Genomic DNA, 453,111 nt, shown 5'->3' on the forward strand with positions numbered 1-453,111 from the left:
GCAACTCAACCAGCAAGTCACTCCGCCAGCACCAACCGAGATCCCGGTCCCCGAACCACGCCCCGCTCCGGAGGCTGAGCGGCCCAAAAACGGTCAGCCTCAAAACGATCAGCCCCAAAATGGCCAGTCCAGGACCGAGCAGCCGAGACCGCCGGCGATCGCACCACAGCCGCCTGAAAAGCCGGCGCAGGCCGAGCCGCCGGCAAACTCATCGGTCGCGCCACGAAACCCGGCCGAGGCAGACAAAAAGACGGAGCAAGAAATCCTTCCCGATCCTCGATCGGTCGCCATTGCCGAGAAAGAAATGCCGGCCGAGGAATTGGCCTGCCGCAGGCGGCTGAAATCGATGGGCGTCGATTTCGTGGAGCGCAAGCCCGAGCGCGATGCGGCGGTCGGTTGCTCGATCCCCTACCCGATCGTGCTGAAGACGCTCGGCAAATCCATCGCCATCGGTCCGGAGCCCGAGCTGAATTGCCAGATGGCCGAGGCCGCCGCACGCTTTGCTGCTTCGGTCATCCAGCCTGCTGCAAAGGCGGAGTTTGGCGAGGACCTCAAATCGATTGGCCAGGCCTCCGCCTTTGTCTGCCGGTCGCGCAATGGTGGCGGCAAATTGTCGGAGCACGCCTTCGGCAATGCGCTCGATATCGCCAGCTTCAAGCTTTCGGACGGGAAGGAGATCGATGTCGGCCCGGCGCCGCCGGAAAAGGACGCGAAATTCCTGGACGCAGTGCGCAAGGCAGCCTGCGGGCCGTTCAAGACCGTGCTTGGCCCCGGCAGCGATGCCGATCATTCGCAGCATCTCCATTTCGATCTCGAACCGCGCCGCAATGGCGGCACGTTTTGCCAATGACGCCGGCCGCGATGATGGGCGCCGCAATTTGGCCGCAGACGTGAACGGCGCCGCTGATTTTTCCTTTACTCTTCAGGTTTAGAGTCTGTCCCATCTGGGACAGGAACCCTTCCGATGGCCGGGCTAATTCGCGCTGCGCTTGTCGCTGCGCGGCACACAGGACGCGCGCGCATGGCCGGCAGGCTTGCCGTCGTGCTTGCCATTGCGGCGGTCTCCGCCTGCAACACCGGCAGCGTGCTGTCGCTGCAGCCGGCCGTCGACGTCGGCAGCCAGACCGCTGCCGTTCCGCCCTATTCCGGCCAGCAAGATTCCGGCCCAGAATATTCCGGCATGCAGCGCCTCGTCCCATCCAACCCCTATATGACGGCCGCCTATCCGCGCATGGACAATCCGATGTCGCCGGCCGAACAGATGCCGGCCGCAGAGATCGATTGCCGCAAGGAGCTGAAACGCCTCGGCGTCGTCTACACCGACGTCGCGCCGATCCATGAAGGCCAATGCGGCATCGATTATCCGGTCAGGGTCTCGGCCATCGGCAGCGTCGCGATGAAGCCGGCCGCGACGCTGACTTGCGACATGGCCGCCAGCTTTGCCGGCTGGACCAGGAATGAACTCGTCCCGTCGGCCCGCTGGCGCTATTTTTCAGGCGTCAAGACCATCCACCAGGGCTCGAGCTATTCCTGCCGCAGGATCGCCGGCGAAGGTGTTTTGTCGGAACACGGCAAGGGCAATGCGCTCGACGTGATGAGCATCGAGCTTAACAATGGCGACGACATCGACGTCCGCAAGCCCGGCCTGTTCGCCTTCCGCACGCGCGGCTTCCTCAACAATGTGCGGGCCGATGGCTGCCAGTATTTCACCACCGTGCTCGGCCCCGGCTATAATTACGACCACCGCAACCATTTCCATTTCGACATCAAGAACCGCAAGAACGGCTATCGCGCCTGCCGCTGACCATTCGGGTTTTCAGATGAAATGCGACAAGTCATTTCGTGCAACAGCGCCTGGATCAGCCGCGCTGTGTGTCGCCGGTGAAAGCCATGACGTGCTGCGCCACCAGATCCTGGCCGTGCCACAAGTTTCGTCGCGGATTCCGCTTTCCTCAAGCATGCTGACGGCGCGGAACAGATACTGCGCGGACGAACCCCAATGTCCGGCTGCCCGCGCCAGCGTCTGCGTCCAGATCAGCGAGCCGTAGGCAAAGACCCAGAGCGCTTTGGCGCCGGTATTCCAGAAGCAGCTGCTCGACAAGATCATCGAACTCCGCGTCGCTATGCTCGGTCGTCCCCGGCTCGGGGCCGGGATCCGGCTCGACCCGTTCGACCAGCGCGATAAAGTCGGCGGTCAACGCCATGGCAGTGCCGCGCGCCGGTTTACCCTCCATCACGCCCTCATTCGTGCTAGCCGGTTCTACGCCATTTCATGCTAAAATATGAGGATAGACCGGTTGCGCGCCGCTTGCCAAGGATTTCGACGGCCCGACGGGCCTGCCAGTTCGAGCCAATGCATGAGCCAACGAAGCCTTCGACGACGTGCAACGACCTGGCTGGTGGCATGCTGTGCCGCTTATCTTTCGCTCGCCTATTTCGCCGCGCCTGAGTTCTGGACGTTACGGGACCGCAATTTTCGCAATCAGCAATTCGAGATGGTGACGCACACGCCGCAAGGCATTCCGGGCGATCCGATCAATGTCGGCCTTGTCGGCACCAAGAAGGAGCTTGTCCATGCTTTTGCCGTCGCCGGCTGGGATACGGCAGACGCGGTCTCGCTGAAGACGGCGATCGAGATCGGCGAAAGCGTGCTGTTTGAGCGCCCCTATCCCGACGCGCCGGTCAGCCGGCTGCTGTTCGAAGGCCGCGCCCAGGACCTAGCCTTCGAAAAGCCGGTCGGCGACAGCGCCGACCGGCGCCACCACGTCCGCTTCTGGCAGACCGCTGCGACCGGAGACGACGGCCGGCCGCTTTGGCTTGGCTCGGCAAGCTTTGACCGCGGCGTCGGCCTCAGCCATGACACCGGCGCGATCACTCATCACATCGGCCCCGACATCGACGCCGAGCGCGATGGGCTGATGCACGACCTCTCCGCCGCCGGCATGCTGATCTCGACCAGCGAGATACCAGGCGTCGGCGCCACAAGGACCGGGCGCAACGGCGAAGGCGATCCCTATTTCACCGACGGCAAGGCCATCATCGGCGTACTGCTGCAACTGCCGTAGGCGCGCAATCGGCCCGTCTGACAGCCATTTCGCCCGATGGGCTCAGGGGACGGTGATCACGATCTTGCCGAACGGTCCGGTCTCCAGACGCTCGAATGCCTGCGGCACCTCGTCGAAGCCAAACACCCTGTCGATCACCGGCCTGATCGCGAGCGTCTCGATCGCCTGGTTCATTCGTTCGAAGGCGCGGCGGTGGCCGATCGATATGCCCTGCACGACGATCCGGTTGCGCAGGAACGGAATGATCGGGAAACTGAGCTCCATGCTGCCGAGAAGGCCGATGAGCGACAGCCTGCCGTCGGCGCCCAGCGCATTGAGCGAGCGCCGCGCATTGTCGCCGCCGACCATCTCCAGCACGTGCCTGACGCCGGCGCCGTCTGTCAGCTCGCGGGCGACCTCGTCCCATGCCGGATGGCTGCGATAATTGATCCCCTTCCAGGCGCCGAGCGCTTCTGCCCGCTCGAGCTTCTCGTCGCTGCTCGAGGTGACGATGGCGCGCAGGCCGAAAGCGGCGGCGAACTGCAGCGCAAACAGCGACACGCCGCCGGTGCCTTGGATGAGAACGGTCTCACCCGGGATAGGCTTGGCCGCCTCGACCAGCGCGAACCACGCCGTCAGCGCCGCGATCGGCAGCGTCGATGCCTCGACATCGCTGAGCGACGGCGGCGCCGCCACGGCGGCATCCTCGTGAAAGAGCACATGCTCGGACAGCATGCCGGGCAGTGACGAACCAAGCGTATGCTTGTGCAGCACCGGCGGGGCGTTGCCGTCCGGCCAGTCGGCGATCACCTGACCGAGCACGCGCTGCCCGATGCCGAAGCGGCTGACTTCGCTGCCGGTGGCGACAACTTCGCCAACCGCGTCCGATGTCGGCACGAACGGCAAGCTGAGGTCCGGTATCAGCACGCCATCGACGATCATCCTGTCCTTGTAATTCAGCGATACCGCTGTGACGCGTACCAGAAGATCATGCGGCCCGGGTCGGGGCAGCTTTCCCTCGGCCGGTTTCAAACTGGACAGGCCGAAACCGGTCATCTGCCAGGATCTGTTTTGGGTGCTCATTTGGTTCGCGCTCCGTGGTTGATGGTGCGCGAGACATTTATGCCGTTTCACTATGGAGAAAAGTGCTTCCATGTGGCATGTTATGCAACAGATTAAGGAGCAAAACTCTACAATAGGAGCGCTTCATTGGAATCGGCCGATTTGCAAGGCATCGTCGCATTCGTTCACGCGGTGGAGGCCGGCAGCTTCACCGGCGCCGGCGCGCGGCTGCATGTCACGAAATCGGCGGTCGGCAAGTCGATCGCGCAGCTGGAACAGCGATTGGGCGTTCGCCTGCTCAACCGCACCACCCGCAGCCTGAGCCCGACCAGTGAGGGCCTGAGCTATTACGAAGCCTGCGTCAGGGCACTGGCCGAGATCGAAGCCGCGCAGTCACTGCTGGCTTCGCGCAAGCAGGTGCCTTCCGGGCGGCTGCGCGTCGACCTGCCTTTGGCCTTCGGCCGGCGGTGCGTCGCCCCGGTTCTGTTCGACATTTCCAAAAAATTCCCGGACCTGACGATGGAAATCTCGTTCAACGACCGGCGCGTCGACCTGATCGAGGAAGGCATCGACCTGGCGGTGCGTATGGGCGACCTCGACGACAGCTTGTCGATCGCCGCGCGCCGCATCTATGCCCAACGTTCGGCCATCTGCGCCGCCCCCGCCTATCTCGACGCCCATGGCAGGCCGCTATCGATCGAGGACCTGGCCAGGCACAGCCTCATCGGCTACGGCCGCGACGGCACGGTCCACCCCTGGACCGTCAGGCATGTCGACGGCCGTCTCGAAAAATTCGCGCCCAAGGCGCGGCTGGTGCTCGGCCACGGCGAACCGATGCTCGATGCGGTACTGGCCGGCTGCGGCATCGTCTATCTGCCGACATGGCTGACGGCCGACAGCATCAGGCGCGGCGAGCTCGAAATGGTTCTGTCGGACTGTCTTGTCGAAAACACCGTGGTGCATGCCATCTGGCCGGTAACACGCAATCTCGCGCCAAAGGTGCGCGTCGTCGTCGACGCCCTGATCGAGCATTTTTCCGCGCCGCCCTGGGATGCGGCATGGATGCCGCCTGATTGCCCGGCTCGCTAAATTTAAAAAGCGCGACCGTCCTATTTTCGAAAACCGCGCGGCAATGCTATGGACCCGGCATGCTTTATGCTGAAATTGCCATCGTGGTCGTCCTCATCTGCGTGAACGGCCTTCTGTCGATGTCCGAACTCGCCATCGTCTCGTCGCGGCCGGCGCGCCTCAAGACGATGATCGACCGCAACGTCAAGGGCGCCGGCCGGGCCCTGGCGCTCGGCGCCAATCCGGGAAAATTCCTGTCCTCGGTGCAGATCGGCATCACTTTGGTCGGCGTCTTGTCCGGTGCCTTTTCCGGCGCCACGCTCGGCGAGCGGCTGGCCACCTCCCTGGCGTCGGCCGGCATCCGCGAAAGCCTCGCCGATCCGCTCGGCGTCGGCATCGTCGTCGCCCTCATCACCTATGGCTCGCTGATCATCGGCGAACTGGTGCCCAAGCAGATCGCATTGCGCGACCCCGAACGGGTAGCCGTCAGGGTCGCCCCGGCAATGACCATCCTCGCCAGCGTCTCGGCGCCGCTGGTCTTCCTGCTCGATTTTTCCGGCCGCGCCCTCCTGTGGCTGCTTGGCCAGCGCGGCCAGAGCGAGGACAAGGTCACCGACGAGGAGATCAAGATGCTGGTCGCCGAAGCCGAGCACCACGGCACCATCGAATCCGACGAACGGCGGATGATCGCCGGCGTCATGCGGCTCGGCGACCGTGCCGTGCGCGCGGTGATGACGCCGCGCACCGAGGTCGACTGGATCAATCTGCAATCCGACGAGGCGGCCATCAGAAAGCTGCTGATGGACACCCAGCATTCGCGCCTGCCGGCCGGCGACGGCGGCGTCGACGCCATGATCGGCGTCGTCCAGACCCGCGACGTGCTGGCGGCGATGCTCGGCGGCCGCGCTCTCGACCCGCGCCGGCACGTGCGCACGGCCCCAATCGTGCATGACCAGGCCGATGCGCTGGACGTGCTTGCGACGCTGAAGGAATCCGACGTGCCGATGGCGCTGGTACATGACGAATACGGCCATTTCGAAGGCATCGTCACCCCGGCCGACATACTGGAAGCGATTACCGGCGTCTTCCGTTCGGATCTCGATGCCGGCGAAGAGGAAAACGCCGTCAAGCGCGAGGACGGCTCATGGCTGCTTGCCGGCTACATGCAGGCCGACGAGATGGCGGAGGTCCTCGGCATCGACCTGCCCGAGAACCGCGACTACGAAACCGTCGCCGGCTATGTGCTGTCGCATTTGCACCATCTGCCGGCGACCGGCGAATGTGTCGACGCGCAAGGCTGGCGCTTCGAGGTCGTCGACCTCGACGGCCGCCGCATCGACAAGCTCATCGCCACCCGCCTGCCCGGCCGCCACCGCGAGGTCGTGCGGTAAACGATCGACGCGACTTATGGGCTATATGCTCGCGGCGACACCGCTCGCACAGTCAAAGTTGATTGGGAATACCGCCTATGGTCGACCACCTTTTCGCCGACCCATATCTCGCTGCCGTCTACGATGCCTGGCACCCGAGATCTGCGCGCGACGACTATGATTTCTACCTGCCCCGCATTCTAACAGCAGACGCGGTGCTTGATGTCGGATGTGGAACGGGCACCCTCCTTCACGAGGCACGCCTGGCCGGACATTCAGGGCGGCTCTGCGGCATCGACCCGGCACCCGGCGTGTTGAATCGCGCACGAACACGCGCGGATATCGAATGGGTTCTCGGCGATCTCCAATCGGCCGGCTGGACAGCTGAGTTTGATCTCATTGTGATGACGGGGCACGCATTCCAGGCCCTTGTCAGCGACGAAGACCTGAGGGATTTCATGGCGGCTGTCCGACACGCCCTTGTGCCAGGCGGATGCTTCGCGTTCGAAACGCGGAACCCTTCGGTGCGGGCGTGGGAGCACTGGACACCCGAAAATGCGGTCGTCGTTGAGCTGCCTGACGGGTCGCTGGTGCAGATCACAACAGAGGTGATCATGCCGTTCGATGGACAGACGGTGACATTCACCCACAGGTTCGGCGGAAAGCATCCGAGCCTTCCGCAAGTTAGTCGCAGCACCTTGCGATTCCTCGAGACGGACGCCTTATCGAGCCTGCTGGGGAACGCGGGGCTACGGATCGAACAGCAATTCGGCGGCTTTGACGGCAGCCCACTTGGCCCTTCGAGCCCAGAGATCATCACGTTCGCGACGAGATGAAAAGGAGCATCCGCTCTCCAGCCCTGCAAGCAACGACAACTCGCGGACCCATTGCGGACGTGGAGCCGTATTTCGCGGGGACTGCTGCCGACCGTAGGCTAGGGCCAAACTTGGCAATTCAATCGATCGCCTCGATGCCTTGTGCCTTCAGCCGTTCGAGATGGTCCTTCATCTCTTTCAGCCGCTCGGGGGAGTGGCCCTGCCATTCGGTGACCTCGCCCGTGATCCTGAGCGGCTCGCGGCAGCGATAGGACTGCGTCGGATTGCCGAGAAATTTCTTGTCCGTAAGATTGGGGTCGTCCATGACCGGGCCGGTTGGTTCCACGATGTAGATCCTTTCGCGTCCGTCACCGGCGGCCAGTTCTGCACCCCAGATAGCGGCATCCAGAGTGCCGGTTAGATAGACCCAGGCTGCCTGCTTTCGCGCCCCGTAATTGGAGCTGTAACCGGCTTCGATCAGGTCTCCCGGTTTAAGGTCGGCCCGGGTGCCGTGGTAGAATTGGCGCGGCTTGTCGGGGGCTGTCATCGGCTCATCCTCGCTGTCTCAGGCGTCATGGTGTTGTGGTGCGCACTATTTCATGCACGTCATCGAATCAACCGTCTGGCCGTTCGGTTATCGGACGTCCCCCCATTCCGGTCGTCCCGCCCAAAGCACGCTTCCGGTCGGCTGCCGGTGCGGGTATTATCGGCGCCCTGAACGTCGCTATGGTGGAAAAATGGATCTGCAAACCTTCAGGGATTCGATTGCAAAACCACAGCCGCCAGCCGGCTTGAGCCCTGCCCTGCAGGCGTTGTGGTGGGATGCAAAGGGCGATTGGACTAAGGCGCACGAGTGCGCGCAGCAGCGCGACAATACGGCGGGCATGCACGTGCATGCCTATCTCCACCGCAAGGAAGGCGACCAGTCGAATGCGGAATATTGGTATCGCCGCAGCAACGCGGCGCCGTCGACCTTAACGCTTGACGAGGAATGGCAAGAGTTGGCACGTACACTTTTGCAGCAAAGCTGACGCTTGCTCAGTCATCGTAAAATGGCCGGTCCTGCATCCACTCTCCGGGGTTTCAGCTGGCGCCCTGTGGCTTGTCCCTGCCGTTCCATTCCGCATTGCGCGCCTGCGCCTCTTCGGCGATCAGCTTGAACTCCCGCATCTTCGTAGCTTCGATGGCAAATGCGCGGCTTGGCAGGACGCCAGGGTCCTCCTGACTGTTCTGAAACTGAAAACGGGCCTCCAGTTCGGCCCATATTCGCTCGGGTGCCGTATCCTTGCTGGCAAGCAGCGCAACGACCAGCGCCAGAGTCTCGCGCTGGGCGTTCAGCCGCCCTTCGATCTCTTCATTCGGCAATTCGGACATGCGGGTCGCTTCCGGTTTCTGGCTCAACGGCAAAATCGCACCCTTGTTCCGGAATTCGGGGCTGGCGCGGTCCGGCTGGGCAGCAAATGCTCGCAATCGCAATCGAGATGATCTCTCCTCCTCGATCCTGTTGACTCGGGCCGATGGCACTTTTCGCGCCGCTTGCGTCCAGCCTCTTCGAATGCAGCATGCGGACAAATCTTGAGAGCCTGAGCGAATTCTGCCCCGCAACGATCAAAGCCTGTCATCGAGAACGACCATAGGCTGCTGCGAGCACCGGAACAGCTGCGAAGCCTTGGCGTTGTTGGCATCTCGGATCTCGAGCGGACGCTATGAAACCTTCTGATTTTTAAGCCGTTATCGCCGGATGCCCGAGGCTAAATTTAAGCTGAAATCGGTTGACGGCGCCCGAACGCGCGATGCCGAGAAGTCGCGCCGCGAGAAACAATCGACTGTCGAAGTCGCGTCAGAGGTCGTCGGCCAGCCCGCGCCGCCGCCGGATGTCACCGAACCCGATCCTGAGCTGACACCTGAAGAGGCAGAGCGGGCGCGCAAGAGATACCTGCTTAAGCGCTTCTGGATCAGCGCGAGCGGTTACTGGAGCGGCAGTGGCGACAGGGTCGCCTGGCCGTTGACGATCGGGCTGTTGGTCCTGATCGTCGCCAATGTCGGCTTCCAGTATGGGATCAATGTCTGGAATCGCGCAATTTTCGACGCCATTGAGCAACGCAATGCCCACACCGTATATTGGCTGAGCGCCGTATTCCTGCCACTCGTGATCGGAAGCGCCAGCCTTGTGGTGGCACAAGTCTTCTTTCGCATGAGGATACAGCGCCGCTGGCGGTCCTGGCTCACCACCGCGGTCATCGCGCGCTGGCTGGCAAGCGGCCGCTACTATCAGCTGAACCTCGTCGGCGGCGATCATAGCAACCCCGAAGCCCGCATCGCCGAGGATTTGCGGATTGCCACCGAATCGCCCGTCGATTTCATCGCCGGTGTCATCGTCGCATTTCTGTCGGCCTCGACCTTCATCGTGGTGCTCTGGACGATCGGCGGCGCCCTGACCCTGACGATTGCAGGTTCGACCGTCACCATTCCCGGCTTCCTGGTCATCACCGCAGTGCTCTATTCCGCGATCACGTCCACTTCGATGGCGGTCATTGGCCGCCATTTCGTCCACCTCTCCGAGGAAAAAAATCAGGCGGAAGCCGAGTTCCGCTACACGCTGACGCGCGTGCGGGAAAACGGCGAGAGCATCGCATTGCTCGGCGGCGAGGAGGAGGAGCGCAGCGGCATGGACAAGACATTTGCCCATGTGCTCAGGCAATGGGCGCTCCTTGCAGGCCAGCACATGCGCACGGCACTGGTGTCTCAGGGGTCGAGCCTGTTTGCGCCTGTCGTGCCGGTCTTGCTTTGCGCTCCAAAGTTCCTCGAAGGCAGCATGACACTTGGACAGGTCATGCAGGCTGCCTCGGCCTTTGCCATCGTGCAGGGCGCGTTCGGATGGCTGGTCGACAACTATCCCCGTCTCGCCGATTGGAACGCCTGTGCACGGCGCATCGCCTCGCTGATGATGTCGCTCGACGGGCTCGAGCGGGCGGAACAGAGCAACACGCTGGGACGCATAAAGCGCGGCGAGACCGGCGGCGATGCGATGCTCAGCCTGAACAATCTCTCCGTGTCGCTCGACGACGGCACCGCCGTGGTCAAGGAAACCGAGGTCGTGATCGAACCAGGCGAGCGGGTGCTCGTCGCCGGCGAATCCGGCTCGGGCAAGAGTACGCTGGTGCGGGCCGTCGCGGGTCTGTGGCCATGGGGTAGCGGCAGCGTCAACATCCGCGCCGACAGACGGTTGTTCATGTTGCCGCAACGGCCCTACATCCCGACCGGGACGCTTCGCCGCGCTGTCGCCTATCCAGGCGCCGCCGACAACTGGACGCTGGATAAGATCAAGGCTGCCCTCGACAAGGTGGGGCTCGACTACCTCAACGACCGGATCGAGGAGGACGCGCCATGGGACCAGACCTTGTCGGGTGGCGAAAAGCAGCGCCTCGCCTTTGCGCGTCTTCTGCTGCACCGCCCCGATATCATCGTGCTGGACGAGGCAACGTCGGCACTCGATGAGAAGAGCCAGGACAAGATGATGGAGATGATTATTCGCGAATTGCCGAAGGTCACCATCATAAGCGTAGCGCACCGCGCCGAGCTGGAGGCCTTCCACAGCCGCAAGATCACATTGGAGCGGCACAAGGGCGGCGCAAAACTTGTCAGCGATATCGAACTCGTCCCGCGCAAGGACAGACGGAACTTGCTCATGCGCCTTCTGAGGCAACGGCGCGCCAACGGAAAGCCAGCGCGACCTTGAGCAAAGCGGCGCTGCCCTACGCAAAGAGTGAGGCCGCCGGTCGGACCAGGCGGACCATCGCCGGTTCGAGTCACTGCCCGCATCTGGTCCTGAAAGCACCAGCCGTGGTACCTTGATTCCGGGCAGCTGCTGCTGCCGGAACGTCGATGGCACGAGCGCATTTCCATGTCCGGTGCAACGCCGAGGCCAGCTGTGAAAAACCCGGGTTGATTTCAAAAGCCCCGATTGATTTCGAAAGCAAAGGGACCAGCAATGACAATCGCCAAGAACACGATCTGCCTTTGGTACGACAAGGACGCCGAGGCTGCGGCCCGCTTCTATTCCGAGATTTTTCCCGACAGTTCGGTGAAATCCGTCCACCGCGCTCCCAGCGACTACCCGTCCGGCAAGGCAGGCGACGTGCTGACGGTCGAGTTCACGGTCGCCGGCATCCCCTGTCTCGGCCTCAATGGCGGGCCCGCGTTTAAGCACAACGAAGCCTTCTCCTTCCAGATCGCCACCGACGATCAGCAGGAGACCGACCGCTATTGGAACGCCATCGTCGGCAATGGCGGCCAGGAAAGTGCCTGCGGCTGGTGCAAGGACAAATGGGGCATCTCCTGGCAAATCACGCCGCGCGTGCTGACCGAAGCGATGGCCGCCGGCGGCGATGAAGCAAAGCGCGCATTCGAAGCGATGATGGAGATGAAAAAGATCGACGTTGCAGCGATCGAGGCGGCGCGGCGCGGCTGACAGTTCGGGGTTAGCCCGACGCGAAAAGATCAGGGCAGAGCGGCCGGAAATGCTGCCGGCCCACCTCCAGACAGGCGTGCGATGGTGTTGAACTGCGCTGAGTTTTACGACGCCGAACTGCGGCGGCACAACGAGGTATTCAGGGCTGCGGTCAAGGCGGGAACGCGCGATTGCGTGCTCGATATCGGATGCGGTTCGGGACAATCCTCTCGTGATGCCGCCCGTGTCGCGGTGGAAGGGAGCGTGCTCGGCGTGGATGTATCGGCGCAGATGCTCGAGATCGCCCGGAGCCGTAGCGCCGAAGAAGGATTGCGAAACGTCGCCTTTGAGCGCGGCGATGCGCAATTGCTGGTATTTCCGCCTGCCGGCTTCGATCTGTGCATCAGTCGATTTGGCGTGATGTTCTTTGCCGATCCGGCGGCGGCGTTCGCCAATATCGGCCGGGCGATGCGACCAGGGGCACGTCTTGTGTGGATGGTATGGCAATGCCAGGACCGTAATGAGTGGGCAACTGCCATTCAGGGGGCAATTGCGCCGGGGACCGCCATATCGGCGGGCGCCGCCACCCCGTTTTCGCTTGGCGACCCCGCCATCACCGCGGAGATCTTGCGTGCATCCGGTTTTGTTTCGGTCGACTTTGCCGAAGTGCGTGAGCCGGTCTTCTACGGCCAGGACGTCGATGCGGCCTATGACGCTTTGCTTGGCCTGCAACTGGTCAAGGATCCGCTCGCCCGCGCGGATGTGGATGTCGACGCGGCGCTACGGCGGTTGCGCGATCTGCTCGACGCGCACTTGACCGCGGACGGTGTGCTTTTCGACTCGCGCGCCTGGATCATCACCGCAGTTCGGGCGAGCCGACAGTCACCGGGCGATTGACCCGTAGACGATCCTGTTCTCTCGGCCTTCCTGTCAGTCCATTTGCGGCGTGACTTCTGAAAGCAGCCAATCCCTGAAAGCCTTGACCTTGCGCTGACGGATCGCCTCCGGCGGGTAGACGAGATAGAAGCTGGAAGGGGATTTCAGGGCGTGGCCGAAGGGGCGGACAAGCCGCCCGGCGGCGAGGTCGGCCGCAACGAGCATGGTCCGACCCAGCACCACCCCCTCGCCTTGTGCAGCCGACTCCATGGCAAAGGTGGCAGAGTCGAAGGTAATCCCGCTCTGCGGGTCCACGCCCTCGACCCCGGCGCTCGCCAGCCAGGTCGCCCAGTCGATCGGAAAGCTGTCACGGATCAGCGTGTGGTGTCTGAGGTCCTGAGGCGTGCGCAGCGGATGCGCACCCTCAAGAAGCTTTGGGCTGCACACTGGAAACACCTCCTCGCCGGTGAGGAACTCCGACGTGAGCCCCGGATAGTTTCCGCTGCCATAACGGACGGCGACATCGATGCCGTCGCCGAGGAAGTTGGTCAGCTTCCCGCTCGTCGAAACCCGTACATCGATGTCGCCATGCGCACGGTGAAAGCGGTAGAGGCGTGGCACCAGCCATCTCCCCGCGAAGCCATCGGAGGTGCTGACGTTCAGTGTCGAGCTCGAATAGCGGGCCGTTGCCGCAGCAGTGGCGGCGGCCAACTGGTCGAGCACCTCGCGCACCGCCCGCGCATAGGGCTCGCCGACGGCGGTCAGGCTCACCGAACGCGTACCGCGCTCGAACAACTGCACACCGAGCTGATCCTCAAGGTTCTTGATCGCCCGGCTGATCGCACCGTGGGTGACATGAAGTTCCTCTGCCGCCTTGGAGAAACTCAACAGGCGCGCCGCCGCTTCGAAGCTCGGCAAGGTGGTGAGGGGAGGCAGCTTCCGGGGCATGGATCGATACCTATATGTGAGCGATGCTCACACATTGTCGCCGATAAGTCGTTTGTCGTCCAGGCCGGAAGACGGCATGTTTGCTCGCGTATTCAGTCATTCACCGCCGCTGCAAAAGGCGATTTGATGTGACTTATACTCTCGCTGACGAAAGTCGCGGGGCAACTGCTGAAACCAAAACTGCCGCCACTCTGGGAGAGCACCATGAACGCCAAACGAGTTGAACCCATCGTCGACGTCCTGACCGGCATGGCCGGCCGCATCCTCGCCTCGAGCAGCCGGCGCCGGACCGAGCGGCAGATTGCACGCTTCTCGACCCGCCGGCTCGAAGACCTCGGGTTTGCCCGCGACTGGGACGGCTCGGTCTATCGGCCGTCGGACTACCGCTAAGCCTGAATGAAAGCAACAGCGGACAGGCTCTTCGCCAAAAATCGCTGCCGCAAGGAATTAACGGAGAACGGACATGGCCACCATCCACCCATTCCTCTGGTTCAACACCGACGCCAAGGAGGCCCGCGATTTCTACCTCTCGGTCTTCAAGAACAGCAAAGCGCTCCAGACGCTCGAATACACCGACTGGGTGTCCGGAACCAACAAGACGGTCCCGCATGCCACCTTCGATTTCGAGCTCGAGGGTCTGCACCTTACAGCGCTCAATGCCGGGCCGCAGCCGCCTTTCAACGAGCGGCTCTCACTCTACATCGAGACCAGGGACCAGGCCGAGACAGACTACTACTATGAGGCGCTCACCGCCGGCGGCGGCAGGGAACAACCCTGCGGCTGGCTCACCGACAAGTTCGGCGTCTACTGGCAGGTCATCCCGGAAATCCTGCCGCGGCTCAGCGCCGACCCGGACCGCGAAAAGGCCAACCGCGTCCGGCAGGCGATGTACGGGATGCGCAAGATCATCATCGCCGACCTCGAAGCCGCCTACGACGGCAAAGCTTGACCCTCACCGAAATCGCAAACGAATGGAGACCTCCCATGACATCGCTCGTGGACAGGAAAGTCATCGTCATCGGCGGCAGCTCCGGCATCGGTCTCGGCGTCGCGGAAGCTGCTCTCAATTGCGGAGCGAAGGTCGTGATCGTCAGCCGGTCGCCCGCGAAACTGCAGGCGGCCGAACGGACGCTCAATACGGGGCACGTGACCAGCTTGGTTGCCGATATGACCGACGAAGCGGACGTCGCTCGCCTGTTCGAGGAGATCGGTCCCTTCGACCACCTGGTATCGACCGCCGGAACACTGCCGCCCGGCGATCCGATCGGCAGTACCGACATGGAGGCTGTGCGAGGCTTCGTCGACAACAAGCTGATTGGGGCCGTCATGCTCTCCAAGCACGCTGTGCGCACCCTGAAGGCCGGTGGCTCCATGACCTTCACCTCGGGCATCAACAAGGACAAGCCGCCAGTGCCGGGAGGCTCGGTCGTCTCAGCGATTGCCGGCTCATTCAGCTACTTCGCCCGCGCCCTGGCGCTCGAACTGGCCCCGACGCGCGTCAATGTCGTGTCTCCCGGATGGGTCGACACACCGATGTGGGACATTGTTGGAGAAGCCAAATCCAGCTTCTTTGCCGACATGGCTGCCCGGTTGCCGTCGAGAAAAATTCCGACCGCTGCGGACGTCGCCGCCGCCTATGTCTACCTCATGGAAAGCGAGTTCACGACCGGCGAGACAATCCGCATCGATGGCGGCCATAACCTGATCTAGCCGCCATTTGCACGCCGCCTGAATGGGTTGAGTCGGCATGACCCGCTAGTCCGGCGCACTCCTGCCGAAGGCGACGAACGCTGGCGGATCATGCCGGCGTAGCCCAATCGGGGTTTACATCGGCAGCCAGGTCCCTAGTTTTAGCGTTTCGCGCCGCGCACCCGAGTGCGTGGATGATCGAGGACGGGACTGTGAGCTCTGGCCGGCCCCTCGAAACTTTCAAAGGATGGCTATCATGACACAGGCCAAGAATGGCGACACCGTGCGCATCAATTACAATGGCCGCCTGGCTGACGGCACTCAGTTCGATTCTTCCGGCAACGAACCGCTGCAATTCACGTTGGGTGAAGGACAAGTGATCGCCGGTCTCGAAACCCATGTCGAGGGTATGGAGGTGGGCGCGAAAAGCACCGTCACCATTCCCGCCGACGCCGCCTATGGCCCCCACCGCCCCGAAGCGGTGATGACCGTCGACCGCGCCCGCGTGCCAGACAACATCAACGTCGATATCGGCACTCGATTGCAGGTCAGAACCGCAGAGGGGCGCCCGATGCCGGTAACAGTCGTCGGCGTGGACGACACCAGCGTCAAGCTCGACGGCAATCATCCTTTGGCGGGACGGGATCTGGTGTTCGACGTTGAACTGGTCGAGATCGTTCAGGCGGCGTAGGCACGGCAAAGCGCGTAACGGCATGATTTTTCGGGTGACGCATTTCGACCGGCGGTTCCGGCGGTGCGTCACCTGTCGGGGGCAAAGACCGCGACGGCGGAAATCGTGTAGCGTGCAGCAACCCATAGAGACATTCGGCATCTGGAATGTCCAATTCAGCGTCGCAGTCTCGAGGACCTGTGGAAGACCTCGCTTGACAGCCGACTTCTCGTGACTGCAAAGTCTCGTGATGCGGGCGATTGGTTGGAATAGAATTGCGCGTGTCGGGGCAATCGTGCTGATGATCGGCACAAATGTTCCTGGGCCGGCGCGTTCCGACTCGCTCCTTCTCACAAGCCCGTCCCAGCCAGCCAATGTCGGCGATGCGATGCTGGCGGCTGCCAATTATCATGATTCCGGCGACTATGATCGCGACCTTGCCGCTGTGGCGAAGCAGGCAGGCGACTGGGTCGTCAAGCGCGCAATGGAGGTGCCTCGCCCCGCACTGGTGCTCGACATCGACGAGACGGCGTTGGCCAACTGGGAAGTGATCACACGTGACAATTTCGGCCGCCCGATCGGCGGCGCCTGCGACATCGCAATCGACGGCCCCTGTGGCTGGGCCGCCTGGGATCAGCTTGCGAAGGATCCGGCTATCGACCCTGTGCTGGAGGTTTTCCGGCAGGCGCGAACGGCGAAAGTCGCGGTGTTCTTCATCACCGGACGTCCGGAGGACCAACGTCAGGCAACCGAACAGAACCTGCAGTCGGCCGGCTATGCCGGCTATGAGCACCTTTACATGGTCCAGCCTGGGGCCAAATACGGCTCCGCAGCAGATTTCAAGGCACCCATAAGGGCCGAAATCGAAAAGGCCGGCTACACGATAATTGCCAATGTCGGTGACCAGCCATCCGACCTGTTCGGGGGGCATGCCGAGAAGCTGTTCCTGCTGCCTAATCCGTTCTACCGGGTTCGCTGACGGCCTGTACGGCACAAGCCCGGATCCTCGGCTCCTTGCCGACCACCTGCTAAGGTATCAAGACGACCTTGCCGGTTGCGCCGCGCTCCTCCAGCAGGCGGTGTGCGTGGCTGGCCTGGTCGAGTGGGAAGCGGCCACCTTTGGTCACCACAAGCTGACCACCAGCGGCCAGATCGAAAAGTTCCAAAAGGCCGTCACGGAGCCCGTCCGTAGACAGCAACGGAAGCAGGGCAAAACCCCTCAGCGACTGGTTGCGGCCGATCATCGCCTCCATCTCCGGGGCGCCGAGCGCGTATCTGCCAAGGGCGGCAAACACCAGCTCTCCGCAAGGCGCCAGGGCCTCGAGCGCGGCCGCCGTCAGCGGGCCGCCGACGATGTCGTAGATGATGTCGACGCCAGCGCCACCTGTCGCTGCCCGGGCGTGCTCGGGCCAATCCGCGTTGCTGTAGTCGACGGCGGCATCGGCTCCCAGCGACAAAGCAAGATCGAGCTTGGCCTTGCTGCCGGCTGCCGCGATGACACGGCTCGCGCCGGCGCGCTTGGCAAGCTGGACGAGCAACGAACCGACGCCACCCGCGGCAGCGGCGACCAGCACCGATTTGCCGGCCGGCCGGCTTTGCCGCGATAGATGCAGCGCCGTCAGCCCTTGCACCATCAATGCCGTCGCGTCTTCGAACGAGAGCGCATCCGGCAGCGGCACGGCCAGGCTTGCGTCGATCGTCACATACTCGGCATAGCCGCCAAACGGCTGGCTTGAGGCGAACAACGGCGCAGCGACGCGCATGCCGAGCAAGGAAGCCTCCACCCCATGCCCAAGCGCCTCCACGATCCCGGCGGCCTCGACACCAGGGATCATCGGCAGCTGCGGCGTCACCGCATAGCGATCCGCGCGCATCAGCACTTCGAAGAAATTCACCCCGGCCGCATGAACGCGGACCAGGACCTCGCCGGCTTGCGGCTCAGGCTTCGGCACCGCGACTATCTCGAGAACGTCGGCCTCGCCGAAACGGTTCAGTTGAATAGCTCTCATCGCAGGCACCGATTGCTGTTGGCATCGGCCGCTGTTTGCCACTATCTGCCTGGCTTCGACTACACACCGATTTGTCCGCTGCTGACCGGGAGGTGACCATGACCAAGCTGATCAAGAGGCTGCCGATGCTGCCGGCGGAGCGCGCGCTGAAAGTGATTTCGGGCCGCTGGAAGGCCGTCATCCTGTACCATCTCTTCGACAGGCCCCGGCGGCTGTCGGCGCTGCAGGCGCTGATGCCCGGCATTACCCAGAAAGTGCTGATCCAGCAGCTTCGCGAAATGGAAGAGCACGGCCTCGTCCGCCGCGAGATCTTTGCCGAGATCCCCTCGCGCGTCGAGTATTCGGCGACGCGGCTCGGCCTCAGCCTCGAGCCGATCCTGCTGGCACTTTGCAAGTGGGGCCAGCATCACGCCGACGAGCTGAACGAGATGGACCGCCTTGCCGATTGCATCATCAGGCCACGGCAAGCGCAGGACGCCCATGCCGTGTGAAACAAAAGGGGCGGCGCATGCGCCGCCCCAATGCTTGGGAGAATTAATCCTTGGGAGGACTGTTCGAACCTATGCTCAGGCCGCCTTGACTTCCTCGGCGACGGCATCGGCCTGACGCGCCGTCTTCAGCACCCTCGCCCACCATGCAATGTCGTTGACCAGCGCGGTTGCCGCCTGGTTGAGGTGCTCGAACTCGTCGAGCTTCTTGTCGCCTTGCTTGACCGCAAGGAAATCGGCCCAGGAGATGTGTACGGCGGACTTCACCGGCGCCATCTGCAACTCGACCGCATGCAGCCTCAGCTGCTCGACCGCGCGCGCGCCACCGACGCTGCCATACCCGACGAAGCCGGCCGGCTTCTTGTTCCACTCGTTGGCGGCGTAGTCGATGGCGTTCTTCAGAACGGCCGTCGGGCCATGATTGTATTCGGCGGCGGTGAAGATGAAGCCGTCGAATCCGGCGACCTTCTTTTGCCAGCGCTGCGCCACTTCGTTCTGCGACGGCGCCCAGGCGGAGGATGCGACCTCATCGAAGAACGGCAGCGGGAAATCGCGCAGGTCGACGACTTCGACGTCGATATCGGCATGCGACTTGGCGATCCTGGCAATCCATTGGGCCGGCACGTCGGCAAAGCGCGCGGCGCGGGTCGAACCAATGACGATGGCGATTTTGGGTTTTGACATACAGGGGCTCTCCTTACAGCAATACTGGTATCGTTTAGATACCTGAGCTATATGAGTAACCGGCCGCTCAATGTGCAAGGAGGCACTTTTTTGTTACCAAGGCACCCGCACCGCACCGAGGACTGCCGCGCCGTCTCGGAAATCCTGCAGCGCGTCGGTGACAAATGGACTGTGCTCGTCGTTGGCAAACTCGGCAACGGGCCGCTGCGTTTCAACGAGTTGCGCAGCGCGGTCGGCGGCATTTCGCAAAAGATGCTGACCACCACCTTGCGCGGGCTCGAGCGCGACGGCTTCGTCACCCGCACCGTATTCCCGACCATCCCGCCGCGGGTCGACTACGAATTGACCGATCTTGGCTACGAGCTGCTGGTGCCGGTCGATGCGCTTGGCGAATGGGCACGCAAGAACACGGAGCGCGTCAAGGCCGCGCGAGAAAAATTCGACGCCATGCACAGCTGAACCCTTGCGCTGCAAGGGTTTGAAGCTGTCGGGGATGCTCCGGACGAGCCCTACTGCTGTAACTGCATCTTGCTCTTCGGCAGCTTCTCGATCCGGTTCCATTTCGGGTTGGGACTGACCACCTTGCCGCCAATCGTGCAGGTCGTGGTCGTCTCCTTGCGGCAATTGCTCACCGTCGTGCCGCTGGTGTCGCATTTCGTCGCCGAGCAGATCTCGCACTTGGCCGCCTGCCCGTTGATTGTGCGATTTTCCGACGTGCAGGTGGCGCCTGGATCGCCTTTTTTGACCTCGGCAAAGGCGCTTGCTGACGACAGGCAGAGCAAGGCTGCAAAGGCACTCGCCAGGGCAGCGTTCAGCATGTGTTGACGCATTGTCTTTCCTCCCAAGATCCCGTCGGTCGCGCTGCAGGCGCATGCGGGAACCCGTTGGTCAAAGACCATGCGGGATCGCTGCCCGCATCCCCCGCGCGGGAGAGACGGCTGTTTAAATCCGTCTTCTGGAATCAGGCCGGGTCAGCCTTCGGCCGGAACCGCCTTCGGCTTGCCTTCGCCGTCCAGCGCCACCATGACGAAGTCGGCATGGGTGACCTTCTCCATCAGGTCGGAGAGATAGCGCTGCGCCCAGGCCTCGACCTTGAGCGTCATCGAGGTGCGGCCGACGCGTTCGACATGCGTATAGATGCACAGCGTGTCGCCGATCTTCATCGGTTTGGCGAAGGACATTTCCTTCACCGCCGCCGTCACCACGCGGCCCTTGGCGCGCTCGGCGGCGCGGATGCCGCAGGCGAGATCCATCTGCGCCATCACCCAGCCGCCAAAAATGTCGCCTGCCGCATTGGCGTCCGAAGGCATAGCCAGCGTCCTGAGCGTAAGATCGCCGATCGGCCGCCCGTCCGCATAATGCACCATTGGCCAATCCTCTCGAACCGATCGCCCAGACCCCGTACCGTCGCGGCACGGACAGGTCAACGCCATTGAATGGTGTCGCGGCCTGCAGTTCGGGTATCGGTCGACGGTGTTGAAAGGATGCTGTGCGCAGCTAGACGAGCCCAACCAGTAGGATTGCATTCTATGGCCGAGGTGAGAAGGCTGGCGCGCCCGATGGCGCGACAGAACCAAGCCCTCGCCGATAGCCGTGCTTCACAAAGCGGGCCAGGGTGTCGGGACGTAGGCGTAGGCGTTGCCGTCGCGGATGACATGACCGATGCCTGGGAAGGGCAGGTGCATACCCGCGACGAGCAGGCCATCCGCCGACACCATGTCGAGCACCTTCTTGCGCGTGGCGATTGCGGCCTCCTGGTCCACGTCGAAGGCGATTGCCCATTCCGGATGCGCAAATTGCAGCGCGGAGGCGTGGATTACGTCAGTCAAGAGCAGCAGGTTGGCATCACCAGAGCCAATTCGAAGCGCGAGATGCCCCGGCGTGTGTCCAGGCGCAGGCAACGCGCTGATCCCGGGCGCGATCTCGACCTCGCCTTTGATCTTCCGGACCTTGCCATGGTAAGGCAGCAGCGATTTGCGCGCTATTTCGAAGTACGGCTTCATCTGGTCGGGCGCCTTGAACCGTATCCCGTCATCGTGCCAGAAAGCGAATTCCGGCGCGGCAACCACGACCTCCGCTGCCGGGAAGGCGGCCGTGCCGCCAATACCGACAAGGCCGTTGGCATGGTCGGGATGGAGGTGGGTGATGATTATCGTGTCGATTTCTTCCGGCCCGACGCCAGCGGCGGCGAGCGCCTCGGGTATATGTCCCAGTATGGGCCCCAGCGCCGATGCCGTGCCGGTATCGATCAGTACCCGTCTGTCGCCTTTGGTGACAAGGTAAGCATTGACCGAGGTCGGGAGTGGTTTTGGCAGGAATGCCTTTGCCAGCAGCGCTTCGGCGGCAGCGGTATCTGCGGAAGGGAAGAGTTCGAGGCCGAGATTGAGGTAGCCGTCGCTCAGTGCTGTGATCTCGAGGTCGCCGAGCATGAACCTGTGGGCGCTCGCAAGCGAAGCCGGAGACGGGGCGGCGATAGCCGCAGCGTTGCTCCCAAAGAGGCTGATCGGGGGAAGTAGCAGGGCGCCGGCACTAAAGGTGCCGATACCGAACGTTCGACGGTTGATATTCATGGTCTTGTCTTTCGAATTGCAGCTGAAAGCTGGGCGCAGGGTACGGGATCGCCGCAGGGCGGATGCCGACCGCTCGGACCACTCCATGGAAATGGAAGACCTTCGGGCGGGTCGGCGCTGTTCACGGCGAACTCCTTGCGACATCAATAATGCGCCTCATAAACAGCGGGAATAGCGATGGGATGCAGTTAACTGCTGCAGATTAGGCAGCAATCAATTTTCTGCGCCGAGCCGGAGAACGGCGGGGATGCTGAGCGAAATCCCCTTTTCGAACATCACCCGCATGAACTGCAATCTATGATGCGCTAGCGCGCAGTGCAGGCTAGACTGGGCAAGATAGGTAGCGGATGACGGCTGACATGAAGCTTACCTTTCGCCCACTGACGCCCGATCTGTGGCCGGCACTCGAGGACCTGTTCGGTGACAGCGCCGTCTGCAGTCGTTGTTGGTGTATGTACGGGCGGATCGGTCGTTCTTATCGAAAACGATCCGGTGAGGAAAACAAGGCAGCGTTCCGGCAAGCCGTCCAGCATGGTCCGCCTCCGGGTTTGCTTGCTTTCGACGGCGACATGGCTATCGGCTGGTGCCAGGTGACACCGCGAGATGCTCTGCCCTGGCTCGATCGGCTATTTCGGCTCAAGCGCGTGGATAACAGGCCGGTCTGGTCCCTGTCCTGCCTCTACGTGCGAAGACAATACCGCCGGCGGGGCGTAACATCCCAGCTGATTGCACAGGCCCTGGAAGTCGCAAGGCACGCAAATGCTCCGGCGCTCGAAGCCTATCCTTTCGACGCAGACGTATCGCCGAGCGCTTCCGGCAGCGGATATGCCTCCACCTTCGCGCGCGCCGGGTTCAGGGTCGTCGCCCGCAGGACCCCGGCCCGCCCGATCATGCGCTATGATTTCAAGCAGATTGCCGATCATCGCCTGTGATGCTCGGATCGGTTGGTGGAGGAACAATTGGCTTTAGCGCTCAATCGAATTGTTCTCTACGCCAAGAACCTGGAAGCGACAGTCGCCTTCTACGAAAAGCATTTCGGTTTCAAAGCGCATCGAGAGGACGGTGACCGTATTATCGAATTGGTCAGTCCAGCCGGAGGCACACGCCTGATGCTCCACCAGGCTGGCAAAGGACAGCGGTCGGGACAAATCGACCGTTAAACTGGTTTCGATGTCGAGGACGTCCAGGCGTTTCCTGCGCAACGCGCCAGCGACGGCCTGCTATTCGGCGCCCTGCATGAGGCGGGCGGCTATGTTTTCGCCAACGCCCATGACCCATGCGATAACACGATTTCAATTTCCAGCCGCGCCTTCCGCAAAGCAGTCGCGTCATAGCGTGAGCAGCGCGCGCCAGTCGCTTTTTTCACAAGCGATGCCGGAAGCTCCGTGATGGCGGCGGTCCGCGGCGTCTAGGCTGGGCGAAATTCAGGGCCATCTTTATCCACCATGCAGACCTATGACTTCATCATCGTCGGTTCCGGCTCGGCCGGCTCGGTCCTGGCCGAAAGGTTGTCGGCTTCCGGCCGCTTCTCGGTGCTGGTGCTCGAGGCCGGCGGCAGCGACCGCCGCTTCTACGTGCAGATGCCGCTCGGCTACGGCAAGACCTTCTTCGATCCGGCAGTCAACTGGAACTACAAGGCCGAGCCGGACCCGGGTCTCGCCGGCAATGTCGACCACTGGCCGCGCGGCAAGCTGCTCGGCGGTTCGAGCTCGATCAACGCCATGGTCTGGATAAGGGGCGCGCGCGAGGATTTCGACGCCTGGCGGGACGCCGGCAATCCCGGCTGGGGCTTCGACGACCTGCTGCCCGCCTTCAAGGCGCTGGAGGACAACCAGGCCGGCGCCGACCAATGGCGCGGCGTCGGTGGGCCGCTGCATATCACCGACTGCTCGACCTCCGTCCATCCGCTCACCAAGCGCTATCTCGCGGCCGCCAATCAAGCCGGCATGCCGCTCAACCCGGATTTCAACGGCGCCTCGCAGGAAGGCGTCGGCGTCTACCAGATCACCACCAGGAACGGCCGCCGCATGTCGGCGGCGCGCGCCTTCCTGCGCCCGGCGATGAAGCGCAAAAACGTCCGCGTCGAGATCAACGCGCTGGCGACCAAAATCCTTTTCGAGGGCAAGCGCGCCATCGGCGTCGAGTATCTCCAGAATGGTGCCACGAAAACCGCCCGCGCCGGCCGCGAAATCATCCTGTCGGGGGGTTCGGTCAATTCGCCCCAACTTCTCCAGCTCTCCGGCATCGGCCCGTCGGCGCTGCTTGGCGCGCTCGGCATTCCTGTCGTTCACGCCAACGAGAATGTCGGGGCAAACCTGCAGGACCATGTCGGCATCAACTACACCTTCAAGGGCAGGCTGCCGACGCTCAACCAGGTCCTGCGCCCGTGGTGGGGCAAGCTGCTGGTCGGCATGCAGTACGTGTTTTTGCGCTCAGGCCCGCTGTCGCTGTCGATGAACAATGCCGGCGGCTTCTTCCGCACCGATCCGGCCGCGGCACGGCCCAACATGCAGCTCTATTTCCAGGCCTTCTCGACCGTCATTCCGAAGAGCGGCGAGCGGCCGATCCTGACGCCCGATCCGTGGCCCGGCTTTTCCATCGGGCTGTCCAACTGCCGTCCGTCGAGCCGCGGTGAAATCATGATCCGCTCCGCCAATCCGCGCGATTATCCCAAAATCGTCGCCAACGCGTTTTCAACCGAGGCAGACGTCGCCGAAATGCTGGCAGCGGTGAAATTCGTCAGAAAGATCGCATCGATGCCGGCGATGGCCGAGATCATCGAGGAGGAGGTTTTGCCCGGTCCCTCGATCACCTCCGATGCAGATCTCATCCAGGATTTCAGGAAGCGCTCGGGCACCGTCTATCATCCGGTCTCGACCTGCCGCATGGGGCCTGACGCCGCGCGCGCCGTCGTCGACCCGCGCCTGCGGGTGCACGGCATCGAAGCCCTGCGCGTCATCGACGCCTCGATCTTTCCCGACAACATCACCGGCAACACCAACGCCGCCGCGATCATGACCGGATGGAAGGGCGCCGAACTGGTTCTGGAGGATCAGAAATGAAAATCACCGACGTCAAGACCTGGGTGGTCGGCAATCCGCCGCCCGGCATCGGCGGCAAGTATTTCATCTTCGTCAAGCTCACCACCGATGGCGGCGTCGTCGGCTATGGCGAAGCTTACAACGCCACCTTCTCGGCCCATGTCACCGCAAAAATGGTCGAGGACATGGCAGAGCGCTATCTCGTCGGCCGCGATCCGCACGACGTCGAAAACTTCTTCCGCCGCGCCTATTCGTCAGGCTTCACCCAGCGCCCCGACGTGTCGGGCATGGGCTGTTTCTCGGCGCTCGAAATCGCCTGCTGGGACATCATCGGCAAGGAGGCCGGCAAGCCGGTCTACAAGTTGCTTGGTGGCCAGGTGCACGAAACGCTGCGTTCCTATACCTACCTCTACCCGCACAGCGGCAGCGTCCACTCCGAGGACGCCCGCGGCAAGAACGTCTACAACGACCCCGATCTGGCCGCCGCCTGCGCGCTCGAATATGTCGAGCAGGGTTTCAACGCGGTCAAGCTCGACCCAGCCGGCCCCTACACCGCCTTCGACGGCCACCAGCCGCGCCTCGTCGACATCGATCTCTCCGCCCGTATGGTCAAGGCGATCCGCGAGGCGGTCGGCACCCGCGCCGATATCCTGTTCGGCACGCACGGCCAGTTCACAGCTTCGGGTGCGCTGCGCCTCGCGCGCGCCATCGAGCCTTATGACCCGCTGTGGTTCGAGGAGCCGGTGCCGCCCGACATGCCCGAGGTGATGGCGCAGGTCGCCCGCGCGACCTCGATCCCGATTGCCACCGGCGAGCGGCTGACGACCAAGTTCGAATTCGCGCGTGTGATCGAGAACCGCGCGGCGACCATTCTGCAGCCGGACCTCGGCCGCTCCGGCGGCATTCTCGAAACCAAGAAGATCGCCGCCATGGCCGAAGCCTATCACATCCAGATCGCGCCGCACTGCTATTGCGGGCCGATCGTCGGCGCCGCCAACATCCAGCTCGCGGTGACGCTGCCCAACTTCCTCATTCTGGAATCGCTGAAGCAGTGGGGCGGATTTCACGAGAAGCTGCTCAAGAAGAAGATCGAATGGCAGGACGGCAATGTCATCCCGTCGAAGGAGCCCGGCCTCGGCGTCGAACTCGATGAAGCCGTTTGCGAAGCGCATCCCTGGACCGGCAAGGACCTGCATTTGCAGATGATGCAGAGCCCGCTGATGCCGTGAGCGCCAGCCTGATCCGCAACGGCTTTTGCCGTCGCCGTCTACGACCGCGGCCCGGCGCCTGGTTCCTCGGCACAGAGGACTTGACGGGTCGCTTGCGTTGACGGACCGCATGCCTTGGCGATTAGCGCAAACGCCCATCGCTTCGTCATCCTGGGGCGGAGCAAGGAGCGGAGCGACGCGGCGCAGACCCCGGGATCCATGCCGCGACTTCAGAGCGCTGCTGCGGTGCAAAATTCTGCTCCGCTGCACTCTTTGATCAAGGTTACGGCATGGATCCCAGGGTCTCCGCGATGGAGCTTCGCTCCTGCTTCGCCCTGGGATGACGAAGTTGGGGGGGATTCGGCCAATCTCCAGGGTTTGCGATTTACCACCGACAGGAACGACCGACGTTCGCTGCCGATGGGCCGCCACCTGCCAAAATCACTGTTTCAAGGAATTGGTCGACCATGATCGTCAGGCTTCTGGAAGATGCGATCGGAACCGATCTTCGCGCGCCTGGTTTCCCGGCCAAGCTCGAGGCCTGACATCAGGCAATTCTCACGCGATTTCAGCACATTGGCCGGATCGCCGGAATCACCGCCGAAAGAACTTGAATCAACCCCTCAATGCCTTGATTCAATATCTTAGCGTCAAGGCGCCGGGCAGGATCTCGAAGGTCGCCGGTATGCGACCCGGCGATTCGCCGTCTATGTCGATCAGCGCGGCGTTCTTTTGCACATCGCCGAGCGGCTCGACAACCACTTTCTTGCCGCGCAGGATGGTGATCGCCGGATGGTTGCGGTGCCGCCCGCCATAGAGCAGGCGGATGTCCCAGATCAGCTTCAGCTTGCCGGCCGCACGCAGAATGACGATGTCGAACTCGCCGTCGTTAAGCTCGGCGTCGGGCGCGATCATCATGCCGCCGCCGAAGAATTTGCCGTTGGCCACCGCCACCAGTGCCATGCGCGCCTCGACCGGGGCACCGTCGTCGATGGTGATTGCGACGTCCTGGAAGCGGTAGCGGAGGAACTCCCAGACCGTGCGCCAGTAGAACATCGCCTTGGCGGAAACCTTGCCCTTGCGCTTGTCGGCGTTGACGGCCCGGTCGGTGGCGCCGGAGAGCCCGAGGCTGGCGATGTTGATGAAATGGCGGCTGGCAAGCGCGCCGTGGTCGTCGACATAGCTAACGCACCCGGCATCCACCTTGCGGCCTTTGGCCTCGGCAATCCGCTTCAGTGTCAGGTCGACATTGTTCGACAGGCCGAGCCCGCGCGCGAAGTCGATGCCGGCGCCGCACGGCAGCAGCCCAAGCTCGGCCGTCCGGCCGCTTTCCCGGAAAGCTTTCAGCAGCCCGTCGGCGACCTCGCTGGCGGTGCCGTCGCCGCCGGCCGCGATCACCAGCTCGAAGCCGATGGCGGCAAGGTCGAGCGCCAGCCGTTCGGCATCGCCCTCGGCCTGCGTTTCACGCAGCTCGAAATCGCCGAAATGTCTTTTCAGCGACGCCGCAACCTCGGGCCAATGCCGCTTGAGCCTGCCGCCGCCGGCGATCGGATTGAGAACCACCGCGACCTTCAAGCCCGCCTCCCCAAGGCCATCGAACACGCCTTCCAATCATTTGCCGGCATTGAAGCCCGCGCCGGCCCGCGGGGCAAGATCGAATGTCCGACAATGCGGTTTCGGCTTCGAGGCGGCAAAATCCCGACCGGCGGCGGCAGTCGCTGTTTTGGCAGGGTCAGTCCCCGATAATCCCGCTATCCACAGGCATGCGGCAGTTCCGCCAAACACTTATCCGACATACATTAAACCCATCTCAGGCGGCTACCGATCGCGACGCCGAAAGGCAAAGCGGAACGGCAGATTTCCTGAGGCCCGTACGGCCCTGAACGAGAACAGGCTTGCCTGTTGGAGGGATGGAAGCCGAGAGCTACGGGGCCGCGGAAAGCGTGCGAACGCCGACGGCGGACCGATGCTGCCATGAAGGACGGCAAAAACCTTCGATGGCGCGCTGGGCAAAGCTCGCAAGAGCGGAGACCGGCGTGGTCCGGAACGGACGCTACCCTCGGGTGGCGACTGGCAGGACCGTCAAAATCAAGGCCGGCATGGCGCGACACCTTTCGGGAGTTGCTGCCGCGACCGTGTCCTGATCTGACGGGGAGGCGCTGGGAGAAATCCCGGCGCCGACTGTCTTTGTGGCCCCGCCTGACGATTTTGTCGGCGACGCTTCACCCTGCGCCAAAATCAGCTACTATCCATTTGCCGTCGGGGGCCGCTTAAAAGGGCTGACGGCAGGGGGACATTTCATGACGCTCATCCAGAAGCTTGCTGTTGCCTATGCTTTCCTGTTCTTCGGCGTTGTTGCCATCGGCTATGTGCCGGCCTTCAACGATGCCGGCGGCAATCTGTTCGGCCTGTTCTCGCTGCAATGGTATGATGATTTGTTGCACGCCTTCTCCGGCGTCTGGGCGCTGGCGGCCGCCTTCATCTCGCACCGCCAGGCCGTGTTCTATTTCAAGCTGTTCGGCTCGGTCTATCTGTTCGACGGCGTGCTCGGCCTGGTCACCGGTTCCGGTTGCCTCGATGGCGGCATTTTCATCAACGGCTTCCGCTCCTTGAACGACATCGAATTCCCGGCCCGCTTCTTCGCCAACCTGCCGCACATCGTCATCGGCGGCTTCGCCGTCTATGTCGGGTTCTGGCTGTCGAAACGTGTGTACGACCATTTCGCCACGGCCTGACCGGCCATGTTCCTGTTCCGCTGGCTGAAGCGCATCATCAAGGCGATCCTCTGGCTCGTCGTCATTGTCGTGTTGATCCCGATCGCCGGGCTGGCCTACGGCTTTCTCACGACGCCGTCGCTGGACACAACGCCATTGTCGGGCGTCGCTGAGGGTGCCCCGCCGAAGGCGCTGGCCGACAAGATCCGTGCCGAAATCCCCGGCTACCAGCGGACGGAGGAATCGACCTTTCTCACCTATCCGGAATGGGCCATCGTCTACGCCGCCCGCGAATATGCCGGCTTCGTCGACAAGAACCAGCCGAGCGGTTTTCCCTATCTCTCCTATATCGGCCGTTTCTGGCAGGACTATGCGACGGTCATCCGCGCCAGCTCCGCCTACAAGTTCAACCTCGACAACCACCAGATGCTGGTGATCATCGGCACCAGCCACACGATCGAGCACGCCATCCAGTGGGCCTATGAAAATACGGTCGGCCGCGTCACTGAAGCGACCGCCGGCAAGCGCACCGCCGTCGATATCTACCAGGCCAAGGTGGCGGCGGACTATGCCGGTTTTCTCGACCAGGTGCCGTGGTACCAGTTTCCCTATGCCGAAAAGCGTGCCGGCCTGTTCGCCGTTCAGCCGGCAGCGGACGACAGCGCCTTCCGCACCAGCGAACGCAAGCTCGCCTTCGGCCTCGCCGACACCATCAAGCAAGGCTACGCCGATCTGATCAAGTCGGCGCTCGCCGCCACCACCGACCCGGCCTTGCTCGACATTCACGTCTGGGCCAAGGGTCCGGTCAGCGAGGTGACGCGCAACGAGCCCGACACCTTGCTGGAGCGCGATCTCGGCGCCGATGGCATGGTCTTCGTGACAAGGCGCTATCAGGTGTTCACCGACATGATCCCGCGCCTGATCGGCAAGGGCATCTCCTTCGTCGAGATCGGCGGCAATGACGAGATCATGGTCACCATGCTTTCCAACGACGAAATCAATGTTCCCGAAGGTGCACGCACCTTGTTCAGCTACCCGCTTCCGGCGGAACCTTCGACGCGACGCACCGGCCTGACCGTCGCCGTGCGCAAGCTGCACATCGTGCTGCCGGCGCTGATGACGGCGGGCGCCAGGCTCGAGCACGTCTACGATTACTGAGGCCTTTCGGCCACAGCCGGCCCCGGCAAGACGTTGCGTGATGCTCCGCCACGCTCATTCCACAATCGCGGCCAAATCCCGCCTTGTTCCGCAACGATTGATGACCCCGCAGCACTTTGTCTTGCGCACATCGCCAGGCAACTCGGAGGGACAAGATTGTGATCAAGACCGCCCTTGTCGCCATGACCATCGTCGGCTGCGATTGCGACGCCAGGCTTTGCGAATATATCGGCGAGACGCCCGCCAAATGGTCGACCATCGCCGAATGCGAAGCGGCGATGAAAAGCCAGATGCTGCACGAGCGCAATTTTGACTATCCGCTGGTCTCCGGCATCTGCCGGACACAGAACTCGTCATCTCAGCTCGCGGCGACCGCTTCGGAGCCCGAATTGACGACGGCCAGCACCGCCGCGACAGACCCGCTGCCACCGGAACTGAGCCATCGGCCCAGTGCTGCCGTCGGAACGCAGGCAACGGCGACGGAAACGGAAACCGTCCGGCCAGTCGCCTATGAAGCGGCGGTCGATGGCGGCCGCGCGGTGCTCTACCGCACGAAGGCGGGTTACGCCGTGGTCAAGACCGATCTCGGCCGCGCCGCAGCGGCAACGATCGGCATCGCCAAGCGCTCGGCGAACTGGCTGGCGGCGAAACTGCCTGACGGTCTGTAACCGACGCTCAGGCCGTGCCGATCAATGCCCTGATGGCGCGATAAAAAGTCGACGAAAACAGCTCATCCGGATCGTATTGCCGCTTCTTCGCCAGGAAGGACGGCAGTTCCGGATAGGACGCAAGCAGTTCCTTGCCCGTGTAGTGGAGCTGGTAGGGCAGGAAGAAACGCCCGCCATGCTTGATCGTCACATCGATCAGCGCCCTTGTCAGCGCCCGCATCCTGGCATTGCCGTCGGCGTCGGTCGGCTGATTGATGTAGAGCACCAGCGAATAGGCCGGCTCCGGCGCATAATTCAGCGCCACATCCTCTTTGTGGACGACGCGCACCGACGCGTTGAGCACCGGCAGGCTCTGGTTGCGCAGGATCTCGCGCGCTTCGGCGATAAACGGGTTATAGGCGGCGCGCGGGATGAAATACTCGTGCAGGATGTCGGTCTCATCGAGCAGATCGTTGAACAGATAGGGCACTGAATCATGCATCGGATTGTTGCGGGTGACGAGGCAGGCCTCGCCTTCGGCCATTGCCGTCGTGCGCGCCACCGTGCAGCTCTCGAATTGCGGCTCCAGCGTCTTTTCGGTGAACCATTTCAGTTCCTGGAACAGGCTTCCCCATTTCGCCAGGTTGATGATCACCCGTTTGAGCCCGACTGAACCCGGTTCGCCGATTGCCGGCTGGTCGGCCGGCGGCTGGTTGGCCACCTTGTCATAGCGGTAGACGATCATATCCTCGAGGAAATTACCCGGCGCTGTCGACAGGTGCCCATAAAACAGACCGATCGCCCTGTTTGGCTCCAGCCCCTCGGCGAAAAACCTTGGAAAGTCGTCCGATTTGATGATCTCGCGCGAGGTCCGGTAGACGTCGTTGTCGACAATGTCGAGCGTCGCCTCCAGCACCACGCCGAACAGGCCGTAGCCGCCGACGACGTGGCGGAACAGCTCGGTGTTTTCGGCCGGTGAGCAGGTTGTCACCGAACCGTCCGCCAGCATCACCCGCATCGATCGGATCGAGCCGGCGACCGAGCCGGCCTGGTGGTCCATGCCATGCGCGTTGACCGACAGCGAGCCGCCGACCGAAAAGATGTCGGTCGACTGCATCGCCTTTACCGCAAAGCGCGGGTGCAAAAGGTTCTGGATGTCGTGCCAGCGCGCGCCCGGCTGCAAGGTCATCCTCTTCGCAGCCGGGTCGATGCTGACCCTGTTGAATTTGCGCATGTCGAGGACCAGTGCGTTGTCGTCGAAAGCGTGTCCGCCCATCGAATGGCGCACCGCCGCGACCGAGACCTTCAGGCCATTGGTGCGGGCAAAGGCCAGCGCGCTCGCAATGTGGTCTTCCTCGCTGACTTCGACAACGCCGTAGACCGGCGTCATCGACAGGCCGCTGGCATCGTTGATGTCGCCGCCCTTGGTCAGCCATGGCAGCGACGGATCGTAGGCTGGCGGGCCCTCCAGCGGCTTCTGCGCCAGATCGATGCCGTCAATGTCGGCGATGCGCCCGGAATTCTTCTGCCCCGACGGACCGCGCGCCAGCCGCGCCACTGTCGTCCCGCCCCAGACCATCGCGCCGCCGACCACCGCCGCACCCAGCAGCAGCCGCCGCGACAGGCGAAACCCCTTGCGTTCTTCGAACATGATACCCCTCGCTGCCTCAGGGATAGCGCGGGTTTCCGGCAAAAACCAGAGCCGGAGTGCGTAGCAGAACTAGCGGCAGTTGCGGCATCAGGAGCATTTTCTTATGGTTGCAATTAAGGTATGCTTCGCGCTATGATTGAAGATCCGAACGGATCTATGATGATGCTGACCATTGTATGGGCGCCCATTCCATGAAGCTCGTGTCCCGCGCGATACTGTCCCTGATGCTAGAGCTTGCTCCGATATGCGCCGAGGCTCACGACTCCAGTCAGGGCGACGACAGCGTCGTCGCAGTCGCGCCTGACGATCCAGATATGGCGGCGGCGACTGCACAGGCACGTGCCACCCTGGATGCATTCCTGGCATTATCCCAGACACCGCCACCTGGAACGGACACATTCAAACTGAAGGTGATGATCAAGGACGGACATGTGACCGAACACTTCTGGGTCATCCCGTTCCAGCGGAACGAAACCGGATTCGTGGGGATATTGGCGAATGAGCCACATAGCGTCCACAACGTCGTGGCTGGCCAGTATGTAGAATTCAACCGAGACGATATTTCCGACTGGGGATATACCAAAAACGGTCACCAGGTTGGCAGTTTCACCGTCTGTGTGATGTTCAAGTCGATGCCGAAGGAAGAAGTCGACTACATGCGTAGCCAACGCGGCTTCGATTGCTGACCGCCCAGCCGGACTACCCCGCCTCCTCGTCCCTCGCCCCGATCTTGCGCACCAAAGCCGCCGTCGTCAGCATCGCGCCCATGTCGGCGATCATCGGCGCGACATGCTTGGTGTAGTCGAGGCGCGTGGAGCTATCCGGGAGCTCGAAGAAATTCCTTTCCTGCGGCAGCAGGAGGAAGCCGTCGCTGCCGTTGAGCGCGACGCGTGCCGGATCGTTCGGCCGGGTCTCGCCGAGCCATTGCAGCGCCTGCGCCAGCCGGCCCGTCACCAGCGGCCGCGCCGCCTCGATATTGTCGGTGCGGAACTCATAGGCGGCATCGAGCTCCGGCACGCCGCTGGATAGTTCCTGCATCTTGCTGCCGAAGATGCCGCGGAGAAAGCCGACGACCTTGTTGGTCCGGCGCGCGGCCACCAACGTGCCGGGGAACGGCACGATCGTCTCGAAGGCGACGATCACGCCCTTGAACACTGCCGTCGTGCTCTTGCCCGTCCCTTCCCGTAGATCTGCTTCGTACAGCTCGAATGGAAACCCTTCGTAGCGGCCGGAGAAAACATCGTCGAAAGACTGTCGGTTGAACGAACCAAGCGTCTCACGCGGCAGCCGGTCGAACGAATTCGGCTTGACGTTGTGCCGATACCGCATGTCCTCGATGAAACCGAAGATGATCGGCAACAGCGTGCTGCGAAACGACTGCTGCAATTTGCTCGCTGGCTTGATCGCCCGGAAATAGAGCAAGATCGCTGCCAGGAGTCCGCCGACATAGAGGAACACATGCGGGGTCGAGACCCACTGCTCGTTCGGGTCGGCAACCCCGTTGAAGAGCCAGGCCACAAACACCACGAACGCCAGCACCAGCCCGATGAAAAGTGGGACCCGCCAGCGCGTCCGGCGATGGGCCGAAGCTCTTTCGGCCTCATAGGCCTCGATGTTCTTCCTGAGGCCGGCGATCACCGCTTCGCTCGGCATGAAATCCGCAGTTTCCATCACCCACCGCCGCCACAAGCCTGCCCGCGTTGGGCATGATAGCCGGTTTGGCGGACCGCGTCAGCGCAGCCGTCACCGCCCGGCACTGAAGATCGCATCGAGGCGGGCCAGAACCCTTTGCCTTGATTTTCCCCTCAACATTTCAACCGGCACCAGCCGCTCGTGATCGCCGGCGCGCAGCCGCATGAAGGCATGCAGCCGGTAGGCGGCAATGGCGCCGCGCGTGCCGGAATCGGCGCTGATGTCGACGACGAAAATGGCACCGATGCGGCCAGGCCAAGGCTGGCGCGCGAAGGCGGTGCCGAAGAAATCGCCGAGTCCATAGGCGACGAGCGTCTTGCCGATCCGCTCGATCGGCTGCACGACATGAGCATGATGTCCGGCGACCAGGCCGACGCCGTGTTCGGCCAGAAGCCGCGCCAGTGCCCGCGTCCTCGCACGTGGAAAATGCCGGAATTCCCAATCCCAATGCGGCACCGCGCAGAGGAGGTCGACACCCGAAGCGGCATCGCGCGGCCATTGCGTCGGATTGCTTTCCATCGAGACTCGGCCCGCGAACTGAGCCGCGTCGGCATTGCGCCACAAGGTAAAGGCGGCAAGGCCTATGGTCAGCGAACCAACCGCAAACCGCTCGACCGGAGCCGCAGTGCCGATCGTGCGGATGCCTAATTGCTCCAGCACGGCGACCGTCTCGTCGAAGCCGGCGATGCCCTGGTCGAGCACATGGTTGTTGGCCAGCGACAGCACCAGTTTTTCGCGCGAAATGCCGGCAGCGGCCAGCGCCTCGGCAAGGAACCGCTCGTTCATCGCGTGGTGCGTGCCAAACCTCGTACCCAAAACAGCGCTCGGCCGTTCCACCACCGGGCTTTCGCAATTGCCGACCACCAGATCGGCCGAGGCAAGCAGTGCCGCAATCGCCGGATCGCAGTCCGGCGGGCTGCGATTGGCCACCGCCGAGATATCGCCGACGAAAGCCAGCCGCACCGTGCGCGCCGGCGGCGGGTCGAGCAGGGCTGCGGCCGCCGGAGCAAAGCCGCGCGCGTCGCCATTGAGCGAAGGCCGGAGGAAGCGTGGCAGCCAGGACAGTTTGTAGGAAAGCGGATAATTCGACACGCGACGGCCCAATGGTTTGCCTTGTGTAGACCGCCAGCCGGATTGATTGAAGCGCTGACTGTTGTCGTTGAACCACAGGGCTACAGGCGCGCGAACCAAATGCGTGTATGATCCATTGCGGAGCGACAAAAGGGGTGATCACGATGACGCGTTTTTCCAGGCTGGTGGCGTGCGCCATCGTTCTTTTCCTGCCGCTGTCTTCGGCCGGCGCCGCAGTGCGGGATGCCGCGGCACTGTTCGAGGCAAAAACCGTGACTGAGCGTAACGGCGCTCTTGCCGCTCTTGAAACCGCCGCGCCAGGCGATCCGGCAGCCGCCTACGCCGCCGGCGCCGGCGAATTCTTCACCGCGCTGGAGATCCTGGCCGGCGGCCTGCATCGCCACGGTTTCGAAAGCCCGCAATCCTTCATGCTGCCGCTGATGCGGCTGCCGGTGCCGGACAACCCCGATCCCGAGCCGCTGACCTACGGACAATTCCGCGCCATTCTCGTCGCCTTCCGCGACCGGCTGGAGAAATCCGCAGCCACGCTGGGTTCGGTACCCGCCGACGCGGACATCGGCATGGTCATCGACCTCACCCGCCTCGGCATCGATCTCAACGAGGATGGCCAGATCGCGCCGGACGAAAGTGCCGCCGCGATCATGGCGTCTCTGTCACGCGGCGGCGGTGTGCCAGACGCGGCCGCACCCGCCCTCACCTTCCGCTTCGACCGCGCCGACGGCTATTGGCTGCAGGGCTATGCCGAGTTCCTGATGGCGCAGGCCGACTTCTGGCTGGCGCATGATTTCAGGAACACGTTCGACGGCTCCTTCCACATGCTGTTCCCGCGCGCAAAACTGCCGCTGCAGGATACGCTCGTGCCGCTGGACGGTGGCATGAATGGTGGCATCCTAACGTCCGAATGGCGCCTCGCCGACTTCATCTCCCTGGTGCATCTCGTCAACTGGCAAGTGGTCGAGCCTGAGCGCCGGCAAGCGGCGCGCCGCCATCTGATGGAAATGATCCGGCTGTCGCGCGAGGACTGGAAAGCCATCCGCGCCGAAACCGACAATGACCGCGAATGGCTGCCCGGGCCGCAGCAGAAAGGCGCCAGCCCGCTGACCGGTCTCGAAGTCGGCCAGCAGCAGGTACAGGCCTGGCTCGCCGCCCTTGATAGGGCCGAGGATCTTCTGGAAGGCCGCACCTTGCTGCCGCATTTCCGCATCGCCGACAAAGGCATCAACATGAAGCGCTTCTTCGACGAGCCGAAGCCCTTCGACCTGGTGCTGTCGATCACCGGCCCGGCCATCGCGCCCTATCTCGAACACGGCAAGATTCTCACCAGCGAGGAGTTCAACCAGATCCAGCGCCAGTTCGGCGGCGCCGGGTTTCTGACGTTCGCGCTTTGGTTCAATTGAGGGAGTGCGTCGACGCTATTCCTGACAGCCTGCTGTCAGCAGCCAAATTGCCCCTCGCGCCACCCGCCACTCCGCTCTTTCCATTTTGGCCGATACCTCCCATATTCGGGCCATGGCCAGACTCTCCGACAAGAAAACGCCGCCGCCGGCGAATGACGAGCGCGCTTCGCCGCCCAAGCGGCGCAGTCCGCTGACCGATTTCCTCGATGCCTCGGAGCCCCTGTACAAGAGCGGCTTTGCCGAGGCGCCGCAGGCCGAGTTCACCGGCGCGGCGCTGACCGGCTCGATCGCCGACTGGGCCGAGCAGATCGAGCAGGAAGCCGAGAAGGAAGGGCGCGTTTCCGGCAAAGTCGGCGGCAAATCGCCGAAACCGGCGAAGAAAATCCCCGAGCGCTCCTCTTCCCCCGGCCGGACGGCACGCGGCACCTCGATGGGCGGCGCGGCTTCGGCGCGGGAGCGCACTGCGGCCGGTCTCAACCCTGTCGCGGGCCTCGACATTTCGCTGGAGGACGCCGAGACCATGGCCTCGGGCGGCGTCACCGCCACCGTCGCGGCGCTGTCGGCGCTGATCGAATCCGGCAATCCGCTGCACAAGGACGGCGTGCTGTGGACGCCGCACCGCCCTGCCCGGCCGGAGAAGTCCGAAGGCGGCATCGCCATCAAGATGGTCTCGGATTTCGAGCCGGCCGGCGACCAGCCGACCGCGATCAAGGATCTCGTCGAGGGCGTCAACAGCAACGACCGCACTCAGGTGCTGCTCGGCGTCACCGGCTCGGGCAAGACCTTTACCATGGCCAAGGTGATCGAGGAGACGCAACGCCCTGCTCTGATCCTGGCGCCCAACAAGACGCTGGCCGCGCAGCTCTATTCCGAGTTCAAGAAATTCTTCCCGGAAAACGCCGTCGAGTATTTCGTCTCCTACTACGACTACTACCAGCCCGAGGCCTATGTGCCCCGGACCGACACCTACATCGAGAAGGAATCCTCGATCAACGAGCAGATCGACCGCATGCGCCATTCGGCGACGCGCTCGCTGCTCGAGCGCGACGACGTCATCATCGTCGCCTCGGTGTCCTGCATCTACGGTATCGGCTCGGTCGAGACCTATACGGCGATGACCTTCCAGATGCAGATCGGCGACCGGCTCGACCAGCGCGCGCTGCTCGCCGACCTCGTCGCCCAGCAATACAAGCGCCAGGACATCAACTTCGTCCGCGGCTCGTTCCGGGTGCGCGGCGATACGATCGAGATCTTCCCGGCCCACTTGGAAGACCGCGCCTGGCGCATCTCGCTGTTCGGCGACGAGATCGAAGCGATCACCGAATTCGATCCGCTGACCGGCCAGAAAACCGGCGAGCTGAAGAGCGTCAAGATCTACGCCAATTCGCACTACGTCACGCCGCGCCCGACCTTGAATCAAGCCATCAAGTCTATCAAGGAAGAACTTAAATATCGGCTGCAAGAGCTTGAAAAGGCTGGCCGCCTGCTTGAGGCGCAGCGGCTTGAGCAGCGCACCCGCTTCGACCTGGAGATGCTGGAGGCGACCGGTTCCTGCGCCGGCATCGAGAATTACTCGCGTTATCTGACCGGCCGCAAGCCGGGCGATCCGCCGCCGACCTTGTTCGAATACATTCCCGACAATGCGCTGGTCTTCATCGACGAAAGCCATGTCACCATACCGCAGATCGGCGGCATGTATCGCGGCGACTTTCGCCGTAAGGCGACGCTGGCCGAGTATGGTTTCCGCCTGCCGTCCTGCATGGACAACCGGCCGCTGCGCTTCGAGGAGTGGGACGCCATGCGGCCGCTTTCCGTCGCGGTTTCGGCGACGCCCGGCGCCTGGGAGATGGAGCAGTCCGGCGGCGTCTTCGCCGAGCAGGTCATCCGCCCGACCGGCCTGATCGACCCGCCGGTTGAAGTGCGCCCGGCCAAGACACAGGTCGACGACGTCGTCGGCGAAATCCGCGAGACCACGAGGGCCGGCTACCGCACGCTGGTCACCGTGCTGACCAAGCGCATGGCCGAGGATTTGACCGAATATCTGCATGAGCAAGGCATTCGCGTCCGCTACATGCACTCCGACATCGACACGCTGGAGCGCATCGAAATCCTGCGCGATCTGCGCCTCGGCGCCTTCGACGTGCTGGTCGGCATCAATTTGCTGCGCGAAGGCCTCGACATTCCCGAATGCGGCTTCGTCGCCATTCTCGACGCCGACAAGGAAGGCTTCCTGCGCTCCGAGACATCGCTGATCCAGACCATCGGCCGCGCCGCCAGAAACGTCGACGGCAAGGTGATCCTCTATGCCGACCAGGTCACCGGCTCGATGGAGCGGGCGATGGCCGAGACCAATCGCCGCCGCGAAAAGCAGATGGAATGGAACGCGGCCAACGGCATCACTCCGGAATCGGTCAAGTCGCGCATCTCCGACATTCTCGATTCGGTCTACGAGAAAGATCATGTCCGCGCCGACATTTCGCAGTTCACCGACAGCGCCGGCGCCATGATGGGCAACAATCTGAAGGCGCATCTCGACGCCCTGGAAAAGCAGATGCGCGACGCCGCCGCCAACCTCGATTTCGAAAAAGCGGCCCGCATCCGCGACGAGATCAAGCGGCTGCGCGAGATGGAACTGTCCATCTCGGACGACCCGCTGGCCAAATATGCCGACATGGAAAGCCCGGTTTCGGGCCGCGAAAAGGGCAAGCACAACAAGGGCGTGGCCAAACATCGTACAGCAGAGGAACAGGAGCGTTTCCGGAAGCTCGACGAGGCACATGCCGCCGAAGAGGCGGCCAAGGCTGCCCGGCCCAACCTCTTCCGCAAGCCGGAGCTCGACGAAATGGGCGCCGACGGCGCCGTGCCGGTCAAGAAGCCGCTGTTTGCGAAACCTTCGCTGGACGATATGGGACCTGGGACCGACATGCCGACGCCGTCAGGCGCGGTCTCCCGTTCGCTGTTCAAGAAACAGTCGGCGCAGGAAGCGCACGGTTCGGATTTCGGTATACCGGGTGAACCGACCAAGCCACTGTTCAGGAAGAACTCACTGGACGAGATGACGGTGCGGCGGACCGAGAAGCCGGTCGAGGGAAAAGCGCCGGCGAAACCACAGCCAATCTCCCCCCTCGTGGGGGAGATGCCAAGTGGTGGCAGGGTAGAGGGGGGCGCGAAGGAACGCCACGTTTCAGCCAAACCCATCGTCCGCCAGCGCGCTGGCATCGGCTCCTACGAAGACCCCGCCGACGCCCGCCGTGAAAAGCGCCGGCCGGGCAAGACGGGTCGGCCGGGACGGTAGCGAGCTTCCCTGCTCCCCTTGTGGAGAAGGTGGATCGGCGCGCAGCGCCGAGACGGTTGAGGGTGCTGGACGGATCGCCGTCGGTGCCAAGCTGGAGCGCCCCTCATCCGACCGCTTCGCGGCCATCTTCTCCCACCAAGCAAGGGGAGAAGGGGGAGCCTAGCCACTTGCCATCGGCGCTACCCTTGGTGTAGCCAGTTTCTACAACTTGAACGTCTTGAAAGGAGGGCTGCGTGTTATTTTCTCACCACCGTCAGCGCGGCCCTGTCTCTGCCCTGCGAGCTTGCTTGCAGGGCTGACCAGAGACGGTCCGGGTTCTCCCGCTTCGATTTTCTTGGTCTGCCCTTCGTGGTGCTGCAACGCCGAGCCTGATGGCCAGCCTGCGCACCGTCAAAGTGCATCAACCGGAGCTCACTCCGGACAGACCAGAGAAATCGACATGGCCCTGATCAGCCTCAAGTCCCTCGGCGTCACTATGAGTGCGCCGCTCTTCTCCAATCTCGACCTCACCATCGGCACCGGCGATCGGCTCGGCATCGTCGCCGCCAATGGTCGCGGCAAATCCACTTTGTTGAAGTGCCTGACCGGCGACATGGAGCCGACATCAGGCGACATCACCCGCACGCGCGGCCTGCGCGTCGGCTATGTCGAGCAAATCATCCCCGCAGCGCTGGCCGGGCGCAGCTTTCATGAAGTGGTGGCCGACGTCTTGCCGGCCGAGCAGGCCGAAAGCGAACAATGGCGCATCGATGTGGTTCTCGACTCGCTCGACGTGCCGCAGCCAATGCGCGTGCGGCCGATGCGGGCCTTGAGCGGCGGCTGGCAGCGATTGGCACTGATCGCCCGCGTCTGGGTCACCGATCCCGACGTCCTGCTGCTCGACGAGCCGACCAACCATCTCGATCTCGGCAAGATCAGCCAACTCGAAACCTGGTTGAACGCGCTGCCGCGCGAGGTGCCGATTGTGATCGCCAGCCATGACAGGGCGTTCCTCGACGCGACGACCAACCGCACGCTGTTTCTACGCCCCGAACAATCGCCGGTGTTTTCGCTGCCCTATTCGCGGGCGAGGCTTACGCTGGACGAGGTCGACGCCTCGACCGAGCGCAAATTCCAGCGCGACATGAAAGTGGCGCAGCAGCTGCGCCGGCAGGCGGCCAAGCTCAACAATATCGGCATCAATTCCGGCAGCGACCTTTTGACGGTCAAGACCAAGCAGCTCAACCAGCGGGCAGAGCGACTGGAAGAAGCGGCAGCGCCGGCACACCGCGAAAGATCGGCGGGCGCGATCAAGCTCGCCAATCGCGGCAGCCATGCCAAGGTGCTGATCACGCTCGACGACTTGGTGGTCGGAACACCTGACGGCACGGTTCTGTTCAGCACCGGCAAGCGCCATATCTGCCAAGGCGACCGCATCGTCCTGCTCGGCCGTAACGGTGTCGGCAAATCACGGCTGATCGGCCTGATCCGGAACGCCATCGTCGAGCCGGAAACGGTGGCGCAAAGCGTGAAGGTGACGCCGTCGACCGTGCTCGGCTATAGCGACCAGGCATTGTCGGGCATCAGCGGCGATGACACGCCGCTGGCGATGCTCTCGCGCAGATTCGATGTCGGCGAGCAGCGCGCCCGCTCGTTGCTGGCGGGCGTCGGCGTCAGCATCGACATGCAGGAGCGCCGGATCGGCGTGCTGTCGGGCGGACAGATGGCGCGGCTGATGATGCTGGCGCTCAGGCTCGCCAATCCCAATTTCTATTTGCTCGACGAGCCGACCAATCATCTCGATATCGATGGCCAGGAAGCGCTGGAAGCGGAATTGCTGGAACGTCAGGCGAGCTGCCTGCTTGCCTCGCACGACCGCTCCTTCATCCGCGCGGTTGGCAACCGCTTCTGGCTGATCGAGAAACGGCGGCTGACCGAGATCGATAGCCCGGAAGCTTTCTTCCAGGAGGTAGCCGAAGCGGGCGGTTGAAAAATTGCGGAAAAAAATCCGGCGCTCTGTCGGATGATGATCGCATGCCACGTCCTTGGGACGCCGACACGGTGATGCCGGCGCCAATCGAGGAGAAAGCATCATGTCTATTCTGTCATCCATAGGTCACGCCGTGACGCGTTACTCGGCGGCTCGCGCCCGTTATCGCAGCGAACGCGCCATCCTTTCATTGCCGATCGAGTTGCGCAAAGATATCGGCTGGCCGGAAATCGTCGTCGACGCGCAAAACAGCCCGCGGATTCGCATCGAAGGTTGAAAGGTGGCAGTTGGCCGTCGCGGCAGGCGCCATTTCGAATCCAAAAACCATCGGCCGTGTAGGATCTTCGCCGTTCCGTTCGTCCTGTGGTTCGCAAAGGCCAACCAGACGCAAAGAGGAGCATGACATGAATGATCAGCCGCAGACCCAGTCCGCCGCCAAAGTGCTTGGCGGATTGACGCCCTACCTTCAGCTGGACGGCGCTTTCAAAGCCGCAGAATTTTACCAAAAGGCCTTCGGTGCCGAGCAGGTCTTTGCCTATCCGCCGGATGAACAGGGCCGCACCATGCATATCCATCTGCACATCAACGGTTCGACCCTGATGCTTTCCGACTTCTATCCTGAGCATGGAATGGCCGCTGTGAAGCCGCAGGGCTACACCATGCAGCTCCATCTCGGCAGCGACGACATCGACGCCTGGTGGAAGCGGGCCATCGAGGCGGGTTGCGAGGAAGTCGTGCCGTTGCAGGTGATGTTCTGGGGCGACCGCTGGGGCAATATGCGTGATCCGTTCGGCGTCGAATGGGCAATGAACGCACCGGTGAAAGCAGCTTAACATCCAACACAGGCTGTGTCTGAAATCACCTCTCCCCGCTCTAAAGGGAGAGGAAAACGATCACATGGAGGAAGTCAGATGTCCTATGTCGACGGTTTCGTACTGGCCGTGCCCAAGGCAAATCTCGATGCCTACAAGAAAATGGCGCAGACGGCCGGCGCCGTCTGGAAGGAGCATGGCGCGTTGGCCTATGTCGAATGCATTGGCGCCGACGTACCCCATGGCGAGCTCACCTCGTTCCCGCGCGCCGTGCAGGCCAAGGAAGACGAGGTCGTCGTCTTCTCCTGGGTCGTCTATGAATCCAGGCAGCATCGTGATGCGGTGATGGCCAAGGTGATGGCCGATCCGCGCCTCAAGCCGGACTGGGAGACCATGCCGTTCGACGGAAAGCGCATGATCTTTGGCGGTTTTCAGCCCTTCATCGAGCTGTAGGCGCCCCTCGATCAAGTTTATTGAGCAGCGGCTTCAGCCGGTCGCCATAGCGCTTCCACAGATCGACCGAGCCCTGATACATCGGCTGGCGCACTTGCGCGGCCGACGCCGTGCGCACCGGCCGGTCGGTCTGGTGAAACGACAGCACGGCGTCGTCCCACGGGAGGCCGAGATGGGCGATCAGCGCCCGCGACTGGCCTTCCTGGTCGGCGACGAAATCCTCGTAGCGAACGTCGTGCACGACATCAGGCAGCACGGCGTGCCAGTGCGCCATGATATCGGTGTAGAGGTTGTGGAAATCGGCGAGCTCGTCGAGATCGTAGCCGTAGCGGTGGCTGTCGCCGCGGAAATGCACTTTGTAGATCGACAGGCAGGTCGCCGCCGCATCGCGCGCGCAATGGATGATCTTGGCCTTCGGCAGCATCATATGGATAAAGCCGACCAAGAGGAAATTGCCGGGCATCTTGTCGGTGACGTGCCGAAAACCTGGATAGCGGGCGTGCAGCATATCGAGATAGGCCTGGCCGGCCTCGGCATAGGCCTTGTCGGACATGTCGGCGATGCCCCAGGGAAAGCCGCCCTTCATGCTGAGCGGAAACTGCTTACCGACCGCCGTCTTCAATATGCTGAGCTCGCCGGCGCCATAGACCTGCGGATGGCTGGCGATGATCTGCTCGACCAGCGTGGTGCCGGATCGCGGCATGCCGACAACGAAGATCGGCGTGTCGTCGGCGATCCCGCCCGGCCTGTGTTTTTCAAAAAAGGTCTTGTCGAATACGGCCTTCATCGCCTCGAACTCGCCGCGCGTCTTGCCGGCATCGTAGTCGATGCCCTGGCGGCGGATCGCGTTGCCTTCGGCGAAATAGTCGAAAGCGCGGCCATAATCCCTGAGGTCGTCGTTGGCCTTGCCGAGGCCGAAGGAAAGCTGCATGCGCGCCAGGCTGCCTTGCGGCGCCTTGGCGTGCTCCGCCTCCATGCGGGCAAGCTCGGCGTCGCGCTCCTTCTGGCGCTTGACCTGCGTGAGCATCAGCCAGGCCCTGGCCATGCCGGGGTCCACGGCCAGCGCCTGCCTGAAAAGATCCGCAGCCTCGTCGAGATTGCCCTTTTCCATCAGCCCGACGCCCAGGCCGTGCAAAAGATCGGCATCCTTCGGCCGGATCGTCAGCGCCTCGCGAAAAACAGCCAGTGCCTCATCCAGCCGGCCCGCTTCCTGCAGCGTTTCGGCAAGCCCGACGCGGGCGCGGACATGGAACGGGTTGCGGCCGATCGTGCCGCGATAAATATCTTCGGCGCCTTCGAATTGGCCGAGCTGCTTCAGCGACGAGCCGAGATTGTCGCGCGCCGCCAACTGGTCCGGCCGAATCGCCACCACCTTGCGGAAGAGATCGGCCGCGGCCGCTACCCGGCCGAGGTCGCGCAGCACGGTGCCGAGATTGTTGAGGAAATCCGGATTGTTCGGCTGCAGACGCACCGATTGTTCGATCAGCGCCAGCCCCTCGGCGCTGCGCCCGGTCTGGTGCAGCAGAAGCCCGAGGAAATGCGCAGCAGCCGGGTGGTTGGCCTTTTGCGCCAGCACCTGACGGTAAAGCGCCTCGGCTTCCTGCCGGCGCCCCGCCTGGTGCAGCTGCAGCGCCCGCTGCACGTACTGGTCAAGCCCCAGCGGCGGCTGTCCGCCTGAGCCGTAACGTGCGCCTGCCGGTTGTCTCGGATCTCTGTTGATGGGAAACCTGCCGTGTTGTCCGCCTGCCGCGATCTAGGCCATCGCTGCGGCACGTGCAAGAGCAGACGGCGGTCGCTACGAAGCAAACCTCCGAACCCGGGGAACTTACCGAAAGTCGGCCGGCGTCAGCACATACATGTTCTTGCGGCCGTGCGAGTAGGCTTCGCGCGCAATATCGTGGATCGACGAACGCTTGGCGTCGAAGGCACTGAGGAATTCGGCTTCGGCTCCGCTTGCAGCCGGGTTTACCGTCGAAAGTGCCGTAACCTCGATAAAGAACGGGACTTCGAACATGCCGTCATGCCCGACGAAACGAACGCGCTTGGCCGCAGCGTCGTAGGAGCGGCTGGGATTGGGAAAATTGAGTGTCATGGCTTGCGCGTCAAATAAGGCGGTTGCTTTCGGCAAGCTGGCGCGCCCGCCGCACCGTGCCGTCGGTGTCGGCAATCCTTCGCCTTGCCGCCTCGTCGCTTCTTATCGTGAGGCGCGGCGACATGACCTTTGTCGGCTTGACGACAGGATCGACTGCAACTGTCGGGACATCCGGTGTTCTTGCGGAACTCATGACTCTATTCCCTTCATACCTAAATAAACACAAATGCCGGAGGAACTCTTCCGGAACTTCTTCAAACATTTTTTGAGGTTCTGGGCACCGTATCATCGTTTCGCAAATAACCATAGAAAAGTAATTTTACGTTGGTAGCGGCAAAAAGCCGGAATCTTCTTGAATAAGCCGCATTTTCAGAATATTGGTATGGAACCGTTTTTGGGCCGTGCTTGGTCCCCTCGCGGCGTCAGGGGTTCTCGGCCCGTCAAAACTCATACAAATCGCCGATACCCGGTACCGCAATGCAGGCCCCGTTTTCAGGGCCAGGCCGGAAAGAAACTTCAAGGCACAGGAATGTCTGCCCGCACCACTCATTCCATCGCGCATTTCGCGGCACCTTTCGTGCTTGGCGGGCTAGATGGCGTACAGCCGGCCGGCGAGTATGACATCGACCACGACGAGGAACTGATCGACGGCATGTCGTGGCTTGCCTGGCGCCGCGTCGCCACTTTCATCCACCTGCCGTCAAGGACGGTGAAAAGCCCGACCAGCCAGCTTGTCGCCGTCGACCACGCCGAACTCGAAGCAGCGCTTCGGCACGATCAGGAGAATGTTACATGATCCGCTTCCAGCAGAGTGCGCGGCGCACGGATACGCCGTCGCATATCTTCACCGTCGGCCAGACCGTCCGCATGAAGAGCCGCATCGGCCTTGTCCAAAAGACCGCGGAGCTGTTCCAGATCAAGAGCCGGCTGCCGGTCAAGGACGGCTCTCCGCAATACCGCATCCGCAGCGAGCAGGAGACCCACGAGCGGGTCACCACGGAAGACAATCTCGAACCGGTCGACAACCCGGCCGGCTGAGCGATAGCACTCTCGACATTACCACCCACGCACGAGGGATCAGAAATGGCCAAGGGTCAACAGCGAAGCAACCGCGAGACACGCAAGCCCAAGAAGGACAAGGTGGCTGCAAAGCCGGCCTCGCCGTTCGGCTCGGCGGTCAAGCAGGCGGAGACCGGTACGAAACCCAAGTCCAAAGGCTAGGGTCGATCGCAGACAATCTGCTGGAGGCGTGCTTGAACTTCGTCATCGAGTTCTACCGCTCGCGCGACGCCGACGAAGCGACACTCGACCGGGTGTCGTTGGAGGCGCCGAACCTGCGCGCCGCCCTGCAAGGCGCCGCCACGCTGCTTCACACGCTGATGATGCCGCAGATCCCCGATCGCCTGCGCATCTCCAACGAGGACGGCGCCGAGCTCTACGTCGGCCCCGCCGATGGTGCCTATCCGGACGAACAGTGAGGCCGGTGCGCTAGCACGGCCCATCATCGACGACCCTATAATCAGCCGCGCGGGCCTCGCATTCATTGGGGAACGTGCGCAGTTCGCCATGGCGACGGGCACAGACCGGGCGGTATTCGCGGGTACAGAATGTCTGCTCCCCGCCGCCACCACCGCGACGGCACTCGCCTTCACGGATGATGCGGTATCCGGCGCGTTCGGCAAGGCAGGCGTTGGCGAAGGTCTGGCGGTCGCCGCCGCGCCTGGCGCAGACCGGGTCATATTGCCTGGTGCAGAATTGCGGTCCCGGCCATGGCGGGCGCGGCCCCGGCCCCTCATCGACCACGACGGTGCAGGCCGCGAGAATTGCCGACAGGAACAGGATGGAAAAACCCTGCCGCGAGAAGATTGCCGCAAGAAACCGCATGAATGTTCCCTCCCTCGAAGCTCGTGCCTGCACAAATGGTGCCTGCGTCCGGCCGATCCTCGTCATCCCGCCGCCAAATGCAACCCCTGTTTGCAACGGGCGGCATGGCGAACCAAGGCGATATGCCGGCGCAAAGGCAAAACAGCACCGGCCCCGCTTGCTGGACCATGCCTGGGCTGCGTCTGGCCGATGACCGCGCGGAGAACCGGGACTATCGCTGCGATGCGTCGGGATGCGCCTGTTGGGCCGCCCGCGGCTCTATCTTGCAAGCATCACGTTTCCGTGCGATAAATTTTGTGTTCGGGCATTTGCGACCCGGAGAGCGGAACGTTTTGGACGACCTTTCCCCGATACTGTGAATCTCTGACAGCCCCGTTTTCGGCGGGGGGTTTTACCATGCGCCAGTGCATGACTGCCGAAGCAACCACCGGGACTTGCCCACGGCGCCAGGCGGCGGGCGGAACCACCAAGACTGACACGGGTGAAGGAGTTTCCCCAATGGCCCAGACCGGCACCGTTAAATTCTTCAACGCTACCAAAGGCTTCGGCTTTATCACGCCCGATGGCGGCGCCAAGGATGTGTTCGTCCACATCTCGGCGATCGAGGCTTCCGGGCTGCGCACGCTCGTCGACGGTCAGAAGGTCACCTTCGATGTCGAGCCCGACCGTATGGGCAAGGGTCCGAAAGCGGTCAATCTCCGCGCCGCCTGAACGGCGGCGTGCCGCGCGTCCTTTCGGGTGTGAGGATGCTGCAAGGCTTGGTGTGACGTGAATTTTATAAAGGCGCGGCGGTTTTCGTCGCGCCTTTTGTGTTCTGGGATGCTTGCCGGCACCCGCAAAACTTTCTCTTGCCGATGGCACTAAAATAAAGGACAAATTTCCGTCCGGGCATTTGCCGGCCCGAGACTGGACTTGTGGGATCAAAGGAGCTTCCCATGCCGCAGACCGGCACCGTCAAATTCTTCAATCACGCCAAGGGCTTCGGCTTCATCACGCCGGACGACGGGGCAAAGGATGTCTTCGTCCATATTTCGGCCGTGCAGGCGTCGGGTCTTCCCGGTCTTGAGGATGGGCAGAAAGTGACATTCGACACCGAGCCGGACAAGCGCGGCAAGGGTCCGAAAGCCGTCAACCTGTCGATCGGCTGAACCGGCCCTGAACAGAATGGACGTGGGCCGGTCTGGCCTGCGGTGTTTGCCGCACGCTTGAATCGTCCGGTTGGATGAACCCGCCTGGCCAAATTTCGTTCAGCCCCCGTTCAGCCACGGTCCCATATTAATCTTCGTTAAAGCCGGACCGCATCCCCGAAAACGACCCGGGCCGGCACGAAGGAGACCGACATGAACCGAATTTTCAAGACTGCCATCCTGTCCGCCGCGGTCGTTGCGACCACGCTTGCGACCTTGCCCGCGGCCAGTGCCGATGAATGGCGCCATCACCGCCGGCACCACGGCAACGGCGACGCCGTTGCGGCAGGCGTGCTCGGCCTTGCGGCCGGTGCCCTGATCGGCGGTGCGCTCGCCAGCCCGCAGCCCCGCTATTACGACCCGGCCTATGATGATGAATACTACCGGCCTGCCCCGGTGCGCCGTTATTACGTGCAGCCGCGAGTGGCCTATGCCGAAAGCTATGCGGAGCCCTGGACCCGCGGCTGGTACGAATACTGCTCGGACCGCTACCGGAGCTTCAACGCGCGTACCGGCACGTTCACAGGCTATGACGGCGAACAGCATTTCTGCACCGCCAATTAACGGAGGCAGTTTCCTGCCGGAAAAAAAGCGCGGTCGCACAGGCCGCGCTTTTTTGTTTCCGGCAAGCGGTTCAGATCAGGAACGGATTGCTCCGCCGCTCCTCACCAAAACGGCCGCCGGGACCGTGGCCGCAGATGAAGCCGATGTCGTCGCCCAACGGCAAAAGCTTCTCCTTGATCGAGGCGATCAGCGCGGCGTGGTCGCCGCCCGGCAGGTCGGTGCGGCCGACCGAACCGCGGAACAGCACGTCGCCGACATGCGCGAACTTCGCCGCCCGGTTATAGTAGACGACGTGGCCGGGTGCGTGGCCCGGACAATGGAGCACCTCGAACACGTGTGAGCCGAACGAAACGGTCTCGCCTTCGGCAAGGAACCGGTCGGGGACACAGTTGCGCACGGGATCGGTGATGCCGTAGCGCTTCGCCTGGTTCTCGAGATTGGCGAGCAGCGGCCGGTCGGCGGCATGCGGGCCGATGATCTCGATACCGAGCGCCTCCTTCAGCTCCATGGCCCCGCCGGCATGGTCGATATGGCCATGCGTGATCCAGATCGCGCCGGCTGTGATCGCATTGTCCTCGAGCGCCGCCAGCACCTTGTCGATGTCGCCGCCCGGATCGACGACAACGCCTTGCCTGTCGTCCATGTCGAAGAGAATGGTGCAGTTCTGCTGGAACGGCGTGACCGGCACGATGCCGGCGTTGAGCTGACCCATATTCGTCCTTTCACGCTGTCGGAGCGCTGCGCGCCCCCTCGAACGCGTCAGGAAAGCCCTAACCTTACCCTGATGTAGAGACACACGCGAACGGCGTCCACCGCTCCACAAAAAAACGGCAAACGGAAAAACGCAAAACGGAAAACGAAATGGGCGGCCGAAGCCGCCCATTTAAAACCCTGAAACGTCAAAGCTTATTTCTTCATCGCGTTCATGACCGCACCGATGATGCCGGTCAGGATGGCGCCGCCGCCGGCACCGCCAACGATATTCGAAATGTTCAACGCGCTGCCTGCCCCTGCCGCCGTGGCCGCGGCTGTCGGATCGACCGCGCCACCCAGCAGACTGTTGAGGATGGCCGCACCGCCGACGCCGCCAACAGCGCCGCCCAGGATTTTGGTAAGCTGCCCCATCGCCGCCGTCTTGATAGCCGCGCCAACCGCCTGACCACCGATGATACCCGTAATCACCTGAATAATGATCGGAAGAAGCGTGTTCATATCCATATTTCCAGTCCCTCCATAGCTGCCAGCCTCCCGGGCCGACCCCATCATGAGACGCCGAATTGTGTGAAAGTCAAATGCAGAAGCGCTTAAATAAAAAGGGCGGCCCGAAAACCGCCCTTACTAGTTAAAAAAGCTGTGACTTTCGTTATTCTGCAGCGATTGCGTGCTTGGGCTGAACGGCAGCAGAATAGTCATTCATCAGCGTCTTGGCGATTTCGCCGACCTCGAATCGGTATGGACCGATCTCCGAAACCGGCGTCACCTCGGCTGCCGTCCCGGTGAGGAAGCACTGCTGGAAGCCTTCAAGCTCTTCCGGCATGATGGCGCGCTCGATCACCTCCACACCGCGGTCCTTGGCAAGGCCGATGACCGTGCGGCGGGTGATGCCGTCGAGGAAGCAATCGGGCTTGGGCGTATGGATCTTGCCGTCCTTGACGAAGAAGATGTTGGCGCCTGTCGCTTCCGCCACCTGGCCCCGCCAGTCGAGCATCATAGCGTCGGCATAGCCCTTGGCCTCGGCGGCATGCTTGGACATGGTGCAGATCATATAGAGGCCGGCCGCCTTCGATTTCGACGGTGCGGTGCGCGGGTCGGGGCGGCGCCATTCGGCCATGTCGAGGCGGATGCCCTTGAGCTTCTGCGCCGGGTCGAAATAGCTCGGCCACTGCCAGATGGCGATGGCGCAGTTGATCCGACTGTTCTGTGCGGAAACGCCCATCTGTTCGCTGCCGCGCCACGCGATCGGCCGGACATAGGCGTCCTGGAAACCTTGCTTCTTCAACAGCGTACGGCAGGCGTCGTCGATCTCGGCGACCGAGTAGGGTATCTTGAAGCCAAGCAGGCGCGCCGATTCATGCAGGCGTTCGGTGTGGTCGGTCAGCTTGAAAATTTCGCCCCCATAAGCGCGCTCGCCCTCAAATACCGCGCTGGCGTAGTGCAGCCCGTGGGTCAAGACGTGGATCTTGGCGTCGGCCCATTTGACGAATTGGCCGTTCATCCAGATAAAGCCGTCCAGTTGGTCGAAGGGAACGGATGCCATGGTAACCTCCCGCGGGCGGCAGCCCGCACAGTGTCGTTGCGTGTTTCGCCTCGGCCGCTGCGGGCGGCCATTGTCTCAAAGCGTAGGCGGATATTTAAGGTCTGGCAAACTCCGGAAGTTCCGGAAAAAACGGCTTCGCTTGCCTTTTCGTTCGCAATCCGCCGAAAAGCTTGCCAAAAATTACCATCGCGCGGAAAATACGTCAATAGTGCTGACATAATTTCCTGCTTCACACGGAGAAAAGATGACGAGCCACGCAGCCGCAGAGCCGATCAGGACGGCGATCACCGACGAGGACGGCATCGATTTCGCCATCATCGAGTTGTTCTTCTTCGCCTATCGCGACTTTACCTCCGATCCGGACCAGATCCTGGCCGATTACGGTTTTGGCCGCGCCCATCATCGGGTGTTGCATTTCGTCAATCGCCGGCCCGGCCTGACGGTCGCCGAGCTCCTCGACGTGCTCAAGATCACCAAGCAGAGCCTGGCGCGCGTGCTCAAGCAACTGATTGACACCGACCATATCGTGCAATTGCAGGGCCCCCGCGACCGCCGCCAGCGCGAGCTTTATCCGACGGCCAAGGGCCGTGCGCTGGCGCTGGCGCTGGCGCGGCCACAGTCGCGCCGCATCCATGCTGCATTGGAAGATTCCGGAGCCACCGAACGCGCCGTTATCGAACGGTTCCTTGAAGCGATGGTCAATCCGGAACTAAGGGCGCAGATCGACATTGTGCCCGCAAAGATGTCAGGGAAAAGCCATGGAGACCATTGAGAGGGTTGATCATCCGACAGCACCGGAAGACGACGCGCCGCATCTGCTGGTGGTCGACGACGACACCCGTATCCGCAATCTTCTGAAACAGTATCTGACCGAAAACGGCTTTCGCGTCACCGTCGCCGGAAATTCCGGCGAGGCGCGCCGAAAGCTCGCCGGCCTCGACTTCGATCTGATCGTGCTCGATGTCATGATGCCGGGTGAAAGCGGCGTCGATCTCACCAAGGCGCTGCGGGCGGAGAAAAACGTACCGATCCTGATGCTCACCGCACTGTCCGAAACCGACAGCCGGATCACCGGGCTCGAGGCCGGCGCCGACGACTATCTGCCTAAACCGTTCGACCCGCGTGAGCTGATCCTGCGTATCAACAATATCCTGCGCCGCGGCGGCCCCGCGACGACGCCCAAGGTCGAACAGCTGGTCTTCGGTCCCTATACGTTCCAGATCGCCAGGCGTGAGCTGAAGCGCGGCGGAGAGGCGCTCAAGCTGACCGACCGCGAGCAGGAAATCCTGGCGATCTTCGCTGCCCGTGCCGGCGAGACGATACCGCGGCATGAGCTTGTCGGCGACGAATCCGAGGTCGGCGAGCGCACGATCGACGTCCAGATCAACCGGCTGCGCCGCAAGATCGAACGCGATCCGTCCAATCCGGTCTGGCTGCAGACCGTGCGCGGTATTGGGTATCGGCTCAGCGTGGAATAGAATGCCGCCGACAGCGGCCCTTTGCCGGGTCCCGGTGAGCGAAAAGACGAATGGCGACCACGCAACTCGAACGGCCGGGAGATGGCGGCTTCGGCGCCCGCGCGACGCGGGCGCTGAAGGCCGTGCCGCGCGCCTGGAACCGTTTCTGGCGCCTGGTGTCGCTTTACATGCCGAAGCGGCTCTATGCCCGCTCGCTGATCATCGTCATAGCGCCAATGATCATGCTGCAGTCGGTCGTCGCCTTTGTCTTCATGGAGCGCCATTGGCAGACCGTGACGCAACGCCTGTCACAGGCCACGGTGCGCGACATCGCCGCCATCATCGACCTGATAGAGACCTATCCGCATGACGCCGACTACGCGAACGTCATCCGCATCGCCCAGGATCGCATGCAGCTGAAGGTCGACCTCCTCCCCCCCGACCCGCTGCCGCCACCCGGGCCAAAGCCGTTCTTCTCGATCCTCGACGAGATCCTTTCGTCCGAGATCACCCGCCAGATCAACCGTCCGTTCTGGATCGATACGGTCGGCAATTCCAATATCGTCGAGGTCCGCGTCCAGCTTGAGAACAAGGTGCTGCGGGTCTTCGTGCGCCGCAGCCAGGCCTATGCGTCGAACACCCATATTTTCCTGATCTGGATGGTCGGCACCTCGCTGGTGCTGCTGATGATCGCCATTCCCTTCCTGCGCAACCAGATCCGGCCGATTCTGACGCTGGCCGAGGCGGCCGAGAGCTTTGGCAAAGGCCGGCCGATGCCGCGCGATTTTCGCCCGCGCGGCGCCGAGGAAGTCCGCCGCGCCGGCTTTGCCTTCATCCAGATGCGCGAACGCATCGAACGCCAGCTCGAGCAGCGCACCGCCATGCTGAGCGGCGTCAGCCACGATCTGAGGACCATCCTCACCCGCTTCAAGCTGCAATTGGCACTGGCCGGGACCAAGGCGGCCGACACCCAGGCACTCGACCAGGACATCGACGACATGCAGTCGATGCTGGAAGGTTACCTTGCCTTTGCACGCGGCGAAGCATCGGAAGATGCCGGCCGGTTCGACCTCGAAGCCTTCTTCGACAAGCTTCGCGAGGAAGCCGCGCTCCGCAAGCGCAAGCTGTCGACCGTACTTACCGGCGATCCGCACGTCCACGTGCGCCCCAATGCCTTTGCCCGGCTGCTCTCCAATGTCGTCGGCAATGCATTCCGCTATGCCAAGACGGTGGAGATCAACGCCAATCATGGACGCGGTTCGCTGCTCGTCACCATCGACGACGACGGTCCGGGCATTCCGCCCGAAAAGCGGGAGGATGTATTCAAGCCGTTCGTGCGGCTCGACGAGGCCCGCAACCTCGACGCCAGCGGCACCGGCCTTGGCCTCTCCATCGCACGCGACATTGCCCGCAGTCATGGCGGCGACATCGTCCTCGAACGCAGCCCGCTCGGCGGCTTGCGGGCGGTGATCAAGGTTCCGGCTTGACGGCAGCAAGACCCGGCCTTCATTCGCCCGTCATGAAACCATGGTGAAGAGCGCCAATGAAGCGCGCGATCCTGATTGATTCGGCCCTGCGGCCTCATTTCGACCCCGCGCCTGCCCGGGTGCGCCGGTGCGACGCCAGAGCTGCGGCGTGGTCGCCGCTCAGGCATCGCGGCAAGCCAATCAAGCTTGCCGCCAAGGGACCGCCATGCGCATCCTGATGGTCACCGACGCCTGGCGCCCGCAAGTCAACGGCGTCGTCCACACGCTGGAGCGCCTCTCGGAGACCCTGAAATCCTTCGATGTCGAGACGGATTTCCTGACGCCCAACATCTTTCGCACCCTGCCTCTGCCGACCTATCCCGATATCAGGCTGGCGCTGACGACGCCGCACCGCGTGGCGCGGCTGATCGAGGCGCGCAAGGTGGACCACGTTCATATCGTCACCGAAGGACCGCTCGGCATTATGGCCCGGCGCTACTGCCGCAACGCCGGCCGCCCGTTCACGACCAGCTATCACACACGTTTTCCGGAATATCTGAGCGCACGCCTACCGGTGCCTGAAGCATGGGCCTATCGCTGGCTGCGCGATTTCCATAATTCAGGACAGGGAACGCTGGTCGCCACCCAGTCGCTTGCCGACGATCTTGCGGCGCGCGGCTTCACCAAGCTCCGGCCGTGGACGCGCGGCGTCGACACCGATCATTTTCGGCCGGATAAAAGAAAGGACCTGGGATTTCCCGGACCGATCTTCCTCTGCGTCGGCCGCGTCGCGATCGAAAAGAACCTGCCGGCCTTTCTCGACCTCGACCTGCCGGGCAGCAAGGTGGTCGTAGGCGAAGGGCCGGAACTAGCGAAGCTGAAGGCCAGATATCCCGATGCCCATTTCCTCGGCCATCGTCCGAATGACGAGCTGGCCGAGATCTACGCCTCGGCCGATGCCTTCGTCTTCCCCAGCCGCACCGACACATTCGGCAACGTCATCATCGAGGCGCTGGCCAGTGGCACGCCGGTCGCAGCCTATCCCGTCACCGGACCGATCGACATCGTCGGAGACGGCATCGGCGGCGCGGTATCGGACGACCTGCGGCAAGCAGCGCTCGCCGCCCTTCACGTCGACCGCGCCGAGGCGCGGCAACGCGCGATGCGCTACAGCTGGAAGGCCTGCGCGGAAATGTTCATGGAAACGGTTGAAGAGGCGCTGGGCACCACGCGTAAACTGGCTGCGTGAGCAACAGCGCAGCTAGAACAACCTGCCTCCGTCCGGCACCTTGCGCTCGATCGCGCCAAGCACGACGGCGCCCTCTTCATCGGGAAAGCCTAGCGTCAGCACTTCCGACATGAATGGCCCGATCTGGCGCGGCGGGAAATTGACTACAGCGAACACCTGCCGGCCGATCAGGGTTTCGGGCGTATAGTATTTTGTGATCTGGGCCGAGGATTTCTTCACCCCGATCTCGGGACCAAAATCGATTTTCAACTTAATCGCCGGCTTGCGCGCCTCGGGAAAAGGCTCGGCCTCTACGATCGTGCCGGCGCGGATGTCGATACGGTCGAAATTGGCAAAGCTGATCTCGGGTTTTCGCGTGTTGCTCGAACTCATCGACGGTCAGGCGTTTCCGTAGGTTTCGAACAGCACGCCGGCCAACGCATCCTTGGCCGAAGTCCCCGACCAGACGACGAACTGGAACGCCTGGAAATAGCATTCGCAGGCTTCCAGCGCCGACGACAGCAGCACCTCGACCTGCTGGCTTGACGGCTCGACCCCACCGGCCAGCAGCAGCGACTGGCGGAACATGATGGCGCCTTCCTGCTCCCAGAGATCGAAATGGCCAAACAGCATCTGCTCGTTGATCAGCGAAAGCAGCCGCATCACCTCGAGCGCGCGCGCCTCCGGGACTTTGATGTCGAAGGCGCAGGCCAGGTGCAGCGCCTCGTAGTCCTCCATCCAGGAGAATGAAACGTGGTAGTCGGTCCAGCTCCCGGCAACCGAAATCGAGATCTCGTCGTCGCCGGCCCGTTCGAAGGACCAGTCGTTGTTGTGCGCCACCTGCTCGATAACATCCACCGGATGGATTTCGCGGGAGAATTCGAGTTCGAGAAGTTCCATGAAATGCTTCCTGTCGTTCTGGGAGCGCCACCACACAGGCACACTCGAACAATTCTGCCTAGAACTCGGACGGCCAGGACTTCGTCAACGCAAAGACCCCGGACCGGACCCCACCGCCCGGCGCATGACCCTGCTCCGAATCATGCAACAAATTCAGTCTATTGATCGGGAGTCGCGTGACCAGCCAAATTTTTCGCACTGCGTCATTCGCATGTGGAAAGGCGATGTCACAAAGATTCACGCAGTACCGGTAAGCGATTCACGACAAAGCGCTTTTTACGATCCGGCTTTGTGGAAAAGTTTAACGATTTATTTCTGATTATTTTTTTGCACGCGGCTTTGCCGCAGCCACAGGCGCTGCTTGACCGGTCAATTCGGCAAGCCTGGCCTCGAGCGCCTCGATGCGAGCGGCAAGCCGGATGTTTTCTTCCCTGGCCTTCGCCGCCATGTCGCGAGCAGCGTCGAATTCCTCGCGCTGCACCACGTCCATGGAGTTGAGTATGCGCTCGGCCTGGCCCCTGAAGGCGGTCTCCACCTCGCGCCGCACGCCCTGCGCGGCACCGGCTGCATCGGTCATCAGCTTGGCGAATTCATCGAGAATGCGGTTCGGTCCGGTCGCCATGGCAAATCCTCGCTTGGTTGAATTGACGTAGTGGCGCACCATTCGGAATGCAAGCATATGCTTGCCTTGACCGCGCCAAAAGCCTGCCGCATGGTCCGCGCCCGAACCTGATTGGAACCCGGAGACCCTGTTGAGCGAATATTTGCTGCCGCTGGCCGCCCTGCCCTTTCCCAACATCGACCCGGTCATCGTCCGGATCGGACCACTGGCGGTGCATTGGTACGGCGTCGGCTATATCGTCGGCATTCTGTTCGCCTGGTGGTATGCCAAACGCCTCGTCACCAACCCCAAACTTTGGCCCGACGGCATCCTGCCGATGAAGCCCATCGACCTCGACGACTTCATCGTCTGGGCAGCCATCGGTGTGGTGCTCGGCGGACGCACCGGCTACGTGCTGTTCTACGACCTGCCGCGCTACATTGCCAATCCGCTCGATATCGTCGCCGTCTGGCAGGGCGGCATGTCGTTTCATGGCGGCCTACTCGGCGTCATTCTCGCCATGACGCTGTTTTCCTGGTCCCGCGGCATCCGCACATGGTCGCTGTTCGACGTGGTTGCCGCCGGCGTGCCGGTAGGGCTTGGCCTCGTTCGCCTGGCAAACTTCATCAATTCCGAACTATGGGGCCGGCCGACCGACGTGCCATGGGCATTCGAATTCCCCAATGGCGGCCCATTTGCACGCCATCCGAGCCAGATCTATGAGGCGCTGCTCGAAGGTTTGGTGCTGTTCCTGGTCCTGCGCTTCCTCACCCATTCCAGGCTCAAGCTGAAGACGCCGCGCTTCGTCGGCGGCGCCTTCATCGCCGGCTATGGCGCCTCGCGCATCTTCGTCGAATTCTTCCGCGAGCCCGACCAGCAGCTTGGCTACCTCCTTGGCACGAGCTGGCTGACCATGGGAATGGTGCTGTCACTGCCGATGGTGCTGGCCGGCATCTGGGCGATGGCTACAGCCAAGCCGGTGACAAAACCGCAGCCGGCATGACGCGGCTGAAGACCCGCATCGCCGAGCTGATCGGTGCGGTAGGACCGATCCCCATCAGCGAATACATGGCGCTCTGCCTGTTCGATCCGCAGGACGGCTATTATACGACACGCGAGCCGTTTGGCGCCGCCGGCGACTTCGTCACCGCGCCGGAGATCAGCCAGATGTTTGGCGAGCTGGTCGCCATCTGGCTCTACCAGGCGTGGCTGGCGATCGACCGGCCGACGCCGGTCGCCATCGCCGAAATCGGCCCCGGCCGCGGCACGCTGATGAGAGATATGCTGCGCACGCTTTCGCGGCTCGATCCGACGCTTACCGCCAGCGCATCGTTCGCCTTGATCGAGGCCAGTCCGCGGTTGACCGAGGTCCAGAAACGGACGCTTGCCGGGACGTCGGCCACCATCGCCTGGCATGAGGCCGTCGACACGCTGCCGCAGGGGCCGCTTCTGATTGTTGGTAACGAGCTGTTTGACGCCGTGCCCATCCGCCAGTTCGTCCGCGCTGGAGCCGGCTGGAGCGAACGGATGATCAGTCTCGACGACGCGAACCGGCTGCGCTTTTTCGTCGGCGCCGGCTCGCTTGACCCGATGCTGCTGCCGGAGGGTGCCGAGAATGCGACGCAAGGTGCCATCGTCGAGGTGGCGCCAGCCCGCGCCGCCCTGATGGCGGCCATCGCCGGGCGACTTGCCGGATTTGGCGGAGCCGGCCTGTTTCTCGACTACGGTCATCTCCAGCCCGGGATCGGCGACACCTTGCAGGCCTTGCGCAAGCACGGTCATGAGGACGTGCTGGCCAATCCGGGGCAGGCCGATCTCACAGCCCATGTCGATTTCGCTCCCCTCGCGGCAACCGTTCGGGCACACGGCCTCGATGCCCACCTCTCAACGCAAGGTGAATTCCTGCTCAAGATGGGGCTTCTCGAACGGGCTGGCCGGCTCGGCGCCAACGCCGATGAGGCAGCTCGCGAAAAGATCGCGGCCGACGTCGAGCGCCTCGCCGGCCCGCAGGCCATGGGCGAACTCTTCAAGGTGCTTGCCGTCCTCCCTGCCGGCATTGCCGTTCCGCCGTTTCCAAGCACGGATTGACTTTTCGCTGCCGCCTCTCTCACTCTCCCGTCTCCGACTAGCGCCCGACATCAACTTCGCCAGCCTTCAACCGACCAGCCTTCAACTGCGCCCCTTCAACTCGCTTGACGAAATCGCCCATACGGACAACAAAGCCGCCATGCTGAATCAGACCAAACCGGATCCCGTTCGGTCGCCCTTGCTGGAAACGGCGCAAGGCATCCGCCACGGCTACTTCACGCGAGTCGGCGGCATTTCCAGCGGCATCTACCGGGGCCTCAACATCGGGGCCGGTTCGAACGATGACCAGACGCTGGTGCGCGAAAATCGCCGCCGGGTCGCCGAATGGATGGGCGTGCCCGCAAACCATCTGCTGACCGCTCACCAGGTTCATTCGCCGGACGTCGTCATTGCCAGGGAGCCTTTTGCCGGCGAGCGGCCCAAGGCCGACGCCATTGTCACCGACCGGCCGGGCATTGCCGTCGGTGCCTCGACCGCCGACTGCGGACCGGTCCTCTTCGCCGACGCCGAGGCGCGCATTATCGGCGCCGCCCATGCCGGCTGGAAAGGCGCTTTCACCGGAGTGCTGGAAAACACCATCGCGGCAATGGAAAGCCTCGGCGCCCGGCGCGACTGCATCGTCGCAGTGCTCGGTCCTTCGATCGGCCCACGGAATTACGAAGTCGGACCGGAATTCGTCGCCCGTTTCGTCGACGCCGATACCGGCAATGCTCGCTATTTCGCGCCTTCAGCAAATGCCGGACACGCGATGTTCGATCTCAACCGCTACACGGTCGACCGGCTGACCAAGGCTGGCGTCAACGCCGAAGGACTTGGCCGCTGCACCTATGCCGAGGAAGAGCTTTTCTACTCCTATCGGCGCAGCACGCATCGCAACGAGCCCGACTACGGGCGGCAGGTTTCGGCAATCGTTTTGGAGGCTGACTGATGGCGCTGCATTTCGAACGCTCGGAATTCGACGCGCGGCGCGATCGACTAATGATCGAGATCGCCGAAAAGAAGCTCGACGCCGTCCTGCTGTTTGCCCAGGAAAGCATGTATTGGCTAACCGGCTACGATACCTTCGGCTTCTGCTTTTTCCAGTGCCTGGTGGTCAAGGCCGACGGCTCGATGGTGCTGCTGACGCGTTCGGCCGACTTGCGCCAGGCGCGCCACACCTCGATCATCGACAACATCGTTTTGTGGACGGACCGCAACGGCGCCAATCCGGCGGTAGACCTGCGCAACCTGCTCAACGAACTCGACCTGCTCGGTGCCCGCATCGGCGTCGAATACGACACCCACGGCCTGACCGCCTATAATGGCCGGCGCCTCGACGAGCAGTTGCAGACCTTCGGGCAGATCGCGGATGCCTCCGGCATTGTCAGCCGGCTACGGCTGTTCAAGAGCCCGGCAGAAATCGCCAAGGCGGAAAAAGCCGCAAATCTGGCCGACGACGCGCTGGACGCAGCACTGCCGCTGATCAAGCAGGGCGGCGATGAGGCGCTGATCCTCGCCGCCATGCAAGGTGCCATCTTTGCCGGCGGCGGCGATTATCCGGCCAACGAGTTCATCATCGGCTCCGGCGTCGACGCCCTGCTTTGCCGCTACAAAGCCGGCCGCCGCAAGCTCACCAAGAACGACCAGCTGACGCTCGAATGGGCCGGTGTCTTCCACCACTACCATGCGGCAATGATGCGCACGGTGTTGACCGGCAAGGTATCGAAACGCCACCAGGAATTGTTCGATGCCGCCCGCGCCGCGCTACTTGCAGTCGAGAAGGCGATGACGCCCGGTAATACGTTCGGCGACGTGTTCGACGCCCATGCCCGCACCCTCGAAGCCCACAATTTGACCAAGCACCGGCTTAATGCCTGCGGCTATTCGCTCGGCGCCCGCTTCACCCCGTCCTGGATGGATATGCCGATGTTCTATCAGGGTAATCCCGAACCGATTGCGCCGAACATGACGCTGTTCGCCCATATGATCATCATGGACTCCGAAACCGAAACCGCGATGACGATTGGCCGCACCTATCTGACGACCGAATCCCAGCCGAAGCCGCTGTCCCGCCATGATCTCGACTTGATCGTGCAGTGAATCCATAATGCAAAGAGTGTGAGGGGCGTTCATCGCCAAGGAGTTTTCAGGCTAATGAGACGATCGCATGTGACGACCGTGTCATTGCTCGTGGCGCTGGCGCTGGCGGCCTGCACCAATGCGAAGGACGTTCTCGAACCGTCGGCCATTGCCCCGCAATCGACGCAATCGCTCTCCGGAGCCGGAAGTGCCGCAACGCCCCCCGCAACTCCGGCTCGGCCTGCCGGCACCGCGCAAACTGCAGATACAGCGCAGCCTTCGGCTGCAGTAGCCGTGCCGCCCGCCAAAAGCGCGGCTGCCATTGCGCGGACCCGGCTGCAGGTGGCGCCGATCGTCGGCGCCTCGGTAGAAGCCGCGACACCGCTGACCACCGAGCTTCAGACACGCGCCAGGCAGCGCGGCATCACCTTGGCCGGCAGCACCGACCAGACCCCAACGCATGTGCTCAAGGGCTATTTCTCGACCATGACGGAAGGCAAGGACACCACCGTCATCTACGTCTGGGACATCTATGACCCGGCCGGCAACCGGCTGCATCGCATCAACGGCCAGCAGAAGGCGCCCTCTGTTGGCGGCGGCGAAGGCTGGGCGGCGGTCGCCCCGGCGACCATGCAGGCAATTGCCGACCAGACAATCGACCAGTTCGCCACCTGGCTTGGCGGCGGCGCCGGCTGACCTGGAGCATGATTTCCGAAAATGGAATCCGGTTTTCGGAAGAGATCATGCTCAGACTGAAAGATAGAGCTATCCCCGATTCCGTCGGCATCGCAGTGGACCTATCGCCGCATCGTCAAGCCGTAAGCGTTTATTGAGATTAGCCGGCGGATTCCCATTCACGACGCTTGCAATACCGGCGCGGGCCGCTAAAAGCCCGACTAAGAGGCTGGAGTGCTATCGGAGTCTCTCAATCCTTCGCCAGGAACGGTGCATGAAGCTCTTCGCGGGCAATTCCAACAGGGTGCTGGCCGAATCAGTCGCCCGCTACCTCAACATTCCGCTGGGCAAGGCCAGCGTCAGGCGCTTCGCCGACCAGGAAATCTTCGTCGAGATCCAGGAGAATGTGCGTGGCGAGGACGTCTTCATCCTGCAGTCCACCTCGTTCCCGACCAACGATCATCTGATGGAACTGCTCATCATGATCGACGCCTTCATGCGCTCTTCGGCCAAGCGCATCACTGCGGTTATTCCTTATTTCGGCTATGCCAGGCAGGATCGCCGTGCCTCGGGCCGCACACCGATCTCGGCCAAACTGGTCGCCAACATGATCACGAGGGCGGGCGTCGACCGGGTGCTGACCCTGGATCTCCATGCCGGCCAGATTCAAGGCTTCTTCGACATCCCGACCGACAATCTGTTTTCCGTGCCGGTCATGGCCCGCGACGTAAAGGCGAAATACAAGCAGCTTGCCAATGTCATGGTGGTTTCGCCGGATGTCGGCGGCGTGGTCCGCGCCCGCGCGCTCGCCAAGCGCATCGATGCCCAGCTCGCCATCGTCGACAAGCGCCGCGAGCGCCCCGGCGAATCGGAAGTCATGAACGTCATCGGTGACGTGCGCGGCAAGGATTGCCTCTTGATCGACGACATCATCGATTCGGGCGGAACACTGTGCAATGCAGCCGATGCGCTGCTTGCCGACGGCGCCACCAGCGTCACCGCCTATACTACCCATGGCGTTTTGTCCGGGGGCGCCATCGCCCGCATCGGCGCCTCGAAACTGCAGGAACTGGTCATCACCGATTCCATCCAGCCGACCCAGGCAGTGCTCGACGCCGCCAATATCCGCGTCATCTCCATCGCCGAACTGATGGGCGAAGCGATCTCACGCACGGCGACCGAGGAATCGGTGTCGAGCCTGTTCGATTAATGCATGTCGGCGCAAAACTGTGCAGCGGTTTTGCGATAACGACATGCATGAAAACAAGAATCCAAAGCGCGTCGCATGAGGCCGGTCGAACGCTACGCGCTTCAGGGCTGCGACTCAGGCCGAGCCGGACCGCTTATTCGCCGCACCTTCGCCAGCATCACGGGCGCCCCGCATGTAACCGCGTGGCGAGGCTCCCAGCATGCGCTTGAACATGGTGATGAACGCCGGCACGCTGTCATAGCCGAGATCGAGCGCCACCCTTGTGATCGGCTCGCCGTCGGCCAGCCGTGGCAGCGCCGCGAACAGGCAGGCCTGCTGACGCCAGGTCGACAGCGACAATCCCGTCTGGCGGTGGAACGCGCGGGTGAAAGAGCGGCGACTCATGCCAACGATAGCGGCCCATTGGTCGATCGTCGCATGCGGTGACGGTGCCGAGACGAAGCGCCGGCACAGCGTCGCCAGCCTTGCATCGGACGGGAACGGCAGGCCGAGCGGCCGTTCCGGCAGGTTCGGGATTTCGTGCAGCAGGAGCTTCATGATCAGTCCGCCCCGGCCCTCCAGCTCGGCGCCCTGCGGCAGCTTTTCCGATTCCACGATCAGGCTGTGCATCAGGTCGGTGATGCCCACGACACGCAACCCGTCCGGTAGGCCGGGAATGGCCTCCGACATCACATAGACGGACCGCATGCTGACGTCGCCCAGCATCTCGACGGAATGTTCGGTGCCGGCGGGGATCCACATCGCGTGGTCCGGAGGCACCATCCAGCGCCCATGCCGCGTCGTTACCAGCACGACCCCGACCAGCGCGTGCAGCAACTGGCTGCGGCTGTGATGGTGCCGTGGCACATGGTAGCCGTCCGGATATTCGGTCGGCAGCGCCACTGCCGGCCCTACGGCCTGCTCCAGCCATTGCCAGCGACGCTCATGCAGCAGCCCGAGATCAGCGTCGCCCGCCTTGAACATTTCCTTGCCATGCGGCATCAGCTATGGCCCACTTGCGAAACTATTGGACCAACCACGAAAGAAGTCGCGTGACAAGCGACGTATAAGGCAGGCGGCCCCATAAGACCGCGTGCGGAAGTGCCCGCCAAAAAGACCACGGAGCATGCCTTGACAGATACCACAGCAATCGCCGAGGGCGAGCCGGCAGCGGCCGGCCACATCTCAGCTCAGGCGACGGCCTTCACCGTCATCCTGGCGGTGAGCTTCTGTCATTGCATCAACGACATCATGCAGTCGCTGCTGTCGGCGATCTATCCGCTGCTGAAGGCCAATTACGGTCTCGATTTCTGGCAGATCGGCCTCTTGACTTTCACTTTCCAGGTGACGGCATCCTTGCTGCAGCCGGTGATCGGCACGATCACCGACAAGCGGCCGATGCCTTATTCGCTGCCCTACGGCATGGCCTCCTCGTTGATCGGACTGGTCGTGCTGGCCTACGCCGGACACTATTTCCTGCTCCTCATCGGCGCCTCGCTGATCGGTATCGGCTCGGCGATCTTCCATCCGGAATCCTCGCGCATCGCCCGCTTCGCCTCCGGCGGCCGGTTCGGTCTTGCGCAGTCGCTGTTCCAGGTCGGCGGCAATTTCGGCCAGGCTATGGGGCCGCTGCTGGCAGCCTTCATCGTCGTGCCCTTCGGCCAGACCAGCATCGCCTGGTTCGCCGGCGGCTCGCTGATCGGCATCATCGTGCTGTGGCAGGTCGGCGGCTGGTACAGCCGCCTGCGTGCCGCGCAGGGCGCCCGCAAGGCGGCAAGCTTCGTCTCGCCCTTCCCGCGCCGCAAGGTGATGGGAGCGCTGCTGGTGCTGACGCTGCTGGTACTGACCAAGAACGCCTATATTTCCAGCCTTGCCAGCTACTACACCTTCTATTCCATTCATAAGTTCGGTGTTTCGGTGCAGATGTCGCAAGTCATGCTGTTCCTGTTCCTCGGCGCCTCTGCCCTGGGCATCCTGCTCGGCGGCCCGTTCGGCGACCGCTACGGGCAGAAGGCGATGATCTGGTTCTCGATCGTCGGCGTGCTGCCCTTCACGCTGGCCCTGCCCTACGCCAATTTCGAGTGGACGATGGTTCTCACCGTGCTGATCGGCCTGATCCTGTCCTCGGCCTTCTCGAACATCGTCGTCTTCGCCCAGGAACTGGTGCCCGGCCGCGTCGGCATGATCGCCGGCATCTTCTTCGGCTTCGCCTTCGGCATGGGCGGCATCGCCGCCGCCGTGCTTGGCGTCGTCGCCGACCTGAAAGGCATCGATTTCGTCTTCCAGGTCTGCTCGTATTTGCCGCTGCTCGGGCTACTGACGGTCCTCCTGCCTAACATGAAGGCAGCGAGGAAGCTGGAGGCGGCGGCCAGCTAAACATCAGTTCATCTTTCGGAATTGATAGGAGGGGGTGGCAGTTGCCGCGCCCTTGATGATTCTTTCACCATACGCCGGGTGAAAAGCCTGTTAGAGAGGGTCACCCCTGAAGGCAAAATTGTGGTCAGCAACGCTTCCAAGTTGAACATATCGGGCTTACCCCTGATGCTGCGCAGCGCTCCGCGCCAGGAAAGGCAATTCGCTTATGTCCAGACTAAAAGGCAAGGCCGCATTGATTACCGGCGGCACCAGCGGCATCGGCCTAGTGACGGCACAACGTTTCATCGAGGAAGGTGCGCGCGTCGCTATCACCGGAACCAATGCGAGCCGTCTCGAGGAGGCGTGCACCACCCTCGGCAGTGACGTACTTGTCATTGCCGCTGACGCCGGAGATGCCGCTGCCCAGAACGACATAGCGCGGCGGATCGAGGAAACCTTCGGCAAGCTCGACATTCTCTTCCTCAATGCCGGTATCGCCGACCTGCGCCCGCTTGGCGACTGGACCGAGGCCGCGTTTGACAGGAGCATCGATGTCGACCTCAAGGGGCCCTACTTCCTGGTCAAGGCGCTCGTTCCGCTGTTTTCGAACCCGTCGTCGATCATCCTCAGCGGCTCGGTCAACGCACATATGGGAATGGCTGGAACGCACGTCTATGCGCTGGCCAAGGCCGGCATGATTTCGCTCGCCCGGACGCTCTCGGGCGAACTGATAGAACGGGGTATTCGCGCCAATGTGATCAGCCCGGGTCCGATCGACACGCCGCTAAACGACAAACTTGGGCTGGCCCCCGAAGCGGCGAAGGCGCGCGCGAAAGCTGTGGTCGGCCTGGTGCCTGCCCGTCGTTTCGGAACCGCCGAGGAAATTGCCAGTGCAGTGGTTTTTCTTGCTTCGGACGAATGCCCGTTCATGGTCGGAGCGGAAATGCTGATCGATGGCGGCTTGAGCATCGCCTGACATCGGCACGACGTGACAAAAAAAGACACTCGCCAGAAGGCAGTTTTTTGTCACGTTCTTAAAGGCCTGAAGAAGGCCAGCAGGTCGGCGCTGATGACACCGGCATGGGTGATCGCCATGCCATGGGAAACCCTTGTAGACCTGCCTGCCATGACCTTGCCTGCCATGACTTGCACCCTTTCCCGCCTTCGGCTATAGAGCCGCCACCCGCGTAGACACCCTTGGAGGCAACGCGGCGGAAGGCTGCCTTCCCTTGTGATCCCGAACAAAGGTCCGCTTGCTTATGCGGCTGCCGCTTTCGGATATGCAGGCCCGGCGGCTTTCGACGTTTACGGCCCAGCCACGCTGGCCGCGAACGCTCCAGAACAACGCGAAAGGAAATGCCATGAGCCACGATACTTACGAGCTCAAGGCCGAAGCGCGCGAACAGGTCGGTAAGGGGTCCGCCCGTGCAGTTCGCCGCAACGGTAAAGTGCCTGCAGTGATTTACGGCGACAAGCAGCCTCCCCTGGCGATTGCGCTGACCTATAAGGACATCTACTACAAGATCCATGGCGGCGGGTTTCTGACCACGGTCGCCACGATCGACGTCGACGGCAACAAGATCCAGGTTCTGCCCAAGGATTTTCAGCTCGACCCGGTCAAGGATTTTCCGGTCCATGTCGATTTCCTGCGCATCGGCAAGGACACCGAAGTCAATGTCGACGTGCCCGTGCACTTCATCAATGAAGACAAGTCGCCCGGCATCAAGCGCGGCGGCGTGCTCAACATCGTGCGCCACGAGGTCGAGTTCCACTGCCCGGCGAATGCGATCCCGGATTTCATCACCATCGATCTCACCGGCACCGATATCGGAGATTCGATCCACATTTCGGCCGTCACCTTGCCGGCCGGCGTCAAGCCGGTGATCTTCGACCGCGACTTCACCATCGCGACCATTGCCGGTTCCTCGGCGATGAAGCCGGAGGCGGTAGAAGAGACGACTGAAGCGGCTGCGCCCGAAGCGGCTCCTGCCGCCGAAGAGAAGTAACTCCTTCCCGCCCGGAGGCGACGATGCTTGTCTTTGCAGGCCTCGGCAATCCGGGCGCGAAATACGCCAGCAACCGGCACAATGTCGGCTTCATGGCGGCGGACGCGATCGCCCGCCGCCATTCCTTTTCACCCTGGTCGAAGAAATTCCAGGGTCTGATCGCCGAAGGCACGCTTGCCGCCGAAAAGGTGATCCTGATCAAGCCGCAGACCTTCATGAACCTGTCCGGCCAGTCGGTCGGCGAAGCCTTGCGCTTCTATAAGCTCGGCCCTTCGGCGCTGACTGTCTTTTATGACGAGATCGACCTTGCTGCCGGCAAGGTGCGTGTCAAGGTCGGTGGCGGTTCCGGCGGCCACAACGGTATCCGCTCGCTCGACCAGCACGTCGGCAAGGATTTTCGCCGTGTGCGCATCGGCGTCGGCCACCCCGGCGTCAAGGAAATGGTGCATGGCCATGTGCTCGGCGATTTCGCCAAGGCCGACCGCGAATGGCTGGACGTGCTGCTCGACGCAATCGCCGACGGTGCCGGATTGCTTGCCGAGGGCGACGACAATTCCTTCATGAACCGCGTGACGCTGGCCCTGCGCGACAAGCTCACGCCGACGGGCGACGACGACCGCCCGCCGCCCAAGGCGCCAAAGGCACAAAGCCACGTCCGCCAGGCGCGGCCGCAGCAGCCGGCGGCCAAGCTGCCCGAAACCGGCCCGATGGCGGCCATGCTGAAGAAGCTTTTTGGCGGCAAGGACTGAGCCATGGCGCCGTCAGCGCCGCGGGCATGAGTGCTCAGGGCTTGACGATCATCGGCGCTTTCGCCCATAGCCCTGATCAAATTCGATTTCCCGATAGGACCAGACAAAAATGGGTTTCAAATGCGGCATCGTTGGCTTGCCCAATGTCGGCAAGTCGACGCTCTTCAATGCGTTGACCAGAACGGCGGCGGCACAGGCCGCCAATTATCCGTTCTGCACCATCGAACCGAACACCGGCGAGGTGGCGGTGCCCGACCCGCGCCTGCAGAAGATCGCCGCGATCGGCAAGTCGAAGGAGATCATCCCGACCCGCATCTCGTTCGTCGACATTGCCGGCCTGGTGCGTGGCGCCTCGAAAGGCGAAGGGCTTGGCAACCAATTCCTCGCCAACATCCGTGAGGTCGACGCCATCGTCCATGTGTTGCGCTGCTTCGAGGATGACGACATTACCCATGTCGAGGGCCGCATCGATCCTGTCGCCGATGCCGAGACCGTCGAGACCGAATTGATGCTTGCCGATCTCGACAGCCTCGAGCGCCGCATCGTGCAGATCCGCAAGCGTGCCGCCGGCAAAGACAAGGAAGCAGCGACCGTACTTCCGATGATGGAAGCGGCGCTCGAACTGCTGCAGGCCGGCAAGCCCGCCCGCATCCTGCTCAACGGCATCTCGGGTGAGGATCTGCGCATCCTGCAGGGGCTGAATCTCTTGACCTCACACCCGGTGCTTTACGTCTGCAACGTCGCGGAAGCCGACGCCGCCACCGGCAACGCGCATACCAGGGCGGTAGAGAAGATGGCCGCCGCGCAAGGTGCCCGCACTGTCGTGATTTCAGCGGCGATCGAGGCCGAAGTCGCCCAGCTCTCGGACGAAGAGGAAATGGAATTCCTGGCAACGCTCGGCCTGGACGAACCCGGCCTGAACAAGGTGATCCGCGCCGGCTACGAGCTTTTGCAGCTCATCACCTATTTCACCGTCGGCCCCAAGGAGACGCGCGCCTGGACCGTGCACAAGGGTGCCAAGGCGCCGCAAGCGGCAGGCGTCATCCACACCGATTTCGAGCGCGGCTTCATCCGCGCCCAGACCATCGCCTATGACGACTTCGTCAGGCTGGGCGGCGAAGTGGCGGCCAAGGAGGCCGGCAAGGCGCGCGACGAAGGCAAGGAGTATGTCGTCCAGGACGGCGACATCATGCTGTTCAAGTTCAACACCTGACCCGGCGAGACGCGCCCGGCCTCCACAATGGCTGTTGCTCGATCACAACTTCATAACAGGCATCGCGGCGGCGTCTGCCGCTGCTTGACGGCACGTCACGCCCGGTCTAAGGGGCCTCTGCGCTGGTCTCGAGCCTCACATGGCCATATCAGTGCGATCTGACTGACGCGCCCCTTCCGAACGAAACCCTCTTTAGCAACAGCAAGGGAGACCGGCGATGATCAAGGCCTTCATCGTCGACAATGATCGCCTGCGCCCTGTCGACGATCTCCTGCAAAACAGCGATGCTGTCGTCTGGGTCGACCTTCTCAGCCCGACAAAGGAAGAAGAGACCACGATCGAGACCTGGCTCGGCATTGCCGTTCCGACCCGGGAAGAGATGGAGGAGATCGAGATCTCGAGCCGTCTCTACGTCGAGGACGGCGCCTACTTCATGACCGCCATTCTGCCGGCTCAGACCGAACTGGATGATCCCTTGATGTCTCCGGTCACCTTCGTGCTCGCCGGCAGCAGGCTGATCACCGTGCGTTACCACGAGCCGAAGGCGTTCAAGACCTTTCCGCTGCGCGCCGAGAAGGTGGCGACCGGCTGCACCAGCGGCGACACCATCCTGATTGGCTTGCTGGAGGCGATCGTCGACCGCCTCGCCGACATTCTGGAGCGCGCCGGCCGCGACGTCGAGGCGATCTCGCGCGATATATTCGAGGCACGCTCGACCAAGGTTTCCAAGCGCAACCGTGACTTCCAGGAACTGTTGAAAGGCATTGGCCGCAAGGAGGACCTCGCCTCCTCGGTCCGCGACAGCCTGATCTCGCTGCAGCGCCTTGCCGGCTTCCTCGCCCATGCCTCCACTCAGACCAAGATGAGCAAGGATACCCGCGCCCGCATCAAAACGTTGTCGCGCGACGTGCTGTCGCTTGCCGACCACGCCACCTTCCTGTCGCAGAAGATCAGCTTCCTGCTCGACGCGACGCTGGGCATGATCTCGATCGAGCAGAACGCCATCATCAAGATCTTCTCCGTCGCCGCTGTCATCTTCCTGCCGCCGACGCTTGTCGCTTCAATCTACGGCATGAATTTCGACATCATCCCTGAGCTCAAATGGCACTTTGGCTATCCCTTCGCCATCGGCATGATGGTGCTTTCGGCAATCCTGCCCTTCTGGTATTTCCGCCGTCGCGGCTGGCTATAGGGTTGTCAATGCGCGCTACGGCTTGGGCACAGCAGGCTGGCGCACCAGAAATTGCTTGACCAAATGCCGCCCTGCCTGCATCCGGGACCCGACGCGTAGCGATTGTACAATCCTGAACAGGATTCCAGACCATGACCACAAAGACCTGGGCTTATGAGGATTTTGTCGAGGGCGCTTCGCTCGACCTCGGCACCAAGCTGGTAAGCGCCGCTGAAATCATAGAATTCGCCGACGAGTTCGATGCCCAGCCGATGCATCTCGACGAGGCCGCGGGCAAGGCCAGCATCCTCGGCGGGCTGGCGGCTTCGGGCTGGCACACCTGCGCCATGTTCATGCGCATGCTGTGCGATGCCTTCCTGCTCGACTCGACCTCCCAAGGCGCGCCAGGCGTCGACCAGGTCAAATGGAAACGGCCGGTCCTGGCCGGTGACCTGTTGAGCGGCAGCACCACCGTCCTTGCCAAGCGACTGTCCAGATCGAAGCCCCGCCTTGGCCTGGTGACCATGCGCAGCGAGTTGTTCAACCAGCGCGGCGAAGGTGTTTTCGAGCTCGAAAACACCGTCATGTTCCTCACCCGCGAGGGCAGTGCGTGAGCCTCGACGAATTCTTCTGCATCGGTATCACCGTCACGCTCGGTTCACATCGATTCGAACCGGAGGCGATCAAGGCGTTCGCCCGCAAATACGACCCGCAGATATTCCATGTCGACGAAGAGGCGGCGAGGAACAGCATATTCGGCGGGCTCTGCGCCTCGGGCTGGCACACCGCCGCCACCTGGATGAAATTGAACCTCCAGGCTGGCATGGAGGCAGAGGTCGCCCGCTGGCCCGGCCCCGGGCCGGTGCCGGAATTCGGTCCCTCGCCCGGCTTCAAGAACCTCAAATGGCCCAAACCTGTCTATGCCGGGGAAACCGTGACTTTCACCCGCACCGCGCTGGCCCATCGCCCCATCGCCTCGCGACCGGGCTGGCGGCTGCTGACGCTCCGCTCAGAGGCCTTCGATTCGACCGGCGACAAGGTCATCGAATTCGAAAGTGCCGTGCTGGTGAAGGTGGAGTGAGCGGAGTTCTTCCCCTCTCCCCCAGGGAAGAAGGAAGAACCGCTCAATGCCCCTCAAACCCGATCAGCGTCCTCACCGGTACGTCGAGCGCCTCTAACCTCTCTCGGCCGCCAAGGTCCGGCAGGTCGATGACGAAGCAGGCGGCGAGGATATCGGCGCCGATCTGCCGCAATAGCTTGACGGCCGCCTCGGCCGTGCCGCCGGTGGCGATCAAATCATCGACGAGGATTACCTTCTCGCCTGGAGAAACACCGTCCTTGTGCATCTCCATCTCGTCCAGCCCGTATTCCAGGCTGTAGGCGACCCGCACCGTCTCGTAAGGCAGCTTGCCTTTTTTACGGATCGGCACGAAGCCGGCCGAGAGCTGGTGGGCGATGGCGCCGCCGAGGATGAAGCCGCGCGCCTCGATGCCGGCGATCTTGTCGATCTTCAGGCCGGCATAGGGATGCACCAGTTCGTCGATGGCGCGGCGGAAGGCCCGCGCATTGCCGAGCAGCGTGGTGATGTCGCGAAACAGGATGCCCGGCTTGGGATAATCCGGAATGGTGCGGATCGCGGCAAGCAGCGTCTCTTCGAGCGAGGATTTCATCGAGCGGCTCTCCGGGCTATTCAGATTCGGCTGAAGGCGTGAAAGGAATGGGCCAATCGTAACCCGGCGCCGCCAAGTCCGGCTACCGCCATGTGATGCCTGACGGAAAATTGTCCGGCAAAGGGCCTTGCTCAGCGTCGGCTACGATCAATCGACATGCCTGCAATGAAAAGGGCGCCTTTCGACGCCCTCGCATTCTCGTATATCGCAAGGCTCAGTGCGCCACGCCGGCCCACACCTTGCGCTTGGTCAGGTAGACCAGCGCACCGAACAGCAGCAGGAAGACCAGCACGCGAAAGCCGGTCTTCTTGCGGTCCTCGAGGTGCGGCTCGGCCGCCCACATCAGAAAGGCCGACACGTCGCGCGAGTACTGGTCGACCGTCTGCGGCGCGCCGTCATCATAGGTAACCTGGCCGTCGGAGAGCGGCTTCGGCATCTTCAGCGACACGCCGGACAGGAAGTACGGATTGTAGTGCGTGCCTTCCGGTATGACCATGCCAGCCGGCGGCTGCTGGTCGTAGCCGGTCAGCAGCGAGTGGATGTAGTCGGGGCCGCCCTGCGCATATTGCGTAAAGATGTCGAACACGAAGCGCGGGAAGCCGCGCTCGACGCCGCGCGCCTTGGCCAGCAGCGACATGTCGGGCGGTGCTGCGCCGCCATTTGCCGCCGCCGCTGCTTCCACATTGGGGAACGGCGCCGGGAAATGGTCGGACGGCTTGCCGGGGCGATCGAACATGTCGCCGGCATCGTTCGGTCCGTCGTGGATCGTATATTCGGCCGCCAGCGTCTTGATCTGCGCATCCGAATAGCCAAGGCCTTCCAGCGTACGGAACGCCACCAAATTCATCGAATGGCAGGCCGAGCAGACTTCCTTGTAGACCTTCAGCCCGCGCTGCAGCTGGGCCTTGTCGTAGGTGCCGAATGGCCCGGCGAAGCTCCAGTCCATTTCCTTCGGTTCGTGTATCGGGAAATGCGTCGGCGCCGCCTCATTGTGCGCCTCTTCCTGGGCGCTGGCTCCAGTGCTTGCGGCACCCATGCCCGCGGCCACAAGGCCAAGCAGCGCCAGCGAGGAGAGAATCTTTTTCATGCCAATTCCCCTTGAGATTCTCTGACGCGCTGTCATCGTCTCGAGCATGACCTTGTCCGAGTACCGGTTTCCACTTTTCGGGATCATGCTCAGCCCTTGGTTTCCGGGGCGGTCATGGCGCCAGCAGGATGTCCGCCGCCGCCCTTGTTCTTCTCGAGCACCGCCTCGGTGATCGAATTCGGCAGCCGTCGCGGCTTTTCGATCAGCCCGAGCACCGGCAGCGCTACCAGGAAGAAGGCGAAATAGAACAGCGTCGCCATCTGCGCCATGAATACATAGCTGCCCTCGGCCGGCTGCGAGCCCAGCCAGCCGAGCAGGATGGCGTCGGCCACGAACAGCCAGAAGAACAGCTTGTACCAGGGCCGGTAGACTGCCGAGCGCACCTTCGAGGTGTCGAGCCACGGCACCAGGAACAGCATGACAATCGCGCCGAACATGCAGAGCACGCCCCCGAGCTTGGAGTTGATGGGCCCGATATTGAAGGTGATGGCGCGCAGGATCGCGTAGAACGGCAGGAAGTACCATTCCGGCACGATGTGGGCCGGCGTCTTCAGCGGGTTGGCCACGGTGTAATTGTCGGGATGGCCGAGATAATTCGGCAGGTAGAACACGAAATAGGCGAAGACGAACAGGAACACGATCATTCCGAACCCGTCCTTTATGGTCGCGTAAGGCGTGAAGGCGAGCGTGTCGGTCTTCGATTTGACCTCGATGCCGGTCGGATTGTTCTGGCCGACGACGTGAAGCGCCCAGATGTGCAGCACGACGACGCCGGCAATCATGAACGGCAAAAGGTAGTGCAGCGCAAAGAAGCGGTTCAGCGTCGGATTGTCGACCGCGAAGCCACCGAGAAGAAGCTGCTGGATCCAGTCGCCGACCAGCGGAATGGCGGTGAAGAAGCCGGTGATGACGGTGGCGCCCCAGAAGCTCATCTGGCCCCAGGGCAGCACATAGCCCATGAACCCGGTCGCCATCATCAGCAGGTAGATGATGCAGCCGAGGATCCACAGCAGCTCACGCGGCGCCTTGTAGGAGCCGTAGTAGAGGCCACGGAAAATATGGATGTAGACGGCGACGAAGAAGAATGACGCGCCGTTGGAATGGAGATAGCGCAGCAGCCAGCCCGAATTCACGTCGCGCATGATCTTCTCGACCGAATCGAAGGCGAGAGTGCTGTCGGCTGCATAGTGCATGGCCAGCACGATACCGGTCAGGATCTGCGCCGCCAGCATAAGCGCAAGGATGCCGCCGAAGGTCCAGGCATAGTTCAGGTTGCGCGGCACCGGATAGGCGATGAAGCTGTCATAGACCAGCCGCGGCAGCGGCATGCGCGAATCGAACCAGCGTCCGATGCCGGACTTGGGCGTATAGGTCGAGTGTCCCTCGCTCATGGAAATATCCCCTGCCTCAGCCGATACGGATCTTGGTGTCGGAAACGAATTGGAACACCGGTACCGCCATGTTCTCCGGCGCCGGCCCCTTCCGGATGCGGCCGGCGGTATCGTATACGGAACCGTGGCATGGGCAGAACCAACCGCCGAAATCGCCTTCCTGGCCGAGCGGGATGCAGCCGAGATGGGTGCAGACCTGGACCATCACCATCCAGGCTTCCTTGCCCGGCGTGGTTCGATTGGCGTCGGTCGCCGGCGCGTCGGCCGGCAGGTTGGCATTGCGGGCGATTGGATCCTTGAGCTCGGCGAGATTGACCGCCTCGGCGTCCTTCATCTCTTTTTCGGTGCGGTTGCGCACGACCACCGGCTTGCCGCGCCACTTCACGACGAGCGACATTCCTGGCGTCAGCGACGAAACGTCGACCTCGACCGAGGCAAGCGCCAGCGTCGAGGCATCCGGACGCATCTGGTCGATGAACGGCCAAGCAACGGCGCCCGCGCCGACCACTGCGGCCATGCCGGTGGCGACGTAGAGAAAATCACGACGGTTGGGATCCTGGGTGTCGGTTGCGCTCACGGGTGCCTGATCCTTTCGCCTCTTCCGTGCCGGCGGCCGAGCTTGTTCCCCGCTCAATCGCGCCGGCCCGACAGCGCATGGCGAACAGGCTAGCGAATTCCTCCGGCATTTGGGACTTGGGTTTATGCGTGAAGCCTGTTTTTGTCCAGACGGGCGAAGGCACAAGGGCAGATTGTCGCGGGGGCGTAATTTGCCCAGCGGAACGATTGGAAAACAGCAGCAAAACCAAACGGCTGCGTTCACCTCGACAGCGGACGCTCGCCCGGTTTATCCTCGCCCCATGGCGCATGTCATCGACCGCGACAAATGGGCCAAAGCGCCCGACCAGTTGCCCGACCACTGGCAAGGCGAGTTGCAATGCGGGCCTTACGGTTCCAGCAGTTGCCTGATCTTTAACTACCTGCCGGAGACCGGCGGCGGCCCGAGGCTGCACAGCCATCCCTATTGCGAGATTTTCATCATCCGAACCGGGACCGGTCTGTTCACCGTCGGCGACCGGCAGATCGAGGCCACAGCCGGCCAGATCCTGGTCGTACCGCCGAACACGCCGCACAAATTCACCAATCTCGGGCCAGGCCCGCTGGAAACCACCGACATACACGAGAACGGCAGCTTCATCACCGAGTGGCTGGAATAACACTATCCAAACCAGTTCCGGTTCGGATCATGCGCTGGCGCCGAGCCTGGCCAGCACGGCCTTGGGGATGTTGTATTCCCGGATCACCGCGTCGTGCTTGCGCAGGCCGCAGAGTTCGCGCTGGATGAAATACCCGTGCACCGCTTCGGCTGCATCCCTGAGCAGCCGGGCACGGTCGACACTGTCGCAATTCTCGCGCAGCCTCGTCAATGTTTCCTCGACGCGCCGGCCGGCGCGGCCGAGCGCGGCCGCCTTCTCGCCGAGGATTTCATGGCCAAGCAGGTCCAACGCGCTCTCCTGCGCGCCGGACCGTCCGAAATTCGAGGGCATTCTCACCGCCATGGTCTACTCCGGTTTTTCGAAACTACTCCGCCGGCCGGGTCTCGGCCAGCGCGCTCTCCTCGTTGAATAGGAAGCCGCCGGACTGCCGCTTCCACAGCCTGGCATAGAGCCCGTCGAGCCCGACCAGCTCGTCATGCGTGCCTTGCTCGACGATGCGGCCCTCGTCGAGCACCACCAGCCGGTCGAGTGCCGCAATGGTCGACAGCCGATGCGCGATGGCGATGACCGTCTTGCCTTCCATCAGCCTTGCCAGATTTTCCTGGATCGCCGCCTCGATGTCGGAATCGAGCGCCGAGGTCGCTTCGTCGAGCACCAGGATCGGTGCATCCTTGAGGAAGACGCGGGCGATCGCCACGCGCTGGCGCTGGCCGCCGGAGAGCTTGACGCCGCGCTCGCCGACATAGGCCTCGTAGCCGATACGATCGCGATTGTCGCGCAGACCGAGGATGAACTCGTGCGCCTCGGCCTTCTTCGCTGCCGCGACCACCTCGGCGTCGGTCGCTTCCGGCATGCCGAGCTTGATGTTGTCGCGCAGCGAGCGGTGGAAAAGTGCCGTATCCTGGCTGACGACGCCGATATTGGCGCGCAGCGAATTCTGCGTGACCCTGGAGACGTCCTGCCCGTCAATGGTGATCTTGCCGCTCTCGAGGTCGTAGAGGCGAAGGATCAGATTGACCAAGGTCGTCTTGCCGGCGCCGGACGGGCCGACCAGGCCGACCTTTTCGCCCGGCCGCACGACGACGTCGATGCCGTTGAGCACGCCGGACCCCTTGCCGTAGTGGAACTCGACATTGCTGACGTCGATGCGCCCGCCGCCGACGACAAGCTCTTTCGCGTCCGGCGCATCGGTCAGGCCGAGCGGCTGCGAGATCAGCGCCTTGGAATTTTCCAGCACGCCGAGATTCCGCAAGATGCCGTTGAGCTGCATCATCAGCCGGCCGAGCAGCATGTTCAGCCGCAGCACCAAAGACAGCGTGAAAGCCACGGCGCCGACTGTGATCGAACCCTCGACCCAGAGGTAAACGGCAAAGCAGGCGATCGCCGTTATCATGATGCCCGACAGCATCGTCAGCGCCATGCGCACGCCTGTCAGCCGGCGGGTGAACGGGCGCAGCGCGTCGAGATAGATGTCGAAGCCGTTCCTGATGTAGTGGTCGTCGCCATCGGCCGAGAACAGTTTCAGCGTCTGCACGTTCGAATAGGAATCGACAAGGCGGCCGGTGATCATCGAGCCGGCTTCGGCGGTCGCTTCGGCATGTTTGCGGATTGCCGGCAAATAGCGCCTGGCCAGCAAGCCGAAGGCGGTAATCCAGATCACCACCAGCACCGCCAGCCGGAGATCGAGCCCGGCGACCAGCGCCAGCGTCGTCACCGTATAGACGACCATGAACCAGACGACCTCGATGAAGCTTTCCATCAGATCGCCGGTCGCCTGTCCCGCCTGCCAGACCTTGGTCGCGATACGCCCGGCAAAGTCGTTCTGAAAGAAGGCGTAGGATTGGCGCGAGACATGGCGATGCGCCTGCCAGCGCACCAGATTATAGAAACCCGGCGTGATCGTCTGCTCGTCGACCAGGGCCGACAGGCCGACGACAATGGTGCGGATGACCAGCACCACCGCGATCATGAAGACAAGCTCCGGGCCGGCGGCAGTCCACAGCGCGTGCCAGCTGCGTTCGCCGGGAAGCTGGTCGAGGATGTCGACCAGCCGCCCGACGAAATAGAACAGTCCGGCTTCGACCAGCGGCGCGATGCCGCCGATCACCAGCATGGCGAAGAAGGCGATCTTCGCCTGCCCGACATAATGCCAGAGGAAACCCCTGACGCCAGCAGGTGGCCGAAGGTCCGCTGGCTCCCGGAATGGATAGACCCAGTTCTCGAACCAGCGGTAGATGGCAGTCATCATTCGGCGGCTTCACCCTTGGCGATTGCATCGTTGGCGGCTGCATCGTTGGAAGAAGGGCCGTCGTCGAGCAGGAATCCGCCCGACTGACGTTGCCAGAGCTGGGCGTAGAGCCCGCCTTTGGCAACGAGTTCCTCATGCGAACCTTCCTCGATGACTCGGCCCTTGTCCATGACCACGAGCCGGTCCATGGCCGCGATCGTCGACAGCCGGTGCGCAATGGCGATGACGGTCTTGCCTTGCATCAGTCTGTAGAGATTCTCCTGGATGGCCGCCTCGGCCTCGGAATCGAGGGCAGAGGTCGCCTCGTCGAGAATGAGGATCGGCGCGTCCTTCAGCATGACACGGGCTATGGCGATGCGTTGCCGCTGGCCGCCGGACAATTTGACGCCGCGATCGCCGACATGCGCGTCGAAACCCTTACGGCCGTTCGAGTCCGACAAGCCGGCAATGAAATCCAGCGCCTCGGCGCGCCGCGCCGCCTCGATCAGCATCTCGTTGCTGGCGTCCGGCCTGCCATAGAGGATGTTCTCGCGTACCGAGCGATGCAGCAGCGAGGTGTCCTGCGTGACCATGCCAATCTGGGCGCGCAGCGAGTCCTGCGTCACTGCCGCAATGTCCTGGCCGTCGATCAGGACCTTGCCGCTTTCGAGGTCGTAGAAGCGCAACAGAAGATTGACCAGCGTCGACTTGCCGGCACCCGAACGACCGACAATGCCGACCTTCTCGCCCGGCTTCACCGTCAGCGACAGGCTTTCGATCACACCCTTCTGCTTGCCGTAGTGGAAGCGGATGTCCTCAAAACGGATCTCGCCCTTGGTCACGGCAATATCCTTGGCGCCAGGCCGGTCTTCGACGAGGCGCGGCAGCGAGATCGAGGCGATGCCGTCCTGCACCGTGCCGATATTCTCGAACAGCGTGGACATCTCCCACATGATCCATTGCGACATGCCCCAGAGCCGCAGCACGAGGCCGATGACCAGGGCGACAGCGCCGATCGTCACGGCTTGGCCGAGCCACAGCCATAGCGAGATCGAGGCGACCGAAAACAACAGCAGCGAATTCAGGACATAGAGCAGGCCGTAGAGCTGCGTCACCAACCGCATCGATCGGTAAACGGTGTCGAGAAAGCCGGCCATACCGTCCTTGGCGAAGGATGCCTCGCGCCGCGCATGCGAAAACAGCTTGACCGTCTGGATATTGGAGTAGCTGTCGACGACACGGCCAGTCATGGTCGAGCGCGCATTGGCCTGCTCCTCGCCGACCTTGCCCAGTCGCGGGATGAAATAGCGCAACAGCAGGACATAGCCGGCAAGCCAGACGGCAAGCGGCGCAGCCAGCCGCCAGTCTGCCGAGCCGACAATGAACAGCATGCCGAGAAAATAGACGACGATATAATTGAGCACATCGATGAGCTTGATGACGCACTCGCGCACGGCGAGCGCTGTCTGCATCAGCTTGGTCGCGATGCGCCCGGCAAACTCGTCCTGATAGAAGCTCATCGACTGCTTGAGCAGATACCGATGCACCTGCCAGCGGATACGCATCGGATAATTACCCATCAGCGTCTGCTGGTTGAGCAGCGAATGGAACCAGACCGTTGCCGGCAGCGCGAAAACCACGATGAAGGCCATGCCGGCCAGCTTCAAGCCTTCGGTCTGCAGGAACGTCTCGCGATTCTGTCCGGACAGCCAGTCGACGATCCGGCCCATGAAGCCGAACATCCACACCTCGGCAAGAGCGATGGCCGTCACCAGTACCGCATCGAGAGCGATGTAGGGCCATGCGCCGCGCGTGTAATGCACGCAGAAGGCGATCAGTGTCCGCGGCGGCTCGACCGGCTCCTTGGCAGGGAACGGATCGAGCCTTTTTTCAAACCAGCTAAACATAGTGATGCTCACAATTTCCCGCTCACGCGGCACGCGAACGGACGAGGTCCCCAGACCGCATGGCGTCAAGGACCGGCGATACGGTATCGTCCGCCTCGCCGGCCCTGCTTCGCGCTATATAGGTTGTCGCGGGCCTTTCGCCGACAGTCTCGCTTGACGATGCTGACGACGTTTTGACAATCCGGATTTTCGCGCCGGTTTTTGCACCAGGCCGGATCAGCCTGATGATCCGGCGCACCAGCGACGGCCGGCTATAGTCCGGAACGGCGCGCGAGAAATCGACGTCCGGCAGCATGCCGCGATGCGGACGCCGGCGGGTCTCGGCGTGAACCGCCGACGAGTGGGTCTCGCCGATCAAAAGTGCCCAGGTCGCAGTCTTGCGCTCGTGCAGGCTTCTTGAGCCGGGTATTCTACAGGGATCGAACATCGGTCCGTCCTCCACTTGAAGATGCAGATAGAAGGGTGAGCCAACCCAGGCCGCGGGCATGCGCGGTGCGGCAAAGGTGACATCGCTCGAATTGTGTTCAGGCGGGGCGTTCAGCCCCTTGCACAGCTTGAAAAACATCGCAGGATTCCTTCAAAGGCCGAAAAAGGTTTCGGCGGGAATCGGTGCGATTAGAAGTCTAGAAGGTCAGGAGAATCGTCGTACCGAAACCGCCGTCGGGCTGGTAAGCCCACGAGAGAGGTGGTGGATGTGCATGGCCATCATGAATTACCCCTCCATCGGTTCGGGTTGACAATGCTGGCCGTATAACCGACTTCGCAGAAAATGACCACCCGCCAGTCCAGGAATTTCCAAAACCGCGAGAGCTCTGTGGCTGATCTGCCACTTATTAGAAAGACGCGGAAATGAACGACCGTCTCCGCATCGCGCTCTACCAGCCTGATATCGCCGGCAACACCGGGACAATCCTGCGCTTCGCCGCTTGCCTCGGTCTCGGCGTCGACATCATCGAACCGGCGGGCTTCCCGCTCGGTGACCGGGCGCTGAAACGGGCCGGCATGGACTACCTCGAAATGGCGGCGCTCACCCGGCATGTCGACTGGCACGCCTTCGAGGACTGGCGCAAGCTTGCCAAGCGGCGGCTCGTGCTGCTGTCGACCAAAGCAGCTGCCGCCTACACGGATTTCGCCTTTACCGGCGACGACATTCTCCTGTTCGGCCGCGAATCCGCAGGCGTGCCGGATGCCGTCCACGAGGCGGTGGATGCGTGCCTGACCATCCCGATGCAGCCCGGGCGCGCAGCATCAACGTCGCGCTTTCCGTTGCGATGGTGGTGGGCGAGGCGATCCGGCAGCTTCGCTAGGACGTGAACGCGATCGCCGGCCGCAGCGACCAAGGCATCGTCCTCACGCAACACTGCGTCCTCTCCGGTCATTCTAATCCAGACGCCCATCGCCATCCCCTGCCGTTTGCATCTTCGAGGCTTCTTCGCTACAAGCTCAACTTAACTTGAGGTCAAGCGGAAAATCGGAGATGGCTGCGGCAACGGAATTGACGGTCGGCCAAGTGGCGACGCGCAGTGGCGTGGCGGTGTCGGCGCTGCATTTCTACGAAGCGCGCGGGCTGATCCGCAGCCACCGCACATCAGGCAACCAACGGCGTTACGGCCGCGACGTGCTGCGACGTGTGACGATCATCAAGGTAGCGCAGGAGGTCGGCATTTCGCTGGCCGAGATCGGCACAGCCCTTCGATCGCTGCCCGAAGGACGAACGCCGACCCGCGAGGATTGGAACCTGCTTTCGACGGCTTGGCGCGACGAGCTCGACCAGAAGATTAGTCAGCTCAAGAAGCTGCGCGACGGGTTGACCGACTGTATCGGCTGCGGCTGCATGTCGATCGACAAATGCCCGCTGCGGAATAAGGGCGACCGGCTGAGCATCCGAGGGCCCGGCGCGAGGCGCTTGCTGATCGAGCGTTAATCCGCCGCCGGCAGCCGCCTGATCGTGAATTCGATGACGTCGCCCGGCCGCTCGAACCAGCTCTCGATCTCGGTCCAATAGGCCTGCTTGGGAAAGCGCTCGAACCATTCCTTCGCCTTGAGACGAGCGTCGGAACGCGGCAGCACGAAGGTCTCGCGCAGGAAACCGTCGCGCGGCATGCGCGCGTTCTCGGCGCGTGAACGGTCGAGCCTCTTCTTCAGGCCATCCAGCGGCGGTCTTGCCGGGGTGCGCACGAAAGACCTCCATTCACACTTGACCCTTGCACCTAAGAGATTAGGGATCGCGGCCGGAAAAGACGAGTCATTTGTCGGGGTACGCCCGCAACCGGAGACAGGATTTGCAACGACCCGAAATACCGGCGGGGCTGCCAGCCGACATCGAACAGAAGAAGACGAAGGCACGGCTGTGGTTCGAGACGTTGCGTGAGCGCATCTGCGCCAGCTTCGAGCAGATCGAGCAGGACCTGCGGGGGCCGCAGGCCAGCTGGTCGCCCGGCCGCTTCGAAAAGACGCCGTGGCAACGCGATGCCGGCAAGGGCGGCGGCGGCATCATGTCGATGATGCACGGCCGCGTCTTCGAGAAGGTTGGCGTCCACACCTCCACCGTCCATGGCGAGTTCTCGCCCGAATTCAGGAAGCAGATGCCGGGCGCCGAAGAGGACCCGTCCTTCTGGGCAAGCGGCATTTCGCTGATCGCCCATCCGTGGAACCCCAACGTGCCGGCCGTGCATATGAACACGCGCATGGTCGTCACCTCACGCCAGTGGTTCGGCGGCGGCGCCGACCTGACACCGGTGCTCGACCGCCGCCGCAGCCAGGACGACCCCGACACGATCGCCTTCCACAGAGCGATGCAATTTGCCTGCGAGAAGAACGCGGCGATCGCCGACTACGTGAAATTCAAAGCCTGGTGCGACGAGTACTTCTACCTGCCGCACCGCGACGAGCCACGCGGTACCGGCGGTATCTTCTTCGACTGGCTGCATTCGGATGAGGACAAAGGCGGCTGGGACGCCGATTTCAACTTCGTCCAGGACGTCGGGCGATCTTTTCTCGTCGTCTACGGACATCTCGTGCGCGCCAACTTCAATGACAACTGGACCGATGGCGACCGTGACGAGCAGCTCATCCGCCGCGGCCGTTATGTCGAATTCAACTTGCTTCACGATCGCGGCACCATCTTCGGGCTGAAGACCGGCGGCAATGTCGCCTCGATCCTGTCCAGCCTGCCGCCAGAAGTGAAATGGCCGTAAAATCTCGGTGAGCACGAGGTGAGCCGCAATCGGGTCCAAATCCCCGAAATTTGACGGCGAATGTGGCGCAAGGCGTGCCAAAAAATATCTTTTTCGTCTAATATACCATTGTAAAGATTGGGCTATTTGTCGCGTGGGGCCGGGAAACGCCGGCGGTTCTTTACTCCCGAGAGCCGCGACCCGACGTGACCGGACGGCCCATGATTGAATGGGGCACCTTTCCCAAGCGGTGCCCGCATTTTCCAGGAGAGCATGCCATGCGCAAGCTTATTATGACTGCAGCCGCCGCTGCCGTTCTCGCCTCTGGTACTGCCGCATTCGCTGCGGGCAAGCACACCACCGGCACGATCAAAAGCTTTGATGGAACGGCGATGAGCCTGGTTCTGGATAACGGAGCCACCTTTACGTTGCCCCAGACCTTCAAGGATCCTGGCCTGAAGGTCGGCGAAAAGGTCCGCGTCACGTGGGATATGAACGGCAAGGATAAAATTGCCGAGGCAGTCAAGATCGTGAAGTGATGTCCTGCCCGCTGGAGCAAGACGAGGTCTTACTCCTGGGTAGCGTAAGAGGGCGGAGCAGCGATGCTCCGCCTTTTCGCAACCCGATCACCGCGTGTCGGCTTGGACGCACGGCACTCTAAGGCAACCAAAACCATTCGATCGTGTTATGCTAACCTGGCCAGCGTGTAGCCCGGATACCGGACGCGGTTTCCGGATCGCGCAATCAAAGGTCTGGAGCTTCCGTGTCAGTGCGCGGTGCTCCAAGGAGGAGATGAGGAGAAGCCGATGAAGGAATTCCATTGCGGGTCGCTCGTACCCGGCTGCGAGTGGCACACACGCGCCGAGGAGGAGGCTGAGGTCATGCGCCGTGCCGTCGAGCATCTGCGCGAGACGCATGGCGAGACGGTGATTCGCGAGACGATGATCGAGGCGATCCGCTCGCGCATCGAAAAGGTCCGCGACGCAGCGTGACGGTCAGGATTCGAGTGCCTCTGCGGCGCGCTTGAGCAGCGCGCCGCGATCGAGAGCAAAACCGGACTCGACCCATTCCTTTTCGAGGTTCTTCAACGTTGCACCAAGCTTTGGCCCCGGTGACGCGCCAAGTGTCGTCAGATCGGCGCCCTTGAGCGGAAAAACAGGGTTTTGCCATTTTTCGGCGAAGGCAAGCAGGCGCGAGAAGCCGCCGGCTTCGAGCAGTGCGTCACTGTCTTCGACTGCGCGGGCTCGAGCGGAAGCAAGCAACAGCCGCAACCGATCGACAAAGCCTTGGCGGTCGCCAAAATAAAGCCCTTTCGCCAACTCTCCTTCGGTCGTTTTCGGATCGACGGCAGCCGTGATCGCCCAATTCCGCAGACGGCTTGCCTCGCTCACGGAAAGCCTCAATCTCTCGGCAAGCGTCTTCATGCGCGCGGCATCCGGCGGCACGACGGCTTCCAGCCTGAGCAGCGGGTCCGGCGCCCAGGCCAGGTCCTTCTCCGTCTTGGTCAGCCCGTGAATGGCATCGATGCCCCATTTCTCGCTTTCCGGCAAAACGGCGGTCAGAACGCCGGCTTGGCGCATCCACAGCAGCGCCCGCGAGGGATCCGGCGCCGACAGCAATTTCTTCAATTCCCACCAGACGCGCTCGACCGAGAGCTGGTCGAGGCCCTGCTTCAGCCGGGCGCAAGCCTTTAACCCTTCGGCATCCGGCCTGCCGTCGCCATACCAGGCGAAGAAACGGAAGAAACGCAGGATGCGCAGATAATCCTCGCGGATACGCGCTTCCGGATCGCCGATGAAGCGCAGCCGCCGCGCCTCGATATCGGCGATACCGCCGACCAGATCGACGACCGTTCCATCGGCTTCCGCATAGAGTGCATTGATGGTGAAATCGCGCCGCTCAGCGTCGGCTTTCCAGTCGCGGCCGAACGACACTTTGGCGCGCCGGCCGTCGGTTTCGATATCGGCACGCAGCGTGGTGACCTCGTAGGCCTTGCCCTGGGCGACCGCGGTGACCGTCCCATGCTCGATGCCGGTCGGCACCGTCTTGAAGCCCGCCGCCTCGGCACGCCGGATGGTTTCCTCGGGGACCGTTGTGGTGGCGATATCGATGTCGGCGACCGGCTGGCCGATGAGCGCGTTGCGCACCGCACCGCCGGCGACACGCGCCTCCTCGCCGCCGTCGGTGAGCGCGGCGAGCAGGCGCTGCAAGTGGCTTTCGCCGAGCCAGCCGGCCTTGCCAGCAATCGACACAGGATTGCTCACGAATAGAGCCTTTCATAGAGCGTTCGGATGATGCCCGCAGTGACGCCCCAGATGCGCTGGCCGCCATAGGGCATCTCGTAAAAGAACCATTCGAGGTCGTTCCACATGCGACTGTCTCTGGTGTGGTTGGCGGGGTCCATCAGAAAACCCAGCGGCACCTCGAAGACAGCATCGACTTCGTCGGAATTCAGCGTCAGGCTGAAACCGGGCCGCACAATCCCGAGCACCGGGGCGATGCGATAGCCGCTGCCGGAAACGTAGTCCGGCAGACGGCCGATGATCTCGATGTAATCCCTATCGAGACCTATCTCCTCGAATGTCTCGCGCAACGCCGCCGCTTCCGGGCTCGCATCGGTTGGATCGACGGTGCCACCGGGGAAAGCAACCTGCCCCGAATGGTTGCGCAGCTTCTCCGCCCGCCTGGTCAAAAGGACCGTGGCTTCATGGCCATGGTCGACCACCGGGATCAGAACGGCGGCATCGCGCAGCGCCTTGGCCAGCTTCAGCCTGGGATGGCCCGGATTGAAGCGGTGGTCGCCAAAATCGTCGCCGGCATGCGCCAGCGGCTGCGCCGCGACGCGCTGGCGAAACTCGGCAGCGGAAAACGCCAACTGCGTCACCTGATCCATCATAGGCGGTCCATCATGCGCTCAGCCGTTTCAGTTTCTCAGCCGGCATGATTGGATAGACCTCGCCTTTGGAACGGACGGCAAACATCGTCTTGCCACTGATGTCGATCTCTTCGCCGTGCTCGACCAGCTCGTACATCACCGGCCGTGCCACCAGCGCCTCCAGCCGCCCGCGCACCAGCATATAGGGCTTCAGGCCACCTGTCTCGTCCTCATCGACGAAGCGCAGCGGGTGTCCCACCCCAGCCTCGACCACGTCGCCGACATTGGTGCGAAAGGTGATGATTTGTCCGTCGCCCGCGCCAGACACGTCCATCTCGACGGCAATGAAGGGCGCATCGGCGACGCGGATGCCAACCTTTTCCACCGGCGTCACCAGGTAGGTCCTGCCGTCCTCGTCCTTACGCAGCACCGAGGAAAAAAGCTGCACCAGCGGCATCCGGCCGATCGGCGTTCCCAGATAGAACCAGGTGCCGTCCTGCTTGATTTCCATGTCGAGATCGCCGCAAAACGCCGGATTCCAGCGTTCCACCGGCGCCGGCCCCTTGCCGGCGCGCGTCGCGCGCGAGACCAGCGCTTGCAGCCCGCGCGCCTCGGTCGCGGCCGTCAGGCTCTCTTCACGATTGTCTGCGGCTTCCGTCATGGTCACGAAATAGTCACTGTTGTTCCGCTTGTCAGCCTAAGTCTGTGATTTAAATTCAAAGACAGGCGCCCTGCGAGGCCGAATCGCGGCATTCTGCGGCACCCACTGTGCCAAGCGGTATTTCCAACCAGAAGGATCGATGCTGCATGAGCGTGATGATCAAGGAAAGCCCGATCAGCGAAAAGGACATGGTGGCGCAGGCCGAGAAAGCGCTGGCCGACATTTCGAGGGTTCGCAACGGCGTCGGCCGGGTCATCTTCGGCCAGGAAAGCGTCGTCGAGCGCACGCTCGTCGCATTGCTGGCCGGCGGCCATGCACTGCTGGTCGGCGTGCCCGGCCTAGCCAAGACCAAGCTGGTCGAAACGCTGGGCATCGTGCTCGGCCTCGATTCACGCCGTATCCAGTTCACGCCCGACCTGATGCCGTCCGACATTCTCGGCTCAGAGGTGATGGAGCAGGATGAATTCGGCAAGCGTTCGTTCCGCTTCATTTCCGGGCCGATCTTCGCGCAACTGCTGATGGCCGACGAGATCAACCGCGCCTCACCGCGTACCCAGTCGGCGCTGCTGCAGTCGATGCAGGAATACCACGTCACCATTGCCGGCGTGCGCCACGACTTGCCGTCACCGTTCCATGTTCTGGCGACACAGAACCCGCTGGAGCAGGAAGGCACCTATCCGCTGCCCGAGGCACAGCTCGACCGCTTCCTGATGCAGGTCGACATCCTCTACCCCGAGATCGAGGCGGAGCGCCGCATCCTGCTGGAAACCACCGGTATCGAGGATGCCAAGGCTGAAAACGTGCTGCAGCCGGCGCGGCTGAAGGACATCCAGACGCTCATCCGCCGCATGCCGGTGCCGGAAAGCGTCGTCGAGGCGATCCTCAAGCTGGTGCGCTCTGCGCGTCCCGGCCAGGGCAACGCCGATACCGACAAGCACGTCGCCTGGGGCCCAGGCCCGCGCGCCAGTCAGGCGCTGACGCTGTGCACCCGCGCCCGCGCCCTCTATGACGGCCGGCTGGCGCCGTCGGTCGACGACGTCCGCGCACTGGCCGAGCCGGTGCTGCAGCACCGCATGGCGCTGACCTTCGCCGCCCGCGCCGAGGGCACCACGGTTCGCGACGTCGTGGCGAAGCTCGCGAAAGGGATTTGATGGCGCGCATCGGTGAAGCGCAGGCACCGGCAGCGACGCGCGATGCGCTCGCCAGAGGCCGGTTGCGGGCTTCGTTGGTGCCGGACCTGCTGGTCGAGGCGCGCCGCATCGTCAACACGGTAATTGCCGGCTGGCACGGCCGCCGCAAGCGTGGCATCGGCGAGAATTTCTGGCAGTTCCGGCCCTATGTCGAAGGCGATTCCTCGCGCATTGACTGGCGCCGTTCCGCCCGCGACGACCACACCTATGTCCGCGACCGTGAATGGGAGGCCGCCCACACGGTGTGGCTGTGGGCCGACCCCTCGCCTTCCATGCTCTACAAATCGACCGGAGCCGGCGTTTCCAAGGAATCGCGCGCCCTTGTGCTGGCGCTGGCCATGGCCGAGCTTTTGTCGCGCAGCGGCGAGCGCATTGCCTGGCCCGGCCTGACCGACCCGTTCACCGCCCGCAATGGCGCCGAGCGCATCGCGGCGCAACTGATGCACGCCGGCGACCTGCCGGCAAAGCCCGACCTGTCCGGCATTCGCCGCTTCTGCGACATCGTCCTCGTCAGCGATTTCCTCGACCCGGTCGAGGACACCATGGCCTGGCTGGACGTGCTCGCCCGCCACGGCGTACGCGCACACCTGATCGAGGTCGCCGATCCGGCCGAGGAAAGCTTCCCCTATGCCGGGCGCACCGAATTCACCGATCCTGAGACCGGCGACAAGCTGACCGCCGGCCGTGCCGAAATGCTGGGCGAGGACTATCGCCTGCTTTATGCCGCCCGCCGCCAGGAACTGGCCGCCTGGTGCAAACGGCTTGGCTGGAGCTTTACCGTGAATCATACCGATCGCCTTGCCTCCGAGGCGCTGGTGCGCATCCATATGGCGATGACCGCCGAGGGCAGCTTTGCCGGGAGGGCCCGCGCATGAGTTGGCTGCCGCTCTCCTTTGGGGCGCCGATGGTGCTGTGGGGCCTGCTGGCGCTGCCGGTGATCTGGTGGCTTCTGCGGCTCACCCCGCCCAGGCCGCAAACCGAGGTGTTTCCGCCGCTCAGGATTCTCGCCCGCGTGTTGAGGCGCGAAGAAACGCCGCGGCAGAGCCCTTGGTGGCTGACGCTGCTCAGGCTGCTGATGGCCGCGCTTGTCGTGGCGGCACTTGCCGAACCCGTCTTCAACCCGCGCGAAAAGCTGCCCGCCGAGGGCGCCGCCCTGGCGCTGGTGATCGACAATGACTGGGCAAGTGCCGCCGACTGGGGCAAGCGGGTCGCCACCGCCGAGCGGCTGATCGCCGATGCCAATTCGAATGGCGTGCCGGTGCTCATCGCTTTCACCGCCGAGAAGCCGAATGCCGAGATCGGTCCCTTCGATGCCGCTGCCGCGCTCGACCGGCTGCGCGCGGCAAAGCCGCGGCCGATCCCGACCGACCGCCCCGCCGTCTACGCCCGCGTCGCGTCAGCCCTGGAGTCGCTGCCGGGCGCCAGCGTCGCAGTGCTCGCCGATGGCTTGGCGGCGCAAGGCGACGAAACCGCCTTCAACACGTTGTTGTCAAAGAACGCGGCACGTATTGTCTGGGCCGTCTCCGACCGGCTGTCGCTGACCGGCCTGACCGGCGCCGACAACCAGGTCGACGGCTTCGCCCTGACCGCCATCCGCGCACCGGGCGACCCGGCACCTGCACAGGTGACGGCCGGCGCGTTCGACGACAAGGGCCGCCGCATTGCCGACGCGACGCTTACCTTTGCCCCGGGCGGAACCACCGCGACCGGCACGATGGCGGTGCCGTTCGAACTGCGCAACGACTTCGCCTACATCGCGCTCGATGGCGAGCGCCAGGCCGGTGCCGTCCGCGTGCTCGATGAGAGCTCAAAGCGCCGCCGCGTCGGGCTGCTGTCGCAGTCCGAGGCCGATCAGGCGCAACCGCTGCTGTCGCCGCTCTACTACATCCGCCGCGCCCTGCAGCCCTTCGCCGATCTCGTCGAGCCGTCGAGCGTCGATCTCGCCGACGCCATTCCGCAACTGCTCGACCAGAAACCGGCGATGATCGTCATGGCGGATGTCGGCACCATTCCGGAACAGGCGCGGCAGAGGCTGGTCGACTGGGTCGACAAGGGCGGCACACTGGTGCGTTTTGCCGGTTCGCGGCTGGCCGCTGCCGGCAATGACGACGATCTGCTGCCGGTCCGGCTGCGCACCGGCGAGCGATCGCTTGGCGGCGCGCTGTCATGGACGGCGCCGCAGCCGGTCACCGAATTCCCGAAAACCGGTCCCTTCGCCGACCTCGCGCCGCCCACCGAGGTCACCGTTACTAGGCAGGTGCTGGCCGAGCCGACGCCCGACATTGTCGAGCGCACCTGGGCCACGCTTGCCGACGGCACGCCGCTGGTGACCGGGATGAAGAAGGACAAGGGCACCCTCGTACTGTTCCACGTCACCCCCGAGGCGACGTGGTCCAATCTGCCGATCTCCGGCAGCTTCGTCGAGATGCTGCGGCGCATCGTGCAATTGTCGCGCAACCAGGGCTCGGCGGTCGCCAATGCCGAGGCAGCCGCCACGTCGCTGGCACCCTATCGCATGATCGCCGCCGACGGCACGCTGGTGCCGCCGACGCCGGATGCCAGGCCTCTGGTGCCCGGCGCCGGCCCGCTGCCGGTGACGCTGGAAAACCCGCCCGGCCTCTACGGCTCCGAGACAGGAGTGTTCGCTCACAATCTGCTCGGTGGCGACAGCGCATTCACGCCGCTGGCCCGGCCTGAAATCACGGTGCCGGTCACCACCATCCAGTATGCCTTCGACGAGCAGCGCAACCTCAAAGGTCCGCTTGTCACGGCCGCCCTGGTGCTGATGGTGCTCGACACGCTTGCCGTATTCTGGATGGGCGGCCTGTTGTCGCGCCGGCCGCGCCGTGCCGGCGCTGCGGCGACGGCAGCCGTCCTGCTGATTGCGCTCTGCGCCTTGATTGGCCACGCGGACGTCGCGCGTGCCGACGACGCCAAACCGGGAGATACGGAGGCGATCGGGGACATTTCAAAGACCCGGATCGCCTACGTGCTGACCGGCGAGCCGGGTGTCGATTCGATCAGCCGCGCCGGGCTCGAAGGGCTGACCCGCTTTCTTATCGAAAAAACCGCGCTCGAACCCGGAGCACCCGCCGGCGTCGACATCTCGAAGGACGAACTGTCCTTCTACCCGCTGATCTACTGGCCGATCGATCCCTCGGCCCCGATGCCGAGCGAGGCCGCCATCGCCCGCATCGACGCCTATATGCAGCAGGGCGGAACGGTCTTGTTCGACACCCGTGACCAGTTCGCCAACGGCATTGGTGCGGATTCGACCAGCCCGGCTACGGAGCGGCTGCGCGACATCCTCGGCAACCTCAACGTGCCACCGCTGGAACCGGTGCCGTCGGACCACGTGCTGACCAAATCCTTCTACATTCTTCCGGAGTTTCCTGGCCGTTTTGCCGGCAGCCCGCTTTGGGTCGAGGCATCGCTCGAAGCCAGCAACACCGAGAACCGCCCGGTGCGCACCGGCGACGGCGTTTCGCCAATCATGATCACCGCCAATGATTTCGCCGGCGCCTGGGCGGTCGACGAGAATGGCGACCCGCTATTGCCGACGGTGCCTTCGGATCCGATGCAGCGCATCTATGCGCTGCGCGCCGGCGTCAACATCATGATGTACATGCTGACCGGCAACTACAAATCCGATCAGGTGCACGTCCCGGTGCTGCTCGAACGGCTGGGGCAGTAGACCATGAACTGGTCGCTCTCCTTCGAACCGCTCATCACCTGGCCGCTGCTCGCAGTGGTCCTGGTGCCGCTGCTGCTGGCGCTGGCCGGCCTTTGGTTTCGCCAGCGCGGTGCGATTTTCCGCCTGGCAGCCCTGATTGCCCTGGCTGCGGCGCTGCTCAATCCGGTGTTCCTCGACGAAGAGCGCGAGCCGCTGAAAAGCATCGTCGCCGTCGTCGTCGACCGCAGCCAGAGCCAGGATATCGGCGACCGCACCAAGCAGACCGACGCGGCGTTAGCCGGGCTTCAGCAGCGTCTCGGCCGCTTCAAGCAGTTCGACGTTCGTGTCGTCGAAGCCGGCAAGGCCGAAGCCGCCGACGAGCGCACCGAGACGCGGTTGTTTTCCTCGCTCGAAAATGCTTTCCGCGACGTGCCGCCATCGCGCATCGGCGGCGCCATCATGATCACCGATGGCGAGGTGCATGACGCGCCGTCCGGCACACCCGACTTCAATGCCCCGCTGCATGCGCTGATTACCGGCAACGAGCATGAAAGGGACCGTCGCATTCGCTTCGAGAATGCGCCGCGCTTCGGCCTCGTCGGCAAGCCGCTCGACATGACCTATCGCGTCATCGCCACCAACAACGACACCGGCCCGGTCGATGTCCGCGTATCGGTCAATGGCGAGCAGGTATCGGTCGAGCACGCCAACATCGGCCAGGCGATGCCGCTGCAGGTGACCATTCCCAGTGCCGGGCGCAACATTGTCGAACTCGCCATCAACCACGAGCCGGGCGAACTCACCGACACCAACAACCGCGCCATCGCGCTGATCGACGGTATTCGCGAAAATCTGCGGGTACTGCTCGTTTCCGGTGAACCGCATGCGGGCGAGCGCACCTGGCGCAATTTGCTGAAATCCGACGCTTCGGTGGACCTCGTGCACTTCACCATCCTGCGCCCGCCGGAAAAGCAGGACGGCACGCCGATCAACGAATTGTCGCTGATCGCCTTCCCGACGCGCGAGCTGTTCGTCGAGAAGATCAAGGATTTCGACCTGATCATCTTCGACCGCTATCAGCACCGCGACGTACTGCCGATCCTCTATTACGACTATATCTCCGAATATGTCAAAAAGGGCGGCGCGCTGCTGATCGCGGCAGGCCCCGAATATGCCGGCGAAAGCTCGATCGCCCGCACGCCGCTGATGTCGGCGCTGCCGGCAATGCCGACCGGCGAGGTCATCGACAAGGCCTTCTATCCGCGCCTCACCGATACCGGCCAGCGTCATCCGGTAACGCGTGGGCTCGACGGCTCCGCGACCGAGCCGCCGCACTGGAGCCGCTGGTTCCGTACCATCGGGGTCGAGAACCCCGAGGGCGAGGTGGTGATGAAGGGCGCCGACAACCGGCCGCTGCTGCTGCTCGACCGCAAGGGCGAAGGCCGCGTCGGCATGCTTCTGTCCGACCAGGGCTGGCTGTGGGCGCGCGGCTTCGAGGGCGGTGGGCCCCACGTCCAACTCTACCGGCGCATCGCCCACTGGCTGATGAAGGAGCCCGAACTCGAGGAAGAGCGGCTGACCGCCGACGGCCGCGGCATGGTGCTGGAAATCCGCCGCCAGACGATGAGCGACGACCCCGGCCCGGCGCAAGTCATCACGCCATCCGGCAAGGCACTGATCGTCAGGCTCGAGAAATCCGAACCAGGTGTCTTCCTCGGCAGCGTCGAGACCAGCGAAATCGGTCTCTACCAGGTCGGCAATGGCGACCTGACGGCATTGGCCCATGTCGGGCCGGTCAACGCCCCGGAATTCACCGATGTGGTCTCCACCGAGAACCGGCTGAAACCACCGGCTGAGGCAACCGGCGGCAGCGTTCGCCGGCTGGCGCCGGCCTCGCCACTTGGCAATCTCACCAGCACGGTCATGCTGCCATCAATCGTCCCGGTCCGCTCCTCGGGAGCGGCTTCCGGCAATGACTGGATCGGCCTGCGCACCACCGACGACAGCGTGCTCAAGGCCGTCTCGCGCGTGCCGCTGTTCGGTGGCTTCCTCGGACTCGGCCTGCTGCTTTTGGCGATGGGCTCTATGTGGTACCGCGAAGGGCGGTAGCGGCACCGTCCTTCCTTCTCCCCTTGTGGGAGAAGGTGGATTGGCGCGAGGCGCCAAGACGGATGAGGGGTGCCGGAAGAAATGAGGCGTCGGCGTTCCCTGGAACACCCCTCATCCGACCGAGCTTCGCTCGGCCACCTTCTCCCGCAAGGGGAGAAGGGAAAAGGAGCCCTACTCCTCCGGCTCCGTCGTGAACATCAGCGGATAACCCTTGGCCTTGCCGGCATCGGTTGCCCGCGCCGCCTTGGTCTCGGCGACATCCCTGGTGAAGACGGCGACGACGCAGACGCCGCGCCGGTGCGCAGTAATCATTATCCTATGCGCCTGGTCTTCGCTGAGCTTGAACTCGGCCTTCAGCACAGTCACGACGAACTCGCGCGGCGTGAAATCGTCATTGACCAGGATAACCTTGTAGAGCTTCGGCCGTTCGACTTTCGGCTTCGTGCTGGTACGGGGTTTTGTCGTGATTTCAGGCATTGGACCGGCAATTGAGTACGACGGCTTTGCGGTCATTTTGACATGGGCAAAAGCGGTCGTCCATTCAACCGCGCGCGAGCGGCTTCCCGGCGGGCGCAGTTCAAAAGTCCGTGCCTATGTGGGAACTGCCGTCTGGCGTTCAACGGGGGTGTGGGCCGGGACTGCCCCCATTGTCTGCACGCAACAAAAAAGACGACCGCTCCAGGCAAATCGCAACTGGAGCGGTCTTCTCATAGGGTAGAAAGATGTCGCTTGATCAGGCCTTCGGAGCTGCCTTGACCGCGTGCTTCTTGTGCTTCTTGACGGTCTTCTTGGCAGCGACCTTCTTCACGGCCTTGGCCGGCGCAGCGGTCGTCGTTGTCGTCGCAGCCGGGGTGGTGGTCGCGGCATTGGCGCTGCTGGCGCCGAGAACCGGCATCGAGACGGCCAGCGCGATGGCGAGACCGAGGGCGGAGAGGAGAGACTTTTTCATGGCTTCACTTCCTTTTTGTGCAGATCGGATTGAGTGTCACTGAACGGGATCGATCGGTGTCACTCCAAGCAGCTTCAAGGCGTTCGCGAGCATCCGGATTCCCTGTGCCTGTTTCTTGTTGGCGCAGAACCGGTTTCCCTTTCTTTGAAGTGCTTTCGCCGCGGTGACCTGCGTTGCCGCGGCATGGGTTTCGAGGGCTTCGTCAAACTGGCGGTTCAGATCGATGCAACGCTCGCTGCGGGTGGTCGCCACCTTTGCATCGGCCGCCTTTGCATTGGCCACCTTTGCATCGGCCAGTTTTGCATCGGCTTGTTCAACCGCGGCCGTGACGAGCGAAATGGAAAGCAACGCACCCATCAGACTGATCGAGAACCTTTGCATTGGTCTATCCGTATCCCGTAACGCGTGTCGCAGCCGATGACCTGACCGCCACGGCACCACTTATGACCTTGATTTTTTTCGGCAGTTTTTCCGGATTGTAGAATTTTGTTTCTGGATTGTTTCTGGGCAGCCCGGATCGGGCCGCCGATCTTCACTGGCCAACTTATGGCCTGAATTCTATCGTCTGGCTGACGGCCGAAGCACCGCTTGGGCGATCCACAAATGACAGGTTTCCTGTGAAATCCGACCCCCACATACTGATCGTCGACGACGACAAGGGCATTCGCGACCTGCTTCAGGAATTCTTCCAGAGGCGAGGGCTGCATACATCTGTCGCCGCCGACGGCACCGAGATGGAGACCGTCCTGCGCCGCGCCCAGGTCGACCTGATCGTCCTGGACGTCATGCTGCCCGGCAAGAGCGGGCTGGAGCTCTGCCGCGAGTTGCGCGCCAATTATTCGACGCCGATCATCATGCTGACCGCGGTTACCGAGACAACCGACCGCGTGGTTGGGCTGGAGATGGGCGCGGACGACTACGTGCCGAAACCCTTCGATCCGCGCGAGCTGCTCGCACGCATTCGTGCCGTCTTGAGACGCAATGGCGCCGCCGAGCCGCGACGCGCCGCCTCGCGGCAGATCTACCATTTCGCCGGTTGGACGATGGACTGTTCGCGCCGCCGGCTAATGGCGCCCGGCGACGTCAGGATCGAGCTGACGATGGCCGAATTCAATCTCCTGCAGACCTTCGTCAAGAGCGCGCAGCGCGTACTGAGCCGCGAGCAGCTGATCGAGCTGTCCGGCGGCGACAGCGGCTACAGCTTCGACCGCAGCGTCGACATTCTGGTCAGCCGGCTGCGGCGCAAGATGGAGGACGACCCGAAAACGCCGAAGCTGATCCTGACCGTGCGCAGCGGCGGCTACCAGTTCCTGCCTGAGACGACCTCCGAATGAGACGCATCCTGCCGCAAACGCTGCCGGTCTGGGTGCTGCTCATCGTCATCGCCGGCCTGCTGATCAGCCAGATCGCGACCCTTTACATCGTTTCGCGCGACCGTGCGGCCGCCAATGACGTCGTCGATCTCTATCGGCTGAACGACCGCGCCTTCTCGCTGGTGCAGCTGATGCATGATGCCACCCCAGAACAGCGCAAGGCGACGGCCTCCGGGCTGTTCAATGCCACCTATGCGCTCACCGTCTCCGACACGCCCGCCGTCACCTCGTCGATAGCGGGCGACGACGAGCTGGCCGAACTGGAAGACATATTGGTCGGCCGGCTGTCGAAGTTCGGGATCACCGATGCACGGGTCCGCCGCGACCCGGCAACGCACGAAGCGGACGCTCCCGGTGGGACGGTCGCCGGTCCCGATATCGGCCAGGTCGAGCGCGACCTGCTGGTGCTGGCGGCCGATTTCGCCCAGAGCGACAAGCTGACGGCTTCGCTTCGCTTTGCCGACGGCCAGTGGCTGAACTTCACCGAACCGAACACGCCGGCCGGGCCGATACTGAGCTTCGATAGCCTGCCGCTCTATGCCTTAATCGCCGGGCTGGTGGTGGCTTCCTCGATCTGGTCGCTGCGCCGGCTGACGGCGCCCTACAGGATGATGGAGACCGCGGTGAAGCGGATCGGCGAGGACCTGAAGAGCCCGCCGATCGCCGAGAGCGGCAGCCGCGAGGTGCGTACCGCGGCAAAGGCGGTCAATGCCATGCAGGCGAGACTGCGCGCCTACGTCGAGGACCGCGAGCATCTTGCGGCCGCACTGGCGCACGACCTGCGCACGCCGCTGACCAGGATGCGGCTGCGCCTCGAACTGCTGAGGAATTCGTCCGTGCGCGCCGCACTGGCGCACGACCTCGCCGACATCGAAGGCATTGCCAGCTCGGTCATCGACTTCGCCACTTTCGAGGTGACCGAGGAGAAGAGCGAGAGGATCGATTTCTGGTCGCTGGTAGAATCGATCGCCGACGGCTTCGACGAGGTCTCCTTCGAGAATGAAGACGGGCGCTCGCGCGGCTTGATCTGCATGGCGCGGCCGGTCGCGCTGCGGCGCTGCGTCACCAACCTCGTCCAGAACGCGGTGACCTATGGCAAGAGGGCGCATCTCAGCCTGCGTCAATCAGGCAAGACAATCACGCTGGCGATCCATGACGAAGGGCCGGGCATACCGCAAGCCGAGCTCGACGCCGTGTTCGGCTCGTTCGTGCGCCTGGAACAGTCGCGCAACCGTCAGACCGGCGGCCTCGGCCTCGGCCTGACCATCGCCCGCAACATCGCCCGCGGCGCCGGCGGCGAGGTCATCCTGTCCAATCACCCCGATGGCGGCCTGTTGACGGAACTGAGATTGCCGCTGGCGGTTTAGCTTGCGGTATCGGGCTAAGCCGGCGTTCCTTCGCGCCGGCGTTTGGTCTCGGTTCTCGCCAAGGAGAAAAATTATCTTCGCAGCACCGCGCTCAGCACATCCCTGACGCCGATGGCGCCGACGAAGCGCGACTGGTCGTCGAACAGCGCCACCGGTGCGGTCTGCGAGCGATGCATGGCCAGCATCACGGTCTTCAGCGAGGTGCCGGGATTGGCCCAGAACACCTGCGCCGTCTCCTCCGGCTGTGCCTCGACATCGGCGCAGGACACCCATACCGCCGGCTTGCCGTCGCGCTCGGCCGCCGCCACCAGCCCATGCTCGTCGATCTTGAAGCGCGTCGTCTTGCGCCGGTCGAGCCACACCCAGCCGTTCTCGCCATGTTCGAGGTCGCGGCGGTCGCGCATGACGTTCCACGCGGTCAACACCGAGAGCGGGTTCACATTGGCGATGAAGTCGCGGACATAGTCGTTGGCGGGCCGCAACACGATGTCTTCCGGCGCACCGGTCTGCACGATGCGCCCGCCCTCCATGATAGTGATGTGGGTGCCGATCTTCAGCGCCTCCTCGAGGTCGTGGCTGACGAAGATGATGGTCTTCTTCAGCTCGGCCTGAAGCTGCAGCAGCTCGTCCTGCAGCTTGGTCCGGATCAGCGGGTCGAGTGCCGAGAACGGCTCGTCCATCAGCAGGATCGGCGCCTCGGTGGCGAAGGCGCGCGCCAGGCCGACGCGCTGCTGCATGCCGCCGGAAAGCTCATGCGCGTATTTCTTCGACCACTGGTCGAGATGAACCAGCTTCAGCTGTTTGGTCACCCGCTCCTTGCGCTCGGCTTCAGGCACGCCGGCGAGCTCGAGGCCGAGGCCGACATTTTCCTCCACTGTGCGCCACGGCAGCAGGCCGAACTGCTGAAACACCATTGCCACCTGTTTCTGCCGCAACCGCCGAAGCGTCGCCTCGTCGCAGGTCACGACGTCGACCGTGCCGTCGCCGTCCTTGACCAGCACCTGGCCGCGCGAGACCACGTTCAGCCGGTTGACGGCCCTGAGCAGCGTCGATTTGCCGGAGCCGGAAAGCCCCATCAGCACCGAGATCTCGCCCTCGTTCACGGTGAGGCTGGCGCCGGCGCAGCCCAGTACGTTGCCGGTCTGTTCGAGGATCTCGGCGCGGGTGGCGCCGCTGTCGATCAGCGCCAGCGAGCCTGCCTGGTCGGCGCCGAAGACGATGTCGACATTTCTGAAATCGACGGCGACGGTCATTTCTTGCCTCCCACGCCGATGCGCGTCATTCGGTCGAGCACGATGGCAAGCACGACGATGGCCAGCCCTGCCTCAAGCCCTAGGTCGATCCGGCGCGAACCGAGCGCGCGGTTGATCTCGGTGCCGAGGCCGCCGGCGCCGATAAGGGCGGCGAACACCACCATCGACAGCGACAGCATAATCGACTGGGTCAAGCCGGCCATGATGGTCGGCAGCGCCGAAGGCAGCTCGACCTTCCACAGCAGCTGGCGTTTGGTGGCGCCGAACGCCTCGCCCGCCTCGACGATCGATTTCGGCACCGAGGTGACGCCGAGATGGGTGAGCCGAACCGAGGTCGGAATGACGAAGATGATGGTGACGATGAGGCCGGGCGCATTGCCGAGGCCGAACAGGGTCAGCACCGGGATCAGGTAGACGAAGGTCGGTAGCGTCTGCATCAGGTCGAGCACCGGCAGCATGACGCGATACACCTTCGGCTTGTGCGCGGCCCAGATGCCGAGCGGCACGCCGATGGCCATCGACACGGCGGCGGCGGCGACCACCAGCACCAGCGTCTCGACCGTCTGCTTCCACAGGTTCTGGTTGAGGATGAACAGCAATCCAATGAATACCGCCAAAGCCAGGCCTTTCGAGCGCTGCAGGAAATAGGCGAGCAGAGCGATCAGCGCGATCAGCAGAACCGGCGGCAGCAACAGCAGCCCGTCGACGATGCCGTCGAGCAGGAAGTTGAGGGTGTTGGAAAAAGCCCTGAAGATGGTGTCGAAATTGTCGGTGAGAAAGCCGAAAAACGCCTTCCCCCATGCCCCGATGGGAATCTTGTAACTGACCAGGAATTTGGAGATCGGATCCATCTAGCCCCTCTTCTGCCGGCGCCGTCCTTCGCCGCACGGTCATCTTGTCACAGGATATGAAAAAGGGCAGCCATTTCTACCGTGGCTGCCCCTTGTCTCGTCATGCCAGATGGTCGGGTCAGCTTCCGAGCGCCGTTTTCACCCCAGCCGCCGCATCGCCGCCGTCGAAGGTGGTGACGCCGGCGATCCAGGGGGTGATCGCGTCAGGGTGTTTCTTCAGCCAGTCGGTCGCGGCGGTATTGGCGTCGGCGCCCTTCAGGATCGCGTCCATCATCTCGCCTTCCATGTCCAGGTTGAACTTCAGATTGGCGATGAACTTGCCGGCGTTCGGGCATTCGCTCATGTAGCCCTTGCGCACATTGGTATGCACGGTGGCGGCGCCGAAGCCGCTGTCGCCCATCCCCTCGAGATAGGTGATCTTCATGGCGCCCATCACCGGATGCGGCGTCCAGCCGAGGAAGGCGATCCATTCATTGTTCTTCATCGACTGCTCGGCCTGGGTGAGCATGCCGGCCTCGGAAGACTCGACCAGTTCGAAGCCTTCGAGATTGGTCTTCGGATCCTTGATCATATCGAGGATAATGCGGTTGCCGTCATTGCCGGCCTCAATACCATAGATCTTGCCGTCGAACTTGTCCTTGAACTTGCCGAGATCGGTTAGCGTCTTGACACCGGCATCGGCGACATAGGTCGGAACGACGATGCCATAGCCGGCACCGCTGAGATTTTCGCTGACGGTCTCGACCGAGCCTTCGGCGGTATAGTCCTTGATGTCGTTGGTCATCGACGGCATCCAGTTTCCGAGGAACACGTCGAGGTCTTTGTTCTTCAGCGACGCATAGGTCACCGGCACCGAAAGCTGGATCACCTGCGGCTCGTAACCGAGCGCCGTGAGCAGCACCGAGGCGACGCCGGTAGTCGCCTGGATGTCGGTCCAGCCGACATCGGACAGCCGCACCGTCTTGCAGCTTTCCGCATCACCGGCGAAGGCCCCAGTCGTGGATAGAAAAGCCGCCAGGCCGAGACCGGCGACGAATGAACTCATGCGCGACATAGAAATTCTCCCATTTCAGTTCTCGGTGAAGCGAAGTGGCGGTTTTATTTCCACCTTTGTTCCGTCAGCCAAACACCATTCTGCTGCGGTTTCAAGCACTAAGGCAATCACGAACAACGGCGCAGGCTGGCCGATCGGCGACACGCCCGCCGCTTTACGGATGGAAGTCGTCTTTTCCCGGTGGAATGTAGGCGCTCCCCCTCCCCGCTTTGTTGCAACTCGGCTTAAAAGGACGGCATGGCCAAGCTGTACTTCCATTATGCGACGATGAATGCCGGCAAGACGACGATGCTGTTGCAGGCCTCGTACAATTACCGCGAGCGTGGCATGACGACGATGCTGTTCATCGCCGGCCACTACCGCAAGGGCGATACCGGGCTGATCTCGTCGCGTATCGGCTTGGAGACGGAGGCCGAGTTGTTCCGCGACGGCGACGATCTGTTTGCCCGGGTCGCCGAGCATCATGACCACGCCACGGTGCATTGCGTCTTTGTCGACGAGGCGCAGTTCCTCGAAGAGGATCAGGTCTGGCAACTCGCCCGCATCGCCGACCGGCTGAACATTCCGGTCATGTGCTATGGCCTGCGCACCGATTTCCAGGGCAAGCTGTTTTCCGGCTCGCGCGCCCTGCTGGCGATATCAGACGAGCTGCGCGAGGTGCGCACCATCTGCCGTTGCGGCCGCAAGGCGACGATGGTGGTACGCCTAGGGGCCGACGGCAAGGTGGCGAAACAGGGTGAACAGGTGGCGATCGGCAAGGACGTCTATGTCTCACTCTGCCGCCGCCATTGGGAAGAGGAAATGGGCCGCGCCATGCCCGACGATTTCATCGGCTTCATCAAAACCTGACCAGCGCGTTGCGTCCATCCGTCCGCCCAGCCGACATTCGTTCCGCGATCGCGTCATCGTGCGGCGCTTGTTAAGGCTTGCTTCCTATTTTCAAAACCTCTCAGCCAGAGCCGTCGGGGGGTTCCCATGCTTCGAGCCATTTCGTCTGCAACTGCTTTCCTCATCGTCGGAGCTCTTGCCGCGCATGCCGACGGCGATGCCGCTCTCGGCAAGAAGGTCTTCAACAGATGCATGGCCTGTCACGAGGCAACGAGCGAACGCGACAAGGTCGGCCCGCATCTGCTGGGTGTCGTCGGACGCACCGCCGGCACCGCGGACAGTTATCTCAGCCGCTACTCGCAGGGGATGAAGGACGCCGGCGCCGCCGGCCTGGTCTGGGACGAAATAAGCCTTGCCGAATACCTGCGCGCGCCGCGGCAGAAGGTCCCCGGCAATAAAATGGCCTTCTCCGGCCTGACCAGCGACGAGGACATCGCCAATGTCATCGCCTACCTCAAGGCTGATCCCAAGCCCTGAGCGTGACCCCAGTTGCCTCGTTTCCTGGTGTCGCCCGTCTTCCGTCTTTCATTCGCCAAACCCGGCACATATAGTCACGGCGGTTCGCGACACGAAAACCGATGCCGAAGCGGGAGGCCCCAATGGCGACATTGCAGAATTTCGATGCCGAGATTGCCAAGACCAAGCAGGTCGTAGAGGACATGCGCACCAAGATCGAGCAGTCCGGTAGCGTGCTCGACACGCTCGCCACCGCCGACAAGAAGATCGGCGACGCCAATTTCGACATCGAGAATGCCCGCATCGAGGACGTGCTGAAGCAGCAGAAGGTGATGGAAGGCAATATCGCCGACCTGATCATCGGCCTGGAGGACGCCACCAACGTCTTCGGCGCCGAATTCGAGAGCATGAAGAACTACACCGGCTGGGAGAATTTCGTCGGCGTCTTCTCCAGCCAGCGCAAACAGCGCATGCGCACCGACCGCGTCCGCAACATGTCGCTGGCCGGCAATTTGCAGGAGCTGTTGGCGAAATCCGACACCATCGTCGGCATCCTCAAGGCGCAGAAGCAGGTTCTCGACACGCGCTACAAGACCTCCGAGGCCAGCCTGTCGCAGGTGATCGAGCGCCGCAAGACAACCATGTCCAATCTCGAGACCGTGCAGAAGCGCATCGAGGAACTCAACCCGATGCTGCTCGACATCGAGAACAAGATCGCCGCCTCGACCAGCCAGAAGGAGCGCACGCAGCTTGAAGGCGAACGCTCGAAACTGGCCACGGAATACAACGAAAAGCAGGCCAAGGAGCAGGAATTGCTGGCCGAGAGCCAGACGCTGGAGCGCTACACCTCGATGTTCCAGACCTTCGTCGATTCGCTCAACAATCAGATCGCGGCGCAATCGACGCTGATCAACAAGCTGACCATCGATACCGAGCAGCGCATCGTGCTGTACAAGGCCCTGGAAGATTCGCTGAAGACCGCCGCCCAGCAGGATGTCGCCCATAAGATCAACACGCTGGGCAGCCAGGTCGACAACACCGCCGAGGAGACCATGGCCGGCATTGGTGCCGCCTCGCAAAAGCACATCGGCGATCTGCTTGAAATGCACGAGAAGAACATGGTCGCCACCGCCGACATCCAGCGCCGCAAGAAGCTCGCCGACGACGCCTTCGCCCGCCGCTTCGACGATGTGATGAAGAAGCACAATTCGGCAAATTACGTGCAGTCGTAATTGCTGCACGTGCACTGCTCCCAAGGGCTGGCAGCATGACCCCCGAAAACGAAGCCGCGGCGCGCTATTTCTCGGCGATCGCGGCTGCACTTGGCGGCCTCGAAGTGTTCATGCGCGACGATCGCTCGCCGCTCTATCGGCACGGCATCGTCGCCAAGGTCGTCGCCGAATATATTGCGCGGCTCGAAAAGTCGTTCTCGTGCTGGCGCAACCGGCTGGGTTTCACCGAGACGTTCCGCATCTCGCGCGCCGAAAGCGGTTTTCCGGTTTTCCAGAACCTGCTCGAACTGGAAAACGACCGCCTCCAGGCCGACAGCCGTCTCGCCGTCATCCCTTCGGCCAGCGAGCTGCGCGAGGAAATGGCCGACTTCATTCTGCGCCACAAGGAATTTCCCGAAGCGTTGCAGAAGTCGATGGCCGAGCGGCTTTACCTCGAAGACGTCAAGAGCGGGACCACCTTCGGCCCGTTCACGCTCGCCCAGACGGCCAAGGTTTCGGTCAACCCGAAGACGCTGCGGCCCTATTATCTGGTCCACTGGGCCTGCTTCGACGGCAGCGCCAACCTGCCGCTGGTCTACATGGCGACGGTCGAGGATTCCTCCGACGACATGATCCGGCAGCTGGTCGATAGCAGCGGCAAGCTTAATGAGAGGGTCGACATTCCGCTGCCGGTCGACGGCTTGCTCAATCCCGAACTCGCCCACCGTTTCGACGATTTCACCGAGAAGAATTCCGCCTACACGCTGTCGCCGGCGACGATCGCGGTCAACCTCGACAAGGATTTCGAGACGCTGCATCCCAAGCAGCTGCGCCGCGTCGTGCTCGGCCCGTTCTATTCTGCCGGCATTACCGACAACAATTCGACGGTGAACGAAGTGCTGGCCAAAGTGCGCAAGCCGGAAAACGCCTGGCTGCTGACCTGGACTATCCAGGAGGTCTTTTCCAAGGCCGAGAAGCCCGGCCGCAAGGGGCTGTTTTCGAGCGAGAAGACGACGCAGGAATTCTTCATCAACACCGACGATCTCGAGGCCGCACGCCAGGGCGTGTCGAGCTACGAGAACCACGCGCTGATTCCGCATGAGGCCTATCAGTCGCTTTACGCCGCCGGCGAGGCGCAGAAGATCTTTTCGGGCTACAAGGTCCATATCCTGTCCAAAGGGCAGGTCATCAGCGACGTCTGACCATCAAATCGCGGAGTATCCTCCATGGACACCGGTCTGACCACCATCCCGGAAGCAGCAATCGAAAAGCACCGCGCCACTGCGCAAAGTTTCATCACCCGCATCGTCGTGCTGGAGGACCCATCGCGCGAATCCGGTACCGCGCTTGCCGGCACCAACCGCCGCTTCGTCTCGACCGTTTCGGTGGGCTCGGTTCGCCGCACGCGCGAGGTCGAGTTCGCCAAAACCGTCGCTGCCGTCCATCCCGACGACCAGCTGCTGACCATCCCGCAGCACACGCTGCTGTTTCGCGCCCGGCGTGGGCTGGCCATTGCGTTGGCAATATCCGATGTCTTCGCCGAAGGCTCTGACCTCGAAAGCCTGCAGGCGAAAAACGCCCGCGCGCCGCTCGAAGGCGACGAGGCCGCCACATTCAAAAAGCTGCTGTCGGCTTCGGCCTATATTTCCGCCTTCAGCTTCGCCTCCTATCTGTTCCAGCTGATCGATAGCGACGGCGAGGCGCCGAACGACACGCCCGAGCCGGACTTTCTGTTCGACACGCCCCAGGATGCGGTGAAATCGATCGTGGCCGGCCTCGACAGGGCGATATCAGGCGCGAAGGACGACGCCGACCTGATGACCCGGGCGCGCGCCTTTGCCCGTATTGCCATCGATGGGCTTTTGGCGCGAAAAGGCCGCTTCGACGGCATCGGCCCGTTCGAGAACGCGCATATCCGCATCGACGTCGACGATTTCACGCTCGATGGTTTCGACGTCGCGCCGGGCAAGCGGGCAAAACCGTTGGTCATGACCTTCAAGAAGCCGGAAGAGGTCGTCGGCAACCACATCGCCAAATACCAGTCGGTCAAGCTCGCCAAGATGCTGATGGCCTACGACTTCGAGCGCGAGCTGAACCCATTCGTCGAACTCGGCGGCTTCCTGTTCACCTTCATCGGTGACGGCTCGCCCGGCACCGGCAAGACGACGCTGATCCAGATGATCGCCGGCCTTCTCAACGGCTACTGCCAGGTCGCCGGCTATCCCTTCGCCTACGAGAATTTCGGCGTCGACCAGATCTCCTCCTACCAGGGCAAGTCCGGCCAGAACTGCCGTCAGTTCATCAACAATGTGCTGAACCCGCGCGTCATCGGCTTCGGCACTATCGACGATATCGACCAGGTCGCCGCACGCCGCTCCGACGATCGCGCCTCGGCCGGCCAGCAGGAAATCACCGGCGTCCTGATGGACGCGTTCGGGGGTGCCGGCACCGTGGTGCGCGGCAATTGCTCGTTCGGCATGTTTTCCAACTATCCCGAGAACGTCGACGACGCATTGCGCCAGCGCGCCGGCGCGCGCTGGCTGGTCGATGGCCCGCAGAGCCGCGACGACTACATCGACATCTTCGTTCTGCTCGCCGGCAAGAACCACAAGATCCCGCTCGGCGAGCACAAGCTCTACGCTGCCCAGGAAATCCAGCGCGCGGTGATGGAGGCCTATGAGGAACATGAAAAGCCGCAGGAAGACGGGCTGATGAAGGTCTACGAGCGCTATATGAAGGAGAACGGCGCACCGAAGACGATGGCCGACATCGGCACTTATCTGCACATGATCAAGGATGCCGAGCCGCGCTTTACCGGCCGCGCCATCAAGAACGTCACCGACGCGATCAAGATGCGTGCCATGGACATCGAATTGCCCGACGAGTGGTTCGAAAAGCCGGAAGCCTTCATGCACAAGGGTTACGACGACAAGAAAGCCATGATCGAGGAACTGCGCGGGCCATTCTCGATGGACATGGTCATGCAGGAGATCAATCGCTATGCGGATTCCGAATTCCGTTATTCCGACAAGTCCGACGATGCCGCGGTGAGCAAGATGATCCGCGATACTCGGCTGCGGGAGCGTGCCGTCCGCGAGATCGAGGAGATGAAGAAGAAGGGGCTGTGGAATGCGTGAGATGCGCCGACGCCCCCTTCTCCCCTTGTGGGAGAAGGTGTCGCCGAAGGCGACGGATGAGGGGTATTCGTCAAGCTGGAACACCCCTCATCCGACCGAGCTTCGCTCGGCCACCTTCTCCCACAAGGGAAGAAGGGGCGTTCGCGCCCCTCATCCGCCGTTCGGACACCTTCTCCCCGTGAACGGGAAGAAGAAAGCATGAGCCCCGCCAAGAAGCCCGATCTGTTGCGCGACAACGAGCTGATCTATGGTCGGCTGCTGACGGTCGACGAGCCGCACCTGATCCAGCGCTACAACAAGGCGATGGTCGCCTTCGGGCTGAAGCCGACCAAGCTGAAAAGCTTCGAGATCGATCGCACCGGCTTCTCGCCGCAGGTCGCCGAGGAATGCGGCGACTACAGCTACCTCGATCCGAACGAGGTCAACCGCCGCTTCATCATCCTGACGCCGTCGCAGATCGACCTGCCGGTGGTGCACACGGCATTCTCCAACACCTCGCTGCTGATGTACGAATTCATGTCGAAGAACCAGCGCGCCATCGATGCGCTGACGATCAAGGACGTCATCTACGGCGAGATCGAGGACTCGGTCCCCAAGGTCGACGACATCGAGGACCTGCTGTCTATCAACCAGGTGGAATTCAAGGTGCTCTCGGCCGAGGATGTGCTCGGTAAGGCCGCCGAACTCGGCAAGCTGGTCGACCGGCTGAAGCAGGAGCCGGATGCCTGGCGCGACAACGCCATGCTGGCCCACATGGTCGAGCTGGCGAAGATCTGCGGCGACATCCGCGAGAATGCGCTGGTGCCGGACCAGGTGATCTTCCGTCACAATGCCTATTGGACCAGCCATTTCGGCGGGCTCTATGTGTTCGTCGATCCCGACGTGACGACGGTGATCAGCGACCCGACAGCGCCCGGTTTCCGCCGCTCGCGGCCGTGGCAGGTGAGTTACCTTTCGATCCACGATGCCGACAAGGTGTTCAAGTTCCTCGCCTCGACCGGCCGCATCGAGCTGCCGCGCGCCTCATGGATCGAAACCTCCGGCTATCTCGAGCATCGCGCCGAAATGGTGGTGCGCGCGCTGATCCGCGACGCCGAGCCCGACCGCAATCTGACCGATGTCGACAAGGTCTGGCTGCAGACCTGGATCCACGGCCATGCCGATTTGATCACCAGGGACGGCAATTTTCCCTTCCTCAACGCCGCCAAGCGCGAGATCGCCCAGCTCGGCCATCTCAAGATCGAAGATGTGTTCCCGCAGCAGCGCTTCCTGGTCATCCGCGCCAAGCCGGACCATCCCGACGCCTGGCTGACCAACCAGCTGATCTCGGGCTTCGTGCCGCAGGACTTCGTCTCGCGTTACGTCTTCAACAAGCCGGGCTTCTACAGGGATTATGACGGCTTCAGCGACGCCTGGCGATCGCATGTTGTGGACGTTCTGAAAACCACATATTTGAAGGACAAGGTGGCGTTTCGCACACGCCTCTATGGCTTGACTGACTGAGGGGGTGACATCGCCATGCTTGATCCGATCGTGAGTTTCTTCACCCGGATTTTCCAGTGGATTGGCCGCGGCATCGGCTTGCTCGTCGGTGCGATCCTGTGGCCGTTCCTGTGGGCGGGGCGCTGGTACACGCAACGCGGCTGGATCCTGAAGGCGGTGCTCGGACTGGCTGTGCTCGTGCTGATCGGCCTCTATGTCAATTTCTTCTACGCCACCCAGTGGTGGAACAATTTCGACCCGAATTACGTCGACAAATACACTTTCGAAAAACGCAACAGCTCCGCCGGTGAACAGGTTTCCGCCGGCGCCGGCACCGACACGGCCAAGACCTGCGGAAATTCAGCCATTGCCCAGGTTGCTGCCGACCTGACCGACTTCAACGTCAACCAGAATGCCTGGGTGTCGTCGATGATCCTCTACAAGCTCGGCCTGTTCGGCATCGACTGGGACCACACGCCGTTCATGGACAACAAGGCTTCGTTCCAGCGCGGCATCAACCAGGCGGTGCGGCGCACGGCGACCGAGCTTGCCGATAATCTCGGCCGCGTCCGCACCACCTCGCAGATCGACGCCGACCTGCAGGACGCCCGCGGCAATCTGCAGTTCGATGAGGAAACCTGGTATTTCGGCTTGAACCCGTTCGGCCCCAAGACGCCGACGCCGAGCTACTATCGCGACGCGGTGCGCAAGCTGCGCTCCTTCAACGCCCGGCTGGCCGCGTGCCAGGCGACATTCGATGCCCGCGCCGACAATCTCAAGCAGTATATCGACCGCATCTCTTCCGATATCGGTTCGACCTCGGCGATCCTCAAGGAGCGTGCCGAAAACCACAATAATGGCTGGTTCGACACGCGCGCCGACGACCGCTTCTGGTTCGCCTATGGCCAGCTCTATGCCTATTACGGGCTGATGAAGGGCGCACAGGCCGACTTCGAGGACGTCATCAAGGAAAAGCACCTGCAGAACCTGTGGGATACGATGGACGCGCAATTCGTCTCGGCGCTGCGCATCCAGCCCTTCATCATCGCCAATGGCCGCGAGGACGGCTGGCTGTTGCCGACACATCTGACGACGATGGGCTTTTACATACTCAGGGTGCGCTCGAACATGGTCGAGATCAGCAACGTGCTGACGCAGTAGCGGATCGTTCCGCACAGCCGGCGCTGGTGAATTTGCGCCGTTGCTTCTGTCGCTTTTCGCGTATTAGGCGGCTGTTTTGAGACGGTGGAACCGCCCCTGCTCTGGCTTCTATACGGCGCTGCAACCGGCGCAAAAAAGAACCTGTAGCAGAGCGGCCGGCGGCAGAGGTATTTTCTTCGCAGGAAACATAGTTGCATGAAAGTTGACGCCGGGGCAGCGACAGGGGTAGAACATGCTCGCGCCTGCAATGCCGGGCTGTTCTTGCGACCACACTAGTCAAATCCGTCCAATCCAGAGGGAAGCCGTCATGGCCGAAGTGAAGTCCGACATCGAGATCGCGCGCGGCGCCAGGAAGAAGCAGATCCAGGAGATCGGCCAGAAGATCGGCATTCCGAGTGAACATCTTCTGCCCTACGGCCACGACAAGGCGAAGATCTCGGCCGAGTTCATCAAGTCGGTGAAGGGCAACAAGGACGGCAAGCTGATCCTGGTCACCGCCATCAACCCGACACCGGCCGGCGAAGGCAAGACGACGACGACAGTGGGCTTGGGCGATGGCCTCAACCGCCTCGGCAAGAAGGCCATCGTATGCATCCGCGAGGCTTCGCTCGGACCGAATTTCGGCGTCAAGGGCGGTGCCGCCGGCGGCGGCTACGCGCAGGTCGTGCCGATGGAGGACATGAACCTCCACTTCACCGGCGATTTCCATGCCATCACCACTGCCCATAACTTGCTGTCGGCGCTGATCGACAACCACATCTATTGGGGCAACGAGCTCGGCATCGACACCCGCCGTGTCGTCTGGCGCCGCGTCATGGACATGAACGACCGGTCGCTGCGCGAGATCATCTGTTCGCTCGGCGGCGTCGCCAACGGTTTCCCGCGCGAGGCCGGTTTCGACATCACAGTCGCCTCGGAAGTTATGGCCATCCTGTGCCTGTCGACCGACTTGAAGGACCTGGAAAAGCGCCTCGGCGACATCATCGTCGCCTATCGTCGCGACAAGTCGGCCGTCTATGCCCGCGACCTCAAGGCCGACGGCGCGATGGCCGTACTCCTGAAGGACGCCATGCAGCCCAATCTCGTGCAGACGCTGGAGAACAACCCGGCTTTCGTCCATGGCGGCCCCTTCGCCAACATCGCGCATGGCTGCAACTCCGTGGTTGCCACCACGACGGCGCTGAAGCTAGCCGATTACGTCGTCACCGAAGCCGGTTTTGGTGCCGATCTCGGTGCCGAAAAGTTCTTCGACATCAAATGCCGCAAGGCCGGCCTGAGGCCGGCAGCGGCGGTCATCGTCGCCACGGTTCGCGCCATGAAGATGAATGGCGGCGTCAAGAAGGAGGACCTCGGCAAGGAGAACGTCGAGGCGGTCAAGAAGGGATGTGCGAATCTCGGCCGCCACATCGAGAACATCCGCCAGTTCGGTGTGCCGGCTGTGGTCGCCATCAACCATTTCTACTCCGACACAGAGGCCGAGATCCAGGCGATGAAGGACTACGTCGCCTCGATGGGCGAAGAGGCGATCCTGTGCAAGCACTGGGCCCAGGGATCGGCCGGCATCGAGGAACTGGCCAAAAGGGTCGTGGCATTGGCCGAATCCGGCGCGTCGCAATTTGCCCCGCTTTATCCCGACGCCATGCCGCTGTTCGAGAAGATCAACACCATCGTCCAGCGCATCTATCGCGGTTCCGAAGCGATCGCCGACAAGTCGGTGCGCGATCAGCTCCATGCCTGGGAGCACGCCGGCTATGGCCACCTGCCGGTCTGCATGGCCAAGACGCAATATTCCTTCTCGACCGATCCGAATCTGCGCGGCGCGCCGACCGGCCACACCGTACCGGTGCGCGAGGTCAGGCTGTCTGCCGGCGCCGGCTTCGTCGTCATCATCTGCGGCGAGGTCATGACCATGCCCGGTCTGCCCAAAGCGCCATCGTCGGAAAAGATCTTCCTGAACGAAATCGGCCAGATCGAAGGCCTGTTTTAGGGATAATCAGTGCTCGTACGGCAAAGGGCGCCGCAACGCTGCGGCGCCCTTCTGCCTGTCCGCAATGGTCTCCTACGCTGCGCTCCGCGCCAGCGCGCGCTGGTTGGAGGCATAGGGTGTGTCGTGCTGGGGTACCACGCCGGTCTTCAGGCACTCGATCCATTCGGCGGTTTTGAGAACGGCCGCGAAGCGCGATTGCAGGACGATCGTCATGACGCGATGGATTTCCTCCCCCGACGCGTAGCCGGCGCTGTTGGCGTAGGGCAATGACCCCGTTGCGTCCGATAGGAACTCCACCTCGAAGCCCATATGCACGGCGTGGATGACCGTCGAGAGGTCGCAATTATGCGTCATGTAGTCGATGACAGTGATCGTATCGATAGAGTTGGCGCGCAGCCACTCCTCGAGGTCGGTGCCGGTGAAGGCGCTTGGCAGGTGTTTTTCGACATAGTGGTCGCGGTTTCGCCTGGCGATTTCCGGGTGCAACTCGGCGCCGTGGCTGCCCTTGGCGAAAACCGGTGAGGTTTCCGGTGCCAACTGCTTGACGACCACCACCTTGACGCCTGCCTCGGTGGCCGCATCCATCGCTCGCGCTACATTGACGACGCTCTCGCGGAAGGGCGGATGCTGGATGGCGAGGTTGCCGCCGTCATAGTCGTTTTGAACGTCGATGACGATGAGGGCGCGGCGTGGAGCTTTACCTGTGGCTGGGTGCGACATGGGGGTTCCTTTCCCGTTGGACAGTGATGGGTGGACGATAAACTCGGCACCGGATTGCAAAAAGTGTCCCGATTGACATTATTCGAAAGAATTGGGACAATCGGCCTCACCCGTTGCTGGAGCTCCCATGACCGATCCTGCCGTTGCCGCCATCGCCTTCGATGGCATCAGCCCGTTTCATCTCTCCGTGCCGTGTCTCGTGTTCGGCGCGGATCGCACGGAGCTCGGCCTGCCGCGCTTCGACTTCCGGGTCTGCGCGATTGAGGACGGGCCGATCCGCACCGATGCCGGGCTGACCATCAGCGTCCCGCACGGGCTTTCCGCGCTCGATGACGCCGACATCGTCATCGTGCCAAGCTGGAAGGATCTCGGGAGCTCGCCTCCAGCCGCATTGATCGACGCGTTGCTTGGCGCGCACGAGCGCGGCGCGCTGATCGTCGGGCTGTGCTTGGGAACGTTCGCTGTTGCGGCGACCGGACTGCTTTCGGGGCGGCGAGCGGCGACGCACTGGGCCTACGCGGATCAGCTGCAGGAACTCTATCCCGACATTCTCGTCGAACCGGAAGTGCTCTACATCGACAATGGCGACGTCGTGACATCCGCCGGCGTCGCCGCCGGGCTCGACTGCTGCCTGCACGTCGTACGGGCTCGTTACGGCGCGGAGGCGGCACTTCGCCTGGCCCGGCAGATCGTGCTTTCTCCGCATAGGCAGGGCGGGCAGGCTCAATTCATCGAACGTCCCATCGCCAGGACCGGCAATGCGGACCGCTTCACCCAGGCTCTCGAAGCGGTGCGCAAAACCCTGGGTGAGCCGCACAGTCTGGACAGCGTTGCCGGTCACGCCGGCCTCACCCGCCGGACGTTCACGCGCCGTTTCCAGAAAACGATCGGCACCAGTTTTGGTGACTGGCTGACCGACCAGCGCGTCCAGCTGGCGCAGCGGCTGCTGGAGGCAACGGAGAAATCGATGGACACGGTTGCCTTCGAGGCCGGTTTCGGCAGCGCCACCTCGCTGCGCCAGCATTTCGCGGCGCGGCTCAGAACCTCGCCGGCGCAGTACCGGCGCGAATTCTCGAAGAGTGCTCAGGAGGAGCGCGTGGCGCACATGCCGAGGTGAAATTCGGCTCGCGCTCGATTCCAGGGCAATCGCTTCAGTGCCGACGTTGGACTGCCATCCGGCCCGAGCAGGCTATCTTTTTCTCGGAGCATTTGCCCTGCTCTCGATCCTGTCGTACTTGAAAGGCTCTGCGTCATCTGTCATATATTAAAGCGACAGATGACGCGAAGAGGGCTCGCCGTGGCGATGGTATTGGAAAAGGCTGCGCCAGCAGCAAAAAACAATGAACTTCAGAAGGTGGCGAAATTGCTAGGCGGCAGCCGCATTCTGGCAAGGCGCCTCAGCAGCGCTTTGGATGCCCACGAGTTGCTTCTGCACGGCCTGCCGGCTTCAGCGCTGGACCATCTTATCGGGCAACTCGTCTTCATCCAGAAGACTGATTCGCTGGAGAAGGCCGTCGGCATGAGCCTACGCACCTACCAGCGCCGCAAGGATGCTCCTTCCAAGCCTCTCAGTCAGGACCAGAGCGGACGAACCTGGAAGTTCGCGGAGATCCTGTCGAAAGCGACCGACGTGTTCGGTTCGCAGGTGGAGGCAGAGCAATGGCTGGAGCGCCCGGCGATTGGGCTCGACCAGCGTCGTCCAATCGACCTTCTGGCGACACCGCCGGGGATCGAGCTTGTAGAAGACTATCTGGAACGGCTTGAATATGGCGTTTATGCATGACGCCGCTGCCGGCGGCGCTTGGTGGCTCCGACCTCATCGGATGGCGCCTGGATCAAGCCGCGTTTGCGCCTGCATGGGATAGTGGCGAGGGCGCATACAGGGTGGGCGGACGCTGGAACAGCAAGGGCGTGCGCGCCGTCTACTGCTCGATCGATCCGTCGACTGCGATCCTCGAAGTTGCGGTCCATAAGGGCTTCAGGGCGCTCGACACGATAGCGCATGTCATGACGGCAGCGATCGTCAGCGATGTCGCGGATGTGCATATCGTCGACCCTGCGGCCGTGCCCAACCCCAACTGGTTGCGCCCGGGCATTCCGAGCTCCGGACAACAGGCGTTTGGCGACGATCTTCTGCAACGGCACCGCTTCGTTGTGATTCCGAGCGCCGTATCGCAGCATAGCTGGAACCTGATCTTCGACGCGAGCCTCGCCAGAGGGGCATACGCCATGAAGACCCAGGAGGCGTTTGCGCTCGACACACGGTTGCATCCACCTCCGGCCAAGTGACACAGCCGCCCCCATGTCCACCAGAACGACGACATGACCGGCGACGGAAGCACAGGTGCTCAGCCGTTCCTGATTATCCGTGCCGGATTACCAACCACCGTGGTGTTCGCCGCGACGTCGCGCGTCACCACGGCACCGGCGCCGACGATGGCGCCGTCGCCTATCCTGACCCCGCCGAGGATGATGGCACTGCCGCCGCTCCAGGCATTGTCGCCGATCTCGACGGGCCTGGCGATCTCCAGCCCTGCCTGCCGCCCCGCAGCCTCCTTGTGGTGCTCGGCGCAATAGATCTGCACATTGGGGCCGAGCAGCGTTCCCTTGCCGATGCGCACTGGCGCCGTGTCGAGGATGGTGCAGCCGGCATTGAGGAAGACGCGGTCGCCGAGAAAGATGTTGAAGCCATAGGCACAGTGGAACTGCGCTTCGATCCGGGCGCCCTCGCCCGCAGCGCCGAGCAGCGCCCGCAATCCAGGCCCGATGTCGCCGCGCTGCCGGGGCGGCAGGCTGTTATGCTCGAACACCGCGTCACGCGCTGTGATGCGCAGCGCCTCCAATTCCGGATCGAGGCAGCGATACCACTCGCCCGCCGCCATTTTCGTGTGTTCGCTCGCCGTCATGGCCGCAACTCCAGTTTCAACTCTGCCAAAGCACAAGTGGTGAAAATACGGAAGCGCCGGCGGCGACACCACCTCTGGTCAAATACCCGACCTATGGTAGCTTGCTCTCTCGGACCTGTCCCAAGCCGGCCATCGAGGGGATCGATCATGCTGTACATTCTTGCACTCCTGATTGGCGTCGTTGCCGGGCTTCGCGCCATGACCGCGCCCGCCGGGGTCGCCTGGGGCGCCTGGCTTGGCTGGTTGCCGGTCGCCGGCACCTGGGCGAGCTTCATGGGCCACTGGATCGCCGTCGGCGTCTTCACCATCCTGGCCATCGCCGAACTGGTCACCGACCAGCTGCCATCGACGCCGAGCCGCAAGGTGCCGCAGCAATTCGGCACGCGCATCGTCCTGGGCGCGTTCACCGGCGCGGTGATCGGCGCCACCGGCGGCGCCACCATAGGCGGCCTGATCGCCGGCGCCGTTGGTGCGGTGATCGGCACGCTGGGCGGCGCCGAGGCGCGCAAGCGCCTGGCCACCGCCTTCGGTAAGGACCCGCCCGCCGCCTTCATCGAGGACGCGGTGGCGATCGCCGGCGGGCTTCTGATCGTGGCGGCGGCGGCATGACTGCAAAGACATTCGATGCCATCATCGTCGGTGCCGGGCAGGCGGGCCCGCCGCTCGCCGGCCGGCTGAATGCGGCCGGCATGAGCGTGGCGCTGATCGAGCGAAAGCTGGTCGGCGGCACTTGCGTCAACACCGGCTGTACGCCGACCAAAACGATGGTGGCAAGCGCCTATGCCGCGCATCTCGCCCGCTCCGCCGCGGATTATGGCGTGACGCTCTCCGGTCCCGTCAGTGTAAACTACAAGGCGATCAAGGCGCGCAAGGACAAGGTCTCCAACGACGCCCGCGGCAATCTCGAAGACTGGATTGCCGGCATGGACAAATGCACGCTCTATCGCGGCCATGCGCGCTTCGTAAGCGCCAACACGGTGCGCGTCGGCGACGATCTGCTGAGCGCCGAAAAGATATTCCTCAACACCGGCGGGCGCGCCTCGGTGCCCGACCTGCCCGGCATCGACGGCATTTCTTACCTGACCAACTCGTCGATGATGGATCTCGACGAGCTGCCGCGCCATCTCATCGTCGTCGGCGGCAGCTATGTCTCGCTCGAATTCGCGCAGATGTTCCGCCGTTTCGGTTCAGAGGTCACGGTGATCGAAAAGAGCCCGCGGCTGATCGGCCGCGAGGACGAGGACGTCTCGGACGCCATTTTGTCGATCCTCGAAAACGAAGCCATTGCCGTCCATCTCGGCGCCGACGACATCCGCTTCGCCAGGCGAGGCAACGAAATCGCCGTGACCTTCTCGCCAGGCAAGGCGGCTGCGGTCGGCTCGCATGTTCTGCTGGCGCTCGGCCGTACGCCAAACACCGACGATCTCGGCCTCGACAAAGCCGGCGTCGAGGTCGACAAACGCGGCTTCATCGTCGTCGACGACCAGTTGCGCACCAGCGTGCCCGGCATCTGGGCGATGGGCGACTGCAACGGCAAGGGCGCCTTCACCCACACCTCCTACAACGATTATGAGATCGTCGCCGCCAACCTGCTCGACAACGATCCGCGCAAGGTCAGCGACCGCATCGAGGCCTATGCGCTCTATATCGACCCACCACTCGGCCGCTGCGGCATGACCGAGATAGCGGTAAGGAAATCCGGCCGCCGCGCCTTGGTCGGCCAGCGGCCAATGACCCGCGTCAGCCGTGCAGTCGAAAAAGGTGAGACGCAAGGCTTCATGAAGATCCTGGTCGATGCCGACACCAGGGAGATCCTCGGCTGTTCGGTGCTCGGCCCGGGCGGCGACGAGGCGGTGCACTGCGTGCTCGACCTGATGTATGCCAAGGCGCCGGTCAGCACGCTGGCGCGCGCCGTCCACATCCACCCGAACGTCTCGGAGCTTCTGCCGACCATCGCCCAGGAATTGAAGCCGCTGGTGTGAACCGGGCGTATCGCGCGACCCCTCGCGCATCCCGCAGGGAGGCTCATTGCGCCCATAGCGCCGCTGGCTGGCCCAATCGACAAGCGCGCCGGCGACGGGCATGTCTTCCGAACTCTTGACGGAGGCAGCATGCAGAAGTCCATCGAACGCATCGCCGGCGACAGCGAAGGCGTTTCCTACGAATTCCCCGTCTTCCGCTTCGCCGGGTCGGACAAGACGGCGCCTTCCGCCTATCTGCAGGCGGCGCTTCATGCTGGCGAATTGCCGGGCGTCGTCGCCATCGACACGCTGATACCGATGCTCAGCAAGGCGGAAGCCGAAGGCCGCATCACCGGCAATATGACCATCGTGCCCTGGGCCAATCCGATCGGCCGCGCGCAATATCTTTACGGCGACCATCAGGGCCGCTTTCATCTGGGCACGCGCACCAATTTCAATCGCGGCTTTCCGCGGCTCGCCGCGCCCGACGTCGCCCTGCTGCCGACGCACGGCACGGTCGACCAGCGGCTGAAAACGCGGCTGCTGCAGCTCTCCATCGGCCACGACATTGTGCTCGACCTGCATTGCGACGATGAGGGCCTCGCCTATCTTTATGTCCACACCAGCCTGTGGCCGGCCATGGCGGATTGTGCAGCGGCCATGGGCGTCGATGCGGTGATGCTGTGGCACGAAGATCCCGACGGCACCTTCGAAGGCGCCTCGATCATGCCGTATCAGAACGCTCCAGCCGACGTGGCGCGCCTGGACCGGCGCGTCGCCACCACGGTCGAATATCGCGGCATACTCGATGTTGACGGCGCCCTGGCCGGCGCCGATGCCGAAGGGCTCTATCGGCTGCTGGTGGCGCGCGGCGTCATCCAGGATCAGGCGCTGCCCGCGCCTGGCAGCTTCGTTGGGCCAAGTTTTTTTACCGGTATTGTCGCGCCGCTCGAAAACACCGAGATGATGCCGGCGCCCCGCTCGGGCGCGATCCTCTACGACGTGAAGCCGGGCGACCGCGTCACCAAGGGTGCGCGCCTTGCCACCATCGTCCACGCGCCCGGCGAGCCCGACGGCCGCACGGAAGTGTTGGCGCCGCAGGCGGGCCTCATCCTGACGCGGCGTTCCCGGCGCGTCATCCGCGCCGGCGAAGACCTCTTGAAGCTGGTCGGCGACAGGAAGAGCGCCGATGCAAGGTCGGGGACGCTGGAGGATTGAAGCCTTCATTTGAATCCAGTTGCGCGGCCGGCCAATCGCCGCTATGGGAATCGCCATGAACATGCGTTCGATCAAGACCATTTGGTGGTGGGCTCGCTGACAGCGGCCTGTTCGAACGCGTTCGCGTGACAATAGAGGGTGGCCGCAGCGGAATGTCCGGGCGGCCATTTGTTTTTTCAAGCCATTCCCGGGTCCGATGCCCCAAAGACGCTGATGGAGACGGCAATGACGACGAAAATTCTGGAGAATGGCGCCGAGCGCTTCGTCACCGCGGGCGGCGTGGCGATTACCCGCCAGCGCCATGATCGGCCGTATGAGGGAGCGATCGATGGCTATGTCGACGGGCTGAATTCGCGCCGCGGCGCCGTGTTTTCCTCGAATTACGAATATCCCGGCCGCTATACGCGCTGGGACACCGCCATCATCGATCCGCCGGTGGTGATCTCGGCACGCGGCCGCGCCATGCGCATCGAGGCGCTGAACCGCCGCGGCGAGGTGCTTTTGCCGGTGATCGGCACGGTGCTTGCCGGCCTTGACGATGTCACGATCACCGAGACGTCGAACAAACTCGTCCGCCTCGAAGTTGCCAAGCCCGGCCGTGTCTTCACCGAGGAGGAACGCAGCCGCGTTCCCTCCGTCTTCACCGTGCTGCGTGCCATCACCGCCTTGTTCAAGACCGAGGAAGATGCCAATCTCGGCCTCTATGGCGCCTTCGGCTACGACCTCGCCTTCCAGTTCGATCCGGTCGACTATAAGCTCGAGCGCAAGCCAAGCCAGCGCGATCTCGTGCTGTTCCTGCCCGACGAGATCCTCGTCGTCGACCACTATTCGACCAAGGCCTGGACCGACCGCTACGACTATTCCGGCGATGGCTTCTCGACCGAAGGCCTGCCGCGCGACGAAATCGTCGAGCCGTTCAGGACCGCCGACCGCATCCCGCCGCGCGGCGACCACGAGCCCGGCGAATATGCCAAGCTGGTGCGCAAGGCGATGAAGAGCTTTGAGCGTGGCGACCTGTTCGAAGTGGTGCCGGGGCAGATGTTCTACGAACGCTGCGAAACCCAGCCCTCCGAGATTTCCCGCAAGCTGAAGAGCATCAACCCTTCGCCCTATTCCTTCTTCATCAATCTCGGCGAGGGCGAATATCTGATCGGCGCCTCGCCGGAAATGTTCGTGCGCGTCAACGGCCGCCGCGTCGAGACCTGCCCGATCTCCGGTACCATCAAGCGCGGCGACGACGCCATCTCCGACAGCGAGCAGATCCTGAAGCTGCTCAATTCGAAGAAGGACGAATCCGAACTCACCATGTGCTCGGACGTCGACCGCAACGACAAGTCGAGGGTCTGCGAGCCGGGCTCGGTGCGCGTCATCGGCCGCCGCCAGATCGAGATGTACTCCCGCCTGATCCACACCGTCGACCACATCGAGGGGCGGCTGCGCGAAGGCATGGACGCCTTCGACGCCTTTCTGTCGCATGCCTGGGCCGTCACCGTTACCGGCGCGCCGAAATTATGGGCAATGCGCTTCATCGAGCAGAACGAGAAGAGCCCGCGCGCCTGGTATGGCGGAGCGATCGGCATGGTCAATTTCAACGGCGACATGAACACCGGCCTGACGCTTCGCACCATCCGCATCAAGGATGGCATCGCCGAAGTGCGCGCCGGCGCCACGCTGCTCTTCGACAGCATTCCCGAGGAAGAAGAAGCCGAAACCGAACTGAAGGCATCCGCCATGCTCTCCGCCATCCGCGACGCCAAATCAGGCAATGCCGCCAGCACCGAACGCAGCACCGCGCGTGTCGGCGACGGCGTCAACATCCTGCTGGTCGACCACGAGGACAGTTTCGTCCATACGCTCGCCAACTATTTCCGCCAGACCGGCGCCAATGTCTCGACGGTGCGCACACCGGTGCCGGACGAGATCTTCGACCGGCTGAAGCCAAACCTGGTCGTGCTCTCGCCCGGCCCCGGCACGCCGAAGGACTTCGACTGCGCCGCCACCATCAAGCGGGCCCGTGCGCGCGACCTGCCGATCTTCGGCGTCTGCCTCGGGCTGCAGGCGCTGGCCGAGGCCTATGGCGGCGAGCTGCGCCAACTGCACATCCCGATGCATGGCAAGCCGTCGCGCATCCGCGTGTCGAAGCCGGGCATCATCTTCTCCGGCCTGCCCAAGGAGGTGACGGTCGGCCGCTATCATTCGATCTTTGCCGATCCGGTACGGCTGCCCGATGGTTTTGTCGTCACCGCCGAGACCGAGGACGGCATCATCATGGCCTTCGAGCACCGCAAGGAGCCGATCGCCGCAGTGCAGTTCCACCCGGAATCGATCATGACGCTCGGCCACAATGCCGGCATGCGCATCATCGAGAACATCGTCGCGCACCTGCCGCGCAAGGCCAAGGAAAAGGCCGCTTAGTTCGAGGGCTCAGTGTTGGGATCTTTTCCCCAGTGACCGCGGCGGAAATCAAAGCCGCCGCCAGGCAGAAGGTCGCCAGCCTCGCCTTCTGGTCGATCGTCGTCGCCTGCGTCGTGCTCGGCCTGAAGCTGGTGGCCTGGTACGTCACCGGTTCGGTCGCGCTTTATTCGGACGCGCTGGAATCGATCGTCAACGTCATTGCCTCTGCCGCCGCCTATTGGGCGATCCAGGTCAGCTACAAGCCAGCCGACCAGGACCATCCGTTCGGCCACCACAAGGCCGAGTATTTCTCGGCCGTCCTCGAAGGCGTGCTGATCGTGCTTGCCGCCTTGCTGATCCTCAATGAGGTCTGGTGGTCCTGGCAGCATCCCGCCCTGCTGGAAAAGCCATGGACCGGCCTTGCCGTCAATGGCGTCGCAACGGTCATCAACGCCGTCTGGGCCTTGACGCTGATCCGCACCGGCCGACGCGAAAAATCGCCGGCTCTCGTTGCCGACGGCAGGCACATCATGACCGACGTGGCGACCTCGGTCGGTGTGTTCATCGGCCTGGTCGGCGCCGTACTGACCGGCTGGCAGGTTCTCGATCCGGCTCTTGCGGTGATCGTGGCGCTGAACATTCTGTGGCAGGGCTGGCACGTCATCGGCTCGTCGATGAACGGGCTGATGGACCGCGCGGTCGACACCCAGGAACATATCCGCATACGCGACATCATCTCGGCCAATTGCAAGGGCGCGCTCGAGGTCCACGACCTGAAGACGCGCATCGCCGGCCGCGCCACCTTCATCGAGTTCCACCTGGTCGTCGACGCCGACATGTCGGTCGGCGCCAGCCACGTCATCTGCGACCGCATCGAGGACGCGCTGCAGGCAGAGATCCCTTCCGTGCGGGTCATCATCCATGTCGAACCCGACGACGAAGCGAAACTGCCCAAAGGCACGACCGCCGTGCCGTTCGCGTGAGGCGATAGCGGGACGCCGCCATCCAAAACCTTGAGGTTGGCGGGACAGCACCCCCCTCTGTCCTGCCGGACATCTCCCCCTCAAGGGTGGAGATTGGATGTCGCTTCGGCTTTCGCCAATTTTCAAAGAAGAACGCTGTCGGTGAAGCTGCCGATCTCCCCCCTTGAGGGGGAGATGTCCGGCAGGACAGAGGGGGGTGCTGTCCCGCCGGCATCGCGTCTCTGAACTGCTACAGCCCGCAGGCAGCCTGCGGCATCGGCTCCAGCCGGTAGACCTTGTCGTCGGACATTGTGTCGCCCTCCGCCGAACACAGATCGATGATCGGCAGACCGCTGTTCGGGTTGGCCAGCATCATCGTGCCGTTGGCGCCGCGGCGAAGGAAGACCTCCTGTTGCCCGATATCGCAGGAGGCAGCACCCGTCTTCGCGCTCGCCGCGCAGCGCCACTGGTCGCCCTCGCCCTGACAGTTATAGACCTGCGTGACCTTGGCCGATTTCTGCCGCGTGGTAACCGAAACGGCGATATCGGCGCCGCTTGGCCAATTGGCCGGATCGCCCTCCTTGGCGAAAGACGCCAGCTCGACCGGTCCGCGGAAAACCCTGATCGACTGGGTCAGCTGATCGGGATGCGAGCCGAGATGCTCGGCGTCGTAGTCGCGTCCGTAGCAGAAGGGCTGGTCCGGCTTCAGCCGCTCGCGCAATGGCGGGCCAAGGGCCGGGTCGATCGGGTCGATGCGCGCGAACTCCGCCTTGCAGGTGGCGGCCGGCATCGGGTCGAGCCTGAAGCCGTTGTCGTCCTTGCCCAGCGCCTGCCTTTCATACTCCGCCTTGCCGAGCTCGTCTTCCGATCCCGCGTCGAGATAGAGGTCGGGCTGCACGTCCGAGACGATCAGCCGGCCTTTGTCGTCGACCTTCAGCGAAGCCATGGTGCGGTCGCAGTCCATGCCGCAACGGATCGGGCCGGTCTTGCCGTCCTCCGACTCATGACTGCACCAGCCGCCGAGCCATTCAGGCGCCTCGGCGCCGCGCACCGTCGTCGCCATGAAGCCATTGTAGGAGGAATCGATGCCGGTGCTTGGCTCCTCGTTTGGCCGGCTGACCGGATCGCGGCCGTAATAGAAGAAGATGCGCGTCACCTTCTGCTGCGGATGCGACTTGAGATGCGCGGCGTCATAGACGCGGCCGAAGCAGGCGTCCTTGCCGTCGGGGCTGAGCTCGGTGAGTTTGAGCGTGTCATCGGCGAAAGCAGAGCCGGCGACGGCGGCGAGCAAGGCAACCCCAACTCCGGCGCCCATCACGGTCCTTGATATCATGCTGGCTCCCCCTGCCCCGACAAGACATGGCGTGAACTTATGTTAGGATCGAGGCCGAGGCCACGCAATTTGCGCCGGCCGGCCAAATGGGAGATGAAGCCATGCGACGCCGCGATATTTTCCGCGTCGGTCTTGCCGGGGCCGCCGGGCTTTTCGGGCTGCGCCCCATCAAGGCCGCAGCTAGTGAAGTCAAGCCGGCGGCGGCCGAAGAGGAAAGGCAAAAGGTCGCCTATCACCTCAGCGACCTCGACAAGGTCAATTTCGTGCTCGGCAACATCAAGAACCACTTCGAAGGCACCGACGGCAAAGTCGACATCGCGCTTGTCGTGCACGGCCCAGCACTTGCCGCCTTCAAGTCGAAGGGCATATCGGCCGCCATTTCCGGGCGGTTCGCCGGCCTTGTCCAGGATGGGCTCAGCCCGCACGCTTGCGCCAACACCATGCACGGCATGGATATCGGCCTGGCCGACCTGCTCGACGGCTTCCATGCAGCCGACAGGGGCGGCGTCGTCAAGCTCGCCGAATTGCAACGCCAGGGCTACGCCTATCTCAGGCCATAGGGCAATTCCAGGAAAAGTGTGAAACGGTTTTCCGTCCGGAATTGCGTCAAGACAAAGAGGGAGCGGTTCGCCGTTTCCGTGAAACGGTGAACCGCTCTAAACTTTTACGGACTTGAACGCGAGGACTGCGAGGGCCTACGAAGAGCAGGCAGAGTCCCCGGAGGAATAGACGTGCCAGCCACCACCACCCTTGTCAGCCCCTCTCTGGTCATCCCCGACCTTGCCGGAAAGGCGGTCCTGGTGACCGGCGCCTCGACCGGCATCGGCGCGGCGCTCGCACTCGCCTACGCCGCGCAGAAATGCCGCGTCGCGCTGCATTACAATTCGAGCCGCGCGGCTGCCGAAAACCTGGCCGCGACCATTCGCAACGGCGGCGGCGACGTGTTCCTCGCCCAGGGCGATTTCTCGATCCCCGCCGATGTCGAGCGCGTCGTCGAGGACAGTGCGCAACATTTCGGCCGGCTCGACGGCCTCGTCAACAATGCCGGCGGCATGCTCGGCCGCGTGCCCTATGCCGAGCAGACCGAAGCGCATTACGACGCGGTGATGGATCTCAACGCGCGTTCCGTGCTGACAGCTTCGCGCAAGGCGATCCCATGGCTGAAGCGGCAGGGCGGCTTCATCGTCAACACCTCCTCGATCGCCGCGCGCGACGGCGCCGGTGGCGGCGCCGGCCTTTACGGCTCGGCCAAAGCCTTCGTCTCCAACGTCACGCGCGGCATGGCCAAGGAGCTGATCGGCTTCAACATCCGCGTCAACGCGGTGGCGCCCGGCACCATCGCCACCCCTTTCCACGAGCGCTACTCGACCGACGACCAGATGAAAGGCATGATCGCCACCATCCCGCAGGGCCGCGCCGGCACGGCCGAGGACTGCGTCGGCGCCTATCTGTTCCTCTCCTCCGATCTGTTGAGCGGCTACATCATCGGCCAGGTGATCGAGGTCAATGGCGGGCAGTTGATGCCGTAGACGGCGAACTGCATACTCCTGGTTGCGTCATCTCAACGGAGCAAAGCGAATGTACGGACTGATCGGCAAGATGCGGGCGATGCGCGGCCAGCGTGACGCAATGATGGATATCCTGCTCGCCAGCACCGGCGCCATGCCCGGCTGCCTGAACTACATCATCGCCACCGATCCGGCCGATGCCGACGCGATCTGGGTGACCGAGGTGTGGACCGATGCCGAAAGCCACAAGGCTTCGCTGCAGCTGCCCGAAATCCAGGCGGCAATCGCCAAGGCACGGCCGATCATCGCCGGGTTCGAGTTCCAGGTGGAGACGCATCCTGTTGGCGGGTTCGGCTTGCCAGTGAAGGCGGAATAGAGGGAGAGGCCGGCGGGACAGCGCCCCCCTCTGGCCTGCCGGCCATCTCCTAGTGCAGTCGTCACCCAAGGCCAACCCCGCAAAAAGGGTTCGCATTTTTTCGCGGCCGGTCTAAGAGCCCATCTATGGATTCTTCCCCGAACCCGCCGGCCATCGAGCACCTGGCGCGGATCCACAAGGCCTGGCAGTGGCCCGTCCTGGTGGTGGTCTCGGTGCTGTTTGCCGGCGCGCTGGAACTCGCCGCCCTGCCGGCCGCGCTCTTGATCGGACCGATGCTGGCGGCCATCGTCGCCGGCACCAACGGCGCCACGGTGCGCGTGCCGCGGGTTCTGTTCGGCTCAGCCCAGGCGGTCGTCGGCTGCCTGGTCGCCAGTTCCATCTCGGCCGATATCTTTCCCGTCTTCTACAAGGAATGGCCGCTGTTCCTTGGGGTCGTGATGGCGACGGTCGCGGCATCCAGCCTGCTCGGCTGGCTGATCAGCCGCTGGCGCATCCTGCCCGGCACCACCGCGGTCTGGGGCTCGTCGCCGGGCGCCGCCACCGCCATGGTGCTGATGGCCGGTGCGTTCGGCACCGACCAGCGCCTCGTCGCCTTCATGCTTTATCTGCGCGTAATCTGCGTCTCGATGACGGCAGCCCTGGTGGCCAAGCTCTGGGTCGACACCTCGGGCATCGAGGTGCCGGCCATCGTCTGGTTCCCACCGGTCGACCCGCAAGGCTTAGCCGCGACTTTCGGCGTGGCGCTGGTTGGCGGCCTCGCCGGCAAGATTTTCCGGCTGCCGTCGCCGTTCTTCCTCGGCACCTTCATTTTCGGCACCGTGATCCATCTTGGGCTCGGCGTGACCATGCAGTTGCCGCCCTGGCTGCTTGCCTTGAGCTATACGACGATCGGCTGGAGCATCGGCCTGAATTTCACCAGGGCCATTTTGCGCCACGCGGCCCGCGCGCTGCCGCAGATCGTCGGCTCGATCATTGCCCTGATCGGCTTTTGCGGCGGCCTCGCCTTCCTGATCAGCCGCCTGCTCGGCATCGATCCGCTGACCGCCTATCTGGCAACCAGCCCGGGCGGCATGGACAGCGTCGCCATCATCGCCGCCGCCGCGCAGCATGTCGACATATCCTTCGTCATGGCGCTGCAATCGGCACGCTTCCTGATCGTGCTTCTGGTCGGCCCAAGCGTGGCGCGGCTGGTGGCGAGAAGCCTGCGGGAGTAAAGACCAGCTGGGCTGCGTCAGCTGATCACCAGGCTCGATATACGCTCGCCGTCCAGCGTGAAGACCATATCGCCCTCGCCGTTGAAACCGTTGCCTTCGACGGCGATGCGAACGCGGCAGGTGCCGTCCGCTGCTGCGATGCCGAGGATGCTGAACCTGGACTGCACGCCGATATTGTCCGACTGGTTCCAGCGCGCAATCTGCTCGCGGCCCCGGAACGACCGGCCCCAGTCGCTCAGAAAGGCATCCGGCGTGAAACTGTCCAGGAAGGCTTCGGTGTCGCCGGCATTGGTGGCTTCGACAAAGCGGCGGATGGGATCGGGCGTGTCCATGTCTTTCCTCCTGGACCGGATTCCGGTGCTCTGGAAGGAGCGGCCGGATGGGACGATAGGGTAGTCCTCGAAGCATGACGCCGAAAATAAAAACCCGCCTCGGGAGGCGGGTCGTTGGAGCCAATTAGCACCATACCCAGATTAGTAGCATAGCTGCCGGCACAAAGCAAGAACAAAATGTGGCTACCCCGGACAATCGCGACAGGTTTGCGCCGCCCTGCGTGAAGGGCAGCGCCGGCATCGGTCATCCTTTTGATTGATTTCCCTGGCATCGAACAGCCCCAAGCCGACAGCGAGGCTCCCACTTGCCTCGCTTTGCCCGCTCCTGTATGAAAACCGCCATGAGCCCGCGCGCCACCTCTTTTGCGTCCCGTCCGACCGGCATTGCCGGCCAGACCGTTCGCGCGCTTGCCTCCACCCTGCTGCTTCTTGGCCTTATCGGCGATCGCCGGGTTCGCTGAAGGAGCGCCCGGCGGTCGAATTCGCCGCTCACGCGCACGCTCCTTGGCCAGTCTACAAATTGGCACGTCACATCAAGCGAACGAAATTCTGGTAAAGGCGCCGCTCGCCACCAATCCGCCTGAAGCTGGATCCGCGAGCCGCCGGGAGAAAAGACGATGAACGCAAGAGAAGATATCCGTCTGAACGTAGAGGAAACCACCAAGCCCGCAAGGGGCATGCCGGACGCTGCCCGCAAATACCAACCCTATCCGACCGTCGGCCTTGCCGATCGCACCTGGCCTTCGAAAGTGATCGACGAGGCGCCGATCTGGTGCTCGGTCGACCTGCGCGACGGCAACCAGGCGCTGATCGATCCGATGGGCCAGGAACGCAAGGCGCGCATGTTCGCCCTGCTGCTCGACATGGGCTTCAAGGAGATCGAGATCGGCTTCCCGTCGGCCTCGCAGACCGACTTCGATTTCGCCCGCTGGTGCATCGAACAAGGCAACGTGCCCGCCGACGTCTCGCTGCAGGTCCTGGTACAGTGCCGGCCGGAACTGATCACCCGCACTTTCGAGGCGCTGAAGGGCGCCACCAACCCGATCGTCCATTTCTATAACTCGACCAGCGAGCTGCAGCGCCGTGTCGTCTTCGAGAAGGACGTCGCCGGCATCAAGCGGATCGCCACCGATGCGGCCAAGATGATCACCGACATGGCGGCGAAGGCCGGCGGCGGCTACCGTTTCGAATACTCGCCGGAGAGCTTTACCGGCACCGAGCTCGAAGTGGCGCTGGAGATCTGTAACGCGGTCACCGAGATCGTCAGGCCGACGGCGGAAAACAAGCTGATCATCAACCTGCCCTCCACGGTCGAGATGTCGACGCCCAACATCTATGCAGACCGCATCGAATGGATGTGCCGCAATCTCGACAACCGCGAGAACCTGTTGATCTCGCTGCACCCGCACAATGACCGCGGCACCGGCATCGCCACCACAGAACTCGGCCTGATGGCGGGCGCCGACCGCGTCGAAGGCACGCTGTTCGGCAATGGCGAGCGCACCGGCAATGTCGACATCGTCACGCTGGCGCTCAACATGTACACGCAAGGCGTCGATCCCGAGCTCGACTGCTCCGACATCAACCGCATGAAGGACGTCTACGAATACTCCAACCAGCTGAAGATCCCAGAGCGCCATCCCTATGTCGGCGAGCTCGTCTACACCGCCTTTTCCGGCTCGCACCAGGACGCCATCAACAAGGGGATGAAGGCGCTGCGCAAGGCCAACACGCCGCACTGGGAGGTGCCCTACCTGCCGATCGACCCGGCCGATGTCGGCCGCAGCTATGAAGCTATCATCCGCATCAACTCGCAGTCCGGCAAGGGCGGTATCGCCTATGTGCTGCATGCGGATTACGGCCTCAACCTGCCGCGCAACCTGCAGATCGAGTTCAGCCAGGCCATCCAGGCGATCACCGACGCCGAAGGCAAGGAAGTGCCGGCCAGGCGCATCTACGAGCGCTTTCTCGATACCTATGTCGACCAGCCCGGCGCGCGGCTGAAGTTCCTCGACCACCACACCTACCCCGACACCGAGGTCAAGGGCCGGCGCGTGGTCGAAGCGGTGATCCTCGACAAAGGCAAGGAGGTGACCATATCAGGCACCGGCACCGGCCCGATCGACGGCTTCGTCGATGCGCTGTCGCGCCATGTCGGGGTGCCCATGTCGGTGCTGGATTATTCCGAGCATTCCATGCAGCGCGGCTCGAATGCCTCGGCCATTTCCTATGTCGAGATGGAACATCCGGACGGCAAGCTGTTCGGCGCCGGCATCAACACCAACATCGTCGCCGCCTCGCTCGAAGCCGTGGTTTCGGCCGCCAACCGCATCGTCGGCCGAAAGCTCGGCTAGCCGAGACTGCCAGACTTGCGCCATCGGCCCACCGGACTTTTATCCGGTGGGTACGCTATCGCACCATAAGCACACGCTTGTAAGGCGCCGCCAGCGCTATATGATTGTACCTCAACCTGTGCCGAATTCGAAGGGATCGACACTTGCAGCATACCACGCCTGCCGCCCCCGCAGTGCGCGAAACGCTGGAGCGATTGCTTGCCAGCGAAACGTTCGGACGATCCGAGCGCGCGCGCAAGCTGCTCCGCTATCTCGTCGAGCGCGAGCAGGCAGGCGAAGCCGACCGGCTCAAGGGCTTCTCCATAGCGATGGACGTCTTCGGCAAGGACGGCGATTTCGATCCGTCGACCGATGCGGTGGTGCGGGTGCAGGCCGGCAGGCTGCGCGAGCTTCTGCAGCAGTATTTCGCCAATGAGGGCGTTGCCGAACCGGTCCGCATCGCCATTCCGCGCGGCGGCTATGTTCCATCCTACGAACTCAATGCCATTCGCTTGCCGGCGGAGGTGGAGGCAAAGAGCAAGCCGCAGCCGGCGACAGAGGAGGCGACAAACGCCCCGCCCGGATCGCCGGAAGATGCCCGCAACCGGACACATCCGGCTGCATTGCTGAGCGTTCCAGCCGTCGCCCCTGCTGCACCTTCGCTGCAGCGCCATTTGCAGTTCTTCTGGCTGGCGATCGCGCTGGTCATCCTCATGCTGGGTGTGCTGATCCTTCGTCAGGGCAGCGTGGTGTTGCTGACCGGCGGCGACACGGCGGTCGAGACCGCGGTGGCGACCGCCAGCATTGCAGCGCCTCCGGTTGAAAACCTTCCCCAGGTCTACATCGCCATCAAGGCCGACAGCGACGTGGCTCGCCGTGTCGCCGCATCGCTGCGCGCCGGCCTTAGCGGCTTCGACACCATCAATTTCATCGGCCGTGATGCCGACAGCCCGCCCGATCCAGTTACCGACGCCGCCAGCTTCGTATTCGATGTCCTGCCCGGGCCGCGCAGCGGCGACATCATGCTCGAGCTGCAAAGCGTGGCAACAGGCCGCGTGCTGCTGTCACGCAACCTGACCGCCGGCGACAGCGCGAACACCGCCATCGAGGACCAGATCTCCGGCATTTTGAGCTCGGCTCTTCCCGCCTCGGGCACGATCTACAACTACATCGAGCAGAGCGGCATCCAGACCGGGCTGACGGCGTGCCTGGTGCTCAACGGCAAATATTATCTCGACCAGAATGCCCAGACGCACGAAGCCGCCTACCGCTGCCTCGAAGATCTTGCCAACGGGAAGGCGAAGTCGTCGCTCGTCTATTCGGAGCTCGCGTCCTTGCATCTTGAAGCGGTCACCGACCACTATCCCTACCCCGCCGACGCGACGATCGAAAAAGCGATGACGTTTGCCCATCGCGCCATCCAGATGGGCCCGACCAGCCCCTACGCGCACCGCGCCCTTGGTTATCTCAACTCGCGCATGGGCGATTCCGCGGAATCGATCCGCTGGATGCGCAAGGCCTATGAGCTCAATCCGTATGATCTCGCAATGGCCGCCGCCTATGGCTACGGGCTGGTTTTCGCCGGCAGGTACAGCGAGGGCACCCCGATCATCGCTCACGCGGTGGACATCGCCAGCGCCCATCCGACATGGTGGGATTACGGGCTGTTCGCCGGAGAGTTCATGATGGGCGACATGAACAAGGCGACGCTCGCCGGCGACGGCTTGCGAACGACGGAAATGAAATCGCATTATCTGGCCGCGCGGCTGATCGGTGCCAAAGCTGCCGGCCGCGAGAAGCTGGCGAGCAGGCTGCTGCAGGAACTGACCACCAAATTCCCGAAATTCGCAGCCGATCCGCGCGCAACCTTCGTCGAGCGAAGATATCCCGCCGATCTGACCAACCGGCTGGTGGAGGCCCTGCGCGCCGCCGGGCTTGGCGGCGCCAGCTGACGTCTCCCGGCGCGTGCACGACGTCAGGTGATCGCGAAGATTTTACTGGCCATCCGGACGGCCAAAGCGCAATTCAGACACAATTTGAACCGGCCAATCTGATCCCACATAGGTCTGATCGCGCATAAGACTGATCTCCGCATAAGTCTGATCTCCCGCAAAGACTGATCCTCGCATAAGACCGCCCCCGGGCATCTGATCCATAAAGTTTGCATGAGCCCATCTCTTTACGCTGCCGAACGGGGCACCGGCCCGACAACCATCGCCTTGCTGCATGGTTTCGGTGGCTGCCACGACGACTGGCGCGAGGTGGCCGCGTCCCTGGCACTCGGCGCGCGGACGTTGGCCTATGATCTGCCGGGGCATGGGCTGTCGCTCGATTTTCCGGGCAGCGGTCCGGCCAGGATTGCAGCCAGTGCCGTCCTTACGGATTTTTCCGCTCGCGGGATTAAGCGGGCCCATCTCGTCGGCCATTCGATGGGCGGCGCCGTGGCCGCCCTGATGGCATTGAACGAGCCGGAAAAAATAGCCTCGCTGACGCTGCTGGCGCCGGGCGGTTTCGGTCCTGAGATCAATGGTCCGCTGCTGCGTCGTTACGCCGCCGCTGCCGGCACGGATGAAATCCGCGCCTGTCTTGCCGACATGTCGGGACCACAAAGCCGACCTTCGCAGCATAGGGTCGATCTCGTCAACGAGATGCGGCAGCGTCCCGGTCAGCTACGGACACTTGTCGAGCTCGGGGCCGCCATGACCAGGGCTGATCGGCAAGGCGTCATCCCAAGCGAGCGGCTTAAAACGCTGAATATGCCAATCATGGTGGTTTGGGGAACCAACGACGCGATGCTGCCCGTCAGCCAGGCGGACGGCCTGCCGAAGCATTTTCATCTGCACCACGTGCTGGAAGCCGGCCACATGCTGGTCGAGGAAGCGCCCGGCCTGGTCGTCGAGGCTGTCCGTCGCAACATGCGGCGCCGCAGCAGGCGGCCTCGTCCAGAATTGGCTGCGGCGGCGAGCTGATCCGCCCTCGCGCGGGACGGCCGCGGCGCAGGTGCTCCTTCCACCGAACCCTTGCCGGCCCGTCGATCTGGCAAGTGCATTTTGCCGGCGGCTGTGTTAATTCGGTGTTAACCTAACCCGCGAGGCAACGCCGATGAAGGACGCAGGCGAGAACATCACCCAGATCGATCAGTCGCGAAAACTGTCCGATGCCATTCGCGACGTCAAGAACGCCTTCGCCGACCGCGACGATGTCGTCGTCGACATGCGCGAAGCGCATCGCATGCGGCTCGATCTGCTTGCCGCCGAACTCGCACCGGTCTTCGGCGACGTGCCCACCGACATGGACAGTTTCGACTTCGCCGTCTCGTCCGGCCTGCAGCCACGGCTGTGGATCGACGCCGTCAGCCATGTCGCCATGGGACGCGACCGCCGCACCTACCGCTTTCTCAAGGACACACGCATCGGCCGCGTCGTCCTCGCCGAATCGACCGACATGAAGGTCGTTGCCGACCAGGTGACGCGCTATGTCGCCGAGCGCGTTGTCGAACGCCAGAGAATGATGGAAGGCGGCATCGAGCAAGCCGTCGCCGGCCTCAAACGCGCCCTGGTGGCGGAGGCCGAGCCGCCGCTGCAGATCGCCGCGCGCAGCAACGGCTGGTCGGCGTTCTTCTCGGGCCTCGGCCTGATCGCCGCCGGCGCCCTGGTCGGCCTGGCGATTTCGCTCGTACTGTTCTGGGATCGCATCGTCGCGATGAAAATCAGCTTCTAAAGCGGTTCAGCGTTTCACCGAAATGCTGAACGGCTCTATCTCTTTGTTCTGACGCAATTCCGAAAAACCGCTTCACACTTTTCCTGGAATTGCTCTAGCCATCGACGCCTCGGCCTCGACGCCAAGCTCCAGCGTCTGCAGGTCGCTGGGCGGCAATGCCGGCCCGGTCAGGCCGCGGCGCGTCAGCCTGATCCGCCAATTGTCCTTTTCACCGTCGATGTCGAGCAGATTGTATTGCGCCGGCGCATGCGAACTGCCGGGGGCCTGCCCGGCGGCGGCGACGCCGACCACCGGGATTTTTGTCTTGCGGGCGCCGATGAAGAACAGCGACGGCACATGCGAATGGCCATGCAGCACAAGTTCGGCGCCGTGCCGGTGAAGCACCCTGTGGAAGCGCGAGATGCCGAACAGCCGCTTGTTCTGCGAAACGGCGCCGCGCATCGGCGGGTGGTGGATCATGATCACCCGGAACAGGCCGCGCTTGCCTGTGGCGTCGAGCATGCCGCGCAGCCGTTCCGCCTGGCCTTCCAGAAAGAAGCCGTTGGCCATGAACGGAGCCGTGGCGCGCGCCGTGGAGACGCCGATCAGCGCAACATCGCCGCGTACGCGCAGATACGGAAAGGTGTTGCGGTCGACCGGCGTATTGACGCCGTCGCCGGTCATCCATGCCGCCCACGACCGGCAGGTCTTGTCGAAGGCGCCCGGCACATAGGCGTCATGGTTTCCCGGCACCACCGACACGTCGTTGGGCGAGCCCAGCGTCTCCAGCCAGTGCTTGGCCATCTCGAGTTCGCCGTCGAGCGCCAGATTGACCAGGTCGCCCGTGATGGCGAGATGGTCCGGCCCGCTGGCCTTCATGTCGGCGACGATCGTGTCGATGACGGCGTCGTGCATGTGGCGGCGGCGGTTGCGCTGCCAATTGACGTAGCCGACCACGCGCTTGGAGGCGAGATCGCGATAGGTTACATCGGGGAGCGGCCCCAGATGGACATCGGAAATATGCGCGAGCCTGAACATCTTTTCTTCATAGGCGAGGCGCGCGCCGCTTTCCACTCACGGTTTCGCGGACGATGACGACGCCGGATCCGGAGCAAGCGCTGCGCCAGACCGGATGGCCGGGCCTCAGGGCAAGGCTGTTTCACCTGTATTTCGTACTGCGGCGGCCGATGACGCTCGGCGTGCGCGGCTTGATTCACGACCGCCCCTCCAATTCCGTCTTCCTCATCCGCCATACCTATGTTCCTGGCTGGCACCTGCCCGGCGGTGGCGTCGAGTTGGGCGAGACGATGATCGAAGCGCTGACACGCGAAGTCTTCGAGGAAGGCAACATCGCGCTGACCGGACCGCCGGTGCTGAAGTCGCTGCATTTCAACCGCCGCGCCAGCCGCCGCGATCATGTCGGCCTTTATCTGGTCGAGGAGTTCGACCAGCCAGCACCCAAGCTGCCTGACCGCGAGATCGCCGAAGCCGGCTTCTTCCCGCTCGACCGCTTGCCTCAGGGAACGACGCCGGCAACTTTGCGACGGATTGCCGAGGTTTTTGATGGCGCAGCGGTATCGCCTTACTGGTAAAATCAGGCAGCCTTCCTGAACCTGTCGCGGTCATGCGGCGCGCCATAGTCGAGCTCTGGCCCGACCGGCACGATGCGCGTCGGGTTGATCGTCTCGTGGCTGCCGTAATAATGCGCTTTGATGTGGTGCAAATTCACCGTGCCGGCAACGCCCGGCACCTGGTAGAGGTCGCGCAGATAATTCGACAGGTTCGGATAGTCGGCGATGCGGCGCAGATTGCATTTGAAATGGCCGACATAGACCGGGTCGAAGCGGACCAGTGTCGTGAACAGCCGCCAGTCCGCCTCTGTGATGCGGCCGCCAACGAGATAGCGCTGCTTTGACAGGCGGTCCTCCAGCGTCTCGAGCGCCGAGAACAATTCGCCGAACGCCTCCTCGTAGGCTGTCTGCGTGGTGGCGAAGCCGGCACGGTAGACGCCATTGTTGACCGCGGGATAGACCAGCGCATTGACCGCATCGATCTCGCCGCGCAACGGTTCCGGATAGAAATCGAGCTTGGCATCGCCCCATTCGTCGAACGTCGAATTGAGCATGCGGATAATCTCGGAGGATTCGTTCGAAACGATGGTCTGCTCGCGTTTGTCCCACAGCACGGGAACGGTGACGCGGCCCGAATAGCCGGGATCGGCCCTGGTGTAGATCTGGTGCAGGAAATCGAGGCCGTAGAGCGTGTCGCCGGTGGCGCCGTCCTCGGCCAGGAACGTCCAGCCGTCGGCGCCCATGAAATGATGGACGACCGAGATGGAAATCACGTCCTCGAGTTTCTTGAGCACGCGAAAGATCAGCGTCCGATGCGCCCACGGGCAGGCGAGCGAGACATAGAGGTGATAGCGGCCGGGCTCGGCCTTGAAGCCGCGTTTTCGTCCTTCGGCCGGCGCGCCGTCGCGGGTCACCCAGTCGCGCCACTGTGACTGCGCGCGCACGAATTTCCCGCCGCTCTCCCCGGTATCGTACCAGCGGTCCTGCCATTGGCCTTCGACTAGCAATCCCATGAAATATCCTTTCGCGTTCCTACCCGATGTAGGGCAGCAAGCGGCCCCGCGGAAATCCTCGACGCTGAACAGATCGTCAACGGCTGCGTCGAGTGCGTGTCGGCTGCGCCGGCCGATTGCGGCGGCTGAAAATTGGTGGTAGCGGACATCCACATGTTTGACTTTGCCGTGATCCGGTTCGACCGACGACGAAAGAGCGCCCGCGCTTGATGAAGCGCTGACTGGCGAACGCTGCCGCTTGCAGCAAACCTTTCCTCGTATACCGGAACGCAAAGACCATGAGCCTTGCCGACGTGAAATACCTGCCGGAAACTCCGGCGCATGATCCTGAAATCGAAGCCATCAACAACGAGGCTTTCGGGCCGGGCCGTTTCGTGCTTGCCGCCTACAAGATCCGCCAAGCTGGCTCGCACGAACGCGCTTTGTCATTCGTGGCCGTCGACGGCGCAATCGTCGTCGCCTCGGTACGGATGACGCGTATCGCCGCCGGTGCCGGCCGCGCGCTGATGCTCGGGCCGCTCGCCGTGCGGCCGGCCTTCAAAAATCTCGGCATTGGCCGCAAGCTGGTGGCAATCGCGCTGGAAGCCGCCGCCAAGGCCGGCGCGCCGGCCGTGATGCTGGTCGGCGACGAACCCTATTACGGCCCGCTCGGCTTCAAGAGGCTGCCGCGCGGGCAGATCTCGATGCCGCGTCCGGTCGATCCCGATCGGCTTTTGGCGCACGAGATCATGCCGGGCGCGGTGGCAAGGCTGGTGGGCGAGGTTTGCCACGCCGACCAGGCAAGGATTGCCGAGCACATCGCCGCGATGGCGTGACCGTGCCGGCGCTGTTGCACGGTGGCTTCGCAGCATTAGTCTGGGCAGGGAGGCGAACGTCAAGATGAACCCGAACGGCCAGATTGCGATCGTCACCGGCGGCGGCTCTGGCCTTGGCGAGGCGACGGCGCGCGCTCTTGCCGTCCGTGGCGCCAGGGTTGCCGTCCTCGATCTCGGCATTGACCGGGCGGCCAAGGTGGCGGCCGACATCGGCGGCATCGCCGTCCAATGTGATGTGAGCAACGCGGAGAGCGGTGCCGCTGCTGTCGCGGGAGTGGGTGAGACGCTCGGCGAGCCGCGCATTCTGGTCAATTGCGCCGGCATCGCCATCGGCTTGAAGACGATCGGCAAGGATGGAGCGCACCCACTCGATCAATACCGCAAGGTGATCGAGGTCAATCTGATCGGCACCTTCAACATGATCCGCCTGGTCGCCGACCGGACCGCGAGGCTCGAACCGCTACAGGGCGGCGAGCGCGGCGTGATCGTCAACACCGCATCGGTCGCGGCCTATGACGGCCAGATCGGCCAGGCGGCCTATTCCGCGTCCAAGGCTGGCGTCGTCGGCATGACGCTGCCGGTGGCGCGCGATCTCGCCCGCTTTGGCATTCGCGTCTGCACCATCGCGCCCGGCATCTTCAGGACGCCGATGATGGCCGGCATGCCGCAGGAGGTGCAGGATTCGCTCGGCGCCGCAGTACCCTTCCCTTCCCGTTTGGGCGAGCCTTCGGAATACGCGGCACTTGTCTTGCACATCGTCGAGAACCAGATGCTCAATGGCGAGACCATTCGCCTCGATGGCGCCATCCGCATGGCGCCGAAATAAAAGCGACGGTGGTGCTTTGGACGAACCCAGGAAAGACGTGATCCGCGCGACCGACGCCGAGGCGATCAGGCTGGCAAAGACGCTGATCCGCAGCGCCCGTTTCGGCGCGCTGGCGGTGCTCGAACCAGGGACCGGTTCGCCGCTGGCCAGCCGGGTCGGCGTCGCCACCGACATCGACGGTACGCCATTGATCCTGGTCTCGATGCTGTCGGCCCACACCGGCGCTATCCTTGCCGACCCGCGCTGCTCGTTGCTCGTCGGCGAACCCGGCAAGGGCGATCCGCTGGCGCATCCGCGACTGACGCTCGTCTGCCGCGCCGTCCGGCTCGAACGCGGATCGAACGAACACGCCCGCGCCGAGCGGCGCTACCTCAACCACAATCCCAAGGCGAAGCTCTATGCCGGACTCGGCGACTTCTCGATCTTCCGGCTCGAACCGGAGCGCGCCAGCCTGAACGGCGGCTTCGGCAAGGCCTATCTGCTCGACCGCACCTATCTGGTCGCGACGGGAGCGATCGTCGAAGAGCTTGCCGTCGGCGAGCAATCGGCACTCGACCATATGAACGCCGACCATCTCGATGCGATTGCCCTCTACGCAAGTCATTTCGGCGGGGCCGAGGGCGACGGCTGGATCGTCACCGGGTTCGACGCCGACGGGATGGATCTCGTATCCGGCGACGATGTCTGTCGGGTCTTCTTCCCCGAGCCGCTGGCAGCGGCACGCGACCTCAGGCCTGTCCTGGTCGATATGGCAAAGGCCGCCCGATCGGCAAATTAATCACAGCCGCACAGTTAATCGGCTTGCATGGAAAGCAAGCCTTGAGATTTGAGCGAAATGTTCTACCTTTGCGAGTGACGCTGAATCGCTGGCGTGCATCTATAGGGAAAGTCTATGGAATCCGACGCTATTGCCCCCATAGCGGCGGATGAGCAAGAAGGCATGGGGGATCTATGGTCTCGAACAAACTAGTCGCCAACGCCGGAACCGCGGCTGCGTTTCTGACGCTGATGGGCAACGAAAAACGTTTGTTGATCATGAGCTATCTGGCCGAGGGCGAGATGTCGGTCGGCGCCATAGCCGAGAAGGTGTCGCTCAGCCAATCCGCCCTGTCACAGCATCTGGCCAAGCTCAGGGCTTCCGACCTTGTCGAGACCCGCCGCGATCGGCAAATGATCTATTATTCCTGCAAATCCGGGGCGGTGCGCGAATTGCTGCATATGCTGGACGGCATTTTTGGCGAAGGTGAACTGTCGCAGATGGCTCACCGGCTGCGTCGCGCCGGGACTTGAGCGGCCGAGGCGGAGAACACCCCGCCAAATCCGCTTGCCGCCAAATCCGCCTTGCTGCCAAATCCGCCTTGTTGCCAAGTCAGCCTTGCTACTGAACACGCTCGTCGGCGGCCTGCGCAATCTCCTCCTTGAACTCGACCTTCGTGCCCGGCTGCACCTTCGAGGCAAGGTCTTCGGCATCCCAATTGGTCAACCGGATGCAGCCATGCGAAAAGGTCGTGCCGATCTTGCCGGGTTCGGGCGTGCCGTGGATGCCGTAGCTTTCGATGGAAAGGTCGATCCAGACCGATCCCACGGGATTGTTCGGCCCGGCAGCGACGGTGAAGGGCCGCTTGGTCTTGACCCCCTTGAAAGCGAAGTCCGGATCGTAGTGATAGGTAGGGTTGTGCACCACGCGCCTGACCTCTGCCATGCCGCTTGGCGCCGGCTTCTCCTCGCTCCCAATCGAGGCGGGGTAGACCGCCAGCCATTTGCCGGCACGGTCGAGCACCCGCACCAGGCGAGCGCCCTTGTCGACCTCGATGGTGGCGACGCCGGCGGGAGGGTCGCCCCTGTCGACATCCGGCACCACCAAGGTCCTGCCGGGCTTCCTGAGGCTGGTGCCCGGATTGAGCATTCTCAGCAATTGTTCGCTGATATGGAAGCGCTCGGCCAACCTCTCCACCGCATTGCGGTAGCCGAGCCGCCGCAAGCGGGCCATCCTCTCCAAGCGGGCGGGAATACGCCGGGTGAACGGTCCACGCACATCCTTGCGCATCACCTCATAGGTCGCCAGCACCGGCTTGGCGGAGGTTGCGATGAGTTTGCTCCAGGTCTGTGGACTGAGCTTGCCATCGGGCGGAAGTCCGTTTGCCGCCTGAAACGCGGCGACGGCCTTGGCGAAGTTCTGGGAAAGGCGACCGTCGATCAGGCCCGGCGAGAAGCGGGCGCGATCCAGAAGGATCTGCGCCTTCAGCAGCATCGGATCGACACCCTTCGGTTCGCCGACAGTGAATTGGGCCTGATTGACGGTGGCCGGATCGAGCTTGGCGGCGCGGGCCACGCCGCATGCAAGGGCAAGCGTGGCGGCAAAGACGACGAGGAGCCTGATCATCGATGTCCTTCCAGGACCGCAGCAGGAGCCCGCTTCTATGACGCGGCATGGCCCTGTGCGGTTCCCTCGCCCCATCGAAATTCTGCATTGAAGCGGCTTTGCCGAAGAGCCGTACCGCGGGAATCAATATTCCCCCGTCGCCAAAGCCCGGGCAGATTCCATCCTGGCCCGGCGCCCCAGTGACTGGATGACTATTAGAACGGCGTGCATCCATTTCGACGCTGAGATACGGTCTGAGCTTCGGATCCGGCATCATGCCTTCCGAAACCGAGTCCCGATTCGTGCCCGACGCCATGGTCCGCCGAGGAAGCCATGAATCCGATCCGCATAGACGATCCGCACGATCCCCGCGTCGCAGCCTATCTCGACATCCGGGAGCGAGATCTTGCCGGCCGGCAAGGCCGTTTCGTCGCCGAAGGCAAGGTGGTGCTCGACACGCTGCTCGCCGCCCGGCGCTTCGAGGCAGAATCGGTGCTGGTACTCGAAAACCGGCTGGCCGGCCTCGATGACGTCTTGCGCAAGGCGCCTGCCGGGCTTCCGATCTATGTCGCATCCGGCGAAATCATCGACAGGATTGCCGGATTCCACATGCATCGCGGCATATTGGCGATCGGCCGCAAGGGCGCGGCCATCTCCGCCGAGGCCTTGCTTGGCGCACTGCCCGCCCGCGCGCTGATCGTGGTGCTGGTCGGCATCGCCAATCATGACAATATGGGCTCGATCTTCCGCAATGCCGCGGCCTTTGGCGCGGATGCCGTGCTTCTCGACCCGACCTGCTGCGATCCGCTGTACCGCAAGGCAATCCGCGTCTCGGTGGGTGCGGCCTTGAAAGTCCCCTTCGCCTGCTTTGCCGATACCGCCGGCTGCACCGCAATGCTCGACCGGCAAGGCTTCAGCCAATTCGCCTTGTCGCCGCGCGGGCAGATCGACATTCGCGATGCCGAGAGAAACGAGCGGCTGGCGCTCTATCTCGGCACCGAGGGCGAAGGCCTGCCGGAAAGCCTGCTTGCCCGCCTGCAGACGCTACGGATCGGTATGGCGCAAGGCTTCGACAGCCTGAACGTCGCCGCCGCGTCAGCCATCGCGCTGCATCATTTTTCCGGAGCCTGATGCAGGCTGCGCAAAAGCGTGCAGCGGTTTTGCGATAACTTAAAGCGCGTCCGATGAGGCCGGTCGAACGCGACGCGCTTTGGAGCCGCCGCACTCGCACTTGCGGTATCTCAGTCGGTCGAAGCGGCCTTCTGCAGCGCTCGCACCCGATCGGCAAGGCTGCGTCCGCCGCTCCCCGGCCGCGTATCCTCAGCCGCTGCAAGCGCCCGGGCGATCGGCGAATCCGGCCCGTCGAGCTTTGCCGTCAGGGCCACGACTTGCGCCGCCAGATCGTTCATCTCTTCGCGCAATGCCGCGCCGGCTCTGCCGGCATCATCTCCGGCCCGTGATTTCGACGTTTCAACGGCAGCAAGATCTGTCTTCAGCCGCCTGTTCTCGCGTGCCAGCGATGTCAGCCTGGCCTCCAGCCGCTCGCGGTCGGCGTCGAGCTTGGCGGTTGTCTTTTCGATGTCGCCGTTGGCGGCCACATTGACCTGACTGCCTGGCACGCCGGCAAGACCCGCCGCAGGCGCCCTTTCAGCGCCTTTCGGCTTTTCGCGAAGGCGCACCAGTTCCTTCTCGCGGCGCTCCAGCCTGTCCTCGCGATCGGCCAGCGTGGCGAGCAGGCGTTCGATTTTCTTTTCGAGGTCGCCGGTTCTTTTCTTCTCGGCCTTCAGCGCGTCCCGCAAAGCCTTGCTTTCGGCTGCCAATTCCTGGCTGCGCCTGTCCGCCTCCTTACGCTGGCCGCGCAGCAGCGAAATGTCGCTCGCCAGCTTCTGCAGCTCGGATTCGCGCGCCACCAGCTCGATCTGCCGGCTGCTGGATGAGAAACTGGCGTCGTCATACATGTGCTCCAGTTTCCGCAGTTCGAGCCCGCGCTTTTCGAGGGCGCGCTCGGTCTCCGCAAGCCGCTCCGACAGCTGCTGCAGCTGCTCATCGCGCTTGCGAAGCTCCTCGCCCCTGGTTGTAAGATCGGCGACGACCCGGTTCTTGTCCTGCCGCTCGGCCGCCAATTCCTTCAGGGCTTCGCGGTCGCGGCCGATCTCGACCAGCTGTTCGGCGGCCTTCTCGCGCAATGACTTGACGGTCATTTCCAGCCGGCGCACCGAAACCGCGAACTCGGCGCGAATGCGATCCTTGTCCGCCTGGATCTCGGCCAGCGTCAACGGCATCGAACTCTCGACGCGCTTGCGCGTCAGCGCCACCGCCCGCCGCCACACGGCCGGAGCAATCATCAGCGCCAGAAAGCCCGCGCAGAGAAAGCCGAGAACAAAGAACAGGATCGACTGGACCAAGATGACTATCCGTTGTGCATGGCAACCGCCAAAGGTCGACTTTGCCATCTTCGCATGACGGAAATCCGGCGCCACGGCAAGAGTATGTCGCGGCAAAGCTCGGGCCGCTGGATCACAGGCCCAATCGCCGTCGCTCCGTCATGCCGGTCAGAACGGATTCCAGGTCGCGCGCTGGGTGAGCTTGAGGTAGCCGAGATTGACGCCGAGACGGGCGCCGACGCCGGTACGGATCGGCACGAGCAGCACATTGTTGTTCTTCAGCACGTTGAAACCGACGCCGGCGACGACATAGGCGGAGCCGGCGACGCCGCCAAAACGGTTATAGAGGCTGCTCACATCGTCCAGATTGTAGACCAGCATCATGACGCGTGAGCCTTCGCCGCCGAAATCCCAGCCGAGCGACGGGCCTTGCCAGAACACTTTGTGATCGCCGGCATTTTTGGTGTAGAGCGTGCCTTCGCCATAGGTCAGGCCACCGATCAGCGCCCCGGACCCCTCCTCGCCGAGCAGATAGCCGTTCGGCAGGCCATAGGTGGCGAAAATCTTCTCGACGACGGTGGCGAGCCCGCCCGATGTCGCGCCGAAGAATTTATGACCGGAATCGACGATCTCCTGGGCCGTGTATTCCTGCGCCCGCGCCGCCGATGCCGAAAAGGCGACAAGGCCGATGAGCGCGATCGTCATTGAGATGACACGGAAAAAAGTCCGGTCGTAGAATCGGGAAACCATGCTTCCAATCTCCGTCAGGGAGCACTTTCGCCGACGCCTCGCATCCGTACGGCTCTTTGGCGGCCGTTAAGGATGACTGTTAGGGGCAAACTATGCCGTAATCCTTTTTCAACCATTAAACTCTCACATGAAGATGGCGGTTCGAAGGCTGTTTCGCATCGCCCGCGCAGCACCCTGCTGCGTGAACACACCATTTTCGACAATCAAAATTTTGGATTTGTTGCTGCACGCATAAGCGCTGTGTATTCAGAATGCTTGGGAGAGAGCGTGATTCGTGTTGACAGGCGTGATCATGATCGCCCGGTCATTGTGTTGTGAAATTTGCAGGGATTTTTGCCGATGGCCGAGCTTTTCACCCTTTCCGCACCCGACCTGGCTGCGCTTTTGTGCAGCCGGGTCTGCCACGACATCATTTCGCCGGTCGGCGCCATAAACAACGGGCTTGAGCTGCTCGACGAGGGCGGCGCCGACGAAGACGCCATGAAACTGATCCGCCAAAGCGCCAAAAACGCTTCCGCCCGCCTGCAATTCGCCCGCATCGCCTTCGGCGCCGCCGGTTCCGCCGGCATGCTGATCGACACCGGGGATGCCGAGGCCGTGGCCATCGCCTTCCTGAAGAACGAGAAGCCGGAACTGGTCTGGAACGGGACCCGTGCGCTGTTGCCCAAGAACAAGGTCAAGCTGCTGCTCAATCTCATCCTCGTCGCCAACGCCGCCATTCCGCGCGGCGGCAGGCTGGCGGTCACGCTGGAGAACCTGGAGACCGAGCCGCGCTTTGCACTCGCGGCGAGCGGCCCGATGCTGCGCGTGCCGCCCAAATTCCTGGAATTGCATTCCGGCAACAGGCCGGACGAGCCGATCGACGCGCATTCGGTGCAGCCCTATTACACGCTGCTCCTGGCCCGCGAAGCCAACATGACGATTTCGATCCACGCGACCGCCGACGAGATCGTCCTTTCGGCAGCCTGAAGTTCTCCGAAAGAGCGGGGAAAGTATTTTCTCCAAGTCCTATTTACGGCGTGGTCTTAATATTTGTGAGAGACGCGCTTGCAGATTGATTGCGTGAAGCATTGCGAAAGAAGATTTCACTAAAAACACCTTCAGGAAAGTTTTACCTAACGGCTTTTCGGCTTCTTTACCAGATCGGCCTATGTTCCCCGGCAGATGCCACGACGCTGCCGGTTCGCCAAACGGCAAGAGGGTCCGGGAATGAAACGCTGCATGTTCGTCGATAATTCGAGCGTCATCAGGAAGGTCGCAAGGCGTATCCTGGGCGGTTCCGGCATGATGGTGATCGAAGCCGCCAGCGGCCACGAGGCGATCGAGATGTGCGCGGCCGACATGCCTGATATCATCGTCGTCGACGGCGCCTTGCCGGACATGCAGGCGCAGGACCTCATCCGCCGCGTGCGCGCCATGGAAAGCCCGGTATTGCCGCAGGTTTTGATTTCGCTGGTCGAGGTCGATGTCGGGGCGATCATGCGGGCAAAACGAGCCGGCGCCCAGGGCTACCTGCTGAAGCCGTTCAACCGGCCGCAACTGCTCGAGTGCTTCCGCGCCTTGAAGGTTGCCGCCTGATCAGAGCTGTTCAATTCCGACGAAAATCGGATCGGCTCTATCTTGTTGTTTGCCAGGTTCTTTCCGAAAAAACCGGCGCCCACCTTGGGATCACGCCCCTAGCTCAGGCGCTGACGCGGATATCTTCGGGCTCACGCAGCACATAGCCGCGGCCCCAGACGGTCTCGATGTAATTCTGCCCGCCAGACGCGGCGTCAAGCTTCTTGCGCAGCTTGCAGATGAAGACGTCGATGATCTTCAGCTCCGGCTCATCCATGCCGCCATAGAGATGATTGAGGAACATTTCCTTGGTCAGCGTGGTGCCCTTGCGCAGCGAGAGCAGTTCCAGCATCTGATATTCCTTGCCGGTCAGATGCACGCGCTGGCCACCGACCTCAACGGTCTTGGCATCGAGATTGACCACCAGGTCGCCCGTCGTGATGACCGACTGGGCGTGGCCCTTGGAACGCCGCACGATGGCATGGATGCGGGCGACCAGTTCGTCCTTGTGGAAGGGCTTGGTCATGTAATCGTCGGCGCCGAAGCCGAGGCCGCGCACCTTGTCCTCGATGCCGGCCATGCCGGAGAGGATGAGGATCGGCGTCTTCACCTTGGAAAGGCGAAGCGTTCTCAAAACTTCATAGCCCGACATGTCGGGGAGATTGAGATCGAGGAGAATGATGTCGTAATCATAAAGCTTGCCTAGATCGACGCCCTCTTCGCCAAGGTCGGTCGTATAGACATTGAAACTTTCTGATTTCAGCATCAGCTCGATGCTTTGTGCGGTTGCACTGTCGTCTTCTATCAGCAGAACGCGCATTTCATTCCCCTTTTCTGCTGCCGGACCATTTCACGACCCGTCCAGGACCGGAGCAGTGATTGCCCTGAGCAGAGGCTGCCATCGAATGGTTAATAAAACCTAATTCCCCGTCCGTGACGGTATCAGATTTTTTAACCCCTTTCTACACCTTGTTGAATCCAATAACGAATCACAGACCCAAACCGTTAATGCGGCACATTAATAAGCCAGACTAAGTGACTCTTCGGACTCGTTGGCCGGGTTTCGCGACGAGAAGCAGAATTTTTACCCGCCCTTAAGTCCTGAGCCGTATGATTAACAATGCCCGTAAACGAATGGTTACCGCCGGCAAAAAACTTTAGGAGTTTGTTTCCCATAGTTCCGGGAAAGCCGGTGGAAACGGGTCACGCCTGGGCCTTGCCGGGTGAATTGGACGATATGTGCAGGTGTGCGTTTCCGGGAGTACCGAATCATGAAGTCACGTGAAAACCTCGTTCGGCTGAAGCAATTTCAGGTGAGCGAGAAGCGGCGGCAGCTGCTGCAGCTCGACATGATGATCGCCGAATTCGAGCGCATGGCCGTCGAGCTGGAACTTCAGATCGCTGCCGAAGAGAAGAAGGCCGGCATCACCGACATCAATCACTTTGCTTATCCGACCTTCGCCAAGGCGGCACGTCTACGCCGCGACAACCTTAGAAATTCGCAAAGCGACCTCGCCCAGCAGCGAAATGTCGCCGAATCACTGCTGAGCGAAGCCGAAGCGGAGCTTTCCAAGGCCGAGATGCTGGAATCGCGCGACACCAAGGCGCGCGACACGGAAGCCGGCGGCCGCAGCGCCATGATCGGCTGAAAACAAGACTTTAACGCGCGTCGCGCTTGCGCGCTATTGCTGCGCACCGAACTGTGCCCACCTCAGGCACTCAAATCTTCTTGCTGTTCCGCCGCCCGTGCGCGCGCATTTTTGATGTCGGGCACATGCTGCTCCGACCAGGCTCTGATCTGATTGAGCAGTCCTGCCAGGTTCTTGCCAAGTTCGGTCAGCTCATATTCGACCCGCGGCGGAACGACCGGGAAAACCTCGCGCCGCACAAGCCCGTCGCGTTCCAGGATACGCAGCGTCTGCGTCAGCATTTTCGGCGTGATGCCTTCGAGCTTGCGCGCCAATTCGCCGTTGCGGAGCCGGCCCCGGCGCAGCGCACAGATCACCAGGTAGACCCATTTGCTGGCGAGCGTCTCGAGCACGGCGTGTGACGGGCACGACCGCCGAAAGGCGTCATAGCCGAAAGGGGAAACATCTTCACTATCCATGAGGTGCGTATATATCAAAAAGGTACATACTAGACAAGAGAATGTAACTATCCAAAATGATAGTGGCACATCAAAACCAGCAGGAGAGCCTTCCATGCGTGCCATTATTCAGAATTCCTTCGGCGGACCCGACGTCCTCGTCATTGCCGATCGCCCCGCGCCATCACCCGAGGCCGGCGAAGTGCTCGTCCGCATCGAGGCGGTCGGCATCAATCCGGTCGATGGTGCGGTGCGCGGCGGCCACTATCCGCTGCTTGGCGAGCCGCCTTTTGTCCTTGGCTGGGACGTTTCGGGAGTTGTCGAGGCGCTGGGCTCCGGCGTCTCCGGCCTCAAGGTCGGCGATGCCGTGTTCGGCATGACGCGCTTTCCCAAACAGGCGGCAGCCTACGCCGAACTCGCCGCTGTCCCGGCTGATGAGCTTGCGCCGAAACCCGAAGGCATGGATCACGCGCAAGCCGCCGCACTGCCGCTGGCCGGCCTGACGGCCTGGCAAGGCCTTGTTCGCCATGGCCGGCTCGAACCTGGTAAGCGCGTGCTGATCCACGCCGGAGCCGGTGGCGTCGGCCATCTGGCGGTACAAATCGCCAAGGCGCACGGCGCTTACGTCGTCGCGACCGCCAGCCCGGAAAAGCTCGATTTCGTCGGCTCGCTCGGCGCCGACGAGGTGATCGACTACACAAGGGATGATTTCACCGGGAAGGCCCGCGACATCGATCTGGTTCTGGACCCGTTCGGCGGCGTGCATGCGGAGCAATCACTGAAAGTGCTCACCGCTGGCGGCGTTCTGGTGTCGCTGCTCGATGTCAGCGATGCCACCAAGGCAAAGGCCAGGACGCGAGGCGTCCGCGTCGAGCGCATGTCCGTAGTGCCCGACCGTGCCGCCCTGGTGGAGCTCGGCAAATTGATCGACGCGAAAAAGCTGGCCGTCCACGTGGCAAAGGCGTTTCCGCTCGAACAGGCCGGTGCCGCCCATGCCTTTCTCGCCACCAGGCCGATCGGCAAGGTGGTGCTGACGGTCTGAAATTGCAGATCGTCGCCCCTCGCAAACGTAAGGGCGCTGATCAGCGCCCTTACCGGCCTAATGCCGGTATTGCTGGATGCGCGTGGTGCGCAGGCCGGCAAGGCCGTATTCGTCGATCGACGCCTGCCAGGACAGGAATTCCTCGGTGGTGAGCTTGTAGCGCTGGCATGCCTCTTCGAGGCTCAAAAGCCCGCCACGCACCGCCGCCACCACTTCCGCCTTGCGCCGGATAACCCAGCGACGTGTGTTTGTCGGCGGCAGATCGGCGATGGTAAGTGGGCTGCCGTCTGGCCCGATAACATATTTGACTCGCGGTCTAATTAGATCGGTCATCGTACTCTCTACAAAAAACTCAAAGACCCAATCCCCACCACATTACCGCCACAGCTTTAAAATTTGCCTAAGCAGACCCTAATGGTTAGGTAAGGATCATGAACGCGGCGTTAGCCTTTTCATCGGCATTTGAAACATCTGCCGGCATGCGCGTTGAACCCGGCAGGAAAAATGAACCGGCCCGGCAAAGCTGGCGCAGTCGAGACGCTTGACCTATATTCCGGCCATTGGCACTGAAGCGCCGCGCAGAACGAAAGAACCATGAACAGCCTCGATCTTCCCGGACGCCCCGAAAACACCCGCGTCGTCGTCGCCATGTCGGGCGGTGTCGATTCGTCGGTCGTTGCCGGCCTCCTGAAGCGCGAGGGCTACGACGTCGTCGGCGTCACGCTGCAGCTTTATGACCACGGCGCGGCAACGCACCGGGCCGGCTCATGCTGCGCCGGCCAGGACATCGACGATGCCCGCCGCGTCTCCGAGACGCTCGCCATCCCGCATTACGTGCTCGATTACGAGGAGCGCTTCCGCAAGGCGGTGATCGACCCGTTCGCCGAAAGCTATGTCGCCGGCGAAACGCCGATCCCTTGCGTCTCGTGCAATCAGACGGTGAAATTCGCCGACCTTCTCGCGACCGCCAAGGAACTCGGCGCCGATGCGCTGGCCACCGGCCACTACATCCGCTCCGGCGCCAATGGCGCCCATCGCGCGCTTTACCGGCCGGTCGACGCCGACCGCGACCAGAGCTACTTCCTGTTCGCCACCACCCAGGCGCAGATCGACTATCTGCGTTTTCCGCTCGGCGGCCTGTCGAAGCCTGAGGTTCGCGCCATCGCCGAGGAGATGGGCCTGACGGTTGCGGCCAAGCAGGACAGCCAGGACATCTGCTTCGTGCCGCAGGGCAAGTATTCCGACATCATCGCCAAGCTGAAGCCGGCTGCCGCCAATCCGGGCGATATCGTCCATATAGACGGGCGCGTGCTTGGCCGCCACGAGGGCATTTTGCGCTACACCGTCGGTCAGCGCCGCGGCATCGGCATCGCCTCCGGCGAGCCGCTCTACGTCGTCCATCTCGACGCCGACCGGGCCCGTGTCGTCGTCGGCCCGCGCGAGGCGCTGGAGACCCACAAGATCTTCTTGCGCAACATGAACTGGCTGGGCGATGGCCCGCTGACCGATATCCCGGCGGCCGGGCTTGAGCTTTTCGCCAAGGTACGCTCGACGCGGCCGCCGCGCCCGGCGGTGCTGCATCACCGCGCCGGCGTCACTTCGGTGGAGCTGGTTGACGGCGAGTCCGGCATCGCCCCCGGTCAGGCCTGCGTGCTCTATTCCGACGACGGCAACGAGGCGCGCGTGTTCGGCGGCGGCTTCATCGAGCGCTCCGAGCGCGGCGCCGAAGCCGAGGCGATGCTGACGCGGCTTGCCGTCCAGCCGGCGCGGGTTCCCGCCGAATAGACGGCGTTTTCTCTTTAGGGTCTGGTGTGGGCAACGGTGCCGGCGGTCAGGATGCGCAGCACGCGGATGGCTTCCTCACCGCTGGTGCGCGGTTCGGCCCGCGTCTCGATGCAGTGGATGAAATGCTCCAGCTCGCGCGTCAGCGGCATGCCCTCCCCGACCGCCACATAGGACGGCTCGTTGGCGGTGAACGCCCATTGGCCGCTGTCCTGCCACACCGCATGGCGGTAGACGGCAAGCTTGCGCTCCCACGGCTCGACATCGTCGAACACCGCCATCGCCTTGGTGCCGACCACGGTCAGCCGCCGTTCGCGGTAAGGGTTGAGCCGCGAGGCGAACAGATGGCCGCGCAAGCCGCTGGGAAAGCGCATATGCAGATGCGCAAAGTCGCTGAGATTGTCGAGAAGGGCAGCGCCTTCGCCGCGCACCTCGACCGGTTCGGTGCCGGTGATGGCCAGGATCATCGACAGATCGTGCGGCGCCAGATCCCACAACGCGTCGTTTTCGGTGTGGAACTTGCCGAGCCCGAGCCGATGCGAGTGGATGTAGCGGACTTCGCCGAGTTCGCCATTGTCGATCAGCGCCTTCAGCGTCTCGAAGGCGGGATGAAAGCGCAGCACGTGGCCGACCATGAAGACACGGCCATTATCGGCGGCCGCCTGCACCGAGCGCTCGGCATCGGCCACCGTCAGCGCGATCGGCTTCTCCACCAGCACGTCCTTGCCGCCGAGCACGGCGCGCACCGCCATGTCGGCATGGAACTGCGGCGGCAGCGCCATGACAATGGCGTCGACATCGTCGCGGGCAAACAGCGCCTCCGGCTCGATCGCCAGGCAATCCTGCTCGCTGGCAAAACCCTCCGCACGCGCGGGGTTGACGTCCGAAACCGCGTGCAGCGCGCCGAGCGCCTTTAGGGTGCGGATGTGGTTGCTGCCCCAGTATCCGCAACCGAGGACTGCAATGCGCGGTTTCATCAATTCATGACCATGGCTTTCGTGGCCGAGACATAGCGACGTGCCTCGCTGAACTCAACCCCGGCCTGTGCGCCCAAATGTCTGCCCGGCAAAGCTTTAGGCGCCAGCAATATGCCGGCGCGGCAGCCACTTCGATGCTTGACAGGCTTGGCCTCGCAACCTTATATCCGCGCGACCTTGGCGAACGCGCCGATATGCCTGCCGATTTAAGCTGGATTTCGGGCCTTCGCCGCCCTGGCGGGGTAGCTCAGTTGGTTAGAGCACGGGAATCATAATCCTGGGGTCGGGGGTTCAAGTCCCTCTCCCGCTACCAAAAATCGAATAAGTTACTGAAATAACTAGTAAATCATGCATATGTGGTAGCGCCCCCCAGACGGCTCCAGCTGGAGCAAGGTCATTTCCATTGCTGCAGAGCGCCGGACTTCGCGTCGTTGCCGTCCAGAACCCACTGACCTCGCTTGCAGACGACGTCGCTGCCACTGAACGGGCCATCGAGGCCGCGCCGGGAGATGTGATCCTCGTTGGCCACTCCTGGGGCGGAATGGTGATCACCGAGGGCGGAACGGCGGACAAGGTCAAAGCCTTGGTCTACGTTGCCGCCTTCGCCCTGCCGAAGGGCCAGTCAGTCACCAGCGCTACGGCGGGAAGTCCGCCGGCGCCTTGGACGTCGACCCCTGCAGAAGGACAGCGGCGACTTCCTGACCGTACCCCAGGAGGGGCTGGGCAAGTATTTCGCTCAGGACGCGACGCCCGAGGAGGTTGCGGTTCTCGCGGCGACGCAGCAGCCATCGGCGGCCCGTCTCTTCGACGAACGGCTGACCCGGGCGGCGTCCGAGACCAAGCCCAGTTGGTTCGTGGTTGCGAAGGCTGACGGTGCGATCCCGCCGGCGTTCGAAGGTTCGATGGCCAAGGCCATCAAAGCGCATATCACCGAGCTCGAGGGCAATCACTTGATCATGTTGACCAAACCTCGTTCGGTCGCAGACGTGATCATCGACGCTGCAAAATCGGTGCGGTAGCTGTGACGGCGATGTCTCGATAGCGGTGGCAGCGCGCCTAGTGTGCGCTGTCGCTTAGGACTGTGCGAGTGGCGCCCTCTCGTGACCATCCAGCGACGCTTGCCGCGGGTCAAACTTAGCTATCCACATGCCATTGTGCGCCAAGGCCCGACACGGTGACTTACGGGCCCCTAGCGCGACTAATTCCGCTATGAAGGGACCCTGTCGATTTCAGTTCGTTGCTAGGTCTTTTGGTTCAATAGGTCCGCCAGCAAGTGCCTGCTTGGAACTACGGGCCAAGAGCGAGGGAGGGGGTTCGTTTCTTTCACTCCAAGGCGCCAGCAGGCGAGGTTCTTGTTGCGCAGCTCGTCGGCGTTCTCGGCGACGAACTGGCATGTTCGCTCCAGCGCCTCAATATCGGGATCGGCGCCGACGCGCAGAAAGGCCGGCGAGCAGCGCCTGCACCTCAACGGTCAACGCTCACGATCTGCGCGAGATGGCCGTCGAGGAGCGCCGCGAGTTCCTGGGCGTCATCCCGCTGGACATCCGTATCCAGTTCAGCCAGGCGCTGCCGATGCGCTTCGATACCATGCCCTCCAGTCCGGCCTGATCGAGGAATATCACCTGCACGTGAGGCCGTTCGTGCTCGGCAGGGGCAAGCAAGGCCTCCGCTGCAACTGGTGTCGAGCACATTGATCGATGACGATACGGTTCATTTGATCTATGTGTGCCGCGAGACTGAACGATAAGGCGCTTCAGCGCCAACAGGCGAACCAACACGTACGTCCGCAATGGGCCTGATCCCGGATCTTCGCACCGAGGTCTCACATGTCCGCTCGCGTGCTGGGTACCCTAGCAGCGGACGGTCTGCTCGGCCCCATTTCTGCCGCCTCGGACCGCGTGGGTAGTGGAGAAATACGCCCGATTCCATTCATCCGCCCCCGGCTGTCGCAAAAGTTATATAGCGCACACGATGACATAGGGGGTTCTCAGTTTCATCCTGTCGGGCGTAGCATTGCCGCGGTTCGCTTGCCGACAACTATTCCTGCTGGAATTGACAGGGCCAATCTTCAGGCCTCGTCAAGCCAGAAGGCAACTCGGTCCGGGCGTCTCCGCAAGCCATGTTGATCTGCCACTGGGACAGACCCACCGAATTGGAAAGGTCGACGCCCTCGATACGGGTCAGAAAGAAAAAGGCGCGGTCAAAGTCTATCGGCGCGGTGAACGTCGCTCCTCGGAAGTCCGCCCGTGCGAGATTGGCAAACGAGAAGCGGCTGCCGCTGATATCGGCGTCATGGAACTGCGCACGCCCCAGTTCTGCCTTTGTGAAATCAACATTGGTCAGATTGGCGTCCTGGAAATTCGAGCGCTGCATTTCCGCGCTCGCAAACGCAGCGCCCTGCGCGTCCATACGGCTGAAGTCGGTCCTGTAGCCCTCGATTCTGTCGAACCGGGCGCCTTTGGCGGTCGAGTCGGCCAAGGAAGCACGCACAAGCGTTGCCTTCTCAAGATTTGCGGCAACGAGATTGCTGTTCCTGAGGTCGGTCGAAGTGAAATCAACACCGAACAGGTTCGCCCCGCTCAGGTCCTGTCCTTCTAGGATGAGAAGCTTCTTGTCACACTCGTGCCAATTGACGCCAGGCGTCGCGGCTGCGTCGCAATTTTGAGCGGCAGTGGCGTTCTGCCAAGCAAACACAGTGCAAACCGCTAGAACCAAGCCGGATGCGCCGTAAGCTCTGGTTCGCCTCAAAGTCATTGTTGCTCGACCTCTGCCACTCGCCGACACTCAACCTTACCACATCTGCTGACACTCGAGCCACGGTGACCACCGCCGTCACAGTTGGCGCATTTCTGATATTCAAGCTTTGATGTTAATCAACCGATCAACCCGCGCGTAGGGCGCGATTTGCGAGCGCCTCCCCATATCATCCGCGGTCCAGCAGAGATTCATTTGTCACCGGCCAGGCGCATCATTCCGCAGGTATGTTTGACTAAGCCGAGGAGAGCGGTCGTTCAGGATGGCGCAGTCGCGTGCCAAGATTGGCCTCCGCTCTGGACGTTTGTCTTGCTAATGAGGAGCCTGCTCGGGTGCTGATCGCCACCGCCGGCGTCCGCTGCCGACAAGCGTGAATCCGCTTGGTTCCGCACCGATCGGTACTTGCCGACGGCGAGGTTGACCCGGCACGGGGTGCTCGTCGCGTATCCTGATTCCGCTGTCGGATAAACCCCACGACTTCGCTTAGCGAGGCCGAAGTTGATCTCTGCCATCTACCAGGTCGAACCATCAACCCCGCATATTTGTGTCGTAAGCTGACGTGCCGCGAATACGCCGTTTTCGGTGAGGGAGGATTCGAACTCCGCGCTTGGAAGAGCGTCCTTCTCGTCTTCACCGTGCACGCCGGTTACGTGGGCGGCCGAGTGCCCTTCCGCGCTTCGCCAAACCTGCCGTGGAAAAGGCCTTGCCGTTTTTTTCCGGCGGGGCTTTGGTCAGATCGCGACTAGTAGTGATTTATGCTGAAACTGGTTGCAGAGTCCGGAGTCGGACTTATTTGCGCTGATTAAGAGGCCCCGTCAGCAAACGAACTCGGTCACAGCACTGTATTGGCGGTATCCCTCTACCGACTCGAACCGCGACCGTTTCTTAGGTCGCGCCTACCGTTTTGCACGCCCTCCCCTGCCCGGCCGTGGCGGAAGGTTGAACCAGTTGGGCGACTGCTAGGTTCCAGACTGGAGGTAAGGTCGGCTCGCTGAAAGCACGGCAGGTGGCACGCGGCACATGCGCGACAACGGCGGTGGAGGGTTTGAGAGGGCCGGAGCCCCGACAGCTTTCGGGAGTTCGAACGATATAGTCGAACGGCCGAAATCGGGGCGCAAAGCTGCCATTCGGCACAAAGATAACAAATAGCATCGGCGATCGGCTGAAGCCGCTCCTTCTCAGTCTGCTGGCGAACCGCGTAACCGGGGCAGATTTCCGGGCGAAGGGGTTTGCAGGCGAGCGCGTTCGTGATTCACCCTATGCGTGACGCTACCACCGACTGATTCGTTTGAAGGCTGTCGCTCGCGGAACTCCGCGGGTTGGTTACTGCGCTGATCGGCGAAGTGCGCGGTCCAAACATGGTTCGAAGTGGTCGATCGCAGGGCCGCGTCGCACGGTGCAGAAGGCCATGCATCGTTGATTATGCGCAAACTGCTATCGCGCGCCTAGTCGGAACTCGCGCATCGAACAGTACATCACATCGTCCGTCCCCAGCGCACCGGCGGCCTCCCCGCTCGCAATCCAAATAGACGTCTTTCAGCTGTTTGATTGGCATGTCAGCGTGAGCGAACGCGAGGTCCTGGGCGTCAGAAGCCGACAATGAAGCCGGACTGATTGCGATCAGCACGGTGCCGAGCGTCACAGGCGCGAGGGACTTAACAACTGACATGATCATTTTGAGATCCTCCCCAGCTCCCGTCGGTCAACATCCAGTCCTTGGGGTCGCAGGTGTAGTGCCGTTCGAAGGTCCCGTCCGCGCGCCGCTGCTTGTCGAAACCTCGATGTAAGGCTCGATCGCGCGCTCGTGGACCAGCCAAAGGGGATCTCGGCCGAGGCGTAGCCACTGCCGGCGGCCAACCGTTTCGGGATCGAGGCCGAAGCGATCCTGGTGCGCTCGATCGTCGTGCCGGCCGCGCCTGCCTCCGCATGACGGATGGCGCGGCTTCGCAAATCGCACATGATTTCGTCACGTGAGATGCCGATGTCGCCAAGGACGTCATCGGGTAAACGGCTCAACTGGTCCGTTGCCGACAAGAGAGCTTTTCGCTCGGCGCGGAGGCGTAACCACCTGCGAAATGGACCAATGGCGGCAGCATGAATTATAACCATGATCAGATCCTCCCTTCATTGATCTGAATTGACCGGTACGGAACGGCGCGAACGGCACTCCGGGCGAGAGCGTCAGGCGTCCGCGAGGCAAATTAGGCGTAGTGGTCGATGGATTGGTTTTGCCGCGGCGTGCCCATACGGCGGGCGGTGGCTGGCCCCGGGCCACGCATGTAATAAAGCTCCGGGCGGTAGCGCGGCGCGACGAATTTGCGAAACCCCGCAGCAAGTTTTGTGACGGGAGCCAAGAATTTCATGACTGTTCCCTTTCCCTTCGCCGGCTTGCGCACGAGCCGGCGGGCCTGACGTTGCAACAAGGATATGACAGTCGAACCAGGCTCGGCTGTGGGAATTCCCACACCGGGGAAAACATTGGCGAAATCCGCTCCCAGTTTGCATCCCGGAAAGCGGGACCTACGGCCATCAAATTTCCTTGGATAGGGAGTAAGGTGAAGTACACTTGATTGAACAAGAGACCGTTGTGACAGGCTCTCTGGCCTTCATCTCAAGACTTTGCGATGCCGACCTGGCCGCGCTGACCAAACGGTGGCACGAGCGCAGCTATCGACACAACGAGCTAATCATTTCCCACGGCGACACTGGTCGCGATGTCTTCTTCCTGCTGGAAGGACGTGCTCGCGTGACACTGGTTTCAGCGGACGGCAGGGAGATAGCGTATCGCGATGTCGAACCGGGTGACATTTTCGGGGAGCTCGGAGGCATTGACGGGATTGCACGCTCTGCCAGCGTAGTCGCGCTGGAGGCAACCCGCGCTGCACGGCTGTCCGGCACAGCATTCCGGGATATCGTGATGACCCACCCGACTTTTGCCTGGGTGCTGCTTGAGCATCTGTCTGCCCAGCTCCGGCGCATGACCGAGCGGGTATTCGAATACAGCACTCTGGTCGTGCGAAAACGGCTGATCGTCGAGATCCTGCATCGGGCGGAGAAAGCCGCACTCGTGGACGGCGAGGTGTCCATAAGCCCGGCACCGACGCATTCCGAGCTGGCGGCAACGATGAGCACGCACAGGGAAGCGGTCTCGCGCGAAATGAGCGACCTCGCCAAGAGAGGCCTGATCGAAAAGCGCGGCAGCAGGTTATTGCTGCATGACGTCTCGGCACTACGGGCGCTGGTCGACAAGAAGGAATAGCGAAGGCTGTCGCTGCGGCGGGGGGCACCGCACGTTTCATACTCCTCGGCCGCAAGTGAAGCGTTCCCGCATCTCCCGGTTCAAGGTGATAAAGGCGCTCCCGACATAGCGTCCTGTGCCACGCTCGGCCATTAGGGCGAAAGCCGGCTCGGCGTAGATGATCGACTGGATGTAGAACGCTTCGTGAGGGGGATAAATCCCGCCATACTGAACTGCAGTCAGCGTCTCCCGCCGTTTCCGAGTGTCTTCGTCCAAACCTTCCACGGCAATGCTCCCGATCCCGTCTTCTGGCCCCACTTAGTCCTTCCCGAGGACAAGGCGCAATCGTCGGTCGAAGTAACGCTTGTGAAAGACCTCACGGCCGCTCCGGAGCTTATAGGTCGTCCAGAAGTAAATGGCGTTTCTGTTGCTGCCGGCGAGATCAATCCCGGCCATTGCCTCCATGTTCGGTCTCGAAGCGGTTCGGCGGCATTCCTCAAGAAGTGCCTCGAATGGCACCGTCAGAAACTGCTTCAGTTCCGCTTCCGCGAACAGGTCCTCCACGGGATCGAACTTGCCGATGCCGACCCGCTCGCATTCGCCCAGCGGCCTAGCTGGCTTAATGCTGCGAAACGCTAGTTCAAAACCCCTGATTTCCCCCCTCCACCGGTCGCCGGTCCATCACCTCGCATACCCGCGCGGCGTGTTCAGGTTTGACACGGGGACCCAGGCACACGCGACGAAGCGCATCGTCGAGAAAGTGCTTAGGCCCGGCTTGGCCAGTAACGAAGCGCCATTCCTTCTCGTGAGCCCATTCACCGCGCTTGCGCGTGATGCGAGCAATCACCGCCTCTTCGAGATGCTGCGCCCCCATGTCGGCGAGCGTGAGCGATGGCAGAGCGTTGCGCGCGCATAGGTCACCGGGCGCAGTTTCTCTGCATGGAAGTCACTGATCATGAGGTCAGCAGTATCGAACTCTAGGCACATGCCCGCGAAGTTGCTGCCGTGATAAGCCCACATCGGCAGATGGGTGGGCCGATCTTGCTCATGAGGTTCTGGGCTTTGGTAACGTTCTCCAAGATCAGCGCCATCAAGCAATGCTCCGTTCGTAACAATCAAAGGCAACGTGGGACCCCCTGTCAGGAAGGCGCGGCGACTACTTCGGCACGGCTTTGAGCATTTCACCTTTAATCCTGACGGTCTCAAGCTTGTACGCCCCGCCGTCGTTGTTGAACCATTGACACATAAACCCGCCGGCACTCTGCGCCTCGTTGATCGTCATGTTAGGACCGCCAGACTTTAGCTCCACCACATCGCCAACTTTGAAATCAGACATAAATTCTCTCCCAATGTTTGAGAACGACCAGTAATCAGACGTGAGACGCGGTGGAAAGCGGAATGGAGACCTAGCTAGATTTAGCGTAGCACCCCCTCCTCCTCGGCAGCGGCCTCGAAGGCTTTACGAACATCCCTGGGTGACACCTGGCCCTCAAAGGCGTCGCTGCAGGCTTGCACCGCCAGATTCCACTTCGGTCCCCTCTCGGTCCACTTCATGAGTTCCTCGGCGGCACCCTCGACATTGTTGCAGCCGTAGGTGACCCCAAGTCGGTCAGTCTTGACGTACACCGGAGGGGAGAACCAATGGGTTGCCATGAGGGGGCCGCTCTGCGCTCATCATCGAAGACCGTGGGCATACCGCTTCGCGAACCTGAGGTCCGCTTTTCGTTGCCAGACGGGCAGAGCGCCTAAACTTCAAATCGCACGGCCCAGAGCAGATGAAACTACAGCCGCATGTGTTGCCGGCAGTTCGAACAGCATGGGCAGGTGGCGACACTCGGCTTCGTCCACGATCAGCGCCTCAATAGTCGCGATGGAAAGATGGCTTCTGAGGCGCAGCCGGACAACCGCGGCGAGCTTGTGAACGGGCACCGGTACCGCCCCGGCGTACTGGTCTAGAAGATTGTTGATTTCGGCAACTACTTTTGGATCGACGGCGTGGGGCAATGGCAGCATGAGAGCGCTTCCTTTCGGAAGTAACTCTAAGCCGATCGGGGCGATGAGTCTTGGCGGGTACGTTTTTAACCAAATATCGCGGACATCATTAGACGTCAGGTCACGCTCGTTAGCGTTGCGCGCATTAGAGCGGCCAGCGCCCGCTGCACAGCCAATCGCAACGCAAGCGTGAACCATTCTCGCGTTACTGTGTTTGTAGGGATGCCGCGCTATTTCTTCGACTTCACCGACACTGGCAAAGTCTTCCTTGACGTTGTTGGTACCGATCTCCCGGACCTCGAAGCTGCAAAGGCGGAGGCGGTAAAGGCCTTGGTTGAGATTACCAAGGATAAGCTGCCGGATGGCCCTTTCGAGGATTTGTGATGACCGTTCGCGACGAGTCCAACGAAACGTTCTTAGAGGCTATGATCAAGTTTGAGATGCGGGCGCGCTAGCTCTGCAAAGATGGTTTCCGATTGGTATCACTTGATAGACAGCTCTCGCTTACAAATAGACAGTTCTCGGTTGAATGAGCGTCGCGCGCGCACAGACATCGATGACCTTCGGCTCTCACTTGATGAAACCCGCCGCGTAATTGCGGCATCCCGTAAGCTGCTGGACCGGATGGCGAACCGGTTCGATGAACACGAGTGGAGGGTTCCTACTCTGGTGAGAGATACACCTTGGCTTCCTTGGCGGCAGCCTCAAAGCCCTTTCGTACCACCTGAGGGTCAATCGGATCGCTCTCTAGATCTGACAGGCAAAGGTTCACCGCCTTGTGCCAGCGGGTCCTCTGCGGGTCCACCTCTTGAGTTGCTCAAGGGCTGCCCTCGCATTGTTGCAGCCATGCCTGTCGCCGGTTTCAGTCTTCACGAACACGGGAGGGACGAACCAATGGGTTGCCATTGAGGGATAATTAGAGGGGGTGGAATGTTTGGTAGAGATGTCTGGACCGGTGATCGAATTTGGCTCGCGCGAAGAGCGATGCGACCTGCTAATCAGGAAAAAGCCTACCCTCCTCCTTAGCGGCAGCCAGGAATGCCTTACGGGCCTCCTCAGCTTCCATCTCGTCGAATATCACGGCCATGCAAACGCTCACCGCGAGGTCCCAGCAAGGGCCACGCTTCGTCCACTTCAGCAGCTCCTCGCCGGCTGTCTCGGCGTTGTTGACGTTGCGAAGGGTCCCGGGACGCTCGGTCTTGACGGGGACCGGAGGGGAGAACCAATGGAGTGCCATACAGTCACTCTTTGTCGGCCCTATCAAGTTCCTGCAGCAAATGCTTTTGCTCAGCCGGCAGCTCCCGTTCTACGGGCAGATTTAGCAGGTTGCGAAGGTGATTGCGGATTACCTCTGAAGTGATCCACCGCCGCACAACTTCGGCAATAACCTTCTGTTTGGCTTTATCGATTTCAGCCATGTTCGGGCCTGCATGCTTAAAAGGACCGAACTGCACCGCGAGCGGATTTGTTCCTTTGAATGATGGGCGGAATGTTTGGTAGAAATTTCTCAGCAGGGGATCGGATTACTGGCTCGCGCGAGGACCCCCTGCCCTCTCGACCCTATAGAGCGCGCCTCGATCCGCCTTTGGTCCCACAACCCCGGATCGGTCGTCCCGACGTACACCTGAGGTCGAACCAATGGGCTGCCGGGAGGACTATTCGTGGAGGTCGAACGCGACTGACAGTCCGAAGGCCGGGGCCGCAGTGACTATAAGGTAGACCAGCTCATCGTCAGTAACCAGCAGATACGAAGAGTCTCGGCGTATCTCTGCGATGGTCTCCTTTACGGATAAGACTTCACCGCGAGAGGCTTGCAGGATCACTTTCTGAACAAGGTCCTTCGTGGCAGCTGCGGCGGGTGGAGAGTTCGGTTGATCGCCCATCCTGGGAGCCCCCTCAAGCTAAACCCAAGCGATCATTGATGATCCACAGTGGTAAAAAATCAACATACGATTTCGTGTGAAGGGGGCGGAATGTTTGGTAGAAATTTCTGAGCGGGGGATCGGATAACTGGCTCGCGCGAGACTCCCCCATGCGCCCTTCGCTTTCCGCCAGCGAGGCCGTAACATGTTGTGTCGGAGAGTTGGACCCCAACATGGTGAGTCTGAGCCAGAAGTTACGGAGCAAGCAGCCGTTCTGCATCTATTGTGCCGGATCGACTCGCGGCGTCGACATCGACCACGTACCGCCAAGGGGGCTGTTCGATGGAAAGTGGCGACCGAAGGGCGGGGAAGTGACTACCTGCAAGCAATGTCACTGAAGGGACACGCGAGATGGACGATGTCGCGGCGTTCGCAAGCCGCTTCCTGCCCAACCCGACGACGGCTGAACAGCATGACGACGTCAAGCGGTCGATCAAATCTGTGTACCGAAACTATCCCAGCCTAATCGCCGAACTGGGCAGACCGAAGGAGGACGGCCGCTACGTTGAAGGGCGGAGGAGTGCTGGCGGCGAACGGGCCGATCATGTCCTCCGTAATGACTACCTTCGCCGCTCGCATGGGTTTGCCCTTCACCACTGGGTTACTGGGGAGATTGTCGGCCCGGCTGGTGGCGTGTTTGCGCGATGGCATTCAAACTATGAACGATTTCAAGGCCGGCTGCCCCAAGCATTTCTGGACATCCTCGGGGCGGATTACACCATGTCGCAGGGCCGGAAGAATGTGGGAGATCAGTTCAGCTTCAGGTTTGTCAAAGGCATGGAGCTTGGGGTGACCGGGTATTGGGCAATGTTTCGGCAATCGTTCGCGGTCATGGCGTTCGTCTCCCAAAACATGGCTGAACTTCGAGACGCGGCGACCGGGGTTCCTCAAAGGCTATTCCGTCAAGTTCTTGGGGTCTTGGCCCGGTCAGTACGGTCAGCCGTTCCTGACGCCCTATTCCTTCATCAAGTGACCCACCGAGGCACCCGGTCTCGTATGGTATGCTCCAGCGGTACCAGCCAAACCGGAAACCATCTTAACTGAACTGAAGAGGGTTTCCGAACATGTCTTTCATCAGGGCCTATCTCCGCGCATCAACCAAGGAATAAGACGCAGGACGGGCAAGGGAAGACCTTGAACGATTCAAAAAAGAGCGCGGTCTGGCGGTGGCCGCCTGGTATGAAGAGAACGAGAGTGGGGCAACCTTGAAGCGTCCTGAGCTGGATCGGCTCATGCGCGATTGTCATCCCCAAGACGTGCTCTTGGTGGAGCAAGTTGATCGTCTTTCCCAGTTGAACGAGGCCGATTGGGAGAAGCTGAGAGCCGACCTGAAGGCGAAGCAGGTGCGCGTCGTGGCGCTGGACCTGCCGACATCCTGGCAGGCTGTCAGTGATGGAGGCGACGAGTTCTCCCGGCGCATGGCCGAGGCGATCAATAGTATGATGCTGGACATGCTCGCAGCCATTGCCCGCAAGGACTACACCGACCGAAGAAGGAGGCAGGTCCAAGGGATCGAGAAGGCCAAGGCCGACGGGCGTATGCGGGGCCGGCAGGAGGACGCGAAGCGGAACGCCGCTGCCTCGGCGATGCTGAAGACGGGCGCAGCTGGAATCAGATTGTCGACGTAATGGGCTGCTCTCGGGCGACCGTGGCGAAGCTGGCAAAGCGGGACAGGGCGGCATAGCGAGGAGCGCTCCCGCGACACCTTGCCTGCTTATCGCCGTTCATGCGACCGCGTATGCGGGGTGGCTATTTTGAAGACCAGAAATTTTGCAGATGGATCAGACTACCCCTATCGTGACCGAACTCGATGACGGAGAGGAAGAGCGCGACAGTCCCTTCAATGCCTATCGGTTCGCCGCATCGGAGAACACCAAGGCTATCGTCCAGGAAGCGATCGGGCTGCTCCTGAACTGCGAGGCCCATGTCGGGCTCAGGACGAACAAGCGCCGGAACCGGGATCAGGAAACATTCGACCTGACCGTTGACGCCGTTCTGTCGGGCCTCATGCACCATCACGTCGCCGAGGATCCAGGCGCTCCAACCGCGTTCTCGGCACAAAGAGCCGCTATCGACCACGCGTGTACAGCAAGATGTTCCCACACATTCTCGACCTCATGGCGAAGCCAGAGATGGATTATATCGAACAGCAGATCGCTGCGCCGGTGGAAGGCGCTGCCAGGGCGACGGTCATCCGGTCCGGTCTCCGGCTTCTTGACCGGATCGCTGAGCATGGGGTCGGAATCGATGACCTCGACGAACATCCGCACGGCGAGACCATTGTTCTGAAGCGCGTCAAGCTGGTGTCTACAAGATACTCAGCCAGAACAGGGCTGGCACCTCGATCTGCCGCCTTTTCTCGTTGCGGAAACGTGTATGCTGCAGCTTAGCGCGCTGTTTCCGCCCGGGTGGAGCTAGGCTGTCAGTTTAGTGAAGTCGTGGCGCCGCGCGCGAACATGTGCCAGCAAATTCGTTTCGTTTACGACCCCTGATTGAAAGAGATTCAGCGCGGTCGAGACCAGAATCTGACCGTCTATCGAAGTGCTGTACCATTTAGCGTCGGCGGTTATCTGGTCGACAACCCGCTGGCAAATCGCCCGATCTTTAGGTCTAAGGAACTGACTTTTCAGCACTGGTAGCATCTCGATGCCTTTAAAGGGGAGTCACTTGTCTCCCACGCGACCACGCGTGGGTCTCCCGAGAATGGATACTAAACGCATCTGGACAGAAAATTGCCATTCGTTTGAGCGGTACCGATGCGGGGCGTTGGGTCGATGACGTGGTTGCGATCCCGGCCGCGGTACGGAGGCGGGTCACCGACGACCGCCTCAGGGATACACGCACTTCCTTAGGGGGCGGCCCAGCGGCTTGGGTTAGGGGCCGCTTGGCCTGACCAGCGAGCGTTCGGGAATGCTCGACTGACTGGTTAGTACATTAGACAAATCTAATGTACTTGAACCATGCGAACAAAGTACGCGGCGGTAAGAAAGTGGCTGGCACGATTCACTTACCGCGCGCTTTTGCCTTGGGTTCTGGCGAGCTTTCTGACGGGTTTGCAGCCAATTTTGCAGATCGCCGATCTGTTACCCACAGGGACTTTTTCCTCGCCACCAAATCATCACGATCGCCCTCAGCGGTCGCTCGGCTATGCATCGCAGCTGTGGCGTAGTCGGCTCTGTTGGTTCGATAGTCTTCTTTTTGGACAGTCATCGTTTGCTCCCAGTTTCATAGCCCGTCTTTTTGCCCTGGCGGGGAGATTAACTGCCGGTGCCTTACGCGAGTCAATCGATTAAACGACCACCCCGCAGTCGCGAGGGACGGGAAGCAAGCCGACAATTTTGACGTTGGAACGGCTTACAAAGTGCCGGCAACACAGCCGCCCTTTTGTCGGTGTGCGTTGATCGCGTCCATGTTGCCCTTCAGCTCCCCGATACGAGCATGCGCTGAGGGCGGGACGAAGTCTATGTGCCTTGATGGGATGCGGATTATATTCCTATTTTGTGGATGCCGCACCATCGCCGACACGAAGCCGTGCCGGTCCTACGTCCTTCCTCTACGACCGCACAAGATTGTCAACAATCTGTAAAAGTTTTGTTGACAGATAATTGATTTGAGCCTTGACTCACAAAAGTCCGCGTATCGGTCGAGTTCTGTCGCAACAATGCGCGGCCTCCAAAGGGGAAAGAACAATGATCAACAGACGTTCAATAATCACATTCGCCGCACTCGGCGCCGTCTCTGCGCTGGCAATCATGGCCGGCGGCACAATCACAGTGCAAGCCGCCAACAAGGAACTCAAGATCGGCTTTGTCGGCGTGACGAGTGGCGCGGCCGCTGCGTGGGGCACATCCAACGTCCGCTCGATGCAGACGCGCGCCGCCTGGATCAACGAAACCGGCGGGGTGAAGATTGGTGACGAGACCTATGACATCAAAATCGTCACCTTCGACGATCAGAAGGACCCGAAGCGGGCGATCGCCGGCATGGAGAAGATGGCCCAGGAGGGCATCCACTATGTCGTCGGTCCGAATGTCGACGACGGCGCGGCGGCGGTGCGTCCCGTGGCAGAATCCAAGGGCATCATCTATTTTCCTTACGCATTCCCGAAGGAACTCTACACCCCGCCGGCGTCCAACGCCGTGCTCGGCATGATCGCCAACTACCAGTCAGCTCCGGCGATCTACAAATATCTCATGGAAAACAGGGGCGTGAAAAAAGTCGCCTTTGTCGCCGCCAACGAATCCGATCCGCTGAGTCAACGGGATGGCGGTGTTGCCGCGGCAAAGGCGCTCGGGCTTGAGGTTGTAGCTGCCACGGACGTCTACCAAAACGATACCCGCGATTTCACGCCGGTACTGACGCCGATCGTTTTGCAAAAACCGGACCTGCTGGTGCTTTCGGGTGTCGCGCCCGGCAATGCTCCGCTGCTGATCCGCGCCGCGCGCGAGCTCGGCTACGAAGGTCTGATCTCCACCGAAACGGCGCAGGATGCCAAGGTGCTGGAAGAGGGCGCGGGCGAGTTGGCCAACGGTTTCATCTCAGTCGGCGGCGCATCGACGCCCGAAATCGCATCCGACATGATGAAGGAGTTCGTCGACCGCTATACGAAAATGTTTGGCGAATACAATGACGAGTCCAACACCAAGGTCTACGCGCTCGAATACATCATCGAGACGCTGAAGGCGAACCCGGCCGCGATCGACAATGTCGAGGAGTTCAAGAAGACGATCGACACTTTCTCGGCGCCCAATCCCTATCTGAAGGGCGATGCCAAGCTGACCTATGTCGGAATGACGTCGTTTGGCCAGAAGCGCCAGCTTTCGGTCCCGATGGTGGTCACGGAATACCGCGACGGCAAGTTCGAGACGCTCTTCGTCGCTCAAGTCGATTGACGCAATTGCACTGAAGCGGATTGCCGCAGAGGCTCGTGCATTCGCCTTGAGCCTCTGAATGGCCGGGAACCATCCTGATGGAACAAGTCATCGCCAACGGGCTTTATCTTGGTGCGCAATACGCCTTGATCGCGCTCGGTCTGACCCTGATCTTCGCTCTGATGAACGTGCTAAACTTTGCCCATGGGCAGATGTACGTTCTCGGTGGCTTCATCACCTACACCGTCTATGGCCAGCTCGGCATGCCTTTCGTCGTCGCGCTCGTCGCGTCCGGGATCACGCTGCTGGTCATTGGAGCGCTGGTCGAGAAATTCCTTTTCAGAACGGTCATTAGGCGAAGCGTGCGGGAGGAAAGTACGATGCTTCTCGCGGCGGCGGTCGCATTCTTCCTCGACGCCGTGATCCTCCTCCTGTTCGGCGAAAAGCAGCGCGGCGTGCCGAAGATCGTCAACGGCGTCTTCGTCTCCGACAGCCTCATAATGCCTTACGACCGGCTGCTGGTCGGCGCACTCGCCATACTGTTCATCGCCTCCTTCGTGCTTTTCATGCAGTACAGCAAGCCGGGACGCGCCATGCGGGCGCTGGCGCAGGACCGGGTCGCGGCACAGCTTATGGGCGTCGAGGTCGACCGCTATTCGATGATCGGCTTTGCGCTCGGCGCGATGCTTGCCGGCATAGTCGGCGGGCTGCTGGTCGCCATCACCGGCGTCAATTCGGGCATCGGCGGGCCGATCTCGATCAAGGCGTTCTTGATGGTGATGATCGGCGGCGCCGGCGTGGTCAGCGGAGCGATCGCCGGCGGCTTCATCCTCGGCATGATGGAATCGGTCGGCCTGACGGTGCTACGCCAATATGGCGACGTCACTTATCTCGTCATCTTCGCCGCGCTGATGGTGTTCCTGAGCATCCGCCCGAACGGGCTCATGGGCAAGCCGTGGGGGTGATCGACATGAAGCGTACACGCAACATCCTCGGCGTCGCTGTCTTCCTGCTGGTCGTACTCATCGGCGTGCCCTGGCTGATCGAGGCGACGGGTCGGCTCGACCTCTACTACACGCTGACTTCGGTCGCGCTGCTCAGCATCGCCAGCGCCGGGGTGTGGGTGACTTTCTACATCGGCCGCATCAATATCGGCCAGGGTGCCTTCGCGCTTATGGGCGGCTATGTTTCGGCCATCCTTGTCGTCCAGTATGGTGTGTCGTTCTGGCTGACACTGCCGCTGGCTGGGCTATTCTGCGCCGCTGCAAGCGTGCTGATCGGGCTGCCCATCCTCAGGCTTCGCGGCGTCTATTTCGCCATGGTCACGCTGGTTTTGACCGAAGTGGCGCGGCTGCTCGCACTGGCACTGCCGATCACCAACGGAGCCAAGGGCATGGTCAGCATTCCGCTCCCCGGCGGCATCTCGATATTCGGGCTGACCATCCTTCCGGATTTCGCGACGCTCGCCAATCCGCGTCCCGCCTTCTATCTGGTGTCGGTTGTGCTGATGGTGCTGTGCTTTGCAGCGCTCTACCGCCTAGTCCATTCGCGCATCGGCAAACTCTGCCAGTCGTTGCAGCAGAACGAGGAACTGGCCTCCTCGATCGGCGTCAATATCGCCTATCTGCGCGTCATCGCCTACGCCATCTCCTCGTTCCTCGGCGGTCTCGGCGGCGCGATGTTCGTCGCCATCTCTCAGTCGATCTATCCGTCCAGCTTCACCGTCACCGACTCGGTGAACTTCATGCTGAACTGCTTCCTCGGCGGGCTCAGCTACGTCTTCGGGCCGATGATCGGCACCTTCGTGCTCTATTTCGGCTGGGATTTCCTGTTCGAGACCGGCGAGTTCCAGTTGCTGATCTTCTCGTCGGTGCTGATCGCGCTGATGCTGTTCCTTCCCAACGGCCTGCTCAGCCTCCGGCTGTTCGGCAGGGAGCAGGGCTAGGACCATGACTGACCTTCTCCAGATCAAGGCAGTGACCAAACGCTTCGGCGGGCTGGTCGCGGTCAACAATGTTTCCTTCGCGGTCCGCGAACGCGAGATCCTTTCCGTCATCGGCCCCAACGGCGCCGGCAAATCGACGCTGTTCAAGCTGATTTCCTCTTTTCTCAATCCGACCTCGGGCGAAGTGCTGTTCCGGGGAGAGCGGATTTCAGGCCTGGCGCCGCATATCGTCGCCCGGAAGGGCGTCGTGCGCACGTTCCAGGAGACGACGATCTTCAAGGGCATGACGGTGCGCGACAATGTCATAATCGCGCATCACCTGCGTTCCAATGCCAGCCTTGCCGGCTTCTATCTCGGCACGAATACCGCACGGCGCGACGAAGATGAATTCGGCCGCTCGGCCGACGAGATCATCGACTTCCTCGGTCTCGGCGCGCAACGGCATGAGATCGCCAGCACGCTGCCGCACGGCCATCTGCGCGCGCTCGGGATTGCCATCGGGCTCGCCACGAATCCGACCGTCCTTCTGCTCGACGAGCCCTTCGCTGGCATGAACCATGACGAAACCGTGCGCGCGGTGGAGATGGTGCGCGGCGTGCGGAAGCGCGGCGTGACTGTCCTGCTGGTCGAGCACGATATGCCCGCCGTCATGAACATTTCCGACCGAATCGTCGTACTGAACTTCGGTGTGAAAATCGCCGAGGGAACGCCGAAGGAAATCCAGGAGAACGAAAAGGTCATCGAGGCCTACCTCGGCGCCGAAGATGAGACGATCGGATTTTAGCCATGAGCGAACTGCTGAAAGTCTCCGACGTCGAACTCTACTACGACCATGTCTATGCACTGAAGGGTGTGTCGCTCAACGTCAACGAGGGCGAGACCGTCGCGCTAATCGGCGCGAACGGCGCGGGCAAATCTTCGATCCTGCGCGCCATCACCGGCCTGAAGAAGGTCCGCAGCGGCGAGATTCATTTCCAGGGCCACCGCATCGACGGAACGCGCCCTGACGAGCTGGTCAGGATGGGCATCGCCATGGTGCCGGAGGGTCGGCGCGTCTTTTCCTACATGACGGTGCGCGACAATCTGATGATGGGCGCCTTCACCCGCATCGACAAGGCCGAAATCGCAAGGACGCTGGACATGGTGCTCGGGCGCTTCCCGCGCCTGAAGGAACGCTATTCCCAGACGGCGGGTACGATGAGCGGCGGCGAACAGCAGATGCTGGTGATCGGGCGGGCGCTGATGGCCAAACCGAAGCTTCTGCTGCTCGATGAACCCTCGCTCGGCGTCGCGCCGAAGCTCGTTCAGGACATCGCCCGCTCCATCGTGGCGATCAATCGCGACGAAAAGGTCAGTGTTCTCTTGGTCGAGCAGAATTCGCGCATGGCGCTGCGCATCTCGCAGCGCGCCTACGCACTGACGACCGGAAAGATCGCGCTGGCCGGACATTCGGCTGAGCTGCTTGGCGACGACCGGGTCAAGAAACTCTATCTCGGCGGCGAAATATGAAAGCGCAAATGGACGTACTCGTCGTCAATCCCAACACCACCGCGTCCATGACCGAAAAGATCGGCGAGGCGGCGCGCCGCGCGGCTTCGGCCGGCACCAGGATCATCGCCGTCAATCCGAAGGACGGGCCGCCGAGCGTCGAAGGCTATTTCGACGAGGTCTTCGCCATCCCGGGAATGATCGGCGAGATCCAGAGACATCCGGCGGCGAGCGCCTGCGTCATCGCCTGCTTCGACGACACCGGCCTCGACGCAGTACGCTGCGTCCGGGAGATGCCGGTGGTCGGCATCGGCGAAGCGGCGTTTCACATGGCGAGCCTGATTGCCGGCAAATTTAGCGTGGTGACGACGCTGTCGCGTTCGGTGCCGGCGATCGAGCACAATCTGGTTCGCTACGGCCTCGCCAGCCGCTGCGCCAAGGTGCGGGCAAGCGACGTTCCCGTTCTGGAGCTCGAAGTGCCCGGCTCCAACGCCCGCCATCGAATTTCGGAGGAGATCGAGCGCGCCATCCGCGACGACCGGGCCGAAGCGATTGTGCTGGGATGCGCCGGCATGGCCGACCTCGCCGCCGCGCTCAGCCGCGAACATAGCCTTCCCGTGCTCGACGGCGTCGCCTGCGCAGTAAAACTCTGCGAGAGCCTCGTCGGCCTTGGCCTGTCGACCTCAAAGCGCGGCGGCTACCAGGTTCCACTCGAAAAATCCTTCGCCGGAATCTTTGCGCCCTTTTCGCCCTCCGGCCGTGTATCCTGATGCGTGCAAAATTGTTGACATTCCCACACAGGATGTTCGATGTGCGGCCGGAAACGCGGTGTTCGTGCCGCTATGCGATCCGGCCGCCGGGACAATGAGACGATGGACCTGCTTGGGCCAAAGCCACGGGATGGCGACAAGCCGACGATGCGCTGGTTTCCGGTCTATGCCGGCCTGCGCGACGCCATCGTCAGCCACCGCCTCGCACCGGGCACAAAACTACCCGAGGACGAACTCGCCTCGATCTATTCGGTGAGCCGCGCGGTGATACGCGCGGCGCTGCAGGCGCTGTCGCATGACCGCTTGGCTCGGCTCGAGCCGAACCGCGGCGCGTTCGTCGCCCAGCCGACCAAGCAGGAAGCGCGCGAGGTGTTCGAGGCGCGGGCGCTGATCGAGCCCAAGGTCGCGGCGCTTGCCGCCGAAGTGGCAAAGCCGGCCGAGATCGCGCAACTGCGGCTTCATCTCGAAAAAGAGCACGAGGCCCTGCATGCCGGCCGCGACAGCGACGCCATCATGCTGTCGGCAAAATTCCATGTCGGCATCGCCGAAATCGCCGGCCATTCTATCCTGACCGGTTTCGTCAAAGACCTGCTGTCGCGGTCGTCGCTGATCATCGCGCTCTACTGGCGCCGCCGCGACACCACCTGCGAAAGCCACGCCCATCACGCCCTCGTCGATGCCATCGAAAAGCACGACGCACAAAACGCGTCCGACCTGATGCGAAGCCATCTCGTCGAACTTCTGTCCGGCCTTGATCTCTCGCTTGGCGAGAAGAAGCCCGAGAGCCTGTCGGACATCTTGCGCTGATCTGCGTTGTCAAACTCTTCGCCAAGCTTCGCATTGCAGATGTCGTCGCGATGCTGGACGAATATCGGATCACCCGCAACCGACACCGGCCAACGAAGCTCGCGCGTAAGTGGCCGCTCTCAAAGCTAGTAAAGCCGAAGTGCCATACTTGATCGCCCCCGATCGGGCGCTCACGGCGAAGCCAGGATGCACGTCACCCCGCAATCCTGACTTGGCGCCTACCCCTGAAACGTCCCAATGCGACATTTCTACTTGCCAGCAACGCGACATTCGAACTTGGTTGCAACATGATCCCAGGTTGATTGGCGATCCTGCCCCCGGTCCACCCGGTTCCGAAACGGCACTATGCGCCATCTTGGGACGTTCAATGCGGCGGGGAACTTCGCGATCCGACCCTTCTTCCCGACCTTGACAGCCAAGTGCAATATGCGCCAGTTGCGTCTTCGGTCGTTGCAAGCCGTTGACACGATATGATTCAGCATTGTTGGGCGGTAGCCCGAGGATTGAATCCGATATTCGCCTCGCTGGAATGTCTAATGCGACTCCGTCATGATCCTTCCGGCCCCGTCGAGCGACGCTGCCAAAGCCGGTGACGCCAATGCAGGTGATGAGGTCAGGCTAGATCAGTGCAGCAGATCCGCCCGGCGACTTTTCTTTTTGCGGCCCGAGCCCTGCGGGACATGGGCGACGGCTTCGTGGCCGTTCTGTTGCCGGTATATCTCCTCGCATTAGGCTTCGCGCCTCTGCAGGTCGGCATCATTGCAACCGCATCGCTGCTTGGTTCAGCGCTCTTGACCATCGCCGTCGGACTCCTTGGTGCCCGACACGATCACCGCCAACTCCTGCTTGCCGCCGCCAGTCTGATGGTCGCCACGGGTGTGGCCTTTGCTGTGGTCCACGACTACGCGCTGCTTTTGGTGATCGCCTTCGCAGGCACCATCAACCCGTCGGCCGGCAGCGTCAGCGTATTCGTGCCCTTAGAGCATGCCGTGCTCACACGCGAAGTCACCGACGCCGCGCGGACCAAGATGTTCGCGCGCTACAGCCTTGTGGGTGCGCTCGCAGCCGCGGTTGGCGCGCTCGCTTCGGCGACACCTGATCTTCTGGCTCCAGCCGGCCTCGATCAACTCACCGGCATCAAGGCGATGTTCGTGCTCTATGCGTTGCTGGGCCTGCTCGGCGGTCTCCTTTACGCGCAGATCCCGCAGCGCCGTCCAACGTCGGACTCCGGCAGCACGTCCGCGCTTGGCCCCTCGCGGAATATCGTTTTCAGGCTTGCGGCCCTTTTTAGCCTTGATGCCTTTGCCGGCGGCTTCCTCGTCCAGTCGCTGCTTGTCCTGTGGCTTTTTGAAAAATTCGACCTGTCGCTTTCGGAAGCGGGCTTTTTCTTCTTCTGGTCCGGCATCCTTTCGGCGTTCTCATTCCCCGTTGCCGCCTGGCTGTCGCGGCACATCGGACTCATCAACACGATGGTGTTCACACACATTCCGTCCAGCATCGCCCTGATGCTGGCGGCGCTTGCGCCGACGCTCCCTCTGGCGCTCGCCCTGCTGCTGATCCGTGCCGCGCTTTCGCAGATGGACGTCCCGACGCGCTCATCTTACGTCATGGCCGTCGTCACGGCGGCGGAGCGGGCAGCCGCGGCGAGCTTCACATCGGTCCCGCGCAGTTTGGCTGCCGCAGCCAGTCCCGCCCTGGCGGGCGCTCTGTTCGCTGCCTCGTTCCGGGCATGGCCCTTCCTGATCTGCGGCGCACTCAAAATCATTTATGATCTGCTGCTGCTGATGCAGTTCCAGAACGTCAAGCCGCCAGAGGAACGCTGATATTTGGGTTGCTTGACCGGGAGGGGTCAATGGCGAAGGCAAATGTTGGAAAGGTCGTCGATCATTTCGGCTCTGACTCCGGACTTGTTGAATGCCTAATGTGACCCGACATCCTCGACGCGATGCCTGCAGACCATCACCCGCAGCGCAGCAGACAACGAAAGTCTCCGCTGGGTTCGACCGATCAGGCCGGCCGTGCTTTGTAAAAGCGGCACCAACCATCGGGGCTGATTTCACCCGCGACAATCTCGCTTGCATTTCGGCTCCACGGGTGCATCCGCCGCAGCGGCGACCCTTGTTTGGAACATCCTGACAAAGCGCCACAGGCTTTGGGGTGGTGCCGCGCGCCGCAGGCTGACCTGTCATGCAGGAAGCAAGCCCACCTGCACCTGCAATCGCCCGCGCCGGTCATCGACACCTTAAGAAGTTTCCGGCGAGACAGCGCTTGGCCTGTTGTGCCGACCCGCAATTACCTCACCACGATCTTCTTTAATGATCTTTCCTCCCAATCGAACCCAAAGAAGCGCCGAGTGCTGATCAGATCGATTTGAGGTACTCGATCAGATCACTCTTTTCCTGATCGGTCAGAGCAAGGCCGAGATGGCCGTCATAGTGCTCCTTCTGCGCAAGACGTCGATCGGTTCCACTCCTCCTGCCAGGGGTCGATCAAGTTTAAGGACCCGACGTCTCCTCCCGGCTCCAGGTCTATTTCTATAAAACCGTGCGTCACCGTCCTGCTTCCTTGATCCCTTGCCTTCCCTTACAATCCCTTCCGGATACAGAGGAGTTCCGCCATGAGCGAAGACGCCGTCAACATGTCGATCCGCAAGTTCCTGAAGGAAGTCGGCGTCACCTCCCAGCGCAAGATCGAGGAGACGGTGCGCGAAGGGCAAATCGGCGGCAAGAAACTGAAGGTCCGCATGACGCTGACGGCGGAAGGCACCGGCCTCAACCACGTGGTGGACGGCGAGATCGAACTTCCATAAGCCGGGCGAAGCGACCTAGCGAAACGGCCGAGGCGGCCGAAAGCGGTCGAGACGGATCAGCGGTTGGAATGGCGTCTGGCCGTGTGGATGTAGTACCGTTCACCCCACGCTCTTGCGACTCTGACGGAACGCGAAAGACCGACCCTTTCCAGTCGTTGGTTCAACGAATCTATGGAGGCGCCCGACGACGATATGCGGTTGTCGAGGAACCGGGCCGACGTATCGTCGCGGAGGAACTTGATCGGAACGGCGATGTGCTACCCTGGGTTGACGCGGCGGCGTTCGCCCGCCGCGCCATTACGTGAAGCGGCCGGCGACCGTCTCCAACGCCGGTTGCCCGTTTGAAACTCGAGCGCGGCCGCAGCATCGATTTGATCTGTCGCCGGCGCGCAGCCTCTCCAGCGCGCCCCATTCGCCATGAACCATTTCCAAGGCTGGCAGGCTAATTTCGATGGGGCGCACCTCGTCCACTCTGGCGCCCGATCCCATATCGCTTTGCCCACACGAATGGTCCTGTCATCGCGGCCAGCGTAGTCGGCCGCTGATTTGATATCCCGCAGTTCATCGGGCCGCATCAGGACGGATCGAGGAGGCGCCCTGTTTCTGGCGCTGTGTTGACAGGGAGCGCGTTGGTCATTCGGCTCATCGCGCCTTTGTCGCGGCTGCAAAGACGGCCGGACCATATAGGCAGCGCTCATCACTGATAGAGGAACGGCGGCACCCCGCTCGCCCGATATCAGGGAACGATATCGCCCCCCATGTATTAGAAACTGATGGATACTATGGAACCCCACGGCCACGGGATAGCGGCCGATATTTTGACATCGGAAGTTGCCATTGCCAGGCAGCGCATCCATCGGACTGAGCTCGCGCTTCAACGCACTGAAGAAATGCTGGCCAAGAATCTCGCGCTTTGCAGCAGGATACGAGCTGCGGTCGAGGCCGCAGACCGCTTGGTGAAGATCGATCCCCCCAGCTTTGAAGGACGTCGCGCCGGTTGAACTGGGCCGGCGTTTCATTCGTCGCGACCTTCCGGCCGACGGCGCCACCACTCGCGCTCAAGCACGGCGGCAACCATGTCCACAGACGGCGAGCGCGGTTCATCGTGGGCGGACTGATGCTCGGCCAGGAACCGATCGTCGTCCGGCCGATGGCTTCAGCGACGTGGGCCAGCGGTTGGTCGATCCAGGCCGCGGCGGAGCGATCGGTCGACGTCATGCCAACGGCTCGGTGTCGGGAATGCTCGGGGCCGCGGTGGGTAGTGGTACACTCGCCGGAAAGGTCGGCAATTGGCGCGTTGTGCCGGTTCGGAACCGGGTGGACCTGGGGAGAACCGTCAATCAACCTTCGGTCTGTTACACTTCTCCGAAGCTGACGTTCGCGGTGCGGCCCGGAATGCCACCGAACCTGCCGACATCATAGCCACGCCTCGAGTAGAGGCTTCGTCTCGAGCACCTCGGCACGGTTCTGTTCGCGCGATAGAAGCAGCGGTTGGCGATTGAGCAGCATGGAATCGCCGAATTCATGCGCGCGGTATCGATACGCGGTGAAGGCTGCGGAGGCCTTAGCGAGCAGAGCATCGTCGGCAAAGGCGCGCAGGAGCTCGAAATGGCTTTCGCCGGGCTGGTGGACGCCTGTGAGAATCGCATCGACCACGCGAAGCCGCGTGCCCCGCGCGACGCACCCTGTCGCAATGCCATTTCCGGCACGCACATTGCCGCCGGGATTGGCGGCTGCCTCAAGTGCGCGCACTACGCTCGTGCCGATCGCAATGATGCGGCTGCCGCGCAGCTTCGCCCGCGCGACCTGCGCCGCGGTGCGCCCAGGGATGCGGTATGGCTCGTCGAAGGGAAGGCGCGAGTCGAGCGCGGGATCGCCGGTGGAAGACACGCCCGAAGCATGCGTGAGTGTTGCAAAGCCAACGTCGTGCCGACGCCAGGCTTGGAGCGTGCGCCAGTCGAGCGCGAAGCCTGCCGACGGCGCCTCGAACGCGACCGGCCCGGCGGCAATCTTCGTCCAAACATCCCACAGTGCCAACGGCTCGGGAACATGCGCGTATTGGATCGGCCGGCCGTGCTGCGCCAGTCCTGCAAGCACTGCTGCGCGGTTGCCTGGGAAGTGCAACTCGAGAAGGCGTGGATGGTCGAGAAGGCGCTCGACGACGGCGTCAAGCGAGCCGAGCCGGAGGCGATCGCCTGGTGACAGCGGAGGTGGGGGCAGCCGGTCTTCCGTGCGCGTGCGGTGATCGCCCGAGCCGAAGGCAATCGCCACGAAACGGGTTGGATCGGGAAGTGACAGCCAGCCCGCCAGGCGGATCTCGATCGCCTCACCGCTTGGGACGTGCGTGCCGTGCAAGCTGGCAGGCAAGGTCGCGGCGTCATTGGCGACGACCTGATCGCCGGGACCGAATAGCGTCGCGATTCCAGCACGCGGAAGGTCGCGCATCGTGCCGTCCGCCTCGACGACCAACAGCCTGGCTTTGCGCCGATCGGAACGATCGGCGGCAATCATGCGCATGCCCCGGCGTGAAGCGTAGCGCGGACCTGTAGCGCGTCGATCATCTTTTCGATGATCTCGGCAGCAGCCAGTTCGGGGCGTTTCAATGTAGACGGATCGGCGTCAGGAAGCGCTAGCGCGTGCAGCGGGGTGTCCATGTCGCCAGGGTCGGGTGCGAGGAGCCGTATGCCGTCGGCTTTCGCCTCCTCCTCCCAAATCGCCGTCAGATGGGCAAGAGCGGCCTTGCTCGCCCCATACGCGCCCCAGCCGGGATAGGCGTTCACCGCCGCGTCGCTGGAGATGTTGATCACCATCGCGCCACGGCCCTCGCGTGCGGACGCGGCAAGCGCACCGAACAGGGCCTTCGTCAGCCGGAACGCGCCGACCAGGTTGACCGCGAGCGCCACTTCCAGCTCCTCGCACTCAGTATCGGCGAGGAGCGCCAGAGGGATAGGGCCGAGGCTCGAGGCATTGTTGATCAGGACGTCGAGCCCGCCGAGGCTGGCAGTGACCTGTAGCGCGATCGAGTAGGTGTCCTCCTTCTTGCCGACGTCGCCGACAATGCCGTGCGCGCCCGTCTCGTCAGCAATGCGTTCGACATTCGCGGCGGTGCGAGCGACGAAGGCCACGCACGCACCCTGCGCGGTCAGCTGCCGCACAAGCGCCATTCCGAGCCCGGAGGTGCCGCCCGTGACCGCCACGCGAAGTCCTTGAAGATCAATATTCGACTGCATTACCGGTGCTCCTTCAAGCTTTATGGCCCTTGCTACAAGTTCAAGTTAACTTGAAGTCAAGCGGGAATCGTGCTTTCGTTCATGCATGGATTCCATGCTGACCATTACCGACGTGTCGCGGCGCAGCGGCGTCGCCTCATCGGCCCTGCGCTTCTACGAGGAGCGCGGCCTAATCGCGTCCGAGCGGGCCGGCTCGGGACACAGACGCTATCCGCGATCCGTGCTGCGCCGGATCGCCTTCATCGTCTTCGCGCAGCGAATTGGGCTGACTCTTGAGGAGATCGGCGCCGAGCTGGCCAAGTTGCCAGCCGATCGCGTGCCGTCGCGTCGGGATTGGTCGCGGTTGTCGGGCCAGTGGACTAAGCGCATCGACCAGCGCATCGCCGAGTTGCAGCGCCTGAGGTCCGGGCTTACCGAGTGCATCGGTTGCGGCTGTCTGTCGATCGACCGGTGTAGCCTTGCGAACCCTGCCGATATGGCAGGACGCAAGGGGCCGGGGCCGAGGTATTGGCTGGGGTGAGTTGGCAGCGTGCCTGTCACTATTGCAGGACTCGGCAGCGCAAGACTTCGCCAAGTGCGAGACGCTGCGGCCCGGTAAGGTTCAGCGGCGGTATTGTTCGTCGCTGACTTTCTCCATCCGCTCGACGGCCTTGCCATCAAGTGCTTGCGTCGTCCTGCCAGACGGTCGTTCCTTCTAAAAATGCGGCTGCATTTCAGCAGGCCAAGCGAAATAAGGAAATACGTCGAACTGCTCCGGGTGCGGCAGTCATTAACCTCTTCAGTCCCGCCCGAAACGTTTGAGTATTGGAGCCGTTGCGCGTTGGCACAGGCTGATCGGATTGATCCGGCGGTTGGGGAACCTTTCTTGCGGCAACGAAGGACGAAGATGGTGTTTAGGCCATCGGTAATGGTAGCCCGTTCAAAATTTCGCCAATCGTTGGTTGATCGCCCGAACGGTACTGCATTCGGTACCGCATGACCCAAGGTTTTACGTTAAGTATCCGAATTTGTCAGCTTTTTCGGCGCAGTTCGTCCCATCCATCATCGTCGAGTTCGTGGTTGCTCGATCTCGATTTGCTGTCAGGCCGCTTGCCAACGATAGCAAAAAAGCGCCCCCTCAATAGTGGGTGTCGCGATGTAGCGGTCTCCCACTACCAAGAATTTCTCAAGTAAACTTGACAATCGGCTAGCCCTTAAAGCTGGCCGATTGTGTTTCGCGCCATGTTGCAAGCAGCTACCGGTGATTTGCAAGGATTTCCTGCGACACTCGGCAAATCCACGCGACACGCGCGCGACATGGATTGACCTTTTCAGGAACCGGCTTCGAAACTGGCCCTGGCAGCTTGGTTCCTTTCGTTATGCTTGCCACCGAGGCTGCGGGCGTATCCCAGCGATCCGGAACAGCGTTATCGCCGCACACAGGGCGCTCCCTTCAACGTCCGCTTCAAAGTGTCGGCATTGAGTTTCTGTATGACTGCCCTAGGCGCAAAGCAGCCATGCCGCCGTCGTATGTGAGACTCTGCTTCGAGTCACAAGAAAAACAGCAACCTCTACGACTCGTCCCTCTCATCGCGCAAATTAGACACAACGCGGCGGTTCTGCGACCTGCAGGCGGTGTCGGGGCAGTCGCGGACGAGCCTGTCCTTGCCGTAGCCCTTGGCCCACATGCGATTGCGGTCTATACCGCCGGCGGCGAGGTAGTCCATCACCGCATCGGCGCGCTGCTGCGACAGCGCCATTTCACTTGCGCCGGGATCGTCGGCGAACCCCTGCAGCTTGAGCAGCCAGCGCGGATGCTTTGCTAACCAGGCGATCTGGGTGTCGAGGGTGGCCTTGGCGACAGAATCGAGCGCGGCCGAACCTTGCGTGAAATAGGTGCGGCGGCCGACATTGAGGATAAAATCCTCCTCGCTGCCCGGCTGCACGTTCTGGAAGCCGGCAACCTCGGTGTTGGTGATGTCAGGCGTGGAAGGGGCGAGCGTGTTGCTGGTCGAGCAGGATGCGACCAGCATCAGCAGGCCGGCAGCGAGCAGCCGGCGCGTGTTTTCAATCATGCGGTTCATGAGGCGCCAATCATTCGACAGTGGTGGAAGCGGGCGCCTGGTCGGCGATATGCGGCAGGACCTGCACCGCGGTGCCGATCGGGCAGCGCTGGTAGAGGTCGATGATGTCTTCCGGGAACATGCGGATGCAGCCGCTGGAAGCGTCGGTGCCGATGCTCCATGGCTCCAGCGTGCCATGCAGGCGGTAGCCGGTGTCAGCGCCGTCGCGGTGCAGATAGAGCGCGCGCGGCCCGAGCGGATTGTTGGACGCGCCGCCTGCGATCATGGGCGGTAGTTCCGGCCTGCGCTTACGCATTTCGGGGGGCGGGACCCAATCCGGCCACAGCGCGCGGCGGTCGATCGTCGCGCGGCCGTACCATTTGAAGCCGTCCTTGCCGACGCCGACGCCGTAGCGGATGGCGGTCTTGTTTTCCATGATGACGTAGAGGAAATGGTGGCGGGTATCGACCACGACGGTGCCGACCGGCTCGCTGCTGAAATACTTGACGATCTGGCGATGCCATCTCTTATCGATCTTGGCGAAGTTGGTCTTGCGATAGACAAAATTGTTGTCGCTGGCGGTACCCGCGAAAAAGGATTTTGCCGCCGCGGCTTGAGCAATATTGCTGGTTGCACCCACCGCGACCAGCGCCAGGCCGCCGAGCACGACACCCCTGCGTGACGAAACCATCGGCAATATCCCCCATGCCAAAAGCCTAGCTCAAGCATAGTTGAGAATTACTTCGCCTCAAAGTGGAAAATGCCGCGTTGCTGCAGTCCGCCGGAAGCGGACTGGCGAGAGGTGAATAGCTGCCATTCCAGCACTCCGCTGTACGCGCCCGCCGGTGCCGCAACGAAGCTGCGCCGAGTTAGCCTTGAGCACGTATGTCCATGACGGAGACGAGCCAAATCCCGTCGTCGACTTTGGTGATTCCGAGCCTCTGGCCGGCGAGCGTTGCGCTCGAAGCAGAGCTGTCGGTCTATTCTGCCAGCCTCCTGCATAGCCGCATTCCGTCGCGATCGACTGCGTCGCTCTCAGAAGGCGCCCGGCGGCGGAAACGGCTAAAACGCCTGCCTTTTCGCCGGCAGCTCAGCCGCTTTCCGTCGAAGGGTGAACCCGTTGCCTAGTCCGAAATGGTTACTTGCGCTTCAGCTAATGTAGTCACATTCTTGGGCAGTCGGAAGCCGCATGGATCGGCCAGGCGCGAGTAACCTCTTCGCCGGCGTCTCAAGGCAGTCGACCACACGTTTGCGGTGCTCTAAGGGGGGAATCAATGAGATTGGCGATTATTTGTGCGGCAATGGTGATTGCCGTATCCACCGCAGCCGTTGCGCACGAGAAAAAGAGGGTGGTCAACACAGCGTCGGCCTGCGCCGACGTGTCGCGCAGCACGATCAAGAAAACCAGGGAAACAAAGCTGGATCGCAGTTCAACCGGAACTGCCTCCAGCGGGATTTCGAAAGGCAAATCGGAGCCGCGCCTGGGCTATGAAATGGTTAATCCTGCAATCATATCGATCTATTAGCTGCGGAAAAGCAGGCAAGTCTATCGGCGTCCCGGCTACGCAGGCTTGATCCTGCGGGACAGAAGTTGCCACTGCCTGCGCTCAATGTTTGATGCGGTCGCGCCGTGCGTACCAAAGCATGCCGAGCACGTGGAGCGGGCCGCTCAGCGCCGTGCCGCCGGGGAACGGCAGCGTCGACAGGTTCACCCTTGCCCGAATAGCCATGCGCAAAATAGACCTCGCCGTAGCGGCCGACATGCGGCAGGCGCGGTGTCGTCAACTGGCATTTGCATTGAGTCGCAGCCGAATGAAAGTCATATCGGGCGTGGCGCTGTAGCCGAAGGCTGAGGTCGGAATCAGAAAGGCACCTACGCTCAACGGCCATTCGCCCGGCGGACCCGCCAGATGACATTACCGACGTCGTCGGCGACGAGCAGTGCGCCAGTCTGATCGATAGCTACGCCGACTGGACGGCCCATCGCCTCGCCATTACGCCCGATGAAGCCAGTGAGCACATCTTTCGGAGGGCCGCTCGGTTTGCCACCACGGAACGGCACGAAGATCACCTTATAGCCGCTATGCACGCTTCTATTCCACGAGCCGTGCTGGCCGACGAAGGCGCCGTTGCCGTAGGCCGGACCGAGCCGGGCGCCTTTGGAGAAGGTCAGTCCCAGCGAGGCGGTATGAGAGCCCAGGGCGTAGTCGGGCTTGACCGCCGTCGCCACGAGATCGGGGCGCTGCGGCTTGGCGCGTTCGTCGACGTTCTGTCCGTAGTAGCTGTAGGGCCAACCATAGAAGGCGCCGTCACGAACCGAGGTCATGTAATCCGGCACGAGGTCGTCGCCGATCTCGTCACGCTCGTTCACGGCGACCCAAAGCTCGCCAGTTTCAGGATTCCAGGAGAGCCCGTTCGGGTTGCGCAGGCCCGAGGCGAAGACCCGAGTACGACGGCTCGACCGATCCACTTCAAGGACAGCGGCGCGGTTCTTCTCCGCGGCTATGCCGTTTTCTCCAACGTTGCTGTTGGAACCAACGGTGACATAGAGCTTGCGTCCATCCGGACTTGCGATCACGTCCTTGGTCCAATGATGGTTGAGGTCCCCGGCCGGCAAGTCGATGATCTTTTCCGGCGACGTGCTGACTCGGGTCTGGCCGTTGGAATAGGGGAAAGCGACAAGCGCGTCGGTATTCGCGACAAAGAGCTTGCCTTTGGACAGCGTCATGCCGAACGGCGAATTGAGGCCTTCCGCGAACGTCGTTCGCACATCCGCAATGCCGTCGCCATCAGTGTCGCGCAGGAGCGTGATGCGGTTGGCGCTTTTGGTTGCGGCGCCGGCCCGCTTCATAGCCAGGTCCATGAAGACCTTTCTAAGACTGAAGCCTTCGTCATGCTTGGCAGGGGCATTGGTTTCAGCAACCAGCACGTCGCCGTTCGGAAGCACATGCAGCCAGCGCGGATGGTCGAGGCCGGTAGCGAAGGCGTTCACTGCCAGCCCCTTCGCCGGGGTCGGCATACCTCCTTTCTGCCAGCCTTTCGCCTCGGCGATGTTAACAGTCGGGATCAGCGTCGGTCTTGGTTTCGGTAAAGTGGGGTTGGGGCCATAGCCGATTATTGCCTCGGCTTTTTGCGCCGGAATGCCAGCGCAGCTCGCCATGACGGCTCCCAACACCGCTACGAGTACGCTTCCTCGGAAGCCGGCATGCATCGGAAGTCCCTTCGCATGGATTTGCGTCGTGCTCTTTGTGTAAACGGAAATCAGTGGCTTATTCTTCCAATTGCTTCGAAACAGCGGCGCGTGATCCGAGGGCCAGGAATTCGCGACAGATCTGCTCTCGGTAGAAATATGGCGCGAGGAGATTGTGGCAACCGCCCGAATATCTGTCGCGCGATATGAATCTCACATTCGTATCGCGCGAAATCGATACGGCTTGCGCTTTTCGGTATCGAGTTGCTCATGGGCCAACATGCGTTGGAAAGGAACGAGACCGTGAACGGCGGGACCCACAATGACCCACCGATTGCACTGGCTGGTGAAACAGCTGTTGTCGCTGCTTAGCAAGGCGCTGCAAATCTGCTAAAGTCTGCGGTGGGAGGAGACGGATATCCAATCGCTGCCGATAGCACATCCAAGTGTAGCGAAGGCGACACCCGGCGCATCACTTCCGCTCGCCTATTCCCTCGCGACGCTCTGCTGGCTCCTGTCGGCCGGCGTCTATATCGCCGCCAAGTGGGTTGCCCCCGAGATGCCGCCCTGGGCGCTCTGCTTCTGGCGGCTGACGGTTGCCTGCGCGATCCTGCTCCCTATCGTCCATCGTCATCACGGGGCGATGCTCGTGCTGATCCATTCCCGGGTGATCGAGGTGCTGGTCATCGGCGCCATCGGGCTGACCTTGTGTCAGGGCATGATCTACACGGGCCTCAACTACACCAACGCGACAACCGCCGGCATCATCATGGCGCTGTCGCCGATCATGACGATGGTGCTTGCCCGCTTCGTGCTCGGCGAGCCCCTCGGTGTCTGGAAAGCGCTTGGAGCGCTGGTCGCTCTGGCCGGGATGGTGGTGATCGTGGCGCGCGGCGACCTTGCCGCGCTGATGCAGCTGCAATTCAATCCCGGCGAGTTGTGGATCGTCGGCAGCGCCTTTTGCTGGGGCCTCTACACCGTGCTGCTGCGTCGCGCCAAATTCGCTATCGAGCTTCTGCCGATGGTGGTCCTGCTGCTGGGAGCCGGCGCGCTGGCCGCACTGCCCCTTTATCTCTGGGAACTGTTTTCCGGGGATCGTTCGGCGCTGCATGCGAACGGCCTGCTGGCCCTCGCCTATGTTGCTGGCCCGGGCGGCGCCCTGATGTACTATCTCTACAACCGTAGCGTCGAGACGCTTGGCGCCGGGCGCGCCAGCATGCTGCTCTATCTGCAGACCGCCTTCGTCGCTGTTCTCGCTTATCTGTTCCTCGGCGAAAGCTTGCACGACTACGATCTCGCCGGCGCCGCCCTCATCATCGCCGGCCTGCTGCTCGCCACAGCGATCAAGCCGAGGCAGCGCACGGTGCGTGTCGCGTAGTGAACCTCAGCACCGCCGCTTCGGCCAGCAACTCGTAAGTCTTTGACAGTCCTTTCGGCCGGTGCAGCCCATGACATTGAAGGCGGCGCGTGTTGGATCGCCATAACATCTTCTCAGCGGGAACACCGCCATGGCCGCGTCGAGCGGTGATCAATGCCGTTCAGCCATCATGCCAAAGGGAGACGGCTCTCGTGCCCGCCCATCCTCGAGCTCGAGCATCGAATCGAAATAAGTTTTCCAGCGCGTATCGTGGGTCACAACGCAGATCGCGACATTGCGGCTGTCCGCCAGATGCCTGAACACCTTCATCACCATCTCCGCCCGTGTACCATCCAGTGCGGCGGTAGGTTCGTCGGCTAGAATAACGGTGGGATCGTTTGCCAAGGCCCTGGCGATTGAAACACGCTGCTGTTCGCCGCCGGAAAGTTGGGAAGGATAATTGGAGCCGCGATGTTCGATGCCCAACGCGGCGAGAAGCCGGCTGGCTCGCGCCTGCGCCTGCTGGCGACCGACATCATTGACCTGCATGGCGATGGCAATGTTTTCGGCGGCCGTGAGAAAGGGGATCAGGTTCGCTTTCTGGAACACAAACCCAAGATGGGTCCGCCTGAAGGCCCGTAGCTCGTTGAGCTTCGCACCGGGACGCGAAATCACCTTGCCGTCGAACAGGACCTCTCCCGTTGTCGGTGTCTCCAGCAGACCGGCAATCATCAGCAGCGTCGTCTTGCCGGAGCCGCTGGGCCCGACGATACCGGTAACACTGCCGGGGCTCAAGGTCAGCGAACCTGCCGCCAACGCGGTGACCGGCGAGCCGCCGCTCTCGTAGACCTTGCTGGCATTCCGAACCTCCAGCGTGGCGAGGCGGCGCTTCGACATCAGGCCAACACTTCCTGGGCACGGACCGCGAGCGCGCGACGAATCGCAAACCAGCTGGCCGCAAGGCTGAGTGCCATCAGCACGAACGACAACACGCCAAGATCGGATTCGGTCATCAGCACAGTTCTCGGAAATCTCGGATAGATCGTAAACGAGATGGCTATGGCCAGAACGAGGCTGCAAAAGCCGATCAGCCCCGCCTGCTGCGCAATCATGCCGATGATCACCCGGTCACGGGCGCCGATCAGCTTCAGAAGTGCTATCTGCGCGACCTTCTCGATTGTCATCGTATAGATGGTCAGTGCTATGACGGCGCAGCAGATCAGCAGCGTCATCGTCGTGAAAGCCAGGATCTGGACGCGGAGCTTGCCGAGGCGGCCGTCCAGTAGAAGCGTTTCCTGGTCCTGCTGCGTGAGGACCTCGACGTCGCCCCAGCGTTTGATCGAGTCACGCACGACCTCCTTGTCAGCGCCCGGGAGAGTTTCGACGATGACCGCAGCGACACTTCCGGTCTCGTCGCCGAGACCCATGCGCGTCTTGCCCTTGGCCGCACGGTTGAGGAGGATCGCCTCGCTGGGCAGCAGTCGGTTGATGACCTGCGCGTCCGGGATGGTGACGAACAACAATCCGTCGCCACCCATGTCGACCTGCCCGGACGACACGCCGACAATCGTATAGCTATCTCGTCCAAGCCGGATCTCGTCACCCACAACCAGGCCTAAAGTCTTGTCGGCTATGGCCTCGTAGCGATTTGATTGGAAGTACCGGCCGGCGATCAACGGTATCCAGCTGCCACTGTCGCTTGGATAGTCCACACCAGTGACGGACATTCGCAGCGGAAGCGCGTCAATTTCGAACTGCTGGTTGTATTGGATGAACCGGCGCGTTGCCGCCACACCGGCCACACCGGCCACGCGGCGATCGAGATTGGCCGGTACGGCGGAGGATTCGGCGAACGGTCCGGACTTTCCCCCTTCGACGACCCAGAGGTCGGCACCAATGCCGTCGATCACGATCAAGGCTTCGTAGACGATGCCGCGATACATGCCCAGCATGCCGATCGTCGCCGCCATCAGCAGGCCGACGCCGAAAACGGTCAGGATGAACCTCAGCAGGTTATGCCTGATATCTTTGACCGCGAGATTCACCTGCTCAATGCCTGGAGGTTAACCGCTTGGTACTGGAAGCGGCCTGTCGGACTGAGCACGACATCACCGACCTTTAGGCCGCGCGTGATCTCGATATCGGTGCCGCTGGAGTAGCCCAGCGAAACAGGAGCCCAATAGGCCCGCCCGTCATGTGCAATCCAAAGACCCACCCGTCCCTGGTTTCTCGCCAGGAATCGCTGTGGCACCGCGATGCCCGGTGACGGCGATTCCGCTTGGATGGTGACGCTTGCACGCTGACCCACAGCCCAGTTCGCCGGCACCTCGCGCAATTTAAGATCGACCGTGAACTCGCGCGTCTCTTGATCGACCTGCCGGCCGATCCGCGCAATGGAAGCAGCGTAGGGCCGTTGCGGATCCGATGAGAAGGTGACTTTGGCTACTTGCCCCGGCCGAAGCGACCCCATCGCGGATTCGTCGAAGCGCGCCATGACCAGCAATGACGTCGGGTCGACGATCTGCATCAGTTCGACGCCCGGAGAAAGCAGGTCTCCCACCGTGCGGCTGCGGGAAATCACCACCCCATTGACAGGCGAGCGTATCGAGGTTTCGCCGAAACGGCTCCGTATCTGCTCGACCTCGGCGGAGGCGGCCGCGGCCTGGGCCTTTGCGCGCTCGATGCTAGCGGTCGCTCGCGCCAATGCGGCCTCGGCTTGCTTCTGGGTGCCTTCGAAGAGGTCGAACTCGGCCTGAGAAATCGATTTGCTGGCGAGCAGGCTCTTCCTGCGATCCAGATCTGCCTTTGCAGTACGGGCGGCGATAACCAGCCGGTCACGCTCCAATTCGGCCTCGCGCACGCTCTCCGCCGCGGCCCGGTCGTTGGCGACCGCTGCGGCAAGCTGATACTCGATTTCAGTCGCGTTTAGCGTGGCGAGGATATCGCCGGTCTTTACCTCGTCATTCCGGTCGACGCGAACGTCGGCCAGGAATGCCTGGATCCTTGCCGTCACGACGACCTGGTTGGTTGCACCAAGGAGGCCGGGTCCGGCGATTTCACGCGCGATCAGCCTTCGCTGGGCGACATAGGACTCCACCTGAGCAGGCCAGATATACCAACCAGAAAAGAGCCCGACTGCCGCCAGAACGGCAAACAAGATTAAGATGAAGCGAATCACGTGCCTTTTACCTGCACCGGCTTCCACCGGCCCCGCTGACCCCTGAATCGACGCATCACTATATCGCCGCCTGCTCGGCTGCATCGACCGCCGGTTGCCCAGCCAACAGTCGTTCGATGACTTCCCTCAGGATATCTTCTGCTTCTGCACGGTCATAGCCCAATTGGTCGAATATCAAGGTCAGACCAAGACCGTTCGCGGTCGGAAAGGTACGCAGATCCATCTCGCTGGTACGTGGTTTTTCTCGTCGCATGTCAGGCAGGGGCGTCACTTTGAACATGCCGAGATCAAGTTCGCCACCGGCATGGGCCCTTTGAAGGGGGGCCGACTGCGTGGCGCGTGTCCATCTGTCGACTGTTTGGGTGCCGGCGACGAAGAGGGAGGTATAGGAGCCCTTGGCCACGACTTCGTCATGCACGTCTCCGAAGTAGTTCGAATCCATGAAGGGCGCGAACTGGATAGCCTCTTCGATCCCTTCTCCGAGCGAACCGGCTAACGCTTCGATTGTCTCGAACCGAGACAGCCGCGCACGCACAGGGACGTCCGAGGCGACGAAATTGACATAGTTCTCCAGCCGCCGGTCGTGGCGCAACGCTGCTGGAACCTGCATCACCATATCGTCCACGCCGCCGCGCGACCCGATGGTCTGCGCAAAGGCCGCGATGATCATGGCCGTTTCCGTCGTGCCGGCTGCCCTGGCACGCTTGCGCAGCGCATCCTGCTGGTCGCTGGCTATCGAGAGCGTCACGTCCTCGCTAAGGCTGCAATCGATCAGGTTGACATTCGTCCGGCGGCCTTTCGCCTTGCGCCCGAGATTGGGAATTTGCGGCAAGGGCTCGGCGAATACCTTGCGCAGGAATGCGTCGCGCCGTTCGAACGAACCAGGCTTTCCGACATGGTCGAAATCCCGGATGAATCGGTCGATACTCATTTCCACCGGATCAAGAGGCAGGCCGAGATAAGCCTTGACTGTTTCCTCGACGATGAGGCCGAGGGAATAGCCGTCAACAACGAGATGATGTGCCTTGGCGACGATAAGGTCGCTCTCGGAGCCGAACCGGATGACGGTGACACGGAACATCGGCGCCTGGATATCTATGCCTTCCTGCGCGAGTTCGGTTGCGCGCTCCAACGCTTCGGATTCGTCGGCGACTTGCTCGACCCTGAAGAAATCGGTCGGCGTCCTTTCCAGATACGCGCCGTATCTAGCCCCCTTGCGGAAGAACCGGGTACGCATCACCTCGTGTCGCGCCATGACCGTTTCGATCGCCCGTCTGAGACGATCGGCGTCCATTTGCGGCCGGATCTTGAACTCCTTGCTTACAATGAATGCGGCACGCGCACGCGAAGTCGCGTCTGGATGTTCCTGGAAACGCAGTAATCCCAATTGCGTGCTAGTTACTGCTATCTCTCTTTCGACGTTGGGCACGCCGTCGAGCGGTGAGCGCTCGACATCCTGGCCTCCACTCGGCTGACCGGACCACTCGCGCAGACTCCAGCCCATTGCGATGGGCACCAGGCGGCCTGACGTTTCGAGCTCGCAGGAAAGCTCGTCGAGAAACTGATCGAGTAGCAACCGCGCTGCTGCTTCTTCGACAACGTCGAGATCCACGGTCAGCCGGCAGACAACGCCGGCTTCGCTGGTCGCTGCGGACAATTGTATCTCGTGCGCGGATGCGGGGATCGCATCGAGAGGATGGTCCAAGGCGGCGAGCGCCGTAACTTGGCTACGGTCGAGAAAAGCGAAGCCGAATTGGCGCAGCGAAACATGGCGAATGCGCAGATCTTCTTCGAGCGCCAGTTCCAGAGACGACGTATCCATTGACCGATGCGCGTGGCCGTTTGCGTCGGCACGCTCGACCTTCCTCAGCAGATCGTAACCGAGTTCATTCATGGCTCGCAGGACAATCGGATAGGACCCATCCAAGGGGCCTATCAATCCGCTTGGTGCTCCCTGCCCGCGCTCGCTATACCAGCGGTCGACGACGATTGATCGGAGCGAGAGGCGGCTTGCCAAGGCCTTGGCATAGGCGGCCAGAAAGCGCGCGGCCGGCAACTCCGATCCCGACGCGAATGCTGCTGCTGGAAGCGTGATCTCCAGCAACCCGACACGGCCCCTGTTGGTTCCCATACCGACGGGAGACGCGGCACGACTGCGGCCGGGGATCGGTGCGATCGCAGGCGCGTGGTGAAGTATCTCCTTCCAATAGGCGAGGTCGCGACGATACTCGCTCGATCCGGGCATCGGATGAGCTGCGCGCGCGTAGTCGGTAAAACTAGGCCCTGCTTCGACCGCTTCTGCTTCGCCTTGCACAAGCTGCGCAAGCAAAAGATGAACCGACAACGTGTCCGCAGCCGCGCGATGAGCCCGGATTTGTAGCTCGTGACCGCCATCCTGCCGCTGCCACGCGCCGATCCGCCATAGCGGACCAGGCAGCGCCACATCGCCCAAACGACCGCCCGGCGAAAGCACTTCAACAATCGGTTGAGCCTCGAAGCCTATCTCCACGGCGCCGGACGCCGATATCGCACCGGTCATCCGGAGCGCGTCGTGTCGCTCGACCAGTCGCGCCAATCTTGTCGCAAGCGCGGCCAGCGACACGCCAGGCTCAATACTCGTCTCGACCAGGATCTGATTGTCCGCCTTTGCGACCGCCGACGACATCGGCAGTCCGTCCAGCATCATCGCATTGACCTGGCGGCCAAGAGGCCGGAAGGCTTCCTGCGCTGCAACGCCATCGGAACTCGCTTGTGCGGCCAGGACCTGCAAGGCGGACGCCTTCAGTTTCGCCTCAAAAGCGGAAGCAACGAGGCGCGACAGTCCCGCGATCGTCGGCGCTTGCAGGAACTTGGCGACAGGGATGTCGACTTCGACCTGAGCCTCGACGCGATTTTTCAGTTCGAACGATGAGAGGGAGTCGAGACCGAGCTCACTGAGCTTGCGGTCATCCGCCAAGGCGCTTGCCTCGACCTTGAGGACTTTCGCCACTTCGCGCCGGATCATGTCGGCGAGCAGGTCGTCCCACGCCTCGCGCGGCGCGGCTGCAAGCTCGGCCTGAATGCGAGACCGCCCTCCGGTTCTGTCTCCAAGCAGCGGCGAAATCCTCGGATTCGTCGCTGCGCCGGGGTTCGTGCGAGCGATCGCAGCCCAGTCGATATTGGCAAAGCCGAGATTCTCCGATCTGGCGCGCACAAGATAGGACAGGGCCGCCGCCGCTTCAGAATCCTGAACCGGCTTGATGCCTACGCTATCGAGATAGTTGGTCATTGCTTCCGACCTGGCAACGAATCCACTGCCGGCGATCATGCCCCAGGCGGTGGACGAGCCGGCCAGGTTGCGACCCCTGCGGTACGTGGCGATTGCGTCCAAAACAGAGTTGGCCGCTGTGTAGTTGGCCTGCCCAGACGAACCGATAACCTGCGCGATCGACGAGAAATTCACGAAGAAATCCAGCGGAATATCGTGTTCGACAACGGCGACATGCAAGTTCCACCCGCCGGCTATCTTCGGCCTCAGCACGCGGTCGATCTTGCCTGCATCGAGCTGCGAGACGAAAGCGTCCTCTATCACCGCGGCGCCGTGCACGATGCCGCGCAGAGGAGCGTCACCCCCAGCATATTCGCCGATCAGCCTGCCGACGGCAGTAGCATCGGTCACGTCCAGAGCGGCGCGAACGATGCGCGTGCCACGTTGCTCCATGATCTCGATGGCCACAGCCGCTTCGGCATCTGGAACACCGCTTCGATTGGCAAGGATGATGGTTCCCGCGCCTTTCTGACTGAGCCACTCGGCGATCGCAACGCCAAATCCCTTGAGCCCACCAGTGACGAGGTAGGAAGCCTGAGCGGAGACGGCGAACTGTGCGCCGAGGTCAAGTTCGATGTCCACGGAAGGTTCGTCGAAAGTGACGATCACCTTACCGATGTGCAGCGCTCGCGAAAGCATGCGCATGGCTTCTGCCGCGCGCGATGCCGGGAAGCGGGTCGCCTCCAGCGGCTTATAGACGCCGGCGGCAACCTTAGCCTCCACCTCCACCAGCAATTGCCTGAAGAGGCTCTCCTTCTCGACGGGGAGCGTCGAGAGATCGATGACCGAATAGGCGTTGTTGCGATAAAGCGAGCGAAGCCCGATCGGCTTGTCGTCGGCGAGATCGCGCTTGCCGATTTCGACCATCCTGCCGAAGGGCGCCAGGCACTCCAGACTCTTGTCGATGCCGTTGCCAGACAGCGCGTTCAGCACCACGTCGACGCCGCGGCCACGCGTAAGGGAACGCACCTCGTCGGCGAAATCGAGAGCGCGCGAGTTCATGACCTCATCCACGCCCCATGTCTTCAGGAAGGCGCGTTTTGTGTCGCTGCCTGCAGTGCCGAAGACTCGAGCCCCCACATCATGCGCGACCTGGATGGCGGCGAGCCCGACACCACCCGAAGCCAGATGGATCAGCGCGGTTTCGTCCTGTGCCAATCGGCCGATATGTTTGAGAGCGTAGTGAGCGGTAAGGAAGGCTGTCGGGAGGGTCGCGGCCTGGATCAGATCAATACCATCGGGTACGCGCATGGCGAGATCCGCCCGGAGCTTGGCGAAGCGTCTGAGGTAGCCCTTGCCCATACCCATGATGCGATCGCCGGGCTTGAGATTGGTCACCCGTTCGCCGACCCTGCGGACGGTGCCGGCGAACTCCAGCCCGAGATTGCGCCAGTATGCCTCGTCATTCTCCAACTCGTCCGGCAAGATGCTGGTGGCCGCCATGATGTCGCGGAAGTTCAATCCGACCGCGGCGACCTCGACCATGACCTCGTCTGGCGCCAATTCGGGATCGGCGATTTCGCGTAGTACGATGTTGTCGATGGTGCCAGGCCCCGTCATGGTGACGGCGAAGTTGGAAGAATCCCGCGCGGTCTCCAGCGTCCGCCGCAACGGCGCCACTTCGTGCAAAGCCAGTTGCTCCAGCCGCGGGACATAGCGTTCGGCGCCACGCAGGATGAATTCCGTCTCTGCGGTTTCCTCCAGCACGGCGCCCGAAATGCTCACCCCCGACTGCAGCGATGTGGGATCCGCATCGATAAGGCGGATGCCCAAACCTTTGAACTCGTTTGCCATTGTGCGAGCAATGCCGATTAAGGCGCTCTCACTCAGGCCTGAAAGGCTCATCGGCTGGTCACCTTGCACAAGCCGGCTGCCGGACGTGACGACAACCAGTTCGGGCCGCTGTTCGGACGAACTGTGCAGCCGGTCGATGACTTTTCCAAGCGTGATCAATTGGTGCACGATAGGCGTGATCCTGGCGAGAAGCTCGTCCCCGCCTGCTTTGTCGTCGAGTTTTTCGGGGGTGGCGGCGCTGAACAGGATGCCACCTGTCCCACCCGATTTGGTCATGAATGCCCGGATCGTGGCGAGCGCTTCATCCGCATCGAGGTTCAGGAACGGCGCGGGGTTTGCGACCTCGACCGTCGCTCCGCGGCTAACCAGCTCAGCCAATGTCGCTTCGAGGCGCTGCGTTCCATCACCCACCACCAACCAGTGGGCGCAACGCAATGAGGGCGCTGCCGGTTTGGCTTCCTGCTTCTCGAAATGCTCCTCGAAAACACTGGAGCCCGAGCCGGCACCTTGCTTGGCCCTGCTGCTCCTGACCTTGCCCAGCGCCTTGGTCTGAAGGTTGTCGAGAACGATGAGCGGCTGCCCTTCCGGCGAGAACACGCTGAACCGCATCGAGTACGGGTCGAGACCCGGCTGGATGTCGACGATCACCTCGGGCGTCAAAGGAGCGCCCAGCAGGATCTTGCGGGCGCCGGTCGGCAGGCGCAACTGATACTGGGCCTTGTCTTCATTAGCCGGCGGCAGCGATTCACCTGGAACCCACACGCCGTCTCGATGTGAAGCCAGGCCGATGCCGGCCTGGAGCACCGCGTCCAGCAATCCGGGGAAGGCGAAATACTGCTTCGCCAAGTTGGGATCCTTGCTTGACAGCTTGGCAACCAGGCGGTCGCCGACAATGTCGAGTGCGTTCACCGACTGGAAATAGGGACCGTATTCAAGCCCGTGCCGTTCGGCGAGACGGTAGAATTCCGTCTTTTCGACTAGGTTCGGGCGATCCAGCAGCAGGTCGGCAGGAGCTGGTGCAAGTTCATATTTGTGGCTGAAGCCATAAGCTTCGGCACGCGTCCTCCAGCCATCCTCCGAACCTCGATGGAACGTGGCGATGCGCAGCCTGCTACCGACCGGATCGAACGTCGTCGTAAACAGTACGACGTCGTCCTCCGCGATGGAAAGCGCTTCGTACAGCTTGAAATCACGCAGTTCCACGGACTCAGAGCCGAAATGGTCGCGCAGTGCGGCCCCCATGATTTCGATGTAACCGACGGCCGGGAAGAGGCAATCGCCGCTGACCCGATGGTCAGCCAGGAATTTGAAGCCTCTGAGCGTGATTTCGTTCGTCCAGGACGGCGCCGCAGTGAAGTCGCGCCATCCAAGCAGTGCGTGCCGGGGTGCCTCGAACAGGAAGTTCTTGGTTTCCTCGGATGTATTCAGCAGGCGCTGGTTGTTCCAGGGTAACTTGGGAACGGCCACGTGGCCACTCAACGATTTCGGCCGGTCGAATTCGACGCCGGCAACATGAAGGCTGCCCTCGGCCCGCGCCAGCGTCCAGAAATCGTCAGTTTTGCGATCGAGCGAGTTCACCGCGGCGGCGTCTACCCCGCGCTCCTGCGAGATGCCTCGGATGAGCGGCGTCAGCGTGCGGTGCGGACCTATTTCCAGGAAAGTATTGATGCCGAAATCGAGGGTGAAATCCAAGGCCTTGGTAAAGCTGACGGGTTGGCGCAAATTGGCCCACCAGTAGTCGGCGTCGAACTTCGTCTCGAATATGCCGGTGACCGTCGAGATGATCGGCAGACGGCCTTCTTTCCAGGCGACCGGACCCAGTTCGCCGAGGAACCATTCCTTGCAGTCTTCCAGATGCGCGCTGTGCCATCCGAAATCCATGGTCATCCGGCGGGCCGTCGCATCGGGATAGGCTTCCGCGACCTTGGCCAGCACGCCAAGCACCGCGTCCTCCATGCCGGAAATCGTTTGCGCGATCGGGCCGTTGTAGGCGGCAATGACAACGCTTTCGTCACCGGGCAGCAAAGGTTCGAGTTGATGGACCGTCAGCCCTATCGTGGCCATTGCACCGCGCCGCTCGCTCTTCAGCGGGATGAGGCCGCGTTTGGCAATGATGCGAGCCGCCGTCTCGATATCGATGATACCTGAAACGTAGGTGGCCGCGACCTCGCCGAAGCTGTGGCCGATCAGAAGCTCAGGCCGCACGCCGGCCTTTGTCCAGCGCTCGTAGAGGGATATCTGCGTGGTGAAGATGGATGCCTGGGTAACGTCGGCATCGTTGATGCGGGTCTTCGTCTCGTCCCGCAGCATCTCCTCGACGGTCGACCAGCCGACCATCGGACGCAGCACTTCGTCGAACATCTCGGCGGTTCGGCGAAACGCACGGTCTTCCTTCAACAGGCGGCGCGCCATGGCCCACCACTGGCCGCCCTGGCCCGAGAAGGCGATGGCGAGCCGACGGTTGGATGCCCTCCCGGTGATGATGGTTGGCCCTTCCGCGCTTTGCTCGATGGCTCCCTTAGCCAATGCGCGCAGTTGGGTCTGGAGCGCGGCACGCTCCGGCTCGACGATGAGCGCAGCCCGTTGGGCGAAGTTATCGCGCGCGCTGCTCAAATGGGCGGTGATGTCTTCGACCGGCGTCTCCGCAAGGGAGCCTCCCTGCTCCAGCGCATCGGCTAGACGGCCGGCCCACAGTTCCAGTCCCGCCGTGCTGCCGGCCGAGATCGGGACGGCTATCGGATGGCCGGCTATCACCGGCCTTGGCGCACGGTTGGCGTTCGCGGACAACCCCCGCCATCCTTCCACTGCGATGGAGGCATTGGTGCCGCCAAAGCCGAAGGAGTTGACGACGGCCAGGACCGGCCGGCCGTGATGGTCGATCGGCGTCGGCGTGGTTGCTACAGCGATGTTGAGCGCGTCGAACGGAATGCTCGGATTCGGGCGCTCGAAATTCCGGTTCGGCAGCACGATGCCCTTTCCCGCCGTCAGCACCGTCTTGATGAAACCCGCAATACCGGACGCTGATTCGAGGTGGCCGAGATTGGGCTTGAACGATCCGACATAGGCCGGCTTTGACCGTGAATTCACACCGAACACGCGGCCGATGGCAGCCGCCTCGATTGGATCGCCGACCGGCGTGCCTGTCCCATGGGCCTCGACATAGTCGACATCGGCCGGATCGATGGCGGCGCCTTCCACCAGCGCCTCCAGCATCTCTTGCTGTGCTTCCCCGCTCGGCGAGGTCAGGGTGGGCGTATACCCGTCCTGATTGACCATCGAATGACGGATCACGCCATAGATCCGGTCGCCGTCGGCAATTGCCCGGTCAAGAGGCTTCAGCAAAACGAAACCGCAGCCTTCGCCGCGCACGAACCCGTCCGCCCTTTCGTCGAAGGTGTAGATTCCGCCGGTCGGCGAAAGCATGTTGGCGCTGGAGAATGCGATAAACGGGCCTGGATCGAGCATGCAGTTGACGCCGCCGGCGAGCGCCGTCTCACAGGTGCCGGTGCTCAGGTGGCGCACCGCTTGGTCGATGGCAACGAGCGCCGACGAGCATGCCGTGTCGACGGCGATACTCGGCCCTTTCAGATCGAAACGGTGGGATATTCGGTTGGCCGCGATCGAGAACGCCGAACCGGTGCCGGCAAAAATATCCCCACCACCGACACGTCCGCGGCGCAGGTTCTGCGCGAAATCGTTGGTCGAGATTCCGATGAACACGCCGGTGCGCCCGCGGCGCAGGTCGGCCAATGTGCGCTCGGAATCCTGGACGGCCTCGAAGGCCACTTGCAACGCCAGGCGCTGCTGCGGGTCCATCGTTGTCACCTCGCGGGGCGACATGTCGAAGAAACTCGGGTCGAAGCCGAAAACGTCGCTGGCAAGAAACCCACCCCAGCGCGTCCGCATCTTTCCCCGGGCATCGGGCTCCGGATCATAGAATGCATCGACATTCCATCGATCCGCCGGGATATCGACGATGCCGCAGTTCTTCTCCAGGAGAAAGTTCCAGTACGAGTCCGCGTCCTGGATTCCTCCAGGAAACCGGCAACCAATTCCGATAACTGCGATTGGCTGTGTTGACTCAATGACCTGCTGAGGGGCATCGCCCCCACGATGAATGTTCATGCCCAGACCCCCGCCTAGTATACACCGTGGGTTGCCCAACCCACGGCGCACTTACAGTCACGGCGTATTTAAGTGCATGTCCTAACGGAAGCTCCAAGAGCAAAACTCGCCAGGTTAGCATTTTTATCGCAAAATGTGTCTTTTAAGCCGATTTGATTACTTTTTAGGCCAATTTGATTAGTTTTTAGGCCGATGTGGCTGCTTTTGAAGAGAAACCCGTCCGCTCGATCCTCGTCGCCAAAAACAGGCGTCCCCGAGGCCCGTTCCGGAGCGTCAACGCAATCCCAAGTCGAAATCGAAGCGGCGTGCGACGACCTGAGGACTGCGTGCACTCCAGGCGACGGCGGCCACGTGGTGCGCGCTTGGGCGGAACTCAATGAGCCTGAGGGGTTCAACCAATTCCAGTGGCGGCGAGAGGATATAGGCCTCGCCGCTCCCGTCCATCCCAATCTCGAGTCCCACCCCGGAGAGGCCGACGCCGGCAGCCTTGAGCACGGCTTCGCGACAAGTCCAAAGCCGGCAGAACATGAGGCGGCGGGCCTCTGGCGCCAGTGACTCAAGTTGTGCGATCTCGCCGGGCGCGAACAGAGAACGGGCCATGGACATCTCGCCGCTCCGCGGGGCGACGCGCTCGACATCGACGCCGACTTGCCCGGCGGCAGCCACGGCCACAAGGGCAAGATCCCCCGAATGCGAAAGGTTGAAGGCGAGGCGCCCGTCCGCAAGGAACGGCTTTCCCTGTGGGGTCTCCCGCAGATCGAGTTCTCCCGGCGCTCGGCCGGTGTACATGGACAGCACCCGGCGTAAGCCGGCATGAGCTGCCAGATGGCGCCGCTGATCCTGCTCGAAAACAAACCGTCCGCCCCTGGTCAATTCGGCTGGATTGAGCACGGCCATGTCCGACTGCGAAAGGGGAGCATCGAGAGCAACCCGCCACACATGGACGTCGATCCCGAGAGCCGGCACCACCCGCCCACCGCCGTGCGGCAAGACAACTCCGCTTTGCTTCATCTTACAGTTTTCCCGGCCGGGCGAGAGGTAGGGCTCGGCCTGCTGCAGCAATACGGCATTGACGACTGCTCCCCAAGCTTTGCCCGTTAACACCATAAACCTACGCGATTCTTGTGACACCTCTCGGCACGCTCATCATCGGCCACGCTCTAACGCGCCAGAGTGAACCAGTCCAAAGGCCGGAGGGACTTGGCTGCGATGCGGGTGCGCACCGATTTGGAACAACGAGCCTCAGAGTACCACCCGGAGCGGAGTCAGGTCATTGAAGCCGGCTGTTGTGGCGCAGCACGAGGCCGACCGCGCCGAGCAGTGCGTCGTTCTCCGTGTGCTTGCCAACGATTATCCGCGTGCGCAGCGCAGGCGCCACATCGCGGGACTTGATGAGCGTATGGCGTTCATATGACGCGATCAGTGGCGCCAGGAGAATGTCGCCCGCCAAGGCCATGCGGCCGCCGATTATGATGAGCGGCGGATTGAGCACCGAACCGATCAGGCCAAGGCCACGGCCGGCGAACTCTGCGGTGTCCTCGATCATCCGCAGCGCCCTCACGTCGCCCTGCTCGGCCATCATGATCACATCGTCCATCGTGACCGGCCGCCGCACGATGCGCGAAATCTGCTCGAGCGGCCGGGCAAAGCTGGCATAGAGCTCCAGGCATCCGCGATTGCCGCACCGGCAAAGGTCGCCGCCGGGATCGATGCTGATGTGCCCGAATTCGCCGGCGCCGCCGGCGATGCCGCTCACCAGCCGGCCGTGCTGGACAATGGCCCCGCCCACGCCCAGATCGACCTTGAACAGCACGAAATCGTCGTGGCCGACGGCCGCACCCCACATCAGCTCGGCAATTGCCGAGCAGTTGCTCTCATTGTCGGCGAAGATCGGCTGTTCGAGGACCGGCCCGAACACATCGCGGATGTTGACCCCGGCCCAGGTCGGAACAATACTCGCGCGCAGCACCACTCCTTCGCGGCTGACTGGGCCCGAGACGGAGACCCCAACCCCCAGGAGCCCCGCCATCGGCAGACCGTTCTCTTCGTAGCATCGGGCAATTACTGACTTGGCGAGCTGGGCCGCCTGTTGCGGCTGGTAGTCCAGACCCATGGGGATAGTTTGTTCGGCAACGAAAGAATGCGAGACGTCGGCGACGACGCACCGCATCTCGTCGAGGCCCAGGTGGATGCCGACGCAGGTGCCCGCAGCGGGATTGAGCGTCAATGCCGTGGCCGGCCTGCCAATGCCCCTGGCCGCGTCACGATGGGCCGAGGATTCGATCACCATCCCTGACTTTCTCAAGCCGTTGAGCGCGGTTGAAACCGTCGACCGCGCCAAACCGGTAATGCGGGTAATTTGCGACGCGGAAAGCACGCCGCGCTCGCGCAAGCATCGGACGATCAGGCTCTCCGGCGACGCGGACGGCCTGTCGATCAGCCAATTTCTAAGCGAAGGTTTGTTCATGATGAGCACAAAGCATGTTGACTGATAGCTCAAATATGTCATCTTGGAAAGAACGGAGATTACTGCATCTCGCCGGCCACGACCTCAAATCGCAGGCCACAAGCGGTCGAAACGAACCGTGCATCACATATGGGAGTGAAACGATGAAATACCTGAGGACGGCCTTTGCGGCCGCTACCGCCTTCACCTTGATTACCGGAACAGCGCTCGCGGAGCCGAAGACCAACCTCTTGCATCAATGGGCCACCGGATCGGACGCCCAGGCTATCGCCAAGCTCGGCGAGATGTTTACCGCCAAGGGTGGCACCTGGCAGCAGACCTCCATCGCAGGCCATACGGCCAATACCCTGGCCAAACTGCGTGCCGATGTGATCGCCGGCAACGCACCTCCCGCTGTGCAACTCAAAGGCCCCGAGATCGCCGAATGGAACGAGACGGGCATGACAGCCAATCTCGACGACCTGGCGAAGGCGGAAAATTGGGAGAAGGTCGTCGCTCCCGAATTGCTGCCGGTGATGAAGCCGACCGGGAATTGGGTGGCAGCGCCGATGAACATCCACCGCATCAACTGGCTGTGGGCATCGCCGAAGGTCATGAAGGACGCGGGCGTCACCGAGATGCCGAAGACATGGGCGGAATTCAACGCCGCCTGCGACAAGATCGTGGCCAGCGGCAAGATCTGCATTTCGCACTCGACCGCCGACTGGACCGACTCGACGGTCTTCGAAGTGGTCGTGTACGGTCAGGACCTCGATCTCTACAGGAAAGCTTTCGTCGAGGGCGACGTCGATGCCATGCGTAGCGACGGCATGGTCAAGGCCTTCGAGCAGTTTCGCACCATGACCTCGAAGTACATGGACCCCGGCATGAACGGGCGTGACTGGGATACCATGTCGCATCTCGTCGGCCGCGGCGAGGCCGCCTTCCACATCATGGGCGACTGGACGATCGGCCTGCTGACGGCCGGCGGCTTCAAGGAGGGCACCGACTATGTCTGCGCACAGGCGCCGACCGATTGGGGCAAGCCCGGCTTCATCTTGAATTCGGACTCGGTCGTGTTCTTCAAGCAAAAGGACCCGGACTACATCGAGGGACAGAAGCTGCTTGCCAGCATCATCCTGTCGCCCGAATTTCAGACCATTTTCAATCAGACCAAAGGGTCCATCCCGGCCCGCCTCGACGTCGATCTTTCGAACGGCTTCAATCCCTGCCAGCAACTCTCGCAAAAGGATCTGCAAGCCTCGATCGCCGCCGGCACGCTCGTGCGTTCAATGGCGCACAACATGACGGTTCCGCAAAAGGTCCGCGGCGCAATAATGGATAGCATCACGGAGTTTGTAGCAACGCCGGATATGAGTGCGCAGGACGCGGCCAATGCGATGGCGGATGCGGCCGAAGCGCAGGAGTGACGCTGCCGATGATGGCCGGGGCGAAGCGCCTGGCCAGACCTCGCCGGAGCAGCCCGATGTCCACCCATGATCTGATTGTACCAGCCGCAGCTGCCGCGGCCCGTCCGTGGCGCGAGCGCCTGGGCACGATGGTGCCCATTCTGGTGCTGGCGCCATCGATAGCGGCGAGTTTCATCTATGTTTTCGTCTTCACACTCTGGACGCTCTACATCTCCCTGTCCAATTCGTCGCTGTTGCCGACCTATGGGTTCGTTGGCCTGGACAACTACGCTTCGCTTTGGGCAAACCGGCGCTGGAACATCGCCTATACGAATCTCTTCCTGTTCAGCGGCTTCTATATCGTAGGCTCGATGGCGGTTGGCCTGCTGCTCGCGATCGCGATCGACCAGCGCGTCCGCGGCGAGGCGGTTTGGCGCACCATCTTTCTGTACCCGTTGGCGGTGTCCTTCATCGTCACCGGTACGGTGTGGAGCTGGCTGTATAACCCTGTCGACGGTATCCAGGCCTTCGTTCGAGGGCTTGGCTGGACCGACTTCAGCTTCGCCCTGACGGCCAACCGCAACACCGCGATCTATGCGGTGATCATAACCGGTATCTGGCAGTCGTCCGGCTTCGCAATGGCACTTTTCCTGGCTGGTCTGCGGTCGGTCGATCCGGATCTCGTCAAAGCCGCGCAAATCGACGGCGCGTCGGTTTTCCGGACCTATCGGAGGGTCATCCTGCCAACCATCGCTCCGATATTCCTGGCGGTGGCGGTCATTCAGATACAATTCGCCATCAAGACCTTCGACCTGGTGGCGGCGCTGACGCGGGGCGGGCCAGGCGTGTCCACGACCTTCCCCGCCATCTATGTCTACGACCTGATGTTCCAGCGCGGCCAAATCGGCGAGGGTGCCGCCGCGGCGATGATGATGCTCGCGGCGGTCGCGGTAGTGCTGGTGCCGTACTCCTTGTGGATCGTCTGGCGCCGGCGGGCGGAGGGCCGCAATGGCTGAAGTTGCCCCTAATGCCCGTTTTGATCCGGAGGAAGCCGCTGCCACGCGCCGGCATTTCTGGAGCCGCTTCCTTGTCTATGCCGTGCTGACGCTTTTCGCGGTCGTCTATCTTGTGCCATTGCTGGTGGTGATCTTCAACTCATTGCGCGAGCAGTCGGAGATTGCCCGCAACGGCCTCATCTCCGTACCGCGCAGCTTCCGGTTCGATGCGTGGGCGCAGGCCTGGGGATCCTACTGCGTCAGCGGTACCTGCGAGGGCATGAAGCGCAATTTCTTTAACTCGCTGGCGATGACGATCCCCGCCACCATCATCTCGACCATTCTCGGCGCCATGAACGGCTACATCCTCTCCAAATGGCGCTTCAGGGGTTCCGAACTGATCTTCAATCTGATGCTGCTTGGCGTATTCATGCCCGGCCAGATTTCGCTGATGCCGTGGGCGTTCCTGCTCGGCAAGCTCGGCCTGACCAATTCGACATATGGGCTGGTGCTTATCCACGTCGTCCAGGGCATCTCGTTCACCACCCTGTTCTGCCGCAATTTCTACGTCAGCATACCGGACGACCTGATCAAGGCGGCACGCATCGACGGCGCCGGCTTCTGGCGGATCTTCCGCAAGATCATCCTGCCCCTGTCGCCGCCCATTCTGATTGTCACCGTCATCTGGCAGTTCACCGGCATCTGGAACGAGTATTTGTTCGGCGTCGTCTTCACATCAGGCCAGCAGCAGCCCATTACCGCGGCACTGGTCGCGCTCACGGCCGGCGGCACGACCGCGCGTGCTTACGATGTGATGAGCGCAGCCGTGCTGATCGGCGCGTTGCCACCGCTGCTGATCTATCTGTTCGGTGGAAAATACTTCGTGCGCGGCCTCACCCAGGGCGCCATCAAATGAGGCGTCGCCCATGTCCGCGTTGATGATCCGCAACCTTCACAAGAGCTACGGCTCGCTCGAGATTCTTGCCGGCATCAATCTCGAGGCTAAGACCGGAGAATTCGTCGCCCTTGTCGGCCCGTCGGGTTGCGGCAAGTCAACCTTGCTCGCCATGATCGCCGGCCTCGAAACCGTCACGTCGGGCGAGATATGGATCGGCGACCGGCTGGTGAACTCCGTGCAACCCAAGGACCGCGACATTGCGATGGTGTTCCAGTCATACGCCCTCTATCCCACCATGACAGTGCGCCAGAACATCACCTTCGGCATGGAAAGCCGCGGCGTGCCAAAAGCGGCGCAGGCGGAAGCTGTCCAACGGGTTGCCGCGCTCCTGCAGATCGAACAGTTGCTTAAACGCAAGCCCGGCCAGCTCTCGGGCGGGCAGCGGCAGCGCGTCGCGATGGGGCGCGCCCTCGTACGCGACCCAAAGCTGTTTCTGTTCGACGAGCCCCTGTCCAACCTGGACGCCAAGCTGCGCGTCGATATGCGTACCGAAATCAAGAAGCTTCACCATCGCGTTGGCAAGACCACGGTGTACGTCACCCATGATCAGGTCGAGGCGATGACGCTTGCATCCCGCATTGCGGTGATGAACCAGGGCTCGGTCCAGCAGTTCGACACGCCGAAGCGGATCTACGACCGGCCGACCAACATGTTCGTTGCCGGTTTCATGGGATCGCCGGCGATGAATTTCATCCCCGCCCGGCTTACCGGCTCGACCAGCATCTCGGTACGCGCCGCTGACGGCAGCGATGCCAGCCTTGCCCTTGCCGCGCCGATGTCCGCCGGTGCGCCAAAGGACGTCGTGCTCGGTATCCGGCCGGAACACATCTACCGTTTCACGACCGATCTGAAGTCGCGCAAACCTGCTGTGGCGTCCATGCAGGCGCCGGTCGAACTGGTCGAGCCGACCGGGGCCGAGACGCTTGCCGTGCTCAGGCTGGGTGACCTGGAGATCACCGGCCGTTTCGAGCCGGACGACGCTCCAGTCATGGGCGAGACGATAACGCTGGGCATCGATATGTCGCGCGCCTGTCTGTTCGATCCAACAACCAAGGCGCTTCTGTAATCGATGTCCGTACAATTCGCGACTTATCCGAGCTTGACCGATCGGGTCGTGCTGATCTCCGGCGGCGCCTCCGGCATCGGCGCCGATATGGTCCGTGCCTTCGCCTCGAATGGCGCCCGGGTAGCCTTTCTCGACGTGCAAGACGAGCCAGCGGAGGCGTTGGTGAGCGAGCTCGCTGGTGCCGCCGGGCAGGCTCCCTTATATCTCCATTGCGATGTGACCGACGTCGATGCGCTAAAGGCGTCGGTAGAAGGCGTGCGCGCGCGGCTTGGTCCGGTCGCCGCCCTGGTGAATAACGCCGCCAATGATCAACGCCATCCCATCGACGCGGTAACGGCCGACTATTGGGACCGCAGCTTCGACGTCAATCTGAGGCATCACTTCTTCGCCGCGCAGGCTGTGCATCCGCATATGAAGGAACTCGGCTTCGGCTCGATCATAAACTTCTCTTCCATCGCCTGGCGTTTCGGAGCGGACCAGATGGTGGCCTATGCCACCGCCAAGGGGGCTGTGGTGGCGCTGACGCGTGCTTTGGCGCGCTCGTTCGGACCGGATAACATCCGCGTCAATGCGGTCGAACCCGGCGCCGTCATGACCGAGCGGCAGCGCGAGCTGTGGTTCAAGACGCAGGAGGCAGTCGACCAGACGGTGCAGCGGCAATTGATCCGCCGCGTCCTGCTGGGCGAGGAGATTGCACGCACAGTGCTCTTCCTGGCAGCCGACGACAGCCGCATGATCACCAAACAGTCCATTACCGTCGATGCTGGTCTGCGCTAGTGACGCTTCTCCGCTCTCCATTGGAACCGCCAAGCTGATGCTTCGTCTCGGCCTCAACCCCTACGGACTGACCTATCATCTCGGACTGCAGGGCCGCGGCACGCCACGGCACAATCCGGACGGCGTGGGGCTGGAAGGCTTCATTACGCTGGCGCAGGAACTAGGCGCACGCACGCTCGAGATCTACGAACCCTGGTTGACCGACTTGACTGACGCCGAAATCGTCGCCCTGCGCAGGCGTCTTGCCGCGCTGGACATCGTCCCGGTGGTGAGCGGCGGACTGCTGGTGGCAGGTCCGCTGGACAACGCCTTTCGGGCTGCGCGGCTGCTCGAGGCGACGACGATCCGTATCGCACTGACGCCTGTCCTGTGCGGCGACCGCAATGCGTGGGGACCGAAATGGAGTGAGTTCAACGCCACGATTCGCGCTGCCTTGACGGAATGGGGGCCGCGTGCGGCGGCCGAGGGCTGGATGCTCGGCATCGAGAACCATCAGGACTTCGGCAGCGACGAACTGGTTGCGTTCTGCGAACTCGGCAGGCCGGGTGTCGGCATCACCTACGACACCGGCAACACCTTTCCTGTCGGCGAGGCGCCGCTTGCCTTCACGCGCCGGATCGCGCCCCATGTCCGCCATGTTCACCTCAAGGATTATCGCATTCAGTTCACGGATGAGGGCTACCGTCTGGTCCGGTGCGCGATCGGCGACGGCGCCGTGCCATTCGCCGAACTGGCAGCCATCCTTGGCGAGCACCACGACACGCTGACGGCGGTGCTTGAGCCAGGCGCGCTTGAGGCCCGTCACGTTCGCTGGCTCACCGACGACTGGTGGAACGGATATGCGCAGAAGACCGCCCGGGAGTTCGCCGCGTGCCTGAGTGCTGCGCGCGTGAACCGCCTTGCGGACGACGCCGACTACCGCACGCCATGGGAACGGGACGATGACGGCGCGCTCGTTTCGTACGAGCTCGACATGATCCGGCGCAGCGCCGCCAACATGAAGAAGTTCGATTTCATTGCAATGGAGAAATCAGCATGACTGCCCGAGAACTCAGCGGCCTGACCGCCTTCGTAACCGGCTCGGGACGCGGCCTCGGCCGCGTGATGGCCGACCGCTTGGCCGGACTTGGCGCAAACGTCGCGGTCCACGACCTCGATTGGACTCGGCCATCTCAATATGGCGAATTCGCGGATCTCGGCGACTCTGCCCGGGGCTTGGAGAAGCATGGGACGCGGGTGACCGCGGTCACCGGCAATATAGGCGACAAACAAGCTGTCGCCGATATGAAGAGGAAGATCGAGGCCGATCTCGGCGACGTGCACATTCTGGTCAACTGCGCCGGCGGCGACATCGGCGCCAAGGGCGTAAAGCCCAATCCCAACAACGCACTCGATATCGACTACGAAGACATCAAGGTTCTAACCGAGAACAATCTCATCGGCACGATGCTGGTCTGCCAGGCGTTCGTTCCGCCGATGGTCAAGCGCGGCTCAGGCTCGGTGATCAACATCGCCTCGGCGGCAGCGCATATCGGATGCTCGCCCGAGGTGGTCTACTCGACGCTCAAGGCGGCTGTCGTCCATTATACGCGCTGCCTCGCCAAGGAATTGATCGACGATGGCGTACGCGTCAATGCGGTGAGCCCTGGCGCCACCAAGACGGCACGGTTCCAGGCGAGCCGCGTGGTCGATCCGCAGCGCATGGATTCGAGCAAGAAATCGCTGAACCGGTATGCGGAGCCTGAAGAGATCGCCGAAGCGGTGGCCTTCCTCGCCGGCCCGCGCGCCCGCTTCATCAACGGACAGGTCATCCGCGTCGACGGCGGTTTCACGATCTTTCCAGGTTAAGCCGCGACAGTTCACATCGGCTGCCCAGCTAAGCCTCGCCATCGAGCGGGGCACACAGCGTCACCGGGTCGACCAGACCCACCCGCGCTTACGTTCGAAGCTTCGGTCCGTCGCGCGTCCGCATGAGCAGGATCGCCGCTATTTGACGCCCACGCTTTCAGGCCAGAGGACCTGGATTTCCTTTGGCAGCGCATCCCGCACCTTTGCCGACTGGCCAAGGTCGATATGCCGTGCAAGCACACGCAGCACCGAGCGTGCCGCATCCCCGGGATCGACAGCACGGGTCGATTTCAATTCATCGGCGATGTGTTGCAGGAACTCCTCGAGCGAGCGTGTCTTGTCGGGCATGTCGGCGGGCCGATAGCGATCATAGTAGGCCGCACGAGCAGCGGCAGTTCCGCTCCCAATTTGGCCGCCAGTCCGACCTGCAGCCTGTCCCGAAGGGTTCGCAGAACGGCGCCCAATGTATGCCAGGCGACGTGTCGATCCGGACCAAGATCCACCATGATCTCGTCTAGCCAGATGTTTGTTATTTGCAGCGTTTTGTCAAAAACGTCCAAGCCGGTTGCGCTCATCGTCGCCTCCTCGAAAGGTTCTGCGGGCGAAACGGCGACCGGAGATAATTGTTTCGCGGTCCTGTGAAAATCGCCTGGCAAAGCGGCGGAAAGCGGTTCGGTCGGAGAGCCTGTCGGGGGTTGGTCTGCTCGACACTCTGCATCTGCCGGATTTCGGCGATCTGTCGGAAGTGGCCGTTTTCCACCACGTTGAGTGCAGTCACCGCGGCCAGATTGTCGCCTTTCATTCCACCGTACGGCCTCGCGATAGGCGATTCCCTTGAAACGGATATCGCGCACTGCCGCTAGAACGTCGCACCGGCTCGGATGTCCCTTGGATACAGTGCTGGCGTCTTTGATCGCGGCAAGAAGAAGACAGGCCGAATCGTGGGCGTTCACGGCATAATTGCCGATCGGTCCGAAGCGCGCTGCATAGCGCGCGGCAAACTCGGCCGAACCGCCACCCTGCCCGGTTCGGGCGTGGCGGAAAGCACGAGAACGCCTTGGCCAACACTGAGCTTGCGCTTATCGGTTCCGAACGCCGTCAGCAATGAGACCAGTCCTCACGTTGCCCGAACCCGGCTTTTGCCGGATATCTCTTGACCGATTGAGCGGCCCGCGCCGACAATGGCATTGGGAAGATGGCGGGATGTCGCCCACGGTGTTCGGCACCACTTGGCGAAAGCTGCGAAAGGGTTGTCATGGATTGGAAGCTGGAACTGGTCCCGGTCCCCGTATCGGACGTCGACAATGCCATCGCCTTTTATGTTGGGAAGGTCGGCTTTCACCTCGATCATGATCACACGGTAAGCGACGAGATACGTTTCGTGCAATTGACGCCGCCCGGTTCGGCCTGTTCGATTGCCATGGGCAAAGGCATCGTCGACAGCACCCCGGGATCCATACGGGGTCTGCAGCTGGTTGTGCCCGACATCGATGAGGCGCACCGGCATCTGGCCGCCCAAGGCATCGAGGTCAGCGATATCAAGGATTTTCCCTGGGGCAGATTTGTCTTCTTTGAGGATCCTGACGGCAACACATGGTCTGTCCAGCAGCTCCCTCCTCGCAACTGAAGCGGCGCGCTGCGGCAGGACGATGCTCGACCCAGACGCGATGACCAAAAGAAAAGGCCGGACTGTTGAGCCCGGCCAAGCGTGAAGGTCTGTAACCTCCAGAGGGGAACGCGCCGGACGCAATGGGAGGAGACATCCGACGCAATCCGCATATGGGTCTCTACTGGTGACGTTTCAATGACATGCAGTGGACCAATGTCGCTTCGCCATAGAGCCAGGAAGGTAAAGCATTCGAAGGGACCGGTGGATCGCGCCGCCTAGTTGACACAAAGGTCGCCGAATGCAGGCGGCTCCTTGCATAGGGACTTCAGTCTGTAGGCCTGTCGACCAAGGGCCTGCACAGCCGAACTTTGGTCCGAGGCTGCTATCGCAAAAGCCCGAAACGCGAGAGTTTCAGGAACCGAGTTCAGAAGAGCCCCGTTGCGATGCCGACTGTTACAGGAGGCCGCTATGGATTCGAGCGTTCACCAGGCGCGTTGGCTGCTTTTTCCATTATTTGGCCTGTGTTTCGGGATCGCAGCCATTGGATTTATTGCTGGCTGACGGTGAGAACTCGGCGCCCCCGCCGAGAGACGCAACGAAGCGAAGGCAAAAGACTTGCGCAGTAAATAGTCCCTTCCTGCGCCAGCGAGGCCCACCAGTTACCCTCGTGGGACTGGTGGGTCTTGACCTTGCCGATACAAACCATTGTTTTAAGCATCGCACGAATTCGAACAGGAGGCAGCACGAAAGGTCCGTATGATTAAGGGGATTTCCGCCATGCGACTGGCAAGTTCATTGATGACGACCCGGAGACGAAGGACCGGATCTTCGCGAGGACGTCATGTCGGCATTTCTGTAGTCGTTTTGACCTTCGTTCTCGTCGTGAGCCCCTATCGCGTCGTGTTCGACGGACTATCGCAGCCGCTCGGCCCGCTGGCTGCCTGGGCCAAAGACGGCGGGAACGGCAACGGCAATGGCGGGAACGGAAATGGGAATGGGGGCGGCAATTCCGGCAATCCGGGTGGAAACTCCGGCAATTCAAACTCGAATGCCGGAGCCGGCAAGGGCAAAGCAAAGTCGCAGGACGACAATCTCCCTGATCCCGCCGCCGCGGTAACCCCGGGCAGCAGGCCAAAACTCTTTATCAATGCAACCACGGGAGACCGGATCGAGGTGAGTGGGCCGAGCATTGGCGTGGTGCATTCGAACGGCCTCAGCGAGCGCGTTGATAGCGGCCAATATGAAATGCGCGATGCCAAGGGCCGTACCATCATTCGGCGCCTGGCGACGCGTTCCGATCGGGACAGGTTGCTTGAAATGATCAACTGACGGCCAGATCACACAGCCGCCCCGTGAGGCTGTTTCGGCTCAAGCATGATCGCGAACAGGCGAATGCCGGCGCTCAGTCGCATCGCGTAAAGTCATTGCGGCTTCGGTCCTGTTGCTGACGTTGAGCTTGGCCAGGATTCGCGTCATGTGGTGCTTTATCGTTTTCTCATGCAGGTTCAGCCGAAGCCCAATCCGTTTGTTGCTCAGGCCCGCGGCAACCAGCGTCAGGATCTCCCTTTCGCGGCTGGTGAGTTCGGCAAGTCCGTCGGCTTTCGCCGGCTCATTTGATTGAGCCGACAGATCGGCCAACAGGCGTGCCGACAATTGTGGACAGACATATCGTTCGCCCGACGCTACCGTGCGCAGGATCGTAGCCAACGTCCTCGATCCGACCCCCTTCAGAACATAGCCCCTTGCCCCGCTCTGCAATGCGGTCATCACGTGCTGGTTTTCTTCCGAAACGGTCAGCATCACGATTTTCAGTGCCGGATGGCTCTCCAGGGCCGGTCCGATCACGCTGAGGCCGCCTCCGGGCACCGAGATGTCCATCAGCAGAATGTCGGGCCGCCGGTCTTCGACTATCCGCAAGGCATCATCCCTGCTGCTTCCTTCGCCGACGATCTCGAACCCGCCGATCTGATCGAGCGTGCGCACAACGCCTTCCCTGAACAGCGGGTGGTCGTCAACGATGGCGAGCCTGATGGCTGCTGTCATGTCTGCCCCATTTCAACGATGTTGAGAGCCATTTTCACGATCGTGCCACTTTGTGAGGACGTCACGGTAAACTGGCCCCCGAGGCTTTCCACCCGCTCGCGCAGCCCAACGAGCCCCAGCCCCTCGGGACGCACGATTTGTGGATCAAAGCCGGGGCCGGCGTCGGACACTTCGATACAAACGCGTTCGCCGTCGAAATGTTTCTCGACCGACTGACCTTCACCTCCGGCATGACGGAATCCATTGTTCAGCGTCTCCTGGACGAAGCGGAAGATACAGATCCTGGCCGCCGGCGACAGCGGTGTATGGCCGCCGGTCATGGATAATCTTACTTTGACGCCGGTTCGTTCTTCGTGCGCCTGTACGGCAATCTGGAGAATTTCACCCAGTTCGGCATGCTCTATATGCGGCAGGACAAGGCCCTTGCTGATGCTCCTGATCTCGCGCATGGCATCGTCCAGATGTGCTTTGATGGCCCGCAATTCCTGCGCACGCTTCGATTGCGGCGTAGCAGGATCGGCAATGACCGGGCTATCGATCCCCAGCGCCGCGAGAGCAACCAGTTGCGCGGGGCCATCGTGCAAGTCCGCGCCGATGCGCCTGAGATAGCGTTCGTTGAGTGCGGTGGCACGCTGCGAAGCGCGCTGCACCCGCAGCCTCAAAAGTCTGTTTTGAGCGAGCAGATCGGAAAGCTCGGCAATGCGCTGCTTCAACGAGCGGCTCTGTGAGCTGATCGTGCGGCTGCCACGGAACACGATTGCCGACAGCCCAAGAAAGAAGGCCGCTGTGACGGCGGCAACGTCCAGCCAGGTTCGAATGAGTGCCTGATGCAGGTTTTTTTCAAAATCAGTGGCGACCTCGTAGAATTCCGAAACGGCCACCACTTCCCCCGACCATGGCTGCAGCACCGGATTGTAAATCTCGAGGAGATGCAAGCCGCTGGCTCTTTCGGCCTCACTGTCTGGATCGTCGAGCCTGTCGAACTCCGAAACCATTTGGCCGGCGAATGCCGCCCGGAGATTGTCGCTGGGTTCAAAGCGCTTGCCGATCAATGTCTTGTCGGTCGAATACAGGATGGTTCCGTCGCGACGCCAGAGCTTGAAGGATTCGAGCCTTGTGCCGAGTGCCCCTTGTCCCAGCGTTTCATCGAGCGCATGGGCTACGCTCTCGTCGAGGACTTCGCTCTTGCGCATATCCGGAAGCAGCGGCGCAATAACGCTGTCCACGTAAAGAGCCGTAGCGGAAGCCGAATTCTGCGTGACCACGGTTTCTATATGGTTCGTGACTGAAATCCCCACCACCACCATGGCCGACAGGGAGAATAGACCACCCGCGAGCAGGAACTGCGTGGCCAGCGACAGCGCGTTCCAGCGGTCTACGAGGCTTGTCAGCCTGTGTGGCCTGGTATTCCGCATAGCCCGCTCGGCAGCACGCCGCGCCAGTGGCGCGATTCTGGAGAGCCGGCTAATCCGCTGTCGAACGTCGCTAAAAGACGCCATCCTAGGTGTGTAACCGATCAATCGCGATGGAACTAGGGCCTGATGAGAGGGCGAACAGCGCATCCGACGCTTTTTTGCGCAAATCGTCTCATTGCGTCGTTCGGTAAAGCTCGGACGCAGCCTGCTTCAGCGCCGCCCGCCCGTCCGGCCTCAGATACATCATGTGCCCGCCTTCCAGCACCTCGCTGCGAATGGGCTTTGCGCCGGCAAGCGAAGGAATTTGACCAAGCAGGTAGCGCGAGCCCATGTACGGCGTCACCAGGTCGCTATAGCCGTTGACGATCAGCACGCCGAGGCTGGGGTTCAGCGTGCGCGCCTGCTGAAGGTCGTCCATGACACCCGCATAGCCCTGACGCGTCGGGCTCGTTCCATAATCCCAATTGCCGCTGACTTCGCGGTTGAGCAGCCGATAGCTGATATCCGTACGGAAGTTCAATTCATCACGCACATAGCCGACGAAAGCGGAGGTAAGCGCCGGCACGCTTCGGTCGAGCACCGGATCGGGACCCTCGACTCCCAAGCTCTCCGGCGCCAAATCCGCCGTTGCGATGTTGCCGTCATAGGCGCTGAGAACATTGCCCTTTGCCCGTGCAAACTCCTTGGCGAACAGCCCTATGGGAATGCGTGCAAAGTGCCGCTGGACGAGATCGAGCGGCAGACCGGTGATTGCGGCGACACGCTGGCTCGCCAGGCGTCCACCCTGCTCCAGCCCACCTGCCAGCGCGGCCAGATAATCGCCGAGCGCATAGCGTTCGACTTCCGCCAGCCGCTCCTGCAGGGCCGGACCGGAAACGCCTTCGCTGTGCAGGCGCACTGCCGCCAGCGACGGCAGTTCCAGCGCCCAGTGGAGCGGCTGGAACTCGTCCGGACGCACCAGCGTGAATTCGAGCGCCGGCGAGATCAGCACGACGCCACTCGGGCTGATGCCGATGTCTTCCTGAAGCTTCCTGGCGAGCAATGCTGCTCGAAAGCCGCCATAGCTTTCACCAGCCAGGAAGACAGGCGATGCCGTACGGCTGGTCTGCGCCAGATAGAGCCGGATAAACGCGCCTATCGACGCGGCGTCCTGGCTGACGCCCCAGAAGCTGTGTGCTTCCGTGCCGGGCGCTTCACGGCTGTAACCGGTTCCGACAGGGTCCACAAAGACCAGGTCGGTCATGTCGAGCCAAGTGTTGGGGTTGTCGAACAGCCTCTGCGGCGGCGGCAGGAAACTTCCATCGGCCGCTGTCGCCAGAACCCGCGGACCGAGCGCGCCCAAATGAAGATAGGCGGAAGCTGCTCCCGGACCGCCATTGAAAACGAAGGTGATCGGGCGACGCGGATCCGGTCCCGTTTCTTTCCCGGCGTGCAGAGCATAGGCGACATAGAAAATCTCGGCGGTGATATCGCCTTTGCCGGACGGTAATGACAGCGTGCCGGCCCTGGCCTCGTAATCGAGCGTGCGTCCGGCAATGACGATCGAATGATCGGAAGTCTGCGGCGGTGGCAGGAGCGAGAGAACCCCGCCGGTGGGCGGCGGCCGCTGGGCCGTCTCCGCGTGACCGACCCCAGTTCCGGCAACCAACAGCAGAAGAGCGAGGGCGATTTCTTGCAGCTTGATAGGCATGACGTCTCCGGAGCAATCGGCAGAAACTAGCACACCGTCGGCCGAACCAAAGTCACAGCACCGTGCGCCAGTACGTCTGACAAGAAGGGGTCGGTTTGGGAAATCCGATGCCCAGGCGGAAGATAGGGCGCGAGGGTCACGGCGGCAGCCTCAACCTCTTGCAGCGGATGCGCGCGGCGGAATGACCTACCAAACGACTTCGTGAATTTTCTGCCGGTTGACTCGATTGGCCCACTTCCTAGGTTGGCATTCGGGGCTCCCGTGCAATCCGAAGTCGGTATGACATCATTCCACACCCGAAAGCTTGCCCTTCTCCTTCTATCGGCAGGCGCCGCCATCCTGTCTTCCTGCGTCATGCCCGACGACACCTCGAGCACCGCGAGGGAAGACGCCACGGCGGCGGCAGCCCGCAAGGAGATGGTCGGCCTTAGCGAGGCGGACGTTCGAATGTGCGCCGGCTTTCCGACCGCCACTGCCGATGTCGGCAAATCCGGCCAGATCTGGACCTATCAGCGCGTCGTTCAACGCGGCAATCTCAACATTGTGGTTCCGACCGTGGCCATTGGCCCGGTCCCGGCGCTCGGAGGTTCCGTCAACGTCGCCCCCGGCGGCTATTGCAACACGCAAATTCGAATGGTTGACGGCCGTGTTGCGGAGGTTGCCTACGCCGGCGACAACAACCTGCCGAACAACCGCGATGCGCTCTGTGTCAGCACGGTCGACGCCTGTGTCGCCTATGCCCGTCAATATCGTCCAGGCAAGGCGATGGGCCGTACCAGATAGCGGGATGAGTGGCATTGCCGCCGACCTAAACGTCTGGGGTTTCTGGTTTGCCGGCTAATGACTATCCCCGATCTCGATCGAGCATCACCGATTTGAACAGATATTCCCCGCTCTCAACCGCCGACCCCATCGCGAATAGCGGAGAAATAGCGGTCGGTTCCGACCTGCCCGCCCTTGAGGGCAATTTCCAGCCCGTCGATCGCCTTTACGCGCGAATGCGCCACACAAAGCGGCGAGCCCGGCGATGCCGGCAGCGGCATTCGCACCGTCAGCGCGTCGACGCCCATCTGGCCAAGTGCATGGCTCGACGTGTCGCCGCCGGCGATGACCACGCGCGGCAGGTTCTCTTGAAGCGTCAGTTCGCGGAGAAGCTCGCCAAGGCCGCGGCCGAGCTTATGGCGGGCGCCCTCCCTGAGATCGATTTCAGCACCGCGCTCGGCCGCAGGTCCGAGCGCGGTGTAGAGGATGACGCTCCGCCCGGCCCGTAGGCTGGAGCGGCCGGTTGCGACCGCGCGCGCAATAGCGTCGTTCGAAGCCTCAGAAACCAGTTCGACCGGGTCGAGCTCGATCCCGTCGAAGCCTTCGGCCAGGGCATACCGGATCTGTCGTTCCGTCGTCGGCGAGCAGCTCCCCGAGACCACGGCGATCCTGTCGGCAGCGCCCGGCGGCGAAAAGGCGGGTTTGGCATCCACGATTCGGTTCGATGTCCATTCGACCAGCAAGGCATATTCGATGCCCGAAGAGCCGACGACGAAATAACCGCCCGGCTTGTGAGCGCGCCAAATCTCCTTGCCGGCAAGCGCCTGGGTTTCCAGGCTGTCGACATCGACAAGCACGATACCTGTGCCATCCTCCACAAGCCGGTCGAATGCTTCCGACCGCGACGCAGACTGCAGCGTCGCCTGGTCGATCAGGCCGGAGTTAAGGTCTGTCTGGCGCGACAGATGGATCAGCAGGTCGGATTCGTCCATCGGCGTGATCGGATGGCGGCTCATCACGGGATGGCGGTCGATACGGAAATATTTTTCGCGATAGGCCGCGAACAGATGACCGAAGGCGGTGTAGCGCTTCAGCTGCGGCGCGCCGACCACCAGCGGCACGCCGTCTTGCCGGAAAACCGAGCGGCCGATCTCGATCGCCCGGCCGATGCTGCCAATCGCCGGGCTGGAATCGAAGGTCGAGCAGACCTTGTAGTGGCAGATCTCGGCGTTGACGGTCTTCAGCCAGGCGAAGGCATCTCGCAGATGCGTGTCCATCCACTGCGGCGTCTCGCTGCGGCTGGTGCCGGCCAGTCCAAGGGCGCGGCAATGCGCAAATTGCGAAAGCAACGCCGCGTCCGGCTGGCGCATGAACAGGACGGTCGGCACGCCGCCGAGCTCGAGCGCTTCCATAACGTCGGTCGAGCCGGTCAGGTCGTCGCCATAGTAACTCAGAAGCAGGTTTTGCATGGCGTCAGGCCGCCTCGCCGCCGCCGAACTTCTCGATCGACCGCGCCAGCTCGACATGGCTCAAGGCATAATCCGCCAACGGAATATCCTGGACCGCCGCCTGCCAGGCCTGCTGCACGGCGCGCACGCCGGCGCCCGGCCCGTCCGGGTGGCTGACGATGCCACCGCCGCACAGATAGAGAAGATCGACCGTCCGGCCGGTTCGCTGGAAGGTTTCAGGCGCCTGCCCGCCCCACTGGCCGGAACCGGCGACCGGCAATGCGCAATCGGCCGGCGAAAAGATCGGCGTGGTCACCGCCTTGAAGGATTCGACGAAGGACCAGTCGGGTTCCCAGTATTTCGAGGCGATGCCGTTGATCTGGAACTGGTCGACGCCAAGCAGGCGCCAGAACTGCTGCCAGACCTTGAAATCCATGCCGAGACCGGGATGACGGGTGAGAATGTCCCAGCCATTGCGGTGGGCATGGAGCACAAGGCTGGAGCGTTTTCGAAGGTAAGCCATGCCGCCGAAACCGATCGAATTGATGTTGACCACGGCGCAATTGCCGCCGGCCTTTGCCACCAGGTCGTGGTTTCGCATCATCTCGTCGGGATCGGCATGTGAGATGCCGAAGGCATACATGACCTTCTTGCCGGTCTTCTGCTCGTGGTCGAGGATCAGCGGCATGATTGCCCTCACCCGCTCCGACAGCGGTGAATAGGCCGGGCTCATCAGCTTCTCGTCGTCCTTGATGAAATCGACGCCGGCGGCAATCAGCTCTTGCACCATTGCGGCCGTCTCGGGCGGGCGGAGCCCCAGCGCCGGCTTGACGATGGTCCCGATGATCGGACGATCCGCGACACCGGTCAGCCTGCGGCTGCCCGTGACGCCGAATTGCGGGCCCGGATGCGCGCCCCGGTACTCCTCGGGTAGCCTCATGTCGACGATCCGGATACCGGACAGGCCCTTGATCGAAAATGTGCCGCCGATGGCGATGGTCATCAACGCCGACAAATCGGTGCCGATGGCGTCTAGCGGAAACGCGATGTCGACGTCGGCGCGCTTGACCGGGCCATTGCGCGCTTCGGGACCGGTTTCGGGAAGAGACGGCCGATCCGCATCGGGCAGATGCCGTATCGCCAGGACTCGCGCCGCGACCCTGGCCTTGAGCTCTTCGGTCTCGCCGGCCAGCGCGACGAAGGTTCCAGTCGACTGGTCGCTTGCGATCTTGGCCGCCTGCGCCTCGATATTGCCGGGCGTTTCGATGCGATAGGTGAGAACAATCATATTCGCGCGGCCTGCCGGGGTGGTTCGAAAAAGGTTCCTTGGCCCTTGAAATCTGGTATAATGAGTACATAAGCTTTGCAAGCCCTATCCGGCTGGGCAGAGCCGGGCGAGCCGGCAGCAGGCGTTCCGGAATTCGCGCCGGAAATGCTAGATAGGGGCAGGTCAAAGGAGTGATTCGCGACGATGAACCGTTCGGAGCCGATCGTCCGGCGCAAGCTTTCCGACGAAGTATTCTTGAGACTGAAGCGCCTGATCACCAGCGGCGAATTGCTGCCGGGTGACGACATGCCATCGGAGCGCGAATTGATGGAGCGCTTCGAGGTCGGCAGGCCGGCGATCCGCGAGGCAATGCAGGCATTGAGCAATATGGGCCTCGTCGCGATCTCGCATGGCGAACGGGCGAAAGTGCTGCAGCTGACCGCCAAGTCGATCATCAAACAGGTCGACGGCGCCGCCAAGATCATCCTGTCGTCGTCGAAGGACACGCTGGAGCACCTCAAGAACGCGCGTATCTTCTTCGAGCGCGGCATGGTCAGGGAGGCCGCGGAGAAGGCAACCGCCGAGGACGTGCAGCGGTTGCGCGCAACGGTTGCAGAGCAGCGCAGCCATCGTGGCGACTCGGAAGCCTTCATATCCGCCGACATGAAATTCCACACCCAGATCTCGGCAATATCCGGCAACCCGATCTATGTCGCCGTCAGCGAGGCAATGCTTGGCTGGCTAAAGGAATACCACACCGAAATGCTGATCTGGACCGGCAAGGAAAAGTTCACGCTGACCGAGCACGAAGAGATCATCGGACGCATCGAAGCCAAGGATGCGGATGGCGCCGAGAAGGCGATGATCAAGCACCTCGAACGCTCGCGTGCGCTTTACGTGATGAACTCCGGCAGCTGAAAATCAGGAGCAAGGTCCGGACCGGCGTAGCGGCCGGCACCTTGCTCTCGGCCTACTGACTGACCACAGATCAGCCTGAGCCCGGACCGACGCAGTTTTCTGTTGCCCTCTGAATCCGATGTATTTGCCGCGTGTTTTCATTCAACGATTTCAGCATTTGCATCTTCGCAGCCATGGATTTCCGCGGCCCCGCCTTCATCAGCAAGCCCGCATAGGCCCTCCTGGAGCCCGCGCGCTTGTTCTGGAATTGGCAATTCTTGCAAAGACTATGCTAGGCTTGCCATCCACGAGAACGACACTGGAGTACCGCAATGGCTGTCAGGAGCCTCCACGTTGTGATCTGGCTGCCGTCGAATTTCTATTCGGCCGTCGTCTCGACGCTCGTGGAAATGTTTCAGCTTGTGAATGACGTCTGCCGTTCGCAGGTTCTCTCCTGTGAGTTCGTTTCAAGGAGCGCGCCGTCGGCATCAAGCACCGGAATTTCTTTCCCGACAAAGGCTCAACCATCCCGGAAAATGGATGTCCTGATTCTCATTGCCATGCCGGGTGTCGAGATTCCGGAGCTTCTGCGCTCGCTCGACGAGGAGAGTGAACATTCAAAACCGCTGATCGCGCTCGCGCAGCAGCAGGACGCAATCATCGCAGCACATTGCGGCGCGTGTTATCTGCTCGCCAATTCGGGATTATTGGACGGTAAACGCGCGACGATATCCTGGTGGCTGAGAGCCGAGGCAAGCCGCCGGTTTCCGCAAGTGCGATGGGACGCTTCCCGGCTCCTCATTCGCCAGGACCGCCTCTACACATGCGGAGGCGGGTTTTCCGGACTCGAACTCGCCAGGCTTTGCTGATCGATCTGGGCTTCTCGAAGGAAGAGCGGATCATTCGAAAACTTCTGGTTCTCCCGCCGCCGCGCACATTCCAGAGTCCCTACGAATTTTCCCTCGATGGAATTTCGAACGGAGCCAGCCCATTCGAGGACAAGTTGCGTGAGCTCTCGAAAGACAAGATGTCGGAAATCGATCTGAAATTTCTGGCAACCGAATTGGGCATGTCTTCGCGAACCCTGTCTCGCAGGTTTTTCGACGAACTCCAGACAACGCCGGGAAAATGGATCCAGGAAAGGCGGCTGGAGTTGGCAAGGTCCATGCTTGAGGAAACGAAACTGAGCGTTTCAGAAATTTGCTATCGGGTGGGTTATCAGGACGTCGCCTCGTTCAGCCGTCTTTTTTCCAAGACAACTGGAATGGCACCGGGCGAGTTTCGAAAGCAAATCCGGTGACAACTCGGCAGCGGAGTGCTGCGGCTACACGCAACCGCTACGCAAGTGCGGCTACCCATGAGCCTCGGCAAATGACTTCAGCCGATCCGGACGATTGCGTAGGGTGTCATCACAAGATGGTCTCGGCCCGACGTATCGCGCGGAATCTGGCGTGACAGTCGTCCATTCCAAATCTTGAGAGGGCCCTGATCGGAGCCGAGCCCGGAAACGTCGACCGGAACATCGACCGGGGTAAGGTTCGCCAGCCAGATGATGATCTTGCCTGTCTGGGAGCGGCCGGCAAGTGCCAGCACCCGCCTCTCATCGGTCGTTGTCGCCGCCACATGCGCATGGCCGGCCAGATCGCAAAGTCCTTTCACCGCGTGGAAAATCGGCCGGGGTGTACCGTCTTCGACAGGTTCGCCCGACGAGGCCAGCACGCCGAATGGTCCGGTGAAGCTGCAGAGCGTCAGTATTTCGAGGCCAGCCGGCGCAACACGTGCGGCATAGCCGATCGTCCATGCGGCTCCGAACAGCCCGGTATGGCGAGGGTCGCGGTCGGCCATGGCAATGCGCTGACTGTCGGGATTGGCCTTGGTCGCACCGCCATAGGGGTTCTGGCGCATGGCAATGGTCGACGGCCCGATCCGATAGGGTTTTGGCCCGAAGATCGCCCTCACCGAGGCTGTGATGGAAGGCAGCGCCTCCAACGATTGCATGACGCTGAGATCGTCGGCGGCGTGCACGATCGGGCAGGTGCAATGCGTGACGAAATCGAGCGGATCGGCCGGCACGCGCTTGCGATTGAGTTCGGTGAAATAGCTGAACATGCCGCCGCCGAGGCGGCTGTCGGGAAAGGCGCGCCGCGTCGCGGCATAGACGTCCTCGAGCAGCGGGCAGTGCGGCCACGCGCTGCCCGGTGGCGTCGACTGCCGGTCGACCGAGGGCGAAACGGCAATGGCCGAAAGCTTGAGCCCGGCCTGCCGCACCCTGTCGGCGACGCCTGAAAGCTCGGCGTCGAGATCGCCGTCGCCGGCAATGACACATTCGAGCGTTGTCCGGACCGGATAGGCGGCGGCGAGCCGGGCGTAGGATCGCAAGGCATCGAGCTCGTGGCCGCGCGTCGGGTCATAGTGGAACATCAATTGCTGCGGGCCAAGCTCGGACAGCATCGGCAGCTTGCCCAGCGCCGCCTCGACCTCATCCGGATAGATGATCACGGCGATATCCGGCAGCGCCGGTCCGGCTTGGCCGAGCGTGACACGAATCGGTTCGGCGCTTGCCGCGGCAGCCGGCACTTTCCCGCCACCCTCCATCCGCAAGCTGATGGTCTGGCGGAAGGTCTCGCCGGCAGGCAGCATGTATGACCATGGCAGCGCGAGCGGCCGGACATAGGTCTTGTAGGAGGCATCCGACCAGTTGCGCTGGTCCTCCATCTCGAAAATGTCGCCTTCCATCCGGCATTCAGCGGTGACGCCCGGCCGGACCTCATGGGTGATCGCCCGCAGATCCTTGAAAGGCTGCCAGGGATCGATCAGCTCTGGAAGCCTGGTCGCGACCACGCTGCCATCGGTATGCTCGACCGTGACCGGGCTGCCGGCCAAGCCGGCAATCGGATGCAGGATGCAGAAGCCGCAGCGATTGGTTTCGAAATCGCTGTCGGGAAGAGCGCTCACGTCGAAGACCAATTTACCATCGGCGGAGCCCTTGATGGTGGCGCGGAAGTCGAGCCGGCTGCCGTCCGGTGCCCGGCAATTTGCCGAATAGCTGACGGAAAAAGCCTCGGCATTTTGTTCGATGGCAAGATCGGCCAGTCTCGGCTCGTAGGTGCCCCAGTCGCGATCCCTGACGATGTAGGCGATAGCGCGCAGAACTTCGGTGCCGCCATGCCGAATGGTGCGCAGATTGCCGTTGACGAAGTCCGCCGTCAGCGCGCCGGCTTGCAGCCTGACCGGTTCGGCTTCAACGGCACCTGTGCCGTAGAGGAGGAAGGCGTTGGCTGTCATTTCAGCAAGGCGTCGAGTTGCACCGGCTCCCGGCTTGCGGCGCCGGCGTACGCTGCCTCGACCAGCGCTAATGTTTTAAGGTTGTCCGCGCCGGAGGTCGCGGGCTCGGTTCCGTTGGTCAGGCAATCGACCCAATGTTTTTGAATGGCGACGACGCTTTCCTGGATGTTGTGCCACGGCCGCGATGCCCAGGCCAGCAGCGGCGGCGAGACGTCGCTACCGACCGTCCCGCTCCTGCCGGTGACGGTGAGGCGGTAGCCCTGCGCCAGCCGGATCGTGCCATCCTTGCCGTCGATCTCGATCAGCGTCTCGGGGAACGGCTCTGTCGCGAGCTTGCTGGCGTAGCTGCAGTCGACCACGGAAGTGGCGCCGCCCGTGTGGTCCATCAGCATCGTCGCAACGTCCTCGCCGGTTATGCCGGGTTTGACGCGCGCCGTTCGCGCGGTGACCGTCGAGACGTCGCCCAGCAGAAAGCGGGCGATGTCGAGGATATGAATGCCTAGATCCTCAATAATGAAGCGCCTTCCGGTCGCCAGATAGGGCTGGCCGGAAAACACGTCATAAGCCGATCGGAACGAGATCCGTCCGAAGAAGGGGGTGCCGATTTCGCCGCTGTCGAGCACCGCACGCACCGCCTGGATCGGCGACTGCCAGCGAAAATTCTCATGCACCATCAACGGCACGCCGGCGTCGGCGCAGGCTTTCACCATGGCCTTGGCGTCGGCAAGCGACGGCGCGAACGGCTTTTGGCAGATTACCGGAACGCCATACTGCGCCGCCATCTCCACCAGCGTTCTGTGGCTTGGTACGGTGGTAGCGATGTCGACGAAATCCAACCTTTCGCCGGCAAACAGCGCAGCAGCGTCGGTATAGCGCCGCGCGATGCCGAACTGGTCGCCGACCACCCTTAACCGGTCCGGATCGCGGTCGCAGATGGCGGCAATCGAAGCGCTCTCTATGTCGCGCCAGGCATGCATCTGGTTGACGGCAAAGAAGCCGCAGCCGATCAGCGCGCCACGCAGCTCCGCCATGTCAGCCGGCCTTTGCCATCTGCATCAGCGTGACACGGCTCTGCAGCCGGCGCTGGGCTTGGTCGACGACAACGGCTACGATGATGACGAGGCCCTTGATTACCATTTGCCAGAACGAGCTCACCCCCATCATCACCAGCCCGTCCGAAAGGATGCCGATTACGAAGGCGCCGACAATGGTGCCGCCGATGGCGCCGCGTCCGCCCGACATCGAGGTGCCACCGAGCACTGCCGCGGCAATGGCGTTGAGTTCGAAGCTCTCTCCGGTCGCCGGATGCGAGGCCATCAGTTCGGACGAGATGATCAGCCCGACGATCGCCGCGCAGAACCCGGAAAACATGTAGACGAACATCTTCACCATGTTGACGCGGACGCCCGAAATCCGCGCCGCCCGCTCATTGCCGCCAACGGCGAAGATATGGCGGCCGAGCGGAGTGTATCTGGCGAGATAGGCCGCCCCCAGTGCGACGACGACCAATATCCATATCGAAACCGGCAAGCCAAGCAGCCGGCCGGCGCCGAGGAAGCCGAACCCCGTGGTGCCGAGCTCCGGCTTGCCGACGAGATTGGGGAAGGTGCGCCCGTCGGACGACAGCAGTGCCAGGCCGCGTGCGACATAGAGCACGCCGAGCGTGGCTATGAATGGCGCAACGTTAAGCCTGGTGATCAGCAAGCCGTTGACGGCGCCGATCAATATGCCGACGGCAAGCGTGATCAGCGCGATCTCGAAGACGTTGAAATAGATGGTGTAGCCGACCTGCAGGTCGACGCCGTTCAGCACGAGATAGCCGGCCACCATGCCGCACAGGCCGACGATCGAGCCGACCGACAGGTCGATGCCGCCGGTGATGATGACGAAGGTCATGCCCATTGCGAGGAATGCGTTCAACGCCACGTGCTTCGACATCAGGATAAGATTGGCGGCCGATAGGAAATTAGGGGCAGCTATCGAGAAGAATAACAGCACGGCGATCAGCGCGATGAACGTCCTCGCCTTCATCAGCGTCAGCAGGACCGAGCCGCTCGAAATGGAGTTGACCACCGCCTTGGCTGGAATGTCAGTCATGCGCCTTGCTCTCCGTGCGGGACCGGGCCGTGGCCGAGGGCCGAGGCAGCGACGAGCGCGGCCTCAGTCGCCTCCGCGCGATCGAAGATACCGGTCAATTTTCCATTGCTCATCACCGCGATACGGTCGGACAACGCCATCACTTCGTCGAGATCGGAGGTGGCAAACAGGATCCCCAGACCGTCGCGCGACAGCTTGCGCATGGTGCGGAAAACGTCGGCCTTGGCGCCGACGTCGATGCCGCGACTCGGCTCGTCCATCAGCAGCACCTTCGGTCCGGTGAGCAGCGCCTTGCCGATCACCACCTTCTGCTGGTTGCCGCCCGACAGCGACGAGACTTCCTGCGTCGGATCGGCGACCTTGATGGCCAGTTCGCGTATCGTCTGGGTCACCGCCTGTCGTTCGGCGGCACCACGAATGTGGAACAGGCGCACGAACCGCGACAGGCTGGCCAGAGTCAGATTGCTGGCGACGGAGAGGATCGACACCAGCCCTTCGCGTTGGCGGTCTTCGGGGATCAGCGCCAGCCCGCGCCGGATGCGCCGTGTCGTGTCGCGCTCGTGCACCTTTTTGCCGGCAATGAATATCGCGCCGGTCGAATGGCCGTGGCGGCCCATGATGCAATCGAACAGCTCGCTGCGTCCGGCGCCCATCAGGCCGTAGATGCCGAGGATCTCGCCAGCGCGCAGCGACAGCGAGACGTGGTCGACCGCAAGCCCGCCGGTGACGCGCGGTAGGCAAATGTCCTCGGCGCGGAATATCTCGTCGCCCGGCACATGGCCGTCGGCCTTGGCGAAGTCCTTGGCGTCCGAGCCGATCATCTGCCGCACGACCCACTGGGTGTCGACGTCTTTCATCTTCGCCTGGCCGGTGATGCGCCCGTCGCGCAGCACCGTGATGGTGTCGCCGATGCGGATCAATTCCTCGAGCCGATGCGAGATGTAGACGATTGCCACGCCGCGCGCCTTGAGGTCGGCAATCACCTTGAACAGGATCTCGACTTCCGCCGCGCTGAGCGCCGAGGTCGGCTCGTCCATGATCAGGATGCGCGCATCGAGCGAAACCGCCTTGGCGATCTCGACCAGCTGCTGCTGGCCGATGCGCAGATCCTCGACCAGCATGTCCGGCCGGATGCCAGCCTCCAGGCGTTCAAGAAATTCCGCCGCGCGGCGCTCCTGCTCTTTGCGGTCGATTTTGCGGAAGCGGTTGGTGATCTCGCGGGTGGCAAAAATATTTTCGGCGACGGTCAGATTGCCGAACAGGTTGAGCTCCTGGAACACCATGCCGATGCCGCGATTTACCGCGTCCCCGGATGACGAGAGGGAGACCTCCTCGCCGTCCAGCAGAATGCGCCCGAGCGTCGGCTGCTCGACGCCGGCGATGATCTTCATCAGCGTCGATTTGCCGGCCCCGTTTTCGCCGACCAGCACGTTGACCGCACCCTTGCGCACCTCAAAATTCGCACGTTTGACCGCGACGGTGCCCGAATACACTTTCGAGACATCCTCCAGCTTCAGGATGACGTCTTGATCGCCGGTCATGGCTTCGGCCCGAGCTCTGCCTCCGCCGGCGTCACCAGCGGCAGGTCCCGGCCGCTGCCTGGCGTATAGGCACCGAGGATCTTGACGCTTCGGCCCTCGAGTGCCTCGCGCGGCAGCTTGGAAAGCACGGTCTTGTCGGCGTAGGCGTTGAAGGCCTTGCCGAACTGGGCGAAGTCGATCTGGTTGGTGAAATCGTTGAATTGAATGAAGTCAAGGCTGTCGCGCAGCGCTGTGCCGCGCATGGCGGGTCCGATCTGCACCCGCGCATCCGCCTTGCCGTCGCCGTCGGCATCGACGTCCATTGTCGCCGCGCGTGACTGTGTATTGGCTGCAACGACCTTGCCCTCGAGCCGGACGGCGAAGGTCCACGGCGAATTCGCCTGCTTTTTCGGATTGCCGTATTTGGCACCGGCAGCGGCGGGATCGGTCTTCGCCAAAGCATGAACCTCGGGAAACTGGCCGGCCTTCTGCTGCAGATAGGGTACCACTTTCGCCGCCCAGATGTCCTCGACCATCTTGTCGGGATTGAACGCCGAGCCAGGGCCGCCGTTTTCCGCTGACGGCGTCGGCAGGATCTTGCAGGCGGTCAGGCTGACTATAGCTGCAAGGAACGACACGACAAGGATCGGCCGGGTCAGCGTGTTGAACATGTCGGCTCGTTCGGCATGGTGGTCAGGAGCACCCAGAAATGGAAGCAAGGGCGAAATGGAAGCAAGGGACGAACCGGAGCTCGTCCCTTGCGCTTGATGTTACGCCGGCTCAGTTGGTGAGCGCGAATGTCTCCAGCTCGGCGGCATTGTCGCCATTGACCAGGACGCAATCCATCAATTGCTTTTCCTCGGCCGGAGACTTCTTGTTCTTGATGAAGTCGTTGGCCTGCTCGACCGCCATCTGTGCCTGCGCGAAGGCCGGCTGCAGGACCGTCGCCTTGATGCCGCCGGAAGTTATCGAGTCGCGCACGTCGTTCGACCCGTCGAAGCCGACGACGATGACGTCCTTGCGACCGGCAGCGGCAAGTGCCGCATAGGCGCCCATCGCCATCGTGTCGTTGCCGGAGATCACGCCCTTGATGTCCGGATTGGCCTGGAGGATCGATTCCATCTTTGAGTAGGCCTCGGTCTGGCTCCAATTGGCCGACTGCTGCGCCACCATCTTCAGGTCCGGATAGTCGTCGATGACGTCGTGGTAACCCTTGGAGCGGATGCCGGCATTGGTGTCGGATTCTTTGCCGACGAGCTCGACGAAATTACCCTTCTCGCCCATCAGCTTGACGAATTCCTGCGCGCCGAGCTGGGCGCCCTGATAATTGTTGGAGACGATCTGCGCGACGGCAACGCCGGTGGCATTGATCTCGCGATCGATCAGGAAGGAAGGAACGCCTGCGTCCTTGGCCTTCTGCACCGCAGCGACTGTGGCGTCGGCACCGGCATTGTCGAGGATGATCGCCTTGGCGCCGCGGCCGATCGCCGTATCGATCAATTCGGACTGCTTGTTGGCGTCGTCGTCATGGACGAGCACCAACGCCTCGTAGCCGAGTTCCTTGGCCTTGGCCTCCGCGCCGACAGCTTCCGCCTTGAAGAACGGATTGTCATGCGAGGGCGTGATGATGGCGATCAAATCCGCCGCATAGGCGGGCGCGGCGGTGCCAAGCGCCAGCATGCCGGCGAAAGCCGCAAGCGTCATTCTGCGTGTCAGTTTCATGTATTCCTCCCGTTGAAAATCCGCGCCTTGTCCCAAGGCTATATGCATTCGATTTCGCTAGCCGGCCGTAGGTGGCGGGTCGCGTCAGATTCACAAGCCTTTGCCGGCTTCACTTCGACGGATCGCTTCCCACTACCCCCCACTCATCTGGCCCCTGAGCCTGCTGCGAAGCTTGACGGTCCGATCCATCGAACAGCTAAGGCAACTGGTATAATGAGTCAATGACAATTTCAGGTGACATGTTCCGAAGACGCGTCACTGCCCTCAAGTGATGCGCTGAATGCTCGCGGCAATCTCCTCCGGCTCGAACACCCGTTTCCAGTCGTCGCGCATCAGAACCGGCTTGCCGAACTCTATCGCCTTGTTGCATGCGTCGGAGAACACGCCTTTGGTCTCGCCGAAGATGACGGCGCCAAGCACGTTCATATGACCAAGCAGGAAGTCGAGCGCCGCCTGCTTGTCGACCCCGCGCGCCACCACCTCGTCGACCGCCTCTTTCATGACGACGAGCAGCGAAGCGCATACCGTTTCCGAAAGGCCGGGCTCGAGCAGGGCCATCTGATCGACAGTGACGCGATGGGAGCGCATGACCGGCGCCCAGATGATCTTTGCGATCGCCTCACCCTTGGCGAAATCCTCCTCCGGTCCCTGCATCAAGGCGCTGACCATATGCTGCTTGGCCTTGACGCCGCCGAAATAGTCCTTCTTGGCCGCCATGTCGGTCTCATCGTTGAAGATCGGCGGATGGCAGGGGTGGGTGACGAAATAGGTCAGATCCGGCCGGTTCGGCAAATGCCCGGCGAAAGGTGCCGCGGCGTCGAGCACGACGACCATCGTGCCTGACGCAAGCTTGCTCTCGATACTCGCCGCAACCTTGCCGATGTGCGTGTCCGGCACAGCCAGGATCACCACATCGGCGCCATCAAGCGCCTCATCGGCGCTGACGGCATCGATGCCGAGGCCCGACTTCAGCCGCTCGCGGCCGGCGTCGCTGACCTCGACATGGCGTATCGTATACGAAGATCCGCGAAAATTGGTTGCCAGACGGTAACCCATTTTGCCGCCTGCACCAAACAGCGCAATCGTTGTCATATGTCCGTTACTCCTGAATTCCAACGACGGCCCTACCGATCGTCATCTCATTGACTTGTATGCACATTGCCGCCGGCTGGCGGATTAAAAAACGCGGGGAAGCCGCCGCTCAAATGACGATGCCTGGACGATGTCTCGGGCGCCCGGATGTCCAGCGCAGCCACGCGGAGCATGCTACCTCAGGTACACATTATACCAGCATACCAAATTCGCAAGCGGCCGCGGCACTGCTCTGACCATTTGTTTGGCCGTCGTTTACCTCCTGTTCAACGGCAAAGAGCGATCATCGCGCTGAACCGCCGATCGGCGGGATGATTCGCAGCCAACAAAGGCCCATGCTCGAAACTTCACTCTACAGCCCGGTCAAGGCCTTCCTCGAAGGCCTGGGATTTATGGTCAAGGGCGAGATCGGCGGCTGCGATCTGCTGGCGCTGAGTGCCGACTCTCCACCGATCGTCGTCATCTGCGAGCTGAAGCTGAAGTTCAATCTCGAGCTCATCCTCCAGGGCGTCGACCGTATGGCGGCGAGCGACGAGGTCTGGCTCGCGGCATGCATGTCGGCCCGCGGCAAGGGCCGCGAGAGTGACGTGAGATACCGCAATCTCTGCCGTCGGCTCGGCTTTGGCCTGCTTGGCGTGCGACCGAACGGCGAGGTTCAGGTGCTGCTCAGCCCGACGGCATTGGCCCCGCGTCGGGATCCCCGGCGCCGCTCGAAACTAATCGACGAACATCGGCGTCGGCAGGGCGATCCTGTCGCCGGCGGCGGCTCACGTGCGCCGATCATGACCGCTTATCGCCAGCAGGCACTGGCATGCGCCGCAGCACTCGCCGACGGCCCAAAACGGCCGCGTGACTTGAAGCCCAACCTGCCGAACGCACCTAAGATTCTGCTGCACAACGTGTATCGCTGGTTCGCGCGCACCGATCGCGGGATCTACGAACTGACCGCCCAGGGCCGTGAAGCCTTGCAGCGCTGGCCGCAGCCCGATCGCAGCCACGCCGCTGCCTGAGACAGGCAACGCCGGATTTCGCGCCCTGCTCTCCGCGACAATCACGGCTTTCGGCCAGACAGCACTCAGTACAAGACAGCACCTCAGTCACGGAACCATATTTCGACACGATGGTTTTGTCGTCACCGAATTGATCGTCCGCTGAGCAAACGGAAGGAAACGGCCATGCGCCTATCGACGACAATTGCCACACTTTCGGCACTGGCCCTTGCCTCGCCGGTCTATGCGCAATCCGTGGGACCAGAGCTTGCCCCTGTGCCGCCGACGGCGCCGCAAACCTTGCCGGAGCAAGCCACGCCCCAAGGGACCACTCCCGACCAGGCTACACCGGACGATGCCTTCTCCGCCCAGAATTTCACCGCAGTGACAATCGTGGCGATGGAGGATCTGCCTCCTGACATCAAGGCACAGGCGGAGGCCGTCGTCACCCAGACCAGCGCCGAGGATTTGCGCATCCTGCAAAGTTCGATCGACGCATCGCCGCAGGCGGCATCGGCACTGGCGGCGAACGGGCTCAATTCCACGCAGGTCGTGGCGGCCAATATCGACGGCGACGGCACGCTGACGCTGATCATCCAGACGACGACGTGAGCGGCTGAAAGCGGACAAGCCGGCTCCGGCACGGAACCAAAGCCCGCCTGATCGCGGAGGACTGTCATGGTCGAGGCTGCAGTTCGCAACTTCACCATCAATTTCGGGCCACAACATCCCTCCGCTCACGGCGTCCTGCGGCTGGTGCTCGAACTCGACGGCGAGATCGTGGAACGCGCCGATCCCCATATCGGCCTGCTGCATCGCGGCACCGAAAAGCTCATCGAATACAAGAACTACCTGCAGGCCTTGCCCTATTTCGACCGGCTCGACTACGTCGCGCCGATGAACCAGGAGCATGCATTCTGTCTCGCCGCCGAGAAGCTCCTCGAAATATCGGTTCCGAAACGCGGACAGCTCATTCGCGTGCTTTTCTGCGAAATAGGCCGGCTGCTGTCGCACCTCCTCAACGTCACCACGCAAGCCATGGACATCGGCGCGCTGACGCCGCCGCTCTGGGGTTTCGCCGAGCGCGAGAAGCTGATGGTCTTTTATGAGCGCGCGTCCGGCGCCCGCATGCACGCGAATTATTTCAGGGTCGGCGGCGTGCATCAGGATCTGCCGCCGGAACTCCTCGACGACATCTGGAAGTTCTGCGATCCGTTCCTCAAGGTCTGCGACAATCTCGACGAGCTGTTGACCGAGAACCGCATCTTCAAACAGCGCAATGTCGATGTCGGCGTGATCGGCCTCGATGATGCCTGGGCCTGGGGCTTTTCCGGCGTGATGGTGCGCGGATCGGGGGCATCCTGGGATTTGCGCAAGGCGCAGCCATACGAATGCTATTCGGAGATGGATTTCGATATTCCGGTCGGCAAGCATGGCGACTGCTACGACCGCTATCTCGTACGCATGGAGGAAATGCGCCAGTCGGTGCGGATCATGCGGCAATGCCTGGAAAAGTTGCGCTCACCCGAAGGCCAGGGACCGGTCGCGATCCCGAACCACAAGATCACGCCGCCGCCGCGTGCCACGACGAAGCGCTCGATGGAAGCGACGATCCACCATTTCAAACTCTACACCGAAGGCATTCGCGTGCCGAGCGGTGAAGTCTATGCCGCCGTCGAGGCGCCGAAGGGCGAGTTCGGCGTCTACCTCGTGTCGGACGGAGGCAATGTTCCCTACCGATGCAAGATCCGCGCACCTTCGTTCGCTCACCTGCAGGCGATGGATTTCCTGTCCCGAGGCCATATGATCGCCGATGTTGCCGCGATCATCGGCTCGCTCGACATCGTGTTCGGAGAAATCGATCGTTAGCCACGTCGAAGGGTCGCGGGTCCATCCTAGCCAGATCGCACCTGCCTCGACTGCGCTCGAACGCCGGTCGGACGACGGCTCTCACTTGCGGCGGGCCAACTCAAATTCTCGCATCAAAACGGACGCATGGCCGCGACTAGGCGCAGCCAAGCGTCGAGGACTTTCACAATCTGCGCGGCCCGACGTGGCACGTGCCCTTCCAAGTTCGGAAGCGCTCTCCACGGCGCGGAAAGAACGCGTGTTCCGCCGTCCCTCGTACCGCGTCAATGCGCGATCAATGCCTTCAACCAGGCAACAAATCTGTTGCCGCGGACTATCCCGCGCACCCTGGCAGCGGCCCATCGCGCTTGCATCGTAGCGCCGACATGGCAATGGCAAACGATTTGGTGCAACTGCCGATCGCTCAGTTCGAAGAAGCGCTTTGCCTCACCATAGGTATCGTCCTTCAGCCCCATGGCACGCAGAACCGGATCCTCGAAGGCGACGGTGAGCGGCGTTCCAGCACCACGCGATCTGTCGCGCGCTTCCCTGTTCATATATTCGGTGCCTGGAAGCGCCCCAAGGCATCGCGTCGGGTTTTGTTCGAGAAGTTCCGCCCAACGTTCAATCCGCTGGTTTCGAGTCATCGCCGGATACGCCGCGAAGGACTCAACTTCCGCGACGGCTTGCAGTTGGTCGAGTGTTTGATGTTTCATGGTCGGCTCCTGTCGACAGGTGAATTTGCCCACGCCTTTATGAGCAATTATCGCGCCGTGGAGCGCTGACAAGGCCGGACCGCCGCAACATGAAGCATATGAATCACCTGCCCGGTGAAACGGCGCTCTAGTTCGAACGCGCCGGCACCGCTCGGTGGGTTCGATGTCGACCCGTTAACCCGACCACCGCATTCCGGACAGGAACTTTTGCGGAAGCTTGCCGTTTGGCTTTGCGTTCGCTTCGGCGGCTGCAATATCAGTCTTGAAAGCAATTCCGTTGGACACGAAGCCTCAAAGCGTCGAACGAGACGTCGAGCCTGTAAATGAAACTCGGGAGCAACCGGCCCGGGTGCGAGAATCTCGTGGGCGATCGGCACAGCCCCGGCAGGAAAAGCCCGACGGGAATGCCTCGCAGCGAAAGGCCGGTCTGCTCGGCTTTCCCAGGCGCCATCCCTATGCGGTCGCAGCGATAGCACTTGCGCTGTTGCTCGGCGCGGCAGGCATCGCGATCTGGTGGCTGAACGCTCGCCAGTACGAATCGACCGACGACGCCTTCATAGACGCGCGCACGGTGACGATCGGCGCGCAAATAGCCGGTCGCGTTACCGAGCTGGCGGTTACCGACAATCAGCATGTGCAGGCCGGCGATGTCCTCCTGCGTATCGATGACAGCGACTATCAGGCAAACCTGAAGCAGGCCGATGCCGGCGTCGCTGCGGCCGAGGCCGCAATCGTCAATGTCACCGCCCAGATCGAGGCTCAAAACGCAAAGGTGAACGCTGCCCAGAGGCAGGTTGCCCAGGCCAAGGCAGCGCTGGATTTCGCCAAGGCCGAGGATCAACGCAACCGCGAACTCCTGGCAAGGGGCACGGCAACGCAGCAGCAGGCGCAGCAGGCGGCATCGACGTTGCGTCAGGACCAGGCCGCGCTGGACAGCGCCGAGGCCAATGTCGCCTCGGCAAAAAGCCAGGTTTCGGTCTTGCAGGCACAGGCCAGGAGCGCCGAGGCTCAGCTCGAGCAGGCCAAGGCCAGCCAGGAGCAAGCCCGCACGACGCTGTCGCGCACGACTATCACAGCACCCGCAGCCGGGCGCGCAACGAGCATTTCCGCCGCGAACGGCACCTACGCCCAACCCGGCCAGGTATTGATGATGTTCGTTCCCGACGAGGTCTGGGTGAAGGCCAACTTCAAGGAGACGCAGCTCGATCTGATGCGGCAGGGACAGCCGGTCGACATCGACATCGACGCCTACCCGCACAAGTCCTTCCATGGCCGCGTCGACAGCATCCAGGCCGGCAGCGGCACCGCCTTCAGCCTCCTGCCGGCTGAAAATGCCACCGGCAATTACGTCAAGGTGGTGCAGCGCGTGCCGGTCAAGATCGTCTTCGACAAGCCGCCGGATGTGCTTCTCGGTCCAGGTCTGTCGGTGGTGCCGACGGTCAAGGTGCGATGAACGGCGAAACCGCCAGAAATCAGGGCGAAAGCCGATCCGCCGCCGGGACGCACAATCCCTGGCTTATCGCCGTCGCCGTCTCCATCGCCACTTTCATGCTGGTGCTGGACACCTCGATCGCCAATGTCGCCCTGCGCAATATCGCCGGCAGCCTGGCGGCCGGAATGGACGAAAGCACCTGGGTGATTACCACCTATCTCGTTGCCAACTCGGTGATCATCCCGGTCAGCGGCTGGCTGGCAAACGTCATCGGCCGCAAGCGCTACTACATGCTCTGCGTTGCGACCTTCACCGTCGCGTCGCTGCTGTGCGGACTGGCGCCCAACCTGGAACTGCTCATCCTGTTCAGGGTCCTTCAGGGACTCGGCGGCGGCGGCATGGCGCCAAGCGAGCAATCGATCCTTGCCGATACCTTCCCGCCAGAAAAGCGCTCGCAGGCCTTCGCGCTTTACGGCATTGCGGTCATCGTCGCACCGACGGTCGGGCCGACGATCGGCGGCTGGCTGACGGACCATTTCTCCTGGCACTGGATCTTCTTCATCAACGTGCCGTTCGGCATCCTGTCGCTGGCGCTGGTGCAGTGGCTGTTGGTCGAACCGGACGTACTCGAACGCGAACGCAAGGAACGGCTGAAAGGCGGCCTGAAGATCGATGGGGTCGGTTTCGTCCTGGTCGCGATAGCCTTGGGGTGCCTGGAGATCTTTCTCGACCGGGGCCAGCGCTACGATTGGTTCGACTCGAATTTCATCACCACTTTCGCAGTGATTTCCGCGATCGCGTTCCTGCTGCTTATCCCATGGGAAATCAGTCGCAGCGATCCGGTCGTCGACATGCGCCTATTATTCACGCGCCAGTTCGGCACGGCGTTCCTGGTCATGATGGCGGTCGGTGCTATCCTGTTCAGCACCACCCAGATCGTGCCGCAGCTGCAGCAGACGACATTTGCCTACACCGCGACGCTCTCGGGCCTTTCGATGATGCCGGGCGGCATCGCCATGCTGATCTTGATGCCGGTGTCCGGATTTGTAGGCAGCATCGTGCAGCCCAAATATCTGATCATGATGGGCATGTCGGTGGTCGCAGTGGCCCTTTGGCATATGACCGCGCTTACTCCGGACGCCAGCTTCCGCTTCTTTGCCTTTGCCCGTGTTTTCCTGATGGTCGGGCTGCCGTTCCTGTTCATTCCCATTTCAACCGCGGCCTATGTCGGCCTGCCCCCGCAGAAGACCAACCAGGCATCGGCGCTGATCAACGTTGCACGCAATATCGGCGGCAGCATCGGCGTCTCGCTGTCCAATACCGTCATTTCGCAAAGCTCCCAGATCCATCAATCGAATCTGGTCGGCCACACCGTGCAATCGTCGCCCGCCTATCAGCAGGCGCTTCGGCAGGCGACTGAGCATTTCGTCGCCCAGGGTTCGCCGATGGTCGAGGCGAAGCAGCAGGCGATCGGCTGGCTTGGTCAGTTGATCGCCCGCCAGGCAACGCTGCTCGCCTATGTCGATGTCTTCCGCTACTGCGCGGTGGCAACCGCCCTGCTGGTTCCGCTGGCGCTGCTGCTGCGGTCAAGCAAGTCGGGTGGCAGCCAGCCGAATCCCGAAATGGGCTGACCGGCAAGTGCGACGGTGTGGTTTTCCAAAAACGCGCAAGCCGGGAACCAGCCGACCCGCTGCGTTGTTCTGCGCCAAGAGGAGATGATTACGATGGCCACTATTCCCACACCCGAGCCGATACCGACGCCGGTGCCACCGCCTCCCATTCCCGATCCCAAGCCCGTGCGTGAGCCGGACCCCGACAGGCTCCCCGACGAGGACCCCGTTCCCAACCCGGATGAAAACGACATTCCACCGAAGCGGACGGCTTTTAGCCGGCAATTGCCGTGATCGTTCTGCAGTGTGTACTGCGATTGCCTGCGCCAGTGGCGCCGCCTGTCAGATTTCGAGCATGGCGTAGGGGCGGCCGGTCGGCTTGGCGACATGCATGGCAACGTTATAGACCGACGCCCCGCCCGGCGTGCGGCCCTCGTAAGCGCCGCGATGCGCATGACCATGCACAACCGCGCTGACCTGGAACCGGTCTATCGTCTCGGCCAGACGTGACGAACCGAGAAACGGGAAGATCTCCAGCGGCTCGCCTTCGACCGTCTCGACGACAGGCGCGTAGTGCAGAACGACCAGCGTGCGTTTGGCGCGGACCTGCCGCATCGCGTTTTCAAGCCGCATCGCTTCGTTCACGCTTTCCGCCACCATCGACTTGATGGCCGGTTCGCCGAAGGAGCCGAGCATGCGCGACCCGAAACCACCAACGAAACCCTTGACCCCCACGAACCCGACCTCGTGAATCTCTGTCGCCTCGCCGTCGAGGAGGTGAACGCCCGCCTGGCGCAGAATATCGGTAACCTGCTCGACGGCGCCCGACTCATAGTCGTGGTTGCCAAGCACGGCGACGACCGGGATCGTGCAGGCACGCAGTTCCTCGGCAAGGATTTCGGCCTCCCTAGGCTTGCCGAGATTGGTAAGGTCGCCCGTCAGCACGAGAACCTGGGCTTCACGCGACATCTCGCCGAAAAGGTCGCGGTACGAGGCCTGGTCCTCCTTGCCGACATGCAGATCGCCGATGGCGGCGACCTTGAGAGTGCCGCCATTTTCCGCCTTTGCCGAAGCAGATTCGAGCCCGTCAGCCATCGCTATATTCTCCTTCACCGCCGACGTCGGCAAAGCCCCATTGCTTGACGTCGATCTCATAGTCGGTTCGTGAAAGCATGCGCCCGCGGCAGATCCGCATCCGGGAAGGCGGCAATTCGCGCTGCTTGGCCAGCCGGTCAAGCAGTTCGTCGAGCAGCCACGCGGGCACCCGGTCGCGCTCCGTCGGATAGATCCATCGGAAGTTCAAGAGATGCATCAGCAGAACTTCCCAATGGACTTCCATGTAGGAAAGCAGCCTTTGCCAGTCGATCTGGTCGTGCGCCTTGAGGATGGTATGCGCGACGTCGGCCCCATCGTGGCGGCCGCGATCCTGGATGAAGCATTTGGACCAGATGAGCTCGGTTGGGCCGATGATCCGCACCTGGCTGCCCAGCAATTCGGCTTGGCGAGCATGCTCCAGCCACTGGTCGTCGACAGGCATTGTGCCGTTCATCGAGGTGAAGATGACGTCGAAAAAATGCGTGCCCTTGAACACTTTGCCCAGCCACCGGTCGTCCTCGACCACGACGGCGTAGCCGATCTGCTTGAAATGGGCGAGGATGCGCGCGCAGTCGCCGGCCTTGCAGAAAATGTCCAGATCCTTGGTCGGGCGGGTGATCCCGGTATAAGCGCTTACGGCATAGGTGCCGGCGACGAGAAAGGGGATGCCGGTCGCGACAAGCTCGCGGATCGCTTCGATATAAAAGACCTCCGCTTCGGCGTTGCGAGGCGTCGGGGCGGCTTTTGGATCGACCGACGGAACTGATGCCGGGATGGCGCTTTTCGGTGGGGGATCGATGATCATAAGCAATGGCTCCTGGCCCGGCAGACCAGCAGCCGCCTGTATCTAATAGCCAAGCCTGCCCGATGGTTCCCGCCTGCTGCATCAGGCCGACACGCCGCCGTGGCCGGCCTTCGAAGCGGCTATGGGCGAGGTTGCGGCGGCGGCCATAAAAAGAAAAAATATGTGAGCGGCTACTTTTGGAGTCAAAATCGCAGCGCGGTCGGCCTCAAACGCGTCGAGATCGGCTCAAACGCGTCGAGGCGGAGTGGACCCCGCCATCCTCCGGTCCAGCAAGGATTGGCTTCAACATGGTTCCGGAGCTGTCGGAGGCCCTGCGCACCCGGCTTAACAGCCACTTGAGCGCCCGTAGCCAAACCGACTCTGTTTTTCGGAACGCTGCAGGCGGCGTGGCGAAAAGCCCATTCTCCATTTTGTAATTCCTCACTGTCTCAGTCCAATCAGCGTTCTTCAACGAGCAAAACTGGTGTTGGTTCCGCCTCGCCGTCGGGGAATGCGGGCTGGCCAGGCGAAGCCACCATTATGGGTTCAAGCAGGCTAGTCTCGCGCGGCAAGATCAGCGCCTCGCGAGATCGCATCCTCGGCGACCAAGTCGCGTAATTGCTAGCCGGCGGGATTCAGCTCGTATCCTGATGTGCCGGCTCTGGACACGGTCCGCGAAGGCTGAAATTGTGACCGGTATTTCCAGTTGCAAATTTGGTTGGGCTCGGCGGGATGGCGCTGGTTTCTGAAGATATTGCCAGCCATCCGGCATTGCGTCGGCACGTCCAGGCTCAGTCGCGGGCGCTGCTCCAGACCTATGAAGCGAACCCGCGGCTGGCTTCGGTGTTCGCCACGCAACAACGCTGGCTGATGGCCCATATCGGCCTTGCCTTGTATTTCGATCGAGAGCCGGACGACCATCGCAAGGGACTTACGTCCGCACGGTTCATGGACGGAATCCGCCGGCATTCGGTGGCCAGCCGCAACACCGCCGATGCCTTCCTGAAGGAGATGCTGCATTACGGTTTCATCCGGCATCTGCCGATTAAATACGGGCGCATCCGCCCCTTTGAGCCGGTCGCGGGCACTCTGGAGACGGTTGCCGGCTGGGTCATGGCTCATCTGAAAACGCTGGACAGCCTGGACGGTGGATCTCGACTGGCTGCATTCGTCGCACAACCGGACGTGCTCGCCAAACTGCAGCCGCTGGTGGCCGACGGCCTGCTTTCGTCGCATGCCGTGCGCGAGCCAAGACAGACTTTTTCCTTGTTCACCTGGCTCGACAATGGCGGCATCGTGATGGATTGGCTGATGTCCGGCGTCGATCCCGATCATGCCGACCTGGACCGAATTCCGACCGGTGTCGTCTCAATCGGAGATTTCGCGAACTGGCTCAAGCTTTCCCGGACCCACCTTTCACGCAAATTGCGCGATGCGGAGGAACTCGGCAGCATCGGCTGGCTGGGCCAGCGCGGTCATTCGGTCATGTGGGTGTCGAGCGAGTTCTATCAGGAATACATGACCGCCCAGGCGGTCAAGCTCGCCATCATCGATTCAGCCTTCGACAATTGTGTTGTAACTCCCGACGCCAGCTGAACCGCAAGCCGAACGCCGTCGTGGCGGCCTTGGCGCCGCCGCGACGGAGGTCTGGCATTTCAATCGATGTCGAACGACACGCCCTGCGCAAGCGGCAGCGCCTTGGAATAGTTCACCGTATTGGTAGCGCGCCGCATATAGGCCTTCCAGGCATCGGAACCGCTCTCGCGGCCGCCGCCGGTTTCCTTCTCGCCACCGAAGGCGCCGCCGATCTCGGCCCCTGACGTGCCTATATTGACGTTGGCGATGCCGCAGTCCGATCCGTCGACGCTAAGAAAGCGCTCGGATTCCTGCAGGTCGCGGGTAAAGATCGACGATGACAGCCCCGCTCCCACCGCATTGTGTTCTTCTAGCACGGCGTCGAAGTCCGAATATTTCATCACGTAGAGGATGGGCGCGAAGGTCTCCTCCGTCACTGGCGAAACCTGCCGCGGCATTTCGACCAGCGCCGGACGCACATAGTAGGCCTCGGGATGGCCGTTCTCGACCCGCATTCCGCCGGTTATCTTACCGCCATGCGAAGCCGCCTCCTCCAGCGCCTTCTGCATATTCTTGTAGGCAGCCTTATCGATCAGCGGGCCGACCAGAGCGCTTGTCTCCAGCGGATTGCCGACCGAGACGCTTCCATAGGCCTTCTTCAGGCGCGGAACGAGCTGGTCGTAGACGCTCTCATGCACGAACAGGCGCCTGAGCGTCGTGCAGCGCTGGCCGGCCGTGCCCATGGCGCCGAAGGCGATTGCGCGGAGCGCCATGTCGAGATCGGCCGTCGGGCAGACGATGCCGGCATTGTTGCCGCCGAGCTCCAGCACGGCACGGGCAAAGCGCTTCGCCAGCCGTGGTCCGACGTCCCTGCCCATGCGCGTCGAGCCGGTCGCCGAGACCAGCGGCACCTTGGGATGATCGACCAGGATCTCGCCGACGGCGCGATCGCCGATCAGAACCGGCGCCAGCCCCTTCGGCGCATCGCCGAAACGCTCTGCTGCACGCTTGAAGATCGCTTCGCAGGCGAGCGCCGTCAGCGGTGTCTTCTCGGACGGCTTCCACACCACCGCGTCGCCGCAGACCAGCGCAAGTGCTGCGTTCCACGACCATACCGCGACCGGAAAGTTGAAGGCCGAGATGACCCCGACGACGCCGAGCGGATGCCAGGTTTCCATCATACGATGGCCGGGACGCTCGGTGGCGATGGTCAGGCCGTACAGTTGCCGGGAAAGACCGACGGCGAAATCGCAGATGTCGATCATCTCCTGCACTTCGCCAAGACCCTCGGATGGGATCTTGCCGACTTCGATCGATACCAACCGGCCAAGCTCGGCCTTGTGTGTGCGCAATTCCTCGCCGAGCAGCCGTACCAGTTCTCCACGCTTGGGAGCTGGCACCTGCCGCCACGCCAGGAAAGCTTTGTAGGCATTGTCGATGGTCGTCGCCGCATCGGCCGGCGAGATGGTCTTCAGCGCGGCGATCTGCTCGCCGGTCACCGGGCTGCGCACGATGAGGTCGCCGCCCGTGAGCGCGCCTTCGGCAACGCCCAGTTTCGCCAGAAGCCCGGCCGTTTCCTTCGCAATCGTCATTTTCATCCCTTTCAGATCCCGTCGCTCATATGGCGTCGGTCCAAGCCTGGCGCCATACCCGCCCCCTGCCGGTTGGCACACCAGGCGCTGTCATGGCGTGGCATTACTCGTTTCAGGGAAAAATCGCCACCCCGGCATGGTCTAAGCAAAGGTCAGACCGTTGAACCAGGCGAAGGCGTCGGATCAATGCGCCGTTTGCTTGGCGCCTTCTTTCATCAGCCGGTCGATATGCATGCGGATATGCGCTGCCTCGGCGGCCGTATTGGCAAGCGCGATGGCGCGGTCGAAAGCGACGCGCGCCTCCTCGCCGCGGTCAAGCTGCATCAGCAGTCCGCCCTTGAGGCCGAAGAAATGGAAATAGCCGGAAAGCCGCCCCTCCAGCGGCTCGATCATGTCGAGTGCGGCTTCCGGTCCACGCACCTTGGAGACCGCGACGGCGCGGTTGAGCGTCACCACCGGCGACGGCTGCATCTGCTCGAGCAAGCCGTAGAGCAGGTCGATCTCGTTCCAGTCCGTATCCTCGGGCTTTTCCGCCCGCGCATGCAGTGCGGCGATCGCAGCTTGCACCTGGTACGGACCGGGCTTGCGATGGCGCAACGCCTTATCGACCAGCGCCAGGCCTTCATCGATCATCTTGCGGCTCCACAGGCTGCGGTCCTGGTCTTCGAGCAGCACGATCTCGCCGTTCTCGTCGAAGCGGGCAGGCGCGCGTGCATGCTGCAGCAGCAACAGCGCCGTCAGCCCCATGATCTCCGGCTCGGTCTGGAACAGCCTGAGCAGCAGCCGGGCCAGCCGGATCGCCTCTTCGCAAAGCGGCGCACGCGCCGATGCCTCGCCGCTGTTGCTGGAATAGCCTTCGTTGAAGATCAGGTAGACCATGGCGGCGACGGCGGCGAGGCGTTCGGAGCGCTCGACCGCTCCCGGTGTCTCGAACGGCACCCCGGCGTCGGCGATGCGCGCCTTAGCGCGCGTGATACGCTGCTCCATGGCGCTCTCACCGACGAGGAAGGCGCGCGCGATCTGCTTGACCGTCAGGCCGGAGACGATGCGCAACGCCACCGCGATCTGCTGTGTGGCCGGCAGGTCGGGATGGCAGCAGATGAACAGCAGCCGCAAAATATCGTCACGGTAATGCGCCCCGTCCAGCCGCTCGGCGACGTCGCTCTCGGCATCTTCCAGGTCGGAGATCTGGTCCTCCTCCGGCAGCGGCGCCTGCTTGGCGCGCTTGCGCACCGCATCGATGCCGCTGTTGCGGCCGACGAAGATCAGCCAGGCTGCCGGATCGCGCGGCGGGCCGTTTTTCGGCCAGTTGTTCAGTGCCCTCAGGCAGGCGTCCTGGAATGCTTCCTCCGCCGCGTCGAGGTCGCGGAAGTAGCGCAGCAATGCCCCCATCACCTGCGGGCGAGCGGTGCTGATTGCCGTGCTGATCCAGGCGAGTTCGGTCATGCGGAAACCTTGGCGGGATTGAAGAGCGAGACCGGCCGGATTTCATAGGAGCCGCCGCTCGGGTTGACCTCGGAAAGCTCACGCGCGAAGTCGACCGCCTCATCGAGGTCGGCGCATTCGAGCGTGTAGAAGCCGAGGAACTGTTCCTTGGTTTCGGCAAACGGGCCGTCGATGACGATCGATTCGCCCTTGACCTTCCTCAGCGTCGTCGCCGCGGTCGTCGGCAAGAGCCGCGCCACCGGGCCAAGGCGGCCCGCCTGGGCATATTTTTCCTGCACACCCAGAAGTTTTTCCATGACGGCATCGTCCTGCTCCTTGCTCCAGGAGCAGACGACGTCTTCAGAGGCATAGCAGAGGATCGCGTAGAGCATGGTTCGTCCTTTTCTCAAAGGACGAAACACTAGGACCGATGCCGACATGGCGTCGACAAAAAAATACGCCGCGGTCCGACGTCAGCTTTCTCTCGCCTTCAGCCATCTCAAGACCAGGGCCTCCTCGTCGTCTAGCCCGGCGACCGAGCGCTTGCCTTTGTTGGCATCCGCCATTTCGTCGAGCAGCCGTCCTTCGGACCAGGCGCGGAAGACCTCCGGATGAATATAGCATTGGCGACAGACCGCGCGTGTGTTGCCAAGCCGCTCGGCAACCTTGTCGATGACATTGTTCATCACCCGCTTTTGCTGCGCCTGGCTTTCGGGACGTTCGGTTTGGGCAAACAGCGACGCGGCATGAATGGTGCCACCCCAGGTTCTGAAGTGCTTGGAACTGAACTCCGCTCCGGCGTGTTCCCTGATATAGCGGTTGACGTCGTCTGAGCGCACCGGACGCCTGTTTCCGTCCTCGTCGAGATACTGGAACAACTTCTGCCCCGGCAGGTCCTGCGCTCCACGCACGACCTTGGCAATCCGGCGATCGACAAGCTTCAATCTCCATTCCTTGCCGGATTTGCCGATGAAGGCGAAGCGCAGGCTCGAGCCCTTGATGTCGACATGGCGGTCGCGCAGCGTGGTCAACCCAAAACTCTTATTGTCGCGCGCGTAGGCGGCATTGCCGACACGGATCATCGTGTTGTCGAGCAGCCAGACGATAGCCGAAACGACGCGTTCCAGCGGCAGGCCGTGACGGCGCAAATCGACGTCGATCTGCCGCCGCAGTTCGGGCAGGCTCTCGGCGAAGGCGACCAGGCTCGAATATTTGACGCCGTCACGCTCCTCCGCCCAGTGCGGGTGATAGCGGTATTGTTTGCGTCCACGCTGGTCCCTACCGGTCGCCTGGATATGACCATCGGAATCCGGCGAGATCCAGACGTCCGTCCAGGCCGGGGGGATGGCGAGCGCCTTGATGCGTGCCAGCGCCTCCCCGTCGACAATCCGCCCGTCGGGTCCTTTGTACGAGAACCCCTTGCCCGAACGCAGCCGGCGAATACCGGGTTCAGTGTCGGTGACATAATTGAGCGAGGCCCGAACGGCCGAGGCTTGCGCGCCATTCTCCAGCGCCCCGTTCCGCGGCACCCCGTTCTTTGGTGCAGCTTTCCTCACAGCCGATCGGCCAGACGACGACTCGGATTTGTCGAGCATGTCCTCTCCACGGAATTTCCGTAGATAAGCCGCTTGCCGGCTGCGGGTTCCACCGCCTCTTGATCTCTTGGTTCCAGAACAGCCTATCGACGTCGCCGTGCAACGAAGACATGCGTCATCACGCCTTTTCGAGCACGACCGGTATGACGTCGACCGCCTGTTCGCCGACCTGCCCGCCCGTGGTTTTCAACACGCCGACGATCGGCGCCACATCGGAGTAGTCGCGGCCGTAGCCGACCGTGATATGGTCGTTGCTTGCCCGCATGCCATTGGTCGGATCGAATTCCTGCCAGCCGGCATCGCGTCCGCACCACACCTTGACCCAGGCATGCATGGCGTCGGCGCCTTCGAGCCGCGGCTTTCCGCGCGGCGGGATGGTGCGCAGGAACCCGCTGACATAGCCGGCAGGAATGCCGAGGCCGCGCAGGCCGGCGATCATGATGTGGGAAAAATCCTGGCAGACGCCGCGCTTCAGGCCGAAGGCGTCGCTGGCCCGCGTCTGCACGGTGGTCGCCTCGCCGTCATAGGTGAAATCGCGGTGAATGCGGTTGCACAGAGCCATGGCCGTGCCGACTGTCGAACTGCCGGCACTGTCTTTCGCATAGGCAGTGATTGCCGGGTCGATGCCGGCATGATCGCTGGTGGCCAGAAAGTGATGCGGCGACGCCGGCGCCAGCGAGTGCACGGCGCCGAGTTCTTCCCTCAGCCGGCGTATGTCCGGCGATACGTCGAGCCCGGGCTCCGGCCGCGACACTGAAACACGCGCGCTCATCCTGATGTCGAGCGCATCATGCGCGTCACGAAAGGCGATCGAGGTGACACTGTTGCCGAAAAAGTCGGAAAAGTCGGAGCGTTCGCTGGGCGCCGGCACAAAAGACAGTGAAGCGGCGACGACGCGCTGCACGCCAGGGATGGTCGGCGGCAGCACGCGCACCTGATGGCGGCCGCCACCGGCCGCCGCATCATAGTCGTAACGCAGGTGAAGCCTGATGTCGTAGAGCATGCTGTCTCTACCCGAAATAGGCTTTGGCGAGGCTGTTGTAGAGCCCGCCGATTTCATTGGCGAGATCGCCGAGGGCCTCGGCCGTCATGTCCGAGGGCTCCTTGATGGCGATCGACGTGTTGAGCTGCAGAATTTCCTTGGCCGCCGGCGACATATGGCCTTCAGCCCCGACGGAGGGCAGCAGCGCGATTTCGGCTTTCAGCCGTTCGAGCTGGAAAAGGATCGAGCGTGGGTTGAGCGGATCGAGCGCCAGAAGGTCGACCACGGTGCGCCGCCCCGCCTGCACCGGATATTGCCGACGGTGCGTCATGACGCTGTCGCCGATCTCCAGCATCATGTCGAGTGCGCCTTCAGGCGCCTGGGCTCTGGTCAGCCGCGCGAGCGTGCGGGCGATCTGGATGCCGCGTTCGAGCCTGCGACCGATTTCGAGGAAACGCCAGCCGGCAAAGCGGTACATGTTCTCGTGCAGCAGACCGGAAAACCCGGCCAGCTTGCGCAGGATCACCGTCATTGCCCTTGTCGCGTCATCGCCCGGCGCCACCGTGGCGGCAAATTGATGGATGGTCTTCGACAGATCCTTCAATGCCAGCCAGCCATCCGGCGAGAAACGGTCTCGGATTTGTCCGGCACTGTACACGGCGCTGTCCAGGGTGCTGATGAGCCCCAATGGGATTGCCGTCTCGACATCGATGCCGAACGGCGCGAGATGGTCCCTGATATCGGCGAGCAGCGGCATCTCGGGATCGGATGTCTCGGCCAGCCGCACATGGTAGGCGCGCAGGATGCGCACCGTGTCTTCCGACCGCTCGATATAGCGCCCAAGCCATGTCAGGTTTTCCGCCGCGCGGCTGGGCAGGCTGCCTGGCAAGGTTCGGGTAAAGCTGTCGTGCTCCTGCGGCAGCAGCGTCTCGCGCTCCACCGGCCTGTCGCTGACCACCCAGACATCCGCCGCCTGGCCGCCGCGCTGCATGGCGATGGCCGTCGGGTCGAGCGAAAAGCCGACACGGGCAAAACCGCCCGGCATCACGGTCCAGCCTTCCGGCGTGCGCGCCAGATAGACGCGCAGGCTGGCCGGCCGCGGCTCCAGCCAGCCGCCGACATAGACCGGGGTGGTCGACAGCGTCACCGCTTCCTGGCCGACGAAGTCGCCGCCGTCCCGTTCGATCCGGGCGACGAGTTCGGTCCGCTCCTCGACCGACAGCGCTGACCCGAGCTTGGTCGAGCCGTCATCCTCGAAGGCGAGCCGCGTCGACAGCGCCGGACCGATCACCATGCTATCGATATTGGCGAGCACATGCTCGCGCTCCGCCTCCTGCCCGCACCACCACGTCGCGACGGTCGGCAGCAGCAGCTCCTCATTGCGCAGGGCGCGCGAAATCTTCGGCAGGAAGGCGAGCAGCGCGCGTGTCTCCATCAGGCCGGAGCCCAGCGCGTTGACGGCCGAAACCGCCCCCTGCCGGACCGCTTCGACCAGCCCCGGCGTGCCGATCTGCGAGTCCGGCCGCAGTTCGAGCGGATCTGCGAAGGCGGCGTCGAGCCGCCGCCACAAGACGCTCACCGGCATCAGCCCCGAAACCGTGCGCACCATCAGCCTGCCGCTCGAGACAGTCAGGTCCTCGCCCTCGAGCAGCATGATGCCGAGATAGCGGGCGATATAGGCATGTTCGTAATAGGTTTCGTTCAGCGGTCCCGGCGTCAGGATGGCGACACGGCCACCGGCTTGCTTGGCCATGCCGATCAGCGCATCGCGAAAACGGCGGAAGAAGCCGGCCAGGCGGTGCACATGCATCTCGCCGTAGATGTCGGACAGCGCCCTTGTGGTGGCGACGCGGTTTTCCAGTGCGAAGCCGGCGCCAGATGGGGCCTGTGTGCGGTCGCCAAGCACCCACCAGCGGCCGTCCGGGCCACGACCGAGCTCGAAGGCGCAGAAATGCAGGAAATGGCCGCTGGCCGGCCTGGTGCCGACGACCGGCCGCAAATATTCCGGGCTGGCCGCGATCAATCCGGCCGGCAGAATGCCTTTCTCGACCAGCCGGTTCGGCCCGTAAATGTCGGCGATGGTCTCCTCGAACAGATCGGCGCGCTGGATCAGGCCGGCGCTGATGTCAGCCCATTCCTGCTCCTCGATCAGCAGCGGCACATGTGCCAGCGGCCATTCCCGCTCGTTGGCGCCGGCCTTGTCATAGACGCGGTAGTAGACGCCGGCGTCGCGCAGGTATTGGTCGGCGCGGGCGAAGCGCTGGGCAAGCTTTTCCGGCCCCAGGTCCTCCAGCGCCTCGATGAAGTGCCGCCAGGCCGGCCGCGGATTGCCCGACGCATCGACCATCTCGTCGACGACGCCGTCGATCGGCTGGTAGTGCTCCAGCAGACTGTGGGTCTGCGGCTTGCTGCGCAGCCTTTTGTGATTCCCCTTCGCCATGGCTGATCAGAGTCTTTGCGGTCGCCGAAGGTCAAGGGTCATCGGGAAATCTTCAGAGGCTTCTTCGTTGCGCAGCACATAGCTGGACGGCGTATGGCCACGCGGCTCGAAGCGGGCGAGCCGCCGCGCCTCCGCTTCGTTGCCGTTGACCGGGAACGTGTCGTAGCTGCGCCCGCCGGGATGCGCGACGTGGTAGACGCAGCCGCCGACCGCGCGGCCCGACCAGCGGTCATAGATGTCGAAGACCAGCGGCGTGTTGACCGGCAGCGCCGGATGCAGGCCCGACGCCGGCTGCCAGGCTTTGAAACGAACGCCCGCCACCGCGATCTCGCGGTTGTCGGTCACCTTCATCGGCACCAGGCGGCCGTTGCAGACGACCGCGTGACGCTCCGGGTTGAGTCCCTCGGTCTTCACCTGCAGCCGCTCGACGGAGGAATCGACAAAGCGCACGGTGCCGCCGATCGCGCCTTGCTCGCCCATCACATGCCACGGCTCCAGCGCCTGCCTGAGCTCCAGCTTGATACCGGCATGCTGGACCTCGCCGCAGAACGGGAAGCGGAATTCGAGCTGGGCGTCGAACCATTCCGGACGGAATGCAAAGCCGTTCAGCTTGAGGTCGTCCAGCACATCGAGAAAGTCAGCCCAGACATAATGCGGCAGCATGAAACGGTCGTGCAGCGAGGTGCCCCAGCGCACGAAGCGGCCGTCGAGCGGGTTCTTCCAGGCCCGAGCGATGATGGCGCGCACCAGCAATTGCTGCGCCAGGCTCATGCGCGCGTTGGGTGGCATCTCGAAGCCGCGGAATTCGACCAGCCCGAGCCGGCCGGTCGGCCCGTCCGGCGAAAATAGCTTGTCGATGCAGATTTCCGAGCGATGGGTATTGCCGGTCACGTCGGTCAGAAGGTTGCGGAACAGCCGGTCGACCAGCCACGGCAGGGGTGCCGCGCCCTTGTCCGGATGCGGCACCTGCGCCATCGCGATTTCGAGTTCGTAGAGCGAATCGTGGCGTGCCTCGTCGAAGCGCGGCGCCTGGCTGGTCGGGCCGATGAACAGGCCGGAGAACAGATAGGACAGCGACGGATGCCGCTGCCACTGCAGCACCAAGCTTTTCAACATGTCGGGGCGGCGCAGGAACGGACTGTCATTGGGCGTTGCGCCGCCCACGACGACGTGGTTGCCGCCGCCGGTACCGGTATGGCGGCCATCGATCATGAACTTGTCGGCGCCAAGCCGCGTCTGCCGCGCCTCCTCGTAGATCGCCGTGGTCGTCGCCACGCAATCCTGCCAATTGGCAGCGGGGTGGATATTGACTTCGATGACGCCGGGATCAGGTGCCACACGGATGACGTTGAGGCGCGGATCGTGCGGCGGGCCGTAACCCTCGATATGCACAGGCAGGCCAATAGCCTTTGCCGCGTTCTCCGCCGCCGCGACCAGTTCGAGATAGTCCTCCAGCGCCTCGACAGGCGGCATGAACACACAAAGCCGTCCGTCGCGCGGCTCGACCGAAAGTGCCGTGCGCACGGCGCCGCCGATCTCGGTGATCTCCTGTTCGACGCGGTCCTGCTGGCCGGTAACGGCCGTGAAGGAAACGGCCTGCTGACGTCGCGCCATTTCGTCGGCGCCTTCAAGTTCGGCCGACGCAGGCGAAGAAGCAGAATCGGGCAAGATCGCCTCACGCGCCGGCAATGGTCCGCGCGGCAGCGATGGGTCGACCGGCACGATGTAGGGGAACTGCGCCGGCGGCACGTAAGGCAGCGTGCCGAGCGGCAGGCGGTAACCTACCGGTGAATCTCCCGGCACCAGGAACAGCCTGCCGCGCCGCGTCTTCCACTTCTCCGAGCGCCAGCGCGGTCCTGACGCCTGGCTGTTCCAGCGCTGGACAGGCAGCACATAGCCCGACGGCTTGGTCAGCCCGCGTTCGAACACCCGCGCCATGCGGCTGCGCTCCTCCGGGTCCTCCAGCTTCGAATTGGAAGGATCGACGTTGTCAGGCAGCTTGCCTTCCTTGAGCAGCCATTCGGCGGGGTCCTCATAGGCTTCGCTGACCATCGTCTTGTCGATGCCGAGTTCGTCGGCAATCGCGGTCAGCAGGCTCTCGGCCTGCATCGGTCCGACATCCGCCTCGCTCTTTTCATGCGCGATCAGCGACGGGTCGCTCCACACCGGCTCGCCGTCGGTGCGCCAGTAGAGCGAGAAGGTCCAGCGCGGCAGGCTTTCGCCGGGATACCATTTGCCCTGTCCGTAATGCAGGAAGCCGCCCGGCGCGAAGCGCTCGCGCAGCCGGCGGATCAGCGCATCGGCCTTTTCGCGTTTGGTTGGCCCGACGGCGGCGGTGTTCCACTCTGCAGCCTCGAAATCGTCGATCGAGACGAAGGTCGGCTCGCCGCCCATGGTCAGCCGCACGTCGCCGGCATCAAGCGCGGCGTCAACTTGGTTGCCCAGCGCATCGAGCGCCTGCCAGCTTTCGTCGGAAAACGGCTTGGTAATGCGCGGATGCTCGGCGATGCGGTCGACCCGCATGTCGAAGCCGAACTCGACATTGGCGAAGCTCGCCATGCCGGAGATCGGCGCGGCATTGCGGAAATGCGGCGTTGCCGCGAGAGGCACATGGCTTTCGCCGGTGAGCAGGCCGGAGGTCGGGTCGAAGCCGATCCAGCCGGCGCCCGGCAGATACACCTCGCACCAGGCATGGAGATCGGTGAAGTCGACTGCGGTGCCGGGCGGTCCGTCAAGCGCGACGAGGTCGGGCTTCAGCTGGATCAGGTAGCCGGAAACGAAGCGCGCAGCGATGCCGAGGTTCCTCAGTATCTGCACCAGGAGCCAGCTGGAATCCCGGCACGACCCCTTGCCGGCGGCCAGCGTTTCCTCGGGCGAGAAGACGCCGGTTTCCATGCGCACGATATAGGCGATCTCGCGCTGCAGCCTCGCATTGAGGTCGACGACAAAATTGACGGTGTTGGTCGGGCTGCGGTCGAGGGTTTTGAGGAATGCCTCCAACAGCGGCCCCGCCGGTTCCGGCGTCCGGTAGATGGTCAGATCGTCCCTGATCTCTTCGGGGTATTCGAACGGAAACGTCTCGGCCGAGGGCTCGACGAAGAAATCGAACGGATTGTAGACCGTCATGTCGGCAACGAGATCGACCTCGATCTTCAGTTCCGTCACCGGCTCGGGGAAGACGAAGCGGGCAAGGAAATTGCCGTAGGGATCCTGCTGCAAATTGACGAAGTGATTTGCCGGCCCGACCTTCAGCGAATGGCTGAGCACTTTCGTGCGGGAATGCGGCGCAGGCTGCAACCTTATGACTTGCGGGCCCAAGACGACCGGCCTGTCGTATTTGTAGTGGGTCAGGTGATAGACGGCTGCCAGAATTGCCATGGTGCCCCTGAGGTCGGCGTTTCAAAAGGAGTTCGCTGAACCCTGACACGAATGCTGAGCATTCTCCAAGCAGAGATGTTGCGCTGCACCTAAATTAAGAAGCTTTCATAGCTTCACGAAACGGAGCGCCGACCTTGGGATTCCGCGTGGCGGCATGACGTTGCAACGGTGCTGGGCCGAGGTGCGGCGGGTCCAGCACCGGGCGCTTCCCGCCGATATCGATGATCGGCAGCACACGCGATGCTTCGTCGAAAACAGCGGAAAAGAAAAACCCGCCTCGGCGGGCGGGTCGTTGGAGCCAATTAGCACCATATCCAAATTAGTAGCATAGCTGCCGGCACAAAGCAAGAACAAAATGTGGCACCGCCGACGAAAGCTGCCGATCGCCCGCCTTGCGGGGGAGATGCCAGGCAATGGCCCCCTGGAAGCGGAGGACCCCTGCCGATGCTAAAAGAACGCCTGCAACCCGGTCTGCGCCCGTCCGAGGATCAGCGCATGCACGTCATGCGTGCCCTCATAGGTGTTGACCGTCTCCAGGTTCTGCGCGTGGCGCATGACGTGGTAGCCGATCTGGATGCCGTTGCCGCCATGCATGTCGCGGGCTTGGCGGGCGATGTCGAGCGCCTTGCCGCAATTGTTGCGCTTGACCAGCGAGATCATCTCCGGCGCCATCTTGCCTTCGTCCATAAGCCGCCCGACGCGCAGGCTGCCCTGCAGGCCGAGCGCGATCTCGGTCTGCATGTCGGCGAGCTTCTTCTGGAAAAGCTGCGTGCCGGCCAGCGGCTTGCCGAACTGCTTGCGGTCGAGGCCATACTGGCGAGCACGGTGCCAGCAATCCTCCGCCGCGCCCATCGCACCCCAGGAGATGCCGTAGCGCGCCCGGTTGAGGCAGCCGAACGGTCCTTTGAGACCCGAGACATTGGGCAGCAGCGCGTCCTCGCCGACCTCGACGCCTTCCATCACCAATTCGCCGGTGATCGACGCGCGAAGCGACAGCTTGCCGCCGATCTTCGGCGCCGACAGCCCGTTCATGCCCTTTTCCAGGACAAAGCCGCGAATCTGGTTGTCATGCGCGCCCCCACTTTCGTCGGACAACTTTGCCCAAACGACGAAAATGTCGGCGATCGGCGCGTTGGAAATCCACATTTTCGAGCCGGAGATCCTGTAGCCGTTCGCGGTCTTCTCGGCCCGCGTCTTCATGCCGCCCGGGTCGGAACCGGCATCAGGTTCGGTCAAGCCAAAGCAGCCGATCCATTCGCCCGACGCCAGCTTCGGCAGGTATTTCCTGCGTTGTTCTTCCGAGCCATAGGCATGGATCGGATACATCACCAGCGACGACTGCACGCTCATCATCGACCGATAGCCGGAATCGATCCGCTCCACTTCCCGCGCGACCAGCCCGTAGGTGACGTAGTTGGCGCCGAGCCCGCCATATTCCTCGGGGATGGTGATGCCGAGCAGACCCGCCTCGCCCATTTCGCGAAAGATCCCGGCGTCGGTCTTTTCCTCGAGGTAGGCTTCCTCGATCTTCGGAGCGAGCTTGTCGGCGGCAAACGCCGCGGCGCCATCGCGCACCATGCGCTCGTCCTCCGAAAGCTGGTCCTCGATCAGGAAAGGATCATCCCAGACGAATGCGTTCTTGTCGGCGGCCATGGCTCTCGGTCTCCCAAACTCGTGCATGTCGCCCAAAGCTTGCCCGCGGGCCTGACCCGAGGGTGTTCGGCAGCCTGGAGATAACGACATGCATCGAAACAGAAATCTTGAAACGCGCGGCTTATCGGCTCCCGTCCTGAAAAAATCAAACGAAATAGCTTCGCCGATCCATGAGCATTGGTGATGGATCATCAATGTCGAGCGCCGCCGTCTGACCTGCCACAGCCCGGCTCGCGAATTATTTCCGCTTCAACGCATCGGCCAACGCGGCGCCGAACGCGCCCTGCTGCGCCGGCCGCTCCGACTGGCGTTGGGGCGCCGGCGCGCGCGGCACCGGCCTGCTGCCATTGTCGCGTGGCTTCGGTGCGCCACCGTCGCCATCCTTGCGCATCGACAGGCCGATGCGCTTGCGCTTGATATCGACGTCGACGACACGCACCTTGACCACGTCGCCGGCCTTGACCACCTCATGCGCGTCCTTGATGAACCGATCAGCCAGTTGCGAGACGTGCACCAATCCGTCCTGGTGCACGCCGATATCGACGAAGGCACCGAAGGCCGCGACATTGGTGACGGTGCCTTCAAGCTGCATGCCGGGCTTCAGATCCTTGATGTCGTCGATGCCATCGGCAAAGGTCGCGGTCTTGAAGCCGGGGCGCGGATCGCGGCCGGGCTTTTCCAGCTCCGCCAGGATGTCGCGCACCGTCGGCAGGCCGAAGCGCTCATCGACGAAGACGCGCGGATCGAGCGCCTTGAGTGCGGCGCTGTCGCCCATCAGAGAGCGAACGTCGCGCCCGCAGGCCGCAACGATCTTCTTGGCCACGCCATAGGCTTCCGGATGCACGGCGGAGGCATCGAGCGGCTCGCTGCCGTCGGGAATGCGCAGGAAGCCGGCGCATTGCTCGAACGCGCGGGGTCCAAGGCGGGAGACCTTCAACAGCTCGCGGCGGTTTGCGAACGGGCCGGTCGCGTCCCGGTGCGCAACGATCGCCTCGGCCAGCGATGCGCCGAGACCCGAAACCCGCGCCAGAAGCGGCGCTGACGCCGTGTTGAGGTCGACGCCGACGGCGTTGACCGCATCCTCGACCACCGCTTCCAGCGAGCGGCCGAGGCGGTACTGATCGACGTCGTGCTGATACTGGCCGACGCCGATCGACTTCGGCTCGATCTTGACCAGTTCGGCGAGCGGATCCTGCAGGCGCCGGGCGATCGACACCGCCCCGCGCAGCGACACGTCGAGGCCGGGAAATTCCGCCGCCGCCGTTGCCGAGGCGGAATAGACCGAGGCACCGGCTTCGCTGACGATCACCTTGAGCGGCTTCGGCCCGGACCCGGCAGGCATGTCAGCCAGCATGTCGGCCACCAGCCTTTCAGTCTCGCGGCTGCCGGTGCCGTTGCCGATCGAGATCAGCTCGACTTTATGCAGCCGGATGAGCTTGGCCAGTTCGGCCTGCGTGCCGCGGACATCATTCTTCGGCGGGAACGGATAGACCGTCGTCGTCGCCAGCAGCTTGCCGGTGCCGTCCACCACCGCCACCTTGACGCCGGTGCGAATGCCCGGATCGAGGCCCATCGTCGGCCGTGAGCCGGCAGGGGCGGCAAGCAGCAAATCCTTGAGATTGCGGGCGAAGACATGGATCGCTTCTTCCTCGGCCCGTTCACGCAAGTCCCGCATCAGATCGAGCGTCAGGTGCAGCGACAGCTTTATGCGCCAGGTCCAGCTGGCTACTTCCATCAGCCAGCGGTCTCCCGGCAACTGGCGGCCGATGGCATAAGCATCGGCAATCATCCGCTCGACCGGCTTCACCGGCGAGGCATCGTCGGCATCGACCTCGATGTCGAGCGACAGAACCTCCTCGTTGCGGCCGCGCAGCATGGCCAGCGCGCGATGGCTCGGCACGTTGGCCCAGCGCTCTACATGGTCGAAATAGTCCGAAAATTTGGCGCCGGCCTCCTGCTTGCCGTCGACGACGCGCGACCGCAGGAATGCGCGTTCCTTCATATAAGTCCGCAATCTGCCGACCAGGTCGGCATTCTCGGCGAACTGCTCGGACAGGATGTCGCGCGCACCCTCGAGCGCTGCCTTGGCGTCTGCCACGCCTTCGCTGATGTAGGCCAGCGCCAGCTCGGCGGGCGTGGCCGCACGGTCGGCGAGAATAGCTTCCGCCAGCGGGCCCAGCCCACGCTCGCGCGCGATCTCGGCCTTGGTCCGGCGCTTCGGCTTGTAAGGCAGGTAGATATCTTCGAGTTCCGCCTTGGTCACGGCAGCAGCGATTTTCGCTTCAAGCCCCTCGGTTAGCTTGCCCTGCTCGCGGATCGAACCAAGGATGGTGTCGCGGCGCGCGTCGAGTTCGCGCAGATAGGCGAGCCGCTCGGCAAGATCGCGCAGCTGCGTGTCGTCGAGGCCGCCGGTGACCTCCTTGCGGTAGCGCGCCACGAAGGGCACTGTCGCGCCGTCGTCCAGCAAACCGATCGCCGCCGCAGCCTGTTCGGGCCGCGCGCCGATTTCGGCGGCTATGATGATTGCGATGCGCTTGATGTCGGATGCCATGTCCTACCTGTCGTTGGTCGAAAAGAGCAGCGACCATAGGCGGAGACGCCCGCTGCGCCAACCGCAGCGTTTTCAACCCGCTGAAAGGTCCACAGGAAAGCTGCATGAGCGGTACAGATCGGATCAGACCATCCGGCTCAGCGCCTCGAAGAAAGAAATCAAATCCAGATCGAGCGGATCGTCGACCGGTACCGGCTGCGACGACATCTTTGCGATGACAATTTCAGCCATCGGATTGACGTAAAGCCACTGGCCGTGAATGCCGATGCCGCAGAAGGCGCCGCTTGCCGCGCCCGTCTGGTACCATTTGTTGCGATAGCGGCCACGCGGAAACAGGGACGCCATCGTGCCGCGCCGCCATGCCTCGGCGTCACCGCCGGTTTCGGTCGTGTCGCGCATCCAGGCTTCCGGCACGATGCGGCGGCCATTGGCCACGCCACCTTGCCGCATCATCTCGCCGACGCGCGCAAGGTCGCGCGGTGTCACCGAAATGCCGCCGGCGGTACGCGCCGTGCCTTCCATGTCGACTGTCACCGAGGCGTCGCCGACGGCGCCGAGCGGCTCCCATAATTTCTCGCGCATCAGATCGGCGAAACGCTGGCCAGACGCGCGTTCGAGCAGGATGCCGAGCAGGTCGGAATTGGGCGAAAGGTAGCGGAACGTCCGGCCATGCGGCTCGGTCAGGCTCTGCAGCGTCGTGAGGAAAGTGGCCAGGCCCTCGGTGCCCCCGCCTGGATTCCACAGCATTGCACGGCGATAGCGGGCGAAGGCGCTGTCCGGATCGAGATAGGCCTCTTCGAAATCGAGGCTGACACTCATGTCGAGCACGTGCCGCACACGTGCATCGCCATAGGCCGAGCCGGGGGCTTCGGGCAGGTAGCGGCTTACCGGAGCCTGCGGATCGAAAATCCCCTCGCCTTCCAATATGCCGGCAACAATGGCGGTCAGCGACTTGCTGATCGAAAAGACGATGTGGCGTGAACCGAACTCCATATGCGGTGCGAACCAGTCGCCGACGAATTTGCCGGCTTTCATGATCGTCAGCGCGTCGGTATCGGAGCGCGCGAGAAACGCCGCGACAGTCTCCGCGCCGCCTGCAAGGGCGACCTTTTCGCCAAGTAGCCCGCCGAAATCCTGCGCCGGCGCCTCGCTGCTGCCCGGCCTTGCCGTCACGGCAGCGCTCGGCACCAGCTCGCCGACATTCTGGAACGACCACCGGCTGAACGGGCTTTCCCGCCAATTGCCGAGCAGCACTTGGTTTCGGGCAAAGCCATACCTGGTCTCAAACGCGGTCTTGCCGGTCATAGCGTTCCTTCAGGATCTTTTGGCCGAGTTTCAGGCGAGCGCTGCGGCGATGGCGTGCACCGCTTGCAGCGTCGCCACAGAATAGGCGACGTTGGTGAAATCCGGATAGCTCGAAAGCTTGACCACGACCATTTTCGTATCCCAGTCGATGTGGATCAGCTGTCCGAACACGCCACGGCACATCAGCGCCCGCGAGCGCGGATCCTCGATCCAGAACTGGTTGCGATAGCTGCCTTCCGGCAGGCTGGGACTGAAATCCGGCCCATGCCTGCCATTGCGCGTCGCCTCGATCCAGTCGGCCGGCACGATGCCGCCACCATTGCCGAGGATCAGCTGGCCGAAGCGGCCATAATCGCGCAGCGTGGCGTTGAAGCCGCCATCGGCAACCGCATAGCCGGCGCTGTCTACGGTGAAGCAGGCACTTTCATCCGCGCCGAGCTTTTGCCAGAGCTCTTCCGAAACCAGCTGCGCCAGCCGTTTGCCGCTCACCCGTTCCATGATGAAGGCAAGCACGTCGGTCTCGATCGAGCGGTATTCGAAGGCAGCGCCGTGCGGCCGGCTCTTTTCCTTGAGCCCCAGGATCAGTTCGAACATATGCGATGGCCAGCGCAATTCCGGATCGCAGTCCGGCGGCACCGGCTTCCAGCCGGTGGCGACATCGACCTGGCCGATGTCGGAATAGGGGTCGGTGTATTCCTCGGAAAAGCGCACCCCGCTCGTCATGTCGAGCACATGCTGCACGCTGGCGCCCTCCCAGCCGGTCGCTTCCAGCTCCGGCAGATAGGTGGTCACCGGCAAACCCGGATCGATCAGTCCGCGTCCGACCAGTATGCCGAACACCGATGCGGTGACCGACTTCGCCATCGACTGGGACAGATGCAGCGTGCGCTCGGTCATGCCGTTGAAGTAGCGCTCATAGGCGACCTTGCCGCGCTTCAGCACCAGGAAGCCGTCGGTGTAAGTCTCGTCAAGCAGTCCAGCCAGCGTCGTCGGCTGCCCCATGCTGTCGCCCACCGGCAGCACGTCGAGATCGACCTCGGCTCGCTCCAGCCTGTGGCGATGGCCATTGCCGCGCCAGACCTCGACGGTCGGCAGGATTTCGCGAATATGCTGGAACGCCCAGCGGTTCCATGGCGGCCGGTCCCATTCGAGCTTCGGCGGCACCATCCGCGGCGGCGAACCCTGCATGATCGGCGGCGCCGGTTCGCTGTTGCGATAAGAAATCATAGGCAGTCCGATCGCCGGGAAAAGGCCCGGCGGCAATTGCCGCCGGGTTTCGTCCGGATGTGGATTACTTCTGCAGTTCGGTCCAGATCTTGCTGTAGATGGCCTGCACTTCCTCTGAACACAATTTTTGCAGCTCGCCATGCGCCTTGACGTCTTCCGGGATGATGACTTCCGGCGCATCCTTCATATCGGCTGGCATGTACTTGTCGGAACCGGCAATGCCGTTGGCGTAGCGGTGGAAGGCGGACAGGCCGGCGGCGTTTTCCGGATCCATGATGAAGTTCTGGAACAGCTTGGCGTTCTCGACATTCTTTGCGTCCTTCAGGACCATGACATTGTCGCTCCAGAGGCCAAAACCTTCCTTGGGATAGAAATAGTGGATCTTGGGATTCGCCAGCCGCTGGCGCAGGGCTGAGCCGTTCCAGTCGCTGGTTGCCTTGAAATCGCCGGCGCCCATTTTCTCGATGGTATTGTATTCCATCGCGATCCAGTTCGGCTTGGCAGCAACCAGCGTGTCACGCACCTTCTTCAGCGTTTCCTTGTCGCTGGCGCATTGCGCGCCGCCGACATATTTGGTCGCCGCGAACATGACGTCGTTCATTTCCGGCACGACGTTGACCTTGCCCTTCAATTCGTCTGGTGTGTTGAAGATGATGCCCCAACTGTCCGACGGCCCCTTGTAGACATCGGTGTTCACCACGATGCCCACCGTGCCCCAGGCCCACGGCACGGAATATTTGCGGCCGGGATCGAAATCGGGATTGGCCCATTCTGGCGCCACGTTCTTGAAGTTCTCCATCTTGCCGGGATCGGTCTCCTGCACGAGGCCTTCCTTGATCCAGATCGGCACGAAGGTTTGCGAAGGCACCGCGATGTCGAAGCCGGTGCCGCCCTGGCGAACTTTGGCCAGCGCCGTATCGTTCGAATCGTAATCGGTGATGGTCACCTTGACGTTGTATTTCTGCTCGAACTTTTTGATCACATCGGGGCTGGTGTAGTTGCCCCAATTGTAGATGTTGAGCTCACCGTCGGCGCGAGCAAGGCTCGTCGAGGCGAGCAGCGCCAGCCCGATGGCGGTCGCCGTGGTCTTCCAGTTCATGGTCTTAGCTCCCATTTTCATGTCTAGTCCCGTTTCCTGCTGATGAAGAAAAACAACGTCACGATGGCGACCGACAAGAGCAGGAACACGGTCGATATCGCGTTGATCTCCGGCGTTATCCCTCGACGTATCTGGCCAAGCATGTAGGTCGGCAGCGTGTCCTGGCCGCCCGATTTCACGAACTCGGTGATGACAACATCGTCGAGCGAGATGACGAAGGCCAACATCAGTCCCGCCAGAATGCCGGGCCACAGCAGCGGCAACGTGATGCGCCTGAACGTCTGCCACGGCGTCGCGTAGAGATCGGCGGCGGCGCGCTCCAGCGTCAGGTCCATGTTCTCCAGCCGCGCCCGGATCGGCAGATAGGCAAAGGGAATGCAAAACGCCGTATGCGCGGCGATCAGATAGCCGAGCCCCGAATAGCCGGTGAATATCTTTATGCGCGAAAAAAAGATCAGCAACGCCACGCCAGTGACGATCTCGGGCACCATCAAAGGCTGGTTGATGGCGGCATATTTGAAGGTCAGGCCGGGATAGGGCGGCGTGCGCGTGGTAGCGAGCGCCGCCATGGTGGCGAAGACGGTGGCCAGGATCGCCGCCGTGGCGCCGATCTCAAAGGAGCGCAAGGTGGCGTCTATGACTTGCGTGTTCTGCCACGCCGACTGGAACCATTTGAGCGAAAAGCCGCCCCATTCCGACGTCGAGGTCGCGGCGTTGAAGGCATAGACGACGAGCACGACGATCGGCAGATAAAGCACGACGAAGCAGGTGGCGGCGATCGCGGTGAAGCCGGACTGATGCTTGATGGAGAAGCTGCTAGCCATGACGCATCTCCGATTGTCCGGCATTGCGCACATAGGCAAGCAGCGCCACCATGACGATGACCATCACAGCGATCGACAGCGCCGAGCCGAGCGGCCAGTTGCGGCCTTGCCCGAACTGCAATTCAATCAGGTTGGAAAGCATCATGTTCTTGCCGCCGCCCAATAGGCTCGGCGTGACATAGGCGCCCAGCGCCGGGATGAAGACGAGGATCGAGCCAGCGACGACGCCGGGCTTGACCAGCGGGAAAATGATGCGCCTGAGCACCTGGAAGCGCGTCGCATAAAGATCGTAGCCGGCTTCGACCAGCCGGAAATCGAGCTTCTCCATGCTGGCATAGATCGGCAGCACCATCAGCGGCAGATAGACATAGGCCATGCCGATAAGGATCGCCGTGTCGGTGAAGAGTATCTGGATCGGCGCGGAGATAATGCCGAGCTTGAGCAGCACCGTGTTGATCAAACCCTCGTTGCGGATGATCTGCAGCACGGCGAAGGTACGGATCAGCAGGTTGGTCCAGAACGGAATGGTGATCAGGAAAAGCCAGAGATCGCGCGTCTTCTCGCTGCGCGTTGCCATGAAATAGGCGGTAGGAAAACCAAGCACCAACGTGGCGAGTGTGGTCACGATGGCAAGCTTGATAGAGCGCCAAAAGATGGTGACATGGGCAGCGGCGAGCGACAGCGTGTCGTCGAAGATGTCGCGTTCCATGAACACCGAGATCCACGCCTCCGGCGAGAATTGCCACTTCACGTCGCCATAAGGACCGGGTGTCAGGAACGAATAGACCAGCACGATCAGCAATGGGCCGGTCGCTGCCAGGAAGATGATCAACAGGGCCGGCGCCGACAGCAGCCAGCGGTCGCGGATATCGCGCCGTTCGGCCGCCTTGGCGACTTCTTCCGCGCTCGCCATCAATCCCTCAGCACTTGCGCGGCGTCGTTGCCGATCGAGACACCGACCTTGTCGCCTCGCTCGAAACCGCAGCCTGCGCTGCGCGTGTTCTGCTGGCGCACGGTGAAGGCTTCGCCGCTGTCCAGTTGGACATGAATATGCGTATCGGTACCGAAATAGACGATGTTTTCGACGGTTCCGGAAAGATCGCCCTTGCCGCCGGTCAGCTTTGCGTGTTCCGGCCTGACCACCAGGGTGGCATTCGCCTTCGGCTGGAAGCCCTCGGCCACCGTCGCGTCGATCGTCGCGCCGGATTTGAGTGTCGCGCGCGCCTTGCCGTTGCCGATGCCGGTGATGGCCGCGGTCAGGAAATTGGTTTCGCCGATGAAGTCGGCGACGAAGCGCTCGGCTGGCTTGTCATAGATGTCCCAGGGCGTGCCGACTTGCAGGATCTTGCCGGCTGACATCACCGCGATGCGGTCCGACATGGTCAGCGCTTCTTCCTGGTCGTGGGTGACGAAGATGAAGGTGATGCCGGTCTGGTGCTGCAGCCGTTTCAGTTCGATCTGCATTTCCTTGCGCAGCTTGTAGTCGAGCGCCGACAATGGCTCGTCGAGCAACAGCACTTTTGGCTGCGGCGCCAGCGCGCGCGCCAGTGCCACGCGCTGCTGCTGGCCGCCGGAGATCTGGCTGGTGCGGCGGGCGCTCAGCGCCTCCATCTTGACCAGCTTCAGCATCTCGGCGACGCGCGCCTTGATTTCGGCCTTCGGCTTGCCCAGCATCTCAAGGCCGAAGCCGATATTCTCGGCCACCGTCATGTGCGGGAACAGCGCATAGGACTGGAAGACGGTGTTGACCGGCCGCTTGAACGGCGGCAGCGGCGCGATGTCCTGGCCGTGCAGCAGGATTTCGCCTTCGCTGGGGAAGTCGAAGCCAGCGATCAGCCGCAGCAGCGTCGTCTTTCCGCAGCCCGACGGCCCCAGCAGCGTGAAGAACTCGTTCTCGCGGATCGACACCGAAACCGTGTCGAGGGCGGCGACTTGTGCGTCCCCGATACCGAACACCTTGCGGACGCCGCGGACCTCGATTGCACTCTTACCCGGTTGATCCGGCACGCATTACCCCATTTTCATGTCCGCTCTTGATGGCGGATCCAGTTCCCATTCGATTGTCAGCATATGCCGGTCGGCTTGGCAACCATGCATCTGGGCCTCGGTTCAAAACGCAAGCTCCGTGCCCCAGTCAGCGCCATCATCAAACCTGATAAGTGATCTTGCCGCCGCAGATGGTGCTGACCGGATGCACCTTGTGCAAGGAAGCCGGTTCAGTTGCCTCGATATCGGCCGACAGCACCACCAGATCGGCCAGATAGCCTGGTTTCAGCCGGCCCTTACGGTGCTCCATGAATTCGGCATAGGCGCCTTCGACCGTGTAGCCGGCAAGCGCCTCGATCAGCGAGAAGCTCTGGTCGGGGTCGCCTTCTGCCCACGGTTTGCGCAGCATCGCCGCCTGAATGCCCAGGATCGGGTCGACCCGCGACACCGGCCAGTCGGAAGCGAAAACGACATGCGCGCCCGCCTGCTTCAGCGTCCGCCAGGCATAGCTGAGCGGCCATCTTTCGCGGCCGATACGCGAAAGCGTCGGTTCCAGCGGGAAGTCCATGGCGCCGGGCGGGTGCGGCGGCTGCATCGAGGCGATGACGCCGAGTTCGGCGAAGCGTGGCACGTCGGCGCCGGTGATAACCTCGATGTGCTCGACGCGGTGCCGGCTGTCGCGCCTGCCGTTCTTCCGCCGCGCCGCCTCGTAACCGTCGAGGACCGCGCGCACCGCGCCGTCGCCTATCGAATGCACGGCGATCTGCAGGCCGCGTCGGTCGGCCTCCGGCGCCACCTCGGCGAAATGCTCCGGCGTGAACAGCGTCTCACCGCGCCAGCCCGGCCGGTCGGCATAGTCATCGACCATGACCGCGGTCCAGCCTTCCAGCACGCCGTCATAAAACATCTTGACCATGCCGGACGACAGCCATTCCGATCGGTAGGCGGAGGCCATCCTCGACGCTTTTTCCAGCCTGTCGAGCGTCATGAAGTTCTTGAAATGAAAAGGTATCTTGGTGCGGCAGAGCAGCCGCCCTTCCTGCTCCAAACCGGCAAGTAGCTCGAGCTGGTAGAGGTTGCCGTCCATGTTGTGGATCGAGGTGATGCCGTGGCGGGCGCACCATTCCAGCCCGCGATGCATCAGGTCGCGATCGGCCGCGACTTCTGCGGCGGAAGGATAAGGGTCGGGCTCGCCGCCTGTCGCAAGGCCGAGCCGCACGCGGTTTTGCCCGGAAAGCTCGAGGATCGGCCCGAACGCCTCGCCCTCGCGCAATTCGCCGGCCGCAAGGCCGTCGGCGCCCATGACGATCTCGTTGCCGGGCCCGAGTTGCCTGCCGTGCAGGATGCCGGCCAGCTCCAGCGCCTTGGTATTGGCCCACATCGTGTGGTGATCGGAAGCCGACATCGCGAACGGCCGATCGGGGATGATGCGGTCGAGATGGTGGCGGGTGACCGGCTCTTTCGTGGAAAGGATGGTGTAGTCGACGCCGGCCCCAAGCAGCAGTTTGGCGTACGGTCGTGCCGCCGCGTAGGCACGGATCGCTTCGCTCAGCGCATCGAAGCCATGCACGCCCTGAAGGTGCAGATTGTCGAGTTCGGCCGCGCCGCCGAAAAGATGCATATGCGCTTCGATGAAGCCCGGCACCACCGACCCGCCTTGCGCATCCATGACCTTCGTGGCCGGCCCTTTCAGCGCCTCGACCGTCCGGCGATCGCCGACCGCCAGGATGTTGCCGTCCTTTATCGCCACCGCCTCGGCCGTCGGATTGCCTTCGTCCATGGTCAGCACACGGGCATTGGTGACGATCAGGTCGGCATTTGAACTCATGATTACCCGCGGTTCGGTTGCGCTGCCGACAGGCTAGACGACCGGCTGCCGGGCCAGCAAGCCATGGCCGGTTGGCCCAGCGCCTTGTGGAGGGCCATGCAGGACGGTTAGGGTCGCCGCGTCTCACCACGGAACAAGTTCATGAAGACTGTTTTTTCGCCTCTCCATGCCGGCCATTCCGGCAATGTCGAATTGATCGCCGGCGCCATCGTGCCCGCATTTGAAAAGCCTTCGCGCGCCGAGTTCATCAGGGCGCGGGTGGAGAGCGAAAAACTCGGTCCGATCCTGCCGCCGGAAATCCACGACCTCGCCGCCGCCAGGAAGGTGCATGACAGCGACTACATCGATTTCCTGCCGACCGTCTGGCCGCTCTGGGAAGCATCGGGCCGCAGCGGTTCGGCCATTCCCTTCACCTGGCCGACGCGCGGCCTGGGCGGCGACGTGCGACCGAAAGGCATCGATGCGCTGCTCGGCTTCTACTCCTTCGATGGCGGCGCGACGTTCGTCAAAGGTACATGGGACGCGATCAAGTCGTCCTATGACGTCGCGCTGACAGCCGCCGCGTTGGTCAAGGCCGGTGACCGTTCGGCCTTCGCGCTCTGCCGACCGCCGGGGCACCATGCCGGCGCAGCCTTCATGGGCGGCTATTGCTTCATCAACAACGCCGCCGTCGCCGCGCAATGGTTTTGCGACCATGGCGCCGGGCGCGTGTCGATCCTCGACGTCGATTATCACCACGGCAACGGCACCCAGGAGATCTTCTACCGCCGCGGCGACGTGCAGGTGCTGAACCTGCATGGCGATCCGATGACCGAATATCCCTTCTTCCTCGGCCATGCCGACGAGCGCGGCGAGGGCGACGGCGAAGGCTTCAACGACAATTATCCGATGCCCTTCGGCACCGGCTGGGAGGTGTGGAACGCCTCACTTGAGGACGCCTGCACGAGGCTTTTGGCTTATGCTCCTGACGTCGTCGTGGTTTCGCTCGGCGTCGACACCTTCGAGAAGGACCCGATCAGCCAGTTCAAGCTGAAAACGGGCGACTATCCCAGGATCGGCCGCCGCATCGCCAGGCTCGGCCTGCCGACGCTGTTCGTCATGGAAGGCGGCTACGCCGTCGAGGAGATCGGCATCAACGCCGTCGGCGTGCTGACCGGTTTCGAGGACCGCTAGAGGCGCTGCCGGTGCCCGCAACTCATATGGCGCACTCGGCGCGGCGAGCGCCACGGCGGGCCGGCGCTATCGTGTTGTTGGACCATGATGTTTTTCCAGAATGCGTTCGCCCTTTGCGAAATGATGTTCTATTTTTTGAATCCATGGCTTTGAGGGGCCGAATTCATCGGAAGAACAAACGCATTTGAGCCCCGGGAAAGCATTTATGAGGGACGACACACCGGAAAACGAAAGCGCCTCGGCGCTGGCGCCATTCCGGCACGGCATCTTCCGGGCGGTGTGGTCCGCCAGCCTGGTTTCCAATTTCGGCGGCCTCATCCAGGGCGTCGGCGCCGCCTGGATGATGACGACGATCGCCACCTCGTCCTACCAGGTGGCATTGGTCCAGGCCTCGACCACCTTGCCGATCATGCTGTTTGCGCTGCTGGCCGGCGCTATCGCCGACAGCTTCAACCGGCGCAAAATCATGCTGATCGCGCAGATCTTCATGCTGGTCGTCTCGGCTCTTCTGACCGTCTTCACCTATCTCGACCTGATGACGCCGTGGACGCTGCTCGCCTTCACCTTCCTGATCGACAGCGGCACCGCGCTCAACAGTCCGTCCTGGCAGGCTTCGGTCGGCGACATGGTGCCTCGCACCAAGGTGCCGGCGGCAATCGCGCTCAACTCGATGGGCTTCAACCTGACGCGCAGCGTCGGCCCGGCGATCGGTGGTATCATCGTTGCCGCGGCAGGTGCCGCCGCGGCCTTCGCCGTCAACACGCTGAGCTATGTCGGCCTCATCGTCGTGCTGGCCCGCTGGAAGCCGGAACTGCCGGCATCGACCTTGCCGCGCGAGACGCTGGGCGCCGCAATGGGCGCCGGCCTGCGCTACGTCGCCATGTCGCCTAATATCGGTAAGGTGCTGGTCAGGAGCTCCGCTTTCGGCTTCAGCGCCGGCGCGGTCCTGGCATTGCTGCCGCTGGTCGCGCGTGACGTCGTCAAGGGTGATGCCCTGATCTACGGCATCATGCTCGGTGCCTTCGGCATCGGCGCCGTCGGCGGCGCGCTGATCAGCGTCAGGCTACGGCAGCTGCTGTCCAGCGAAACCATGGTGCGCACGGCATTCGCCGGTTTCGCCGTCTGCGCCTTCAACGCCGCCGTCAGCGATCATGCCTGGCAGACGTCGCTCGGCCTGCTGGTCGGCGGCGCCTGCTGGGTGACGGCGCTGTCGCACTTCAACGTCACCGTACAGATGTCGACGCCACGCTGGGTGGTCGGCCGCGTGCTTTCGGTCTACCAGACCGCGACCTTCGGCGGCATCGCGCTCGGCAGCTGGGTCTGGGGCGTCGTCGCCGACGCGCATGGCGCCGAAGTCGCCCTGATGGCGGCCAGCGTCGCCATGCTGGCGGGCGGTGCCATCGGCCTGCTCCTGCCGCTGCCGCAGCAGGCTGTGCTCAACCTCGATCCGCTCAACCGCTTCCAGGAGCCGCATCTGGCGCTTGATCTCAAGCCGCGCAGCGGTCCAATCGCCATCATGATCGAATATGTCATCCGTAACGAGGACGTGCCGGAATTCCTCGCCACCATGGCCGAGCGCGGCCGCATCCGCCGCCGTGACGGCGCCCGCAACTGGACATTGGCGCGCGATCTCGAAAATCCGTCGATATGGATCGAGCACTACCACACGCCGACCTGGGTCGAATATATCCGCCACAACAGGCGCGCCACCTACGCGGACGCCGTCATCGGCGAGCGTATAAGGGCGCTGCACAGCGGCAACGAGCCACCGCGCGTCCGCCGCATGATCGAGCGCCCGACGACGGCTGGCACGGCGCTGGTCATGCCGAAGGGGCCGATCGAGCATTAGTGGCTGGCGGTGCGTCCAGTTGGACGAGCAAAATGAAATTGCGGCGCCTGGCCCAATCCGCGAATGCACGAACAGGATGGCCATTGTCGAGAGACGGTTATATCAGTTGATGTGACTATGACGAGTAAGGGGAGACGATGCGTTACATACGTCCGCTTTCAATTGAAGACGCCGCCGGCCTGTTGGCCAGTTCGGCCGGCACGGCCGCCATCCTCGCCGGAGGCAGCGACCTCCTGGTGAGAATGAAGGGCGGCTTTATCGAACCCGACCTGATCGTCGACATCAAGGCGATCGACGGGCTTGGCGAGATCAGGGAAACAGCCGAGGGCTTCAGCATCGGCGCGGCGGTCCCCTGCGCCGTGCTGGGCGAGAACACGGCCCTGCAGAAGGCATGGCCTGGCGTCGTCGAAGCAGCCAAGCTGATCGGCTCCAAGCAGGTGCAGGGACGCTGCACCATCGTCGGCAATCTCTGCAACGCCTCGCCGGCCGCCGACAGCGTGCCGGCACTGGTGGCCGCTGGCGCCAAGGCGGTGGTCGTCGGCCCGGGAACCAGGCGCACGATTGCCGTGGAAGCGGTGCCGACTGGGCCGGGCAAGACGTCGCTGGCCAAGGGCGAGATCATCGAGGCAATCCTGCTCGACAAACGTCTGCCGCGTTCGGGCGATGCCTATCTGCGTTTCATTCCGCGCACCGAGATGGACATCGCGGTGGTCAGCGCCGGCGTGAACCTGACGCTCGATGAGGCGGGTGTCGTCAAATCGGCCCGCGTGGCGCTGGGCGCCGTGGCGCCGACGGTGGTTCTGGTCGAGGAGGCCGCCGAGGTTCTCATCGGCTCCAAGCTGGACGAAGCCACGCTGGAGAGGCTCGCCAAGGTCTGCTCGGGCGCCTGCCGTCCGATCGACGACAAGCGAGGCACTATCGAATTCAGACGGAAAGTTGCGGGTGTGCTGGCCAAGCGGGCCGCCACGACCGCCTATACACGTGCAGGAGGCAAGTGATGGCCGGTGTAGCAGTATCAACGACAATCAACGGCGACAATGTCGAGTTCCTTTGCCAGCCGGACGAGACGCTGCTTGATGTCCTGCGCGATCGCCTGGGGCTGACGGGCGCCAAGGAAGGCTGCGGCACCGGCGACTGCGGGGCCTGCAGCATCATCCTCGACGACCGGCTGGTATGCTCATGTCTGGTGCTCGGCGCTGAGGCCGAGGGCCGGCACCTCGAGACCATCGAGGGCATGGCGCATGGCGACAGGCTGCATCCGCTGCAGCAGAAATTCCTGGAGCACGCCGCACTTCAATGCGGCGTCTGCACGCCGGGCTTCCTCATGGCGGCCAAGGACCTTTTGGCCAAGAACCCCGATCCGACCGAGGAGGAGATCCGCTTCGGCCTCGCCGGGAACCTCTGCCGCTGCACCGGCTATGACAAGATCGTGCGTGCCGTCCAGGACGCCGCCATCGTAATGAAACAAGCGTGATGAAGGGAGCATGACGATGAATTTCGATCCGCGTTACTCCGGACGCAATTTCACCTCTGTCGGCACGCGTCCCATTCGTCCCGATGGCGTCGACAAGGTGACGGGCCGCGCACGCTATGGCGCCGACTTCAACATGGCCGGGCAACTGGTCGGGCGCGTTCTCAGAAGCCCTCATGCGCATGCCATGATCAGGAAGATCGACACGTCGAAGGCGCAGATGCTTCCCGGCGTCAAGGCGGTGATCACCGCGGCCGACCTGCCCGACCTGACCGACGGCGATGCCGCCATGTACGACATCCTCGACAACTGCATGGCGCGCAAGAAAGCGCTCTATGACGGCCATGCCGTGGCCGCGGTCGCTGCGGTCGATGCCCGCACGGCGAGGCAGGCACTGAAGCTGATCGAGGTCGACTACGAGGTGCTGCCGCATGTCACCGACGTCGACGAGGCGATGAAGCACTCCGCACCCCTGATCAACGACGCCATCTTCACCGAGGGCCTCGAGGAAAAGCCCGTCAAGCCTTCAAACGTCACCAAGCGCACCCAGTATGGCCATGGCGACATCCATGAAGGCTTCGGCCAGGCCGATTTCGTCGTCGAACGCTCCTTCAAGACCGAGCAGACGCACCAGGGTTATATCGAGCCGCATGCCTGCGTGGCCAATGTCAGCTCCGACGGCACCGCCGACCTCTGGGTCTGCACGCAGGGCCATTTTGTCTACCGCCAGCACTGTGCCCAGCTGCTTGGCATGGAAGCCTCGAAGCTGCGCGTCACCTCGTCGGAGATCGGCGGCGGTTTCGGCGGCAAGACCCATGTCTGGGCCGAGCCGGTGGCCCTGGCGCTGTCACGCAAGGCCGGGCGGCCGGTCAAGCTGGTCATGACGCGCGACGAGGTGTTCCGCGCCTCCGGCCCGACCAGCGCCACCTCGATCGATGTTCGGATCGGCGCCCGCAAGGACGGCACGATCACCGCGGCCGAGGCGACGCTGCGCTATTCCTGCGGCCCCTATGCCGGCATGTGGGCCGAGATCGGCGCCATGACCGCCTTTGCCTGCTACAAGCTCGAGAACGTCAAGACGGTCGGTTACGAAGTGCTGGTCAACCGGCCCAAGACCGCGGCCTATCGCGCGCCGTCGGCGCCGATGGCAGCGTTTGCGGTGGAAAGCGCGGTCGACGAGCTGGCCAAGGAGATCGGCATGGACCCGGTCGAGTTTCGGATCAGGAACGCGGCGCAGGAAGGCACCAGATCGTCCTACGGCCCGGTATATGGGCCGATCGGCATCGGCCCGACGCTGGAGGCGGCGAAGAACCATCCGCACATGAAGGCGCCGCTCGGCAAGAACCAGGGCCGCGGCATGGCCTGCGGCTTCTGGTTCAACTTCGGTGGCCAGACCTGCACCGACCTCAACATCGGCATGGATGGCTCGGTCTCGCTTGCCGTCGGCACGGTCGATGTGGGTGGTTCCCGCGCGTCGCTGTCGCTGGTGGCGGCGGAGGAGCTCGGTATCCCCTATGAGCAGATCAAGACGGTGGTCGCTGATACCTCCAGCCTCGGCTACAACGATATGACGGACGGCAGCCGCGGCACCTTCTCGTCTTCGATGGCGACGATCTCCGCCGCTCGCAACGCCATCAAGATCCTGCGAGAACGCGCCGCGCAGATGTGGGACATACCCGTCGACGACGTGGTCTGGGAAGAGGGTCATGCGATTGCCAAGGGCGCGACGCACGGCAACCTCTCGCCGCTGTCGATGAAGGAGATCGCGGCCGCTTCCGGAAAGACGGGCGGACCCATCGCAGGCCATAGCGAGCTCGTCGCCGACGGCGCCGGCGTCTCCTTCGCCACCCATATCTGCGATATCGAGGTGGATCCCGAGACAGGCTCGACCAGGGTGCTGCGCTACACCGTCGTTCAGGACGCCGGCAAGGCGGTGCATCCGACCTATGTCGAGGGACAGTACCAGGGCGGTGCCGCGCAAGGCATCGGCTGGGCGCTCAACGAGGAGTATATCTACGGCAAGGACGGGCGGCTGCAGAACCCTGGCTTCCTGGATTACCGCATCCCGGTCTGCTCGGACCTGCCGATGATCGACACGCAGATCCTCGAGATCCCCAATCCTAACCATCCTTACGGGGTGCGCGGCGTCGGCGAGACCTCGATCGTGCCGCCGCTGGCGGCGATCGCCAATGCGGTGTCGAACGCCGCGGGCGTGCGGATGACGCATATCCCGATGTCGCCGCCGCGCATCCTGGCGGCGCTCGAGGCTGAACGGGGAGGCTGATGGTCGAAGTAACGCTCTGGGGGTCGCTCGGCGCGATCGCCGGAGGCAAGAGCAAGGTCGAGATCGAGGCCAAGGATATTCGGGAGCTGTTCAGGAAACTGGCCGAACAGTATCCCGGCCTCGAGCCATACATCGATCGCGGCATCGCCGTCGCCATCGACGGGACGATCTATCGCGACACCTGGTCGAAGGAACTGCCGGAAGGGGCGGAGATTTTTTTGTTGCCGCGGTTGGCTGGGGGGTGAGTGGATTGCTGCTTAAGAACTAACAGCGCAGTTTGGTTTTGAGACGCCTGGCTCCGACTCCCTTCGACATTTTTGTGCAATTGGAGGCAAAGCTTGCGCCTCATCCCAGCGAAAGCAAGTGACTGGCGATTCCCAAAAAGGGACTTCGCCACTCGCAACAGTTCCAATGATTGACGTATGCGCTTACGCGGTATAGCTGGTTACGAAACGGCCGCTTCAATCACCGCTTAAGCTACCTCGTATTTTCGGGCGATATCACTCGCCGCCTTCTCGATGCCAGGGTAGATTGTGCTGGCCTTAATATTGAGCTTGTCCAATTGGGCCAGGATCGCCGCTTTCTGCCGGACGCGTATTCGCGACACCTCAAGGCTGCTGTGTCCCGTCTCGGGCAGGATGGCATCTTTTCCGAACAGCAGAAAGGCGCCAGACTGAGCGACCATCCGTTCATGGGTTTTTCGGGCCCTTACAAAGACGATCTTTTGCAGATCGGAAGGCTTTATGCGATTCTCAAAATAGGGTTTCTCACGCTTGATGAAGTGGAGCAGCTTCTGAACTTCTGGCTGGGTATTGAATTCCGTCTGAGACATTGTAAGGTCCATCGCATTCTTTTCCTCATCTTTCATTAAGCAGAGGTTTGAAATACAACTCACTCGGTCGGAATCGAAATGCAGAACATCCTCGCTAGGTGCCCGCATGACAATGACCTCGCCTTCAAGCTCGTTCCCTGCCTCATCTTTTTTCGTTTCAGAACAGCAAAAATACAGAGCAACAAGCGGGTTGGAACTCACATCAAGCAGTCGCGTCGGAAGCCCGAAGTGCTGCATACGAACCAATTTATCAAGCATTGAGCGATCGTTAGCAAACTGGGCGTCCTGGTCGCTTAGAAGTTCACGGACCAGTATCTCTTCTTTGGGAAGATAGCGATATCCACCCTCTTCATTCAGGCGGAAAAGAGAGGGTGCTAACCGATAGTTGAAGTTTGAATGCCCGCGGTAAAATATTTCCTCTCCAGGTCTTTCGGCGAGTCCTAGAACCTGAGCCATATACGCCTGGAGGGTCTCGACAGCTGGAATATCCGGTTGTTCTGGCTGCGGCGGGCTTGGTGCGGCTACATTGGCTACAACTGGCTGCAGCGGAACGATTTCTTGCAAAGCAGCGGCTAAATCCGCAGCTTTGATAGCCCAATGGGTCCGATGCAGTTCGAACTTGTCCATTCGAAAAGCCTTCCGGAACGCTTCCCGGCTCGGGATTAGCACCTCGCCGAAGTTATGAGTTAATTGGAACCTATAGTGAATCTCGCCTCCGACGACGGACAGATCTGAGACGTTTCCAAGTCTGATGCGGAAGATCTCGTTGTTGTCATCATCGCGGTCGAGTTCACTCATAAACACAGTGGGGAGTTGTGCGAGGTACGCTAGGCTGCTTGCGGAAATGGGTTGGAAGCTGGCCGCAATCGAAGGGTCCGTGTATTCCAGAAACCGCGAGAGCGTGAACGTGTCGTTGTGCGCCGTTCCTACCTCAACATTCCAAGCGGAATCATTGCCTGCCATCACAATACTGAACACGATACCATCCCCCTACTAGCCGGCTGATTCTACCTTGGAATGCCTATACAGTAAAATGATTGAGCGCCGTTGTGGCGGTGATGCAGGCCAACACGACGAAAGACCATCAGGCTGCTCCGGCTTGGCGCAGAGTTAGCTGTTGAAAACCTATTACTCGGGGCAAAATGGCACATCTGTGCTTGTTTTGTTCACGCGAATCGGCGCAGAATTAGAGGATGAATCACTCTGCAAGCGTTGCATTGCTCTGTTCATTGCTGAGGCCGGACAATGATGCCCGACCGACGTTTTTGTTCGGGGCTGGAGCATCGTTCACTTCAGGCGTGCCACTAGCGGCAGAAAGCGTCAAGCGCCTAGCGAAGCAGGCCTACGCCGATCGGGTCCTTGGCGGGAAGACGCTTCCCGAGCAAATCAAGATGTCGGAATGGTTATCCTGGTTACAGGGCCAGGCATGGTTTGTCCGTGGTGAAGATCATCTTGCAGAGAATTTCCCCCTCGTTATCGAGCATCAGCTAAAGCCAGAAGCCTATCGCAGGTCCGTGCTACTCGACCTTGTTGCGTTGAAACAAGAGTTGAGCGTGGGTTACCGCGCTGTGGCAGAGCTAGTCTTACGCGGACTTACCGGTACGATCCTGACCACAAATTTCGACATCTGCCTGCCAAAGGCCCTGCATGACAAGCAACCGCATATTCGGCATGTCGCCGAGGTTAATCGGGCACCGGGTGATTTCAATGAATTCTCGCCATTCGCGCGCGCCCAGATTGTTTGGCTGCACGGCAAGGCTGAGCAGTATACGGACCGAAACCTGATCAGTGAGACGCGGGAACTTGACCCGGTTCTGGTGCAGAAACTTTTGCCACTACTCGAGGCCACGCCCTTGGTGGTTGTTGGTTATCGAGGAGCGGAGCAATCTGTGATGAAGTCGCTGCTTGGAGCGGAAACAGGTCTCAAATTCAGGCAGGGTATTTTCTGGTGTCGACGCACAGGCGATGTGCCCCACCCTAGCGTCGAATCCCTTGCCGAGCGGCTCGGCACTAATTTCCAGTACCTCGATATCGATGGATTTGACGAACTGTTCTGCGACCTGAACCGCGACCTCGCCGGCGTGCAGCGGTTTGCGCCGGTCATTATGCCGGAAGCCGTTCGGCAATTCGATGATGAGCCGGTTGCCGGCGCGGCATGGGCAGATATCGATGCTGATCTCGCACTGAGTACGTTACGCCAATACTGCTCAAAGCTGGAACGTGGAATCATCGATTCCACGCAGTTGAAACCATTGATGCGGGAACTGGGCCTTCTCGCGGGCGATAGCAGCGTCGAGCGGCCGAGCGTCGCATGTGTGTTGCTGTTTGGTCGGGAACCTGGCCGATTTTTTTCGTATGGCGTGGTGTCAGCCACAATCGCGAGGAAAAAACGCAAGCTTTTTGCCGGCAACCTCATCGGGCAGTATCGAGCGATACTGGACTGGTTTGAAGAAGAAAAGATCAACCCTGTGCTGAAAGTAAAAGGCCGCCGCCAGCATGAAACTCGGCTGGCCTATCCCGAGCGCGCCTTGGTCGAACTTCTCGTGAACATGATTGTTCATCGCGACTATGCGGCGGCAAAGCCGTCGCAAATTGATGTTGTCCCGGGTCATTCGGTACGCTTTTCCAATCCCGGTGCAGCATTGCAGGACGCAACAGACCGCCTGCGGATGGGGCCAGATGGAGCCTTTGTGCCTGTACCTGAATTCAGCGATCTGCGTAACCGTGCCCTGTGCGACATCTTTTTTGGGATGAGCGCTATGGAACGCGCCGGCACGGGCCTTACCGACACCTGCAAGCTTGCATCTGAATTCGGCGGAGCTGCAAGTTTTGCCTATCCGCCTGGGGAGGATAGCTTCGTCGCAGAACTATTCCGCGTCGAAGCTTCGGCAGGCTCCGCATCTGTGGCACGTGACCACCGCCCGGTTGGAACCTACGTCCTGAATTTACTCCCGTTCGTGGCGACCCCGCAGTATCTTACGCATATCCCACTAACGGCTCATCGCTGGGATGAGCTTGAAAGGAAAGTTCCTTTCGATGAGGCAGGTACTTTCGTGTTTGAGTGGCGTACAGGCGATCTTTGGTGCTTTCTGCCTGCGGTCGTCGCTAACACAATTTTTGGCCCTGCCGCAGCCGCGCCGGCCCGCTCGATCCCATTGGCTGAGGTGGAACAGGACCGGGTTCTCCTAGCCAAATTCTCCTGGCTGACACGGCGCCATTTTGAGAACCACCTCAAGCAGTTTGAGAGCCAAGGGCTGATCATTGAGAAGGACAAGAAAGGCCATCTGGCGCGGCGCGCGTACTTCACGGCGTTCCGGGGGAACAACCGAACGCTCATCTATGACAGCCCAAGCAGAAAGAACATCCGACGCGATGTCGTAAAGCGTCGCGGCGAAGATCACAATCTGTGGTTCGAATGCGAAGGCTTCGGCTACGAGGTAGTGCGGCAAGCCAATGTCTGGGGCATCCGCATCAAGCCATTCTACATGTTCGCCAAGCGTGACGGAATATCGCCGCTCCCAGGCTACATGCGCACGAGCAAAGCTACCCGCCGCATCAAATTCGACCGAAACGCCAATGTTGAAAGCGATCTCACATTCTGGGGTCGCTTCCTGTCAATGGGAGCACATACGATCAATATCGGCGGCCGGTACATCGATGACCTACTGCTTGATGGAGGGTTTGTGACGGTTGACGTTCAGGAAGGAGGATTACTCGATGGCTCTGCCGCTCAAGATCGACGTTCTGCCTGAACCGACTCTGGAATTCTCTAATGCCGCGCGTGATATCGATCCACGTCGGGGCCTCGCCGCAAATGGCCCTGTGGACAACAGGGGTTTGCGGACGATACGGCTCGGGCTCGTAGGTCTGCCTGAGGACGTCGAAGCCGCTCGTGCTTGGATAAGGCGGATGGAAAAATTCGCGGCTGCCGTCGAAGGAAACTCAAACCGCTTCCGCGACTGGCCTGGCCTTGAGAAGGCACTGAATAGCCGATTCGTCGTAGAAGATGCGTTCCTGCGGCCGGTGGAACCGGGCGTCTACAACACGCATTTTCGGGATGCGCTGACCGGGAAGGCCTTCAATGAGCTGGTTGAGTTATTCGATGGCCGGATTAGTAGCCTGTTTGGCGATGACGCCCCCGACTGCGTCGTCGTGTGTATCAAGCCAGAACTTGGAGATTTGCGGGTTGCCAACCCCGGACTGACGCCAGAGGAGCGTAAAGCACTCGAGGTGCTTCGGGCGGAAGAAGAAAGCGACCAGCTCGCTCTCTTCCAGCCGTCGCCCGACGAACTGAAGGCCGCCGAGGCGCTATATACGATGGCGGATGATCTTCTATTTCGGACGTTCTACCGCGCCATCAAAGCGCGGACGATGACCCACGATGAAGCCGTGCCTATTCAGATCCTGAGGCGCGACGCGATTGATCGGCCCGACGATAAGGGCCAAAGCCACGCGACCCGCTTCTGGAATATCGCGACCTCTATCTACTACAAGGCGCGTGGCATTCCGTGGCGGCCAACAGATCTGCCCAAGAACGTCTGTTTCGTCGGCATATCCTTTCATCACATGAAGAAACGAAGCGGCCACCTCGTTTACGCCAGCGTGGCACAGGCCTACTCGACAGACGTACAGCCTTTTGCCCTGAAAGGCGCAAACATCGATTATGAACAGCGCCGTGACCGGCAGCCTTATCTTAATGACGGTCAGGCGAAGGCTCTTCTGGAAGACGTGCTCGCACAATATAACGACCGAGCCGGGGTGATGCCCGACCGTGTCGTAATCCATAAGACGACTGGGTATCAGCCCGAAGAATTGGAAGGCTTCAGGAAAGCTGCGAAGGATCGGGTTGCGACCGTCGATTGCGTTTGGATGCGTTCGACGGCGTTTCGGATGGTCAGGAAAGGCTTGGAGGAGCCATGGCGGGGCACACTGTGCACGCTCATAGATCAATCGTACCTTTTCACAGGCGGTTACGTGCCGTGGTGGAATGAATATCCAGGCATGCATATTCCGGCCCCCTTGGAGATTGGCTGTGCGGGGCCTGGCGATCTTCGGGAGCGTGCCAAGGAAATCCTCACGCTCACCAAGATGAATTGGAACTCCAGCGATGGAATTGCGCGCCTGCCAATCACGCTCCTCTTTGCGCGTAAGGTCGGCGAGCTGATGTGCGAACTATCGGACAATGCGACGCCCAAGCCGTCATATCGGTTCTACGTCTAGCTTATATCTGATCGCCGGTTTCCATCCTCGGTGAAATAAGCCTGTGGTTTCAATTGCCGTGCTTGTTCATCTCACTCACACCGATTCACCGCCTTCAGTGCTTCGGCACGGGACGGTTTGTCCGCGATGCGTCGAACAGACGCGTAGAACCTTGGATAGTCCCCGCCACACAGGTCGAACAAGTGGAGAAATGCCGGAACCTGTTCGCCGTAGACGGACGTCGCGGCGAGCTTTGCGTTGTTGATCGGCGTATCGAACCAGCGGTCGTATCCCCGGTATCCGGCCCAGCGCCTGTCGCGCATGTGCCGGTAGCGCGTCCGCAGCGTGTCGATCGCCGTTGCCTTGGCGGCCGCCATCTGCTGCGGGGTACGGGCACTTCCATAGACCCGGGCCAGCTCGTCGCGCGTTTTCGCCACCAGCCTGAGAAAATCGGCGTTGCGCTTGCGAGCGACTTCGTAGCGGCGCAATCCGGCCCGATCGCCGGCGGCGCGGAGCCATTTCCTTGTGCCGGTGGTTTCGACGGCAACCGCGAAAGCCTCGTTGAACGCGGAATCGCCCTCCACATAGAGGCGCTGATGCGCCAGTTCATGAAAGACAAGGCTTGCAAGATAGGTGTCATCCTGACCAAGCATGGTGCTGAGCAGCGGGTCGCTGGACCAGCCCAGGGTGGAATAGGCGGTGATGCCTGTGACGTAGACGTCCAGCCCCTGTCTCTGAAGCGCGACAGCGCTGTCCGTCGCGGATTTCCGGGAGAAGTAACCCCGGTACGGAACGCAGCCAAAAACCGGAAAGCACCATGTTTTCGGCGCGAGCGAGAATTGCGGCGCGGCAAAAACGGCCCAAGTCACAGCGTCCCGGTGGATGTCGACGTAGCTGCGGTAGCTGCTGTTGTCAGGCAGGGCCAGTTCATCTGTCGCGAATTGTCTTATGGCGCTCGCCGACGTCAGCTTGCTGCGCAATGGTCTGGGCGTCGAAGGATCGCGGATCAGCCTTCCAATATTTTTGCGCGCCGCCATGATGCGTACATGACCCTCCAGCGACTGCGCGTAGTAGGAGATGCTTGTGCAGCCGGCCACCCCGAACGCCATGGTCAGCGCGGCCAGTATTCGAAGAACGCGCCTCACAGTTTGCCCACCGCTTGCTTGTCTGCCCATGCAGCTCCCGTTCTCAACAGAGCACCGATCTTCGTCAAGCAGACACCGGCCCAAAGTTACCGCACTCTTCGCCCGCCCCGACAACCGCATATGAGATTCTTGCGAGGAGGACCCCACCCTAACCCTCCCCACAAGGGGGAGGGAACGCTGCCGCGCACCTTTACGTCCTCCTTGGCATTGAAAGGGCATGCAATTTGCCGAGGTCAGCGCCAACAGAAGTTTCCCTCCCTTTTGTGGGGAGGGGTTAGGGGTGGGGGTACTCGTAGAGCGAAGACCTTGGTTGCCTATGCGATTGCCCTGCTACACCCCCACCGTCGGCTGCGTATTCACCTCCAGCGCCTCCTCCGCCTCATCCTCCTCGCCAAGCACCTCGCCCTTCACCCCCAACGGCCGCCCTATCCAGATCGGGTCGACCAGATGGTCGCGCTTGGGGTTGGTGGTGTTGGGGTGGATGAGGATGCTCAGGCCGCCATGGTTCAGCATCAGCCATGGAACCAGCGTAGCGAAAATCCCGGTGGCGAAGGAGACCTGGTACATGGCCTGCTGATGCGGGCCGACCGGCTCGTCGCGCCAGTTGCCCAGGCGCACGCGGAAACGTTCGCCGATGCGAAGGCGCAGCCATTCGGCATGCTGCCGCTCGGCCTGCCCGTCATAGTAGATGTGCGCGTGATAGCTGGCAATTTCCGAAAGCGGCCTTGGACTGGCGCCGTCTTCGTTCACCTTGATGCTCTCCTTCGATGATTACCGGCAGACCCGAAGCATGGAAGGTCGACCTTGTCGAGGCTGCGTTGATGCCGCCTCTTGCAGGGGGATAACCGGGACAACCGTCTCACTACCGTCGATGACCAAGACTTGGCCTGTCACGTGCGCTACCCCTCGCCGGACAGATCGCGCCGCGCCTTGTCGAGTTCTTCGGCATAGCGCCGCATCAGATGGCCTTCGGTCAGCAGCCCGACCACCTTGCGGTCGGTGAAATCCTCGACCACCGCCAATTCCTCGGCGCCGGCACGCTGAAAAGTCTCGGCGGCCGATTGCACGTTCATGCTCGGCACCAGCACCGCGTCCTTGAACTTGACGAAGGACAGCACGGGCATCTCGTCGTCCGACAAATGGCTGTGCAGTTCGGCGACGATCAGCACGCCGACATAATGCAGGTCGGCGTCGACCGCGATGACGCGCTGCGAGGCACCGAGCGGCACCTGCTTGCGGAATTCCGCAAGCGTCGTCAAGGCGTCGATGGTGCGGACATCCTTTCGCATCATCGAGCCGACAGTCAGGCTGCGCATCCAGCCGACATCATGCGCGCTGCGGATGGTTTCGCCGCGCAGGTGAAAACGCCATGTCGAGAAGGAATAGCCGAAAGTTTCGCGCACCAGGATCGCCGCCATGAGCGAGGCGGCCAGCACCACGCCGGTCAGCGTCAGGTCACGGGTCGATTCCAGCGCCAGGAAGGTCATCGTCAACGGGCCGCCGACGACGCCTACGGCGAGCGAGGTCATGCCGACGACGGCGGCGACGGCCGGGTCGATGCCGGTCGCCGGCGAGACGAATGCCATACCGCCGGCAAACATCTTGCCGAGCAGCGCGCCGAGGAACAGCGAGGCAAAGAACAGGCCGCCAGGGAAGCCGGAGCCGAGCGAGATCGCCGACGCCGCCAGCTTCAGCACGAAGACGCTGGCCACCACGGCCAGCCCGTAATTCATTGCGAATTCGCGGTGCAGCGCGCCATGGCCGCTGGACAGGACCTGTGGCGTGACCAGCCCCAGCAGCCCGACCATCACGCCGCCGATAGCTGGGCGCAGCGAGGCGTCGATCGACAGCCGCGCAAAGACGCGCTCGATTAGGCTCACCAGATGCATGATGGCGATGGAAGCGCCACCGCCCAGAAGCCCGAGCAGCATGAACGGCAAATACTGGCTGACGGTGAGCGCCGGCAGGCCGGCGAGTTCCAGCGGAAATGGCACGCCGCCGAACACCTCGGCGGTAAGCGAGGCTGAGATCGCGGCGGCCATCACCGGTGCGACATTGGCGACCGAGTAGATGCCGATGACCAGCTCGAACCCGTAGAAGGCGCCGGTCAGCGGCGCGTCGAAGGCGGCGGCGATCGCGCCGGCGGCACCGCAGCCGACCAGGATGCGAACATCGTTGCGGCGCAGCCTGAACAAGCGCGCCAGCCGCGACGCCAGGCCCGAACCCACCTGCGTATAGCCGGCCTCGAGCCCGACCGAAGCGCCGAAGCCGCTCGAGATCATCGTCTGCCCGGCGATGATGAAGGTGTCGGTCAGCGACATGCGGCCGCCGTAAAGCGCATTGGCTTCGATCGGATCGACCGGCGTGCGGAATTTTCGCTTTCTCAGCCAGATCACCGTCAGCCCGAGCAGGATGCCGCCGGCCGCCGGTATCAGCGCCTGTTCCGGCTTTTGCAGCGAAAACATCGCCGAAAGCCGACCGCCGGGCTGAACGCCGAACATAAGCCCATGCAGGACCTGCACCAGTCCGCTCATGCCGGTGACCAGCGCACCCGCCATCATCCCGACCAGAGCCGCCAGAATGACCACGGCAATGCCGCGTGCCTCGAGCAGCGGGATAGATCTGATCAGCACCGCGCGCAACCGGCGGGCATAGACTTGCGGTTCGTTTCTGGGCGGTTCTTTTCTGGAAAGCACCGGGCGGCTCGCCGATATCCAAGGGGGAGTGGTGCCTGATACCCTCGGCAACATCGCATGGCAACGTTCCGGTCGCCAAGGTGTCATGCCCGCGTGATGCTGCGGCGATAAACCCCATCTTCATCTCGGGGAGCCGCGTTGACGTAAACGTCAACCCGAAGCTATATGCGCCGGCGACCGTGATCGCGAAATGCGCAAGACGGCGACTTCGGCCAGATCGAAGTGTCGCGGATCGAAGTGCCAATGTGCGACAAACGCAACGAGACGAGGAGAACCGCCATGGGCGTTCAGGAGATTGCCGACAAGATCAAGTCGCGCGTGGCGAGCGCCGGGTTCGATCGCTCCGTGAAATTCGACACCGGCAGCGACGGCGTCATCGTCATCGACGGCGCCGATGTCTCGACCACCGATGCGCCGGCCGATTGCACGATAAAGCTGTCGCTCGACGATTTGGACTCGCTGATCTCAGGCGATCTCAACCCGACCATGGCTTTCATGTCCGGCAAGATAAAGGTCGAAGGCGACATGAGCGTCGCCATGGCGCTCAGCCAGCTGATCGGCTGATCCACTCCGGTCCGGGATGAAAACGAGCCGCCGTGCAATGGGCGGCTTGTTTCTGATCCGTCACGCAGCGAGCGGCAGCCGCTGTGCCTTCAGCTTGCGCCCGGCCGCCTTCAGCGTGCCTTGCGCGCCGTCGAGCGCGCCTTCCACCAGTTCCAGCGCCAGCAAGCGGTGCCGTTCGTAAGGTCCCGGCATGGCCAGAGGGCCGGTCTTCGCGGCCGAGAACCCGAAGCGCTTGTAGTAGGGCGCGTCGCCGACCAACAGGATCGCCGCATGGCCAAGGCGCGCGGCCTCAGCGATCGCGTGGTGCATCAGCGCCGAGCCAATGCCGGCATTCTTGAGCGCCGGGTCGACCGCAAGCGGGCCGAGCAGCAACGCTGTCTTGCCGCCTTCGCCCAGTACCACGTCCCACAGCCGTACCGTGCCGGCAACAGTGCCCGACGCGTCGCGCGCGACAAAGGCCAGGCCCTCCGAAGGCCGGCGGCCGCGCCGCAGCTTTTCCGACGACTTTTTCCGGCGCTTCGGCCCCATGGCGCGATCGAGCAAAGCCTCGCGCGATGCAATATCTGCCGCAGTTTCGGCGACGATCGCAAAAGCGCCGGTTATCTCCCCCCTTGAGGGGGAGATGTCGCCGCAGGCGACAGAGGGGGTTGCCGCGCGTGAAGCGCTGGCCCCGCACAGTCCAAGAGAGGTCGACGCAGCCGAACCGACCCCCTCTGGCCGCTTCGCGGCCATCTCCCCCTCAAGGGGGGAGACCAGCCAGGCGCCTTCAACAATGAAATCTACAATGTCCATTTCCGCGATCCTTCACGAGCGGAGATCTGTTCCACAGGCGAACCCGGGCAGGCGAAAGGCGCCCACCTCGGGGTGATCTGAGGGCCGAAGCCTTCAGATCACGTAGGATCGGAGAGGCTCGAAGCCGTTGAAGGCGACCGAGGCGTAGGTCGTCGTGTAGGCGCCGGTGCCCTCGATCAGCACCTCGTCGCCGATGGTCAGTGACAAGGGCAGCGGATACGGCGTCTTTTCATACATCACGTCGGCCGAATCGCAGGTCGGGCCGGCGAGCACGCAAGGCGCGGTCTCGCTGCCGTCATGCGCGGTGACGATCGGATAGCGGATCGCCTCGTCCATTGTCTCGGCGAGACCGCCGAACTTGCCGATGTCGAGGAACACCCAGCGCACATTGTCGTTGTCGGCCTTCTTCGAGATCAGCACGACCTCCGATTTGATCACCCCGGCATTGCCGACCATGCCGCGGCCCGGCTCGATGATCGTCTCGGGGATGGCGTTGCCGAAATGCTTCCTGAGCGCCGAGAAGATCGCCTGGCCATAGGCCTGAGCCACCGGCACATCCCTGAGATAGCGGGTCGGGAAGCCGCCGCCCATATTGACCATCTTCAGCACGATGCCTTCGTCGGCCAGCGTCGCGAACACCTTCTTGGCATCGGCGAGCGCGCGATCCCAGGCAGTCAGGTCGGTCTGCTGCGAGCCGACATGGAACGACACGCCATGGGCGTCGAGGCCGAGCGCCTTGGCATGGCGCAGCACGTCGACCGCCATCGCCGGCACACAGCCGAACTTGCGCGACAGCGGCCATTCGGCGCCCTCGCCGTCGGTCAGGACGCGGCAGAACACACGGGCGCCGGGAGCAGCACGTGCGATCTTCTCGACTTCCTCGACGCAGTCCACCGCAAACAGCCGGATGCCGAGCTGGTAGGCGCGCTGGATGTCGCGCTCCTTCTTGATGGTGTTGCCGAAGGAGATGCGGTCCGCCGGCGCACCGGCGTCCATCGCCATCTCGACTTCGGCAACGGAAGCGGTGTCGAAGGACGAGCCCATCGCAGCAAGCAGGCGCAGGATTTCCGGCGCCGGATTTGCTTTCACCGCATAGTAGATCTTGGAATCGGGAAGCGCCTTCTCGAAGGCGCGGAAATTGTCGCGCACGACATCGAGGTCGACGACGAGGCACGGGCCGTTTGGACGTCGGGTGGCGAGAAAGTCAAGGATGCGCTGGGTAGCCATCGGGTCTCTCCATCAGCGCCTTTCGGCGCGCACAAAGGCTTGCGGACGCGGGCTCTCGGCCTCGCGAACACGCGGTGGACAAAGGCGGGACGTCAAATCCATGGAACCAGCCGGTGGAGACCCCGGAACCATGAAGCGCCGTCTCGCGGCGGTGAACCTTGGCCTTGCCCGGCCTCGGTTCGCTTTGTCTGCCTTGGCTTGGATGGGAGGCCCGTCCGCACTGCCGGCAATGAAGGTGTGCCTCTTCAGTAACCCCGGTCTTTGGACGACCGGCAGAACACCAGAAAGGCCCGCACCGTCGTTGCTTCAAGGTGTCCTCGGTTGGCGGTTGGCCGCTAAACCGACTGGAGGGGTTGGCTCCAGTTACCTTACCGATTGCCCTCACCATTCGAGGATCGGCGGACACCCACACGCACGTGCGACTTTGGGCAAGCGCGATATAAGATCGAAAGATTTCACAATCAATAAAAATCGTATGGCAGGTTGTAAAATTTGTGGCATCGAACAATGCTGCGGCAACCAGAAGAAAAATGCTGCGGCAAGCACATCCGGATATCGAACGCATGACAGGCACTCGCGGCCCGCTGAACGCTTTTCTCGACCTTGATCCAATCCCTGTAGCCAATGCGCAATCCGGCCCGCTTGCCGGCTTGCGGCTGGCCGTCAAGGACATCTTCGACGTCGCCGGCTACCGCACCGGCTGCGGCAACCCGCAGAAGTACCGGGACGCTTCACCGGCCATGGCGACCGCGCCGGCCGTCCAGGCGCTGCTTGATTCGGGCGCGCGCTTCGTCGGCAAGACGCAGACCGACGAACTCGCATTTTCCCTGCTTGGGTTGAACGCGCATTTCCCGTCGCCGGTCAACCCGGCAGCACCCGACCGCGTCACCGGCGGCTCGTCCTCTGGTTCTGCCGCGGCAGTCGCCGGCGGGCTGGCCGACATCGCCACCGGGTCCGACACCGGCGGCTCGATCCGTGCGCCGGCAAGCTTCTGCGGCCTGATCGGCCTGAGGACGACGCATGGCCGCATCTCGCTCGACGGCGCCATGCCGCTGGCGCCTTCGCTGGACACGTTCGGCTGGTTCGCAAGCGACATCGTCATCTATGAAAAGGTCGGCACGCTGCTGCTCGGCGACGATCCGCATCGCCACGAACTGAGGCGCCCCATCGCTCTCGATGCACTGGACGGCCTCGTGCTCGGCACGCTGGAGGCCGCGGAATATCGCGCCATGGTCCGCAGTGTCGCGTCCGTGCTGGGCGCACCGCGCACCGTCGGCCCGCTGTCGCATTCCACCGACGATCTCTATTGGTGCTTCCGCAAGCTGCAAGGCTATGAAGCCTGGCAAAGTCACGGCGCCTGGATCGCCGGCGGCGACCGCATGCTCGGACCCGGGGTCAAGGAGCGTTTCGAGCACGGCGCGACCATCGACGCGGCAACCGCACAACGTGAAACGGAACGTCGCGTTTCGTTTCGCCTCGCGCTTGCCGGCCTGCTTGGCGATGACGGCGTTCTTGTGCTGCCGACCGCGCCGGGTGCCGCGCCGCTCAAGGCCGCGTCATTCGACGATTTGCAGGCCTATCGCGAGCGCGCGCTGAGATTGCTGTGTCTTTCCGGCCTGTCCGGCTTTCCGCAGATCACGCTGCCGCTCGGCAAGGTCGGCGGGGCGCCGTTCGGGCTTTCGCTGCTCGGTCCGAAGAACAGCGACCGGCAGTTGATTGCGCTGGCCGCCCGCATCCTTTCAGCCCACCAAGGAGGCGCATGACATGGATACGCTGACCCGCATGCGCGCCTTCATCGACGTGGTCGAGGCCGAAGGCTTTTCGGCGGCGGCGCGCAAGATCGGCCGCTCGAAGGCGCTGCTGTCGAAATATGTGCGCGAACTGGAGGACGAACTCGGCGCACTGCTGCTCAACCGGACCACCAGGCAGTTCTCCCTGACCGAGGCGGGCCACACCTATTACCGGCGCGCCTCGGAGATCGTGCGCGAGGTCGACAGCCTTGCCGATGCGGTGCGCGAATCCTCCGGCGACGTGCGCGGCAGGATCAAGCTATCGGCGCCGCGCACTTTCGCCGACGCGCCGATCGGCCAGTCGCTGATCGACTTCGCCAAGCAGCATCCCGATATCGTACTCGACGTTCAACTCGACGACCGTTTCGTCGATCTGGTCGAGGAGGGCTTCGATCTGGCGGTGCGCATTTCGCGGCTGGAAAATTCCTCGTTGATCGCCAGGCGCCTGGCGCCGTTTTCGGTGCGGCTTTGCGCGTCTCCCGAGCTGATCGCCAAGCACGGCATGCCGGTCAGGCCGCAGGATCTTGCGCGTGTGCCTTGCATTATCGACACCAATGGCCGCTGGCTGACCAACTGGCCTTTCAAGGGCGACAGTGGCGATACGGTGAGCGTTTCGGTCTCCGGCCCGATGGAGGTCAACAGCCCGATGACGGCAAGGGCGGCGGCCGTGGCGGGCTTGGGGTTTTCCATCCTGCCGGATTTCATCGCCGCGCCCGACATCGAAAGCGGCAAGCTGGTGACTGCGCTGGATGACCGCATCCTGCCTGGTGGCGGCATTTTCGCCGTCTATCCGCACCGGCGCTATCTGCCTGCGAAAGTTCGCGTTTTCGTCGACTTCCTGGTGCAGTGGTTCAAGGCGCTGGACAACGCATGAGCTTTCAGCCGCCTTGCGGTCCCATTTTCGCCCCCTTTCTGGTAACTGTCGGCAATTCACCGAAGCCGATTGAATCGCGACCGAGAATGCACCTGAAACAGCAAGCCATCATGCTGGCTTCGGCCTTGACCGCGACGTTTGCCGCCGTCGGACCGGCTGAGGTGCATCCCCACGTCTTCGCCGAAGCCCGCCTCGAAGTGGTCCTGGGCCCGGATCACCAAACTGTGAAGGCATTGCGCCATGTCTGGCGGTTCGACGATTTGTTTTCGAGCACGGTGATGATGGAGTTCGACAAGAATTCCGACCTGAAGCTCGACGACAAGGAGCTGAAGGATGTTGCCGACACCGTCCATGCCTCGCTTGCCGAATTCAACTACTTCCAGCTCGTCACCGTCGACGGCAAGGACGTGGCAATGACCCCGCCGCCGCATCTGATGGCCAATTTCGATAATGACCAGCTGATCATCCTGTTTGAATCCGAACCGAAGGTGCCGATCAAACTTAGCGGCAAGATCGATATCGGCGTCTACGATCCGACCTTCTACACCGCGATCGATTTCACCGAGGATGCCAATCTGCAGGTCGATGGCTTGCCGCCGGCCTGCACCAGCAAGGTTGTCCGCCCCAACCCGGACGAGGCGATCGCCGAAAACCAGAAGACCCTGACCGAGGCCTTCTTCAACGATCCGACAGGTACCGACATGAGCAAGATCTTTGCCACCAAGCTCGAACTGACCTGTCAGCCGGAAGGATAGATCCAGTGGCGAAACCGTCCCTGCGTTTGGCATTCGGTCTTCTGGCCGCCGCCTTTGTGATGACGCACTTTCTCGGCTCCGCCCACGCCCAGAGTTCGCTGGGCATCGGCACCAATGACGGCATGGCTCCAACCGCCACCGGCCCGTTCGCCCACATCCTGATGTGGATCAATCTGCGCCAGCAGGAATTCTATCATGCGCTTGCCGGCGCGATGAAGGCGATGCGCCAGGATGGCAGCAGGCTGTGGCTGCTCATCGGCCTGTCCTTTGCCTATGGCATTTTCCACGCCGCCGGCCCCGGTCACGGCAAGGCGGTGATCTCGTCCTACATGGTGGCCAATGAGGTGGCGCTCAAGCGCGGCATCATGCTGTCCTTCGTCTCGGCCCTGCTGCAGGCGCTGACCGCGATCGTGGTGATGCTGCTCGCCTATTTCGTGTTGCGCGGCACCGCGATATCGATGACCGACGCCGCATGGTTCCTCGAAATCATGAGCTATGTCTTCGTCACCCTGTTCGGCGCCTGGCTGCTTTGGCGCAAGGCCGGCCCGGCCATCCTTCGCCTGTTCGGCGCAAGCCCCGGCTACAGCCTCTCGGCTGCCCATGCCGGCCATTCACATGCCGGCCATTCACATTCCGCGCATGCCCATGCGGCACATTCCCACGCGCTTCATGCGCATGACGATCACGACCATGCGCACGACCATCATGACCACGGCGCACACGACCACGCCCATGCTGCGCACGATCACCACAGCCATGCGGCGGGCGAGGTCTGCGAGACCTGCGGCCACTCGCATGCGCCCGACCCGGCGCTGCTTTCCGGCGATCGCTTCGATTGGCGCACGGCCTGGTCGGCTGTCGCTGCCGTCGGCATCCGCCCCTGCTCCGGCGCGCTGATCGTGCTGAGCTTCGCCTTGCTGAACGGGCTATGGTTCGGCGGCATCCTGTCGGTGCTGGCCATGGCCCTCGGCACCGCAATCACCGTCTCGGCCCTGGCAACGCTTGCGGTGACCGCCAAGAACTGGGCGGTGTATTTCGCCGGCGACGGCCGCATGGGCAACCGCATCCATTCCTTCGTCGAGATCGGCGGCGCCGCCTTCGTCTTCCTGTTCGGCCTGCTGCTGCTCTCGGCCAGCCTGACCGGCGCCTGACCTCGTTGCGTCCGATCGGAGCGCTTTAACTAGGGATATTGCCGCCCAACTCGTCCTCGATATGGACGCGTATGATCTCGTCGAAGCTCGTCTCGGCGGCAAAGCCAAGGTCCCTCGAGCGCTGCGCCTCGAAGCGTGTCGGCCAGCCCTTGACGATAGCCCAGATCGTCTCGTCGGGCTCCTCGCGGATCAGTTTCACCGCCTTGGCGCCGGCGACACGCTCCAGCGCTTCGATCTGCTCGCCGACGCTGACGGCGACGCCCGGCATCGTCAGGTTGCGGCGCGGTCCGACGGCGGCACCGTCGATCTGAGCCGCATGGATCAGGAAATTCACCGCCGAACGCGGGCTGGCGTGTGTATGGATGACCGAGCGCGGCACCGGCAGGATCGCTTCATGGCCGCTCAGCGGCTCGCGGATGATGCCGGAGAAGAAGCCCGAGGCCGCCTTGTTCGGCTTTCCCGGCCTGACGCAGATGGTCGGCAGCCTGATGCCGATGCCGTCGAAGAAACCGCGGCGCGTATAGTCGGCAAGCAGCGCCTCGCCGATCAGCTTCTGCGTGCCGTAGGAGGTCAGCGGCGTCGGGTGGAACTCGTCCGGAATGACGTCGGGAAACGGTGCGCCGAACACGGCGATCGACGAGGTGAAGACGACGCGCGGCGCAAACCCCGCCAGCCTTATGGCATCGAACAGCGCCCTTGTGCCGTCGAGATTGACGCGGTAGCCGAGATCGAAATTGGCCTCCGCCTCGCCCGACACCACGCCGGCGAGATGAAAGATCACGTCGGGGCGCAGCGCGACCAGATTTGTCGTCGCGCCCGGCGCGGCAAGGTCGCCGGTGTGGGGGGTAATGCTGACACCTTCGAGCACCGGTGCTTGCGGCGGCACGATATCGTGAAGATCGAGCGCGGCGATCTTGCGGCCGCCGAGCGCCCCGTCCTTGGCCAACCTGGCGATGAGTTTGCGGCCGACCATGCCTGCCGCGCCGGTAATCAGAATGCGCATGTCACTTTCCCTTTTTGCGCTGGCTGCGGCTACGCAGCCAGAACACGACGAAGATTGCCACCATGAAGATCGCCGCGACGACGCCGGCAAGAACCGTCGAGATCTTGCCGACCGCCAGCATCACTGTTGGAAGATTATAGGCTGCGATGCCGAACAGCAGCAAAACCCAGGCGGCGCCGATCGCCGCATTGCGAGTGTCGCGGTCCATCACGCGGCACCAGGGCGGCGAGAGTTCATGTCGATCGTTGCCAATGCCCAGAACTCCCGAAGTCAGTGATAATGGCCGCGGTGCGCTGCCGTGTCATGCGCATGCTCGTGCTCGTCATCATACTCATGTCTGTCTGCACATTGACCGAATTCCGGTTCGACCGTGGCATGGGCTATGCCATGTTCCGCCGCAAGCCGCTTCTTGATCGCGCTTACCGCCATATGCGCGTCGACGCCGTCATTGAGGCAGGCATGCAACGTCGCCATGTTGCTGGAGCCGTCGAGCGACCAGACATGCATGTGATGTACCTCGCGCACGCCCTTGATCGAACCTTCGATGTCCCTCGCGATCAGGTCGCGGTCGAGGCTTGCAGGCACGCCTTCGAGCAGGACGTGGGCAGCCTCGCGCATCAGCGACCAGGCCGTGGACAGGATCAGCAGCGAGACCAGGACCGACAGGATCGGATCGATAGGTGTCCAGCCCGTCGCCAGGATCACCAGCGCCGCGACGATCGCCGCCGCCGAGCCGAGCAGATCGCCCAGCACATGCAAAATGGCGCCGCGCATATTCAGGCTGCCGCGGTCGCCGCCGTGCAGCACGTAGAACGAGCCGAGATTGACCAGCAGGCCGGCGATCGCGACGACCAGCATCGGCCCGCCGAGCACCGGAGCCGGCGCTAGCAAGCGGCCCCAAGCCTCGTAGACGATCCACAGCGCAATGGCGAAGATGGCGATGCCGTTGGTGTAGGCGACCAGCGTCTTGACCCGGCCGAAACCGTAGGTGAGGCGCACGGTCGCCGGCCGGCTCGCAAGATGAAAGGCATACCAGGCCAGGCCGAGCGCGACGCAATCGGCAAGCATATGGCCGGCATCCGCCAGCAGCGCCAATGAGCCGGTGAAGATGGCGCCCAGCGTCTCCGCAACCATGAAGCCGGCGGTCAAGCAAGCAGCGATCAGCACGCGCTTCTTGTCGGTCGAGCCGTGCACATCACCTGCGCCATGGCTGTGGTCGTGGCCCTGCGCAGCATGGTCGTGGGTATGCGCCATCTATGAGCTCCTGCTAGAGCCTGATCCATCCCGGCAGACCCGGGACGGAGGCTCTGTCTTCATGTTTGACCATGATCTTATCCGAAAACCGGCGTCCACTTTTCGGGATCATGGTCAGGCGCCGAACTCAGCGCGAAAATCCTCGAGCCGTCGCTTCTGCCGGCCGTCGCCCTCGAAATTGGCCGGATCGAGCCATGCCTCATAGGCTCTGCGCAATGCCGGCCACTCCTTGTCGATGATCGAGTACCACGCGGTATCGCGGTTTTCGCCCTTGACCACAAGATGCTGGCGGAAAATGCCCTCGAACTTGAAGCCGAAACGTTCCGCCGCGCGCTTCGACGGCTCGTTGCGGTTGTTGCATTTCCATTCGTAGCGGCGATAGCCAAGCTCATCGAAGATGTATTTCATGAATAGGAACTGCGCTTCCGTCGCCGCCGGCTTACGCGAGATCAGCGGACCCCAATAGATGTTGCCGATCTCGATCACGCCATAGGCGGCGTCGATGCGCATCAGCGTCTGGCGTCCGGCAATTTTTCCGCTGGCCTTGTCGATGACGGTGAAGAACAGCGGGTCCTCGCTGGCTTCGGCCTTGTCCAGCCAGGGCTGGAAGGCGGCACGGGTCTGCGGGGGGTAGTCGGGCAGCCAGGCGAAGCGGCCATCTATGTCGGGCACCGAAGATGCTTCAAACAAGCCGTCGCCGTGCTTTTCAGCGTTAAGCGGCTCAAGCCTGACAGTTCGTCCCTCCAGCACCTTGCGTTCCGGCCGCGGGCGCGGTTGCCAATTCTTGAGATTTTCCGACACGCGAAGCTCCGATCCGTTGACTTTTTCGGGCGGACGCTCACAAAAACGCACGCTCGCTGAAAGAACCACACGGACGGGAAAAATGCTCCACACGATTTCGGCCTTCGACCGCCTCGGCGAGGAAAATGCGTTCGCGGTGCTGGCGCGCGCCACGGCACTTGCCCATCAAGGCCGCGACATCGTCAATCTCGGCATCGGCCAGCCCGACTTCAAGACGCCGCAGCATATCGTCGAGGCGGCGATCAAGGCGCTGCGCGACGGCCATCACGGCTATACGCCGGCCAACGGCCTGCTGGCGACGCGCGAAGCGGTGGTACGCCGCACACTGGCCACCACCGGCGTCGAAGTCTCGCCGGAAGCGGTGATGATCCTGCCCGGCGGCAAGCCGACAATGTTCGCGGCGATCCTGATGTTCGGCGAGCCGGGCGCCGAAATTCTCTATCCTGATCCCGGCTTTCCGATCTACCGCTCGATGATCGAGTTCACTGGCGCTGCCCCCATCCCGGTGCCGATGCGCGAGGAGAACGGCTTTGCCTTTTCGGCTGCGGAGACACTGGCGCTGATCACCCCGAAGACCAGGCTGCTGATCCTCAACTCGCCCGCCAACCCGACCGGCGGCGTCACCCCCCGAGCCGAGATCGAGAAGCTGGTCAGGGGCCTGGCAGCACACCCGGACGTCGCCATCCTCTCCGACGAGATCTACGACGTGATGACCTATGACGGCGAGACGCACTGTTCGCTGCTCACCTTCCCCGAAATCCGTAATCGGCTGATCGTCCTCAACGGCTGGTCGAAGACCTGGGTGATGACCGGCTGGCGCATGGGCTGGTCGATCTGGCCGAACGGCGACAAGGGCGCGCATCTCTATGACAAGGTGCGCAAGCTGGCGGTCAATTGCTGGTCCTGCGTCAACGCGCCGAGCCAGTATGCCGGCATAGCCGCCATCGACGGCCCGCAGGACGACGTCGACAAGATGATGCGCGCCTTCGACCGCCGCAGGAAGGTCGTGGTTGAGGGGTTGAATGCCTTGCCCGGCATTTCATGCATCACGCCGAAAGGCGCCTTCTATGCCTTCCCCAATGTTTCCAAGACCGGCTGGAAGGCCAAGAAGCTCGCCTCGGCGCTGCTCGAGGATGCCGGCGTGGCGCTGATCGGCGGCCCCGATTTCGGCATTCTCGGCGAAGGCTATGTCAGGCTGTCCTACGCGAATTCCGAAGAGAACATCCTGCGCGCGCTGGAGCGGATCGAGGCGTTCCTGGCGAAGTGAGGACGACGAAAGGAGACGCCAGATGTTCTATGCCATTCTTGCCTATCACGAGGAAGAAGCGATCACGGCGCTGACGCCTGAGCAGGATGCGGCGCTGATGACCGATCTTCTCCAGATCAACGATCGGCTCTACCGTCAAGGCACCCTTGGGCCTGCGGCCCGGCTCGGCGCGACACAAGACGCCTGCACCTTGCGCGGGCCAGGCACCGGAATGGTTATCGACGGCCCCTTCGCCGAGACCAAGGAACAATTGCTGGGGCTCTATGTCGTCGACTGTGCCAACCGTGACGCCGCTATCGACATTGCGCGCGACCTTCGCCGCGTCAATCCGACCGCCGTCTACGAAATCCGCCCGATTTCGCTATATTTACCCGGCGTGCCGCTTCCGGTCACCCGGCCCTGATTTCACCGGGTGAGACTAATTTAGCCCCGCCCGACAAATGGCATCTTCGTCGCCATCACGGTCATGAACAGCACGTTGGCGTCGAGCGGCAGGCTGGCCATATGGAGGACCGCATCGGCGACGCGCTCGACATCCATCACCGCTTCGGCGGCAATGGTGCCGTTGGCTTGCGGCACGCCGACCGTCATCGCTTGCGCCATGTCGGTCAGCGCGTTGCCGATGTCGATCTGACCGCAAGCAATGTCGAAGGGCCTGCCGTCCAGCGCCAGCGTCTTGGTCAGCCCGGTGATGGCGTGCTTGGTCGCCGTATAGGGCACCGAGCCCGGCCGTGGCGCATAGGCCGATACCGAGCCGTTGTTGATGATGCGGCCGCCCATCGGCTGCTGCCTGCGCATGGCGCCGAACGCGGCGCGAGCACACAGGAACGAGCCGGTGAGATTGACCCCGACGATATCGTTCCACACTTCGACCGGGATGTCGTCGATCAATGTCGATTTGTAGCTCGTGCCGGCATTGTTGAAGAGCAGGTCGACGCGCCCGAAAGCCGCTGCCACCGTCTCGAACAGATCGTCGACCTGATCGGCCTTGCTGATGTCGCAGGCGAAGGCCAATGCCTTGGCCCGCGTCGGCCCGGCCGCGGCGATCGCATCCTCCAGCACCGGCTTGCGGCGACCGCAGAAGACCGTATTCCAGCCGGCCTTGAGCAGCGCTGTGGCGACGCTCTTGCCGATGCCCGTGCCGGCGCCGGTGACGATGGCGGTTTTATAGTCGGTCATGGCTGTACTCCCTGAAAGGGATGAGGCATCGCAAATGGCGAGAACCATGGCAAGCCGGCCCAAAGCCTGTGCTCACAAAAAGGGCGGCCGTTGGCGACCGCCCCTGATCCGAACCGGGCATGGGAGGAGGAAAGCCGATCCGACTGCCTGAAATCATGCGCTTCCGCGGTTAACGAGAAGCTAACGCCAACGGCGCCGAGTTCCCAGGCTTCCTCTTTCGAGCTACCAGCGCGAGCCTGCGACCGGCTTGGCTGTGCTGCCCGCTGCCGGCACCTTCGCCGCCGTCACCGTCGCCTCGACATGGTCGACCAGTGCATCCGGCAGGCCGAGACGGCCGGCAAGCAGGTCGAGATAGCCGCGTTCGGCCCGCGTGTCCGGATCGATGGCAAGACGCGAGGCGGTGTAGAGTTCCAGCCTTTGCGCATCGGTCTTGGCTCCTGCGATCAGCACATCCAGATCGAGCGGCGCCTCCAGTTCCGACATCAGGAATTTCTCCGCTTCGGCGCCGACGCCGGCGAGGCTGAGCTTGCCGGCGATCTTCTGCCGCTCTTCGTCATCGACGTGGCCGTCGGCCTTCGCCGCCGAGATCATCGCCCTGACCAGCGTCAGCGTGAATTCGTCTTCGCCCTGCGGCGCTTGCGACGGATGGAAGGCGGTATCGGCCGGCGGCGGCAGCAATTCCGGTTCGCCTGCAGCTTGCGTCTCGGCCGGCGCGTTGCCGTTCTTGTAGTTCTGGTAGGCCTTGTAGGCGAGGCCGCCGATCGCAGCCAACCCACCAAGCTTCACCGCCGCACCGGTGACCTGACGGCCTGGGCCGGTTCCGAGCAGCACCGCGGCCAGCGCACCGGCGGCAAGCGGATTGTCCTTGGCCATCTGCACCGCCTGCCCAGCCTTGTCGCGAACGGTCGATCCGGTGCCAGGAATTTGCGAGCCGAGCAGATCGTCGAGGAGCTTCTTGGGATCGAACATCTATGCCTCCAGAATTGGCCCGGCCGAAGGTGCGCGGGCAGGTTTGGACGTCGAAGACCTAGGTCCCGCAGTTTGACATTACAATGACGGGGTGCATCCTTTTGCCCGGTGCCACGCATGACCTCGCACCGACATCTGCTGGGATTACACGCAGAAATCAAAGAGCTGCAGCCTCCTTCCGCGCCCAAAAACACGTGGCGCTTGGACATTGGACGTGTCGAAACCGCCCTCGACTTCAACTAATGTCGCGGCATGTCGCTTGAGAGGAGCCTGGCATGACCGATGAGACTGACCGCGAACCGGCACGCGACCCCCAGGAACTGGAGCGCCTGCTGATTTCACGGCAATGGATCGGGGATATTGACGGCATGGCCGCGCTTTTTGAGCCGCATGCAGTCATCGACAGCGGTGGCGGACAGCTGACGTTCGGCCGCGAAGCCATCCGGGCGCTGTTCGCGGAGATCACCGCAACCGGCCGAAAATTTCAATCCGGAGATCAGCGTCCGGCTGTCGTCAATGGCGACCTGGCGCTCACCTCGACCCGGCTTCCCGACGGCACGATCACCACCGAGGTGGCGCGCCGGCAGAACGACGGGACATGGCTGTGGGTCATCGATCGCTTCTCTGTTGCTTGACGTGAAGTTGCTTCACGTGAGCTAACTTCCGATGTGGCGGTCCCCGCGTGCTTGCGCCAACTCGACCTGGCGCTGGCGCTCGGCGTAACGGGCGCGATCTTCGTCCGAACGGGCATCGAAGCAATGCGGGCATGAAACGCCGGTAGCATATCTCGGCGACAGCCGGTCTTCTGCGGCTAGCGGATGCCGACAGGCGCGGCAAAGTTCGGCCTCGCCTTCGACCAGCCCGTGCGACACCGAAACGCGCTCGTCGAAGACGAAGCATTCGCCTTGCCACAGGCTCTGTTCGGTGGGGACGTCCTCGAGATATTTCAGAATACCGCCCTTGAGGTGGAACACATCCTCGAAGCCTAGCGACTTCACATAGGCCGTCGCCTTCTCGCAGCGTATGCCGCCGGTGCAGAACATGGCGACCTTGCGCCCGTCGAGCTCGTGCCGATGCTGCTCGACCCAGGCCGGGAATTCGCGGAAGCTGTTGGTGGCGGGATCGACAGCGCCCTTGAAGGTGCCGAGCGACACCTCGTAGGCGTTGCGCGTGTCGATGACGATGGTACCCGTATCCGAGATCAGTGCATTCCAGTCGGCCGGCGCGACATAGGTGCCTGCACCTGCCGGATCGATATTGTCCACGCCCATGGTGACGATCTCGCGCTTCAACCGCACCTTCATGCGGTGGAACGGCATCGTTGCGGCGCTGCTGAATTTGATCTCGAGGCCGGCGAGACCGTCGATGGGTTCGAGATGATCGATGAGCGCGGCGATTGCCGTTTCACTGCCGGCGACCGTGCCGTTGATGCCCTCTCGCGCCAACAGCAGCGTGCCTTTGATGCCACGTGCGCAGCAGAAGGCAGCAAGCGGCGCGCGCAGCGCCTCGAAGGTGTCGAGCCGGGCGAAGCGGTAAAGCGCCGCAACGCGGAAGGCTTGGCTGGGCGGTGTCATCACCAAGCCACTAAACGCTCACGACAGCCGGATCAAGGCAGAGCCGGGAGGTTTCGAACACCACGCGTGACATCGCGACACGCCGCGTTTCGTGGACAGAAAAATCGCCTTCTGCTAACCGATCGACTTGATCAACAGAGGAGATGAAGACGAATGCCCAGCACGACCGAAAAGCTCCTGTCGCTCCTCAACGGCCAGCCGGTCATACCAGTGCTGAAGATCGCCAATCCCGCCGACGCGGTGCCGCTGGCCCGGGCGCTGGCCCGCGGCGGCCTGCCGGCGATCGAGATTACGCTGCGCACCGCCGACGCGCTGGAGGCGATCCGCCGGGTGGCGGGCGAGGTCGAAGACGCCGTCGTCGGCGCCGGCACCATCCTGGACGCCCGGCAGTTCGGCGCGGCGGCGGCCGCCGGTTCGAAGTTCATCGTCAGCCCCGGCATCACCCGCGAGCTTCTCGCGGCAGCCAACGACAGCGATGTACCGTTGCTGCCCGGCGCCATCACGCCGGGAGAGGTCATGGCCGCGCGCGAAGCCGGCCTGCGCTTTCTGAAATTCTTCCCGGCCGAACAGTCGGGCGGCATTGCCTCGCTCAAGGCTTTCGCCTCGCCGCTTGCCGACGTGAAATTCTGCCCGACCGGCGGTATCACCGGCAAGAACGCCGCCGATTATCTCAGCCTGCCCAACGTCATCTGCGTCGGCGGTTCCTGGGTGGCGCCGGACGATCTGGTCAAGGCCGGCAAATGGGACGAGATCGAAGCCTTGGCACGCGCGGCAAGCAAGCTCGGGCGCTAGCATCTTCTGCATCAAAGTCGCCGCCGATCTCGTTCGCCGGCTGGTTCCCGCTCATGGACTCGAACCACGATTCACGCCTTCAAAGGGCGCTGTCCTACCATTAGACGAAGCGGGAGAATGCTGACCGCTGGTTAGCATCCCGGGATGAAGGAAGCCAGTGTCGGCGTGGAGGCAGCCGCGCGAGGTGCCGAGCGGGGCCTACTCGGTCTTGAAGCGTGCCACCGACATGAACTTGACGGCTTTGCCGGTGAACCGGTTGGCGTCGGCCATCTCGTTGCCCGGCTGGAAGCCTACCGTATAGACCTCGCTCGGCGCCGTACGGACGAAGTCGTAGGCGTAGCGCGGCGCCGTTGTCGCATCTGAGACGGTTGCTACATACTCACCGCTGTGCAGCGCCCAACGGGCGGCCTGCGGCGCGGCGGCGACCACCACCGGCTTGGGGCCGGGTTTCAGGTCGCGGGCGGTTGCCCTGGGTTCCTTGCGTGTGGTCTTCACGCCTGCACCGATGACGGCAGCCGGATCGGAGCCGGCCGGGCGGGCAACGATGGCCTCGCGCGGCGATGCCCCGTCGTTCGAGGCCCGGTCGTCGCTAGCCGGTTCCTCGAACACCGATGCTTGCTCGGAAAGCGACGCGACCTTGTATTCGTCGGTCGCGCTGACCCTTTCCAGAACGGCCTTGACCTCGTCGGGCTGGGAAGTGTCGGGCCGCGCCGACGGCAATACCGAGAATGCGTCGGTGGCGGTGTTGCTCCGCTCTGCCGCACTCGCCAGCGCCAGCAACACTTGCTTGTCCTGCGGCGCAAGACCCGCCGGCGACAGATCGGCCGGCAGCGAATGATCGGGCCGCCAGCTCGGCACGGGAATGTTGTTTGCCGCGACCTGCACCGGGCCGGCAGCGACAGACGGGTCTGCTATGCCGAACGGAACACTTGCCGGCGCCACGCTTGCCGGCGCTTGCGCGGTCGCCACCGCCTGTTCAGTCGATCCAGCCGCATCCGCCACGCCGAACGGAACGTTTTCAGGCGGCTGAGCGCCGACGTCGGTCTTCGGACGCGGAGCAAAATCCGGCAGCGGAATGCTGCGCGCCGGCAATGCCGCGATGATCGTCTCCGGCGTGTCGTTCTCCGGTTCAGGCGCCGGAGCATCGGCGACGTCCGGAATCTCGGCGCGCTTGGCATCCTGAGGCGCCACGATGGCAATACCAGGCAGGTTGCTGCTCTTGGCGGACGGCGCCGGCTTCACGTTACGGGGCTTTGGTGCCGGCTCGGCCATCGCCACATCGGCGCTGTCGTCCGCCTCGTCGTCGCCACCGCCGAACAAGGCTGCCAGGAACCCGTGGGATTTTTTGCCGCCGCTTGCGCTGGCCAGTTCAATGGCCGGCGCGCCGGCGCCCTTGCGGGCTTTGTAGGAGGCGAGCGCCTGTTGATAACCAGGCAGCGGCTTGCCGTCGCTCGGCACATGCAGCGTCTTGCCGTTGGGGAACACGCGCGCCAGTTCCTGGCGGCTGATGCCGGGCCAGTGGCGCACATTCCCGACATCCATATGCACGAAGGGCGAGCCGGAGCTGGGATAGTAGCCGACGCCGCCGCCCTGCATCCTGAGGCCGATATCACGCAGCTTCTTCAATGGGACACCGGGAATGTAGAAATCCATCGCCCTGCCGAGCATGTGCTGGCTCTTCTCGGCGACGCCCCTGCTGCGGCTGCGCAGCATCGAATTCGTGGCCGGCGAACGATAGCCGCAGACGACCTGGATGTAATCGGTGGCGCCGCTCTCCCGATAAGCCTCCCAGACCAGATCCAGCAGTCGCGGATCCATCTTGGTCGGCTCGTTGCGACGCCAGTCGCGCAGGATGATGTTGATCTTTCGCAAGCCCGCCTGGTCGTAGCGGCCGTTGCGCTTGTAGACGATCTCCGCCTTTTCATGCGTGTGGAGATGATAGAGCTTCAGCGAACGTGTCTCGGCGCTGGCGCCGGTTGCCGCCGCTGCAAGGAACCCGACGGCAACAATCACCGCTGCCAGCCATCTCGGCCAGACGCTCATGTGATAATGCCGCCCGTTTTCGTGTCGTTCGATTCTGTTCAAATCAAAAGGCCTTGCAGGCTGCCGTTTTGTCCCCGGATTTGACCAAACGGATGCGTGGTGTGTGCATCCGAATATCGATCCTAATGGTTAATCATCGCTTATTGAAGCCGAAATGCGGTAACACGGTGGCGATATCCCGCCAAAAATATTGCGCCGGATATCTTGGTAAACCGCTGGTTTAGATCATGTTTTGGCGCCAGCTCGAAACACGATCTGTTACCATCCGCCTTAATACGTGAACACTGTGGCGAACACATCATTTCGAGGCGCAGTTGCGTGGAATGATGTCCGGATGCGAACCGGCTTGGCCCTGTAACTCACGAAGCGAGCCGTTCGACGCGGCCGGTTTCCGGGTCGATGCCGTATTCCTTGAGCTTGCGGTAGAGCGTCGACCGACCGATGCCGAGGCGGCGGGCGACTTCGCTCATCTGGCCGTTGTAGTGATCGATGGCGAGCTTGATCATTTCGAGTTCGACGTCAGCCAGCGCACGCACATTGCCGCGCTCGTCGAGCGCCCGCAGCGTGCCGAAACGAGGCTTGGCCGGTGCATCGGCGTCGGCGGCTGCGATGCCGCCAGCGGCCGATATGTTATCACGCGGCAGGCTTCCCGAAGCCAACCCGGAAACTGGCCACCCTGAAGCTGGCCCCACTGAATTGGGCAAGGCGATACCCGAATCGAGATTGACCGTGCCCTCGACCTGCGCCCGGATCTGCGGGAATTCCTCTTCGGTCAGCATGTCGCCGTCGGCGAGCACCGAGGCCCGGAAGACGGCGTTTTCGAGCTGCCTTATGTTGCCCGGCCAGTCATAGGCCTGCAGCATGGCAAGCGCCGCAGCCGAGATGCCTCGCAGACGGTGGCGCGGATTGGCGGGCGCCACCTTCTCCATGAAGTGCTCCACCAGATAGGGGATGTCGTCGCGACGGTCGCGCAATGGCGGCACGAAGATTGGATAGACGTTCAGCCGATAGAACAGGTCCTCGCGGAACTTGCCGTCCTTGACCTGCTGCAGCAGGTTGCGATGGGTTGCCGAGATCAGCCTGATGTCGACCCTGACGGTCGAGCGCCCGCCAACCGGATCGACCTCGCCGTCTTGTACCGCGCGCAACAGCTTGACCTGCACGTCGAGCGGCAGGTCGCCGATTTCGTCAAGGAACAGCGTGCCGGTGTGCGCTTCGACGAACTTGCCGGTATGTTTTTCGGTGGCGCCGGTGAACGAGCCCCTCTCGTGCCCGAACAGAATCGATTCGACCAGATTGTCGGGGATGGCGCCGCAATTGACGGTGACGAAGGGTTTCGAGCGGCGGTCGCCGCTGCCCTGGATGGCGCGCGCCACCAGTTCCTTGCCGACGCCGGATTCACCTTCGATCAGGATCGGAATGTTGGACGCCGCCGCCTTGCGGCCGAGCCGAATCACCCGATCCATCGCCGGACTGTGGGTGATCATGTCCTTGAACGTCAGATGGCCGCCGCGCTGTCGGGACGAGCGCTTCACTTCGCCTTCGAGCGCTTCGACCTTGAGGGCGTTGCCGATCGACGCCTGCAGCCTGTCGGGGGAGGCCGGCTTGACGACGAAGTCGAAGGCGCCGTGACGCATTGCCGAAACGACGGTTTCGATGCCGCCCTGCGCGGTCTGCACGATGACGGGGATGTGGATGCCGCGCTCGCGCATCGCCTTCAGCACGCCGATGCCGTCGAGCCCAGGCATCATAAGGTCGAGGATGACCACCGACACGTCGCGCGCATTGGGTCCGTCGACAAACTCGAGACCCGCCTCGCCGCCATCGGCGACGATCGCGGTGTGGCCGAATTTCGTCACCGCCGCCTCGAGCAGCCGGCGCTGCACGGGATCGTCATCGACTATGAGTATGGAAGCTGCCATGACTGATCCGACCGTGCCCGCCCGAGAATGCGCCCTATGGATCATCTTGGCACAGGGTTCTAAATAAGCTTTCAAAAAACCCGGTGAACGAATTCCTTAGGATTTGACCGGCTTCTCGTTTCCTCGAATTTTTGTGTCTGGAAGGATCGGCAATGCGCATGGTTTTTGCTCGAAAGCTGGCGGCGGCGCCCGGTCAGGGCGTGGCGGAGCTTGGCGATCTGCCGGAATGGAATCTGGCCGATCTCTATTCGGGCATGGAAGCGCCCGAGTTGAAGCGCGACATCGCCAAGGCCGCCGCCGATGCCGTCGCCTTCGAGAGTCGTTGGAAAGGCACGCTCGCCGCCGAGGCCGGGCGTGGCAGCGCCGGCAGGCTTGGCGAGGCGCTTCAGGCCTATGAAGCGCTGGAGGAGCTGATCGGCCGCATCGTCTCCTATGCCGGGCTTGTCTATGCCGGCAACACGTCGGATCCGCAGCGCGCCAAGCTCTATGGCGACATCCAGGAAAAGATGACCGATGCCAGCGCCCACCTGCTGTTTTTCGCGCTCGAGCTGAACCTCATCGACGATGGCGCGATCGAAAACGCACTCGCCGCCGATCCGGCCTTCGCCCACTACCGGCCCTGGGTGCTCGATCTGCGCAAGGACAAGCCCTATCAGCTCGAAGACCGCATCGAGCAGCTCTTCCACGAAAAGTCGATCACCGGGCGCGGCGCCTGGAACCGCCTGTTCGACGAGACGATGACCGATTTACGCTTCGACTTCGACGGCGAGGAGCTGACGCTGGAGCCGGCGCTCAATCGCCTGCAGGACGCCGACGGCGAGGTGCGCCGCCGGGCGTCCGAGGCGCTGGCCACGACCTTCCGCAAGAATTTGCGCGTCTTTACGCTGGTCACCAACACGCTGGCCAAGGACAAGGAGATTTCTGACCGCTGGCGCGGCTTCGAGGATATTGCCGATTCCCGCCATCTCGCCAACCGCGTCGAACGCAGCGTGGTGGATGCACTCGCCGCCGCGGTTCGCGACGCCTATCCGCGCCTGTCGCACCGCTATTATGCGATGAAGGCGCGCTGGCTCGGCATGGAGGTGATGAACCACTGGGACCGCAATGCGCCCCTGCCGGAGACCCCGCAGGCGGTCATCGGCTGGGACGAGGCCAAGAACACCGTGCTTTCCGCCTACCAGCGCTTTTCACCCGACATGGCCGAGATCGCCAGAACTTTCTTCGACCGCAACTGGATCGACGCACCGGTGAGACCCGGCAAGTCGCCTGGTGCCTTCGCACATCCGACCGTGCCTTCGGCGCATCCCTATGTGCTGCTCAACTACATGGGCAAGCCGCGCGACGTGATGACGCTGGCGCACGAGCTCGGCCACGGCGTGCACCAGGTGCTGGCCGGCGGCCAGGGCGCCTTGATGGCGTCGACGCCGCTGACGCTGGCCGAGACCGCATCGGTGTTCGGCGAGATGCTGACCTTCCGCTCGCTGCTCGAGCAGACCACCGACAAGCGCGAACGCAAGGCCATGCTCGCCCAGAAGGTCGAGGACATGATCAACACGGTCGTGCGCCAGATCGCCTTCTACGAGTTCGAGCGCAAGGTGCATGCCGAGCGCAAGAGCGGCGAATTGACCTCCGACAAGCTCGGCCAGTTCTGGCTGGAAGTGCAGGCCGAAAGCCTCGGGCCGGCGATCAAGCTGCGCGACGGGTACGAGGTTTTCTGGACCTATATCCCGCACTTCATCCACTCGCCTTTCTACGTCTATGCCTATGCATTCGGCGATTGCCTGGTGAACTCGCTCTACGCGGTCTACCAGAACGCCGAGCGCGGCTTTCAGGAGAAATATTTTGCCATGCTGCGCGCCGGCGGCACCAAGCATCATTCCGAGCTTCTGGCGCCGTTCGGCCTCGACGCGGCCGACCCTGCCTTCTGGCAGATCGGGCTCGGCGTGATCAGCGGACTGATCGACGAGCTGGAAGCACTGGACAATTGATGCGCAACACTGGGTGATGCGCAACACCGGATGACCGGGTTTTCCAGAACAGTTTAGCTGCAATGCATATTGGCGATGGTTCTATTCTTGTCTTGGATATTTGTTCTTAAATAACTTTCCATGGAAGTTTTCCGTTAGATTCCCGTAAGCTGTATGATAGCGTCCGCCCTCAAGCTCAGCCGGGCACGAATGGATCCCGTCGGAAAATCCCGACCGGTCATGGCGTGTCGGCGGATGCGACAACGGTTGTTGGCCAGGGGCAAACCGGTCGCCGACAGCTCGATCGAAGCCGGCTGTTCTGCAAATTGCGGAACCACCATCGAATGGTCCTTCGCCGAAGTCATGGCTCTACAGGCCAGGGCGGACGGATCGGACTGGAGAGAGAAAGATAATGGGCACTTTTTTCTACATGCTCCTGGCGTTCCTGGTAGGTGTGTTGGTTGGCTGGTTCATTTGGGGACGCCTGCGTGGCGAACTCGACAGTTTGCGCGGCGATCTAGACCGCACGCGCAGCGAACGCGACAGATTGCGGGCCGATAGCGACCGTCTGACCGGTGAGTTGGATGCATGCGGCCGTGCCCGCGCCGATCTCGAACGCCGGCTGGGCGAGGCGAAAACCACCCAGGCGCCAACCGCGAAGGCGGCAACAGCCAAGGCGCCAGCCGCCAAGACCGGCGCGACCAAAGCCGCGATGCAGGCGCCGTCAACGCTGATTTCGACATCCGCACCAGCCAAACCGGCGCCGAAGAAATCTGCAACGGCGAAGGCCGCGACCGCGCCACGCGCAAGTGCCGCGAAAACGGCAACACCGAAACCGCCTGCATCGAAAGCGAGCGCCGCGCCGACGACCGCGCCAGCGGCAAGCAAGGCTGCGCCAGCGGCAAGCAAGGCCGCGCCAGCTGCAAAGAAAGCCGCGACCGGCAAGGCAACAGCCACCGCGGCAGGCAAAGCCAACGATCTGCGTCGCCTGATCGGCATCGGCCCGACCAACGAGCGGCTGCTCAAAGGGCTTGGGGTCACGACCTATGCCCAGATCGCCGCCTGGACGCCCGACGATGTCAAGCGGATCGAGGCGACGTTGAATTTCGACGGCCGCATCGAACGTGAACGCTGGATCGAGCAGGCGAAACTGCTTGCCGCTGGTGACGAGAAGGAATTTGCGCGCCGCTTCCCGACCGCGGGGGAAGCCAGCAACACCTGATCCATCGCAAGGTGGCATTTTGGAACAAGGCGGCGCCCACTGGCGCCGCATTTGTTTTTGCCGCCGCGCCTTTGCGTCTTGAGACGCCGCTCCCTCGATTGCACACGGTCGAGCCCCCATATAGATCGATCGCTGGTGACCGCAGCATTCGAGCCTTATGTCCCTGCCCCTGCCCTTTGCAATTTTCAGGAACGACGAGACCGCGCGGCAGCTCGTTTTCGACCGGCCGGCCGAGATAATCGCAGCGCATGGCGAGGCGGACTTTTTGCCTGCCCTGGAAGCCGCGCAGGTAGCACATGACGGCGGCAAATGGCTGGCCGGTTATTTCTCCTACGAGGCCGGTTACCTGCTCGAACCCAAGCTCGTTCCGCTGCTGCCGGCCGGCCGCCGCGCCCCGCTTTTTTGCCTCGGCGTGTTCGATGCGCCGGTCGAGGAGACGGTCGCGCCAGGCGATCTGCCGGCTAGCAACGGCCCAATCTTCGACGCCAAGGCAGCCTGGTCTTCGGACGACTACGCCAAACGCTTTGCCAGGCTGCATGACCACATCCGCAAGGGCGACTGCTACCAGGGCAATCTGACCTTTCCGGTCCATGCGCAATGGTCGGGCGATCCGCTGGCCGCCTTCAACGCGCTGACCGAACGCCAGCCGGTGAAGTATGGCGCGCTGGTCGCGTTCGGCGATCCGATCGTCTTGTCGCGTTCGCCCGAACTGTTCTTCGAGGTCGACGCGGAAGACATGATCGAGACGCATCCGATGAAAGGCACTGCGCCGCGCGGCGCCACCAAGGCCGAGGACGATCGCCTGAAAGCGTTCTTGCGCAACGACGAGAAGAACCAGGCCGAGAACCGGATGATCGTCGATCTCCTGCGCAACGACATCTCACTGATCAGCGAGGTTGGAACGCTCGATGTGCCGGAGCTTTTTCGCATCGAGAGCTACCCGACGGTCCACCAGATGGTGAGCCGCGTGCGGGCAAAACTTTTGCCCGGCCTCGCCATCCGCCAGATTTTCGCCGCGCTGTTCCCCTGCGGCTCGATTACCGGCGCACCGAAGATCCGCGCTATGGAGATTCTGCGCGAGCTGGAAAGTGGGCCGCGCGATGTCTATTGCGGCGCCATAGGCTGGATCGCGCCCGGCGGCCGGATGCGTTTTTCCGTGGCGATCCGCACCATCTCGCTCTTTGCCAATGGCGAGGCGGTCTACAATGTCGGCGGCGGCGTCGTCTTCGATTCGACAGCCGAAGAGGAGTACCAGGAGTGTCTGCTGAAAGCCCGTTTCGCGACGGGAACACTGCCGATTTCGAACTGATCGAAACAATGCGCTGGGAACCCGGCTCCGGTTTCCTCCGTTTCGACCGCCATCTCGCGCGGCTCTACGGCTCGGCAAGCGAACTCGGTTTCGCCTGCGATCCGCAAAGGGTCGGCGAAGCGCTGATGAATGCGGTCGGCCGCCAACAGATCGTGTTGCGCACCCGCCTCGTCCTGTCGCGCAATGGCGAAGCAGCGGTTTCGGTACAGCCCTACGAGCCGCTCGCCGCAGACAAGGTCTGGACACTTCAACTGGCACGGGTGCGGCTTGATCCGAGCGACACGCTGCTGCGTCACAAGACCAGCCGCCGACAACCCTATACGCGCGCCCGCGCCGAATATCTCGCCAGCCGCGCCGACGAGGTGCTGCTCGCCAATGAGCGCGGCGAAATCTGCGAGGGCACGATCACCAACGTCTTTGCCGATTTCGGCGACGGCGTGCTGGCCACGCCGCGGCTCGATTGCGGCCTGCTGCCTGGCGTCCTGCGCGGCGAACTGCTGGATCAAGGCCGCGCCGGTGAAGCGGTCTACACGTGGAACGAACTGCAATCGGCCAAGGCGCTGTTCGTCGGCAACTCGCTGCGCGGATTGATCCCGGCGCGGCTGGGCTGAAGCATCTGGAGACAACAATGTTCGTGGTTTCGCTGAACTACAAGGTGCCGCTGACCGAGATCGACCGCCTGCAGCAAGCGCATGTCGAGTGGCTGAAGGCCTGCTATGCGCAAGGTATCTTTGTCGCCTCCGGGCCAAAGCGGCCAAGGACCGGCGGCATCATCATCGCGCGCGGTCCACGCGAGGAGCTCGATGCCAGACTGGCGGACGATCCCTTCGCCAAGGCAGGTGCCGCCGATTACGAAATCACCGAATTCACGCCGAGAATGGCCGCTGCCGCACTGGAAGCCTACAAAGAAGCATGAGTTTCCGCACACCGACCCACACACCCTATGACGGCTCGTCGAAACTGTTCACCATCGGGCTGAAGCCGCTCAATCTCGATAGCTGGATCGAGGTCGACGAATATCTGCTGCCCTATCTTGCCGAGAAACGCCGGCTTTATGCGGAAATTCCCGGCAAGGTTTTTGTCGAGGAGCAAACAACGCGCGACGCTCAGCGCGAAGTGCTCGATCTGCTCGGTGCGCATCTGGCGGCGAACTTTCCTGAGACCCACAGGCGTACCGACAATGCGATCGAGGTGATCGGCGGCATCGACAATCTCGAGGGCTCAGGCACCTCAGCTTCTTTCAGCGATGCGCCGCTTGTCGCGGCCTCGTTGCTCGTGCAGGAGGATTTGATCCTGATGCGCCGCGACGACAGCGGCTGGCGTCTGGCCGCCGGCTCGCTCTGCTTCCCGTCGTCATGGTCGCTGACCGAAAAATTCGGCAAGCCGCTGCAGCAGATCCACGCGCCGGTACCGGGTTTCGGCCCGGGCACACGCCCGGCCGATCTCATCAACCGCATGTTCGATGGCCTCCAGGGCCAAGCCGTCGAGCGCTACAACTGGTCGATCCAGGCGGGCGACGCACTCTACCATCCGCTCTCCAACATCGAACGCATCGACCGCGCCAGCAATCGCCCGTCGAGATTCCCGGACGGCGACATCGACGCTCATGCTTTCATCCGCGTCGAGCGTCAGACGCTGAGAAAGCTCCCGGTCTCCGGCGACATACTCTTCACCATCCGCATTCATCTCGACCCGCTCGCCGTGCTGGAGCGCCACCGCGATCGCGCGGCGCTCGCAGCGTCCTTTGCCGAACAACTTCTGGCGCTGGACGAGGCACAGCTCGACTACAAGGGGATGACCGCCGACCGTGACCGGTTGGTCGAGCGGCTCGGGGCGCTGGCGCTGTCCTAGAGCAGTTCGTCGTTTCACGGAAGCGCCGAACCGCTCTATCTCTTTGTCCTTGCTTGTTCTTGCGCAATTCCGGACGGAAAACCGTTTCACACTTTTCCTGGGATTCCCTAAATCGCAGCCACGCCCAGCAGCAGGATCGCGGACATCGCGGTAAAGACCGAGAGCATGGCCGCGAAGAACGCCCCATACATGGCCGCGGCCAATCCCCCGGCGAGATAGAGCCGCTCGGCTTCGAGTTGCCCCTTGATCCAGATAAGTCCGAGCGCAATCAGCGCCACTCCGGTGTAGCTCAACACCTGCCAGACGACGTGAAACCGGGCGTGGGGAGTCCAGAGCGGATTGGTGGCGTGGGTGGCGTTCAAGTCGGCTTTGATCGTCACCACACCGTAGCCCACGGTCGCGACGCTCAGCAGAATTCGAGCAAGCAGATGACTGTCGTAAGCGAGTTCCATCGCATTTTCCTCCCTTATGCAGGAACGACTTGAATGGCGCCCTGGGCACAGAAGAGCTGCCCATCGGCCAGCCGCGCATAATTATGGACGATCCCCTTCTCGTGGTCCTGCAACTGCACAATGAAGTTGCCGCTTTTCTCCGTCCAGCTCGCGAGCACGAGATTCTGGCGTACGCTGGTCAGGCCGACATTGACCACCTCGTCGATTTCGGTGGTCCCGATCGACGCCTGGATGTGCAATTCCTGCGGCGAGAGAAACGTCAGCGCGGCACGAAGGGGCCGAAAACGCAGTCGAAAGTCTTGCCGACGAGCGAGGCTGGAAAAACATCGGTTTCTGCCATCATTCTCTCCTTGGGCATGGCCGCTGCGGCCACGCCATTTTACGATCTTCAATGTCTAGTCGCAAAAATCCTCAGAATAAATGTTCTTGGAGCGCTCCAAGAGCCACGATCCGCCAATTTCGATTTTGAGTCAATAAAATTCTTGGAGCGCTCCAAAAAATGGTCTACCTCAGGGAAAATGAGTGAATCGCCAATGCCCACCCTAGCCGATGTCGGCAAGGCTGCCGGAGTTTCCCGGGGGACTGTCTCCAACGTCTTCAACCGGCCGGAGCTGGTCAGGCCTGAATTGCGCGAGCGCGTCGAAGCGGCCGCGCGAGCGCTCGGGTTTGGCGGCCCCGATCCGAAAGGACGATTGCTGCGGGACGGCAAGTTCAATGCCATCGGGTTCATGCCGCCTGGCGCCTACGCCATCTCCGAAGTGATGAGAAGCCCCTACGGCCGCGAGCTGGTGCTCGGCGTTTCGCTCGCCTGCGACGAGGCTGGTACGACGCTCAGCCTTATAAACGGCACCGATGACACGCGTTTCGCCAGCATCCGCGATGCGCTGGTTGACGGCTTTATCCTTGGTCACAGCGCCGACATTGGTCTCATAATTTCGGCGCAGAGACGGCGTCTGCCCTTCGTCATTCTCGAAAGCGACGCAGGTCCCGATATCAACTCGATAAAGATCGACGGCCGGAGCGGCGCGGTAGCTGCCGTCCGGCATTTGACCGGGCTGGGGCACCGGCATTTTGCCATCCTTTCAGTGCGCCGGACTCCCGGCCCGCCGATTGTCCGCATACCAGGCCAGGCAACGCGCCGGCTTCTGGCCGGCTTCCCGCTCGACGATGAAAGGCTCGACGGTTTCAAACAGGGTTTGGCGGAGGCGAATTTGTCAATCGATAATGTCCCGATCATCGAGACGATCCCAGGCGAGCCATCTGCCGGAGCAGTGGTGTTCGACAGGGTGCCTGAAGCAACCGCGATCCTGACCATGTCGGACTGGCAGGCGATCACGATATTGGACGAGGCGGTTCGCCGCGGCATAGACGTGCCGGGCCACGTATCGGTCGTCGGCTTCGATGGCACCGCCGAATCCGCACGCACCACGCCTCCGATGACCACTGTCGCACAAGACGTGATTGGAAAAGGCAGGCTTGCCGCCCGAATGGTCCTTGACAATGAAGCCCCCCGCCAGGTCGTTCTGCCGGTAGAACTGGTGGTTCGAGCCTCCACAGCCGCGCCGAGGACAAAAATCCGCTGAAACGGGCGGATGCGGCATCCGCACCAGGGGCGGCGTCGCAGCTTTTTTTCGCTGAGCAGCGTCTGGTGCTGGACGAGGCACAACTTGACTACAAGGGCCTGACAGCCGACCGTGACTGCTGGCGGACGACAACTCTAACTTGTGGCTTGGGGGAACAATGATCCAGCATCTTAGCAGGCCGGTCACGTTCATGGCCGCGATCCTGGTACTGTCGACAGCAGCCGAGGCAGAGCCGGTGACTTATGCCGGCAAGCTTGGAAAGAGCGATATCGTCGTCGAATTCACCGACGACCCCGCGGCGCCCGGCAGCCCGCTGGCCGGCCGCTATTTCTACCGCTCGAAGGGCGTCGACATCCCGCTGCAGGCCCGGTCCCAAAAGGGCAGCAGGTTCGAACTGGCCGAGGAGGAGGCATGCGGCGCCGACAATTGCGATGACGGAAAGGCCGCGCCGATTGCCGCCGTGTGGCGCCTGGCCTCATCCAGTAACGGCAAGACCCTTGAAGGCAGTTGGAACGGAAAGAGGGCGCTGCCGCTCAGATTGGAGCGGGTCGCAAGTCGGCAGGTGACCGGGAACGAGCCCGGCAGCCCGCTCGATCTCTACGATTTCAGCTTCATGAAGTTCTTCGCCAATGACACGCCGATCACCATGGAGACGTCCCCGTATGACTATCTGCGGCTGAACACTCAGCTTGATAACGGCAAGACGACTGGCTGGCCGGACGCGACCTACCGCTATATCGTCGACCCCCGCACCAAATTCGCCACGCCGCGCATTGTCGAACTGTCCGGCAACGTTCCGATCGAGGCCGCGAATGCTCTGCTGCAAGACAGGCACTGGCGCGCAAACATCGGCGCACTGGGCTGCGTGGCGGCGCAATATGCCGGTTTCAACGAAGGCGGGCCGATTGACGGCGTGAACGACGGCACGCTCGGAGGCTATGCGGACAGCACATTCGAAGTGAGCTCGCTGACGCCGCTGCTGATGAGCTGGCGGGAGTCCGGCGGCATCTTCTGCGGCGGAGCGCATCCGACCAACTATTCGGACGCCTACATCATGGATGTGCGGCGCGGCGTCCTGCTTGGCCTTCAGGACATTTTCTCGGATACGGTGGATGGCAAGCCCGGTCCTTCCCTCGTCTCCTTGGTCAAGCAGCGGCGCAAGAAACCGACCGATCAGACCGATATTGATCACGAAGCCGAATGCGGTATGGACGATCTCATCGGCGAATATTTGGCGGTCAGCCTCTGGCGTGAGGGCGACAAGCAGGTTCTGGTGTTCGGGCTCCAGACCCTACCGCATGCCATCCAGGCCTGCGCCGACGATCTGCTGGAACTGCCGGTCTCCGAGGCACATGCCCTCTTCAAGCCTGAATTCGCAAGACTGGTCGAGCCGTAGCCGGGATGGCGCGGCGTGAGGCCGGCCGTCCGCTTTTCGCTTTATTGTGACAATGATCTATGGTTTGTCGCGCCGCGGCCAAGCCGCTGTTCCGAAGCGTTTTTTGAGGGAGTAATCGATAAATGGCGAATGAAAACTGGCCCGTTTACGGTGAGATCACCGGCCCTGTCGTGATGATCGGCTTCGGCTCGATCGGACGGGGAACGCTGCCGCTGATCGAGCGCCATTTCAAATTCGACAAGTCGCGCATGACGGTCATCGACCCGGACGACGCCGACCGCAAATTGCTCGACGAGCGCGGCATCACCTTCATGCAGGATGCAGTGACCAAGAAGAACTACAAGAAGCTGCTGACGCCGCTTTTGACCAATGGCGGCGGCCAGGGCTTCTGTGTCAACCTGTCGGTCGACACTTCCTCGCTCGAATTGATGAAGCTCTGCCGCAAGCTTGGCGTCCTCTATATCGACACGGTGGTCGAGCCCTGGCTCGGCTTTTATTTCGACGAAAAGGCCGACAACGCCTCACGCACCAATTATGCGTTGCGCGAAACGGTGCGTACCGAAATCGCAAAGAATCCGGGCGGCACTACGGCGATCTCATGCTGCGGCGCCAATCCCGGCATGGTCTCGTGGTTCGTCAAGCAGGCACTGGTCAACCTCGCCACAGATCTTGGCCTCGACTTCGCGGAACCCGCGCAGCACGATCGCAAAGGCTGGGCCAAGCTGATGAAGAAGGCCGGCGTCAAGGGCATCCATATCGCCGAGCGCGACACCCAGCGCACCAAGAAACCCAAGCCGATGAACGTGTTCTGGAACACCTGGTCGGTCGAAGGCTTCATTTCGGAAGGCCTGCAGCCGGCCGAGCTCGGTTGGGGCACGCACGAGGCGTGGATGCCGAAGAACGCCAAAAAGCACAAGAACGGCTCGAAGGCCGCTATCTTTCTGGAGCAGCCCGGCGCCAACACGCGCGTGCGCACATGGTGCCCGACGGCCGGTCCGCAATACGGCTTCCTGGTGACGCATAATGAGGCGATTTCGATTGCCGATTTCTTCACCTTGCATGGCAAGAAGGGCAAGGTGCAGTACCGGCCGACCTGCCATTACGCCTATCATCCCTGCAACGACGCCGTGCTGTCGCTGCACGAGATGTTCGGTGCCGCCGGCAAGGCTCAGCCCGTGCATCACGTGCTCGACGAAAACGAATTGGTCGATGGCATCGACGAACTCGGCGTGCTGCTCTACGGCCACGCCAAGAACGCCTACTGGTACGGCTCGCAGCTGTCGCTGGCCGAGGCGCGCAAGCTGGCGCCCTATCAGAACGCCACCGGCATGCAGGTCACGTCGGCGGTGCTGGCGGGCATGGTCTGGGCGCTGGAAAATCCGGAGGCCGGCATCGTCGAAGCCGATGAGATGGATTACAAGCGCTGCCTCGACGTGCAGAACGCCTATCTGGGGCCGGTCAGGAGCTATTATACGGACTGGACACCGCTCGACAATCGGCCTGGTCTGTTTCCCGAGGACCTCGACACCAAAGACCCGTGGCAATTCCGCAACATCCTCGTTCGATAGCAGCGTTGCCTCGACACTCCGCCAGCTTGCAATCGCCCGGAAATCGGGCGATTGAAGAGGGGCGGCCTAGAGCGACGTGCGTCCATTTGGACGCACAAAGTACGCTCTAGCACTTTGAATGTGCGCATCGTGCTTTCCGAAAATCGGATCGATTTTCGAGCCGATGCGAGAGGAGAGGATCTTGATGATGACGATTGCGCAAAGACTGCTTTCGGCTGGCATTGCCGCGGCCGCTGCCGTCACGTTGGCGGCCTGCACCACCACCGGCCCGGGCGAGCCACCGGTGATCACCGCCAAAGGGGTCGAAGGCTCCTGGATCGACGCGCAGGGCACCGGATTATCCACCTTCAAGGGCGGCAGCTTCGCGACCGTCGCCACCGACACCGGCCAGAAGCTTGCCGATGGCAGCTACACCATGACCGGCGGCACCTCGGTCGAGATCCATGGCACTTCGCTGATCCGCCAGACGCCGATCAGCTTCAACTGCTTGATGGTCTCCACCAGCCAGCTCAATTGCACCAGCGCGAGCGGACAGAACTTTGTGCTGACCAGGCGCACCTGAAGTTCGATTCCGAATTGACTTTGCACAAGGCGGCGGCTTCAAGCCGCCGTTTTCTTGCGCCGGCAAAGCTGATGCCGATTTCCGCTTGCATCGACTGAAACGCGATGTGAACATGGCCCGAGAGGGCTGTTACATCCAAGTCAAACAAGAGCGTTAAACGCGTCTGCGCATGACCCCGAAAATCGGAGTCGATTTTCGGAAAGGATCATGCGCAAAATAAAAATGGTACAGCGTCCTTTGCGCGTCCCAAATGACGCGCGGCGCTGTACTCGAGTCATCCGGGAGACGAGAATGAAGAAGATCGCTGCCATCGCCGCGCTGTCGGCATCGGCGCTTGGCCTGTCGGCAGGGGCATCCTTTGCCGACTACACGCTGAACATCCTGCACATCAACGACTGGCACAGCCGCATCGAGAGCAACAACAAGTACGAATCGACCTGCTCGGCCGAGGAGGAGACCAAGGGTGAATGCGTCGGCGGCGCCGCCCGCCTCGTCACAGCGATCGCGCAGGAGCGCAAGAAGCTGGAAGGCCAGAACGTGCTGCTGCTCAGCGCCGGCGACAATTTCCAGGGCTCACTCTTCTACACGACCTACAAGGGCAAGACAGAAGGCGAATTCCTCAACCAGATGAAGTTCGATGCCGAGGCTCTCGGCAACCATGAGTTCGACGATGGCGAGTCGGCGCTGGCGCCGTTTCTCGACATGATCCAGTTTCCGGTGCTCGGCGCCAACGTGAAGGCCAATGCGCAATCCAAGCTCGGCGACCGCGTCAAGCCATCGATCGTGGTCGAGGTCGGCGGCCAGAAGATCGGCATCGTCGGTGCGGTCACCAACGACACGCCGGAGCTTGCCTCGCCTGGCCCGAACATCGCCATCGAAGACGACGTCAAGTCGATCACCGCCGAGGTCGAGAAACTGAAGGGAGAGGGCGTCAACAAAATCATCGCGGTCACCCACATCGGCTACAAGCGCGAGCGCGACGTGATCGCCAAGATCCCGGGCGTCGACGTGGTGGTCGGCGGCCACAGCCATTCGCTGCTCTCCAACACCGACCCCAAGGCGGAAGGCCCTTATCCGACGATGGTCGACAATCCGGACGGCTACAAAGTGCCGGTCGTCCAGGCGGCGTCCTATTCGAAATATCTCGGCGAGCTCAAGGTCGTGTTCGACGACAACGGCGTTGTCAAAGAGGCGAGCGGCGATCCCATCCATCTCGACAAATCGATCACGCCCGACCCCGCCGTGCTTGCCCGCATCAAGGAACTCGGCGCGCCGATCGAGGCTTTGAAGAACAAGGAAGTCGCCGAGACCACCAAGGCGATCGACGGCAGTCGGGAAAACTGCCGCGCCCGCGAATGCGAGATGGGCAATCTGGTCTCCGACGCCGTCCTCGACCGGGTCAGGGGCCAGGGTGTCGAGATCGTCATCTCGAATGGCGGCGGCTTGCGCGCCTCGATCGACCAGGGCACCGTCACTATGGGTGAGATTCTCACCGTTCTGCCGTTTCAGAACACGCTGGCGACCTTCCATATCTCCGGCAAGGATCTGGTTGCCGGCCTCGAAAGCGGCCTCAGCCAGGTCGAGGACGGCGCCGGGCGCTTCCCGCAGGTTGCCGGCCTGAAATATGCGTTCGACAGATCGGCACCGCCTAACGGACGCGTCAAATCGGTCGAGGTCATGGAAGGCGGCGTCTGGACGCCGATCAAGCCGGACAAGGATTACCTTGTCGCCACCAACAACTATGTCCGCCAGGGCGGCGACGGCTATAAGGTGTTCGCCGAGAAGGCCAAGAACGCCTATGATTACGGCCCCGGGCTGGAACAGGTCGTCGCCGACTACCTCGGCGCGCACCGGCCCTATACGCCCAAGCTCGACGGCCGCATCACCGAGATCGCCGCGACCGTGGCTCCGGCCGCGGAACCGGCCAAGCCTGCCGAACCGCCAAAACCTGCTGAGGCTGCGCCGGTAAAGCCTGCTGAACCGGCAATGCCCGAAATGCCGGCCGGCTCAGGCGACATTTCCAAGACACCGCCGGCCGTCCCGGCGGAAACCGCGCCGGCGGCACCCGCACCCGCCGAGCCGGCCCAGCCGGCGGCACCTGCGGCTCCGGTCACACCGGCTCCGGCGACCCCTGCTCCGGCCGAGCCCGCCGAGACAGCGCCGGCCCCGAGTCAGCCGGCCCCAAGTGAACCGGCGCCAACCGAGCCGGCAAAACCTGCCGAGCCCGCCAAGCCGGCTGAGCCGGCACCGGCCGAAGGCAGCCATGTAATCGTCGCCGGTGATACCTACTGGGATCTCGCGGTGAAGGCCTATGGCGACGGCACCAAATGGAAAATGATTTCCGATGCCAACAAAGCCTACGAGCCACGCCGGCTGCCGGTCGGCGCAACTTTGACGATCCCGGCGGCGTCGAAGTAATCCGGCCGCAGGAACGCAATGCACCCGCCCGGCAGACCGGGCGGGTGTTGCATTTCTGGGATAAGGTGCGGCCAGACGCAGCATTTGAAAACCGGCGCGGCATCGCTAATTTCGCCGCGGCACCGTTGGTTCGCGGTGTTGGAGAACCTCATGACGCTTGCCAACCCTGCTGAAATCAAAGCCGAGAAGACCGCCGCCTCGCCGTCGGCAGGGCGCCCTCCGGTCAGGACCGGCAAGGTCGGTGTCATGCTGATCAATCTCGGCACCCCCGACGGCACCGGCTTCAAGCCGATGTGGCGCTACCTCCGGGAGTTCCTGTCCGATCCACGCGTCATCGAGCTAAACAAGGCGATCTGGTATCCGATCCTCTACGGCCTGGTCCTCACCACCCGGCCGAGGAAGTCGGGCGCCAACTATGCCAGGATATGGAACCGGGAGCGCAACGAGTCGCCGCTGCGCACCTACACCCGCGCCCAGGCCGAGAAGCTCGGGCTCGCGCTCGGCGACCTCCCCAATGTCGTTGTCGACTGGGCGATGCGCTACGGCAACCCTTCGACCGCGAGCGTGGCCGAGAGACTGGTCGAGCAAGGCTGCGACCGCATCCTGTCTTTCCCGCTCTATCCGCAATATTCGGCGACGACGACTGCGACTGCCAACGACCAGTTGTTTCGCGCGCTGATGAAGATGCGCCGCGCTCCAGCCATTCGCTGCGTGCCGCCCTATTACAACGAGCCGGCCTATATCGAGGCGCTCGCCCGTTCGATCGAAAAGCATCTGGCGAACCTCGACTTCGAACCGGAAATTGTCATCGCTTCCTATCACGGCATTCCGAAACCCTATTCCGACAAGGGCGATCCCTACCAAGCCCATTGCCTCGAGACGACGCGGCTGCTGCGCGAAAAGCTCGGCTGGGATGAAAACAAGCTGATCACCACCTTTCAGTCGCGCTTCGGCGCGCAGGAATGGCTGCAGCCCTACACCGACAAGACGGTCGAAAGACTAGGGCGCGAAGGCGTGAAATCGATCGCCATCGTCAACCCGGGCTTTTCCGTCGACTGCATCGAGACGCTGGACGAGATCGGCAGGGAAGCGGCCGAGACCTTCCACCATGCCGGCGGTGAAAAGTTCACACACATCCCTTGCCTCAACGACAGTGCCGAGGGCATGGCGGTGATCGAGGCAATGGTACGGCGCGAGCTGTCCGGCTGGGCCTGAACAGATCACCCGTCTATTCACCGGCAATCCATAATCACCTGATTGTAACGTTGCTGAAACACACTTAAGTGTTTGGTCAAGCCGGCCGCGTGGAACTGTCCGGCATGGCCGGCCTTTGAGGGGAGAGCCAAATGGGTTTCAGTGGTTTCGATATCGCGCTTCTTGTTCTTGTCGCCCTTGTCGTGCTGGTGCTTTTCAAAGGCATCCGGACAATTCCGCAAGGCTATAATTATACCGTCGAACGCTTCGGCCGTTACACCAAGACATTGAGCCCGGGCCTCAACCTCATCGTGCCCTTCGTCGATCGTATCGGCGCCAAGATGAACATGATGGAGCAGGTGCTCGACGTCCCGACGCAGGAGATCATCACGCGCGACAACGCCACCGTTGCCGTCGACGGCGTCGCCTTTTATCAGGTGCTCAACGCGGCGCAGGCCGCCTACCAGGTCGCCGGCCTGCAGAACGCTATCCTCAATTTGACGATGACCAACATCCGCACCGTCATGGGCTCGATGGACCTCGACGAGCTGTTGTCGAACCGGGACGCCATCAACGAGCGCCTGCTGCGCGTCGTCGACGAGGCCGCGCATCCCTGGGGCATCAAGATCACCCGTGTCGAGATCAAGGACATCAACCCGCCGGCCAATCTCGTCGAATCGATGGGCCGCCAGATGATGGCCGAGCGCAATAAGCGCGCCCAGATCCTCGCCGCCGAGGGCCTCAAGCAGTCGCAGATTCTGGAGGCCGAGGGGCGCAAGGAAGCCGCCTTCCGCGACGCCGAGGCGCGCGAGCGATCGGCCGAGGCTGAAGCACGCGCCACGCAGGTGGTGTCGGAGGCGATTTCCAAGGGTGACGTGCAGGCGCTCAACTACTTCGTCGCGCTGAAATACACGGAAGCGCTGACCAGGATCGGCTCCGCGACAAACAGTAAACTCGTGCTGATGCCGATAGAGGCTTCCTCACTGATCGGCACGCTTGGCGGCATTGGCGAAATCGCCAGGGAAGTTTTCAAGGGCGAAGGCACCGCCGGTCCAGCACGACAGGCCCGCCCGCCCGTGGTTCGTCCCAGCGAGACCTGAGGCCATGTTCGACCGCATTGTTTCCGAACTCGGCCCGTGGAGCTGGATGGTCCTCGGCCTCATCCTGCTGGTGATGGAGGTCATCGCGCCCGGCATTTTCATGCTGTGGATCGGCATTGCCGCGCTGTTGATCGGCGTCGTCTCGCTGCTCATCTGGGACGCCGGTTTCTGGACCTGGCAGGTCCAGGTCGTCGCCTTCCTCGTGCTGTCGCTGGTCTCGGCTTATGTCGGCAAGCGGCTGGTGGGCGGACGCCACGATGAGACCGACCAGCCTCTGCTCAACCGCCGCGGCGCACAGATGGTCGGCCGGACGGCGACCCTTGCCGAGCCGATCAAGAATGGGCGCGGCCGCATCAAGCTGGGCGACACGTTGTGGCGTGTCTCCGGCCCCGACCTCCCGGCCGGCACGCAGGTGCGCGTGACGGGTGCCGCTGATACCGATCTGGAACTGACGGTCGAGGCGGTCTAGAAAACTCGCCAGACTAGGCAGCACCGATACGCAGCAGGTCGTGCAGATGGACGAGCCCGATCGGCCGCCTGCCTTCGACCACCATCAGGCTGGTAATGGCCGAGTCGTTGATCGTCTGCAGCGCCGTCGCCACCAGCGTGTCGGGCGCGGCCATTTTTGGCTCTCTGGTCATCACCTGATCGACGCTCATGGCCAAGAGATCGCTGCCGATATGGCGCCTGATGTCGCCATCGGTGATGATGCCGATCAGCTTGCCGTCCGCCGCAGTCACCGCCACGCAGCCAAACCCCTTGCGCGACAATTCGAGGATTGCCTCGCGCATGCCGGTGCCGGACGACACCAGCGGCAGCCTGTCACCGACATGCATGATCTCGCGGATCTGAGTCAGGTTGGCTCCGAGCTGGCCGCCGGGATGGAACGTGCGGAAATGGTCCGGGGTGAAGCCGCGTGCCTCGAGCAGCGCGATGGCCAGCGCATCGCCCATCACCATTTGCAGCAGCGTCGAGGTCGTCGGCGCAAGGCCGTGCGGGCAGGCTTCCGGTGCTCGCGGCAGCAGAAGCACCACGTCGGCCGCACGCGCCAGCGCCGATTTTTCGCCCGCGGTGACCGCGACCAGCGGGATCGAGAAGCGCCTCGAATAGGCGATGATGCCCTTGAGCTCGAGGCTTTCCCCCGACCACGACAGGGCGATGATGGCGTCGTTCCTGGCGATCATGCCGAGGTCGCCGTGATTGGCTTCGGCAGGGTGAACGAAGAAGGCCGGCGTGCCGGTCGAGGCGAGCGTTGCGGCAATCTTCGAGCCGATATGGCCGCTTTTGCCGACCCCGGTGACGATGACGCGGCCATCGATCTGCGACACCATGTCGACGGCCCGTGCGAACGGCTCGGCCAGCCCGTTTTCGAGCGCGTCGGCCAATGCCGCGACGCCGGCCTGCTCTGTCGCCACCGTTCTCAGCGCCGAGGCAATCGCGGCCTGCCCGTCGTGCCGCTTCCTGTCTGGGGATTTCACGTCCATGGACGATGCGATTAGCGCTTCGGCACGCGCCTGTCCAACGGAATTGCCGCTCCGAACACCCTGACGGGCCATCCCTCAACGCTCCGTTAACCATCCCCATTTACGGTTTCGTAAGTATGGCGCGCGTGCGCCGCGCAAGCAGTGGTGCCGATGTCCGGGTTTCAGCCTCAAAACAAAATGGGACGAAAGGGCAAGGCGGTCTGCGCATTGCTGCTGGCAACCAATGTCTTTGCGTTGTCGCGCCCGACACTGCTTTGCGCCCAGGAAACCGAGCTGCGCGGCGAGGTTTCGGAATCGACAATCCTGGACGACCAGCAGTACAAGATCAGGCAAACGAGCATGGCTGGAACCCAAGCCGCCCAGGCTGCTGCAACCCCCAACGACAATACGCCGCTGCCTACCTATCGCCCGGCCAGCCAGGGGGCGTTGCCTGACGACGGCACGGGCGAAGCGGCCGCAACCGGCGGCACTTTCGATCCGCCGGCGGCCAGCGGCGACCCATTTCCCGACAACCCCGCTCCGCCGCCGCGACGGCGGCCAAGCGCAACGCGCGCCGCCAATGCGGCCAACGTCGAAGCCGAGACCGCGGACAGCCATACGAGCAAGAGAACAGCGACTGCAGCGACGACCAAGGACACCGATACCGCCGCCATAGACGAGCAGGATACGGCCAACCGCCGTGCGGTGACCATCGATTCCGCCGAAAGGCTCAGGCTCGACCCCGGCGCCGAGCGCACCGAAGCCATCGAAGGCCAGAACAAAAAGAACGAGGACGACCCGTTCGCCGCCACCGGCATCAAGCTCGGCTCGTTCGTGATCCGGCCGACGCTCGAGCAAGGCCTGACGTCTTCGACAAACGCCGATTCGAGCAGCCTCGGCAAGCCGGCCCTGCTGTCGGAAACGACGCTGCGCTTCAACGCCGTCTCCGATTGGCGGGAGAATTCGGCGACGGTTGAGGGCTATGGCATCTTCCGCGAAACCTTGTCCGGCTATGACATTCACGAGGCGCAAGGCCACGTCGACGGCACACTCAACATCGATCTCGACAATGATCTGCGCGCCATCGCCAAGCTGGGCTATGAGGCCGTGCCCGAATCGGCCTCGGCGCCGGACGCAGTCGTCGGCGCCGTTGGCCAGCCGGTGCGCCAGACAGTGAACGGCAGTCTCGCCGTCGAGAAGGATGCCGGCAAGATGCGCTTCGCGCTGACCGGCGCGGTCGAGCACGACATCTTTGGCGACGCTAAGCTTTCGTCGGGCGGATCACTGTCGCAGAAGGGCCGCGACTCGACGCTCTACACGGCCATTTTGCGCACCGGTTACGAGATCTCGCCTGCCATCACGCCGTTCACCGAAATCGAGATCGGCCGGCGCGCTTATGATTTGCGCGTCGATCCAAACGGCTTCCAGCGCTCCTCGACCAGGCTTGGCGCACGGGCCGGCGTCGAGCTCGATCTCCGCGAGAAGCTTACCGGCGAGTTCTCGGTCGGCTGGCTGCGCGAAGCTATCGACGACGACGCCCTGCCGGCTATTTCGGGCGCGACGGTCAATGCCGATCTCAAATGGTCGCCGGAACGCGGCACCACGATCGGGCTCACCGCACAGACGACCGCCGAGAACACGACGAATGCGGGCGAAAGCGGCTCCATGCTCTATTCCGGCAGCCTCACGGGCGAGCGGCAGATCCGCGCCAACCTGACCGGAAATGCCGCGCTCGGCCTTGAATGGCGCGACTATACCGGCTCCGACGATCATGATTTGACGCTGAGCGCCGAGGCTGGGCTGACGTGGTGGCTGAACCGCTACACCGGGCTCACCACCCGCGCCAGGACTGAAAAACTGACCAGCAACCTGGTTGGGCGCGACTACACGGCCAACAGTATCTTCGTTGGCTTGAAGTTGCAGCGCTAAATGCATATCGCGCAAAAGTGTGCAGCGGTTTTGCGATAACGACTTGCATAAAAACAAGAACCTAGGTGCGTCGCATGAGGCCCGTCGAACGCGGCGCGCTTTCGCCGACCAGCGCGGCAACCGGTGCTGACACTATAAGGCTAGGCCGCGGCGCTCTGACGGCGCGAGTTCGTCGAGAAGTGTGCGAATGACACCTGCCATGCTTCCATTCATGTCGCTGCGCCACAGCGCGAAGGCAACGTTGGCCTCGACGAAGCCTTCGGGCGAGCCGCAGTCGAACGTGCGCCCGCGATAATGATAGCCGTAGAAGGGCTGTTGTTTCTGCAGTTTCAGCATTGCATCAGTGAGCTGGATCTCGTTGCCGGCGCCTTTTTCCTGGCCTTCGAGTATCTTGAATATCTCAGGCTGCAGGATGTAGCGTCCGTTGATGTAGAGGTTCGACGGCGCCGTGCCGGTCTTCGGCTTTTCCACCATGCCGGTGATGCGGAAACCGTGATGTGCGTCATCGCCGCGGCCGACAATGCCGTATTTGTGCGCCTCGGCCGGATCGCATTCCTGCACGGCGACGATGTTGTTGCCGGTCTCGGCGTAAAGCTCGACCATATCCTTCATGCAGCTTTTTTCCGACTGCATGATCATGTCGGGTAACAGCAGCGCAAAGGGCTCGTCGCCGACAAGCTCGCGCGCGCACCAGACGGCGTGACCAAGGCCGAGCGGTACCTGCTGGCGGGTGAAGCTGGTCTGCCCCGGCGCCGGCTGCAGCCGCTGCAGGCGGGCGAGCTGGTCGTCCTTGCCGCGCTGCGCAAGCGTGTCGTAGAGCTCGAACTGGACATCGAAGTGATCCTCGATGACCGCCTTGTTGCGGCCGGTCACGAAGATGAAATGCTCGATTCCGGCATCGCGCGCCTCATCGACCACATACTGGATGACCGGCCTGTCGACGACCGTCAGCATTTCCTTGGGAATGGCCTTGGTAGCAGGGAGAAAGCGCGTGCCGAGACCGGCAACCGGGAACACTGCCTTGCGAACTCTCTTCATGTGCCAATTATCCATTTGCATGCCTGTTCGGCAATCCCGATTCGAGACATTTTCATGCCGAAATCGAGGATTACTGAACGGCGGGTCATAAATCTCAGCTGATGCGGGTCATAAATCTCAGCTGATAAAGCATTGACGCATCTTTTCACCCCGCACGGCACCTATGGTAAACCAAATGCTAACCGGGTTCGGCGATGAATAGTCTTCCTGAGATGAAGAAGGAGGAAAAGATGTCCGTTCGCAACGCCGCAAGGCGCTTCACCAGCGTCCTGACGGCCGCCAGCCTCTCGCTTGCTTTGCTCATGCCCAGCGGGCCGGCTTTTGCCGATGCCGGCTTCCGCCAATGGGTCGCCAGCTTCCGTGCTACCGCCGTGGCGAGCGGCGTTTCCGGCTCCGTCTACGACCAGGCATTCAAGGGCATCAACGATGCTGACCCGGTGGTGCTGGAAAAGGCTCGTACTCAGCCCGAATTCACCGCACCCGCCTGGGATTATTTCGACAACCGCGTCCATGACCAGTCGGTCGCCGTCGGCCAGCAAATGGCAAGGAAATGGAAGCCTTGGCTGGACAGGATCGAGGCAAGATACGGCGTCGACCGCTACATCCTGCTGGCCATCTGGTCGATGGAATCGAACTACGGCGAAACCCTCAAGCGCGATGATATCATGCGCAATGTCGTGCGCTCGCTGGCGACGCTTGGTTATGCGGACCCCAAGCGAGCGAAATTTGCCCGCACCCAGCTGATCGCGGCGCTGAAGATCCTGCAGACCGGCGACATCGACGAAAGCCATCTCAGCGGCTCATGGGCCGGCGCGATGGGCCATACCCAGTTCATCCCTACCAGCTACCTGTCCTATGCGGTCGATATGGACGGCAACGGCAAGCGCGACATCTGGAATTCGATTCCCGACGCACTGGCGACAGCCGCCAATTTGCTGCGGAAGAACGGCTGGCAGGCAGGCAAGACCTGGGGCTATGAAGTCAGCCTTCCGGACGGCAAGAAGCTGCCCGGAGGCTCGAAGTCGCTGTCGCAATGGCAGGCGCTGGGCGTCACCCGTGCCAACGGCAAGCCGTTCAAGAACGGTGCCGACAAGGCGACGTTGAAGCTGCCCGGCGGCCGCGGTGGGCCGGCTTTCCTGATGATCACGAATTTCTCGGTCATCAAGCGTTACAACAATGCCGACAAATATGCGCTCGCCGTGGGCCTTCTTGCCGACGAAATCGCCGGCTATGGCGGGCTTGTGCAGGACTGGAAGCGACCGTTTACCAAGCTCTCCTTCGAGGAAAGGCAGGAGCTTCAGAAGCGACTTTCCGAGCACGGCTTTTACGACGGCAAGTTCGACGGCAAGATCGGTGACGGATCGAAAACCGCCATCATGGCCTTCCAGGCAAAGGCCGGCTTGACCCAGGACGGGTATCCGAGCAAGGAAGTGCTCAAATGGCTCAGGCAGAACTAGAGCCAGTTACGGGATGGAGAGGGTGATTGGTTTCGGCTGCGGGCATCCGGTTAATCGTTCGTCGCGTGCCGATTCTGGTTCTGGCGATCGCTGTTCTGGCAGTCGGCGCCGCCAGTGCCTTTCATACCTCGGCCATGGCGCAGGAGCCGGAAAGTCGTGGCTGGTCGCTGCGCGACCTGTTGTTTCCGCGCAGAAGCGAGCGGTTTGAGCAGCCGCCGCCCGAATTCCAGAGAGAATTCCAGAGAACAAAGCCTAGGCCCAAGCTGAGAAAGCCCCGGTCAGTTCGCCGGCCGCCGCCGGCCGAGCCGACAAGCCCAGTGGCCGAGAAGGCGCCGGATGCACGCGTCGTTCTGGTGGTCGGCGATTTCATGGCGTCTGGGCTGGCTGAGGGGCTCGACGCCGCCTTTGCCGAAAACACCGGCGTCAGGATCGTCGTCCGTGCCAACGGATCGTCCGGCTTCGTGCGTGACGATGTCTACAACTGGCCAGGACAGATCAAGTCCCTGATCGCTGCCGAAAAACCGGCAGCCGTCGTCGTCATGCTCGGATCCAACGACCGGCAGCAGATGCGCGTCGGCGATGTGCGCGAGCAGCCGCGATCCGAGAACTGGACCAAGGAATACGAGCGCCGGACCGATGCGTTCGGCAAGGCCATCGCCGCAACCAAGGTGCCGTATTTGTGGGTTGGCATGCCGGCCTTCCGGGTCTCGAAAATGACCTCTGACATGCTGGCCTTCAACGATATCTTCCGCTCGTCCGCCGAAAGCCACGGCGGCGAATTCGTCGACGTCTGGGACGGGTTTGTCGACGAGAACGGCGCCTTCATCACCAGCGGACCGGACATCAACGGCCAATCGGTGCGCCTGCGCTCCGACGACGGCATCAACATGTCGAAGGCCGGCAAGCGCAAGCTCGCCTTCTATACCGAAAAGCCGCTGATGAAGATCCTGGGGCTGGCCGCGCCGGGAAGCGTGGTGACGGCTTCTGCCCCGGCCGGCGCTCCCGTCGAGGCGCCGGCACCTGCTGCCGCGCCGATAGCTGTCGATCGCACAGTGCCGATGCTGCTCAGCGATCCGGCGCTGGACGGCGGTTCGGAACTTCTCGGCGCCGCCCCGCCGGCAAAAGCTGACAAGAATTCGCCGGGCGAAAGGCTGATCGTCGAGGGCAAGGCGCCCGACGCCTCACCGGGCCGCGCCGACGATTTCTCCTGGCCACCCAAGACACAGCCTGCGACGGCGGCCGCATCCGATACGACGACGGCGATCCGGCAGTAAAGCTGGCGCCTGTTTCTGTAGAGTTTCGGAACGGGCTCAGCGCGGCAGCACGCTCGATCCCATCAGCGCCTCGTCGATGGCACGCGCCGCCTGGCGGCCCTCGCGGATCGCCCAGACGACCAGCGACTGGCCGCGCCGCACGTCGCCCGCCGCATAGAGCTTTTCGACGCTGGTCCTGTAGTCCCGGTCATTGGCCTCGACATTCTTCGAGCGGCGGCTGTCGGTGACGATCTTCATCTGCCCGTCGAGTTCCGAGACCGGCCCGCGAGCGGCTGGCCCGGCAAAGCCGATGGCGATGAACGCGAGATCGGCGCGGATGACGAATTCCGTGCCCGCGATCGGCTTGCGCTTTTCGTCGACTTCGCAGCATTTTACCCCGGTCAGCTGGCCGTCTTCGCCAATGAATTCAAGCGTCGCCACCTGGAATTCGCGCTCGGCGCCTTCGGCCTGCGAGGATGACGTGCGCATCTTGGTCGCCCAGTAGGGCCAGACCGACAGCTTGTCCTCCTTTTCCGGCGGCTGCGGCCGGATGTCGAGCTGGGTGACGCGCACCGCGCCCTGGCGGAAGGCGGTACCAACGCAGTCGGAGGCGGTGTCGCCGCCGCCGACGACGACGACGTGCTGGCCGCCGGCGACGATCGGGCGCGACGGCCATGCCACCGACTGGATCGGCTCGCCGCCGATACGCTTGTTCTGCTGAACCAGATACGGCATCGCGTCGTGCACGCCGTCGAGATCGTCGCCAGGGATGTTGGCCGGACGCGGTGTTTCGGAACCGCCGCAATAGAGGACCGCGTCATATTCGGCGAGCAGTTCGGCGACCGGCTTGTCGACGCCGACATTGACGCCACAATGGAAGCTGACACCTTCGCCCTGCATCTGCTCGATGCGCCGGTCGATATAATGCTTCTCGATCTTGAAGTCGGGGATACCGTAGCGCATCAGCCCGCCCGGCCGGCTCTCGCGCTCATAGACGTGAACGTCATGGCCGGCGCGGCCGAGTTGCTGGGCAGCCGCCATTCCCGCCGGCCCCGAGCCGATGATCGCGACGCGCTTGCCGGTCTTCCGTTCCGGCGGATAGGGCCGAATATGGCCGGTTTCATAGGCTTTGTCGGCAATCGCCTGCTCGATCGTCTTTATGGCGACCGGAATATCCTCGAGGTTCAGCGTGCAGGCTTCCTCGCAAGGTGCGGGGCAGATGCGGCCGGTAAATTCCGGAAAATTGTTGGTCGAATGCAGGTTGCGGATCGCGTTTTCCCAGTCGCCATTGTAGACGAGGTCGTTCCAGTCCGGGATCTGGTTGTGGATCGGGCAGCCGGTCGGTCCATGGCAATACGGAATGCCGCAATCCATGCAGCGCGCGGCCTGTTTCTCGACCTCCTTGTCCGACATCGGCAGCGTGAACTCACGGAAATGCCGGATGCGGTCGGAAGCCGGCTGGTACTTGTGCACCTGCCGGTCGATCTCGAGAAACCCTGTTACCTTGCCCATAGTCCAGTCCCTGCTGTCCGGAAGGCACGCCTGGCGACGCACCCGTTAACCTCATAAGGCAGCCGTGGCAACCTTCAGTCCGAGGTCAGGATTGTTGATGAAGATGGTTGCCAGGACGCATGGCCTCCCGGCAATTTCCAAATCTATTCCGCCGCCACGTTCATGCGCATCCGCTCCATCTCGATCAGCGCGCGGCGGTATTCGACCGGCATGATCTTCCGGAATTTCGGCCGGAAAGTCGCCCAATCGTCGAGGATTTCGCGACCTCGTACCGAGCCCGTGTAGTGGACGTGGTTGGAGATCAGCTGATAGAGCCGCTCCTCGTCGTGGCTGGTCATATCGCCCGATACGTCGACACGGCCCTTATGGTCGAGATCGCCGCCATGGTGGAGCAGCTTTTCCATAAGGTCGTCCTCTTCCGGAACCGGCTCCAGCTCGACCATCGCCATGTTGCAGCGTTCGGCGAAATCGCCCGCCTCGTCGAGCACATAGGCGACGCCGCCCGACATGCCGGCGGCGAAGTTGCGGCCGGTCTGGCCGATGACGACGACGATACCGCCAGTCATGTATTCGCAACCATGGTCGCCGACCCCTTCAACGACCGCGGCGACACCCGAATTGCGCACAGCAAAACGCTCGCCGGCAACGCCGCAGAAATAGGCCTCGCCCTCGGTTGCGCCGTAGAGCACGGTATTGCCGACAATAATGGACTCGGCAGCAACGATTTTCGTGTTCTCCGGCGGGCGGATGACGATGCGGCCGCCCGACAGACCCTTGCCGACATAGTCATTGGCAGCGCCCACCAGTTCGAACGAAATCCCGCGCGCCAGAAAGGCGCCAAAGGATTGGCCGGCCGTGCCGGTGAGCTTCACCGAGATCGTGTCCTCGCGCAGGCCCTTGTGCTTGAAGCGCTTTGCCACTTCACCCGACAGCATGGCGCCCGTCGAACGGTCGACGTTGCGGATCGGCAGTTCGATGCTGACCGGCTGCCTGGCTTCGAGCGCCGGCTTTGCCAGTTCTATCAGCTTACGGTCGAGCACGTCGTCGATCGGATGCTTCTGCCGCTCGGTCCAGTGCACCGCCGCGTGTGGCGCATCGGGCTTGTAGAACATCTTGCTGAAGTCGAGTCCGCGCGCCTTCCAGTGCTGGATCAGCTCGCGCTTTTCCAGAAGGTCGGTGTCGCCGATGATCTGGTCGAGATGGGTGTAGCCCATCTCGGCAAGCAGCGCCCGCACCTCTTCCGCCACATAGAAGAAGAAGTTGATGACGTGCTCGGGCGTGCCCTTGAAGCGCTTGCGCAGCACCGGATCCTGCGTTGCGACGCCGACCGGGCAGGTGTTGAGATGGCACTTGCGCATCATGATGCAGCCGGCCGCGATCAGTGGCGCGGTCGAGAAGCCGAACTCGTCGGCGCCGAGCAGCGCGCCGATGATGACGTCACGCCCTGTGCGCAGGCCGCCATCGACCTGCAGCGCGACGCGCGACCTGAGGCCGTTGAGCACCAGCGTCTGGTGCGTCTCGGCAAGGCCCATCTCCCACGGGCTGCCGGCATGCTTGAGCGAGGTCAGCGGCGAAGCGCCGGTGCCGCCGTCATAGCCTGATATGGTGATGTGGTCGGCACGCGCCTTGGCGACGCCGGCCGCAACCGTGCCGACGCCGACTTCCGAGACCAGCTTGACCGATACGTCGGCCGCCGGATTGACGTTCTTCAGGTCGTAGATGAGCTGCGCCAGATCCTCGATCGAATAGATGTCATGATGCGGCGGCGGCGAGATCAGGCCGACGCCCGGCGTCGAATGCCTGACCTTGGCTATGGTTGCGTCGACCTTGTGGCCCGGCAGCTGGCCGCCCTCGCCGGGCTTTGCCCCTTGCGCGACCTTGATCTGCATCATGTCGGAATTGACCAGATATTCGGCAGTGACGCCAAAGCGTCCCGAAGCGACCTGCTTGATCGCCGAGCGTTCGGGGTTCTTGCCGCCGCCCGGCAGTGGCAGATAGCGGTCGGCCTCTTCGCCGCCCTCGCCGGTATTCGACTTGCCGCCGATGGCGTTCATGGCGCGCGCCAGCGTCGTATGCGCTTCCCTGGAGATCGAGCCGAAGGACATCGCCCCGGTCGAGAAGCGCTTGACGATATCGGCCGCGGGCATCACCTCGTCGAGTTCGACCTTCTTGCGCCCGGTCTCTTGCGCAAGCTTGATCTTGAACATGCCGCGAATGGTCTGCGCCTGCGCCGTCTCGCTGTCGATCTGGGCGGAATAGTCCTTGAACGTCTCCCACGAGCCCTGGCGCACAGCGTGCTGCAAGGTCGCCACTGCATCGGGCGACCAGATATGGGCCTCGCCGCGCATGCGGAACATGTATTCGCCGCCGACCTCGAGGCTGTTGCGCAGCACCGGGTCGTTGCCGAAGCCGTCGGTGTGGCGGCTGACCGTTTCGGCGGCGATCTCGTCCAGCCCGACGCCTTCGATCAGCGTCGCCGTACCGGTGAAGTACTTGTGCACGAACTCCGACTTCAGCCCGATGGCATCGAAGATCTGCGCGCCGCAATAGGACTGATAGGTCGAGATGCCCATCTTGGACATCACCTTCAGGATGCCCTTGCCGATCGACTTGATGTAGCGGGAGACGACCTCGTAGGCATCGACCTCCGCCGGCAATTCGCCACGCTTGTGCATGTCGAGCAGCGTGTCGAAAGCGAGATAGGGATTGATCGCCTCGGCGCCGTAGCCGGCGAGACAGCAGAAATGATGCACCTCGCGCGGCTCGCCGGATTCCACGACGAGCCCGACCGAGGTGCGCAATCCCTTGCGGATCAAATGATGATGCACGGCCGCCGTTGCCAGCAGCGCCGGAATGGCGATGCGGTCCGGGCCGAGCTGACGGTCCGACAGTATGATGATGTTGTAGCCGCCGGCGACCGCCGCCTCGGCGCGCTCGCATAGCCGGTCTATAGCGCCCTGCATGCCGGCCGCGCCTTCATTCGAAGCATAGGTGATGTCGATCGTCTTGGTGTCGAAACGGTCCTCGGTGTGACCGATGGAGCGGATCTTTTCGAGATCGCCATTGGTCAGGATTGGCTGGCGCACTTCGAGCCGCTTGCGGCGCGAATTGCCGACCAGGTCGAAGATGTTGGGCCGCGGCCCGATAAAGGACACCAGGCTCATCACCAGTTCCTCGCGGATCGGATCGATCGGCGGGTTGGTGACCTGGGCGAAATTCTGCTTGAAATAGGTATAGAGCAGCTTCGATCTGTCCGACATCGCCGAAATCGGCGTGTCGGTGCCCATCGAGCCGACTGCTTCTTGGCCGGTGGTCGCCATCGGCGACATCAGCAGCTTGGTATCTTCCTGGGTGTAGCCGAACGCCTGCTGGCGGTCGAGCAGGCTGACGTCCCTGCGCAGGGCGCGCGGCTCGACCGGCTTCAAATCTTCGAGGATGAGCTGGGTGTTGGCGAGCCAGCTCTTGTAGGGGTGCCTGGTCGCGATCTCCGACTTGATCTCCTCGTCGGAAACGATGCGGCCCTTGTCCAGGTCGATCAGCAGCATGCGGCCGGGCTGCAGCCGCCACTTCTTGACGATCCTTTCCTCCGGCACCGGCAGCACGCCGGCTTCCGAGGCCATGATGACGCGGTCGTCGTCGGTGACGATGTAGCGCGCCGGCCGCAGCCCGTTGCGGTCGAGCGTGGCACCGATCTGGCGGCCGTCGGTGAAGGCAACCGCCGCCGGCCCGTCCCACGGCTCCATCAGGGCTGCGTGATATTCGTAGAAGGCCTTGCGGTCCTGACCCATCAGCTTGTTGCCGGCCCAGGCTTCCGGGATCAGCATCATCATGGCGTGGGCGAGCGAATAGCCGCCCTGCGTCAGGAATTCGAGCGCATTGTCGAAGCAGGCGGTGTCCGACTGCCCTTCGTAGGAGATCGGCCACAGTTTCGAGATGTCGTTGCCGAACAGTTCGGAATCGACCGAAGCTTGGCGCGCCGCCATCCAGTTGACGTTGCCGCGCAGCGTGTTGATCTCGCCATTGTGGGCGACCATTCGGTAGGGATGCGCCAGCTTCCACGACGGGAACGTGTTGGTCGAGAAGCGCTGGTGGACCAGGATCAGCGCCGTCTCGAAACGCGGGTCGGTGAGGTCCTTGTAGTAGGCTCCGACCTGATAGGCCAGGAACATGCCCTTGTAGACGATGGTCCGCGACGACATCGAGACGACATAGAAGCCGTTGTCGACGCCTTTGGTCTCCTCGTGGATACGTCCGGAAATGACCTTGCGCAGGATGTAGAGCCGCCGCTCGTAATCGTCGTCGTTCTCGATCTCGGCGCCGCGGCCCAGGAACACCTGCCGGTGCACCGGCTCGGAAGCGGCGATGTCGGGCGCCTTGGACAGCGACGAATTGTCGACCGGCACGTCGCGAAAGCCGAGCAGCGGCTGGCCCTCGAGTTGCGCCACCTCGGCGATGATGCCTTCGATATGCGCCTGCAGCTCCGGGTCGCGCGGCATGAACACCTGGCCGACGGCATAGTGGCCGGGCTTCGGCAGTTCGACCCCTTGCTTGGCCATCTCCTCGCGGAAGAAGCGGTCCGGCAGTTGCACCAGCACGCCGGCGCCGTCGCCCATCAGCGGATCGGCGCCGACCGCGCCGCGATGCGTCAGGTTTTCGAGCACGGCAAGGCCGTCCTCGACGATCTGGTGCGACTTCACGCCCTTCATGTTGACGATGAAGCCGACGCCGCAGGCATCATGCTCGTTGCGCGGATCGTAGAGGCCGCGCGCGGCATAGCCGGTGTTGGTTCGCCGAATATTGGTCAGGGACGGATTTTTGACGGCTGCCGCTTTCGTCTGCGCGGCCTTCGTCGCAGATGGCGTCATGTCCGTCATCGTCCTGTCCTCCGTTCCGTCCCCTTCGGGCGCTGGTTTCCGTCGGGAAGCGCGTGGCTCCCCTTTCAATCTTGCGGCACGTCTTGCGAAATTCTTGCCGACGGTGCGGCTTTCCGCATCGCTCGCATATGGTATTCGTACAGGCCAGAGTCAGGCTGTCTAGCTGTCGCTCGCGGTAAACGGCCGCAGAGGCGCAATCATATGCCTATGCGGCCAGTTTTGTGCGACAAAATAAGACAGCACTACTGTCCTAAATTTTTATGACAGAAATTTTGGATGCACACAAGACCGATTCACAAAATTCTTGAAGCTTTCGCGACAGAAAATTGCGCGGAAACCCGGTGCCAGCGTAACCTTCCGTCGCTGCATGTACGCTCATGCGTTTCGCTGGCTTTAGCGGATTTTCGGTATCTGCCCCTTGCGGCCGGCATGCGAAAGCGGCCAAGCTCGCACCGATTTCCCCAACATAGGCAGACGCATGATTTTCGCTTCCGACAATTGGGCAGGCGCCCATCCCCGTATCGCTGCCGGCCTCTCGGCCCATGCCGAGGGCTTCTCCACCGCTTATGGCGACGGCGTCCTCGACAAGGCAGTTTACCAGCGCTTCAATGAGATCTTCGAATGCGAAGTCGCGGTGTTTTTCGTCGCCACCGGCACCGCTGCCAATTCGCTGTCGCTGACTACCTATAACAAGCCAGGCGGCATTTCCTTCTGCCATCGCGAATCGCACGTCATCGAGGACGAATGCGGTGCACCGGAATATTTCACCGGCGGTTCGCGGCTTTATACAGTCGAAGGCGCGCTCGGCAAGATCGATGCCGGCAATCTGGAACGGGCGGTGGACCGTTTCGCACCCGAAAACGTCCATTCCGGGCGGCCGGTTGCCGTTTCGATCACTCAGTCGACCGAGGTCGGAACCGTCTACACGCTGAACGAAATCGCCAGGATTTCGGCGATCGCAAAGCAGCATGGACTGCCGCTGCACATGGACGGGGCCCGCTTTGCCAATGCGCTCGTCGCGCTGGAAACGACGCCGGCCGAAATGACCTGGAAGCACGGTATCGACATCCTCTCCTTCGGCGGCACCAAGAATGGCTGTTGGTGCGCCGAGGCGATCGTGCTGTTCGACCTCGAGCGAGCCAAGGAATTGGCCTTTTTGCGCAAGCGCGCGGCCCAGCTGTTCTCGAAATCGCGTTTCATCGCCGCGCAATTCGATGCTTATTTCAGGGGTGGGCTATGGCTCGATACGGCACGGCACGCCAATGCGATGGCGGCACGGCTTGCCGCGGCGATAGAAGATTCCCCTTCCGCCCGGCTGGCCTGGCTGCCGCAGGCGAACGAGGTCTTCGCGGTCATGAAAAAGGCCGAGGCCGAAAGCATGCAAGCGGCAGGCGCGGCCTTCCATGACTGGCACAGGCCGCTCGGCTACGACGGCCACATCGGCGAGGACGAAGCGCTCTACCGCTTCGTCACCAGCTTCGCGACCACGCCCGACGAGGTCGACCGTTTCCGCTACCTGCTCGCCGGATAGCAAGCCTTACCCAGCAAAAAGAGCGGCGCATTGCTGCACCGCCCTTTCTTCCCGGGGAGTTGGCGTCCCCGGAGAACGTAGCTGCCTGGCTTAGGCGGCAGTCTTGGCCTCGATCTGCTTGGCCTTGGCCGGAGCCGAGGTGATCGCGATCTTGCGCGGCTTCAGCTCTTCGGGGATGTTGCGCTTGAGGTCGACGGAGAGCAGCCCGTTCTTCAGCGCGGCGCCGACAACCTCGACGTGATCGGCAAGCTGGAAGCGGCGCTCGAAGGCTCGGCTGGCGATACCGCGATAGAGCAGTTCGGAGCCTTCGCCATTGCCTTCCTCCTTGCGCTCACCCTTGACGGTCAGCACATTGCGGTGAGCTTCGATCGAAATCTCATCTTCCGAGAAGCCGGCCACAGCCATCGAGATGCGATAGGCATCCTCGCCCGTGCGCTCGATGTTGTAAGGCGGATACGTCTGGCCTTCTGGCTGCGCAAGCGAATCGAGCATGGTGAACAACCGGTCGAAACCGACGGTCGAACGGTAGAGCGGGGAAAAATCAACGTGACGCATGATGTGTTCTCCTGTTGAGCAACAAGGTTGCGTATGGCCGGTGCGAAACCCGTAGCAGCGTTTCGGATGGGCCAGCGGCCCCGACATTGGCGACCGCATGACAAATTTGGGAAGCGGACGACGGCATTTCAAGATTTCCCGCGTCCAAACGGGACCGGTCGCGGCCGACGTCCCGATGCCGATGAACGGCAGATGAACCGTGGCTTCGGCGAGCGTTCAGCCAGGCGGCATTAAAACTGTTCTCGAGATAACGAACAGGTCGCGAAAAAGGCGACACGACGAGGCCGAACCGGGTGCAACGTCCCTTCCTCCCGGGTCGACAGAGGCCGGAAGTACGCCCAAGGCTGCTTCCGGCCTTATTTCTTCGCTGCCTGTCGACCTCCCCGGCATCCCGAATTCCTTTGCTTTTGGCGCATGGGCGTTTATGCCTGACTTGCGCCCGTCGGCACCGACACCAGCCAAACACCGTATGACCGATCTTTTCCACCAGACCCCCGTCTTCCACGAAACTCCGGACAATCCGCTGCCGGAAAACGCAGCCGGTGGCTTCTTCACCACGCGCGACGGCAAGAAGATCCGCTATGGGCTGTTTGCCGCTGTTGCCCGCCCCATGAAGGGCACCGTGGTCGTCCTGACCGGCCGCAACGAGTGCATCGAGAAGTATTTCGAGACCATTCGCAACCTTGCCGACCGGGGCTTTGGCGTGGCAACCCTCGACTGGCGCGGTCAGGGCGCTTCCGACCGGATGATCGGCGACCGACAGCGCGGCCACGTCCAGAGCTTCTTCGACTATACCGGTGATCTGGAGCAGTTCTTCGAAGAGATCGTGCTGCCCGATTGCCGAGGGCCCTACTACATACTGGCCCATTCGGCTGGCGCGGTGATTGCGCTGCTTGCCGCGCCCTCAATGGCGAACCGCGTGCGCCGCATGGTGCTGATCGCACCGTTCTTCACAGTGCCCGACCTGCCGGTTTCGGTAAAAACCGTTCGCCGCATCTGTTCGCTGTTCTGCCTTCTCGGCCTCGGCCGGCTCTATGCCGCATGGGGGCCGCGGCCGAAGGAATCGGTGGCCTTCGCCATGAACAAGCTGACCAGCGACCCGGCGCGCTATCGACGCAATACGCTGATCTACGAAACCTATCCGCAGCTGGCGCTCGGCGGACCGACGATCCGCTGGCTGAAGGCGGCCACGGAGGCATCCTTGATCGTCAGCGACCCGGATTTCATGGCCAAGATCCAGGTGCCCTTGCTGATGATCGCCGCCGGCGCCGACCAAGTCGTCTCGACCAGGGCAGTCGAAGCCTATGCGAGACGTCTGCGCGTCGGCTCGCTAGTGATGATCGACGGCGCCCGCCATGAGATCCTCCAGGAAGCCGACCTCTATCGCGAGCAGTTGCTTGCGGCATTCGATGCCTTCATCCCCGGAACCGGCGACGCTGTTTGACCGCTTCGCGGCGCCCGCCGACAAGGCCCGCACGGGTCGCTTGTCCGGCGCAGCGTGCCCCCTCATTCCCGTTCAGGCATCGAGCGCTAGCTTGCTGCCAAAGAGGTTGGAGGCCATTCGCCGGGAGAAAAACGACCATGAACGCATCGAACACGCTGTTACGTCAGGGGCATCGGCTACTGCAGATTGGCGTCGCGCTGCTGCTGTTTTCGTCATTCGAAGGGTTTGCAATACCGTATCTCGCCGCACCGCGGCTCGGACTGTCCGCGCACACGCTCAGCGCCCTGGAGGGCGTTCTCTTGCTGGCGCTGGGCCTCACATGGTCTAGGCTCAATCTCGGCGCGGCGACGTCGCGGATTGCATTCTGGCTGCTGATCTATTCGGCTTTGGCGATCCTGGCCGCCTACGTGATCGCCAGCGCCTGGGCGGCCGGCAACGAGACTATGCCGTTAGCGGCCGGAGCCTTCCACGGAAGTGCCCTTCAGGAAGCAGTGATCAAAGGTGTGGCGTATTCGTCCGCGCCGACCGGCCTCATCTCTTTCGTGCTCATTTTGTGGGGCCTGCGTCTCTCGGACGCTTGGCCTGCCGATAGCTAATGCATGTCGCGCAAAAGTGCGCAGCGGTTGTGCGATAACGACATACAAAAATGCGAGCGCGCCCCATTCAAACGCGACGCACTTTGGAACTGTACCGCGGTTTCCGTCGGATTTGCGCAAAACCAGACGCGTGGGTGCACCGGATGCCTAGCCGCGCAGCGCCGCCATCGCCGCCGCGTGCAGTTCCGGTGTCGCCGCCGCCAGGATGTCGCCGCCGTTTTCCGCCGGCCCGCCTTCGAAGGTGGTGACAACGCCGCCTGCCTTCTCGATGATCGGGATCAGCGCGACGATGTCGTAAGGTTTCAATCCGGGATCGGCAACGATATCGACGCTGCCCGCCGCCACCATGGCGAAGGCATAGCAGTCGGTGCCGTAACGGGCGAGTTGGACCTGTTGCTCGAACAGGTCGTAGCGCAGGCGCGCGTCTCCCTTGAACAGCGCCGGCGTGGTGGTGAACAGCGTCGCCTCGGCGAGATTCGTCGTCTTGCGCGTTGCGAGTCTTCGGGGGCCACCGGGACCTTCATAATGCGAGCCGGAGGCATTGGCGTAGAACAGCTCGCCGGTGAAGGGCTGCGACATCATGCCGGCGACGGCATCGCCGTCGACCGTCAGCCCGACCAGTGTTCCCCACACCGGCAGGCCGGAAATGAAGGCGCGCGTTCCATCGATCGGATCGATCACCCAGACATGCCGGCTGGAGATGTTTTCGCTGCCATGCTCCTCGCCGAGGATGCCGTGATCGGGGTATTGCGCGTTGATCAGCGCGCGGATCGCCCGCTCGGCCTCGCGGTCGGCCTCGGTGACGGGGTCGAAGCTGCCGCGCTCCTTGTTGGTGACCGCGCCCTGATTGCGGAAGCGCGGCAAGGTCTCCGCTGCGGCGGCATGCGCAACGCGCCGCATGAACTCGATGCTGACGTCCAACTGATTCTCCCGCTCCAGCATGTTTGAGATGCCCGTTAGCCCACGGTTTTATGCCGAAACAAGGGCGTTCGGAGCCTTTCGCTGGACGCTAACTGTTGCTCGAATGCAACGCAATCATCGTGGAAATGCAATTTCCACTTCACAGTGAATTAAAAAAGCCGGAACGCGCCTTGACATTTGTGCAGCGCACAATACGTTTGTTCTCGGACAGGGGTTCCCTGTCCATGCCCTCCTTGGGCGTTTCCTCCCTAGACTTCGACCGTGTCGTGCAAACGATGCGGTCTTTTTTTATGCCGCCGCATGAGCGGCGAGTGCCGCGATTCCGCGGCTATTCGGCGGCCAGCGGCAGATCCATGAAATTGTGATCGGGCATCGCCATCAGTTCGGCTGAAAACCGCGCCAGATCGTCCGCCAGGGCGTCGAAACCAGATGATCTCTGGAACGTCCGCTCATTCATGTAGAGCCCGCGATTGACCTCGATCTGCAGCGCATGCAGATGGCGCACTGGGCGGCCATAGTGCTCGGTGATGAAGCCTCCGGCATAGGGCTTGTTGTGGGCGACGCTGTAGCCCATGCCGGTGAGCAGGCCGATCGCGGTCTCGGTCAACGCCGCCGCGGCGGAAATGCCAAAGCGGTCGCCGACGATGAAATCCGGCCGCAATCCGCTGTCGCCGACCCTTATGCTTGCCGGCATCGAGTGGCAGTCAATCAGCACGGCATAGCCGAAGCGCGCATGGGTTCTGGTCAAGAGCCGTTTCAGCGTCTCGTGATAGGGCTTGTAGACCGCTTCGATGCGCGCCACGGCCTCCGCCAGCGGCAAGCGGCCGGAATAGATGTCGAGCCCCTCGCCTACAAGCTTGGGCACGGTGCCGAGTCCGCCGGCCACCCGCGCTGAGCGGATGTTGCAGAATGACGGCACCGGTTCGGCGAACATGCGCGGGTCGAGTTCCCACGGCTCCCGGTTGACGTCGAGATAGGCACGCGGGAAGTTTGCCGCCAGCATCGGCGCCCCTAGCGCGACGGCACCGCCGAACAATTCCTCGACATAGCAGTCCTCGGAGCGACGGATCGCGTTGCGGTCCAGCTTGGCCATCGCCATGAACCGGTCCGGATAGTAGCGGCCGCTATGCGGCGAGTTGAAGAGGAAGGGAACGCGCTGTTCGGCGCCCGATCGGATTTCGAAGGGTGGAACGACCGAAAAATCCTCGGCTGCCGTTTTCAATTTGAACGAACCCGGGAATACCAATGCATCATGATAGGAAAGTGCCACCTCGCCGCCCGCATGTCCAGCCGCCGAAGCGTCAGCCAAATCAGGATTGTGCGCCCAACGTTCACTTGATGTTTACCGTCACCTCCTCATATACAGCATGGTTAACGGGCTTGCCGCACGGCATTGTCGGTTGGGTGATTCGGACGGGACAAGATGGCACGCATTCTGCTGGCGGAAGACGACGACGACATGCGCCGGTTCCTCGTCAAGGCGCTGGAGCGCGCCGGTTATCAGGTCAGCGATTTCGACAATGGCGCCAGTGCCTATGAGCGGCTGCGCGAGGAGCCTTTTTCGCTGCTTTTGACCGACATCGTCATGCCCGAGATGGATGGCATCGAGCTCGCCCGCCGCGCTACCGAGATCGATCCCGACCTCAAGGTGATGTTCATCACCGGCTTCGCCGCGGTCGCCCTGAACCCTGACTCCAAGGCGCCGAAAGACGCCAAGGTGCTATCGAAGCCGTTCCACCTGCGCGACCTCGTCAACGAAGTCGAAAAGATGCTGCAGGCCGCCTGACGCGCTTTTTGTCGCGTCTTGACCAACGCCGCAAGCCAGCCATTCTTTCGCTTTTCCCGCTATTGACGTGCCGAACCAAAAATGGTGTATGCGCGGCTTCGGATGGGCGTGTAGCTCAGCGGGAGAGCACTGCATTGACATTGCAGGGGTCACAGGTTCAATCCCTGTCACGCCCACCATCCAGACAATCCCTCGATTGGCCGTTGGTATTTTTCGTCGACTGACGTTCCCGGCCTATACCAGCCTCAGGCCGCGCCGAGGCGGAGATCACCGGTCTCGACGTGCTCCAGAAACCACGCATAGGTCTGTTCCAATCCGCTGCGCAGCGAGTAGCGCGGGCGCCAGCCGGTGGCGAACAGACGCGACACGTCCATCAGCTTGCGCGGCGTGCCGTCCGGCTTCGTCGCATCGAACGTTATCGCAGCATCGGCGCCGGCGACCGACACGATGGTGCGGGCAAGATCGGCAATGGTGATGTCTTCCCCAGAGCCGACATTGATGTGGCTGTCGCCCGAATAATTCTTCAGCAGCCAGACCAGCGCGTCGGCGGCGTCGTCGACATGCAGGAATTCACGCATCGGCGTGCCTGATCCCCACACCTCCAGGCTCTTGCGGCCGGCGCGCCTGGCCTCGTGCGCCTTGCGCATCAGAGCGGGCACGACATGGCTGGAATTGAGGTCGAAATTGTCGCCCGGACCGTAGAGATTGGTCGGCATCGCCGAGATGTAGTCGACGCCGTGCTGGCGCCGATAAGCCTGACACAGTTTCAGCCCGGCGATCTTGGCGATCGCATACCATTCGTTGGTGGGCTCGAGCGGCCCGGTCAGCAAGGCGTCCTCGGAGATCGGCTGCGCCGCGAATTTGGGATAGATGCAGGATGAACCGAGAAACATCAGCTTCTGCACCTCGTTGCGGAAGGCGCTGTCGATGACATTGTTCTGCATGACGAGATTGTCCTGCAGAAAATCGACCGGAAGCCTGTTGTTGGCCAGGATACCGCCAACCTTGGCCGCCGCCATCACCACTGCATCCGGCTTGCGGTCGGCCATCCAGCGCCGCACGCCGGCCTGGTCGAGAAGATCGAGCTCGGCGCGCGAGGCGGTCAGGATCTCGCAATCCTCGTCGGCCAATCGGCGCAGGATGGCCGAGCCGACCATGCCGCGATGTCCGGCCACGAAAACGCGCTTGCCCTGAAGGTCGAAGGTCATCAGCTTACCCCAATGCAGAACGGCAGCTATGCCAGTTGGCCGGCGGAGCGCCGGATCGGCTTCTCTGTTGCCGGACGCATACCGCATACAGATTTGCCCAGACAAGGCAAATCGCAAAGCCACCCGAAGCAACCTTTGGATCGGACGCCGTAGCGCTGGCGATCAGACGCCCGCTACCGCGCAGAGGCTTGTCATTCTGGCAATGGCAAGCGCGGGGTCGGCCAGCAACCCTGCCTGGTCGGCAAGGCGAAAGACATCGGAATAGTGGCGGATGCCGCGCGCCGATTGCATGCCGCCGATCATCGAAAAATGCTCCTGGTGGCCGTTCAGCCATGCCATGAAGACGATGCCGGCCTTGTAATATTCGGTCGGCGCCTCGAAGATTTTGCGCGACAGCGGCACTGTCGGGGCCATCAGCGCGTCGTAGCCGGCGCGGTCGCCGTCGGCCAGCTTTGCCAGCGCTGCATTGGCGACCGGCGCGATCGCATCGAAAATGCCGAGCAGCGCGTGCGAATGTCTGTCGCCGTTGCCGGCGATCAGCTCGGGGTAATTGAAGTCGTCGCCGGTGAACATCACCACGCCCTCGGGCAGCCGGTCCCTGAGCGCGATCTCCTTGCCGGCATCGAGCATCGATATCTTTATGCCCTCGACCGTGCCGGCGTGGCGTTCGATGATGGCGATCACCGTCTCGAGCGCAGTTTCGAAATCGCTGCTGCCCCAGTAGCCTTTCAGCGCCGGATCGAACACGTCGCCCAGCCAGTGCAGGATAACCTTGCCGGATGCCTGGGACAGGATGCGGTCGTAGACGCTGGCATAATCGTCGGGGCCTTTGGCGATCGCCGCAAGCGCGCGGCTGGCCATCATGATCACCTTGCCGCCAAGCCCTTCGATGAACCCGAACTGCTCCTCATAGGCCGCGATGACATCGTCGAGCGTGCTCGCCGCCCCCGGCGTCAGATGGTCGGTGCCTGCGCCTGACGCGAGAGTGGCGCCCTCGACGCTCCGCGCCTCGGCGATCGAGCGGCGGATCAATTCCCTGGCATTCACCCAGTCGAAGCCCATTCCGCGCTGCGAGGTATCCATCGCTTCGGCGACACGGAAGCCGAGCCGCCAGAGGTGATGGCGAAACGCCATCGTCTTGTCCCAGTCGACCGCGGGCCTCGACCATGGATTGGTCATGGCGAAAGGGTCGGCGACGACATGGGCCGCGGCGTAGGCGATACGCGAGAACCGCGCGCTGGCCACAGGCTGCACCGGCTGGCCGATAAGCCGGTAGAGGACGCGGCCGCCGCCTTCCCCGGGCAAGGTGATGTCCATGGCTCTCTCCTTCCCAGCGCCTATTAAATGGAACGTTCCAATAAATCAAGAGACTTTGCCGCCCTGCCTCGCGCAACCCAAATTGCTGCATCGCAGCAGGTGAAGCCGTATTTAGTAGACGATTGCACCCACTGAGCCGCACTTTTCTCGGGTTCGCAAAAACACGATTGACTCAAATGCCTCGCAGAGATTAGATCGTTCCAATAGAAATCGCATAAGAAACCTCCGGGAGGACAGATCTGGATGGCCAGCCGGGCCAAGGCAACGATACTCGACATCGCCCGTGAGGCGGGCGTGTCCAAATCGACGGTATCGCTGGTGTTGCAAGGCAGCCGGCTGATCCGGCCTGAGACCGCGCTCAAAGTGCGCAAGGCGATCGAGGATGTCGGCTATGTCTACAACCGCGGCGCCGCCAATCTGCGCAAGGCCCATTCCAACGTCATCGGCATGGTCATCAACGATCTTACCAATCCCTTTTTCGCCGAGATGGCGGTCGGCATGGAGCGCGTCTTCCAGTCGGCCGGCATCGTGCCTTTCATCGCCAACACGGCGGAGAGCCCGGTGCGCCAGGAAGAGGTTCTGAAATCGCTGATGGAGCAGGGTGTCGCCGGGCTCGTCGTGTCGCCGGCGCGCGGCACCACGCCTGGCGCGTTCCGCCGCCTTGAGACCGCAGGCGTTCCGGTCGTTTTCGTCATGCGCCGCCTCCCCGAAAGCCGCATCCCGGTGATCACGCCCGACAATCATCGCGGCGCCTATCTTGCCACCGCCCATCTGATCGGCAAGGGCCACCGCCGGCTGGCCTTCTTCGGCGGCTCGTCCGACCTTGTCGTCTATCACGAGCGGCTGGGCGGCTTTCGCGAGGCCTGTGAAGCGCTCGGCATCGCACCAGCCGACAGGCTGGTCTTCGAGGGCGAAACCAGCCGCAAGGGCGGCATTGCCTGCCTGGAAACCGCGCTCGCCATGGCCGCGCCGCCGACCGCGGCCCTTTGCTTCAACGATGCGGTCGCCTTCGGCGTCTTGCTGGCGCTGCGCAAGCGCGGCCTTGAGCCCGGCGCGGACTTTGCCGTCGTCGGCTTCGACGACGTCGCCGAGGCCGAGCACTACATGCCGGCGCTGACCAGCGTCGCGGTGAACACCGCCGGCCTCGGCGAGCGCGCCGCCCATGTCGTGCTGAAGATGATCCAATCGCGCACCACGCGCGCCGAGGATCATATCGGCGCCGTCAACCTCGTGGTCAGGGAAAGCTGCGGTCCCGATCGCAAGGAGCATGGCTGCGCAGGAATGGGAGACGCGGCATGACCGTCAGTTGGGGGCTGATCGGCGCCAGCACGATCGCAAGACAGTTCATGATCGGCGCCATCCGCGCGCAGCCGGACGGCGAGATCGCCGCAGTGATGAGCTCCAGCCCGGAGCGGGCTACCGCCTATGCTCGGGAAAACCGCATTCCGGCGGCGGTCTCGACGCTTGATGAATTGCTCGGCTCCGACATCGACGCCGTCTACATCTCGACCACCAACGAATTGCATCTCGAACAGGCACTCGCCGCCATTGAGGCGGGAAAGCATGTGCTTTGCGAAAAGCCGCTGGCGCTGACCAGCGCCGACGCCCGCAAGATGGTCGCAGCGGCCAGGGCCGCCGGCGTCGTGCTCGGCACCAATCACCATCTGCGCAATGCGGGCTCGCATCGGGCGATGCGCGAAGCGATCGCTGCCGGCCGCATCGGCAGACCGATCGCCGCGCGCGTCTTCCACTCCGTCTATCTGCCGGAAAACCTGCAGGGCTGGCGCATCACCAGGCCGGACGCCGGCGGCGGCGTGGTGCTCGACATCACCGTCCACGATGCCGACACGCTGCGCTTCGTGCTCGGCGACGATCCCGTCGAGATCTCGGCGTTCACGCAATCGGCTGGCATGGCCGCCTGCGGGCAGGAAGACGGCGCCATGTGCCTCTGGCGCTTCGCATCGGGCGTCATCGCCCAGTCGCATGAGGGCTTCACCACCAGATTCGCCGGCACCGGCTTCGAGGTGCATGGCAGCGAAGGCTCGCTGATCGCCAGGGATGTGATGACGCAGAAGCCGGTCGGCTCGGTGTTGCTGCGCACGGCACAGGGCGAGGAGGAATTGAGCTTCGACCGCGAAGATCTCTATGCCCGTTCGCTGCGCCAATTCCACGCGGCGATCCGTGGCGAGGGCCAGCCTTCCGCCACCGGCGAAGACGGCGTCTGGTCGCTGACATCAGCCGAAGCGGCATTGCAGTCGGCCAGGTCCGGCAAGGCCGTTGCCCTCGACCCGAAGCTCGGGAGTGCTGGATGAGCAAGCTCGTTTCCGCGGCTGAGGCTGCCGGCCTGATCAGGGATGGCGTGGTCGTTTCCGTGTCGTCGTCGAGCGGCCTCGGCTGCCCGGATGCGGTGCTTGCCGTGATCGGCGAGCGCTTCGACGCCGAAGGCCATCCCAAGGACATCACGACGCTGCACCCGATCGCCGCCGGCGATATGTACGGCATCAAGGGCATCGATCATTTAGCCAAGCCCGGCCTGTTGAAGCGCACTTTGTGCGGCTCCTATCCATCCGGGCCGTCATCTGCCGAACCGCCGCAGATCTGGAAGATGATCGGCGACAATTCGGTCGCTGCTTACAACGTGCCGTCCGGCATCCTGTTCGACATGCATCGCGAAGCCGCCGCCAAGCGTCCCGGCGTGCTGACCAAGGTCGGGCTCGACACCTTTGCCGACCCGCGCCACCAGGGCTGCGCCATGAATGCGGCCGCCAGCGAGCCGATCGTTTCGGTGCAGCAGTTCGATGGCGAGGAGTGGCTCTATTTCCGCTCGATCGTGCCGCAGGTGGCGATCATCCGCGCCACCACCGCCGATGAGCGCGGCAACCTCACCTATGAGCATGAAGGTGCTTATCTCGGCGGCCTTGAACAGGCGCTGGCCGCCCGCAACAATGGCGGCATCGTCATCGCGCAGGTCAAGCGCGTCGTCGAGAACGGCACGCTGAAGCCACACGACGTGCGCGTGCCTGGCGTGCTGGTCGATCATATCGTCCTGGCGCCCGACCAGTTGCAGACGACGCTGACGCCCTACGATCCGGCCATCTCCGGCGAGATCTTCCGGCCGCTGTCGAGCTTCCGCAACGCCGAGATGAACGTCCAGAAGGTCATCGCCCGCCGCGTCGCCATGGAGCTTGCCGACGGCATGGCGGTCAATATCGGCTTCGGCATCTCGGCCAATGTGCCGCGCATCCTTATCGAGGAAGGCCAGCACGGCAAGGTCACCTGGGTCATCGAACAGGGCGCGGTTGGCGGCGTGCCGCTGCTCGACTTCAAGTTCGGCTGCTCGTCGAACGCCGACGCCTTCATGCCCTCGCCGCACCAGTTCATCTACTTCCAGGCCGGCGGCTTCGACGCCTCGCTGCTGTCCTTCCTGCAGATCGACCGCCACGGCTCTGTCAATGTCTCGAAGCTTTCGGCGCGGCCCCACGTCACCGCCGGCGCCGGCGGCTTCGTCGACATCACCGCGCGAGCGAAGAAGATCGTCTTTTCCGGTTTCTTCAACGCCGGCGCCAAGCTGTCGCTTGCCGATGGCGGCATCCGCATCGACCAGGAGGGCAAGGTCAAGAAAGTCGTCGGCGAAGTCGAGCATATCTCCTTCTCGGGCAAGCGTGCCGTCGCGCAGGGGCAGGACATCACCTATGTCACCGAGCGCTGCGTGATGAAGCTGACGCCGGCGGGGCTGATGGTGACCGAGTTGGCGCCGGGGATCGACCTCGAGCGCGATGTGCTGGCGCAGGCCGAGATCCCGCTCGCCGTCGCCAACGACCTGAAAATCACACCGGATGCGCTCTACCGGGACCGGCCGATCGGCCTGTCGCTCAATGGCGGCGCGTCGTTTGGAGGCGCACATGGCTGAGCGTCTGGTAACCTTTGAAACCGACGGCGCCATAGGCATTGTCACGCTGCGCCGGCCGGAGAAATTCAACGCGCTCGATATTCCGATGCTGCGGGGGTTGGAAGCAGCGCTCGACGAAGCCGAGGCGGCGCAGATCGTCCGCGTCGTGCTGATCTGCGGCGAAGGCAAAGGCTTTTGCGCCGGCGGCGATGTCGAGGCTTGGGCAGAAATGAGCGCCGCCGATTTCCAGGTGCAATGGGTGCGCTACGGCCACCGCGTCTTTGATCGGCTGGCGCGGCTGCGGCAGCCGACGATCGCCGTGCTTGCCGGCCATGCGCTGGGCGGCGGGCTGGAACTGGCGGCGGCTGCAGACTTCCGCATGGCGGAAACACAGGTGAAGCTGGGGTTCCCCGAAACCTCGATCGGCGTCGTTCCCGGTTGGTCCGGCACCCAGCGCGCCGTGCGCCGCTTCGGTGCGCAGGCGGTGCGGCGGATGGCGCTCGGCGGCGAGGTGTTTCTGGCGACCGAGGCTCTTGCTCTGGGGATTGTCGACCGGGTGGTCGAGACCGGTAAGGCGTTCGCCGAAGCCAAGGCGTGGGCCGGCAAGATCGCCGAGCGCGGCCCGCTCGCGACCGAAGCCGCCAAGCTGATGATTGCCATTGCGGAGGGCGAAGAGAGTGCTGCCGCGACCGAAGCGCTGGCCAGCGGCTTCATCGCGCTGACAAGCGATCTCAGGACCGGCGTCGAGGCTTTCAGCGCCAAGCAGAAACCGGCGTTCTCAAGATCTTAGGAACGTGAAACTCACATGAACGCACCTCTCAACATCGCCATGCCCGCCGAGGCAGCCGCTGCGCCGAAAAGCTACCGGCTGCTGATCGACGGCAAGTTCGTCGACGCTCGGGACGGCCGCACGCTGGAGCGCAGCAGCCCCGGCCACGGCTTCACCGTCTCGCGCTATGCACAGGCCGGCGCGGCGGACGTGGAGGCTGCGGTACAGGCCGCGCACAGGGCCTTCGAGACCGGCCCGTGGCCGCGCATGAAGGCCGCCGAGCGCGCCGCGATCCTACTCAAGGCTGCTGACCTGATCGAGGCGCGGCTGGACGAGATTGCCCGGCTCGACGCGCTGGAATCCGGCAAGCCGATTGCCCAGGCGCGCGGCGAGATCGGCGGCGCCGTCGATATCTGGCGCTATGCCGCGGCACTTGCCCGCACGCTTCACGGCGAAAGCTACGCCAATCTCGGCGACGCCATGCTCGGCGTCGTGCTGCGCGAACCGATCGGCGTCGTCTCCATCATCACGCCGTGGAATTTCCCGTTCCTTATCGTCAGCCAGAAACTGCCCTTCGCGCTCGCCGCCGGCTGCACCGCGGTGGTCAAGCCGAGCGAGATGACCTCGGCCTCGACTTTCGTGCTCGGCGAGATCCTGATGCAGGCCGGCCTGCCGGATGGCGTCGTCAACATCCTTGCCGGTCTGGGCGCCGATGTCGGCGCACCGATGGTCAGCCATCCGCTGGTCGAGATGGTGTCGTTCACCGGCTCGACCCGCGTCGGCAGGATGACCATGGCGTCTGCCGCCAACTCGCTGAAGAAAGTCTCGATGGAGCTCGGCGGCAAGAACGGCCAGATCGTCTTTCCCGATGCCGACCTCGATGCCGCCGCCGACGCGGCGGTATTCGGCGGCTTCTTCAACGCCGGCGAATGCTGCAATGCCGGCAGCCGGCTAATCGTCCATGAGGCGATCGCCGATGAGTTCCTCGGCGCCGTCAAAGCCCTCACCGCCAAGGTGGTTGTTGGCGACCCGCTCGACGACCGCACCATGGTGGGCGCGATGATCTCCGCCGACCACGTGGCCAAGGTCACCGGCTACGTGACGGCAGCGGAAAACGACGGTGGCCGGATCTATTGCGGCGGCAAACAGCTTGCTGCGAGCGCCGGCCAGTATCTTGATCCAACCATCGTTCGCGACGTCACCGAAGACATGGCCATTGCGCGCGAGGAAGTGTTCGGGCCGGTGCTCTCGGTGCTGACTTTTGAATCGATTGAAAGGGCGTTGCGCATCGCCAACAACACGCCCTATGGTCTGTCGGCGGGCGTGTGGAGCGCCAGCATCGATACCTGCATGTCGGTGGCGCGGAATGTGCGTTCGGGAACCGTTTGGGTTAACACGTTCATGGAGGGTTATCCCGAACTGCCTTTCGGCGGCTACAAGCAGTCCGGTCTCGGACGCGAACTCGGCAAGCGCGCCGTCGAGGATTATACCGAGGAAAAGACAATCCAGTTTCATCGCGGCCAGCGCACCGGATGGTGGGTCGGCTGAGTTGGGAAGAACCCGGTGGCCATCCGCCGGTCGTTGTAAGTTCAACAAGGGAGGAAGTACATGTTGCGCAAACTGCTTATCGGGACGGCTCTCGCAGCGGGCGTTGCGTTCGCGGCCCATGCCGAGGACGTCAAGGAAGTCCAGATGCTGCATTGGTGGACGTCGGGCGGCGAAGCTGCCGCTCTGAACGTGCTCAAGCAGGATCTGGCCAAGGAAGGCTTTGCCTGGAAGGACGTGCCGGTGGCCGGCGGTGGCGGCGACGCCGCCATGACCGCGCTGAAGGCGATGGTGGCGGCCGGCAACTACCCGACCGCCTCGCAGATGCTTGGCTATACCGTGCTCGACTACGCCGCGGCCGGCGTCATGGGCGACCTGACCGAGACGGCGATAAAGGAAGGCTGGGACAAGTCCGTTCCCGCCGCCCTGCAGAAATTCTCCGTCTATGACGGCAAGTGGGTCGCGGCTCCGGTCAACGTCCACTCGGTCAACTGGCTGTGGATCAACAAGGCGGTGATGGACAAGATCGGCGGCACCGAGCCCAAGACCTTCGACGACTTCATCGCGCTGCTCGACAAAGCCAAGGCGGCGGGCGTCATCCCGCTCGCACTGGGCGGCCAGAACTGGCAGGAAGCGACAATGTTCGACTCGGTTGTGCTGTCGACCGGCGGGCCTGAGTTCTACAAGAAGGCCTTCAACGACCTCGACGAGGAATCCCTGAAGTCCGACACGATGAAGAAGTCGTTCGACAACCTCGCCAAGCTCGTCACCTATGTCGACCCGAACTTCTCGGGCCGCGACTGGAACCTCGCCACCGCCATGGTCATCAAGGGAGATGCCTTGGTGCAGGTGATGGGCGACTGGGCCAAGGGCGAATTCAACGCCGCCAAGAAGGTCCCGGGCACCGACTTTCTCTGCTATCGCTTCCCGGGCACCGACGGCAGCGTGATCTACAACTCCGACATGTTCGGCATGTTCAACGTTCCGGAGGACCGCAAGGCCGCCCAGATAGCGCTCGCCACCGCCACGCTGTCGAAGAGCTTCCAGTCGGCCTTCAACGTCGTCAAGGGCTCGGTTCCGGCCCGCACCGACGTGCCGGACACCGATTTCGACGCTTGCGGCAAGAAGGGCATGGCCGACCTGAAGGCCGCCAATGAAGGCGGCACGCTGTTCGGTTCGCTGGCGCAGGGCTATGGCGCGCCGCCGGCGGTTGCCAACGCCTACAAGGATGTCGTCTCGAAGTTCGTGCACGGCCAGATCAAGACCTCGGACGAGGCCGTGACCCAACTGGTCAGCGCGATCGAAGACGCCAAGTAAGCGCCCGTCGATGTGAATGATCTCCCCGGCGCAAGCCGGGGAGAGTCCTCTGCGGTGGGGTTTGCGGTTGCGCCGACCGGCACGCTTTCGTGCCGCAGAGGCCGCGACAGCAGAATTCCGGACCCGCCATACGGAACGGACAGATGAGCACAGTTGCTGAAACCAGTATCACGCTGACGCCGGAGCACGATGCCCGTCCGGGCGCCACGGTGCGCTCGCGCCTTCAGGACGCGCTGCCGAAGCTCGTGCTGGCGCCGAGCTTTGCCGCCACCGTTGTCTTCGTCTACGGCTTCATCCTGTGGACGATCTATCTGTCCTTCACCAATTCCAAGACCTTTCCCTCCTACGCCATCACCGGGCCACGCGCCTATCAGCGGCTGTGGCGCTGGACTTTCGAAAGCGATCCGCCGTCCTCCTGGTACACCTCGATCACCAATATGGGGATTTTCGGCTTCCTCTATATTTCCATCTGCCTGGCGCTCGGCCTGTTCCTGGCGATCCTGCTTGACCAGAAGATCCGCGGCGAAGGCATGTTGCGGCCGATCTACCTCTACCCGATGGCTTTGTCGTTCATCGTCACCGGCGTTGCCTGGAAATGGTTTCTCGACCCCGGCCTCGGCCTCGAGCAGACGCTGCACCAATGGGGCTGGACGAGCTTCCATTTCGACTGGATCAAGAACAAGGATTTCGTCATCTACACGGTGGTCATCGCCGGCGTCTGGCAGGCGTCGGGCTTCATCATGGCGATGTTCCTGGCCGGCCTGCGCGGCATCGACGGCGAGATCCTGAAGGCGGCGCAGATCGACGGCGCCACCACGTTCCAGCTTTACCGCCGCATCGTCATCCCGCTGCTGCGGCCGATCTTCCTGTCCGCCTTGATCGTGCTCGCGCATCTCGCCATCAAGTCTTACGATCTGGTCGTCGCGCTGACCAGCGGCGGGCCGGGCGGCTCGGCCTGGCTGCCGTCGAATTTCATGTATGAGTACACCTTCAAGCGCAACGAAATGGCCGTCGGCTCGGCCAGCGCCGTGATCATGCTGATGACTATCACCGCGATCATCGTTCCCTATCTCTATTCCGAGCTTCGGGAGAAGCCGCGATGAGCGCCATAGCCACTCCTGCTCGCCAGAGCACAGGCGGTATCAGCGCCAGGACGGTCAACCGTATCGTCATCTACGGGCTGCTGGCGCTGTTTGCGCTATTCTATCTGATGCCGCTGTTCGTCATGCTGGTGACCTCGTTCAAGACCATGGACGAGATCCAGAACGGCAACATGCTGGCGCTGCCGCAGGCGCCGACCTTCGCACCCTGGATAAGGGCGTGGAGCGAAGTCTGCTCGGGCCTCACCTGCGTCGGCATGAAGGGCTATTTCTGGAACTCGATCAAGATGGTGGTTCCGGCCGTCATCATCTCGACCCTGCTCGGCGCGCTCAACGGCTATGTGCTGACGAAGTGGCGCTTTCGCGGGGCGACGCTGGTGTTCGGGCTGATGCTGTTTGCCTGCTTCATCCCGTTCCAGTCCGTCCTCTTGCCGATGGCAACGATCCTCGGCAGCCTCGGCCGGTTCGGCGTCAAGCTGCAGAACGCGACTGGCCTCACCTTCGGCTTCGGCAATCCAACCGTGAACCTGGTGTTCGTTCACGTCGTCTACGGCATCGGCTTCACCACCCTGTTCTTCCGCAATTATTACGAAGCGTTTCCGAACGAGCTGGTGAAGGCGGCGCAGATCGACGGCGCCAGCTTCTTCCAGATCTTCCGGCGCATCATGCTGCCCAACTCGCTGCCGATCATCGTGGTGACGGTGATCTACCAGTTCACCAACATCTGGAACGACTTCCTCTTCGCCTCCGCCTATGCCGGCTCAGGCGACGTGATGCCGATGACGGTGGCGCTGAACAACGTCGTTAACACCTCGACCGGCGTCGTCGAATACAACGTCAACATGGCGGCTGCGATGATCGCCGCGCTGCCGACGCTCCTCGTCTATGTGCTCGCCGGCCGCTATTTCGTGCGCGGCCTTATGGCCGGCGCCGTCAAAGGATAATCGCATGGCTTTTCTGGAAATTGACGGGCTGAAGAAGCGTTTCGGAGCGGTCGAGATCCTGAAAGGCATCGACCTCGACCTGGAAAAGGGCGGCTTCCTCGTGCTGGTCGGGCCTTCCGGTTGCGGCAAGTCCACGCTGCTCAACACCATTGCCGGCCTGGAAACCATCACCGAAGGGGAAATCCGCGTCGACGGCCGCACGATCAACGATCTTCACCCCTCCAAGCGCGACATCGCCATGGTGTTCCAGAGCTACGCGCTCTATCCGAACATGACGGTGGCCGGGAATATTGCCTTCGGTATGGAGATGCGCGGCGTGCCGGCCGATGAGCGCCAGAAAGCGATCGACAAGGTGGCAAAGGTCCTGCAGATCGGCCATTTGCTGAAGCGCAAGCCAAGCCAGCTTTCCGGCGGCCAGCGCCAGCGGGTCGCCATGGGTCGGGCGCTGGTGCGCGATCCAAAGCTGTTCCTGTTCGACGAGCCTTTGTCCAATCTCGACGCCAAGCTGCGCGTCGACATGCGCATCGAGATCAAGCGCCTGCACGCCACCACCGGCACCACCATCGTCTACGTCACCCACGACCAGATCGAGGCTATGACGCTGGCCACCAAGATCGCGGTGATGCGCGACGGCGAGGTGCAGCAGTTCGGTACGCCGGCCGAGATCTATAACAATCCGGTCAACCTGTTTGTTGCCGACTTCATGGGCTCGCCGGCGATGAACCTGATCCCGGCGACGATCGGCAGCAACGGATCCGGCTTCTCCGTCGTCATGGAACGCGAGGCGCGCCAGCCGATCTCGCTGCCGCTGGCCAATGCGCCGGCCGGCCTGTCGGCATTCCACGGAAAACCAATCATCTTCGGCGTCCGCCCGGAAGCACTGACCGATCCCGAGGGTGCCGAACGCAACGCCTCGAACATCGCCCGCGCCGACTGTCACATCGAGGTCATCGAGCCGGCCGGCTCGGATACGTTCGCGGTCACCAATCTCGGCGGCAAGGCGGTGGTGGCGCGGCTGCGCGCCGATGCCAACATCCAGCCCGGCACGGTCACGCCGCTCGCCTTCAACCTGACCAAGGCGGTGTTCTTCGATCCGGCGACCGAGAAACGCATCGTCTGACCGCCATGACAAATCCAGACATCGTCATCATCGGCTCCGGCATCGGCGGCGCCACGATCGCCTCCGGCCTTGCCGGCAGTGGCGCCTCGATCCTGATGCTGGAGCGCGGCGAAGCCCTGCCGGCAACCCCGCACGCACGCGACACCCGCGCAATCTTCGTCGATGGCCACTATAGGCCGAAGGAGATGTGGCTCGAGGCCGGCGGAGCACCTTTCAACCCGGGCAATTACTACTATGTCGGCGGCAATTCGAAATTCTACGGCGCGGTGCTGATCCGCTACCGCAGGGAAGACTTTTCGGAAATGGAGCACTATGGCGGCATCTCGCCGGCCTGGCCGTTTTCCTACGAGGAATTCGAACCCTGGTATTCCAGGGCCGAGCAGCTTTTCCGCGTGCGCGGTGCACTCGGCGAAGACCCGACCGAGCCGTTCCACTCGATGCCCTACCCTTTCGGGCCGGTGCCGGACGAGCCGCCGATCGCGCGTGCCCGCGCCGAGCTCAGGAGCCTGGGCCTGCACCCGGCATCGCTGCCGCTCGGCGTCGAGATCGAAGCCTGGCTGAAAGACGGCAGCACGCCGTGGGACGCTTTTCCCAACACCGGCGCCGGCAAGGTCGACGCCCAAACGGGGCCGCTGACCGCCGCCCTTGCCGACCAGAACATCAAGCTCGAGACCGGCGCCCACGTCGAACATCTCGAGGCATCGCCGGATGCGAGGACAATCGCTGCCGTCCATTATCGACAGAACGGTACGCTGAAGAAAGTCGCGCCGAAGTTGGTCATCCTATCGGCCGGCGCAGTCAATTCCGCCGCCATCTTGCTGCGCTCGCCCACCCCTCAGAGCAGAGGCGGTGGCAAAGGCCTGGCCAACCGCTCCGACCAGGTCGGCCGCAACTTCATGAACCACAATTCGAGCGCCATGCTGGCGATCGATCCACGCCGGCGGAACAAATCCGTCTACCAGAAGACGCTGATGCTGAACGATTATTATCTGTCCGACGGCAGGGGCGGCAAGCCGCTCGGCAATGTCCAGCTCCTCGGCAAGATCGACGGCAACATCCTCAAGGCCAATGTCAGGCGCGCGCCCAAATTCGCGCTCGATTTCATGGCCGGCCACGCCGTCGACTGGTATCTGATGTGCGAAGACCTGCCCGATCCCGAGAGCCGCATCATGGTCGACGGCAAGGACATCGTCATGCAGTGGCGGCGCTCCAACATGCAGTCGCTCGACGGACTGACCAAGGTGATGCGCGAGAATTTCCGCGCCTGCGGCTATCCGATCGTGCTGTCGCGGCCGTTTGACAAGCGCACGCCCTCGCATCAGTGCGGCACGGTAAAGATGGGCAACGATCCAGCGACCTCGCCGCTGGATCCGTTCTGCCGCTCCTTCGACCACAGCAATTTGTTTGTCGTCGATGCCGGCTTCCTGCCGAATTCGGCCGCCGTCAATCCGGCGCTGTCGATCGCCGCACAGGCGCTGCGCGTCGCCGACCACATCTGCAAGACGGAGCTTGCAACATGAGCCGCCCGGCAGCCATCGTCACCGGCGGCGCGCGCGGCATCGGCCTTGCTTGCGCCGAGGCGCTGGCCGATGCAGGCTTCGACATCCTCGTCGCCGACCTTGCTGACGAAGCCGCCGACGGGCTCGCCGCCGACATCACCGGGCGCGGCGCGAAATTTGCCTATGCCAGCAGCGACATCGCTGACCTCGACGGCCATGCAGCGCTGATCGATGTCGCGACAAGCGCCTTCGGCCGCATCGACTGCCTGGTCAACAATGCTGGCATCGGCACTGTCCTGCGCGGCGATCTGCTCGAGCTCAAGCCGGAAAATTTCGACCGGGTGCTCGGCATCAATCTGCGCGGCACGGTGTTCCTCAGCCAGGCCGTCGCCAAAGCGATGCTAGGCCTGCCGGGCGATGGTGCGAGATCGATCATCACCGTCACCTCGGTCAGTGCCGCCATGGCCTCGCCGGAACGTTCCGACTACTGCATTTCCAAGGCCGGGCTTTCGATGTGGGTGAAGAACCTGGCGCTGCGGCTTGCCACCGAAAACATCGCCGTGTTCGAGGTGCGGCCGGGCATCATCCGCACCGAGATGACCGCGGGTGTCACCGCCAAATATGACGCGCTGATCGAGAGCGGGCTGGTGCCGGCGATGCGCTGGGGCAAGGGCCAGGATATCGGTGCCGCCGTGGCGGCGCTCGCCGGCGGTAAGCTCGGCTTTTCGACCGGCTCGGTCATCAATGTCGACGGCGCGCTGTCGGTGCCGAGGCTATGAACAGGTGATGCCATGACTGACTTCATAATCGTCGGCGCCGGCCCGGCCGGCTGCGTACTCGCCAACCGGCTGAGCGAAGATCCGTCGCATCAGGTGCTGCTGCTCGAAGCCGGCGGCAAGGACTGGCATCCGCTGATCCACATGCCGGCCGGTTTTGCCAAGATGACCAAGGGCATCGCCGCCTGGGGCTGGTCGACTGTGCCGCAAAAGCACATGAACGACCGCGTCTTCCGATACACGCAGGCCAAGGTGATCGGTGGCGGCTCGTCGATCAACGCCCAGATCTACACGCGCGGCAACGCCCGCGACTACGACGCCTGGGAGAAGGAAGAAGGTCTTGCCGGCTGGGGCTATCGCGACGTGCTGCCCTATTTTAAACGCGCCGAGAACAATCAACGTTATGCCAACGATTTTCACGGGGACCAGGGCCTGCTCGGCGTGTCGAACCCGATCGCGCCGCTGCCGATCTGCGAGGCCTATTTCCGCGCCGGGCAGGAGATGGGCATCCCCTTCAATCCCGACTTCAACGGCGCCAGCCAGGAGGGCGTCGGCTATTACCAATTGACGCAGAAGGACGCAAAACGCTCTTCGGCATCGGTCGCCTATCTCCGGCCGATCCGCGAGCGCAAGAATCTTACCATCAGGACCGGCGTTCTGGTGACGCGCATCGTCGTCGACAAGGGCCGCGCTGTCGGCGTCGAGATCGTCGACAAGCCGGGCGGCCAGCCAACGATCCTGCACGCCGAACGCGAGGTGATCGTCTCGTCCGGCGCCATCGGCTCGCCGAAGCTTCTAATGCAGTCGGGCATCGGCCCGGCCGACCATTTGAAGGCGGTCGGCGTGACGCCTGTGCACGACCTGCCAGGCGTCGGCTCCAATCTGCAGGATCATCTCGACCTGTTCGTCATCGCCGAATGCACCGGCGATCACACTTACGACAACTACGCCAAGCTGCACTGGATGGCGTGGGCCGGCCTTCAGTACCTGCTCCTGAAGAAAGGCCCGGTGGCCTCCAGCCTGTTCGAGACCGGCGGCTTCTGGTACGCCGATCCGACCGCCGCCTCTCCCGATATCCAGCTGCATCTCGGCCTCGGCTCCGGCATCGAGGCCGGCGTCGAGAAGTTGAACAATCCGGGCGTGACACTGAATTCGGCCTTCCTGCGCCCGCGCTCGCGCGGCACGGTGCGGCTGAACAGTGCCGACCCGGCAGACCGCCCGCTGATCGATCCGAACTATTGGTCCGATCCCTATGACCGCGACATGTCGATCAAAGGGCTGAGGCTGGCGCGCGAGATCATGCGGCAGAAAGCGCTGCAGCCCTATGTGCTGCGCGAGGTACTGCCGGGACCCGACCTGCAGAGCGGCGACGAGCTGTTCGACTACGCCTGCCGCAGTTCCAAGACCGACCACCACCCGGTCGGCACCTGCCGCATGGGTTACGATGCGATGAGCGTGGTGACGCCGGAGCTCAGGTTACGTGGCATCGAGGGCCTGCGCGTCTGCGACGCCTCGGTGATGCCGCGCATCCCCTCCTCCAACACCAATGCCCCGACGGTCATGGTTGGTGAAAAGGGCGCCGATCTGATCCTTGATCGCGAGCCGCTGCCGCCGGCAGTGTTTTCCACCAACCGAGCGGCATGAGGGACAAGGAATGATCCGGCACTGTGTTTTCGTCAGAGTCCGCAACGATGTCGCTAACGCCGAGCGGGCGGCGATCCATGCCGAACTCGAAGCGTTGCGGTCGATGATCGACGGTATGGGCAAGGTCGAATTCAGCGCCAACACCAGCCCCGAACCCTTCGCCCGCGGCTTCACGCACGGCTTCACCATCGACTTTCGCGATGCCGCCGCACGCGATGCCTATCTGGAGCATGAAGCGCATCGGCGAGCCGGCGCCCGGCTGGTGGCGGCGCTCGAAGGCGGCACGGACGGGCTGATGGTGTTCGACCTGGAGATCGCGTGATTATCCCATTCTCAGCGCAACCACACCGGCAACGATGCTAAGCACCGCGGCACCCCGCCATGCCGTCATCTTCTCGCCGAGCGCGAACACCGAGATCATCATGGCGAAGAGGATCGATGTTTCGCGCAACGACGCCACCGAGGCGATCGGCGCCTTGGTCATCGCCCACATCACGATCCAGTAGGCGCCGCCGCTGAGCACGCCGGTATAGATTCCTGCCTTCCAGTCGCGGGCCAGCACCGGCAGCGCCTGTGGGCCGCGAAAGACGACGCAAAGCACCAGCGCCCACAGCGCATCGCAGACGAACAGCCAGGCCGCATAGCTCGATGCGGTGGCGGCCAGCCGCGCGCCGCTGCCGTCCGACAGCGTATAGCTGGCGATGAAGATCGATGTGCCCAACGCGAAACCGACAGCGCGCAAGTTCAATTTCTCCAGATGCGCGCCGCCGCGAAACGACAGCACCAGCGTGCCCGCCGACAACAAGAGAATGCCGAGAATGGCGAGCGGCGCCGGCATCTCGGCAACCACCACAACGCCCCCCAAAGCGGCCAGCAAGGGCGCGGTGCCGCGCGCCAGCGGATAGGTCTGGGCGAAATCGCCGGCCTTGTAGGCGCCGATCAGGAACGTCCTGTAGCCCATGTGGAAGACAACCGAGGCGAGGATGTATGGCCACACTTCCGGCTTCGGCACCTCGACGAAGGGCAACGTCACCAGCGCGGCGGCACCCATGCCGAGCGTCATCAGCGTTATCGACAGGAAACGGTCGAGATGGACCTTGACCAGCGCATTCCAGATCGCATGCATGGAAGCGGCGGCGAGCACCGCGAAAAAGACAAACAGGCTCATCGGCGGTTCATCCGCCGCCCGTCCCTATGGCGATAGGCGTCTCCAGGTCGATATCGACCCAGAGCGGAAAATGATCGGAGGCGATTTGGCCGATTTCGGCGCTGACCGAGCGCACGCGCCCCGCAAACATACCGCCGACGAAGCAATGGTCGAGCCGGCGCTTTGCGATCCTGCCGTCGATGGTCTTCACATGGGTGTGAAAGTCCGACGTCGGTTCGCTGGCGACGGCGGCGGCGTCGACAAAACCATCGAGATAGGCGGCACCGCGATGATAGGGCGCGCTGCCGACGATGCAGCGGTACTCGGCGCTATCCGGCTCCATGTTGAAGTCGCCCAACCAGATCGCCGCTACGGGGTTTTCTGGCTCCTGTTCGCCATTGCTCCAGTTGCGCGCCGGCTCGTCGTCGGCGCCGCTCCATGGGCCGCCCTCGGACGGCGCGCGGCGATGCTCGGCCAGCAAATACTCGATCTGCTCCAGCCGCTCCTCGGCCGCGATATGCGCCAGATGCAGCGAAAAGAACCGCACCGGGCCGGCAGGGGTGCGGATCATGCATTCAAGTGCGGCGTTGCGGGTGTTGAGCGGACGCAGCGTGCGCCTGAGCGGCAGCGTGTGCAGCCGCGACCAGACGATCGGCAGCTTCGACAGAACCATGGTGCCGAATTGCCGCCGCCGGTTGACGATGCGGCCGTCACGCCTGTGGCTGGCATCCATGTCGAATGCCGGGCCGTAGACCCAATGGTAGTCGGGCAGCAATCGCGAAAGAAGTTCCGGCTGGTCGTCCTCGTTGCTGCGTAACCAGTGCCGCTCGACTTCCTGCAAGGCGATGATGTCGGCACCGGCGACGACCTTGGCGCAACGCGCCAGATCGTAGCGGCCATCGCCGCCGAAGCCGTACTGGATGTTATAGCTGACCAGCTTCATTGCTTATCCGGCTCAGTTTCCTGCTGGCAGTAGCCGTTCGGTGGATTGGTTGCAATGTGCAGCCGGACGGAGGGAGCTTGGGCCAGATGCTAAGTCGTCAGTGGCTGGAACCGCCCGGGCGGGGATGCCGCCAGTTCCGACCAGTCGATCTCTTCCTCGAGGCGGTGGTAGGCCTCGTCGCCGATCGTTCCGTCGATGCGCAGGCGCTCCAGTGCATCGCGCTGGCTCTTGATGGCATAAAGACGCAACCTGTCATACTCGGTCGCCGCCTGGGCATCCTCCGGGTTCTCGGCGATGGCGCGCTGGGCGGCATATTGCTCGCGCACCGCCCCTGCGGCGCTCGACGTCTTGCCGCTGAGCACGTCGAGCGCAGCCTGCATGATGGCGACGCGCGCCTGCGCCACCTCCCGGTCGACCGTCTGGTCGGGCTTGAGATTGAGCACACTCAGCAACGGCTTCAGGCTGATGCCTTGCAGCACCAGCGTGCCGAGCACGACCGTGAAAGCGGCGAGCACGATCGGATCACGGCCCGGAAAGTCGGCCGGCAAGGCGAAGGCTGCCGCAAGCGTCACCAGGCCGCGCATGCCGCACCAGCCGATAAGCATGCCGCCGCGAAATGTCGGTGCGTCCTTCCGCCTGTCCTCGTCGCCCAGACGTGCCAGCGCTCTGAGGATCGCGCCGCAGCCCAGCACCCAGACGAGCCGCGATACGATGACAATGGCCAGCACCGCCAGGGCAAAGACGAACGCCTCGCTTTGTCCTTGCTCGGCAAGTCGACCGACAATCGATCGCGCTTGCAGGCCCATCAGGACGAAGGCCAGGACGTTGAGCACGAACACCGCCGTCTCCCAGACCGAGTAGGAACTGACACGATTCCTTGCCGGCATGCGGCGCGGCGATGTACGTGCGATCGTCATGGCATAGACGACGATCGTGATGATGGCGGACAGCCCTATCCTGTCGGCCAGGATCCAGACGCCAAAGGTTGAGGCGAATTGCACCACGGTGCCGCTCGCCGGGTCGTCGATACGGCCGAGTATGGCGAGAGACAACCGGCCTAGCACATAGCCTGCGGCAAGGCTGCCGACCGTCGACAGCAGGATCATTGGTATGGCACTGCTCAACAGGATAGAGCCGGCGGCTGCGGAAACCGACATTCGGTAGATCAGCAGTGCCGTCGCGTCATTGAGAAGGCTCTCGCCTTCCAGGATGGCGGTGATGCGGTGCGGTACCTTGAACTGCCCGAGCACGGCCGCCGCTGCCACCGCATCGGGCGGCGCCACAATCGCGCCAAGCGCTATGGCGGCGGCGACGGGCAGGCGTGCCATCGTCCAGCCGACCAGAGCGACCGCCACCGTGGTGAAGATGACGGCGCCAAGCGCCAGCAGGATGAGCGAAACCTTGTAGCGATTGAGATCGCGCAGCGACGTGTCGTAGGCCGCGTCGAGCAGCACCGGTGCGATGAACAAAGCAAGCGCCAACTCCGGGTCGATCTCGATAGTCGGTGCAAATGGCAAGAAGGCGATGCCAGCGCCGGCCAGCGCCAACAATGAAGGATAGGGAATCTGCAGGTGCCGCGACAGCGCGGTCAGGGCGACCGCGATGAGAAGCAGGACAAGGGTGAGTTCAAAAAGCGCCATGCCTTATCGTAGCGGTGAAGCCGGGCGATTGGCACTGCAAAAACGGCCGCGCCTTTGGCTGCTGGTGAATGGTGAGTGGTGAATGGTGAATGGTGAATGGCTGCGTGTAGAGGAATTTGGCGCGTAAAGCGCATTCTCACTATTCACTATTCCCTCTTCCCCTAATGCAGCACCAGCATGTCGCCCGACGAGAACGAAATTTCGGCCTTTTCGCCGACGGCCGGCGGCGGCGTGGCCGGGCTGTTGAACGTGTCGAGCGAGACCGTGGCGCCGCCGATGCCGACGCGCACGCGGATGACCGAGCCGAGGAAATGCACTTCGGCGATTTCGCCCGAAAGGCTGGAGTCGCGGCCGGGGTGGCGCCCCAGCGAAATCGCTTCCGGACGCAGTGCCAACGACAGCGTGTCGCCGGATTTCGAGCCGTTGAGCTTGCCCTTGAGCGAAACCTCTTGCGAATTGACGCGCACCTTGCCCGAAGCCGCGTCGGTGACCGTGCCTTCAAGCACGTTCAGCGTGCCGACGAAATTGGCAACGAATTTGGTTGCCGGTCGGTTGTAGATCTCGAACGGCGTGCCTACTTGCTCGGCCTTGCCGCCATACATGACAGCAATGCGGTCGGAGATCGACAGCGCCTCTTCCTGGTCGTGGGTGACGAAGATGGTGGTGATGCCGAGCTTCTTCTGGATCGAACGGATTTCCTCGCGCAGCGACACGCGCACCTTCGCGTCGAGCGCCGACAGCGGCTCGTCGAGCAGCAACAGCTTCGGCTTCGGCGCAATCGCCCGCGCCAGCGCGATGCGCTGCTGCTGGCCGCCGGAAAGCTGGTAGGGATAGCGGTCGCCCATCTGCGGCAGCTTGATGATATCGAGCATTTCGGCAATGCGCCTGTCGGCATCGGCCTTTGGCATGCCGGCGACCTTCAGCCCGAAGCCGATATTCTGCGCCACGGTGAGGTTCGGAAACAGCGCATAGGCCTGGAACACCATGCCGACATTGCGCTGATTGGGCTTCAGCCGGGTGATGTCCTTGCCGGCCACGACGATCTTGCCGGCGGACGGCTCTTCGAAACCAGCGACCATGCGCAGCACCGTCGTCTTGCCGCAGCCCGATGGCCCAAGGAAAGAGACGAATTCGCCCGGCTCGACGTCGAGGTTGAAATCCTGCACCACGATGATGGGGCCGAAGGATTTTCGCACATGCTGGATTGAGAGGAAGGGCTCGGTCATGGCTTTTTCCTTCGGGTCAGTTCGGACGGTTCGCCGATCGCGGCGCGAAACGCGACAGGATCTGGATCAGCGACATGCAGCCCCAGGTGATGGCGAAGGCGATGATGGCAAGCGCCGCCGGCTCGTAGGCTCGGTTAGCGCCGACGTTCTGCAGATAGGGTCCGAAGGCAGGCCGGTTGAGCAGGCTAGCCATGGTGAATTCGCCTATCACGATGGCGAAGGTCAGGAAGGCGCCCGACAGCACCGCGATCAGCACATTGGGCAGGATGACCCGGGTGATGATCGTGCCCCAGCCGGCGCCGAGAATCTGCGCCGCCTCGGTCAGTGTCCGCACGTCGATCGTGCGAAGTCCGGTGTCGACGGCGCGATACATGTAGGGCAGTGCTAGTGTCGCATAACCGATGACCAGCAAGGCATTGGCTCCTGTCTCGCTGCCCAGGAACGGCAGCGGTGAGTTCGACCCGTACATTCTAATGTAGCCGAAGACGATGACGATGGCGGGAATGACCAGCGGCAGCAGCGTGATGAACTCGACGACGGGCCTGAGCTGCGGCATCCGCAGGCGGATCCAATAAGCGGTAGGCACCACGATCAGCACGCCGAGAATGATGGTGAAAACAGCAGCGAGTACGGAATAGCCGAAGGTCGCCTGGAAACGGGGGTCGCCAAACACGACTTTGTACGCATCGAAGGAATAGGCGCCGCGCCGCATGCGCATGGAAAATTCCACCGTCGCGATAAGCGGAATGAAGAAGTAGGCAGCGCCCAGCGCGAAGACGACCCAGGCCCAGAAACGTCCGCTCTTCATTTAAGCCACCTTTCCGAGCGCGTCCGGAACCAGATGTAGAAGACATTGGCAAGCCCGGTGATGACGATCATACCGAAGGCAATGGCATAGCCGAGATGGGCATTGTGCAGCACGTCACCGCGGATCTGCGCGTAGAGCAGGATAGGGACGATGTTAAGCGAGGAGCCGGTCAGAGCGTAAGCGGTGGCGATGGCACCGAAGGCGTTGGCGAACAAGAGGATGACGGTGCCGAGGAAGCTTGGCCAGATCACCGGAATGACGACCATACGCCAGAACTGCGCCTGGGTCGCGCCAAGCGTTGCTGCCGCTTCGCCCCATTCCTTCTTCAGCCCGTCGATCGCTGGCACGATGATCACCACCATCAGCGGGATCTGGAAATAGACATAGGTCAGTGTCAGGCCCCAGAACGACAGAATGTTGAAACCATGGGCATAAATGTTGAAGCCGACCAAGACGTTGAGCAGCACCGTGGCGAGCCCGAGCCGGCCGAGCGTCGCGAGAAAGGCGAAGGCCAGCGGCACGCCGGCAAAATTGGAGGCCACGCCGGAGAAGGTCAGTGTCGCCGAGCGTATCCATTCCGGCAGTCCGCCGCGCACGATGGCGATGGCAATGGCAAGCCCCGCGAAAGCACCGATCAGCGACGAGGCGAGGCTGACCTTGATTGAGATCCAGTAGGCGGCAACGATCGACGGCTGCGCCAAGGCCGCTATGTTTTCGAAAGTGAATTCGCCGGCATCGTTCCGGAATGCGCCCAGCATCAGATAGAGCGTGGGCAGGATCAGGAACATGATGGCGAAGATGAAGAAAGGCGCAACGCCAAGCCATTGTGTCGGCAGCCTCATACTGCGGGCGTCGGCAGGAGGCGCGGTCTTCCCGGCAACAGCGTGATCGGACAACGAGATATCGGTCATGCGCCGGCTACCGTCCTGGAGGTATGCCGGGCGGCGATCTAAGCCGCCCGGCTGATCTCAAGTCTTACTTGACGTTGGCGCCGACGACGGCATCCCAGTTCTTGGTGATGGCTTCCTTGGCCTTGCCCTGCTCGTCGAGCGTCGGGAACACCGCGGCTGCATAGGACTCGGCCGGCGGCAGCTTGGCCATCACGTCAGCCGGGAGCTTGCCATTCTTGGCGAGGTCGTTGAAGCGGATCGGGTGACAATAGCCCTTCAGCCAGCCGATCTGGCCTTCGTCGGAATAGAGATATTCCAGCCATAGCTTGGCAGCATTGGGATGCGGCGCGTAGGCGCTGATCGCCTGAACATAGACGCCGGCGACGACACCGGTCTTCGGCACGACGACGTCGACCGGCGGATTGCCCTTCAGCGTGTCGCGGCCGGCAAGCGCGTTATAATCCCAGGTCACCAGGATTGGCGTCTGGCCTTGGGCAAGCGTCGCGGGCTTGCCAATGACCGGCACGAAATTGCCGGCGGCATTGAGCTTCTTGAAGAAGTCGAGACCAGCCGTGCCGGCGGCTTCGCCGGCGGCCGCACCGCTGGAAAGGCCGGCGGCATAGACGGCCTGGATGGCCTGATTCGAAGCACGCGGGTCACCGGCGAGCGCCACGGTATTGGCAAATTCCGGCTTCAGCAGGTCGGCCCAGTCGGCCGGCGCTTCCTTGACCAGGTCCTTGTTCACCAGAAACGAAAGCACGCCGTAGTAGTCGCCGGTCCAAAAGCCTTCGGCATCCTTGGCGCTGTCCGGGATCGAGTCCCAGGTCGATACTTTATAAGCCTGGATCAGGCCATCCTTCTTTGCGGTCGGGCCGAAGCTCAGGCCGACGTCGATGACGTCAGGCGCCTGCGGGCCCTTGTTGTCCTTGTTGGCCTTGATCGCTTCGACCTCGTCGCCGGAGCCGGCATCGGGATTGAGCTCGTTGACGGTGATGCCCGGATATTTTGCCTTGAAGCCGTCGATGACCGCGCCGTAGCCGCACCAGTCATGCGGCAGCGCGATGGTGGTGAGCTGGCCTTCAGCCTTGGCTGCGGCGACCAGTTCATCCATGGACTGGGCCGACGAGATGGCAGAGGTCGCCATCAGGGCGACGGCCGTAAGGGAAAGCAGTTTTCCCGTGAATTTGAACATGTGTTCTCTCCGTTGAACTGACGCCGTTGGACGCCTGCGATGCGGTATCGTTTTCGTGTGACAGCCAGATGAAAGCTTTGTGAAAGCGATGCCCTGCAGTACGAAAAAGTAAACTCTTTTTAACCGGCTGTAGCAATCGCTACGCGGCTATTTTTCCGGCTAACTAGTTTCGACCTTGCCGTTCATCCTTTCCCCCTTTCTTCGCCTCTTTTCCAAAGTGGATTTCCAATGCGGAAGTTGTCTCAGACGGCGCCGGCGATGGCATTTTCCAGCAGCGTCAGCGCCGCCTTCTTGGTCAGCTTGACCGGGTTGCCGCCGGCGGTCGGGTCGACCATCGCCATGTCGGCGATCAGGCCCTTGCGCTTCTTGTCCATGTCGAGCCCCTTGATCAGGCCGGGCAGCGCGTGCGGCACCTTGAGCTCCTTGCGCAGCTTGATGATCGCCTTCGCAAAACCGTCGAAGCCGCCCTTGATGCCGCAATAGGCGGCGAGCCGGGCTATGCGCGGCTCAATCGCCTCGCGGTTGAAGGCCAGCACATAAGGCATGAACACGGCGTTGGTCATGCCGTGGTGGGTGTCGTAGAGCGCGCCGATCGGATGCGACAGCGAATGAATCGCGCCAAGCCCTTTCTGGAAGGCGGCGGCCCCCATGGCGGCCGCGCTCATCATGTTGGCGCGGGCGACTAGATCCTTGCCGTTGGCATAGGCTTTCGGCAGGTTTTCGAAGACCAGCCTGATGCCTTCCACCGCGATGCCGTCGGCCATCGGGTGATAGCCCGGCGCACAATAGGCTTCGAGGCAATGGGCAAGCGCATCCATGCCGGTGCCGGCGGTGATGAAACCGGGCATGCCCACCGACAGCTCCGGATCGGCAATGACGATCGCCGGCAAGAGTTTGGGATGGAAGATGACCTTTTTGGTGTGGGTCGCCTCATTGGTGATGACGCCGGCGCGCCCGACCTCCGAGCCGGTGCCGGCGGTGGTCGGCACCGCGATGATCGGCGCGATCGCATCGGCATCGGCGCGCGTCCACCAGTCGCCGACATCCTCGAAATCCCAGACCGGCCGGGTCTGGCCGGCCTGAAAGGCGATGAGCTTGCCGAGGTCGAGCGCCGAGCCGCCGCCAAAGGCGATGACGCCGTCATGCTTGCCCTGCTTGAACACAGCGATGCCGGCGGTCAGGTTGGAATCGACCGGGTTCGGCTTGACCTCGGAAAACACGCCATACGGCACCTTGGCATCGTCCAGTATTTTCAGCGTCGAAGCCACCACCGGCAGTTTGGCCAGTCCCGGGTCGGTAACGAACAGCGGCCGCTTGATGCCGGTCGCCGCCAGCACCTCCGGCAGCTCCTTGATGCGTCCGGCGCCGAAGCGGACGGTCGTCGGGTAATTCCATTTGGAAACGAGTTTTGTCATTTTTGTCTTTCGAAAAGTCAGATGGCTTCGCGCAGATGGTATGATTTCGGCCTGGTCAGATTGTCGTAGCCGATGGCCGACAGTGCCGCGCCCTTGCCGGTGTCCTTGACACCGGTCCAGACCAGCGCCGGGTCGAGATAGTCGCAGCGGTTCATGAACACGGTGCCGGTCTCGACACGATCGCCGATCGCCGCCGCATGCTCAATGTCGCGCGTCCAGATAGAGGCCGTCAGCCCATAGGGGCTGTCGTTCATCAGCGCGATCGCTTCCTCGTCGTTGCGCACCTTCATGATGCCGACGATTGGGCCAAAGCTTTCCTCGCGCATGACGCTCATCTGGTGGTCGACCTGGGTCAGCACTTCCGGCGCCAGATAGGGCGAACCTTGCCTGTCGTTGGCCACCTTCATGTTGATGTGTGCCCTGGCGCCCTTGCGCAACGCCTCGGCCTTCTGCTCGCGGATCAGGTCGGCGAAGCGCGCCTGCGCCATCGGCCCCATGGTGGTCGCCTGGTCGAGCGGATTGCCGACGACGTAGTTCCTGGTCTCGGCAATGAAGCCCTCGACGAATTCATCGTAGACCTTCTCGTGGACATAGACGCGCTCGATGCCGCAGCAGCACTGGCCGGAATTGTAGAAGGCGCCGTCGACCAGATTGGCAACCGCATGGTCCATCTTGGCGTCCGGCAGCACATAGGCCGGATCCTTGCCGCCGAGTTCGAGGCCGAGCGTCATGAAGGTGCCCGCGGCGGCCTTTTCAATGGCGCGGCCGCCGGCGACCGAGCCGGTGAAGTTGACATGGTCGATCTTGCCGGAGCCGAGCAGCCTTTCGGTCTGCGCGTGGTTCATGACAAGGTTCTGGAACAGGCCCTTGGGCAGGCCTGCTGTGTCAAACGCCTGCTGAAAACGTTCGCCGACCAGCAGCGTCTGCGCCGCGTGCTTGAGGATGACGGCGCTTCCGGCCATCAGCGCCGGGACGATGGTGTTGACGGCGGTGAGATAGGGATAGTTCCAAGGCGCGATCACCATGACCACGCCGAGTGGCACCTTCTTCACATAACGGCGAAAGCCGTCCTTCGGGTTGGAGGCCATGACCGGCTTCAAGGCCGCCTCGGCGATCTCGACCATGTAGCTGACACGTTCCCTGACGCCGCCGAACTCGCCGCCATAGCGCACCGGCCTGCCCATCTGCCAGGCGATCTCCGGCACGATCTCGCCGGTCATGGCGACCAGCGCTTCCAGCATGGCAAGCATGTATTTGCCGCGCTCGACGACCGGCGTCTCAGCCCACTTCTCTTGCGCCGCCTTGGCACGTTCGACCGCGGCACCGATCGCCTGGTCGGTGGCAAGAGGCCGTTCGGCATAGATCGAACCGTCGACAGGGGATTTTATCTTGACCGTTTCGGTCATGCCTTGGGTCCTCGCATTCTACAATAATTATCGTTGGTCACGCCGCCCTCATCCGCCTGCCGGCACCTTTCCGCCTATAGTGACGGAGAAGGGACAAGCTCCAGCGCTGGCGACCCCCTCTCCCCGTTCTTCACAAGAGGGTAAAGGTGAGGGGCGGGCGGCGCCGACATTGCCAGCCATTCAATACCGCTCGAACCCCCTGTGCAGTTCCCAGTCCGTAATCCGGCGGTCGTACTCGAACTGTTCCCAGTGTGCCGTGTGGATGTAATGCTCCAGCACATCGTCGCCGAGCGCGTGCCTCAGCATCTTCGATTCCGCCAGCGTTGCGGTGGCGTCGCGCAGTGTCTTTGGAATTTCCGGCAGCTGCGAGGCCTGGTAGGCGTCGCCGACGAAGGGCTTCTGCAGTTCAAGCTTTTCATCGATGCCGGCAAGGCCCGCTGCGATCAGTGCCGCGAAGGCGAGATAAGGATTGAGGTCGGCGCCGCCGATGCGGCATTCCATGCGGATGCCCTTGGTGCCCTCGCCGCAAAGACGGAAACCGGCGGTGCGGTTGTCCTCGCTCCACATGATCTTGGTCGGCGCAAACGTGCCGGCCTGGAAGCGCTTGTACGAGTTGATGTAGGGCGCCAGGAACCAGGTGAATTCCTTGGCATATTTGAGCTGGCCGGCCGCCCATTGCTGGCCGAGTGTCGACAGCGTCCACTCGGCATTTTTGTCGTAGAACAATGGTGTCTTGCCGTCGGCGCTCCACAGCGAATTATGGATGTGGCTGGAATTGCCGGCCAGCCCGTAATTGTACTTGGCCATGAACGAGATCGCCTTGCCTTCGGACTCGGCGATTTCCTTGGCGCCGTTCTTCAGGATCACGTGGCGGTCGGCCATGTCGAGCGCCTCGGCGTAGCGGACATTGATCTCTTCCTGGCCTGGCCCCCACTCGCCCTTCGAATTCTCGATCGGGATGCCGGCCGCTTCCATCTCGTTGCGAAGCCGGCGCATGACGCCTTCTTCCTTGGTGGTGATGCCGATCTGGTAATCGCCGATATAGGGCGATGCCGTCTCGAGGCCCTGCCAGTGCTTCTTGCGGGCCGAATCGTAGGTTTCACTGAACAGATAGAATTCGAGCTCGGAAGCGAAATAGCCGATATAGCCGCGATCCTGCAGCCGCTTGACCTGCTTCTTCAGCATGGCGCGCGGCGAATGCGCCAGGTCGTCATGGGTATGGTGGTCGAGCACGTCGCAGATCACCAGCGCCGTCTTTTCCAGCCACGGAACGCGCCGCAGCGTCGCAAGGTCCGGCTTCATGACGAAATCGCCATAGCCCTTCGACCAGCTCGCCGCCTTGTAGCCCGGCACCGGTTCCATATCGATGTCGGCGGCCAGCAGGTAGTTGCAGCCATGCGTCTCGTCATGCGCGGAATCGACGAAATACCGGGCCAGGAACCGCTTTCCCGCAAGCCGCCCCTGCATGTCGACGATGCAGGCCAGCACGGTGTCGACCTCTCCGCTGGAGACCGCTTGCTTCAACTGATCGAAGGAGAAATTTCCGGCCATTCCTTTGGCACTCCAGCGCTTGTCGTTTCGGGCCTGTAAAGGCCACTTTGAAGATGTGGGAAGCTATGGCCGGCAAAGCGCCGGCCATAGTTGGAGGACTTGCCTCAGTGGCCGGTTTCGCCGACGGCCTGTTCCGCAGCCTTGATCGCTGCCTGGCGCGCCGCGATGATGTCGCCGAGCGGCGGGCCCTGGAAGCGGTTGCGCTCGAAGGCAAACCAGACGATCGCCGTCAGGATGAAGAAGCCGACGGTGATGTAGAGCGCCCAGTCGTTCGGCGGCTGGATGCCGATGACGAAGATCAGGAGCATCGACAGGATCGAAAGCACGCCGAACAGCATGAAAATGGCGCGCCCCATGTTCCACGGCCCCATCTTGTCCCATTTCGGCGTTCCCCAGGCCAGCATGCCGAGCACGATCGGCACGGTGAAGGAGAGGAACAGGAAGATGACGGTGCACGACACGACGATGGTGTAGGCCGAGGTGCCTGCGACTGAAACCAGCGTCGAGCCCCAGACGAACAGGACGGACAGGATCGACGCCGTCCAGATCGCCGCCACCGGCGTGCGGTAGGTCGGGCTGACCTTGGCCAGTGCCGAGGAACCCGGCAGGCCGCCGTCCCGCGAGAAGGCAAAGATCATACGCGAAGCGGAGGTGACGGTGGCGAGGCCGCAAAGCAGCTGTGCCAGGAAGACGACGAGGTAGACGAACTCCTTGACGCCCGGGCTGACGCGCTGGTCGAAGGCCCAGAAGAACACGTTCCAGCCCTGCTTGGCCGCATCGTCCATGTTCGGGATCATCAGCACGAAGGCTGCGAGGAACAGATAACCGAAGACGGCCGACCAGATCACCGACATGACCATGGCGCGCGGCACGGAGCTCGCCGCCTTGATGGTCTCCTCGGAAGTATGCGCCGACGCATCGTAGCCGGTGATCGTATAGATCGGCAGCAGCAGGCCAAGCGCGAACACCCAGGCATTGGATACCGACGGCCACACACCGGCGCCGGCATCGCCGGAATAATTGTGGAAGGTGAACAGCCGGCTGAAATCCCAGGTTTCGGCCGAGATCAGGCAGACGACCGCGATGAGGATCGAGCCGAAGAAGATCAGATAGCCCGAGAAGTCGGTCAGCTTGGCCGTCAGCTTGATGCCGAGGTGGTTGATCAGTGCCTGGGCGCCCGTGATGATGACCAGGAAGATCATCTGGTTGGTCAGCGTACCCTCGATGCCGAGCGCCGGTCCGAAGGCGCCGAGGAAAAACGTCCAAGTGCCGACATTGATGGCGCCGAGCACGGTGATCAGCCCGAGCAGGTTGAGCCAGGCCGTCACCCAGCCGGTGCCGCGATTGCCGAGGATCGAGCCCCAATGATAGAGGCCGCCGGCGGTCGGATAGGCCGAGCTGATCTGCGACATCGCTACAGCGAAGGTCAGCGAAACGAAACAGCCGACCAGCCAGCCAATGCCGATGCCGATACCGCCGGAGCCGGAGGTTGCCTGCGCCAGCGAGTTGATGCCGCCGGACAGGATGCAGATGATCGAAAAGGAGACCGCGAAATTTGAAAAGCGACTGAGGCGCCGCTCCAGTTCCTGGGCATAGCCCATATTGTGGAGGACCTTTACGTCCTCCGCCTTGTCAACTTCAGTGTAGCCCGATGCTGCCATTTTTAGTCCCCTTTTGGTTTCTTAGCTGGCCGATTGAACTGACTTTCCGACTGCGCTTGGTCTGGAGGCCTTGGCCGCCTCGGGCTCCAGATTGAGAAAAATACTCGCGAGCAGATCCGCCCATTTCCGCTGCCCGGCTGCGCCGGAGATCTCGTCGTTGCGGATTTCGATCATTGCGCAGGGCAGCCCGCGCGAGCGGGCATGGCGTTCCAGCGTGAAATAGACGCGGTCGGCCGGCGAATAGGGTTCGTTGACGCCGACGGTGACGCCGGCGACCCGCTGCAGCGCCGCGATCAGCGGCGCCGCCAGCCGGCGGTCCTCGTCGTGGATAACGCCGATATGCCAGGGCCGGCTGCTGCCCTTGTAGACCGGGGTGAAAGAATGGACCGAGACCAGCCGCGTCTCCCGTCCGGCCGCCAGGCGCTCGTCGATGATCGTCGCGATCCGGTCGTGGAACGGCCGCCAAGCGAGCGCGATGCGCGCCTCCCGCTGATCGGCCGAAAGCCCCTGATTGGCCGGGACCACGGTTTTTTCGCTGGCGCTGACCGTCACTATCAGGTCCGGTGCATCGAGCGGGCGGTTGCAGTCGATGACGAGCCGCGAAATGCAGGTCTCGACCAGCGTCGCATCGAGTGCCTCGGCCATGCGGCGCGCCACCGGCAAGGCGCCGGGATCCCAGGCGATGTGGCGGGAAAGCTCCTCGGCGGCAAGTCCGAGCGTTCCGAATTCCGGCGGCAGGAAATTGGAGGCGTGGTCGCAGGTCAGCACGAAAGGGCTCAATCCGCCGGGGTTCGTCACCCTTACGGTTTCAGGCGATGCAAGGCTGGCGGGCCGTGCTGTCTCCATTGTCTGCCGTCCCCGGGGAGCGCTGTACCGTATGTTACGTATTTTGCCTCATTGCGTCCCTATGGATGATTTCATACAGTTTGGCCGGCTTTGTCAAACGCGATTTCGATAATGCGGTAACGGCCCGGCCAGGGTGGGGAAAAACATGGTTTCCAGCATTGCCGAACTGATCTCCGACCGCATCGGCACCATGCCGGCCGGCGAGCGGCGCGCAGCGCAAACGCTGATCGCCAGCTATCCGCTGATCGGGCTGAAGACGGTCGCCGAATTCTCGGCTGCCGCCGGCGTATCGTCGCCGACGATCCTGCGTTTCGTCGCCCGGCTCGGCTTCCAGAACTATCCGGAATTCCAGTCGGCGCTGCAAGACGAACTGGCGGCGCAATTGCAGTCGCCGGCCTCGCGCACGCTCAATCCGCCATCGCAGGGCAGCGCCGTCTCGCCGATGCTGGAGGCGACGCTCGACAATATGCGCGAGACATTCCGGCATCTCTCGGACAAGCAGCTTGCCGACATCGTCGCCAAGCTTGCCGACCGGCGCGGCAAGACATTCCTGATCGGCGGCCGCTTCACCGACCCGCTGGCGCGCTACATGGCGGCCCACCTTGCTATCATCAAACCCAACGTCTTCCATCTCGCCGGCCAGGAAAGCGTCTGGCGCGACCGGCTGATCGACATGGGCAAGCGCGACGTGCTGGTGATCTTCGACATCAGGCGCTATCAGGACAGCCTCGTCCGCTTTGCCGAGACCGCCAACCAGCGCGGCGTGCAGATCGTGCTGTTTACCGACCAGTGGCTGTCGCCGATCGCCCGCTTTGCCCGCCATGTCATCGCCGGGCGCACCGCCGTGCCTTCGGCCTGGGACTCATCCGCCGCCCTTTTCGTCGTTGCCGAAGCGCTGATCGGCGCCGTCACAAGGCAGCTCGAGGCCGACGGCGCCAAACGCATCCGCGAGCTGGAAAGCCTGCGGTAGCGCAGGCTTTTGGAAAAGCACGCTCCTGGCCGCGCCTAGTCAACCAAAAAACTGACCATCTGCAGGATCAGGATCAGCAACAAAACGCCAAAGGCAGACGCCAAAACAGCTGCCAGCAGGACGATGCGTTGTTTCTTACCCACAGCTCCCCCGGGGAAGCATAGCTCCCGTCCACGACGACGAATGTCAGTCCTGCCCTATCGCTCAACCACCGTCCCACGTCATCAAGACCCGCCTGCGGCTTGGCGGAGGAGTAATGACGACTTGCTTCACGCGCGAAATGAACCGCTGGGGCCAAGGTGCTCGCTTGGAGGGACGGCTGCATCATTCATCCGAACCATGTCACGGCCGAATGACCACCTTGCCGTTCGGGCTTAACCATTTCAGCCGCAAACCGTGCCATCGCCGCAGTCCGGATACTTTTGGCGTGGCAAGGATAATCGTAGTTCGGCTAGCCTTGTCGATGCGAAGCCGCTCCTTGAACCATCAGTCAAACAGCGGTGAACTGCGCGGAGGAAATCGATGAGCTATCTGGACGAGCTGTTCTCAGTCGCCGGCAAGACGGCGCTGGTCACCGGCGCCGCGACTGGCATCGGCCGCATGGCGGCGACCGCTCTGGTCAAGGCCGGCGCCACCGTGATGATCGCCTCGCGCAAGGGCGAGGATTGCGTCGGGGTAGCCGGCGAGTTGAACGGCCTTGGCGCGCCCGGCAGGGCGGAAGGTTTTGCCGGCGACGTCTCCAGCGAGGCCGGCATTGCGGCGCTTGTGGCCGAGGTCAGGGCGCGGACCGAGCGGCTGCATATCCTGGTCAACAATGCCGGCATCTCCTGGGGGGCGCCGCTGGAAAGCTTTCCCTACCATGCCTGGGCCAAGGTGTTCGGCGTCAATGTGACCGCGGTCTTCCACCTGACGCGCGAGTTGCTGCCACTGCTCGAGGCCGCCGCCAGCGATGCCGACCCGGCCCGGGTGATCAACCTCGGATCGGTGATGGGCACGCAGCCTTTGGCCGAAGATGCCTACTCCTACTCGGCCTCGAAGGCCGCGGTTCACCACCTGACGCGCATCCTGGCGATCGAATTCGCCGGCCGCCGCATCACCGTCAACGCCTTTGCGCCTGGCCCTTTCCGGAGCCGGATGACGGCCTTCGCCACCGGCACCGAAGACCAGGCAAGACATGTCGGCAACCATGTTCCGATCGGCCGCATCGGCGCACCGGATGACATTGCCGGCGCAACGCTCTATTTGTGCAGCCGTGCCGGCAGCTATGTCACCGGCGCTATCCTGCCGATCGATGGCGGGCAGTCGGTGCAACACGGGCTGACATTATTCAAGGAATGAGACGCACGCCATCCGGCGAGTGAAATGCCGGGGGTGAAGATGGAGGACATCAGCGTGGAACCGATCAGTCTCGATGTGCTTCTGGCCAACGTCGGCAAGGAAGTCGGCGTGTCGCCATGGCGGGTCGTCACCCAGCGCATGATCGACCAGTTCGCCGATGCCACCGACGATCATCAGTTCATCCATTGCGATCCGGAACGCGCCAGCCGCGAAACGCCGTTCGGCGGCACCATCGCGCATGGCTTCCTGTCGCTTTCGCTGTTGTCGGCGATGACCTTCGAAACCATGCCGCCGCTGGAAAACAGCAAGATGGGCGTCAATCATGGCTTCGATTCGCTGCGCTTCCTGGCGCCGGTGAAGACCGGCTCGCGCATCCGCACCCGTTTCGTGCTGGCCGACGTCAAGGTCAGGCCGTCCGGCTGGGTGCAGACGGCGCACGACGTGACGATCGAGATCGAGGGCTCGAAAAAACCGGCGCTGACCGCGCGCTGGCTGACGCTGACGCTGATCGAACGCCAACCGGAAGCGGTTTGAGGTATCCAACGCCTGGGGACCTAAATCTGTTTGGCTTCGGCCGCGACATACTTCATATGGCGGCTGACCTGCAGCGCAATGTAGACGACCAGTGAGCAACCGATTGGAAACACGATCTCGTTGAGGCCGGTTGCGATAGCCTGCGGCAGTGCGAGAGCAGCGTCGTTTGCCGCGGCCGTCTCGATGGTCAGCACCGTGATCCCGCCGCCGAATACCGCGCCTATCAGGGCGCCCGCCAGCGCGAAATGGAGCGGACGCGGTTCTTCCTTCGATGCCAGCGACGCCAGTGTCCAGCCGAGCAGCCCGTATTCGATCGCCCGCAGCACACCCAGGGTCGTGAGCGACAGGATGGCCGGCTTTGCCGCCGCGTCCAGCGCGCTGACCATGACCTTTTGCGTCCCTTTGGCGATGCCCATCGCCAGTGGCGCTGAAATCGCGCTGATCAAGCCGCCGAGCGAGGCTCGCACCTTGGCGAGCGCCGTGCCGAGGCTGACGCCGGCGCAGACGAAGAACGACCAGGTCACGCCTTGCGCCAGTTCGATCAGAACCTGCGTCGTCGCCGGGTAGGCACCAGCCGCAAATCTGACGGTCAGAATGAGAGCTTCCATGGCAAAGCCGAGCGCGATCGCCAGCCATGCGACCATGACGACGCGCCTGAGCGCCATCCTGGCGCGATGGGAAAGCGGGTCCACGTCCGGCACGCCGGACGAAAGCTCAGTTCCGGTCATAACGGCCTCCCGAAACGAAATTCTTGCAGAGCCGCGAATTAGTCTTTGTCTGTAACAGTCCGATGTTGCCGGCTTTATTGCCGGGTTACATGGGTATTGCGACAGTCAGCCTTCTGCTTCGTGCCACCCTTGCCCGACGCCGTACAGCGTATATATGCTGCATCCAGCCATCAGTCATAAGGCAGTAGAAAGTTGCAGCTGAGCGTCCAGGAGCGCCGCGAAAAACAAAAGGCCGAACTGCGTTCCGAACTTGTCGACGCCGCGCACAAGCTTGTCCAGGAAGAAGGCTATGACGGCCTCACCATCCGCAAGCTCGCAGAGCGCGTTGGCTATGCGCCGATGTCGGTCTATTCCTATTTCGCCGACAAGCAGGACATCCTGTTCGCGCTGGCCGAGGATGCCTTCGAGACCTTGGCCAGGCGCATCGCAAATCATACGGCCGACGACCCGATCGAGGCGCTCAAGGCGGTGCTTGTCGAATACGCCGCCTTTGGGCTGGAAAATCCCAACGAATACCGCACCGTCTTCATGACCGAAAAAGTCGGGCCGCCAGCCGGAAAGACCTTCGCCGAAATGGAGAGCGGCAACCCGGCGATGAAAGTGCTGATCGCGAGGGTCGAAGCCTGCGTTGCCGCCGGCAGGCTCAAAGGCGATCCACGCGCCATCGCTACCATGCTGTGGGCGGTCGGCCACGGCGCCATCTCGCTGCTGATCACCTTCCCGTTCTACCCGTTCGGCGACCAGACGACGTTCATCACACGGATCGGCGACATCATGCTCGAAGCCATCGCCGCGCACGAGATTGCGCCGCTCACGCCGTCGGTCAACTGCTGAAGAGCGGCGCTCCTCCCGATCTGCAGGATCTTCTCCGAACGTTCTGCGCTGCGGCGCCGAGCGTTCGGCAATTCTCCGTACGCGTGCGATTTTGCTTGAACACCGGGAGTCCAGGGCGTATCTGTACGCAGTTCCGTACACGTACGAGAAATTCAATAACTGAACCGGAGACCGACGATGAAGAAGGCAGTCCTCACGCTCGCCGCCCTGCTGGCGCTCTCTGGCGCCGCATTTGCCGGCAGCAGTCAGCCAGCCAAGCAAGAAGCGGCCTGCATCGACACCAAGGCCGGTGCTAAGCTCGATTGCGCGCCGACCGGATCGCTTGAAAACGCCGATGCCCCGACACACAAGGCCGGCAGCAAGGGCCCGAGACTCGGCATCGGCATCGATCCGTGGATCGTGCCAAGCAGCTTCTGAGCCGGCCCGGCGACAATACGCGGTGATGAACCGAAAGGGCGACAGGACTTTCCGGCCGCCGATCTTGTCTGCTTCAGCCCTGCTTTATCGCGGCGTGCAGATCACTTCTTACGCTTCTGTCCCGCCACGTTTTTACGCTTGCCGGGTCTTGCCGGTGCGCCGGGAATGGCCGTTCCGGTGATCGACACCGGATCGCTGGCCGGGAATGTATCCTCGAGGCCTTCCTCGAGTTCCTCTTCGATATCTGTCCCAGTGCGCTGCTCGTCTTCGAAAGAGCGCACGGCCGGAGTCTTGACCGGCGACTTCGGCGCGGAGCTCGGCGGCATTTGCATTCTCCCTCGGCTCGCTGTCGCAGAACGGTCGGGCGCGGCGAACATGCCTATGCTGCCGCGTCGCGCGTTGCCTCCGACAGAAAAGTAAAGACATAATCGGAAAAGGAACGCCAGCATTCGACGCGGAACGCGTCGGCCGCCGTGCGCAACAGCACGATTTCGACCTTGCCGAGAATGCTACGCGACGCCGACCCGACCGGAAAGGCGTCGAGCGACAGATCCTGCGGGCAGCCGGCATTGATCGTCGCCGCGGCAGCCGGACCGGTAACCGATATGGCGACGTTGCGGTGCGAGATGCCGACCGCCGAATGCAGTACGGAAATGCTGGCGCAGTCGGCGAGCGGATCTTTTCCGTTCTCGTCGATGACCAGCCATTCGTCCGGCCCGAGCCACAAGGCCGTGCGTCCGGCCTTTGCCGCCGAGGTTTTCGGCCTTTGCGGCAGGACGACGCCGAGCGCTTTCGAAAGTGCCGCAATCGAGGCTTCCGGCGCGCGCAGCGATATGCGCTCGGCCGGCGGCAGCACGGCAAGTGTAACGCCGGCGGCGGAAAGCGACTGGCCGGCGAGAGCCGGACGGCGTTCGACTGAGGGTCCGGCGGCGTTGGTTTTCACGGCGGCCTTAGCCATTGAGGCGCTCCCCCTTCTCGTCGAAGGACACCATGCCGGTGACCTCCACCTCGATCACCCCGTTCGGCATCGGCACATAGAGCGTCTCGCCCGTGCGATCGCGGCCGCCGGCGACCAGCCCCAGCGCGATCGAGCGGCCGCAATTTTGCGACCAATAGCTCGACGTGACATGGCCAATCATCTTCATCGGGATTGCCTGCTTCGGGTTCGCGACGATCTGTGCGCCCTCCTCCAGCACCACCTTGGGATCCCTGGTCTTCAGGCCGACAAGCTGCTTGCGGCCCTTGGCGACCAGATCCGGCCGCGCCATGCCGCGAATGCCGACGAAGTCGGTCTTCTTCTTGCCGACCGCCCAGTCGAGCCCGGCGTCGTTCGGCGTCACCGTGCCGTCGGTATCCTGGCCGACGATGATGTAGCCCTTTTCGGCGCGCAGCACATGCATAGACTCTGTGCCATAGGCACAGGCGCCATGCTTCTGGCCCTCGGCCCACAACGCTTCCCAGACCGCTTCGCCGTAGTCGGCCGGCACGTTGACCTCGAAGCCGCGCTCACCGCTGAACGACATGCGAAACAGCCTGGTCGGCACGCCGCAAATCCGGCCTTCGCGCACCGACATATGCGGCAGCGCCTCATCCGACATGTCGATGCCCTCGACCAGCGGCGCAATGATGTCGCGAGACTTCGGTCCCTGCACGGCAATCACCGCCCATTGCTCGGTGATCGAGGTCAGCCAGACGTTGAGATGCGGGAACTCGGTCTGGAGATAGTCTTCCATATGGTTCATGACCCGCGGCGCACCGCCGGTCGTCGTCGTCACATGGAAACGGTCGGGGGCAAGCCTGCCGACGACACCGTCGTCATAGATGAAGCCGTCCTCACGCAGCATGATGCCGTAGCGGCAGCGGCCGGGCTCAAGCTTTTCCCATGGATTGGTGTATAGCAGTTCCATGAATTTGGCCGCATCCGGCCCGACCACCTCGATCTTGCCCAGCGTCGAGGCGTCAAACAGGCCGGCTGTCTTGCGCACCGTGACGCATTCGCGGTCGACGGCGGCATGTATGTCCTCGCCCGGCTTCGGGAAATACCAGGCGCGCTTCCACTGACCGACATCCTCGAATACAGCGCCTTGGCGCTCGGCCCAGGGATGGATCGCCGTCTTGCGGGTCGGGTCGAACAGGGGACCCCGCGCATGCCCGACGATCGAGCCGAATGTCACCGGCGTATAGGGCGCGCGGAATGTTGTCAGCCCGACCTGCGGGATCGGCTTGCCCAACGTCTCGGCGGCAATCGCCAGGCCGTGCATATTGGAGGTCTTGCCCTGGTCGGTCGCCATGCCATTGGTGGTGAAGCGTTTGACGTGCTCGATCGAGCGCATGCCCTCATGCACTGCCTGGCGGATGTCCTTGGCGGTGACGTCGTTCTGGAAGTCGACGAACGCCTTCACCGTCGTGTCGGCGCCGGCACCGGGTGCGGCACCCAGCATGCCGCGCGACCAGCTTTCGCCGGCGTCGATCTTCGGCTTGGTGCCCTTGGCCGGCCTGCTGCCGGCGTCTTTGGCCGCCTTGGCGCCGGCGGCGTAAGCTTCGTCGATGGTGGCCGACAGCCCGTCGGTGCCGTTGCAGGCGCCGACCGAGACGCAGTCCTGCGCATAGGTTCCGGGCACGAAGCGCTTGGTCTCGTCGTTGAAGGCGACCTTGCCGCGTGATTGCGAGAACAGGTGCACCGACGGCGTCCAGCCGGCCGACATCAGGATCGCGTCGACCGGAATGGTGCGTTCGCCGCCGCCATTCTTCGGCTGCACGGTCATCGACGACACCCGCAATTTGCCGCCGGCGCGTATCACCGCGCGGCCGAAATTGACCTCGATGCCGAGCGCCCTCGCCTCGTCGATCACCGGCCCGGTCGGGTTGTCGCGCAGATCGATGATCGCCGCCACGTTGATGCCGGCCTTTTTCAGGTCGATCGCCGCCGCGTAGGCGGAATCGTTTGCCGTATAGACGCCGACATTCCTGCCGACGGCGACGCCGTAATGGTTGAGATAGGTGCGCGCCGCCGACGCCAGCATGATGCCGGGGCGGTCGTTTTCGGCAAACACCATGTGCCGCTCGATGGCGCCGGTCGCCAGCACCACCCGTTTGGCACGAACCTGCCACAGCCGCTCGCGCGGCAGGTCGCGGCCGGGGTTCTGTAGATGGTCGCTGACGCGCTCGACCAGCCCGACGAAATTCTGCGCGTAATAGCCGAACGCCGTGGTGCGCGGCAGCACGCGGACATTGTCCATCGACTTCAACTTGGCGACGGCGGACTGCGCCCAGGCAAAACCGTCCTGGCCATCGATACTGGCGCCGCTCTCGAAATGAAGGCTGCCGCCGAATTCCGCCTGCTCGTCGGCAAGGATGACACGCGCCCCGGTTTCAGCCGCGGCCAATGCCGCGGCGATACCCGCGGCACCGCCGCCCAGCACCAGCACATCGCAGTGGGCGAAGCGCGCCGAATAATGGTCGGGGTCCGGCTGGTCGGGAGCGACGCCAAGGCCGGCGGCGGCCCTAATCTTGGGTTCGTAGAGGTTTTTCCATGCAGTCTTCGGCCACATGAACGTCTTGTAGTAGAAGCCGGCCGAAAGCATCGGCGAGGCGATACTGCTGACGGCGCCGACGTCGAAGGCGAGCGACGGCCAGCGGTTCTGTGACTGTGCGGTCAGCCCGTCATAGAGCTCTTGCACCGTAGCTCGGACGTTCGGCGTCTTGCGTGCCGCGTCGCGTTTGATCTCGACCAGCGCGTTCGGCTCTTCGGCGCCGGCCGACAGAAAGCCGCGCGGCCGGTGGTACTTGAACGACCGGCCGACAAGATGGACGCCATTGGCAAGCAGCGCCGAGGCCAGCGTGTCGCCCTCGATACCGGTATAGGGACGGCCATCGAAGCTGAAGCCAGCTATCTTTGCCTGTTTGAGCCGTCCGGCGCCGGCAATGCGGAATGTCGCGCTCATTTTGCGGCTCCCGGCAGCTTTACGGGCTTCGGCTCGCCGGCCTTGTAGGTCATCAGGAACCTGTCGCTGACGGTGTCGCGCACGGCGTTGAAGAACCGCGCGCAGCCATGCATGTGGCGCCAGCGCTCATAGATGATGCCTTTGGGATTTGAGCGGATGAAGAAGAACTTTTCGAAATCGTCGTCGCTCTCGCCGGCGACATTAGGGGAACGCGCAATATGCGCCTCGCCGGCGTTGCGGAACTCGAGCTCCGGACGCTCTTCCTCGCAATAGGGGCAGCGGATGAGAAGCATGGTTGGTCCTACAATTCGCCGTGGCCGAGGCGGGCGCCGGCCGGTTGGTCGCAAAGCCTCTGGCCCAAGGTCACGAAGGGCGCGACGAGCCGGATGCGCTCCTCGATGCTTGCCGCAGGGCTGAAGAGGTCGCGGTTGGCCATGTTGCCGATCGTCAGCAGGACCGGATCGACCGTGACGATGACGACGCGCGGTTCGAACGGCTCGTCGTCGTCCAGATCCGCCGGCCGGCCTTCAAGAAACGAGACGACCCTTTGTCCGCCGCTCCAGACGCAGGCCAGAATGCCGTCGTCGACGGAAAACGGCCATTCGGTCTCGTTTTCGGCGCGGCTGATCGGCTGCGTGCGCACCTCGTCCGGCGACGGAAAATGGAACAGGCCTTGCTCGCCGGCGAGCATCAGCGGCATGGCGACGGCCATCTCGGTCATCATCAGTGCGCCACCGCTGCCGCCGCCGCCTCGTCGATGAGGCGGCCGGTGCGGAAGCGCTCGATGGTGAAGGGCGCGTTGATCGGGTGCGGATCGTCCCTGGCGATGGTATGGGCAAAGACATGGCCCGAACCCGGCGTCGCCTTGAAACCGCCCGTGCCCCAACCGCAATTGACATAGAGGCCGGGCACTGGCGTCTTGGCCAGGATCGGCGAACGGTCCGGCGTCACGTCGACGATGCCGCCCCATGAGCGCAGCATCTTCATACGGGTGAAGATCGGGAACATCTCGCAGATCGCATCGAGCGTATGTTGCAAAATGTGCAGCCCGCCGGTCTGCGAATAGGAGACATACTGGTCGGTGCCGGCGCCGATGACCAGTTCGCCCTTGTCGGACTGCGAGATATAGGCATGCACCGTGTTCGACATGACTACGCAGGGCACCACCGGCTTGACCGGCTCCGACACCAGCGCCTGCAGCGGATAGCTTTCCAGCGGCATACGCACGCCGGCCATGTTCATGATCACCGAGGAGTGGCCGGCGGCGACCACGCCGATCTTCCTGGCGCCGATGAAGCCGCGCGTCGTCTCGACGCCCGTGACCGCGCCGTTCGGCGCCCGTTTGACGCCGGTGACCTCGCAATTCTGGATGATGTGGACGCCGCGCGCCGAGGCGCCGCGCGCATAGCCCCAGGCGACCGCATCGTGACGCGCCGTGCCGCCGCGGCGCTGCAGGGAGGCGCCCATCACCGGATAGCGCGCATTGCGCGAAATGTTGAGCGGCGGGCAGAATTCCTTGGCCTGCTCCGGCGTCAGCCATTCGTTGTCGATGCCGTTCAGCCGGTTGGCATGGACGTGGCGCTGCAGCACCTGGATGTCGTGGATGTTATGGGCCAGCATCATGACGCCGCGCGGCGAATACATGACGTTGTAGTTGAGCTCCTGGCTGAGCCCGTCCCACAGCTTCAGCGCGTGATCGTAGATTCCGGCGCTCTCGTCGTAGAGATAGTTCGAGCGGATAATGGTGGTGTTGCGGCCGGTATTGCCGCCGCCGAGCCAGCCTTTTTCCAATACCGCGACGTTGGTGATGCCGTGCACGGTGGCGAGATAATAGGCGGTGGCCAGGCCGTGGCCGCCGGCGCCGACGATGATGACGTCGTACTCCTTCTTCGGCTCCGGCGAGGACCACTGTTCCTCCCAACCCTTGTGGCCGCGCATGGCCTCGCGGGCGATGGCGAATACCGAGTATTTCTTCAACGTCGCAGGCCTCGCAAATGACGGCCGGGCAGATCAGCCAACCCCGGCGCGCGAGCTTGTATCACTAGCGAAACGGCGCTGCCAGCCTTGCACTGTTTGCGACGGCGCTTGCCGTTTTGCGCCGTGATGAAAAAGAGGCATGCGACGTGATGGAGCGATCAAACCACATCTGAAGCACCTTGCACGTATCGGGTGGCTCCGACCAACCCCATTTGCGACCAAGCATCCAATTGCCGGCAAAATGCCGGCGCGAAAAAAGGATGCAAAAAAAAATGCTCGCACTTGCCAACAAGATCGCCATCGTCACTGGCGCCAGTTCCGGCATAGGCCGCGCCACGGCCAAGCTGTTTGCGGAGGAAGGCGCCAAGGTGGTCGTCGCTGCCCGCCGCAAGGCGGAGCTTGACGCGCTCGTTGCCGAAATCGAAGACGCCGACGGCACCGCCATCGCCCTTGCCGGCGATGTCCGCGACGAAGCCTACGCGAAGGCCCTGGTCGACCTGGCGGTCGAGAAATTCGGCGGGCTGGACATCGCCTTCAACAATGCCGGTTCGGTCGGCAAGACCGGGCCGGTTTCGGAGCTGTCGCTGGAGGGCTGGCGCGAGACGCTCGACACCAACCTGACCAGCGCCTTTCTCGGCGCAAAATATCAGGTGCCGGCGATGGTCGACCGCGGCGGCGGATCGCTGATCTTCACCTCCACCTTTGTCGGCCACACGGTCGGCATGCCCGGCATGACCAGCTATGCCGCGAGCAAGGCCGGACTGATCGGATTGACGCAGGTGCTGGCCGCCGAATATGGCGCTAGGGGCGTGCGGGTCAACGCGCTGCTGCCGGGCGGCACCGACACGCCCTCGGCAACGTTCAAGACACCTGAATCGCGAGCCTTCGTCGAAAACCTGCATGCCTTGAAGCGCGTCGCCGAGCCTGACGAGATCGCCCGCTCGGCGCTCTATCTGGCTTCCGATGCATCGAGCTTCACCACCGGCACGGCGTTGTTCGCCGACGGCGGCGTCTCGATCACCCGCACGTGAAGCGTTTCGCGGTCGGCCTAGGCCCGCAAGCCGCAATGCCTGAAAACCGGTCTTGCTTTTCCCGGCGATTTGACGATTCCGTCTTCTCCTCGAAAACGGGTTGGAAACATGCTGCTGATCAGGACCTATATCGCTGCAAGCGCAATCGAAGGCGTCGGTGTGTTCGCCGCCGAGCCGATCCGGAAAGGGGCGCAGATCTGGCGGCTCGATCCGGACTTCGACCGGCTGATCCCGGTGGAAAGATACGAGACGGCGCCGCCGCACCTCAAGGAATTGCTCGACAGATATGCCTATCCCAGTCCGGACCGGCCGGGCTTCATGGTCTATGAGGTCGACAATGGCCGTTTCATGAACCACGCCGACAAGCCGAACACCGACTTTTCGCAATATGGCGGGGCCACTGCGACCCGCGACATCGCCGCCGGCGAGGAGATAACCTGCGACTACGGCGAGTTCTTCGAAGGTTTCGAGCAGCTCCACCTGGCCACGGTGTAGCGACGCCTATCTGGCCCACGGCGAATTTTGTTCTTGCTTTGTGCCGGCAGCTATGCTACTAATCTCAATATGGTGCTGATTCACACCAACGACCCGCCGCTGAGGCGGGTTTTTTCGTTTCGAGGTCGGCACCGCCTCTCAATCGGCAGTGGACAGAGCGCCTTGATTCTGCTATCAGCCGCCCCAATTCGTGGTGTAACGCGCCGCGGAGGCTTGTGGCTATGGCCGCTTGCCTATTGATTTCAAACCCGAAAGACAGGATTGCCCGTGCAGGTACTCGTCCGCGACAACAATGTTGATCAGGCGCTTCGCGCGCTCAAGAAAAAGATGCAGCGCGAAGGCATCTTCCGCGAAATGAAGATGCGCGGACATTACGAGAAGCCCTCCGAGAAGCGCGCCCGTGAAAAGGCGGAAGCCGTGCGCCGTGCCCGCAAGCTGGCCCGCAAGCGTGCCCAGCGCGAAGGCCTGCTGCCGATGACGCCGCGTCCGGTCGCGGCCGGTGCTGCCGGTGCCGGTGCCCCGCGTCCGCCGCGGTTCTGACGCCAATTTTTCGTCCTTTTCCAAGGATATCCAGGGTGGCGCGATGCGGAATCGCCGCCACCTTTTTGTTGTGATGTAGACCCGGTTCGAAAGGACCGGTTGGGAGAGATGCCGGTTCGGAGGGGGAACGGACCAGACGGCGCAGTAAGGACAGGGCAGACATGGACGCAATTACCGTAGAGCGCAGAACCGCGTGGCGCGGCCTCGCCCTGACGGCAGCCCTGCTTTCCGGGATGGCGCTTGCCAGCTGCCAGAGCGTTCCGACCGGCGAGTTCAACAACATCGACAAGGCGCAAGCCTCGAGCGAGAACATCTCCTCGCTGTCGGCGGTGATCCAGCGCAACCCCCAGGATCCGGAAGCCTACAATGTGCGCGGCTCGGCCTATGGCCGCGGCGGCCAGTACCAGGCGGCGCTGAAGGACTTCAACACCGCCATCCAGCTCAATCCGAATTTTTACCAGGCCTATTCGAACCGCGCGCTCATCCAGCGCTTCCTCGGCGACCAGGCGAGCGCGCTTGCCGACTACAACCGCTCGATCCAGATCAATCCCAACTATGACGCCGCCTATATCGGCCGCGGCAATCTCTACCGCAGGGCGGGCCGGGTGCAGGAAGCCTTCAACGATTTCCAGAAGGCCATCCAGCTCGACACGACCGACGCGCGCGCCTATCACAATCGCGGCCTGATCTACCAGAGCCAGGGCCAGCACGCCTTTGCCATCGAGGATTTCTCGACCGCCATTTCGCTGGCGCCGGACGCCTCCGAGCCCTACAATGGACGCGGCCTCTCCTACCTGGCCATGAACGACGAGGACAATGCCTTCGCCGACTTCAATATGGCCATCAAGCTCGACGGTAAGAACGCCGAGGCGTGGTCCAACCAGGCGCTGATCTACGAGCGGCGCGGCGACAAGGTCAGGGCCGCGAAATCATACCGCGAGGCCGTGCACCTCAATCCGACCTACCAGCCGGCCAAGGACGGCCTGGCCCGCACCAGCACCGGCTGAGCGGCCGGTTAATCGGGCGGCCCTTTCCGCGCCCCGACAACCCTGCGTTTACCCTTGCCTTGCTGGCGCCAAGTTGTCGGCGGAACGCTCGGCGTGCTCAGCCGTTTGTACAAGGCAATTTCGAAAGGACCCTGCCATGATCAAGAAACTCGCTTGTGCCGCCGCTTTCGCGACGACCGTCGTTGCCGCTCCCGCCAGCGCCAGCAAGCTCCAGCTCGGCGTGCTCGACTGCACCATCGACGGCGGCACGGCCTATCTCGTCACCTCCAACAAGGGTGTTTCCTGTGTCTTTCGTCCACATCGTGGCGGCCCCTCCGAAGTCTATACCGGGGTGATTTCCAAGCTCGGCGTCGATCTCGGCCGGACGCATCAGGGCCAGCTGGTATGGGCGGTTCTGGCGGCGACCCGCAATCACGATGAAGGCGACCTTGCCGGCAGCTACTATGGCGTGAACGCCGAGGCCAGCGTGGTCACCGGTGGCGGCGCCAATCTCCTGGTCGGCGGCCTCGACAGCGCCTTTTCGCTGCAGCCGCTCAGTGTCCAGGCACAGACGGGCGTCAACCTGGCGGTCGCCGTCACCTCGCTGGACCTGATCCATTCGTTCAAATAGCGGCGCGGCATGGCTCCCGAGCGGCGGGGAGCGTAGGTGTCGGCCTGCGAATAGCTGCCGAAGGTTCATAGATTCCGGCAGGCCCACTCCGCAGAGGATGGGCCGCCCTGATGTTCAAAGTTGCGGCGCTCGAAGATCACGGCATGGCAACTGTGTTCATGCCGTTACCGTGACCGAAGATTGCGGCGATCCAATATTGCTTGTCTTCGGTCTGACCAGAATCTCAACGCCTCGTGATCGTCCCCCATCGCGCAATTTGAAATCCGCCACGTCAACGGCGATCAAAACCGCTTGATCTCAACTCCGGTTGAGGTTCTAGAAGTCCTCCCATACTGCGGCATGTACTCATTTGGACGTGAAGAACGCTCCAATACTTTAGACCAGCGTCTGAGAAAGCCTGGGGGACTGGATGACCAAAACAAGCACAAACGGGGTCGATTGGCGCGCGCTGTGGGCGAGCGGCGATCTGGCGCGCTTCTGCTTCATCAGCCTCGGCATTCTGCTGCACGCCACCAACGAAACCATGGTAGCAACGGTCATGCCGGCCATGGTCGGCGAACTTGCCGGCGTGCAACTGGTCGGCTGGTCGCTGGCGATCTACGAGCTCGGCGCCATCGTTGCCGGTGCGGCCGCCGGACGGCTGGTGAGCTATGTCGCGCTGCGTACCAACATGATGGTCGCCGCAATGCTCTATGCCGCCGGCGCGCTGGTCTGCGCCACCGCGCCTTCGATGCCGCTGTTCCTCTGCGGCCGCCTGATCGAAGGGCTCGGTGGCGGCGCGCTGGTGTCGCTGGCCTTCGTCTCGGTCGAGCGGCTGTTTGCCCGCGCGATCTGGCCGCAGCTTTTCGGCGTCATGTCGGCGATCTGGGGTGTCGCCGCTTTCAGCGGGCCGGTGCTCGGCGCGGTCATGACCGAATTCTCGTCCTGGCGCTGGGCCTTCGGCGTCTTCACCCTGGGAGGCACGGCCATGGCGCTGGCAAGCTTCCTCGTGCTCGATACGCCTGAAGCAACGAGGCCGCAGGCGACGGGCGGCTCGGCGCCGCCCTTCCCCTTTGCGGCACTTGGCTGCCTCGCCGGCAGCGTCGTGCTGATTGCCACTGCCGGCGTCGACATCGCCCTGCTGCGCTCGTCGCTGCTGCTCACCCTCGGCCTGATCGGCCTGGCGCTGTTTATCTATATCGACGCACTGAAGCCGCGCTCGCGCCTGTTCCCGTCGCGGCTGTTCTCATGGCGCTCGTCGGTCGGCGCGGGCATGACCATGGTCGCGGCGTTTTCGGTGGCGACCTGCTCGTTCGCGGTCTACGGACCACTGCTTCTGACCAGCCTTCACGGCATTCCGATCCTGACCACCGGCTACATCATCGCCGCCGAATCGATCGCCTGGTCGATCCTGTCGATCCTCGTCGCCAATGCGCCACCGGAGCGCGAGCGGCTGATCATCGTCGGCGGGGCGCTGATGGTCGCCACGGGCGTCGCCGGTTTCGCCTATACGGTGCCGGCCGGCTCGATCCCGCTGATCCTGTTTTGTGCTTTGTTGCAAGGCGGCGGCTTCGGCATAGCCTGGCCGTTCGTCACGCGTGTCATCGTGGTATCGGCCAAGGAAGGCGAGCAGACGATCGCCTCGGCCGCCGTGCCGACCATGCAGCGCATCGGCTATGCGGTGGGTGCGGCATTGACCGGCATCGTAGCCAACGCCAGCGGCTTTTCAGAGGGCCTGAACCGCGAGGCCGCGGCAAACGTCGCTGCCTGGCTGTTCCTGGCGTTTATCCCGCTCGGGATCCTGGGATGCCTTGCCGCCTTGCGGATTTCGGGGGCGCCGCCAGCGAAGCTGCCGATCTCCCCCTTCGCAGGGAAGATTGACCAATGCATGTCGCGCAAAGGTGTGCAGCGGTTTTGCGGTAACGACATGCATCAAAACAAGAACCTAAAGCGCGTCACATGAGGCCGGTCGAACGCGACGCGCTTTAGACGACGACCGTCTTCAGCCGCTCGGCGATCAGTGCCGCGAGCCGCGTCGCCACCTCATCCTTGCTCATCTCCGGCCATTCCTCGACGCCGGCCTTTGAGACGATCCGCACCTTGTTGCGGTCGCCGCCCATCACGCCCGGAGCACCATCTTCATGCGAGACATCATTGGCGACGATAAGATCGGCCCCCTTTTTTGCAAGCTTGGCCTCGGCATTCCTGACCAGATCCTGCGTCTCCGCAGCGAAACCGACCACCAGCATCGGCCGCTTTTTGTGATGCCCGACACCGGCAAGAATATCGGGATTTTCCACCATCTGCAGCGCCGGCGGCCCCTCGCCCGCCACCTTCTTGATCTTTTCCCCGGCCGAACTTTGAGTGCGCCAGTCGGCGACAGCCGCGACGAACACTGCCGCGTCGGCCGGCAGCAGCTGCTCGACAGCGTCCTTCATCTCGACGGCCGTTTCGACATGCAGCGTGGCGACGCCGGCCGGATCGGCAATGCCAACCGGACCGGAGACGAGACGCACATCGGCGCCGAGCCTGGCCAGCGCCGCCGCAATGGCGTGGCCCTGCTTGCCCGACGACCGGTTGGCGATGTAGCGGACCGGGTCGATCGGCTCATGCGTCGGCCCGGAGGTGACAATGATCTTCCTGCCTGCCAGCGGCTTTGGCCGGCCGTCGAGCAGCGCCTCGATCGCGGCGACGATCTCCAGCGGCTCGGCCATGCGGCCCTCGCCCACCTCGTTGCTCTCGGCCATCTCGCCCTTCGCCGGGCCGACGAATGCGACGCCGTCCTTGCTCAGCGCCGCACGGTTGCGGCGGACCGCCGGATGCGCCCACATTTTCGGGTTCATCGCCGGCGCCATCAAAACTCGCTTGTCGGTGGCGATGAGCACGGTCGAGGCAAGGTCGTTGGCATGGCCATTGGCGAGCTTTGCCATCAGGTCGGCGGTGGCCGGCGCCACGACCACAAGGTCGGCCTCGCGCGACAGCCTGATATGGCCGATATCGTGCTCGTCCTGCCGGTCGAACAGTTCGGTGAAAACATGGTCGGCGGACAGCGCCCCGGCCGACAGCGTGGTGACGAATTCCTGCGCCGCGGCGGTCATCACCACCCGCACTGCCGCACCGCGCTCGCGCAGCCGACGGATCAGGTCGAGCGCCTTGTAGGCAGCAATGCCTCCGCCGATGATGAGCAGGATGCGCTTGCCGGAGAGGGTCATGCCCGAGGCCAGTTCTTGTCCAATGTCATGCCGGCTTCAGCGCCGATTCGATGTCGGTATGGATGAAATCGTCACCCTTGAAAAGTAGCGGCAGGTTTCGGGTCTTGGCCAGGGCATAGGCGAAACAGTCGCCCATGTTGAGGTCAGCACGATGGCGGGATCCGCGACCGTACCGAGAGTAGGCAAGTCGTGCGACCTCGAGCTGAGCCAGATCAAAAGGAACGACCGTCAGTTCGAGGCGGTCGATGAGCACCTGAAGTTCGGCGGGGTTGATGCCACCGCTGGACCGGTTCGCCACACAATGTGCCTCCAGAAGTGTTGCAGTGCTTATCAGTACAGCAGATGAGGTGCCGAAAACATCGACGAATGCAGCCGCATCCGGCTCTGCGCCGATGATTGCGATTAACGCAGACGTATCAACTGCAACGGTCACAGAAGTCCCTCATCCCACATGTGATCAGTAAGCGCTTTGAGGTCAATGGGGTGTTCTGATTTCCGTCCGAGCGCCAAGATCTCGTCACGTGACGCTTTCAGCCGCCACTCCCCGTTCTGGAGCTTGCTCTCGGGGATCGTCACTTTGCGCAAGGCATCCCGCGCTTCCTGCTCCATCGAAACGCCGCGCGCGGCAGCGCGTTCGCGCAGCACCTGCTTCACTTCGTCATCAAGATTACGGATTGTGATAGTGCTCATAGCGTAGCTCCTCGCCGTTACATAAGCGACAAGCGGCGTGATTGCAATGACAGCACTGCTGTCATTGCAATCAGAGCAGCTTCCAGGCGATATACACCAGCGTCAGCGCGATCACCCACAGCGCCAGCCGGCCGGAGCGGGTGTGGCGCGCCTCGGCTTTGCCGATCGCGTCCGCCGTCCCCTCGTCGAAGCGCAGGCCGTTTTCGGCCATCAGGTCGATCTCACGCGACAGCCGCTCGGTACGGGCAGCGAGGTCCGGCGCCTGACGCGCCAGCGCCAGCAGCGCGCTGGCACCGTCGCGCGCATCGGCCAGCAGCGCGCGCGGGCCGAGATTGCGGGCAATCCAGCCGCTGACCACCGGCTCCGACGTCTTCCACATGTTGAAGGCCGGGTCGAGGGTGCGGGCGACGCCTTCGACAACGACCATGGTCTTCTGCAGCAGCACCAGTTCGGATCGCGTCGCCATGTCGAACAGGTCGGTCACCTCGAACAGCAGCGTCAACAGCTTGGCCATCGAGATGGTCTCGGCCGGCTGGCCGTGGATCGGTTCGCCGATCGCCCGGATCGCCTGGGCGAAAGCCGCAACATTGTGCTGGCGCGGCACGTAGCCGGCCTCGAAATGCACTTCGGCGACGCGCTGGTAATCGCGCGTAATGAAGCCGTAGAGGATTTCGGCGAGGAACCGGCGCTCCTTCCTGCCGAGCCGGCCGGCAATGCCGAGATCGACGGCGACGATGGTGCCGTCGGCTTCGATAAACAGGTTGCCCGGGTGCATGTCGGCGTGGAAGAAACCGTCACGCAGCGTATGGCGCAGAAACGACTGAACGAGGTTGGCGGCAATCGCCTTCAGGTCGTGGCCGGCGGCGGCTAGGCCGGCAATGTCGTTCATCTTGATGCCGTCGACCCATTCCATGGTCAGCACGTCACGACCGGTGCGCTCCCAGTCGACCGACGGCACACGGAAGCCGGGATCGTCCTTGGTATTCTCGCCAAGCTCCGAAAAAGCCGCCGCCTCCAGCCTCAGGTCCATTTCGATTTTGGTCGTCTGGGCCAGTGTCTCGGTCACCTCGACCGGCCGCAGCCGGCGCGACGACGGGATGTATTTTTCCTGCAGCCGGGCGGCGAGAAAATAGCTCTCGAGATCGCGAAAGAAGCGGCGGCGCACGCCCGGCCGGATGACCTTCACCGCCACCCGGGTAACGACGCCGTTCTGCAGGATTTCGGCGGTATGGACCTGGGCGATCGAGGCGGCGGCCACGGCCTCGCCAAAACTGACATAGAGCTCGTCGACCCTGCGTCCGAGCGAGGCCTCTATCGCGGCGACAGCCTCGGCCTTCGGAAACGTCTGCATCTTGTCCTGCAGCATGGCAAGATCAAGCGCGATATCGTTTCCGACGACATCCGGCCGTGTCGCCAGGAACTGGCCGAGCTTGACGTAAGACGGGCCGAGCCGCACGACCGCCTTGGCCAGCCTGTCGCCACGCTCATAGGCAAGCGCGTGACGGCGGGTGAACAGCCGGGCCATGCGCCAGCCGAATTTCGGCAAGCCGAAGAGCTCGTCACCGGGCAAAGCCGCGATGACACCCTCGCGGACCAGCACCCAGCCGGCCCGCACGAGCCTGAAACCAGCGCCGATGCTGCTCATGGCTGGCTTTGCCCCGCCGATTTCCTAGACCGGCGAAGAGCACATTGAGTACGAAGGATACGGGCCAGCTTCAAAGCTTCCAGCCCGAGTGGAGCGCGGCGATGCCGCCGGAGTAGTTGCGGAATGAGACGCGCTCGAAGCCCGCGCGCGAAATCATCGTCGCGAAATTCTGCTGATTGGGAAATTTGCGGATCGATTCGACCAGATAGGAATATGGCTCGCCATCGCCGGTCACCATCTTGCCGATCCGCGGGATGGCGTTGAACGACCATGCTTCGTAGACTTTGTCGAGCAGCGGCATCTCGACCTCGGAGAATTCAAGGCAGAGAAAGCGCCCGCCGGGCTTCAGCACGCGATAGGCTTCGGCGAGCGCCACATCGATGCGCGGCACGTTGCGGATGCCGAAAGCGATGGTGTAGGCGTCGAAAGTAGCGTCGGCAAAAGGCAGTTCCTCGGCATTGGCTTCGACGAAATCGGTATTTGCCGACAGGCCCTTTTTCTCGGCCCGGTCGCGGCCGACCGCGAGCATCGAGCCGTTGATGTCGAGAACCGTTGCATGAGCGTGCCTGCCGCTCGCCTCGACGATGCGGAAGGCGACATCGCCGGTGCCGCCGGCAACGTCGAGAACGCTCCAGCCCGGCCGCTTCGGTGGATTGAGCCAGGCGACCAAGGCGTCCTTCCACAACCGATGCAACCCCGCCGACATCAGGTCGTTCATCAGGTCGTAGCGGTTCGCCACCTTGTGGAAAACATCATTGACCAGGGACTGCTTGTCGCCTGGTCCTACCCGCTTGAAACCATAGGAGGTTTCCATGCCGCCCGCAGCAGTGGTTCTTTCAACCGACATCGTTTTGATCCGCCATAAAATCGGCGGGACCATAGCCGATCGATGGTGCGGGCGCTATTGTTTAAGGCGCGGTGTTCGGCCGCGCTTCGAAGCAGGTTCCGGAAAAGTGTCACACGGTTCCGACAGGAACTTGCGTCATAAGAAAAAAAGCCTGACGGGATAATTGAATGCCTTTGAAAGCAGAACTGCACTGCCACATCGAAGGGGCAGCGGCGCCTGAACTCGTCCTCCGCCAGGCTGAGAAATACGGCAAGGATGCCTCGCCCTACATCCAGGACGGCTCCTTCGTGTGGCACGACTTCACCTCTTTCCTCGCCGCCTACGACTTCTCGTCGGACCTGTTCCGCACCGAAGAAGACTATGCGCGGCTGGCCGATCACTACCTGACCAGCCTCGCCCGCGACGGCGCCATCTATTCCGAGGTTTTCACCTCGCCCGACCATGCAAGCAAGGCTGGGCTGTCGCCGAAGGCCTATACCGACGCGCTCGGCGAAGGCATGGCCCGCGCCAAGGCGAAGACCGGCATCGAAGGCCGCATGATCGTCACCGGCGTGCGCAATTTCGGTGTCGAATCGATCGAACGGGCGGCACGTTTCGCCGCCCGGTGTGGGCATCCGCTGGTCACCGGTTTCGGCGTCGCCGGCGACGAGCGGATAGGTGATCTGGAAGATTATGTCAGGGCCTTCGAGATCGCCCGCGAGGCCGGCCTCGGCATCACCGTGCATGCCGGCGAATTGATGGGCTGGGAGAGCGTCGAGGCGGCACTCGACCACATCCGCCCGTCTCGCATCGGCCATGGCGTGCGCGCCATCGAGAACCCCGATCTCGTGCGGCGCATCGCCGACGAAGGCGTCGTGCTCGAATGCTGCCCCGGCTCCAACATCGCGCTGAAAATCTTTGACAGTTTCGCCGACCATCCCTTTCCCGCCTTGAAGGCGGCGGGCTGCAAGGTGACGCTCAACTCAGATGACCCGCCCTATTTCTGGACCTCGCTGAAACGCGAATACGACATCGCCGCCGAGCATTTTGCGATGGACGACAAGGCGCTCACCGCCGTCACCAGGACGGCCATCGAGGCAGCCTTCGTCGACAGGAAGACCAGGGCGGCGCTGCTGGGCAGGCTCGGCGCCAAGGGCAGGTGAATGGTGAATGGCTCACCCGGCGCTTCGGTCCGTCAACTGCGGGCTTTGCCGCGCACCAAGGACTCGCAAACCAGTTCACTATTCACTATTCACCATTCACCATTCACTTGCGCAGTTGGAGAACACCATGAAGGGCGTCACCGTCGTCGACCATCCGCTTGTCCAGCACAAGCTGACCATCATGCGCAAGAAAGAGACTTCGACGGCCGGCTTCCGGCGGCTGCTGCGCGAGATCTCGCTGCTGCTCGGCTACGAGGTCACCCGCAACCTGGAACTGACGACGACGACGATCGAGACGCCGATCGAGACGATGGAGGCGCCGACGCTGGAGGGCAAGAAACTGGTTTTCGCCTCGGTGTTGCGCGCCGGCAACGGCTTGCTCGAAGGCCTGCTCGATCTGGTGCCGGCGGCGCGTGTCGCCCATATCGGCCTCTACCGCGACCATGAGACGCTGGAAGCGGTCGAGTATTTCTTCAAGGCGCCGGGCGACCTCGCCGACCGGCTGGTGATCGTCGTCGACCCGATGCTGGCGACCGCCAATTCGGCGATCGCGGCGATCGACAAGCTGAAAGGCCGCGGTGCCACCAACATCCGCTTCCTCTGCTTGTTGGCGGCACCAGAGGGCCTTGAGCGGTTCACCCACGCGCATCCCGATGTTCCCGTCTTCACCGCTTCCATCGACCGCCAGCTCAACGAGAAGGGCTACATCATGCCCGGCCTTGGCGATGCCGGCGACCGCATGTACGGCACCAAATAGATCCGTTTACCGACTGTTTACGCAAACGGCTGGTTTCCGCATTCGTTAAAGCGGCAAACACCATGTCGGACTAAGGATCGGCAACCACAAAGGCCGGTCCATGCTGCGCAAGCTTCTCATCCTTGGCGTGTTTGCCGGAACGTCGGCATCGCTGCCGATCGTATATCAGTCCAATTCACAGGTAATCGAGCGGCTGTTGAAATCCGCGATCGGGGCCAGGCCGGCCGACACCCAAACCGACCTGAATCTCGCCGCCGTTCGGGACAGGCCGGCGACGCCGCAGCCGCTCGGCCGCAAGGTCGTCGTCACCGCGGACGCGCGCGGGCATTTCATGTCGGTCTTCAAGTTGAACGGCCGACAGATCGACGGCATGATCGATACCGGCGCGACGCTCGTCGCCATCAACAGTTCGACCGCGCGCAGGATCGGCATCTCGCTCAATCCGACGGACTTCAGCCATCAGGTCAACACCGCCAACGGTGCGATCAAGGCCGCCGTGGTGACGATTGATCGGCTGCAGATCGGCAGGATCACCGTCGAGGGCGTCGAGGCCGTCGTGCTCGACGACAGGGCGCTGCACACCAACCTGATCGGCATGAGCTTTCTGCAGCGGCTCGAAAAATACCAGGTCGAAGACGGCACGCTGCTGCTGGTTCAGTAGGCAGTGATCCCGAACCGCAGGTCCACGCCAGCGAAAAGGGGACCGGTCGTCGGACAAGATCATGGTCCAAGAAAGATAGAGCCCATTCGATACCATCGGAATGGGCTCTATCCGCGCGGCAGGATCCGCCGGATGACGGTTTTCTCCGTGGCCGGTCTGGAAGGGCCGATCGTATAGGCCGAAAGCACGACGGCCGCGGCCGCTTCGGCATCCCCGGTATTTCGGGCATGGACTAGTGCCAGCGCTTCGCCGGCCCGCACTTCGGCGCCGACCGGCAACAGCCTGGTGATGCCGACGGCGTGATCGATCCTGTCGTCGGGCCGCGTCCGCCCGCCGCCAAGCCCGACCACGGCAAGCCCGATCTCGCGCGTCGCGATGCCGGAGACAAAGCCGTTCGCGCTCGCCTTGACCGCGAATTCCGTTGCCGCTTTCGGCAGATATTTTTCCGGATTGTCGACAAAGTCGGCGGGACCACCCAGTGCCGCCACCATGCGCGCGAAGATGGAAGCGGCGCGGCCGCCGGCCAGCGTCTCGGCGGCGCGGCGCAGGCCGTCCTGGTTGGACGACACCAGGCCTGCCGATTGCAGCATCTCGGCGGCCAGCGCCAGCGTCAAGTCCTCCAGCCGCCGGTCGCGAAAGCGGCCGGTGAGAAAATCGACGGCGTTGCGCATCTCGACCGCATTGCCGGCGGCGGAGGCCAGCGGCTCGTTCATGCCGGTGACCAGCGCCGATGCCTTCAGGCCGGCGCCATTGGCGACCTCGACCAGGCTGTTGGCCAGCGCGGTTGCGTCGCGCGATTTCTCCATGAAGGCGCCGTTGCCGACCTTGACGTCGAGCACCAGCGAACCAAGGCCGGCCGCCAGCTTCTTCGACAGGATCGAGGCGGTGATCAGCGGCACGGATTCGACCGTTCCCGTCACATCGCGGATCGCGTAGAGCCTGGCGTCGGCGGGTGCGAGGTCTGCGGTCTGGCCGATGATGGCGCAGCCGGTTTCAAGCACGGTCTTGCGGAAGCGCGCAACATCCGGCTGGCTGATATAGCCGGGGATGGCATCCATTTTGTCCAGCGTGCCGCCGGTATGGCCCAGACCCCTGCCGGAAATCATCGGCACATAGGCGCCGCAGGCAGCGACGATCGGCGCCAGCATCAAGGAGACATTGTCGCCGACGCCGCCCGTCGAATGCTTGTCGGTGACCGGGCCGGGCAGATCCGACCAGTCGAGCACATCGCCGGAATCGCGCATCGCCATAGTCAGCGCCACCGCCTCGTCGCGGCTCATGCCGTTGAAGAATACTGCCATGGCGAGGGCACCGACCTGTGCGTCGGTAACGGTGCCGGCGGCCAAGCCCTCGATGAAGAACGCGATCTCCTCAGCCGAGAGCTTCTGCCCGTCGCGCTTGCGGCGGATGATTTCCTGGGGAAGCATCAGGCGTCGACCCTGTGCTCCGGAAGCCCGTCCTGAAAAACACGCTGCAGGATGGTCGCCAGCCGCGCACCGCCGACCGGCGCCATGTCCTTGGTCTCCTGGTGCGACAGCTCGGCTCCGGTCATGCCAGCGGCAAGGTTGGTCACGACCGAACAGGCGGCGACGCGCAGCCCGAGGAAGCGCGCGAGAATGACCTCCGGCACCGTCGACATGCCGACCGCGTTGGCGCCCATGACGCGCGCCATGCGGATCTCGGCGGGCGTCTCGAAGCATGGGCCGGAGAACCACATATAGACGCCCTTGTGCAGCATGGTACCGGTCGCCTTCGCCGCCCGCTCGATGGCGGAGCGGAGATCGGCGTCATAGGCTTCGGTCAGGCCGACGAAACGGCGGTCGCTCGGTTCGCCGATCAGCGGGTTGGACCCCGAGAAATTGATGTGGTCGGTGATCAGCATTACCGAGCCCGGCCCCATCCCGGGATCGACCGAACCGGCGGCGTTGGTGAGGATCAGCCGGGAGATGCCGATGCCGGCGAGCACTTCCAACGCCGGCCGCATCGCCGCTGCGTTGCCGTGCTCGTAATAGTGTGCGCGGCCGGACAGCATCAGCACCGGCGTGCCGGCAAAGAGCCCCGCCACCACCTCGCCGGCATGGCCGCTGACACCGCTTCGGGGAAACCCCGGCAAGTCGGCGTAGGAGATGCGCACCGCATCCTCGACCTGGTCGACGAGCCCGCCAAGCCCTGACCCCAGCACCAAGGCCGTGGTCGGCGCCAGCCCATCCAGCCTTTCGACGAGGTGATCGAGCGCTTCCTTCATTTCAGCACATCGCCTTCAAACCCGTATGGCAACAACTCGCCCATGGTCACGGTCTCGACCACGCCGCTGTCATCGCAGAGATAGAACTTCGTTTCCGGCCGGCAGAATTCGGCCAGCCGCTGCCGGCAGCCGCCGCAGGGCGAGCATTTTGCCACGCGTTCGGCGATCACGGCGATTTCCGTGATCTTGCCGCCGCCGCCCATGACGTAGTGGCCGAGCGCGGTGGTTTCGGCGCACCAGCCCTCAGGATAGGACGCGATCTCGACATTGGCGCCGGTGAAGACACGCCCGTCCTCGGTGCGCAACGCCGCGCCGACCGGAAATTTCGAATAGGGCGCATAGGCCTTGGCCATGGCGGCTTTCGCCGCTTCGAACAGATCATGAGTCATGATAGATCAGCGTTCCTTGACATAAGGCACGCCGCCGGCGCGCGGCGGGATTGCCTTGCCGATGAAGCCGGCAAGCAGGATGACGGTCAGCACATAGGGCAGCGCCTGCATGAATTGCACCGGCACCTTGCCGATCAGCGGCAGCGGCGTGCCTTGCAGGCGGATCGACGCGGCGTCGAGGAAGCCGAACAGCAGGCAGGCGAACATGGCGTTGACCGGTTTCCATTTGGCGAAGATCAGCGCGGCCAGCGCGATGTAGCCCTTGCCGGCGGTCATGTCCTTCACGAAGCCGCCATTCTGCACCATCGACAGATAGGCGCCGGCAATGCCGGTGAGCACGCCGGTGCAAATCAGCGCCCGGTAGCGCAGCCAGGCGACCGAGATGCCGGCGGTGTCGACCGCAGCCGGGTTCTCGCCGACAGCGCGCAGGCGGAGCCCAAAGCGGGTGCGAAACAGCACCCACCAGGTGAACGGCACGGCCAGGAAGGCGAGATAGACCAGCACGGAGTGGCCGGAGATGAGTTCCGAATAGATCGGCCCGAGAATCGGAACGCCCCTGAGCGCATCCGCGCCCGGCCAGATGATTGCTTCGAAGCGCTCGCCGGCAGCCAGCGCCGGCGTGCGCCCGCCTTGCTGGAACCAGGCCTGGCCGAGCATGATCGTCGATCCGGCGGCAATGAAATTGATCGCGACGCCGGAAACGATCTGGTTGCCGCGATGGGTGATCGAGGCAAAGCCGTGGATCAGCGCGAAGGCAACCGAGATGAGGATGGCCATGCCGAGGCCGAGATAGGCCGAGTGGAAGACCGAGGCGGCGGCCGCACCGGCGAAGGCGCCGACAAGCATCTTGCCCTCGAGCCCGATGTCGAAGACGCCGGCCCGCTCCGAATAGAGGCCGGCGAGGCAGGCGAGCAGCAAGGGGACCGAAAGGCGGATGGTCGAGTCCAGGACCTGTACGATGGCGTTGAAGAAATCCATCTCAGGCGCCCTTCCCTTTGACCGCTTCCATGCCGACCGATTTCGGGCTGAGCGAGGCGAACAACGCCTGGACATAGGGCCGGAACATATGCTCGAGCGCGCCGGCGAACAGGATCACGAGGCCCTGGATGATGACGATCATGTCGCGGCTGATCGCCGGCATCTCGAAGGCGAGCTCGGCGCCGCCCTGGTAGAGCATGCCGAACAGGATCGCCGCCAGCACGATGCCGACCGGGTGCAGGCGACCCATCAGCGCCACCGCGATGCCGACGAAACCGGCGCCCGAAACGAATTCGAGCGCGACATTGTGCTGGTCGCCCATCGTCGGGTTGAGCGCCATCATGCCGGCCAACGCGCCCGAGATCATCATCGCAATGATGATGATGCGTATCTCCGAAATCCCGGCATAACGCGCCGCTTTCGGGCTGTGGCCATAGGTGCGCATCTCGTAGCCGAGCTTCGTGCGCCAGATCAGCACCCACACCAGAAAGGCCATGGCTAGCGCCAGCAGGGAACTGACGTTGAATGGCGCCGAACGGATTTTGGCGCCGAACAATTCGATGACCCAGTTGAGCTTCGGCAATTGCGCGCCTTCGAGGAAGGTGCGCGTCTGCGGCGCCATCGAGCCGGGCGGCTTCAGCATCCCCACCAGCGCATAGACCATGACGCTGGCGGCGATGAAGTTGAACATGATGGTGGTTATGACGATGTGCGAGCCGCGCTTGGCCTGCAGATAGGCCGGGATCAGCGCCCACAGCGCGCCCATCGCCGCGGCGGCGATAATGGCAATCGGGAAGGTCAGCCACCAGGGCAGCACGCTGTCGAAGGCCAGGCAAACGATGCCGATACCGAGACCGGCGATATAGCCCTGGCCCTCGCCACCGATGTTGAACAGGCCGCAATGCGCCGCAACCGCCACCGAAAGCCCGCTGAAGATGAAGGTGGTAGCATAGAAAAGTGTAAACGCGATGCCTTGGCCGCGACCGAAGGCGCCCTCGACCAGGATGACAGCCGCGCGCAACGGGTTCTCACCGACCAATATGACGACGAAGCCGGCAACGACGAAGGCGACGAACAGATTGATCAGCGGGATCAGCACGTAGTCGGCCCAGGCCGGGAGCTTGGCATAGGGAGTGCTCATTCCGCCGCCTCGCGCTGCTCGACGCCGGCCATCAGCAGGCCGAGCTCGCCCTCGGTCGCGTCGGGGCCGCGTTCGCCGACGATGCGGCCGGCAAACATCACCAGGATGCGGTCGGACAGCGAGCGGATCTCGTCGAGTTCGACCGAAACCACCAGCACCGCCTTGCCCTGGTCGCGCATGGCGATGAGGCGCTTGTGGATGAATTCGATGGCGCCGACATCGACGCCGCGCGTCGGCTGGCCGACGATCAACACGCCGGGATCTTGTTCCATTTCCCGCGCCAGCACGATCTTCTGCTGGTTGCCGCCGGAGAAATTGGCGGTCTTGAGGCGGCAGTCCGCCGGGCGGATGTCATATTTGACGATCTTGTCCCGGGCATCGTCACGGATGGCGTCGATGTCGAGAAACGGCCCCTTCAGATAGCGCTCATCGTCCTGGTAGCCGAGGATCGAATTCTCGTTCTCCTCGAAGGCCAGCACCAGCCCGACGTGATGGCGGTCCTCCGGCACATGAGCAAGGCCGCGCTCGCGCAGCTCGCCAGGGTCGGCGGCGCCGGTGAGGTCGATCGGCTTGCCGTCGAGCATGACCGAGCCCGAAACGGCATGCCTGATGCCGGAAATCGCCTCGAGCAATTCGGACTGCCCGTTGCCGGCGACGCCGGCAATGCCGACGATCTCGCCGGCATGGACGTCGAAGGAGACGTCGTCGACCATGGTGACGCCGCGGGAATCCTTGACCGTCAGGTTCTTGACCGCGAGCTTGACGCCGCCGGCCTTCGCCTCGCCCTTCTCGACGCGCAGCAGCACGCGCCGGCCGACCATCAGCTCCGCCAGTTCCTCGACCGTGGTCTTCCTAGTTTCGCGTGTCGCCACCATCGTGCCCTGGCGCATCACCGAGACGGTGTCGGTGATCGCCATGATCTCGCGCAGCTTGTGGGTGATCAGCACGATCGTCTTGCCCTGCTCCTTCAGCTGCCTGAGGATGCGGAACAGATGGTCGGCCTCGGCCGGCGTCAGCACGCCCGTTGGCTCGTCGAGGATCAGGATTTCGGCGCCGCGATAGAGCGCCTTGAGGATTTCGACGCGTTGTTGCAGGCCGACCGGCAACTCCTCGATGATGGCGTCGGGATCGACTTCGAGCCCGTATTCGCGCTCGAGCCGCTCCAGCTCGGAACGCGCCTTGGCGATGCTCTTCTTCAGCAGTGCATCGCTTTCGGCGCCGAGAATGACGTTTTCCAGGACCGAGAAATTGTCGACCAGCATGAAATGCTGATGGACCATGCCGATGCCGAGCGCGATCGCATCATTCGGTGTCTTGATCGATGCCGGCTGGCCGCCGACACGGATTTCGCCGGAATCGGCCTGGTAGAAACCATAGAGGATCGACATCAGCGTCGACTTGCCGGCGCCGTTCTCACCGACGATGCCATGGATGGTGCCCCGCATAATCTCCAGATTGATGTCGCGGTTGGCGCGCACGGCGCCAAAGCTCTTGTCGATGCCGATCAGCTCGATTGCGGCTTGCGCCATGCAGCCTGTTCCCACTGTTATTTTTTTACCGCTTGGTCAAACGCCTAGCATGACGCCCAGTCTATGCCAATTGGGTCTATGTCAATTGCCCGGAGCAGGGTTCACTCTCGACAAATCCCGCCATGCTTGTCAATTTCCAACGTGGCCGCAGCCTGCACAATCGCCTGATCGAGGATTTGAGATGACCATGCCCGCCCACATGCCCGACCACCGGCTGACGACGCTGGAAATCCGCGCCGCCGAGCAGGAGAAGACAATCGAGGAACTGTCAGGCCAGATCGCCGAGCAGTGGAAGGTGATCGAGCGCATGCAGCGCAAGCTCGACGCGCTGGCCGAGCGCTTCCTGGCGCTGGAGGAACAGGCCGCACCCGACGTGCCGGTGACCAAGCCGCCGCACTGGTGAGCGGCTGACAATGCAAAACCGCCGGGCTTTCACCCGGCGGCTCGTCAGTCTTCAATGTCGATCAATCAATACGGGCAGGCATTGTCCGACATGTAGTCGTGCACCTTGATGGTGCCGGCGATGATGTCGGCCTTGGCCTTTTCGACCGCTGCCTTCATCGCGTCGTCGACAAGCGCCTTGTTGTTGTCGTCCATGGCGTAGTCGACGCCGCCTTCCTTGAGGCCGAGATCGTTGACGCCGGCCGTGAACTTGCCGTTCTTGGCATCCATGAAGGTGTTGTAGACGGCAACGTCGACGCGCTTGACCATGGAGGTCAACACCTTGCCGGGTTGCAGGCCGTTCTGGTTGGAATCGACGCCGATGCCGAGCTTGCCGGCGTCGGCCGCTGCCTGCAGCACGCCGACACCGGTGCCGCCTGCCGCCGCGTAGATTACGTCGGCGCCCTGGTCGATCTGCGTCTTGGCGATCTCGCCGCCCTTGGCCGGATCGTTCCAGGCTGCCGGCGTATCGCCGGTCATGTTCTGGATGACGTCGGTGGCGCCGGCCGCCTTGGCGCCGCCTACATAGCCGCAGCCGAACCTGCGGATCAGCGGAATATCCATGCCGCCGACGAAGCCGACCTTCTTGGTCTTGGAAGCCATCGCCGCCATCACGCCGACGAGGTACGAGCCTTCCTGCTCCTTATAGACCAGGGAGCGGACATTGGGCTTGTCGACGACCATATCGATGATGGCGAATTTGGTGTCGGGGAACTCGGTGGCGATCTTGTCAAGCGCGTCGGCCCAGGAGAAGCCAGCCATGACGATCGGATTGCGGCCGTCCTCGGCGAAGCGGCGCAGCGCCTGCTCGCGCTGGGTGGCGTTGCTGACCTCGAATTCCACATAGGGGATGCCGGTCTCGGTCTTGAACTTTTCGGCGCCGTTGAAGGACGCTTCGTTGAACGACTTGTCGAACTTGCCGCCGAGATCATAGAGGATCGCGGGTTGAATGTCCGCGGCGAAGGCCGGGAGAACCATTGCAGCTGCGGCCATAAGGCCGAGAACGATACGTTTCATGTGATCCACACCCCTGTCGGTTATTTGTCCATTATGCACCGCATGCCGGCCCGGTTCTCCGGCAGGCATGCAGCGTCAGGCAGGAGTGTCTTCCTCCCGCTTCGGGTCAATCTGGCACGGCCCGAAACAAAATTCACGTGGAATTTTGACCCTTTGGAAAAGCATGGCGCCGCATCGCGGCGCCACAGCATATTCCTTGCGTCAGGGGCATAATCAGGCGGAGACGGCGGCCGGAATGGCGCAGGAGACGCCGGTTCCCCGCAGGCCGCAATAGCCGTAGGGGTTCTTCGCCAGATATTGCTGGTGGTCTTCCTCGGCGAAGTAGAATTCCGGCGCCGGTGCGATCTCGGTGGTGATCTTGCCGCGTCCGGCACCGCGCAGCGAAGCCTCGTAGGCATCGCGCGAGGCGAGCGCCGCCTGGTACTGCGCGTCGTTGAACGTATAGATCGCCGAGCGGTAGGTGGTGCCGACATCATTGCCCTGGCGCATGCCTTGCGTCGGGTCGTGACTTTCCCAGAACAGCTTCAAAAGCTCGGCATAGGACACGATCTTGGGATCGTAGACGACGAGCACGACTTCGGCATGGCCTGTGAGCCCGGTGCAGGTTTCCTGATAGGTCGGGTTGGGCGTGACGCCGCCGGCATAGCCGGCCGCCGTGACCCAGACGCCCTCGACCTGCCAGAACAGGCGCTCGGCGCCCCAGAAGCAACCCAGCCCGAACATCGCCGTTTCCAGCCCTTCGGGATAAGGACCCTTGAGCGGCCTGTTCGAGACGAAGTGCTTCGATGCAGTCGGGATCGGCCGGTCGCGGCCGGGCAGCGCCTCGGAGGGCTTCGGCAGGTTGAGCTTCTTGTTCAGCATGTCGCTGAGAAACATAGTGCGGTTTCCTTTTCTTCTTGGTTGAGCCTTCCCCGGCACGGGAACACCGGGTCAGGCTGGAAATGTCAGGTCGCGGCGAACCGCCCGCTGGGGCGCGGCCGCCTGTAGCCGATGGCGTAAAGAATGAACGCCAGCACCGCGAACACGGCGAAGCCGGGCTGGCTGAGCACCCAGGCGATGGCGCCATCCCACAGCAGCGGATTGACCTTGTCGCGGACGAAGCTTTCGAAGGCGCTGCGCGTATCCGGCGAGACCGCGAGCCAGCTGGAATTAAGCGGTGTCATCACCAGCGCCGAAGCCGCCACCGACCGTGTCGCATCGAGCACGGCCATGATGACCGAAACCGACAGCGCGACCATTGCAGCGAGACGAAAGATGAAGCGGAACATCCAGACCCTTCCTCCCCAGGAGATTATCAGAATGTCGTATCGGACTGTTAGATAGGATCTACTTGCTTCGCCTGCAATCGCGACACGCGAAGTTGAACCGGCGACCGCCGGTTCGCTGGAACCGGCGGCGCGCCGGACGGCGAGCACACCTCGGCCGCCCCTTTCGATAGGCTCCCTACGGGTGCTCCGGTAACATGGGGTGAGCATCCGTATCCGGCAAAGCGAATAGACTATCGTTATGTCTTGGCATTCGGCACCGGATCGACTAGATGAGCCCCGCGCCTGTTGCTTTGACGGCTCAGGTGTGGGGAAAGGGTATCCGCTGGTCGACGGCGCCCACGGCCGGAATTCCGGTCCGGAATCCCAAAGGAGATGCATCTCCCCAACCCGCGCGGCGAAACCGGCCGCGTCGAAAATGCTAAAGACGGAGAGGTGGCCGAGTGGTTGAAGGCGCACGCCTGGAAAGTGTGTTTACGGGAAACCGTAACGCGGGTTCGAATCCCGCTCTCTCCGCCAGATACCCACTTAAGCGTCTGTTATTGTTTCGCTTTGTGAGTTGCGGCCTTTCCGTTCCTAACGTCCGCAAACGATGAAGCTCGGCCACCATGCCGCCGCCCCTTTGTTGACTTTGCTTGGGAATCGGAGTGTCCGGAAAAAACCGCAGGGCAGCCCGCAGGATTCGCGTCTGCGGACCCCAATCCGCCCCGCCGGCGCCTACAGGCAATCTACCCCAACGCCCCCCAAGCGGCGCCGGCCACTTTCAGCCCCTTCGTTCGAAAGTTGGCTTCCAGTCGCGATTGCGCGCCCGCTGATGGCCTTCGTAGTCAGGAATGCATGCGAAGAAGGTCGGTCACGGCCGGCAGCCTTGCAATTTGAGCAGACAAAGAGCCCGACCAAGTCGTCATGCATCGAGCCGTGGTCATGGCCGAGCCTGTCAATCAGCGCCTGGATGTCAAGTTTCGTCGATTTGCAGCACATCGGGTGCGCACAATTGACTTAGATGGGTTCGCGGGCGGACAGAGTGTCGGCGAGGGTCTTTCGAGTCATGGCGATTCTCCGTTGAAGGGGCTCGCCGCAACGGGAGGATTATATTCCTTAATGCTGATCCCCTGCATTGTCTCGTGCGGAATGGGCTCTCCGGCATTAGACAGGGATATCCGGAGTTCGCCGTCTCGGGTGGTGGCTTCGACCTTAATGGGCATGCCCGCGGCACAAAGTTACCGGTTCGAATCCTGTCGGGTGCAGCATTGCCGCGGTTCGCTTGCCGACAACTATTCCTGCTGGAATTGACAGGGCCAATCTTCAGGCCTCGTCAAGCCAGAAGGCAACTCGGTCCGGGCGTCTCCGCAAGCCATGTTGAGCTGCCACTGGGACAGACCCACCGAATTGGAAAGGTCGAGGCCCTCGATACGGGTCAGAAAGAAAAAGGCGCGGTCAAAGTCTATCGGCGCGGTGAACCTCGCTCCTCGGAAGTCCGCCCGTGCGAGATTGGCAAACGAGAAGCGGCTGCCGCTGATATCGGCGTCATGGAACTGCGCACGCCCCAGTTCTGCCTTTGTGAAATCAACATTGGTCAGATTGGCGTCCTGGAAATTCGAGCGCTGCATTTCCGCGCTCGCAAACACAGCGCCCTGCGCGTCCATACGGCTGAAGTCGGTCCTGTAGCCCTCGATTCTGTCGAACCGGGCGCCTTTGGCGGTCGAGTCGGCCAGGGAAGCACGCACAAGCGTTGCCTTCTCAAGATTTGCCGCACGGAGATTGGTGTTCCTGAGGTCGGTCGAAGTGAAATCAACACCGAACAGGTTCGCCCCGCTCAGGTCCTGTCCGTCTAGGATGAGAAGCTTCTTGTCACACTCTTGCCAATTGACGCCAGGCGTCGCGGCGGCGTCGCAATTTTGAGCGGCAGCGGCGTTCTGCCAAGCAAACACAGTGCAAACCGCTAGAACCAAGCCGGATGTGCCGTAAGCTCTGGTTCGCCTCAAAGTCATTGTTGCTGGACCTCTGCTACTCGCCGACACTCACCCTTACCACATCTGCTGACACTCGAGCCACGGTGACCACATGGCTGTGCTCGCGGCGCAGTGGGTCAAGCCTGGCGTGAAGCTCCGCGTCAAACAGCTTCGCGGCGAATTCTAGGCGGCCAGCTTACATTAGCCAGAGTGAACAGAACGTGATTACGGGCCAGGCCTTCACACCTTCGCCTTGCACCAGCCCGCCCACCTAGCATGCCCCGCCATCGCGAACGGCCCAGCACGGGCGAAAGACAAGCTCCTTCCTGGCGCTGCGCCGCGTGCAGTCGGAACAAATGGGATCGACGCCGGTTAACAATCGAAGGGACCGCAAACGAAGCGGTATGATGATGATTGATATTTTTAGCTTCGAACTGGCCAATGCCAGGCTGCGCGTTAAACGGGCCGAGCGCTCGCTGAAGCGTGCGAATGAACTGTTGTTGAACGATGGCTGTGTCGCCGTCAATCTCGCGTTGTGCGACCGCATACGGTCTGAGCAAAAACGCGTGATTGAGGCCCGGGAACGCATGACGAAGATCGATCGGAAGAATTGACCCATGATGCTCGCGACCCTCCACCTTGAAACTGCGAGATACGGCGACGAATATCGCGTCGCAAGGCTCGCGCTGCTGAGGCAGCAAATGATACGGCACATCAAGCGCACAGACGCCTCGGCGCAGAAAGTCGAACAATCGCTGGCAAGATTGGCCGAAGCAAACACGCTCGGGGACCGGCTCGCGCAACAGTAGGTCCGCGCGCTCTACCGTCGTTTGACGATGACCCCGTCATGCTGCGTCGCCAACAACAAGGCTGCATCAACGTCGCACCTGCGCTCGCTGGGCGTCGCGCCCCAAAAGCACAAGGCAGTCGTTTCGGCGAAGATCCAAGAAGTGTCGATATTTTCACCTTCCTGGGGACGCAGGCACAACGCCAAAATGAAGGCCGCGATAAGCAGCATGGCAGGCAGAGGGGCGCGCGAAGGCTACTGAGCGGCTTTCATCTCCCCGCACTCTTGCCTCAGATCAGCCTACAACCAATCGGCCCGCGCTTCACCAGAAGCACGGGCATTGATAGGCTCGGCACTATCGCCGCCCCGTCTACCGCGGGACCGCTGGTATTCCCGAGACTGAGCGCTCTGTTTCGCCGGAGAAAACCACGAAGGCAAAGATCAGCACGGCGGCAGCGACAATCATTGAGCCGGTGGCGACGATCGGCTCGAGCGCCGGATTTCCCTGCAGCATCAGGTAAAGCGCCGGCAGCATCACGACCAGGCCGAGATTGTACACGCCGTAGTGGATCATCGCCGTCCTGCGGGCAGCCTTCGCCGGGTTCAGCGCATAATAGCCGCCGAATATTGCACTGGTGACCCATCCCAGCAGGTTGATGTGCGCGTGAGCCGGAAACGCGCCGTGATCGCCTGAAATTGCCATCTGCAGGCCAGCTGCAATTCCCAGAATAAGAAAGACGATGGCTGTCTTGAAAAAAAGCTCCGAAACCTTAGGCATATCATTCCCCCAAACCCGTTTTGCCGCCGCATCATGCCCTGGTTCCGGCGATCTTGCCAAGGGGACCGTCGGGCCTGCGGCACCATTTGTCGCCGGCTTGACGGCCCGTCGGCAGCCGGCCGCCGGGCCTGGCCGGTTGCGAGTCCAGCCGGCAAAAAATATGCGCTCACCCTAATTTAATTGCAATATCACCCGCCAGGCTTCCATGTCGTTCTCCCTAAGGAAGTCCTGCACAATCGTGGTGCCATACGCGCCAAAGGCCTGCCCGTCAGTGTTCCAGCAAGGCCTCGCCGAACTTCTCCCACAGCTGTGCGCAATCTGTAGCTCTGAGGCCGGGGGTTCCGAGTGGGCCATATCTGATGACGGCGGCGTGAACATCATAGCCAACGATGGGTGCATTGGCGACAAAGTGGATAGCCTCGCCCAATCGGCGAGAGCCCATTGGCGCATCGGTTTTGTTGGTGATGTCGAAGACACCACGAATGTCTGCTTCCTGGTTCCTGGCTGCCAACGCAGCCGCCATTGCCCTTTCGTGCATCATCGAATCTCTCCGATCGGTCTAAGTCTAAGAACCGCGGCTTGTGCCGGTCCGGCAACTGGCAACCGGCAAATCGAAGTGCCTTTTGCAGCATCTCGATTGGCTCTTGCTGCGAGCCACTCCGCCCGCTGCCGCGGCAAGCCGATAAGGCAACTGCCAGCGAAATCCGCAGGCACGTCCACGGTCGCATCAAACACGGCCCACGTGCCAGTCGGCTCCTGAACGGGCAAAAACCTCATAACAGCGCCTGCTAATATACTATGCCGACTGTGAGGACGAGACTTTTTCCTGCATCCACTAAACGAATGAGAGATGGTGTCGAAGTGCCGGGCGACGCTCGTCGAAAACAATCGTCTGCGACATCGCCAGGATCGGAGATGGGCCTGAGCCGGCCGCATTTTGGGAGTCGCCGCAAGGGACAAGCACAAGACGCAGCACACAAACGCGGCCAAATGTTTATCCAGAATCGCGATTTCGTTGCGGATAGATGGTCTCGCCGCGCTTCAGCATCGCCACGAACGCCGCGATCTTCTTCTTGCGCCCGGCTTCGGTCTTCATGTTGTGGATGCGGAAGGCGAGCGCGAAGCGGTTTTGCCCGCTGAGCTTTGCCAGCATCTCTTTCGCCCTGGGCTCGGCGTCTATTGCCGCCTGGAGGTCGTCGGGGATCTTCATCTCCTTGCCGCTCTTGTAGGCGCGCGCCCAGCGGCCGTCGGCCTTGGCCGCATCGACCTGCCTCAGCCCGTGCTCGGTCATCCGGCCCTCCTCGATCAGCCGGGCGACATTGTCGACATTGATCTGGCTCCAGGTGCTCTTCTTGCCGCGGGGGGTGTAGCGCTGCAGATAGCTTTTGCCGTCGAACGCCTTGCGCACCGCGTCGATCCAGCCCCAGCACAACGCCACGTCGATGGCTTGCTTCGGCGTGATCGACGGCAGCCCCGAATCGAGCTTATGGATCTTGATCCAGACTTCGTCCTCGCTGTCGTGATGCTCGCCAAGCCAGGCATGGAAGCTTTCGGCATCCCTGAACTCGCGCACATTGGCGGGGTCGACCTTCACGGGCGCCATCAGCTGGTCCGCCCATGACGCGAGCGCGTAACGACGCCAAACCGCTTGCCGGCCGCGCGCGCGCTCATCTCAGCTCCGAGTCCGCAATCCGCAGGCCTGGTGATTCTCGTTTCGGCGGCAGCATGACGTTATCGAATGTCTGCGTGAACATCGCCGCCGCAAAGAAAGCGTCTCTTCGGTGGCGTGGGTGTTGCCAGCCGAGCCGCTTGCCGGGCTCGATCTCGTAGACAATGACCGAGGACTGGGTAGTGCCCTGCCCGCCGCAAACCGCGAAAGCGCCGGCCATTTGACCGACGGATCGTCCTCTGCCCAAACCGGCGAACGTTCGAGCCTGTCGGATGCGAGACTGCTGTCATGGCTTCGTTCCTCTCAGCGAATTGCGAACACGAATCTAGATGATTTTTCTGGTCCGCGTCAGCAAAACTGGCTGCTGACCGTTCCCTCGCCCATTGCGCGTCGACGGCGCCTACCCGATCCGGCCGGCTGCAACCCTGGCTCCGGCAGCGCAAGGAGCTGGCCCACGAGCTGAACTACACCGGCGATATGAACGACACTGTAACGATGAATCTGTGGCTGCACGACGCACTGATGAAAAAGCTGGCCGAGAATGGCGGCAAGCTTCCGAGCGACCTAGCCGCCTAGAGTCACAAGACAAGCAATTCCAGGAAAACGTGTGAACGGTTTTCCGTCCGGAATTGCGTCAAACAAAAAAAGACAGACCGGCTCGGCGTTTCCGTGAAACGACGAACCGTCCTGGTCCTGCCCGCACCGTGGTTCTTGCTGCGCCAACTTCGGCCGCAACCGAGCAGACCACGATGCCAAGCGTCAGACCGCCAGGTAAATAAAATTGAGACCCGTCCCGACCGTCAGGATCGGTGTTTGGCGAGGTGGCATGCCACAAAAAGCGCTTGCCGCCTCGCACCCGGATTGCCTCACGCAAAGCGCCGATTTCGGTCGCTGCCCACGCGCTGGTAGGACCACCATTTTGCTGGCGAAACGCGACGTTCGGCGTATCATTCTCCCCGGAGAGAGTTCATGGTGGGAGGAAGCCAATGAACGTGGTGCAGAGGGTGACTGTCGCCGACTTGACGGCCCAAGAGCTTGTTTCATCTGCGCTTTCACGGTTCGGTGCCGGCGACACCATATCGACGAGGGCGATGCTGGACATCGTTCGCAGGACGGCCCCGGCCTGCGGCAACAGTGACGACGATCTGGTCGAGCTTATCGTCATGACGGCCGTTGGTAGGACCATGGGCGTCGTGTTCGACCATCGGTCCCAATAAAATAATCTGGAACGAACATCAGGCTGCGCCAGGAGCAGTGGCGGGCGGTTGGCAGCGCCAAAGAGGCCAGCCTGTTTGTGCATGAAGGCCGTCCTGGCACCAAGCCCTTGCTTTGAACAAAACCGCTGCTCATGCCGGGTCATGCCCGAAGGCGGTAATTGAGCGACACGCTCGAAGGAACTCGCTGAAATCTTGCCCGTTATGCTCTCGTCGAGATGAGGAGAGCTGCCATGGCCGACGACAAAACCAAGACCGACAGTCGCGACCGCTCACGAGTGGCGGGCGGCGAAGACTACGAGGTACGTCACTTCGCCGAGGAAGCGGGCATCACCCCGGATCAGGCACGCACGCTGATCAAGCGCCACGGCACCGACCGCAAGGTGCTGAACGAAATCGCCGAAAGCATAAGAGCGTCGTAATGGCTGACAAGAAAACCGCAATGGCCGACCGCAAGACGCGCGATGCGGATGAAAAGGAAGCGCTGCGCCTGGCCGAAACCACCGACGTTTCGCCGAAGCAGGCGAAGGATCTGATGCGCAAGCACGGCAAGGACAGCCAGAAGGTCGAGAAGGAAGCCAAGAACTTCAAGGCCGAGGGCTGAGCCGCCGAGTCGGTCGGACGGGCGGTACAGGGGTGTGGCTGCAATCCTGCAGCTTATCGGTTTTCTAACAAATTCGGCCTATCCCTTCCGCTATCGCGGCTCAGGGATGCCATATGCGCGGGATATCTGGTGAGGCGAAGCCGTCGATAGGCGATATACGGCATGTGAGGTTGGTATTTTGCCTGCTGGCGGCGGTCGTGATAGCGGCGGCGCTCCTCGCCTTTGCCACGTCCCTCCTGCAGGATCCTGATAGCTGGTGGCACATCAAGGTCGGCATGGATATGCTGGCAAGCCGCACATTCCCCACCGTCGACGTCTACTCCTACACTTTTGCCGGCCAGCCATGGATCGCTAAGGAATGGCTTAGTCAGCTTCTCCTTGCAATTGCCTTTGAAGCCGGCGGCTGGAACGGCGTGGTGCTGCTGGCGACTGCAGTAATCGCGCTCACGATCTTCTTGACGTCGTGGTATCTCAGCGCGTGGTTGAAGCCGACGCTGGCGATAGGACTGACGCTGGTTCTCGCGCTTTTGATCGGGCCAATCTATGTCGCCCGGCCGCACATCTTTACCTTGCCCATCATCGTCATCTGGACCGCCGGTCTTTTCCAGGCCGCACGCAACGAGAAAGCGCCGCCTTTGTGGCTGCTGACGCTGCTTTGCCTGTGGACCAATCTCCATGCCACCTTCACCTTCGGTTTCGTCATCGCCGCCTTCGCCGGCCTCGATCTCGTCATGCGCACGCGCTTGTCGAACCCCCGGCTGCTGGCCAAGTGGATCGCTTTCGGGCTGCTTTGCCCGCTGGTCAGCCTGTTCAATCCCTATGGCGTCAAGGCCATACTCGCCACGTTCACGGTGGCCTATGGCAATGAGGCGGTGCCTTACATTGCGGAGTGGCAACCCTTCGACGCCTCGCGGCACACCCTCCAGGAGGTGGCCCTGCTGGTGGCGTTTTTCGGGCTGCTCGTGTCGAGATTGCGCATTGGCTGGGCCAAGGCGCTGTTCCTTGTCTTCACGCTGCACGCCTATCTCACCCACATACGGTTCATGTACTTGTTCTTTCTTCTTGTCCCGGTGGTCCTTGCCGTGGAGGTCGCGCAACAATATCCAGCGCTTTCAACCGAGAAATGGGCGGCGGAAAAGCGCGACGGACTTGAACAATTTTTCGCACGGCAATTTTCCAGGATTTGCGCTGGACTTGCCGTTTTGCTGGTTTTGGCGGCTGCCGCCTTCACGACCTATCCGGTCGCGCCGAGCCAGAAGACCTCGGCCAGGGACGCACTGGCCTTCGCCCAATCCCATAATCTGTCGGGCAATCTGCTGAACTCCTACGATTTCGGCGGTACGCTGATCTTCCATGGCATCAGGACGTTTATCGACGGCCGCGCGGATCAGCTCTTCCTGAATGGCTTTACGGAAACGGATGAGCAGACTGGGCACAGCCGGGGCAAGCCGATCCTGAAAGCCCAACTCGAGAAATATACGATAGGCTGGGCATTGTTGACTGCCGACGACAGCCGCATTCCGTTCTTCGACGAACTGGGCTGGAAGCGGGCCTATGCGGACGATTACGCGGTGATCTACACCCGCGCGGACTGAGCCCCGGCAGCTTCGCGCGCCGGTGTGCACATCCCTCCTGAGCTGTGGCCAGCGCCGAGGCGGCGAAATCCTTATGGGATTTTGATTTCTTTGCTCCGCGTCCCGTCTCGACCCTTTATGGCACTTTGATCCATATTCGCCGAAGCGATGTTTCCGGCCGCTGATATGATGCGGCGACCGATTTTGGTAGTTTGGTAAAGTAAACAATAAATACAACATAAGGAAAATGCGCGGTGGACATAGTTGTTGTCGCGATTGGAATCACGTTCTTTGCTCTATGCTTTGGCTACATCAAAGCCTGCGACAAGCTGTAAGTTTAGGGGATCGCAACATGCTTTTCGACTATATCCTCGGCGGCGCCGTGACCTTGTTTCTTCTCGCCTACCTGACATACGCCCTCGTTCGCCCGGAACGCTTCTGATCTCCGCTGGCAAGGAGCCAACCCATGACGATCAACGGATGGCTGCAGATCCTCGTCTATTGCGGGATCGTCGCTCTGCTGGCCAAGCCGCTCGGCGGCTACATGTATCGCGTTTTCAGCGGCGAGCGCATATTCCTGTCGTCAATTCTGGCCCCGCTCGAGCGCGGACTCTACCGCATATCAGGGACCAGCGAGCGCGAGGAGCAGCACTGGACCTCCTATGCGGCGGCCCTGCTGTTCTTTAACCTGGCCGGCTTCCTGGTGCTCTATGTGCTGCAACGGCTGCAAGGCGGCCTGCCCTACAATCCGGCCGGCATGACCGCCGTCGAACCTGGGCTGGCCTTCAACACCGCCGCCAGCTTCATGACCAACACCAACTGGCAGAACTACGGCGGCGAAAGCACGATGTCCTATCTCGTGCAGATGGCCGGCTTGACCGTGCAGAATTTTCTGTCGGCGGCGACCGGCATCGCCATTGCGGTCGCATTGATCCGCGGCTTTGCCAGGGCCTCAGGCAAATCGATCGGCAATTTCTGGGTCGATATGACCCGCTGCACGCTCTATCTGCTTTTGCCGTTCTGCATCGTCCTGACTCTGGTCTATGTCTATCTCGGCATGCCGCAGACGCTCGCTGCCTACGTCAACGCGACGACGCTCGAAGGTGCGCAGCAGACCATCGCAGTCGGGCCTGTCGCTTCGCAGATCGCTATCAAAATGCTTGGCACCAATGGCGGCGGCTTCTTCAACGCCAATGCAGCGCATCCCTTCGAAAATCCCGATGCAATTTCCAACCTGATCCAGATGGTGACGATCTTCGCCCTCGGCGCGGCGTTGACCAATGTCTTCGGCCGCATGGTAGGCAACCAGCGCCAGGGCTGGGCAATTCTGTCGGCTATGGGCGTGCTGTTCATCGCCGGCGTTGCCGTCTGCTACTGGGCGGAAGCCGCAGGCAATCCGCTGGTCCATGCGCTGGGCGTCGACGGCGGCAACATGGAGGGCAAGGAGAGCCGTTTCGGCATCGCTCTGTCGGCGCTGTTTGCCGTCATCACCACCGCCGCGTCCTGCGGCGCGGTCAACGCCATGCATGACAGCTTCACCGCACTCGGCGGCATGATCCCCATCATCAATATGCAGCTCGGCGAGGTCATTGTCGGCGGCGTCGGCGCGGGCTTCTACGGTATCCTGATGTTCATCGTCATTGCCGTTTTCGTCGCCGGGCTGATGGTCGGACGCACGCCCGAATATCTCGGCAAGAAGATCGAGGCCAAGGAGGTCAAGATGGCTATGCTGGCCGTGCTCTGCCTGCCGCTTGCAATGCTGATCTTCACCGCTATCGCGGTGGTGCTGCCGACCGGCGTTGCTTCCATCGCCAATGCCGGCCCGCACGGCTTCTCCGAGGTTCTCTATGCCTACACCTCGGCCGCGGCGAACAATGGCTCCGCCTTTGGCGGCCTCAGCGGCAACACGCCCTGGTACAACGTAACGCTCGGCATCGGCATGCTGATGGGCCGGTTCCTGGTCATTATTCCGGCGTTGGCGATTGCTGGCTCGCTAGTTGCGAAGAAGACCGTCCCTGCCTCCGCCGGCACCTTCCCGACGGACGGTCCGCTGTTCGTCGGCCTGCTGGCCGGTGTCATCCTGATCGTCGGCGGCCTGACCTTCTTCCCGGCCCTGGCGGTCGGACCGATCGTCGAGCACCTGGCGATGATTCACGGTCAGACATTCTGAAACGGCCATGCCCTGGTTCAAGATCATACCTCGGAAGGTCCGGCATCGCCCCGAGCCGGAGGGGGAGAAAACGCCCCCTCCTTTCCCGACGCTGTCCACATTCCTCGCTATTGCGGCAGCCTTGATCATGATCTGGCTGCTGGCTTACGGGCCGCCGCACCTTCGTTCGGCACACGATCGACCGGTCAACAAAATCGACACTGGAGCTACCAAATGAGCCCGTCGAAATCCGTGAGCATCATGGATACCCGCATTCTGTGGCCCGCTATCGGCGGTTCCTTCAGAAAACTGAACCCGCGCACCTTGATGCGAAACCCGGTGATGTTTGTCGTCGCCGTCGTCTCGGCGCTCACCACCGTGCTGTTCGTCAAGGATCTCGCTACCAGCGGCGGCGATCTTGGCTTCACGCTGCAGATCATCATTTGGCTGTGGTTCACCGTGCTCTTCGCCAATTTCGCCGAAGCGGTGGCCGAAGGTCGCGGCAAGGCGCAGGCAGACTCGCTGCGCCGGGCGCGAACCGAGACGCAGGCCAAGCTGTTGAACGATGGCGACCGCAGCAAGTTCAAACTGGTGCCCGGCACCAGCCTGAAGGTCGGCGACATCGTGCTTGTCGAAGCCGGCGACATCATCCCCTCGGACGGCGAGGTGGTCGAAGGCGTGGCGTCGGTCAACGAGGCGGCCATCACCGGCGAATCCGCACCGGTCATCCGCGAATCCGGCGGCGACCGTTCGGCGGTGACCGGCGGCACCCAGGTCTTGTCCGACTGGATCCGCGTGCGCATCACCGCGGCTGCCGGCCATACGTTCCTCGACCGCATGATCTCGTTGGTCGAGGGCGCCGAGCGCCAGAAGACACCCAACGAGATCGCGCTCAATATCCTGCTCGTCGGCATGACGCTGATCTTCGTGCTGGCCACGGCGACGATCCCGAGCTTCGCCTCGTATTCGGGCGGTTATATCTCGGTGACGGTGCTGGTCGCCCTGTTCGTTACCCTGATCCCGACCACAATTGGCGCCCTGCTGTCGGCGATCGGCATTGCCGGCATGGACCGCCTGGTGCGCTTCAACGTGCTGGCCATGTCGGGCCGCGCCGTCGAGGCGGCCGGCGATGTCGACACGCTGCTGCTCGACAAGACCGGAACCATCACGCTGGGCAACCGCCAGGCGACGGCATTCCGTCCGGTCAAGGGCGTCACCGAACAGGAACTGGCCGACGCGGCCCAGCTTGCCTCGCTTGCCGACGAAACGCCGGAAGGCCGCTCGATCGTCGTCCTGGCGAAGGAAAAATACGCCATCCGCGCCCGCGACATGGCAAGCCTGCACGCGACTTTCGTGCCCTTCACCGCGCAAACCCGCATGAGCGGCGTCGATCTGGAAGGCTCCTCGGTCCGCAAGGGCGCAGTCGATGCGGTACTTGCCCACGTCAACCTCTCGACGGTTGCCACAGGCCGTACGCGCAACGACACCGTCCGCGACCTTCAGGCGATCGCCGACGAGATTGCCAAATCGGGTGGCACTCCACTCGCGGTCGAGCGCGACGGGCGCCTCCTCGGCGTCGTCCATCTGAAGGACGTCGTCAAGGGCGGCATCGCAGAACGCTTTGCCGAATTGCGCCGCATGGGCATCCGCACGGTGATGATCACCGGCGATAATCCGATGACCGCGGCGGCGATCGCGGCGGAAGCCGGCGTCGACGACTTCCTTGCCCAAGCGACGCCCGAGGACAAGTTGAAGCTGATCCGCGACGAGCAGGCCAAAGGCAAACTTGTCGCGATGTGCGGCGATGGCACTAACGATGCGCCGGCCCTCGCGCAGGCCGATGTCGGCGTTGCCATGAACACCGGCACGGTCGCGGCGCGCGAGGCCGGCAACATGGTCGATCTCGACAGCGATCCGACCAAGCTGATCGAGATCGTCGAAATCGGCAAGGCGCTGCTGATGACGCGTGGCTCGCTGACCACCTTCTCCATCGCCAACGACGTAGCCAAGTATTTTGCCATCATCCCGGCAATATTCGCCGTCTTCTACATCGCCCCGGGCCAAACTACCGGGCCGCTGCAAGCGCTCAACGTCATGCATCTGGCGACGCCGCAGAGCGCTATCCTCTCGGCCATCATCTTCAACGCGCTGATCATCATCGCGCTGATCCCGCTGTCGCTGAGGGGTGTCAAATACCGCGCGGTCGGCGCCAGTGCGCTGCTCAGCCGCAATCTCATTGTCTATGGCCTCGGCGGCGTCGTCGTCCCCTTCGTCGGCATCAAGGTGATCGACATGGCCATCACCGCTCTCGGTCTCGCCTAAGGAACCACGTCGATGCTCAATCAAATCAGGCCCGCAATCGTCATGATCGTCTTCTTCACCATTCTGACGGGTTTGGTCTATCCGATCGGCATGACCGGCATTGCCCAGGCGCTGTTTTCGCGCCAGGCCAATGGCAGCCTGATCGAGAAGGACGGCAAGCTCGTCGGTTCCGAGCTGATCGGCCAGGCTTTCGAAAGCGACCGCTACTTCCATGGCCGTCTCTCGGCTGCCGGCGACGGCTACAATGCCGCCGCCTCGGGCGGCTCGAATCTCGGCCCGACCAATCCCAAGCTGATCGACCGCATCAAGGTTGACGCCGAAAGGCTGAGGACGGAAAACCCGAACCAGCCGGTACCGATAGATCTGGTCACCACGTCCGGCAGCGGCCTCGATCCGCATATCAGCCCCGACGCGGCCTATTTTCAGGTCGCCAGGGTGGCCAAGGCCAGGGGCGTCGATGAATCCAGGATCAAATCGCTTGTCGACAGCCATGTCGAGGATCGCGAATTGGGATTCATCGGCGAGCCGGTAGTCAATGTGCTGGCCCTCAACCTTGCGCTGGACGATGCGATGAAACGGTAAAGGAACCGGCGCCGGGATCGACACCGAAGCCGGCGCCGTTCATGATTGACCCTTATGCCAGACGACAGCCGCACCGCCGAAACCAGGCCCTCTCCCGACGCGCTGCTCGAGCATGCCGAGCGAGAGGAGCGCGGTCGCCTGAGGATATTTCTCGGCGCCGCCCCCGGTGTCGGCAAGACCTACGAGATGCTGATGTCGGGCCGCGCCAGGCTGGCCGACGGGGTCGACGTAGTAATCGGCATCGTCGAGACGCACGGCCGCAAAGAAACCCAGACGCTGGTCGAAGGCTACGAGGTCATTCCTCGCCTTGAGATCGATTACAAGGGGCGGATCCTTGAGGAGATGGATCTCGACGCCATCCTCGCCCGGCACCCGGCGCTGGTTCTGGTCGACGAACTCGCCCACACCAACGTCGCCGGCAGCCGTCACCCCAAGCGCTACCTCGACGTCCAGGAAATCCTGACGCACGGCATCGATGTCTATACGACCCTGAATATCCAGCACGTCGAGAGCCTGAACGATGTCGTGGCGCAGATCACCCGCGTCAGGGTGCGGGAAACTGTCCCCGACTCCATAATCGACCAGGCCGACGACATCGAGATCATCGACCTCACCCCCGACGATCTGATCAAGCGGCTTGAGGAAGGCAAGGTCTACATCCCCAGCACCGCCCAGCGCGCCATCGAGAACTATTTCTCGCCGGGCAATCTGACGGCGCTCCGGGAATTGGCGCTCCGCCGCACTGCCCAGCGGGTCGACGAGCAGTTGCTGACCCATATGCAGGCCCACGCGATACCCGGGCCCTGGGCGGCGGGGGAAAGGGTTCTCGTCTGCGTCGATGCGCGTCCGGGCGGGGCGGCCCGTGTACGTTATGCGCGGAGGTTGGCCGACCGGCTCCGCGCCCCTTGGACGGCGCTTCATGTCGATACCCCTCGTTCAGCTGCCATGCCCGAGGAGGACAAGGATCGGCTGGCGACGCAGCTGCGCCTTGCCGAGCAGCTCGGTGCCGAGGTGACGACCATTCCGGGTCAGAACGTCGCGCAAGACATCGTTCGGCATGCGACGGCGAACAACTTCACGCATATCGTGATCGGCAGGCCGACCCGATCGCGCTGGCGGGAATTGATCGAAGGCTCGCTCACTTACGATCTCATCCGCAATGCCGGCGACATCAGCGTCCATGTCATTTCGGGAAACGAACGCAACGCCGAGGCGACGTCGAGGACCGTCAAGGCGGCGGACGAGCAGTGGCAGTTCGAGATCTGGCCCTATCTCAGGGCCACGGCCTATGTTGTTGGCTCGCTCGCCTTCGCCGTCCTTCTCGACCAGTTTCTCGACGTCCGCAACCTGGCGGTCATCTTTCTCATTGGGGTCCTGACGTCGGCTGTGACCGGCGGTCTCTGGCCGGCTTTGTATGCCTGCCTCATCAGCGCCATTGCCTTCAACTATTTCTTCCTGGAACCACGCTACACGCTGACGATCGAGGATCCGGAGAGCATCGTTGCGCTGGCTGTCTTCCTAGTTGTTGCGGTCATTGCCAGCAATCTAACAGCGCGCGTGCAGCGTCAGGCGGTCGCTGCGCGCTCGCGGGCACGCGCCACTGAAGATATTTATCTCTTCTCAAAGAAGCTCGCCGGTGCTGGCACGCTCGACGACGTTCTCTGGGCGACTGCCTTCCAGATCGCCTCGATGCTGAAGCTGCGCGTGGTGCTGCTTCTGCCGGAGGACGGTACAATTGCGGTCAAAGCCGGCTACCCACCCGACGACACGCTGGCCGAGGCCGACATTGCAGCAGCCCGCTGGGCCTGGGAGCATAACCGCGCCGCGGGGCGCGGCGCCGACACGCTGCCCGGAGCAAAACGCCTCTATCTGCCCTTGCGAACCGGACGCACGGCGGTGGGCGTCGTCGGCCTCGACAACGATAAGCAAGGTCCGCTGCTGACACCCGAGCAGCAGCGTCTGCTCGATGCGCTCGCCGACCAGGCGGCGGTCGCCATCGAGCGCATCCAGCTCGTCGCCGACGTTGACCGGGCCAAGCTTGCGGCCGAGGCAGACCGTCTGCGCTCGGCCTTGCTCACCTCCATTTCCCACGATTTGAAAACGCCGCTTGCCGCCATCATGGGCGCGGCCGGAACACTCAGGGACTTCGAGGCCGCGCTTCCCGAGCAGGACCGGACGGAACTGCTGTCGACCGTGCTCGATGAGGCGGAGAGGCTTAACCGCTTTATTGCCAATCTGCTCGATATGACCAAGATCGAATCCGGCACGATGGAGCCGAACTACGCCTTTCACTATCTCGGCGACATTGTCGGCTCAGCTCTGCATCGGGCCCGCAAAATCGTCCGCCAGCATAAGACCGAGATCGACATCCCATCGGATCTGCCGATGTTGCGGGTCGACCCCGTTCTGTTCGAACAGGTGCTGTTCAACCTCCTTGATAATGCTGCAAAATACGCGCCGCCAGGTTCGACGATCCGCCTGCAGGCCTGGGCCGATAACGGCTTCATCATCCTGCAGATCATGGACGAGGGACCAGGCATTCCGCCAGCGGACCTGGAGCGCGTTTTCGACACTTTCTACCGTGTGCGCAAGGGTGACCAGGTGCGTGCCGGCACCGGGCTCGGCCTGTCGATTTGCCGCGGCTTCATCGAAGCGATGGGCGGGACGCTCTCGGCGGCAAACAGGTCCGACCGCTCGGGGGCGGTTTTCACGATCAAGATGCAGCTGGTGCCGGCGGAACTGCCCAATCTCGGCGAACCCGAGGCGGGCCATCAAAATATGGACGATCTGCCATGACGAGCCTGGACGTCAGGATATTGGTGGTCGACGACGAACCGCCGATCCGGAAACTGCTTCGCGTCGGGCTTGGCAGCCAAGGCTATGCGATCAGCGAGGCGCCGAACGCCAGGGCGGCGATTGAACTCATCGAGACGGAAAAGCCAGACCTTGTGCTGCTCGATCTCGGTCTGCCCGGCATGAGCGGGCATGAGCTGCTCCGCAAATGGCGGGATGATGGCCTGGACATTCCCGTGGTTATTCTTTCCAGCCGCACTGATGAGGCCGGCATCGTCTCGGCCCTCGAACTCGGCGCCGACGATTATGTAACCAAGCCATTCGGTATGAACGAGCTTGTCGCACGCATCCGCGTCGCGCTTCGCCACAAGTTCCAGCAGCAGGGTGAGAGACCGGTGTTCCAGACCGGCGACCTCTCCGTCGATCTGGTGAAGCGCATCGTCAAGGTCGAGGACAAGGAGATAAAGCTCTCGCCGAAGGAATACGACATCCTCCGCATCCTCGTACAGCATGCCGGTAAGGTTCTCACCCACCAATTCCTGCTGAAGCAGGTCTGGGGCGATTCCACCGACGTTCAATATCTCAGAGTCTACGTCCGGCAGATCAGGCAAAAGATCGAAAAAACGCCCGACCAGCCCCGCTATATCACCACCGAGACCGGCGTTGGATACCGGCTGCGCGAAGTCGATTGACGCGACGAGCATCCGAAGCCGAATGCCTCTTCCAATCCGCTTCAAACCAGCGGCGGCCATGGTGTCGCCGGACAAAAGCCCTATATTACGGAAAGATCGGTTTTGTGCGGGAATGAACGAATGCCACGGCTTCGTCTATTGACGTTTTTAGGGTCGGCAATGCTGACTGCGGCGATGCTGCCGGGCGTAAATCCTGCTGCATCGGCACAGGTCGTCAGTCCCGCCGACCGCAACGTGTTGATCCAGCAGGACCAGTTGCAGATGTTGGAGAACAGGCTGCGGCGCCAGCAATACCAGCAGCAGCAACAGCAGTACCGTGCCCAGGATCGCCAAATCCCAACCCCGCAACGGCAGGAGGTGCCGCAGATGAGACCAACTTGCCAGTTGCTGCCGTCGGGGAGCGGCTTTGTCAGCACCTGCCGCTAACGACGGCCCTTTCATTTATTTAGCCGACTTATATATTGTGGAAACCGCTCCGCTTGCGCCCCATTGAACGCGGCCGACTTTGCAACGCTGCCCTTGCCGTTTGGGCACCGCCTCGACTGGATTATCGAATGGCAGCCAGCAAGAAGAAGGTCGTACGCAAGGCAAGGAAGGGCGACCGGATTCGCCAGGTCGCGGCGATTCCGTTTCGGCTGAACGAGCATGGCGACGTCGAGGTGATGCTGGTCACATCGCGAACGACGAAGCGCTTCATCGTACCGAAGGGCTGGCCGATGAAGGGCAAGAGCAGCCGCAAGGCGGCCACCATCGAAGCACAGGAAGAAGCCGGCGTTCTCGGCAAGACACTGAAACAGCCGGCCGGCACCTATTGCTACTGGAAGCGGCTGGCGAACCGCTTCGTCCGTGTCGACGTCGTCGTCTATTTGCTGGAGGTAACCGAGGAACTTGCCGACTGGGAAGAATCCAAGAGGCGTCAGCGCGCGTGGCTGGCGCCGGCCGACGCGGCGGTGCTCATCGACGAGCCGGATCTCTCGACGCTGGTGAGGAACATCAGGATTCCCGAGCTGGAGTATAATTCCAAAAAACAGAATCCGGCTTTCGGAAAAGATCACGCTCAATAAAAGATCGAGGCTAGCCCGACTGGATCGGGATGGAATTGGCCCCAGCGCCTGCCGCCGTCACACTTGAACCGAAATCTCACTTGCCGCCGTCGCCCTCGGGCAAAGACCGCACCGGCGTGCCGGAATAGGCCCACAGCCATTCGCGCGGCAGCGGCCCCTTGTTGCGGTCGCTTTCCTGCGACTGTTCCCATGCATGGGCGAGGATGCCGACCGAGCGCGACAGCACGAAAAGGCCGCGCGTCAGCGGCGGCGGGAAGCCGAGCTCGCCGTAGATGACGGCCGTGGCGCCGTCGATGTTGAGCGGGATTTTTTTGCCCTTGCGCCGCGCCACCTCGGCCTCGATCGCCTCGGCAATGTCGGCGAAGCGCCCGCTGACGATGCCGCGCGCGGCAAAGTCGCGGGTTAACTCGATGAGGCGGGGCGCCCGCGGGTCGACCGGATGGAAACGATGGCCGAGCCCGGGCACATAGCCGTTTTCCCCGGCAAGGAAACGATCGAGCCGCGCCGACACGGCGTCCGCAAGCGGCATGCCGGCGTCCAGTTCGGCAGCGATGTCTCCGTAGAAGGAAAGCGCCTGTTCGCCGGCGCCGCCATGCACATCGCCAAGCACGTTGACGGCTGATGCCATGGCGCTGTTGATGCCGACGCCGCAGGTGATCGCCATACGGGCGATGGCGATCGACGGCGCCTGCGGCCCATGGTCGACGGCAGCACCCAGCGCGATGCCAAGCAGCGCCGCCTGCTCCTCGCCTGGCAGTTCGCCGCGCAGCATCAGCCAGATCATTGCCGGAAAGCTGACGCGGCCGATCAGATCCTGGATTTCATAGCCGCGCAGCCGGATGACGCCGGGGCGCATCTCGATGATGCCGGTCTGCCACCATTCCTCGCCGCGTGCGCGACCAGTCTTGTTTTGCGTTCCGCTCATGCCTTCGCTCTTTTCCTGGCACGCGGCGGCAGGCCGGCAAAAACCTCGCCCATATGCTCGCCGAGCGCCGGCGGCGGCCTGCTCGGCAAAGGTGCCTCGCCATCGACCATGAAGCCGCAGCGCACCACGGTCAGCGGCTGGTCCATCCCGGACACAGCCGGGAACCGCGCCGTCATGCCGCGCTCGATCACCTGTCGCTCCTGCAGTATCTGCGGGATTGTCAGCACCCGGCCTGCCGGCACGCCGGCGCGATTGAACGTCTCCTCCCAGGCGGCGGCCGAGCCGCTCGTCAAGGCATCCTCGATCAGCGCTTTCAATGCAATGCGGTTCTGCTTGCGCGTTTCTCGCTCGGCAAAGCGGACATCCGACGCCAACTCCGGCCGACCGATCAACCGGCACAGTGTGACGAACTGCTCCTGCTTGTTGGCTGCGATGTTGAGCAAGCCGTCGCCGGTGCGAAACGCGCCAGACGGTGCGGCCGTCATATTTTCATTGCCCATCGGCTGCGGCTCGACGTCCGCCGTCAGATAGTTCGACACCGGCCAGCCGAGCGCAGAAAGCGTGCATTCGAGCATCGAGACGTCGAGGAACGCGCCCTCGCCTGTCGTCTTCTGCTTGACCAGCGCGGCGGTAATGGCGAACGCCCCGACCAGCCCGCCAAGCGTATCGGCGACCGGATAGCCAACACGCAGCGGCGCGGTTTCCGGTGTACCGGTGATGCTCATAATCCCGGAAAGACCCTGGATGATCTGGTCGTAGGCTGGATTGTCGCGCATCGGCCCGGTCTGGCCGAAGCCCGATATCGCACAATAGACAAGGCTTGGCCGGACTTCTTTCAGCCTGGCATGGCCAAGCCCCAGCCGGCCCATTACGCCGGGACGGAAATTCTCGACCAGCGCGTCGGCCGAAGCGACCAGATCGAGGAAGCGTTCGCGGTCGGCGTGCTGCTTGAGATCGAGCGCCACCGAGCGTTTGCCGGCATTCTGCGCCAGGAACGAAGCGCCCATGCCCGCCCGGTTGAGCTCCGGAGAGGCGCCGAGCTGGCGCGCCAGATCGCCGCCTTGCGGCGTCTCAACCTTGATGACGTCGGCCCCGAGCAATGCCAGCTGGTAGGCGCAATAGGGGCCGGCCAACACATTGGTCAGGTCAAGGATGCGGATGCCGGAAAGCAGGTCTGTCATGACGTCACGAACAGCTCAGGCATCGCCCGGCACGTGCTCCGGTCCCCGCATGCGTCTGTGCTCGATGTAGGCCCAGATATGCGGTCCAACCAGCCCGATGAAGGCCAGCGTCAGCAACGTCAGCGACAGCGGATGCTTGTAGAACACCGTCCAATCGCCGTTCGAGATGGTCATCGCGCGGCGGAACTGCGTTTCGGCAAGCGGCCCGAGAATCATGCCGATGATAACCGGCGCGGTCGGAAAATCGAAACGCCGCATCAGGAAACCGGCGGCACCGAGCAGATAGAGGATGACGAGGTCGATCGGCGATTGCGAGATGCCGTAGGTGCCGACTGTTGCGAACACCAGGATGCCGGCATACAGCTGCGGCGCCGGGATCTTCAGCAATCGCACCCAAAGCCCGATTAGCGGCAGGTTAAGGACGACGAGGATGACGTTGGCGATGAACAGGCTGGCGATCAGCCCCCACACTAGGTCGGCCTGCGTCGTCAGCAGCAGCGGCCCCGGATTGATACCGTAGCTCTGGAATGCCGACAGCATGATTGCGGCCGTCGCCGAGGTCGGCAGGCCGAGCGTCAGCATCGGCACCAGCACGCCGGCCGCGGATGCATTGTTGGCTGCTTCCGGTCCGGCAACGCCCTCGATGGCACCGACGGTGCCGAACTCGTCCTTGTGTCTGGAGAGTTTCTTCTCGATGGCATAGGAGAGGAAGGTCGGGATTTCGGCACCGCCGGCCGGCATGGCGCCGATCGGGAAGCCGATCAGGGAGCCGCGCAGCCATGGCCTCCACGAGCGCGACCATTCGGCCGCGGTCATGTAGAGCGACCCTTTCAACGGCACGATGTCGTCCTTGCCGGCATAGCGGCGCGAGGCCATGTAAAGCGTCTCGCCAACGGCGAACAGGCCAACGGCGACGACGATGACGTCGACGCCATCCAGCAATTCGCTCATGCCGAAGGTGAAGCGCGGCTGCCCCGTCTGCAGGTCGACGCCTATCATGCCGACGACGAAGCCGGCGAACAGGCTGGTCAGGCCGCGTACCGACGACGAGCCGAGCACCGCCGAAACCGTGATGAAGGCCAGCACCATCAGCGAGAAATATTCGGCCGGGCCGAAGGCCAGCGCAAATTTGACGACGATCGGCGCCAGAAAGGCAACGCCGATCGTGCCCAGCGTGCCGGCGACGAAGGAACCGATCGCCGAGGTCGCCAGGGCCGCACCGCCACGGCCGGAGCGGGCCATCCTGTTGCCCTCGAGCGCGGTGACGATGGTGGCGCTTTCGCCAGGCGTGTTGAGCAGGATCGATGTCGTCGAGCCGCCATACATGGCGCCGTAATAGATACCGGCAAACAGGATGAAGGACGCCTCCGGCGCCACTTGATAGGTGATCGGCAACAGCAGCGCTATGGTCAGTGCCGGTCCGAGGCCGGGCAGCACGCCGATCGCAGTCCCAAGCGTGGTGCCGACCAGGCACCATATGAGATTGATCGGCGAGAAGGCGACCGAAAATCCGTGCGCGAGATGGCCGAGCGTTTCCATGGCGTCAGCCCCTCAGCATGGTGACGAGCGAATCGACGATCGCGTTCAGCTGGTTTTCGATGAAGCCGGCGCCGATATTGACGCCGAGCGCCCTGGCAAAGCCGAAATAGGCGGCAAGCGCCAGGATCAGCCCGAGCAGCACGTCACGCAGCGGGCGCCGGCTGCCGAAACCGTGGCAGATGAGAACGAACATGATGACAGATGCCGCGGTAAAGCCGAGCGGCTGGATCAGCACGAGGTTGGCGATCAGTCCGAGGGCGACGATGCCCATCGCCTTCCAGTCGGTCGGCGTCGCCTTTTCGTCCTCCGGCTGCCAGCCGCCCCGCAAGGCGGCAATGATGAGCAGCAGCGACAGGATCACCATGCCGGTCATGGTGATGTAGGGAAAGACGGTCGGACCGACCTTGGAATAGAGCGGCGACACCGGGATTGCCAGCGTCTGCCAGGCAACCGCACTCGCACAGGCGAGGAGCCCGACGCCGATCAGCAGTTCGGGCACTGCAAGGCGCGGCGGCGCCGGCTGGTCGCTGGTGCTCATCATCGTCCTCCCAATGTCGGTCCCTTGGGGCCGGTTCTCCTTGGACCGGTCTCACCCGGCCGATCTTGGCGTAGTTTCACCTCCGGCGCCGCGTATGTCCATGCGGCTAGCGAAAGTCGGCAAGGGTTGGCGCAGGCTGCCACCCCTTGCCGAGAGCATCACGCTAGACCGAGGTCCTTGAGGATCGTCCCGATGCGGGCCGTGTCTTCTGCGACGAATTTCGCATAATCGTCACCGGTAAGCAGGATCTGCGTCCAGTTGCGGTTCTTGCATTCGGTGGCCCAGGCGTCGCTCTTGGCCATGGTCTCGATCAGCTTGATCATTGCTGCCTTGTCGGCGTCCGAGACGCCGGGCGGTGCGAAGACGCCACGCCAGTTGAACAGCTCGACATCGATGCCTGCTTCCTTCATCGTCGGCGCATCGATCCCCTCCTGGCGTTTGTCCGCGGAGATGGCCAGCAGCCGCAGCGCACCCGCCTTGACCTGTTCGGCGAACTCGCCGTAGCCGGAGATGCCGGCCGCGACCTGGTTGCCGAGCAGCGCCGAAAGCGCCTCGCCGCCGCCGGCGAACGGCACATAGGAAAGATTGGTGGCCGGAACACCAACGGTCTTGGCGATGAGGCCGAACAATATATGGTCCGAGCCGCCGGCCGAACCGCCAGCAACCGGAACCTGCGTCGGGTCAGCCTTGAGAGCCGCGACAAAGTCCGCGGCCGTCTTGAACGGCGAGGCGGCCGGCACCACAAGCGCCTCGAACTCACCGGTGAGGCGGGCGATCGGCGTGACCTCGGTAAGGTTGTTGGCCGCCTTGTTGGCGATGATGGCGCCTACCATGACCATGCCGGCCACCATCAGCGCATTGCCCTTGCCCTTCCATTGGTTGACGAATTGCGGCAGGCCGACAGTACCGCCGGCGCCGCCGACATTGGTGATCTGCGACCCGGAAATCAGTTTTTCGCTGCGCAGCACCTGGTCCATGGCGCGCGCCGTCTGGTCCCAGCCGCCGCCCGGCGCCGCCGGCACGAAAATCTGCAGCTGCGGCGCGTCCTGCGCAAAGGCGGGGACAAAATGCGATGCCGTGAGTCCGGCAGCACCTGCTGCCGCGGTGCTCATCAAGAATCGGCGTCTGTTCAGCATGGGATTCCTCCAAATCGCGACACCTCCTCCGGTGCCTGCCAGAAACGTGGCCTGATTTCAGACCCGCTCGATAAAATTCATGCAGAGTTTGCGTCCTCCTGTCAAAGACAGAACACGCCGCATGCGGCACAATCGGACTGTGCGATCTTCAGGCAGGCGAACTTGACGCCGGACGACGTGGCAGGCAGACGCCAGACGGCGCCCGTCAGGGCTGCCGCTCCAGCAGGATGGTCGGCTTGCCTTGGTAGACGGTTCGAAGCACTTCGCCGTAACCACATTTTGCCGCGACGTTCAGCGATCCGGTGTTCTCCGGATCGATGATGCAGACGGTCTTCGCGGCGCCGAACGTCTCGTCGCCCCAGGCAAGCACCCGTGCGACGACTTCGCTGGCCAACCCGTGGCCATGCGCGCCCGAAACCAGAGCCCAGCCGGTCTCCGGAATGCCCTCGATCGACGGCGTCATGTCGCGTTTCAGATCGTGAAAGCCGGCCTCGCCGATGAAGCAGCCGGTCGCCTTATCCTCGATCGCCCAGAAGCCGTAGCCCAGAAGCGACCACAGGCCGGCGTGGCGTAGGAAGCGCATCCAGCTTTCCTCCCGCGTGCGCGGCTTCCCGCCGATAAAGCGGGTGACGACGGGATCGGCCCACATAGCGACATAGGCGTCGAAATCGTCAAGCCGGTGCGGCCGCAGGACCGTGCGCGAGGTCTCAAGCACTGGGGCGACAATTGTATGCGGACTGGCCATGGTCATGTCTCGTTTGTGTTGCCGGTGCCTAATGCAGGTCTTCCAAAAGGGGGACAGCGACACGCACGAGACGGGAAATCCAAATCCGTTGTGAAAAACAAGAGCCAAGGCTGTGTAGATCATCTTCCAGGCTGATGTGAATCCTGCCAGGCGGTGTTAGTTTTTCTCCGGTATTGGTTCAGGCGCGTTGGGTTCGGCGCTGCCGCCCGACAGAGGGAATACAGCATGGACACCACCGACCTTGTGCTTGCCATCTGCCATCATTTGCTGGTGTTTTCGTTGGCAGGCATCATCGGCGCCGAATTCGTCCTGATCCGCAGCGACTTGTCCGCCGCGACGCTGAAGCGGCTCGTCGGCATCGACCGCCACTACGGCATCATTGCCATGCTGATCATCGTCGTTGGCATCGGCCGCGTCGTCTATGGTCTGAAAGGCTGGGAATTCTACGTCTACAATTGGATGTTCTGGGCAAAGATGGCCGCTTTCGCCATTGTCGGCCTGTTGTCGATTATCCCGACCATCCGTTTCCTATCCTGGAACACGCAGGCGAGCATCAGTCCCGGCCACCAGGTTCCTGCGGCGGAGCTGGCGTCCGTTCGCACCTATGTCCGCACCGAGGCATCGATCTTCCTATTGATCCCGGTGTTCGCGGCGGCGATGGCGCGCGGCTACGGCTACTAGAATAGGTTGGAGGAAGGGCATCGCACGGCCCAACCTTGCCACTCATTTGCGCAGAGAAACGTGCGGTTTGCCGTTTGAGCGCGATTGTCATTTGTCGGGTTGCGCTAGTTATTGCTCTATCTACAGTCGGTTTAGAGGAACCCGCGCAGCGGTTGGCAATCATATCCTGGGAGGAAACACGATGCGAAAACTCATCGCCGCGTTGGCTGCCGCTGCGGCCGCCATGCTTTATCCGTCGGCCGCTGGCGCGCAGACCTACCCCGAACGCACCATCACCATTGTCGTGCCGTTTTCGGCCGGTGGCCCGACCGACACCGTCACGCGTCTTGTCGCGGAAGCTATGTCGAAAGACCTCGGCCAGCAGGTCACCGTCGAGAATGTCGGCGGCGCCGGCGGCACGCTCGGCGCCGGCCGCGTCGCAAATGCCGAGCCTGACGGCTACACGCTGCTCCTCCATCACATCGGCATGGCTACCAGTGCTACGCTCTATAGAAAGCTCGCCTACGACACACTGAACGGCTTCGAATATGTCGGCCTCGTCACCGAGGTGCCGATGACCATCGTCGGCCGCAAGGACCTCGAGCCGACCGATCTGAAGGGGCTGGTCGACTATGCCAAGGCCAACAAGGACAGCATCACCGTTGCCAATGCCGGGATCGGTGCCGCCTCGCATCTGTGCGGCATGCTGTTCATGAGCGCCATCGGCACGCCGCTGGTCACCGTACCCTACAAGGGCACTGGCCCGGCCATGACCGATCTTCTCGGCGGCCAGGTCGATATCATGTGCGACCAGACGACCAATACCACCAAGCAGATCCAGGGCGGCACTATCAAGGCCTATGCCGTAACCTCGCCACAACGCCTCGATGTGCTGCCGGACGTGCCGACGACGATAGAAGCCGGCCTTCCCCAGGTGCAGGTCGGCATCTGGCACGGAATCTATGCCCCCAAGGGCACACCGGCCGAGATCACCGAACGCCTTTCGAAATCGCTGCAGGTGGCGCTGAAGGACCAGAATGTCGTCGCCCGATTTGCCGAACTCGGCACCAAGCCGTCGCCGGAGGCCGATGCCACGCCGGCCGCGCTCAAAGCTAAGCTGGAAAGTGAGATCGCGCGCTGGAAGCCGATCATCGAAGCGGCCGGCCAGTACGCCGACTAAAGGTTCTAACGGGGCGCCATCAGCGCCCCGTTTTTTTACACCGGCATCGGCACGCCCATGAGGCGAGCCGGGAGGACGCAATGAAACCTTTCGCAATCGACAGGACCAACGGCATATGCGCCGCGCTGTTGGTCTTTATTGGCGCCTTTTTCGCGCTGCAGTCGCTGGGCCTCGAAATCGGCACCGCCTTTCGCATGGGGCCGGGCTATTTCCCGCTGGTGCTGGCGATCGTGCTGATCCTGCTTGGCGCCGCCATCCTTGTCCAAGCGGTGCGTTTCGAGAGCGAGCCGATCGGTTACATCGCGTGGCGCGGCATGCTGTTTATCCTGCCTGCTCCGATCTTCTTCGGCCTGACGGTGCGCGGCCTCGGCTTCATCCCGTCGATCTTCCTGACGGCGCTGATCGCATCGTTCGGTAGCGGCCGCATGAGGCCGCTGACCGCACTCGTGCTGTCGGCCGGCCTGACGCTGTTCGCATTCGTCGTTTTCAGCTACGCCCTCGGCCTGCCGTTCCGGCGTTTCGGCCCGTGGTTGCCCCTATCGTTGTGAGGAGATGAAATGGAACTCCTCAGCAACCTCGCACTCGGCTTTTCGACAGCCACATCTTTGGCAAACCTCGGCTTCTGCCTGATCGGCGTCCTTCTCGGCACGCTGATTGGCGTCCTGCCCGGCATCGGTGCCACCGCAACCATCGCCATGCTGTTGCCGATCACCTTCCAGATTGGCGACCCGGTTTCCTCTCTCATCATGCTCGCCGGTATCTATTACGGCGCGCAGTATGGCGGCTCGACCACCGCCATTCTCATCAACATGCCCGGCGAATCCTCGTCGGCCGTCACCGCAATCGACGGCTATCAGATGGCCAGGAACGGCCGCGCCGGAGCAGCCCTGGCGACCGCGGCGATAGGCTCGTTCTTTGCCGGCACGGTGTCGACCTTCCTCGTCGCCATCTTTGCCCCACCGCTGACGGCGATAGCGCTGAGATTCGGCGCGGCCGAGTATTTTTCGCTGATGATCGTCGGCCTGGTCTCGTCCGTCGCGCTCGCCCACGGCTCGGTCGTCAAGGCGCTGGCTATGGTCGTGCTCGGCCTGCTGCTGGGACTTGTCGGCACCGATATCTACACCGGTACGCCCCGCTTCACACTCGGTATCCGCGAATATGCCGACGGGCTGAATTTCGTCGCAGTGGCGGTCGGCGTCTTCGGCGTCGCCGAGATATTGCGCAACCTCGAAAACGAGCATGAGCGTTCCGTGCTGATCCGAAGTATCTCCGGCCTTATGCCGAGTAAAGAAGATTTTCGCCGCATGGCGGCTCCCATCGTGCGCGGAACGATCATCGGTTCGGCGCTCGGTATCCTGCCCGGAGGCGGCGCGATCCTTGCCGCCTTTGCGTCCTACACCGTCGAAAAGCGCGTCTCGAAAAACCCGGGGGAATTCGGCAAGGGCGCCATCGAAGGCGTCGCCGGACCGGAATCGGCCAACAATGCCGGCGCCCAAACCTCCTTCATCCCAATGCTGACGCTCGGTATTCCGGCCAACCCGGTGATGGCGCTGATGATCGGCGCGATGATCATCCAGGGCATCGTGCCCGGCCCCAATGTCGCCATCGAACAGCCCGCGCTGTTTTGGGGGATCATCACCTCGATGTGGATCGGCAATCTGATGTTGATTGTCTTGAACCTGCCGCTGATCGGGCTCTGGGTGAAACTCCTTACCATCCCCTACTACGTGCTCTTCCCGATCATCATGGCGTTCTGCTCGATCGGCGTTTACAGCGTCAACACCAATGTCTACGACCTCTATGCCGTCGCCTTCTTCGGCTTGCTTGGCTACCTCCTGACCAAGCTGCGCTGCGAACCTGCGCCGCTGCTGCTCGGCTTCGTGCTCGGCCCGCTGCTTGAGGAAAACCTGCGCCGCGCTATGATCCTCTCGCGCGGCGACCCAAGCACCTTCGTGATGCGGCCGATCAGCGCCAGCCTGCTCCTCATCGCGCTCGCCGTGCTCGTCATCGTCTTTCTCCCCGCGGTCAAGAAGAAGCGCGAAGAGGTGTTCGTCGAGGAGAGTTCCTGAACATGGATGTCGCCGCATAAAAGGAACTTTAGATTCAGCTAGCGGGCAGTGGTTGCCGCTGCTCGGTCCTGAGCTGCTTCCACTGGCCCGAGCGGCCCGATCTCGACCAGTGGTGCAGGCACGCTGGTCGTCTTTTCCTTGGCCTTGCAGATATCGGCGATGACGCAGGCCGGGCAATCCGGCTTGCGTGCCTTGCAGACATAGCGGCCGTGCAGGATCAGCCAATGATGCGCATGCCGGATATATTCATCCGGAATGATCTTCAGGAAACCTTGCTCTACCTGTTCCGGCGTCTTGCCCGGCGCCAGGCCGAGCCTGTTACCGATGCGGAAGATGTGCGTGTCGACTGCCATCGTGTGCTGGCCGAAGGCGACGTTGAGCACGACATTGGCGGTCTTGCGGCCGACACCCGGCAGCTCGACCAGTTGATCGCGATCCTCAGGCACCTCGCCGCCATGGTCACGGATCAGCGCCGCGGACAGCGCGATGACGTTCTTGGCCTTGTTGCGCCATAGCCCGATGGTGCGGATATGGTCGCCGAGCTTGGCCTCGCCCAGCGCCAGCATCTTTTGCGGCGTGTCGGCAATTTTGAACAGCGCCCGCGTCGCCTTGTTGACGCCGGCGTCCGTCGCCTGAGCCGAAAGCACCACCGCCACCAGCAGCGTGAAGGGGTTGATATGTTCGAGTTCGCCTCTCGGCTCCGGCCGCTGAACGGAAAAACGGCGAAAAATCTCATGCACCTCGGCCGGGCTGTAAAGCACCCGCGATCTCGCCGGCCGCGTACGCGGCTTGGCGTTCGAGTCATCGCGGCGGCCGGGCAGCAGGTCTTTTTTGAGCGCGGAAGAGTTTTTGGGCTTGGGGCTTGTCATTGCCTTCCTATAATATTCCCCAATGAGCGACACAAACGCCTCATTTCAGGCCGACGAGCCATTCTTCCAGGCGCTGCTGACACCGCACCGGTCGCTGGGCAAGACCGGCTTTGCCATCCTGATGGGCGCACTGCTGTTCGGGTGGCTGGTGACCGGAGCGTTCTTTCTGTCGCGCGGCGCCTGGCCGGTGTTCGGCTTCTTCGGCCTCGACGTGATCGCCGTCTATATCGCCTTCCGTGCCAATTATCGCGCCGCCCGGGCTCGCGAGGAGGTGTCGGTGTCGCGCACCAGCCTCGATATCTGCAAGACTGCCCCGTCGGGCAAATCGGAATCACACCGCTTCAATCCGTTCTGGGCACGCTTTTCGATCGCCCGCCACGCCGAGATCGGCATCACCAGAATGGCGGTCGAGGCGCAAGGAAAAACCGTCTCGATCGGCGCCTTTCTCAACCCCGACGACCGCGAGAGTTTTGCCACCGCATTTTCGCGCGCTCTGGCGACCGCCAAGGCGCGCTGAGCCAGCGTTTCAGAACCGATAGCGCAACAGCCTGCCGATCTTGCGCAATGCTGGAATGCATTTCCAAAGGCGAACAAACAGTTTCGCGAGCCAGCGCATGCGAGCGGCATGTTCCGGCTTATAGGCAGGGATGTCCTCGATGAACCGCAGCTTCGGAACGGCTCGCTCCAATTCATGCGGGTTCTCAATGCTCCAATGGACCTCGGCGCCGGTGGCGCGGAAGGAGGAATTGAGGCGAATGATCTTCAGGCCCAGGCGACTATAGGCATCGAAAACCAGTTCGCCGCTCGAAAGATGTCCCACCAAACGAGAAAACAGTTGCTGCCCCTCCTCGGCGGCCAGGTAGGGAGTCAGGCCTTCCGCCACGACTATGGCCGGGCGATCCCGAGGTACTTCGTTCAGCCATCCAGGTTCGGTGAGCGACGAAGCGATCAGGTGGTAGCGATCCCGCACGGGATAGAGCCTGCGCCTGAGGTCGATGACTTCGGGATAGTCGACATCGAACCAGTCCACGCCGGCTGGCGGGTCGATACGGAATATGCGCGTGTCGAGCCCACACCCCAGATGCAGCACGATGGCGTCAGGATTTCGGGCGAGAAAGTCCTGAACGCAGACGTCCAGCGTCTTTGCCCTGATTGCTAGACCGATGCCGAGATTGTTGTCGACCTTGAGCCGCGAGAAATCATAATCGATGTTGCGCATCGCCTCGTCGGCAAAGTAGTCCCGGAGCAGCGAATTGGGCAGCCGGCTCTCCAGCGCCTTGCCGTACAGTGTCAAAAGCAAAGTCTCCTTTGCCCCGGTCAGGTTTACTTTTTCACCAGCCACGACCGTCCTCCCCATTCAAAGCCAGCTCTATCTGGGTACATGCTGCGGGAAAGCAAGTTTCGGGTGGTGATCGGCGCCGCGAAGGACGATATTCGCACTCAAGGAGATACTGCCATGAACGCCCAAATGCCTCTCAAAACGACAGCAATCCTTCAGAAAGACATCACGCCTGAAGGCGGTGACTACGAAATCGTCCGTCGTGCCATCGAAAAGATCAGCCTCGACTATCGCGACCAGCCTTCGCTGGAAGTGCTGGCCGAGGAGGTCGGCGAGACGCCGACCGGGCTGCAGAAGCTGTTCACCCGCTGGGCCGGCCTATCGCCCAAGGCTTTTCTGCAGGCCGTTACCCTCGATCATGCGCGCAAGCTGCTCGATGCCGGCATGCCGCTGCTTGAAACCTCGTTCGAGCTCGGCATGTCCGGCCCAGGCCGGCTGCACGATCTGTTCGTCACCCACGAAGCGATGTCGCCGGGCGATTACAAGACCCGCGGCGCAGGGCTCACCATCCGCTACGGCTATCATATCTCGCCTTTCGGCATCGCCCTGATCATGGTGACGGACCGCGGCCTTGCCGGCCTCGCCTTCAACGACCCCGGCGGCGAGCGTGCGACCTTTGCCGACATGTCCAGCCGCTGGCCGAACGCTAGCTATGTCGAGGACATGGCTGCAACGGCGCCCTATGCCGCGCGTATTTTCGATCCGACGCTGTGGCGCGCCGACCAGCCGCTCCGCGTCGTCATGATCGGCACCGACTTCCAGGTCCGCGTCTGGGAAGCCTTGCTGTGTATTCCGATGGGCCAGGCCTGCACCTATTCCTCGATCGCCGCGCGCATCGGCGCACCGAGCGCCAGCCGGGCTGTCGGTGCCGCGGTCGGTGCCAATCCGATGTCCTTTGTCGTGCCGTGCCACCGGGCTCTCGGCAAGTCCGGTGCGCTCACCGGCTACCATTGGGGCCTGACCCGCAAACGCGCCATCCTCGGCTGGGAGGCGGGACAGGTCTCTTCGTAAATAGCCAAAGAATGGAACGATAGGAGCGATGTCAGGACCGCTAGGGTGACAAGCAGCGATCTTACGGAGTAGCTTCCCGCATGCGTTAGCGGGAGGCACTTCTTGATCGTCGTCATCGGCTCCATCAATCTCGACCTCATCGCCAGTGTCGACCGCTTGCCCGGTCCCGGCGAGACGGTGCGCGGCTCCGGTTTCGCTACTGCCCCCGGCGGCAAGGGCGCCAACCAGGCGCTGGCCGCCTCCCGCGCCGGGGCCAAGGTGCGCATGGTCGGCGCAGTCGGCAAGGACAGCTTCGCCGGCGAGGCTCTGGCGCTGCTGCGCGAGGGCAAGATCGACCTGTCCGGCGTCGGCGAGACCTTTGCCTCGACCGGTACCGCGTTGATCATGGTCGGCGCCGACGGCGAGAACGTGATCGCCGTTGTGCCGGGCGCCAACGATTCGGTCGTGCCGGGTGACCTTTCCAAGGCTTTCCTGAAAAACGGCGATGTCGTGCTGTTGCAGTTGGAAGTCCCGCTGCAAACGGTCGAGACGGCGCTTGGCGCGGCAAGGACGGCCGGCGCGGTCACCGTGCTCAACACCGCCCCTTTCCATAGCGACGCCGCCGGCTTCCTCGGCAAGGCCGACTATCTCGTCGCCAACGAAACCGAGTTCGACCTCTATGGCGAGGCGCTGTCGTTGAGTGGCCGCGACCGCCCGGCGCGGATGCGCGACTATGCCTCGAGAACCGGCCGCACCATCGTCGTCACGCTTGGCCCGGACGGCGTTCTGGCAGCAACGCCGGACGATCTTCTGATGGTTCCGGCGCTGAAGATCACCCCGCTCGACACGGTCGGCGCCGGCGACACGTTCTGCGGCTATTTTGCAGCCGGGCTGGCAGCCGGCCTGCCGCTCGACCAGGCGCTTGCCCGCGCTGCCGCAGCCGGTTCGCTGGCCTGCCTGAAAGCCGGTGCACAGCCGGCCATCCCGCTGGCCAGGGACGTCGATGCCGCCTTGCAGAAATCCGCAGGCTAAAGCGGGATGACAGCCGCGCGCCCGACAACGAAGCATGCGGTGCCGCCCGCCGGCGACATCTGCCGCCTGTCCGCCGTGGAACTGGCCAACAGGATCAGGCGCCGGCAACTTTCGGTACGCGAAGTGGTCGCGGCATTCCTCGACAGGATCGAGGCGGTGAACCCGCTGGTCAACGCTATCGTTTCATTGCGCGAACATGCCGACATCCTGCGCGTGGCAGACAGCGCTGACGCCCATCTGGCGCGAGGAGGAGATACCGGATCGCTGTTCGGCCTGCCGATCGCGATTAAGGATCTTGCGCTGACAAAAGGCCTGAGAACCACCTTCGGCTCGCCGATCTTCGCCGATTTCGTGCCTGAGGAAGACGACTTCTTCGTCGAGCGCGTCCGCAAGGCCGGCGCCATCATCATAGGCAAGACCAACGTTCCCGAATTCGGGCTCGGCTCCAACACCTACAACACCGTGTTCGGCCAGACGCTCAACGCATTCGACCCGACGCTGACCGCCGGCGGCTCGAGCGGCGGCGCGGCGGTCGCGCTGGCGCTCGACATGGTTCCCGTTGCCGATGGCAGCGATTTTGGCGGCTCGTTGCGCAATCCCGCTGCCTACAACAATGTCTATGGGTTCCGCCCGTCGCAGGGATTGGTGCCGGCTGGCCCTGACCTTGATGTGTTTCATGCGCAAATGGGCGTCGAAGGGCCGATGGGGCGTAACGTGCGCGACATGGCGCTGCTGCTCGACGTGCAGGCCGGCTATCATCCTCGCGCGCCGCTGTCGCATGATAAGCCAGGCTCGTTTCTCCAAGGGGTGGAAACGCCGGCGGCCGGCGGGCGTATCGCCTGGCTCGGCGATCTCGACGGTCATCTGCCGGTTGAAGCAGGCATTCTACAGCTTTGCGAGGCAGCACTCGGCCGGTTCGCGGATGTGTCCTTCGAGGCCGAGCCGCTGATGCCGGAATTCGACTTCGAAGCGCTGTGGCAGGCCTTTGTAACGCTTCGGCAGGCGAGCAGCGGTTGTGCGCTCAAGGTGCACTACGATGATCCCTTGAAACGCAGTCTGCTGAAGCCGGAGGCCGTGTGGGAGGTGGAACATGCGCTTCGCCTCACCGCGCCGCAAATCCATGCGGCAACTGTGAGGCGCTCGTCCTGGCATCGAATGCTGCTGTCGCTCTTCGAGCGTTTCGACCTGATTGCGCTGCCAGCCGCACAGGTCTTTCCCTTCGACGTCGCCACCCTCTGGCCAAGGGAAGTGGCCGGGCGTGCCATGGACAGCTATCACCGCTGGATGCAGGTCTCAGCGCTCGCCACGCTGGGCGGCTGCCCGGCGATCAATGTGCCGGCGGGCTTCGACTCCAGGGGCAGGCCAATGGGCATGCAATTGATCGGGGGGCCGCGCGGTGACCCCTCCGTGCTGAGGGCGGCTGCCGCCTATGAGGCAACGCTGCCATGGCAGGCCGGCGCCTGCTGAAATCAGCTCCGCATTGTCGGCGCTTCGCCGACTTGCACGCAACTCATCGCCATGCATTGATCGCGACAGCACGCCGCACGAGCGGCATTCTGCGGAGGGAAAAATGTCGCTGGAACTCTACGCCACCTACGTCGTCGCCTGCATCGTCATCGTCCTGGTGCCTGGACCGACGGTCACGCTGATCATCGCCAACAGCATACGCCATGGCTCCCGCGCCGGCCTCGCCAACGTCGCCGGCACCCAGGCCGGGCTAGCCATCATGATCGCCATCGTCGGCATCGGATTGACTTCGCTGATCGCCGGCATGGGCCACTGGTTCGAATTGGTCAGGCTGATCGGCGCTGCCTACCTGATCTGGATGGGCGTGCAGATGTTCCGCTCGAAAGGCAAGCTGAACGCCGACGGATCGGCAAAAAGACCGCGCGGCGGCTTCTTTTTGCAGGGCCTGCTGGTGGCGATCAGCAATCCGAAGACGCTGGTGTTCTTCGGCGCCTTCTTTCCGCAGTTCATTGCGCCTGAAGGCAATTATGCGTTACAGATCGGCGTCATGGGTCTCACCGCGATGATCTTCGCCGCCGTCTCGGATTCGACCTACGCGCTGGCCGCCGGCCGCGCCGGGCGCCTGCTGTCGGCCGGCCGCGTCAAGCTGCTGTCGCGGATCAGCGGCAGCTTCCTGGTCGGCGGCGGCCTGTGGCTGGCATTTTCCAAGGCGAAGTAACGGCACCTTTCCCTTCTCGCGTTGTGGAGAAGGTGGCCGAGCGAAGCTCGGTTGGATGAGGGGTGTTCCAGCTTGGCAACGACTGCACTCCGCCCAACCCATCAAGGGGGAATGAAAGACGGCGCTAAAGCCGCCCCAGCCTTTCCAGCAACAGCGCGAAAAACGCATCGTGGTCGATGTCACGCATCACCATGGCGTTCTTCGGCCGCTTGGTCACTCCCCACCAGTCGATCACCGTCATGCCCATGGTGAGCTCCGAGGCGGTTTCCACGCTGACATTGCAGTTGCGGCCCTTGAACAGCTTCGGCTTCAACAGATAGGCGATGACGCAAGGATCGTGCAGCGGGCCGCCGTCGGTGCCGTATTTTTCCTCGTCGAACCGTTCGAAGAATTCCAGCATGTCCGCGGTGGCCGTGCCGACCCGGGTGCCGAGCTTGCGGAAGGCCTTCGTGCGCTTGGCGGTGGTCAGCGCCTTGTGGGTGACGTCGAGCGGCATCATTACGATCGGAATGCCGGATTTGAACACGACGTCGGCGGCATGCGGGTCGACATAGATGTTGAACTCGGCGGTCGGCGTGACGTTGCCGCCCTCGAAGAAGCCGCCGCCCATCAGCACGATCTCCTTGATGCGCGGCCCGATCTTGGGCTCGCGGATCAGCGCCAGCGCAACATTGGTGAGCGGTCCGAGCGCGCACAGCGTGATCGTGCCGCTCTCCTCCCTCATCAGCGTCTCGACGATGAAATCGACCGCATACTCGTCCTGCAGCTTCATCTTTGGTTCGGGCAGTTGCGGTCCATTGAGGCCGGTCTTGCCATGCACTTCCTCGGCGGTGACGAGTTCGCGCGCCAGTGGCCGGATGGCACCTGCATAGACCTGGACGTCCGTCCGGCCGGCCAGTTCGCAGATCTTGCGGGCGTTTTTTTCGGTAAGTTTCAGCGGCACGTTGCCGGCCACCGCGGTGATGCCGACGATCTCCAGCTCGGCGCTGCCCAGCGCCAGCAATATGGCAACGGCATCGTCCTGGCCGGGGTCAGTGTCGATGATGATCCTGCGGGATTGGGGCATTTCAATTCCTTGTTTTGGCAAGTCTTTTTGGGCGGGACGTGTGACGGCTTGAAGTCTGCCGGGCGGCGGACCATATCAAGACCATCGGGAAAAATGCCATCCGGGTTTTTCCACTTTATGTCGCTCTTGAGAGGACACTGTAACATGAGCCGAATGACGCCTTTTTCCAGCCCGCTTCTCCTCGGTTTCGATTCCATGGAAAAGACGCTGGAGCGCTTGGCAAAGTCCGGTGACAGCTATCCTCCCTACAACATCGAGCGCCTCAGCGGTGCCGACGGCAAAACCGAAAGGCTGCGTATCACGCTCGCCGTCGCCGGTTTCGCGGAAAGCGATCTCGATGTCACAACGGAGGAGAACCAGTTGGTCGTGCGCGGCCGTCAGAACGACGACACCGAGCGCGAATTTCTCCACCGCGGCATCGCTGCGCGCCAGTTCCAGCGCTGTTTCGTGCTGGCCGACGGCATGCGGGTGATTGCGGCGGAATTGAAGAACGGCCTTCTGTCGATCGATCTCGATCGGCCGGAGTCCGAACGGCTGGTACGAAAAATAAACATATCGGTGAAAGACTGATTTTTGCCGATAGCTCTCATGCGGGATGGCCTTGAGCGGCGTCTCGCGGCAAGGAGGCTTGAAATGACCAGAACTAACGAAAATATCATCATGACCAGCGGCGAATTCGCCCATCTCGGCGAAGGTTCGGTCGCCTATCTCAGGAAAGTGTCGAGCGACGATCTGCGCGGCCGTTTCCCGGGCCTCGGCGAAATCGCGCCCGGGCTGGAACTGTGGGCCCTGTTTGCCGCCAATGGCCAGCCGATCCTGCTTTCGGACGCTCGCGATCGGGCACTGGCTGGCGCGCTGGAAAACGATCTGACCCCGGTCGCTATCCACTAACGTCGTTATCCACTGACAACGGCGCCATCAACTGACAAATATGGCGCGGCGATCTGGTTGGAGACGGACAGGGCCGCACACGGCGGCCCTTCAAGGGATTTAATCAAAACCTCAGGCGGCGTGCGAGGCCTGCGTGTCCGACAGCAGCGCGTGGATGGCTACGGCGTCGCGCGTGCCTCTGATCTTGGCAACCGTGTCGGCATCGCGCAGCACCCGCGCGATGCGCGACAGCGCCTTGAGATGGTCGGCGCCGGCACCTTCGGGAGCCAAAAGCAGAAACACCAGGTCGACCGGCTGATCATCGAGGGCCTCGAAGTCCACCGGTGTCTCCAGCCGGGCAAAGACACCGGCGATCCGCTTCACCCCAGCCAGCTTGCCGTGCGGAATAGCGATGCCGTTGCCGACGCCGGTCGAGCCGAGGCGCTCGCGTTGCAGGATGGTGTCGAACACCTCTCGCTCCGGAATGCCGGAAATCGCCGCCGCCCGTTCGGACAGCAATTGCAGCAGCTGCTTTTTGGAGTTCGCCTTCAACGCCGGCATGATTGCCGGAACGCTGACGAGATCGCTCAGATCCATGCTTGAAATCCCTTGTTCGCCTGCCGTCGCCAGTCCCCACGCTCGCGTGCGGCTGGTTTTTACCCCTGCGCGACCTTGGCCGTGGACGGGTCGATCCAGCCGATATTCCCGTCCGGCCGGCGATAGACGATATTGAGATGGTCGTTTCCGGCATTGCGGAAGACCAGGACCGGGCTGTCCTTGGTGTCGAGTTCGATCACCGCTGACGCCACCGACATGGTCCGCAGCGTCATGGTCGATTCGGCGACGATGGCCGGCGCGAAATTCTCCGGTATGTCCTCCTCGTCGTCGGTAAGCGGCGCCATCACCGTATAGGCGACGTCGGTGAGCTCGCCGTTGCTATTGCCTGAATTGTGCGACTTCAGCCGGCGTTTGTAGCGCCTGAGTCGTGTTTCCAGACGGTCTGCCGCGGTATCGAAGGCAAGCGTTGGATCCTGGGCATCGCCGGTCGCCTGCAGCGAAGCACCGGAGTCCAGCCGGATCATGCAATCGGCCGTGTAGCGCGACCCCGATTTGACGACTACGATTTGCCCTGAAAAGCCCCGATCGAAATATTTCCCGATCACTTCCCCGACACGGTCGTTGATGCGCGTACGGAACGCATCGCCGATATCCATGTGTTTTCCCGATATGCGCAGTGTCATCTGAAAACTGACCTTCCTTGCTCAGGCTTCAAACTGTCCCGAGTTTATACTCGTGGTCCGCGCGCACAAGCTTTTGCGGCGTCACTTGCGCCGATTTTAGATCCGAACTTTCCGGTTGATCACAAGCCGCCTTCTTGGCCGTCCCGTGGCCTACGTCGTGACGGACCATCTCTCGTGCGGGCATCGGCGAACTCAAATCCACTCGCTAGCCCGTCTCATGCGGGCGGGCTTCTAGCCACTTCGTTGCCGCTTGTCAATGAACTGCGAAAGCTGTGGAAATTCCGTCGGAGCTCAACGGCCGGCGCTGGCCAAAGCGCGTTTTTCGCGCCGCCGCTGCACCGAAGAGGGTATGTTCATGCCTTCCCGGTATTTGGCCACCGTGCGTCTGGCAATGTCGACGCCGCTTTCCCGCAGCATGTCGACGATGGCATCGTCGGAAAGCACATCGACGGCTTTCTCCTCGTCGATCAGCTGCTTTATGCGGTCGCGCACCGCTTCCGACGAATGCGCATCGCCGCCACCTGACGAAGCGATCGAGGCGGTGAAGAAATAGCGCAGCTCGAACACACCGCGCGGCGTCAGCATGTATTTGTTTGCCGTGACCCGGCTGACCGTTGATTCGTGCATGCCGATGGCGTCCGCCACCGTACGCAGGTTGAGCGGCTTCAGGTGCCGCACGCCGTGGACGAGAAAAGCGTCCTGCTGGCGCACGATCTCAGAGGCCACCTTGAGAATGGTCTTCGCCCGCTGGTCGAGGCTGCGCGTGAGCCAGTTGGCGTTCTGCAGGCATTCGGCGAGGAAATCCTTTTCCGCCTGGTTTTTCGCATGTGGCGTGACCTGGGCGAAATAGATGTGATCGACCAGCACGCGCGGCAGCGTCTCGGCATTGAGCTCGACCGTCCAGCTGCCGTCATTGGCTGCGCGCACCTCGACGTCGGCCACGACTGCGTCGCTGGCACCGCACGAAAATGCCATTCCTGGCCGCGGGTCGAGCGCCCGGATCTCGGCCAGCATGTCGAGCAGATCCTCCTCGTCGACGCCGCAAATCCGCTTCAGCGTCTGGAAATCGCGCCGTGCCAGGAGTTCGAGATTGGCGATCAGCGCCTTCATCGCCGGATCGAGCCGGTCGCGCACGGCAAGCTGCAGCAACAGGCATTCGGCGAGGTCGCGGGCGAAGATGCCGGCGGGCTCGAATGTCTGGCAGACCGCCAGGACCCTTGCCACCGCCGTGGCGTTCGTGCCGAGGCGGGCCGCGATCTCGGCCATGTCGGCACGCATGTAGCCGGCCTCGTCGAGGCCGTCGGCAAGCTCGCTGGCGATCAGGCGGGCCGCCGGATCGGCAAAGGCGAGCGCTACCTGCTCGCCGACATGGTCGCGCAGCGTGATGGCAGCCGCCGCCATGTCCGCGACGTCAAAGCCGTCGGAGGAAGAGGTGGAACCGTTGCCGGACGCCGATTTCCATTGCGCCGTCAGGTCGGGCCCCAGCCGCTCGCTCGTACCAGGATCATCGGGAAACAGGTTTTCCAGCGATGTATCGAGCTTTTCCGAGATCGCCTCGGCGCTCCACGCCGTCTCCGCTTCGAACCAGTCGCCGTCGGCAGCTGGTTCTGGTGCAGCGTCGCCCTTCTGCGCCTGGTCGCTGGCGGCGTCCTCCTGCGGTTCGGCACGTTCCAGCAGTGGATTGCGTTCGATCTCGTCGTCGATGAAGCGTTCCAGCTCGAGATGGGTGAACTGCAGCAGGCGGATTGACTGCATCAGCTGCGGCGTCATCACCAGCGACTGCGACTGTCGTAGCTGTAGTTTTGCCGCCAACGCCATGGTTCGGTTTCAAACGCTCCGTCTACACACCCGCACTGCTGGAAGGAATTTTCCAGGCCAGCATAGAAACTGGCCCGGCTTTTGCTTGTCAAGGCGAGGAGCGGTAAAACTCGCCTGCCGACACGTTTTCAGGCAGAAAATTGAAGAAAAAGCTGCTGGACTACGCCGGAAATCCCGCTCGAACCGGAATTTCGCACTTAGAGCGTAAATCCCTCGCCGAGATAAAGCCGCCGCACATCGGCATTTGCGACTATCTCGTCGGCCCGGCCATGGGTCAGCACCTGACCGGCATGGATGATGTAGGCGCGGTCGATCAGGCCAAGTGTCTCGCGGACATTGTGGTCGGTGATCAGCACGCCGATGCCACGTGCCGTCAGGTGGCGCACGAGCTGCTGGATGTCGGCGACGGCGATCGGATCGATGCCGGCGAACGGTTCGTCGAGCAGCATGTAGGCAGGGCGGGTTGCCAAGGCGCGGGCAATTTCGAGGCGTCGCCGCTCACCACCGGAGAGCGACAGCGACGGAGCCTTGCGCAGATGGCTGATGTGGAATTCCTCGAGCAATTCGTCGAGCAGCCGCTCACGCTCCTTGCGGCTCTTTTCGACCACTTCGAGCACGGCCCGGATGTTTTGCTCGACATTCAGGCCGCGAAAAATCGACGCTTCCTGCGGCAGGTAGCCGATGCCGAGACGGGCGCGGCGATACATCGGCATCGACGTGACGTCGAAACCGTCGATTTCGATGGTGCCTTCATCGACCGGCACTAGGCCGGTCACCATGTAGAAACAGGTCGTCTTGCCGGCGCCGTTGGGGCCGAGCAGCCCAACCGCCTCGCCGGCGCGCACGCCCAGCGTCACGCCGCTGACGACTTTGCGGCCCTTGTAGCTTTTGGTCAGCCCTTTGGCGATCAAGGTTCCCTTGAACTTTGCCGCTTCGACGGTGACCCTGGCCGGTGCCGCAAGTTTGCTGGCGGCGCGCCCTGGAAGACGCGCCAGCAGCGACGATATGCCGGTCATCAGGGTTTCGCTGCTCCAGACTTCGCCGGTGGCGTGATCGACATCATGACGCGGCCGCCACAAGCGTCGACCTGGGCAAGGCCGCTCTTCATCTGCACGGTAAGCTTGCAGCCGACAAGCACGTTGTCGCCTTGCGAGAGCACGACTTTGCTGCCCGAAAGCACCAGCACTTCGGTCTTCATGTCGAAGGTGCCGCGGTCGCCGGTGGCAACCTGATCGTCCGATTTGATGTAGACCTTATCGTCGACCTCGAGATGGTCGATGTTGGCGGATCCGGTCATTGCCGCGGCACCCGCGGGCTGGGCGCCTTTGGCGGCGCCTGCATCCCTGACGTAATAGACCGTCATTTTGCCGGCCTTGAGCACGGTTGGACCCTGGACGACGTTGACGTTGCCGGTGAAGACGGCGACGCTTTCCGCCTGGCGCACCTCGAGCTTGTCGCTTTCGATCTGGATAGGCTTGTCGCCCGACAGCCTGAGGCCGGACATTTGGCTGGTGGCACCGGATTGCGCCAGCGACGGCGCTGTCCCGAAGGTCAGCCCCAAGGGCAACCCAAGCGTTAAGGCCGAGATCGCGGCGAGGCGCCGTGCCGAACTACTGAACCGCATTGGTCTCTCCGCTCTTTGCCTCTGCCGCCTTCAAACTGGCGGGATCGATGTCGACGCGCACCTTGTTCTCGAAAATCAGGACCTTGCCATTGTCCTGGACCGACATCGAATCCGCCCTGATCCGCGACCCGCCGCGGCTGACATCGACAGGTTCGCTTGTCTTCATAGTGCCTTCGGCCATGTCGAGATAGACTGATTTAAATTTTGCCACCACGCCATCCGTGGTCGACACGGTCACGTCGCTGGTCAGGCTGAACGTGTTGCCGTCGCGATCGTAGGTGCCGTGCGCAGCACCGATGGCGGCGGTGTTGTCGGCTGCAATCGGCAGCTTGGCCTTGATACCTTCCAGATCGATGATGCCCTGTTTGCTGACATCCTGTATGGCGCGGAGCGCTGTCATCGAATAGGGCAGGTTCTGCTTGGTGAAGCCGTTGAGCTTGGGATTGGCCATCACCAGCTTGCCATCGGCAAAGGCGCCGCCGTCGGCCTGCACCTCGATTGCAGCGGGTGCCATGAGATAGGAATAGACCGGAAACGCGACCGCGATCACGGCGGCGACCAGCGGTACGGCCAGCTTCAGGATCCGGACCCGGCGCGAATGACGCTGCGCAATGTCAAACGCGTCGACCCGCGCCCGGCCTGCGGCCTTGGGAGCCAACTCCGTCTCGGTGTTGGTCGGTTCGATTGGTCCCGCTAACATGACTGCTTCTTCTAAACCCCTGCCCGCCAGGCCGCCCTATAGGTGGGATGCCGGCGCCCTCAAGCAAGCACAAGCCGAGGAAAACCGCAAAAATGTGACAGCCGCCCCTGTACAACGAAAATGGCCCCAGCGCAGCCTGTACCTCATACCAGATATGGGCGCACAGTGTTAGAGCTTGTGGAACGTAACAGGTTGAGGCTTGCCGCGAATGCCTAAGGCCTTTGGCGCAAGGCCGTCAGGAAACGGTAGCCGGGCGCGAATGGTTGCTTTAAAAGCATCTGCTCCCACCGACTACGAGGCTGACCATGGCATTGAGAGCCGACGACCTGATCGACCGCCGCCGCTTGCGCCGCAAGCTGACATTCTGGCGTATCGCGGCGATTATCGTCGCCGCAGCCGGGCTGATCGCCTTTTCGGCGTGGATCTATGGTGACGACTTCACCAGCGCGGCTGTCGACCACATCGCCAAGGTCAAGATCGAAGGTACCATCACCGAAGACGAAGAACTGATCAAGCGGCTGGAGGCCATCCGTCAGTCGCCGCGCGTCAAGGCTGTGATCCTGTCGATCGATTCACCCGGCGGCACCACCGTCGGTGGCGAGTCGATCTATGAGGCAGTGCGCAAGCTCGCCGCCGACAAGCCAGTGGTGGCCGAGGTCGGCACGCTCGCGGCTTCGGCGGGCTACATGATCGCCACTGCGGCCGACCATATTGTCGCACGCAAATCCTCGATCGTCGGCTCGATCGGCGTGCTGATCCAGTACCCGGACGTCAGCGGCCTCATGGACAAGCTCGGCGTCAAGCTGGAGGAGGTGAAATCCTCGCCCTTGAAGGCCTCGCCTTCTCCCTTCAAGCCGACCAATGACGATGAGCGGGCCATGGTCCGCAAGCTCATCCTCGACAGCTACGACTGGTTCGTCGGCATCGTCGCCGAGCGCCGCAATATGACCAAGCCAGAGGCGCTGGCGCTCGCAGACGGGTCGATCTTCACCGGCCGGCAGGCGGTCGCCAACAGATTGATCGACGCGGTCGGCGGTGAAGCCGAAGCGATCGACTGGCTTGCAGGCAAGGGTGTCGATGCCAAGCTCAAGGTAGTGGAATGGAAGGATACGGAAAAACGCGGCGGTTTCCTGTTCTCCAAGGCGATGGCGCAGACCGTCGGCGCTGCGCTTGGCCTGCCCGGCCATGGCGGCGACGTCCTTCACGAAATTGGAGCGGACCGCTTGTTTCTTGACGGTCTCGTTTCCGTCTGGCACCCTTGAGGAACCGCTTGGGACGAGTGAAAAACCAAATAAAATCATTCTGATAATTTCGGCGGCACTGCTTTCACGGGGAGCCTTTTCATGATCAAATCCGAACTTGTTCAGATCATCGCCACGCGTAATCCGCATCTTTTCCTGCGCGACGTCGAAAACATTGTCAGCGCTATCTTCGATGAAATCACCGACGCGCTTGCCGAGGGCAACCGGGTCGAGTTGCGCGGCTTCGGCGCGTTTTCGGTGAAAAACCGCCCTGCCCGCACCGGCCGCAACCCGCGCACCGGCGAATCCGTGGAGGTTGAGGAGAAATGGGTACCGTTCTTCAAGACCGGCAAGGAATTGCGTGAAAGGCTGAACGGAGGCAAATAGGCGCGGCACGCGCCACCGCTCCTGCCTTTTCTTCCGAACGGAAAAACATGTTCAATCGCTTCATTCTCATCGTGGTTTTCGTGCCGCTGGCCGTCATCCTGATTGCGCTGGCCGTCGCGAACCGCGAACCGGTAGCCTTCACACTCGATCCGTTCAATCCCGGCAATCCGGCGCTGACGCTGACCGTGCCGCTCTTCATTTTCCTGTTCCTGGCGCTGGCTATCGGCATGATCGTCGGCAGCCTGGCGACCTGGATCAAGCAGGGCCGCTACCGCAAGCTGGCGCGCCAGCGCGGCGCCGAGGCCGAGAACCTGCGCCAGGCGGTCAGCCGCGCGCCCACCGCGTCGCAGAGCCCAGTCTTGCCGAAGCCGACGAACTGAGCCGCGGCTCGGGCCTGAGGCACAACCGGCCTAGTCCTCCACGGAGCCTTTCATGCTGACCATTTCCGCCGCCGAGGTCGACCGCGCGCTGACCTTTTCCGGGCTGGTCGAGACGTTACGCACCGCCTTTCGCGATGGCGCCGTGCAGCCGGTCAGGCACCATCACACTGTCGAGCGGCCCGATGGCGCCGCCTCGACGCTGCTTTTGATGCCGGCCTGGACCGACTTCAACGCAGCCGGCACCTCGGCCGATGGCCATATCGGCGTCAAGATCGTCACCGTGTCGCCTGACAACAATGCTGTCGGCAAGCCCGCGGTGATGGGGCTTTACCTCTTGCTCGACGGCGCCACAGGCGAGCCTCAGGCCTTGATCGATGGCCAGAGGCTGACACAGTGGCGCACGGCCTGTGCCTCGGCGCTGGCTGCCTCCTATCTGGCCCGCGAGGATGCATCGCGGCTGCTGGTGGTCGGCGCCGGCGCGCTGTCGCCATTCCTTGCAAAGGCTCATTCGGCGGTGCGTCCGATCAAGAACATCCGCATCTGGAACCGCACGTCGTCGAATGCCGAAAAGGTCGCGGCAAAATTGCGTGCCGAGGGTTTTGCGGCCGAAGCAGCAGGCGATCTCGACGCCGAACTCGGAAAGGCCGATATCGTATCGTCGGCGACCATCACCACCATGCCACTGATCAAGGGCGCACTCTTGAAGTCCGGCACCCATGTCGATCTGGTCGGCGGCTTCACGCCGGCGATGCGCGAAAGCGACGACGACGCGATTGCACGCGCCCGCGTCTATGTCGACACCCGCGCCGGCGCCACCAAGGAAGCCGGCGATATCGTCCAGCCGCTGGCCTCCGGCGTTCTGAAGCCGGAAGCCATTGTCGCCGACCTCTATGAACTGGCGCGCGGCCAGAAAAAAGGCCGGCAGAACGACGACGAGATCACGCTGTTCAAGTCGGTCGGCGCAGCCCTCGAGGACCTCGCCGCCGGCATTGCCGTGTATCGGGCAAGCGAAAGGGGAGTAGGGGAGTAGGAACCGCACTGATCGTGCGGCGCCGCGCCAGCTATGTTTCCTGTCACGTACTCCCCTACTGCCCTACTGCCCTACTCCCTTTGCCAATAAACCCGCAGCCGGTGGCTGTCGGGATCAAGCGCGACGAAGGTGCGGCCGAAATCCATGTCGGTCGGCGTCTGCAGAATTTTCAGCCCGCGGCCGGCCCACTCGGCATGGGTGGCGTCGACGGCACCCGGCGTGTCCAGCGCAAAGACGATCTCGGCGCCGCCGCCCGCTGCCGCGGCAGCCGGCTCCACGGTGTGACGCGACCAGAGGCCGAGCTTGAAGCCGTTGTCGAGCACGAACAGCACGAAGGTCGGCGAGGTCTCGACCGGTTGCCGCCCAAGCAGCGCGCTATAGAAGGCGCCGCTTTGCTCAGGCTTGTCGACATAGAGGATGACGAAATTGGGCGGTGTCATGAATTGCTCTCCAGATGGTTTCGACTGGAGGAGCATAGCGTATGCCACTGCCAGATTCTGGCAGCAGTCTCAACTGAGCAGCAGCCTTAGCTTGGCGTGTCGAGCGTCGCCCGCCATTCTTTGAGCAGCACCTGACGGCGGCGCGGATAGCGCATCTCGGTGGCGTTGAGGCCGGATATCCGATCGGCGCGAAAGTGCCTGAAATCCTGGCGCATCTCGCACCAGGCCGCGACGACGCGCACCTTGTCGAAGAAGCCGAGTGCGAACGGCCAGACGGTGCGCTCGGAGGCAGCGCCGCCGGCGTCGCGATAGACAAAGCTCAGCTTGCGCTCCTCGCGGATGGCCTGCCGCACCACGCCGAGATCGATGCCTTCTGTGACCTCGGTGCGCGACCCGACCAGCAGCGTCGAGGCATCGAGTTCCTCGCGCAAATCGTCCGGCAGCACCGCCGCGATCTTGGCCAGCGCGTCGGTGGCGGCGTTCGCAAGCCGCCAGTCCGGCTGCTTGGCCACCCAGCGCGAACCGAGAACGATCGCCTCGATCTCCTCATCGGTGAACATCAAGGGCGGCAGCATGAAACCTGGCCTGAGCACGTAACCCAGCCCCGCCTCACCCTCAATCGGCGCACCCTGCCCCTGCAGCGTGGCGATATCGCGATAGAGCGTGCGGATCGACACACCCATTTCGTCCGCGAGGCTGCGGCCGCTGACCGGCCGGCGATGCCGGCGCAGGATCTGGATCAGGTCGAGCAGGCGTTCGGCGCGGGACATGGATCGCAACCCGGTTTGATGGATGCCCAATTTGAATGGACGATAGTGCGCCTGCCCTTTCGACGGCAAGCAAGACGATCGCCGACCGGAACGTCTGCGCCCTGACGCCGTTGTCTGGCCATTATGGATATACGCGGTTTTCTGTTGTTCTGGTCGGTTTTGACCGCCATCGTCGCGGCGCTCAGCCTTGGGCCGTCTTTCGCCCATGTGCTGGAATCGGTGCCGCGGCTGACCAGATGGCGGCCTTCGCTCTGGCGTGAAACCACTGTCTTTAACGCTCAGTTCCAATTCTTCGCGATTATCGGCGCACCGCTGGACCTGGCGGCAATCGTCTGTCCGGGCCTCCTCGCCTGGATGCTGCGCAGCGATCGTCCGGCATTCTGGTGGGTCTTGGCCGCCACCGTGCTCTACCTGCTAGCGCTTGGGGCGTGGTTTGCGCTGGTCAAACCGGCAAACGATGTCCTGGCCACTTGGGTACCTGGACCGATCCCAGGCAATTTCGAAACCATCCGGAGCCGCTGGGAAACCGGCCATATGGTCGTCACCGGCTTCAAGGCCGTTGGTTTCATAGCGCTCGCAATCGGCCTGCTGTCGATCAGGCGCGGCTGATCCGGCTGCGCACGTCGGCAGCCCTTTTGTTGCGCCGGTCAATGTGCTGTGGCAGAAGCGGCCAAGCCGCCGTCCGGAGATGCGCCTTCTTGAAACCTTTTCGCGACAGACGCCGCGACAGCCGACCGCCCGCAAAAGGCGGGGCGGAGCATGTCCGGCGGCGCGACGCCAGCCCAACCGCCGGTCCGGAGCCTAAACCGCAAGACCGGTCCGAGCCAAAAGCCGCGCCGCGCATGCTCTCGCGCCGCGATGGCGCGCTGCCCGCCGAACATCTGCCGCTGATCCTCGAAGTCGGCCCCAATCAGGACTACGCGCTGCTAGACAGTGGTGCCGGAGAAAAACTCGAGCAATACGGCCCCTACCGCATCGTTCGGCCGGAGGGCCAGGCGATCTGGCAAAAGGCATTGGCGGCCAGGGACTGGGAACGCGCCGACGCCATCTTCACCGGCGATACCGACGAGGAAGGCATCGGCCGCTGGCGCTTCCCCAAGACGCCGCTCGGCGAGACCTGGCCGATGAAGCATGACGGCATCGACTATCTCGGCCGCTTCACTTCGTTTCGCCATGTCGGCGTCTTTCCCGAGCAGGCCTCGCACTGGGACCACATGGCCGGACTGATCGCGGCGGCAAAACGGCCGGTGAAGGTGCTGAACCTGTTCGGTTACACCGGCCTTGCCTCCCTGGTGGCGGCGCATGCCGGCGCCGAGGTCACCCATGTCGATGCTTCCAAGAAGGCGATCGGCTGGGCACGCGAAAACCAGGAGATGGCGGGCCTATCGAAAAAGCCGATCCGCTGGATCGTCGACGATGCCGTGAAATTCGCCGAACGCGAGGAGCGCCGCGGCAGCCGCTACGACATCATCCTGTTCGACCCGCCCGCCTATGGCCGCGGACCGAAAGGCGAGGTCTGGCAGTTGTTCGAGGACCTGCCGGCGCTGACCGATATCTGCCGCGCGATCCTGACGCCGAAGCCGCTCGCCGTGGTACTGACCGCCTATTCGATCCGCGCCTCTTTTTTCGCGATCCATGCCCTGATGCGCGACACCTTCGCCGGCATGGGCGGCACGGTCGAGTCGGGCGAATTGATCATCCGCGAGAAATCTGCCGGTCGGGCGCTTTCGACCTCGCTGTTCTCGCGCTGGGTGGCCTGAATGAGTGCGTACGAACGGCACGCAGGCGCGCCAGGGCAGGTGAAGGAAGTCACCAGCCTCGCCAACCCGCTGATCAAGGACATCAAGGCGCTCGCGCTGAAGAAATTCCGTGACCAGCAGAATGCCTTCATGGCCGAAGGCCTGAAGCTGGTCATCGACGCGCTCGATCTCGGCTGGTCGATCAGGACATTGGTCTTCGCCAAGGCCGGACGTGGCAACGCGGCAGTCGAAAAGGTCGCGGCGCGCACGGTCGCCGCCGGCGGCACGGTACTTGAAGTCTCGGAAAAGGTGCTGGTCGCCATCACCCGCCGTGACAATCCGCAAATGGTCGTCGGCGTGTTCTCGCAGAAATTGCTGTCGCTGAAGGACATCCGCGTCGAGGACAGCGATGTCTGGGTAGCACTCGACCGCGTTCGCGACCCCGGCAATCTCGGCACCGTCATCCGCACGGTCGACGCTGTCGGCGCCAGGGGCGTCATCCTGGTCGGCGAGACCACCGATCCCTTTTCGGTCGAGACGGTGCGCGCCACAATGGGCTCGATCTTCGCCGTGCCCGTCGCCAAGGCGTCGCCCGAGGCTTTTCTCGCCTGGCGAACGAGCTTTCCCGGCCTCGTCGCCGGCACTCATCTGAAGGGTGCGGTCGACTACCGCTCGGTCGATTTTTCAAAAGGCCCGGTGCTTTTGGTGATGGGCAACGAGCAGCAAGGCCTGCCTGACGAGCTTGCCGCAAGCTGCGACAAGCTGCTGCGGATACCGCAGGCCGGCCGCGCCGATTCGCTCAACCTTGCGGTGGCCACCGGCGTCATGCTGTTCGAGATCCGGCGCGACGCGCTGAAGCTCGGCCCGGAGGACGCCAGATCGTGACATCTCAAACCGTGAAACTGCAAACCATGAAGTCCTGGAGGCCGTACGCTCTTCTGGTCGTCGCCGCGATAGCGCTCGACCAGTGGCTGAAATACCTGGTCGAAACCGGCCTCGCCTTTCAGGAACGGCTCGACCTGCTGCCGTTCCTGGCGCTGTACCGCACCTACAACACCGGCATCGCGTTCTCGCTGTTTTCGTCCTTCGGCGACACCGGCCTGGTGGTCGTCGCGGTTCTGGTGGTCGCTTTCGTGCTCTATCTTGCGGCCCGCACGCCGCCCGGCCACCTGCTTGCCCGCATCGGCTTCGCACTGATCGTTGGCGGCGCGCTCGGCAACCTGATCGATCGCGCAATCTACGGCCATGTCATCGACTATGTCCTGTTCCATACGCCGGTCTGGTCCTTCGCCGTCTTCAACCTCGCCGACGCCTTCATTTCCGTTGGTGCCGTGCTGGTCGTCTTCGATGAGCTCATTGGTTGGCGGCGCGGAATGTCGAGCGATTGACCTCACTCGCCTGGCGCCGCACATTCTGATCTGCAAGCCCGAGGAGAAAACATGCCCGAAACCTTCAAAGCCATCCTCGTTTCGCGCGACGCCGAGAAAAACCAGTCGGTCGCGGTGACCGAGCTTACAGAGGCAGACCTGATGGAGGGCGACGTCACCGTCGCGGTCGAGGCGACGACGGTGAACTACAAGGACGGCCTTGCAATTACCGGCAAGGCGCCGGTAATCCGCCGCTGGCCGCTGGTGCCGGGCATCGATTTCGCCGGCACAGTCATCTCGTCCTCCAATCCTGACTGGCGCAAGGGTGACAAGGTCATATTGAACGGCTGGGGCGTCGGCGAGACGCATTTCGGCGCCTTTGCCGGGCGCGCCCGTGTCAAAGGCGACTGGCTGGTGCCGCTGCCGGACGGAATGAGCCCGCACGATGCGATGGCGATCGGCACCGCCGGCTACACCGCCATGCTTTGCGTCATCGCGCTGGAGCGCCACGGCATCGTGCCCGATCGTGGTCCGGTGGTGGTGACCGGCGCTGCCGGTGGCGTCGGCTCGGTCGCGATCTCGATCCTGTCCAGCCTCGGCTATCACGTCATTGCCTCGACCGGCCGCGCTGCCGAAAGCCCCTATCTGATCGACCTCGGCGCCGCGGAAGTGATTTCACGCGACGAGCTTGCGCAGCCGGCAAAACCGCTCGCCAAGGAACGCTGGGCCGGCGGCGTCGATGCCGTCGGCAGCCACACGCTGGCCAACGTTCTGTCGATGACCTCCTATGGCGGCGCCGTCGCCGCTTGCGGCCTCGCCGGCGGCATGGACCTGCCGGCCAGCGTCGCCCCCTTCATCCTTCGCGGTGTCTCGCTGCTCGGCATCGATTCGGTGATGGCGCCCAAGGCGGTCCGCCTCGAGGCCTGGCGCCGCATCGGCACCGATCTCGATCACGCAAAGCTTGCCAGTCTGTCGACGAGCATCGGCTTCGACGGCATCATCGGCGCCGCGCATGACATCGTCGAGGGCAAGATCCGCGGCCGTGTGGTGGTGGACATGTGAGCCTCTTGGGGAAAAAGAGCGCGACCGCTAAAATTCGAACGATCAATCACAACCTTCGATAAGCTCTGTCTGGCAGGAGTTCCGTATGATTGCGGAACCCGGCATCAGAGCGGCGGAACCAGCCGAACGGGCCGACGGGACGGCCCCCGATACGCCAGCACGGCAGCTTGTCGCCGCGCCACCGCTGGCGCCGGAATTGCCCGACGCCAACCGCGAAGGCCTGTCCTTCCTGACGCTGGTCGCCATCGTCGTGCTGGCGGGCCTGTCGCATTTGACCGGAGCGCCGATCTTCATCACCATCGGCCTTTTGGCGACAGCCATGGCCGGGCTCGCCATGCATCTGCGCAACAGGCGCACCGAGCGCCGCGCAGTGGCCCTGCTCGATGCCACCACCGCCCGCAGCCGCGCCGAAATCGAGACGCTGGCCGACCGCATGTGGGAGATGCAGGAGAGCGAGGAGCGCTTTCGCGGTCTGATCGATGCACTCGGCGATCTCGTCGTCCACCGCGACCGCGACGGCCACATTGTCTACGCCAACAAGGTTTTCGCCGACCTTGTCGAAACCGACCAGCGCGAGCTTGCCGGCAAGGCCCTGGCCGAACTAGGCATCGATGTCGGCATCGTCCCCGACGCCGCCTTTTCCGACCATGAATGCCTGAGTTCCACCGACGTCGCCATTCGCACGCCGGACGGTCCACGCTGGTTCTCTTGGATCGAGCTGTCGGTGCGCGACAAGGACAGCGGCGCCGTTTCGCATCGCGCCATCGCCCGCGACATCACCGCCCGCAAGCGCGCCGAATCCTCGCTGATCACCGCCCGCGAGCGGGCCGAATATGCGAGCCAGGCCAAATCGCGTTTCCTCGCTACCGTCAGCCACGAGATCCGCACGCCGATGAACGGCATCATGGGCATGGCCCGGCTTCTCGCCGACACCAGCCTTTCGCCCGAGCAGCGGACCTATGTCGGCGCCATCTCGACCTCGGCCAGCGCGCTGCTGGCGCTAATCGAGGACCTGCTCGACTACTCCAAGATCGAGGCCGGCCGCTTCGATCCCGAACCGCAGCCGATGTCGGTGCGTGAGATCGCCGACAATGTCGTCGAGCTTTTGGCGGCGCGGGCTTTTGCCAAGGATATCGGCCTCGGCTGTCATGTCGAACCCGACGTGCCGCAGCTGATCACCGCCGACCCCGGCAGGGTCAGGCAGGTGCTGCTCAACCTCATCGGCAACGCCGTCAAGTTCACCGACAGCGGCGGCGTCCTGGCAAGCATCGCCCGCGTCCGCACCGAAATCACCGACCGCATCCGCTTCACCATCACCGACACCGGCCCCGGTCTGTGCGAGGAGGACATGGAGCGTATCTTCGAGGACTTTGAACAGGCTGACGGCACCTCGACCCGTGCGCATGGCGGTGCCGGCCTCGGTCTTGCCATTTCCAAGCGCCTGGTGACCGCCATGGGCGGCACCATCTCTGTGTCGAGCCGCCTTGGCCAGGGATCTGAATTCGTCTTCGAGATTCCCGCTATTTCCGCCGTCGAGGCGCCGCAGATCCGCGAGAACCCGCTGTCGGGCCGGCATGCGGTGATCGTGTCGAAGAACCCGGTCGAGGCCGAAGCCATCGCCCGCACCATTCGCGCCAATGGCGGCACGGTCGATCTGGCCACCGCCGCCGCCCAGGCCACCGCTTTCGCCGAGGGCTGTGACGTGCTGCTGATCGATGCTGCCATGGAGCAAAGCGACGGCAGGCTGCTCAGGCGCCTGCGCCAGAGCGGATTTGCCGAGTGCGAGGCAGTGACGCTGATCGCGCCGACCGACCGCGGCATGCTTGGCGAATTCCGTGCCAATGGTTACGCCACCTTCCTGGCGAGGCCGGTGCGCGGCGAGACACTGCTGCGCGTGCTTTTGACCAGCCACGCGCCGGTCATCGCCGAGCCGCAACTGCAAAGGCGCGGCGCGCAGGCGGGGCATGCCATTGGCGCCCGCCAGCAGGGCCTGTCGGTGCTGATCGCCGAGGACAACGACATCAATGCCATGCTGGCCCGCGCCACGCTGCTGAAGGCCGGGCATCGCGTGAAAGTGGTCGGCAACGGCAAGGCCGCGGTCGAGGCGGTCATCAGCACCGGCCACAAGCACCGCTACGACGTGGTGCTGATGGACTTGCACATGCCTGTCATGGACGGCCTGGACGCCATCGCCGCCATCCGCCGCCATGAGGAGGAGACCGCGGTGCCGCCGGTGCCGATCATGGTGCTGTCGGCCGACAGCCAGGAAAAGACCCGCCACGCCGTGCTCGCTCACGGTGCCAGCGGCTTCGTCACCAAGCCGCTCGACCCCGATGCCCTGGTTCATGCCGTCGAGGGGCAAGTGGCCGCCTGAGGCACAACATAGACGGTTGATAGATTACCCAGCCGACGAAGTATTGCCCGCAGAGCCGTATCACGGTACTGTCACAATCCTGTTGCACCTACACCGTATCCCCGTGCCAAGAGGGATGGCTCGAAGGAGAATCACTCGTGCATACAGTCATGCCGGAATGTGATGCTCGGCCGAACGCCAGCGGGCCTTTGCTCGTCGGCCGGAACGCCGATGCCGTCATAAAAGGCGCATCGCTCGGCCGCATCGGCAATCTCGAAGTGCGGCTCGCCCGCAACGAGGCCGAGATCGCTGCCGCGCAGGAAGTGCGCTACCGGGTGTTCTACGACGAGCTTGGTGCCAGGAAGGACCTGTTCCAGATGCAGGACCGCCGCGATGCCGATCGCTTCGATCCCCTCTGCGATCATCTGCTTGTGTTCGATACTTCGCTTTCCGGCCCCGAGCATCGCCGCATCGTCGGCACCTACCGCCTGCTGCGGCAGGAGATTGCCGCAGCGGCCGGCGGCTTCTATTCCGAAGGCGAATTCGAGCTGACCAAGCTGATCGCGCGGCATCCCGGCCAGCGGTTCCTCGAGCTCGGCCGCTCCTGCGTTCTGCCGGAATACCGCTCGAAGCGCACCATCGAGGCGCTGTGGCAAGGCATCTGGGCCTATATCAACCATTACGGCATCGGCGTGATGACCGGCTGCGCGTCGTTCCACGGCACCGTGCCGGCGGCACATGCCGAGGCGTTGACCTATCTTGCCCACCACTGCCGGACGAATTCATCCTGGGACGTGCGCGCCGTCGCCGGGCGCTATTGTTCCATGGACCTGATGCCGATCGAGGCCGTCAACACCAAGGCGGCGATCGCCGCGATGCCGCCGCTGGTCAAGGGCTATCTGCGCGTCGGCGCGCGCATCGGCGACGGCTGCGTCATCGACCGTGAATTCTCGACCGTCGACGTGTTCGTGGTGATGCCGGTCAAGGAGATCGGTGCCCGCTACGTCAATTATTATGGCGGAGAAGCGCAGCGGTTTGCGGCCTGAGTAGGGGAGAGAAGGCAACGGCCGGAGTAGGCAAGTGCTCTGCTCTATTTTACCCGACGTAGCGGTATTCCCTACTCCCGTACTGCCTATTCCCCTACTCTCCTAACTTACGCATCCTTCTCAGCTTGCTCATTCACCGGCCCCGGCTCCACCGGCGCTTCGCTCGCCACATGCTTGGGGCCGCCCTTGGCGACGCCGACCATGGCCGGCCGCAGCACACGCTCGCCGATCGAATAGCCGGGCTGCACGACCTGCACGACTGTGTTGGCCGGTACGTCGGGATTGGGCACCTCGAACATCGCCTGGTGGAAATTCGGATCGAATTTCTCGCCCTCGGGCTCAAGCTTCTTCACGCCGTGACGTTCAAGCGCCGACAGCATGGCGCGCTCGGTGATCTCGACGCCGTCGATCAGCGCCTTGAAACCGGCATCGTCCGAAGCCTTGGCCTCCTCCGGGATGGCATCCAGAGCGCGGCGCAGATTGTCTGACACCGAAAGCATGTCGCGGGCAAAGTTGGCAACCGCATAGGCGCGCGCATCGTGCACGTCGCGGGCGGTGCGGCGGCGCAAATTCTCCATGTCGGCCGCGACGCGCAGCGCGCGATCCTTCAGCTCTTCGTTTTCCTTCAGAAGCCGCACAAGCGCTTCATAGTCGCTGTCGACGCCGCCTTCCCTTGGCTCCGCGGCAGCCTCGGTCTTCTCGGCTTCATCGGGCGCGCGTTCGTCTTTTGCCTGGTCGCTCATCGCCGTTTCCCGTCATTTTCGAATGGTGTGGATTTGCGCCCGATATCGAGGTTTGGCGGCCAAAAATCAAGGGGCAAGCGATACTGCAGCCGCTGGCCACGGCTTGAGGGCGAACAGCGGAGACTTTTCGATTTTAATTCAAACTTTACCGTATCCGACGGCTTTGCTTGCCAGGCTACTACAATGCGGGAACCATTCCTCCTGTGGAAGAGTTTCGAAGCCGACACAGGATTTTGGAAGATGTCCCGCAGCAATGGCGAAAAGCACGACGCGCTCGCCGTCGATATCCGGCGCCAGCTCGGCAATGAGACCACCAAGCGCTTCCTGCGCACCCTGCCGGCATTCCGCACGGAGACGGATATTCCCGACCGCCTGAAGAAATTGCTCGATCGCCTGGACGGGATCGAAACCAACATGGTCGCAGGCGTGCGCCGTCGGTAGGCGCCGTTGCCGGCGACGCGCCCGGCGACTGTGGCCGGGATTCGTCGCATCGCGCGACATTTACCCGCAGTAACTTTGCGTGATCTTCATCTTGCGGCAGCGCCCTGCTCCGCCTATGTTTCATGATGAACATGATTTCCCCCGAAGCTGTGGCAAACAGCAAGCGCGCCTGGTTGAAAATCCTGTCGCGCTATAAAAAGCCCGACAGGCGTCGCAGCGCCGTCGAACTCGCCATCACCCTCATTCCCTTCGCCACGCTGTGGGCACTGTCTTCGGCCGCCTATGCCTATGGCCACTGGTGGGGTCTGGTCCTCATCCTTCCGGCAGCCGGCTTTCTGGTGCGGATCTTCATGATCCAGCACGATTGTGGCCACGGTTCCTTTTTTGCCAATCGCTATGCCGACGACTGGATCGGCCGTGTGCTTGGCGTGCTGACGCTGACGCCCTACGATTGCTGGCGCCGCGCCCACGCAACCCATCACGCCAGCGCAGGCAATCTCGACGAGCGCGGCACCGGCGACATCAAGACACTGACCGTCGCTGAATATCGGCAACTGTCGTGGCGGGGCCGGCTCGCCTATCGCCTCTATCGCCATCCGCTGGTGATGTTCGGCCTTGGCCCGATATGGATTTTCATGTTCGAGCAGAGACTGCCCCTGGGCATGATGCGGGGCGGTTTCACCCCCTGGGTGTCGTCGATGTCGACCAACCTCGCCATTGCGGTCATCGCCGCGCTGCTCATCTGGTTCGTTGGCCCCGGCGCGTTTCTGGTCGTGCATCTGCCGATCGTCATCCTCGCCGGATCGGCCGGCATCTGGCTGTTCTATGTCCAGCACCAGTTCGAGGAGACGGAGTGGACAAAGGACTCCGAGTGGGAATTCCAGCACGCTGCCCTGCACGGTTCGTCCTATTACGACCTGCCGCCGGTGCTGAACTGGATCACCGGCAATATCGGCGTCCACCACGTGCACCATCTCTCGGCCAAGGTGCCGTGCTACCGGCTTCCGGAAGTGCTGAGGGATTATCCGGAGCTGCGTGAGATCGGCCGCGTCACGCTCCTCGACAGCCTGCGCTGCGTCAAGCTGGCGCTGTGGGACGAGACCCGCAGCAAGCTGGTATCGTTCCGCGAAGCGCGGATCCCCGTGTAGGCGCACCACCGCACCTAAAGCGCGTCGCGCTCGACCAACCTCACGCGAAGCGCTTTAGGTTCTTGTTTATGCATGCCGTTATCGCAAAACCGCTGAACACACTTTTGCGCGACATGCGTTAGGGGTGCGGCGGGCTCCAAGTTCCGAGCTTAAGCCGCCTGGCGGTGGTCGCGCATCAGGATCTCGCCTTGGCGGATCTCTGTGCCCAGCACTTTCAGGCATTCGCGCATGAACGCGGCAAGGCCCGGCCAGCCCTTGGCCGACACCAGATTGCCATCGACATGGGCGCCGGTCGGCGCAACATCGATATAGATGCCACCGGCCAGCGTGACTTCCGGCTCGCAATATTGCAGTGCCGCGACTTCGCGGCCGCGCACGACGCCGTCGACTGCGATCAGGATCTGCACGCCGTGGCAGATGGTGAAGATCGGCTTTCCCGTCTCATGGAAATGCCGCACCAGCGCCTGCACGCGTTTGTCGATGCGGATATATTCCGGCCCGCGCCCGCCCGCCGCGTAGACGACATCGTAGTCGGCGGGATTGACCTCGGAAAACGTCTTGTTGAGGATGTAGTCGTGGCCGAGCTTTTCCGTATAGGTCTGGTGGCCCTCGAAGTCGTGCAGCGAGGTCTTCAGGATATCACCGGCCTTCTTGTCGGGGCAAACGACATGGACGGTGTGGCCGACCGCATGCATGGCCTGTTCAAAGACGAAAATCTCGTACTCCTCGCTGAACTCGCCAACGAGCATCAATATCTTCTTGCCAGCCATACCCGGTTCCTCCCTTGTGGCCACATTTATTCGGATCGCGAAATAATGGGCCTATCCTAAGGCGGAGAGGCGCAAAATAAAAGGCTGAATCGGGAATGTGGTCCGACCAGACAGGCTTCTGGCCCTCTGGAGCAGATCAGCCGGGGCGCACCCGCCGCCAGGAATATTTCGGGCCTTTGGGCTCCGGCTTCACCGCCGGCTGATAGAACAGCGGCAGTCCGCCTGTGCGGCCTTGCTCGAGCCGCTTCAGCAGCACCGGGTGCGAGATCTCGAATTCGTCGAAGCCGAGGCGCAGCATATGCGGCAGCTGGTCGATAAGCACCTGCCCGGTGGCGCGCATGGCGCCGGTGAAGTGGTAACGGCTGCGCAGCAATTCGCCCTTGGAGAACGAGCGGCCGTCATTGAACGCCGGAAAGGCCAGCGCCACCAACGACAGCTGGTCGAGCAGGCCGGCGATCTTGTCGAGCTGGTCGCCGGGCTGCAGCAGCACGCCGATGCGTTCCTTCGCCGACCGCCGCACCTCCGGATCGAGGCCGAGAAACGCCTGCAACGGCAGGATGAAACGGCCATTGCCGACCAGCGCCTCGGCGCTTTCGGCATGAACCCACTCGTCCTCGCGGAACCCATCCGGTGTCCACAGCCGCGTGCCGTTTTCGGCTATCAAGTCGCTCATCAAGAAAATTCCCAAGTCCAAAGAGTCTAAAGTGCGAAGCACCTCAGGGTGCGTTGAGATTCAGGTCAGGCCGAGCCGGAGCCGAAGGCGGGCGCGAAGCGACCAAACTGCGTTGCTTCCGAAAACCGAGCGGAGCGTACTCTTTGGTACGCGAGCACCGGAAGCGCAGGAAGCCGCCATTTGCAGGCCGGCTGAATATCAATATGCCCTAAAGTGAGGCGTCAGTCAGCGACCTTTCCAAACCCGACAA

438 protein-coding genes, 4 tRNA genes and 7 pseudogenes (2 of these 449 running past the window's edge) are annotated in these 453,111 nt (G+C 62.7%); 252 read left to right on the forward strand and 197 right to left on the reverse strand.

Annotated elements, in window-relative coordinates:
- Positions 1-850: the 3' portion of an extensin-like domain-containing protein gene (locus tag NKH78_RS32565; protein WP_502899772.1), read on the forward strand. It extends 116 nt beyond the left edge of the window; the window shows 850 of its 966 coding nt (coding positions 117-966); its start codon lies off the left edge, out of view; its stop codon occupies positions 848-850.
- A gap of 114 nt (positions 851-964) precedes the next feature.
- Entirely contained in the window at positions 965-1,804 is an 840-nt protein-coding gene (locus tag NKH78_RS01145; protein WP_352740158.1) for an extensin-like domain-containing protein, read from the forward strand.
- A gap of 148 nt (positions 1,805-1,952) precedes the next feature.
- On the opposite strand, the gene NKH78_RS01150 is transcribed toward NKH78_RS01145, so the two are convergent.
- A complete protein-coding gene (locus NKH78_RS01150; RefSeq protein WP_352777037.1) occupies positions 1,953-2,234 on the reverse strand; it encodes a hypothetical protein in 282 nt (93 codons plus the stop codon).
- Positions 2,235-2,357: 123 nt separating this feature from the next.
- Between NKH78_RS01150 and NKH78_RS01155 the strand changes: the two genes are divergently transcribed.
- Positions 2,358-3,065: an LssY C-terminal domain-containing protein gene (locus tag NKH78_RS01155; protein ID WP_352777035.1), complete on the forward strand. Its 708-nt coding sequence runs from the start codon at positions 2,358-2,360 to the stop codon at positions 3,063-3,065.
- Between the two features lie 42 nt (positions 3,066-3,107).
- Here the strand turns inward: NKH78_RS01155 and NKH78_RS01160 are convergent, their stop codons facing one another.
- The gene (locus NKH78_RS01160; protein WP_352506720.1) at positions 3,108-4,127 is read right to left on the reverse strand and encodes a zinc-dependent alcohol dehydrogenase family protein; all 1,020 of its coding nucleotides are present in this window, start codon (positions 4,125-4,127) and stop codon (positions 3,108-3,110) included.
- Positions 4,128-4,253: 126 nt separating this feature from the next.
- On the opposite strand from NKH78_RS01160, the gene NKH78_RS01165 reads away from it, so the two are divergent.
- The 3 genes from NKH78_RS01165 (at position 4,254) to NKH78_RS01175 (ending at position 7,380) form a co-directional block, all read left to right on the forward strand.
- Positions 4,254-5,195, forward strand: a complete 942-nt coding sequence (locus NKH78_RS01165; RefSeq protein WP_352704158.1) for a LysR family transcriptional regulator — start codon at positions 4,254-4,256, stop codon at positions 5,193-5,195.
- A 59-nt stretch (positions 5,196-5,254) separates the two neighbouring features.
- A complete protein-coding gene (locus NKH78_RS01170) occupies positions 5,255-6,565 on the forward strand; it encodes a hemolysin family protein (protein WP_352777033.1) in 1,311 nt (436 codons plus the stop codon).
- A gap of 77 nt (positions 6,566-6,642) precedes the next feature.
- Positions 6,643-7,380: a class I SAM-dependent DNA methyltransferase gene (locus NKH78_RS01175; protein WP_352684361.1), complete on the forward strand. Its 738-nt coding sequence runs from the start codon at positions 6,643-6,645 to the stop codon at positions 7,378-7,380.
- A gap of 118 nt (positions 7,381-7,498) precedes the next feature.
- Here the strand turns inward: NKH78_RS01175 and arr are convergent, their stop codons facing one another.
- Positions 7,499-7,906, reverse strand: a complete 408-nt coding sequence (arr, locus tag NKH78_RS01180) for an NAD(+)--rifampin ADP-ribosyltransferase (protein WP_352506717.1) — start codon at positions 7,904-7,906, stop codon at positions 7,499-7,501.
- A gap of 190 nt (positions 7,907-8,096) precedes the next feature.
- On the opposite strand from arr, the gene NKH78_RS01185 reads away from it, so the two are divergent.
- Positions 8,097-8,390: a hypothetical protein gene (locus NKH78_RS01185; RefSeq protein WP_352704151.1), complete on the forward strand. Its 294-nt coding sequence runs from the start codon at positions 8,097-8,099 to the stop codon at positions 8,388-8,390.
- A 52-nt stretch (positions 8,391-8,442) separates the two neighbouring features.
- On the opposite strand, the gene NKH78_RS01190 is transcribed toward NKH78_RS01185, so the two are convergent.
- Entirely contained in the window at positions 8,443-8,733 is a 291-nt protein-coding gene (locus NKH78_RS01190) for a hypothetical protein (protein WP_352506715.1), read from the reverse strand.
- 367 nt (positions 8,734-9,100) lie between these two features.
- Here NKH78_RS01190 and NKH78_RS01195 point away from each other — a divergent pair, with 367 nt between their 5' ends.
- From NKH78_RS01195 to NKH78_RS01205, 3 genes are all read left to right on the forward strand, one after another.
- Positions 9,101-11,098: an ABC transporter ATP-binding protein/permease gene (locus NKH78_RS01195; protein ID WP_352751904.1), complete on the forward strand. Its 1,998-nt coding sequence runs from the start codon at positions 9,101-9,103 to the stop codon at positions 11,096-11,098.
- Positions 11,099-11,356: 258 nt separating this feature from the next.
- Complete coding sequence (locus NKH78_RS01200; RefSeq protein ID WP_352450557.1) at positions 11,357-11,830, forward strand: VOC family protein; 474 nt, start codon at positions 11,357-11,359, stop codon at positions 11,828-11,830.
- 81 nt (positions 11,831-11,911) lie between these two features.
- Positions 11,912-12,706, forward strand: coding sequence for a class I SAM-dependent methyltransferase (locus tag NKH78_RS01205; protein WP_352506713.1), 795 nt, complete (start codon positions 11,912-11,914; stop codon positions 12,704-12,706).
- A 33-nt stretch (positions 12,707-12,739) separates the two neighbouring features.
- Here NKH78_RS01205 and NKH78_RS01210 read toward each other — a convergent pair whose 3' ends face one another.
- Positions 12,740-13,633: a transcriptional regulator GcvA gene (locus NKH78_RS01210; protein WP_352506712.1), complete on the reverse strand. Its 894-nt coding sequence runs from the start codon at positions 13,631-13,633 to the stop codon at positions 12,740-12,742.
- Positions 13,634-13,837: 204 nt separating this feature from the next.
- Here NKH78_RS01210 and NKH78_RS01215 point away from each other — a divergent pair, with 204 nt between their 5' ends.
- The 5 genes from NKH78_RS01215 to NKH78_RS01235 all read left to right on the forward strand — a co-directional run bounded on the left by NKH78_RS01215 (position 13,838) and on the right by NKH78_RS01235 (position 16,971).
- Complete coding sequence (locus NKH78_RS01215) at positions 13,838-14,023, forward strand: DUF1127 domain-containing protein (protein WP_352506711.1); 186 nt, start codon at positions 13,838-13,840, stop codon at positions 14,021-14,023.
- Positions 14,024-14,096: 73 nt separating this feature from the next.
- On the forward strand, positions 14,097-14,582 hold the full coding sequence (locus tag NKH78_RS01220) for a VOC family protein (protein WP_254819234.1): 486 nt from the start codon (positions 14,097-14,099) through the stop codon (positions 14,580-14,582).
- Positions 14,579-15,343, forward strand: coding sequence for an SDR family oxidoreductase (locus NKH78_RS01225; protein ID WP_352506710.1), 765 nt, complete (start codon positions 14,579-14,581; stop codon positions 15,341-15,343). The genes NKH78_RS01220 and NKH78_RS01225 overlap by 4 nt, the downstream gene beginning before the upstream one ends.
- A gap of 235 nt (positions 15,344-15,578) precedes the next feature.
- Complete coding sequence (locus NKH78_RS01230) at positions 15,579-16,013, forward strand: FKBP-type peptidyl-prolyl cis-trans isomerase (protein WP_352506709.1); 435 nt, start codon at positions 15,579-15,581, stop codon at positions 16,011-16,013.
- A 280-nt stretch (positions 16,014-16,293) separates the two neighbouring features.
- Positions 16,294-16,971, forward strand: a complete 678-nt coding sequence (locus NKH78_RS01235) for an HAD family acid phosphatase (protein WP_352506708.1) — start codon at positions 16,294-16,296, stop codon at positions 16,969-16,971.
- A 49-nt stretch (positions 16,972-17,020) separates the two neighbouring features.
- On the opposite strand, the gene NKH78_RS01240 is transcribed toward NKH78_RS01235, so the two are convergent.
- The gene (locus NKH78_RS01240; RefSeq protein ID WP_352822115.1) at positions 17,021-18,001 is read right to left on the reverse strand and encodes a quinone oxidoreductase family protein; all 981 of its coding nucleotides are present in this window, start codon (positions 17,999-18,001) and stop codon (positions 17,021-17,023) included.
- 98 nt (positions 18,002-18,099) lie between these two features.
- On the opposite strand from NKH78_RS01240, the gene NKH78_RS01245 reads away from it, so the two are divergent.
- Positions 18,100-18,492, forward strand: a complete 393-nt coding sequence (locus NKH78_RS01245; protein WP_352646532.1) for a winged helix-turn-helix transcriptional regulator — start codon at positions 18,100-18,102, stop codon at positions 18,490-18,492.
- Positions 18,493-18,567: 75 nt separating this feature from the next.
- Here NKH78_RS01245 and NKH78_RS01250 read toward each other — a convergent pair whose 3' ends face one another.
- Entirely contained in the window at positions 18,568-19,173 is a 606-nt protein-coding gene (locus NKH78_RS01250) for an NADPH-dependent FMN reductase (protein WP_352477902.1), read from the reverse strand.
- Positions 19,174-19,263: 90 nt separating this feature from the next.
- On the opposite strand from NKH78_RS01250, the gene NKH78_RS01255 reads away from it, so the two are divergent.
- Positions 19,264-19,632, forward strand: a complete 369-nt coding sequence (locus NKH78_RS01255; protein ID WP_254819229.1) for a winged helix-turn-helix transcriptional regulator — start codon at positions 19,264-19,266, stop codon at positions 19,630-19,632.
- A gap of 50 nt (positions 19,633-19,682) precedes the next feature.
- Here NKH78_RS01255 and NKH78_RS01260 read toward each other — a convergent pair whose 3' ends face one another.
- The 3 genes from NKH78_RS01260 to NKH78_RS01270 form a co-directional block, all read right to left on the reverse strand.
- Complete coding sequence (locus NKH78_RS01260) at positions 19,683-20,003, reverse strand: hypothetical protein (protein WP_352737748.1); 321 nt, start codon at positions 20,001-20,003, stop codon at positions 19,683-19,685.
- Between the two features lie 141 nt (positions 20,004-20,144).
- Positions 20,145-20,540 (reverse strand): acyl-CoA thioesterase, encoded by a 396-nt coding sequence (locus NKH78_RS01265; protein ID WP_023678380.1) that lies wholly within the window; start codon positions 20,538-20,540, stop codon positions 20,145-20,147.
- Positions 20,541-20,771: 231 nt separating this feature from the next.
- Entirely contained in the window at positions 20,772-21,887 is a 1,116-nt protein-coding gene (locus tag NKH78_RS01270) for an MBL fold metallo-hydrolase (protein ID WP_352881629.1), read from the reverse strand.
- 215 nt (positions 21,888-22,102) lie between these two features.
- On the opposite strand from NKH78_RS01270, the gene NKH78_RS01275 reads away from it, so the two are divergent.
- From NKH78_RS01275 to NKH78_RS01290, 4 genes and pseudogenes are all read left to right on the forward strand, one after another.
- Positions 22,103-22,675, forward strand: coding sequence for a GNAT family N-acetyltransferase (locus NKH78_RS01275; protein ID WP_352881632.1), 573 nt, complete (start codon positions 22,103-22,105; stop codon positions 22,673-22,675).
- Between the two features lie 27 nt (positions 22,676-22,702).
- A pseudogene (locus tag NKH78_RS01280) lies at positions 22,703-23,077 on the forward strand (VOC family protein).
- Positions 23,078-23,188: 111 nt separating this feature from the next.
- On the forward strand, positions 23,189-24,805 hold the full coding sequence (locus NKH78_RS01285; RefSeq protein ID WP_352881635.1) for a GMC family oxidoreductase: 1,617 nt from the start codon (positions 23,189-23,191) through the stop codon (positions 24,803-24,805).
- Positions 24,802-26,013 (forward strand): mandelate racemase/muconate lactonizing enzyme family protein, encoded by a 1,212-nt coding sequence (locus NKH78_RS01290; protein WP_352881638.1) that lies wholly within the window; start codon positions 24,802-24,804, stop codon positions 26,011-26,013. Before NKH78_RS01285 ends, NKH78_RS01290 begins: the two co-directional genes overlap by 4 nt.
- Positions 26,014-26,628: 615 nt before the next feature.
- On the opposite strand, the gene NKH78_RS01295 is transcribed toward NKH78_RS01290, so the two are convergent.
- Positions 26,629-27,567: a diacylglycerol/lipid kinase family protein gene (locus NKH78_RS01295; protein WP_352737743.1), complete on the reverse strand. Its 939-nt coding sequence runs from the start codon at positions 27,565-27,567 to the stop codon at positions 26,629-26,631.
- A 725-nt stretch (positions 27,568-28,292) separates the two neighbouring features.
- On the opposite strand from NKH78_RS01295, the gene NKH78_RS01300 reads away from it, so the two are divergent.
- The 3 genes from NKH78_RS01300 to NKH78_RS01310 all read left to right on the forward strand — a co-directional run bounded on the left by NKH78_RS01300 (position 28,293) and on the right by NKH78_RS01310 (position 30,532).
- A complete protein-coding gene (locus NKH78_RS01300; RefSeq protein ID WP_023719157.1) occupies positions 28,293-28,727 on the forward strand; it encodes a DUF4383 domain-containing protein in 435 nt (144 codons plus the stop codon).
- 6 nt (positions 28,728-28,733) lie between these two features.
- The gene (locus NKH78_RS01305; RefSeq protein WP_352737742.1) at positions 28,734-29,864 is read left to right on the forward strand and encodes a hypothetical protein; all 1,131 of its coding nucleotides are present in this window, start codon (positions 28,734-28,736) and stop codon (positions 29,862-29,864) included.
- Positions 29,865-30,022: 158 nt separating this feature from the next.
- Positions 30,023-30,532, forward strand: a complete 510-nt coding sequence (locus NKH78_RS01310) for a hypothetical protein (protein ID WP_352737741.1) — start codon at positions 30,023-30,025, stop codon at positions 30,530-30,532.
- 7 nt (positions 30,533-30,539) lie between these two features.
- On the opposite strand, the gene NKH78_RS01315 is transcribed toward NKH78_RS01310, so the two are convergent.
- A complete protein-coding gene (locus NKH78_RS01315; RefSeq protein WP_352737740.1) occupies positions 30,540-32,162 on the reverse strand; it encodes an FAD-binding oxidoreductase in 1,623 nt (540 codons plus the stop codon).
- A 191-nt stretch (positions 32,163-32,353) separates the two neighbouring features.
- On the opposite strand from NKH78_RS01315, the gene NKH78_RS01320 reads away from it, so the two are divergent.
- Complete coding sequence (locus NKH78_RS01320; protein WP_254819220.1) at positions 32,354-32,848, forward strand: YegJ family protein; 495 nt, start codon at positions 32,354-32,356, stop codon at positions 32,846-32,848.
- A gap of 13 nt (positions 32,849-32,861) precedes the next feature.
- Here NKH78_RS01320 and NKH78_RS01325 read toward each other — a convergent pair whose 3' ends face one another.
- Together NKH78_RS01325 and NKH78_RS01330 are read right to left on the reverse strand one after the other, a co-directional pair.
- Positions 32,862-33,833, reverse strand: a complete 972-nt coding sequence (locus NKH78_RS01325) for a hypothetical protein (protein ID WP_352737739.1) — start codon at positions 33,831-33,833, stop codon at positions 32,862-32,864.
- Positions 33,834-33,905: 72 nt separating this feature from the next.
- On the reverse strand, positions 33,906-34,946 hold the full coding sequence (locus tag NKH78_RS01330; protein WP_352737761.1) for a CapA family protein: 1,041 nt from the start codon (positions 34,944-34,946) through the stop codon (positions 33,906-33,908).
- Between the two features lie 143 nt (positions 34,947-35,089).
- Here NKH78_RS01330 and NKH78_RS01335 point away from each other — a divergent pair, with 143 nt between their 5' ends.
- The 6 genes from NKH78_RS01335 (at position 35,090) to NKH78_RS01360 (ending at position 42,872) form a co-directional block, all read left to right on the forward strand.
- Positions 35,090-36,343, forward strand: coding sequence for a hypothetical protein (locus NKH78_RS01335; RefSeq protein WP_352881646.1), 1,254 nt, complete (start codon positions 35,090-35,092; stop codon positions 36,341-36,343).
- 112 nt (positions 36,344-36,455) lie between these two features.
- A complete protein-coding gene (gene uvrB, locus NKH78_RS01340) occupies positions 36,456-39,638 on the forward strand; it encodes an excinuclease ABC subunit UvrB (protein WP_352737738.1) in 3,183 nt (1,060 codons plus the stop codon).
- 439 nt (positions 39,639-40,077) lie between these two features.
- On the forward strand, positions 40,078-41,607 hold the full coding sequence (locus tag NKH78_RS01345) for an ABC-F family ATP-binding cassette domain-containing protein (protein ID WP_352737737.1): 1,530 nt from the start codon (positions 40,078-40,080) through the stop codon (positions 41,605-41,607).
- Positions 41,608-41,710: 103 nt separating this feature from the next.
- Positions 41,711-41,884: a hypothetical protein gene (locus NKH78_RS01350; RefSeq protein ID WP_023719167.1), complete on the forward strand. Its 174-nt coding sequence runs from the start codon at positions 41,711-41,713 to the stop codon at positions 41,882-41,884.
- Between the two features lie 127 nt (positions 41,885-42,011).
- Entirely contained in the window at positions 42,012-42,440 is a 429-nt protein-coding gene (locus NKH78_RS01355) for a VOC family protein (RefSeq protein WP_254819275.1), read from the forward strand.
- 78 nt (positions 42,441-42,518) lie between these two features.
- Entirely contained in the window at positions 42,519-42,872 is a 354-nt protein-coding gene (locus NKH78_RS01360) for a DUF1428 domain-containing protein (RefSeq protein WP_352881650.1), read from the forward strand.
- Here NKH78_RS01360 and NKH78_RS01365 read toward each other — a convergent pair.
- The 3 genes from NKH78_RS01365 to NKH78_RS01375 form a co-directional block, all read right to left on the reverse strand.
- Positions 42,859-44,514, reverse strand: coding sequence for a tetratricopeptide repeat-containing sulfotransferase family protein (locus tag NKH78_RS01365; RefSeq protein ID WP_352508114.1), 1,656 nt, complete (start codon positions 44,512-44,514; stop codon positions 42,859-42,861). The genes NKH78_RS01360 and NKH78_RS01365 overlap by 14 nt on opposite strands.
- 183 nt (positions 44,515-44,697) lie before the next feature.
- Complete coding sequence (locus tag NKH78_RS01370) at positions 44,698-44,964, reverse strand: DUF1488 family protein (protein WP_254819211.1); 267 nt, start codon at positions 44,962-44,964, stop codon at positions 44,698-44,700.
- A 10-nt stretch (positions 44,965-44,974) separates the two neighbouring features.
- Positions 44,975-45,157 (reverse strand): hypothetical protein, encoded by a 183-nt coding sequence (locus NKH78_RS01375; protein WP_352737736.1) that lies wholly within the window; start codon positions 45,155-45,157, stop codon positions 44,975-44,977.
- A 336-nt stretch (positions 45,158-45,493) separates the two neighbouring features.
- On the opposite strand from NKH78_RS01375, the gene NKH78_RS01380 reads away from it, so the two are divergent.
- Genes NKH78_RS01380 through NKH78_RS01395 form a run of 4 tightly spaced genes read left to right on the forward strand, consistent with a single transcriptional unit; the run spans position 45,494 to position 46,442 of the window.
- On the forward strand, positions 45,494-45,760 hold the full coding sequence (locus NKH78_RS01380; protein ID WP_352687861.1) for a hypothetical protein: 267 nt from the start codon (positions 45,494-45,496) through the stop codon (positions 45,758-45,760).
- Positions 45,757-46,002: a hypothetical protein gene (locus NKH78_RS01385; RefSeq protein WP_352687863.1), complete on the forward strand. Its 246-nt coding sequence runs from the start codon at positions 45,757-45,759 to the stop codon at positions 46,000-46,002. The genes NKH78_RS01380 and NKH78_RS01385 overlap by 4 nt, the downstream gene beginning before the upstream one ends.
- A 45-nt stretch (positions 46,003-46,047) precedes the next feature.
- Positions 46,048-46,185, forward strand: coding sequence for a hypothetical protein (locus NKH78_RS01390; protein ID WP_254819207.1), 138 nt, complete (start codon positions 46,048-46,050; stop codon positions 46,183-46,185).
- A 32-nt stretch (positions 46,186-46,217) separates the two neighbouring features.
- Positions 46,218-46,442, forward strand: coding sequence for a hypothetical protein (locus NKH78_RS01395; RefSeq protein ID WP_254819206.1), 225 nt, complete (start codon positions 46,218-46,220; stop codon positions 46,440-46,442).
- A 10-nt stretch (positions 46,443-46,452) separates the two neighbouring features.
- On the opposite strand, the gene NKH78_RS01400 is transcribed toward NKH78_RS01395, so the two are convergent.
- The gene (locus NKH78_RS01400; protein WP_352737735.1) at positions 46,453-46,848 is read right to left on the reverse strand and encodes a Kazal-type serine protease inhibitor family protein; all 396 of its coding nucleotides are present in this window, start codon (positions 46,846-46,848) and stop codon (positions 46,453-46,455) included.
- 498 nt (positions 46,849-47,346) lie between these two features.
- Between NKH78_RS01400 and NKH78_RS01405 the strand changes: the two genes are divergently transcribed.
- The 3 genes from NKH78_RS01405 (at position 47,347) to NKH78_RS01415 (ending at position 48,599) form a co-directional block, all read left to right on the forward strand.
- Positions 47,347-47,559, forward strand: a complete 213-nt coding sequence (locus NKH78_RS01405; protein WP_006202520.1) for a cold-shock protein — start codon at positions 47,347-47,349, stop codon at positions 47,557-47,559.
- A 224-nt stretch (positions 47,560-47,783) separates the two neighbouring features.
- Positions 47,784-47,996 carry a cold-shock protein gene (locus NKH78_RS01410; RefSeq protein ID WP_006202521.1) on the forward strand — a complete coding sequence of 71 codons (213 nt, stop codon included), beginning with the start codon at positions 47,784-47,786 and terminating at the stop codon, positions 47,994-47,996.
- A 192-nt stretch (positions 47,997-48,188) separates the two neighbouring features.
- The gene (locus tag NKH78_RS01415; protein WP_254819204.1) at positions 48,189-48,599 is read left to right on the forward strand and encodes a BA14K family protein; all 411 of its coding nucleotides are present in this window, start codon (positions 48,189-48,191) and stop codon (positions 48,597-48,599) included.
- 70 nt (positions 48,600-48,669) lie between these two features.
- On the opposite strand, the gene NKH78_RS01420 is transcribed toward NKH78_RS01415, so the two are convergent.
- The 3 genes from NKH78_RS01420 to NKH78_RS01430 all read right to left on the reverse strand — a co-directional run bounded on the left by NKH78_RS01420 (position 48,670) and on the right by NKH78_RS01430 (position 50,856).
- Positions 48,670-49,311 (reverse strand): MBL fold metallo-hydrolase, encoded by a 642-nt coding sequence (locus NKH78_RS01420; protein WP_352713127.1) that lies wholly within the window; start codon positions 49,309-49,311, stop codon positions 48,670-48,672.
- A 194-nt stretch (positions 49,312-49,505) separates the two neighbouring features.
- A complete protein-coding gene (locus NKH78_RS01425) occupies positions 49,506-49,817 on the reverse strand; it encodes a hypothetical protein (RefSeq protein ID WP_254819202.1) in 312 nt (103 codons plus the stop codon).
- Between the two features lie 145 nt (positions 49,818-49,962).
- A complete protein-coding gene (locus NKH78_RS01430) occupies positions 49,963-50,856 on the reverse strand; it encodes a branched-chain amino acid aminotransferase (RefSeq protein WP_352508120.1) in 894 nt (297 codons plus the stop codon).
- A gap of 244 nt (positions 50,857-51,100) precedes the next feature.
- Here NKH78_RS01430 and NKH78_RS01435 point away from each other — a divergent pair, with 244 nt between their 5' ends.
- The 4 genes from NKH78_RS01435 (at position 51,101) to NKH78_RS01450 (ending at position 55,028) form a co-directional block, all read left to right on the forward strand.
- On the forward strand, positions 51,101-51,628 hold the full coding sequence (locus NKH78_RS01435; RefSeq protein WP_023719182.1) for a MarR family winged helix-turn-helix transcriptional regulator: 528 nt from the start codon (positions 51,101-51,103) through the stop codon (positions 51,626-51,628).
- Positions 51,615-52,334 (forward strand): response regulator, encoded by a 720-nt coding sequence (locus NKH78_RS01440; RefSeq protein ID WP_023678415.1) that lies wholly within the window; start codon positions 51,615-51,617, stop codon positions 52,332-52,334. The genes NKH78_RS01435 and NKH78_RS01440 overlap by 14 nt, the downstream gene beginning before the upstream one ends.
- Positions 52,335-52,384: 50 nt before the next feature.
- Positions 52,385-53,800, forward strand: a complete 1,416-nt coding sequence (locus tag NKH78_RS01445) for an ATP-binding protein (RefSeq protein ID WP_352508121.1) — start codon at positions 52,385-52,387, stop codon at positions 53,798-53,800.
- Between the two features lie 205 nt (positions 53,801-54,005).
- Positions 54,006-55,028 carry a glycosyltransferase family 4 protein gene (locus tag NKH78_RS01450; protein WP_352508123.1) on the forward strand — a complete coding sequence of 341 codons (1,023 nt, stop codon included), beginning with the start codon at positions 54,006-54,008 and terminating at the stop codon, positions 55,026-55,028.
- Between the two features lie 12 nt (positions 55,029-55,040).
- Here NKH78_RS01450 and NKH78_RS01455 read toward each other — a convergent pair whose 3' ends face one another.
- Together NKH78_RS01455 and NKH78_RS01460 are read right to left on the reverse strand one after the other, a co-directional pair.
- Positions 55,041-55,400 carry a tRNA-binding protein gene (locus NKH78_RS01455; protein ID WP_352737733.1) on the reverse strand — a complete coding sequence of 120 codons (360 nt, stop codon included), beginning with the start codon at positions 55,398-55,400 and terminating at the stop codon, positions 55,041-55,043.
- A 6-nt stretch (positions 55,401-55,406) separates the two neighbouring features.
- Positions 55,407-55,907 (reverse strand): type III secretion system chaperone family protein, encoded by a 501-nt coding sequence (locus tag NKH78_RS01460; RefSeq protein WP_023678420.1) that lies wholly within the window; start codon positions 55,905-55,907, stop codon positions 55,407-55,409.
- Between NKH78_RS01460 and NKH78_RS01465 the strand changes: the two genes are divergently transcribed.
- On the forward strand, positions 55,906-56,226 hold the full coding sequence (locus NKH78_RS01465; protein WP_352737732.1) for a hypothetical protein: 321 nt from the start codon (positions 55,906-55,908) through the stop codon (positions 56,224-56,226). The genes NKH78_RS01460 and NKH78_RS01465 overlap by 2 nt on opposite strands.
- On the opposite strand, the gene NKH78_RS01470 is transcribed toward NKH78_RS01465, so the two are convergent.
- Positions 56,227-56,529, reverse strand: a complete 303-nt coding sequence (locus NKH78_RS01470; RefSeq protein ID WP_352508124.1) for an accessory factor UbiK family protein — start codon at positions 56,527-56,529, stop codon at positions 56,227-56,229. It abuts the gene before it with no gap.
- Between the two features lie 130 nt (positions 56,530-56,659).
- On the opposite strand from NKH78_RS01470, the gene lgt reads away from it, so the two are divergent.
- From lgt to NKH78_RS01500, 6 genes are all read left to right on the forward strand, one after another.
- Positions 56,660-57,511, forward strand: coding sequence for a prolipoprotein diacylglyceryl transferase (lgt, locus tag NKH78_RS01475; RefSeq protein WP_352508125.1), 852 nt, complete (start codon positions 56,660-56,662; stop codon positions 57,509-57,511).
- Positions 57,508-58,596: a class I SAM-dependent methyltransferase gene (locus tag NKH78_RS01480; RefSeq protein ID WP_352737731.1), complete on the forward strand. Its 1,089-nt coding sequence runs from the start codon at positions 57,508-57,510 to the stop codon at positions 58,594-58,596. Before lgt ends, NKH78_RS01480 begins: the two co-directional genes overlap by 4 nt.
- 139 nt (positions 58,597-58,735) lie before the next feature.
- Complete coding sequence (gene pgeF / locus NKH78_RS01485) at positions 58,736-59,524, forward strand: peptidoglycan editing factor PgeF (RefSeq protein WP_352881661.1); 789 nt, start codon at positions 58,736-58,738, stop codon at positions 59,522-59,524.
- Positions 59,524-60,675, forward strand: coding sequence for a M24 family metallopeptidase (locus NKH78_RS01490; RefSeq protein ID WP_352881664.1), 1,152 nt, complete (start codon positions 59,524-59,526; stop codon positions 60,673-60,675). Before pgeF ends, NKH78_RS01490 begins: the two co-directional genes overlap by 1 nt.
- Before the next feature lie 54 nt (positions 60,676-60,729).
- Positions 60,730-61,350: a hypothetical protein gene (locus NKH78_RS01495; protein ID WP_352881667.1), complete on the forward strand. Its 621-nt coding sequence runs from the start codon at positions 60,730-60,732 to the stop codon at positions 61,348-61,350.
- A 253-nt stretch (positions 61,351-61,603) separates the two neighbouring features.
- Positions 61,604-62,539: a ribose-phosphate pyrophosphokinase gene (locus NKH78_RS01500; protein WP_254819191.1), complete on the forward strand. Its 936-nt coding sequence runs from the start codon at positions 61,604-61,606 to the stop codon at positions 62,537-62,539.
- Between the two features lie 114 nt (positions 62,540-62,653).
- Here NKH78_RS01500 and NKH78_RS01505 read toward each other — a convergent pair whose 3' ends face one another.
- Positions 62,654-63,520 carry an AraC family transcriptional regulator gene (locus tag NKH78_RS01505; RefSeq protein WP_352881671.1) on the reverse strand — a complete coding sequence of 289 codons (867 nt, stop codon included), beginning with the start codon at positions 63,518-63,520 and terminating at the stop codon, positions 62,654-62,656.
- Positions 63,521-63,649: 129 nt separating this feature from the next.
- Between NKH78_RS01505 and NKH78_RS01510 the strand changes: the two genes are divergently transcribed.
- The 8 genes from NKH78_RS01510 to NKH78_RS01545 all read left to right on the forward strand — a co-directional run bounded on the left by NKH78_RS01510 (position 63,650) and on the right by NKH78_RS01545 (position 71,093).
- Positions 63,650-64,894 carry an MFS transporter gene (locus NKH78_RS01510; RefSeq protein WP_352881674.1) on the forward strand — a complete coding sequence of 415 codons (1,245 nt, stop codon included), beginning with the start codon at positions 63,650-63,652 and terminating at the stop codon, positions 64,892-64,894.
- A gap of 205 nt (positions 64,895-65,099) precedes the next feature.
- The gene (locus NKH78_RS01515; protein ID WP_352881677.1) at positions 65,100-65,849 is read left to right on the forward strand and encodes an SDR family oxidoreductase; all 750 of its coding nucleotides are present in this window, start codon (positions 65,100-65,102) and stop codon (positions 65,847-65,849) included.
- A gap of 385 nt (positions 65,850-66,234) precedes the next feature.
- Entirely contained in the window at positions 66,235-66,879 is a 645-nt protein-coding gene (locus tag NKH78_RS01520) for a 50S ribosomal protein L25/general stress protein Ctc (protein ID WP_352646586.1), read from the forward strand.
- 23 nt (positions 66,880-66,902) lie between these two features.
- Positions 66,903-67,628, forward strand: a complete 726-nt coding sequence (gene pth, locus NKH78_RS01525) for an aminoacyl-tRNA hydrolase (protein ID WP_352687881.1) — start codon at positions 66,903-66,905, stop codon at positions 67,626-67,628.
- Between the two features lie 109 nt (positions 67,629-67,737).
- Positions 67,738-68,841, forward strand: coding sequence for a redox-regulated ATPase YchF (gene ychF / locus NKH78_RS01530; RefSeq protein ID WP_352822068.1), 1,104 nt, complete (start codon positions 67,738-67,740; stop codon positions 68,839-68,841).
- Between the two features lie 217 nt (positions 68,842-69,058).
- Positions 69,059-70,033, forward strand: a complete 975-nt coding sequence (gene corA / locus NKH78_RS01535) for a magnesium/cobalt transporter CorA (RefSeq protein WP_352687885.1) — start codon at positions 69,059-69,061, stop codon at positions 70,031-70,033.
- A gap of 131 nt (positions 70,034-70,164) precedes the next feature.
- Positions 70,165-70,626 carry a MaoC family dehydratase gene (locus tag NKH78_RS01540; protein ID WP_352477973.1) on the forward strand — a complete coding sequence of 154 codons (462 nt, stop codon included), beginning with the start codon at positions 70,165-70,167 and terminating at the stop codon, positions 70,624-70,626.
- The gene (locus tag NKH78_RS01545) at positions 70,623-71,093 is read left to right on the forward strand and encodes a MaoC family dehydratase (protein WP_352687887.1); all 471 of its coding nucleotides are present in this window, start codon (positions 70,623-70,625) and stop codon (positions 71,091-71,093) included. Before NKH78_RS01540 ends, NKH78_RS01545 begins: the two co-directional genes overlap by 4 nt.
- A 43-nt stretch (positions 71,094-71,136) precedes the next feature.
- Here NKH78_RS01545 and NKH78_RS01550 read toward each other — a convergent pair whose 3' ends face one another.
- From NKH78_RS01550 to petA, 4 genes are all read right to left on the reverse strand, one after another.
- Complete coding sequence (locus NKH78_RS01550) at positions 71,137-71,682, reverse strand: adenine phosphoribosyltransferase (RefSeq protein ID WP_352687889.1); 546 nt, start codon at positions 71,680-71,682, stop codon at positions 71,137-71,139.
- 214 nt (positions 71,683-71,896) lie between these two features.
- On the reverse strand, positions 71,897-72,769 hold the full coding sequence (locus NKH78_RS01555) for a cytochrome c1 (protein ID WP_352477976.1): 873 nt from the start codon (positions 72,767-72,769) through the stop codon (positions 71,897-71,899).
- Between the two features lie 89 nt (positions 72,770-72,858).
- Complete coding sequence (locus NKH78_RS01560) at positions 72,859-74,160, reverse strand: cytochrome b (RefSeq protein ID WP_352687891.1); 1,302 nt, start codon at positions 74,158-74,160, stop codon at positions 72,859-72,861.
- Between the two features lie 16 nt (positions 74,161-74,176).
- Positions 74,177-74,737, reverse strand: coding sequence for a ubiquinol-cytochrome c reductase iron-sulfur subunit (petA, locus tag NKH78_RS01565; protein WP_352477980.1), 561 nt, complete (start codon positions 74,735-74,737; stop codon positions 74,177-74,179).
- A gap of 280 nt (positions 74,738-75,017) precedes the next feature.
- On the opposite strand from petA, the gene NKH78_RS01570 reads away from it, so the two are divergent.
- On the forward strand, positions 75,018-75,374 hold the full coding sequence (locus NKH78_RS01570; protein WP_254819178.1) for a cupin domain-containing protein: 357 nt from the start codon (positions 75,018-75,020) through the stop codon (positions 75,372-75,374).
- A gap of 27 nt (positions 75,375-75,401) precedes the next feature.
- Here NKH78_RS01570 and NKH78_RS01575 read toward each other — a convergent pair whose 3' ends face one another.
- Genes NKH78_RS01575 through NKH78_RS01590 form a run of 4 tightly spaced genes read right to left on the reverse strand, consistent with a single transcriptional unit; the run spans position 75,402 to position 80,073 of the window.
- Positions 75,402-75,716, reverse strand: coding sequence for a DUF6665 family protein (locus NKH78_RS01575; RefSeq protein WP_023679480.1), 315 nt, complete (start codon positions 75,714-75,716; stop codon positions 75,402-75,404).
- 22 nt (positions 75,717-75,738) lie between these two features.
- Entirely contained in the window at positions 75,739-77,622 is a 1,884-nt protein-coding gene (locus tag NKH78_RS01580; RefSeq protein ID WP_352737727.1) for an ABC transporter ATP-binding protein, read from the reverse strand.
- Positions 77,619-79,508, reverse strand: a complete 1,890-nt coding sequence (locus NKH78_RS01585) for an ABC transporter ATP-binding protein (RefSeq protein ID WP_254819175.1) — start codon at positions 79,506-79,508, stop codon at positions 77,619-77,621. The genes NKH78_RS01580 and NKH78_RS01585 overlap by 4 nt, the downstream gene beginning before the upstream one ends.
- Positions 79,509-79,530: 22 nt before the next feature.
- Positions 79,531-80,073: a hypothetical protein gene (locus tag NKH78_RS01590; RefSeq protein ID WP_352737726.1), complete on the reverse strand. Its 543-nt coding sequence runs from the start codon at positions 80,071-80,073 to the stop codon at positions 79,531-79,533.
- Positions 80,074-80,357: 284 nt separating this feature from the next.
- On the opposite strand from NKH78_RS01590, the pseudogene NKH78_RS01595 reads away from it, so the two are divergent.
- Both NKH78_RS01595 and soxR (NKH78_RS01600) read left to right on the forward strand, forming a co-directional pair.
- Positions 80,358-80,815 (forward strand): annotated as a pseudogene (locus NKH78_RS01595) (tRNA (cytidine(34)-2'-O)-methyltransferase).
- A gap of 170 nt (positions 80,816-80,985) precedes the next feature.
- The gene (soxR, locus tag NKH78_RS01600; protein ID WP_352704087.1) at positions 80,986-81,432 is read left to right on the forward strand and encodes a redox-sensitive transcriptional activator SoxR; all 447 of its coding nucleotides are present in this window, start codon (positions 80,986-80,988) and stop codon (positions 81,430-81,432) included.
- Here the strand turns inward: soxR (NKH78_RS01600) and NKH78_RS01605 are convergent.
- A complete protein-coding gene (locus NKH78_RS01605; protein ID WP_023679487.1) occupies positions 81,429-81,686 on the reverse strand; it encodes a hypothetical protein in 258 nt (85 codons plus the stop codon). The genes soxR (NKH78_RS01600) and NKH78_RS01605 overlap by 4 nt on opposite strands.
- Before the next feature lie 104 nt (positions 81,687-81,790).
- Between NKH78_RS01605 and hemF the strand changes: the two genes are divergently transcribed.
- From hemF to NKH78_RS01620, 3 genes are all read left to right on the forward strand, one after another.
- On the forward strand, positions 81,791-82,705 hold the full coding sequence (gene hemF / locus NKH78_RS01610; protein ID WP_352737725.1) for an oxygen-dependent coproporphyrinogen oxidase: 915 nt from the start codon (positions 81,791-81,793) through the stop codon (positions 82,703-82,705).
- 257 nt (positions 82,706-82,962) lie between these two features.
- The gene (locus NKH78_RS01615; protein WP_352737724.1) at positions 82,963-83,223 is read left to right on the forward strand and encodes a DUF1344 domain-containing protein; all 261 of its coding nucleotides are present in this window, start codon (positions 82,963-82,965) and stop codon (positions 83,221-83,223) included.
- A gap of 267 nt (positions 83,224-83,490) precedes the next feature.
- On the forward strand, positions 83,491-83,676 hold the full coding sequence (locus tag NKH78_RS01620) for a DUF1059 domain-containing protein (protein ID WP_023679490.1): 186 nt from the start codon (positions 83,491-83,493) through the stop codon (positions 83,674-83,676).
- A gap of 3 nt (positions 83,677-83,679) precedes the next feature.
- Here the strand turns inward: NKH78_RS01620 and NKH78_RS01625 are convergent, their stop codons facing one another.
- Genes NKH78_RS01625 through NKH78_RS01635 form a run of 3 tightly spaced genes read right to left on the reverse strand, consistent with a single transcriptional unit; the run spans position 83,680 to position 86,220 of the window.
- Entirely contained in the window at positions 83,680-84,948 is a 1,269-nt protein-coding gene (locus NKH78_RS01625; RefSeq protein ID WP_352737723.1) for a CCA tRNA nucleotidyltransferase, read from the reverse strand.
- Positions 84,945-85,577, reverse strand: coding sequence for a CoA pyrophosphatase (locus NKH78_RS01630; protein ID WP_352687909.1), 633 nt, complete (start codon positions 85,575-85,577; stop codon positions 84,945-84,947). Before NKH78_RS01630 ends, NKH78_RS01625 begins: the two co-directional genes overlap by 4 nt.
- Before the next feature lie 13 nt (positions 85,578-85,590).
- Positions 85,591-86,220 carry a DUF1285 domain-containing protein gene (locus tag NKH78_RS01635; protein WP_352881690.1) on the reverse strand — a complete coding sequence of 210 codons (630 nt, stop codon included), beginning with the start codon at positions 86,218-86,220 and terminating at the stop codon, positions 85,591-85,593.
- 146 nt (positions 86,221-86,366) lie between these two features.
- On the opposite strand from NKH78_RS01635, the gene NKH78_RS01640 reads away from it, so the two are divergent.
- From NKH78_RS01640 to NKH78_RS01655, 4 genes are read left to right on the forward strand one after another with little or no spacing between them, the layout of a single operon-like run.
- Positions 86,367-87,371, forward strand: a complete 1,005-nt coding sequence (locus NKH78_RS01640; RefSeq protein WP_254819166.1) for an AAA family ATPase — start codon at positions 86,367-86,369, stop codon at positions 87,369-87,371.
- Positions 87,371-88,285 carry a DUF58 domain-containing protein gene (locus NKH78_RS01645; protein WP_352737722.1) on the forward strand — a complete coding sequence of 305 codons (915 nt, stop codon included), beginning with the start codon at positions 87,371-87,373 and terminating at the stop codon, positions 88,283-88,285. The genes NKH78_RS01640 and NKH78_RS01645 overlap by 1 nt, the downstream gene beginning before the upstream one ends.
- On the forward strand, positions 88,282-91,104 hold the full coding sequence (locus NKH78_RS01650; RefSeq protein WP_352737721.1) for a DUF4159 domain-containing protein: 2,823 nt from the start codon (positions 88,282-88,284) through the stop codon (positions 91,102-91,104). Before NKH78_RS01645 ends, NKH78_RS01650 begins: the two co-directional genes overlap by 4 nt.
- 3 nt (positions 91,105-91,107) lie before the next feature.
- A complete protein-coding gene (locus NKH78_RS01655; RefSeq protein ID WP_352881693.1) occupies positions 91,108-93,192 on the forward strand; it encodes a hypothetical protein in 2,085 nt (694 codons plus the stop codon).
- 171 nt (positions 93,193-93,363) lie between these two features.
- Here NKH78_RS01655 and clpS read toward each other — a convergent pair whose 3' ends face one another.
- From clpS to NKH78_RS01670, 3 genes are all read right to left on the reverse strand, one after another.
- Positions 93,364-93,669: an ATP-dependent Clp protease adapter ClpS gene (gene clpS, locus NKH78_RS01660; protein WP_023679498.1), complete on the reverse strand. Its 306-nt coding sequence runs from the start codon at positions 93,667-93,669 to the stop codon at positions 93,364-93,366.
- Between the two features lie 256 nt (positions 93,670-93,925).
- Entirely contained in the window at positions 93,926-94,141 is a 216-nt protein-coding gene (locus NKH78_RS01665) for a hypothetical protein (RefSeq protein WP_352450529.1), read from the reverse strand.
- 36 nt (positions 94,142-94,177) lie between these two features.
- Positions 94,178-94,522, reverse strand: coding sequence for a hypothetical protein (locus NKH78_RS01670; RefSeq protein ID WP_292665026.1), 345 nt, complete (start codon positions 94,520-94,522; stop codon positions 94,178-94,180).
- A 236-nt stretch (positions 94,523-94,758) separates the two neighbouring features.
- On the opposite strand from NKH78_RS01670, the gene NKH78_RS01675 reads away from it, so the two are divergent.
- Both NKH78_RS01675 and NKH78_RS01680 read left to right on the forward strand, forming a co-directional pair.
- Complete coding sequence (locus tag NKH78_RS01675; RefSeq protein WP_352509808.1) at positions 94,759-95,475, forward strand: response regulator; 717 nt, start codon at positions 94,759-94,761, stop codon at positions 95,473-95,475.
- Positions 95,472-96,881 carry an ATP-binding protein gene (locus tag NKH78_RS01680; protein WP_352509806.1) on the forward strand — a complete coding sequence of 470 codons (1,410 nt, stop codon included), beginning with the start codon at positions 95,472-95,474 and terminating at the stop codon, positions 96,879-96,881. Before NKH78_RS01675 ends, NKH78_RS01680 begins: the two co-directional genes overlap by 4 nt.
- A 71-nt stretch (positions 96,882-96,952) precedes the next feature.
- On the opposite strand, the gene choV is transcribed toward NKH78_RS01680, so the two are convergent.
- The 3 genes from choV to NKH78_RS01695 all read right to left on the reverse strand — a co-directional run bounded on the left by choV (position 96,953) and on the right by NKH78_RS01695 (position 100,039).
- Entirely contained in the window at positions 96,953-98,134 is a 1,182-nt protein-coding gene (gene choV / locus NKH78_RS01685; protein ID WP_352646623.1) for a choline ABC transporter ATP-binding protein, read from the reverse strand.
- Positions 98,131-98,985, reverse strand: coding sequence for a choline ABC transporter permease subunit (choW, locus tag NKH78_RS01690; protein WP_352646625.1), 855 nt, complete (start codon positions 98,983-98,985; stop codon positions 98,131-98,133). Before choW ends, choV begins: the two co-directional genes overlap by 4 nt.
- A 118-nt stretch (positions 98,986-99,103) precedes the next feature.
- Positions 99,104-100,039 (reverse strand): choline ABC transporter substrate-binding protein, encoded by a 936-nt coding sequence (locus NKH78_RS01695; RefSeq protein WP_352646626.1) that lies wholly within the window; start codon positions 100,037-100,039, stop codon positions 99,104-99,106.
- Positions 100,040-100,276: 237 nt separating this feature from the next.
- Between NKH78_RS01695 and NKH78_RS01700 the strand changes: the two genes are divergently transcribed.
- From NKH78_RS01700 to NKH78_RS01735, 8 genes are all read left to right on the forward strand, one after another.
- Positions 100,277-100,888 (forward strand): thymidine kinase, encoded by a 612-nt coding sequence (locus NKH78_RS01700; RefSeq protein WP_352646628.1) that lies wholly within the window; start codon positions 100,277-100,279, stop codon positions 100,886-100,888.
- 126 nt (positions 100,889-101,014) lie between these two features.
- Positions 101,015-101,404: a c-type cytochrome gene (locus NKH78_RS01705; RefSeq protein WP_352702956.1), complete on the forward strand. Its 390-nt coding sequence runs from the start codon at positions 101,015-101,017 to the stop codon at positions 101,402-101,404.
- A gap of 122 nt (positions 101,405-101,526) precedes the next feature.
- Complete coding sequence (locus NKH78_RS01710; RefSeq protein ID WP_352478015.1) at positions 101,527-102,615, forward strand: hypothetical protein; 1,089 nt, start codon at positions 101,527-101,529, stop codon at positions 102,613-102,615.
- A gap of 35 nt (positions 102,616-102,650) precedes the next feature.
- Positions 102,651-103,796: a hypothetical protein gene (locus tag NKH78_RS01715; protein WP_352509802.1), complete on the forward strand. Its 1,146-nt coding sequence runs from the start codon at positions 102,651-102,653 to the stop codon at positions 103,794-103,796.
- A 24-nt stretch (positions 103,797-103,820) separates the two neighbouring features.
- Positions 103,821-105,731: an AAA family ATPase gene (locus NKH78_RS01720; RefSeq protein ID WP_352737718.1), complete on the forward strand. Its 1,911-nt coding sequence runs from the start codon at positions 103,821-103,823 to the stop codon at positions 105,729-105,731.
- Between the two features lie 198 nt (positions 105,732-105,929).
- A complete protein-coding gene (locus NKH78_RS01725; protein WP_352737717.1) occupies positions 105,930-107,234 on the forward strand; it encodes a DUF6638 family protein in 1,305 nt (434 codons plus the stop codon).
- Positions 107,235-107,249: 15 nt separating this feature from the next.
- Positions 107,250-108,374 (forward strand): DUF2333 family protein, encoded by a 1,125-nt coding sequence (locus tag NKH78_RS01730; protein ID WP_352737716.1) that lies wholly within the window; start codon positions 107,250-107,252, stop codon positions 108,372-108,374.
- Positions 108,375-108,681: 307 nt separating this feature from the next.
- Positions 108,682-110,361 carry a formate--tetrahydrofolate ligase gene (locus NKH78_RS01735; protein ID WP_352737715.1) on the forward strand — a complete coding sequence of 560 codons (1,680 nt, stop codon included), beginning with the start codon at positions 108,682-108,684 and terminating at the stop codon, positions 110,359-110,361.
- A 72-nt stretch (positions 110,362-110,433) separates the two neighbouring features.
- On the opposite strand, the gene NKH78_RS01740 is transcribed toward NKH78_RS01735, so the two are convergent.
- Positions 110,434-111,081, reverse strand: coding sequence for a cysteine hydrolase family protein (locus NKH78_RS01740; RefSeq protein WP_352881699.1), 648 nt, complete (start codon positions 111,079-111,081; stop codon positions 110,434-110,436).
- A gap of 127 nt (positions 111,082-111,208) precedes the next feature.
- Between NKH78_RS01740 and NKH78_RS01745 the strand changes: the two genes are divergently transcribed.
- The 3 genes from NKH78_RS01745 (at position 111,209) to NKH78_RS01755 (ending at position 113,370) form a co-directional block, all read left to right on the forward strand.
- Positions 111,209-112,198 carry a helix-turn-helix domain-containing protein gene (locus NKH78_RS01745; protein WP_254819147.1) on the forward strand — a complete coding sequence of 330 codons (990 nt, stop codon included), beginning with the start codon at positions 111,209-111,211 and terminating at the stop codon, positions 112,196-112,198.
- Between the two features lie 186 nt (positions 112,199-112,384).
- Positions 112,385-112,864, forward strand: coding sequence for a type II RES/Xre toxin-antitoxin system antitoxin (parS, locus tag NKH78_RS01750; protein ID WP_352737759.1), 480 nt, complete (start codon positions 112,385-112,387; stop codon positions 112,862-112,864).
- Complete coding sequence (locus NKH78_RS01755) at positions 112,861-113,370, forward strand: RES family NAD+ phosphorylase (RefSeq protein WP_352737713.1); 510 nt, start codon at positions 112,861-112,863, stop codon at positions 113,368-113,370. Before parS ends, NKH78_RS01755 begins: the two co-directional genes overlap by 4 nt.
- Before the next feature lie 59 nt (positions 113,371-113,429).
- Here NKH78_RS01755 and NKH78_RS01760 read toward each other — a convergent pair whose 3' ends face one another.
- On the reverse strand, positions 113,430-113,987 hold the full coding sequence (locus NKH78_RS01760; protein WP_352777007.1) for a sugar O-acetyltransferase: 558 nt from the start codon (positions 113,985-113,987) through the stop codon (positions 113,430-113,432).
- A gap of 147 nt (positions 113,988-114,134) precedes the next feature.
- On the opposite strand from NKH78_RS01760, the gene NKH78_RS01765 reads away from it, so the two are divergent.
- The 5 genes from NKH78_RS01765 (at position 114,135) to NKH78_RS01785 (ending at position 120,543) form a co-directional block, all read left to right on the forward strand.
- On the forward strand, positions 114,135-114,596 hold the full coding sequence (locus tag NKH78_RS01765; protein ID WP_352737711.1) for a DUF4126 domain-containing protein: 462 nt from the start codon (positions 114,135-114,137) through the stop codon (positions 114,594-114,596).
- Positions 114,593-115,969, forward strand: coding sequence for an FAD-containing oxidoreductase (locus NKH78_RS01770; RefSeq protein ID WP_352737710.1), 1,377 nt, complete (start codon positions 114,593-114,595; stop codon positions 115,967-115,969). The genes NKH78_RS01765 and NKH78_RS01770 overlap by 4 nt, the downstream gene beginning before the upstream one ends.
- A 129-nt stretch (positions 115,970-116,098) precedes the next feature.
- Entirely contained in the window at positions 116,099-117,166 is a 1,068-nt protein-coding gene (locus NKH78_RS01775) for a M14 family metallopeptidase (RefSeq protein WP_352737709.1), read from the forward strand.
- Positions 117,167-117,391: 225 nt separating this feature from the next.
- A complete protein-coding gene (locus NKH78_RS01780; protein ID WP_352737708.1) occupies positions 117,392-119,581 on the forward strand; it encodes an anthranilate synthase in 2,190 nt (729 codons plus the stop codon).
- A gap of 32 nt (positions 119,582-119,613) precedes the next feature.
- A complete protein-coding gene (locus NKH78_RS01785; protein WP_502896230.1) occupies positions 119,614-120,543 on the forward strand; it encodes a cation diffusion facilitator family transporter in 930 nt (309 codons plus the stop codon).
- A gap of 229 nt (positions 120,544-120,772) precedes the next feature.
- Here the strand turns inward: NKH78_RS01785 and NKH78_RS01790 are convergent, their stop codons facing one another.
- Positions 120,773-121,855, reverse strand: a complete 1,083-nt coding sequence (locus NKH78_RS01790; RefSeq protein WP_352508985.1) for a hypothetical protein — start codon at positions 121,853-121,855, stop codon at positions 120,773-120,775.
- A 101-nt stretch (positions 121,856-121,956) separates the two neighbouring features.
- Between NKH78_RS01790 and NKH78_RS01795 the strand changes: the two genes are divergently transcribed.
- From NKH78_RS01795 to NKH78_RS01810, 4 genes are all read left to right on the forward strand, one after another.
- Positions 121,957-122,415, forward strand: coding sequence for a DsrE family protein (locus NKH78_RS01795; protein WP_352456435.1), 459 nt, complete (start codon positions 121,957-121,959; stop codon positions 122,413-122,415).
- A 171-nt stretch (positions 122,416-122,586) separates the two neighbouring features.
- Entirely contained in the window at positions 122,587-123,384 is a 798-nt protein-coding gene (locus NKH78_RS01800; RefSeq protein WP_352881706.1) for an SDR family NAD(P)-dependent oxidoreductase, read from the forward strand.
- A 49-nt stretch (positions 123,385-123,433) separates the two neighbouring features.
- Positions 123,434-123,739 (forward strand): putative quinol monooxygenase, encoded by a 306-nt coding sequence (locus tag NKH78_RS01805; protein ID WP_352478046.1) that lies wholly within the window; start codon positions 123,434-123,436, stop codon positions 123,737-123,739.
- 125 nt (positions 123,740-123,864) lie between these two features.
- Positions 123,865-124,953 (forward strand): AbrB family transcriptional regulator, encoded by a 1,089-nt coding sequence (locus NKH78_RS01810; RefSeq protein ID WP_352737707.1) that lies wholly within the window; start codon positions 123,865-123,867, stop codon positions 124,951-124,953.
- A gap of 17 nt (positions 124,954-124,970) precedes the next feature.
- Here the strand turns inward: NKH78_RS01810 and NKH78_RS01815 are convergent, their stop codons facing one another.
- Entirely contained in the window at positions 124,971-125,285 is a 315-nt protein-coding gene (locus NKH78_RS01815) for a nuclear transport factor 2 family protein (protein ID WP_254819134.1), read from the reverse strand.
- A gap of 617 nt (positions 125,286-125,902) precedes the next feature.
- Between NKH78_RS01815 and leuA the strand changes: the two genes are divergently transcribed.
- The 4 genes from leuA (at position 125,903) to NKH78_RS01835 (ending at position 131,338) form a co-directional block, all read left to right on the forward strand.
- Positions 125,903-127,639 carry a 2-isopropylmalate synthase gene (gene leuA / locus NKH78_RS01820; RefSeq protein ID WP_352737706.1) on the forward strand — a complete coding sequence of 579 codons (1,737 nt, stop codon included), beginning with the start codon at positions 125,903-125,905 and terminating at the stop codon, positions 127,637-127,639.
- Between the two features lie 143 nt (positions 127,640-127,782).
- The gene (locus NKH78_RS01825) at positions 127,783-129,570 is read left to right on the forward strand and encodes a tetratricopeptide repeat protein (RefSeq protein ID WP_352651068.1); all 1,788 of its coding nucleotides are present in this window, start codon (positions 127,783-127,785) and stop codon (positions 129,568-129,570) included.
- Between the two features lie 213 nt (positions 129,571-129,783).
- Positions 129,784-130,587 (forward strand): alpha/beta fold hydrolase, encoded by an 804-nt coding sequence (locus NKH78_RS01830; protein ID WP_352737705.1) that lies wholly within the window; start codon positions 129,784-129,786, stop codon positions 130,585-130,587.
- Between the two features lie 133 nt (positions 130,588-130,720).
- A complete protein-coding gene (locus NKH78_RS01835) occupies positions 130,721-131,338 on the forward strand; it encodes a hypothetical protein (protein WP_254819130.1) in 618 nt (205 codons plus the stop codon).
- A 72-nt stretch (positions 131,339-131,410) separates the two neighbouring features.
- On the opposite strand, the gene NKH78_RS01840 is transcribed toward NKH78_RS01835, so the two are convergent.
- Positions 131,411-132,355: a metallophosphoesterase family protein gene (locus NKH78_RS01840; protein ID WP_254819270.1), complete on the reverse strand. Its 945-nt coding sequence runs from the start codon at positions 132,353-132,355 to the stop codon at positions 131,411-131,413.
- A gap of 53 nt (positions 132,356-132,408) precedes the next feature.
- Here NKH78_RS01840 and NKH78_RS01845 point away from each other — a divergent pair, with 53 nt between their 5' ends.
- On the forward strand, positions 132,409-132,909 hold the full coding sequence (locus NKH78_RS01845; protein ID WP_352508992.1) for an NUDIX domain-containing protein: 501 nt from the start codon (positions 132,409-132,411) through the stop codon (positions 132,907-132,909).
- Between the two features lie 2 nt (positions 132,910-132,911).
- Here the strand turns inward: NKH78_RS01845 and NKH78_RS01850 are convergent, their stop codons facing one another.
- Positions 132,912-133,901 carry a glutathione S-transferase family protein gene (locus NKH78_RS01850; RefSeq protein ID WP_352737704.1) on the reverse strand — a complete coding sequence of 330 codons (990 nt, stop codon included), beginning with the start codon at positions 133,899-133,901 and terminating at the stop codon, positions 132,912-132,914.
- Between the two features lie 278 nt (positions 133,902-134,179).
- Here NKH78_RS01850 and NKH78_RS01855 point away from each other — a divergent pair, with 278 nt between their 5' ends.
- From NKH78_RS01855 to NKH78_RS01870, 4 genes are all read left to right on the forward strand, one after another.
- Positions 134,180-134,716 carry a GNAT family N-acetyltransferase gene (locus NKH78_RS01855; protein WP_254819127.1) on the forward strand — a complete coding sequence of 179 codons (537 nt, stop codon included), beginning with the start codon at positions 134,180-134,182 and terminating at the stop codon, positions 134,714-134,716.
- 64 nt (positions 134,717-134,780) lie between these two features.
- The gene (locus NKH78_RS01860) at positions 134,781-135,542 is read left to right on the forward strand and encodes a 3-hydroxyacyl-CoA dehydrogenase (RefSeq protein WP_352508994.1); all 762 of its coding nucleotides are present in this window, start codon (positions 134,781-134,783) and stop codon (positions 135,540-135,542) included.
- The gene (locus NKH78_RS01865) at positions 135,514-136,320 is read left to right on the forward strand and encodes a HugZ family pyridoxamine 5'-phosphate oxidase (RefSeq protein WP_352702936.1); all 807 of its coding nucleotides are present in this window, start codon (positions 135,514-135,516) and stop codon (positions 136,318-136,320) included. Before NKH78_RS01860 ends, NKH78_RS01865 begins: the two co-directional genes overlap by 29 nt.
- Positions 136,321-136,493: 173 nt before the next feature.
- A complete protein-coding gene (locus NKH78_RS01870; RefSeq protein WP_254819124.1) occupies positions 136,494-136,832 on the forward strand; it encodes an ArsR/SmtB family transcription factor in 339 nt (112 codons plus the stop codon).
- 88 nt (positions 136,833-136,920) lie between these two features.
- Here the strand turns inward: NKH78_RS01870 and NKH78_RS01875 are convergent, their stop codons facing one another.
- Positions 136,921-137,925: a L,D-transpeptidase gene (locus tag NKH78_RS01875; RefSeq protein WP_352881713.1), complete on the reverse strand. Its 1,005-nt coding sequence runs from the start codon at positions 137,923-137,925 to the stop codon at positions 136,921-136,923.
- Between the two features lie 312 nt (positions 137,926-138,237).
- Here NKH78_RS01875 and NKH78_RS01880 point away from each other — a divergent pair, with 312 nt between their 5' ends.
- Positions 138,238-139,035: a TrmH family RNA methyltransferase gene (locus NKH78_RS01880; protein WP_352737703.1), complete on the forward strand. Its 798-nt coding sequence runs from the start codon at positions 138,238-138,240 to the stop codon at positions 139,033-139,035.
- A gap of 110 nt (positions 139,036-139,145) precedes the next feature.
- Here the strand turns inward: NKH78_RS01880 and NKH78_RS01885 are convergent, their stop codons facing one another.
- Together NKH78_RS01885 and NKH78_RS01890 are read right to left on the reverse strand one after the other, a co-directional pair.
- Complete coding sequence (locus NKH78_RS01885) at positions 139,146-140,309, reverse strand: coiled-coil domain-containing protein (RefSeq protein WP_352737702.1); 1,164 nt, start codon at positions 140,307-140,309, stop codon at positions 139,146-139,148.
- 147 nt (positions 140,310-140,456) lie between these two features.
- Entirely contained in the window at positions 140,457-141,038 is a 582-nt protein-coding gene (locus tag NKH78_RS01890; protein ID WP_023679557.1) for a DUF1134 domain-containing protein, read from the reverse strand.
- Between the two features lie 339 nt (positions 141,039-141,377).
- Here NKH78_RS01890 and chpT point away from each other — a divergent pair, with 339 nt between their 5' ends.
- A complete protein-coding gene (chpT, locus tag NKH78_RS01895) occupies positions 141,378-142,007 on the forward strand; it encodes a histidine phosphotransferase ChpT (protein WP_254819119.1) in 630 nt (209 codons plus the stop codon).
- 240 nt (positions 142,008-142,247) lie between these two features.
- Positions 142,248-142,616, forward strand: coding sequence for a response regulator (locus tag NKH78_RS01900; RefSeq protein ID WP_352737701.1), 369 nt, complete (start codon positions 142,248-142,250; stop codon positions 142,614-142,616).
- Between the two features lie 103 nt (positions 142,617-142,719).
- Here the strand turns inward: NKH78_RS01900 and ctrA are convergent, their stop codons facing one another.
- Complete coding sequence (gene ctrA, locus NKH78_RS01905) at positions 142,720-143,415, reverse strand: response regulator transcription factor CtrA (RefSeq protein ID WP_006203583.1); 696 nt, start codon at positions 143,413-143,415, stop codon at positions 142,720-142,722.
- A 451-nt stretch (positions 143,416-143,866) separates the two neighbouring features.
- Here ctrA and NKH78_RS01910 point away from each other — a divergent pair, with 451 nt between their 5' ends.
- The gene (locus tag NKH78_RS01910; RefSeq protein ID WP_023719275.1) at positions 143,867-144,244 is read left to right on the forward strand and encodes a flagellar export protein FliJ; all 378 of its coding nucleotides are present in this window, start codon (positions 143,867-143,869) and stop codon (positions 144,242-144,244) included.
- Between the two features lie 62 nt (positions 144,245-144,306).
- On the opposite strand, the gene NKH78_RS01915 is transcribed toward NKH78_RS01910, so the two are convergent.
- On the reverse strand, positions 144,307-144,702 hold the full coding sequence (locus NKH78_RS01915) for a winged helix-turn-helix transcriptional regulator (RefSeq protein WP_352737758.1): 396 nt from the start codon (positions 144,700-144,702) through the stop codon (positions 144,307-144,309).
- Positions 144,703-144,796: 94 nt separating this feature from the next.
- Between NKH78_RS01915 and NKH78_RS01920 the strand changes: the two genes are divergently transcribed.
- Positions 144,797-145,723 carry an NADP-dependent oxidoreductase gene (locus NKH78_RS01920; RefSeq protein WP_352737700.1) on the forward strand — a complete coding sequence of 309 codons (927 nt, stop codon included), beginning with the start codon at positions 144,797-144,799 and terminating at the stop codon, positions 145,721-145,723.
- Positions 145,724-145,780: 57 nt separating this feature from the next.
- Here NKH78_RS01920 and sciP read toward each other — a convergent pair whose 3' ends face one another.
- A complete protein-coding gene (gene sciP / locus NKH78_RS01925) occupies positions 145,781-146,056 on the reverse strand; it encodes a CtrA inhibitor SciP (protein ID WP_023679563.1) in 276 nt (91 codons plus the stop codon).
- Positions 146,057-146,317: 261 nt separating this feature from the next.
- Between sciP and mnmA the strand changes: the two genes are divergently transcribed.
- Positions 146,318-147,508, forward strand: a complete 1,191-nt coding sequence (gene mnmA / locus NKH78_RS01930) for a tRNA 2-thiouridine(34) synthase MnmA (protein WP_352690905.1) — start codon at positions 146,318-146,320, stop codon at positions 147,506-147,508.
- A 14-nt stretch (positions 147,509-147,522) separates the two neighbouring features.
- Here the strand turns inward: mnmA and NKH78_RS01935 are convergent, their stop codons facing one another.
- The gene (locus tag NKH78_RS01935; protein WP_254819113.1) at positions 147,523-148,482 is read right to left on the reverse strand and encodes a Gfo/Idh/MocA family protein; all 960 of its coding nucleotides are present in this window, start codon (positions 148,480-148,482) and stop codon (positions 147,523-147,525) included.
- Between the two features lie 236 nt (positions 148,483-148,718).
- Between NKH78_RS01935 and NKH78_RS01940 the strand changes: the two genes are divergently transcribed.
- Positions 148,719-148,795: transfer RNA gene (locus NKH78_RS01940), tRNA-Met, on the forward strand.
- Between the two features lie 90 nt (positions 148,796-148,885).
- On the forward strand, positions 148,886-149,353 hold the full coding sequence (locus tag NKH78_RS32570; protein ID WP_352737699.1) for an alpha/beta fold hydrolase: 468 nt from the start codon (positions 148,886-148,888) through the stop codon (positions 149,351-149,353).
- Positions 149,354-149,818: 465 nt separating this feature from the next.
- On the opposite strand, the pseudogene NKH78_RS32575 reads toward NKH78_RS32570, so the two are convergent.
- The 3 genes and pseudogenes from NKH78_RS32575 to NKH78_RS01960 form a co-directional block, all read right to left on the reverse strand.
- Positions 149,819-149,942, reverse strand: a pseudogene (locus tag NKH78_RS32575) (DUF4326 domain-containing protein); the annotation flags it as partial.
- A 577-nt stretch (positions 149,943-150,519) separates the two neighbouring features.
- Positions 150,520-151,236, reverse strand: coding sequence for a pentapeptide repeat-containing protein (locus NKH78_RS01955; protein ID WP_352702922.1), 717 nt, complete (start codon positions 151,234-151,236; stop codon positions 150,520-150,522).
- Between the two features lie 2,201 nt (positions 151,237-153,437).
- The gene (locus tag NKH78_RS01960) at positions 153,438-153,599 is read right to left on the reverse strand and encodes a hypothetical protein (protein WP_167522729.1); all 162 of its coding nucleotides are present in this window, start codon (positions 153,597-153,599) and stop codon (positions 153,438-153,440) included.
- Positions 153,600-153,823: 224 nt separating this feature from the next.
- Between NKH78_RS01960 and NKH78_RS01965 the strand changes: the two genes are divergently transcribed.
- Complete coding sequence (locus tag NKH78_RS01965; protein ID WP_352478425.1) at positions 153,824-154,495, forward strand: Crp/Fnr family transcriptional regulator; 672 nt, start codon at positions 153,824-153,826, stop codon at positions 154,493-154,495.
- A gap of 36 nt (positions 154,496-154,531) precedes the next feature.
- Here the strand turns inward: NKH78_RS01965 and NKH78_RS01970 are convergent, their stop codons facing one another.
- From NKH78_RS01970 to NKH78_RS01990, 5 genes are all read right to left on the reverse strand, one after another.
- A complete protein-coding gene (locus NKH78_RS01970; protein WP_352506240.1) occupies positions 154,532-154,759 on the reverse strand; it encodes a hypothetical protein in 228 nt (75 codons plus the stop codon).
- A gap of 33 nt (positions 154,760-154,792) precedes the next feature.
- Positions 154,793-155,038, reverse strand: coding sequence for a hypothetical protein (locus NKH78_RS01975; protein ID WP_352737698.1), 246 nt, complete (start codon positions 155,036-155,038; stop codon positions 154,793-154,795).
- 592 nt (positions 155,039-155,630) lie between these two features.
- Positions 155,631-155,810, reverse strand: a complete 180-nt coding sequence (locus tag NKH78_RS01980; protein ID WP_352478420.1) for a YodC family protein — start codon at positions 155,808-155,810, stop codon at positions 155,631-155,633.
- An 80-nt stretch (positions 155,811-155,890) separates the two neighbouring features.
- A complete protein-coding gene (locus tag NKH78_RS01985; protein ID WP_352776995.1) occupies positions 155,891-156,100 on the reverse strand; it encodes a DUF982 domain-containing protein in 210 nt (69 codons plus the stop codon).
- A 126-nt stretch (positions 156,101-156,226) separates the two neighbouring features.
- Positions 156,227-156,487 (reverse strand): hypothetical protein, encoded by a 261-nt coding sequence (locus tag NKH78_RS01990; RefSeq protein WP_352478416.1) that lies wholly within the window; start codon positions 156,485-156,487, stop codon positions 156,227-156,229.
- 201 nt (positions 156,488-156,688) lie between these two features.
- Here NKH78_RS01990 and NKH78_RS01995 point away from each other — a divergent pair, with 201 nt between their 5' ends.
- Positions 156,689-156,850, forward strand: coding sequence for a DUF6894 family protein (locus NKH78_RS01995; RefSeq protein ID WP_352881722.1), 162 nt, complete (start codon positions 156,689-156,691; stop codon positions 156,848-156,850).
- 610 nt (positions 156,851-157,460) lie between these two features.
- Here the strand turns inward: NKH78_RS01995 and NKH78_RS02000 are convergent.
- Together NKH78_RS02000 and NKH78_RS02005 are read right to left on the reverse strand one after the other, a co-directional pair.
- Entirely contained in the window at positions 157,461-157,703 is a 243-nt protein-coding gene (locus NKH78_RS02000) for a DUF982 domain-containing protein (RefSeq protein WP_352478412.1), read from the reverse strand.
- A 4-nt stretch (positions 157,704-157,707) separates the two neighbouring features.
- A complete protein-coding gene (locus NKH78_RS02005) occupies positions 157,708-157,884 on the reverse strand; it encodes a hypothetical protein (RefSeq protein ID WP_352478410.1) in 177 nt (58 codons plus the stop codon).
- An 855-nt stretch (positions 157,885-158,739) separates the two neighbouring features.
- Between NKH78_RS02005 and NKH78_RS02010 the strand changes: the two genes are divergently transcribed.
- Positions 158,740-159,432, forward strand: a complete 693-nt coding sequence (locus tag NKH78_RS02010) for a hypothetical protein (RefSeq protein WP_352691722.1) — start codon at positions 158,740-158,742, stop codon at positions 159,430-159,432.
- A gap of 122 nt (positions 159,433-159,554) precedes the next feature.
- Positions 159,555-160,016, forward strand: coding sequence for a recombinase family protein (locus NKH78_RS02015; RefSeq protein WP_352736938.1), 462 nt, complete (start codon positions 159,555-159,557; stop codon positions 160,014-160,016).
- 121 nt (positions 160,017-160,137) lie between these two features.
- On the opposite strand, the gene NKH78_RS02020 is transcribed toward NKH78_RS02015, so the two are convergent.
- Positions 160,138-160,404, reverse strand: a complete 267-nt coding sequence (locus NKH78_RS02020) for a hypothetical protein (RefSeq protein WP_352506246.1) — start codon at positions 160,402-160,404, stop codon at positions 160,138-160,140.
- A 116-nt stretch (positions 160,405-160,520) separates the two neighbouring features.
- Here NKH78_RS02020 and NKH78_RS02025 point away from each other — a divergent pair, with 116 nt between their 5' ends.
- Positions 160,521-160,778 carry a hypothetical protein gene (locus NKH78_RS02025; RefSeq protein WP_352506247.1) on the forward strand — a complete coding sequence of 86 codons (258 nt, stop codon included), beginning with the start codon at positions 160,521-160,523 and terminating at the stop codon, positions 160,776-160,778.
- A 613-nt stretch (positions 160,779-161,391) separates the two neighbouring features.
- Here NKH78_RS02025 and NKH78_RS02030 read toward each other — a convergent pair.
- Positions 161,392-161,598, reverse strand: coding sequence for a hypothetical protein (locus NKH78_RS02030; protein ID WP_352506248.1), 207 nt, complete (start codon positions 161,596-161,598; stop codon positions 161,392-161,394).
- Positions 161,599-162,077: 479 nt separating this feature from the next.
- On the opposite strand from NKH78_RS02030, the gene NKH78_RS02035 reads away from it, so the two are divergent.
- From NKH78_RS02035 to NKH78_RS02080, 11 genes and pseudogenes are all read left to right on the forward strand, one after another.
- Positions 162,078-163,280 (forward strand): ABC transporter substrate-binding protein, encoded by a 1,203-nt coding sequence (locus tag NKH78_RS02035; RefSeq protein WP_352478408.1) that lies wholly within the window; start codon positions 162,078-162,080, stop codon positions 163,278-163,280.
- 77 nt (positions 163,281-163,357) lie between these two features.
- A complete protein-coding gene (locus tag NKH78_RS02040; RefSeq protein WP_352478406.1) occupies positions 163,358-164,224 on the forward strand; it encodes a branched-chain amino acid ABC transporter permease in 867 nt (288 codons plus the stop codon).
- A 5-nt stretch (positions 164,225-164,229) separates the two neighbouring features.
- Positions 164,230-165,204 carry a branched-chain amino acid ABC transporter permease gene (locus tag NKH78_RS02045; RefSeq protein ID WP_352881726.1) on the forward strand — a complete coding sequence of 325 codons (975 nt, stop codon included), beginning with the start codon at positions 164,230-164,232 and terminating at the stop codon, positions 165,202-165,204.
- 4 nt (positions 165,205-165,208) lie between these two features.
- Positions 165,209-165,988, forward strand: a complete 780-nt coding sequence (locus NKH78_RS02050) for an ABC transporter ATP-binding protein (protein WP_352478402.1) — start codon at positions 165,209-165,211, stop codon at positions 165,986-165,988.
- A 2-nt stretch (positions 165,989-165,990) separates the two neighbouring features.
- Positions 165,991-166,713 carry an ABC transporter ATP-binding protein gene (locus tag NKH78_RS02055; RefSeq protein WP_352478401.1) on the forward strand — a complete coding sequence of 241 codons (723 nt, stop codon included), beginning with the start codon at positions 165,991-165,993 and terminating at the stop codon, positions 166,711-166,713.
- 8 nt (positions 166,714-166,721) lie between these two features.
- Complete coding sequence (locus NKH78_RS02060; RefSeq protein ID WP_352736939.1) at positions 166,722-167,462, forward strand: aspartate/glutamate racemase family protein; 741 nt, start codon at positions 166,722-166,724, stop codon at positions 167,460-167,462.
- A 102-nt stretch (positions 167,463-167,564) separates the two neighbouring features.
- Positions 167,565-168,269, forward strand: coding sequence for a GntR family transcriptional regulator (locus tag NKH78_RS02065; protein ID WP_352478397.1), 705 nt, complete (start codon positions 167,565-167,567; stop codon positions 168,267-168,269).
- A gap of 680 nt (positions 168,270-168,949) precedes the next feature.
- Positions 168,950-170,092 (forward strand): MFS transporter, encoded by a 1,143-nt coding sequence (locus tag NKH78_RS02070; protein ID WP_352737024.1) that lies wholly within the window; start codon positions 168,950-168,952, stop codon positions 170,090-170,092.
- Between the two features lie 794 nt (positions 170,093-170,886).
- Complete coding sequence (locus NKH78_RS02075; RefSeq protein WP_023679340.1) at positions 170,887-171,078, forward strand: DUF6494 family protein; 192 nt, start codon at positions 170,887-170,889, stop codon at positions 171,076-171,078.
- 179 nt (positions 171,079-171,257) lie between these two features.
- Positions 171,258-171,377, forward strand: a pseudogene (locus NKH78_RS32580) (AAA family ATPase); the annotation flags it as partial.
- 483 nt (positions 171,378-171,860) lie between these two features.
- A complete protein-coding gene (locus NKH78_RS02080) occupies positions 171,861-172,079 on the forward strand; it encodes a hypothetical protein (RefSeq protein ID WP_352776994.1) in 219 nt (72 codons plus the stop codon).
- A 415-nt stretch (positions 172,080-172,494) separates the two neighbouring features.
- On the opposite strand, the gene NKH78_RS02085 is transcribed toward NKH78_RS02080, so the two are convergent.
- Together NKH78_RS02085 and NKH78_RS02090 are read right to left on the reverse strand one after the other, a co-directional pair.
- Entirely contained in the window at positions 172,495-173,589 is a 1,095-nt protein-coding gene (locus NKH78_RS02085) for an S-adenosylmethionine:tRNA ribosyltransferase-isomerase (protein ID WP_352736941.1), read from the reverse strand.
- Entirely contained in the window at positions 173,586-174,308 is a 723-nt protein-coding gene (locus NKH78_RS02090; RefSeq protein ID WP_352736942.1) for an SDR family NAD(P)-dependent oxidoreductase, read from the reverse strand. The genes NKH78_RS02085 and NKH78_RS02090 overlap by 4 nt, the downstream gene beginning before the upstream one ends.
- Positions 174,309-174,393: 85 nt before the next feature.
- Between NKH78_RS02090 and soxR (NKH78_RS02095) the strand changes: the two genes are divergently transcribed.
- Positions 174,394-174,828: a redox-sensitive transcriptional activator SoxR gene (gene soxR, locus NKH78_RS02095; protein WP_127862987.1), complete on the forward strand. Its 435-nt coding sequence runs from the start codon at positions 174,394-174,396 to the stop codon at positions 174,826-174,828.
- A gap of 1,030 nt (positions 174,829-175,858) precedes the next feature.
- Here soxR (NKH78_RS02095) and NKH78_RS02100 read toward each other — a convergent pair.
- Positions 175,859-176,371 carry an OmpA family protein gene (locus NKH78_RS02100; protein ID WP_352647462.1) on the reverse strand — a complete coding sequence of 171 codons (513 nt, stop codon included), beginning with the start codon at positions 176,369-176,371 and terminating at the stop codon, positions 175,859-175,861.
- A gap of 10 nt (positions 176,372-176,381) precedes the next feature.
- Positions 176,382-177,041 carry a L,D-transpeptidase gene (locus NKH78_RS02105; protein WP_352736943.1) on the reverse strand — a complete coding sequence of 220 codons (660 nt, stop codon included), beginning with the start codon at positions 177,039-177,041 and terminating at the stop codon, positions 176,382-176,384.
- Positions 177,042-177,624: 583 nt separating this feature from the next.
- Between NKH78_RS02105 and NKH78_RS02110 the strand changes: the two genes are divergently transcribed.
- Positions 177,625-177,876: a hypothetical protein gene (locus tag NKH78_RS02110; RefSeq protein WP_352736944.1), complete on the forward strand. Its 252-nt coding sequence runs from the start codon at positions 177,625-177,627 to the stop codon at positions 177,874-177,876.
- 81 nt (positions 177,877-177,957) lie between these two features.
- Here NKH78_RS02110 and NKH78_RS02115 read toward each other — a convergent pair.
- Both NKH78_RS02115 and NKH78_RS02120 read right to left on the reverse strand, forming a co-directional pair.
- A pseudogene (locus tag NKH78_RS02115) lies at positions 177,958-178,135 on the reverse strand (FAD-dependent oxidoreductase); the annotation flags it as partial.
- Positions 178,136-178,229: 94 nt separating this feature from the next.
- A complete protein-coding gene (locus NKH78_RS02120; RefSeq protein ID WP_352736945.1) occupies positions 178,230-179,561 on the reverse strand; it encodes a PQQ-dependent sugar dehydrogenase in 1,332 nt (443 codons plus the stop codon).
- A gap of 397 nt (positions 179,562-179,958) precedes the next feature.
- Between NKH78_RS02120 and NKH78_RS02125 the strand changes: the two genes are divergently transcribed.
- Positions 179,959-180,918, forward strand: coding sequence for a DMT family transporter (locus tag NKH78_RS02125; RefSeq protein ID WP_352737025.1), 960 nt, complete (start codon positions 179,959-179,961; stop codon positions 180,916-180,918).
- A gap of 150 nt (positions 180,919-181,068) precedes the next feature.
- Here the strand turns inward: NKH78_RS02125 and NKH78_RS02130 are convergent, their stop codons facing one another.
- The 6 genes from NKH78_RS02130 to NKH78_RS02155 form a co-directional block, all read right to left on the reverse strand.
- Complete coding sequence (locus NKH78_RS02130) at positions 181,069-181,794, reverse strand: ABC transporter ATP-binding protein (protein WP_352478380.1); 726 nt, start codon at positions 181,792-181,794, stop codon at positions 181,069-181,071.
- The gene (locus tag NKH78_RS02135) at positions 181,794-182,942 is read right to left on the reverse strand and encodes an ABC transporter permease (RefSeq protein ID WP_352736946.1); all 1,149 of its coding nucleotides are present in this window, start codon (positions 182,940-182,942) and stop codon (positions 181,794-181,796) included. The genes NKH78_RS02130 and NKH78_RS02135 overlap by 1 nt, the downstream gene beginning before the upstream one ends.
- A complete protein-coding gene (locus tag NKH78_RS02140; RefSeq protein ID WP_352736947.1) occupies positions 182,939-184,075 on the reverse strand; it encodes an efflux RND transporter periplasmic adaptor subunit in 1,137 nt (378 codons plus the stop codon). The genes NKH78_RS02135 and NKH78_RS02140 overlap by 4 nt, the downstream gene beginning before the upstream one ends.
- 58 nt (positions 184,076-184,133) lie before the next feature.
- Positions 184,134-193,301 carry an SDR family NAD(P)-dependent oxidoreductase gene (locus tag NKH78_RS02145; RefSeq protein ID WP_352736948.1) on the reverse strand — a complete coding sequence of 3,056 codons (9,168 nt, stop codon included), beginning with the start codon at positions 193,299-193,301 and terminating at the stop codon, positions 184,134-184,136.
- Between the two features lie 273 nt (positions 193,302-193,574).
- A complete protein-coding gene (locus NKH78_RS02150) occupies positions 193,575-194,312 on the reverse strand; it encodes a 4'-phosphopantetheinyl transferase family protein (protein WP_352506259.1) in 738 nt (245 codons plus the stop codon).
- Positions 194,313-194,571: 259 nt separating this feature from the next.
- Entirely contained in the window at positions 194,572-195,810 is a 1,239-nt protein-coding gene (locus NKH78_RS02155; RefSeq protein WP_352506260.1) for an ROK family transcriptional regulator, read from the reverse strand.
- A gap of 101 nt (positions 195,811-195,911) precedes the next feature.
- Here NKH78_RS02155 and NKH78_RS02160 point away from each other — a divergent pair, with 101 nt between their 5' ends.
- From NKH78_RS02160 to NKH78_RS02190, 7 genes are read left to right on the forward strand one after another with little or no spacing between them, the layout of a single operon-like run.
- A complete protein-coding gene (locus NKH78_RS02160) occupies positions 195,912-197,177 on the forward strand; it encodes an ABC transporter substrate-binding protein (RefSeq protein ID WP_352506261.1) in 1,266 nt (421 codons plus the stop codon).
- 56 nt (positions 197,178-197,233) lie between these two features.
- Positions 197,234-198,172 carry a carbohydrate ABC transporter permease gene (locus tag NKH78_RS02165; protein WP_352466746.1) on the forward strand — a complete coding sequence of 313 codons (939 nt, stop codon included), beginning with the start codon at positions 197,234-197,236 and terminating at the stop codon, positions 198,170-198,172.
- Positions 198,165-199,067, forward strand: coding sequence for a carbohydrate ABC transporter permease (locus NKH78_RS02170; RefSeq protein ID WP_254817037.1), 903 nt, complete (start codon positions 198,165-198,167; stop codon positions 199,065-199,067). The genes NKH78_RS02165 and NKH78_RS02170 overlap by 8 nt, the downstream gene beginning before the upstream one ends.
- Before the next feature lie 10 nt (positions 199,068-199,077).
- Entirely contained in the window at positions 199,078-200,175 is a 1,098-nt protein-coding gene (locus NKH78_RS02175; protein WP_352506263.1) for an ABC transporter ATP-binding protein, read from the forward strand.
- A 3-nt stretch (positions 200,176-200,178) separates the two neighbouring features.
- Positions 200,179-200,952: an SDR family NAD(P)-dependent oxidoreductase gene (locus NKH78_RS02180; protein WP_352506264.1), complete on the forward strand. Its 774-nt coding sequence runs from the start codon at positions 200,179-200,181 to the stop codon at positions 200,950-200,952.
- A 37-nt stretch (positions 200,953-200,989) separates the two neighbouring features.
- Entirely contained in the window at positions 200,990-201,991 is a 1,002-nt protein-coding gene (locus NKH78_RS02185; RefSeq protein ID WP_352702894.1) for a sugar phosphate isomerase/epimerase family protein, read from the forward strand.
- Positions 201,988-202,800, forward strand: a complete 813-nt coding sequence (locus tag NKH78_RS02190; RefSeq protein WP_352702892.1) for an SDR family NAD(P)-dependent oxidoreductase — start codon at positions 201,988-201,990, stop codon at positions 202,798-202,800. Before NKH78_RS02185 ends, NKH78_RS02190 begins: the two co-directional genes overlap by 4 nt.
- A 138-nt stretch (positions 202,801-202,938) precedes the next feature.
- Here NKH78_RS02190 and NKH78_RS02195 read toward each other — a convergent pair.
- A pseudogene (locus tag NKH78_RS02195) lies at positions 202,939-203,306 on the reverse strand (DUF2267 domain-containing protein).
- Positions 203,307-204,055: 749 nt separating this feature from the next.
- On the opposite strand from NKH78_RS02195, the gene NKH78_RS02200 reads away from it, so the two are divergent.
- Positions 204,056-204,427 (forward strand): VOC family protein, encoded by a 372-nt coding sequence (locus NKH78_RS02200; RefSeq protein WP_352647488.1) that lies wholly within the window; start codon positions 204,056-204,058, stop codon positions 204,425-204,427.
- 846 nt (positions 204,428-205,273) lie between these two features.
- Positions 205,274-205,738 carry a hypothetical protein gene (locus NKH78_RS02205; RefSeq protein WP_352702887.1) on the forward strand — a complete coding sequence of 155 codons (465 nt, stop codon included), beginning with the start codon at positions 205,274-205,276 and terminating at the stop codon, positions 205,736-205,738.
- 39 nt (positions 205,739-205,777) lie between these two features.
- Here NKH78_RS02205 and NKH78_RS02210 read toward each other — a convergent pair whose 3' ends face one another.
- From NKH78_RS02210 to NKH78_RS02220, 3 genes are all read right to left on the reverse strand, one after another.
- Positions 205,778-206,452, reverse strand: coding sequence for a LuxR C-terminal-related transcriptional regulator (locus NKH78_RS02210; RefSeq protein ID WP_352478353.1), 675 nt, complete (start codon positions 206,450-206,452; stop codon positions 205,778-205,780).
- The gene (locus tag NKH78_RS02215; protein WP_352776987.1) at positions 206,449-207,867 is read right to left on the reverse strand and encodes a sensor histidine kinase; all 1,419 of its coding nucleotides are present in this window, start codon (positions 207,865-207,867) and stop codon (positions 206,449-206,451) included. The genes NKH78_RS02210 and NKH78_RS02215 overlap by 4 nt, the downstream gene beginning before the upstream one ends.
- Positions 207,868-208,039: 172 nt before the next feature.
- The gene (locus NKH78_RS02220) at positions 208,040-209,557 is read right to left on the reverse strand and encodes a S10 family peptidase (protein ID WP_352702883.1); all 1,518 of its coding nucleotides are present in this window, start codon (positions 209,555-209,557) and stop codon (positions 208,040-208,042) included.
- A gap of 279 nt (positions 209,558-209,836) precedes the next feature.
- Between NKH78_RS02220 and NKH78_RS02225 the strand changes: the two genes are divergently transcribed.
- Positions 209,837-210,340, forward strand: coding sequence for a hypothetical protein (locus tag NKH78_RS02225; protein ID WP_352506272.1), 504 nt, complete (start codon positions 209,837-209,839; stop codon positions 210,338-210,340).
- 113 nt (positions 210,341-210,453) lie between these two features.
- On the opposite strand, the gene NKH78_RS02230 is transcribed toward NKH78_RS02225, so the two are convergent.
- A complete protein-coding gene (locus NKH78_RS02230) occupies positions 210,454-211,788 on the reverse strand; it encodes a four-carbon acid sugar kinase family protein (RefSeq protein ID WP_352506273.1) in 1,335 nt (444 codons plus the stop codon).
- A 4-nt stretch (positions 211,789-211,792) separates the two neighbouring features.
- A complete protein-coding gene (oiaX, locus tag NKH78_RS02235; RefSeq protein WP_352881741.1) occupies positions 211,793-213,055 on the reverse strand; it encodes a 3-oxo-isoapionate-4-phosphate decarboxylase OiaX in 1,263 nt (420 codons plus the stop codon).
- 183 nt (positions 213,056-213,238) lie between these two features.
- On the opposite strand from oiaX, the gene NKH78_RS02240 reads away from it, so the two are divergent.
- From NKH78_RS02240 to NKH78_RS02250, 3 genes are all read left to right on the forward strand, one after another.
- Positions 213,239-213,952 carry a transcriptional regulator NanR gene (locus tag NKH78_RS02240; protein ID WP_023720267.1) on the forward strand — a complete coding sequence of 238 codons (714 nt, stop codon included), beginning with the start codon at positions 213,239-213,241 and terminating at the stop codon, positions 213,950-213,952.
- Between the two features lie 311 nt (positions 213,953-214,263).
- Positions 214,264-214,800: a helix-turn-helix domain-containing protein gene (locus NKH78_RS02245; protein ID WP_352776986.1), complete on the forward strand. Its 537-nt coding sequence runs from the start codon at positions 214,264-214,266 to the stop codon at positions 214,798-214,800.
- A complete protein-coding gene (locus NKH78_RS02250) occupies positions 214,794-215,231 on the forward strand; it encodes a helix-turn-helix domain-containing protein (protein WP_352736954.1) in 438 nt (145 codons plus the stop codon). Before NKH78_RS02245 ends, NKH78_RS02250 begins: the two co-directional genes overlap by 7 nt.
- A 77-nt stretch (positions 215,232-215,308) precedes the next feature.
- Here the strand turns inward: NKH78_RS02250 and apnL are convergent, their stop codons facing one another.
- From apnL to NKH78_RS02285, 7 genes are all read right to left on the reverse strand, one after another.
- Positions 215,309-217,216, reverse strand: a complete 1,908-nt coding sequence (gene apnL, locus NKH78_RS02255; protein ID WP_352506276.1) for a D-apionate lactonase — start codon at positions 217,214-217,216, stop codon at positions 215,309-215,311.
- Complete coding sequence (locus tag NKH78_RS02260) at positions 217,213-218,247, reverse strand: Gfo/Idh/MocA family protein (RefSeq protein WP_352881745.1); 1,035 nt, start codon at positions 218,245-218,247, stop codon at positions 217,213-217,215. Before NKH78_RS02260 ends, apnL begins: the two co-directional genes overlap by 4 nt.
- Position 218,248: 1 nt before the next feature.
- Complete coding sequence (locus tag NKH78_RS02265) at positions 218,249-219,313, reverse strand: ABC transporter permease (RefSeq protein ID WP_352506278.1); 1,065 nt, start codon at positions 219,311-219,313, stop codon at positions 218,249-218,251.
- The gene (locus NKH78_RS02270; RefSeq protein WP_352736955.1) at positions 219,310-220,854 is read right to left on the reverse strand and encodes a sugar ABC transporter ATP-binding protein; all 1,545 of its coding nucleotides are present in this window, start codon (positions 220,852-220,854) and stop codon (positions 219,310-219,312) included. The genes NKH78_RS02265 and NKH78_RS02270 overlap by 4 nt, the downstream gene beginning before the upstream one ends.
- Entirely contained in the window at positions 220,851-221,504 is a 654-nt protein-coding gene (locus NKH78_RS02275; protein ID WP_352702870.1) for a DUF2291 family protein, read from the reverse strand. Before NKH78_RS02275 ends, NKH78_RS02270 begins: the two co-directional genes overlap by 4 nt.
- Before the next feature lie 109 nt (positions 221,505-221,613).
- A complete protein-coding gene (locus NKH78_RS02280; protein ID WP_352736956.1) occupies positions 221,614-222,555 on the reverse strand; it encodes a D-ribose ABC transporter substrate-binding protein in 942 nt (313 codons plus the stop codon).
- A gap of 264 nt (positions 222,556-222,819) precedes the next feature.
- A complete protein-coding gene (locus NKH78_RS02285) occupies positions 222,820-223,647 on the reverse strand; it encodes a phosphogluconate dehydrogenase C-terminal domain-containing protein (protein WP_352736957.1) in 828 nt (275 codons plus the stop codon).
- 335 nt (positions 223,648-223,982) lie between these two features.
- Here NKH78_RS02285 and NKH78_RS02290 point away from each other — a divergent pair, with 335 nt between their 5' ends.
- The 3 genes from NKH78_RS02290 to NKH78_RS02300 all read left to right on the forward strand — a co-directional run bounded on the left by NKH78_RS02290 (position 223,983) and on the right by NKH78_RS02300 (position 226,505).
- On the forward strand, positions 223,983-224,657 hold the full coding sequence (locus NKH78_RS02290; protein ID WP_352478434.1) for a DUF2161 domain-containing phosphodiesterase: 675 nt from the start codon (positions 223,983-223,985) through the stop codon (positions 224,655-224,657).
- Between the two features lie 165 nt (positions 224,658-224,822).
- A complete protein-coding gene (locus NKH78_RS02295; RefSeq protein WP_254817016.1) occupies positions 224,823-225,248 on the forward strand; it encodes a hypothetical protein in 426 nt (141 codons plus the stop codon).
- 66 nt (positions 225,249-225,314) lie between these two features.
- Positions 225,315-226,505, forward strand: a complete 1,191-nt coding sequence (locus NKH78_RS02300) for an NADH-quinone oxidoreductase subunit D (RefSeq protein WP_352736958.1) — start codon at positions 225,315-225,317, stop codon at positions 226,503-226,505.
- A 263-nt stretch (positions 226,506-226,768) separates the two neighbouring features.
- Here NKH78_RS02300 and NKH78_RS02305 read toward each other — a convergent pair whose 3' ends face one another.
- Positions 226,769-227,200 (reverse strand): hypothetical protein, encoded by a 432-nt coding sequence (locus NKH78_RS02305; protein WP_352737027.1) that lies wholly within the window; start codon positions 227,198-227,200, stop codon positions 226,769-226,771.
- Positions 227,201-227,549: 349 nt separating this feature from the next.
- On the opposite strand from NKH78_RS02305, the gene NKH78_RS02310 reads away from it, so the two are divergent.
- The 3 genes from NKH78_RS02310 to NKH78_RS02320 all read left to right on the forward strand — a co-directional run bounded on the left by NKH78_RS02310 (position 227,550) and on the right by NKH78_RS02320 (position 230,536).
- Positions 227,550-228,653, forward strand: coding sequence for an HlyD family secretion protein (locus tag NKH78_RS02310; RefSeq protein ID WP_352736959.1), 1,104 nt, complete (start codon positions 227,550-227,552; stop codon positions 228,651-228,653).
- Positions 228,650-230,263 (forward strand): DHA2 family efflux MFS transporter permease subunit, encoded by a 1,614-nt coding sequence (locus tag NKH78_RS02315; RefSeq protein WP_352736960.1) that lies wholly within the window; start codon positions 228,650-228,652, stop codon positions 230,261-230,263. Before NKH78_RS02310 ends, NKH78_RS02315 begins: the two co-directional genes overlap by 4 nt.
- Positions 230,264-230,356: 93 nt before the next feature.
- Entirely contained in the window at positions 230,357-230,536 is a 180-nt protein-coding gene (locus NKH78_RS02320; protein WP_352736961.1) for a hypothetical protein, read from the forward strand.
- A gap of 48 nt (positions 230,537-230,584) precedes the next feature.
- On the opposite strand, the gene NKH78_RS02325 is transcribed toward NKH78_RS02320, so the two are convergent.
- Positions 230,585-231,337: a metallophosphoesterase family protein gene (locus NKH78_RS02325; RefSeq protein WP_352478321.1), complete on the reverse strand. Its 753-nt coding sequence runs from the start codon at positions 231,335-231,337 to the stop codon at positions 230,585-230,587.
- On the reverse strand, positions 231,330-232,142 hold the full coding sequence (locus NKH78_RS02330) for a nucleotidyltransferase family protein (protein WP_254817010.1): 813 nt from the start codon (positions 232,140-232,142) through the stop codon (positions 231,330-231,332). The genes NKH78_RS02325 and NKH78_RS02330 overlap by 8 nt, the downstream gene beginning before the upstream one ends.
- Before the next feature lie 711 nt (positions 232,143-232,853).
- Between NKH78_RS02330 and NKH78_RS02335 the strand changes: the two genes are divergently transcribed.
- Positions 232,854-233,717 carry a hypothetical protein gene (locus tag NKH78_RS02335; RefSeq protein ID WP_352689986.1) on the forward strand — a complete coding sequence of 288 codons (864 nt, stop codon included), beginning with the start codon at positions 232,854-232,856 and terminating at the stop codon, positions 233,715-233,717.
- A 59-nt stretch (positions 233,718-233,776) separates the two neighbouring features.
- Here NKH78_RS02335 and amaB read toward each other — a convergent pair whose 3' ends face one another.
- The 16 genes from amaB to NKH78_RS02415 all read right to left on the reverse strand — a co-directional run bounded on the left by amaB (position 233,777) and on the right by NKH78_RS02415 (position 257,581).
- Positions 233,777-235,288 carry an L-piperidine-6-carboxylate dehydrogenase gene (gene amaB, locus NKH78_RS02340; protein ID WP_352689998.1) on the reverse strand — a complete coding sequence of 504 codons (1,512 nt, stop codon included), beginning with the start codon at positions 235,286-235,288 and terminating at the stop codon, positions 233,777-233,779.
- 183 nt (positions 235,289-235,471) lie between these two features.
- On the reverse strand, positions 235,472-236,734 hold the full coding sequence (locus NKH78_RS02345) for an RNA polymerase sigma factor (protein ID WP_352736962.1): 1,263 nt from the start codon (positions 236,732-236,734) through the stop codon (positions 235,472-235,474).
- The gene (locus NKH78_RS02350; RefSeq protein ID WP_254817007.1) at positions 236,731-237,105 is read right to left on the reverse strand and encodes a YciI family protein; all 375 of its coding nucleotides are present in this window, start codon (positions 237,103-237,105) and stop codon (positions 236,731-236,733) included. The genes NKH78_RS02345 and NKH78_RS02350 overlap by 4 nt, the downstream gene beginning before the upstream one ends.
- A gap of 81 nt (positions 237,106-237,186) precedes the next feature.
- Positions 237,187-238,308 (reverse strand): DNA topoisomerase IB, encoded by a 1,122-nt coding sequence (locus NKH78_RS02355; RefSeq protein ID WP_352736963.1) that lies wholly within the window; start codon positions 238,306-238,308, stop codon positions 237,187-237,189.
- A gap of 118 nt (positions 238,309-238,426) precedes the next feature.
- Complete coding sequence (locus NKH78_RS02360; RefSeq protein ID WP_352689984.1) at positions 238,427-239,311, reverse strand: transglutaminase family protein; 885 nt, start codon at positions 239,309-239,311, stop codon at positions 238,427-238,429.
- A 7-nt stretch (positions 239,312-239,318) separates the two neighbouring features.
- Positions 239,319-241,730: a circularly permuted type 2 ATP-grasp protein gene (locus tag NKH78_RS02365; RefSeq protein ID WP_352736964.1), complete on the reverse strand. Its 2,412-nt coding sequence runs from the start codon at positions 241,728-241,730 to the stop codon at positions 239,319-239,321.
- Positions 241,731-241,736: 6 nt separating this feature from the next.
- Positions 241,737-245,108: a transglutaminase family protein gene (locus NKH78_RS02370; RefSeq protein WP_352881756.1), complete on the reverse strand. Its 3,372-nt coding sequence runs from the start codon at positions 245,106-245,108 to the stop codon at positions 241,737-241,739.
- A 447-nt stretch (positions 245,109-245,555) separates the two neighbouring features.
- Positions 245,556-246,761 carry an acyl-CoA dehydrogenase gene (locus NKH78_RS02375; RefSeq protein ID WP_352881759.1) on the reverse strand — a complete coding sequence of 402 codons (1,206 nt, stop codon included), beginning with the start codon at positions 246,759-246,761 and terminating at the stop codon, positions 245,556-245,558.
- A 238-nt stretch (positions 246,762-246,999) separates the two neighbouring features.
- Complete coding sequence (locus NKH78_RS02380) at positions 247,000-249,312, reverse strand: Tex family protein (RefSeq protein WP_352506293.1); 2,313 nt, start codon at positions 249,310-249,312, stop codon at positions 247,000-247,002.
- Between the two features lie 123 nt (positions 249,313-249,435).
- Positions 249,436-250,617, reverse strand: coding sequence for a serine hydrolase domain-containing protein (locus tag NKH78_RS02385; protein ID WP_352881763.1), 1,182 nt, complete (start codon positions 250,615-250,617; stop codon positions 249,436-249,438).
- 30 nt (positions 250,618-250,647) lie between these two features.
- Positions 250,648-251,844 (reverse strand): serine hydrolase domain-containing protein, encoded by a 1,197-nt coding sequence (locus NKH78_RS02390; protein ID WP_352506295.1) that lies wholly within the window; start codon positions 251,842-251,844, stop codon positions 250,648-250,650.
- A gap of 64 nt (positions 251,845-251,908) precedes the next feature.
- A complete protein-coding gene (locus tag NKH78_RS02395; RefSeq protein WP_254816998.1) occupies positions 251,909-252,943 on the reverse strand; it encodes an ABC transporter substrate-binding protein in 1,035 nt (344 codons plus the stop codon).
- Between the two features lie 23 nt (positions 252,944-252,966).
- Positions 252,967-253,767 (reverse strand): ABC transporter permease, encoded by an 801-nt coding sequence (locus tag NKH78_RS02400; RefSeq protein ID WP_352506296.1) that lies wholly within the window; start codon positions 253,765-253,767, stop codon positions 252,967-252,969.
- Positions 253,760-254,680 carry an ABC transporter permease gene (locus tag NKH78_RS02405; protein ID WP_352478299.1) on the reverse strand — a complete coding sequence of 307 codons (921 nt, stop codon included), beginning with the start codon at positions 254,678-254,680 and terminating at the stop codon, positions 253,760-253,762. Before NKH78_RS02405 ends, NKH78_RS02400 begins: the two co-directional genes overlap by 8 nt.
- Positions 254,680-255,774: an ABC transporter ATP-binding protein gene (locus NKH78_RS02410; RefSeq protein ID WP_352506297.1), complete on the reverse strand. Its 1,095-nt coding sequence runs from the start codon at positions 255,772-255,774 to the stop codon at positions 254,680-254,682. Before NKH78_RS02410 ends, NKH78_RS02405 begins: the two co-directional genes overlap by 1 nt.
- Before the next feature lie 139 nt (positions 255,775-255,913).
- Complete coding sequence (locus tag NKH78_RS02415; RefSeq protein WP_352506298.1) at positions 255,914-257,581, reverse strand: amidohydrolase; 1,668 nt, start codon at positions 257,579-257,581, stop codon at positions 255,914-255,916.
- A 141-nt stretch (positions 257,582-257,722) separates the two neighbouring features.
- On the opposite strand from NKH78_RS02415, the gene NKH78_RS02420 reads away from it, so the two are divergent.
- The 6 genes from NKH78_RS02420 (at position 257,723) to NKH78_RS02445 (ending at position 264,603) form a co-directional block, all read left to right on the forward strand.
- Positions 257,723-258,754: a histone deacetylase family protein gene (locus NKH78_RS02420; RefSeq protein ID WP_352881766.1), complete on the forward strand. Its 1,032-nt coding sequence runs from the start codon at positions 257,723-257,725 to the stop codon at positions 258,752-258,754.
- Between the two features lie 205 nt (positions 258,755-258,959).
- On the forward strand, positions 258,960-260,603 hold the full coding sequence (locus tag NKH78_RS02425) for an MFS transporter (protein WP_352506300.1): 1,644 nt from the start codon (positions 258,960-258,962) through the stop codon (positions 260,601-260,603).
- Between the two features lie 137 nt (positions 260,604-260,740).
- Positions 260,741-261,601: an FAD binding domain-containing protein gene (locus tag NKH78_RS02430; RefSeq protein WP_352506301.1), complete on the forward strand. Its 861-nt coding sequence runs from the start codon at positions 260,741-260,743 to the stop codon at positions 261,599-261,601.
- A complete protein-coding gene (locus tag NKH78_RS02435) occupies positions 261,601-262,077 on the forward strand; it encodes a (2Fe-2S)-binding protein (RefSeq protein WP_352478287.1) in 477 nt (158 codons plus the stop codon). The genes NKH78_RS02430 and NKH78_RS02435 overlap by 1 nt, the downstream gene beginning before the upstream one ends.
- A 16-nt stretch (positions 262,078-262,093) precedes the next feature.
- Positions 262,094-264,358: a xanthine dehydrogenase family protein molybdopterin-binding subunit gene (locus tag NKH78_RS02440; RefSeq protein WP_352737028.1), complete on the forward strand. Its 2,265-nt coding sequence runs from the start codon at positions 262,094-262,096 to the stop codon at positions 264,356-264,358.
- Positions 264,358-264,603 (forward strand): MoaD/ThiS family protein, encoded by a 246-nt coding sequence (locus NKH78_RS02445; RefSeq protein WP_023675441.1) that lies wholly within the window; start codon positions 264,358-264,360, stop codon positions 264,601-264,603. The genes NKH78_RS02440 and NKH78_RS02445 overlap by 1 nt, the downstream gene beginning before the upstream one ends.
- Before the next feature lie 227 nt (positions 264,604-264,830).
- Here NKH78_RS02445 and NKH78_RS02450 read toward each other — a convergent pair whose 3' ends face one another.
- A complete protein-coding gene (locus tag NKH78_RS02450; RefSeq protein ID WP_352736973.1) occupies positions 264,831-266,168 on the reverse strand; it encodes an FRG domain-containing protein in 1,338 nt (445 codons plus the stop codon).
- A 215-nt stretch (positions 266,169-266,383) separates the two neighbouring features.
- On the opposite strand from NKH78_RS02450, the gene NKH78_RS02455 reads away from it, so the two are divergent.
- Positions 266,384-268,942: an SIR2 family protein gene (locus NKH78_RS02455; protein WP_352736974.1), complete on the forward strand. Its 2,559-nt coding sequence runs from the start codon at positions 266,384-266,386 to the stop codon at positions 268,940-268,942.
- Positions 268,908-270,410, forward strand: coding sequence for an argonaute/piwi family protein (locus tag NKH78_RS02460; RefSeq protein ID WP_352736975.1), 1,503 nt, complete (start codon positions 268,908-268,910; stop codon positions 270,408-270,410). The genes NKH78_RS02455 and NKH78_RS02460 overlap by 35 nt, the downstream gene beginning before the upstream one ends.
- Before the next feature lie 71 nt (positions 270,411-270,481).
- On the opposite strand, the gene NKH78_RS02465 is transcribed toward NKH78_RS02460, so the two are convergent.
- From NKH78_RS02465 to NKH78_RS02475, 3 genes are all read right to left on the reverse strand, one after another.
- Positions 270,482-271,498 carry an aminopeptidase gene (locus NKH78_RS02465; protein ID WP_352736976.1) on the reverse strand — a complete coding sequence of 339 codons (1,017 nt, stop codon included), beginning with the start codon at positions 271,496-271,498 and terminating at the stop codon, positions 270,482-270,484.
- A 366-nt stretch (positions 271,499-271,864) separates the two neighbouring features.
- A complete protein-coding gene (locus tag NKH78_RS02470) occupies positions 271,865-272,284 on the reverse strand; it encodes a DOPA 4,5-dioxygenase family protein (RefSeq protein ID WP_352881772.1) in 420 nt (139 codons plus the stop codon).
- A gap of 149 nt (positions 272,285-272,433) precedes the next feature.
- A complete protein-coding gene (locus tag NKH78_RS02475) occupies positions 272,434-274,167 on the reverse strand; it encodes a chloride channel protein (RefSeq protein WP_502899776.1) in 1,734 nt (577 codons plus the stop codon).
- 342 nt (positions 274,168-274,509) lie between these two features.
- On the opposite strand from NKH78_RS02475, the gene NKH78_RS02480 reads away from it, so the two are divergent.
- The gene (locus tag NKH78_RS02480; protein WP_352688081.1) at positions 274,510-274,794 is read left to right on the forward strand and encodes an SCP2 sterol-binding domain-containing protein; all 285 of its coding nucleotides are present in this window, start codon (positions 274,510-274,512) and stop codon (positions 274,792-274,794) included.
- 60 nt (positions 274,795-274,854) lie between these two features.
- On the opposite strand, the gene NKH78_RS02485 is transcribed toward NKH78_RS02480, so the two are convergent.
- Together NKH78_RS02485 and odc2 are read right to left on the reverse strand one after the other, a co-directional pair.
- Positions 274,855-275,418, reverse strand: a complete 564-nt coding sequence (locus NKH78_RS02485) for a GNAT family N-acetyltransferase (protein WP_352688095.1) — start codon at positions 275,416-275,418, stop codon at positions 274,855-274,857.
- 261 nt (positions 275,419-275,679) lie between these two features.
- The gene (odc2, locus tag NKH78_RS02490) at positions 275,680-276,813 is read right to left on the reverse strand and encodes an ornithine/lysine decarboxylase (RefSeq protein WP_352506312.1); all 1,134 of its coding nucleotides are present in this window, start codon (positions 276,811-276,813) and stop codon (positions 275,680-275,682) included.
- A gap of 563 nt (positions 276,814-277,376) precedes the next feature.
- On the opposite strand from odc2, the gene NKH78_RS02495 reads away from it, so the two are divergent.
- The 4 genes from NKH78_RS02495 (at position 277,377) to NKH78_RS02510 (ending at position 281,383) form a co-directional block, all read left to right on the forward strand.
- On the forward strand, positions 277,377-278,576 hold the full coding sequence (locus NKH78_RS02495) for an amidase (RefSeq protein ID WP_352752534.1): 1,200 nt from the start codon (positions 277,377-277,379) through the stop codon (positions 278,574-278,576).
- Position 278,577: 1 nt separating this feature from the next.
- A complete protein-coding gene (locus NKH78_RS02500; protein WP_352688077.1) occupies positions 278,578-279,477 on the forward strand; it encodes a LysR family transcriptional regulator in 900 nt (299 codons plus the stop codon).
- Positions 279,478-279,563: 86 nt separating this feature from the next.
- Entirely contained in the window at positions 279,564-280,232 is a 669-nt protein-coding gene (locus tag NKH78_RS02505; RefSeq protein ID WP_254816980.1) for a DUF1007 family protein, read from the forward strand.
- Positions 280,229-281,383 carry a nickel/cobalt transporter gene (locus NKH78_RS02510; RefSeq protein WP_352506400.1) on the forward strand — a complete coding sequence of 385 codons (1,155 nt, stop codon included), beginning with the start codon at positions 280,229-280,231 and terminating at the stop codon, positions 281,381-281,383. The genes NKH78_RS02505 and NKH78_RS02510 overlap by 4 nt, the downstream gene beginning before the upstream one ends.
- Before the next feature lie 25 nt (positions 281,384-281,408).
- On the opposite strand, the gene denD is transcribed toward NKH78_RS02510, so the two are convergent.
- The 4 genes from denD to NKH78_RS02530 all read right to left on the reverse strand — a co-directional run bounded on the left by denD (position 281,409) and on the right by NKH78_RS02530 (position 284,441).
- Positions 281,409-282,386, reverse strand: a complete 978-nt coding sequence (gene denD, locus NKH78_RS02515) for a D-erythronate dehydrogenase (protein WP_352702815.1) — start codon at positions 282,384-282,386, stop codon at positions 281,409-281,411.
- A gap of 1 nt (position 282,387) precedes the next feature.
- Positions 282,388-282,594 carry a hypothetical protein gene (locus NKH78_RS02520; RefSeq protein WP_254816978.1) on the reverse strand — a complete coding sequence of 69 codons (207 nt, stop codon included), beginning with the start codon at positions 282,592-282,594 and terminating at the stop codon, positions 282,388-282,390.
- Between the two features lie 62 nt (positions 282,595-282,656).
- The gene (locus NKH78_RS02525) at positions 282,657-283,640 is read right to left on the reverse strand and encodes a cation diffusion facilitator family transporter (RefSeq protein WP_352736981.1); all 984 of its coding nucleotides are present in this window, start codon (positions 283,638-283,640) and stop codon (positions 282,657-282,659) included.
- 114 nt (positions 283,641-283,754) lie between these two features.
- Positions 283,755-284,441, reverse strand: coding sequence for a GNAT family N-acetyltransferase (locus NKH78_RS02530; protein WP_352647573.1), 687 nt, complete (start codon positions 284,439-284,441; stop codon positions 283,755-283,757).
- Between the two features lie 82 nt (positions 284,442-284,523).
- On the opposite strand from NKH78_RS02530, the gene NKH78_RS02535 reads away from it, so the two are divergent.
- Both NKH78_RS02535 and NKH78_RS02540 read left to right on the forward strand, forming a co-directional pair.
- Positions 284,524-285,708: a pyridoxal phosphate-dependent aminotransferase gene (locus NKH78_RS02535; protein WP_352820664.1), complete on the forward strand. Its 1,185-nt coding sequence runs from the start codon at positions 284,524-284,526 to the stop codon at positions 285,706-285,708.
- Between the two features lie 22 nt (positions 285,709-285,730).
- On the forward strand, positions 285,731-286,111 hold the full coding sequence (locus NKH78_RS02540) for a YciI family protein (protein WP_254816974.1): 381 nt from the start codon (positions 285,731-285,733) through the stop codon (positions 286,109-286,111).
- A 20-nt stretch (positions 286,112-286,131) separates the two neighbouring features.
- Here the strand turns inward: NKH78_RS02540 and NKH78_RS02545 are convergent, their stop codons facing one another.
- On the reverse strand, positions 286,132-286,887 hold the full coding sequence (locus NKH78_RS02545; protein ID WP_352688061.1) for an SDR family oxidoreductase: 756 nt from the start codon (positions 286,885-286,887) through the stop codon (positions 286,132-286,134).
- Positions 286,888-287,109: 222 nt separating this feature from the next.
- On the reverse strand, positions 287,110-287,856 hold the full coding sequence (locus NKH78_RS02550) for a tellurite resistance TerB family protein (protein ID WP_352881780.1): 747 nt from the start codon (positions 287,854-287,856) through the stop codon (positions 287,110-287,112).
- Positions 287,857-288,131: 275 nt separating this feature from the next.
- Between NKH78_RS02550 and NKH78_RS02555 the strand changes: the two genes are divergently transcribed.
- Positions 288,132-288,491 carry a YybH family protein gene (locus tag NKH78_RS02555; RefSeq protein WP_352820662.1) on the forward strand — a complete coding sequence of 120 codons (360 nt, stop codon included), beginning with the start codon at positions 288,132-288,134 and terminating at the stop codon, positions 288,489-288,491.
- 21 nt (positions 288,492-288,512) lie between these two features.
- On the opposite strand, the gene trhO is transcribed toward NKH78_RS02555, so the two are convergent.
- The gene (gene trhO / locus NKH78_RS02560; protein ID WP_352776978.1) at positions 288,513-289,430 is read right to left on the reverse strand and encodes an oxygen-dependent tRNA uridine(34) hydroxylase TrhO; all 918 of its coding nucleotides are present in this window, start codon (positions 289,428-289,430) and stop codon (positions 288,513-288,515) included.
- 153 nt (positions 289,431-289,583) lie between these two features.
- Here trhO and NKH78_RS02565 point away from each other — a divergent pair, with 153 nt between their 5' ends.
- On the forward strand, positions 289,584-290,222 hold the full coding sequence (locus NKH78_RS02565; protein WP_352752549.1) for a 2-dehydro-3-deoxy-phosphogluconate aldolase: 639 nt from the start codon (positions 289,584-289,586) through the stop codon (positions 290,220-290,222).
- A 41-nt stretch (positions 290,223-290,263) separates the two neighbouring features.
- Here the strand turns inward: NKH78_RS02565 and NKH78_RS02570 are convergent.
- The 3 genes from NKH78_RS02570 to NKH78_RS02580 all read right to left on the reverse strand — a co-directional run bounded on the left by NKH78_RS02570 (position 290,264) and on the right by NKH78_RS02580 (position 294,187).
- Positions 290,264-290,337 (reverse strand) — tRNA-Gln (locus NKH78_RS02570).
- 83 nt (positions 290,338-290,420) lie between these two features.
- A complete protein-coding gene (gene mepK / locus NKH78_RS02575; RefSeq protein ID WP_352736985.1) occupies positions 290,421-292,265 on the reverse strand; it encodes a peptidoglycan L,D-endopeptidase MepK in 1,845 nt (614 codons plus the stop codon).
- Between the two features lie 359 nt (positions 292,266-292,624).
- Positions 292,625-294,187 carry a sigma-54-dependent transcriptional regulator gene (locus NKH78_RS02580; protein ID WP_352736986.1) on the reverse strand — a complete coding sequence of 521 codons (1,563 nt, stop codon included), beginning with the start codon at positions 294,185-294,187 and terminating at the stop codon, positions 292,625-292,627.
- 152 nt (positions 294,188-294,339) lie between these two features.
- Between NKH78_RS02580 and NKH78_RS02585 the strand changes: the two genes are divergently transcribed.
- The 6 genes from NKH78_RS02585 to NKH78_RS02610 all read left to right on the forward strand — a co-directional run bounded on the left by NKH78_RS02585 (position 294,340) and on the right by NKH78_RS02610 (position 300,536).
- Positions 294,340-296,175, forward strand: coding sequence for a M3 family oligoendopeptidase (locus tag NKH78_RS02585; RefSeq protein ID WP_352736987.1), 1,836 nt, complete (start codon positions 294,340-294,342; stop codon positions 296,173-296,175).
- A gap of 391 nt (positions 296,176-296,566) precedes the next feature.
- Positions 296,567-297,376 carry a helix-hairpin-helix domain-containing protein gene (locus tag NKH78_RS02590; RefSeq protein WP_352702794.1) on the forward strand — a complete coding sequence of 270 codons (810 nt, stop codon included), beginning with the start codon at positions 296,567-296,569 and terminating at the stop codon, positions 297,374-297,376.
- 157 nt (positions 297,377-297,533) lie between these two features.
- A complete protein-coding gene (locus tag NKH78_RS02595; protein WP_352702793.1) occupies positions 297,534-298,685 on the forward strand; it encodes an aminodeoxychorismate synthase component I in 1,152 nt (383 codons plus the stop codon).
- Complete coding sequence (locus NKH78_RS02600; RefSeq protein ID WP_352702791.1) at positions 298,634-299,296, forward strand: aminotransferase class IV family protein; 663 nt, start codon at positions 298,634-298,636, stop codon at positions 299,294-299,296. The genes NKH78_RS02595 and NKH78_RS02600 overlap by 52 nt, the downstream gene beginning before the upstream one ends.
- A 17-nt stretch (positions 299,297-299,313) precedes the next feature.
- A complete protein-coding gene (locus NKH78_RS02605) occupies positions 299,314-299,601 on the forward strand; it encodes a YciI family protein (protein ID WP_352702789.1) in 288 nt (95 codons plus the stop codon).
- Positions 299,598-300,536 (forward strand): heme-dependent oxidative N-demethylase family protein, encoded by a 939-nt coding sequence (locus NKH78_RS02610; RefSeq protein ID WP_352736989.1) that lies wholly within the window; start codon positions 299,598-299,600, stop codon positions 300,534-300,536. Before NKH78_RS02605 ends, NKH78_RS02610 begins: the two co-directional genes overlap by 4 nt.
- A gap of 107 nt (positions 300,537-300,643) precedes the next feature.
- Here the strand turns inward: NKH78_RS02610 and NKH78_RS02615 are convergent, their stop codons facing one another.
- Both NKH78_RS02615 and NKH78_RS32585 read right to left on the reverse strand, forming a co-directional pair.
- Entirely contained in the window at positions 300,644-300,988 is a 345-nt protein-coding gene (locus NKH78_RS02615) for a DUF6640 family protein (RefSeq protein WP_352736990.1), read from the reverse strand.
- 14 nt (positions 300,989-301,002) lie between these two features.
- Complete coding sequence (locus NKH78_RS32585) at positions 301,003-301,380, reverse strand: MoaF-related domain-containing protein (protein WP_502899773.1); 378 nt, start codon at positions 301,378-301,380, stop codon at positions 301,003-301,005.
- A 141-nt stretch (positions 301,381-301,521) separates the two neighbouring features.
- Here NKH78_RS32585 and NKH78_RS02620 point away from each other — a divergent pair, with 141 nt between their 5' ends.
- From NKH78_RS02620 to NKH78_RS02655, 8 genes are all read left to right on the forward strand, one after another.
- Positions 301,522-302,571: a LacI family DNA-binding transcriptional regulator gene (locus NKH78_RS02620; protein WP_502899774.1), complete on the forward strand. Its 1,050-nt coding sequence runs from the start codon at positions 301,522-301,524 to the stop codon at positions 302,569-302,571.
- A 157-nt stretch (positions 302,572-302,728) separates the two neighbouring features.
- Entirely contained in the window at positions 302,729-303,967 is a 1,239-nt protein-coding gene (locus tag NKH78_RS02625; RefSeq protein WP_352736992.1) for a hypothetical protein, read from the forward strand.
- A gap of 122 nt (positions 303,968-304,089) precedes the next feature.
- Entirely contained in the window at positions 304,090-305,535 is a 1,446-nt protein-coding gene (locus NKH78_RS02630; RefSeq protein ID WP_352736993.1) for a homospermidine synthase, read from the forward strand.
- 187 nt (positions 305,536-305,722) lie between these two features.
- Positions 305,723-306,097: an outer membrane lipoprotein Omp10 gene (gene omp10 / locus NKH78_RS02635; RefSeq protein WP_254817073.1), complete on the forward strand. Its 375-nt coding sequence runs from the start codon at positions 305,723-305,725 to the stop codon at positions 306,095-306,097.
- A 291-nt stretch (positions 306,098-306,388) separates the two neighbouring features.
- Positions 306,389-308,515 carry a 5'-nucleotidase C-terminal domain-containing protein gene (locus NKH78_RS02640; protein WP_352736994.1) on the forward strand — a complete coding sequence of 709 codons (2,127 nt, stop codon included), beginning with the start codon at positions 306,389-306,391 and terminating at the stop codon, positions 308,513-308,515.
- Positions 308,516-308,665: 150 nt separating this feature from the next.
- Positions 308,666-309,730 (forward strand): ferrochelatase, encoded by a 1,065-nt coding sequence (gene hemH, locus NKH78_RS02645; RefSeq protein WP_352736995.1) that lies wholly within the window; start codon positions 308,666-308,668, stop codon positions 309,728-309,730.
- A 131-nt stretch (positions 309,731-309,861) separates the two neighbouring features.
- Entirely contained in the window at positions 309,862-310,809 is a 948-nt protein-coding gene (locus NKH78_RS02650) for an SPFH domain-containing protein (RefSeq protein WP_352688032.1), read from the forward strand.
- 4 nt (positions 310,810-310,813) lie between these two features.
- The gene (locus NKH78_RS02655) at positions 310,814-311,278 is read left to right on the forward strand and encodes an NfeD family protein (RefSeq protein WP_352506338.1); all 465 of its coding nucleotides are present in this window, start codon (positions 310,814-310,816) and stop codon (positions 311,276-311,278) included.
- 13 nt (positions 311,279-311,291) lie between these two features.
- Here the strand turns inward: NKH78_RS02655 and NKH78_RS02660 are convergent, their stop codons facing one another.
- Positions 311,292-312,293 (reverse strand): KpsF/GutQ family sugar-phosphate isomerase, encoded by a 1,002-nt coding sequence (locus NKH78_RS02660; RefSeq protein ID WP_254817072.1) that lies wholly within the window; start codon positions 312,291-312,293, stop codon positions 311,292-311,294.
- Positions 312,294-312,443: 150 nt separating this feature from the next.
- Between NKH78_RS02660 and NKH78_RS02665 the strand changes: the two genes are divergently transcribed.
- Entirely contained in the window at positions 312,444-314,201 is a 1,758-nt protein-coding gene (locus NKH78_RS02665) for an outer membrane beta-barrel protein (RefSeq protein ID WP_352736996.1), read from the forward strand.
- Between the two features lie 132 nt (positions 314,202-314,333).
- Here the strand turns inward: NKH78_RS02665 and galU are convergent, their stop codons facing one another.
- Positions 314,334-315,239, reverse strand: coding sequence for a UTP--glucose-1-phosphate uridylyltransferase GalU (gene galU / locus NKH78_RS02670; protein ID WP_352736997.1), 906 nt, complete (start codon positions 315,237-315,239; stop codon positions 314,334-314,336).
- Positions 315,240-315,469: 230 nt separating this feature from the next.
- Here galU and NKH78_RS02675 point away from each other — a divergent pair, with 230 nt between their 5' ends.
- Both NKH78_RS02675 and NKH78_RS02680 read left to right on the forward strand, forming a co-directional pair.
- Positions 315,470-316,696: a lytic murein transglycosylase gene (locus NKH78_RS02675; RefSeq protein WP_254816924.1), complete on the forward strand. Its 1,227-nt coding sequence runs from the start codon at positions 315,470-315,472 to the stop codon at positions 316,694-316,696.
- Between the two features lie 26 nt (positions 316,697-316,722).
- Positions 316,723-317,970: an SGNH/GDSL hydrolase family protein gene (locus NKH78_RS02680; RefSeq protein WP_352736998.1), complete on the forward strand. Its 1,248-nt coding sequence runs from the start codon at positions 316,723-316,725 to the stop codon at positions 317,968-317,970.
- 36 nt (positions 317,971-318,006) lie between these two features.
- Here the strand turns inward: NKH78_RS02680 and NKH78_RS02685 are convergent, their stop codons facing one another.
- Both NKH78_RS02685 and gltB read right to left on the reverse strand, forming a co-directional pair.
- Positions 318,007-319,461, reverse strand: coding sequence for a glutamate synthase subunit beta (locus NKH78_RS02685; RefSeq protein ID WP_254816922.1), 1,455 nt, complete (start codon positions 319,459-319,461; stop codon positions 318,007-318,009).
- Between the two features lie 143 nt (positions 319,462-319,604).
- A complete protein-coding gene (gene gltB / locus NKH78_RS02690; protein ID WP_352736999.1) occupies positions 319,605-324,335 on the reverse strand; it encodes a glutamate synthase large subunit in 4,731 nt (1,576 codons plus the stop codon).
- A 478-nt stretch (positions 324,336-324,813) separates the two neighbouring features.
- Here gltB and NKH78_RS02695 point away from each other — a divergent pair, with 478 nt between their 5' ends.
- Positions 324,814-325,866 carry a threonine aldolase family protein gene (locus NKH78_RS02695; RefSeq protein WP_352737000.1) on the forward strand — a complete coding sequence of 351 codons (1,053 nt, stop codon included), beginning with the start codon at positions 324,814-324,816 and terminating at the stop codon, positions 325,864-325,866.
- Positions 325,867-325,956: 90 nt separating this feature from the next.
- On the opposite strand, the gene NKH78_RS02700 is transcribed toward NKH78_RS02695, so the two are convergent.
- Complete coding sequence (locus NKH78_RS02700) at positions 325,957-326,421, reverse strand: Hsp20 family protein (protein ID WP_352478207.1); 465 nt, start codon at positions 326,419-326,421, stop codon at positions 325,957-325,959.
- A 469-nt stretch (positions 326,422-326,890) separates the two neighbouring features.
- On the opposite strand from NKH78_RS02700, the gene NKH78_RS02705 reads away from it, so the two are divergent.
- Both NKH78_RS02705 and NKH78_RS02710 read left to right on the forward strand, forming a co-directional pair.
- Positions 326,891-327,865 (forward strand): alpha/beta fold hydrolase, encoded by a 975-nt coding sequence (locus NKH78_RS02705; RefSeq protein ID WP_352506346.1) that lies wholly within the window; start codon positions 326,891-326,893, stop codon positions 327,863-327,865.
- A gap of 137 nt (positions 327,866-328,002) precedes the next feature.
- A complete protein-coding gene (locus tag NKH78_RS02710) occupies positions 328,003-328,461 on the forward strand; it encodes a styrene oxide isomerase (protein WP_352506347.1) in 459 nt (152 codons plus the stop codon).
- Positions 328,462-328,608: 147 nt separating this feature from the next.
- On the opposite strand, the gene hisN is transcribed toward NKH78_RS02710, so the two are convergent.
- Together hisN and NKH78_RS02720 are read right to left on the reverse strand one after the other, a co-directional pair.
- Positions 328,609-329,382 (reverse strand): histidinol-phosphatase, encoded by a 774-nt coding sequence (gene hisN / locus NKH78_RS02715; protein ID WP_352506348.1) that lies wholly within the window; start codon positions 329,380-329,382, stop codon positions 328,609-328,611.
- Positions 329,383-329,710: 328 nt separating this feature from the next.
- A complete protein-coding gene (locus NKH78_RS02720; protein WP_254816915.1) occupies positions 329,711-330,652 on the reverse strand; it encodes an N-formylglutamate amidohydrolase in 942 nt (313 codons plus the stop codon).
- A 153-nt stretch (positions 330,653-330,805) separates the two neighbouring features.
- On the opposite strand from NKH78_RS02720, the gene cpdR reads away from it, so the two are divergent.
- Both cpdR and NKH78_RS02730 read left to right on the forward strand, forming a co-directional pair.
- A complete protein-coding gene (cpdR, locus tag NKH78_RS02725; RefSeq protein ID WP_006199474.1) occupies positions 330,806-331,168 on the forward strand; it encodes a cell cycle two-component system response regulator CpdR in 363 nt (120 codons plus the stop codon).
- A gap of 104 nt (positions 331,169-331,272) precedes the next feature.
- Positions 331,273-331,347: transfer RNA gene (locus NKH78_RS02730), tRNA-Val, on the forward strand.
- Positions 331,348-331,413: 66 nt separating this feature from the next.
- On the opposite strand, the gene fcl is transcribed toward NKH78_RS02730, so the two are convergent.
- The gene (gene fcl, locus NKH78_RS02735) at positions 331,414-332,376 is read right to left on the reverse strand and encodes a GDP-L-fucose synthase (RefSeq protein ID WP_352506349.1); all 963 of its coding nucleotides are present in this window, start codon (positions 332,374-332,376) and stop codon (positions 331,414-331,416) included.
- Between the two features lie 162 nt (positions 332,377-332,538).
- Positions 332,539-333,693, reverse strand: coding sequence for a dihydrodipicolinate synthase family protein (locus NKH78_RS02740; RefSeq protein WP_352506350.1), 1,155 nt, complete (start codon positions 333,691-333,693; stop codon positions 332,539-332,541).
- Between the two features lie 243 nt (positions 333,694-333,936).
- Between NKH78_RS02740 and NKH78_RS02745 the strand changes: the two genes are divergently transcribed.
- The 13 genes from NKH78_RS02745 (at position 333,937) to NKH78_RS02805 (ending at position 348,618) form a co-directional block, all read left to right on the forward strand.
- The gene (locus tag NKH78_RS02745) at positions 333,937-334,992 is read left to right on the forward strand and encodes a LacI family DNA-binding transcriptional regulator (protein WP_352702768.1); all 1,056 of its coding nucleotides are present in this window, start codon (positions 333,937-333,939) and stop codon (positions 334,990-334,992) included.
- Positions 334,989-336,005: a Gfo/Idh/MocA family protein gene (locus NKH78_RS02750; protein ID WP_352881802.1), complete on the forward strand. Its 1,017-nt coding sequence runs from the start codon at positions 334,989-334,991 to the stop codon at positions 336,003-336,005. Before NKH78_RS02745 ends, NKH78_RS02750 begins: the two co-directional genes overlap by 4 nt.
- Positions 336,002-337,603: an acyl CoA:acetate/3-ketoacid CoA transferase gene (locus NKH78_RS02755; protein ID WP_352881805.1), complete on the forward strand. Its 1,602-nt coding sequence runs from the start codon at positions 336,002-336,004 to the stop codon at positions 337,601-337,603. Before NKH78_RS02750 ends, NKH78_RS02755 begins: the two co-directional genes overlap by 4 nt.
- Positions 337,596-338,372, forward strand: coding sequence for an enoyl-CoA hydratase/isomerase family protein (locus NKH78_RS02760; protein WP_352881808.1), 777 nt, complete (start codon positions 337,596-337,598; stop codon positions 338,370-338,372). The genes NKH78_RS02755 and NKH78_RS02760 overlap by 8 nt, the downstream gene beginning before the upstream one ends.
- 15 nt (positions 338,373-338,387) lie before the next feature.
- Entirely contained in the window at positions 338,388-339,899 is a 1,512-nt protein-coding gene (locus NKH78_RS02765) for an aldehyde dehydrogenase family protein (protein WP_352881811.1), read from the forward strand.
- A gap of 60 nt (positions 339,900-339,959) precedes the next feature.
- Positions 339,960-341,213 carry an ABC transporter substrate-binding protein gene (locus NKH78_RS02770; protein WP_352881814.1) on the forward strand — a complete coding sequence of 418 codons (1,254 nt, stop codon included), beginning with the start codon at positions 339,960-339,962 and terminating at the stop codon, positions 341,211-341,213.
- A 143-nt stretch (positions 341,214-341,356) separates the two neighbouring features.
- Positions 341,357-342,316 (forward strand): carbohydrate ABC transporter permease, encoded by a 960-nt coding sequence (locus tag NKH78_RS02775; protein ID WP_352881817.1) that lies wholly within the window; start codon positions 341,357-341,359, stop codon positions 342,314-342,316.
- Positions 342,313-343,257 carry a carbohydrate ABC transporter permease gene (locus tag NKH78_RS02780; RefSeq protein WP_352737004.1) on the forward strand — a complete coding sequence of 315 codons (945 nt, stop codon included), beginning with the start codon at positions 342,313-342,315 and terminating at the stop codon, positions 343,255-343,257. The genes NKH78_RS02775 and NKH78_RS02780 overlap by 4 nt, the downstream gene beginning before the upstream one ends.
- A gap of 4 nt (positions 343,258-343,261) precedes the next feature.
- On the forward strand, positions 343,262-344,377 hold the full coding sequence (locus NKH78_RS02785; protein ID WP_352478183.1) for an ABC transporter ATP-binding protein: 1,116 nt from the start codon (positions 343,262-343,264) through the stop codon (positions 344,375-344,377).
- A 5-nt stretch (positions 344,378-344,382) separates the two neighbouring features.
- Entirely contained in the window at positions 344,383-345,897 is a 1,515-nt protein-coding gene (locus NKH78_RS02790; RefSeq protein WP_352881821.1) for a GMC oxidoreductase, read from the forward strand.
- On the forward strand, positions 345,894-346,655 hold the full coding sequence (locus NKH78_RS02795; protein WP_352737006.1) for a 3-ketoacyl-ACP reductase: 762 nt from the start codon (positions 345,894-345,896) through the stop codon (positions 346,653-346,655). Before NKH78_RS02790 ends, NKH78_RS02795 begins: the two co-directional genes overlap by 4 nt.
- Before the next feature lie 12 nt (positions 346,656-346,667).
- Entirely contained in the window at positions 346,668-348,296 is a 1,629-nt protein-coding gene (locus tag NKH78_RS02800; RefSeq protein WP_352737007.1) for a GMC family oxidoreductase, read from the forward strand.
- A gap of 10 nt (positions 348,297-348,306) precedes the next feature.
- A complete protein-coding gene (locus NKH78_RS02805; protein ID WP_352737008.1) occupies positions 348,307-348,618 on the forward strand; it encodes a Dabb family protein in 312 nt (103 codons plus the stop codon).
- Here the strand turns inward: NKH78_RS02805 and NKH78_RS02810 are convergent, their stop codons facing one another.
- From NKH78_RS02810 to NKH78_RS02865, 12 genes are all read right to left on the reverse strand, one after another.
- Entirely contained in the window at positions 348,619-349,464 is an 846-nt protein-coding gene (locus NKH78_RS02810) for an EamA family transporter (RefSeq protein ID WP_023675361.1), read from the reverse strand. It abuts the gene before it with no gap.
- 7 nt (positions 349,465-349,471) lie between these two features.
- A complete protein-coding gene (locus NKH78_RS02815; RefSeq protein ID WP_352737009.1) occupies positions 349,472-350,386 on the reverse strand; it encodes an endonuclease/exonuclease/phosphatase family protein in 915 nt (304 codons plus the stop codon).
- 89 nt (positions 350,387-350,475) lie between these two features.
- Complete coding sequence (locus tag NKH78_RS02820) at positions 350,476-352,026, reverse strand: cation:proton antiporter (protein ID WP_352881827.1); 1,551 nt, start codon at positions 352,024-352,026, stop codon at positions 350,476-350,478.
- A gap of 161 nt (positions 352,027-352,187) precedes the next feature.
- A complete protein-coding gene (locus NKH78_RS02825; RefSeq protein WP_352737011.1) occupies positions 352,188-353,252 on the reverse strand; it encodes an ABC transporter ATP-binding protein in 1,065 nt (354 codons plus the stop codon).
- Between the two features lie 16 nt (positions 353,253-353,268).
- The gene (locus NKH78_RS02830; RefSeq protein ID WP_352478173.1) at positions 353,269-354,060 is read right to left on the reverse strand and encodes an ABC transporter permease; all 792 of its coding nucleotides are present in this window, start codon (positions 354,058-354,060) and stop codon (positions 353,269-353,271) included.
- Entirely contained in the window at positions 354,057-354,971 is a 915-nt protein-coding gene (locus NKH78_RS02835; RefSeq protein ID WP_023675356.1) for an ABC transporter permease, read from the reverse strand. Before NKH78_RS02835 ends, NKH78_RS02830 begins: the two co-directional genes overlap by 4 nt.
- Before the next feature lie 64 nt (positions 354,972-355,035).
- Positions 355,036-356,142 (reverse strand): ABC transporter substrate-binding protein, encoded by a 1,107-nt coding sequence (locus NKH78_RS02840; RefSeq protein ID WP_352647657.1) that lies wholly within the window; start codon positions 356,140-356,142, stop codon positions 355,036-355,038.
- Between the two features lie 242 nt (positions 356,143-356,384).
- Entirely contained in the window at positions 356,385-357,557 is a 1,173-nt protein-coding gene (locus NKH78_RS02845; RefSeq protein ID WP_352688003.1) for an iron-containing alcohol dehydrogenase, read from the reverse strand.
- Between the two features lie 17 nt (positions 357,558-357,574).
- Complete coding sequence (locus NKH78_RS02850) at positions 357,575-358,963, reverse strand: aldehyde dehydrogenase family protein (RefSeq protein WP_352688001.1); 1,389 nt, start codon at positions 358,961-358,963, stop codon at positions 357,575-357,577.
- A 180-nt stretch (positions 358,964-359,143) separates the two neighbouring features.
- A complete protein-coding gene (locus tag NKH78_RS02855; protein WP_352687999.1) occupies positions 359,144-360,514 on the reverse strand; it encodes a glutamine synthetase family protein in 1,371 nt (456 codons plus the stop codon).
- A 104-nt stretch (positions 360,515-360,618) separates the two neighbouring features.
- Positions 360,619-362,175 (reverse strand): amino acid permease, encoded by a 1,557-nt coding sequence (locus NKH78_RS02860; RefSeq protein ID WP_254816891.1) that lies wholly within the window; start codon positions 362,173-362,175, stop codon positions 360,619-360,621.
- A gap of 21 nt (positions 362,176-362,196) precedes the next feature.
- A complete protein-coding gene (locus NKH78_RS02865) occupies positions 362,197-363,021 on the reverse strand; it encodes an N-formylglutamate amidohydrolase (RefSeq protein ID WP_352687997.1) in 825 nt (274 codons plus the stop codon).
- Positions 363,022-363,166: 145 nt separating this feature from the next.
- On the opposite strand from NKH78_RS02865, the gene NKH78_RS02870 reads away from it, so the two are divergent.
- The 3 genes from NKH78_RS02870 (at position 363,167) to NKH78_RS02880 (ending at position 365,863) form a co-directional block, all read left to right on the forward strand.
- Positions 363,167-363,991 carry a MurR/RpiR family transcriptional regulator gene (locus NKH78_RS02870; RefSeq protein WP_352687995.1) on the forward strand — a complete coding sequence of 275 codons (825 nt, stop codon included), beginning with the start codon at positions 363,167-363,169 and terminating at the stop codon, positions 363,989-363,991.
- A gap of 522 nt (positions 363,992-364,513) precedes the next feature.
- Complete coding sequence (locus NKH78_RS02875; RefSeq protein ID WP_352737013.1) at positions 364,514-365,329, forward strand: SDR family oxidoreductase; 816 nt, start codon at positions 364,514-364,516, stop codon at positions 365,327-365,329.
- 39 nt (positions 365,330-365,368) lie between these two features.
- Positions 365,369-365,863, forward strand: a complete 495-nt coding sequence (locus NKH78_RS02880) for a MaoC family dehydratase (RefSeq protein ID WP_031211357.1) — start codon at positions 365,369-365,371, stop codon at positions 365,861-365,863.
- A 20-nt stretch (positions 365,864-365,883) separates the two neighbouring features.
- Here NKH78_RS02880 and NKH78_RS02885 read toward each other — a convergent pair whose 3' ends face one another.
- Positions 365,884-366,591: a hypothetical protein gene (locus NKH78_RS02885; RefSeq protein WP_352737014.1), complete on the reverse strand. Its 708-nt coding sequence runs from the start codon at positions 366,589-366,591 to the stop codon at positions 365,884-365,886.
- A gap of 192 nt (positions 366,592-366,783) precedes the next feature.
- Here NKH78_RS02885 and NKH78_RS02890 point away from each other — a divergent pair, with 192 nt between their 5' ends.
- Both NKH78_RS02890 and NKH78_RS02895 read left to right on the forward strand, forming a co-directional pair.
- Positions 366,784-367,425 (forward strand): TetR/AcrR family transcriptional regulator, encoded by a 642-nt coding sequence (locus tag NKH78_RS02890; RefSeq protein WP_352737015.1) that lies wholly within the window; start codon positions 366,784-366,786, stop codon positions 367,423-367,425.
- Positions 367,426-367,602: 177 nt separating this feature from the next.
- Positions 367,603-367,842, forward strand: a complete 240-nt coding sequence (locus NKH78_RS02895) for a DUF680 domain-containing protein (RefSeq protein ID WP_352737016.1) — start codon at positions 367,603-367,605, stop codon at positions 367,840-367,842.
- Between the two features lie 101 nt (positions 367,843-367,943).
- Here the strand turns inward: NKH78_RS02895 and NKH78_RS02900 are convergent, their stop codons facing one another.
- From NKH78_RS02900 to NKH78_RS02925, 6 genes are read right to left on the reverse strand one after another with little or no spacing between them, the layout of a single operon-like run.
- Positions 367,944-368,168: a hypothetical protein gene (locus NKH78_RS02900; protein ID WP_352737017.1), complete on the reverse strand. Its 225-nt coding sequence runs from the start codon at positions 368,166-368,168 to the stop codon at positions 367,944-367,946.
- A gap of 53 nt (positions 368,169-368,221) precedes the next feature.
- On the reverse strand, positions 368,222-368,800 hold the full coding sequence (locus tag NKH78_RS02905; RefSeq protein WP_352737018.1) for a sarcosine oxidase subunit gamma: 579 nt from the start codon (positions 368,798-368,800) through the stop codon (positions 368,222-368,224).
- On the reverse strand, positions 368,793-371,786 hold the full coding sequence (locus tag NKH78_RS02910) for a sarcosine oxidase subunit alpha (RefSeq protein ID WP_352737019.1): 2,994 nt from the start codon (positions 371,784-371,786) through the stop codon (positions 368,793-368,795). Before NKH78_RS02910 ends, NKH78_RS02905 begins: the two co-directional genes overlap by 8 nt.
- Positions 371,783-372,079, reverse strand: coding sequence for a sarcosine oxidase subunit delta (locus NKH78_RS02915; RefSeq protein ID WP_352737020.1), 297 nt, complete (start codon positions 372,077-372,079; stop codon positions 371,783-371,785). The genes NKH78_RS02910 and NKH78_RS02915 overlap by 4 nt, the downstream gene beginning before the upstream one ends.
- 8 nt (positions 372,080-372,087) lie before the next feature.
- Positions 372,088-372,510, reverse strand: coding sequence for a hypothetical protein (locus NKH78_RS02920; RefSeq protein WP_352506383.1), 423 nt, complete (start codon positions 372,508-372,510; stop codon positions 372,088-372,090).
- Positions 372,510-373,763 (reverse strand): sarcosine oxidase subunit beta, encoded by a 1,254-nt coding sequence (locus tag NKH78_RS02925; RefSeq protein ID WP_352506384.1) that lies wholly within the window; start codon positions 373,761-373,763, stop codon positions 372,510-372,512. Before NKH78_RS02925 ends, NKH78_RS02920 begins: the two co-directional genes overlap by 1 nt.
- 272 nt (positions 373,764-374,035) lie before the next feature.
- Between NKH78_RS02925 and NKH78_RS02930 the strand changes: the two genes are divergently transcribed.
- From NKH78_RS02930 to NKH78_RS02955, 6 genes are all read left to right on the forward strand, one after another.
- Entirely contained in the window at positions 374,036-374,794 is a 759-nt protein-coding gene (locus tag NKH78_RS02930) for an SDR family oxidoreductase (RefSeq protein WP_352506385.1), read from the forward strand.
- Positions 374,795-374,902: 108 nt separating this feature from the next.
- Positions 374,903-375,289 (forward strand): SET domain-containing protein, encoded by a 387-nt coding sequence (locus tag NKH78_RS02935; RefSeq protein WP_352506386.1) that lies wholly within the window; start codon positions 374,903-374,905, stop codon positions 375,287-375,289.
- A gap of 267 nt (positions 375,290-375,556) precedes the next feature.
- Positions 375,557-375,829 carry a 30S ribosomal protein S21 gene (gene rpsU, locus NKH78_RS02940; RefSeq protein WP_023675331.1) on the forward strand — a complete coding sequence of 91 codons (273 nt, stop codon included), beginning with the start codon at positions 375,557-375,559 and terminating at the stop codon, positions 375,827-375,829.
- Between the two features lie 161 nt (positions 375,830-375,990).
- Complete coding sequence (locus tag NKH78_RS02945) at positions 375,991-376,836, forward strand: tetratricopeptide repeat protein (RefSeq protein WP_352478138.1); 846 nt, start codon at positions 375,991-375,993, stop codon at positions 376,834-376,836.
- A gap of 136 nt (positions 376,837-376,972) precedes the next feature.
- A complete protein-coding gene (locus NKH78_RS02950; protein WP_352881839.1) occupies positions 376,973-377,446 on the forward strand; it encodes a DUF992 domain-containing protein in 474 nt (157 codons plus the stop codon).
- A 409-nt stretch (positions 377,447-377,855) separates the two neighbouring features.
- Positions 377,856-379,388, forward strand: coding sequence for an MFS transporter (locus NKH78_RS02955; RefSeq protein ID WP_352506388.1), 1,533 nt, complete (start codon positions 377,856-377,858; stop codon positions 379,386-379,388).
- A 22-nt stretch (positions 379,389-379,410) separates the two neighbouring features.
- Here NKH78_RS02955 and coaBC read toward each other — a convergent pair whose 3' ends face one another.
- From coaBC to ubiE, 5 genes are all read right to left on the reverse strand, one after another.
- Positions 379,411-380,637 (reverse strand): bifunctional phosphopantothenoylcysteine decarboxylase/phosphopantothenate--cysteine ligase CoaBC, encoded by a 1,227-nt coding sequence (coaBC, locus tag NKH78_RS02960; protein WP_254816873.1) that lies wholly within the window; start codon positions 380,635-380,637, stop codon positions 379,411-379,413.
- Positions 380,638-380,662: 25 nt separating this feature from the next.
- A complete protein-coding gene (locus tag NKH78_RS02965; RefSeq protein WP_352506389.1) occupies positions 380,663-381,070 on the reverse strand; it encodes a type II toxin-antitoxin system VapC family toxin in 408 nt (135 codons plus the stop codon).
- Positions 381,067-381,327, reverse strand: a complete 261-nt coding sequence (locus NKH78_RS02970) for a FitA-like ribbon-helix-helix domain-containing protein (RefSeq protein WP_254816871.1) — start codon at positions 381,325-381,327, stop codon at positions 381,067-381,069. Before NKH78_RS02970 ends, NKH78_RS02965 begins: the two co-directional genes overlap by 4 nt.
- A 70-nt stretch (positions 381,328-381,397) precedes the next feature.
- Positions 381,398-382,972, reverse strand: a complete 1,575-nt coding sequence (gene ubiB, locus NKH78_RS02975; protein ID WP_352506391.1) for a 2-polyprenylphenol 6-hydroxylase — start codon at positions 382,970-382,972, stop codon at positions 381,398-381,400.
- Positions 382,973-383,042: 70 nt separating this feature from the next.
- Entirely contained in the window at positions 383,043-383,819 is a 777-nt protein-coding gene (gene ubiE / locus NKH78_RS02980) for a bifunctional demethylmenaquinone methyltransferase/2-methoxy-6-polyprenyl-1,4-benzoquinol methylase UbiE (protein WP_352506392.1), read from the reverse strand.
- A gap of 167 nt (positions 383,820-383,986) precedes the next feature.
- Between ubiE and NKH78_RS02985 the strand changes: the two genes are divergently transcribed.
- The 3 genes from NKH78_RS02985 to NKH78_RS02995 all read left to right on the forward strand — a co-directional run bounded on the left by NKH78_RS02985 (position 383,987) and on the right by NKH78_RS02995 (position 386,379).
- Positions 383,987-384,961 carry an adenosine deaminase gene (locus NKH78_RS02985; RefSeq protein ID WP_254816868.1) on the forward strand — a complete coding sequence of 325 codons (975 nt, stop codon included), beginning with the start codon at positions 383,987-383,989 and terminating at the stop codon, positions 384,959-384,961.
- Between the two features lie 127 nt (positions 384,962-385,088).
- Positions 385,089-385,718 carry a uracil phosphoribosyltransferase gene (gene upp / locus NKH78_RS02990; protein ID WP_254816867.1) on the forward strand — a complete coding sequence of 210 codons (630 nt, stop codon included), beginning with the start codon at positions 385,089-385,091 and terminating at the stop codon, positions 385,716-385,718.
- Between the two features lie 100 nt (positions 385,719-385,818).
- Positions 385,819-386,379 (forward strand): TIGR02281 family clan AA aspartic protease, encoded by a 561-nt coding sequence (locus NKH78_RS02995; protein WP_352506393.1) that lies wholly within the window; start codon positions 385,819-385,821, stop codon positions 386,377-386,379.
- A 107-nt stretch (positions 386,380-386,486) separates the two neighbouring features.
- On the opposite strand, the gene deoA is transcribed toward NKH78_RS02995, so the two are convergent.
- Genes deoA through NKH78_RS03025 form a run of 6 tightly spaced genes read right to left on the reverse strand, consistent with a single transcriptional unit; the run spans position 386,487 to position 392,661 of the window.
- Positions 386,487-387,806 carry a thymidine phosphorylase gene (gene deoA / locus NKH78_RS03000; protein ID WP_352687985.1) on the reverse strand — a complete coding sequence of 440 codons (1,320 nt, stop codon included), beginning with the start codon at positions 387,804-387,806 and terminating at the stop codon, positions 386,487-386,489.
- Positions 387,806-388,624 carry a purine-nucleoside phosphorylase gene (locus NKH78_RS03005; protein WP_352509887.1) on the reverse strand — a complete coding sequence of 273 codons (819 nt, stop codon included), beginning with the start codon at positions 388,622-388,624 and terminating at the stop codon, positions 387,806-387,808. Before NKH78_RS03005 ends, deoA begins: the two co-directional genes overlap by 1 nt.
- Entirely contained in the window at positions 388,621-389,013 is a 393-nt protein-coding gene (gene cdd / locus NKH78_RS03010; protein ID WP_352509888.1) for a cytidine deaminase, read from the reverse strand. The genes NKH78_RS03005 and cdd overlap by 4 nt, the downstream gene beginning before the upstream one ends.
- Positions 389,014-389,019: 6 nt before the next feature.
- Positions 389,020-389,991: an ABC transporter permease gene (locus NKH78_RS03015; RefSeq protein ID WP_352509889.1), complete on the reverse strand. Its 972-nt coding sequence runs from the start codon at positions 389,989-389,991 to the stop codon at positions 389,020-389,022.
- Position 389,992: 1 nt separating this feature from the next.
- Positions 389,993-391,132, reverse strand: coding sequence for an ABC transporter permease (locus NKH78_RS03020; protein WP_352509890.1), 1,140 nt, complete (start codon positions 391,130-391,132; stop codon positions 389,993-389,995).
- A complete protein-coding gene (locus tag NKH78_RS03025; RefSeq protein ID WP_352478115.1) occupies positions 391,129-392,661 on the reverse strand; it encodes an ABC transporter ATP-binding protein in 1,533 nt (510 codons plus the stop codon). Before NKH78_RS03025 ends, NKH78_RS03020 begins: the two co-directional genes overlap by 4 nt.
- 181 nt (positions 392,662-392,842) lie before the next feature.
- Here NKH78_RS03025 and NKH78_RS03030 point away from each other — a divergent pair, with 181 nt between their 5' ends.
- Positions 392,843-393,064 carry a SlyX family protein gene (locus NKH78_RS03030; protein ID WP_352509891.1) on the forward strand — a complete coding sequence of 74 codons (222 nt, stop codon included), beginning with the start codon at positions 392,843-392,845 and terminating at the stop codon, positions 393,062-393,064.
- A gap of 65 nt (positions 393,065-393,129) precedes the next feature.
- Here the strand turns inward: NKH78_RS03030 and NKH78_RS03035 are convergent, their stop codons facing one another.
- From NKH78_RS03035 to NKH78_RS03045, 3 genes are all read right to left on the reverse strand, one after another.
- Positions 393,130-394,119, reverse strand: coding sequence for a BMP family lipoprotein (locus tag NKH78_RS03035; RefSeq protein ID WP_254816859.1), 990 nt, complete (start codon positions 394,117-394,119; stop codon positions 393,130-393,132).
- 213 nt (positions 394,120-394,332) lie between these two features.
- A complete protein-coding gene (msrA, locus tag NKH78_RS03040) occupies positions 394,333-394,995 on the reverse strand; it encodes a peptide-methionine (S)-S-oxide reductase MsrA (protein ID WP_352509893.1) in 663 nt (220 codons plus the stop codon).
- A gap of 68 nt (positions 394,996-395,063) precedes the next feature.
- Entirely contained in the window at positions 395,064-395,387 is a 324-nt protein-coding gene (locus NKH78_RS03045) for a hypothetical protein (protein WP_352509895.1), read from the reverse strand.
- A gap of 426 nt (positions 395,388-395,813) precedes the next feature.
- Between NKH78_RS03045 and NKH78_RS03050 the strand changes: the two genes are divergently transcribed.
- A tRNA-Ser gene (locus NKH78_RS03050) sits at positions 395,814-395,903 on the forward strand.
- Between the two features lie 755 nt (positions 395,904-396,658).
- Here NKH78_RS03050 and NKH78_RS03055 read toward each other — a convergent pair.
- On the reverse strand, positions 396,659-397,375 hold the full coding sequence (locus tag NKH78_RS03055; RefSeq protein ID WP_352688090.1) for a pentapeptide repeat-containing protein: 717 nt from the start codon (positions 397,373-397,375) through the stop codon (positions 396,659-396,661).
- A gap of 365 nt (positions 397,376-397,740) precedes the next feature.
- On the opposite strand from NKH78_RS03055, the gene NKH78_RS03060 reads away from it, so the two are divergent.
- Together NKH78_RS03060 and NKH78_RS03065 are read left to right on the forward strand one after the other, a co-directional pair.
- Positions 397,741-397,950, forward strand: coding sequence for a hypothetical protein (locus NKH78_RS03060; protein WP_254816855.1), 210 nt, complete (start codon positions 397,741-397,743; stop codon positions 397,948-397,950).
- Positions 397,951-397,953: 3 nt separating this feature from the next.
- The gene (locus NKH78_RS03065) at positions 397,954-398,145 is read left to right on the forward strand and encodes a hypothetical protein (RefSeq protein WP_254816854.1); all 192 of its coding nucleotides are present in this window, start codon (positions 397,954-397,956) and stop codon (positions 398,143-398,145) included.
- A gap of 348 nt (positions 398,146-398,493) precedes the next feature.
- Here NKH78_RS03065 and NKH78_RS03070 read toward each other — a convergent pair whose 3' ends face one another.
- The 3 genes from NKH78_RS03070 to NKH78_RS03080 form a co-directional block, all read right to left on the reverse strand.
- On the reverse strand, positions 398,494-398,901 hold the full coding sequence (locus tag NKH78_RS03070) for a hypothetical protein (protein ID WP_352506573.1): 408 nt from the start codon (positions 398,899-398,901) through the stop codon (positions 398,494-398,496).
- Positions 398,902-399,169: 268 nt separating this feature from the next.
- Entirely contained in the window at positions 399,170-399,442 is a 273-nt protein-coding gene (locus tag NKH78_RS03075; protein WP_352687981.1) for a hypothetical protein, read from the reverse strand.
- Positions 399,443-399,895: 453 nt separating this feature from the next.
- A complete protein-coding gene (locus NKH78_RS03080) occupies positions 399,896-400,504 on the reverse strand; it encodes a YdeI/OmpD-associated family protein (protein WP_352506575.1) in 609 nt (202 codons plus the stop codon).
- A 495-nt stretch (positions 400,505-400,999) separates the two neighbouring features.
- On the opposite strand from NKH78_RS03080, the pseudogene NKH78_RS03085 reads away from it, so the two are divergent.
- The 13 genes and pseudogenes from NKH78_RS03085 to NKH78_RS03145 form a co-directional block, all read left to right on the forward strand.
- Positions 401,000-401,146 (forward strand): annotated as a pseudogene (locus tag NKH78_RS03085) (DUF3597 family protein); the annotation flags it as partial.
- 410 nt (positions 401,147-401,556) lie between these two features.
- The gene (locus tag NKH78_RS03090) at positions 401,557-401,787 is read left to right on the forward strand and encodes a hypothetical protein (protein ID WP_254816847.1); all 231 of its coding nucleotides are present in this window, start codon (positions 401,557-401,559) and stop codon (positions 401,785-401,787) included.
- Between the two features lie 230 nt (positions 401,788-402,017).
- Positions 402,018-402,206, forward strand: coding sequence for a DUF3606 domain-containing protein (locus NKH78_RS03095; protein WP_292657372.1), 189 nt, complete (start codon positions 402,018-402,020; stop codon positions 402,204-402,206).
- A complete protein-coding gene (locus tag NKH78_RS03100; protein WP_352506577.1) occupies positions 402,206-402,388 on the forward strand; it encodes a hypothetical protein in 183 nt (60 codons plus the stop codon). The genes NKH78_RS03095 and NKH78_RS03100 overlap by 1 nt, the downstream gene beginning before the upstream one ends.
- A gap of 113 nt (positions 402,389-402,501) precedes the next feature.
- Positions 402,502-403,983: a hypothetical protein gene (locus NKH78_RS03105; RefSeq protein ID WP_352506578.1), complete on the forward strand. Its 1,482-nt coding sequence runs from the start codon at positions 402,502-402,504 to the stop codon at positions 403,981-403,983.
- Positions 403,984-404,314: 331 nt separating this feature from the next.
- The gene (locus NKH78_RS03110; protein ID WP_023675300.1) at positions 404,315-404,404 is read left to right on the forward strand and encodes a K(+)-transporting ATPase subunit F; all 90 of its coding nucleotides are present in this window, start codon (positions 404,315-404,317) and stop codon (positions 404,402-404,404) included.
- 24 nt (positions 404,405-404,428) lie between these two features.
- Entirely contained in the window at positions 404,429-406,132 is a 1,704-nt protein-coding gene (gene kdpA / locus NKH78_RS03115) for a potassium-transporting ATPase subunit KdpA (protein ID WP_352506579.1), read from the forward strand.
- A gap of 213 nt (positions 406,133-406,345) precedes the next feature.
- Positions 406,346-408,433: a potassium-transporting ATPase subunit KdpB gene (gene kdpB, locus NKH78_RS03120; protein WP_352737498.1), complete on the forward strand. Its 2,088-nt coding sequence runs from the start codon at positions 406,346-406,348 to the stop codon at positions 408,431-408,433.
- 12 nt (positions 408,434-408,445) lie between these two features.
- On the forward strand, positions 408,446-409,015 hold the full coding sequence (kdpC, locus tag NKH78_RS03125) for a potassium-transporting ATPase subunit KdpC (protein ID WP_352506581.1): 570 nt from the start codon (positions 408,446-408,448) through the stop codon (positions 409,013-409,015).
- A 54-nt stretch (positions 409,016-409,069) separates the two neighbouring features.
- Entirely contained in the window at positions 409,070-411,811 is a 2,742-nt protein-coding gene (locus NKH78_RS03130) for a DUF4118 domain-containing protein (protein WP_352702690.1), read from the forward strand.
- Positions 411,808-412,500 (forward strand): response regulator transcription factor, encoded by a 693-nt coding sequence (locus tag NKH78_RS03135; protein ID WP_254816839.1) that lies wholly within the window; start codon positions 411,808-411,810, stop codon positions 412,498-412,500. Before NKH78_RS03130 ends, NKH78_RS03135 begins: the two co-directional genes overlap by 4 nt.
- Before the next feature lie 159 nt (positions 412,501-412,659).
- Positions 412,660-412,926 carry a hypothetical protein gene (locus tag NKH78_RS03140; protein WP_352702688.1) on the forward strand — a complete coding sequence of 89 codons (267 nt, stop codon included), beginning with the start codon at positions 412,660-412,662 and terminating at the stop codon, positions 412,924-412,926.
- Positions 412,927-413,054: 128 nt separating this feature from the next.
- Positions 413,055-413,564 carry an NUDIX hydrolase gene (locus NKH78_RS03145; protein ID WP_352737500.1) on the forward strand — a complete coding sequence of 170 codons (510 nt, stop codon included), beginning with the start codon at positions 413,055-413,057 and terminating at the stop codon, positions 413,562-413,564.
- A 76-nt stretch (positions 413,565-413,640) separates the two neighbouring features.
- On the opposite strand, the gene NKH78_RS03150 is transcribed toward NKH78_RS03145, so the two are convergent.
- From NKH78_RS03150 to NKH78_RS03175, 6 genes are all read right to left on the reverse strand, one after another.
- Positions 413,641-414,489 carry a citryl-CoA lyase gene (locus tag NKH78_RS03150; RefSeq protein ID WP_352702685.1) on the reverse strand — a complete coding sequence of 283 codons (849 nt, stop codon included), beginning with the start codon at positions 414,487-414,489 and terminating at the stop codon, positions 413,641-413,643.
- The gene (locus NKH78_RS03155) at positions 414,486-415,670 is read right to left on the reverse strand and encodes a CaiB/BaiF CoA transferase family protein (protein WP_352702683.1); all 1,185 of its coding nucleotides are present in this window, start codon (positions 415,668-415,670) and stop codon (positions 414,486-414,488) included. Before NKH78_RS03155 ends, NKH78_RS03150 begins: the two co-directional genes overlap by 4 nt.
- Positions 415,671-415,685: 15 nt before the next feature.
- Positions 415,686-417,209 carry a tripartite tricarboxylate transporter permease gene (locus NKH78_RS03160; RefSeq protein WP_254816834.1) on the reverse strand — a complete coding sequence of 508 codons (1,524 nt, stop codon included), beginning with the start codon at positions 417,207-417,209 and terminating at the stop codon, positions 415,686-415,688.
- A gap of 4 nt (positions 417,210-417,213) precedes the next feature.
- The gene (locus NKH78_RS03165; RefSeq protein ID WP_352687971.1) at positions 417,214-417,747 is read right to left on the reverse strand and encodes a tripartite tricarboxylate transporter TctB family protein; all 534 of its coding nucleotides are present in this window, start codon (positions 417,745-417,747) and stop codon (positions 417,214-417,216) included.
- Positions 417,748-417,905: 158 nt separating this feature from the next.
- Entirely contained in the window at positions 417,906-418,883 is a 978-nt protein-coding gene (locus tag NKH78_RS03170; RefSeq protein ID WP_352506589.1) for a Bug family tripartite tricarboxylate transporter substrate binding protein, read from the reverse strand.
- A 205-nt stretch (positions 418,884-419,088) separates the two neighbouring features.
- Positions 419,089-419,628, reverse strand: coding sequence for a GNAT family N-acetyltransferase (locus NKH78_RS03175; protein WP_352687969.1), 540 nt, complete (start codon positions 419,626-419,628; stop codon positions 419,089-419,091).
- A gap of 225 nt (positions 419,629-419,853) precedes the next feature.
- Between NKH78_RS03175 and NKH78_RS03180 the strand changes: the two genes are divergently transcribed.
- From NKH78_RS03180 to NKH78_RS03195, 4 genes are all read left to right on the forward strand, one after another.
- Positions 419,854-420,309, forward strand: coding sequence for a DUF2214 family protein (locus NKH78_RS03180; protein WP_352881856.1), 456 nt, complete (start codon positions 419,854-419,856; stop codon positions 420,307-420,309).
- Between the two features lie 181 nt (positions 420,310-420,490).
- On the forward strand, positions 420,491-421,468 hold the full coding sequence (locus NKH78_RS03185) for a tripartite tricarboxylate transporter substrate-binding protein (protein ID WP_352687965.1): 978 nt from the start codon (positions 420,491-420,493) through the stop codon (positions 421,466-421,468).
- 80 nt (positions 421,469-421,548) lie between these two features.
- Positions 421,549-422,016 (forward strand): tripartite tricarboxylate transporter TctB family protein, encoded by a 468-nt coding sequence (locus tag NKH78_RS03190; RefSeq protein ID WP_352476416.1) that lies wholly within the window; start codon positions 421,549-421,551, stop codon positions 422,014-422,016.
- A 9-nt stretch (positions 422,017-422,025) separates the two neighbouring features.
- Positions 422,026-423,537 (forward strand): tripartite tricarboxylate transporter permease, encoded by a 1,512-nt coding sequence (locus NKH78_RS03195; RefSeq protein WP_352737501.1) that lies wholly within the window; start codon positions 422,026-422,028, stop codon positions 423,535-423,537.
- Between the two features lie 38 nt (positions 423,538-423,575).
- On the opposite strand, the gene nth is transcribed toward NKH78_RS03195, so the two are convergent.
- Positions 423,576-424,406, reverse strand: coding sequence for an endonuclease III (nth, locus tag NKH78_RS03200; protein ID WP_352737502.1), 831 nt, complete (start codon positions 424,404-424,406; stop codon positions 423,576-423,578).
- Between the two features lie 22 nt (positions 424,407-424,428).
- Here nth and NKH78_RS03205 point away from each other — a divergent pair, with 22 nt between their 5' ends.
- Positions 424,429-424,923: a DUF2244 domain-containing protein gene (locus NKH78_RS03205; RefSeq protein ID WP_352737503.1), complete on the forward strand. Its 495-nt coding sequence runs from the start codon at positions 424,429-424,431 to the stop codon at positions 424,921-424,923.
- Between the two features lie 9 nt (positions 424,924-424,932).
- Here NKH78_RS03205 and NKH78_RS03210 read toward each other — a convergent pair whose 3' ends face one another.
- Positions 424,933-425,748 carry a class I SAM-dependent methyltransferase gene (locus tag NKH78_RS03210; protein ID WP_352737504.1) on the reverse strand — a complete coding sequence of 272 codons (816 nt, stop codon included), beginning with the start codon at positions 425,746-425,748 and terminating at the stop codon, positions 424,933-424,935.
- Between the two features lie 114 nt (positions 425,749-425,862).
- Between NKH78_RS03210 and NKH78_RS03215 the strand changes: the two genes are divergently transcribed.
- From NKH78_RS03215 to NKH78_RS03230, 4 genes are all read left to right on the forward strand, one after another.
- Entirely contained in the window at positions 425,863-426,756 is an 894-nt protein-coding gene (locus tag NKH78_RS03215) for a methylated-DNA--[protein]-cysteine S-methyltransferase (protein ID WP_352737505.1), read from the forward strand.
- Between the two features lie 102 nt (positions 426,757-426,858).
- Positions 426,859-427,767, forward strand: coding sequence for a ribokinase (locus tag NKH78_RS03220; RefSeq protein WP_352737506.1), 909 nt, complete (start codon positions 426,859-426,861; stop codon positions 427,765-427,767).
- A 6-nt stretch (positions 427,768-427,773) separates the two neighbouring features.
- Positions 427,774-429,234, forward strand: a complete 1,461-nt coding sequence (locus NKH78_RS03225) for an amidase (protein ID WP_352737507.1) — start codon at positions 427,774-427,776, stop codon at positions 429,232-429,234.
- Positions 429,235-429,337: 103 nt separating this feature from the next.
- Complete coding sequence (locus tag NKH78_RS03230; RefSeq protein WP_352506599.1) at positions 429,338-429,952, forward strand: LysE family translocator; 615 nt, start codon at positions 429,338-429,340, stop codon at positions 429,950-429,952.
- Positions 429,953-430,076: 124 nt separating this feature from the next.
- On the opposite strand, the gene NKH78_RS03235 is transcribed toward NKH78_RS03230, so the two are convergent.
- Complete coding sequence (locus NKH78_RS03235) at positions 430,077-431,018, reverse strand: nucleoside hydrolase (protein ID WP_352506600.1); 942 nt, start codon at positions 431,016-431,018, stop codon at positions 430,077-430,079.
- Positions 431,019-431,162: 144 nt separating this feature from the next.
- Here NKH78_RS03235 and NKH78_RS03240 point away from each other — a divergent pair, with 144 nt between their 5' ends.
- A complete protein-coding gene (locus NKH78_RS03240; RefSeq protein WP_023675270.1) occupies positions 431,163-431,588 on the forward strand; it encodes an Hsp20 family protein in 426 nt (141 codons plus the stop codon).
- 63 nt (positions 431,589-431,651) lie between these two features.
- Positions 431,652-431,909 carry a BQ00720 family protein gene (locus NKH78_RS03245; protein WP_023675269.1) on the forward strand — a complete coding sequence of 86 codons (258 nt, stop codon included), beginning with the start codon at positions 431,652-431,654 and terminating at the stop codon, positions 431,907-431,909.
- Positions 431,910-432,020: 111 nt separating this feature from the next.
- On the opposite strand, the gene ptsN is transcribed toward NKH78_RS03245, so the two are convergent.
- The 6 genes from ptsN to lptC all read right to left on the reverse strand — a co-directional run bounded on the left by ptsN (position 432,021) and on the right by lptC (position 437,271).
- Complete coding sequence (ptsN, locus tag NKH78_RS03250) at positions 432,021-432,485, reverse strand: PTS IIA-like nitrogen regulatory protein PtsN (RefSeq protein ID WP_023675268.1); 465 nt, start codon at positions 432,483-432,485, stop codon at positions 432,021-432,023.
- 59 nt (positions 432,486-432,544) lie between these two features.
- Complete coding sequence (hpf, locus tag NKH78_RS03255; protein ID WP_352506601.1) at positions 432,545-433,129, reverse strand: ribosome hibernation-promoting factor, HPF/YfiA family; 585 nt, start codon at positions 433,127-433,129, stop codon at positions 432,545-432,547.
- A 291-nt stretch (positions 433,130-433,420) separates the two neighbouring features.
- Positions 433,421-434,947, reverse strand: a complete 1,527-nt coding sequence (gene rpoN, locus NKH78_RS03260; protein ID WP_352506602.1) for an RNA polymerase factor sigma-54 — start codon at positions 434,945-434,947, stop codon at positions 433,421-433,423.
- Between the two features lie 197 nt (positions 434,948-435,144).
- Positions 435,145-435,963 (reverse strand): LPS export ABC transporter ATP-binding protein, encoded by an 819-nt coding sequence (gene lptB, locus NKH78_RS03265; protein WP_023718959.1) that lies wholly within the window; start codon positions 435,961-435,963, stop codon positions 435,145-435,147.
- Positions 435,963-436,571 (reverse strand): LptA/OstA family protein, encoded by a 609-nt coding sequence (locus NKH78_RS03270; protein WP_352737508.1) that lies wholly within the window; start codon positions 436,569-436,571, stop codon positions 435,963-435,965. The genes lptB and NKH78_RS03270 overlap by 1 nt, the downstream gene beginning before the upstream one ends.
- Complete coding sequence (gene lptC, locus NKH78_RS03275; protein WP_352476407.1) at positions 436,558-437,271, reverse strand: LPS export ABC transporter periplasmic protein LptC; 714 nt, start codon at positions 437,269-437,271, stop codon at positions 436,558-436,560. Before lptC ends, NKH78_RS03270 begins: the two co-directional genes overlap by 14 nt.
- 305 nt (positions 437,272-437,576) lie before the next feature.
- On the opposite strand from lptC, the gene sppA reads away from it, so the two are divergent.
- From sppA to lhpI, 4 genes are all read left to right on the forward strand, one after another.
- The gene (gene sppA, locus NKH78_RS03280; RefSeq protein WP_352737509.1) at positions 437,577-438,533 is read left to right on the forward strand and encodes a signal peptide peptidase SppA; all 957 of its coding nucleotides are present in this window, start codon (positions 437,577-437,579) and stop codon (positions 438,531-438,533) included.
- A gap of 81 nt (positions 438,534-438,614) precedes the next feature.
- Entirely contained in the window at positions 438,615-438,899 is a 285-nt protein-coding gene (locus NKH78_RS03285; protein ID WP_023675261.1) for an integration host factor subunit beta, read from the forward strand.
- A gap of 47 nt (positions 438,900-438,946) precedes the next feature.
- Positions 438,947-439,279 carry a LapA family protein gene (locus NKH78_RS03290; protein ID WP_352649557.1) on the forward strand — a complete coding sequence of 111 codons (333 nt, stop codon included), beginning with the start codon at positions 438,947-438,949 and terminating at the stop codon, positions 439,277-439,279.
- Between the two features lie 52 nt (positions 439,280-439,331).
- Positions 439,332-440,309 carry a bifunctional Delta(1)-pyrroline-2-carboxylate/Delta(1)-piperideine-2-carboxylate reductase gene (gene lhpI, locus NKH78_RS03295; RefSeq protein ID WP_352506605.1) on the forward strand — a complete coding sequence of 326 codons (978 nt, stop codon included), beginning with the start codon at positions 439,332-439,334 and terminating at the stop codon, positions 440,307-440,309.
- Between the two features lie 71 nt (positions 440,310-440,380).
- Here the strand turns inward: lhpI and NKH78_RS03300 are convergent, their stop codons facing one another.
- Both NKH78_RS03300 and NKH78_RS03305 read right to left on the reverse strand, forming a co-directional pair.
- Positions 440,381-440,749: a VOC family protein gene (locus tag NKH78_RS03300; RefSeq protein WP_352506606.1), complete on the reverse strand. Its 369-nt coding sequence runs from the start codon at positions 440,747-440,749 to the stop codon at positions 440,381-440,383.
- Positions 440,750-440,835: 86 nt separating this feature from the next.
- The gene (locus NKH78_RS03305) at positions 440,836-441,519 is read right to left on the reverse strand and encodes a helix-turn-helix transcriptional regulator (protein ID WP_352506607.1); all 684 of its coding nucleotides are present in this window, start codon (positions 441,517-441,519) and stop codon (positions 440,836-440,838) included.
- Between the two features lie 123 nt (positions 441,520-441,642).
- On the opposite strand from NKH78_RS03305, the gene NKH78_RS03310 reads away from it, so the two are divergent.
- The 7 genes from NKH78_RS03310 to olsB all read left to right on the forward strand — a co-directional run bounded on the left by NKH78_RS03310 (position 441,643) and on the right by olsB (position 449,086).
- Complete coding sequence (locus NKH78_RS03310) at positions 441,643-442,128, forward strand: anthrone oxygenase family protein (RefSeq protein ID WP_352506608.1); 486 nt, start codon at positions 441,643-441,645, stop codon at positions 442,126-442,128.
- Between the two features lie 89 nt (positions 442,129-442,217).
- A complete protein-coding gene (locus NKH78_RS03315) occupies positions 442,218-443,279 on the forward strand; it encodes an RsmD family RNA methyltransferase (protein WP_352506609.1) in 1,062 nt (353 codons plus the stop codon).
- Positions 443,280-444,143 carry a TrmH family RNA methyltransferase gene (locus NKH78_RS03320; protein WP_352476400.1) on the forward strand — a complete coding sequence of 288 codons (864 nt, stop codon included), beginning with the start codon at positions 443,280-443,282 and terminating at the stop codon, positions 444,141-444,143.
- Positions 444,144-444,169: 26 nt separating this feature from the next.
- Positions 444,170-444,646 carry a signal peptidase II gene (gene lspA, locus NKH78_RS03325; RefSeq protein ID WP_352506692.1) on the forward strand — a complete coding sequence of 159 codons (477 nt, stop codon included), beginning with the start codon at positions 444,170-444,172 and terminating at the stop codon, positions 444,644-444,646.
- A 51-nt stretch (positions 444,647-444,697) separates the two neighbouring features.
- Positions 444,698-445,687, forward strand: a complete 990-nt coding sequence (acuI, locus tag NKH78_RS03330) for an acrylyl-CoA reductase (NADPH) (RefSeq protein ID WP_352506610.1) — start codon at positions 444,698-444,700, stop codon at positions 445,685-445,687.
- An 85-nt stretch (positions 445,688-445,772) separates the two neighbouring features.
- Positions 445,773-448,061, forward strand: coding sequence for a hybrid sensor histidine kinase/response regulator (locus NKH78_RS03335; RefSeq protein ID WP_352881870.1), 2,289 nt, complete (start codon positions 445,773-445,775; stop codon positions 448,059-448,061).
- Positions 448,062-448,210: 149 nt separating this feature from the next.
- Positions 448,211-449,086, forward strand: a complete 876-nt coding sequence (gene olsB / locus NKH78_RS03340; RefSeq protein ID WP_023675251.1) for a l-ornithine N(alpha)-acyltransferase — start codon at positions 448,211-448,213, stop codon at positions 449,084-449,086.
- A 107-nt stretch (positions 449,087-449,193) separates the two neighbouring features.
- On the opposite strand, the gene grpE is transcribed toward olsB, so the two are convergent.
- Complete coding sequence (gene grpE, locus NKH78_RS03345) at positions 449,194-449,829, reverse strand: nucleotide exchange factor GrpE (protein ID WP_352506612.1); 636 nt, start codon at positions 449,827-449,829, stop codon at positions 449,194-449,196.
- A 240-nt stretch (positions 449,830-450,069) separates the two neighbouring features.
- On the opposite strand from grpE, the gene NKH78_RS03350 reads away from it, so the two are divergent.
- A complete protein-coding gene (locus NKH78_RS03350) occupies positions 450,070-450,270 on the forward strand; it encodes a hypothetical protein (RefSeq protein ID WP_352881873.1) in 201 nt (66 codons plus the stop codon).
- A 125-nt stretch (positions 450,271-450,395) separates the two neighbouring features.
- On the forward strand, positions 450,396-451,418 hold the full coding sequence (locus tag NKH78_RS03355; protein WP_352799789.1) for a fatty acid desaturase: 1,023 nt from the start codon (positions 450,396-450,398) through the stop codon (positions 451,416-451,418).
- Between the two features lie 149 nt (positions 451,419-451,567).
- Here the strand turns inward: NKH78_RS03355 and NKH78_RS03360 are convergent, their stop codons facing one another.
- From NKH78_RS03360 to NKH78_RS03370, 3 genes are all read right to left on the reverse strand, one after another.
- Positions 451,568-452,188: a DJ-1/PfpI family protein gene (locus NKH78_RS03360; RefSeq protein ID WP_352881876.1), complete on the reverse strand. Its 621-nt coding sequence runs from the start codon at positions 452,186-452,188 to the stop codon at positions 451,568-451,570.
- Between the two features lie 136 nt (positions 452,189-452,324).
- Positions 452,325-452,861, reverse strand: coding sequence for a DUF934 domain-containing protein (locus NKH78_RS03365; RefSeq protein WP_254816801.1), 537 nt, complete (start codon positions 452,859-452,861; stop codon positions 452,325-452,327).
- Between the two features lie 208 nt (positions 452,862-453,069).
- A protein-coding gene (locus NKH78_RS03370) for a phosphoadenylyl-sulfate reductase (protein WP_352881879.1) crosses the window boundary here: on the reverse strand, positions 453,070-453,111 show its 3' end. Its footprint extends 723 nt past the window's final position; the window shows 42 of its 765 coding nt (coding positions 724-765); its start codon lies beyond the right edge, outside the window — the gene reads right to left on this strand; the stop codon is at positions 453,070-453,072.

It is taken from the genome of Mesorhizobium sp. M0910, assembly GCF_040319465.1.
Lineage (GTDB): Bacteria > Pseudomonadota > Alphaproteobacteria > Rhizobiales > Rhizobiaceae > Mesorhizobium.

Coding starts and splice junctions, on each gene's coding strand:
- NKH78_RS01205 (WP_352506713.1), top strand. CDS start 11,912: ATGGTGTTGAACTGCGCTGAGTTTTACGACGCCGAACTGCGGCGGCAC.
- NKH78_RS02080 (WP_352776994.1), top strand. CDS start 171,861: ATGGAACCCCACGGCCACGGGATAGCGGCCGATATTTTGACATCGGAA.
- NKH78_RS02985 (WP_254816868.1), top strand. CDS start 383,987: ATGCCTTTGAAAGCAGAACTGCACTGCCACATCGAAGGGGCAGCGGCG.
- upp (WP_254816867.1), top strand. CDS start 385,089: ATGAAGGGCGTCACCGTCGTCGACCATCCGCTTGTCCAGCACAAGCTG.
- NKH78_RS03195 (WP_352737501.1), top strand. CDS start 422,026: ATGGAACTCCTCAGCAACCTCGCACTCGGCTTTTCGACAGCCACATCT.
- NKH78_RS03235 (WP_352506600.1), bottom strand. CDS start 431,018: ATGCCCCAATCCCGCAGGATCATCATCGACACTGACCCCGGCCAGGAC.
- NKH78_RS02820 (WP_352881827.1), bottom strand. CDS start 352,026: ATGGCGCTTTTTGAACTCACCCTTGTCCTGCTTCTCATCGCGGTCGCC.
- NKH78_RS03290 (WP_352649557.1), top strand. CDS start 438,947: ATGTTCAATCGCTTCATTCTCATCGTGGTTTTCGTGCCGCTGGCCGTC.
- msrA (WP_352509893.1), bottom strand. CDS start 394,995: ATGTTTCTCAGCGACATGCTGAACAAGAAGCTCAACCTGCCGAAGCCC.
- NKH78_RS02030 (WP_352506248.1), bottom strand. CDS start 161,598: ATGACTGTCCAAAAAGAAGACTATCGAACCAACAGAGCCGACTACGCC.
- NKH78_RS01300 (WP_023719157.1), top strand. CDS start 28,293: ATGACGCTCATCCAGAAGCTTGCTGTTGCCTATGCTTTCCTGTTCTTC.
- NKH78_RS02165 (WP_352466746.1), top strand. CDS start 197,234: ATGTCCACCCATGATCTGATTGTACCAGCCGCAGCTGCCGCGGCCCGT.
- NKH78_RS03045 (WP_352509895.1), bottom strand. CDS start 395,387: ATGTTCCGCTTCATCTTTCGTCTCGCTGCAATGGTCGCGCTGTCGGTT.
- NKH78_RS02130 (WP_352478380.1), bottom strand. CDS start 181,794: ATGTCGAAGCGCCGCCTCGCCACGCTGGAGGTTCGGAATGCCAGCAAG.
- NKH78_RS02885 (WP_352737014.1), bottom strand. CDS start 366,591: ATGACCGGAACTGAGCTTTCGTCCGGCGTGCCGGACGTGGACCCGCTT.
- NKH78_RS03310 (WP_352506608.1), top strand. CDS start 441,643: ATGGATATACGCGGTTTTCTGTTGTTCTGGTCGGTTTTGACCGCCATC.
- NKH78_RS02320 (WP_352736961.1), top strand. CDS start 230,357: ATGGCCACTATTCCCACACCCGAGCCGATACCGACGCCGGTGCCACCG.
- trhO (WP_352776978.1), bottom strand. CDS start 289,430: ATGACACCGCCCAGCCAAGCCTTCCGCGTTGCGGCGCTTTACCGCTTC.
- ubiE (WP_352506392.1), bottom strand. CDS start 383,819: ATGTCGGTTGAAAGAACCACTGCTGCGGGCGGCATGGAAACCTCCTAT.
- NKH78_RS01230 (WP_352506709.1), top strand. CDS start 15,579: ATGACACAGGCCAAGAATGGCGACACCGTGCGCATCAATTACAATGGC.
- NKH78_RS01160 (WP_352506720.1), bottom strand. CDS start 4,127: ATGAGCACCCAAAACAGATCCTGGCAGATGACCGGTTTCGGCCTGTCC.
- NKH78_RS01730 (WP_352737716.1), top strand. CDS start 107,250: ATGCTTGATCCGATCGTGAGTTTCTTCACCCGGATTTTCCAGTGGATT.
- NKH78_RS03270 (WP_352737508.1), bottom strand. CDS start 436,571: ATGCGGTTCAGTAGTTCGGCACGGCGCCTCGCCGCGATCTCGGCCTTA.
- NKH78_RS02545 (WP_352688061.1), bottom strand. CDS start 286,887: ATGACCGACTATAAAACCGCCATCGTCACCGGCGCCGGCACGGGCATC.
- NKH78_RS02200 (WP_352647488.1), top strand. CDS start 204,056: ATGGATTGGAAGCTGGAACTGGTCCCGGTCCCCGTATCGGACGTCGAC.
- NKH78_RS03105 (WP_352506578.1), top strand. CDS start 402,502: ATGCGCGGGATATCTGGTGAGGCGAAGCCGTCGATAGGCGATATACGG.
- NKH78_RS02655 (WP_352506338.1), top strand. CDS start 310,814: ATGTTCGACCGCATTGTTTCCGAACTCGGCCCGTGGAGCTGGATGGTC.
- NKH78_RS01615 (WP_352737724.1), top strand. CDS start 82,963: ATGCGCAAGCTTATTATGACTGCAGCCGCCGCTGCCGTTCTCGCCTCT.
- NKH78_RS02120 (WP_352736945.1), bottom strand. CDS start 179,561: ATGCATGCCGGCTTCCGAGGAAGCGTACTCGTAGCGGTGTTGGGAGCC.
- NKH78_RS01175 (WP_352684361.1), top strand. CDS start 6,643: ATGGTCGACCACCTTTTCGCCGACCCATATCTCGCTGCCGTCTACGAT.
- NKH78_RS02365 (WP_352736964.1), bottom strand. CDS start 241,730: ATGGCGAAGGGGAATCACAAAAGGCTGCGCAGCAAGCCGCAGACCCAC.
- NKH78_RS02825 (WP_352737011.1), bottom strand. CDS start 353,252: ATGACCGAGCCCTTCCTCTCAATCCAGCATGTGCGAAAATCCTTCGGC.
- NKH78_RS02905 (WP_352737018.1), bottom strand. CDS start 368,800: ATGGCTAAGGCCGCCGTGAAAACCAACGCCGCCGGACCCTCAGTCGAA.
- NKH78_RS02170 (WP_254817037.1), top strand. CDS start 198,165: ATGGCTGAAGTTGCCCCTAATGCCCGTTTTGATCCGGAGGAAGCCGCT.
- NKH78_RS01640 (WP_254819166.1), top strand. CDS start 86,367: ATGAGCGTGATGATCAAGGAAAGCCCGATCAGCGAAAAGGACATGGTG.
- NKH78_RS02355 (WP_352736963.1), bottom strand. CDS start 238,308: ATGCTCGACAAATCCGAGTCGTCGTCTGGCCGATCGGCTGTGAGGAAA.
- NKH78_RS03175 (WP_352687969.1), bottom strand. CDS start 419,628: ATGGCCAGTCCGCATACAATTGTCGCCCCAGTGCTTGAGACCTCGCGC.
- NKH78_RS01720 (WP_352737718.1), top strand. CDS start 103,821: ATGGACACCGGTCTGACCACCATCCCGGAAGCAGCAATCGAAAAGCAC.
- NKH78_RS01150 (WP_352777037.1), bottom strand. CDS start 2,234: ATGGAGGGTAAACCGGCGCGCGGCACTGCCATGGCGTTGACCGCCGAC.
- NKH78_RS02330 (WP_254817010.1), bottom strand. CDS start 232,142: ATGATCATCGATCCCCCACCGAAAAGCGCCATCCCGGCATCAGTTCCG.
- NKH78_RS03160 (WP_254816834.1), bottom strand. CDS start 417,209: ATGGAAACGCTCGGCCATCTCGCGCACGGATTTTCGGTCGCCTTCTCG.
- fcl (WP_352506349.1), bottom strand. CDS start 332,376: ATGACCTTCGACCTTCAGGGCAAGCGCGTTTTCGTGGCCGGACATCGC.
- NKH78_RS02085 (WP_352736941.1), bottom strand. CDS start 173,589: ATGATTGCCGCCGATCGTTCCGATCGGCGCAAAGCCAGGCTGTTGGTC.
- NKH78_RS01315 (WP_352737740.1), bottom strand. CDS start 32,162: ATGTTCGAAGAACGCAAGGGGTTTCGCCTGTCGCGGCGGCTGCTGCTG.
- lptC (WP_352476407.1), bottom strand. CDS start 437,271: ATGTTAGCGGGACCAATCGAACCGACCAACACCGAGACGGAGTTGGCT.
- NKH78_RS02550 (WP_352881780.1), bottom strand. CDS start 287,856: ATGTTCGATCCCAAGAAGCTCCTCGACGATCTGCTCGGCTCGCAAATT.
- NKH78_RS01590 (WP_352737726.1), bottom strand. CDS start 80,073: ATGTTTTTCAAGCTGTGCAAGGGGCTGAACGCCCCGCCTGAACACAAT.
- NKH78_RS01435 (WP_023719182.1), top strand. CDS start 51,101: ATGACGAGCCACGCAGCCGCAGAGCCGATCAGGACGGCGATCACCGAC.
- NKH78_RS02650 (WP_352688032.1), top strand. CDS start 309,862: ATGGGTTTCAGTGGTTTCGATATCGCGCTTCTTGTTCTTGTCGCCCTT.
- NKH78_RS02150 (WP_352506259.1), bottom strand. CDS start 194,312: ATGAAGCAAAGCGGAGTTGTCTTGCCGCACGGCGGTGGGCGGGTGGTG.
- NKH78_RS01305 (WP_352737742.1), top strand. CDS start 28,734: ATGTTCCTGTTCCGCTGGCTGAAGCGCATCATCAAGGCGATCCTCTGG.
- NKH78_RS02380 (WP_352506293.1), bottom strand. CDS start 249,312: ATGGCATCCGACATCAAGCGCATCGCAATCATCATAGCCGCCGAAATC.
- NKH78_RS03150 (WP_352702685.1), bottom strand. CDS start 414,489: ATGAGCGGAACGCAAAACAAGACTGGTCGCGCACGCGGCGAGGAATGG.
- NKH78_RS01385 (WP_352687863.1), top strand. CDS start 45,757: ATGATCCGCTTCCAGCAGAGTGCGCGGCGCACGGATACGCCGTCGCAT.
- lspA (WP_352506692.1), top strand. CDS start 444,170: ATGAAGTCCTGGAGGCCGTACGCTCTTCTGGTCGTCGCCGCGATAGCG.
- NKH78_RS01505 (WP_352881671.1), bottom strand. CDS start 63,520: ATGCCGCATGGCAAGGAAATGTTCAAGGCGGGCGACGCTGATCTCGGG.
- NKH78_RS01325 (WP_352737739.1), bottom strand. CDS start 33,833: ATGGAAACTGCGGATTTCATGCCGAGCGAAGCGGTGATCGCCGGCCTC.
- NKH78_RS02290 (WP_352478434.1), top strand. CDS start 223,983: ATGCTCGAAACTTCACTCTACAGCCCGGTCAAGGCCTTCCTCGAAGGC.
- NKH78_RS01915 (WP_352737758.1), bottom strand. CDS start 144,702: ATGGATAGTGAAGATGTTTCCCCTTTCGGCTATGACGCCTTTCGGCGG.
- NKH78_RS01765 (WP_352737711.1), top strand. CDS start 114,135: ATGCTGTACATTCTTGCACTCCTGATTGGCGTCGTTGCCGGGCTTCGC.
- NKH78_RS01440 (WP_023678415.1), top strand. CDS start 51,615: ATGGAGACCATTGAGAGGGTTGATCATCCGACAGCACCGGAAGACGAC.
- NKH78_RS01220 (WP_254819234.1), top strand. CDS start 14,097: ATGGCCACCATCCACCCATTCCTCTGGTTCAACACCGACGCCAAGGAG.
- NKH78_RS03245 (WP_023675269.1), top strand. CDS start 431,652: ATGACCAGAACTAACGAAAATATCATCATGACCAGCGGCGAATTCGCC.
- NKH78_RS02865 (WP_352687997.1), bottom strand. CDS start 363,021: ATGGAGACAGCACGGCCCGCCAGCCTTGCATCGCCTGAAACCGTAAGG.
- NKH78_RS02745 (WP_352702768.1), top strand. CDS start 333,937: ATGGCCAGCCGGGCCAAGGCAACGATACTCGACATCGCCCGTGAGGCG.
- NKH78_RS02780 (WP_352737004.1), top strand. CDS start 342,313: ATGAGCGCCATAGCCACTCCTGCTCGCCAGAGCACAGGCGGTATCAGC.
- NKH78_RS02345 (WP_352736962.1), bottom strand. CDS start 236,734: ATGACCGAACTCGCCTGGATCAGCACGGCAATCAGCACCGCTCGCCCG.
- NKH78_RS01695 (WP_352646626.1), bottom strand. CDS start 100,039: ATGTCGCGCATGAGTTCATTCGTCGCCGGTCTCGGCCTGGCGGCTTTT.
- NKH78_RS02305 (WP_352737027.1), bottom strand. CDS start 227,200: ATGAAACATCAAACACTCGACCAACTGCAAGCCGTCGCGGAAGTTGAG.
- NKH78_RS01260 (WP_352737748.1), bottom strand. CDS start 20,003: ATGCGTCAACACATGCTGAACGCTGCCCTGGCGAGTGCCTTTGCAGCC.
- kdpC (WP_352506581.1), top strand. CDS start 408,446: ATGCTCAATCAAATCAGGCCCGCAATCGTCATGATCGTCTTCTTCACC.
- NKH78_RS01740 (WP_352881699.1), bottom strand. CDS start 111,081: ATGTCGCACCCAGCCACAGGTAAAGCTCCACGCCGCGCCCTCATCGTC.
- NKH78_RS02010 (WP_352691722.1), top strand. CDS start 158,740: ATGGACGATGTCGCGGCGTTCGCAAGCCGCTTCCTGCCCAACCCGACG.
- NKH78_RS02685 (WP_254816922.1), bottom strand. CDS start 319,461: ATGGGCAAGGTAACAGGGTTTCTCGAGATCGACCGGCAGGTGCACAAG.
- NKH78_RS02815 (WP_352737009.1), bottom strand. CDS start 350,386: ATGAAGCTGGTCAGCTATAACATCCAGTACGGCTTCGGCGGCGATGGC.
- NKH78_RS02595 (WP_352702793.1), top strand. CDS start 297,534: ATGTCCCTGCCCCTGCCCTTTGCAATTTTCAGGAACGACGAGACCGCG.
- NKH78_RS01935 (WP_254819113.1), bottom strand. CDS start 148,482: ATGAAACCGCGCATTGCAGTCCTCGGTTGCGGATACTGGGGCAGCAAC.
- NKH78_RS01910 (WP_023719275.1), top strand. CDS start 143,867: ATGAAGTCACGTGAAAACCTCGTTCGGCTGAAGCAATTTCAGGTGAGC.
- NKH78_RS01865 (WP_352702936.1), top strand. CDS start 135,514: ATGGCGCCATCCGCATGGCGCCGAAATAAAAGCGACGGTGGTGCTTTG.
- NKH78_RS03335 (WP_352881870.1), top strand. CDS start 445,773: ATGATTGCGGAACCCGGCATCAGAGCGGCGGAACCAGCCGAACGGGCC.
- NKH78_RS01705 (WP_352702956.1), top strand. CDS start 101,015: ATGCTTCGAGCCATTTCGTCTGCAACTGCTTTCCTCATCGTCGGAGCT.
- NKH78_RS01880 (WP_352737703.1), top strand. CDS start 138,238: ATGAATCCGATCCGCATAGACGATCCGCACGATCCCCGCGTCGCAGCC.
- pgeF (WP_352881661.1), top strand. CDS start 58,736: ATGCTGAATCAGACCAAACCGGATCCCGTTCGGTCGCCCTTGCTGGAA.
- ptsN (WP_023675268.1), bottom strand. CDS start 432,485: ATGGATCTGAGCGATCTCGTCAGCGTTCCGGCAATCATGCCGGCGTTG.
- apnL (WP_352506276.1), bottom strand. CDS start 217,216: ATGACAGCCAACGCCTTCCTCCTCTACGGCACAGGTGCCGTTGAAGCC.
- NKH78_RS02955 (WP_352506388.1), top strand. CDS start 377,856: ATGACCAAAACAAGCACAAACGGGGTCGATTGGCGCGCGCTGTGGGCG.
- NKH78_RS02385 (WP_352881763.1), bottom strand. CDS start 250,617: ATGACCGGCAAGACCGCGTTTGAGACCAGGTATGGCTTTGCCCGAAAC.
- NKH78_RS02810 (WP_023675361.1), bottom strand. CDS start 349,464: ATGAGCCTGTTTGTCTTTTTCGCGGTGCTCGCCGCCGCTTCCATGCAT.
- ctrA (WP_006203583.1), bottom strand. CDS start 143,415: ATGCGCGTTCTGCTGATAGAAGACGACAGTGCAACCGCACAAAGCATC.
- grpE (WP_352506612.1), bottom strand. CDS start 449,829: ATGAGCGACCAGGCAAAAGACGAACGCGCGCCCGATGAAGCCGAGAAG.
- NKH78_RS02090 (WP_352736942.1), bottom strand. CDS start 174,308: ATGCAGTCGAATATTGATCTTCAAGGACTTCGCGTGGCGGTCACGGGC.
- NKH78_RS02045 (WP_352881726.1), top strand. CDS start 164,230: ATGAAGCGTACACGCAACATCCTCGGCGTCGCTGTCTTCCTGCTGGTC.
- NKH78_RS02525 (WP_352736981.1), bottom strand. CDS start 283,640: ATGGCGCATACCCACGACCATGCTGCGCAGGGCCACGACCACAGCCAT.
- NKH78_RS01560 (WP_352687891.1), bottom strand. CDS start 74,160: ATGAGCGAGGGACACTCGACCTATACGCCCAAGTCCGGCATCGGACGC.
- NKH78_RS02790 (WP_352881821.1), top strand. CDS start 344,383: ATGACAAATCCAGACATCGTCATCATCGGCTCCGGCATCGGCGGCGCC.
- NKH78_RS02180 (WP_352506264.1), top strand. CDS start 200,179: ATGTCCGTACAATTCGCGACTTATCCGAGCTTGACCGATCGGGTCGTG.
- NKH78_RS02750 (WP_352881802.1), top strand. CDS start 334,989: ATGACCGTCAGTTGGGGGCTGATCGGCGCCAGCACGATCGCAAGACAG.
- NKH78_RS01495 (WP_352881667.1), top strand. CDS start 60,730: ATGAGACGATCGCATGTGACGACCGTGTCATTGCTCGTGGCGCTGGCG.
- NKH78_RS01580 (WP_352737727.1), bottom strand. CDS start 77,622: ATGATGACTGCCATCTACCGCTGGTTCGAGAACTGGGTCTATCCATTC.
- NKH78_RS01755 (WP_352737713.1), top strand. CDS start 112,861: ATGACGCCGCTGCCGGCGGCGCTTGGTGGCTCCGACCTCATCGGATGG.
- coaBC (WP_254816873.1), bottom strand. CDS start 380,637: ATGACCCTCTCCGGCAAGCGCATCCTGCTCATCATCGGCGGAGGCATT.
- NKH78_RS03230 (WP_352506599.1), top strand. CDS start 429,338: ATGTCGCTGGAACTCTACGCCACCTACGTCGTCGCCTGCATCGTCATC.
- clpS (WP_023679498.1), bottom strand. CDS start 93,669: ATGCCTGAAATCACGACAAAACCCCGTACCAGCACGAAGCCGAAAGTC.
- NKH78_RS01715 (WP_352509802.1), top strand. CDS start 102,651: ATGACCCCCGAAAACGAAGCCGCGGCGCGCTATTTCTCGGCGATCGCG.
- oiaX (WP_352881741.1), bottom strand. CDS start 213,055: ATGATTGTTCTCACCTATCGCATCGAAACGCCCGGCAATATCGAGGCG.
- sppA (WP_352737509.1), top strand. CDS start 437,577: ATGGCATTGAGAGCCGACGACCTGATCGACCGCCGCCGCTTGCGCCGC.
- cdd (WP_352509888.1), bottom strand. CDS start 389,013: ATGACTCATGATCTGTTCGAAGCGGCGAAAGCCGCCATGGCCAAGGCC.
- NKH78_RS03215 (WP_352737505.1), top strand. CDS start 425,863: ATGAACGCCCAAATGCCTCTCAAAACGACAGCAATCCTTCAGAAAGAC.
- NKH78_RS01550 (WP_352687889.1), bottom strand. CDS start 71,682: ATGAAATCCTCGCTCGAAGAGACGCTGCTTGCCGCGATCCGCACCATT.
- NKH78_RS01250 (WP_352477902.1), bottom strand. CDS start 19,173: ATGTCAAAACCCAAAATCGCCATCGTCATTGGTTCGACCCGCGCCGCG.
- NKH78_RS03005 (WP_352509887.1), bottom strand. CDS start 388,624: ATGAAGGAAGCGCTCGATCACCTCGTCGAAAGGCTGGATGGGCTGGCG.
- NKH78_RS02770 (WP_352881814.1), top strand. CDS start 339,960: ATGTTGCGCAAACTGCTTATCGGGACGGCTCTCGCAGCGGGCGTTGCG.
- NKH78_RS01835 (WP_254819130.1), top strand. CDS start 130,721: ATGAAGGACGCAGGCGAGAACATCACCCAGATCGATCAGTCGCGAAAA.
- NKH78_RS02590 (WP_352702794.1), top strand. CDS start 296,567: ATGGGCACTTTTTTCTACATGCTCCTGGCGTTCCTGGTAGGTGTGTTG.
- NKH78_RS02520 (WP_254816978.1), bottom strand. CDS start 282,594: ATGGACCGCGACACTCGCAATGCGGCGATCGGCGCCGCCTGGGTTTTG.
- gltB (WP_352736999.1), bottom strand. CDS start 324,335: ATGACGGACATGACGCCATCTGCGACGAAGGCCGCGCAGACGAAAGCG.
- NKH78_RS01645 (WP_352737722.1), top strand. CDS start 87,371: ATGGCGCGCATCGGTGAAGCGCAGGCACCGGCAGCGACGCGCGATGCG.
- NKH78_RS02360 (WP_352689984.1), bottom strand. CDS start 239,311: ATGCTCTACGACATCAGGCTTCACCTGCGTTACGACTATGATGCGGCG.
- NKH78_RS02970 (WP_254816871.1), bottom strand. CDS start 381,327: ATGAGCACTATCACAATCCGTAATCTTGATGACGAAGTGAAGCAGGTG.
- NKH78_RS02675 (WP_254816924.1), top strand. CDS start 315,470: ATGTCCGTTCGCAACGCCGCAAGGCGCTTCACCAGCGTCCTGACGGCC.
- NKH78_RS02040 (WP_352478406.1), top strand. CDS start 163,358: ATGGAACAAGTCATCGCCAACGGGCTTTATCTTGGTGCGCAATACGCC.
- sciP (WP_023679563.1), bottom strand. CDS start 146,056: ATGACCGATCTAATTAGACCGCGAGTCAAATATGTTATCGGGCCAGAC.
- pth (WP_352687881.1), top strand. CDS start 66,903: ATGCTTGTCTTTGCAGGCCTCGGCAATCCGGGCGCGAAATACGCCAGC.
- NKH78_RS01745 (WP_254819147.1), top strand. CDS start 111,209: ATGACCGATCCTGCCGTTGCCGCCATCGCCTTCGATGGCATCAGCCCG.
- NKH78_RS01855 (WP_254819127.1), top strand. CDS start 134,180: ATGAGCCTTGCCGACGTGAAATACCTGCCGGAAACTCCGGCGCATGAT.
- soxR (WP_127862987.1), top strand. CDS start 174,394: ATGGATTCCATGCTGACCATTACCGACGTGTCGCGGCGCAGCGGCGTC.
- NKH78_RS02145 (WP_352736948.1), bottom strand. CDS start 193,301: ATGAACATTCATCGTGGGGGCGATGCCCCTCAGCAGGTCATTGAGTCA.
- NKH78_RS02400 (WP_352506296.1), bottom strand. CDS start 253,767: ATGGCTAGCAGCTTCTCCATCAAGCATCAGTCCGGCTTCACCGCGATC.
- NKH78_RS02375 (WP_352881759.1), bottom strand. CDS start 246,761: ATGGCCGCCGACAAGAACGCATTCGTCTGGGATGATCCTTTCCTGATC.
- NKH78_RS02055 (WP_352478401.1), top strand. CDS start 165,991: ATGAGCGAACTGCTGAAAGTCTCCGACGTCGAACTCTACTACGACCAT.
- NKH78_RS01815 (WP_254819134.1), bottom strand. CDS start 125,285: ATGGACACGCCCGATCCCATCCGCCGCTTTGTCGAAGCCACCAATGCC.
- NKH78_RS02665 (WP_352736996.1), top strand. CDS start 312,444: ATGTCCGGGTTTCAGCCTCAAAACAAAATGGGACGAAAGGGCAAGGCG.
- NKH78_RS01655 (WP_352881693.1), top strand. CDS start 91,108: ATGAACTGGTCGCTCTCCTTCGAACCGCTCATCACCTGGCCGCTGCTC.
- nth (WP_352737502.1), bottom strand. CDS start 424,406: ATGACAAGCCCCAAGCCCAAAAACTCTTCCGCGCTCAAAAAAGACCTG.
- NKH78_RS01420 (WP_352713127.1), bottom strand. CDS start 49,311: ATGGGTCAGCTCAACGCCGGCATCGTGCCGGTCACGCCGTTCCAGCAG.
- NKH78_RS01460 (WP_023678420.1), bottom strand. CDS start 55,907: ATGGAACTTCTCGAACTCGAATTCTCCCGCGAAATCCATCCGGTGGAT.
- NKH78_RS01955 (WP_352702922.1), bottom strand. CDS start 151,236: ATGACTTTGAGGCGAACCAGAGCTTACGGCGCATCCGGCTTGGTTCTA.
- NKH78_RS02295 (WP_254817016.1), top strand. CDS start 224,823: ATGCGCCTATCGACGACAATTGCCACACTTTCGGCACTGGCCCTTGCC.
- NKH78_RS02415 (WP_352506298.1), bottom strand. CDS start 257,581: ATGAGTTCAAATGCCGACCTGATCGTCACCAATGCCCGTGTGCTGACC.
- NKH78_RS01445 (WP_352508121.1), top strand. CDS start 52,385: ATGGCGACCACGCAACTCGAACGGCCGGGAGATGGCGGCTTCGGCGCC.
- NKH78_RS01215 (WP_352506711.1), top strand. CDS start 13,838: ATGAACGCCAAACGAGTTGAACCCATCGTCGACGTCCTGACCGGCATG.
- NKH78_RS02505 (WP_254816980.1), top strand. CDS start 279,564: ATGCACCTGAAACAGCAAGCCATCATGCTGGCTTCGGCCTTGACCGCG.
- NKH78_RS03140 (WP_352702688.1), top strand. CDS start 412,660: ATGCTGACTGCGGCGATGCTGCCGGGCGTAAATCCTGCTGCATCGGCA.
- NKH78_RS01805 (WP_352478046.1), top strand. CDS start 123,434: ATGTACGGACTGATCGGCAAGATGCGGGCGATGCGCGGCCAGCGTGAC.
- NKH78_RS02610 (WP_352736989.1), top strand. CDS start 299,598: ATGAGTTTCCGCACACCGACCCACACACCCTATGACGGCTCGTCGAAA.
- NKH78_RS02395 (WP_254816998.1), bottom strand. CDS start 252,943: ATGAACTGGAAGACCACGGCGACCGCCATCGGGCTGGCGCTGCTCGCC.
- NKH78_RS02110 (WP_352736944.1), top strand. CDS start 177,625: ATGAGATTGGCGATTATTTGTGCGGCAATGGTGATTGCCGTATCCACC.
- NKH78_RS03035 (WP_254816859.1), bottom strand. CDS start 394,119: ATGAAACGTATCGTTCTCGGCCTTATGGCCGCAGCTGCAATGGTTCTC.
- NKH78_RS01900 (WP_352737701.1), top strand. CDS start 142,248: ATGAAACGCTGCATGTTCGTCGATAATTCGAGCGTCATCAGGAAGGTC.
- NKH78_RS02945 (WP_352478138.1), top strand. CDS start 375,991: ATGGACGCAATTACCGTAGAGCGCAGAACCGCGTGGCGCGGCCTCGCC.
- odc2 (WP_352506312.1), bottom strand. CDS start 276,813: ATGGCTACCCAGCGCATCCTTGACTTTCTCGCCACCCGACGTCCAAAC.
- NKH78_RS02565 (WP_352752549.1), top strand. CDS start 289,584: ATGCCCAGCACGACCGAAAAGCTCCTGTCGCTCCTCAACGGCCAGCCG.
- hemH (WP_352736995.1), top strand. CDS start 308,666: ATGACGCTTGCCAACCCTGCTGAAATCAAAGCCGAGAAGACCGCCGCC.
- NKH78_RS01450 (WP_352508123.1), top strand. CDS start 54,006: ATGCGCATCCTGATGGTCACCGACGCCTGGCGCCCGCAAGTCAACGGC.
- NKH78_RS01465 (WP_352737732.1), top strand. CDS start 55,906: ATGAAATGCTTCCTGTCGTTCTGGGAGCGCCACCACACAGGCACACTC.
- NKH78_RS03100 (WP_352506577.1), top strand. CDS start 402,206: ATGGCTGACAAGAAAACCGCAATGGCCGACCGCAAGACGCGCGATGCG.
- NKH78_RS02460 (WP_352736975.1), top strand. CDS start 268,908: ATGGCTCTGCCGCTCAAGATCGACGTTCTGCCTGAACCGACTCTGGAA.
- NKH78_RS01320 (WP_254819220.1), top strand. CDS start 32,354: ATGAAGCTCGTGTCCCGCGCGATACTGTCCCTGATGCTAGAGCTTGCT.
- NKH78_RS01415 (WP_254819204.1), top strand. CDS start 48,189: ATGAACCGAATTTTCAAGACTGCCATCCTGTCCGCCGCGGTCGTTGCG.
- NKH78_RS02755 (WP_352881805.1), top strand. CDS start 336,002: ATGAGCAAGCTCGTTTCCGCGGCTGAGGCTGCCGGCCTGATCAGGGAT.
- NKH78_RS02060 (WP_352736939.1), top strand. CDS start 166,722: ATGGACGTACTCGTCGTCAATCCCAACACCACCGCGTCCATGACCGAA.
- NKH78_RS02240 (WP_023720267.1), top strand. CDS start 213,239: ATGAACCGTTCGGAGCCGATCGTCCGGCGCAAGCTTTCCGACGAAGTA.
- NKH78_RS01810 (WP_352737707.1), top strand. CDS start 123,865: ATGGATTCTTCCCCGAACCCGCCGGCCATCGAGCACCTGGCGCGGATC.
- NKH78_RS01735 (WP_352737715.1), top strand. CDS start 108,682: ATGGCCGAAGTGAAGTCCGACATCGAGATCGCGCGCGGCGCCAGGAAG.
- NKH78_RS02605 (WP_352702789.1), top strand. CDS start 299,314: ATGTTCGTGGTTTCGCTGAACTACAAGGTGCCGCTGACCGAGATCGAC.
- NKH78_RS02870 (WP_352687995.1), top strand. CDS start 363,167: ATGGTTTCCAGCATTGCCGAACTGATCTCCGACCGCATCGGCACCATG.
- NKH78_RS03185 (WP_352687965.1), top strand. CDS start 420,491: ATGCGAAAACTCATCGCCGCGTTGGCTGCCGCTGCGGCCGCCATGCTT.
- NKH78_RS02795 (WP_352737006.1), top strand. CDS start 345,894: ATGAGCCGCCCGGCAGCCATCGTCACCGGCGGCGCGCGCGGCATCGGC.
- corA (WP_352687885.1), top strand. CDS start 69,059: ATGATCAAGGCCTTCATCGTCGACAATGATCGCCTGCGCCCTGTCGAC.
- NKH78_RS02915 (WP_352737020.1), bottom strand. CDS start 372,079: ATGCTTCTCATCCGCTGCCCCTATTGCGAGGAAGAGCGTCCGGAGCTC.
- acuI (WP_352506610.1), top strand. CDS start 444,698: ATGCCCGAAACCTTCAAAGCCATCCTCGTTTCGCGCGACGCCGAGAAA.
- NKH78_RS03025 (WP_352478115.1), bottom strand. CDS start 392,661: ATGGCGCAAGCCGCAATCGAGCTGATCGGCATCGACAAGAGCTTTGGC.
- NKH78_RS02035 (WP_352478408.1), top strand. CDS start 162,078: ATGATCAACAGACGTTCAATAATCACATTCGCCGCACTCGGCGCCGTC.
- chpT (WP_254819119.1), top strand. CDS start 141,378: ATGGCCGAGCTTTTCACCCTTTCCGCACCCGACCTGGCTGCGCTTTTG.
- uvrB (WP_352737738.1), top strand. CDS start 36,456: ATGGCCAGACTCTCCGACAAGAAAACGCCGCCGCCGGCGAATGACGAG.
- NKH78_RS02265 (WP_352506278.1), bottom strand. CDS start 219,313: ATGACTGACATTCCAGCCAAGGCGGTGGTCAACTCCATTTCGAGCGGC.
- NKH78_RS03190 (WP_352476416.1), top strand. CDS start 421,549: ATGAAACCTTTCGCAATCGACAGGACCAACGGCATATGCGCCGCGCTG.
- NKH78_RS02875 (WP_352737013.1), top strand. CDS start 364,514: ATGAGCTATCTGGACGAGCTGTTCTCAGTCGCCGGCAAGACGGCGCTG.
- NKH78_RS02070 (WP_352737024.1), top strand. CDS start 168,950: ATGGGCGACGGCTTCGTGGCCGTTCTGTTGCCGGTATATCTCCTCGCA.
- NKH78_RS01630 (WP_352687909.1), bottom strand. CDS start 85,577: ATGGATCAGGTGACGCAGTTGGCGTTTTCCGCTGCCGAGTTTCGCCAG.
- NKH78_RS03075 (WP_352687981.1), bottom strand. CDS start 399,442: ATGATGCACGAAAGGGCAATGGCGGCTGCGTTGGCAGCCAGGAACCAG.
- NKH78_RS02005 (WP_352478410.1), bottom strand. CDS start 157,884: ATGGCTGAAATCGATAAAGCCAAACAGAAGGTTATTGCCGAAGTTGTG.
- NKH78_RS01680 (WP_352509806.1), top strand. CDS start 95,472: ATGAGACGCATCCTGCCGCAAACGCTGCCGGTCTGGGTGCTGCTCATC.
- NKH78_RS03015 (WP_352509889.1), bottom strand. CDS start 389,991: ATGGATTTCTTCAACGCCATCGTACAGGTCCTGGACTCGACCATCCGC.
- arr (WP_352506717.1), bottom strand. CDS start 7,906: ATGACAGCCCCCGACAAGCCGCGCCAATTCTACCACGGCACCCGGGCC.
- NKH78_RS02740 (WP_352506350.1), bottom strand. CDS start 333,693: ATGGACATCACCTTGCCCGGGGAAGGCGGCGGCCGCGTCCTCTACCGG.
- NKH78_RS02390 (WP_352506295.1), bottom strand. CDS start 251,844: ATGATTTCTTATCGCAACAGCGAACCGGCGCCGCCGATCATGCAGGGT.
- NKH78_RS02430 (WP_352506301.1), top strand. CDS start 260,741: ATGCGTTACATACGTCCGCTTTCAATTGAAGACGCCGCCGGCCTGTTG.
- mepK (WP_352736985.1), bottom strand. CDS start 292,265: ATGAGCGTCTGGCCGAGATGGCTGGCAGCGGTGATTGTTGCCGTCGGG.
- NKH78_RS02000 (WP_352478412.1), bottom strand. CDS start 157,703: ATGGCACTCCATTGGTTCTCCCCTCCGGTCCCCGTCAAGACCGAGCGT.
- NKH78_RS01380 (WP_352687861.1), top strand. CDS start 45,494: ATGTCTGCCCGCACCACTCATTCCATCGCGCATTTCGCGGCACCTTTC.
- NKH78_RS02930 (WP_352506385.1), top strand. CDS start 374,036: ATGCTCGCACTTGCCAACAAGATCGCCATCGTCACTGGCGCCAGTTCC.
- choW (WP_352646625.1), bottom strand. CDS start 98,985: ATGGATCCGATCTCCAAATTCCTGGTCAGTTACAAGATTCCCATCGGG.
- NKH78_RS01195 (WP_352751904.1), top strand. CDS start 9,101: ATGCCCGAGGCTAAATTTAAGCTGAAATCGGTTGACGGCGCCCGAACG.
- NKH78_RS02270 (WP_352736955.1), bottom strand. CDS start 220,854: ATGACCGGCGATCAAGACGTCATCCTGAAGCTGGAGGATGTCTCGAAA.
- NKH78_RS02440 (WP_352737028.1), top strand. CDS start 262,094: ATGAATTTCGATCCGCGTTACTCCGGACGCAATTTCACCTCTGTCGGC.
- NKH78_RS02280 (WP_352736956.1), bottom strand. CDS start 222,555: ATGAAACTGACACGCAGAATGACGCTTGCGGCTTTCGCCGGCATGCTG.
- NKH78_RS03170 (WP_352506589.1), bottom strand. CDS start 418,883: ATGCTGAACAGACGCCGATTCTTGATGAGCACCGCGGCAGCAGGTGCT.
- NKH78_RS02420 (WP_352881766.1), top strand. CDS start 257,723: ATGAAGACTGTTTTTTCGCCTCTCCATGCCGGCCATTCCGGCAATGTC.
- NKH78_RS02785 (WP_352478183.1), top strand. CDS start 343,262: ATGGCTTTTCTGGAAATTGACGGGCTGAAGAAGCGTTTCGGAGCGGTC.
- NKH78_RS01920 (WP_352737700.1), top strand. CDS start 144,797: ATGCGTGCCATTATTCAGAATTCCTTCGGCGGACCCGACGTCCTCGTC.
- NKH78_RS02500 (WP_352688077.1), top strand. CDS start 278,578: ATGGATACGCTGACCCGCATGCGCGCCTTCATCGACGTGGTCGAGGCC.
- parS (WP_352737759.1), top strand. CDS start 112,385: ATGGTATTGGAAAAGGCTGCGCCAGCAGCAAAAAACAATGAACTTCAG.
- NKH78_RS01860 (WP_352508994.1), top strand. CDS start 134,781: ATGAACCCGAACGGCCAGATTGCGATCGTCACCGGCGGCGGCTCTGGC.
- NKH78_RS03225 (WP_352737507.1), top strand. CDS start 427,774: ATGACAGCCGCGCGCCCGACAACGAAGCATGCGGTGCCGCCCGCCGGC.
- NKH78_RS02300 (WP_352736958.1), top strand. CDS start 225,315: ATGGTCGAGGCTGCAGTTCGCAACTTCACCATCAATTTCGGGCCACAA.
- NKH78_RS02495 (WP_352752534.1), top strand. CDS start 277,377: ATGACAGGCACTCGCGGCCCGCTGAACGCTTTTCTCGACCTTGATCCA.
- NKH78_RS01470 (WP_352508124.1), bottom strand. CDS start 56,529: ATGGCGACCGGACCGAACCGCATTCTCGATGAATTCGCCAAGCTGATG.
- NKH78_RS02935 (WP_352506386.1), top strand. CDS start 374,903: ATGCTGCTGATCAGGACCTATATCGCTGCAAGCGCAATCGAAGGCGTC.
- NKH78_RS03080 (WP_352506575.1), bottom strand. CDS start 400,504: ATGGCGCCCGTGAAGGTCGACCCCGCCAATGTGCGCGAGTTCAGGGAT.
- NKH78_RS03165 (WP_352687971.1), bottom strand. CDS start 417,747: ATGAGCACCAGCGACCAGCCGGCGCCGCCGCGCCTTGCAGTGCCCGAA.
- NKH78_RS03365 (WP_254816801.1), bottom strand. CDS start 452,861: ATGAGCGACTTGATAGCCGAAAACGGCACGCGGCTGTGGACACCGGAT.
- NKH78_RS01990 (WP_352478416.1), bottom strand. CDS start 156,487: ATGCTGCCATTGCCCCACGCCGTCGATCCAAAAGTAGTTGCCGAAATC.
- NKH78_RS03360 (WP_352881876.1), bottom strand. CDS start 452,188: ATGGCTGGCAAGAAGATATTGATGCTCGTTGGCGAGTTCAGCGAGGAG.
- NKH78_RS02020 (WP_352506246.1), bottom strand. CDS start 160,404: ATGGTGCATGAGGCCCGACAGAACGGCGTCAACGGTCAGGTCGAATGT.
- NKH78_RS01650 (WP_352737721.1), top strand. CDS start 88,282: ATGAGTTGGCTGCCGCTCTCCTTTGGGGCGCCGATGGTGCTGTGGGGC.
- NKH78_RS02855 (WP_352687999.1), bottom strand. CDS start 360,514: ATGGCCGGAAATTTCTCCTTCGATCAGTTGAAGCAAGCGGTCTCCAGC.
- NKH78_RS01700 (WP_352646628.1), top strand. CDS start 100,277: ATGGCCAAGCTGTACTTCCATTATGCGACGATGAATGCCGGCAAGACG.
- NKH78_RS02640 (WP_352736994.1), top strand. CDS start 306,389: ATGAAGAAGATCGCTGCCATCGCCGCGCTGTCGGCATCGGCGCTTGGC.
- NKH78_RS01490 (WP_352881664.1), top strand. CDS start 59,524: ATGGCGCTGCATTTCGAACGCTCGGAATTCGACGCGCGGCGCGATCGA.
- NKH78_RS01665 (WP_352450529.1), bottom strand. CDS start 94,141: ATGAAAAAGTCTCTCCTCTCCGCCCTCGGTCTCGCCATCGCGCTGGCC.
- NKH78_RS01210 (WP_352506712.1), bottom strand. CDS start 13,633: ATGCCCCGGAAGCTGCCTCCCCTCACCACCTTGCCGAGCTTCGAAGCG.
- NKH78_RS01290 (WP_352881638.1), top strand. CDS start 24,802: ATGAAAATCACCGACGTCAAGACCTGGGTGGTCGGCAATCCGCCGCCC.
- NKH78_RS01275 (WP_352881632.1), top strand. CDS start 22,103: ATGAAGCTTACCTTTCGCCCACTGACGCCCGATCTGTGGCCGGCACTC.
- mnmA (WP_352690905.1), top strand. CDS start 146,318: ATGAACAGCCTCGATCTTCCCGGACGCCCCGAAAACACCCGCGTCGTC.
- NKH78_RS02700 (WP_352478207.1), bottom strand. CDS start 326,421: ATGCGTCACGTTGATTTTTCCCCGCTCTACCGTTCGACCGTCGGTTTC.
- NKH78_RS01780 (WP_352737708.1), top strand. CDS start 117,392: ATGACGACGAAAATTCTGGAGAATGGCGCCGAGCGCTTCGTCACCGCG.
- NKH78_RS01575 (WP_023679480.1), bottom strand. CDS start 75,716: ATGGCGGTGAGAATGCCCTCGAATTTCGGACGGTCCGGCGCGCAGGAG.
- NKH78_RS01400 (WP_352737735.1), bottom strand. CDS start 46,848: ATGCGGTTTCTTGCGGCAATCTTCTCGCGGCAGGGTTTTTCCATCCTG.
- NKH78_RS02625 (WP_352736992.1), top strand. CDS start 302,729: ATGATCCAGCATCTTAGCAGGCCGGTCACGTTCATGGCCGCGATCCTG.
- NKH78_RS01670 (WP_292665026.1), bottom strand. CDS start 94,522: ATGCAAAGGTTCTCGATCAGTCTGATGGGTGCGTTGCTTTCCATTTCG.
- NKH78_RS02025 (WP_352506247.1), top strand. CDS start 160,521: ATGGATTATATCGAACAGCAGATCGCTGCGCCGGTGGAAGGCGCTGCC.
- NKH78_RS01480 (WP_352737731.1), top strand. CDS start 57,508: ATGACGCGGCTGAAGACCCGCATCGCCGAGCTGATCGGTGCGGTAGGA.
- NKH78_RS01355 (WP_254819275.1), top strand. CDS start 42,012: ATGAATGATCAGCCGCAGACCCAGTCCGCCGCCAAAGTGCTTGGCGGA.
- NKH78_RS02555 (WP_352820662.1), top strand. CDS start 288,132: ATGACCGATGAGACTGACCGCGAACCGGCACGCGACCCCCAGGAACTG.
- NKH78_RS02995 (WP_352506393.1), top strand. CDS start 385,819: ATGCTGCGCAAGCTTCTCATCCTTGGCGTGTTTGCCGGAACGTCGGCA.
- ychF (WP_352822068.1), top strand. CDS start 67,738: ATGGGTTTCAAATGCGGCATCGTTGGCTTGCCCAATGTCGGCAAGTCG.
- olsB (WP_023675251.1), top strand. CDS start 448,211: ATGCCGGAATGTGATGCTCGGCCGAACGCCAGCGGGCCTTTGCTCGTC.
- NKH78_RS02765 (WP_352881811.1), top strand. CDS start 338,388: ATGAACGCACCTCTCAACATCGCCATGCCCGCCGAGGCAGCCGCTGCG.
- denD (WP_352702815.1), bottom strand. CDS start 282,386: ATGCGCATTCTGATTACCGGCGCGGCAGGCATGGTCGGCCGCAAACTC.
- NKH78_RS02370 (WP_352881756.1), bottom strand. CDS start 245,108: ATGGCAATTCTGGCAGCCGTCTATCACCTGACCCACTACAAATACGAC.
- NKH78_RS01620 (WP_023679490.1), top strand. CDS start 83,491: ATGAAGGAATTCCATTGCGGGTCGCTCGTACCCGGCTGCGAGTGGCAC.
- NKH78_RS01370 (WP_254819211.1), bottom strand. CDS start 44,964: ATGACACTCAATTTTCCCAATCCCAGCCGCTCCTACGACGCTGCGGCC.
- NKH78_RS02215 (WP_352776987.1), bottom strand. CDS start 207,867: ATGCGGAATACCAGGCCACACAGGCTGACAAGCCTCGTAGACCGCTGG.
- NKH78_RS02220 (WP_352702883.1), bottom strand. CDS start 209,557: ATGCCTATCAAGCTGCAAGAAATCGCCCTCGCTCTTCTGCTGTTGGTT.
- NKH78_RS01540 (WP_352477973.1), top strand. CDS start 70,165: ATGACCACAAAGACCTGGGCTTATGAGGATTTTGTCGAGGGCGCTTCG.
- NKH78_RS02860 (WP_254816891.1), bottom strand. CDS start 362,175: ATGGCAGCATCGGGCTACACTGAAGTTGACAAGGCGGAGGACGTAAAG.
- NKH78_RS02425 (WP_352506300.1), top strand. CDS start 258,960: ATGAGGGACGACACACCGGAAAACGAAAGCGCCTCGGCGCTGGCGCCA.
- lptB (WP_023718959.1), bottom strand. CDS start 435,963: ATGACCGGCATATCGTCGCTGCTGGCGCGTCTTCCAGGGCGCGCCGCC.
- NKH78_RS02480 (WP_352688081.1), top strand. CDS start 274,510: ATGGGCGTTCAGGAGATTGCCGACAAGATCAAGTCGCGCGTGGCGAGC.
- NKH78_RS03065 (WP_254816854.1), top strand. CDS start 397,954: ATGATGCTCGCGACCCTCCACCTTGAAACTGCGAGATACGGCGACGAA.
- deoA (WP_352687985.1), bottom strand. CDS start 387,806: ATGCTTCCCCAGGAAATCATCCGCCGCAAGCGCGACGGGCAGAAGCTC.
- NKH78_RS02285 (WP_352736957.1), bottom strand. CDS start 223,647: ATGACAACGATTGCGCTGTTTGGTGCAGGCGGCAAAATGGGTTACCGT.
- NKH78_RS02840 (WP_352647657.1), bottom strand. CDS start 356,142: ATGTTCAAATTCACGGGAAAACTGCTTTCCCTTACGGCCGTCGCCCTG.
- NKH78_RS01410 (WP_006202521.1), top strand. CDS start 47,784: ATGCCGCAGACCGGCACCGTCAAATTCTTCAATCACGCCAAGGGCTTC.
- NKH78_RS02315 (WP_352736960.1), top strand. CDS start 228,650: ATGAACGGCGAAACCGCCAGAAATCAGGGCGAAAGCCGATCCGCCGCC.
- amaB (WP_352689998.1), bottom strand. CDS start 235,288: ATGACGATTGCGAAGGAAACGGCCGGGCTTCTGGCGAAACTGGGCGTT.
- NKH78_RS02850 (WP_352688001.1), bottom strand. CDS start 358,963: ATGACCGAAACGGTCAAGATAAAATCCCCTGTCGACGGTTCGATCTAT.
- NKH78_RS01995 (WP_352881722.1), top strand. CDS start 156,689: ATGCCGCGCTATTTCTTCGACTTCACCGACACTGGCAAAGTCTTCCTT.
- NKH78_RS02185 (WP_352702894.1), top strand. CDS start 200,990: ATGCTTCGTCTCGGCCTCAACCCCTACGGACTGACCTATCATCTCGGA.
- NKH78_RS01390 (WP_254819207.1), top strand. CDS start 46,048: ATGGCCAAGGGTCAACAGCGAAGCAACCGCGAGACACGCAAGCCCAAG.
- NKH78_RS01875 (WP_352881713.1), bottom strand. CDS start 137,925: ATGATCAGGCTCCTCGTCGTCTTTGCCGCCACGCTTGCCCTTGCATGC.
- NKH78_RS01270 (WP_352881629.1), bottom strand. CDS start 21,887: ATGTCGCAAGGAGTTCGCCGTGAACAGCGCCGACCCGCCCGAAGGTCT.
- NKH78_RS02435 (WP_352478287.1), top strand. CDS start 261,601: ATGGCCGGTGTAGCAGTATCAACGACAATCAACGGCGACAATGTCGAG.
- NKH78_RS03355 (WP_352799789.1), top strand. CDS start 450,396: ATGAACATGATTTCCCCCGAAGCTGTGGCAAACAGCAAGCGCGCCTGG.
- cpdR (WP_006199474.1), top strand. CDS start 330,806: ATGGCACGCATTCTGCTGGCGGAAGACGACGACGACATGCGCCGGTTC.
- NKH78_RS01430 (WP_352508120.1), bottom strand. CDS start 50,856: ATGGCATCCGTTCCCTTCGACCAACTGGACGGCTTTATCTGGATGAAC.
- NKH78_RS02455 (WP_352736974.1), top strand. CDS start 266,384: ATGAATCACTCTGCAAGCGTTGCATTGCTCTGTTCATTGCTGAGGCCG.
- NKH78_RS01840 (WP_254819270.1), bottom strand. CDS start 132,355: ATGTTCAGGCTCGCGCATATTTCCGATGTCCATCTGGGGCCGCTCCCC.
- NKH78_RS01960 (WP_167522729.1), bottom strand. CDS start 153,599: ATGAAATTCTTGGCTCCCGTCACAAAACTTGCTGCGGGGTTTCGCAAA.
- NKH78_RS03350 (WP_352881873.1), top strand. CDS start 450,070: ATGTCCCGCAGCAATGGCGAAAAGCACGACGCGCTCGCCGTCGATATC.
- NKH78_RS02585 (WP_352736987.1), top strand. CDS start 294,340: ATGCGCATGGTTTTTGCTCGAAAGCTGGCGGCGGCGCCCGGTCAGGGC.
- NKH78_RS03110 (WP_023675300.1), top strand. CDS start 404,315: ATGCTTTTCGACTATATCCTCGGCGGCGCCGTGACCTTGTTTCTTCTC.
- NKH78_RS01345 (WP_352737737.1), top strand. CDS start 40,078: ATGGCCCTGATCAGCCTCAAGTCCCTCGGCGTCACTATGAGTGCGCCG.
- NKH78_RS02620 (WP_502899774.1), top strand. CDS start 301,522: ATGCCCACCCTAGCCGATGTCGGCAAGGCTGCCGGAGTTTCCCGGGGG.
- NKH78_RS01190 (WP_352506715.1), bottom strand. CDS start 8,733: ATGTCCGAATTGCCGAATGAAGAGATCGAAGGGCGGCTGAACGCCCAG.
- NKH78_RS01285 (WP_352881635.1), top strand. CDS start 23,189: ATGCAGACCTATGACTTCATCATCGTCGGTTCCGGCTCGGCCGGCTCG.
- NKH78_RS02075 (WP_023679340.1), top strand. CDS start 170,887: ATGAGCGAAGACGCCGTCAACATGTCGATCCGCAAGTTCCTGAAGGAA.
- NKH78_RS02190 (WP_352702892.1), top strand. CDS start 201,988: ATGACTGCCCGAGAACTCAGCGGCCTGACCGCCTTCGTAACCGGCTCG.
- NKH78_RS03145 (WP_352737500.1), top strand. CDS start 413,055: ATGGCAGCCAGCAAGAAGAAGGTCGTACGCAAGGCAAGGAAGGGCGAC.
- NKH78_RS01710 (WP_352478015.1), top strand. CDS start 101,527: ATGGCGACATTGCAGAATTTCGATGCCGAGATTGCCAAGACCAAGCAG.
- NKH78_RS02540 (WP_254816974.1), top strand. CDS start 285,731: ATGTTCTATGCCATTCTTGCCTATCACGAGGAAGAAGCGATCACGGCG.
- NKH78_RS01585 (WP_254819175.1), bottom strand. CDS start 79,508: ATGTTTAGCTGGTTTGAAAAAAGGCTCGATCCGTTCCCTGCCAAGGAG.
- NKH78_RS01845 (WP_352508992.1), top strand. CDS start 132,409: ATGACGACGCCGGATCCGGAGCAAGCGCTGCGCCAGACCGGATGGCCG.
- NKH78_RS01520 (WP_352646586.1), top strand. CDS start 66,235: ATGAGCCACGATACTTACGAGCTCAAGGCCGAAGCGCGCGAACAGGTC.
- NKH78_RS02335 (WP_352689986.1), top strand. CDS start 232,854: ATGGCGCTGGTTTCTGAAGATATTGCCAGCCATCCGGCATTGCGTCGG.
- soxR (WP_352704087.1), top strand. CDS start 80,986: ATGGCTGCGGCAACGGAATTGACGGTCGGCCAAGTGGCGACGCGCAGT.
- NKH78_RS03020 (WP_352509890.1), bottom strand. CDS start 391,132: ATGAGCACTCCCTATGCCAAGCTCCCGGCCTGGGCCGACTACGTGCTG.
- NKH78_RS01235 (WP_352506708.1), top strand. CDS start 16,294: ATGATCGGCACAAATGTTCCTGGGCCGGCGCGTTCCGACTCGCTCCTT.
- ubiB (WP_352506391.1), bottom strand. CDS start 382,972: ATGAGCAGCATCGGCGCTGGTTTCAGGCTCGTGCGGGCCGGCTGGGTG.
- NKH78_RS01850 (WP_352737704.1), bottom strand. CDS start 133,901: ATGGGATTGCTAGTCGAAGGCCAATGGCAGGACCGCTGGTACGATACC.
- NKH78_RS02660 (WP_254817072.1), bottom strand. CDS start 312,293: ATGGACGTGAAATCCCCAGACAGGAAGCGGCACGACGGGCAGGCCGCG.
- NKH78_RS01890 (WP_023679557.1), bottom strand. CDS start 141,038: ATGGTTTCCCGATTCTACGACCGGACTTTTTTCCGTGTCATCTCAATG.
- kdpA (WP_352506579.1), top strand. CDS start 404,429: ATGACGATCAACGGATGGCTGCAGATCCTCGTCTATTGCGGGATCGTC.
- NKH78_RS01155 (WP_352777035.1), top strand. CDS start 2,358: ATGAGCCAACGAAGCCTTCGACGACGTGCAACGACCTGGCTGGTGGCA.
- NKH78_RS02105 (WP_352736943.1), bottom strand. CDS start 177,041: ATGGTTTCGTCACGCAGGGGTGTCGTGCTCGGCGGCCTGGCGCTGGTC.
- NKH78_RS01350 (WP_023719167.1), top strand. CDS start 41,711: ATGTCTATTCTGTCATCCATAGGTCACGCCGTGACGCGTTACTCGGCG.
- NKH78_RS03155 (WP_352702683.1), bottom strand. CDS start 415,670: ATGACAGACCTGCTTTCCGGCATCCGCATCCTTGACCTGACCAATGTG.
- NKH78_RS01245 (WP_352646532.1), top strand. CDS start 18,100: ATGACCAAGCTGATCAAGAGGCTGCCGATGCTGCCGGCGGAGCGCGCG.
- NKH78_RS01425 (WP_254819202.1), bottom strand. CDS start 49,817: ATGGATATGAACACGCTTCTTCCGATCATTATTCAGGTGATTACGGGT.
- NKH78_RS02405 (WP_352478299.1), bottom strand. CDS start 254,680: ATGGCGAGCGCGGAAGAAGTCGCCAAGGCGGCCGAACGGCGCGATATC.
- NKH78_RS02775 (WP_352881817.1), top strand. CDS start 341,357: ATGAGCACAGTTGCTGAAACCAGTATCACGCTGACGCCGGAGCACGAT.
- NKH78_RS02465 (WP_352736976.1), bottom strand. CDS start 271,498: ATGGCGTTCGGGGTGGCCGGCTGCACAAGCATCTCCTACTACGCGCAG.
- NKH78_RS02445 (WP_023675441.1), top strand. CDS start 264,358: ATGGTCGAAGTAACGCTCTGGGGGTCGCTCGGCGCGATCGCCGGAGGC.
- NKH78_RS02835 (WP_023675356.1), bottom strand. CDS start 354,971: ATGACCGATATCTCGTTGTCCGATCACGCTGTTGCCGGGAAGACCGCG.
- NKH78_RS03090 (WP_254816847.1), top strand. CDS start 401,557: ATGAACGTGGTGCAGAGGGTGACTGTCGCCGACTTGACGGCCCAAGAG.
- NKH78_RS02155 (WP_352506260.1), bottom strand. CDS start 195,810: ATGACATATTTGAGCTATCAGTCAACATGCTTTGTGCTCATCATGAAC.
- NKH78_RS01830 (WP_352737705.1), top strand. CDS start 129,784: ATGAGCCCATCTCTTTACGCTGCCGAACGGGGCACCGGCCCGACAACC.
- NKH78_RS02325 (WP_352478321.1), bottom strand. CDS start 231,337: ATGGCTGACGGGCTCGAATCTGCTTCGGCAAAGGCGGAAAATGGCGGC.
- galU (WP_352736997.1), bottom strand. CDS start 315,239: ATGAAGAGAGTTCGCAAGGCAGTGTTCCCGGTTGCCGGTCTCGGCACG.
- NKH78_RS02245 (WP_352776986.1), top strand. CDS start 214,264: ATGGCTGTCAGGAGCCTCCACGTTGTGATCTGGCTGCCGTCGAATTTC.
- NKH78_RS01760 (WP_352777007.1), bottom strand. CDS start 113,987: ATGACGGCGAGCGAACACACGAAAATGGCGGCGGGCGAGTGGTATCGC.
- NKH78_RS02175 (WP_352506263.1), top strand. CDS start 199,078: ATGTCCGCGTTGATGATCCGCAACCTTCACAAGAGCTACGGCTCGCTC.
- NKH78_RS02900 (WP_352737017.1), bottom strand. CDS start 368,168: ATGCCGCCGAGCTCCGCGCCGAAGTCGCCGGTCAAGACTCCGGCCGTG.
- NKH78_RS02275 (WP_352702870.1), bottom strand. CDS start 221,504: ATGTTCAACACGCTGACCCGGCCGATCCTTGTCGTGTCGTTCCTTGCA.
- NKH78_RS02615 (WP_352736990.1), bottom strand. CDS start 300,988: ATGGAACTCGCTTACGACAGTCATCTGCTTGCTCGAATTCTGCTGAGC.
- NKH78_RS01870 (WP_254819124.1), top strand. CDS start 136,494: ATGGTCTCGAACAAACTAGTCGCCAACGCCGGAACCGCGGCTGCGTTT.
- NKH78_RS01635 (WP_352881690.1), bottom strand. CDS start 86,220: ATGACGGAAGCCGCAGACAATCGTGAAGAGAGCCTGACGGCCGCGACC.
- NKH78_RS01570 (WP_254819178.1), top strand. CDS start 75,018: ATGGCGCATGTCATCGACCGCGACAAATGGGCCAAAGCGCCCGACCAG.
- NKH78_RS03055 (WP_352688090.1), bottom strand. CDS start 397,375: ATGACTTTGAGGCGAACCAGAGCTTACGGCACATCCGGCTTGGTTCTA.
- NKH78_RS03060 (WP_254816855.1), top strand. CDS start 397,741: ATGATGATGATTGATATTTTTAGCTTCGAACTGGCCAATGCCAGGCTG.
- NKH78_RS02880 (WP_031211357.1), top strand. CDS start 365,369: ATGGAGGACATCAGCGTGGAACCGATCAGTCTCGATGTGCTTCTGGCC.
- NKH78_RS01980 (WP_352478420.1), bottom strand. CDS start 155,810: ATGTCTGATTTCAAAGTTGGCGATGTGGTGGAGCTAAAGTCTGGCGGT.
- NKH78_RS01265 (WP_023678380.1), bottom strand. CDS start 20,540: ATGGTGCATTATGCGGACGGGCGGCCGATCGGCGATCTTACGCTCAGG.
- choV (WP_352646623.1), bottom strand. CDS start 98,134: ATGACCGTCGCCGTCGATTTCAGAAATGTCGACATCGTCTTCGGCGCC.
- NKH78_RS01405 (WP_006202520.1), top strand. CDS start 47,347: ATGGCCCAGACCGGCACCGTTAAATTCTTCAACGCTACCAAAGGCTTC.
- NKH78_RS02260 (WP_352881745.1), bottom strand. CDS start 218,247: ATGGCGGAGCTGCGTGGCGCGCTGATCGGCTGCGGCTTCTTTGCCGTC.
- NKH78_RS01555 (WP_352477976.1), bottom strand. CDS start 72,769: ATGAAAAAGATTCTCTCCTCGCTGGCGCTGCTTGGCCTTGTGGCCGCG.
- NKH78_RS01145 (WP_352740158.1), top strand. CDS start 965: ATGGCCGGGCTAATTCGCGCTGCGCTTGTCGCTGCGCGGCACACAGGA.
- NKH78_RS03320 (WP_352476400.1), top strand. CDS start 443,280: ATGAGTGCGTACGAACGGCACGCAGGCGCGCCAGGGCAGGTGAAGGAA.
- NKH78_RS01775 (WP_352737709.1), top strand. CDS start 116,099: ATGCAGAAGTCCATCGAACGCATCGCCGGCGACAGCGAAGGCGTTTCC.
- NKH78_RS03130 (WP_352702690.1), top strand. CDS start 409,070: ATGCCAGACGACAGCCGCACCGCCGAAACCAGGCCCTCTCCCGACGCG.
- NKH78_RS01335 (WP_352881646.1), top strand. CDS start 35,090: ATGACGCGTTTTTCCAGGCTGGTGGCGTGCGCCATCGTTCTTTTCCTG.
- NKH78_RS03180 (WP_352881856.1), top strand. CDS start 419,854: ATGGACACCACCGACCTTGTGCTTGCCATCTGCCATCATTTGCTGGTG.
- NKH78_RS02760 (WP_352881808.1), top strand. CDS start 337,596: ATGGCTGAGCGTCTGGTAACCTTTGAAACCGACGGCGCCATAGGCATT.
- NKH78_RS02920 (WP_352506383.1), bottom strand. CDS start 372,510: ATGATGACCGAGATGGCCGTCGCCATGCCGCTGATGCTCGCCGGCGAG.
- NKH78_RS02910 (WP_352737019.1), bottom strand. CDS start 371,786: ATGAGCGCGACATTCCGCATTGCCGGCGCCGGACGGCTCAAACAGGCA.
- NKH78_RS03030 (WP_352509891.1), top strand. CDS start 392,843: ATGACCATGCCCGCCCACATGCCCGACCACCGGCTGACGACGCTGGAA.
- NKH78_RS02210 (WP_352478353.1), bottom strand. CDS start 206,452: ATGACAGCAGCCATCAGGCTCGCCATCGTTGACGACCACCCGCTGTTC.
- NKH78_RS03305 (WP_352506607.1), bottom strand. CDS start 441,519: ATGTCCCGCGCCGAACGCCTGCTCGACCTGATCCAGATCCTGCGCCGG.
- NKH78_RS01240 (WP_352822115.1), bottom strand. CDS start 18,001: ATGAGAGCTATTCAACTGAACCGTTTCGGCGAGGCCGACGTTCTCGAG.
- NKH78_RS02710 (WP_352506347.1), top strand. CDS start 328,003: ATGAACGCATCGAACACGCTGTTACGTCAGGGGCATCGGCTACTGCAG.
- NKH78_RS02050 (WP_352478402.1), top strand. CDS start 165,209: ATGACTGACCTTCTCCAGATCAAGGCAGTGACCAAACGCTTCGGCGGG.
- NKH78_RS03095 (WP_292657372.1), top strand. CDS start 402,018: ATGGCCGACGACAAAACCAAGACCGACAGTCGCGACCGCTCACGAGTG.
- leuA (WP_352737706.1), top strand. CDS start 125,903: ATGAACGCAAGAGAAGATATCCGTCTGAACGTAGAGGAAACCACCAAG.
- kdpB (WP_352737498.1), top strand. CDS start 406,346: ATGAGCCCGTCGAAATCCGTGAGCATCATGGATACCCGCATTCTGTGG.
- NKH78_RS01500 (WP_254819191.1), top strand. CDS start 61,604: ATGAAGCTCTTCGCGGGCAATTCCAACAGGGTGCTGGCCGAATCAGTC.
- NKH78_RS02630 (WP_352736993.1), top strand. CDS start 304,090: ATGGCGAATGAAAACTGGCCCGTTTACGGTGAGATCACCGGCCCTGTC.
- NKH78_RS02895 (WP_352737016.1), top strand. CDS start 367,603: ATGAAGAAGGCAGTCCTCACGCTCGCCGCCCTGCTGGCGCTCTCTGGC.
- NKH78_RS02800 (WP_352737007.1), top strand. CDS start 346,668: ATGACTGACTTCATAATCGTCGGCGCCGGCCCGGCCGGCTGCGTACTC.
- NKH78_RS02845 (WP_352688003.1), bottom strand. CDS start 357,557: ATGACAAAACTCGTTTCCAAATGGAATTACCCGACGACCGTCCGCTTC.
- NKH78_RS01360 (WP_352881650.1), top strand. CDS start 42,519: ATGTCCTATGTCGACGGTTTCGTACTGGCCGTGCCCAAGGCAAATCTC.
- NKH78_RS02580 (WP_352736986.1), bottom strand. CDS start 294,187: ATGGCAGCTTCCATACTCATAGTCGATGACGATCCCGTGCAGCGCCGG.
- NKH78_RS01170 (WP_352777033.1), top strand. CDS start 5,255: ATGCTTTATGCTGAAATTGCCATCGTGGTCGTCCTCATCTGCGTGAAC.
- NKH78_RS02705 (WP_352506346.1), top strand. CDS start 326,891: ATGACCGATCTTTTCCACCAGACCCCCGTCTTCCACGAAACTCCGGAC.
- hpf (WP_352506601.1), bottom strand. CDS start 433,129: ATGACACTGCGCATATCGGGAAAACACATGGATATCGGCGATGCGTTC.
- NKH78_RS02225 (WP_352506272.1), top strand. CDS start 209,837: ATGACATCATTCCACACCCGAAAGCTTGCCCTTCTCCTTCTATCGGCA.
- NKH78_RS01790 (WP_352508985.1), bottom strand. CDS start 121,855: ATGATATCAAGGACCGTGATGGGCGCCGGAGTTGGGGTTGCCTTGCTC.
- NKH78_RS03285 (WP_023675261.1), top strand. CDS start 438,615: ATGATCAAATCCGAACTTGTTCAGATCATCGCCACGCGTAATCCGCAT.
- NKH78_RS03070 (WP_352506573.1), bottom strand. CDS start 398,901: ATGCCTAAGGTTTCGGAGCTTTTTTTCAAGACAGCCATCGTCTTTCTT.
- lhpI (WP_352506605.1), top strand. CDS start 439,332: ATGCTGACCATTTCCGCCGCCGAGGTCGACCGCGCGCTGACCTTTTCC.
- NKH78_RS01515 (WP_352881677.1), top strand. CDS start 65,100: ATGTCCAGACTAAAAGGCAAGGCCGCATTGATTACCGGCGGCACCAGC.
- NKH78_RS02830 (WP_352478173.1), bottom strand. CDS start 354,060: ATGAAGAGCGGACGTTTCTGGGCCTGGGTCGTCTTCGCGCTGGGCGCT.
- NKH78_RS02160 (WP_352506261.1), top strand. CDS start 195,912: ATGAAATACCTGAGGACGGCCTTTGCGGCCGCTACCGCCTTCACCTTG.
- NKH78_RS02805 (WP_352737008.1), top strand. CDS start 348,307: ATGATCCGGCACTGTGTTTTCGTCAGAGTCCGCAACGATGTCGCTAAC.
- NKH78_RS01185 (WP_352704151.1), top strand. CDS start 8,097: ATGGATCTGCAAACCTTCAGGGATTCGATTGCAAAACCACAGCCGCCA.
- NKH78_RS01795 (WP_352456435.1), top strand. CDS start 121,957: ATGCGACGCCGCGATATTTTCCGCGTCGGTCTTGCCGGGGCCGCCGGG.
- NKH78_RS02065 (WP_352478397.1), top strand. CDS start 167,565: ATGGACCTGCTTGGGCCAAAGCCACGGGATGGCGACAAGCCGACGATG.
- NKH78_RS03240 (WP_023675270.1), top strand. CDS start 431,163: ATGAGCCGAATGACGCCTTTTTCCAGCCCGCTTCTCCTCGGTTTCGAT.
- NKH78_RS03135 (WP_254816839.1), top strand. CDS start 411,808: ATGACGAGCCTGGACGTCAGGATATTGGTGGTCGACGACGAACCGCCG.
- NKH78_RS01725 (WP_352737717.1), top strand. CDS start 105,930: ATGAGCCCCGCCAAGAAGCCCGATCTGTTGCGCGACAACGAGCTGATC.
- NKH78_RS01375 (WP_352737736.1), bottom strand. CDS start 45,157: ATGAGTTCCGCAAGAACACCGGATGTCCCGACAGTTGCAGTCGATCCT.
- NKH78_RS03300 (WP_352506606.1), bottom strand. CDS start 440,749: ATGACACCGCCCAATTTCGTCATCCTCTATGTCGACAAGCCTGAGCAA.
- NKH78_RS01455 (WP_352737733.1), bottom strand. CDS start 55,400: ATGAGTTCGAGCAACACGCGAAAACCCGAGATCAGCTTTGCCAATTTC.
- rpoN (WP_352506602.1), bottom strand. CDS start 434,947: ATGGCGTTGGCGGCAAAACTACAGCTACGACAGTCGCAGTCGCTGGTG.
- NKH78_RS02695 (WP_352737000.1), top strand. CDS start 324,814: ATGATTTTCGCTTCCGACAATTGGGCAGGCGCCCATCCCCGTATCGCT.
- NKH78_RS02535 (WP_352820664.1), top strand. CDS start 284,524: ATGCTCCACACGATTTCGGCCTTCGACCGCCTCGGCGAGGAAAATGCG.
- NKH78_RS02230 (WP_352506273.1), bottom strand. CDS start 211,788: ATGCAAAACCTGCTTCTGAGTTACTATGGCGACGACCTGACCGGCTCG.
- NKH78_RS02100 (WP_352647462.1), bottom strand. CDS start 176,371: ATGAACCGCATGATTGAAAACACGCGCCGGCTGCTCGCTGCCGGCCTG.
- omp10 (WP_254817073.1), top strand. CDS start 305,723: ATGACGATTGCGCAAAGACTGCTTTCGGCTGGCATTGCCGCGGCCGCT.
- NKH78_RS02950 (WP_352881839.1), top strand. CDS start 376,973: ATGATCAAGAAACTCGCTTGTGCCGCCGCTTTCGCGACGACCGTCGTT.
- NKH78_RS02350 (WP_254817007.1), bottom strand. CDS start 237,105: ATGCTCTACGCGATCCTCTGCTATGCCTCTGAAGACGTCGTCTGCTCC.
- NKH78_RS01770 (WP_352737710.1), top strand. CDS start 114,593: ATGACTGCAAAGACATTCGATGCCATCATCGTCGGTGCCGGGCAGGCG.
- NKH78_RS03205 (WP_352737503.1), top strand. CDS start 424,429: ATGAGCGACACAAACGCCTCATTTCAGGCCGACGAGCCATTCTTCCAG.